Genomic DNA, 461,373 nt, shown 5'->3' on the forward strand with positions numbered 1-461,373 from the left:
ATTGCTGACCATTTGCAGGACATTTTCAATTGGATTGTAGTAATAAAGTCCCGCTTTCATGTTTTCTACACGATGATCTTTGATATAGACATACAGATCAATTGGATAAAGGCCGCCAGCCGTTGCATAGTTGTAGCGGATTTCGTCCTCGCGTCGATATTGTTTAAATACCGAAATCAGACTGGAAAAGACATCGAATGGAACCTTCTTCTTTTCTTCAAATTGACGCCAGGTTCTACGAGCTGTAATGACCTCGGGAAACTCACTCTCTGCCAAGGGGACGTTCGTTTGGGTTGTTTGCGGTAAAGATCGGGACAATTTTTCCTGCCTAAATGCCTCGTATTGAGCCGGATCAAGAAATGTTTCTGACGAGTACGAATGAGAGATAAGATGTTCTTGGGGGAAATAGATCTCTTGAGGGGTTAGAAGTGTATGAACCAGAATGCGATTTGCAATCAGGTCGCGGACAAAATCTGCGACTTGATCAGGATTTGCCTGTGGAAAACGAGAGATGAGATCGGGAATCTTGATTCCTTTTTGTGTCAAATAATAAAACGTTGGAAACAATCCCGATACAGTACCTGAATAAGATAGCAATTCAATGCGAATTTCATCATCCTGCTGTTCCCACCTGACTGAAGGCGACCAAAAGTATTCACAATCTTCGTGGAAGGGTTTCATCATTTTTTTGGTTACTTGCGGTTGCATGACCTTTATCCCCTTTTCTTTCATAATCTATTTATCTTCACATAAGGCCCGCCGCTACAGGGGTAGGCTCTTCGCTTTCTCTTGAAACAGAAGGCTCGTTGTACCGTACTACTTCACCAGGTATGCCTACTACTGTGCAGTTAGGAGGAACTTCCTTCAGGATGACCGCTCCAGCTCCAATTTTGGAGTTATCTCCCACCCTAATCGGTCCCAATACTTTTGCGCCTGCACTGATGATGACGTTGTTGCCTATCGTGGGATGCCGTTTTCCTGTATCCTTGCCAGTTCCCCCAAGGGTGACACATTGATATAGAGTCACATGATTGCCGATCTCTGTCGTTTCCCCAATAACAATGCCCATACCATGATCAATAAAGACGGCCTCTCCGATCTTGGCTCGCGGATGAATGTCAACTCCGGTTAGAAATCGGTTAACTACAGAAATCATACGCCCTGCCAGGAAAAACCCTTTTTTGTAAATGCCATGAGCAATACGGTGAAGCAAAAGGGCGTGGAAGCCGGGGTAACAAAGAATAATCTCCAAGGTGTTTCTAGCTGCAGGGTCCTTAGCTTTGATAAAATCAATGTCCTTCCTCAACTTATGAAACATGGGATCTCTCCTCTTGTTCATAGCGTTACCCATATTGTTAAAACATCTCTATTTCTGTTGCAAATTTTGCTCCTCGGCGATCCCCCTTTCCTTTCCTTTCAATCGTTTTGTTCATTCTATACTTCAGAATTCAAATTTTAATATAAAACCACGAATACTAAACGTATAGTATTGAACACAAAGATTATTCTACTACGCAATTATTCGCATGTAAATATTTTACAGTAAAAAAATTACATATAATCCTCTATTTTCTACCTAGAGTTATGATCTTTACATACCGTAATGGAAAATGTTAGAATTCAATTAATAACGATACTAAACATTGAATATTAAATGTTTAGGAAGATGGTGAGGTGCAAACATGACGAGAGCTATGGTGCTAGGACTTTTGTTAAAATCTGGACCGATGTCCGGCTATGAAATACAGCAGAAAATGATATCGGCCAAAACAGACAAGTGGGCTTATGTCCAGCCTGCTTCGATTTACCATGCATTAAAGAAGCTGGATCAAGAAGGATTTGTAGCTTTGGAAACGCTGGAGCAGACCGGGAATCGTTCCAAGGCAATCTATTCGATTACAGCAGAAGGCAAGCAAGAGTTAAAACGGTTGCTGGTCAACGCCTTTCAAAACTCATCTGTTTTGTTTCCCACCGATTTATACACGGCGTTAACTTTTATGGATGAAGCTGAGCTAGATGACATTATCCTCGCTTTGGAAAAGCAGCAGGTGGCCATCCAGAAAGTCTATGAGGATTTGAAAGCAGATCAGGAAGAAAAGGCAAAATTTATGGAAATGCCACAAAATGTCCTGTACATTTTCCAAAATATCTATGATCAATGTGAGCTTCAGTTGAGCTTTATCAGTAAATTAAAGGAAGACTTTCTGGCCCAAAGACAGAATGCTTCCCCTATAAATTCGGTCTGAAATTGCCAAGTAAGGAGTTAAGATGGAGCTGGCTCTCCTAGTAAAAAGTAATCTGCCTGCTTGGCTTTGGTGAAACAAGCTCCCTAACGCAGAAGCTTGTTTCTTTCACTATAATTGAAAATGGCATAGCAAAAAGCAGTATTTGTTGTACATACTGCTTTTTGCTTTTACTTAACATTTTCTGTCCTCTCGCTCCCGGTTGTTAACAATGAAAAACCACTTGTATAATTGTACCTTCACCGAGCTTACTTTCTATTCTCATTTCAGCGTCATGAATGCTAGCAATCTCCTTACATAATGATAGTCCGAGCCCGAGGCCTCCTCCATTCGCTCTCGATCTCGATTTGTCGGACATAAAGAAGGGCTCAAAGACTTTTGTTATGTCTTCATCAGGAATACCGATCCCTGTATCTTTCACTTCAAGAATAATTTTTGACTCCGTATTTCTGTATGAACGTAGAAGTATTTTATCGTTGTTCTTCGATGCTTTAATTGCATTGTCTATCAGGTTTGCAAGTAAAATTTTCATCAAATCCTTATCCATTAAAACACTAAGATGCTCTGTCGATATTTCCAGATCCATATTCTTTATGTTCAGCTTTGGAATAAAGGAATGTTTGATTTCTACAAAAAGTTCGTCAAGTTCTCCCTTTTTTAACTCAAAATCCTCTTTTCGCAAAACAATGAGCTCCATAAGCTTAAATGTCAGTTTCTCTAGCCGCTTTCCTTCTTCATAGATAAAGCTTAATGAGTTGATATAAGTCTCTTCATCATATTTATTCGTTCGTAAATAATCCGCATAGCCTATGATCGAAGTTAAAGGAGTCCGAAGTTCATGTACCAGGTTATCGATAAACCTTTGCTTGTCTTCTGAAGATCTTTTAAGCTGGTTTACTTTATCTTCTACATCAACGGCCATCAAATTGAAATTTTCCGCTAACAACCCGATTTCATCATTCGATTTTACCTTTACTCTTTCGCTGAAATTCCCGGCTGCAATTATTCTTGTTGACTGGATCAGTTTATTAATCGGTTTTACGATAAACATGCTCATGATGATGGTAACGATAACCAAAATTGCTGAAACAAGAGCATTTAACTTGATTAAAAGGCTTAATAAGTCTTTTCTATTTTCATAAACACTCGAAATATCTTTCACGTAAGAAAGCTTATAGTGATTATTTTCCAGATAAATATTCTTAGCGATAAATAAGTACGTCTTTTCCCCTAGATCCCGTATGATGTAATTTACTTTATCTGACGGTATGTTTAATTCTTCTCGCTGAGTAAGAACTATCTTGTTGTTTTTAAAATGACTGAAAATAACCTTATTGTTTTCATCTATTACATCTAGATACACCTCCTGTTCCCCGAGGTTATCCAAGTATGTACGAATCATGGAATCTATGTTTGGTTTGCCAACTCCTTCAGCATCCGGGGTTGAAGATTTTTGAACTTTAAGCAGATATAGATTTGATTCTAAAGAGTTAGCAAATCGATCCTGTTCACTTATCCCGGAACGGACCTCCATATTGAGATTGAGTTCAAAGCTGCTATTAATAAGGTAAATGGATGCTGGTACAAAAAAGATTTCAAAGATGATTAATGTACATAAAAATATCCTCTGCCAAAATTTCATTTATTCCTCCAGCCTATATCCCAACTTAAATACTGTTTTAATTTCATCTTTCCATCCCAGCTTTTTTCTTAGCTTTTGGATATGGTTGTCGATCGTCCGAGTCTCGCCAACGTAGTCATATCCCCAAATTTTTTCTATGATTTTTTCTCTCGTTAATACGATGTTTTTATTTTGTACGAGAAACACCAATAATTCGAACTCTTTCAAGGTAAGCTCAATTATTTCACCGTTCTTTTTCACCTTCATTTCTTGCAAGTATACTTCTGTGTCTTTAAAATTTATGATGTTGCTTTTTTTATTGTAATGCCTTAATACATTTTCAATCCTGGCCAGCAATTCAATTCCTTCAAAGGGTTTCGTCATATAGTCATCTACTCCCGCTTTTAATCCATACACCTTATCTGTGACAGAACTTTTCGCAGTTAAAAAAATGACAGGTATCCCTAAGGGTTTAATTTTTTCGAATAAAGTAAATCCATCAACTTTTGGAAGCATGACATCCAGTAGTATCAGATCAAAACGATCTTTTTCAATTACATTTAGGGCTTCCTCTCCGTTAAAAACGATTGAACTCTCATAATTTGCCGTATTTAAATTCAATTTAATTAAATTTGCTACTGCGATATCATCTTCAACAACTAAAATTTTTATCATTCTGTTTTTACCTCATTCCTTTTGTAACGGTTTGATGGAGTAAGTAGCATTTCCGGCACTTACTCCATCTAATCGGTCCTACAATTTTTAATTTACTTTCAGTTCTCTAAAATTCTCACGGTAGTCTTTTTCTACGGAAGGTAGAGTGATTAGTCTGTCATAATTAATCTCATAGCTAGATACTGAATAATTTTTCAGACTAATTGTCATATCTACATCCCTTCCATCCTCCAGTTCGCAAAGAACACGTATGGTTCCGGAACTAGCACTCTTACTAACTTTCATCGTATTTTCCTTAACATTTTTCTGTTGTTTATCAAAAAAGTTGATAACCGCAGATTTAACTTTCGCATCATCGATTGTTGTCTCTGAGCTTCGACCTTCATTCGTAAAAGCAGTTAAAGAAACAATTTCACCTGTTTTTTCATTTATGACAATGCGATTAGAAGCGGGCATTGGCTGGTTTAAGTCTTCAGCACGAACAAACTGTACAACGATAACATTTGCCGTATCTTTTTTGGCGTTTTCTTTTAGTACTGCTGCATCTTCTTTTGAATATAAATCCATAAAGAACTTAAAGTCTTCTTGCGCGTTTGTTCGATTAACTCGCGCCTCACCAAAAGATTTCGCATCAAGCCCCATATAGTCTTTTAGAGCTTTGGTTGCCATTTTTACCGCTTCTTCATCACTAATCTTTCCATTTGCTACTTTGACTACATGGTTTGTAGTGGTTTGATTTGTGCCATTTCCTACTTTGCTTGCCACTGTTACGACCTTGTTTTTAGTAGAATGAACCGCGTTTTCGCTTGCAAATACAGCTGCTGTAGCACCGCCTACAATTGTTAGTGCCATTGAAAAAACGAGAATATTTTTTTTGTTCATAGTAATGCCTCCTGGAATTTTTTGTTTTTGGTTTGTGCACGAAACCCTTGTTACAGGTATAGAATATAGCGGTAATATGTAAAAAGTATCTTTCAGTTGTCTCCAAGTTGTAAATTCTATAAAACCATTTCTTTTGTTGTTATAGAGAAGATTGAAAACCACCTGGAGGCTTGCTTCAGGTGGTTTTTCAAAAGCGGGTTTTGCATTCCTACCACTGAATGAGATGGGAACATCGTAACCCATTCAATTACTAATATTACTATAGAAAAGAAAAGCAAAGAACAGTATCCAACAACAAATACTGTTCTTTGCTTTATATTTCCAAATTATGCTTCTTTAAGATCAAAACGATCGGCATTCATTACCTTCACCCATGCAGCAATGAAGTCACGCACAAACTTTTCTTTGTTATCGTCTTGGGCATAAACTTCTGCAATGGCACGCAAAACAGAGTTTGAACCGAACACGAGGTCAACAGCAGTTGCTGTACGCAACACTTCACCTGTTTTGCGATCACGTCCTTCAAATACGCCGCCGTCTACAGGCTTCCACTGTACGCCCATGTCTAGCAAGTTAACAAAGAAGTCGTTCGTGAGTATGCCTACACGATCCGTGAATACGCCGTGTTGTGTGCCGCCGTGGTTTGTACCGATAACACGCATCCCGCCAACGAGTGCAGTCATTTCTGGAGCAGTAAGGTTTAATAGCTGTGCCTTGTCTATCAGGAGCTCTGCAGGACTTACACGATACTGCTTCTTCTGATAGTTCCGGAAACCATCTGCGATTGGCTCGAGCACGTCAAAGCTTTCTGCGTCGGTTTGCTCTTGTGTTGCATCCCCACGTCCAGGAGCAAATGGAACCGATACATCAAAGCCAGCGTCTTGTGCAGCTTTTTCTACTGCGGCACTACCGCCGAGTACAATCAAATCGGCCATGCTGACTTTTTTACCAAAGTCCTCTTGAATGACTCCCAGGATCGTAAGTACTTTCTCAAGTTTTTTGGGCTCATTTACTTCCCACTCTTTTTGTGGAGCTAGTCGGATGCGAGCACCATTGGCGCCACCACGCATATCCGAACCACGGAAGGTACAAGCGGAAGCCCAAGCCGTTGTTACCAGCTCACTGACGGTAAGACCTGAGTCTAAGATTCGTGTTTTCAGTTCTGCTACATCGGCATCTGTTAGTTCATAATCAGCAGCGGGTATAGGATCTTGCCAAATAAAATCTTCTGCTGGAACTTCTGGACCTAAATATCTTGAGCGAGGCCCCATGTCGCGGTGTGTGAGTTTGAACCATGCAGTTGCAAATGCATCTGCAAACTCCTCTGGATTCTCATAGTAACGACGAGATATCTTTTCGTATGCTGGATCCATACGCAAGGCCATATCCGCAGTGGTCATCATCGTTGGAACACGCACGGATGCATCTTCTGCATCTGGTGCAAGATGCTCATCAGCAGGATTAACAGCAACCCATTGGTGTGCACCTGCAGGACTCTTGGTCAGCTCCCATTCATATCCGAACAGTAGTTCAAAGAAACCATTATCCCATTGTGTCGGGTTCGCGGTCCAGGCACCTTCAATACCGCTGGTGATGGCGTCGCGGCCTATACCGGAACCGTGTGTGCTCTGCCATCCTAAGCCCATTGCTTCCAAAGGTGCAGCTTCCGGCTCTGGGCCTACAAGAGCAGCATCTCCTGCGCCGTGAGCCTTTCCAAATGTATGACCACCTGCCACGAGTGCAACGGTTTCTTCATCGTTCATTCCCATGCGTTTGAAGGTTTCGCGGATGTCGCGGGCACTTGCAAGCGGATCTGGATTCCCGTTCGGCCCTTCTGGGTTCACATAAATCAGACCCATTTGAACAGCAGCAAGCGGATTCTCGAGCTCACGATCGCCGGTGTAACGCTTATCGCCTAGCCATTCTTTTTCAGCACCCCAGTAAATATCTTCTTCTGGATGCCAAACGTCCGCCCGTCCGCCTCCAAAACCGATTGTCTTCCCGCCCATGGATTCAATAGCAGCATTACCTGCTAGGATGTACAAGTCCGCCCAAGAGATCTTGTTGCCATATTTTTGCTTGATCGGCCATAGCAGTCGACGAGCTTTATCAAGGTTGGCATTGTCTGGCCAACTGTTAAGTGGCGCAAAACGCTGAGTGCCGGTTCCAGCACCGCCACGTCCGTCTCCTGTACGATATGTACCAGCGGAATGCCAAGCCATACGGATAAATAACGGCCCGTAATGTCCGTAGTCGGCAGGCCACCAATCTTGGCTGTTTGTCATTAGATCATAAAGATCCTGTTTGAGAGCCTGGTAGTCCAACTTTTTGAACTCTTCTGCATAATTGAAGTCCTCGCCCATAGGGTTAGATTTCCTGTCATGCTGATGCAGGATGTTCAAGTTCAACTGGTTTGGCCACCAATGTTTATTCGATGTAGCACTAGGGTTGTGATTCGTAGTGCTACCGTGCGAAAACGGGCACTTTCCAGTGTTAGCAGTTGCCATAGAGTCCATTTGTCCCTCTCCCGTCATTTAAATTAAGTATTAGATAATAATACTTCTAATTAATTTATATAGCAGTTAACAATAGAAATCAACATCTTTTTGCTCTTTTCATCGTAAGGATTTATGGAAAGTTACGATTGGCATCGTATTGCGAAGCAGTCAAAATAACGAGGGAATCGTAAGAAGAGCGATAAAATATATGAACTCTTTCATTTCCGAATGGCTGATTCTAACGTATGCATGGACCCTGTAGATTATGATCTTGTCACCATTCGGAACATCGATCCATCACAAAAAGCCCACTATCTCCCCGTAACGGAATATGTGGGCTTTTTGTGCGTAACTGGCTTACTTGATTGAATGATTCAATCAATATGAGACACACCGCGGGACTCTCATTCCATGCAGTCGGGAGAAATCACTTCCCATTTTCCAAACAGTGTGAATCCTGCTGCTTTCGCCAAGGCTGTAGATGTATGGTTATCGAGTTGGCATCGGTACTGCGGTTCGTATCCCTGACCATAGGCATATTGGGAGATGGAACGCACTACTTTGCGGGCGTGGCCTTTTCCTCTAAAGGACGTCAGCGTCAGTACGCCAAGATCCGCAATATACGCATCCTTCCATGGATACATACTGGCAGCGCTAACCAGGCGATTTTGCTCAAAAGAGCCGAACACTGCCCAATGATCCAATTCCACATAAGCGTCATCCAAGTCTTGTTCCGATGCGGAGGAAGCAAACGCGGAGAAAACCGACTCATCTTGCACGGTTAACCGGCGCAAGTCACCTTCGAGGTTTTCTTGCAGCAATACGTTCTTCTCGGCTTTTGAAAAATAAAAAAGATAGTCTGCGCCATGCAGCGTGACGCCCGCTTCATTCAATTTCTGGCGAAAGATCGACTCAGACAAGGATTGTTGTGGAGAGAGGCCTACCTTATCGGCCAGCGCAGGTGTCAAGACAGCCATCACGCGTCCGTCGGAGGTTTCCAGCACCATAACCCGGCTATCCTCGTCAAGTGCAGGGTTTATGGCAACAGTAAAAGATTCATCGCTATAGAGGACCTCACCGTTTAAAAATTGCTCCCTCCAAAAGTCAGGGATCGTTTGTGAAAATACAGGCGTACTTCTTACTGGATTTGTCATTATGTTCACTTCCCTTGTAGACTCGTCGAACAGTTCTTCTGCCATTATGTATGCTTCGGAAGTTTCTTTAGAAATTGCTCGATTGCATCCATATAACCTGGTATCGTAATTTGTCGCGGAGCGAAAAGACTGATGATTATTGCCTGCATATTTGAATTTGCCGTTTGCTTGCTTAACATAGAGTGATCAGCGTCAGGAAAGACCGCTACGGTCAGCAGCTCAGGTTTTACGATGTCACGATATACCCTCTCCGTTTCCTTCACATCGACATGTATATCTTCTTCCCCCAGTATCAGAAGCACAGGCGAATTGAAATTCGGAAGGTCATTAGTGGCATCTGACAAGAAATTTTTGCTCACAAATGTCCATCTGTCTTTTGCCATCAAATTATTTTCGCGAGCAATTTTCACATACTCCTCATAGGAAGCTTGTTTTTCCAATAACGTGAGTACTTGCTGGTCATACGCCTCTTTGTCTTGAATTTCCGCTTCTGAATACCCGTCTATCACCATTTTTTTGCGTGTATGATATTGCCCTTGACTTACCCAATTAATGGCGGGCGATAGAAGTAGACTGAATGCGAGCGGTTCCTTCTTGGCGAGCTTTGGAATGACCCATCCTGCCTGGCTTGCTCCCCAAACCCCAATCTGTTTCTCGTCAATCATCGGCTGCTCTTTTGCCCAAGCAATAGCCTGACGCGCTTCTTCCACGCGGTCATCTATACTCTGGTGTAACCAATTGCCCTCGGAACCGTTCATTCCTCTCTTATTAAGGGACAAGGAGGCGTAACCAAGTGAGGCTAACCGCTCCCATAGCGGCTTATAGCCATCATCATGCGTGGCATCAATAGGTCCATCACCATGTATAAACAAGACTAAGCCCAATTTGTTCGTGTAGTTTTTAGGCAGTACGAACGTACCGGTCAATTTGCCTTCCGATGTCTGGATTTCAACAGCTTCCTCAACCATATTAAAGCTGTTTTGCTCCAATATGTATAGTCCTGCACCGCCAAATAGCAGGACGATGATCATCATGGAAATCATTATTTTCTTTTTCATCTATCCTTCTCCTCTTGAAAAGATTGCAAAGTGAATATCTCCAACCATACACCTTAGGTCAGACCTAAGATCAAGTAATGAAATGGTAAAGGCAGATCGTGTAAATAGATGGTACCTTGAATGGACTTTCAAGAGAGTTTATTCTAGGTATATCAACTCTTTAAAGGGGGTGATAATTTATCTTTGCTGTCGCCTGAATGGTCAAACTATCATCGCGAAAGTTATGAGGGCATCCAACTCTGGAAATGAGGCTGGCAAAACCTTTGCCGTAGAGCAAAACGGAGAACACGCTACTCTCGGTATCAAAAAAAGGAGTCTCTTCTTCGCGGATTACAGGTTTCACATGAATACTAAGGAATTTATTCTTAAGGATAACCCTATCAACAGCCTTCTTTATTTTTGTGTGGACGGTACGGTACTTGGTAAGAAGATACGGATCGAAGAAAATTGGGATAAAGAAATTGAAGTGAAACTGGATCGACGAAAGGTTGCGCTGATTAAACCGAATACTCTTTCTCTTGAGGCAACGATTTTTATGGAAGAAGAGGCTTCCCGCCATTTTCTGTTGTTTTCGTTAACATGCTTGATGTATGTCATGTTTATCATTTATAAGGATGAATCGAAGATAATAGAAAGATTAATGGATGAATTATTGGATGAAGGTGAGGAATAAACGTACATTTTTCACTTCAGCAGAGGCAGTACGGACGAGAAAATAAAGTCCTGAACTGCCTCTGATTGTGAAGGCTGTCAATTGGGGCAGATACCCATCATTTTCTTACGACAAGTTGAATGACATGGGCTAGTCCGGTGTGCGCCTTTCCTGCCACACGCTCTTGTTCGCCATAGAAGAAATGGATCACTTCTTGGCCTTTGCACCAAGCAAGAATTTCTTTTGGATCATAAAGCATGTCAAGTTCCTGGGGGCCGCCTGTACCATACGTTAATTGTTCCTCCGAGAATACCTCAAGCATGAGAATTCCTTTGGGCTTTATTGCCTTTTTCATTTTATTCAGAACCATCGTCTGAGCATTTTTATGAAAATGTCCATATACCATAATCGCGGCATCATATTCTTCGCTTGGCACATCCTCTTCCAAAAGGTCAATTTTTTGGGTTTGTACGTCAACGGAATGCTTCCGAGCCAGTTTTTTCGTTTTTTGCAAGCCACTCTCCGCATAGTCAATGGCTGTCACTTCAAGATTTCTTTTTGCTAAAAAGACTGCATTCCGGCCTTCACCCTCTGCAAACGCGATCACTTTTTGACCTTGTTCGAACCGAAAAGCCTGTTGTTGAATAAAAACGTTAGGTTCTTCCCCATAATAATATTCTTCCGAATGAAAGCGCTCATTCCAAATATTCCCCATATTCTCCATCCTCCTGTCATTTAAAACCATTGTAGATTTATTATATCTACAATATCTCCAAAGACAATGATATGTCAATATCGCATGGTATCGAGAGCATCTACATAAGAGCCTTTCTTTGGACGTACCTCTTGACCTTAGGTCTGACCTAAGGTGTATGGTTATGATATTCTACCTCATCCCAAGGGAGTAACGTTTATGAAGAGTGAAATCACCATTAGCGAATTAGCTACGCTTATGAATGTGTCTGTTCATCAGATTCGTTATTTTGAAGAGAAAGGGGTTCTTCTACCTGCTTACTTAGATAACAATCAGTATCGAATGTATAGCATGGATCAAGTTTACCAGCTAGCCCATATTCTGTTGCTTCGCAAATTGGGAGTGCCAGTCCAGTCAATTAAAGAATGCATGACTTCCTATTCTGCTGATCAATACGGGCAGCTACTCAATCGTTCTTTGAGAGGAATACATGCAGAGATACTTCGCCTTCAAGAGCTTCAGCAATTCATAACAAAGGTTTTGCATGAACAAAAGAATTTTCAATCTCACACGAATCCCTACCAAATAAAGTGGCGCGAAACCACTTATTTGGCCCGGTGGATAGAAATGAGCTCCCAAATGACGCTAAACGCCAAACTGTTGGCTGAACAGGCCAAGTCTGTCCCAAACTTGTTCGAATCGGACATTCATTTTATCGAGGATGGTTCCAGTACCCTTACGTTATACACGGAAACAGAAGCGCCTGGCGATTTTTCAATACCCAGCGGCAACTATCTTTCTACCCAAAGGCTGGTCCATGAAGAGGATGAGCTTGAACAAGTGATTGAACAGTTTTACGCCTATGCCGCAGCCCAGTCTCATGTTATACAGGGACCCTTGATCCTCATTGAAAGATCCTACTTATCCCTATTTAGTCAAAACCAACTGCATTATGAACTACAAGCTTTGATCGAACTGACTACCCATTCCGAAAGAGGAGACCGATCATGACTGTACCACCAATTACGATAGAACCTATGCATTCTATGTATAATCAACAGATTGGTCAACTTCTTGTTCACGGGTTTCGTGGGAAATTCCAAACCCTTACGAAGCTCAATGATGGCGATCTCGCCCTCTTTTTCGAAAAGTTATTTGATCATGTCCCTTCAGATCCAGCGAGTCAACGAATGGTCGCGCTACAAGAGGGAGAAGTCGTCGGAACGATATCCATCAAGTGGAAGACCTTATCTACTAGCATGCCAACATTTCCTGCATGGAAGAACTTCTATCGTTTTGGAAAATGGAATCTCCTGAAAATGTTCATCGGATTATCTTTCTTAGACCATAAACCAGAGGCTGGAGAATGTTATATTACAGACGTTGTTGTCCATCCGGATCATCAAGGCAAAGGAATTGGAAACCTGCTATTGCAGTGGGCGCAGAATTTCGCACAAACACAGCCAAGCCTAGACAAGTTAAGCTTGTACGTCGCAGACAAAAACCCCCGGGCAGAGCAGCTTTATCAGAGATTATCGTTCCATACGCAATTGCGAGAAAGCAGCTTCCTCTCACATTTTTTATTCAAGGAGAAAAAATGGAGTTACATGGTGAAGAGATTGAAATAACTCATGACAAAGGGCGAATCGTCTCTACTCGACATCCGCCCTTTGATAGTAAACCAAGTTTTAATAAGGATACCCCGTCATCTGGATCTTTGCTCATACAACTTAACGATTTCGATGATGGTGTTCACAGCGTGCAGCATGTTGTCAACGGAGACATACTCGAACCGCCCGTGGTAGTTTTCCCCGCCTGTGAAAATATTCGGTGTTGGCAACCCCATGTATGATAGCTGTGAGCCATCCGTGCCACCACGAATCGGTTGAATCATCGGTACGATTCCGAGGTTTTCTAGTGCTTGTGTAGCGATGTCCACTACTTCCATTACAGGCTCAATTTTTTCCCGCATGTTGAAGTATTCGTCTTTGATTTCGAGTTCAATTCGCTGTTCTCCGTATTTTTTCTGTAATTCTTCTACGATAAGAGCCAATTCTGACTTTCTCGCCTGAAACCGATTGCGATCGTGATCCCGGATCAAATAACGAAGCTGCGTTTGCTCGACATCTCCATGAATGGAAGACAGATGATAAAAGCCTTCGTAGCCTTCTGTCTCCTCAGGAGTTTCATTAACCGGCAGCCTTCCATGCAGCTCCATGGCAATTTTTGAAGCGTTGACCATTTTACCTTTGGCCGAGCCAGGGTGAACGTTCTTCCCTCTGCAAGTAATGATAGCTGATGCAGCATTAAAGCTCTCGTACTCGATCCCGCCAAGAGGCCCGCCATCCATCGTATAGGCATATACTGCATCGAAGGCGGAGACATCAAATTTATCAGGGCCTCTGCCGATTTCTTCATCCGGGGTGAAGGCTACTCTTACTTTCCCGTGCTTCAGTTCTGGATGGCGAATCAGATAATCCATGGCAGTCATGATCTCGGCAATACCGGCTTTATCATCAGCGCCAAGTAATGTGGTACCGTCTGTCGTGATTAAGGTGTGGCCTTTATAGCCAGCCAACTCTGGAAACTCGCGCGGTGAAAGGACAATATTCAGCGCTTCATTCAAGACAATGTCTTGTCCGTTATAATTTTCAATGACTTGCGGCTTCACGCCAGCGCCGGTAAAATCGGTGGCCGTATCCATATGAGCAAGAAAACCGATTGTTGGAATTTCTTTGTCTGTATTGGACGGTAAGGTTGCCATGACATAACCGTTTGCATCCATTGTAACTTCCTGCATACCTATCGCTTTCAGCTCGTCTATGAGCATTTGGGCAAGCACGAGCTGCCCTGGTGTTGAAGGGCAAGTTTCGCTGTTCTCATCGGATTGTGTATCAACTTGCGCGTAAGAGATGAATCTATTCATGATTTCCTTTTTCATGTTCTTATCTCAGCTCCAGTACAATTAGTCAAACTTATTTTAGAAAGACATGATCTCGTGACAAATTCTACCACGGTTCCCACTGATTCTTCAATTAATGAGCCTGATGCTTTCACATGCCGTTCCACTACATTTTTAGTCAGTTATCTGAATGCTCCCAGCCTCATAAAAATTGGTTTTGGACTGACTCTGAAAAATCAAACAGCGGCGACCCAAGATCAGAAAATACAATCTTAGACTCACCGCTGTTTTTAATGGAAGGCTCTATTCCGTATATGATTTGCCATTCAAATGATAAATGAGTTGCACAACGCCAGAGGAGAACGTTCTTGTATTCACCAATGTTACATTCAACCTCTGTTTTATATCCATAAACAACGGTTTTCCTTCTCCCAAAATAACAGGGTGAACAGATAAGCGAAATTCATCTACCAGCTCTAAATTGATAAAAGTCGTAATAAGACTTGCTCCACCATATAGCCAGATGTCTTTACCAGGCTTATTCTTTAGTAGATTGACTTCTTCAAGAATATGATCGTTGATGAATGTTGCTTTATTGTCAGTCCCTTTTTTCGTCTTGGAAAACACATATTTTTCTTTACTATGGACCAATCCCCAAATCTCTTTTTCCGAATCAGAATGTTCAATTTCCGGCGTATATTGCCCCCATAAGTCATAACTTTTTCTTCCATAAAGTATCGTGTCGATTTGATGTAAGAATGGAACAAACCCCATTTCAGCGTCCATTACGCACCAATCAACTTCTCCATTTTTCCCTTCAATAAACCCATCTAACGTAACAGCTAAATCTAATATGATTCTTCGTGTCATGAGTGGTTACTCCTTTCGTTGATTTACCACTATTCTAGACCTTTAAATATGTCAACTTGTGTCTTATTCGTAATCCATGCATCGGGCAACAAATGTCCTTCTGCTACCAGCTTTGAGTTGCCTTCCAAGTAAACGGATTCGGCAGCATCGTCTGTGAGATGGTAAGAAATTTTAAGTGGTCCCCCTCGAGTAAGCAGGTTTACAGAGGTGTCTACATGTCCTAAAACACCTGCAATGATTGCTGCAGCAGTCGATCCGGAACCGCACGCGTAGGTCTCTGCCTCTACTCCGCGCTCATAGGTTCTGATGCGAAGCGTTTGCCTATCAATCAGTTCCACAAAATTTACATTCGTACCATTGGGAAACTGCTGCTGATCATTTCTGACCATTCGTCCCCATTCTCTAAGCTGGTCGTCCGCTATTGCGAAAACATTTTTGACAAACCAGACCGTGTGGGGAACTCCGACAACACCGTAGTGGTAGAGGTCGCTCGGTCCGTCCCACTCATATGGTTGATTCAGCTTCAGCGCTTGCAATTGAACGTCGGGGAACTTGACTTTCACGCCGTTCTGATTGAGCTCTGCCTGATAGATGCCGGCCATCGTTTCGAAACTCATCTTCGTCTTGGCTGCTCCGATGTGGTAAGCAAAGCGCGACATGCACCTTGCACCGTTTCCGCACATTTCTCCTTCACTGCCATCTGCGTTAAAATACCTCATCTTAAAATCGGCGATGTTGGAGTTCTCCAGCAGCATGAACCCATCCGCACCGATTGAAGTGCCTCGCCTGCATACATTTTGGACAAAGGCTGAAAGCGCAACCTCGTTCAACAGGCCATCGCGATTGTCTACTACAATAAAGTCGTTGCCACAGCCATTCATTTTTGTAAACGGAACCCCACGATCAAACATTTCGCTCCCCCTTTTTATCCGATGTACCGTGCAAAACAAGCGACTGCTCCACAGGATGGACTGGGGAGCAGTCACTATGCGTTAAGAAGGATCAATTGCGGGAAATGATTGATAGAGATGACAAGCGACCGATTGCCCTTCTATTTCACGGAGCTTTGGCACCTCGACTTTGCATATTTCCATGCTGGTATGGCAGCGCGGATGGAATTTACATCCTTTCGGCGGATTAGACGCAGACGGGAGATCTCCTGACAATACCATTTTCTCTCGCGTATCATCAGGATCGGTAATGGGCTTGGCTGAAAGCAACGCTTGTGTATAGGGATGCAGCGGTCGTCCAAACAGCTTCTCTTTCTCAGCATACTCGATGATTTCACCTAAATACATGACCGCCACTTTATCGGCAATGTGCTCAACTACGCTCAAATCATGCGAAATGAAGACATAGGTCAAGGAAAATTGTTCTTGCAAATCCTGCAGCAAATTAAGGATTTGCGATTGAATCGACACATCCAGTGCGGAGACAGGCTCATCTGCGATAATCAGCTTTGGCCGAAGAATCAGGGCGCGGGCGATGCCAATTCGTTGTCTTTGCCCTCCGGAAAATTCGTGAGGATAGCGAGATAGATGCTGCTTGCTCATGCCGACAATGTCAATCGTTTCTTCCAGTAGCGCTTGTCGCTGCTCTCTGGGAATACCGTGCGAAATTAGCGGCTCCGTCAAGATGTGCCCGATCGTTAGTTTCGGGTTCAATGTTTCAAATGGATTTTGAAAAACCATTTGCATATTTCGCCTTACTGCACGCATTTCTTTTTTGTTCATTTTTCCTATTTCGTTACCTTGGAAACGAATTTCGCCTTGGACCGGTTCCAACAAACGCAGAATACATTTTCCCAATGTAGACTTTCCACAGCCTGACTCCCCGACAATCCCCAGCGTTTCACCTTCATAGACGTTCACATCAATCCCGTTTAGAGCATGAACATCATGCGGTTGTTGAAGCCACCCTTTTTTCATGCGAAACAGCTTGCGCAGCCCTTTCACTTCCAGGATTGGAGTCGTCATCCACCTACCACCGAGCCTTCCTGTTCATGATCCTTGTCTTGCGTAAATAACCAGCATCGACAAGAAGAATACTGATCCACTGGACGGAGCACAGGATTCCGCTCCCAACATATCGCCATCACTCTATCGCATCGCGGAGCAAACCGGCACCCTTTGGGTTTGTTTTCCGGTGTCGGCACACTGCCTTTTATGCTGTGAAGCCTTTTTGCGCGTTGCCTTGGTGTCGATTGGAGCAAACCTACCGTGTACGGGTGCTTCGGATTGCGCAGCAACGACCTTACGTCCGCTGTCTCAATCGCTTGTCCCGCATACATCACCATGACGCGGTCGCACACTTCAGCGATCACCCCTAAATCATGCGTAATCATGATCACTGACATGCCGATATCCCTTCTGATTTTTTTGATCAGATTCAAGATTTGCGCTTGAATGGTCACATCCAATGCGGTCGTCGGTTCATCAGCGATCAGTAATGACGGATTGCATGCGATCGCCATGGCAATCATCACACGCTGCCGCATTCCTCCTGACAAACGGTGCGGGTAATCCCTGTAAATCTCTTCCGCCCGGGAGATGCCCACCACGGTAAGCAAATCCAGTACCCGTTGCTTTACCGCCGCTTTGCTTTTACCCTCATGCTCGTGCAGTACCTCACTGATTTGTCGGCCGATTGTCAACACCGGATTTAATGAATGCATCGGTTCCTGAAAAATCATTGCCATTTCCTTGCCTCTGAGACTGCGTATCTCGGCTTCACTCAGCGCAAGGACTTCTTTCCCGTTGAACCGAATGCTTCCAGTCAAAGTGGCATTATTGTCCAACAGTCGCATGAGCGAGAGCGAAGTGACGCTCTTGCCGCACCCCGACTCTCCGACAATTCCCAGTGTCTCCCCTTTTTTCACATGTAAATCAAGCTGATCAACAACCGTAATCGTACCCGACTCTTTCGAGAACCGGGTTGTCAGCCCCGTCACTTCCAATACATTCTCCATAAATGGAAGTCTCCTCTCCATCCTCTTATTGCCCATTTACTTTTGCGTACGAGGATCAAAAATATCACGCAAAGCATCTCCCAGCCGGTTTACTGCTAACACGACAATGGTGATGGCCAATCCCGGGTATGTCGCAAGCCACCAGGCATCGGACAAATAATCTTTTCCTTCATTCAGCATGGTCCCCCATTCGGGAGTCGGCGGCTGCGCGCCCAAGCCAATAAAGCCCAATGCAGCCGTATCGAGAATCGCTCCCCCGACGAACAATGTCATGTAAACGAACAATACATTCGTAATATTGGGGAGAACCTGGAAGAGAATGATCCACCAGCTCGGCGTCCCGATCGATCTGCTGGCTTCCACATATCCAGACGACATGATGACGAGCGTAGCTGCCCTGATCAGACGCGCAAAGCTGGGAATCGAAGAAATGCCGATTGCGATCATCGCATTGGTTTGACTCGGTCCAAGCGCCGCGACAATGGCCAAGGCCAAAATGATCCCCGGCAAGGCAAGCAAAATATCCATCATCCGCATGAGCAGGTGATCAATGAATCCTCCCACATACGCACTGATAACACCAATCACCGTTCCTGCCGCTACTGTGATCCCGACCGCCATGACAGCAACCACAAGCGTAACGCGTGTTCCGTATAAAATACGGGAAAACAAATCGCGTCCGATCGCGTCCGTTCCGAGAACATGCTTGGCAGACGGGCCTTGCAAAAAGGCTTCGTAGTTACTTTCAGTAGGGTCATACGGAGCGATCCAAGGCCCGACGATTCCGATCACAGAAATGAGTAAAAGCACCATCAAGCTTAGTTTTGCTGCTCGCTGTTTCTTGATTTTTCCCCAAAAGGCAAGCTTGGGAAAAATCGGGAATTTGGCATACATCGCCCCATCTGCTACGGTTTTGCTCCCCTCATTCAAGTTACCGCCCCTCCTTTTCCGTAATGAGGTCGACACGCGGATCAATCAAACCATAGAGGAGGTCGACCATCATATTTACCACGACATAGACGAAGCCCATAAGCAGCACAATGCCCTGAATCATTGGAAAATCACGGGATGAAATCGCACGGATAGCCAATGTACCGATCCCAGGCCAGTTGAAGACTTGTTCGATGATCACCGCCCCGCCCAGCAGAGTCGCGATTTGCAAGCCTACCACCGTAACAACAGGAATCATGACATTGCTCAAGGCGTGTCGGAATAGGATGATCGACTCCCTCAATCCCTTGGCCCGTGCCGTTCGAATGTAATCATGGGAAAGCACTTCGACCATACCTGAACGCGTCAGTCGGCTGATCATCGCGGAAGACAAAACGCCCAAGGTACAAGCAGGCAAAACAAGATCCTTCCATCCTGTACCACCCGCGATTGGAAACCAGCCTAATTGAACGGAAAATAACATGATGACGATTAACCCCAACCAGAAGCTCGGCAGCGATAATCCGATCGAGGCTGCCGCCATCAGCATAAAGTCCAAGAGGGTATTTTTGTATCTCGCAGCGATTATTCCCATCGTTAAACCAATCACGACCGCGATGCCAATCCCAGCAAAGGCTAGCTTGGCCGTTGCCGGAAATCGTTCCATGATTTCCACGATGACAGGTCTCTCTGTTTGTAAGGAAGTCCCAAAATCCCCTTGGATGACTTTTTCCATGTAGGTCAGGTACTGATGAGGAAGGGGCTGATTTAGCCCCATTTGTTCACGTAACTGTTCCACTTGTGCTCTTGTAGCCTTTTCCCCTAACATGATCCGTACCGGATCTCCAGGAATAAAATGAACAAGCGCAAACGAAAAGATGGAAATCCCGAGGAGGACAATCACTCCTGATAGCATCCGATTCAACAAATACTGTTTCATGATTCGCTCCCTCCTCTCTCCCAGAATGCGTTTTCATTGCTTACGGCTAAACTCGCTTGGGAATTTGGCGATAGGAGCCCATCATGCGAATTACCGTTTGACTTCCGTCTCGTATAAAACGTACGGTTTGATCCGACCCTTCAATGTTTGCAAGAAAAACGTCTTCTTCGATCGCTTTTAAAGAGAATGAGTCCGAATGATCGACCGTTACGATCAGCGTGCCAGCATCCACGCTTACCTGAAGATGAATCCCTTCCAAAGAGCCGTACTCGCCCGCATATTCAAGCAGACGATCTGTCGGGAGGTCATATTCCTTATACGTGACATGCGTTGATTTCACAGGACGATTCTCGATACAGTGAAACGTGCCATGTGCCAATGCGGCAGCCGGCGAGCCGCTGAGATTGGTGAGTGCCACAGTAGCCAATCCGTTCTCGGGAATGATGCTCATGTAGGCTTGAATCCCTTTCTCTCTGCCGCTATGGCCCAGCATCACAGCACCGTAGAAATTGGGTGTAATCGCTATACCATACCCGTAATATTGGTTATGTTCGCATCGGAAATAAGGGGTGGTCATCTGCTGCACACTTTCCGTGCGAAGAATTCGTTCCTTGCCAATCAAACCTTTTGTTCGAAACAGCTCGGTGTATCTCATCATGTCGGTGAGCGTTGATTTTAATCCGCCGGATGATTGAAACGGCGGTGTCTCAAATAGAGGTGTTCTATCCTCGTACCCGTGCAACTCCACCAAAGAAAAGCAACTATGCTGCATTCCCGCTGGTTGGAGAATATGCTCCTTCACATACGTCGAATATGGCTTTCCGCTTGCTCGCTCAACGATTGCTCCCAGTAGCGTATAGCAATCATTGGAATAACTGAACTCCGTACCTGGTGCGCCCAATAAAGTAAATTCCAGTTGTGCCATATCGGTCATCAATTCCTCATAGGTGTTTATCCCACGCTTGAGTGCATCATCGACGCAAGATAATGGCGGCAAACCGGAGGAATGGGTTAGAAAGTTGTGAATGGTGATTGCTTGCGTTCCATTTCCCGTTTTTACATGAAACTCTGGCAAAAAGCGGGAAACAGGATCGGCAACCGTCAGTTTTCCCGCTTCCTGTAGCTGCATGATCGCAATAGCGGTGAACGATTTCGTAATCGAAGCGATTCCGAACAAAGTATCAACTGTCACTACCTGACCTTGCTCGGCATCACGATAGCCGAAGCCTTTGGCATAAACGAGCTGTCCGTCTTTGGCCACTCCAATTGCAGCTCCAGGCACCTTGCTTCCCATCATTGTTTCGCGGACAAACTCCTCATAACTCACAATCCATTCCTGATTGTTCATGACCTGTTCTCCTTGTTTTTTGTTTCCACGCTTACTTAACCCACACGTCCTGATACAATTTCAGTCCGGATGGATCAAGCATCAGCCCCTGAACACGGTTGTTTACCACGACAAACCGTTTTTCCGTGTAAATAGGAATCCAAAACGCCTCTTCCACAGCACGCTTCTGAAGATCTTCATAGATTTTTGCTCTATCATCGCTATTCATCGTCACCTGTCCCTTTTCCAGCAAGGAATCGATCGTTTTGTCGTGGATGGCTGAACGATTCATCCCACCGATCTGAGTGGAATGCATGAACGGAAACAAAATATCAGGGTCATCAGCGACGTATCCATCCAGCGCCAAGTCAAATGTGCCAGCAGCAGTTAATTCGTCGACTGCGCTACCTTCCAACGTAATAATTTTCACGTCTACCCCAATCGCTTTGAACATTCCTTGCATCAACTGGGCAGGTTGAGACCATACTTCCATACTCAACAATTCGAGATGAAGCGGTTTTCCTGCTTTCTCCCTTATCCCTTGTGCATTTAGTTTCCATCCGGCTTCTTCCAGGAGCTTCACCGCTTCGTCGGGGTTGTATTTGTATGCATATTGGGCGATGGATTGATCGTATCCGAACAAATTTGCTGGTAACGGACCATCTGCAACAATTCCTTCGCCTTGCAGATGCGATTGCACGATAGCCTCTTTCTTTATGGCCATTTGCAACGCTTTGCGCACGTTTTTATCTTGTAAAATCTCGTTTTTCAAGTTCAGCTCGACAAACAGCCCCAAGCCGCGCTTTGTCTGCTCAAGTACCGTAAAACGATTGTTGTTCTTGAATTTCTTCGCGTCTTTCGCAGGCAGATCAGCGATGTCGATGGTTCCGCTTTCCAAAGCAGCGACAGCCGTTTGCGGATTTCGAATCAATTTCAGAACTAATTTGTCCGGCCTCGGTGGTCCTTGATTTTTAAAGAAGGGCGTAGCCCAGCGATACGCATCATTTTGAATCAGCGTGATAGAGTCTCCTGATCTCCAGCTCTCCATCTTCCATGGACCGACACCGACCGGATTCCTTCCGTATTGATCCCCAAACTTTTGCACCGCGTCCACCGAGAGCGGCTGCATCCAGCTCGCGGAAGTGAAATAGGTGAGGAGCGTGGCAGACGGTTCATTCAATTCCAAAATAAGGGTGTGATCATCTGGTGTTTTGATCGATTTGATGATGCCAAGAACCATCCCTACGCCTTTCGGAGCGATTTCCGGAGACATGGCTCGCTCAAACGTTTGCTTGTACGCCTGTGCAGTAAGCGGAGTCCCATCATGAAAGGTAACGCCTTGGCGAATACGAAATGTCCAGGTCTTCCCATCTTCCGAAAGGGAGTACGATTCGGCCAGATGGGGCTTGACCTCATTTGTTTGGGGATCTCTGTAAAGGAGAGACCCCCCTAAATTGAGTGCGACCCCCTCCGTGCTTAACGCTGTCGATTTGTGGACATCCAGTGTATCTGGCTCACTGCCGATCGCAACAGTGATCGTTCCGCCCTTTTTCTCAGATAGATTGGCATCTTTTTTTCCGTCATCAGTATCTGGTTTCGTGGCATGCGTCCCGCAGCCGACCACGCTTGCCAAAAGTACGAAACAAAAAAGGACAATGCTCACAAACGTGGCGGGTTCCCGCTTTCTTATCCCCATGAATGGCACCACTCTCCCTTGTATGGGATATTTCCTTACCACCTACGATCTGAGCCAATCAACCGTTTTTTGATCCAGCTTTTTGACGAGAGCCTTCAGCAATTTCACCGTATTTTCCACATCATCATGATGGAGAATCGAAGCGTGACTGTGAATGTAACGCGCAGGGATTGCAATGACGATGGATGGAGCCCCTTTGCCAACCATATGAGCAGCTCCGGCGTCCGTACCCGCACCTGCAATAGCAGCATATTGATACGGGATGCCTTCCTCTTCAGCCGTATCAAATAACAGATTCCGCAATTTCCGATTGGGCACGAGCGAGCCGTCGAATAGACCAATCGTAGGCCCGCCACCGCACTTGATATCAGGCAAATTAGGAGCGTCGGCGCTTCCCGGCGTATCAAACGTTATCCCCGTCTCCAATGCAATGAATAGATCTGGCTGCACCATATACGTGCTCGTGAATGCGCCGCGGCATCCCACTTCTTCCTGTGCAGTAGCGCCGCTGAATACGATGTTGGGGTGATCCGTTTCTTGCAACTGTTTCATTACTTCAATGGCTGTCAGGCAACCGCCGCGATTATCGAGCGCTTTAGCCATATACATCTTGTCATTCGCCATCACCGTGAAAGGGCAGATCGGCACAATCGGATCACCTGGGCGAATCCCCAGCTCCTTTGCCTGTTCTGCACTGGATGCTCCGATATCGATGTACATCTGTTCGATCTCAACCACTTTCTTTCGTTCTTCCGAAGATAACAGATGTGGCGGTTTTGACCCGATTACGCCGACAATGTCCCCTTTGCCTGTTTTAATGTTCACACGCTGTGCCAACATCACCTGCGACCACCAGCCACCAAGCGGCTGGAAGGCGATGAATCCATCCTTCATAACACGCGTTACCATGAACCCCACTTCATCCATATGGCCCATCATCATGATTTTGGGTCCATTGGCCAGGCCTGTTTTCCGCCCGATTATGCTTCCCAGATTATCTGTGAACACTTCGTCTGTAAGCGGTTCCAAGTACGTGTGCATTAATTCGCGCACTTCCTGTTCTTGTCCGGGAACTCCGGAAGCCTCTGTCAGTTCTTTCAGTACTTTTACCCAACTATTCATCCATATCTTCCTCTCCATTTGCATGTTATCTCCATCTATCATCAATGCGATCATAGGAACCGATGCGAAGATCTGCTTTTTCGTTCGCCAGTACATGCTTGGCTATACGCTCAGATGGGGTACGAGGCAATTCACTGCGGTATTCCCAATATCGTGGAACCTTGTAGTAAGCAAGGCGCTCGGTGCAATAAGTGATCAACTCATGAGGAGGCACCACTTGGCCCGCTTTCACCACCACGTATGCCTTGATTTCTTCCCCGCGTATTTCGTCTTTCACCGGAAGGCAGGCAGCATATTGCACGGCCGGATGCATTTTCATGACTTCCTCAACCTCAGTAGCCGAAATATTTTCCCCGCTCCGGCGAATCATCTCTTTTTTTCTGCCGACATAATAGATGTATCCGTCTTCGTCCATTCGCACCAAATCTCCGGTGTGGAACCAGCCGCCCTGAAAGGCAGCGCAAGTCGCATCAGGATCTTTATAGTAGCCATCCATCATCCCCAAGCCCCGCAGGAGGAGCTCGCCAACCTCCCCCCTCGAAACGGGACGGTTGTGAATATCAACAATGCGGACAGTCCGGTCTTTATCCGGTTTTCCGATGCAGCCTGTTCCGAGCAATCGGTCATGATCGTGTGGTTTTACCGAAATATCTCCACCTGTCTCTGTCATGCCAAAAACCTCATACCATGGCGCTCCCCATCTCTCTTCCAATTCGCGGTGTAGATGCGGGGGAATGGCCGAGCAAAGGATGGTGCGAACGTTATTTTCCCTGTCTAATGGCGAGCGTGGTGCTTTGACCATTAGCGTGGGCATGATCCCCAGGCAGTAGAAAAAGGTAACGCCATATTGCCGTACTTTCTGCCAAAATGTAGAGGGATGAAATCGATCGAGAACCACAAGCTTTGCCCCCACAGCAATCGCACCCAGCAAATTCCATTGGGGGTCCATATAGTAAAAGGGCTGCGCGGTTAACAGTACATCGGAATTGGTCAAATGGGGATGCTGCTCGACCATCTTTTTGGCTATGGTGAGCCAATATTCATGGGAAAGCATACACCCCTTGGGTAAGCCTGTCGTGCCGGATGTATATTGGATGTTGACTAAAGTTTCAGGAAAAACGGTAAGCGCTGTTGGAGTCGTGGGCGCTGTTTCACACATCGTTCTGAAATCGACAATGTTGGGATCGTCTGATTTGTCTACTGAGAGGATGGTTTTGAGGGTTTGTAAGGAAGGTCTGATCTTCTGTAGCAGGGATATAAACTCCTGTGAAGTTACGATAACGATTGCTTCGGAGTGGTGGAGGATATACTGTGCATCGTACTCTTTGTAATTTACATTTATCGGCACGATACTCGCGCCCAGTTTTGCCAACGCCAGCCAGGTAAGCGGGAATTCCGGCTGGTTCCTCAGCATGACGGCTACCCGATCCCCATAGCCTACGCCCAGCACTTGGAGCATGTTGGCAATCTGGTTGGAACGGTCTTCTATCTCCTGAAATGACAGTTGTTCATTCCATTCATCAAAGACAAGCCCGATTTTTTCTCCCCATCGTTTGGCCGCCCGTGCCGTCAAAGACTTGATTTCTTGCATGTCCAAAAGGTTTCAGCCCTCCTTCTCTATACCGATCCTTTTTTTCGGAACTCTTCAGCCGCCTGCTTGGATTCGATCGTTTGCACGGTTGCCAGCGCATGCTCGATCTCCAATTCAAAAGCTGCCTCCAGATCGCATTGTGCCCCGCGATTTAGCGCAAATTTGGCTTTTGCCAGCGCTACTTGCGGGAGCTCAGCTAACCGCTTCGCCCACTTCTCAGCTTCTTCAGCTAACACTTTATGATCCACTACCTTGTTGATGAGTCCTAGATGCAGTGCTTGCGATGCACCGAACCTTTCGCCCGAAAACAGCAATTCTTTCGCCCTGACCAGTCCGATCGCGATGGGAAGGATATGCGAGATTCCTCCGGTAACACTAAGTCCCACACTCACTTCCGGAAAGCCGAATTCGGCATCTTGAGCGGCGATGATCAAATCGCATCCGAGCGCAAACTCACACCCTGCCCCTAGTGCATAGCCATGGACCGCAGCGATCACCGGAAAAGGAACACGCTGGATCTTTCGTGTTATATCCTGAATTTTCTGTATATTAAGACGGAGCTCAGCCTCATTTGCAGGCTTTTCTTCATGACGCAAATCATGTCCTGCACAAAAAGCATTCCCGCGGCCAGCCAGTATTGCTGCCCTTACTCCTTCCCGTTCCAACTTATCGAGCGATCCATACAGCTCCTCTACCAATTGTGGAATCACTGCATTTAACCGCTCGGGGCGATTCAGATGAATCCAGCCTATCTCTTGATGGATCTCACACTCTACCACCGCCTTACGTGTTGTCATTCTTTTTTACCTCCGCCTTTATTTTGGAAAACAATGCTTTTGCATTCGAACCGAGCACCTTCTCTAGCACCTCGGGCTTTATGCTTAATTCCTTCCATTCTGCAATCGCGCGTTTCAGAGGAAATACAGGCCAGTCTGTTGCAAAGAGGATTTGATCTTGCAAGAGGTTGTTTGCTAACCTGTACATCATCTCCCACCCTGCTCCTTGCACCCCCAAATACCTTGGAGAAAGCCCTCCCAAATCCATCAGAACATTAGGGTGCTTGCGCAATACGGCAACCATTTCAGGCACCCAGGGCCACCCCCCATGACACGCGATCAAGGTTAATTCTGGGAAATCACAGGCGACTTGATCCAGCAACAGTGGGTGTTCATTTCGGATGGGATGAATCACCGAATAATTAATTCCCGTATGAATGGCAACTGCCAAGCCTAACTCGGCAGCCTTTGCGTATACGGGATATAATTTGCGATCATCAATCGGCATCTCAAAAAATGCAGGCTGGATGTTTACTCCCAGAAAGCCAAGCTCTCTGATGCGGCTCACTTGTTGGACAGCGCGCATCGGTCTGAAATGCTCCATTGAAATCGTACCGAATCCTGAGAAGAGCTCAGGGTGAGCGGATATGACTTTTGCCAATGCTTCATTCAGCGCATCCCCATCCTCGCCGAATTCGTATTCTGCATGCATAATGGCGTGGTCTACTCCTGATTCTTTCATTTCTTGAATCAAATCGTCGAGCGTTTTCGCGATAGTCGATCTTACTTGTAATACCGCATCATATTGAGCGACGTACTCATCTCGCATTTCACCTATGCGTGCCTCACGGAACTGCTGTGGCAAGCGGACACGGGCATCAAGAATGTTCATGCGCAGCAGCCCCCAGCCATGGTTTCATAAAAAAACGAGCGGGTTCAGGCAGATCCAAATCGGAGACGGTCAGTTGCTGACCGTTTCGCTTGGCCTGAACGAGTGCAAGCGCCATATCGGAAAAATTTAAGCTGATTTCTTCCAAAGAATTTGGGCCATCGGGCGAGTACCAATGGGCGACACCCGTGCACATTTGAAGCAAAGCCAGGACGGCAAGCTTGGTATTTTCTATCGTAAATACTCCCCCCTCTAATCCGCCCGATAAAATACGTTGCAAGAGCAACTCATATTCACTGCGCAACCTGGCAATTTCTACGCGCGTATTTCCTGTCAGCGCACGGAACTCGGTATCTACTACTAGCGCTGTTAGCTTGTCAATGGCATGGCTGGTAACATGAAGCTGTACAAACGCTGCCAATTGTTGTTCGGGCGCTTCAAGCTCAGCGAGTACTTCCTTTGCATTTCCAAGAAGGGTCTGTAACCCTTCTTGCATGATGGCAACGAGCAGATCCTCTTTGGTTTTCATGTAATGATAGAGGGTGGAGGAGGTTACCTCTGCTTCTAGAGCGATATCACGTATGCTGGTTGCTTCAAAACCTTTTCTTGCGAATAGTCGTAATGCTGCTTGAAATATTTTTTCTTTCGTCAAAAAAGCGCGCTCCTTTCTACTGATGATTGCAGGAAACGAGAGTCTCTCATGTCCAGTTACTTGTGGCGGTTACATCATCTGCTTTTTGGATTTTGTCGATCGATCGATCGATAGGTTGCTTGTAATCACCACTTTACTAATCACCTGTTTTAATGTCAAGATTATTTTTTATTTTCTGACACTTATTTGGACATAACAAAAATCTCCTCCGGTTTCCCATGAGGAGATCTGAATACGTTATGTTGCCTTACTTCAAGTATCTTCCCGTGATCGACTGTTCCGCACGGATGATCTGCGAAGGAGTGCCCTCGAAGACCACCTGACCGCCGTTGCTGCCTCCGTCCGGTCCCATATCGATAATCCAATCCGCTTGGCTGATCACATCGAGGTTGTGCTCGATGACAATTACTGTATTACCTGCATCCACGAGTCGGTTCATGATCTCCAGAAGGTGACCGATATCTGACATATGGAGACCAGTCGTCGGCTCGTCCATCACGTAGATGCTCCCTTTCTTGTGCAGCTCGCTTGCCAGCTTGATGCGTTGGCATTCCCCGCCCGAGAGCGTGCTGAGCGGTTGGCCGAGTGTAATATAGTTCAGACCCACATCACTCATCGCCTGGAGCTTGCGCACAACCTCTTTTAGCTCAAAAAATTCTAATGCGTGCTCCACAGTCATCTCCAGCACTTCTGCAATTGATTTGCCGTTTAGTTTGTACGCGAGCACCTCTTCCTTGAACCGTCTACCTCCACAAACTTCGCACGGCAGCTTTACGCTTTCGAGGAATGCAAGGTCTGTATACACAACACCTAGACCTTGGCAGTTCTCGCAAGCCCCCTTGGAGTTGAAGCTGAACAAGCCTTGGTTGACCTTGTTCGCCGAAGCAAACGCCTTGCGCACATCATCCATGATCCCTGTGTAGGTCGCGGGATTCGAGCGTGTTGACACTCCTACCGCTGACTGGTCGATGACAATCGCATCCGGATGTTTGCTGAGGAATACTTCGTTAATCAGCGTACTCTTGCCTGAGCCTGCGACACCCGTAACGACGGTCAGGACTCCTGTTGGAATATCAACACTCACGTTCCGCAGGTTGTGGAGTGTGGCATTCTCAATGGACAGCTTGCCGGACGGCTTCCTGGAATCTTGCTTCAGTTGGACCGGTCGCTTCATGTGGGTGCCTGTCAGTGTCCCTGACTCCAGCAGACCTTCAAAGCTGCCTTCATACACGATGGTACCGCCGTGGCTGCCGGCGTGAGGTCCGACGTCGACGATATGATCTGCCACCTTGATCACATCGGGATCATGCTCAACGACAATGACGGTATTCCCCTTGTCGCGCAGCTTCTGTAGCAATTCATTTAGTCTATGTACATCACGGGGGTGCAAGCCAACGCTGGGCTCATCGAAAATGTAAGTGACATCCACCAGACTGCCGCTCAGGTGCTTCACCATCTTGACGCGCTGCGACTCGCCTCCGGACAATGTATCCGTCTCACGGTCCAGCGTCAAATAGTCTAGCCCGATATCCACCAGATGTTGCAACCGCTCCGTAAGTGACTTGATCATCGGAGCGGCGACCGAATCGTCAATCTCCCGAATAACTCGGATAAGCTGACCGACCTCCATGGAGGACATCTCCGCAATGTTGAGTCCATTGATCTTGCAGTTGAGTGCGGCTTGACTGAGTCTTGCCCCATGGCAACTGGAGCAGGTACCCTCGGAGATGAACGGCGCTACAGCTTTTTGTGTACGTTCAGACTTCGTCTTTACATCCTGCTTGATGTATTTGTTAGTGAACTTCTCAATGACGCCTTCCACTGTAATATTCGTTGCCTTCCCTGCAAAATCCATCTTCACTTTCTTCGCCTTGCCATAGAGCAACTGCTCCAGTTCCTCTTCCGAATAATCGTTCAGCTTCTTGTCTGGATCGAAGGAACCCGACTGCACGATGATCGTCCAGTCCCAGCTGTCCACCTTATAGTCCGGCAGCATGATTGCCCCTTCATTCAACGACTTTGACATGTCAACAGCCTTGCTGATGTCGACGCCTAATTTGCGACCGAGCCCGTTGCATTCGGGACACATGCCTTGTGGATCGTTAAATGAGAACATATGCGCTTGTCCAACATAGGGCTGACCCACTCGAGAGAAGAGAAGACGGAGTATGGGAGAGATATCAGTAATCGTGCCCATCGTGGAATGGGAACCACCGCCCAGCCGCTTCTGGTCCACGATAACCGCCATGCTCAGGTTCTCGATCGCGTCCGTATCCGGCTGCGGATAGCGTGGCAGGAAATTGCGCACGAACATGCTGAAGTTCTCATTCAGCAATCGCGTGGATTCTGCTGCGATCGTATCGAAGACGATCGATGACTTGCCCGATCCGGATACACCGGTGAAGATCGTAATCTTCCGCTTGGGAATGCGCAAAGATACGTTCTTGAGATTGTTTTCCCTCGCACCGGAGATTACGATATACTCCTGATTTGATTCGATCATGCCCATCATCCTTCCGATAGCATTCAGTTTTACTTATATTTACATTGTACCATGAAAAAGCTGTTAGGGAACATCAGTTCCTCCAACAGCCCTTCAGGGTCAATCATCCCATGCTTTTTTTCTTGCTTATAGAAGAGGCAAAATTGCGTTTGCGTACGCTTGGGCTCCTTTTTGATTAGGATGACCGATGGAGGCACGCTTGCAAATCTCGAAATCCAAGCCCGTGCACCCAGCTTCTGTGCAGGAGACGAGTCGTTCGGCTGCGATCAGGTCTTGGGGAGTCAGGTCTAAATTGATGCCGAATACATAGGGGTCATCCGTAAGGGCCGCATGCTCCGGACCAAAATTCGGATCGGCGAAAAAGATACGCTGTTGACCGAGCTCCGCATTTCTCTCATCGATGGCTTTTCGCAGGTATAGCTTTGACTCTGCTTCTAGCTGGGCACAGCGCTTGTATACCTTTTCCAACTCAGCAAGCCCGAGAATTCCTCCGGCTGCACCGCCGCCGACTCCTCCGACAATGGCCCCTACGCCGATCAACAGTGCTTCTACCGCAGTCATATCGCTCTTTTCAGACACTGGGGGATAATAACCGGTAACGATGACTTTCGCTTGTGTAAATTTATTCGTTACATCGACCAGCAATTGCTTCATACTCACATAAAAATAGTCGTAATGTAATTTCCCCAAGTCGGCTGGATGGAATGGATTCAGAACTGTCCGAACATCGACATCGTTCATGCCTCCATCTAATAGAATCAGATCCACCAGTTCAGCCTCACCTTTGAAGAACGCACATTGCTGCAGGATCGTTGGGAATGATTTAGGTACCTCGCCGTCTACGGGGGCCACTATGTCATGCTTACCCTCACCAATGATGGCGCCGGAATGAGCGAGTACTTGTGTATATTGCTTGATATTTCCTTCTCTGGCCTGAACGGCAGCACCCACGATGGAGTAAAACTTTTCATGCTCTTGCAAGCCTTGCCCCCAGCTCACGGAATCACCCATTACGAGCATATGGAAGGTTTCTAGGGTCAGTGGAATTTCATTCGAAGGTGTGCCATCGGAAAGCCGTACTTTCAGGGTCACCTGCTCACCCGCTGGATTGCTCTCCACCTCGGCTGGTCGAATTAAGGTAAATTCTAATTGCGTCGAGCTTACCATCCGAACCTCGGGCATTTCTTGGTTGTTTACCAAGACGAGAGTCCCTTCAGAAAAGCCGCTTCCGTTCACGATCACTTTTTGTCCGGGTCTCACCCGTGTTTTCACTTGATTTTCCTGTTGGGCAGAAATGACTCGTGGATTCACGAAGACGGATGCCTTGCTCGAAAGAGTCATATCTGATTGCCGTACTTGGAGCGTATGGGAGCCTCCTGTCACGAAAGGCAAGACAAAATGAAGCATGGTATCACTTACTACCTGGGTTTTCGTTTCCGTGCCATCGATCAGTACAACATCGGTTTTGGTATAACGACTTCCTTCCAGCGTCACTGTATCACCAGCGAATGCATAAAGCGGAGAGACATGGCTGATCGACGGCTCCAAGAGCTTGCGTCTGAATTCATCTGCGTCAATGGCTCGAAAGCTGACAGGATCAGACAATCTGCCCCCTGCATATCCGACACGCCCCGCATCGGCGAATGAACCCTGTGCTCCCGGTTGACCTGCCGTTCTCGGACCGGGACCGCATGCCGTACCGAATTTTGCATTCTTGCTGTCACCCACAGCTCCACCTGGTCCGCCCGCTCCAGGATTGCCAGGGATTCCTCCTGCACCTGGGCTGCCCCCCTCAATCGTGATCGCAAAACCTTTTGAATAATTTTCGATGATGGTTTGTGGCGCGTACAAGGCCAACCGCCCACCAGCACCCCCATTGCCTCCCGGGCCGCCGTAGCCTGCTGCACCGCCACGTCCACCGTTTCCACCTGCTCCTGCTCCGGCTTTGCAGAAACCTGCCCAATCCAATTCGGCTGGTTTGCCTTTTCCTCCCCGGCCACCATCTCCTCCGTCTTGCCCAGGTCCGCCTTGTGTGCCATCTTGCCCTTTCAAGTCAAAATGAGGACGTCCCACCATATCGAGAACCCATAATTCGAGTTCAGGAGCAGCAGCGCCGTCGAATCCACGGTCTCCGGGCAATCCTGATGTTCCAGGTGTCCCCGGAATACCTGAGAGGGTCGAAGACATTGGTGCATCTGGCGGTGTTATTGGTTTTTGTCGTTTGGCTGGAACATAGCGGTAAGGACGCTCCCACGTAAACGTAACATTCTGTCCGACCGTCAACTTTTCGGCGATGATGATCAAGTAACGCTGCGGGTATTTCAAAATGACATTGGTTCCATCCTCGATATAAATTTCCGATGCGGCCCAGTAGGCAGTGTCTACCGAAATATTCAAGGCCGAAGCAGGAGACGGTACTGCTAATGTAGCCGTCATTTTTTTAGGAAACGGGATTGCTTGCAACAGTTCCGCTTTTCCGCTTAACATTTGCAAGGTTGGTGTTGGTTTGGCTGAGTCGATTTGATACGCAGACTGAATCATGGTATTCCCACTGAAGAGCGTGGGGCTTGGTTTCGTCAGCCCCGACTGAGGTACTACTGTCCCACGGATCTTGAGCGACCCCAGACTGGTCAGGGAAGTAATCCCGAATGATTCCAGCACCGCTTTGTGATACGTCATTCGATCCTGAACCACTTGGGGTGCTGCTTGGAAGGAAGCCGGATTCACAGCCATTGTCGTAATTCCGAGCGTATTTCCCCCTGCATTGAACGTGTTTGTAGAAGTTGACATTCTTTTTTCCTCTCCTTAATGAAATAGTTTGCGCGAGTCAGTCTTCATTGCAAGGACGATCATTCTTGACTGACGCCGAATTTCTCTAACTCCCGAAAGCTGATTTTTCTCCTGTGTGGAGGGAGTGTCTCCCCTCCATGCGCCCATGTGATCTCCACATGATTGCCTTCCGGATCCAGAAAAGAAAAACGTGCATATTCGCTCTCCACATACGGACCATGTGCCAAAACACCGTGATCCGTCAGCCTCCTCCACACTTCCTTGAAGTGATCCAACGTATCCACCCAAAATGCCAGATGCACATGATGCGGATTGTTCAGGATGAGCAAATCGTGCCGGCCCGATTGCGGATCAATCGCCAAGCATGCCGTTTCGTCGCTATGGTTCACCACTGCCAGTTCAAGTGCGGTTTCATAAAAAGAGGCCAATCTGCGAACATCATGCGCATATAAGGAAATGTGACCCAAGCGGCTTAGCTTTGCCATGTTCCCTCCATCCTTTCGTATTGACTCGCCTGTTTCATCCTAACACCGAGAATACGGGTCTCGATATTACTCGAAAGGATGCATCCAAAAGGATACCCGTGCGATAAATTGGAGTACCCAGTATAAAAGAAGCGTAGTAAAATCGTAGGAAGAAAAAGGTAAAACCTTGTGATGGAGCAGGTGATGCTATGAATTATCAGGATAGCCTTGAAGAGCTGGAAAGTCGTCTGTTGGTGGGACGAACCGAGGAAGTCCTTCATTTTTTGAAGTTGCTTGCGGATGAGCGGCGCTCCAAAAAAATCATGAATCTCTTCGGGACCGCAGGCGTAGGAAAAAGCTATTTGCTCGACGAGCTTAAGCGGCAAGCTCATCTGCGTCAAGCAGCTACGCTCTCTTTGGACAGCGAGCAATTTTGGCACACTCCTTCTGATTTTTGCCTGCATATTTTGCAGACATTGCACGTTTATCACAAGGGAGAAGAGTACCATCCGTCCCAATTATTAGAGGAATGTGTTTCGAAGCTGAATGAAAAAGCGGCTGATCAGAGACTCGTCCTCTTTCTCGACATTTACGAGAACTTGGACGGCTTGGACCATTGGCTGCGCGAATATTTTTTCAAGCGATTAAGCGCGAATATCCTGATCGTGATCGCAGGGCGGCATCCGCTGTCTGAAGCTTGGCTTCTATCTCCAGGTTGGCGGCACTTCATCAGTAGGGTCCCTTTGTCCCATCTTCCTTACGATGCTGTCGAGCGGTATGCGCATTACTGTCACATTTTTGAACCGCCTATCATCCAAGAAATGTGGCGGCGCTCCAAAGGGCATCCCCTTACCCTTTCATTGCTGTCCTTTACCTTGCAACCGAAAGATCAAGAAGGAAACGGTGCTTTTCATGAGGAAATGGATACGCTGCCATTTGTCGTAAGCCAATGGCTGCGCGAAGTTCCCGGCGACCATTTGCGTCCGCTCGTGGAAGCTGCTGCCGTATTGCGTCACTTCAATCAGGATAATCTGTCTTTTTTATTGAAAAGGGAAATCACGGCGTCCGAGTTTTTCCAACTGATTCGATTTTCGTTTGTACGGAAAGTGGACAGCGGCTGGACGATTCATTCCTTGATGAGAGAATCCATTGCCCAGGATATGCGGGGACGGACACCGCTTCATTTTGCAGATTTGCAGAAGCGGGCCGTTCACTACTATTATGAGAAGTTTACCAAGTCAGCGCATTCAGTCCGCACACCAGAGGCATTGGAGCTTACTTTCTTTTTAGGTGACGCACTTATTCGCGCCTTTTTAAATTGGTTCGATCCATTACCTAAACCATTCGAATCGATCCACACTGGTCATCGGGAAGAACTGCTGGAGTATATCCGCAATCAGCGGCACTGTCCCTCCCCTAAAACGATCAAGCTGTTTGATCCGCATACAAACCGCCATTTTGATTTTCACCTGACAGCAGAGCAAACCTTGTACCCATTGAATTGGCTTGATCATGACCGTCTATTCTCGCTGGGATACGACGTGCTACGCGTTCTGCGCAAGGAAAACGGAGCGATCTCGGCACTTGCCGCAGTTGTTCCTATCAACGAAAAAACCCTTCCTTACCTGATGGAGCATTCCGGCTCTCGTTCCTTTTTCACCGCTCTATCCAAACAAGAGCTAGAACGGTTTAACGTGCCGGAACACACACGGGCTGGCTGGTTCATTCACACCATTCATCAAGACGATTACGAGGATGTTACCCAACATACAGCCATTGGCCATATGCTGCACGGCTTGATGTTCACCGGAGAATTTTTGTTGTGTTCACCTGCACCATTTCCTTTTTTCAAGGCTGCCCATGAAAGTTTGGGATTTGATATTGCCGAATTTGCCACCCACACCAACTACGACGGAGTAACACCCACGCTCGTATTTTTTCGTGATACGCAAGGCAAACATTTACCCGCTTACTTGCAAAAGCTACTCAAACGATCCGGATTGGATGCGGATTTACGACTGGAAGAAGAAGCGGTTCCAACTGCTGCTCTACCAGCTTCACAGGGCACGGTTACCTCGCTGGACATGAGCATGCTGACTGCACGAGAACGAGAAGTAGCCGCTCTTGTTCTGGAGGGATTGACGAACGCGGAAATCGCTGCCCGCTTGTATTTGAGCGAAGTCACGGTAAAAAAGCATTTGAAATCGATTTTTGAAAAAATGGATGTCAGCAACCGGACACAGTTGGTGAAAAAAATGCTTGTGTAGGACGAAAAAGAGGAACCGTCAATGGCGGCTCCTCTTTTTATATGGCTACGGCATGACATACGGCTGTTCGAATAAAATATTCTCGACTGCCTCTACTACTTTTTCCGTCCACTCACGTTCCTGATCCACGTTTGTGAGATAAATAATCGTTTTATCGGTATGAATGTATCGTCTTATCCAGCTTCGATACCCCGGCCAGCTACCCCCGTGATGTACGACTTTTCCTGTCACCTGATCTTCACGCAGCCGCCAGCCATATCCATAATCAGATAGACTGTTGTCAGTAAGCTGCACTGGGGAAAACGCTCTCTCTAGTGTCTCTTTTTTGACCAGCTTTTCTGTGTAAAGAGCTCTGTCCCACATACGCAAGTCATCCAGTGTTGAACTGACCGCGCCGTCTCCCTGAATGCCATCCAGATAAATGACAAAATCATGCTCACTTGATTCATCCGGTAACACGAATGCTTCAGATTGAGGAGAATACACGTATCCATAGGCGTAATGCTGAGTCAACTCAGGAGAATATCTTCGGTTGTACACCTTCGTGTGCTGCATACCTAGTGGTTGAAAAATGTGTTGCTGCAAGAAATCAGCAAATGGTGTATCAGCTACGTGTTCTACGATAGAAGCCAATAAAGCGTAGCCGGTATTACTGTACTCATACTTTTCATTGGGTTGAAACAACACGTCGGGTCGATGCTTGATTAGCTGTTCGAGCATGTCTTGATTCGTAGCAATTTGTTTTTTGTCCCAAGATTGCGAAAACAATTCCATGTAATCTGGCAAACCGGATGTGTGCACAAGTAGATTTTCTACAGTAATATCGGCATAAGGGAAATCTGGAAAGAACTTGTCAATCTTATCTGTATAGTCGAGCTTGCCTTGCTCTTGCAAGATCATGATGCCCATTGCTGTAAACGCCTTGGAAACCGATGCGAGTTCAAATACCGAATGCGGTGACAATCTCTCAGCCGTCTCCAGATTGGCTATTCCTATGGAATTTTGATAAAAAGGTTTTCCATCTTCCAAAATCAAGATGTTGCCGCTCCAATTGTTTTGTTCGGCAATCGTAGAAAAAAGCTCATCAAGCTGGCGGCATCTCGCATCACTTACCTTGGCTCGCTGGGTCATTTTTCGTTTCCCCCACTCGTTTTTTTATCTTGAATAGTAAATTGTCTTCCAGCAAAAGCCATTCGAACAATTTCATTATTTCCCAATCTGATAAACCGTGCGGAGAAATCTGTTCCAAAAGCCCGGACTACAAAGAGATCTTCAGCAAATGGTCTCATTACGTAGTTTTCTCCCAAAAAAGAGAGCACCAGTTGACCATTTTCCAATCGGATCGGCAATGTCCCAAACTCGCTCGATTGATAATCCCCCACGAATGGTTTCATAGCTTCCTCTGCTAGGAAGTCAATCTTGCTAACCAGATGAGAGGATTTTGGAGGGCGGTTTTCCAGACTATTTAACGCACCCAACATAACAGCCAAAACCGGTGACATTTCTAGATTGGACAGTGCCACTCCGGCCAATCCTGTTTCGGGAAAGAAGCACATTTGAGCCGTTACCCCTTTAATACCACCACTATGTTCCACCAACTTTTTTCCAAAGTAGTCAGAAGTGATTACCAATCCGTACCCGTAAAATTGACCAGGTACCATGTCAGTCGGAAAGTAAGGGGTTATCATTTGTTGTACACTTTCCGGTGTCAGGATTCGATTTCCCCCTGCTGTAAGGCCACCTTTGCAGAACATGTCCGTATATCGCAACATATCCCGCACCGTTGATTTTATAAATCCTGCCGCACGAGAAGCGGGAGTATCCCACCAATTCGGAGATGAGACCACTTCCTTGTGATCGCCTCTGTCTCGCATGATATACAGCTTTGTAATATTCTCATAGCCATTCAGCTCTTCCAGAAAAAAGCTCGTGTGCTCCATCCCGATTGGGTCTATGATATGCTCCTTGACATAAGCCTCATACGACTTCCCGCTGACGCGTTCAATGATCGCTCCCAGCAAGGCAAAACAATCATTAGAATAACTGAACTCTGTACCTGGTGGCCCTAAAAGCTCTACATCTAATGAAGCGATAACACGCATCAGATCTTCGTACGTATCGATTGGCACCGTATCATCTGTCTGGTTTTGCAGTAATGGATGGTCTTCTGCCTCATTTTCTTCCAAACTTCGCATCACACTCGCAAAAAACGTTGGCAAGGGAGGAATTCCACTCGTATTCGTCATAAAATGATGAATCGTGATTTGCCCCACATCAAGATTTTTCAGACGAAATTCCGGCAAATATTTGACAACAGGGTCATGCACGGATAACTTACCCGCTTCTTGTAATTGCATGACCGCCACACAGGTAAAGGATTTTGTTATGGAGCCAATTCCAAATACCGTATCGATTGTAACTCCTAACTGCCGTTCCACATCACGGAAGCCAAATCCGTTACTATAGAAGATTTGACCATCTTTTGCTAAACCCATACAAACACCAGGAACTTGACCCTCTGTTATCATGTTTTGAGCATATTGTTCAAAAGAATCAATCCACCCGTTATTTTGCATGCGTTTCTCTCCTTTGTTGACATGTAGTTAGTTCTCGATCCAGCTGTCATTATACGTCGGCATGACAGATGTCCACTTTACTCCTTTTACTCGAGAATTTAAGACAGTAAACGCCTTTTCATAATAGAGAGGGACAACATACGCTTGCTCAATCAGTTGCTTTTGTACATCCATATACACTTGCTTTCTGGCATTAGTCTGTATGGTTGTACGCCCTTTCAAAAGGAGGGCGTCCAGCTTGTCATCTTTTACACCAGACAGGTTGTAGGCACCGCTGGAATGAAAATAAAAATATAAAATATCAGGGTCATCATAGGCGCCCGATATCAACGTTACATCAAAATTACCTTTGACGACTTCCTGCATGTACCCTGCTATTTCTAGATTCTGTATCATTATGTTGATACCAGCCTCTCCCAGCATGGCTTGGAGCAATTGGGCTTCTTTGTCAAAATCTGCGGTACTGAGTAAGTTCAGACTCAGTGTTTTTCCGTCCTTTTCTCTCACACCACTTCCATTTACTTTCCAACCAGCATCGTCCAACAATTTCTTGGCTTCGTTCACATTATACGCGTACCCGTACTTTTCTAAGGATTTGTCATACCCTAGCGTCGATGGAGATAATGGCGTATGGGCTACTTCGCCTTCTCCCTTCGTAACAGCCTGGACAATGGCTTCTTTATTGACAAGCATATGAAATGCTTTACGCACCTGAATATCTTGAAACGGTGATCTCTTCAAATTCATCTCCATCAATAAGCCCAATCCAGGACGTAAGCGTTCTATCACTTGATATTTCGAATTATTCCGATAATATATCGCGTCTTTCACAGGTATTTCCGTTGCTACATCGATAGCACCACTCTCTAGCGCTGACAATCTGAGTTGGCTGTCAGCAATCGCTTTTATGACAAGCTTGTCAGCTCTTGGAGGACCTTGATTTTCATAATATGGTTCTCCCCACTGAAAAGCTTCATTTCTAACATACGTGACACCTTCGCCCGTATCCCAGCTCTCGAACTTCCACGGCCCTACTCCTACAGGACTCCTGCCGTAATCCTCCCCAGCCTTTTCAATTGTTTTCAATGATAACGGCTGTGTTACATAATTCGCTAGCGAATCGAGGAAGGCAGTATTAGGTTCGTGTAGTTCCAGAACGAGGGTCTGATCGTCTGGCGCTTTCACACTTTTTATTGGAGCCATTACTTCAGCGGCTGTTTTTGCTTTTGTCTGCGGATTAAGAGCACGATCGAAGGTTTCCTTAAAACTTTTGGCAGTCAGCGGTGTTCCATCGTGAAAGGTAATCCCGGAACGAATGGTGAAGGTCCACGTTTTGCCATCCTCAGAAATTTTATAGTCACTTGCTAGAGAGGGCTTGTATTCGTTTGAGGCAGGATCCTTATATAGCAGTGATCCACCGAGCAACCAGGTATAGACCCCAGCAGATCCAGCAGACATGTGAGCATCTAACGTATCCGGTTCATAAGGGTACGCTACTGTTATGGTTCCGCCCGTTTTGGGTTCAGCACTCTCCTGTTGCTCGGCTGGCACAGTTGTTTGCGTGCTGCAACCAACGACCAAGAACATACATAGAGTGACGAATCCCCCCCAAAAGACACTGTACGTTTTTCGCTTGTTTTTCTTCATGTGTCAGCATGCCACCTCCTACCCTTTTCTTTTTGAAAGAGCTTCCGATGATGACAGATGATTTCACCTCCTTCGCAAGCAGTAACAAAGAGTACATTACTCTTCATCCAGTTGTTGGAGCTTCCACTGTAATCCTTGGTAGAATAATTCATTTGTTTTCATATACGGTTGCAGACTAGGATACAGGATTGAGCAAATTCTTCTGAAACGTTCGAGATTTTCTGATTGGTTTGAAAGCAACCTTTCAGCAAATCGACGGAAAAATGACTGCGGGACAGGGAGTTCATCAACATCCGCAAACAGTAAGACATACTCTTGAATATTCGCCTGTACGACAGGACTGTCTGGAGTTGCATGTTGCTCCGCAGCTTTCAACAACTGTTGATGGTTTTTAAGCAATCTGGCGCTCCACATCTCCACACTGATCTTAGGCAGGTGAACTACTTCCAGGAAGGTCATAACATCCTGCTTCATCTCGCGGACAATCTGTGGATCATTAAACATTTCCTCAAACTCATCTAATGCAGCCGTTTGCGCTGCCGAAAGCTTGCCTTCCAGCAAGGAAGATACGTTAACCCCTAGTAAAAATATCTCTCGCCATTCAACCGGAAATTGTTCAGGAAAAACGGACGAAAACATTTTTTCTAAAATAAACTTTTCTCGTTCCAATGCATCTGCGGAAATGGATTCAATTAGCTCGTGCATATAGCTCAGGGAGTCATTGCCATCCTTACTCTGCTTTGTTTGTTCCAAAATAGACTTCATACTGGCAAGCGTACGCATTTGGATGTCCAAAGCTTCGATTTGCCATTCTATCGCCACATCAACAGGGGTATCTCCAGCTAACATTCTCTTAATCTCATCAATCCCAAAGTTTAAATAGCGAAGGGTTAGGATCAGTTTTAACCGCCATATTTCCTCTGCCGTATACATACGATGGCCTCCAGGAGTTATCTCAGAAGGTGAAAGCAGGCCAATTTCGTCATAATAACGAACAGTGGGTACAGAAGATCCTGTTATTTTCGCCACTTGTCCTATGGAGAACTTTTGTGTGGTGTCTAAACTGTTACTCGCCTTTCCGTACACGTTACAACACCTCCTAATCAATTATAAAACCTCAAGTAACTTGAGATTCAAGGGGCATTATGAATAAAGGGGTTACATGGGGATCTCTTTGGTCAACGTCATAAAAAATGAAGTGTCATTTGACCATGAAAAAGCCAGGTGGTTGTTGACACCTGACTTCATAAACTCATAACGCTTACATAATCGGACAGTTTGCAGTTATTCATAGAGATCAGTACTGAGATATTTAAGTCCTGAATCATTAATCGTTAACACAATATTTGCCCCTTTTTCTTTCCCTTTCAAAAGCTGTAAGGCAGCCGCAACATTTGCTCCTGAAGAAAATCCTGCGAATATTCCTTCTTTTCTTGCTAGTTCTCTAGCAACTTGTGTCGCTTCTTCATCTGTAACATGGATGTAGTCTGTAACGAAGCTCTTATCCAAAAGAGGTAAATCCATGGAATATCCCCCACCTTGGATTTTGTGATTGAGGTTAGTAGCCGCTTTACCAGAGTAGAACGGTGCGGTGTAAGGTTCAACTAAATAACACCGAATGTTGGGATTATACTTTTTTAACGTTTTCGCACAACCTGTAAAAGTGCCACCAGAACCGGCAAAATCAAGGAAAACGTCTACTTTTCCATTCGTTTGTTTCCAAATTTCTTCCCCCGTGTGAAATTCATGAGCATGAATATTGCCAATGTGATGAAATTGGTCTGCACGGAACGCATTTCTTTCTTTTGTGATTTGCTGCGCAACTTCTTCCACTTTCACAAGGTCTTCACCAGATACTTGCCCGATAGGAGAACCAGGCGCTTGGTCTACTAAAACAACTTCTGCTCCGAGAGCTTTCATCATCCTCGCTCTTTCCATTGAATTTCCTTTTGACATGACAGCAACGAATTGATACCCTTTGACTCCGCAAACAATCGCAAGCCCTGTCCCTGTATTGCCACTCGTTAACTCCACCACAGTATCATTTGGTTTTAGTATTCCAGCCTTCTCAGCCTCTTCAATGATCTGCAAGGCGATTCTATCCTTTTTGCTAAAGCCGGGATTTACATATTCCAGTTTGGCAAAAATATTTCCATCGAGATTTTCTGTTAGCCTAGAAAGACGAACCATAGGAGTGTTACCAATCGCTTGATGAACGCCTGATAAAATCGTGTTCTCCATAGACATAGCGCCTCTTTTCGTATATTTTGGACTATATAGTGTCTGCTTCAAACTATATATAGCTCGATTGTAATGTATAACGTACAGACGTACAAGATAACGCACGAACTCTATGGAGGGCATTTTATGGAAGAATTTCACACAAATATTGGAGAGAACATAAAACGTATTCGGAAAGAAAGAAACTTGAGCTTGGATAAAACTTCTGAAATAACAGGAGTTAGCAAAACAATGTTAGGACAAATCGAAAGAGGCAAGTCGGCTCCAACTATCACAACCCTTTGGAAAATAGCGAGCGGGTTGCGTTTATCCTTTTCCTCACTCGTTAGTCAGTACAAGCCGAATGTTACGATCGTAAAAAAGAAGGAAGTAAATCCGATTATTGAAAATAACGGACAGTATCGAGTATATCCACTGGTTCCCTATAATCCAGAACAACAGTTTGAGATCTTCTTGGTAACCCTTGAACCAGGATGCGAGCATATCGCAGAACCGCATTCAACAGGGGTTGAGGAATTCATTCTCGTAAATGAAGGCACGCTAGAGGTTGTTGTCAATGAACAAGTTTATATCGTTGAACCTGAGGATACTCTTATTTTTAAAGCAGACAGGCCTCACATTTATCGAAACAACGGAGACAGTATTGTAAAATGTTCCGTCGTCATTCACTACTCGAGTCAATGAAAACAAAGAGAAACCCCACTACATGTAGGGTTTCTCTTCCGTTAGATCACTAGCATATTTACCCCCATTCCTGTTTTCGCTCATGGAGCGAGCTCGCAATAATACGGTCCAGCAGTTGTGTAAAGGTCATACCTGCTGCAGCTGCACTCTTTGGAAACAGGCTGTTGGCGGTCATCCCCGGTAAGGTGTTCACTTCTAGTACGTAAGGTATATCCTGACACAAAATCATATCGACCCTTGCATAGACCTTGCACTGTAGCAGTTGGTAGCTGGCGAGCGCCGCCTCGCGCACACGCTGCCGGATAACCGGTGGAAGCTCGATCACATTCTCCTCCGCGCCGCCGTCTTCATATTTTGCTCGGTAGTCGAACCACTCTGAATGCGCCGAGCGAATGCCGATAATCGGTAGTACTTCGCCATCCAGAATCGCGCAGGTTAGCTCCGTCCCTTTCAAATAGGGCTCAATCAAGATCCCCTGATCCAAATGGCTTGCTTCCTGAACAGCCGTCAGCAGCTCTTTCTCATTTTGCACGAGCTGGACACCGATGCTGGATCCCCCCAAATTTGGCTTCACGATCACCGGGTAACCCAATTGCTCTACCGCTTGAGGATCATAAACGTCCTTCCAGTACAGACCTGCAGGCATTTGAATGCCCGCCGTCTTCAGCAGCATCTTAGACAATTGCTTATTCATGCATAGGCTGCTTGCCAGGACACCGCTTCCTGTATAGGGAATACCAAGTGTCTCCAGCGCTCCCTGCACTGTGCCATCCTCACCATATTGGCCATGCAGCGCCAACAGCGCGAAGTCAATGTCTGCCTGCTGAACCTGTGTGATTAAATCCGCTCGCTGCGTAACGACAATGGGAACTGCCTCATAGCGACTGCGATCCAAATGATTGATCATCTCTTGACCAGTCTTCAGAGAAACCTCACGCTCTGAAGAAATTCCACCCATAATGACGCCTATCTTCATGATGACACCTCATTTTTTCAAATGGTTGTGCAGTTTGGAATCGTTATGTCTCAAGAAAGCGACGTGCCTGTTTGCCGATGATCTGAATACCCCGCTCGATATTTTCATCCGTTACTCGTGAAAAACCAAGTCGCAAGGTATTCGTCCCCATTCCTTCTTGAATAAAAAATCTGTCCCCCGGTGTAAAAATGACTCCGTGTTCTGTGCAAGCTTCTAGTAGCTGGCGTGTATTTACGTCTGACGGAAAGGTAAGAAACAAATGCAAGCCCCCGTCGCCAGTTAGCTGCACCTCGGGGAGATGTGCTTCACAGCAAGCCTTCGTCAGTTCATATTTGCGCTTATATTCCATGCGGGCCTTTTTTACATATTTATCAAAATTTCCATTCAGCAAATATTGATAGAGTATCGATTGATCGATGGTAGATGTATGGATGGTTCGTGCACGCTTAATGCTTTCCAGATTGTCGATCAGGGCTTTGTCTCCAAGTACCCAGCCCACTCGCAATCCAGGAAAGAGTACCTTGGAGAAGCTACCAATATAGATGACTCCGTTACCTTGCCCTACTGTCGCGATTAATGGCGCAACATGCGCCCCCGAGTAGCGTAGCTCCTCATTGAATCCATCCTCGATCACTGGAATCTGATAGCGCATCAGTAAATTCAGAACGGCACTGCGCTTTGCTGGCGACATGACAATGCCTGTCGGATTGTGATAGGAAGGAGTCAAATAAGCCAGATCGAAGCTGGTTGTCTGCTTCTGCAATACCGCCTCTAGCTGCTCCACATCAATACCATCACTCTCCATCGGAATACCGGTTATCTCAAATCCTTGCAGCTTCAAATTCTTAATCGCTGTATGATGGGTCGGATTTTCACAAATGGCTGCCCCACGGCGAGCAGAAGGGCGCAGCGCCGACAGTACTATGTCAAAACCTTCCGTAAACCCGCTTGTAATCAGCATATCCTTGCCGCTTAAATCGACGCCCTTATTCTCCATATAACGCTTCAAGTAATCAATTAGTGGCTTGTAGCCTTTGGCATAACCGTAGTTGAGCAGTACCTGTCCTTCGATTGCCATCCGATCCATAAAGGCTCGCCTTACATCCCCCAGATCAAACAACTGCTCATCCGGCGCAATGCTTGTGAACGAAATAGCTCCTTTTTTGGTGCGAATGCCCTGCTTCATTATATCCAGCTCTGCAGCGGATACAGCATATTCGTTCATTCGTGCCTTCCAGTCGATCTGCCAGGAATCGGAGCCGTCAGCTCCTCCTTTATTCGCATCCAAATGGCCCACCATAGCGGTAACATAGCTGCCTTTGCCGGGAATCGCATACGCAAATCCGTCATCCTCCAGGCCTTCATAGGCTGCAATCACCGAATTGCGACTCACCTTTAGCAGACTGCTCATTTCTCGTGTGGAGGGCAGCTTTTGATCCACCTGAAGAGCGCCTTTGATTATTAAACGTTTGATGTATTCTTTCACTTGTATCGCGACTGGCCGGTCACTAACAAGCTTGAAATCCTGGAACATCCTTCATCGCCCCCGTCTATAATGATGGCATGAGAAACGAGAGAAAAAAAGAACCACCACACTGGATTTTTCATCCTTCTGTGGTTCCTCTGCAGGAATCAGCATCCACCCAGCGGTAAAAATGAAAGTAAAAAAGAACCCATTTTCCTAAGGGTTCCTCTTTTGTAGTCATTTTTAGTAGGCAGATAGTGAATCCTTTACCAGATGCTATCCGCTTTATGGTTGTTTTGCGCCATCACAATATATTTGTCCAATTGCTGGCTTACCCCCAAAACTACGTCACTTGTCAGACCGTGTTTACCTGCCAATTCAATCATTTGTTGTCGGAGTTGTTCGATGCTTGTTTCTAGATCCAAGTGGTGGCGACTTGCTTCTATTCCCGTGCCCCAGATCGTGCACTTGCTTTTCGGGGCACCTTCTAATTCTTTTTTCGGGGATGTTCCTAGGTGCACAGGGACATCCCTTTCTAATGAACTGGCGAGAGCTTTTATGTTAAGCACCTCCTGACATTTACAAATTATGACATTAATAAAACTATAAATGAATATGCAAGAATTTACCAACTAAGAAAAAATGGAATAGAAAAAAACATCCTATCGAAAGGATGTTTTTTTGGGGTGTCTTATCAACTATTCCTAAAAATCTGCACCATGTTGATAATTAATTACGTGTGATGTGTCAGACTTTTGGGGTTCGTAAACGATGCCACTGCTAAACCCAAACGTTAGAAGAAGTGCTAGGAGAACATATTTCATTCTTTTTCATCCTCTCTACTTATCATCTTTTTAGTGAGTGTTGATACATTGTCATACAACTAGTTTATAAATGTAGCTTCAGCCTTCTTCTCTCCAATTACAATGGCTTGATATTGGAGGATTTGTGATGGCGAGGCAAGATGGCGATATTTTTCAAACAACTGTACACATTGCAGAGCATCATAATGTCGATTCATTAAATCCGATAGAACGAAACAGTGCAGGGTTTCATTGAGTCCACTTTCAATGCGTCCCTTTGTAAAATCATATTTTGCTTTCTGATAACGATATTGGAGATGCTGAACCATATTAACCAACAATGTTCGTTCATGGAATCTAGCAATATCTTCAGAGAGGCGTAATAAAACCTCATCCACGCAAAAGTGATATTTATTAGCAGCTTCCATAATCGTAACAAGACCCGGAAGGATTTCAACAGGCTGCTCCGCTAGATAGTCGGTATATTCCTTAATGATTTCTTCATTCCCCATTAATACTTCCAGTGTGTAAAAATTCGCCTTCGCAAAGACTGCAAACCGCTCAACGATTCTTATCCCGTCTTCGTCAAGAAGTTCAAACCAATGTAAATCGGCGTATGCTTGTACATATTCTTTGGATTGGGAATAAGCGCCTTGCATCTGTAGGACTAGTCCTTTATATAAATAACCCATTCCGTAGTAGTAGACGAGCGGACGTTCTGTTTTTATCAACTCTGCCGCTCGATTTTTTCTGCGTTTTTGCAGCTTATCTTGGTAGATAATTTTGGAAAGCTCTCGTAGCTCATCTGCGTAGGTTTCTGCTTCACTCCATTTTTGCAAAGTGAAACAAACCTTCGCCAAATTTAATAAAGCGTCTAATTGATCCGTTTCTGGTAATCGCTTTCGATATGGAGAAAAGCGAATAACAGCCTTCTCATTCTCATCAGCATTTGTCCCGAGAATGGCCTGAAATAATCGGTAGTGACTCATCACAAACTGGGTAGAGTAGCTATCTTTCTCGTTCTCAATTACGTACTCATAGAATGGCACCGCCTTTCCCAGTTTCCCATCCTCATATAATTGCTCAGCTACAGTAAACAGGATGGAGATATTTTTGGGATTCTCCAACAATTGGGAGGCAACAGCTTCAATGCAATCCTTTCGTCCATTCTCAGCGCTTCGAATCAAGTAAGGTATCAATCGGGGGCGCGAAATTTTCCCTTCATATAAACATTCATCGGGATATAATTCATACATCCAACCAGGCTCGTAGCCAAACACCACAGCGAGCGCGTCTAATTGACTTATGGTGATAGCCCGAGGTGGATTCCCATTTAGAATCTCGCTCAGTGTCCCCGGATTAATACCGGTTAAATCCCCTAGTTTGCTCAATGTATAACCGCGCGCTCGCCGATGTTGTTCGATTTCTGACCGCAGCGACTGTTGCAATGTCCCTAGCAGTCCCCCCATAATGGATCACCCTTTTATTTTTCCTTTATTTTACAATCAAATGGGTTATTATGGAAGGTGCACGAAATATTTCTTTTTCATTTTAATGGTAAGATAATAAAGCTTTAGACTGACCCTCTCAATCAAAACAGCGGTAGCCATGGACCAGAAAATAAAGTCCTAGACTCCCGCTGTTTTATTGAATGAACGAACCCGTTACTTAATAAGACAAAAAATTAGGTCTATTCTTGACAAACCCCTTCGTATTCTGATATATTATTTTGCTCGCTAGACGAAGTGCAGAATTAATAATCATTACGTTAAAAATCGGGGAGGTAAGAGAAACAGTAAAAACTTTTAAAGCGAAAGAGAATCCTACTAAATATAAACCTCAAATTACCTTAGCTAAAAGGCGGATAGAAGCATTCGAAATTTCAGTGTCTCTTATTGAAAGAGAAATAAATGACCTTGATAAAAAAAGGTAATTATCAGCTTTTTCTTTGGCTCAAACTATGGTTATTTTAGAATTAAGTTTTACACCAGCCCCTAACCTCTTTCAAAGCTACTAAATCAAAATAGATGAATTCGAAAGGAGTCCATTTGGACTTCTTTAAATATTGTATAGCCATATGTAACTAAACTGGTCCATTAGTTTAATAGAGCTTATGTATCTTTATCAACTCCAGAGCGGCATACAGAATGGCTTGGCGTTAGCTAGGCTATGCTCGTCCCTTCAATCAGAAACTCCAAAATGTAAATTCAAAGAACCAATTATCGCAAGTTTTCTCTAAGTTTGCTTTCCAATCGTCAAGTGGTATCAATCGTACTTCACCTAAGTTTTTATCACCCTCCAGATTAAAGTTAAATTGGAAAGCAGTAAAAATATCCTCATGATACTCCAGTTCATTCCATTCATAATGTATACCATAGTTTTCCAACACATATTTACCTCTTGTAATAGCTTGAGCGCGCAATTCCTGCCATTTGCATAGAAGTTGAACGCTACGGTTAGCCAGATATATAAAATGTATCTGTCCTTTTCTGTTCCAGCTATGACCCGGCTATTTTTTCTCCCCTTGGTTGTCTGCTGTTGGCGTCCGGTTCGACAGTGATGCCGATTTGATCAAAAGTCTGCCCTTCGGCGAGCTGGTAGGTCAGTATTCCAGATCCGTTTTCGTCGGGCTTGAATATGCCGCCATTTTCCCTCGTGCTGTTTTTCAGCAGCCAAACCTGGTAAACCTGTGAACCTTCGACGCCGGGCAATTCGTGAACCTGCACCACCAAATTTTTCTCTGATCCCTGCTGGACAATATAGGCCATGCCGTTTGTTCCCGGGTGGCTTTGCTTGGCTGCTTTTAAGGGAATCGCCGTTAAAATTTCAATGGGAATATTTTCTGCATGGCGATTTTTTACCTGTACATTCGCGATTCCAAGGCCAATAAACGCGAGCAACAATCCGCACATGATACCGGTTGAAACTGGAGTGAACTGGCTTTTGAGCGTCATAGAGAGCTTCCTCATCTTAGTCATGAATGTTTCGGTACCGCTTTTCCTTTTTTGCTCAAAAACAAACCCCAGCACCTCGCCTTTTAGCGATTCAGGCACCTCGATTTCGGTATAATCGAACGGCAAAGCCTGCCAGGCCTGGGATAATTCCTGATATTCTTTCTTACACTCCGTACAATTCTTTAAATGTTCAGCAAAGGCCATGTGTTCGCTCTCCTTGAGCTCATTTGCTATATATGGAATTAAATGATCACAAACCCTTCTCATTTTAAATCCTCCAGTTCCAAATGCTTCCTCAATCCTTTAAGAGCCTGGTGAAGCCTGCTTTTAATCGTGCCGAGCGGCTCTTGTTCCAGCTTGGCGATCTCTGAAAGAGAATACCCTTTCCAATAAAGCAAATCGATTAATTTTCTTTGCGCCGTCGGCAATTTGTTTTTCGCCATTGCAATATCATTCGTATTTACTCGTTGCTCGACTGTATTAGCAGGGTCGGCGATCTCTTCAAGTTCCTCTTGATGGTGTTGCGTATGCCTCTTCTCTTTGCGGAGGTAGTCAATACAAATATTGCGGGTAATCGTGAGGAGCCAATTTACAAAGCTGCCTTGAGCAGGATCGTAATAGCTGTTTGTTGTCCATAGCCTCAAAAAGACCAACTGAATAATCTCTTTCGTCTTATCCTCATTCCCATTGCAAAACTTCATAACAAAGCTGTAAACAAGCTTTATATATCGATCATAGAGTTCCTCTAATGCGTGACCATTTTTTTCGTTTACCAATCGCATTAATTCCGCATCATAATTTTCTTTCATGTGGCACTCCCTGCTCTTGGATAAAAATATATTGCCATAACACTATTTTAAAAGTAAAGATGAGAACGACCGCGATTGATCGTTCCCTGGGCAGGCTTATTCAAATGCTGTTTCGCTGTTTATGACAAACCATACATCTTTTACTCCTTGTCCGTTTACATCCCCTTTTTGCAGGTCTTTTGCAAAATAATAGAGAGGAAATCCTTTGTACGTAACCTGCTTCTTCCCGTTGTCTTCTCTTATGATCGTATTGAAATCCTTTTTGTCAAAACCTTCCGGGACAGCGAAATCCTCCTGGGTAAATGCCGGCCAGTTTGCCAGGCAGTCTCCGCTGCAATTGCTTTTTCCTGCTTCGTCCTTTTTAAAGTAATACAAGGCCCTTCCCTGTGGATCCGCCAGGTACCCTCCAGCTTTCTCATTCTGCAAAAGCTGGAGGCTGACAACCGAGGCTTGTTCGGGTTGAACCGTCTCTGTTTTTACCTCCGTGCTTTTTCCGCAGGCAGCCAAAGCAAAAATAATCGAAAGTATCGCAAGGGTAAAAACTGCTTTTTTCATGTATGTTCCTCCCCGTTTTTTAGATTAAGACTCGTCCTTACTTCCAGCCCCATTTTTGAAAGATTTGGTGAGATTTTTCCGTTTTTAAATAATCAATAAATTGCTGTGCCTCTTTTTTCTGATCAGTGATTTTCGTCAAGACGATCGGCGTTCCTCGATAGAGCTTTTCTTCTTCGGGCAGTTCGACCAGGTCAGTCACATCCTGGAGCCGGTAATGCCACGATTCATAGGTAATCCAGGCGTCCAGGCTGGAATTCGATTTCCATCGTTCAATGGCTTCGGCACTCGACTTTACAGAAAGGTTAATATTTTGAGAAATGCCTTCGATCAGCCCTTTTCTGCCTGCCATGTCTTCCCACAGGCCAAGCTGGCCAGCTCCATTCACATCGATTATTTTGACTCCCTTTTTCGTTAAATCCTCCAGGCTTTCAATCTTCTTAGGATTTCCTTTCCTCACCAATATTCCTGCAGCACGCGGGTAAAGCGCCGTACGTGATTTCGTGTCGATCATTTCGGGGTGGTTAAAGATGAAGTCCTGTAGCATATACTCGGAGCCACCGAAAATAATATCTGCATCTTGCTTTGCTTGGCCGATCCAATTGCCCTCTGGTCCGGCTGTTACTTCCACCTTCATTCCTGTTTCAGCTGAAAATTGTTCAGCAGCTTCCTTGATCGGTCCAAGTGGTCCACCTGGTCCGTATACCCGGATGACTTGATCACTTTGGCTGGCATTTAATGTCGCCTGGGACGCCGACTTACCGTCCATTTGTGCATAGGCTGACATTCCGGCAGACGTAAAGACAAAGAGCAATAGAGCTGCTAGGAACACGATCTTCTTCATCATTCTTCCTCCATTTCACACATGTTTTTTCACGGTACTATCAAAGGAAACGAAGGGAGGCTGGAAACGGTTTGCTTGTAATCGCAAAATGGTAAGAAAGTTTCATAAATCTATGGAAAACTAGTCTGTGAATAAAAAAAGATCTCCGCACAACCTACGCCAACTTGGCCTGGTGTGTGGCGATCTTTTTCATGTTCTGACACGAAGCGAATTCTTGGTCTCTCGCATCTGTTTTATATACGTGAGTTTGGCATAGCAAGCTGAAAAGTTGTGCAGCTTCCTTACTCACTGGCATTTTTCATTTAATCATGCGATCGTTTACGAGGTGCGCAATGAGCGACGCAAGATTTTCCCCGTACTGTTTTTAGGAAGCTCAGCTACGAATTCGACCTGACGGGGAACTTTGTATTTCGCCAGCTTGTCACGACAAAATGCCATGATATCCTCTTGGGAAACCGCAATTTCCTTCAATGCCACAAATGCCTTGACTGCTTCGCCATGTACCTCGTCAGGAATTCCAATCACAGCGGCCTCGATAATCGCTGGGTGCTGGTAAAGCACTTCTTCTACTTCACGCGGGTACACGTTATAACCATCAACGAGAATCATGTCTTTTTTCCGATCAACGATGTACACATATCCTTCTTCATCCATACGAGCCATGTCTCCCGTATACAGCCAACCATCTCGAAGCGCCGCAGCCGTATCATCTGGCAACCCGAGGTACCCTATCATAACGTTTGGCCCATGTACAACCAGCTCGCCCACTTCTCCACGTGCGACTTCGTTTCCTTCGGGATCGACGACCTTGTTTTTCACGAGCGGGATATCGACTCCAACCGATCCTGGCTTTCTGGTCCCGTGCAATGGGTTAAACGTTGTAGCTGGAGCCGCCTCTGACAAACCGTAGCCCTCCAGTACCTTGGCATCGTATTTCGCTTCGAATTTGTGCAGGAGCTCGACGGGCATGGATGCACCTCCCGAGCAGTATATCCGGATGGAGGAGAAATCTTCTTTTGTCGCAGTCGGCAACTGTAGCAGATAGTTGTACATGGTCGGAACACCTGCAAAACATGTGGCCTTTTGCTCCTGAATCGTTTGGAGGACGTCTGCCGGATGAAATTTCGGCACAATAATAATGGCCGCTCCCGTGCGAATCGGGCCATTCATGCACACCGTCATGCAGAAGACATGAAACATCGGAAGTACCGCGACCATGCGATCTTCTGGCACCAGCTCGAACAATATCCCCATCGCTTCCGCATTCGAAGCCATATTGCGGTGGGAGAGCATCGCTCCTTTTGGCTGGCCCGTCGTACCTGATGTGTACAGGATTACAGCGAGGTCATCTTCGTTTCGTTCCGGCTCCGCGTACCCTGTCTCTGACCCTTGCCCTTCCTGTACAAGCTGATCGATCGTTATTTCATTTTCAATGGATTCCGTGTAGATGAGAAGCTGTAAATCTTCTATTTGGTCCTTCATCGGGGTTAGTACCGGCTGTAACGCGGATAAGGCAATGGCTGCCTTTGCTTTACTGTTGGTTAGAATGAAGCTAATTTCGCGCGCTGTATAGATGGGGTTCATGGGAACAACGACTGCTCCTACGCGGAGTATCGCATAGTAAGCGCTAACAAAATGGGGCCGATTATCCATGAGCAGGGCGACAGCATCCCCTTTTCCAATCCCGTGCCTGGCAAGTCCTGCCGCGAGATGTTCGACCTGCTGATTGAATTGTGCATACGTAGTCGTTTCTCCCATAAAGATGAAGGCTGGGCGATCCGAAAACTGTTTCGCGCTCTGCATGAGGCTTTCATTCAAATGATACATCACACATCTACCCCCTTTTCAGAAAATTTTAACATCTATAACCAAGCCTATAAAGTATTACTTTTAGGAAACATGGGTGATTGGCGGTGCTGATTGAATGACTTGTTCATTGCGCTTCACAAAGAGCAGGAAAAGCACGCCGCAAATGATAAAGAGCAATCCGTTGACGATCATGGCGTTGCCAAAACCAGTGCCGATATCTCCGGCTGATTGAACGATAGAGCCCGTTACCAGCGGCGAGATGATCCCTGCCAAAGTAACTAAGCTGGACAACACGCCTACCAAAAGTCCCGTGCGTTCCGGCAACAAGCTACTGACAATGACAGAGGCGGCTGTTCCTACAGAAAAAGCAAATCCTTTTCCGAGGCACAGGAGGATCAAGACAAGTGCCGTAGATTGAACAAGGGTAACACCGTAAAAGCACAGTCCCCCTAAAATAATCGAAACACCGCCAACCAGAACATATGATTTACGATAGCTGCGATGCTTTTTAAAGAAACGATCACCAATCGAAGATATCAGAATGGTCATCAGTCCAGCCAAAAGTCCCGTGCCAGCAATCGCATAGGCCATTTCCTGATTCGTAAACTGGAAAACCTTGACGAGATAGACAGGCTCCCATACGGAGGCAAACGTCGTCCCCCAAATTTGTGCAAAATAGATTAAAAAACAGAATAGAAACGTGGATGAGAGCAAGACACCGGATATATCTGACCATTTCGCTTTTGGCAAGGTGGGAGCTTCGACTTTTGCAGGAGCGACGCTGACAAGTGGTTTTTCTTTTCCAATCCATAGCCAGACCAAGAGCCATATCAGACTGAGTGCGCCCATAAACGCCCAGGAAAATCGCCATCCATAGCTATCAATTAGCGCGACAATCATCGGTGCGGAAGCAACCGCACCGACGAAAGCACCGAAGTTCACCGTTGAATAAACCAGTCCACGCTTTTCTTCAGGGAACCATTTGTTCAAATGGCTGACAACCGTTGCCCAAAATGGCCCTTCCCCTATTCCAAGCAATACCCGCGCAACGACAAGCATCGGCAAACCCGCGATCGCATAAGCGCCAAATTGGATGACTGTCCAGGACAGCGCCATGATCGCTAGCATTTTTTTCGTCCCGATGCGGTCCGATAATGCGGCGCCTACAATCCCGGCGATGGAAAAAAGCCAGAAAAAGCTGCTTCCGACAAGTCCCCATTCCTTCTCGTTCAATGAAAATTCGGTCATAATCGGCACGGCAGAATATCCCGCAATCGTTTTATCCGCATAATTGATCATGTATAGCACAAATAACATAACCATTGTGATTCTGGCCATCATGTGAATCACTCCATTTGTGTAGGAAATAGACTGCCATTGTTCCCCGCTATTTTGAAAGCCTCACGCGCCCAATTCCATCCATGATCTCAATCACTGTGCCATATGGTTCACTTAAAGTCTTGAGCCCTTCCAATATCGAGGTATCCCCGCTTAATTTCGGCCACCCCATACGATGTACAGGCAGATCAAAGCCTAATTCAATCGGATACAGCTCCAGTTCGAGCAGCTCACCATCTTGCATTTTCCACAAGGGAATAACCGACTCCCACACCTCTTTGTGCACACAGAGTCCGCGTGTGTAATTGGCACTCATCGCTTCCAGCGCATCTGCCACATTATGAGTGTGGTCGAGGCCGTAGTGCTCGTAGAAATCAGCAGGTTGACTCGTAACAGCCTCTGTCTGAAAAACAAAATCTCCCAAGCTGTAAAAGATCGGCCGATTGTTGTAGATTTCAATGCCTCGCAATAAATGTGGGCCATGTCCCACCACTGCATGTGCGCCCGCATCGATGCAAGCTTTTGCAAAAACAGGCAAAAAATCAGCCGCAACCTCTTTCGCTTCCCCCTTCATCTCATGAGCGTGAATACTCACGATAACGTAATCAGCCCTCCTGTTTGCCTCCTCAATCGTTTTGACGATTCTGTTCAGATCGCGTGGATGCGGCTGAGTAGTCGTCCCTTCTTGGTTGCTTACCATGAAACGTGCATTTCCGAAAAGAAAGACCTCCTTACCCGGATCGTTCATGAAGCCTTCCTCGATTAGAAGCTTGTTGAAGGCGTTAATGTCCGTCGCCTCCGCAATGGCTTGCAAATCAGCGAGCTTTTCTTCCGTAATGTGGTGCGTCATGACATAGCGCATCGGATTGATCCCTGGTCTGCCAATACTGTCTGAACGCTGATCTCCGGCCGCCCACCATGGATGAAAAGTCGACGTCGCAGCGATCAAGGCTACCCTGGCCCCTTCGCATTCGAGATAACGCGGCGCTCCCGCTTCAGCGAGATTTTTGCCTGCGCCAGCATGGACGAAGCCATACTCATTGAGATATCTCTCGGTTGCTTCCAGTCCCCCGTACAAATAATCGAGCGTATGGTTATTTGCCCAGCCAATCATGTTAAAGCCGTAATCTTTCATGACTTGCAAAACGGAAGGTGGAGACATCGCCCACGTGCCTCCGCTCTGCGCGCTAGGATAGCCCTCATGATCGTGTACGGTCGTCTCCAGATTCGCAATGCGTACGTCCGCACGGTGCAGCAAGCTGGATAACTCTTGAAAAGCTTGGTCCCTGTATGGCAGATTGCGTGTAATGAAGCTGTCGCCAGTCGCTGTGAACCAAATCGGCTTGGTCATTGGTAGGATTCCCCTTTCCCTTTTCTCATTTTTTCTGCTTTCAAAAGATCGAGAAGTCTTCCTCATCCTCTCCGACAAACGAGTATAGCCTCGAGCTGATTTCATCATAGTGCTGCAATCGTTTCCGGACATTTTCCGCGTCGTGGAGCATGACGCCTTTAATCAAGACATTTAGCATGGAGAATAATGTGGGCATACCGCTAGTGGCAACAGGTTGGGGTGTGGTGATTTTCAGTAGATGATCTGCGACTTGGCTGATGGGGGAGAACTCGCCTTCCGTAATCGCCAAAATTTTCGCTCCCAGCTCTTTTGCTGAATGAACCATTGCAACCGTTTCGCTGGGATGACGAGGAAATGAAATCGCAATAACCAGCCATTCTTGATCTCGTTCGGTGAGAAAATAATCGGCGTTATCAACTGCTCCCGTATACAGATGTGTGTTTCCTTTGATGGCATTCAACGCTGAGAACAGCCATTTTGCAGGAATATGGCACCAACGAAACCCTACCACTACGATTCGGTTTGCCTGCACGATGCTTTTTACCACCTCTTGAAGCAACGTGTAGTCCATTTGCTGCAAGCCTTGTTGAAGATACGCAATATCGCTTTCCATCACTTGATGCGCGTAATTGCTCAGATCGAGCGTAACCTCGGTGTCTCGATATTTCTGGATCGGCCCCTTCCTTTGGTCTCCTATTAAAAGAGACTTTTTGATTTCTTCCTGAAGCTCTGTGTATCCGGAGTAACCCAACGCATAACAAAAGCGAATGACAGTCGCTTCACTGGTATTCGTAAATTCCGCAATTTTTTTGGCGGTATGGATCGCAAGTAAGCTTGGCTTTTCTATCGCGATCTTACAGATGATTTTTTGGCTTGCTGTCAGCTTTCCATACTGCTTCCGAATCCGTTCTTTTACGAGTTGTGCCATGCCTGAAGCTCCTTTATCATTCTGATTTGTTTTAATTTTGAGAATAGTATATCCTTTGCAATAAATCACTTCAATACCTCTTAGAAAATGTAGTTCATGCTTCATTTTGCTGGATAAAGAAAAGGGACCTCCACAGTTGGAAGGCCCCTTCTCTCGTCTTTATCGTTCCGTGCTGAGACATTCATTTGATATCCAGCCGCATTCCCCTGTGCTCTCTAATTCGCACCAGCTCCATCCATTCAATAGCTTAGTTTTCATTTTAAACCAATAACTGCGTTTACTAATTCAAAGTTATAGCCCTAGTTTCTTTTAAACCAATCATAGGTTTGTTGTCTAATGCACTAAGTATTTGCTTTTCAAAATCTCTGTTCGGCCTTTTACACCATATGTTTTCAAATGAATATCTACCATCGGTAATTAAGTATCCACTCGCCTGCCCCCGTTCGGGACTTCCATCCTTGAGACGACGCCCATGCTAGGCGCACCAAAAACAGCCGATATTGCTGCAAGAGCAAATCGGCTGTCGTCATTTATTGGCGAGACACCTTGACAGCTCCCCTGTCGAAGCATCGATAAAGCTATAGCCATTCTTCCATTTGCGCTGATAGACTAATTGCGGTTCGGGAGCTCTCCTTGTCTACCCCCACCATATAAGACTCGTCAGATACTTCGATCCCGTTGCGTTTTCCGAGGAAAGTGAATGAATACGATTTATCCTCTTCCTTATCCAGCTTGTTCTTGTCTACCCACTCCGGAATATCTGCTTCAGGAGTCTCTACGATAAGCGATAGCTCCGTTAACGCCGGGTCAAGATAAGGTGCGAGTGCTGCGATCGCTTTTTTCTTCGCTTCCTCTACACTGATTTTCTGCTCTGTTTTTCGTATGGCAATGGCCTGAAGCAGTATTGCTGCTTCCATTTATGCCTTTCGAGAATGATCATCCCATATTTTGAAGAACGTGTACATGGTGAAAGTATTACGACATTGTCATATGAAATGAATGGCATTCTTTGGGCATTGAAGACTGATATTTCACGAAGGTCAGATCATTCACTACTGTTGAGAGCTACATTCCAATCAACTTGACGCATGGGACTGTACCTAGAGGCGAGCAGCTTGGTGTAGAAACCTCGATTTTCTTTAGCAGTTTGGAAAGACGTATCCTGAATTAAAAAATCAATTCCTGCCACAAAACCGGCAATATATTCACTCCATCCGGAATACGCTTGTTGTGCCAGTCTTGCAGCACTCAACATATATTCGATTGCCTGATCCTTTTGCAAGTAACCCAGTTTCAAACCAGCTCTGGATAAAAGGATACACCAAGCATAGTCATGAGCAGCAATCCCCTCTGAAGGTAGACATCTCGAATAGTAATCGACAAGAATCAACTGAGATTTCGATTGATGGTCCTCGGGTAACGCTTGAATGTATGCCGTTCGTTCTGATTCGGAAAAAGTAAATAAGAAATGACGGAGACGATTGAATTCTTCCCTCTTCCCTTCCGATATGAGCCATTTTATTGTATCAATAAGTGCGGTCTTATCTGTAATCTGTTTTTCCTTAAGAAGAAATAGGCACGTTCGTCTACTTAAATTTTCATGATATAACGCATAATAGTAGGCTCCACTTTTGCTAAAGCAAACAGACGAAAGAGCTCGCAGAAATAATCTGTGACCCTTCTGATTATATGTAAGAACGGTGGGTGCCATCGGTTCCTCCTTATTAGAATCGGACCGTTTTGTAGGTTCTGACAAACAGTCGAAGCAAAAATGCATAGAGAACTAGTAACAATACGGAATAAATCAATGCTTTAACGGGAACTTCATTAGTGACATTATGTACAACAATTAGTTTATCGACAACAAATTTGGAATCTTTGTATTTGGATCCAAAGTCTGTAATCTGTAAAACTTCCCATACATAATCAGGTAACTCTTGCGGCATTTTCACGATTGTTCCTGGCGAATCAATGAAATTACTTTTTTGTATCTGCACTGCTTGATTGGCATCTGAGACCAATAAAACGATTGATGAGTTATCAATCTTAGCAACATAAAACCATCCTGTGGGGAGAATGCTCCGAGCCCAATTACGTTGCTTACTGTAGGAAGAATTATATCGAGTACTGATAGCACCGGTTTGGGCTTTTGCTTGATACTCTGTTATTCCTAGAAAATGAACACTGGGAAGCTTTATTTGGGCGATATCAGAATAATCCAGTTGATTCAGCACCTCAGTGGAAGATAGTTCTACAGGATGAATCCTATTTTTTAGATAGGCAATAGGTGTTAATCCGGTATCATTGATGAAAGAATTAGAGAACAAAACATGTAGAAAAAGAATGAAGGATAGAGTGAATACGACACCTACTTTGGGCAACTGCATCCAAAACAGTTTCACACTGCCAAAAAAATTGGGCTTCCCAAGCTTTTTATACAATCTCTTTATGACTGATCTTCTGGTGAAAAAGGGCCTCCGCTTGGCCCGCTCCACCATCTCAGAACGGATATGTGCAAGGCTGGTTATGGCATCGATATCATTCGGAAAACTCTCCAATATCTTCAAGTAGTTCTCCTCTGCCTTCTCTAACTCACCAAGTTGAATGAGGCATTTCCCCAACAGACGCAGGGTACCCATATTGGCAGGCATACGTGAGAGGATGTACAGACATTCGTCTTTTGCTTCTACGAATTGATGGGTTTCATACCATATCCGAGATCGAATCAGATACCAATCGATGTCATCTGGATAAATACGGATTCCGTGTTCCATTGCAGCAAGAGCAGACTCCATTTCACCCATTCGAAGGAAGTATTCACCCTGTAGCCGAAGCAAGTCAGGATCATCTGAATACATCGCATATGCTTCATCAAGCGATTGACCTGCCAGTTCCAGATTGTTTTCCTTAAGTGCCTGATATGCCGTCTCCCGCTTGTTCAGAAACACATCGTAGTCTAAATCGTCTGCATGCTGTATAAAGGTATAACGAAGAGCAGGTTCATCCAATTGTCTACAATAAAAATGGTAAAACTCTTCGGTGAAATGCTCCATTCGATCATCCGGATCTTCTGTTGCTAGTTCACGCCAACGAAAACAGTATTCGATGAATTCCCAAACTCTTTTAGGGAGAAACCGATGTTCATGCAAGAAATCCAATAATGTTACTTCTACTATTTCTTTGAGCCTTACATTCCAGACAATATCGTTATTTAAAAGCTTTGACCATTGTTCATGCCTGATACGGGAAGAGAAATCAGAATACACCTCTTCAACTTGTTCCATGAATTCATCTACTGGGTCAATCTCTTCTAGTCGGTCTATAGTTTCAACTGTTAGCTCGACGGTGTTGGGAGGATTGGGCCAGATATGGATGTTGTTTTCATCGCTGAACGACGGGCCAGTTTCTTTGATTTCTCCCTTTTTCGCAGCCTTCACTGCATGGTCATATGCTTCTCTTAGCCTTTGATAGCCTTCCGGATCATCCTCTGGGTGGTGAACCTTCAGTTTTTTGGAGTAGGCTTTTTTAATCGATTGAATATCTTTTGTGGGTTCAATCCCCAGTACTTCCCACACACCCATTAGTAGTCGAACCACCCTTCTAAATGATCCAGTTGTTTTTTAAACGCTAAAGTTGCCTTTTTTATCAGTTGCTGATCTTGTGTGGCTAACACAGCTTCGAACTTTTCCAGTAAATATGCAATTTCTGTGCGCTTGTCCCCAAGGGATTCTTCATACATCCGTTCACCCCGAGCAAGCAACAATCTATTTTCGGCCCTGTCACACGGATGGATTTTGATATCTCTCAATTCGTTAAGGCCACTTGACTCGGATTGGCAAGGTGTCGCAGTTTGGCGATCATGATAAGATTTTCCCGCGCCGTTCGCCCCGATCAGCGTGACGACTTCGCCTTGACTAACTTCCAGCGAGATGCCCTTGAGCGCGTGAACATTTGTGAGAGACGGGAATCTTCAGGAGAGTGGCATGTCATCCCTGGGAAGGCGAATGAAACCGGCTTCCTTATTGGAAGATTGATCATGGAGACGGTTATACCATATTTAGGGATAAGGCGTAAATGTTTTTTTTAGTGGATGGTGGAAAGGGAGGAAAACGTTAAAGTGGTAAGATAATAACGATTAATTATGCGAACATTTTATTTAACATAAAAAAAAGTACAAAAAGTTACACTCTGTACCCTTTCAAATCCCATACAGGAAAACAACATTTCCTACAGGGGGTTTTGAGCTCTCAACATGGGTATATTTCAATCGCAGTCATATTATGCGTACATGAAGGCATATATAAAAAAGCCGCTTAACTAAACAAGCGGCTTTATGTGGCTATCTACTTCGGTCTTCTCAAATACTATCAGTTCTTACGTTGTTGTCGATGCTCATTTAGAGCATCCATCCAAATCGTAACGAGCTCCGCAAAATACTTCGTTTCAATGAACGACTCCAATTCCTCGCCAGAGTCTATACCCGCTTCTAGCTGTCCCTCAACTTATTAGTTATAAATTCGAGTATAATCCCTCCGTATTTCGGAACTGTATAAATTTCCTGTCCCTTCGGATATTTCTGTTTCCCCGGAAACAACTCGTTGTATCCTATCTAAGATTAAGTTTTTTGAAAGTTCCGATCTAACCTGGCCTGCCAAATACTCTTCCCCGTCTATGTAGAGCGGAACGAGTTGATCCACAACGATCTCAAATTCGTTTTTCTCATATCCTTTTGACAATTTGACAAATGTATACGGGCCTACCAGAACAGGCTTTCCGATGATGCCAAACTTTTCTTTGGCCTCCAAATATGCCAAGAGAGGCTTGTTCTCGGTTATGGCTGGTTGTCGTTCACCGAACTCCGGGACGATATAATGGTAGTTCGTGTTAAACCATTTCGTCATTTCGCTGGCCACAGCATCCTTCGAACCGCGAGCCATGGCGAAGTATGGGGCTAATGAAACCGGGCCTCCCTCGTATTCATAACGCTTGGGGACCATTCCAAACATCACAGCCATATCCAGCATGTGATCGTAGTACGTAAAGTCACCCACAGGGATCAGCTCGACCCCTTTTTCCACTCGCGGTTCTTCCCGATCCGTGGATATCCCAAATTGCTGCTTTTCATGACTTGAACCCGCCCAATAAAAAAGGCATCTCCAACGATCAAAAAGAACGTTAGAAATGCCAAATAAGCACTGAGATCACAGCATCCTAACACCTCCCTATCTCCCGTAGGTTAAGCAGTGTCGTCGAAACAGGCAGGTCTCCTGACTTTGGGATCATCATCTGCACATGCCTTCCCAATCCATTTGGATCAGTGGCTGATAAATGTGCCGACTCCCCTCATACAGTGGCGGGACCGTGTCGGATTCTCACCGACTTCCCTTTTCATCCTTGGTCGATCTTGCTAACCAAAGAACCTGTTCCCACTCCTATGAAATTGTCATGGTTCTGTGAAGTGCCCCCCAGTAAACGAGCAGGGCAGCATACTGTTCATAAAGTAACACAGAATCCATTTTTTGTCATACTAAAATGTAAAATCAGCATCAGTCAACGGCTCTACGTTTAGCGTGCGGACATAACCATTTCCTTTTTTCGAGAAGAAGTCATGCTGCTTCGTCTGCGTGCGAATGCCGTTCAGCACGATCGGGTTCACTTCTTCCTCCGGGAATAGCGGGTCCAGCCCCAGGTTCATCAATGCTTTGTTCGCGTTGTAGCGCACATAAGCATGAACCTCGTCAGCCAATCCGATTTCCGTATACAACGACGTCGTATAAGCCTCTTCATTTTCTTGCAGCTCATGCAAAAGGGCATACAGCTCCTCTTTTGCTGCGGTCTGCTCGACCACACTCAGACCTTGATAGACTTCTTGCGCGAGAACGCCGACATAGAGTCCGTGGATGCTCTCGTCGCGAACAATCAGGTCGATAATTTCCCCGCTGCTTGTCATCTTTCCTTGCCCCGCCAAATAGAGCGGATAGAAGAAGCCGCTGTAAAACAGATAGCTTTCCAGGAAGACGGACGCTACCATCGCCATGTACAAGTCTTTTGGATTCTCAATTTCTTGATAGCGTTTCGAGATGAGGGTGGCTTTCTTTTGCAAATGTGGGTTGTTTTCTACCCACGAAAAAATACCGTCGATCTCTTCTGTCGATGCCAGCGTTGTAAAAATACTGCTGTACGATTTGGCATGGATTTGCTCCATCATGCCCATGAAGGCGAGAACCGCTTTTCTTTGCAGTCCATCGACATGCTCCATGATCTTCGGCATCCCTACTCCACCCTGAACTGTATCCAGCAAGGTGAGACCGCCCAATACTTTTTTATACGTGTCCCGTTCAGTCGCACTGAGCTCCATCCATGACATTTTGTCATCTGACAGCGGAATCTCATCATCCGTCCAGAACTGCATGATGTTTTGATTCCAAAACGTCATCGTAAAATCGTCGTCCGGCCTGTTCCAATTGACTGCTTTCATATGGCGTTCCTCTTCTCTTTGTGCTTGATGCTTATCCATTTATAAATCGAGTTCACTAAACAGCGCAGCTAATGCACTCTTCTACAGTCAAATGCTTCGTACGTGTATAGTAGAGTGACTTCAGACCTTTTTTCGCTGCGTAAATGTAATAGCGAGCCAGTTCTCTGGTTGAAATATTGCTGTTCACGTGCAGCACAGTCGATATTCCTTGGTCGATGTGCTCTTGAATTTCGGCAATCAAATCAATTACTTTGAATTGATCGATCACATACGCCGATTTGTAGTAAAAATAGTTTTCCTGCGACAAGTACGGCATCGGGTAATACGTCGTCGAGTTGGCATACGTTCTCGTTTCGATATGCTCGACGATTGGCATCACGCTAGAAGTCGCATTCTGAATGTAGGAAATGCTCTGTGTCGGTGCAATCGCCAAACGGTACGCATGGTAAACGCCATGCTTTTGCACCTTTTGCTGTAGGTCAGCCCAATCCTCTGGTGTCGGAATGTGCATTCCTTCGAAGAGAAGCTTTGCTTTTTCCGTCCGCGGACTGTAATCGTTCGTTACGTACTTGTTAAAATAAGTACCTTTTGCATATTCCGATTGTTCAAAGCCCAAGAAGGTCTTACCTGTTTCCTTGGCAATTTCCATGCTTTTTTCCAAGGAGTAGAAGTTCATCATCATGAAAAACGTACGAGCGAAATCCTTCGCTTCTTCACTCTCGTAAGCGATTTTGTTCTTTGCCAGATAACCGTTCAGGTTCATCGCACCAAGCCCTACGGAGTGCAGCTCGCGGTTTGCCTTTTGAACGCCTGGAGCGTTTTCTACACGCGTCATGTCACTGACGGCAGTAATGGCTTCGATTCCTTCGTGGACGGATTCACGGATCATTTTGCGTTCCATCACGTTGACGATATTGAGCGATGCCAGATTGCAGCTAATATCGCGACGGATGATATCCATCTCGCCGTAATTGGTGATCGTCGAAGTCTCTTGTAGCTGGAAGATTTCCGTGCACAGGTTGGACATTTTCACCGAACCAAGATCTTTCAGCGCATGGTTGTTGTTCGCATTCGTCTTGTTCATGATGTACGGATAGCCTGATTCCATTTGGATCATCGCGATTTTGGTCAACATCTCGCGTGCGCTCATCACAGTCTTTTTCTTGATGCGATCGTTTGCCAAGAGCTCCTCGTACATATCATCGAGGTCCATATCATCCAGATGCACGCCGTATTCTTTGTACACGGAGAACGGAGCAAACACAGTCAATGGCTTGTTTTCCTCAGCCAGCTTGTAGAACACATTTGGTACGATCAGGCCGATGGACAACGTTTTGATGCGTGCTTTTTCATCTGCATTGATCTTTTTGCAATCAAGAAACTCGTTGATATCCCAGCCGAAGATGTTATAGTACGCTGCTCCTGAGCCTTTGCGTTGCCCCATTTGATCCGCGTAGGAAAACGCATCCTCCAACAGCTTGAGAACGGGCATGACACCTTTTGCTGCGCCCTCGACGCCTTTGATCGGCTCTCCCCGTCCGCGAAGCTTGGACAGGTTCACGGCTACACCGCCGCCAATTTTGGATAGCTGCATACAAGTTCCCAAAATAAAGTTGATGGAGTTCAGTGAATCATCCATTTCGAGCAAGAAGCAGGAGACCATTTCTCCACGGCGGCTTTTGCCTGCGTTCAGGAAGGTTGGTGTCGCTGGCTGCAAGCGTTGATCCATCATGGATACTGTTAAACGCTTGGCGAGCTCAAAGTCACCTTGTCCAAGGGACAGTGCCACAACGGCCACCCGGTCTGGATACTGCTCCAAGTACATCGATTTATCGTTCGTTTTCAAGGAGTAATCTTTATAAAATTTGGAGATAGCCATGTACGAAGCAAATTGAAAATCAGCATCATAAGCCAAACGGAAAACTTCATCGACCTGCTCAACAGTGTATGTTTCATAGACGTTTTCATAGAAGTCATTCTCGATCAAATAGTCCATGCGTTCTTTGACACTGCCAAAAGTCATCGTGTTGGACTGCACTTCTTCCATGAAGACCGCAACCGCTTCCCGATCCTTTTCCAGTTGATAAAATCCGTCATTGCCACGCTGCATCAGTTCGTTGTTCAATTCAATATGCCGCAATTGCTGCCACCCCACTCGTAAATTGTTCCACGTCACGGCCGGTACCGGACAGTTCAAATTTAGAAATCACCGGAACGCCGTATTGGCTCGCGATCGTATCCGCGCTTTTGGCAAAGCTGGTTCCCCAGTTGCGGTTGCCGCTGGCAGATACTCCGCGCAGATGGACATGATTTCGCTTCAGGAACGTCGCCACCTTCTCCGGCACTTGTCCGAATCCCGTCGTGTATGTGATCAAAATGAATGGCTCGTCCAGCACCATATCTTGATCAATTTCCACATGTGGCAAATTAATTTTGTTGACGAATCTTCGGACGTTTCCTGTTTTTGAATCATAAGCGATTAGCATGTCCCTCATCCTATCCTGCATTTTTTACTCTGTATGTATGTTATTTAGCCAAAGTAAAAGCGCATCCGACGTTTACATGCCGAATGCGCGTGATGACTTCCATCTAGCAATTCGCCAATGCGAATTGAGCGCTCGAACACTTCCCTATCTCCCGTAGGTTAAACAGTGCAAGCGGTTAGGCAGGTCTCCTGGCTTTTGGATCATCGCTCCATTCTCACCTTCCCGATCGTTCATGATCAGTGGCATTCTTTCGCAAATGGAACTCTCTCATTACAGTGGCGGGACCGCGTCGGATTCTCACCGACTTCCCTATTAAGTCTACCAAATCTGGCTGGCAAACACCTTACCGCATCAATATGTAGTTGGTAAAACTTACTTTACCTCAATATATCGTAGGAGTCAAGCTCAGTATGCGCTCTTTTCGAAAACTAACTATTCTCCTTTTTCGGCTATTGCTAATCTCTGGTTCTCGTTCATATAATAGATTTTGTGCGTGTTGGTTAGCCATGGAAAGATTGGAGAGTAGCCCTCATGAAAAGCACCGACTATCAACCTGTCGTCATTCCTCGTTCTTACAGTAAAAGCATGACTTATCAAGAGCGGGACTATCATATTTTCGTAAGTGTTCCTGCCGCCCCCCCTCCGGAATCAGGCTTTCCCGTCATATATTTGCTAGATGGCAACTCTGTTTTTGCCACCATGACCGAAGCGATACGGATACAATCACGTGGCCCTGAACGAACTGGCGTGTATCCTGCTATCGTCGTCGGGATTGGGTATCCAACGGACGATCCGTACCATCCTGCCCGTTTCTTTGATTACACCTATGAAGTTCCCGCCTCAGAGCTTCCTGGCAACCCAAAAGGAGCCGCCTGGCCTCAGATGGGGGGAGCAGAGCAGTTCCTCACCTTTTTGGAGGAGCAGCTCAAGCCTAGCATCGAAAACGACTTCCCCATCGATCGGACGCAGCAAGCGATTTTTGGACATTCGCTAGGGGGCTTGTTTGTCTTGCATGTACTTTTATCGAGACCACACGCTTTTCAGCGGTATATCGCTGGCAGTCCCTCGATCCACTGGAATGAGAGTGTCCTGCTTACGAAGGAGAGCCAATTGCCGAGCCTGCTGACAGATGACCTCGACGTCCATGCGCTCCTCACCATTGGAGAGCTGGAAAACGATGGCCGGTTCTTGGTCAAAGAAAAATCCCTGGCGATGGTCGAACGATTAGCCTCCATGGGCAAAGGTCAAATCAAAGCTTCCTTCCAAGAATTTGTTGCCGAAAATCATTCGTCCGTTTTGCCAGTCTTGGTTAGCCAAGGACTCAAATTCGCTACGAAAAAAACTGCCCGCTAAAAAAACGGGCAGTTTTTGTTTATCATGATTCGCTTACTGTAGAGATAACACTTTGGTGATTTGGGGCAGCTCTTCGATGGCAGCTACAATCGTCGGTGTAATCTCTTCGTCGGTCACAGAGATAAGCAGGGCATTCTTCCCTTTTTGCTCGCGCGATACATTCAACTTGGAAACATTGATTTGATATTCAGCCAGTTTTCGTGAGACGTCATAAATCACGCCTGGATAATCGATATGGTGAACCAACAACCCATGGGCCCCTGGAGGTATGCGACACGCGCAGTAATTGATTTCACTGATGTACACTTCTCTCCAATCTTGCGCGAAGGTGTACTTGTTCGCCCCTACCCGCAAAACCGCCAAATGATTCGCATATTCGCCGGAGCTATGTTGGACAGGTACCTTCGTACCGAGTCCTTCCACTAACAGCGTTGCGATTTCCTCTTTATTTTCATGAGCAAGAATACTTAATTGTGCACTCGCTAACTCTGGCTCGAGTCTTCGAATCAGTTCAGCCAGCTCACGCAGTCCAGCATGTTGGGTCATGTGATGCCTTCACTCTCCCAGTCAGGTTTATCCTTGTTTTCACGGCAGAATCCATGCTTCCGGCTCTTTCTTGATGGAGGATTCATTATCAGCACGATACCAAGCCGTCAACGTTTGCCCATCTTTCGTATAATAGATGCGGTAGATGGTATTGCCTTTTCCGCTGTTAGTAAAAGGACTTTCTTCCAGCGGAACCGCTGTCACTCCACCCGAGGTAACAACCCCGCCGTTCTCCTTGATGACGTTTTGGATCGTCGCCATATGCTCTTTCCCCAAGGAGGCCATCCCGAAATAAGAGATGATCGCCAAGAGAACCGCTCCCGCCAAAAACGAAACGATAATCACTTTTGATTTTTTCGCAGCATCCACCGAGTGCTTCCCCCGTCTTATCTTAGTTCTCTTTATCGACTAAGCGTACCTTGTCAATCGTACCGCCACCCAAGCATACTTCCCCATCGTAGAAGACGACAGCTTGACCAGGTGTCACCGCTTTTTGCGGCTGATCAAATACAACTTCTACGGTACCATCCTCCAGTGGGTGAACGGTTACTCCCTGATCCGGCTGGCGATAACGGAATTTCGCTGTACAAGTAAACGTTTCGGAAGGCTTCTTGTCACTCACCCAGCTCACGTTGGTCGCCAAGAGACTCTTCGAGTACAGACGGATATGATCAGAGCCTTCACCGACGATCAGGACATTCCGCTCCAGATCTTTGTCTACAACAAACCAAGGCTGTCCGCTCGTGCCATGACCTCCGCCAATACCCAAGCCTTGTCGTTGACCCAGTGTATAGTACATCAGTCCGTCGTGCGTACCGATGACTGCTCCATCTACGGTCTCGATATTTCCTTGTTTGGCAGGCAAATAGTTTTGCAAAAACTCGCGGAAGTTGCGCTCACCAATAAAGCAGATCCCTGTACTATCTTTCTTTTTCGCTGTATAGAGTCCTGCTTTCTCTGCGATCTCCCTTACTTGCGGTTTCGGGAGATGACCAATCGGGAACATCGTTTTGGATAGCTGTTCTTGGCCCAATACATTCAAGAAGTAAGTCTGGTCCTTGTTGTTGTCAGCACCACGAATCAGCTTGTACTCACCATCGATGTACTTGACCTGCGCGTAATGGCCGGTAGCAATATAATCTGCCCCAAGATCCATGACCTTGGCGAGAAGCTCACCGAACTTGATTTCACGGTTGCACATGACATCCGGATTCGGTGTACGTCCCCGTTTATATTCATCCAAAAAATACTGGAATACCTTGTCCATGTATTCTTTTTCAAAGTTTACCGTGTAATATGGAATGCCGATCTGTTCACAGACGCGCCGGACATCCTGGAAGTCTTCTTCCGCCGTGCAGTGGCCGAATTCATCGGTATCATCCCAGTTTTTCATGAAGATGCCGATGACGTCATATCCCTGTTGCTTAAGCAGGTAAGCCGTCACGGAGGAGTCGACTCCGCCGGACATGCCGACAACGACGCGTGTATCTTCTGGTCGCTTCATAAGTCTTTCTCCTCTTTTTCAATTTGTACCATTACAGATTACCATGTTTCACAAAACAAATCATGTTTTGTTGCACTTTTGCCCGATAGAATGAAAAAACGTCTGACGCGTAGTTGGCGCCAGACGTTCGGTAACAAGCTTAAGCCTGCGAAGATTCATCCTTGATTTCCGCACGATATCCCTCGATGCTTTCTTCACGACGCTGATTTTTCGCTTCGAGGGTTGCTTTTTCCTCAGCAGAAATCTCTCCAGCATGAGCCGACAGATAATCTTCGGACTCACGAATGTTCTCTTCCGTATTGGAAATCATTTGTTGAAGTTTTTCTGCGTTGTCAGAACGGTCATCCGGCTTCGCCATAATCGATACGCCTCCTACAAAGGGTTATATTCAACACCTTTACCATTGTGCGCCAATCATGGTTTCTTTATGTACCCGTGTTATAATAGAAGAAACGGATTAAACGAAAAAGAGGGTTTCACCTATGGCTTCCTTAGATTTGTTGGAAAGAAAGCTGCTTCGGATCATCTCTGATACCGATCCTGTACGACTGAAACGACAATGGGTGAAGGGGCAAAAGGTACCTGAATCCGAAGCGGAACAGCGCATGCGAATCGATCTTCTCTTGCGCAGACTCGACAAGCTACCTGAGGCCAAGCGCCAAGAAGTAATGGCGCTACTCAAATGGTTTAGCTGGTAGAAGATTAACGGATGGACGTTCCCAGACGCCACTGACCGTCTATCCGATTCATTTGCTTCCTATCTACAATCGCCTCTTGATTTAGCGGTCCGTAGATGTGCGGATAAAGCAACCCATCCTTCGCTGCCTCGTATTTGACTTCCGAAGTCGTTTTTGTTTCATCCACAACGAGTACATACAACTCCTCGTCAAACTGTGCATAGACACGGTTTGCTACCTTTTCAAGCAGCTCGTCCCCTTTTGTCGCGTGAATAAAGCCTTCCTGGTCGTAATCGCGCGGTAAGTAATGATCCTTGTCCTTCCACTTTTCCCAGTATGCTTTTGGTACCATGCAGTAAATAATAGAGTCTTGCATGTTTCTCCTCCGAATTCGATTATTTTTTTGGCATTGCTTTGTTCAGGTGACGCATAGCTTTATCATAGAACATCTGGTCCATTCGCCCCTGATCATATCGCCATTGAATGAAGTTACGCAGAGAGTGCAAATCCACCCAGGCATCCTTCGCTTGCGGATTGCGGTCAGGTACCTCTCCCGTTACTTCACCTTCGTAGACAAGCTTCGCCATCTCAGTTGGGTGCATACCGATCTGATAAGCGATTTGGTGTAAAGCTATTTTCATGGAACCTCCCCTTGCTCTTCATGGGATACATCTTATCTTCCGTCTATTGTGCCAGTCTTTTCGAATGATGCCAAGCCCCAAGCACTACTCCCAAAGGATGTACCTTCCTCCCTTGCGTTTTGCTACAATGAACAGAGTATTTGAAGGAAGGGGCGGTATCCCATCATGTCAAAACAACAAGATCAACCACGAAAGAAATGGTTCCAGCGAAAACGCATCTGGCTTCCCCTTCTTTTCGTCGCTTTCCTGTTTCTGGGTAACAGCTCTTATCTTGCAAAAGAGCCAGAAGGCGAGCCTTTTTTACTTGCTCATCGCGGGATGGCACAAACCTTTCATATGGAGAACATCACCAATGAAACGTGTACGGCGGAACGGATTTATCCACCGGAGCATCCGTACCTGGAAAATACGATTCCGTCCATGCAGGCGGCTTTTGATGCGGGCGCGGACGTTGTCGAGCTCGATGTACAATGGACGAAAGACAATCGATTCGCGGTGTTTCATGACTGGAGGCTCGACTGTCGGACAAACGGTACCGGTGTCACGAGAGATTATACCTTGGCCGAATTACAACAGCTTGACATTGGCTACCATTATACAGCGGATGAAGGGAGAACCTTCCCCTTCCGTGGAAAAGGGATTGGCATGATGCCCTCTCTCGATGATGTGCTACAAACATTCCCTGATCGCTCGCTACTTATCCATATTAAAAGCAATGACCCACTCGAGGGGAAGGCGTTAGCGGATGCTTTGGCAAAATTGCCTGCTGAACGACTGGCACAGCTCTCTGTTTATGGCGGTGACAAGCCAATCGAGACATTGAAACAACAACTGCCCCAGCTGCGTGTGATGTCTATGGCGACTATGAAAAGCTGCCTGATCCCGTACATCGCAACCGGTTGGTCCGGATATGTACCAGAAGCCTGTGCACAAACCCAATTGCATATTCCTGATCAGATTGCCCCATGGCTCTGGGGTTGGCCAAATCGTTTCATGGCAAGAATGGAGGCAAAAGATACCCGCGTGATCCTAGTCGCAGGGAGTGGAGATGTGTCGCAAGGCTTTGATGTTCCGACTGATTTAAAACGAGTTCCAGAAAGCTTTACTGGGGGAATATGGACGAACCGGATTGATCTAATTGGTCCAGCCTTTCACGAAAACGTAGAAAAATAATGAAACGATTCCCCAACATATTCGTATATACTTATACGGAATAGACTTCCAACCTAACTAGGAGTGATTGATATGCTTAAGAAGCTTTTGAAAAATTTACTCGGTAATCACTCATCTTCGCACAAGTACCGGAAATACAGTAGCAGCGATTACAAGCATCGCAGAAAATACAGCTCTAGCAATCGGTACGGACGTTCCCATTACGGCAGCTCTCATTATAAAAGAAAGCACTCCAGCCGTAGCTTCTTCAGCAGTTAAACAACTGTTTAACAAGTGATCAGACAACAAAACTCCGCTAACGCTAGCGGAGTCTTTTCATTTAACGAGACATGATTTCTACGAAACGATCCAGTGGCAATGCATGTACGGTTCTGTTTTTCTGGCCTTGTATCGTTTCCGCCATCAACATGGAGTTCAAAATCGCTTCCTTGACTGCTTCGATTGCTGCTTCAAACAGTGCATCCAGTTGTTCGGACGGAAACATTTTCACTGTGCTCATTTGCTCATCGCCATATGAATAGCAATTTCCTGTGGAGAAGGTCAGAAAGAAATCACCGCTGCCCTCCTCGCCAATTGCGCCGAGCTGTGCCATTGCGAGTGACGCTCGCTTGGAAATGCGCTTGCATTGTGTCGGCAAGAGAGGCGCGTCTGTCGCAATCGTCACTAAGAAAGAACCATCATTTTCAGGTGTTACCCACGGCAATGGAACTTCATTTTCGGAGATCATCTGGCCCACAGGAATACCATTCACTTTTAAATCCTGTCTTCTGCCAAAATTCGTCTGCACCAATGTCCCGACAGTAAACGTGCCACATTCAGTCTCAACGATGCGTGAAGAGGTTCCGATTCCGCCCTTGAATTCGAAGCAGATCATTCCGGTACCCCCACCCACATTGCCTTCCTCGACATTTCCTGTTTGCGCCTCCACAATCGCTTCTTCCAAATCCTCGTACTGAATCTGCGTCTTTTCGAGATCACTCAACCAACCATCCCAAGTCTCCGCGACGATTCCATTAGAAAACGGTTCAAGCCCCTCGATTTTTCTCGTCGCACGAGCAAGATGATGATGTGCCAGCCCTAGCAGATGGCTTCCCGTAAATACAATCGGTGTCACAAGCGTACCGGTCTCTTCTATCCAGTGACTTCCCGTAAACTCCCCCGTACCGTTAAAGGAGAAAAAACCAGCAGGGAAATGCTGCCCCTCCAATTGTCCTTCGTTGGGAATTATCACCGTAACACCCGAACAAACGTCTTCCTTGAGAATCGTTTTGTGGCCGACCCGCACTCCTTTTACATCCGTAATTGCATTATACGCACCTGGGGTACCCGTCCCAATCAATACGCCACATTCTCTCGCTCGTTTTCTCGTCATGTTACTCTCCTGTCATTTTTGAATCTCCCCATAATAATGGCGTTGTAATAATTGCCATCGGAAAGAACTTTGTCGTTTTTGAGTACTCCTTCGATTTCAAAACCAAACCGTTTGTACAGCTCAATTGCCTTTTCATTCGTTTCCATTACATTCAACGTCATTTTGGTAATGTGGTTGGCGTCTGCCCAGGCAATCGATTCCTGCAAGAGATTTTTCCCCATACCGTAACCCCAGAACTCTTGCAAAACGCATACACCAAACTCTACTTTGTGCGCAAATCTGTTTAAGTAAACACCTGCACATCTGGAGAACCCGACAATCCGATCCTGTACAACCGCCACTAAAAACAAATTTCTAGCACTTTCCGCATCCGTTTTGATGATGTGTTCGAATCCTTGCCCATCGATGAAAGCCTCTCCTCTTTCTCTGTCCAAATTTTCAGTCTCCCCATCGATTTGCAGGCGCAGTTCCGACAATTGTTGTGCATCTGTTTCCATTGCAGAGCGAATCGCGTAAGATAACCCGTTCACAGAAAGTAGTCGTTGGCTGATTACCATCCTTTTTCTCCTATTGGTAAAATTTTGGTCTTTTATTCTATCATAGGTAGAAGTTTTTGTGAATCTTTCCTCTTCATAAGGAGAGAGAGAATGACGATGTTTACATAATATTTATTATGTTCATTTATACGACAAACTATGGATATGCTACAATATGGGAAAGGAGCGTGCTCGCATGAATTTTTCCAAATCATTTTATTATACGGTCGACCATTCCAAGGTAGAGGAATATAAGAAGATGCTCGATCTAATGAAAATCCCCTACATCGTGGAAGCACCGATCGTCTTGTTGAATCAAGGAGCGAATGAATACTCCTTCATTTTTCCTAACATGTCAGGTCGTCTTTATGAAATGGTGAGCAAGTTATTTCAAGCGGATGGGAAGCCATATCCGAACAATAGAACGTAGGCAAAAAAAAAGGACCCAATGATTGGGTCAAAATAGGAAGTGGAGAGAATGCATGCTATGTAATATATTCTAACACAATAAATTCAAACGTCAATCAAACTTTCGAATTTTCTGTGTTTTTGTGTTAGGTTTTATGACATGCACACTTCCTTCTTTGTGCAAAGAAGAAAGAAGCCTTACGACGGTCGACTTTCACGTAAGGTTTCTATACACACCTATGCATGTACATTGATAATTTTCTCCATCTCGATCCATTGACTACCCGTTTGGTTTGCTAATTGAACACGTCTCGCCTTCGGGTCAACCCATTTGACGACTCCCCACATGCTACTCGTATTCCCCCGCTCCCCCTCAAAGGACACACACCAGCTCACATTCAAGGGATAATTCTCTCTTGCCGAATCTCGCAGCATGTACATAAATGCCTCTCTTTCTTCGCTCGTTACTTCAAGACTGCTGTTCGCCACGCTTTTCACCCGCCTACTTACGAACATTTGATAGCCATATCCTCAACCTGTGCAGGAATTCGTACTTACATTATAGTAATTACGAACATAAGTTCGCAACTCTTTTTTCAATTTTTTCATTTGAACCTCTAAAAGTCTCCCCATTTGTTCTGCCAAGTCGCGCTAATTGCTTTCTTAGGTAATAATTTGTAAGAAAAAAGCCGTTTTCCCATTAGTTTTGGAAAACGGCTCTTGCTTTTAGCTTGATAATTCCTGTGGTTGATGCTGCGGTCTTTTCTCGACCAGCTCCAAAAACTTCCCGAAGGTAGAAGCGAGTATTTGTTGAAAAAGCATACCGAGAACAACAGGAAGTGCAACAGGCGCAGGAAAGTACGTGATCGCCATAACTGCCCCTGCACTAATGTTTCGCATCCCACTGTTGAAGGTTAACGTGACGATTACATCACGCTCCCATCCGAACAACCTTGCGATCCCCCACCCCATCAAATAACCCAAAATGGCTACTACCAGTACGAGCACCGCCATTCCCACCAATTTAGCGTCTATCATATGAAAGTAAGACGAGACCATCGAGCTGTTGATTGCTACGACAACACCCATTCCCATCTTAGAAAATGGCGCTAATTTTGGGGCCAGCGTTTTTTTGACGTTCCCTTTTGATAAATGATTGAGCAGCATACCGACAAGAGATGGCAACACAATCATATAAAACAAACCCTTCATCAGTTCAGCCAAATCCATCTCGACTGTTGCCCCTAAAAATAAGGACATCCCCAACGGAACTATCAATGGGGAGAGCATCGTATCCAACAAAATAATGGATAGCGTGAGTGCGATGTTTCCGAAATAAATCGACGACCATAAGAAGCTCGTGATCCCTGTGGGAATTAAGGCCGCCAACAAAAAGCCCGTAATGACGTGAATATCGTCTGGATAAAACAACCGTGCCATTGACCAAGCAACAAGCGGCATAAGTGCATGAAGAATCAACAAGTTGACGATTAAAGGGAGCGGCCTGGTCAGTACCTTTGCAAATTCTTTAAATCCCGAACCCAGACTTCCGGTAAATGTCATGAAAGCAAACACCCAAGGAGACAAAAAAGCAAACGGTTGCAAATGTGTCCCCGCTATTACGCCAATGGCAACACTACTCGGCGTTAGTATGGGCATGATTTTCTCAAGCGATCGATTCAGTTTGGCTAACCCGTTCATTTGATACACCTCAAGTCTCGTCCTTTGATGCTATTGATGTGAGGTATGTTATCATGAACAGATTATTGTTACAAGACCAAAGTTCATTATTAGATTGCATACACGTCATTTATTTGCAATTTCACTTTGCATACTTTCGCGTATGGGAGTAAAGCCTATGACGGAAAGGAGGTATTTTATGAACGGAATGGATTGGGTAGAATTTATCCGAAAAACCGAAGATAAGATGTATCACCTCCATCGAGCGATAGATGGAATCTGTAATGATCCCGACTATAAGGAATCGGTTACGACCTTGACGGAAGTGGTAAGAGATTATCAAGTCCTTGTGGAAAAAGCCAAGGGTGAATTACGCGGCATCGACCTTCATCGAGATCGAGAGCGCGCGCATCATTACGATCATGATCTTCACTAGCCTATATAGACTCCCGGTTAGGGAGTTCTTCTTCATCAGGAAATCACAGAATATTCATTCCACCTTGATCATTCTGTCAAAATAGACAGCAAAAACCTCACCCTACCCATGTAGTGTGTGAGGTTTGGAAAATCCGCTAGCCCTTCATTTTCTTTTCAATTGCCTTTAGAGATTTCTTCTTCTGGCATGCCTCTTTTACATCGGTTGGCCACCGTTCTTCACTCAGCTTTTGCAAATCTTTTATCAATCGCTTGTCAGCTGTCACATGAATATTGGCATCTGGGAAGGCCTCTTTTAATTTCTTTCCGACTTCTTTTTGAATCGATTCCAGCTTGAACCGATTAAAATTCGTCACTTGAATAGCCACATCAAGCTCTTTATCGATTTGCATAACCACTATTTTGTCTATGCCCTTCACGCTCGCTGTAATCGATCTCGCTCGCTCTTCCCACTGATAATGTCTGACGGGAACAGGCATGCATAACGGTTCCGGTTCCGCTTTTTGCTTCGTTTCTGTACCAGATTGCTTCGAACACCCTGTTACGGTCAAAGCAAAAGCTAGTGTCAGCACCACGAAAGTTGCGCGCACACAAAACACCTCCTGACCAAAATCACCTGTTACTAGCTTGACCTTGAACGGAGGAAGTATGTAAAGAAAAAAAGCGGTGACTCCTCTGCATAATTTGAGTCACCGCGGACCCCAAGAACGTTTCGAGTCCTAAGTACAAGGATATAAAAAACCGCATCGAAACGCGATAGGAGATGACTGGATATAAAATGGAACAAAAAAAAATCCCAACCAGCAAAAAGTGGTTGGGGCGTACGGGGTAGTACGCATATGTCATACGTGAATGATACAATCATATAGGACTTGTTTTCTGTTGACAACGATCAATAATAGGTACATTTACCTATAGATGGAATAAAAAAATGGCGCCGACTTTGACTGCATCATTTAGTCGAACGCGTGGAATAGAATCCCCAAGATTGGATTATACTAGCTAGCTTGGATTACTTTTCTATTATCATGAAAACTCATCGTTTACGCTATGCGAAAATAATGGTAACAGGTGAAAATATTACCTATAAAGCTTGATCGACCATTGAAATCTTCTGTTGAAATGTGTTACATGCTACAAAAAAGCCAGCCAGAAGTTTCTAATCGTGTTATGATATCCCTGTAAAATCTTGAGGAGTTGAGTACATGAATAGAGAGCAATGGACAGCGGTCGATCACTATTTTACGGATAAATTACTGGAAGCCGATTCCGTTTTAGACACAGTTCTTCAAGAGAACGCAGCTGCAGGTCTTCCAGCTATTGATGTAGCACCCAATCAAGGTAAATTTCTTCATCTGTTAGCACGGATCCAAGGCGCTCGTTCGATTTTGGAAATTGGCACTCTGGGTGGATACAGTACCATCTGGCTAGCCCGCGCACTCCCTGCTGACGGTCGTCTCATTACTCTCGAATATGATCCAAAGCATGCGGAAGTTGCACAATCGAACATTGCCCGCGCAGGACTGGATCAGATCGTGGAAGTGAAGGTTGGACTTGCCCTTGATTCTCTCATCCAACTTCACAAAGAAAATCAGGGTCCTTTTGATTTTATTTTTATCGATGCAGATAAAAAAGGAAACCCCGACTATTTCCAATGGGCATTGAAGCTCTCTCGCAAAGGTACTGTGATTATCACGGATAATGTTGTACGAAGTGGTCAAGTCGTGGACGAAACAAGCACGGATCCCAATATTGTCGGTGTACGTCAATTCACCGATTTAGTAGCTGAAGAGCAACGTGTCAGTGGAACCGTTGTACAGACAGTTGGCAGCAAGGGCTATGATGGCTTTGCGATCATGCTAGTCACCGGGGAGAACTAGTCTTTTTCACTTTCAAAGGTTGTAACGAGTAGGAGTGTGTACATCTTGTTTAGGCTCGGTTTACCTAGCTTTATGCTCATCGCTAATGTCATTTTGGTTCTCGCGGTACTATCGCTGATTATCAAAGTGTTGGTGAAGAGAGAATAGCCTGTATTTTTTGGAGGTGCTTTTCCGTGGAGCCATTGCGTTATCGGACCCTCGATTTACGAGAAGTAACTGAGGCAGATCTCCCTATATTTTTCAACCAGCAATTGGACAAATCTGCTCATAAGATGGCAGCCTTTACTGTCAAGGACCCTGAAGATAGAGACGGATTCACCGCTCATTGGACAAGAATTTTGAACAATGAATCGATTGTGAAAAGAGCCATTGTCATGAATGGGCAGGTTGTCGGTAATGTTTCGTGCTTTGAGCTGTTAGGCTTGCCTACGATTGGATACTGGATTGACAAAAGCTTTTGGGGTAAAGGAATCGCGACAAATGCACTTACTCTCTTTTTAGAGGAACTCCGAACACGTCCTGTATATGCGCGTGTCGCCCATGACAACCTCGCATCCATTCGTGTGCTAGAAAAAAACGGTTTTCAGCCTTTCGGTGTCGATCGAGCATTTTCGGAAGCACGAGGCGAAGAAGTGGAAGAACTCATTCTGATCAAACACACATGAGGTCAGAAGCGCTTACCGTGAGCGCTTCTCTTCTTTCTTATGCAGAAGAAATCATTTTTTAAATGGAAAGGACAACCTGCATGCAAACAACGATATCTACCTTGCACTTAGAAACCGAACGCCTTATCATTCGTCCCTACTCAGAGGATGATTTAATGGAATCTTTTGAACTCATGCAAAACCCAGAGTTATTTACCTACCTGCCTATGGACGTTATGCCTCTGGAAAACTACAAACGCTTATTTCACTGGCTACGAAGCAGTTATGACACCCCTTTTGACCAGCCTTTTAAATATTCAGTGGCCATACGCGAAAAGGCTACTGGCAGGTTCATTGGCTGGTGTGGTGTGGGTGTTCTCGATTTTCTGGCTCCGGAAAAAGAGCTCTATTATTTAATCGGACGGGATTATTGGGGGAACGGCTACGCTTTTGAAGCTGCCTCCGCTCTTACTTCGTACGCATTTGATGTAATCGGATTGGATCGCTTGTACGCAAAAGCACACCCAGACAATAAAGCATCGCTGCGCATCATTGAGAAGCTCGGCTTCTCGTTTGAACGTGTCTTAGACGGCCTGACTGGGGACGACGAGGACTGCAACGGCGAGTGGTTGTATGTTTTGACGAAATAAACAAGCCATTCTTTTCAAAAGCATTCGTCAAAATCTTCCTACATGTGCTATAATAAAAGTGCAGTACAATTAAACGCGGTAGTTCTTAAGATGATCTCCTTTATCAGCGAGGATCATCTTTTTTGTTCTTTCCAGCAAAGATTACATGACGAAAGGTTGTAGATGATATGAATACATTGCCTTGCCAAGGCTGTAAAGGATTGTGCTGTGGTCCTGTACCTATAACAGAGAAGGAATATAAAATGATACACAAGAAAATGAAAGCGCTTCCGAATAAACTCCGTGACGATCTGAAAAATCAACCGAGATTGTTTGGGACTTGTATCTTCTACGACATGCAAAAAGATCAGTGTGGTATTCATAGCGTTCGACCGGAAGTGTGTCGCGCTTTTGGGTATCACAAGGACCTTGTCTGTTTTCGCAAACCGGAATTGGCGAAGAAGGAAACGCTGACCTTCAAGGAGACGCATATTGGGTATTTGAGTATTGATTTTACATGGAAGCATTTTTAAAGAAAGGAGCTGAGGGATATGCGGTTTTGTTTTCTTTTTACGCTCACGTACCTCATGATCAGTTTGCCTGACTTTTAATTTGGGGTATGGTTGGAGTTCGCTTTATGCTTCGTGCGTATTTTCCGAAAAGTCCATCGAAAAAGTCTTACAATATGATGATAAGCAATAAAATAAAACTGGGGGGTGAAATTTTCCACGGCCGGATTGATCGTTAAAGAGGAAATGTCATCATCGCTCCTTCTTTGACCTCTTCATTTGCACGTCCCACATACATCCGCAAAGGGATGGTATTATAAGGAGGCTATTTTATGCTGAGGAAGAGTACAAATGCAGGGAGAAGGTCAGCTGTAATAACTGGGGTGTTGCTAATAGCCGGTTTGGTTTCAGGTATATTAAGTGTTGTTCCTGTTATAGATGGAGCCGAATACCTTGTCAAGGCTTCTATAAATGAAAACCAGGTACTACGAGGAGCATTTTTCCAGTTGTTCATGATTGTTTCCTATGTAGGTATTCCTATTTTGTTGTATCCCATTCTAAGTATGCATAACAAAGGTTTAGCCCTTGGATCTGTTGCTTTTGGCATCATTGCGGGTGTGTTCATTATTCTTGGTGTCATCACTCTTCTCTTGCTATTAACCGTAAGTCATGAATTTGCAAAAGTTGGAGATTTGCATGTATCGTATTTTCAGACCCTGGGTGGATTGTTACGAGAAGGACGTGATCTGGTCAACCATGTGGCAACGACTCTGGCATTTGTTTTGGCTCTGTTCTTGTTTACCTACCTATTTTACCAAACAAAGCTAGTTCCACGATGCTTGTCAGTCTGGGGTCTTATTGGGTCTACATTGTCTATATTGGCGAGCTTGTTATTTATGATTCGCTTCATCGGTCTGGATACAGTCTACATGATGTTGAACATTCCAATAGCCTTTCAACAATTGGTTTTGGCTATATGGCTAATCATGAAAGGATTCAACCCAACGAAACAGGATTGAGAAAGGGATGTCTCCTGACTTTTCACTGGAGACATCCCTTTTCTTTTACACGCATTCACGCATCCCTTTACTCCACACTTACCAAAACGCGCTCCAACGCATCCAACGCCTGTTCCGCGTCCGCACCATCCGCAGTCAAGACAACCGATTGTCCTTTTGAAACAGCGAGGGACATGACGCCGATAATACTCTTGGCATTTACCTTCTTCTCATCCTTGTTCAATCCGATTTCACTGGAAAAGGAAGCTGCCACTTTCACAAACAAAGTAGCCGGACGCGCATGTAATCCCTGTGTTAACTGGACGATGACCTGTCTCTCTCTCATTTGATTCACCTCCTGTCCCTTTCACGTAAAATAACTACAGGCCTTCTATAGCAGTCAGCAGTTCCTCTACTTGATCCAAACGAGTCAATCCCGTTTCCTTGTCGACGATCGATGTATAAATGTGCGGAATGACCTGCTTTGCACCTGCGGCGAGGCATACCTCCACAATCGGGCGAATCGAAGCTGCATCGATCCCGCCAGTCGGCTCAAAAACAGGAATTCCGTAACGTACGGCTGCTTCTGCCATCGCCTTGATTTCATTCAGCCTTTCCAGCCCATCTACCGGATAAAATTTGACGGAGTGTACGCCAATCTCCGCCAGCATCGCGGCGGCTGCATCGCAAGAGAGCCATTCAGACACTTTGTTGCTCATTGGTCCCGTAGTGATTTGAACCTTTCCTGATTGTCCACCGGGGGCAATCAATGCATTCACGATGGTATGTGTGTTGCCGACTGCCTGTAGCCCCCCGAGCGTATAACCTGCTGCCGGAAATACCTGATTGACGTGATCCGGTTGGGTCTGCACCGCGACTTCTGCGACCTTTTTCCATTGAGTAGGATCACCTGCGCCCAGCCCTACGGACACTGGAACACCTGCTTGCTGATATTGTTCAACAGCGCTTATTGCTGCTTCTACGGACGCAAATCCTTTGACCAAGATCCCGATCAGAGCGCGGCCATCAGCCACGGAACATATTTGTTTTGCGTTTTCTACATCCCTTGCCAAAACGTTTAAACGAATTTTTGGTGTGCCCACGTTTGTTATTCTCCTTCACCCTGTTTTTGCAGCAGTTCCTTCATTCGCGCTGCGATGATGTGCTCTTGTCCCTCGTGAAACGGTCGTGGATCAAAGGCAATCACTCCCGTATTCACATAATGGTTGCGGGTAAAAATAGCTGGATTTCCTTGCTCCAGTTGGCGTGTAAGCTCCCGAGCCGTCATTCCCGTCACTCGTTCGTCAAGCTGAATTTGCACACGATAAATCGCCCGGCCTGCCTCATCCTGTACGATCACTGCTTTCACACCGGACAAGCAGTTCAGTTCCCCTGCCAGCCACTCCACTCGTCTGCGCTGCTCGAGAACATTTTGTTTTTCAGGGTCGTACTGTCCAAGTGCTGCAAGTAAACCCGCAATCGCTTCCTTTCCTACCTTCATGGCACGACCGACACCTTTATATTGCGCGCGACATGCGGCAACCAGATCGGCACGACCTGTGATAAACCCAGACGTTGGTCCACCGATTGCTTTTCCGCCACTGTAGATGACCAGATCGGCACCCATCGCTATATAGCGCCGAAGATCTTCTTCCGCCGCTGCATCGACTATTACCGGAATTCCAAACTCCCTACCAAGTTGAAGCATTGCGTCTAACGACTGCATCCCTTTTTGAATCGCGTGGTGAGATTTGACAAAAAGCAGTGCTGCTGTCTGATCATCAATGGCTTCTCGCAAATGGTCTGCTTCTACGTGATTGGCATGCCCGACCTCTACGACTTTCCCACCGCCCAGTGCAATCATCTGTTGTACGGAAGCGCCGAAGTGAACCGCGTGTCCTTTTTGGATGATGATCTTGTTATTCAACCCTTCGGAAAAAGGAAGCCGCTCGATCAAACCCAACTGGCAACCAGCTATGACTGCCGCTACACTAATGGCAATGCCTGCAGCTGCTCCCGAGGTAGGACAACCGTCTTCTGCTCCGGTCGCCTCTGCGATATGACGACCTGCCACAATCATCAGCTCGCTGATTTCTACATAATCCATGGCGGCTTCTCCCATGGCCTGTGCAATAGAAGGATGGACGGCACTTGCACCCAGTGCCGTCATCTTACCGCTTGCATTAATGATTTGCTTCAACCCTAGCTGCTGATAGATTCCCATGGTTTGCCCGCCCTTCCTGTGAAAACTTTTCTCTCTATCCTCATTGTGTCGGGATCGGGAAAATGGCGCCGAGGATCATGGCTCCGATAATCGCACCACCCGCAATCGGTTTGTTGTAATAGTAGAAAATCGCTGCTCCTGCTGTTGCGCCGAGTCCGACTGGAATTGAAGCCATAATCGCAGAAATAACAATCAATGGACCTAAGTAACGACCTGCTGCGTTTCCAGCCCCCATCATGACATCCGCTCCAAAGGTGGAGTTCGATGCGTTGATCGTGTACTTCCGAATCATAATAATCACGGTACCAATGATCAAACCCAAGAGTGCACCTGTCGCCAGCGCCAAAGGGAAGGAAGTCAACGGAGCTGTAAAGCCTGCTCCCAACATCAACGCTGGAACGCCAATCCCGATACCCGTTTGCAACGAGCCGCCAATATCGAGAATCCCAACAAGCGGTCCCTCCAGAATGCGGGCGAACAAAAAGCTCGCACCAAACGCGGCAGCCGCACCGTATCCACCCCCTTTGATCCCAGCCTCCAGCATCGCAACGATGGCAATATCGTTAAAAGCACCGACATGATACACATAGTAAAGATGAGTACCCGCAAAGATTCCTGAAGACAAGCACGCAACAAAGAGGGGAAATGCCCATTCTGAATACCAAAATCCTTTTGCCTGCAATTCACCCATTACTTTTTCACCACCGATCCGAATGTTTCGTGAAGCTCAATCAGCCACTGTGGAATTTCAACATACATACTTTTCAAGAGCGCGACATCAAAACCACGGAAGAAGCCGCTGAATACAAACAAGAGAATGACTGCAATAAACATGGATTTCGTAATTTTGTTCCATCCACTATCCTCTAAGCCTTTACCGATCAAAATACCCAAGACGATTCCAGGTACCGCATTCCCCATGACCAAGTGCGACAAACCGCCCAAAACCGTTCCCCAAATCCCTGTCCGTTTGCCTGCATCCATCGCCGCCATCCAGAACACAATCGGCATGATCGGGTTGATCAACCAGTTCGCAGCCGGAACCAGTACCTTCGTTGCGACGAGCTGCATCGATTCGGGAATCGCCGTTGCTGTGGAATTCAACAAGGTGACCACAACGACACCGACTGCTGCTCCGGCAATCGCCATTTGCTTTGGATTGTGCAACGTCTCTGCGACATTCTTGTTGCGCCAGAGCAACACGGCCGCTGCCCAGTTCGGAATGACGCGATGATCCACATCTTGCGTCAACGCACCGGCACCGACAACAGACGCCCATGAGTTAAACAAAAAGCCAAGCCCAAATGAAAAGTGGGAAATGGGATCGCCCGCACATGCGTTCAGCTCTCCAAAAGTCCGGAATGCTCCCATCCCTTGGACATTGGGTGCATGAAACATCCTCGCCGCCCCTGCACCAACACCGAAGCCGACCAATGCCCCGATGACGATCGACTTCAATACAATCATCAACGTAACCATGAACCTACCCCCTGTCTGCTTCTATCGCTGACGAGCCAACTGCCCTATACCCGCAGTCTGCTCGGTCTGCTGCTGAAATGTTATGTTTTCTACCTGGACCAGCCCCAACCTCACTTGAATATCTACGGTAATGTCATACCGCGTCCGTTTGCGTGGGAAGAACAATCCAAAAAATCGCTCATGCTTCACTGTCTCTGTCGCAGATACAATGGAAACGCCTACAGGTTCGATTCGCACGACCAAATCACTCGTCTGTCTCGCCACTACATGCTTGATTTGGGAGAAAATCTTGTTGAAGGCTCCCTCCTTCGTATCGCCACTGCCGGATAATCGCAAGGTTTGCGTCGTCTCCGTGTACATGGATTACTTCCCTCCCAGCTTAATGTATTCTTCCACCATGCGTCTGCCCAGCTCTTCTGTATCCATGAAGCCAAAGCCGATCACTTTTTTGCCGCTACGCAAGGCAGTAATACCAGCATCTACGGAGCGCAAGCCGTACTCGACCGGAAAACCATACTTGGTCTTGGCAGTCAGTGCCCCAGCCCCACCACTTCCGCAAAAGGACAGCCCGAGGTCTGCACTTTCACTGACCATGACATCTCCTACCTTCATATCAGCGCCAACACCTGGAATGACGATCGCGGTCCCGCCAGCAGCTTCGATTCCTTTTGCGATGTTCTGTCCTTTTCCAAGACGATCACCAATCACGATTTTTACCTTAGACATAGACATGCCCTCCTTTTTTTCATAGCAATGTTTTACAATGGCCCCATCTGCATGGCACGGATGGCTTCAAAATGAACCGCTAACAGAAACGCTTCTGTATCATCTGCCTGCCACGCACTCTTCTCTTCCGAAAGAACTTTGTGCGAGAGCGTAACCATATCGGGATGAATTTCGGCGAATAACTCCGCTTCAATCACGGGCAGCCTTTCACCGTTTGTCATCCGTCGTACAAATGCCAGTACATGAGCTCCGATGGCTAGCCAGCGATCTCGCGGTATATGAATCTCCATGAGGCGGAACTCCTCCTCAATTTTTTGGAGAATTTGCTTTGTTTCAGAAATTTCAGATAAATAATCTGATTTTGTCTCAGTCAGTTCCTTGAGGATGTCATCAATCATTTGCATGTCAGTACCTTTCCCGAAGTAATCGCTTGATAAGCCACTACTCTTTCCTTTGTCTCCACCGTTTCTTGTTCACTGTCGGTCAAAATTGTCGGCTCTTTTTTTATCTGCAATATGGATACGTCCGCGCATGCTCCTACTTTCAACGTCCCGATCTCGTTTTCTAGCCCAAGAATTCGTGCGGGCGCAAGCGTACTCGCCGCAATCACATCGTCGAGCGAGTAGCCCATGGCGAGAAACTTCGTAAGTGTGTGCGTCAAGCTGTGCACTGGACCATCAACGTTGCGCTGGTGAACATCTGTGCTAATGACATGTGGCATAATACCTTGGGCCTGCGCATGACGCAGTGTTTGAAAACTAAAGCTCGCTTCGCCGTGCCCGATATCGAGTAAAACTCCCCTCTCCAATGCGTCTTGCGCCTCTGGAATCAACTCGCCTCGTTCGTCGAACATTCCTCCTTTTTTCCCGTGAAACGCATGTGTCACCACGTCTCCTCGGTCTAGTAGAGGCAATATTTCCGTGAGTTTTGGCGGAGCGTTTCCAATGTGCACCATCATCGGTACACCCGCTTCTCTCGCCGCTTCCTTGGCTATGAGTAAAGGTTGTATCCCGTTTTTCTTGACGACAGAACCGCTCATGCGGGCTTTTATCCCTCGTAATAGCGGTTGTTTTCTTATGAGGGCTGCGGCTTCTCTCGGGGTTAACCGCGACATGTCTGCGAGCTCCCCGCCGCCTGTGCACAAGCCATCCCCTGAAATGTTCAGAAATGCCAGAACACGAGTAACAGAAGGATCCACGGCTTCTTCAAGAAAAGCATCAAATGACCAGAGCCCGACACTGCCAGCATCTACTACAGTTGTCACTCCTTGCTCGACCCCGACCCGATCCGCGGCTACGCCCAAGCTCGTCTTTGTCGGAAAAACGTGAGCGTGCAGATCGATCAGACCAGGTGTCACCACATATCCTTCTGCATCGATCGTCTCCTTGCCCTCCAGATTCATCCCTTGATCATCGGTTGTCTTCCCTTTCTCATACAACCCAACGATCCGCCCTTCCCGAATGGCAAGATCATAGTGCCCGTTCAGGTTCTGGGAAGGATCAATGACCCGTCCGTTGTGTATGAGTAGATCCACTTTCACTCTCTACCGTCCCCTTTCCTGAAAAATAGCGCATAATAGCCGTCACTTCACTAGGCGGAACCTGGAGGTTGGCCTCAGCCATCAATTGATTCAGCTTTTCACGCCATGCCTTCCATTCTTTCGATTCTGCCTCAGCCGACGATTCCCACTCCTCCTGATAGGGTGATCCAAAAGCCAGTCGATTCACCATCAGCAGCAGGTGCAGCGAAAGTCCGCTCGCCGTTTGTTCCGTTACGTACTCCCGAAAGGCAGTCACGATTTTTTGACTGATCTCATACCCTTTGCAGATAACATCCTGGGACAGCCTCTCCACCACGGGTAAATCTGATGGATTGAGATCAGCAGTCAGCGTGGGAAACCAAGCTTCCTTGCGAGAATTCACAGCCTGCTGTCGATTTCCATCCTCCACTTGCAACGCTTCCAGACAGTTCTGAATCTGGTTGATATCTTGGCGTGTTGGAAGAGGACTGACAATCACAACTGGCACCTCGGCTTTAATCGGCAAGACACTGATAATGACATCTACGCGACGACTCGCCAAATACTTCTCTACCTCTGTGCTGGAACACAGACCTACGACCCGAAGTGAACGCAATTCGCTTTCCAGGTACGTTTTCAAAAACCGTGAAGTCCCTCTGCCTGTTCCGCAAACGACGAGCGCATCTGCCTTTTTCTGCTCCAGCCATCGATCATAACCTGCTTGGAAATGCAGGACAAAGTAAGCAATGTCTGCATCAAGCCAGTAGACCCCGCGATGCCAAAACACTTCTTCGCAAGAGCGTTTAACAGCATCAAACATGCGTGCGTATGAACGGCGAATCTCCTCCGTCAGTGGATTCGCAAAAAGGACGCCCTGACGATAACGGTTCAAACTGTCATCCAGATGAGCAAATAGCAGTCTGACCAGCTCCTGATCCTCGTACAACGGTGCCAGCATGCGGCTGCTAACCGCTTCCGTCAGCTCCTTGGTTGCCTGGAAAACATCCAAGACAATCCTCCCTGCACGTGCCTCTCTTGGCACCTGTTCAGTCCCTAGCAGCGGAAGGCACGCATACGCAATCTCGTGTTCGGGAATATCGACGTTCAATCGCTGACATAATGCTCGAACCTCGTGTGAAAACAGCTCGTATCCACTCCAATGCCTCGCTTCTCCCATCTCGGCATCATCCGCAGTGACCAATTGGCCCCGTTGTACACGATGGACGACAATGCATAGGCGAATCAATAAACTAATCAGGGCTCGGTCTGCCAGCGTCTCGGCAGCAGCATTCATCCATGCTTTGATGCTGTAAATGATCTCTCCTAACTCTGTCCGGCTGATCAGCCATTTCTCCAATAACGGACCTGTTCTCGCTTCTTGTCCATTTTCTAAAAACATCCCTTGTACCATCCGATACATGTCGATTCCATCCAACAGATCGTGAATCAAGTTTTCGAGAGCATAACGCTTGTGCCGCTCACTCCCGTCCACGCGTACACCGTACCTTTGCTTCGTGACGAGCTCGAGACGCCAGCCGTCGAGCAGCTTTTCCGCGTCCTTAACATCTGCCACGACGGTATTGCGACTGACTCCCATGTGATCAGCCAAATCGTTCATCCGCTGATACCCTTCTGACAGCAGAAGAATGAACAAAAAATGCTTGACCCGATCCTTTTGCGGCAGAATGAGTGTCTTGCTGTCATTACTTTGCAAATTTTCCTTCAAAGCATTTCGATGCTCTTGTTCTTCCGTGATCCACAGCCCTTTATTCGGTTGAGAATGGAGGATGACATTTCGTTCCTTTAGCCATTGCCTGACGTTATCCAGATCGTACTTCACGGTACGTTCGCTTACCTGAAAATCGCGCGCGACATCCTTGATTTTCAGCGGATAGTAGCTGTCGAGTATCACCTTCAGTAATGCATGGGAACGTGTGGTTAAAAAGACCATTCCTTTCTCCTTTCCATAAAAAGCTGTGTCCTTGCTTGAGATTCATTATAGAAAACGCTTTCTCGGTGGTAAAGAACGATTCCTTTCCCCATCAATCGTGCAATTTTTGCAATTATCAGTTCAATTCGACAACAATGAAAAAGATGACCCCGGATTAAAACAAGGAGCCATCTCTTTTTCATCACTTACTTGACATCATTACAAAAAAAGGTCCGCAACGAAAGGTTACGGACCTCTTCTAGTAGGAGGTGCTTACAGGATTCCTCCCAGGCTCGCCCCTTTGACAAATAGTCGCTCGATATTTTTCTCAACAGTTGGGTCTGGTACCAATGGTGGTGCTTGATGGGGCTTGGTACGCGCATCAATGATCAAATTATCGCACCCCCAATGCTTGTTCTCATAGTAGCTGTTCACACCGTAAATGTCGTGGGATGGATTGCTTCGGGTGAAGGTTGCCCACAGGAAGTTTTGTAGCGACGCGCTCATGAAGGTACTATCATCGCAAAGGATGATCATCGGGCAAGACGGGAGCGGCCCTCTCGCTTGAATCGCGTCACACAGATTCTGTAATTGCTGCTGGGCGCTCGCGTAATCGATAAAAGCAGGACCTTGGATCGACACCACACCTGGCATAATCAAGCGGGCGTTCTCAAACTCTCGCAAATCCTTCAGCTCATCCGGCACCTCTTTGCACAGCTCGCGTTCCTGATCGCCGTAAGCAGCGAGGACAACCTTACTGCCGCTGTTTAAGCCCGTTCCCGAATAATCCAGCGTATCAATAGTCGTGTTCGTATAAAAATGAACATCGCGATGCAAATCGATTCTCTCCAAAATATAGGTCAAAAAATCAACTTCATCATGCGTCGTCAATGGTCGATTTTCTTCAGCGGTAATGAATAAATACTTGGCCAAGCTCAATTGGCCCGTCCCTAAAATGCGGTTGGCAATGGTGAGCATCTCCGTCGGCTGTTTAACTTGCTGATAAGGCGTATATCGCTCGCTTCCGATGGCAAACAGCAACGGATGTACGCCAGCAGCATCTACTGCGTGGACTTCTTTTACACCCGGGATTTCTTGCTTGATCGCATCGCCCGTTAACTCGTGAATCAGTTGACCGAACGACGTATCTTCTTGTGGCGGACGGCCCACAACCGTGAATGGCCAGATGGCATTCGGCTTGGCATACACTTTCTTTACCTTCATCACAGGGAATGGATGAATCAGACTGTAATAGCCCAGATGGTCGCCGAATGGTCCTTCTGGCTTCGTATCTTCAGGATAAATATCTCCTGTGATCACAAAATCCGCATCATTGCTTACGCAGTAGCCATCGATATAGCTGTAGTGAAAACGACGCCCAGATAGCAAGCCAGCAAAAGTAATTTCGCTCAAACCTTCTGGCAATGGCATTACCGCCGATAAGGTATGTGCTGGTGGCCCGCCAACGAAACAGCTTACTTTTAGCGGCATCCCCATTTTCGTCGCTTTGGCTTGGTGGACACCGATTCCGCGATGGATTTGATAGTGCAAGCCAATTTCTTTGTTTACTTCATACTCATTACCAGTCAACTGCACTCGGTACATACCCAAATTGGAATTCATGATTCCAGGCTTGTCCGGATCTTCTGAATAGATTTGGGGCAGCGTAACAAAAGCTCCGCCATCCATTGGCCAGCTTTGGATGAGTGGTAAGTCAGTTATGCTAATTTCCTGTGCAGTTACGGGCATGCTAGTCGATTTTTTTGCAGGCAAAGCCTTCAGTGCAGCAAAGCCGTTCCCGATATTTTTAAATGGCTGCTTTAGCGCTTTCATCGGATCATTACGCATGGCGATGATATTTTCAGCGGCTTGCCAGGTGCTTCTAAAAATAAATTTGCTGCGCTCGATTGTGCCAAAAAGATTGGATACCGCACGAAATTTTGAGCCTTTTACATTTTCAAACAGCAAGGCTGGTCCCCCAGCTTCGTACACCTTCAAATGAATCGCGGCCATTTCCAGATAGGGATCTACTTCTTCGCGAATACGGACCAAATGTCCGTGCCTTTCCAAGTCAAGGATGCACTCTTCTAAATTCTGATACATATCTATAGGGCTCCAATCACTAGATTATAGATTTATCTGTAGATCAATACCCTCTAATCATACAGGAAAGATCCTACAAATTCACGTTACCCTTCCGCACAATTTCTTGAAGCTCGCTCAGTTCTCTGATTTCGTACGTTGGATGAATGCTCGTCTGATTTTCCTTGCCAAATGGATTGAACCAGCACGTATCGATCCCGTATTGGACTCCCCCTTGTATATCAGAAGTCAACGAATCTCCCACCATCAGTACGTTCGCCTTCTCCGTCCATTGCAGTTTGGAAAACGCGTATTCAAAAATTTCCCGATCCGGCTTCTTATAGCCGACCTCTTCGGAAATAATCAGGTGTTCAAACGTGTTACAAAGCGGTGAAGCGGCAATTCTTGCCGTTTGAACAGAGGCGAACCCATTCGTAATGATCACCAAGCGGCAATCCTGCAAACTGTTGCACAATTCAACCGCTCCCGGTACCAAATGCACTTCTTTGCCCAAGGATTCGAGATAGGCGCTGCCGAAAGCCTCTGCATCGACGTCTAGCTGAACAGCTTTGAAAAGTCTTCGAAATCTCTCTACGCCCAGCTCTGCTAGAGTGATCCGCCCCTTTTCTAAATCCTCCCACAATCCTTTACTGATCTCTTTGTAAACCGCTCCATAATCAGACGATCCCGTAGCGAGTCCAAATTGGGAAAACGTCTTTTGCAGTGCATTTTCTTCTGTCTTTTTGAAGTCGAGAAGTGTATCATCTACATCGAATAATATGACTTGATAGCGCATGGCAACCTCCAGAAATCTTTACTGATCAAGTATTCGTACAAACTAACACCTTTCTATCATATCAAAAACAGAAGACCAACCTGCATACAAAAAGCCTCGAACTGTATCATTCGAGGCCGTGAAAGATTTTTTAGAGGAGTGGCTTCTGGATCAACGTCGCGAATTTGAACCGGTGGACGTGACCATCGTTAAACGTGGTAGTTCCTCTCACAAAATGAACATGCTTTCCATTTCCAACCGGAATTGCGGGTCCAGTTACAATTCGCACGCGATGGAGATGATTGAAGAAGTCTGTATTTGACCGAATGACATGAACGTGGCTTTTTCCTCTTGGGATTGCTTGACCAGTGACGCCAGCAAAACGGTGATTGTGTCGATCTGCTCCTTCTTCTGCAAGCTGCGTGCTACCTAAAAATTCATGAACATGTCTCTGAATTCGTGCTGTACTTTTACTTTTTAACTTCCATTTTAATCTTTTTTTCTTAGCCATTGTAATCACCCTTCCATCCCTGGCTTGCTATCACTGTATTCAGTGTGACAAGGATGCGGACTGGTCAACAGCTTTTTTTCTACGAAAATCCATACTACCCTAGCTTAATGCTCGCTTTTTTCCTACATAGCTCCCTGCAATGATGATCGAATTCGTATATCCGCCACTTACATTATCGAAACCTGAAAGTAAGGTTGGAACCCCCACAAATTCAACCGTATCATCTCCATAGATATCTAAAGCACCTAGGTAAACAATTTGGTAGCTATCCTCCTCGTCATTGACGACATGCAAGACGGAAACTGTTCCCATTTCCGGTATTTCTTCCTCTTCGATGCTCATCACCGTTCCTTTATCTTGAATCATCGAAGCATGATACTTGGAAATATTTTTATTCATATGTTTCGGTTGCACATTTTGATCGACAAATTGCTGGGCTTCCTTCACTTTCTCTCCAGTTGCGGGGAACAGATGGGCATGCTTTGCCAAAAACGCTTTGGATTCCGGCGGAAATTCTGCTCCCGCTTCAAAGCCATTCACTTTATGTAAGGCGAGTACAGCCATCGAAAGATATGTAGCGACATTATTTACTTGGCAGGAAGTACACGCTTACCTACCGAATGATCTATCCACATGATAAAAGGAAGGTGAGGCAATGAACGCACTCTTAGTCATTGATGTGCAAAGCGGAATTGTGAGCTGTGGGGATTACAAAGAGGAACTTATTTTGATGGAACAGGTAATCAAGGATTTTAAAGAGAGCAAACGTCCTGTCATTTTTATCAGACATATCGATGCTGCAGAAGAAAGTCCACTGAATAGAAGCTCTATCGGTTCTGAAATACACCCTCCATTAAAAGACTATTCCGACTACTTGATTGAGAAGCAAACCCCTAGTTCCTTCTTCCAAACGGAGCTCACACAAACTTTAGAAAAGTTAGGGGTCGATCATCTTTTTATCATTGGTTTTGAGACGGAATTTTGTTGTATGTTTACAGCGATCGCTGCCTATGACCGTGGATATAAAGTGACTTTCATTAAGGACGCGACTGGTACAACCAATACCGCTGAATCATACGGCATGCAAGGATTAGACATTCATCAGTTTGTAGGAACCGTTCTCCGTTGGTCGAGTGTCATTGAAGTAGTAAACTACGCCGAGTACGCTGAAAAATACAAATGATGTGAATATGTCGTACCTGTTATCCGAGGACTCGCCATCGATTTCCCATTATGGATTGGATGGCGAGTATTTCAATGCCTTTGTTTATCTAGACCGTTCCAAAAAATTACCCTCTACATTAGATATTTTCGTTCTTCAGCGATTCAACGATATTCTGTTCTTTATGTTTTCTAGTCGCATAGAGGATTGATGTACCCACAATAAAAAACACACCTATCCCTGCAATGAAAAGATTCGCCCAAGGCAACGTAAAAGCAAATTCAAAATTCCGGCTAAGGCTCATGTAGATGAAAAACATCACGCATAAACTAATCGGTAAACCGTAAATAAGCGACTTCATTCCATAAAAGAATCCTTCGAAACGTAGCATTTTCTTCATACCCTTTGGCGTCATGCCAATGGAGGCCAACATCGCAAACTCACGTTTTCTCAAGGCCATCCCTGTCGAAATCGTGTTGATAATATTTGCCATACAAATGAGTCCGATGAGAACCACAAACCCATATAGGAATACGGATGTGACTGTGGCGCGATTCATTGCATCCTGACGCTCCTCAATCAGATTAGTCGTATAGACATGTACATCTGGATATTCGTCAATAATCGGGTTCAATTCATTTTCCAATGCCACAGACTGCTCTGTTGTAAATTGAATCTCGCTGGTAACTTGTTGAGACAGCATATCGTTACCTAATTCTCGTAGCTTGTCAAAACTTCGTTCAGAAACAACAAATGTCACCGTAAAAGCATCTTCCTGGTAGTGTAGCATAAAAGGTGGACGTTTATCCGTGATAGAAGCAATTCGGATTTTAGCTCCTTCAACCTTCGTGAATGGTATTTCTGATCCCTCTTGGACTGCTAGTTGAGAGATATCTGTAAAATTATGTTGTTCTTTCAAGGTGAACCGATTGACAAGTATTGCAGAAATCTCGTCTCCTTCCAATTTCTTCGCATCAATCCCTGCGGTTTGCAGATACGCTGCAAAAGAGGCCTCATCAAGAGAAACAATGTTTGAAGACATGTAGTATTTCCCATCTGGATTAAGAGTAAGGCGACTGGATATGTCTGTGGTAACCTCGTTTTCGTTGAGGATTAGATCATCAAAAAGAAGTTGGGTCTTCACTTTCGTTGTTGCGTTTTGGACAGACATCAATTCATTTGTTAATGACCTTACCCTTTCCAGATCGGCTCCTCTTGCGTATACTGACAAATCATAGGGTAGCGGTGCTTGCGCCATATTATAGGACTTATCCATATACAACGAAAAGGAAGAAGCTGCTAGGTACAAGATTACGCTGATCGCAAGAGAAAAGACAGTTGAGCGATAGTGGTGTTTATTCCTTTTCAGATTTTTTAATCCTAGTTCCGCTTCAAATCCAAACAACTTACGAGTCATTTTGGATGTTCGAACATCTTTTCCTTTTATTTCGATATCCTTTGTCTGGCGGATCGCAGTTATCGGTGTAATTCCCGATGCCCTCACTGCTGGAAACCATGCAGAAATGAACAGTGTCAAAATGGAAAACAAAATGACAGCAACCATACTAAACGGCTCTATCACCAATCGCATCGGTTCGCTAACGACAAATATTTTTTGAATGAATGGGCTGAGCAAATGGAGAGTAACCCCAATGCCAATGGACCCAAAAAACAACCCGGCCGGAATAGCTATGACCCCGATCACAGCGGCTTCAAAAAATACAGAAGCCCTTTTTTGCTGTTTGGTTGCCCCTATGCTAGATAACATCCCTAATGTGCGGCTACGCTCTGAAAGCGAGATCGCAAACGCGTTGTAGATTAGTGAGACAGATCCAATCAGAATGATACTTCCAACGGTTAAGACTGCCAGATACATGGTGGTAAGAAAGTGGGAATCATTCGAAATCCCGGAATAAAGCAAAAGATCCCGGTTGTACTTGACTTTTACTCCATTCGATTTAACTTGATCCTTTACTCCGTTCACCTTACTTGCAATCATGTTACTCGTTTCATAAATATCATTCCCTAAACCTTTAAAATCCTTATATTCAACACTTACCGTGTAGGGAGAACCCGCCTCTAAATCATTCTCGGAAAGACCACTAAATGCACGGTATGCAGCCATTGCTTCGTGCTCTTTATCTGGTGCTTCAACAATCCCTGTAATGGTGTATGTTTTCGTTATTGTAGGAGTAAAGACTTCCTTTGATTGATAGGCATCATTGTTGCCCAACGCCTCGCTCTGCCCATCTATATTCAAGCTACGGTTACCAAAATCTAATGTGACTACATCTCCAACCTTCAAGCTTACCCCGACGGTTCGAAGATACTGCGATGAAAGTGCCAGTTCATTTTCATTCCGAGGCAATCGCCCATCAATTAGGCTCACCCCTATTACATCATGATTATTGTGCCCAGTAATATACAAATAAGGCTTCACGCGGTTTGCAGAGTTGGAAAGACGTGCAAATCCAAGTTTCTGGTCAATGTCGTATCTCTCTACTGCATCTGCATTTGTAATAACCGCAACATCTTCTCCTGCAACATTGAGAAAAGCTGCCTGCCATTTGCCAGAGTAGGCAATCGCGTTTCGCTGCATCATATCCATGAAAGAACTACTTATCGAAAATACTGCTGTAAGCATTGCGACAGAAATGACAACCCCAATGATTGTAACAAGGGTACGGCTCTTATTCTGCTTCATATAACGTAAGGTGAGCTGATTTACGATATTCATCGCCGGATCACCTCATCTCTAGAAATCCTGCCATCCGAAATACCAATAATACGGTCCGCTTGCAAGGCAATATTTTCATCATGTGTAATAACAATCAGGGTTTGATGCCGTTCTTTGTGTAATTTTTTCAAGAGCTTCACAATCTCAGCACTGTTTTTACTGTCCAGATTCCCCGTAGGCTCGTCAGCCAATACAATGGCGGGACTGCTAATCAAGGCACGGCCAATGGACGCACGTTGCTGCTGTCCTCCAGAAAGCTGGTTTGGCAGATGCTTTAATCGCTGTTGAAGACCTAGAGTCTCTACGATACCGGAAAAGATATCTTGATTTACTTCTCTACCGTCCAATAGCAACGGCAAGGTAATATTTTCCTCTACAGTAAGGACAGGGATCAGATTGTAGAATTGATAGATAAGTCCAATCTGTCTACGTCTGAAGATGGCCAGTGCCGTTTCATCCATCGCGTACATATCCGTCTGGTCAACAATCACCTTACCGGATGTGGGCGTATCAACGCCCCCTAGAATATGCAAAAGCGTAGACTTACCTGAACCAGATGGTCCAATGATCGCCACAAACTCCCCTTTTTGTACGGAAAATGAGATATCGTTCAATGCAGTAACAGCTGTTTCGCCATCACCGTACGTCTTTGACAGGTTCTCTACTCGCAAAATCTCCATCATGATCCTCCCAGATAAGTGATTACGTCTAGAATAGCTGCCAAACATGTCTCGTCGGTGACATTCATTCTTACAATTTTGTCATCTACATCATTTGCTTGTAAAATTTGATTTTGAATGTTGTGCCTACACCAGTCTGGCTTTCCATAAACACATCGGCGTTTTGACTTTGCAAGATTGTTTTAGACATGGCTAGCCCTATTCCAATACTATCCACTCCTGCATTCTTCCCTTTATAAAATCGTTCAAAAATGTGTGGAGCATCTTCTGGGCTAATCCCTTCGCCACTGTCGGTAATAACAATTTGTGTATACAAGGGTGTTTCCTCACACGAAATGGCAATACGTCCCCCAACGGGCGTATGCTCAATCCCGTTTTTCATTATGTTCAAAATGGCTTCTACCGTCCAGTTTTCATCTCCATACACGAAAAGGTCTTCTTTACAGGAAAAAGAAAGCTCCTGATTTTTTAATTCCATGGGGACGAGGAGCGGTTCTAATGCCTTGTTTATCATTTTTTTGACAGATACGAGTTCCTTCTTGAAAATAACGCTCTGCACATCGATTTTGGACAGCTTGAGCAATGAAGTCACGAGCCATTCAATACGCTTCAACTGATTGATAATCTTGCCCAAGAACTCCTCCCTCTTTTCTTTTGGCAGACTAGGGTTGTTTAACAAATCAGCCATGACAAACATAGAGGCAAGTGGCGTTTTTAGTTGATGGGAGATGTTCGAAAGAGTATCTGCCAAGTATTGTTTGTCCTTTTTCAGAAGAGTAGACTGCTCGGATAACGTTAATGTCACTTTATAAATATCATTTTTCAGAATACTCAATTCACCCTCAACGTTATCCCTAATATCCATCGTGGGTTGGCCAGAATATACAGAAGCCAAATAATAAGCGAGCTTACTGATGTCCTGATAACGTTTGCGGGTAAACATGAAAAAACATGATAGGAGCAGAAATACCATGGCAATCGCCACAATCCCCGCTTTCCAATCGATTATCCAAAGAATCGTGATCCCAATGATGGAAATCACTACGCTATACATACATAACTTGCGGATTTCCTTGTTTTTAAGCATGACTTCCACTCATTCGATAGCCAAGTCCGCGTACGGTTTCTATCACTTTGGGATTCTGGCTATCATCCTCCAACTTTTCTCGTAGCCGCTTAATGTAGACCGAAAGAGTATTGTCATTGATAAAGTTTCCATCTAGATCCCAAATGCCCTCTAACAACTGATTTCTGGACAGAACTTGCCCTCTACTATTTATGAATGCCAACAGCAAGCGGTATTCTAAAGCAGTCAGCATCACTTCCTCGGTTCCTTTGTACACTTTAGCCAGTTTTGTATTCACGACAACATGTCCAATCTTCACTTTGTCAGTCGGGGTGGGTTCTTTTTGGTAGTGCCTAAGGGATGACTTCATTCGGCTAATCAGCTCCCGGATACGAAACGGCTTTGTGATATAGTCGTCTGCTCCCATATCTAACCCTCGAACCACATTGATTTCATCATCACACGCCGTCAAGAAGATGACAGGTGCATCCTGATTTTCTTTTACATATTCGCAAATTTCATAGCCATTACCATCTGGCAAAGTTAGATCCAGTAAATAAATATCAAAACGTTGTTGCTTGATTGTTTCAATGGCAGTTTGCTTCCCTTCACAAAGAACTACTTCATAACCCTCACTGGAAAGCGAATAGTGCAAACCATCTGCAATGGTCTTGTCATCTTCTACTACTAAAACCTTCAATGTTCATCCTCCCCACTGTCATTCATTGTTTTCTCCATCTATATACGATTGATCTACGAAACACAAACGATAAGCATATCCGATTGTAAATATATGAATCGTATATCGTTCATTCATTGTTATATGACAAAAGATGTCATAATGGGCGATTTATACTGAATCCATCAACGAAACGATTGGAGGATTTCGGTATGATAGGTCTGCGTATTTTCGCAAAATGGGTATTGATCGTAGGGTTGTGCTTGATGTTTCTTTCATCTGGTATTTATAAGCTGATTGGACATCCAGAGTCAACACTCGCTTTTCAAGCATTCGGGTTTCCCCATTGGTTCCAAGTTGTAATCGGTTTAGGCGAGGTGCTTGGCGGACTGGGCCTACTGATGAAAAAGTATACACGTTACGCCGCCTATGCGCTCGCTGTGATTATGCTTGGTGCTACAATCACTCTTCTTTTACACGGTGACACGACTACTGTAGCGATTCCGTTTGTCTTGCTCCTCGTTTTCTTGCTGATCGGTCGCCAGAGTGGTAGCAAAAAACAGCCGAATCATGCTACGTCGGTTTAGAGTCTTATGGCTCGCTAAAAAGGCCGCCAGTTCCCACCCGTAACCAGGTGAGGATTTGACGGCCTCCCGCTTTTTCTTCAAGCTCGTTCGTTTACAAGTGCTTTTTTATAAAGTGTAGGAGGGTCTGACCTTGTGCGGTAAGAATGGCTCCCTTACCCTGGCATTTGGGGCATGATTCCTCTTGCTTGTTTTCATTCAAAAGAATCCCCTTGCCTTCGCATTCCCAGCAGGATTGCTCTAAGTCATCCATCGAAATCGTCATGAGACAAAACCCTCTCCCCGCTAAAAATAACCGTACCTTGTCCTGATTTTAACACGAATTCGTCATGGGCTGCCAGCAAGTTCACGATCGCTGCGGCAGGCTCTTCCCATGTAGAGCAGCAATTATTTACTACATACCCTTCTGATTAAAAGCATAGTAGGTAAAGATAGTAAAAAAGGAGGGATGACATGTGGATCAAGAAAAAGTAACCATCAAGATTAACGACAATGGCTCCATTCGTGTTACGGGTGAAGTTGAATTGCTGGATGGAGCAGGTGACAAGTATGAAGTCGGTTCACCTTTTTCACTCTGTCGATGCGGTCAATCCGAGAAGAAACCGTTCTGTGATGGCACGCATAAAAAAATCGGCTTTGAAAGTGCACCACGGGCAAAAGCATGATTCGAAAGAGCGCAGATGCGCTCTTTTTTCACTTTCACCGCTTTTTATGTCAAATTATTTCCTCTTTAAAGCGAAAGTTGATTGACGGCGTTTATTTTTTATACCTAAAATAATGACATTCCGATCCCGTACGCAAGACAACGTTAGGAGTACACAACCATGTATGCACAAACCGTACGTTACAATCAATTTGGTGAACCTCATGAAGTATTGAAGATTGAACAGCGGCTGATTGAACCGCTGAAGCAAGATGAAATTTTGGTGAAAATGAGCGCACGTCCTATAAATCCTTCTGACGTCATCCCGATTCGAGGTGCCTACAAGCATCGTATCAACCTTCCCGCCATACCTGGGTATGAGGGGGTTGGTACCGTTATTGATACGGGTCCTTTTGCTCCCCGCTCTCTTATCGGGAAACGTGTTATGCCTTTGCGCGGTGAGGGTACGTGGCAAGAATACGTAAAAACGACAGCTGAGTTAGCCATTGTGGTTCCCGATTCGATCCAGGATGATATGGCATGTCAGTTGTACATCAACCCTATCACTGCGTGGGTCATCTGCAATGAGACCCTTCAACTATCTTCTCAACAGGTTTTGCTCGTCAATGCAGCCAACTCAGCCATTGGCCGCTTGTTTATTCAGCTATCCGCTCTTTTCGGTTTTCGGGTGATCGCCATCGTCCGAAACGCAAGATATACCGAGGAGTTGATGCAACTCGGGGCGTGGCATGTCATCGACAGTTCATGTGTGTCTATCTATGATGCCATCAAGAGTGTAACGAACGGACAAGGTGCTCATGCATCTATTGATTCCATTGGCGGCCCAGATGGTTTAGAGCTGGCGAAGTCTACACGTGCCGGTGGAATTTTCTTGTCGTTAGGCCTATTATCGGGAGTTCAAGTGGATTGGTCCATGATCTCGAAAGAGCTTGGCGTTCTCCCTCAACTGTTTTTATTGCGCCACTGGAATCAACGAGTTTCCGTGTCTACCTGGCACGAAACGTTTGAGAAAGTCATCGAGCTCGTTCAGAATGGGAAGCTCTTTTTAACAGAGCCAGGAGCGAAATTTGCCTTGCATGATGTAAGAGAGGCGGTGCAATTTGCGGAGAGCCCTCATCGTAAGGGGAAAATCATCTTGGTATAATCGCTTGGAAGCACTCGTACATCCGAAACGCTACTTTTCTACGGGCAAAATAAATGATAAGCTCTCGCTGTAATGAAAATGCAGATGTAAATTGCCTATACGCTACCTCGTTCTTTGGGGATGTACAAGTGGGTTTCAATAACAACGAAGCCAATAATGAGCGTTTCCTCACCCTTTTTGGCTTCGACGAAACATAGGAGGTCCTATGGCTAAACATGAAAAGAGGTTTCTTAAAAATTATGAATCAAAAGCCTCTGAATATCTGAACGATAAAGAAAAAGCATCTAATCTCCTAAAAAAAGCAATGAAAAAAGCAGATAAAAAAGCAATCGGAGATGTGTGGGAGAATTTACAGCTACTCTTTCAAATTTTCGGTGATTGGACGAGTGGTAAATATCGAACAATCCCTGTTAAATCCATCTTGATGATTATTGCCGGGATTTTGTACTTTGTTTCACCCATAGACGCCATCACAGATTTTATTCCTGTTGCTGGTTTACTAGATGATGCGACAATCATTGGATTGGTGTTTCGACAAGTAAGCAGCGACCTTACTCAATACAAAGAGTGGAAACAAAAAGAATTTTTACAAGAATAGGTAAAATCTATTCGAGTAGAGCGAGGTGCTTTGGTGACGTTACACGAGTATTTACACCATACATTTCCAGCGTTAATGCTTAGACCACCTTTGTTCTTATGTTTTTCCAGAAGACGATGAGAATGAAGCCTATCGAACGCATCGATTCGCCGTGAAGTGTAAGACATCGGACTTTGCTTATGTTCCAATGGTAAAAGCAATCTGCCGTCAGGATATGGGATTACAGCCACGTATTTTTCATCGGGTCTACTTTATCAATACGAGCAAACAAACCATCTTTCCCATCTATGACGATCGAGGCTGTGATTTACTAGCCACTTCTCCTGACACAATCAGAGGGATTTATGAAAGCTATTCGCGTTGGAGCTATGGCAACACATTTCCGGCAGATCGATAGATGTCATACCACTCTTCTCGCGTCAAACGAATAGGTGCTGCTTTCACGCAATCTTTCATTCGGTCGATATTCGTCGTGCCAATAACAGGTTGCATGTTCGCCGGGTGTCGTAGTAGCCAAGCGATGGCGATTGTCGTGTTGGATACTTCATATTTAGCTGCCATTTCATCGATTTTTTTGTTCAACTCAGGAAATTTCTCGTTCCCAAGGAAAGATCCTTCGAAAAATCCATACTGGAACGGCGACCAGGGCTGAATCGTAATATCATGCAGCCTACAGAAGTCGAGTACACTGCCATCGCGGTTCACAGCCGAATTGTTCGCCATATTGACGTTGAAGCCTTGGGAAATCATCGTCGCGTTCATAATGCTGAGCTGCAACTGGTTGGCGACGATTGGTTGCTTCACATATTTGTCTAATAGCCGGATCTGCATCGGATTTTGATTGGAGACGCCAAAGTGGCGCACTTTACCCGTGCTTTCCAGAAGATCAAACGCTTCCGCTACTTCTTCTGGCTCGACAAGCGTGTCTGGGCGATGCAGTAGCAATACATCCAAATATTCCGTTTTTAGGCGTTTTAGAATGCCATCCACTGCGTTCAAAATATGCTCCTTGGAAAAGTCGAACATGCCGGGGCGGATGCCACATTTCGATTGCAAAAGGATACGCTCGCGAACGCTAGGGCTCATCTGAATCGCTTCCGCAAATACTTCCTCACATCTGCCTTTTCCATAAATATCTGCATGGTCGAAGAAGTTCGCCCCTTCTTCAAGTGCTGTTTGTACAAAGCGCTCCGCTTGCAGCTTGTCTAATGACCCAATCCTCATGCATCCAATTGCGATGACTGGTACTTCTAACTTGCTCGTGCCGAGTGGTATGGTTCTCATGTCAATCCTCCGATTCTATTTTTTTCATTGTGTCATTTCGAAACAATCGTTTCAACGCACCTCACACTGGTACCATAAAGTAGAGGACGGCGATCCATGTTGAAATGGAGGTACAGGCAAAGAAAGCCGGGCTTGTTAAAACGGATTATCATGAGAGCTCATTGGTTTATTCAACTCACAAGACTGAGAATCCTGCGGCAATGGAACTCGGGATGGATAAGAAATCCCAAAAAGTATGTGACCAAAAAATTAAATGATAAGATTAGAAAAATGTACAAATAAAGAGTCCTTCCCCAATTACCACGGAAGGACTCTTTGTTTGGTGTAACTTCCCTATACACCATTGATTCTTCTATTTTCGGTAGTAGTATTTCTCCCATTCGTTGATGATTTGTTTTTTCGTCTTCGCCTTCACCGCAGGGACATCACTTGTCTCCCAATCTCGAATGGCCTCTCGAAATGACTTGTAAAACCAGAAATCATTAATAATCCATGAGCAAAAAATTTTCCGATACATGCGTCCCGCATGAATGCCAGAACTGTATCTTCTTACAGCCTTACTGGATAACCGTTTTGCGAACTTTTTGCTTGGCCCGCTCTTATCCTTTACAACCGGGAACTTCTTATGACTTCTACTCATCACTAACCTCCTTTTTGGGAAGCTAATGACCGTAATTCATCTCCTTCATCGCACACCCTCCTTCGAGTTTATCTACATGAAAATACTCACGAACCATTAAAAAGTTTCGCTTCCAATCATGCTTTTCTGCAATCATTGCTGAACAAACAAGAAAAGACCGCCGGGCACCATCCCCATTCGGTCTTCTCTGCTTGCTTTTCCATCAGGCATGCGCAAGTGTTTGCTGCGAAATAATTCGCCCACTTTCCATTTTCACTACCTGATCAGCAAGATGGAAGTAGCGATCGTCGTGTGTGATTGCGATGACACATTTGCCCTGTCTTTTCATTTCTGGCAGCAAAGATTCGTAAAAGAATTGACGATACTCTGGATCTTGGTCCGCTGCCCACTCGTCAAAGAGGAAAATGGGCCGGTTTCTTACCAGACTGAGCATTAAGGCAAGACGCTTACGCTGACCCGTAGACAGCTTCGTCGTGCTAAACGTTCCCGTTTCATCCACTTCTACTTTGTCTGCGATGCGAAGCACCTCTAAATATTTGCTCACTTCCTCTTGCTTCGCTTGGTAATCGATTCCGTACATCTTCTCAAACAGATAAAAATCACTGAAGATCGCAGAAAAGAATTCGCAGCGTTGATCAGCACTCACTGTTTGGCCGTTCATGAAAAACTCGCCTTCATCCTGCTCGTACAATCCGGTAATCAGCTTGGCAAACGTCGACTTCCCGCTACCGTTGCCACCAACAATGAAGACGATCTCCCCTTTTTGGCAGGAGAAGTCCAGCGGCCCTACGGAAAACTCTTCGCCCTCCTTGTTTTTGTATCGGAAACGTACCTGTTCCGTTGAAAACGACTCAAAGTCTTGCGCGTTCTGCACAGCCAAGCTCTCTTCTTCTCTTCTCGTTTCCACTGATAACGAATCAAGCAACGCATTCAGTCGCTGCCAGCTGATCTTGATCCGAATCAGCTCCGGTACTGCATTCAAAATACCGTGAACGGGTCCTGTCATATACAGAAAGACAAACACATAACTAATCAGCATCTCTTTTTGAAGCGAAGGGAAAAGAACCGGGAATAAAAAGGCAACCGTGCCGATTACCACTACGAATAGCAATTCCCCAATCAAATACACGTTCACAAATTTAAATTGGCCCGCTGATTTTTTATGTCGATAGTCAGAGCAGCTTCTTTCCATGTCTTCTTCGAATTCTTTTCGTTGTGCCTGCGTCAGATACAGCTCCTTAAAGCCTCCGATCATATCGGTAATATAGGAGAAAAACACATTTTGGATGTCTCTGGTTTCCTCCCATACTTTGTTTGCAAAGCGACCTGCCAGCGTATACAAGCCTACTGCCACAAAAATGACAGCCAGACAAAACAAAAATCCGTATAGATCCAGCGAGCCCAGATAAATGAAGCAAAATACGAGTGTAACCGCACTCGTCAGTGCCACAACGACACTATTGGCAAACGTACTAATCGTTTCCGTATCGTTATTTAACCCCGCATATATTTCACCGTTATCAAGTGTCTCGTACTTTTGATAAGGGGTCCGAAAGATTTTGCGGATCAGTTCCATTCTTTTTTCGTAGACGATTTCATTTGTGATCACAATCAGTCGGCTACGCATCATTTTCTCCCCGACGATATACAACAAGATACCCAGGAGAAAATACAGGAAAATGGATGCATGAAATTTGTTCGTAGAAGTGAGCGCCAGATTGATCATAAAAATAATCAACGCATTCCCAAATCCGCTGATAAGCCCCTGTATGACAATAGACGTCATGGATGTTTCTTGCGATTTCGGGAACAAACGGATGAGTGTGATGTACACATTAAATAAAGCAAGTCCAGCTACTAATGCGTACATGGCGTAAAAAATGGTGATTGGAAGCCAGACCTCGATAAACGGCCATGGTAAGCCCATAAAAAAAACATCTGGCAAATAGTATAAGGCGGCGGTTAAAACACTGCCCATGACAACGAATGCAACGAAGGATGCAAAACAAATTCGCCCCGCATTCGCGACGAGTTTTCGTTCGCCTCGATAGACTTGCACGAAAATCTGCACGATCCCCCCACTCAGTACCAACAAAAGGATACCAAGGATCACGAGAGAAATACTTGCCATACGATCCGCTTGAAGATTGGTGTCAGACACGACTACTGGCACTTCTTTGCCTAGTACGAGATTGACGGCCCCTTCCGCGATAACAAATGCGTTCAAGGTGTTTGTATTGGTCAAAACCACTGCTCCCAGCTTTTCCTCTGGGCGAAACACCATGTACGACGAGAATCCAGGGTTGTTGCCGCCGTGCGAAATTTGCCCCCCACCATCCTGATAAATCATCCAGCCTGACGCATACGAGGAACCGTCCGCCGCTGGAGGTACCGATCGGTCAGGCAGATGTGAGGCACGCACCAACTCCGTACGAAACGCAGAGGACTCCACCCCTAGCTGAATCTTCAGCCATCGTTCCATGTCGTTCAGGTTGGATACGACATAACCAGCTGGCGTGTTTCCACGATAATCAGGCGCATTATACACTTTTGGAGAAAAGAAGCTGATTTTGTGCCCTTTTGCCATATCCCACTCGGGTGCCTGTGCCTTCATATAGGTATGGGTTAGTCCCAATTTGGCAATGACTTGTTGCTGCACATACTGCTCAAATGATACTCCGGTCACTTTTTCTACAATATAGCCAAGTACATCATAGTTAAATGTGGAGTATTCATACGCTGTCCCTGGCTTACGTGCCAGCTCTGTATGATTGAGCGCTCGAATTGTTTCTTCAATTGCATTCTCGCTAGATGAGACAGGTATGGAGCCAATGCTTTCAAACGGAATCCCACTGGTATGGTACAGCAAATCCTTGATCAGGATCGTTTCCGGTTGTCCTTTATATGTAACGGTAAACCACGGTATAAAGCTCTGAACAGGATCATCCAGCGAAAGACGTTTTTGCTCAACCAGCTGGTGCATGGCTAGCGCCGTAAAGGCTTTGGAGTTCGATCCGATTTCAAACAATGTGTCAGCAGTTATCCGTTCCTGCTTTTGGACATCGGAATATCCAAACGATTGCTTGTAAATCGTTTTCCCCTCTTTGACGACCACAACGGCAGCACCCGGGATTTTTTCCGACTCCATGGTTTTATTGACTAGCTGTTCGATTGCTGTTGCGATTTCCGCATCCTGTCGAACGTTCGTTTCGGCGTACACAGGCATACTGCCGGAAAATACGAGAACCAGACACATCAGCAAGAATGCTAGTTTCCTTCTCGACCCATCTTTGATCTTTTGCAGAATGATCCACTCCTTTTTAGGCACTGCGTCTGTGGGAAAGACCGCACCCGCAAGTAAACGAGTACGTGTGTAATTGGGATTGGATAGAAACCGTGGCGAATCACACTCGCCACGGTTTCTTATTACGCATCGCACATATACACGGGTTTCGAGTAGAGGCGCAAGGTTTCCCTCCATTTTTTAACTAATCGCTCCCACTGTTCTCGCTCGATTTGCTCCTGTTTCAATAGGCTAATCGGAATACACAAGTTTAATAGACGCCCGTCTATTTCAAAACGAGTAACACCCGCAGGCAAAACATGCCCTTCCGATACGATACGCTCCAATTCCGCTAGACTGATTGGCGGGAACCGTATCAAGGCGGCTCCTGTTTCTGGCCATTCGAGCATCCCTGTGGGCAGACGATGCACCGGGTGGCTATAGTTGTAACTGTCCACTAATTGACGCCATAGCGTCATTCGCCACTCATCATCCTGCCGATTCTCCTTTGGATACAGGTAGAAGCGTTCTTTGTTCCCTATCTTCATTTCTGCCACAGGCGTTTCACCTAAACGCTCGGTTTCCCACCGAAACACAGAATCCTGCTCCACTGATTGCAACCATGCAGCAACTGGCACAATATGATCCCACATATCCAAGTGAAAATCCTCATGCTCCACTACCTGTACGGGGATATGTTTGCACCCAAGCGCTTGAAGAGCAAAGGTCCGATGTGCACCATCAATGATCAAATACTGACCGTTTTGCATGAGAATCGCCAGCGGAGGATGGCGCAAAATCCCTTCCTCCTCAATGATCTGTCTGGTCTTGTGTAGTCGCTTGTTTTCATGTGACTCGTGCAAACAAATACGAGATGACTCTACCAGTTTTAGATTTGCCAGCACATCGTACAAAATGGTAACCTCCAGTTAGTCTTGCAAGTGAGTTCCGATCCCCTGCGAGAGTGCTTGTTTATAATAGTAGGCAGCAATGGCGATATCAAAAATCGCCATCCCCATCGGATTAAACATGATGGGCTCATCATGTGGAAACTCTTTCATCTGGTCAAGGCAGACGATATCTGTGATAGATTTGGTATCTTCTTTTTGCAAGCCTCTCTCCAGATGCATGATCTCGATGTCCGTATTCTCCCGGCAAACTTCAGTCCAGTCGTCTACGATAATGGAGCGGGTATAGTCGAGAATTTTTGGTGTGAAATCGCGTAACGATACATTTAACAACAAGGACTGTCTTTTTGGTTGCTTGTCAATAAAACCATGCGGTGACACCGTGCAAGTAATGAACACATCTGCCTCGCAGTATGCTTCTTCCCACGTTTGCGCGATAACCGTTTTCTCTTTTATCTCGGCCGGAATATGCTCCTGTTGGATACCCGCAATGTCAAAGAGAACCACCTTGGTGATCTTCTCTCCTAACATGGCTGTTACCATTTGCAGATGAAGTCTGCCAATCGGGCCAAATCCGATAATTCCGACCGTTACATTTTGCAGGGGACGTACTTGTTCGTAATGCTTGAGGAGAAGACCGGAAACGGAAGCAGTTCGGATGCCGCTGACCAGGGCCGTATTAATTGTTGCCACAGGCTTACCCGTTCTAGCTTCGTTCAGGATGGTAATCGAATGCGCGCGTTGGATACCCTCTTGGAGGTTTTTCGGGAAACTGGCAATCCACTTGATTCCCGCCATGTAGGTATCTCCGCCTACAAATGCTGGCATGGCAATAATGCGATTTGACATGTCATGGTATCGCAAATATGGTTTAATTGGCTGTGCATAATCTTCCTTTTGTAAGGAATGTACAGCATGTTCAATGACATCAATGGTTTCCTTCCAATTCTTGCCGACCTTTTCAATATCACTCGTGTTTAGATATAACATCGTACATCCCACCCTGCTTATCGTAGTAGATTTATTGGACACTGCTTAATTGCCAACGAAAGAATGCTTTTGCTGATGCAACCACTGTACCCATTCCTGGTTGTATACAGTATTGACATAGGGCATACCACCGTCTGGGCATAAAAAGACGACATTTGGCTTAACGACGAGCTGTTGATCTTTGAAGTAGTTTTCAATTGCCCAATAGGAAGTTCCAGAAGATCCTCCAGCAAAAATGCCATGCTCAGCGTATAGCTGATAGCAAGCCTTGACTGTGTCCTCCTCCGAAACATGAACGACCTCATCAATAATCGCGCCCTTGAGTATGTCAGGCCGCATGCTCGATCCAATTCCCGGGATGTAACGTTTTTGTGGTTCTTGTCCGAAAATTACCGATCCTACCGTATCGACAGCAATGATTTTTATGTCCGGAAAACGTTCCTTCAATCGCTGTGAGATTCCAGTAATCGTGCCGCCAGAGCTAACGCCGATAAAAGCGTAGTCCAATGTCTCAAAGCTGTCTGCAATCTCGGCTCCCAGTCCGAAGTAATGGGCTCTAGCGCTATCCGGATTTCCGTATTGATTGGTCCAAAACGAGTTATTCGTCTCATTCAGCAGGCGATTGACCGTTTGGATGCGCGTTAGGAGAAATCCTCCTGTCTCGTCACGATCCGTTACTTTTACGACCTCATGGGAAATTACCCTGAGCAAGTTCTCATAGACGGGATTGATATTTGGATCAATGACGGGAATAAATTTAATTCCCAGTCGCTTGCACAATGTCGCCAAAGCGATAGCAAAATTTCCCGAAGAAGACTCGATTACGGTCGTTTCCTGCGTGATCTCTCCTCTTTTGATCGCCTCCTGTAATATGTAAAAGGCCGGCCTCACTTTTACACTCCCCATGAGGTTGTTGTATTCCAGTTTGCAAAACAGATTGATGTGCTCATGCTCAAGTTTGTTTAAAGGCGTATTGCCAATCATGTGACTTATGGCCATCATTTTTGTTAGCATGTTGAGCCCTCACTCCCGATTTTTCCGGTCTTCATTCGATCGACCGTATACATCTTGCCCCTTCGATCAGGCAGATTTTGTATCCATTTTTTGCTGGATGTAACCTGCCAACGTTTTCATATCTTGAAAGTTTTCCAAATGGAGCATGTCATCATCGAATTCAATGCCAAACTCTTTTTCCACCTTTACGACCGACTTGATAAAGGTCAATGAATCAATGTACTCCGTAAGTTCTCCGCTTTCGTTCACATATTCAGAAAACAACCGGAGGAGTGTCTCGTATACTTCGTTTTCCCTTTCCATAGGAGTCCCTCCAAGTAGTAGATGCTTACACAACAACGCCAACCCGTTCCAGTACTTCTCTTGTTTTTGTGACCGCCTCAAATTCCTGCGTTTTAATGATGCTGATTTTTTGCAGAACGCGATGAACCATGTCACTGCGATTACTGTCAAAAGCCTTCAAAATCATATTGGTCGTAATTTTCCATTGATGTCCGATACTGCGATACTGCTCGGCAAGTTCACCAAAGTTTTCATACTTTTCACTGATCGCCTGCAAGACATTGGCATACATCGCTCTTGTTTGTGCCATGCTGATCAAGCTGTGGTTAAGGATATCGAGATGATCATCTGTGATCTCTACTCCGCTAGCGAGAAAAGCCTCTACGTCTTTGAGAAAAGGATCAAGGGATTTTAGCCCAACCTCGACGTTGACATCGTCGGGTAGATCCAACTCCCGCTTGATTTGACTTGTGTCGCAACGCCCCTCTAGTACGCTGAGATTGCTCGTGACGGCTTCAAGCAACTGATCTGGCGTCGGATGCAGGGAATCCGAGAGTACCAATTCAAATGATCGATTGTGGAGTGGATACCATTCGCCTGTGCCCGCATCCCGATAGGAAGAGTTGCTAGCCTGTAAAAATTGCTCGATGGGCAACAGACCTTTGTACCGGTAGTAATCATCGACGATCAGAAGCTGGTTATCTTCTCTACCTGTGACAATGATGCTATGCATTTCAGGCAGGTCCTGATAATAAGGGTTGTACGGGAGTTCTGCCATATTGCAGAGGACGATTATTGGTATCTCCCGTTCCAAACGTTCTTGTATATTTGCCAAAAACAGGTCATCTTGCGGTTCAGCCCCTCCTTCTACGCGGATATTGTGAATCCACCTGAGCTCAGCGACTGTTCTCATGTATTGACCGTTTATATCTCCATAAGGAGAATCTTGCGTTTTCAGATAGATGGCACCGCACTGCTTCCAAGCTGTTTCTAAGGCGGAAAAGTTCCGGTATTTCAGAACCGTGTAGATAGAAGCGCCGATGCAATCCAGGTTCGGATGCTTGCTCGGTTGAATCTCGGTGAGTGACATGAGCACTCTCCTTCCTGTCTATCGTAATGGTAATCACATGCGACTATCGGATATCCGAGTCACATTCTCGCAAGGCGAATACTTGTTGTAGAAATTGACGAGTGAGGGACCTCAACTTATCGACAGCAGCTTCCATGTCAGATCGCTTCAACATTTTTTCTTTATATAAGCTAAGGGCATAGCGATTCACCACGTGATTGGATATCTGCAAAATCTCCTCCGCCAGTTCGCGTACAGACTGATCCCCCTGTGGAATATACCAGTCCAATAATGTTTCCACCCACAGTTCTTTCCCGCCTAATTGAACGTAAAGCTCATTTAAATTGGCTTCTTGAAAATAGATGTCTGGCTGCTCCGTAAGTGACAGCAACAGTGTAAGCTCACGGCCAACTTGCTGTTTACTCTCGACCGCTTTTAGTAATCGCAGCAACTCCTGCTCCGCGCTCTCACGCAAACTTGCTTCGTCATCTGTAACGCGATCGAGCACCATGATCAGCCTGGAATTCGGCTCTAGATTTGCATAAATCTCCTCAAGCGTTTGGTACGTTGTGGAAAATTTATCGTACTGGATTCGCTGCGCTTGCCCGCGAGTCAAATGATTGTGATTGATGATCGTATAAACCTGCTTGTCATGGTCATAACCAGTGATGACGGTGAGATGATCGGTATGTTCCTTCTGGTATTGCGGCGTATAAAAGGTGTAGTACTCGTCAAACGCAACCATTACGGGCTTGCCTTGATCCAATTGGAGAATGATCGACTCATGCAATTCATCCAGACGAGCGACAGGCACGAGTTTGACCCGATAGCCAAATTTGTAAAGCATCTCCTCATCCGACAAATAACCCATAACCTCAGCATGTTCCCGATACGAATAGGGGTACCCCTCAGCATCAAGCTGATAGCTGCGTTTCAACCCGAGAAAAAGCTTAAAATACGGAATCAGATGGGCATCCTGCTCCTCCATTAATAAAGCGAGGCCGCGATCATAACAATTCCATTGACGCCAGGATAAATGACTGACATCGGCATACGAGCTGCGTTTGATTTGCGCGCCGCCATGCCATGATTTTGCGTTTCGTTGTTGAACCGTTTGGACTGTAGTAGCAGCTGCCTCTGCTTTCGCAACCTGCTCAACTTCATACCCAGCCGCATCAAGATAGGCAGCAAAATCGGAAATCGTCAAATAGGTAAGCAGGTCTTCTACCTCTACTTCTCGGTTCATCCGCTTGGAGATTTCGCTGATCATGCGAATCGCGATGATTGAGTCCCCACCCAGCTCGTAAAAATTGTCATGGACACCTACTTCTTCAAGCCCCAGAACATATCCCCAAATGTGAGCCAGCTCTTGCTCCAAAACGGTGTACGTATCATGTTTTCTCCCACGTACCACCACGTTTGGCAGCTTCGCTTCTCCAGATTTTTGCGGTGCAACATGGTCTTTTTCTCTCCCGGCATCCTTGTCAAGAGAATGAAGAGAAGAGATGTCCAGCCAACAACGCTTCCGCTCAAACGGATAGACAGGAAGGTGCACGCGGCGCGGCTTTTTGAACGTGTACATGACACTCCAGCGTACATCTGCTCCACTCACATACAATTCGCCGAGCTCTTTTAGATCAGATAACTCGTTGCTTTGAGCCAATAAAAGCTTTTGCAAAAGTTCATTGGCCGCCTTATTCAATGCTTGTTGTTCTGCCTCAGTCACGATCCCAGGCTCTCTGTCTGCTTTTTCCTGCGAGATAACCTTGTGCCAGCCAAAGAAAATATCTGGTTCAGAAAGTGTTGTCCAGTCGCTCACGCACAACCTGGAGATTTTTGCGGCAAAATCGTCCATGTCCCTGCAAATAAGCAGCAAGCGGTAGCCATAGTGACTACGACCCGTATTTGCCGTAAAACTGAGACTTTCCAATGTCGGCAGTTCCTCCACAGGCTTGCTGGTCCACTTCTGAAAACGGAGCAACAGGTTGAGCAAGCTCGCCTCGCTTTTAGCGGATAAAGCGATAGCCTGAACACCTTCGTCTTGCTTGGGAGACTGTATGAATGGCGCTTCCTCTACTACGAGGTGCACATTGGTTCCACTCATCCCAAACGAACTGACACCAGCCCGTCGCACGCTTTGCTCTGGTTCCCACTCGGTCAATGTGTCGTGGATGTAAATGGGAGATTGTTCAAAAGGAATCATCCGATTCGCCCGCTGAAAGTGTAAATGCGGAGGGATCTGCTTTTGTTTCAGAGACAGAATCACCTTGAAAAGACCAGCCATCCCCGCTACGTGGTCGGTGTGACCGATGTTCGTTTTTACGGAGCCGATCCCGCAAAATTGGCGGCGGTTTGTGTATCGGCGAAACGCTCTCTCCAGTCCGTCCATCTCCATCGGATCGCCCAGCTTGGTGCCTATGCTGTGCACCTCGATATAGGAAAGGGTCTCGGGGTCAATTTGCGCGTCTTTCCATGCCTGCTGAATCACCTCGGCTTGTGCCAATGAATTAGGTGCGGTAAGCCCGAAAGAATGTCCGTCTTGATTGGCGGCACTTCCCTTGATCACGGCATAAATCGAATCCCCATCCGCCAGTGCCTTTGTCAACGGCTTCAGGAAAACGGCGCCAACGCCTTCACCAACACCCGTACCGTCTGAATCATTGTCAAAAGGTCTGGTACGACCAGATTGCGATAAAATTCCCAAATCATTGCTCCCATCTTGTAAAGACAGCAAGATGAGCTTGACACCCCCGGCCAGCGCCATCTCACATTCTCCTCGACGAATCGCTTGGCATGCCAGATGAACAGCCATCAGCGACGAGGAGCAGGAAGTATCCACAAGCATGCTCGGACCTTTGAGATCCAACAGGTAGGAGACACGAGAAGCGATCACCGATTTCATATTGCCAATGATCGAGGTTGACATTGCCTCTGGTTCCAGCTCTCGAATCATTCGTCTATACTCTTCACCAAAATCACTGCTAAACCCCAGATATACACCTGTACGGCTGCCCACGAGCATTGTTCCACCATATCCGGCGTCCTCAATCGCCTCCCAGCATGTCAGCAAAAATAAGCGCTGGTTTGGGTCCATTTGGCTGGCTTCCTTAGGAGAAAGACCGAAGAGCTGCGGATCGAATTTATCAATTTCATTCAGGTAGGCAGCTTCTCGAAATTGAATTTGCTCCATCGTCAACCCTTTGGCGAGTAACAATGGAATCAAATCGTTCTGGCGCTCTTTAGGTAGCTCTCTCACACAATCTTGACCAGCTTGCAACAGACGCCAAAAGTCTGCCGGGTTTTCTGCGCTTCCGAATCGGCAAGCAGCACCAATCACTGCAATATCGTGGTGATTGGGTTTGCTGCCTGTTGAATGAGCATCCGTCTGCTGTTTATTCAGTTTGACTCGGTTCAGTCCTAATGGCTTGCTCACTGCATTCTTCCTCCTTGAGTCCTCTGCTCACCTGGTTCGGCTTAACTTGCTTGCCATTCCTTGCCGATCTCAGGGAATCGCTGTTGCAAGTCTGGTTTGCTAGTCAGCTGTTCAAAGCGCATGACTTGTTCCGTGTCAGGAGCTTTTTTTGTTTGCAAGATCAAACGAAGCAGAGAAACAGCTTCGCGTATATCCCCATAGCCCCCCTCTTTTTCTCCTTGTTCCAGCTGTTGCCTTAGTTGTTGAAGAGCTTGATAAGGAGCGATCACCCCTTGCTGGTACGCCTCTTCATCGAGACCGCGGTTTTTCGTGCAAACAGCAATCGTCATGCAAGAATCGACGAATTGGGCAATTGTTGCTTGATTACGCGCTTTGGCATCCTGAAGCTCTTGCTGATAACGATTGATCTCCCCCTGCTTGTCAAAGGCATAGGCGCGAAGGGGATATCTTTTGGCCAAATTTGTCAGCACATTTTTGGGACCAACCTCAATTACGGTATTCGCTCCCTGTTTTACCAAGTAATCCATCGTGGATTGCCAGCGAACAGGGCTTGTTGTCTGGGCTGTGAGCAAATCGACAAGTTGATCAGCATGGACATATGGTTGTGCTGTCACATTGGAAATCACAGGCCATTTGGGATCGCAATACGTGTATCGCTTCAATTCCTCATTTAATTGTTCCGCGGCTTGCACCATGAGAGGCGAATGGAAAGGCGCACTCACCTTGAGGCTGACAACGGAAGTCGAGCCATGCTGCTTGCACGCTTCTTCTGCTAGCCGCACCGCATGTGCATGTCCGGAAATGACAATCTGATCAGCGGAATTATGGTTGGCGACCACGACGATCGCATCGTCACGAGAATGTTCCCGACAAATCTCCTCGACAAGTTGAGCATTCAACCCGAAGATTGCTGACATGGCACCGACACCCTGCGGCGTGGCCGCCTGCATGAACTGACCTCGCCGATAGACAAGGCGGACAGCATCTGCAAACTGGATAGCACCGGCGCAAGTCAGGGCCGTAAACTCACCCAGACTGTGACCCGCCACCCACTTCGGTTCGATGTTCATTTCCTGTGAATAAACGCGGAAGGCTGCGACACTTGCCGTCAGGATTGCAGGCTGTGCGTGCTCTGTTTTGGTCAATTCTTGTACATCCCCTGCAAAACAAAGTGTTTGCAGGTTAAATCCAAGCGCATCACTTGCTTCTTCAAAGGTGCGAGCGGCAATGGGATGGGCCTCACATAATGCTTGGCCCATTCCAACATATTGCGAACCTTGTCCCGGGAATAAGAGTGCGATTTTGTCCATTTTTGATCACCCTTCTCTACGTCATGTATTCATTCACTAGCATCCTGAGCAATTGCTGGTAATCCAGCGTCATCTCCGTGACTTTTTCTGCCCGGAGGCAATCAGGGTCAAATGCACACACGATATCAATCACGTCTTTTCCTTCCTTGATCCAGAAGGTAAGCTCATGTTCATGGTATATGAACGATACATCTGTAAACTCATTGACACTGCCGAAGAATGGAATAATCGTTCCGCCGTTGCGATCCGTCCGTAATTTTTTTAGCCACAATGTGGCCTCTCCCGTCATGTTTTCGATGAACTGTCGTTTCTGCTGCACCTGCTTGAATAGGTCGAAGAAGGTGTTGACCTCTGACATGTTCACCCGGAATGGATAGGCCTTCGTCTGCAGCTCCTTGTCGACAGCCACTTCCATATAAAGATCCTGCTGTCCTGTCAATTCCGACATGAGGTACAGGTACATCGAAAGCAGAACGTCTCTAACCGCCACAGCCTCCATTTGACTGACCTGCTGCACATTTTCAAACAGATCATCAGTAAGTGAGAATTGGACCCAGTTTGCGTCCGCATTCCCTTCTCCACTAGCCCCATACTGAGGCGGCAACTCGATCAGCGAGACACGATCCAGCTCCTTCAACCAATAAGCGGTCGTATCGATTTCCTCTTGTTCATCTGTTACATCTAAAGCGGTGTTCTTCAAAAAGTTGGTTAGACCAGACAGCGTAGGATGGGCGAACAAATCGGCAATACGAACCCGTCCAGGGTAAAGCTGTTCAAGCTTGGCATGAACTTGCACCAGTAAAAGCGAATTACCGCCTATGTGGAAGAAGTTATCCTGCATACCGACCGTTTCACGTTTAAGCATTTCCCGCCAAATGCCCGCCACCTGTTCTTCCAGTCTGGTAGCCGGGGCTTGATATTCAGTGTGCTTGTCTTGGAGAGCATCAGGCTCTGGCAATGATTTGCGATCCAGTTTTCCATTTGGTGTCAGGGGCCACATACTCATATGCGTATAAAAATTCGGAATCATGTAATCAGGTAAACTTTTGCTCAGCATGGCTCGTAATTCATCACTGTCCAACGCTTGCTTTGCCATATAATACGCAGACAGGTAAGGATTACTGGCGGTATCTCGCACACTGACCACCGCTTCCGTAATATCCGGATGCTGAGAAAGGGCACTTTCAATCTCACCCAATTCGATTCGATAACCGCGTACTTTGCACTGAAAATCGGATCGTCCCACATATTCAATCCGCCCATCCGGCAGCCATCTCGCGAGATCACCTGTTTTGTACATACGTTGACCAGGTTTAAACGGATTAGGGATATAGCGCTCAGCCGTCAGTGTTGGCTGACCGAAGTAGCCTCTCGTTACCGCATCCCCTGCAATGTAAAGATCGCCAGTGATCTTCATCGGCTGCACTTGTAGATGCTCATCGAGGATATAGACTTGTGTGTTGGGCAACGGCGCGCCAATCGTTACTTCCTCCGCGTCGGTCAAGTCCTGCACCGTAGACCAGATCGTTGTTTCAGTCGGTCCGTACAGATTGTAAAGTCTCGCCTTGGTCTGTGTGCGAATCCGTTGGAACAAAGACGATGAAAGGGCTTCTCCTCCAAGCAGGATCGCTTTCAGGCAGTCAAGGGCGTGCAAGTTGCTCTTCTCTTCCAGCATGAGCTGTAGACGGGATGGAGTCAGTTGAAGGAACGTGATTTCTTCCTGCAAAATCAACTCCTTGAGCACCTGCGGGTCTGCTTGCTGCTGTTCGGTTGCAATGACCACGGTCATCCCTTTCGTCAGCGGTACAATCGTTTCAAGCAGAAAAATATCAAACGAAATCGTCGTCACAGCCAGCATTTTATCTGCGCTGGCAAAATCGATGTGTTCCCCGATCCCTGAGCAGAAGCTCATCAAATTGCCGTGCTCAACCATAACGCCTTTAGGCTTGCCTGTAGAACCCGATGTGTAAATAACATAGGCGAGATCGCCAGGTGCAGCCTGTGGCGGAAGATTGGAGTCGTCTTCCATCTCCATCCGGGGATCGTTTACGTCTACTCGGACAACACTTCCCCACTGCTTTTCTGCCAGAGAATCGTGGGTTAAGACGAGGCGAGTCATGCTGTTTTCCAAAACGTAAGAGATACGTTCTTCTGGATAGTGCGGATCAATCGGGACAAACGCAGCTCCAGCTTTCAAGATCGCCAAGAGTCCAACCATCATTTCCACAGAGCGATTCGTCAAAAGGCCAACGCATGTATCCGCAGTGACGCCGTGTTGCTTGATCAAACGGGCTACTTGGTTTGCTCGCTGATTTAATTCCGCATAAGTAACTTTCTCATCTCCGCATGATACAGCTAACGCGTTCGGTTGAGTTTCCGCTACTTCTTCAAAGAGCTGGACGACTGTTTTTTCACGAGAGTATTCCAAACTCGTGTCATTCCATTGCTCCATCAGCAGCAAGCGTTCTTGTGCTGCCAGCATGGACATTTTGCCGATTAACTGTTGCGGATCTTCCACCATCTCCTCCAGAATCTTCTGGAAGTGTGTGGACATCGACGCGATCGTTTCTTTGCTGAACAGCTTGTTGCTGTATTCGATATCGACAATCAGGCGCTGTTCTCGCTCAATGATGTCAAAGGTCAGATCAAACTGGGCAGAGCGCTGTTCAAATGGATATGGAGAGAGCGTTAGCCCATTCGCACTCATGCTTCCCTTCGCGTCACCGGTATTTTGCAAAATGAACATCACATCAAACAGTGGGTTACGCGCCGTATCTTTTGGCAGCGTCAGGCGATCCACCAGCATTTCGAATGGATAATCGGCATGAGAGAGCGCCGCCAGTGCCCGTTCCTTTACTTCCTGAAGGAAATCGGCCACGGTTCGATCGCTTCGCGGGAAGTTTCTCATCGCCAATGTGTTCAGAAAGACACCCACGATGTTTTCCAGGTCTGCATGATGACGGCCAGCCACTGGCGATCCAATGATAATGTCTTCTTCGCCAGCGTATTTCGACAGCAGAATGGTGAGCGCTCCCAGTAGCGTCATGTACAAGGTTGAACCATTGTTTTTTGCCAGTGTCAGTATCTTCTCTGTCATCTCTTGAGGAATCTCAAAGGTCAGGACTTCTCCCTCGAAGCTCTGAACGGACGGTCGAGGATGATCCGTAGGCAGATTAAGCACAGGAAGTTCTCCATCCAGCTCTTTTAGCCAGAATTTCTCCTGAGCGGCCAATACCCCATTGCCTAGCTGCTCTGTTTGCCACACGCTGTAGTCTTTATATTGAATCCGCAGCTTGGGTAACTCGAGTCCCTGATACAATTGGAAGAACTCACGGATCAAAATATTGATGGACACACCATCGGAAACAATGTGATGCATGTCGAACAGCAACAAATGTTTGGTAACATCGATGCGAATGAGCATACCGCGAACAAGCGGCGCTTTTGACAAGTCGAATGGTTGAATAAATTGTTCGACCGTTCTTTTGGCCTCGTTCTCGTCGACTTCACTATACGCCAACGTAAAATCTACGCTCGGGTGAACGGTTTGCATCAAAACTCCATCCACGATGGAAAATGAGGTACGCAACGACTCATGACGCTGCACCAGCGAGACAAATGCACGTTCGAAAGCCTCTCTGTCCAACTCTCCTTCAAGCATCATGATTGTAGGGATGTTGTAGGCAACTGCCCCCTCCTGCATTTGTTCCAGCACATAAATTCTTTGCTGAGATGAGGTGGCGGGGTAAGCTTCCCGATGCTCTGCTACAGGGATCGCTGACACAGCTGTTTCTTCATTCGGAGCCATCAATATAGCCAATTGACGGATCGTCGGTGTTTGAAACAGGTCGGTGATCGTCATCTCTTTTTGCATTTGCTTGGAGACACGGGAAACGATACCGATTGCCAAAAGAGAATCGCCACCCAGCCTGAAAAAGTCGTCGTCGATGCTTAATTCGGTGTAGCCCAACACATCGGACCAAATCTGGCCTAAAGCTTGCTCCAACAAAGTGTAGCGATCGCCTTCCTCCCTGCCAGACAAAACAACTCGGTTTTGCATGGTCACTGAGGATGGTGTTTCGCGTTCTTTATGAGACTTTCCGCTTGCAAAGATCGTATCTCCGAGCTTTACTTTCAGAGACGGTGCCCATTCCTTCAGTACTTGCAAATCAAATTGTCCAATGATCAGGTGTTCAGTTTGGCAAGACAGCGATGCATCAAAAGCTTGTATTGCTCCATCCATCGGCATGTAACCGATAAAACCAGGACCTGTTATGCCTTCAAACGCATACCAGTTCAACGCTATCGTTGGTTTTCCCGATCGACTGCGGGCTGCACTATAGGCATCCAGGAAGCAGTTGGAGGAGACATAGTCACTTCCAGTCGCTCCACCCCAAATCGAAGCAAGTGATGAAAAGATCACAAAGAAATCCAAATGCTCCGGTTCAGCTATCTGATCGAGTATGACTGTGCCCGCCATCTTCGCTTTCAAGCCATTTTGAAAATCGGAAAACTTCTTCGTCTGAATCGTCTCGAAGGTGATATGCGCCGCGGATTGAATAATGCCGTTGATTGGTCCGTAACGGGCACGGACTTGTTCGGAAATATCCTCCATCTGCTGACGGTTGGACACGTCAGCTGCGTAGCAGACTACCTGCGCTCCCATTTCCTCTAGCTCAAGCAGATTTCTCAGCTTTCGTGCCTCAGTAGCACTGCAGTCTGGATGCTGTAAACGCTCTTGCCACTCGTGGTTTGGTGGAAGTGGAGAACGATTAATCAGCACGAGCGTCACATTTTTTTGAGCGGCCAGATGCTTACTAAATGCCAGTCCCAGTTTGCCTGTCCCTCCGGCGATCAAGTAAACGCCATTTTCGCGTATCTCTACAGGCCGTTTCGGAATTTTATCGATATCGCAGCGATTCATTTCTGGTACGAAGCGATTTCCTCTATAGGCAACCAATGTGTCATCCCGATTGCAGCGAATTTCCGCTAGAAGCTGACCAGCCAACTGCGATGCTGAAAGCCCCTCTGTTGCGAGATCCAGGCTAAAGCACTGCATTTTTGGATTTTCCTGCGGAATAACCTTAGCAAGACCGAATAAGGGAGCTTTTTCTGGAAATACAGGTCCGTTCTCATCTACTGCTTGTGCGTAGTTCGAAACGATTCGTAAATCAAGCACCTGCTTCAGATCCAGCTCAAGCAACGTTTGTGTCAAATGAAACAGGCTATAAACTCCCAGATGTTGCGCTGATTCAAGGGCTTCTAGCTGTCCGAGATCACTCCGCTTTTGGGAGCCCGAGGTCAAGCTCCATAAGTGAATAATCCCAGTCAGCTTTTCCTTTTTGTCCCCGAGTCTCTCGAACACACGCCGCAGATCTGCCGGCTGGCTGGGATCTAGGATGAACTCGTGGGAAGAGACGGTGGCAAAAGCCTCACCGCTGCGAAGTCTGATCACTTCATGTCCGTCCGATGACATCGCGTCAGCCAGTGCTTCTCCTACACCACCTTCATCTTGAAACACCAGCCAGATTCCTGGACGCTGGGTCGGATGATTCGTTGTCAGCTCTTTTGTTTGCCAATGGATCTGGTAGGTCCACTCCCGATACTCTTGTGGCGTATACGCTGAATGTCCGATCAATAACGCTGAATCAGACAGATCACCCAGCGCTGTTGGCGACGGATAAATGGCAACCGATTGATAGTTCGTATCTCGAAGCGCCTTTTCCCAACGTAAAGCATCCATCAGCCTATTTTGCGGTCGCAGATCGGTGTCTTCGTGCTGCCACCAGTCTGCGGCAAGCCCCCCGATCACATTTGCCGTTGAACGATTTTTCACGAGCTCGATCGCAAACAGCACGCCTTGCTCTGCAAGCAACTGATGTAAAATCGATAAGGATGCCCGAACATCCTTCGTCCTGTGTATAGCGTTATTAGCAATGATCACATCGTATGCGTGTAGATCGAAGCCTTGTTCGCCTGGTGCCAGCTCCATGTTGAACGGACGGAACTGCACAAACGGGTACACTTCTTGGAACTCTTTTTCTGCCTCTGCCAGAGACGATTGCGCACCATCCGTAAACAGATAGGTGACATCCTGTTTCTCAATCTTCGGCAGCAATAAGCGAGTAAGTTTGCTGGAACCGCCTCCGAGCTCCAAAATGCGAACGGGACGTCTAAACGAATGGATATATTGGGCAATTGTTTCCACTACCATAAGTCCAGCAGGGTTTCTTAGAGTAATGCGATCCGCATACGACTTATACAGGTCGGAAGTACCCTCGTTCGTCACGAGTACGTCCTGCCCCGTCATGCTCGTTGAGTAGTGGGCAAAACACTCTTTCAATTGAGAGAACGTATCATGCTCATTCGGATAGCGATCCAGACAATCCTGATAAAACGCTTCCGCTTCAAGACCCTCTGCATGTGCAGATAGACGGTATGTTCCTTCAACGTGTTCAACCAAAGAGGCCTTAACGACAAGCTCAAGAATCAATTGGAATATATGTTCATTTTTTCCATCAACCCTTACAGCTTCACGCAATTCTTCCAGCGTATACAGTTGTTCCTGCTTGTGGAACACACCTAGTTGCTTGAAGCATTCAAGCAATGACAGGCCGGAATAAAAAGTCTCATCCTCTTCCAAACCAGCTTGCTTTTGGACATTCACCTGATTCAGTAACATTTCCCCAAAGGTAAAGAAGGTGGAAGCAATTTTATGAACATCAACTGTTTCGTCCTCATGAGCCGCCTCAGATGCTACAGTAGCGGACCGCTCAACCATGTCCTGTACGGGTTGATCCGATTGCACCCAGTGACGGTTTTTGGCAAAGGAATAGGTTGGCAAGGGTACCTTTTTCCATTTGACTGGACGATAGTATTCTAGCCAATTGATAGGTACCCCTCGCACGTACTGTTTTGCCATTTCTACAGGGTCAGAGCTGTCTATTTGCATACTGATCGGCAATGCACTTTCCCCACGGGAATTCAGTACCCCGTAGAATACCTGGTTTCCATCAACAAGCGGAGCACCGTCCTCCATCCGTTCTCCCGTGCACAGGCGATGGACCTTCTGAAAAAAGTCCTCTTTGCTATTGATAATGAAGGCAAGGCGATATCGATAGTGTCCGCGCCCCATATTGGCAGTAGCGCACATATCCAAAAGGGAATGCTCCGAAGGCCCTGATAAAAATGCATGGTATTTCTCAAGTAAATCCCATAGTGACTCATTTGTTTTGGCAGATAACGTAATGAGGTAATCGCCGGATTCTGAAACGGCTGTCGCCTCGCGCCCAGGAGGCTCTTCCAATATGACGTGGGCGTTTGTCCCGCTCAGGCCGAATGCACTTACCCCGGCTCTCCTCACAGGTTGGTCCGCCTCTACATCCCAAGCCTTTAGTACATCATTTATATAAACAGGTGAATCGATAAAAGGAATTAAGGTATTCGGCCGCTTCACATGCAGCGTCGGCGGAATCTGGCGATGCTTCATCATCAGAGCCGTCTTGATGATTCCAGCCACACCTGATGCTGCTATCGTGTGCCCAATGTTACTTTTTACCGAGCCTATTGCGCAAAACTGCTTACGTTTTGAAACTTTCTGAAAGGCATGCATGATCCCCTCAATCTCAACAGGGTCGCCCAGTCTTGTCCCTGTTCCATGTGCCTCGATATAGGAGATGCTCTCTGGATTGATACGCGCGCGCTCCCATGTTGTTCGCAACAAAGCAGACTGGGAAATCGCATTGGGCGCTGTAATACTGGTAGAGCGGCCATCACAATTGACCGCAGTGCTTTTGATCACGGCATGGATATAGTCGTTATCCTTGACTGCTTGATCGTATGACTTCAAAAGAACAGCGCCAAGACCTTCTCCCCATGCTGTTCCATCCGCAAAGTCATCAAAAGCTTTGGTTTTGCGATCGACAGAAACGATGCCAAAGTCCGTATCTTGTTGAATCGGAAACAGGGAAAGATTAACTCCACCTACGAGAGCCATTCGACAATCGTTGTTTCCAATGGCCTGACATGCTTGGTGCAGAGCGACCAAGGAGGAAGAGCAAGATGTATTAATCAGTTGGCTCGGACCTGACAGATTCAGCAAATAAGAAATTCGTGAAGCGATAATTGCTGCAACGTTGCCAGCCAGCGAAGACGAATCAACGTTTTTCAACACACGCTGGTACTGTGATTCATTGTCACAATACCCCAGAAATACGCCGGTAGGAGAACCGCTGATCATCTTCTCGCTATACCCGGCATGTTCAAATGTTTCCCATGCCAACTCGAGAAACATCCGCTGATAAGGGTCCATGGTTCGAGCCTCTGCAGGTGATATCTCGAAAAACGCATGATCAAATAAATCCACATGATCGAGATACCCCATCCGCTCATACTTGAAATCAGTGTCGTTAAAAAATTCTCTCGCTACCCTCTCGACATCTGGACGCCTTGTAGCAGGGATATCACTGATTGAATCGTGCCCCTGTTTCAAATTATTCCAGTATTCTTCGAGGCTGCTGGCTCCGGGAAAACGACAAGCCATACCGATGATCGCGAAATCTTGGCGTGTATTTACGTTGGCAGAGGACAGTTCCTTCAGCAAAGGGAGTGCTTCCTTCTCTTGCAGACGATGAGCAGCCACTTGCTCCAAGATGTATTTTTTTAGCAAACTCATCCTAATTCCCCTTCCTTTTGTCGATCAGCTCGGCACCCTTGTCTACGGAGAGAACTCCCTCCTTGACCTCCCTCAGCAATTCCAGAAGGGATTCATCATCATCGCTTTGATCTTCCATAGATGCAAACTGATCCTGTTTTCTTTGTTCGAGAAAATCCACAAACATGGCAATCGTATAGTATGAAAACAAATGCGCGACGCTAATCTCGCTATCCACTTGTTTTACGATTTGCGCATGCATTTTAAGCAACAGCAGGGAATTCCCTCCCAGTTGGAAAAAGCTGTCGTGTACCCCCACTTTTTCGATCCCCAGGATTTCTTTCCAGATGGTAACCAGCTGTTCTTCCTTCTCGTTTCGTGGGGCTACATACTCTGCGTCGGACGCCTGTTGCTCATCCACTTCAGGCAATAGCTTGCGATTGATCTTGCCCCCTGCTGTCAACGGCATTTTTTCAATGCTGACAAAAAAGGAAGGGATCATGTGATCGGGAAGCCGTTCGCTGAGATAACCACGCAAGTCACTTGCGGTCAATTCCTGAGCATTCGATACGTAGTACGCGCACAATCGAGCCTTCTCTTCTTGAAATACAACGGCACACTCTTTTACTAGCGGGTGGGACAAGAGCACCTCATCAATCTCCCCCAGCTCAATTCGGTGCCCACGTACTTTTACTTGATGGTCGATGCGACCGCAGAACTTGATATTGCCATTCGGCAGATAACGTCCAAGGTCGCCTGTCTTGTAAAGCTTTTGATAACCAATTTCCGGATATGGGTTGTCAACAAAGCTGGCTGCTGTTTTCTCAGGATCGTGCAAGTAACCATGCCCCAAGCACAAGCCTGTGATATAGATCTCTCCTTGATGTCCAGCCGGAACAAGTTTGCGATTTGAATCCAGCAGCAAAATTTTCGTATTGGCTATCGGCTTTCCGATCGGTATCGGTCCCTGATGGGTATGGTCGATCTCAAAGTAGATAACACCAATAGACGTCTCCGTCGGACCATACAGATTCGTGATACGAACGTGGGGAAACCTCTGAAGAAACAGTTGCACGGTGTGAGCCGTAATTTCCTCTCCCCCCAAGATCAGGTGGCGAATCGAAGAAAGTGAATCGTGTATGTCCATCCGTGTTTCCATTTGATCCACCAACAGGTTGAAGACCGACGGCACAAAGTCCGTAATCGTAATCTGATAGGTTGAAATGGCGTGCAATACTTGATCGAGCGTCATCTCGAATTCAGGAATCGGCAAGACGGTACGGCCACCATGCAAGAGCGGCCAGAATAGTTGCCAGACCGAGCTGTCGTAGTGATGGGGAGTCGTCTGGAAAATGGCATCCTGTTCCGTACAACCATAATGTTCATCCATCCAGCGAAACCGGTTGAAAATACCGATATGAGGGACGACAGCTCCTTTTGGTTTGCCAGTGGAACCAGATGTATAGATCACATAGATCGGATCGTTCACATCTACCTGAACCGTCAAGTCCTCTTCTTCCTGGATATCATCCGCATCGACGATTACAGCACGTGTCATTTGCACAAATGACGGTTCCTGATGTATTTCTGGCCCGATCAGGGTCACCGGACAATCCAATTCATCCAGTAGCTGCTTTTTCCGTTCGTTCGGACTTTGCACGTCTAATGGCACAAAGGCCGCACCAGTTTTCATCACAGCTAGCAGAGAAATGACCAAATTCAAGCTACGATTCATCAAGACAGGAACATAGCTTCCTCTTCCAATGCCGCGGTCTTTCAACATACGCGCAAGGAAATTGGCTTTGCCATTCAATTGAGCGTAAGTAAGGGTTTTGTGGCCAAACACAGCTGCTGTTAGATGAGGAGTACGCGCTGCCTGTTCCTCGATCAGTTGATGGATCGGCTTGGGAGCAGAATGAGGGACATCTGTTTGATTTCGGGTATACAACAGATCTGTCCGCTCCGCCTCGGTCAACATATCGATTGTGTGAACCAACCGTTTAGGATCGACGACGACTTCACGAAGAATTTGCAGATAATGGCTGATCATCCGTTCGATTACAGCCTCTTGGAACTGCTCGCCCGCATACCGTACACGGCCTGTAATTCCATCCTCTGTTTGCTTGCATGCAAATACCACTTGCAGGGACAAGCCTTCTAAAGCAGCAATATCTTGCATGTTTTCTAGTACGAAGGCTGTATCCAGCAGTGTCTTCAGATCCGTGTCGGATAGATCAAGCCATTGCATCATTTGCGAAAACGGATAGTTCTGATGCTCCATTGCCTCTTTGACCAGCTGCTTACCCTCTTTCGCCACTTCTGCAAAAGTAGCTTCTGGATGCATCCGTACACGCAGCGGCAGCACCCGATTCCAAGCATTAGGGGGAAGCGGATTCTGAAAGACGGGCGTGAGAATGATCATGTCGTCTGTCTGCTTATACCGATTCAGCATGATTTGAAACGTCGACAGAAGGAACAGGTAGAGCTTCATCGGATGATGATCACAATGGGCCGCAACGGCAGCATTCAAATCATCTGGAAAGACAAAAGATATTTCGTTAGTCTCCTCCTCCCCATCGCCTTCCTTTTCCGTCCCTTCGGTTGGAAGGAGGGAGAGCGTCCACTCCCCCTGTAATTTCTCATGCCAGTACTGCTCCTCCCGGCTAAATTTCCGACTGGTTAGCAGAATGTTTTGCGAAATAGTAGTCTCCATATGCCCTCCCCCTCTTACTCACCGCTTGCTCTAAAATTCAAAATCCCAATCGACGCCCTGTGCTTGAATAAGGGCTACCTCACGGGTCAATTCAAAGTCTTGCAGGAGGCGCTCGGGATCTTCCATCACCTGCTGCAACAAGCTTTTGAAGTCACTCACAAACTGCTCCATCGTCTCTCTCCGGAACAGGTCACTGCGGTAATCCAGCTTACATGTAAGTCTGTCGAAAACCGGATAAGCCGACAGATGAAGGTCAAGTTTAGCCGTGTTGTTTTGCAGGGGATAGTTTTTGACGATCATTCCCTCAAGCTCCAGTTCCCCTTCCGGATTGTCCATGTTTTGCAGGACGAAGATCGTATCAAAAAGGGGCTGACGACCTGTATTTGGCTCAAGACCAAGAGTCTGGACAAACAGATCAATCGGGTAATCCGCTTGTTCAAAAGAGGCTAGCGTATGCTCGCGGACCTCCGCAAGAAACTCGCGATAGGTTTTCTCGCCTTTTGGATAATTGCGCAAAGGAATGGTGTTGATAAACATCCCAATTACGTCATCAAACTCTGCAAATTTACGCCCAGCTACTGGAGTTCCGACAACGACATCCTCTTGGCCGCTGTACTTTGCAAGCAGCATGTTGTAAACCGATAACAGCACGATGTAAAGTGTCGCATGTTCTTCCGCTGCCAGATCCTGCAACCGCTGCCTCTCCTCTGCCGATATCTCGAACTCAATCGTTGCACCAGGAAACGTAAGAGATTCTGGCCTTTCGTAATCAGTCGGAATCGCTAGAAGTGGAGCCGGGCTTGTAAACATGTCTGTCCAATAGTCAGCTTGAAGCTCCCCTGACTCAAGTGCAGATTCCTGCCAAACAGCAAACTCTTTTTGCTGAACTTCCAATGCAGGAAGTAGCACACCTGCATAGAGACGAACAAAGTCCTCTACGAGAATATCCATGGATACACCGTCTGAAACGATATGGTGCATGTCGAACAACAAGAGATGCTTTTCCGGTTCAACCCTGATTAGCCCTGCACGCAGCAATGGCGCTTGACGCAAGTCGAATGGCCGTACAAACGTTGCCAGGCTGGCCTCCAACTGCTCTGCACTTGCTTCGCTCACTTCCAAACGGAAGACTAGCGAATCATGTACAATTTGAACCACTTGCCCATCTAGATAATCAAACGAGGTACGAAGAGATTCATGGCGGTCAACCAGTCCTTGAAAAGCATGTTCTACCTTCTCACGGTTCAAAGCTCCTTCGATGAAACGAGCAGCCGTAATGTGAAGACTTGTGTCAGCCGGATTCAACTGCTGAAGAATAAAGAATTTGCGCTGAGCAGCCGTAACAGGATAGTACGATCTGGCTTCGACTGGGAATCGTCTTTTCAAAATCGTCTTGTCTGCGCCATCAATCACTTTGCCAAGTTCCTGAATCGTTGGGTGATTAAACATGGTTCGCAGTGGAAGCTGTACGCCAAACTGCTGTACAACCTGCCCAGCTACCGCGTTGATTTTTAACGAGTGCCCCCCTAGAGCGAAGAAATTGTCCCGAGCGCTGATTGTGTTTGGATCAAGCTGTAACACATGCGCCCAAATGTGGGTAAGAGTTTTTTCCGTCTCGGTTGTCGCTGACACAAAAATAGATGTGTCGACCCGATCCTGTATGCCAGGCTTCGGTAAAGCCCCTCTATCCACTTTTCCGTTAGGGGTAAGTGGCAATACGTTTTGCTTTACATAGTGCATCGGCACCATGTATTCCGGAAGCACAGTAAACAGATAATCACGCACATCTCGGGCGGAAAATTCCTCCATGGGAACGATATAGGCACATAAGTACTTTGCACCCGTTTCCTCTGAAAGCGCCAAGACCACTGCATCCTTGACCGCAGGATGTCTGCGCATAACCTGTTCAATCTCACTCAATTCGATTCGGTAACCCCGAATCTTGACTTGATTGTCCATTCTCCCGAAGTACTCAATATAGCCGTCCTCCGTGATCCGGCCTACATCACCCGTTCGGTAGAGGACTTGGTAGTCAGGGTCTTCTACCCAGCTAGCATACGGATTTGCTACGAAAACTTTTTGCGTCCGTTCCTCATCTTTGTAGTAGCCGTATCCAACCCCCGGCCCGGCCACACCTATTTCTCCTTTTACGCCTCGCGGGCAGATACACTGATTTTGATCGAGTATGTAAATATGAGTGTTCTGGATCGGTATGCCGATGGGAACCACAATCTGCTGATCGCTGGGCATTTCCCGGATAATGTGGTGGGTAATATCATCGGATGCTTCCGTTGGCCCGTACATATTCACCAATGGAATGTCCGAATAGCAGGCAAACCAACGCCGTACCAGAGGGGCAGGTAACTCCTCTCCTGTCACTGCCATCCACCGCAGATCAGGGAAGCCGCGTTCTGAGTCGGACCATTCTTGAACGAGATCAAGTAGCACGGAGAGCAGAGATGGTACCACTTCTGCTACGGTGACGCGGTTGGAACGCAGTACGTCATGAAGGGCCTGCGTATCCATAACCGTCTCTGTATCGACCACTTGCACAGAGCCACCCACCAACAAAACAGCCAGATATTGCCATACAGAAATGTCGAAGCAAAGAGAAGCCGTTTGTGCGACAAGATCATCCTCGCAGAGGGATAGGTCGTTGATTTTAGCAAAAATGTGGTTAATCATTCCACGATGGTGCACCATTACGCCTTTTGGTTGTCCAGTCGTGCCCGATGTGAAGATGATATATGCCAAGTCTGTTCCCGCACTCTCCCGACCGATGTCCTCTCCCGAAAGTGACTCTACGGATTGATCGGATGGACCAAAGACATAGAGATACTTCAGCTCAGGCGAGGATGCTTGAATCGACTCCAATCCATTTAGCAAGTCAGGCTGAGTGATCAACCCTGTAATCTCGCTCTTCTGCACGATGTACAAGATCCGATGCTGCGGATAGTCTGGATCAATCGGTACGTAGGCTCCCCCCGCCTTGAACACCGCGAGTATCGCTACAAGCGTATCTACATTACGCTTCATATAAATACCGATTTTTGTGCCAGGTCGTAATCCTTGCTGGATAAAATGGCGCGCGAGTCGATTAGATCGCTCGTTTAATTCCTGATAGGTGAAAGTTGTTTTTCCGTCTGTCACCGCTTTGCGATGAGGCGTCTTTTTTACCTGCTCCTCAAAGAGGTGATCAAAGCTCTGATCGCGCGGAAAATCAATCCGATTGTCGTTGAATGAAAGAACTAACTCCCGTACCTCTGCCTCAGATAAGCACGCTATCTCGGCGATTTTTTGATCCGGGTGGGTTACGATAACCTGATAAATACGGACCAAGTGCTCCATCATCCGTTCCATCATGGGGAGTTGGTATCTTTGCCCCACGTAACGCACGAGTAATTCGAGCGAGTTCCCCTTTTTAGAAAAGAGGAGCTGCAACTCGCTCGATACCTGTTCCAGACTGTCCTGATCATGAAGAACGTCCAACAAGCAAGTCGCCTCAAAAAAAGGTGTGCTATTCCCCTGCTGAGGTACTTGCAGTTCCTCGATCAACCGCAAGATTGGGTAGTTCTGATGTTCCACAGCGGCCTTTAAGGTCTGCCGAATTTCTTGCAGCAGCTCCTTGATACTCCATTCCGGAAGTACCTGATGACGCAAGGGCAGTACTTTGTTCAAAAACTCACCCGGCTCAGTTTGACGAAAGATAGCCGTTCCAACGCATATGTCCTGATGTCCCGTGTATTTGGACAACAAGATGCCAAATCCACTCAGCAAAGCCATGAACAAACGTTGATCCGAGCCATTGCTTAAATGAATCAACGCCCTGCTCAGTTCGTCCGGAAACACGATGGTCAGCTCACGAAGCTCAGACTGACGCTGAAACGAGGCCCGAGAGTCTGTTGGAAGGTCAAGTGAATGAAACTCTTGAGAGAGGTTCTCCATCCAATAGTCTTTTTCTCGATCAAAATGCCCACTGGCCAGCAAGATGTTTTGTGCCGTTATCGTTGTCAAGCCAATCCCTCTTTTCTGTCCGTCATGTATTTCTTAAAAAGCAAAGTCATCGTCATCCACTTGTCCCTGTGCTACCTGTACTACTCCATGACCGATCTGAAGTTGTCCGATGGTTCGGTTCGGGTGGGCTACCATTTGCTCCAGAAGATTGACAAAATCTTGAGCCATCTTCTCGATTGTTCTTCTGTGATACAAGTTCGTGTTATATTGCCAGTGCATGCATATGTGATCCTCAGCCTTCACCACTTCCAAAGCCAGATCGAGCATGGCAGCTTTGCGTCTGAACTCGTACGGAGCAAACTCGATTTGATCGAGACGGACCTTTTGCTGCTCCGCTGCATGGTGCAGGGTCAGCATGGCGTCAAACAACGGGTTCCTTGCTGGATCACGGGGGAATTGAATCTGGCTTACCAGTTGATCGAATGGATAGTCTCCATGCTCAAAACCGCTTAGCACGTTTTGGCGTACCTGCCCGATATACTCTCGGACAGTCAATTCCTTCTTCGGCCAGTTTCGCAGGGCCAAGGTGTTAACAAACATTCCCACAACAGGAGCAAACTCCGCACGTTGTCTACCATCCATGTCGCAACCGATGACGATGTCTTCCTGATTGCTGTATTTGGATAACAAAACAGAATAGACAGCCAACAGAAGCATGTACAGCGTCGAAGAACTCTGACGGGTAAATGAGTCGAGTTTTTCTAGCCATTCTCCAGACAGCTCAGTCAGCAATTCATCTCCATCAAATGTCATGGTTTGTGTGCGAGGATAATCGGTCGGGATTGCCAACGGCTGCGGCTGCTGAGAAAATGCATCCAACCAGTAGGCTTCATGCTCGGCCCAGCCGATCTCGGCAGCTTGTTCTCTTTGCCACCAAGCGAATTCCTTGGCCTGTACCGACAATTCCGGCAATACCTGTCCTTGGTAAAGGTTACAAAACTCCTCAAGCAAGATGGACTTGGATATGCCATCCGAAATGATATGGTGCATATCAAAAATCAGCAGATGCTCCTCTGATGAGAGCGCAATTAGGCCTATGCGAAGCAAAGGAGCTTGCTTTAAATCGAATGGCCGGAAAAAGCGTTCGATTTCCTTTTCTACCGTTTCCTCGTCTGCTTTCCATGTCTCGATCTGTACAGACAGGTCACCGTGTACTTTTTGCTTCACCTGACCTTCCATCAAATGAAACGAGGTGCGTAGCGCCTCATGTCGTGCGACGAGTTGATCTGCAATGTCTTGAAGACGCCCTGAATCAAGGGAACCGATGATCCGCATCACTCCCGGTGTATGATAGCTGGTAGCATCTTCTTCCAACTGCCACAACAGGTAAAGTCGCTCTTGTGCACCTGTGACAGGGTAATATTCCTGATCAGAGAGCAAGGCGATCGGTTTTTGCTCCGTCTCCTTGAGATGGCCTGTAAGCCTTGTCGCCAAACCACGAATCGTCGGGGCATCAAACAGGTCACGCATAGAAAGCTTCACTTGAAAGTCACTTTCAATCCTGGATAAAAGCTGAATGGCCTTCAGCGAATGCCCTCCCTGTCCGACAAAATGATCAAGTACACCAGGGGATGAAATCTGTAAGACATCCGCCCACAACTCAGCCAGCTTTTGTTCGATCGGATTTACCGGGGCCACGTAATCACTACTGACGCCGGGCTTTACAGCAGGCAAAGCTTTGCGATCGATCTTTCCATGCGGGGTAAGCGGCATCTCGGACAGCTCCATAAAGTAACTCGGGATCATATATCCGGGGAGCCACTCCAGCAGGTGCGCACGAAGCCCATCTGGCTGAATGCCGTCCTTTTGCACGACATAGTAGCAAGCCAGTTCGGTCAAACCCATTTGATCAGTTATAGCCAAAACAGCTACCTGATTCACAGCAGAATGCTGAAGCACGGCGCGTTCCACTTCTTTCAGTTCCACACGATAGCCGCGCACTTGAACCTGGTCGTCCATCCGCCCTAGATATTCAAATACTCCTGTTTCGCTGAGCAATCCTACATCTCCCGTACGGTAAAGGCGCTCGCCGGTATTGGGATGATACGTAAAAGCTTTTTCGGTCAACTCAGGCTTGCCCAAATATCCGTCGGTGATACCAATTCCTCCGATGCAAATCTCCCCCTTGACTTCTGGAGGACAAATTTCCCCCGTCTGTCCAAGGATGAACATATGCGTATTGGCAATGGGAACACCAACAGGGATTCTGAGTGATTCTTCAGCTGGCTGTTCTGTGCAAAGATAGACGGAAGCGTAAATCGCTGATTCTGTCATCCCGTAAATATTGGCGATTCGCGCAATACGGAACAATCGATTCCATTCGCGAACCAGATTAGCAGTCAGCGCTTCTCCTCCATTAAATACCCACTTCAAATTGGGTAACGGGTCTGGTTCATTACGTGAATGCACATGAGCCAGAAACACATTCATCATCGCTGGAACGAATTGGGTGACGGTAATACGTTGCTCTCGCAGCCAGTCATACAATGCTCCTGGATCTTTCCCGTCTTCCTCTTTCAAAATAGACAGCTTTGATCCAACCATCAGGGGCCAAAACAATTCCCACACCGAGTCCGTAAAAGAAATCGAGGTTTTTTGGGCAACCACGTCTGTCTCGCTTAGCGGAAAAGTCTCCTCCAGCCAAAACAACGTATTCAATACCTGTTTGTGCGAAATCATGACGCCTTTTGGTGCACCAGTCGAACCAGATGTGTAGATGACATACGCTACATCATCCTCTGAACCCGCCGGAGCTATCGCCTCATCCTTTTGACCGCGAATGTCGGACGCTGTATAGACTTTGTATCCTTCGTGATGGAAGGAAGTCTCGTCCAAACAAATGATCGTTTCGATGCTGTCAGGTAGATCCGGTATGATCTCGTCCAGATACATGGATTCTGTTACAAGCACCTTGCAGCGACTGTCCTGCAAAAGATAGCGTATTCTAGCTCGAGGATAATGCGGATCAACCGGGACGTATCCCCCACCCGCTTGGAGGATTGCAAGAACTGCCGACACCATACGGGAGCTCCTGTCTGCGAGAATTCCTACGAGTTGCGATGGAACTACACCCGCATCTTTTAAGATACGGGCTAGCTGGTTTGCTTCCGCGTGTAGTTCTGCGTATGTTCTTTCTCGATCCGCCTCTACCACTGCGACTCTATCAGGCGTTTTTTCCGCTTGCTCTACGAACAGTTCAGCGATTGTTACATTGCTGCGATACGGTTTGTCTGTCTGATTGACTCGGGTTAACAAGTTCGCTTCATCATCAGAGAGCAGGTTAAACTCGTTCAGATCCAGATCGAGCTGCATACGTCCATTCATTGCGACTCTTCCCCTTTTTAGGTGGTGGTGAAAAATTCCCGTAAACGGTTAATTCCCTCGTTATACTTGGCGGCAGAGTATGAGAGGCGCAGTGTGTTCGGGATGCCAAAGTCTGAACCCGGTACCGTCGCCACATGTGTAGCCTCGAAAATTTGCGTAGCCAACTCAAGCGAGGTGCTGATGCCTTTTCTCTTCATAAATGCTTCGCAGTCAATCGTAAAGTAGAAGCTGCCTCTCGCTGGCAGAGCACGAACATCCGGTACATTTTGGAAAGCGTCAATCGTGTAGTCCCGACGACCTTTGTACAGTTGGACCAAATGATCAACCTCATGCTGGTAATCAAGCGCAGCCATTGCTCCGAACTGTACGACTGGGTCAGCAGTGAGCAGTGTGTGGTGCTGAATGACCGTCAGTGGCTGTACCAGCTCATCCGGTACGATCGCATATCCGACACGTCTGCTATACATCCGATACGCTTTGGAAAACGCATCCGTTGTGATGAAAGTAGACTTGGTATTTTGCAGTTGCATCACAGATTCGCACTCGTCATCGAAGTAGGTATTCGCATAAATCTCGTCATTGATAATAGCCGCACGGCCGTCTACAATGCTGTCGATCGTATACAATTCCTCTTTTGTAAGAATATTTCCCAACGGGTTGCCTGGCGTGTTGATCACGACCACTTTCGTCTTGTCTGTAAAGTTCTCTTTAAACGAATCCACATCAAGTCTCAACGTATCCAGATCAATTTTGTAGTAACGAACTTTCGCACCGACTAGCAGCGCGCAGAAATGGTAGAGCGAGTAGTACGGAAGTGGTAGCAACACTTCATCGCCCTCTTTAAGCAGGAGGTAGAACAGGTTACGGAAGAGTGTGCTGGTACCGACGCTGATCACGAAATTCTCAGGTTTGATTGACACATCGTATTTTGTTTTATAGTGGGTCGCGAGCTTATCTTTCAGCTCTGGCAGACCACCTGGATATACGAGCGAATATTTTTCAAAGCTGTTCAATGCCTGTTGCATGGAATTGATAATTTCGGGATGCAGCGGCATTTCTGACTTCCCAAGAGTCATGCGGATCGCTTCTCCACCGTTTCTCTCAAGCTCATTTGCCATCTGGTCCAGTACAAACATCAAAAAGCGCTCGTCGTGAAAATTAATTGAGGATCTGATTTCCATATTCTCCTACCCCTTTATTTTCGATTTTTCTGCTAACATTTTTAGGATTTTCACATAGCGATCCGAAAGCGATTCAACATACGCCGTCTGAAGCATAGCTGGATCATAGGTAAAAACGACATGGATACCTTCCGAAGTTTCTGCTACCTGAAGAACTAGCGGACTTCCTGCCATTTCTGGCTCAACCGACCGTTTGACTTCACGTTTCCAAACAGCTGACTGAGCTTTGAATGGTATCGTCTGGTTGACAAAAAGTGTCGGCCATTCCATATTTGTCGTCGCCTGCCAGTGCTCTGACGGATACAACGCGAGTGCTTGCATACGGGCACGTACTTGCTTTGTTTGATCCAATAATTGTGAAAACGAACTGATCGTCTGCATATCGATGGTGAGCGGTACGATGTTGTCAAAGTTGCCTAGCGTTTGTTCCAGCACACCTTGCGTCCGATTCGTCGTCACTACTCCAAGCATCAAACTAGGCAATTGGGTGACCTGTCGAAGCAACAGCAGGTAAGAGGCAAGCAAGATGTCTCCCAGCTCCTGATTGGAATAAGCAGCTACATGTAGCAAGTCGGCGTGACCTGAAGGGTCGATATACTGCTCGACTTGTTGCTTCGCTACCCCTCCCGTACCAAATGGTTGAGCAGAATGTGGATTAGCTGTTGTCAACCACTCGTGACGCTGGGACTCGAGATGTCCGTAATCAAGCATTTTTTTCTGCCAAACAGCGAATGCTTCGTAGCGAGGCTGTTCTTCCGTCGCTGGTTCATGCCCTTCTGCAATCGCCTGATACAGAGCCTCCCATTCCTCCAGGAGAAGTCCGAGACCTCGCCAATCACTTAAGGAGCTATGTAGACTTCCAATCAGCCGATAGCGGTCAGCAGCCATCTTTATCAGTTCAAAATGAGCCAAACATCCTGATTTGACCTTAAACGGCCTCTTCTGTATGGCAGTCAATCGTTCTCGCAACCATACCGTTGCCTCTGCCTCACTTTTCTCTTGTAAATCACAGAGCGCAATCGGAATCGGTTCGGATAAGCCTTGGGGCGACAGCGGAGGAAAACGTCGCACGAGAGCTTGCCATGCTTGCTGCATATACGACAGTTCGATCCTGCTCCGAAGCTCGATGTCAAAACATCTGACAGCCACAATGCCATCTTCTTGTTCCTGCTTCAGCAAGCGTTCCTGAACGAAGGAATAGATGGGCGTTCTTTCCGAATGAAACTCGCCTAGAATCGGCTTAGGTCTTTCGGCGGCTGATTTTCCGTCAGTCAAAAGTAGGTAGGGGGCATCTGTCAGTTGCAGATTGCGTCCTGCCTGGTCTGCAAAAGAAACGGGTATGCCGCACGCTAACAAGGTGTCGATCCGTTCGGTCAAGTTCGCTACCAGATCCTCGATTTGGTAAACACCACAACCACTTTTCATGAGCTCCCGGTGTTCTTGCGAATGCTCCTTTCGAGGCTCGACTAACTGGATGCTGCTCTCTTCCGCTTTACCTAGTGTGATGATACTGGCTTGCGATTGTCGATCCAGATATTTCTCGTGAACACGGTAGCCCAGGAACGTAAAGAACGCCAATGCCTTATCAGCATCTGGTGTAAGCAAACGGACAGCAGACTGCTGATCGGTGCTTTGCCATTCGTCTTGCTTCATGCCCTCGCTCTCTACAAGTTCAATCAAGCCTACCGATTCCAGAAAGAGAAAGGCAACGAGTCTATGATTGAAAAGTACCGCTGGCTTAGGAGCGCTGACCAAATCGTATTGGAAGCCCGAATCAACTAACATTTTCAAAAAATGAGTAATATTGGAAATGGAATAACATAGATGGTACGGACCCGTCCCCTTCTCTTCCAACAAACGAACGCAAGGTGACGTTTCATCGACAGGCGCGATTAGCTCGATTGGTACACATCCCGGTTTCATGCACATGGAGAGGTACACGTTTTGTTCTGGATCATGCAAAGAATCGCTCGCATCAAATCCGAGAGTGCCATACATGATTTGAGCCGGACCCAGTTCAGGAACGGCAACTCCGACATGATGAAGGCGGTTCATCACGCCCTCTTTTTCTGTTTGGTGATGTACGATGTCGACATCATCCAATCGCTGTTTCGGATGCTTCAGAAGCGCTGCGAGTACACGCAAATAGTTGTCAGCAAAGCCTTCCATTGTCTCCGCTTTAAACAACTGGGTATCGTATTCAAGCACGCACCTGTATTGATCAGCGAGTGGTGTAATATCCAGCTTAAAGTCAAGCTTCGACGTCTTCGATTCATGCGGAACCTCTTCAAATTGCACGTCGCCCACTGTAAACCTGACTTCTTGCTCCCGCTGGTTATGGAAGATCAGCATCGTATCAAACAATGGATTTTGCATTTGTTGGATGCCTGCGGCGCTACGAGCAACGATTTCTTCAAACGGATACTCCTGATGTTCGTAGGCCAGTAACAGACTGCGCTGAACCTCTTGTACAAAATCGGTAAACGCAAGATCGGCACGAGGACGATTGCGAATCGGAAGGAAGTTGATAAAGACGCCGACAATTCGCTCCAAATCGGGATGATTTCGTCCAGCTACCAGTGAACCGACAACGAAATCTTCCTGAGACGTGTATTTCATCAACAACACGTAATAAGCCGACATCAAAACAGCATGGACAGTCACTTCGTTCTGCTTGGCAAATGTATGCAAATCACCGTACGTAGAATCAGTAAGGAAAAACGTATGGTGGTCCCCCTGGAATGTCTTAACAGAAGGACGTGGATAATCCAGCGGAAAAGACATGAGCGGGACTCGGTCGCTGAAGGTATCCACCCAGTATTTTTCCTGCTGATTCCACTGCTCGCTCCCTCGCTTCTGCCACTGCCAGTCCGCGTAGTCCTTGTATTGAATAGGGAGTGCTGGCAGCTCTTCACCCACATACAATCTAGCGAAGTCTTCCATTAACACATTCAGTGAAATGCCATCCAAAATAATATGATGAGAATTGAACAGCAGATAATGCTGAGTGGCTGTGACCTCGACTAGGCATACCTGAAGGAGAGGTGCTTTCGTCAAATCAAAAGATTGCCGGAAGTCTTCCATCAGTTCGTCCAATGTCCTGCCGTCGCTATGCATGTTTTTGATCTCAAATGGCACATGGTCGCTGATGTATTGATATACTTCTCCATCTTGTACCGCAAACGAAGTACGGAAAGCTTCATGCCTTTGGATGATTTCCTTAAACACACTGCTCACTCGACTTACATCCAGATGACCGTTCACCGCAATTACACCCGACATGTTGTAGCTGGTGCTTTCTCCTTCTATTCCATGCATGACGAAAATTCGTTTCTGTGAAGACGAAGCTCTGTATTTCTCGGCATGACTGACCCAATCAATTGGCGCATAAGATATCGGCTGTCTATCCCTGATGCGATCTGCCAATTGTCGAATGGTGGGGGTCTGGAATACATCCTTGATCGTGATGTCTGTTTTTCTCTCTTTTTGCAATCTGGTCACGAGTTGAGCGGCCTTTAGCGAGTGGCCTCCTAGCGAGAAAAAATGATCGTGCACGCTTATTTTTTCGACTGCCAAAAGCTCTTGCCATATTTGGGCCAATTGCTGCTCAAGTTCATCTGCCGGGGCCTCTTCCTTTCCCGTGCGATACTGCGTGTAATCCAGACGTTGCAAGGCAGTCTTGTCTACTTTTCCACTCTGCGTCCGAGGCAAGGCATCAAGCTGGACAAAAAAGGCAGGTAGCATATAGTCAGGCAAATAAGTCAGCACTGCTTCTCGCAAAACGTGTTCCTCAATCGGATGCATCGATACCAAACATGCCACCAGATAAGGGTCGCGCTTTGACTCCTGAATGGCCACAACCCCTGCTTCCCGAACACCAGGCTGACGACGCAGGACAGCTTCAATTTCCTCCAATTCAACGCGGTTGCCGCGAATCTTGATCTGAAAATCCTTGCGACCAAAATATTGCAGATGTCCTTCATCTGTCCAGCAAGCCAAATCGCCTGTACGATAAAGCCTTCCATACGGGGTCAGTATATAGGACGCTCTGGTTTTTTCCTCGTCGGCAATGTATCCTTCCGTTACCCCCATCCCGCCTACGTACATTTCCCCTATTACTCCTTTGGGCAATAGATGAAAATCTTGGTCCAGAAGAAAGATACGAACGTTGTAACTCGGATGTCCAATGGGAAGCGGGGTTTCAAAAGGCCCTTGTCGCGGTACACAATACCCAGATGCCGAGATACTATTTTCCGTTGGGCCATACAAGTTGTACATCTGTGCTTGAGGCAGCAGGGCTGCATGTCGTTCCACTAACGAAGAAGACAGCATCTCCCCTGTACATAACACTTTTTGTATCGAATCCATCGAGCCATCAGCCACGTGGTCAAGCAAAGCGTGATACATCGTAGGGACGACGAGTATCACGTTTGCCTGCTGGCTCTCGATGGCAGCTGCGAGCTTTTGCGGGGACTTGTTTTCATGTCGCTGCAACAAGCAAAGGGTACCGCCGCTGATCAGTGTGCAGAAAATCTCGACAACCGATGCGTCAAAAGTTAGTGTAGCGATCTGCAACGTTCTCGTCCGCTCACCGAACCCGACAAATTCAATGTGCCACCAAAGAGCGTTGATTAATTGATCATGCTTTACACGCACACCTTTTGGCGTACCTGTCGAACCAGAAGTAAAGATGGCATACGCCGTACTCGAAGGTGTCGCTAATCGCTGTGGTGTTTGGGTTAACTCCTGTGCCCAGCATGCTGGTTCATCCAGACGAAACACCTTTGTTTGCAAATCAGCGACGAGTTCCAGATAACTGCCCTCTGTCACAATCAGAATAGGCTGAATCTGGCTTACGATCTGTTCAATTCGCGCTTTCGGCAAGTCTGGATCGAGTGGGACATAGTAACACCCAGCTTTGAAGATAGCTAGCAGTGCAGTAATCATCTCAGGGGAACGATCACACATGATAACTATCGGTCGGCCTGCATCTGTCACCTCCTTTTGCAGAGCCCAAGACAAGCGATTCGCTTGCTCTTGTAACTCCTTGTAGGTCACAGTCTGCTTTCCTTGTACAAGCGCAACTGCATCCGGTGTTTTTTCTGCCGCTTGATCAATCAACTCGTGCACGCAGTAGTTACTCGGAACTGGCACGACTTTCATCTGTTCCTCGATCATCTCGTGCCGCTCATGATCACTGAGCAGGGTAAGGTCACGAATCTCTTGCTCCGGATCAGCCGCAATCTGCTCGAGAAGGCTCAGATAGTGCAGCGCCAGGCGTTCCATTTCCTTCGCTTGAAACTTCCATGCCTGGTAGTTGACGTGGACTGTCCATTCATCACCTGGTGTTACTTCCAGCACCAATGGATAATCGGTTGTTTCATGTGAAGTGATATTCTCCAACTCGAAGTCAAGTTCCAATCCGGCCAGCGTCTTGTCGATGGGATAGTTTTGGAAAACGAACAGACTGTGCGCCAAAGGGGTTTGTGCGTCCATCTCCGAGCAGTTTTTCAACTCAACCGATGGCACGTACAAATGAGGGGCCATCTGGTGCTGTTCTTCCATCATGACACCCAGCAGCTCTTTGACTGTTGTCGTTTCTGTCCGTTTGACCCGGAGCGGATACGTCTTGATGAAGAGGCCGACGATTTCCTCTACTCCAGTGAGATGGGCAGGACGACCAGCGTACGCCACTTCAAAAAGAGCATCACGCGTATCGCTGTATTTTTGCAGCAAAATACCCCATGCGGCTTGCAGCACTGTGCTGATTGTCACGCGGTATCGCTTGGATGCTTCCTCCAATGTCTCCGTCAGCGTTCGACTGAGCCGAAGATGATAAGAAGAATACTGCCGCTCTTCGTTACGATCCCGCATATAGGGAAGCGGTGTAGGCGAGCTAATTCCTTGTAAGGAATCTTTCCAATACGATAGCGATTCTTCTTTCGATGCTTCTTTGAGAAAACGCAGATACTCCTTGTACTTCGCCTTCTTTTTGATCGTAGGAGACAGCCCCGAGCATAATTGTCCATACGCTGTAAATATCTCTCTTAGGAGAATGCCGGAACTCCATCCGTCCATGAGAATGTGATGAAATGACCATATGACTTCATAACGATACAACTCCATCCGCACTACTTGAATGCGAATGGTATTGCCCAACTCAAGCGTGAAGGGTGTTTGTTTGTCCTGTGCCAACAAGACAGACAGCTTTCTTTCCCGCGCTGCAGATGGTAACTCGGTCCAATCGAAATAAGGAATCTCCAATGTCTTTTGCTTAAGAATGAGCTGGACAGGAGCTTGAAGCCCCTCCCAGCGAAAAACCGTACGAAGCATTTCATTGGCCTCAAACGCCATCGTAACAGCCTGTGTAAACAACTCCAGCTGAAACTTGCCACGAAGGGTTAGCCGATGCTGTTCGAAATACAAATTGGAATCCTTTTGGAGTCGGTAGTAAAACAGCATGCCCTCCTGCGTTGGACTTAACGGCAAAATGTCAGCTATATTGTTTTTGTCGATCTTGTTCATCACAATTTTCTCTCCTGACTCCCTTACCGAACAGCTTCACTCGGCAGGTTCTCCACGATCTCCCCATCTGCATCCACGTACGGCAATCCATTGTGTTTGAACACATGGTCGAGACAATACATCTCTCCCTGCTTGTAGTCCAAAATCATCAGGTCCTCTGAACGGGTCGGGATTAATTCCTTCAACCGCTCTGGAAGATAGTCTGGTCCAACCGCTTGATGCCATTTCAAAACAATTTTTTCAGGGCGCTCAGCTGTCGGATAAAAACCACAAATCTCTAATTTTCCAAAGTCGTGTGAGGTAAGAAGTACCCCTTTTTTCTCCAAGCCACCCAGATTACGTTTGGACTCGGCCACATTCCGGAACGCCTCGTCCAGTGGAATGGCATACTGCTCGACTCCTCTAACTGGCATAAACACTGTCAAATAATACGAAATGATTCGATTATCGAGAAACTTGCGCTGCAAGTCGATCAAGGTCTCGACAGAATCGTTCACTCCACGAATGATGGCAGGCTGACCGCGAATCTGTACACCGACGGACAGCAGCGCTTGCGTTGCTTGGATCGAAACGTCGCTAATTTCCCCAGGATGGTTGAACTGGGAAATCACACTTACCTGCTTGCCTGGCGTCTGTCTTACTTGGTCAAAGAACGCTAGCAGCTCTCCGTCGAGAAAACGAGCGGGATCATAGGCCAGAGCCTTGGTGGCAAAGCGAACGAGTCGAATACTCTTCACACTCAATAGAGAGCTAATCAGCTTGATTAGATCAGAGCTTTTACGGAAGGAAGCAGGATCTCCACCGGTAAAGAGGACATTATCGATGTACGGATGAGCTTCCAAATACTGCACGGCCCTTTCTGCTTTTTCCATAATATTGGTGTACCCAATATCCTCGTGGCGGATTTCGTTCACTTTATAGCAGAACTGGCAGTTGGCAATACAAAAGTCGTCGATGTGAAGCAACAATGTCTTCTTGTACTTGTGTTGCAGGAAAGCTGTTTCATCCTGACGGTACGACTTGTTACCATACGGATCAAAGCGGCCTTTATAAGGTTTCTCTCCCGGTGGCGGAAGCACGATATTGATCATCTGAGTACGATAAGGCTCTGATTGACTCGCAATCAACTCGGCATAATAACGAGTCACCTTAAATGGCATATAAGACTGCTCCAGTAATGCACTGCGTTCTTCCTTCTCTGCTTCTGTAAAGCCGACAATTGTTGCGAACTCCTCAAATCCTTTTTTCCCCATTAACACCTTAACACTCAATGTAATCCCTCCCGTCATTCATAAACACTCGTCATCTTTGCTTTCTTGGCACACTCGGTCAAACACATGATTCGTTTGTTAACCAAACAGCAAGTCCAATTCTTTTTGTGTCAACTCCACATCTTCAAAATCCGATGGAGTAAATTCAGGGACCTCCTGGCGGCAGCAATGATCAATGAGCTGCTCCAATTCATGGAAAAACAACGTAAGGATTTTCTCCACGGTCTCCTCACGATACTTTCGTAAGCTGTACGTAACAGAAACCTGAAGTTCTCCTTGACGAACGAGAGCAGCCACGTCAAGCAGTGCTGTCAAATGATTACCCACTCCGGCATCAACCGCCAAGTTTCCTCCCATGAGTACCAGATCATCACTCAGTTGATGATCAACGGTTCCCAGATAATTGAAACGAACGTGAGACTTTTCCTCTGCCGCGAGCAGATGAGGCTTAAACCAGCCAAATCCAAGGCCGCCCATCGGAATCTGACGTAACTTCTCCTTTACTGCTTTTAGGTGATCAGTCCGATTGGATGGATTCGTTTCGAACAGAACAGGATACATGCTGGTAAACCATCCTACTGTTCTGGTTACGTTCATCGCATGAATGGAAGACTCACGCCCGTGCGACTCCATTACCAGCAAGAGGCGCTCCCTTTCAAACACATCACACAATGTCCGTGTAAGTGCTGCAACCAATAGGTCTTGTGGACCCGTGTTGAACATTCGGTTGGCCGTTGTCAACAGTCGCAACGTTATCTCGGCTGGAAGCGTGCGTGTAGATGTAGCGCTGTATTCTACCAAGTCTTCGCCAAAATCGTAATCCGTGGGAAGTTTGTCTTCCGGGATAGAAAACGTGTCCCAATAGGCTCTTTCTTTGATCGCCTGATCCGACTGGTAAAAAGCGGAGACTTCCTTGACCCACGCTTGCATCGAATGTGTTTTATCCGGCAAGATAATTGGCTCATTACGTTTCAGACTGGCCAAGGCGCTCATCAAATCTTCCAGGAGAATCCTCCAGGAAACACCGTCCACAACAAGATGATGGGCAGTCAGAAACAATCGCTGAGGTCGATCGGGACCTAATTCAAAGAGACAACCGGTAAACAGCAATGATTCTTCCAGCTTGAAGCTAACAGCGCAAGCTCTCATCGCCTCAAGCATTCTACTCTCCTGTTCTTCTTGCGGTAAGGAAGAAAGGTCGATGCAAGACACGGACACTCGGTTGGCAAGGTGACGCTCATTGTAAAAGAGCTTCCCGTCTTTTGCAGAGTAATTGAGTCGCAGACAATCGTGATGGTTAACCAGTGCAGACAGACTCGCTTCAAACTCCTCCAGCGTTACTTTTTCCCTGCTTTCCAGGAGCAAGGACTGGTTCCAATGATCAGCATTGCGGAACTGTTGTGACAGAAACCAAGAAACGATGGGAGATAACGGCAACTCGCCAGTACACGGCTCTTGTGAGATCTGTTCCGCTCCCCAGCTCCAGTCACTGCCCGCTTTTAGTTCGGCAATCGTGTCATAAATCAAGATGTCTCTTACCGGAATCTTGATTCCCCGCTGATGCAATCGATAGGAAACCTGAATCGCCTTGATCGAATCCCCCCCTAGTTGGGAAAACGGGTCATGTAGACCAAATGGTGAACGACCAAGCACGTCCTCATACACTTCAACCAAAAGCTTGTCAAACTCGTCACGAGGACCGGTTTCATCCTCCGCACCTTTTCGCTCCATGACAGGTTCGGGAAGCTGTTTTCGATCTACCTTGCCATTTGAGGTCAACGGAAACTGCTCAAGCTGCACGATTTGCGAAGGGATCATGTATGCGGGCAATCGACTTGCCAGTTCTTCGCGGAGCTCTTTTTCCCGGAAAAATGTTTCCGTGATCAAGTAAGCACAAAGATACTTTCGCCCCCACGTATCCATGCGATCAATCACCACTGCCTCACGCACAGAAGAATGACCAAGTAGCTGCTGTTCAATTTCCCCCAATTCAATGCGGTAACCATGAATCTTCACCTGATAGTCAGCCCGTCCCAGATACTCCATGACTCCATTTGGCCGATACCGAACCAGATCGCCCGTCTTGTACATCACTTTACCTGGCTGAAACGGATCGGGTAGGAAACGCTCTTGCGTCAATTCCTCGCGGTTAAGATACCCCCGTGCCACACTATCTCCCGAGATGAATAGCTCTCCTGTCGATCCGATCGGGATTGGTTTCCCATATGAATCCAAAATGTAGAGCTGCACGTTACTGATCGGATGTCCTATCGGCACAGAACCCTCGACATCGGTCTTCGGATCGAATTGATAGATCATGCAACCGACTACTGTCTCGGTAGGACCATACTCATTGAGAATTTCGACTTGTCCGTTCCATTTCGCATGAATCGCCTCAGCCAGACTCACCTTCAAGTCCTCGCCGCCCACAATCACTCGCTTTACTGTAGTAGAAGGCAAAGCGATTTCTTGCAGCAAAAACAGATGGGCAGGTGTCAGCTTTACAACATGGGAGCGTCCGTCACTAAAGATGCGAGATAACACAAACTCTGAATCGGAGTGTGGATAGATAACCATCCGATTTCCCTTTACCAACGGGCAAAAAATGGATGTAACCGTCAAATCAAATGCCAGTGAGGAATAAAAAGCAAACGCTTCTTCAGGACAGGAGAGATAGCGGTCTTTCGCCCACCAAATATAGTTGACTAACCCTTGATGAGTAACCATGACCCCCTTCGGATTTCCGGTAGAGCCTGATGTATAAATGACATAGGCCAAATCCTCTGGCTGATTAACCGTTTCCAGGCTTGCCCCATCATTTAGATACAGGGACGAATCGCCAAGCTCCAGGATTTCCTTGGACCACGAAATAACCTCTAGTCGGGAGGTGTGACGAAGCAACAGGTCCGCTCCAGAATCAGACAGCAGGTATTCGATGCGCTGAGTTGGGAGTTGAGGGTCAATCGGAAGGTAAGCCCCGCCTGCTTTTAGCACGGCCAACAGCCCGATGATCATCTCTGGCGAATGATCTGCCAGCAGCGCAACAATTACGCCAGGGCCAACTCCACGGTTTCGCAACGACTGAGCGAGTCGATTCACTTGATCATGCAGTTCCTGGAATGTCAGTATGCGCCCCTCTGACTCCAACGCAACCCCCTCTGGCGAGCGCATTACTTGCTCTTCAAACAATTGGACAACCGTCTTCTCGCTGGGATAGGAAGCCAATGTATCGTTCCACGTTTTGAGTTGTAGTGCCAGCTCTTCGTCAGCAAGGAAGTTCAGATTGGACAGCGGGACTTCTGGATTCGAGATCATCTGATTGAGCAGCCTTATGAGATGATCCACAATTCGATCAACATCATTTTCCGTGTACTCGGCGATCTTGTAATCCAATTCCAGCGTCAATCGTTCATCTGTAGCCCATTCCCTAATAATCACTTGGAGCGAATACAACTGGTGACCGTTGTAAAACTCCTCATTCGTCACGGGGTGCCCGCCAAGGGTGAAGGGCAACTGCGTGCTGTAATAATTGACACAAATCTGAAACAAGCTGTCATAGCCATGTTTCTTCAATTCCAACTCTTGAGCCAGCAAATCGTACGGATATTTCTGATGAAAAAAACAGGAAGTGAGTTCCCTGTTGACATATTTGACATAATCGATACCATCCATTTCCATCGGAACTGCCAGACGAAATGGCATGGTGCTTGTGAACATCCCGAAAATTTTGCGCTCCACTTTGCCTGAACGATTTAACAGCGGCGTACCGATCACGATTTCTTCTTGCCTTGTGCAGCGCTGAAGGTACAGACTGACGAGAGCTACAAACAAGGAATTTAGCGAGCATTTCATCTGGTCTGCAAACTGGCGTATTCTTGTCGAATCTTCTCGGTTGAATGCATAGACTTTGCGCTTGCCTTCGGTCGTATCTGTTGCCTTTTGTAATGTCGTGATCACAGGCAAGCTCTGAAACTTGTCCCGCCAGTATCGCTTGTCCTTTTCAAATCTCTCAGACTGAGAATAGGTATGCTCCCTGTCGACAAAAGCTTGATAAGCGTGTTCATCTCCTAGATGAACGGTACCGCCTGCCAACAACGTGTCATAATAGTGAGCAATTTGTTCTGTCATAATGGAGATAGACCAACCATCAGCAATCAAATGGTGAAACTTTACAAAATATCCCGCTTCTTCGTCACTCAGTTGAATCAGACAAAAGTAGAACAGAGGCTCTTGTCCGATCGAAAACGGCTTTGCAAACAAAGCTTGCAGGAATTGTCTGCACCGATCAGGGGCGTTCGGTTCCTGTCTGAAATCAAACACCTGCAAGGGCTCCGGTTCGTACTCTCCAACAAACTGAAGGACTGTTTCTTTCTCCTGATAGTTGAGTCGCAAAGCATCGTTCTTTTGAATGAACAGGTGAATGGCCGCTTCCAGTACATCCAATTTGACCTTACCTTGAACCCGAACCATCCCCCCTAACGTATGGATAGGAAGCTGTGGATGTAATTTTTCCGTATACCAGATACGCTTTTGTGGATGACTTAAAGGATATCCCACCTTCAATTGCTTCTTATCCTGGCGCAATGCATATCCCCCCTTTCGGAATTGCGAAGATGTCATCACAATTCATAAATGGTAAAAAGTCTATTTGATTACAAATACTTCCAGTTCCAACTATATAGATGAATCTTCTGTAGTGTCAAATAAATTTTCCATAAAATGTAATTTCTGAAAATTGGATGAATTCCATCTCTTCCTTCCCTTTTTAGCGCTGCATAGAATGGAAAAAAGTTTGTACACACTATTGATTTTGGCTGTCTTTTCACGTAGGATAAAATGTAATATATTGGCAAAAATCCCTTGGAAGGATGAATGTGATTAGATGTCTGTGACACTTCGTGAAGTAACCCTGGAAAACTGGGAAGAGTGTATTGAACTGGAACCTACGCCTGAACAGAGTGAATTTGTTGCCCCGAACCTCTACTCCATCGCCGAAGCAAAGTTTCAAACTACATTTGTCCCTTTGGCCATCTACCACGATGACACGATGGTTGGCTTTGTCATGTACGGGCTAGACCCCGACGATGGAAACTACTGGATTTACAGACTCTTAATTGATGCAAAGTATCAACGGCAAGGCTACGGACGTGCTGCGATCTCGCAAGTCATTGATATCCTGAAAGCAAAAGAAGATTGTCAAAAAATTGTCATTGGTTATGCCCCAGCCAATGTCGCAGCCGAGAACCTTTACGCTTCACTCGGATTTCAAAAAAATGGCATGGTTCTGTTTGGAGAGACGATTGCCGAATTGAACTTTTAAACAAGCTATTTTCGTTCCCCAAAAATGAAACAGCGGCGACCTAAGACCTGAAAATCAAGTCTTAGAATCGCCGCTATTTGAATTGTTTTTTGTTTTTCCGTAAATGAAAAAGCACACCTTCCATGCGTCTGTAAACATCATGGTTAGTGTGCATTCGTTTTTAATATGGTGCCGGTGAAGGGACTTGAACCCCCACGGTTTCCCTCACGATTTTGAGTCGCGCGCGTCTGCCATTCCGCCACACCGGCATGTGAAACTATGAATAAAATAGCACATCATCGATAGAAAATCAATGGTGGGGAGAGACGGATTCGAACCGCCGAACCCGGAGGGAGCAGATTTACAGTCTGCCGTGTTTAGCCACTTCACTATCTCCCCACAATATGTGCTGTCTATCTTCTGCGTCTACTCTCTTCAACCAGAAGCGACATTTATTAATCTACCATGAACTTTGTTTGACGTCAATATATTTATTTAGATTGACTCTCTTTTTTCTCCAAGATCTCCTGTGCCCACTCGTGAAAGACGCGTAGTGCTTCGTCCACTTCTTGAAATGTTTCTTCTCCCTCACAGGAGTACTCCGGGAAGTCTAGTATGCGGTTTTTGCGAATCTTCACTTGGTCTTCTTCGCATTTTATCTCCAAGAAGTAGGGAACGACTTCATCGATCCCATAACTATTTTCTAAAAACTCGTAGGTACGTACCCACTCCAGAATTCGAACTTCCGATGCTTTTAAGCGAAGCACCTGCTCCAAGGACATAATGGTTTCATTCCCGTAGTAATACATGTTATTCAGCCCTTCTGCATGAAAATGGACGGAGCCGTGACTCCGCCCTGTAATTGATGGATAGATTAGATCGAGGAAAGCATCTCTCTCAGTTCTTTGACAATCACTTGCTGGTAGCCAGTACCTTCTCCATACTGTTCGAGCATTTCGGCACGTACCACTTTGATCTTTTCTTCATAATCTGGTGCGTTTCGGTCCAGGTTTTGCTGTTTAAACGCCGTCATAACAGCTTGGACATGCTTCGGTCGTGGTCCCCATTTTGCCAGAACATGTCCACCCGTGTCCGCGAAAATAACAATTGGGATCGCCCGACCGCCCATTGTGAGAAACTCATCCATGAGATCGAGGTGTTCTTCCATTACCATAATTTCCACTGGCATGTCTGTTTCTTTCAAGGCATGCAAGATGACTGGCAAGTTGCGAACGACATCGCCACACCATTCCGCAGCCAAAATCAAGCATCTGAGGTCATCACGATGCTGGAGAGAGGCAAAAAACGCACGGTCTTGTTCATCCTCCCATGAAAATGCATCCGACCAGTTTTGGTATGTATCCTGATTTTTTATCATGCTTTCCACGAACGCTTGTGGCTTGAGCCCCGTACGGAATTTATGTGCTACGTTTGCCCCCATCTTTTTCTCCTCCTCGTGTGTAATGTATCTAGTCTTGCTTTTCAGACTCTCGCTCACTTTCTTCTTTCTCTTGCTTTGCCAACTCCATCATTTTTTGTAACAAAATATGCTGCGGCATGTGCATGAGGCGCTCTAAAGGTACTTGAAGAGCTTCGGCCAGCTTGACAGCCGTATCAGGTGATATCTGTAACGGACGCATGTATTTCCACTCCTTCCGTTTGCTTTCATCAGTCCCTCCAGTATAATACACGACTCTTAAACCTGCCAGCTTGGTATCTCGAGGCTCATTCGTTATCCCTGCCAACCACAACGGTGGCCTGCTGATAATCCGGGAAAAGCATATCCAATAGACCTTGTTCTAGCTTGTGCCAAAGGCGGAATCGCTCTGGAACGAGCCTGGTCCAAGTCATCGCAATCTGTTCCCAATGGTCCATACGACGGTTGTGCTTGACGAGCCAACTATCTAAAAAATTCGTTGACGCCAAATGTCCGTAGCAGAGCTTCGCCAGCACCGCTTGCCATTCTGATTTTGGTAGTGGATGATGAGCCTGATACCCTTCACAGAACGCAAGAATCCCTTCGTACTGAAGTGCTGACAAGTGAAGTCCTGAAACCAGATCTTTTGCCCAATACCCTTCCCTTCCGGCACCATCTGTCCAGTCTACGAGTGCAGCCACCTCGCCATTTGGATGAAAAATGAGCTGTTCGACCCAATACGAATGAAAGCATCTACCTCGGAGCGAGGGTACTGGCAAACGGGATACGTATTCATGGCTCACCGTCTCCAACAAGGAAATTTGCTGCTCAAGTATTTCACGTACGTATCCTGGAAATGCTCCCTGCTCTTTCTGATAGTGATTCCATAGCTCTCGGCAATCTGCAATCGCTTTGGAAGGCGAAAGCATGGGAACGTCCTCAAAGGGGGGAAGAGGATCAAATTGGCGATGAAAATGGGCTAACAGCTCCCCCATCGCCTTTGCTTCACGAAGTGGCAATTCTCCTGGATGATAGCTACGCCCGTCGATCCATTCATTTACTTGGTACGTCTCTCCCTGATCGTGGGCAAGCCATTCCTGATGATGAGGGAGAAGCAAACGCGGTGCAGGAAAACCTTTCTCTCGTAGTTCTTGGCTGAGTGCTAGACCAATAAGCATCTCCTCATAGCGAGTTTGCAAGCGCCATTTGGCATAAAACCGTTTTACATAATATCGTTGACTGCTTGTCCAAACGGAAAAGCTTTCTTCCCACAAGCCATATGCAATGCGCTCGATACGCTTAACATCTAATTGATAATGTTTTTTTAAAGCTACTCTCACCTGATCCGTAGACGATTCCCCCTCCGCTTTCTTCTGTACAGGTCTCACTTCTACATGTAACTCCGCTTTTCCTCGCTTTTCACGCCAAAAAAGATAGTCCCTCTTGAATGAAAGTAAAGGGACTATCTCCTGTGAACGGGACACTTGCACTGGAAAAGGAGAAACTATGGCTTTTGCTTTGTGAGGATGCATGGTACACCAAAGCCGATCGCGCCGGGCTGGGACATCTGTTCTAGATATGCCAACCCTCGTGCACATTGCTGCTTGCATACTTGACATGTATGAGACGTTACGATTTTCAGCTGTACTTGATTGGGGTGCTGTCGCGTGTTCTTTTTCTTTATCTTTTTGCCTTTGGCCATCCGTTCTCCTCCCTTTGCCCTGGATCACTCCAGTCTATGAAGAAGAACACCCCCGCTCTTTAGGCAAGCATACAAAATCAAGATATCCACCTGTAAAATGGGCCTTGTCAAACGTGTCAACAAATAGAAAAAGCCGCCGGAGATTTCTCTCCAAGCGACGATAAGCCTTCCCTATGGATTTGGACTTAACAACTGGCGCAGTTCCAGCTCCAGTGTAGGGGCATCCACCATGCCGATTATCTTCTTTCGTACGATCCCATTTGCGTCAATCAAGTAAGTAGTTGGGAATGCCATCACCTTGTAACGGTTTGACACGGTTCCAGCTACGTCCATCGGTATTGGAAATGTCAGCTTGTAGTTGGTGACGAAGGCCATAGCTGCTTCCGGGCTATCATTGCTCGTGACGTTCACGCCATACAAATCAACCTGTCCGCCGTATTTTTCGTAGACTTTCTGTAAATCAGGCGCCTCCAGCTTGCATGGTCCACACCAGGAAGCCCAAAAGTTCAAGACCAATGGTTTCGTCCTTTTTCCTTCTACCTTGTACGTCTGCTGGTCCAATCCTGTTAGTGTAAAATGAGGAGCTGCAAAGCCAACTTCCGGTTTTTGAACCTCTGCTACGATTGCGGCCGTTTCTTGAGGCTTTTCCCAAACAGCAAGTCCGACCCCCACTAATACGAGTACCGCGAGCAACAGCTTTTTCATTTTGTCACCTCTGCCCTACTGAGTTAGAATCCCGTAAAGCCTCCGTACATTTGAATGAGAACACGTGTAATATCCGTCAGTTTATCTGTATACAGAAGGATACCGAACAAGATCATAATGGCTCCTCCGATTTTCATAAACAGGTCGGAATACTTCACAATCGCGTTCACTTTACTGATGAAGAACGTCATGACAAAAAATGGAATGGCGAAACCAAGTGTATACGCCAATGTGTAAGCCAAGGCGCTTGATGGATTGGAAACGCCCATGACGATAATGCCAGAAAGAATCGGTCCCACACAAGGTGTCCATCCAGCTGCATACGTCATTCCCACCAGTATGGACCCAGTATACCCCAATGGTCTCGATTTTAAATCGATTTTAAAAGAGCGCATCATCCAATCCATTTTAAACACACCAAGCATAACCAAACCAATAACAGCAAGCAAAATACCGCCCAGTTGACGAATTAAGTCCTGTTGGTCGGTGAACAAGCTTCCGATCCAAGATGTAGACAGCCCGAGCGCAATGAAAATGATCGAAAACCCGACAATGAAGAAAAAGGTATGCAAGAACGCTTGCTTGCGAAAAACCGCTCTCCCTTTCTTCACTTCATCTACGGTAACCCCAGTTATGTAAGACAAAAAGGACGGGTAAAGCGGCAGGCAGCAAGGGGAAATAAACGAGAGAAAACCTGCTGCAAAAGCCAAAAACACAGTAATATCGCCAGTCATATGTACCTCCGGTGGGTATTTTATCCACTATCTTCTCATTGTATCGAATCTTTTCCCCCTTCAAAAGTAGCAATGACACTTTGTCTTAAATCCGTGACAATTTACTTTACATAATATTTATTATGTCTTAAAACTCGCCCTAAAATATTACAATTGGATGAATAAATCTGGTCCACGTTAGAAAATAAATCAGATTTGTGACAAATGTGATTACCTTCAGGTGTGATTTTGCTATAGGTTTCAAACTGCACAGGATAACGAATACTTCCATTGTACACAAAAAAGAGGCGGATGCACTCCGCCCCTTCTTCGATACTCTTTTTTACTGAATCGTGACTTTACCGCCATCTTGAAGCAGTGTTTGCCCTTTTACCACGATCTTATCGCCGGCAGACAAGCCTGTCAAAATTTCGATCTGATCACTGGAGGATTTGCCTGTAGTGACCTCGACTTGTTTTGCAATGTCACCTTCCAGCTTGAATACATACTGCTTACCATCGCGATCAAAGACCGCACCGCGCGTTACAACGATCGATTTTGCTCCACTTTCCCCAACCGATGGGAAGGTTACATTTACAACCATGTCGGACTTCAGCTCGTTGGATGGGTTTGGAATCGTAATCTCTACTGGATATGCCTTGAGTTGGGTATCCATTACTGGACTCATCGCCGTTACTTTGGCATCAATCGTTTTTCCTGTCGATTGTACGTTTACTTTTACGGTAGTTCCTACTTTTATTTTTGTGATATCTGCTTCTGACAGATTCGCTTTTACCAGAAGTGGGTTCGTGTTCACAACAACCACAACCGGCTGCTGACCTGCCATTTGACCAACTGCGCCGTTTACGCTGGAAATATATCCGTTGATCGGAGACGTCACAGTCGCATTCGCTAATTGCTCACGTGCGTTCTGCAAGCTTACTTGCGCTTGCTGTACAGAAGCTTCGGAAACTTGCACACTCGTTTTTTGCCCAGCAGATTGCAATGCCTGCTGCGCGTTATCGTAAGAGGTCTGTGCCGTTGTCAGTTGGGAGTTTGCCTGTTCCATCTGCTGAGCGGAAATTGCTCCTTGTGAAAAGAGCTGTTGCATCCGCTGCTGGTTTACTTTTGCATCCTGGAGCGCGGTTTCTGCCTGCTTCAGGCTATTTTTCGCTTGAACCAAGCCTTGATCAGAGCTGCTGCCCGCTTGGTTTAAGCTCGCTTTTGATACGTTGTAGGCTGCTTCTGCTTGTTTAACACCGTTCACCAGATCTTTTTCATCGAGCTTGAACAAGACTTGACCTTTTGTTACGTATTGGCCCAGTTTCACTGGCAGGGAAGAAATTTTCCCACCCACTTTCGGGGAGACTTGCACTTCCTCACTCGGCGCCAGCTTTGCCGTGAGACCAGAATCTGATACCACTGTGCCCGTTGCAACAGTTTCCACCTGTACAGGGGTTGCCGCTTCCACCGTTTCCGTAGGCGGTGTTTCCGCTTGCGGGCTGGAGCACCCTGCCACTAGCGAGATGGCTAGCAATGCCAAAATGACGGGTTTTTTACTTAGTTTCATGTATGTCCCTCCTCTTCCCACAAACGTCTTACGATTCCAAAGCGGGATTAATTTTCTTTTGTTTCTTTGCTAATTTCTTTTCGAGTTTCAACTGGCGCTTCAAGCGTCTCTTTTTCCCTAGATCATCAAACCAGGAAGCAACGACAGGAACCAGAACCAGGGTAATCAGTGTAGAGAAACCGAGACCGAAAATAACCGTTACGGCCATTGGTGCATTCGTCTCAGAGCCGGCGCCGCCAGAGAATGCGAGCGGTCCAATCGCCAGAATGGTGGTAAGTGTCGTCATCAAAATCGGACGAAGACGAATCGGGCCAGCATGCAGGATCGCATCATACAGCTCCATACCTTTTGCGCGCAATTGGTTCACATAGTCGATCAATACAATCGCGTTGTTCACGACCAGACCGATCAACAAAATGTACCCGATCAAAACCCCAACGCTGATTGTTGTGCCTGTCGCCAATAGTCCAAGCAGAACGCCTGTAACGGTCGGTGGCACGGAGAACATGATGATAAATGGAGTGTATAACGATTCAAACTGCGCTGCCATTACCATATAAAGCAACACGACTGATAGAACAATCGCTAGAGCAAGGCTACTGAATGATTCCATCATTTCTTCACTTTGCCCGCCAAAATCTACTTTGTAGCCATCCGGGAGATTCAGCTTCGAGATTTTCTCTTGCACTTCCCTTGTTACAGAGCTCAGGTCACGCCCTGCCAAATCACTCGTTACTTGAACTTCACGGCTTGAGTTGGCACGGTTAATCGATACAGGCACATCTACCTTATTGATAGTCGCAACCGAGGTCAATGCGATCTGTGCCCCACCTGGAGCGGAAATTCGCATATTGTTCAAGAAGTTGATATCTTCCTGAAACTCTTTCGGCAGCTTGAGGTTGACGTCAATCTCATCATCACCCGTGCGATAGTACGTTACCGTTTGACCTTGGAAGGAGGTGCGAACACTAGAGAGAATTTGTCCGGTCGTCAATCCGTACAAGCTCGCTTTCTCCGCATCGATCTTCACTTCCAGCTCTTGTCTTGATTCTTCCAAGCTGGTCGTTACGTTACTCGTACCAGGTACCTTCTCAATTTCACCTTTAATAATACCACTAATGTCTTTCAATACGTCCAGATCATCCCCGCTAACTTTCAATTGAATTGGGGAACCTGTAGACATACCGGATGGTGCGCTTACCTTAATTTCAGGTCCAGCAATATGCTTCAGCTTTTCCTGGAGATCCATCACAACTTCATTGGAGGAACGTGTGCGCTGATCGAGATCTACCAGCATCAGGCTGATCGTCCCCTGATTGGATGACAATGTGCTCGCTATCGGTGATGCATTGCTACCAACCGAAGTCGCTACAATTTTCTTCTCTGGAACCGTGTTGACAATTTCTTCAACTTGTCTGGTTACTTTTTCTGTTTCAGCCAGAACGGTACCATTTGGCATTTTGATAGAGATGTTTACTTGACCTTGGTCCATGGCCGGGATAAACTCTGCCCCGATCAATGGAGTCAATGCAAGAGAGCCTACCATCATGACAACCGAAGATATCATGACTGTTTTACGATGGCCCAATGACCATTTTAACAATCTTTGGTAGCCTTTTTCTACTTTACTAAATCCAATGTTGAACCAAGTAACCGGATTGATTCCACGATAGTTCTCATGATGCGTATGCGACGGAATTTTGTTCAAAATTCTCGAACTCAGCATCGGCACGAGCAAAATCGAGAATACAAGTGCCGCAATATGTGAGTAAACAACCGTCAATGCAAGAGGTCCAAACAACTCAGAAGCAATACCTTCTGTGAGGGCAATCGGCAAGAATACGCAAATTTGCGCCAAAGCCGAAGCCATAACTGCCGTACCTACTTCCTTGGAACCATCCAAGGCTGCTTCCATCATGCCTTTTCCCTGTTCTCGATGACGGAAAACATTCTCGAGCATAACAACCGCAAAGTCAATCAACGATCCCAATCCCAGTGTCAAACCGGAGAGGGAAATCAGGTTGATCGTCTGTCCAGTCATGTACATCAGCAAGAACGTAGCAACGATGGATACGGGAAGAACGATGACCGCAATTACCATGGATCGCAAGCTGCCCAGGAAGAAGAACAGCAAGATCATACCGATACCGCCACCCAACAGGGCATGTTCAGCGGTGGTGTAAACGGAATCCTTAATGTAGACGGATGTATCCAGAGTCGTAATGATTTCTACGCCTTCTGGCAGCTCGCTTTTGATTTTCTCCAGCTCAGCTTTTACATCATCTGCTACCTCAATGGTGTTTCCGCCAGAAGCTTTTGTCACTTTAATACCCAAGCTAGGTGTTCCATTTACGTAACTCATTTGCGTTATATCTTGATGCGTGTCTTTTACTTCGGCAATATCACTGAGCCTGATGGAGTTTCCTCCGACAGAGATTGGTGTCAGCGCGATTTGTTCGATATCGGCAAACTCACCTTGTACACGGATGTTGAGCTTGGCGTCACCCTCGCGTACCGCTCCACCGGAACCTGACAAGTTGCTGCTCTGTAGAGCTTGCTGAACTTGATCAAGTGACAGTCCATACGCCGCTAGTTTTGCTGGGTCAACTGTTACATCGATGATACGGCTTTGTCCGCCGCTGATGGAAGCAGATGCGACCCCATCAATACGCTCCAGGCGTGACTGGATCATATTCTCTGCCATCTTTTTCAATTTGTTGATATCTTGCTCACCCGTCACCGCAAATTCAATGATCGGTGTACTGTTCGGGTCAATGCGCAGTACGCGGGGCGCTCTGGCTGAGTCAGGCAAAGAGCCACGAACCTGATCTACCTTCTCCCGCATGTCGAGAGTCGCCTGATCAAGGTCTGTCCCCCAGTTAAACATGAGGATAACCTGTGAAGCTCCTTCCATCGATACCGATTGTATACTATCTAAATCGGATACCGTTGCAAGTGCGTCCTCAATCGGTTTCGTTACTAGTTTTTCTACCTCACTCGGAGATCCGCCGTCAACGGATGTAACCACGACAGCAACCGGGAAGTTAAGATCCGGCATGAGATCAATCGACAAGCGAGGCAGTGAAACGAAACCAAAAATCATCATGGCCAGAGTCAACATAATCATGGTGACCGGGCGTTTAATCGATAGTTCAGAAAGATTCAATCCACTCACCTCTTCTTTATATATCTGCTAATTTTTTGTGAGTAATAGTTCGTATAACGAAATGAATAAGGTGAACCTCGAGTCAACATTTCGTTCAACGAAATATCAAGGGATGAAACCATTTTTAGACGGTTTGTGAATTTCCCCATTTCACATCTCGCTGTTGGTATACACGCTCTGTCAGTGACACCCACACAACTCGTCGATCTGATTGGTCTCGGAACCTGCGTACCAGGTTTTCCTGCTCCAACCGGTTAATGAGACCGGAAGTTGTGCTGTATGAAAGACCGACAGTCTTACTTATGTCCCCCATTGTTTTTGGCCCGTTTCCAAGCTGCTCCAGAATCAAGACCTGTTGCCATGTTACATCGCTTGTATCCAGCTCTTGCTCAGAAATCGTGGTAAACAAAACACTGGCTTCTTGCAGGAGTTTTGCCAACTGAATCAGTTCTTTCATGAGAACCTCCCTTGCCATCCTTACTTAACCACTTCAACCCATAACTAAACGTTTATTTCCCAAAAATAATTCTACTGAAATGTATATGTAGTGAAGTCTACCCAGGGGTAGATTTCTGACAGGGATTTATCTATCTGGAGATAGACGACAACGCATGCTAGAATGAAGTTAAGTGATTATCCGGCAGAGAAAGAAGGACTTCTCATTGTTGAAGATAATGATGAAAGCCATACAAAAACGATTATTAATCATGTGGTTTTCCATCTTAATTGTATTAGCTTTGCTTCCTGATTCCTTTAAAAGGGAAACTCCGTTGCAATTTTCCCTTACCATTGTACTATTTATTTGTTACCTTGTGGTATTTTGGACTTCCAAGAAAAAATGGAAGCCTTTCCAATTCGAATTCGTGACAGTCGTGCTCGGAATTGTCTCGTTACTAAAGTCCCTCATCTTGGGTGGAGAGGGCTTCGGGTTGATGCTCCCACTCGCTGTTTTTATCGGTTTTCACATTCATGGACGCCGTGCGTTGGCTTATGCTACTTTTTTTGGTACGTGCAGTACGCTTTTTTTATATTTTGAAGAAAACCTGAAATTCACGCACATCATCTCTTATATCCTTACGTATGTGGGTTGCTATATCGGCGCACGTGGCTATCGGATTCAGACAGAAGCATACGAAACCAACCAACAGCACCTAGAGCAGCTACAAAAAGCACATTCAGAGTTACAAGAGGCGCACTTACAACTTCAAGAAGCAGCACTTCATTCCCTTCAAGTAGCCGTTCTGGAGGAACGAACGAGAATTGCCCGTGATATTCACGATGCATTGGGCCATAGTTTGACTTCACTCATTGTCCAGCTACATGCCTTGAAATATATGTTGCAGGATGGACCTGACAACGCACAAGAAGCCGTCCGCAACATGCTCGGAGTTGCCAAGCAAAGTCTGGAGGATATTCGCACGTCTGTCCATACATTGGCCCTGGATAAAACCTCCTTGGGACTTACGCCTCTGCGGGCTCTCTTGTCGCAGGCTCAAAAGCATACGGGAATTAAAATGGAGCTCATATGCTCCGATCTGGACATTCCGCTCTCTCAAGAAATGACGATAACGTTTTATCGAATTTTGCAAGAAGCGATCACCAATTCCCTACGTCATTCTGACGCGAAAGAAATCCTCGTCATCATTGAACAAAAGAAGGACATCCTGTTGTTGTCCATTCGAGACGATGGAAGCATCACGAGCGACCAAAAAATCAAACCCGGCTTTGGCCTAACTGGCATATCTGAACGAATTCAATTATTGAACGGAACTCTCGCCTATCGCATTCGAGAGCCTCACGGATTCCAACTCGATTTCAGCTTTCCGATTCGCCAGTCTGAACCAGAAAGGAGCATGCGAACATGACCGGTAAACAAAAAGAAGGAGCCATTCGCGTGGTCCTAGTAGATGACCAAACGATGATTCGCCAAGGTTTGGGTTATGTCATTCAAATGCAAGCTGATATGGAAGTAATCGGGGAAGCCTCCGATGGTGTCGAAGCTGTTGAACTGATTGGCACCCTTGCACCTGATGTCGTTTTGATGGATGTTCAGATGCCCAACAAGTCTGGCATTGAGGCCACGCGAGAAATTATGCAACAGCACCCCCGTACGAAGGTCTTGATTCTTACAACCTTTGACAATCACAATTATGTGGTGGACGGGATTCGTGCTGGAGCCGTCGGCTATATGCTAAAGGATGCCGACTCTCAGGAAATGCTTGATCTAATTCGCAGAGCCCACCAGGGTGAAGCCCTCTTCCACACCGTGACCGCTGCAAAAGCGCTTGCCGAAGCACTGCAAGGTCAAAGTGAGACACCTGATTCGACTACCTCCGCTCAATCAGTCTTGCTAGATGAACTGACGGATCGAGAATTGGATGTGCTTCAACAGATCGCAGATGGCTATCGAAATGATCAGATTGCGCAAAACTTATTTATATCAGAAGGCACTGTAAAAACACATGTGCATCGGATTCTGCAAAAAATGGGTGTCGAGGATCGTACCCAGGCAGTGGCAAAAGCTCTACGACACAAAATCGTGAAATAAATCAGACTGTTTTAGGCAGGAGGATTAAGCGGAATCAAGTTTCCGTCCTCCTGCTTTATGCTGATGGAAAACCCTTGTACCAGCTGTGCGCTGGACATCGCTTCAAATACAGCAGCAGCAGCCTTCTTCGTATCGATTACGCGGCAAATCACCGCTAACGTCCTCTCGCTGTCTTCCCCGCCGTCGCTATGGCCATTCCCTGTCTTTCCCAAGCATTCGTCCAACAGCTGTTCGATCAAATAGCGCATCTCAATCTCTGACTCACACAATTGAGGAAAGTGAACGATCATCGGATGGAAATCGTTCGTTTTCATGACCTGGTATCCTTGTTCTTTCATCTCTTCTGTCCAGCTCTGTAAAACTTCGTCTGGCCTTCCCTCGATCTGCTCCGCTACAACAGCAAAATGCTCGCCAACTTCCCCTACATTTCCGTAATGAATAGTATAAAGGTGCTCCGTTTCCTCATACCAAACCTCCCAGTAGCTCCACCTCGTTTCGTTTTTTTTCAGCATCCGAATCACCGTTGTTCAACTCCGTTCAAATTGTAACCGTTTTGTAAATTATTCCACTGATCGACAGGTCTTGACAACAACTTGCAAAAAGATTGATTCGAAAGACTTGCAACTTTTTCACAAATAGGACTATTCGCTTATTCAAACGTAAAAAAAGACGGATATTGATCCGCCTACAGTCACAATCCTTTTTTGTTTTTTAGGAAATGGAAAGAGGTAAACGAATCTCAAAACGGGCTCCTTTCAGTTTCAGAGAGTTTTCCGCATAGAGTTCGCCGCCGTGGTCCGCGATGATGCGTTGTGTCGTAGACAAACCTAATCCCGTTCCCTCTTGTTTGGTCGTATAAAAAGGAACGAATAAATTTTGCAGGCAAGAATCTGATAGACCAGGTCCGTTGTCTTCCACAACAATGATTACTTGATTGAGAGATGAATACACTTTCACTTGAACGAGGTTGCCTTGGGTCAACAATGCTTCAAGCGCATTTTTCAAGATGTTCAAAATGGCTTGCTTGATTCGTGAACGATGACCAAACACATGCCACTCGCCTTGTGCAATGTCCATCTCTAGCTTGATTCCTCTTCGATTCGCTTCTGGCTCCAGTAAACGAATGACTCCATGTAACTCGTCCATCACTAAGAAACGTTCCGATACGATTTTATCATCCCTGTACCGGGCCAAAACAAGGACATCGTTCAATAGCCCATCAATGCGTTCAATTTCCGTTAAGATGACAGAAAAATAAGATTCACTACGATTTGCTTCCCCTTGCTCTCGCAACAACTGAATGAAGCCCTTGATGGCTGTTAGTGGATTCCGAATCTCATGCGCCATCCCAGCAGCCAGTTGCCCAACTGCTGCCAGCGCTTCACGCTTGTTTAATTCTTCTTCGTACTTTTTGCTTTCCGTAACATTCCGAAGAACGGCGATCGCTCCCCACATCTCTCCACCGTAATAAATGGGACTCGTACTCACTGTCGTCCATTTGCCTCTGTATTCCGCAACATAATGGCCGGACTGCCCGCGTTCAATTACCCACTGGACAAAACGCTCGCTTATATGCGGCCGAAGCGCATGATCAATGTTTTGACCAATGAGTTGATTCCGATCTACGCCATATAAGTGACAGACAGCGTAATTCGCTTCAATGACTCTTAACTGGCGGTCGATCATCAAGACGGCAATATCACTGGATTGCAAGACCAATTGAACAAGCTCCTGTTCAGCGAGCATTGAAACATCTTCTCCCTTGGCCGAACTTGTAGGAGAAGTTGGAGTTTTCTCAACCGGAAATTGATGCGAATTTTTGTTGAAGACATCGTCCATTTGATGCAAAATATAGTCCATCGATTGATAGAGACGAATCTGTCCTTGCAAAAGCTCTACTCGGTCTATTTCCGTCGTGGCAAGAGAATTTGCATTGTTATTCATTTCTTCAATAATAACGTCTCGACACTTACGCAAAAATTGCTGTAAAAACGTCAGATTCATTCCGACTAACGAAAATCTATACGCAATTTCGCTCAATTCTCGCTCGAATGTATACGTGTCGATTACTTTTACTACTTCAATCCATTTCGTGATTTGCTGAACAAACAAAGCCTCTGTATTTTCGCGGTCTTCTAGAAGCAAAGCAGAGTAATGATGATCTGAAAGAAAGGAAAACGTCTTGGCCACCGCCGCAGGGACCAAATGAGTAAGATACTTACTTATTCGATTTTTCAAAACACTCTGGCTCCTTTTCTCCGTGCTTCATTGAGGCTATTTTTCCAAGTATGTATAGGCTCTATTATGGACGTAAATGAGACAAGATGTAAAGCGGCATGATGGATATCCTGGTGCAGAGAATGACACCATCCAATCAGGTTCTCTACTTATCCTTACAGACAAACAATCTCGGCTAGCATCCTATTATCGCGCGTTATCTATTGACTTTTTCGGACATCTTCACCCCCTCGATCATGTTTGACTGAAAACGCTTACCCAACATTTTCTATCATATCACGATCGAGCATAAAAAGGAAAAGTATGTTTATTATTCAATCATCCAAAAAGCATTTGCCCCCCTAGAGACAAATGCTTTCGCTTTATGAATGGGATTTGACAGCGTAATTGCGCAAATCCGATTTTACCGGGCTATTTGGGTTGGTTCCTGTATGCGCGCGCTTGAATGCTTCACTTTCGGTCCAATTTTTAAATGATTCCTCATCTGTCCATTTCGTAAAAACGATGTATTCGTCACCTTCCGTTGGTGCCAGGAAAAGGAACTCCAAAAAACCCGGAACCTCCTTCATCCGTTCTCCCCCATTACCAAATGCGCGTTCCAAATGGGATTGGTAGTCTGCTGGTACAGTCAGTCTGTTCATGGAAACATACATGATGGTCACACATCCTTTTCATTGGGTTCATCTACCAACTCCCATTATACTACTACTTTGGTGAAAAACCTAAAAACCGCAAACGCTATTCGCGCCTGCGGTTAATTTGTTGCTCGAGCATGATATCCATCAAGAGTGTATCCTGCAACGGATCTTTCGGGTCTACCGTCAACAGGGCAGCAACAGCGGCCATCGCACATCGAACGGATTGGTAGGAATAAAAGGCATCCCGCTCCGATTCGCTGAACAAAGATATATCCGATCGCTCTTGGGTCGGGTATGGGAAATCAGTCTCGACACCAGCACGATCCAGTACAATGAGTGCCTGTTTAATCGCAATCAATGCGGCGCTGACACTAATGCCGTATTCTTGGCGTAAATCCTCCCATACCTGAAAAGCTGATTTTTCTACTCTTTCCTGATTGGGGCGCGTAATAATTCCTGTTTTACGTCCTTCTTTCAATAACCAATCCACAAAAATATCATTGCGTGGCGGAAAAGCGTATACTTGCAGCCTCATTTCCAATTCTGTCGGGTGATCCTTGGCAAAACGCGCGTGAGCCAACGACATTTCGTAACGCCTGGACGGATGCCCAGGAACTGTGACAAATACTGTATCTTGTCGAACAGCTGCAATTTGCAGCTTGGTTCGTGCGGGTATCCTGCCTTGAGGTGCCTTTTCCCTGCGAATATTCCCAGGAATCAATTCTACTCCGAATTGATGGTACTCCAGTGGTGAATCTATCCAAGGGATGGGCTCTCTCGACTGTATTTCGTATAGCCCGTTAAACGTCACCCATTCGCCCGGGCGGCGCTGGCTGCGAACCAAAACAGCATGAACTTCCTTTTCTGGTGGCAATTCCGTATCTTGATCCACCGGTGTGGGATGCATTCGCTTGTGTTCGATAAGAATGCAGTCGGTCATGAACAATCTCTCGAGTAATTCCCGTTTGCTCACCCATTCATATCCGATACGGTAAATCCGATTTTTCATCGGCTTCACCTCCTTTTGATCGCCAAAATTGCATCATCCTGGTTTGTTTCTATTACCCTACCATATGTAATCGCCGCTTTGTCCGTGCTAACGAGATCGTACAATCCGCTGTAGTGCTTGGGCTGCTTCTTCCGGTGATTCAGCATGGCTGATCGCACTGATAATCGCGACTCCATCGGCCCCGGCAGCAAGCACTTCAGAAGCATTTTCCAGTGTAATGCCACCAATTCCGACGATAGGCAAGTCATTACCGACTGCCTGACGGATCTCCTCTAGCCCGACTGGTCCGATAGGCTCGCCAGCATCTGCCTTAGAACGGGTAGCGAACATCGCTCCTACGCCAATACAATCAACGCCGCCGCTTTGGGCAGCGAGTGCCTCTTCGACCGTACCAGCCGAAACACCGATGTACATCTCGGAGCCAACTTTGGTTCGTACTTCCGACAACGCCATGTCATCTTGCCCGACATGGACGCCGTCTGCCTGCAAGCGAATCGCCAGATCCACATCATCATTCACAAAAAATAATGTATCATGTTCACGACATAGCTGTTGCAGCTGTCTGCCCAACTCATATTGTTCCCGAGCAGTCAGCTTGCTTCCTTTATCACGTAGCTGAAGCGTGCCCACTCCTCCACGCAATGCTGCTTCCACGATTTGCACGGTCTTTTCACTGGAATAGCCGCAATCCTGCGTACCAATGACAAAGTATACACTCATCTTTTCCCGAAGTCTTTGTATATCTCGCATGCTTTATTTCCCCTCCCAACGATCCAATGCCTCTCGATAAGCGCTGGCTGCTGACTTGGCATCAATTGCATCGGTGATCCCCGATAAGACAGCGATGCCCGCACACCCTGCTTCCAAAACTTGCGCTGTCCGATCCGGTGTGACTCCGCCGAGTCCGATGATCGGCACATGCCATTTTGCCGTCATTTGCGCGAGTTCGACTGTTCCTCTTGGCGCAAGACCTGGCTTCGAACCACTCGCAAAAATATGCCCGTAGAGCAAATAATCGACTTTTGCCGCAATAGCTTGCTGTGCTTCAACCACGGAATGGACGGAACGCCCTATTTTTTGACCAGTCTTCAGCACCATTCTCGCTTCTGAAGGAGACAGACTATGGTATGCCAGATGAGCACCGGCACACCCCGACGCAGCAGCCACGTCCACCCGATCATTCACGATCAAGGACGAAAGGGGGATGACATTCGCCAATGCCTTTACCCAATCCATGCATTCCTTTGCAGTACGCTGTTTTTCCCGAATATGTAAAAAGTTCATACCACCTGCATAAGCAGCTTCTGCCATTCGCAATACCTCATTAAGCGAATGCCGACCGCTCGTAATCACATGCAGCTCACGAATGCTTGACATCAGGTTGGACACCGCCTCCAGCGAGTGCTGTCACACATTCCTGCAGCCATTGGGTCGTTCGGTCTTCTTTGTCAGTCGGCGACTGAGCCAACAGCTCAATCACGAGCCGACGCAAGAAAAATGCTTGTTGCACGGTAAGTGGAAAGGTAATATTTTTCGGCTTCGTTTCCTGTTTCTCCAACGTTTCCACACCCGCCAACAAAATATCACCGATGGACTCCACAAGTTCGTGAACCTGTTCATTTTGCTTCAATTCGTCATAGCAGCCATCATATAGTCTGCACAAAAGTAAAAACGCCTGTGACGACAAGGTCACCGGCTGTACATTCTGCATCGGTTCCGTCATACGTTTCCCTCCACTCACTAGAAAAAAACAAAATCTATTATATCACATAATAACCTGTATCCATGTAGAAAACCGCTGATTGCTCAGCGGTCTTTTGCAGTTCCTTCATTTCGATCATTATGGTTCGATTGTCGCAAATTTGTGTTGCGATCATTTTCATCCAGCGTTTTGCCACGGTTTTTTCCGAGGTCTTTGCTGTTGTTGTTCTTTCCCAATTGCTTCACCTCCTACGTCGTTCATAGGATAGCGTAACCAATTCGGGACACTTTATTAGCTGGTTGCAAGTAGTCTATTGCGTTTGTAGATCGCATAACCGATGGCGAACGGTACACGCCACCCGAGCAAAAACGCCAACGTAATGAAGTAAGTCACACCTGCAAAAATAAGCGTAATCGGTACACCTGTCCACCAGGAGCGGATCAGTAAGCCAATGGGTGCAGCTACTGTCCAAGTAATCAGTGCCGATAATAATTGTCGGCCCGCAGATTCATACGTTCGCTGTCCATAGCTCTTGAATAGCAGAATCGCGATGATCCATCCTACCAGGAATGGGGCTAATGTTTCGATCATTCCCATGACCGTGACAGGGTAGTTATGAATGATTTTTCCGTAATAAACAAAAAGCACAAAGGCGATCAGATCCCCGAGCAGCAATAGATAGCCCGGTGTCGACAAACGCAGTCTCATGTATACCCTCTTTTCCGGGTCTTGTCAGAGTAAACCCTCTTGGTTCACCCCTATTGTACACATGCTCTGAACGCCCTTCAATCAATCCAGGCCTTTATTCACCAAACAGCAACAATTGCAGCTTTTGCTTGGCTTCTGGCCATTCACGGTCGAGTATGCTGAAGTATACCGAGTCGCGAATGTATCCATCTGGCATCACCATGTGATTGCGCAGGACACCTTCTCGGATGCCGCCGATTCGGGCAATGGCACGTTGCGAATTCACATTGCGCGAATCTGTCTTGAGCTGTACGCGAATACAACCTAATTGTTCGAAGCAGTGGCGCAAGAGAAGCCATTTACACTCTGTATTGACGCCCGTTTTCCAGACGGATGGTGTCAGCCATGTAAACCCGATTTCCAATCCGCGATCCTTTTTCGCGATCCCTAAAAATCTCGTGCTCCCGATAATCTGCTCATCTGCTCGGCGAATGATGACGAATGGCAATTCTGTTTGGGCTTGTTCATTTTTCAAAGCCTGCAAGATAAAAGCCTGAGCATCTTCTCTTGTTCGAATGGTAACGGACATATGCGGCCAAATCTCTTCGTATGCGCCCGCTTCCCAGATTCCATCCACATGGGTCATTGTGAGCGGCTCCAACCGGACCAGCTTGCCTTCCAAGATAACAGGTTGAATGTTTAACATGTCTGTCTCTCCTCTACTGTTCTGCCTTATCTATCAGGCAGAACAGCTCCCCGAAATTTTTCCAATGATACGGGCTCGCGAGGACACTGTCAAGACAAATCATCGGGTGTTACGCTTCTTCACTGATTATGACTTGCTTCCCTCTGCGCTTTAAGAAGATAGGGATTAGCAACCAGAGAAGCGCACAAACCAGAAAAGCAGCGGAAAGAGGCTTTGTAAAGAAAATCGAGAAGTCGCCATTCGAGGTCGTCAACGCCCTTCTCATGTTATTTTCAATCATTGGTCCCAACACAAGGCCGAGGACGAGCGGTGCCAGCGGAAAATCGTTTTTCGTCAGGTAATAGCCAGCTACGCCACAAATCACGAGCAAAATCAAGTCAAACGTACTGATTTGCACAGCGTACACACCGAAAACGGAAATCGCGATAATGAGGGGAATCAGGAAATGGGACGGTGTTTCAATTATTTTTGCAAACACTTTCACTAAGGGCATATTCAAAACCAGCAGCATCACATTCCCGATAAACATACTCGCAATTAAACCCCAAGCAATTTGCGGATGATCAGCGAATAAGAGTGGTCCCGGTTGTACGTTATACATCAACAATGCACCCATTAAAATCGCAGTCGTACCAGACCCCGGAATCCCCAACGTCAACAGTGGAATCATCGCACCGCCAGAAGCAGCATTGTTTGCAGACTCCGGCGCTGCTACACCTGCGATCGCTCCTTTTCCAAAGCGACTAGGATCTTTGCTCAGCTTTTTCTCAAAAATATACGAGAAGAAGGATGCGAGAGTAGCGCCAGCACCAGGCAAAACACCAATGAAAAACCCGAGCAACGAACCGCGTGTAATCGGTCCGGCACTTTCTTTCAAGTCTTGCTTGGTAGGGAGTACTCGCCCCACTTTAATAATTTCTTTGGTCGATTGGTCGTCTTCCAGGATTGTCTTGAATACTTCTCCAAGGGCAAACAAACCAACTGCTATCGTGAGGAACTCCAAGCCTTGATACAAATCGGGAATATCGTAGGTAAACCGCGCCACACCCGAAACGGTATCCATCCCAATTGTCGCAAGCAAGAGTCCCATGACTGTCATAATGAGGGCTTTGGTCATCGACTTCCCCCCCAGTCCACTGACCGCACACAAACCGAGAAGCATGAGGGAGAAATATTCAGCAGGGCCGAATTTCAAAGCGAGATCGGATAATGGATCAGCCAAAAACACAAGAGCAATCAACGCCACGAGCCCCGCGACAAAAGAACCTATCGCTGCAATCGACAACGCTGCGCCAGCACGTCCCTGTTTGGCCATCTGATAGCCGTCCAATGTGGTAACGACAGAAGAGGATTCACCCGGCGTATTTAACAAAATGGATGTTGTGGAACCACCGTACATTGCGCCATAGTAAACGCCAGCCAGCAAAATCAGTGCGCTAGCCGCCGCACTTTCAGGAGGTAAGCCAGAAGTCAAGGAAGCCGTAACGGGCATCAATAAAGCGACTCCGCTCATTGGACCGATGCCGGGAAGGACCCCTACCGCAGTACCGATCAGAACGCCAATAAAGGCAAAGACAAGATTATGCCACTGTAAGGCAACGAGAAACCCATCCGCCAAAAATTGCAATGCACTCATGCTAACCTATCCCCTCCCTAGACGCCTAGCCAGGCAGGTAGTCCTGGAAGCGTACCTTTTAGCAAATGCACATAGATGACATACACGCCTACTGAAAACAGTAAGGAAACGATTCCCGATTTAAGAACGCTTTTACTTCCCATCATGGTGAAGGCGTACAAAAGGAAAGCGAAGCTCGCGATGACATAACCGAGTTTCTCCAGTAACAATACATACAAGACTGTCGCTGCCAAAATGAATAAAAATCGCTTGTATCGCAATGGAGTCTGTGACTCGGATGAGGACGTAGCCACGCCTTTCTTGTAGGTCTCCCACAACAGTCGCAAGCTCAACAAGATCAGGATGACGCCAAGTCCAAATGGAAACATATTCGGTCCGACCTGACTTCCATATGCACTAGACGAAATATTTTGACTTTCAGCGATAAAGAGTGCACCTACTAGCGCAAAAAACAGGCTGCCGATACGATCAAACATCAGGTTCATGTATACCTCCTAAGGTGTGGAAAAAGGAGGGGATGCCCCTCCTCTCCCTACTTCGACATACCAAGTGATGTCAACAGTTCTTTGACCTGCTTATCTTGTTCTTCCAGGAATGCGGAGAAAGCAGCAGCGTCCTTGTACTCGCTTTCCCAACCGTTTGCTGCCAATTCTTTTGTCCATGTCTCATGCGTAGAAAGTTCTTTCAGCTTTGCATCCCAGTAAGCTTTTGCGTCTGCTGGCATATCAGCTGGACCGAAGACACCGCGCCAAATGGTGAACGTCGCGTCAACGCCTTGTTCTTTTAACGTCGGAATATCTTTCAAATCGCCGCCGAGACGTTCATCAGAGGTTACGCCCAGTACGCGAATTTTACCTGCTTTCAGATATTCACCCACGCTGGAAGCATCCGTTGCGATGATATCTGCATTACCACCCAACAACGCTGCCATTGCTTCTCCGCCACCATCATAAGAAACGTATTTTACGTTTTTCGGATCAATTCCGTATTTAGCTGCTGGCATTACGCCGATCAGATGGTCCATTGATCCGGGAGCAGAACCTCCTGCCAGTGTAATTTTGCTTGGATCAGCCTTGATTGCGTCCAGCACGCTCTTGATGTCCTTGTGAGGTGAATCCGCTTTCACAACGAGGGTGCCGAAATCTTTCGTCATCTGCGCCAATGGTGTGACATCTTTGTAGCCAAATGGGCTGTTCCCCTCTTTTTTGTTATTGTTAATCAAGATAGGAGGAGAGCTCACGAATAATTTATAAGGATTGCCTTTGTCTTTGCTTACATACTCTGCCAAGAACACGGTTCCCCCACCACCCGGCTTGTTTTCGACCGTGATGGTTTCTGTCACCAGCTTGCTTTCCGCCAGCACCTTTGCTACCGAGCGGGCTGTCTTATCCCAGCCTCCACCTGCACCGGATGGAGCTACATACACGATCGGCTTTTCTGGGTATTTGGATGCCTCTGCTGCAGGCTGTGGCGCTTGCGCTGGTTGCGTTCCTGGACTTGCTGTTCCTGTATTTCCAGTACCTCCACCACAAGCAGCCAATGCTAGTGTAAGAAAAGTGGACACTGTGATTAGCACTTTTTTTCTTTTCATCAAACAAATAACCCCCTTAACCCGCTTTTTTGTAAGCGCTATCACGCTTGAACATAATGTACCACCGCAGAAGCTGGGGGAATAGTTTTCGTGCATAAGGTCTATTTTGAAAATTAATCACTTTTTGTTCATATTGTTCATGGAACATTATGGGAGATAGCGGTATTTTCTTTCCGGTCTGCCCACTGTTCCATAAATCAAGTCAGCACGCGCCTTTTTTTCCAGGACCAAGTATTCTAAATAGCGTCGCGCCGTTGTTCGACTAGTTCCAATCTCGCGGCCAATTTCCTCTGCCGAGACCCCCTTGTCTCCCGTCTGTCTGATCGCCTCGATCACTTTTTCCAAAGTTAAAAGATCAATTCCTTTTGGTGCAAGTACATCTCGATTTTTGGGGGCGACCAGCCTTCTGGTCAGCATTTGGTCAATCACTTCCTGGTCCACCTCAACGGCTTCCCTCGTTCGAATGACATGCTTGCGATAGCTTTCCAACCGTTCACGAAAACGCTCGAAAACCAGCGGCTTGACGATGTAATCAAATACCCCGCCGCGTAGCGCTTCCTGTACCATTTCCATTTCCTTGGCTGCGGTGATCATGATCACGTCTACTTCGCGGTAATGTTGCCGAATAAACCAGACCAGCTCTGTTCCCAGCATGTCTGGCAAGTACACGTCCAACAAAACGAGCTGAGGGCGCGTATAAGACAGCAATTCTTTGGCATCCGTTCCATTCGTTGCTGTAGCAATTACTTCAAAGCCTTCAATCTTGCTGACAAATCGCTTGTTAATATCGATGATCCGCATATCGTCCTCTACGATGAGAACCTCCAGCTTTCTCAAGACGCCACCTCCATTCTTTTGCGTAGGGATACTGTGAAAAGCGCACCTCCTAGCTCGCTTTTCCCAACGAGAATATAGCCGTCCAATTCGTTAATAATTCCATGAGCCTTAGCCAGACCAATTCCACGATCTTCACCTTTTTTCGTTGAAAAGCCGTGCTCGAATATTTTTTCTCGCAGCTCTTCCACAACTCCCGGTCCCGAGTCCTCGATTTCGAACATAATCTCATCGCCTGTGTCAGACAAATAACACTCCACTCGCTTGTGCTCGACGCTTGGTTCATTGACAGCTTCGAACGCATTTTGGATCAATGTCCCTAATAAAACCACGATCTGCTGTCGGTTGATCGTTGGTGGGAGCTCTTTCAAGTGACTGTCGTGATGGATGACGAACTGAATTTTCAGCTCCTTGGCTCGATTGTGCATGCCTAACAGCAAAGCCCCTATTAACGGATCGGGAATTTGCTTCGCCAAAAACAAAATCATCTCTTGCTGTGCGGACGTTTCACTCGTAATCAGCTCAACCGCTTCCTGAATCGAGCCAAGCTGTAACAAACCAGAAATGGTATACAACAAATTGTGAAATTCATGTGTTTGGGCGCGTAGTACATCCGCATAACGCCTCGCTTGGGACAATTCCGAAGCGAGCTGGTCAATTTCCGATTTGGGACGAAAGCTGCTGACTACGCCTACGACCTTCCCTCCGAACTTGATCGGAAGTCGGTTCACAATAATTTCTTTTCCGCTCATGATCGACTCGCGATCTAATTGATGCTCGCCTGATTCCAGAACTTCTGGCATACGACTGTCTGGTAGCACTTCCACTATTTCTTTGCGATGAAACTCTTCTTCTGGTAAGTTCAGAATACGAATGGCTGCCTTGTTCATCATCGTGATACGATTATTGCGGTCAATCGCCACGATTCCCTCACGGACTGACTCCAGTACAGCATTTCTTTCTACGTATAAGGATGCGATCTCCTCCGGCTCCAATCCCAAAATTAAGCGCTTTAAATAGCGACTGAGTGCAATGGCACCAGCAACACCACACAACAAGGCGAGAAGAGTCAGGATCAGTATGCGGTCTTGATAGAGGTCAATGGCCTCCTCGATATCTTCCACCAGGAATCCAACGGATACGATTCCCATGATGTCCCCTTTTTCATTTTTGATCGGCACCTTTCCACGCAAGGATGGTCCCATACTGCCGACCGCCTTCGATATGTAAGATTGACCATGCGCGAGTCCTGGCTCGTTATCTCCTCCCACCATTTCCTTTCCAATCCGATCCGGAATCGGATGCGCATACCGAATTCCCTCATGGTTTCCCACAACCACAAACTCTGCTCCGGTTTGAACACGGACGTTTTCGGCGATGGGTTGAATGAGCGCAGGAGGGTAATCGCTTGAAAAAGCGCTACGCAGCTCAGGATCGCTGGCAACAATCTTCGCCACACTCAATGCTTTTTTGCCCACTTGCTCTTCGATCGAAGACGCAACAATGGAAGAAAACACGGCTCCAACTGACGAAACAATCAGAATAATAATAATAGTAATCAATAAGATCATTCTGGTTTGCAAAGATAATCGGATTTTTCTTGTCGTCACAGCTCGCTCACCCCTTGCTTCATCTTACCATCCCAATTAGGTAAAAAGGTAGAATCATTCCCATTGTCAATGGCGAAGCTTGTCGTTTCAGGTTGTCTTTTTGCGACGAAAAATCAGGTATTAGGCCTTCTTTCCCCCAATATAATGTTACAACTTGTATTCAAGACAAACTGGGGCGCTTGTCCGAATACGAGACATCTTGAAAAGCAAAGGAGGGAAAGTAGTGAAGACACAAACGGTATCAAATGGAATTGTTACCCTGACGAAGGAAGGCGAAGAGGCAATCAAGAACAGTCCGCTTTATAACGAAGGTCTTCGGCCGACGCGAACAGCAGAACACACCTGGACTTCCTACAACTTCGCCAGCTTGTGGATCGGTATGTCGATCTGTTTGCCGACGTATGCTATGGCGGCAGGGTTAATTTCCTTGGGTATGAACTGGTGGCAGGCCATTTTGACGATCATTCTCGGTAATTGTATTGTCCTTATTCCCATTCTTCTCAACTCTCATGCCGGGACGAAATTTGGCATTCCGTATCCAGTTTTTGCGCGCCTCTGGTTCGGCTCCAAAGGAGCGCACATCCCCGCTGTCGCACGCGGTTTGATTGGTGCGGGCTGGTTTGGCATCAACTGTTGGTTCGGAGGTGCTGCCATTGATACACTCCTCATGTCGATGACAGGCTGGGCGAATGTTCCTGGACATCTCTGGATATCCTTCTTTGGCTTTTGGCTGTTAAACGTATGGGTCGCTTATCGCGGTCCCGAAGCCATCAAAAAAATGGAGGCTTGGGCTGCTCCCGTCCTGATCATCATGAGTTTGGCGCTCCTCGTCTGGGCGCTTACCAAAGCAGGCGGATGGGGACCGATGCTCTCGGCACCTTCGAAATTCACGTCCACTGCCGATTTCCTGAAGGTTTTCTTCCCCGCATTGACGGGAGCCATTGCTTTTTGGGCCACAATGGCTCTCAACATTCCGGATTTCTGTCGGTATGCCAAAAGTCAAAAAGCCCAAGTCATTGGACAATCCTCTTCGCTACCGACCACGATGGGTTTCTTCTCGTTCATCGGGGTAGCTGTCGCTTCTGCTACCGTCGTCATTTACGGAGAAGCGTTGTGGGACCCTGCTGCCGTGTTGGCTAAATTTTCGCCTTTCGCCATTTTCCTCGGAACAATTGGAATTATTCTTGCCACATTGACAACCAACGTAGCGGCCAATATCGTTGCCCCGGCCCGGGCAGTGGAGAATCTGGCCCCTCGCCGTCTCTCGTATGAAACAGGCGCCATCATCGCCGGAGTCGTGTCGCTCTTGATGCAGCCTTGGTACATTTTGGAGAACTTCGGCAACTACATCTTTTTATGGCTCGGAACGTACGGAGCCTTATTAGGCCCGATCGACGGAATAGCCATTGCCGACTATTGGCTCGTGCGCAAACGGCGCATCCATTTAACCGAGTTGTACAAAACAAACGGGATCTACAACTACAAAACGGGCTTTAATGGCAGAGCCATTTGGGCGATGCTAATCGGGATTGCGATTCCTTTTATAAGTAAATACATTCCGGGCTTAACCATTATTTGGGACAATGCTTGGACTGTCGGACTACTAATTTCACTCGTGCTTTACACGTGGATGATGAAAAGCGATGCTTCGATCTTGAGTGCCAACGATTACGAAAAGATCACAGCAAACAACAAACAAACGATTGCTTCCTGATAGCAAGCTACCAAAAAAGACTGGCTGCCCGATTGGGTTTGCCAGTCTTTCTTTTCCTCACTTACGCTACCATTTGAATTGACTGATGGACTTCTGCAACTCTTGCGAAAGCTCATTCAGATTCGCGCTGGAACGGGCGATTTCTTGCATGCTGGCAAGCTGTTCTCCTGCCCCTGCCGATACGCCTTGGGTATGTACGGCTGCTTCCTGTGCAAGGCGATTCATTTCATCCATAGCAGATACGACTTGCTGTATGCTTGCCGACATTTGCTCGGTAGCTGCGGATACGTCCTGAATTTGACCCGCTACCTCCTGAGAAGACGCTACGATACGTTGGAAGGTGACACCTGCTTCTTGAACGACTTTTGCACCTTTTTTAGCCTCTTGGGTTCCATTCATCATGACATGCACGACCTGCGTGGTTTCTTGCTGGATTTCCCCAATCAGTCTCGCAATCTCGCGCGCAGATTCCTCTGACTGTTCTGCGAGTTTACGAACCTCATCGGCTACGACAGCAAATCCCCTGCCGTGTTCTCCTGCACGCGCCGCTTCAATTGCCGCGTTGAGCGCCAGTAGATTCGTTTGGGAAGCAATCCCAGTAATCACGTCAACAATTTGGCCAATGGCTTCTGACCGTACGCCGAGCAGTTGCACGAGATCCGCTGCGTGATTCACCGAGTTGGAGATCGTATTCATCTGATCAACGGCTTGCTGAATATGAATATTTCCTTGCTCCGCATCCTCTGCTGCCTGTGCCGATGATTCAGAAACGGAACCAGATGTATCGGCAATCCGCTGAATGGCAATCGACATTTCTTCCATGACACGAACACTGTCTTGCGTACGGTGCGTTTGTACTTCGGAGGCAGAGGCGATTTGCTGCACACTACTGATCGATTGTTCTGTTGCATAGGCGGACTGCTCCGCGCTCGCCGACAATTCCTCTGAGGAAGCAGCGACTTGCTCACCCGCTACTTTTACTTGTTCAATCAATGAACGAAAATTCGTTACCAATTCATTGAAAGCAGTACCAAGTGTACCTACCTCATCACGAGTCACGTAGGTAACAGGGGTAACTGCCATGTTTCCGTTCGCTAATTGCTGCATACGGCTCGAAACGATGCGCAGTGGGTCCGCGATCATCCGGGAGATAATGAACCCCAGTACACTACCTAATACAATCGACAGTATGCCAACCACAATCAGGAATGTAATTGCTTCCTGTGTTTCGGCTTGGTTTTCCTTCTGCATGGCGACTGCCTGCTCTGATTTGTAATTCGCCCATTCGAGCTGTTCCTGATTAATCCAATTCAGCGTCTTATCCGTGGCACGATAAAACGAATAGGCTTGATCTGCTTTCCCTTCGTGGATCATTTTAATGACCTCGCCCTGGTCTTTGCGATACTGCTCGATGAGCTCCTTTAGCATCGTCACTCTTTCTTGTTCTTGTGCATCCAACTTAGCGTTCTGGAGATATTGGAACGTTTGATTTGCTGTTTCCATTCGCAAGTCAAGCTCCGTTTTATATTCGGCAAAGACCGCAGGAGATGGATCGAGAATCATTTTATAGACTAATCCATCAATCGCGCGGATTTCTTGTCTCCAGTCGTTAATCCACTTAACGGGAAGAAGCTGCTCTTCGTACATGGCCTGAATGCGTTCACCTTGGACTTGCACATGATAATATCCGGTGAATCCGACAGCACACAAAAAGACGGCCATCATCACAATCAAGCTAAACAGTTTGGCTCGGGTGCTGAGGTTACGTAATAGACTCATCGTTGCGGCAATCCTTCCTGTGTCAAATAGGTAAGCTAGAAAAAGCGCGAATATTGTCTAATCTTACCAAAGTTTGTCGAATAAGTCGATAGTCGTAGTCACTTTCTCACACATCGAGCACAGATAGAATCGTAATCTCTTCAATTTGAACGTCAGGCTCATAGCAAATATAATACGTTAGTTCCGGGCTGATCCGATACCGAATCCCCCGGTATCCACAGGCAATCAAATACGCACGCACCTTATCGCCTGTCCATTCCAGCCACTCTTCATAGCCCATTTTGTTCTGTCTCTGTTCGAGTTCCTCTTCTGAATAAGCAGTGCGCAATGCATCCATGCGCAGTTCATTTTCCCCATAGCGCTCGTCCAAACAAACGAGACCCTGCAAATGAAGCTGCTGACTCAACACAACCGCCTTCTCCCCATTGGTCTCTGCATGACAAATCGCATACTGTGCGGCAATTTCCGGATTGCTCACTAAGTAAACACCAGCGCCAAACACTGCCTTTGCACTAGCACCGTTTGTAAAATGACGCCGTTCTGCTCTCTCATACTTTTGCGCTTTCACGACGCGAAGACCCTCGCCGTATTCGACCCCTCGATATACAATCTGCCTCATCCCTGAACGCCCCTTTTGACTCTGATGGAATCCTTCCAATGATGTGAAAAGGAGGAAGGCGCGTATCCGGCACCTCCCTCACTCTTATATTAAGGCAATAGCTTTACCATATCTTCGTAGGTTTCCGGTCGGCGATCCCGGTAAAATTGCCACGTATCCCGCACCTCATGAATTTTGTTACGGTCCATTTCAGCGAGAACGACCTCGTCTTGATCACGACTCCCGATGGCAACAAACTGCCCCCGTGGATCGACCAAGTACGATTGTCCGTAAAACTCCCCCATGTTCCACGGTGCTTCTGTCCCTACCCGATTAATCGCTGCCACATAATAACCGTTGGCTACGGCATGAGCTGGCTGCTCGAGCTTCCACAAGTATTCAGATAAGCCAGCGACAGTCGCAGACGGATTGAATACGATCTCCGCCCCATTCAAGCCCAGCAGTCGTGCGCCTTCCGGAAAATGGCGGTCATAGCATATATAGACCCCGACCTTGGCAAAAGCGGTTTCAAAAACGGGATACCCGAGATTGCCAGGCTTAAAGTAATATTTCTCCCAGAATCCGCACCCGCTGCTGCCCACTCCAACATGCGGAATATGCTGCTTGCGATATTTGCCCAAATACGTGCCATCCGCATCAATCACAGCGGCAGTGTTGTAGTAGGTACCGATCCCCACGCGCTCGTACACAGGTAAAATGAGTACGGTTCCTAACTCGCGGGCAAGGGAAGAGAAAAGCTGCACGGTTGGTCCATTTGGAACTTCTTCCGCTGATTCATACCATTTCGTTTGCTGTTCGGCACAAAAATACGGGCCATAGAAGATTTCTTGCAGACAGATGATTTGTGCCCCTTTGGCTGCCGCCTCCCGCACCATCCTCTCATGCTTCTCAATGGCTTTTTCTTTGTGCAAATGGACCGGTTCGTCTCCGTGGACATCGTTTTTCGCCTGAATCAAGCCGACGCGAATGATATCTGCCATAATCGCCCTCCTCACCTTTTTACGCTGTCATTTATTACGGTCTTGCAAAGGTCGATCGTTTTACAAAGCGTCCAGCCCCGGCTTGACCGACGAATTGCTGATCGCGAATGACAAATGAGCCGCGCGACAGCACCGAGATGATATCGCCGGTCACCTCCATTCCTTCAAATGGATTGTAGTCTACATTCATATGGTGAGTTTCAACGGAGATCGTGCGCTTCACCGTTGGATCAAACAACACGATATCCGCGTCCGAGCCTACCGCAATCGTTCCTTTTTGCGGGAACATCCCGAACAATTTGGCTACTTTTGTAGAGGTCATATCGACGAACTGAGTGAGGCTAATCTTGTCCTTTGCTACCCCTTCCGAGAAGAGGAGACGCATCCGGTCCTCAATGATTGGTCCACCATTCGGGATTTTCGTGAAATCGCCTAGCCCCAGCTCTTTTTGACCGGAGAAATTAAAAGAACAATGATCAGAGCCAACCGTTTGCAAAATGCCATTTTTCAACGCGCTCCACAAGACGTCCTGATTCCATTTTTCCCGGAGTGGCGGCGACCAGACGTACTTCGCTCCTTCAAAGCCCGGCTTCTGTAGATCCGTAATATCGAGTACCAAATATTGCGGGCATGTCTCCCCGTACACATTCCATCCTTTTTCGCGAGCCTCTGCGATCCGACGCACTGCCTCAGCACACGATACATGCACGACATACAGTTGGGCATCTGCCAGTGCAGTCAGTGCAATCGCACGTCCCGTCGCTTCTCCTTCTGCTTCAGGTGGGCGGGTGTAAGCGTGGTACACGGGGTCTGTCTGCCCGTTTGCAATCGCCTGCTTGATCAAATAATCCAGAACGTCTCCATTCTCTGCATGGACCTGTACAAGGGCACCTAGTTCTTTAGCCCGAACCAACGTTTTAAATAGTGTCTCATCATCGGCCATCAGCACATTTTTGTAGGCCATAAATACTTTGAGCGAAGTAATTCCTTCATTTCGCACGACTGCTCCTAATTCCTCAAGAACTTGATCATTTGCATCTGAAACCATCAGGTGGAAGCCGTAGTCGATGACTGCTTTGCCCCTTGCTTTTTCGTGCCAGGTCGAAATGGATGAATGCAATGGCTCCCCTTTATTCGTCAGGCAAAAATCGATGATGCTCGTCGTCCCGCCAAATGCTGCTGCCTTCGTGCCTGTATAAAAGTTATCGGAAGTAACCGTTCCGCCAAAAGGCATATCGAGATGGGTATGTGGATCGATTCCTCCTGGAAAAACATAGTATCCGGTAGCATCGATGTCTTCGGCATCTTTCCCATCCAGATTGGAGCCGATTGCGACTACCTTTTCCCCTTCGATCAGGATGTCCGCCTGATACGTGTCTGACGCTGTCACGACTGTGCCATTTCGAATGCACTTTTTCATTCGATGATCATCTCCCCTTCAACCCGTCACTGAGTAGACATGCCTTCCCTTGTACACGCTATGCACCACACGACGAAAACATGACGCTTTACAGCTCGCAGTTGCCACCCGTAGCCAAAGCAGCCTGCCGCTGATTCCAACTGAGAGGGGCTTTGTCGCTCGGGATCTCGACCATTTCGATCGTTCCTTCCACTGGACAAACGATGGAGCACAAATTACACCCTACACAATCTTCTTCTCGTACGACTAAGCGCTCTTTGCCCGTAGCTGCGTCAGGAACAATGTCAATGCATTGATGCGAGGTGTCCTCACAAGCGATATGACACTTGTTGCAATTGATACAGGTCTCTTCATGGATGCGCGCCACGACCTTGTAATTCAGATTCAGATGGCCCCAATCCGAGTACGTATGCACGGCTTTTCCGACAATATCCATTACGGACGCAATTCCACGCTGATCCAGGTAATTGTTTAGCCCATCAATCATGTCTTCCACGATCCGGAAGCCATGATGCATAGCGGCTGTACATACTTGAACACCCGTTGCTCCCATCAGCAAAAATTCAACAGTGTCACGCCAATCAGAGATTCCTCCAATACCAGAGATCGGGATACCAACCTTGGGATCACGTGCACATTCTGCGACCATATTCAGGGCGATTGGTTTGACTGCTGGTCCACAATAGCCGCCGTGCGCCCCTTTTCCATCTACATGTGGGATCGGCAGCCATTTGTCGAGATCAACCCCCATCAAGCTGTTAATCGTGTTGATCATGCTGATGGCATCGGCTCCCCCCTGGCTCGCAGCCCGTGCTGTAAAGCGAATGTCCGTAATGTTTGGAGTGAGCTTGACGATGACAGGGGTTTGGGCGACTTCTTTTACCCATTCGACCTGTTGCCGGATTAAATCTGGATGCTGACCGACCGCAGAGCCCATCCCGCGTTCTGCCATGCCGTGCGGACAGCCAAAATTCAGTTCCAGTCCGTCAACACCGATTGCCTCTACCTTTTTGACAATCTCGTGCCATGCTTCCTGTTTATGTTCAACCATAAGCGACGCAATCAACGTGTGCTTCGGAAAACGGCGCTTCGTTTCATTCATTTCCTTCAAATTGACCTCAAGTGGTTTGTCCGTAATCAGTTCAATGTTGTTGAAACCGAAAACTCGCTGTCCCCCGAAGTTCAGTCCTGCAAAACGGGAGGTGACGTTGATGATTGGCTCTCCGAGTGTCTTCCAGACCGCTCCACCCCAGCCTGCTTCAAAGGCACGCTGTACTTGGTAGCCTGAATTGGTCGGCGGCGCAGAGGCCAACCAGAATGGATTCGGGGATTGGATTCCCGCCAGATTAATGCTGAGATCCGCCATGATAGGTCTCCTCCTTTATACTGGTTGTTTTTGATCACGGAGCGATTGGTGGATAGCATGAGCCGCTCGTTTCCCATGATTGGCTGCATCGACTACCATCGCATCTGTCTTGCCCCCACCAAAAATGACATCGCCCGCCGCATAAACTTTGCCATGGGAGGTTCGATAGGTGCCTTCCTCGACCTCAACAATCCCATTGCGATGATGAAGTCCAAATGATTCAATCAAAGACAGATGTCTGTTTTGTCCGATCGCTTTGACAACATAATCTACTTCGATGACAAAATGACTGCCGGGAATCTCTACTGGCCTCTTTCTTCCTTTCTCATCCGGCTCACCTAGCTCCATTCGCACCAGTTCCAATCCCTTCACTCGGCCGTTTTCCTCGAGTACACGCGTTGGGGCAACGAGCCAGCGGAATTCTACGCCATCCTGCTTGGCGAATTCGTACTCAAACTGATAACAGGACATCTCTTGAACTGTCCGCCTGTATAGAATCTGAACATTGTCTGCACCCAGCCGTTTCGAACAGGTGGCAGCGTCAATCGCCGTATTCCCCGCACCGATGATCACGACTTTTTTGCCGAACATCTCGTTGGATAGTGGCTTGGTCTTGGTCTCCTCCACGAGTGCAATGGCATCGAGGACACCTTCCAGTTCTTCTCCCGGGATATGCAGCTGAGGGACATTACCCATACCCGCTGCCAACAGGATAGAATCATACTGGTCCAATAACTCTTCTGGCGCTACATCCACGCCGATTCGCGTATTGGTACGTATCTCTACCCCTAATGCCTCTACTTGCTCGACTTCCCATAGCGAAATTTCCTGTGGCAGACGGAACGACACGATGCCGTACGTGTTCAATCCTCCTGCCTTTTCTTTGGCTTCAAAAACCGTAACTGCGTAGCCGAGACGAGCAAGCTCACGCGCTGCTGATAACCCCGCCGGGCCTGCTCCGACGATCGCTACCCGTTTTCCATTTGCTTCGCCTTTTGTAAAAAGCGTAGCTTGATTTTGGATTGCCCAGTCTGTCGCGTGACGCTGGAGAAGGCCGATCATGATGGGCTTGGAGGCTGAATTTAGTACACAGGCACCCTCACACAGCTCTTCGGTTGGACATACGCGCGCACAGCTCGCCCCGACGGGATTCGACTCCATGATCGTCCGGGCTGATCCGAACAAATTCCCGGTTGCAATTTTTTTGATGAAGGAAGGGATATCAATCGACGTGGGACAAGCCTTAATACAGGGTGCGTCGTAGCAATACAAGCAGCGATTCGCCTCATCGATGGCTTCCATCGGTTTTAGGGCAGGCACGACTTCCGCGAAATTTTTCGCGAGCTCATTGGGAATGCTCATCTGTCCACAACCTCCTCACCAGATCTAAACATGCTTGCTATTAATCAATGTGCGAAATCGCTTTTTTATGATTGTTACATTTCCTATTTGGCTAGTGAGGTCACGAAATCAATCTGCTTGGATTGACATGAATGATTTCATGTTCGAATACGATAAAAACAAACAAGGAAGAAAGGGCCGTCCTGTATGAAGGATTACGACCTGGAAATCAAGGTAGTGAAACAAAAAATCGCAGATGCACACGCGCTTCTTGGCCAGTTGGAAACCGAGCGCAAAAACTACCTGGCGCAACTCGAAAGACGCAAAGCGTTTCTCTCTTCGCGCGAAATTCTAGACATCCTGGAGACAAAAGCTGGCCGTGTCGGCAGTATGGCTACCGTCAAACGCTGGGCAGATCAAGGCTACTTAGGGGAGTGTATAGACGAACGGGAGACCTTCCCCCTTTTAGCCAGTAAACAAGGAAACAAACGATTTCTTTTTCCTCGAGAATCCGTGCTCACTTATCTATATAAAAAAGGGTATCTTCGCCCGAGCTACGAGGTTTTGGATCGTGTCCAGCTCACAAGGGATAGTACCTGCTGCTGGGGAATCATCACCTCCGTCGAGCGAAGCGATCAGCACTTCACCTACCAAGTACAATTGGAAAAAACGGGAGAAGTATTGTTGGCTGTACCAGAAGAAGAACTGCTCATCCCGTAAGGAGGCACTATGGAACTGGCCATAATCACGCTGGAAAATACAGTTGCCAATCAAGAGCGATCACGACAAATTCGCGATTTGCATAAAAAAAAGGGCCAGCCCCTCGCTATTCGATTTAGCGAAGAACTGACCCATATTATTTTAGAAGCACCATGCTTGTATATCCCCGACCAGGAATGGTTGGACAAAGCTGTAGTCATCGAAGGAATCGTAAAAAAATCAGCGGAGTACTACGAGCTACACCCCCGAAGCAAAGGGAAGACAGTCAACCTTCACCTTGATTCAGAATTGGTAGCTGAGCTGGAGCTCATTCGCTCTCTCGTCAGCAGCAAAACGCAGCAGGAAGTCCTTCGTGAGTTGTTCATTCGAGGCATGCGCTCGTACTTGGCTGAGAAAGAAGCAGCCAACTCGCCTATCAGCGCCAAAAAAGAAGGATAATCCCTGCTCTCTACCAGGTAAACGTAATTTTGTCGCCCGTGATTTGATAGCTTACCGTGTAAGTCTGATTCTTCTCTTTCATGCCGACTTCAAATACAATGGCTTTTTTCGTCAGATCAGGCTTGACTGTATCGACATCCAGCATATCAAACGGCTCGTTTGCCTTTTTCTCCGTCCCTACAATTTCTATCTTTTCATGGGTAGTAACATGATAAACTCCTACACCCATCATAGTCTGATACAAGATCCAGTTGTTGTCCAGCCACGTTACTTCATCAATAAAATAACCTGGAAACAGTTGAGCTTGTGGTGTGTAGTCTGGCTGATAGAAGCGAATATTCGCGGTATTGTACAAATTGTCTGAATCAATCACCGCGATTTTTTTCTTGTCTGGTGATAGGATTCCAGCTTTTTTCGCCAATTCGATTTTTTCTTTTTCGGTTTCGATCCTCATTTTCTCGATCAGGAACAGCGCATCTTCTTTGGAAAAGACAATGTTTTTTACGTTTTTCAAATCAGCGAGCTTGTCTTTGCTTGCAAAATTACTGTAGATGGTTAGTGTTGCATCATCTGGCATACCATCGTAGGCGATGCCTCTGGATGGATATTCCCACGCATATGTTCCGATTCCTCTAAGGTGGTACGAAAAATCCGGCTTCCCCCATGCACCAAAGATAGAAAAATCAGCATATTCAGCGGGTGCCCCTAATTTTTCACCGTACTCTTGCAAATTTTTAGCCATATCAACAAGTGCTTTTGTATCGGCGATTTGATCACGACGATAGATAGAAATGGCTTTTACTTTATCCTGAGCAAACGTGAAAAACAAGTGGTAGCCCTGTTCCGCATAGCCAATCAACTCAAGCTTTTCATCCGTAAAATGTGGTTTACCCAAGACTCGCACGATCTCGTCTTTTCTTTGGGAGGTCGTAATACCCTTTACCACTTCACCTTTATAGGAAGGTTCAACGAGAACGGCAAACGCTTGCTTGTTTTCGTCCCACTTTATGCTGATTCCTTGTGGGTAATACACATAATCATCAAATTCTTTCACGGATTTCCCCAGTAGCTTCGTAAGCGAATCTTGTTTCCACTGATGGGAAGTGAAGGTATTCACGAGCAGCCCTTTTGACAAATCTGCTGGTGCCTGTACGGATGTTCCAGTACCGCTTTGCGGCGTGATTGGCATTGTCGTTGATGCGCTTGCTCCGAATGCTGTCGAAGCGAACAAACAGCAGGACAACAGTAGCATTATCGCTTTCTTTTCCACTTCATTCCCTCCCAAACTATCAGCCTGACTATACAACCATCGCCATAAAACAACGGTTATCCCTAAATTATACCAGAAATAGACAAAATCCGCTAAACGGATTTTTTCATCCATAATCCATGTAACAGAATAAAGCGTCCTTTCCCCAATGTTGTGAAGGGAAGGACGCTTTTCGATGCACGCTATTTACTTCGATTCGCCGTTGAGATAATTGAAGAACGGTTGATCCACCCAAAATTTGTACGTCTCTACCTTTACTTTGTCATTCAGCTTTTGGAAGCCTTCCACGACTTTTGGTGATTCTCCATTCAGAGAGAAAGACTGCACGACATAACGGCCATCTTTTAGCACGTTGTTCGTAATGACAGCATAATCTGCCAGCTCCGTGCGGGAATGATACAGCGGCTGCCACCAAGAAGCCTTGAGCAATCCGGTCATGTCCTCTTGATCCCGTTTGGCATATTTCAAAACGATCGGCTGGAACTTCTCTTTCTCTTCCACACTGTCGAATTCCAGGCTGAGATCGTACTCCTTGGCATACGCAATGTAGTTGCCGTTTTCAATCTGAACCACCTGATAATCGGCTGTTTGAACAGGCTCTCCCCATTCCTTCAAGTAAATGAAGGCAGATGTTTTCGGTTCAAATTGAACCTTGGCATGGACGCCTTCACTTTTTAACAGGCCGATTAATTGAATGGCGTGGGCGATATCACTATGCCCATACGTAATCGTGCGCTGTGGATCAAAATGAGGATCGAATGCGGCATCCTTCAGATTGTAGCCAGTAATCAGGTTTTGCTTCAAGCCTTTGTCTACGAGCTCTTGCAATTCACCGGCTTTAATGATTTGCGATTCGTTCCACGCCTGTGCAAGCTTGCCAAAAATCTCTTCATCGGCGATTGTGCCCAGATAGTTTTTGGCAGAGCCATGGAACTCTGCTACTTTGGCTAGCAATTGACTCGCAAGCTCTGCGGATACTGCTCCTTCTACAGAAGCTGACTTCAAGGCGTTGGCGGACACAAGCCCCGTGTCAATAGCCACAGCCAGCTCTTGTGCAGCCTGCAAGGTAAGCGCCCCGCCTTTTTTGTACGAAATCCCTGCTTTTTTCAAGGCAGCCGCTACTTTTTCCTCGCTATATGTATATCCGAGCTCTTTTAACTCAGCAGCTTTTGCGGCAGCGCTAACCGCTTCCCATACAACCAGCTTGGAGGCATCTTTGGATGCAGGCAAGAATGTTTTGGCTGACAAGTCTTTTTCCGATATACTTGTGGTAGTAGATACAATCTTGATCAATGCTTTCTCAAATTGCTCGCGAGTTACCGTCTTGTCAAATTTCACACCGTATTGCTGCTGCAAAAAGCTGCTCCACTCTGTGTGTGCTTCTACCGTGGTTTTCGTTGTTGCACCTACAGCAGTTGGAAAAACGAGTGCCGCTGAGAGTACGGCAGCCGAAGCGGAGAGTTGTAGCCATTTCGCTGATCTGTTCATGAAGAATCCTCCTGACGTATGAAGACGAATCATATTAATATTATTCCTATATGTTTACTAGGTATATAATCAACTACATTAGCACTCCTGCACTCATCCTGTCAATAACTAGAATAACCCGAATTCCTCGCACAAATGGAGGCTTCGGGTTATTTTTTCACTCGTTCTTATTTATCCAGCTCTGACCATTTGTTAACTTTCACCGGTGGTGTGTAATCGCGCATCCGATCTAGCAAAATAGCGGGATCACTCTCGCACAGAATCAATTCGCCCTGCATAGCGGGAATAAATCCAGCTTCAGTCGCATGCGCCACCATTTGCATCAACGGCGTATAGTAGCCGTCCACGTTCAACAGTCCGATTGGCTTTTGGTGAATGCCAATTTGACCCCAGCTCACCACTTCAAAAATTTCTTCAAAGGTACCCAATCCTCCTGGCAAAGCAATGAAGCCATCAGACAGATCGATCATTTTCGCTTTGCGCTCGTGCATCGTCAGGACCTCATGCAATTCTGTCAGCCCTTTATGTACGATTTCTCCGCGGAACAGTCCCGTAGGCATGACGCCGATCGCTTTTCCATCGCCTTCCAGTACTGCATTTGCAACACGTCCCATCAGTCCCATGCTAGAACCACCATAGACTAATTCAAGACCACGAGCGACCAATTCTTTTCCCAACTCCTGTGCGTACCGCTCAAAAAGTGGATTGACACCCGGATTGGAACCTGCATAAACACAAATACGTTTCATGTCATCCTCCCAAAACTTGTTGAAGTAGAATGTTTCCCTGAATTTCTTTGCGTGTAATATAATTATACTAAAATCAGGAAGGGACAGATATATGTGAATATAACTGAGTTTCAAAAATGGGTTGGAGATTTTTATCAAGAGCGTGGATGGAGTGGGTATGGTCCATTTATTCGTGTAGGATTTCTGATGGAAGAAGCTGGCGAACTGGCAAGAGCTGTACGCGCCATTGAAATTGGTCGAGATCGTCCTGATGAAGGGGAAAAGCCTGCAGAGGAAGCTCGGCAGGAGCTGGTGGAAGAGCTGGGCGATGTACTCGGGAATTTAATCTTACTGGCAAACCAATACGAGGTTCCTTTTGAGGAGATATTGGAAGCACATCGAGCAAAGCTGCAAAAGCGCTATCAGCTCGATCGTTGAATACATACAGCGGCATTCTAGGTTTTTCGCATCTCCTAGTCTGCCGCTGCTTTCATCTATTCGTCTTTTCGTCCAAGCTACCCCTACTCCAACGTATCAAAGGCTTCCCTCATTACCTGCGCAATAAAATCGATATCATCGCTCGTCGTGGTAAACGGTGGCGACAGTGTCAGCACATTATTGAAGCTTGGAATGGTGTCGCCATTGCGTCCGATGATTAGCCCACGCTTCTTGCACTCAGCAATCACCTGTGTTAATTTCGCTGGCGCCGCAGGTTCCTTTGTTTTGCGATCCTCAACCATCTCGATCCCCATCAGGAAGCCGAAGCTGCGAATGTCTCCAACGTAAGGATGATCTGCGAGAAACGCCAGCTTGGCACGCAATTCTGCACCGAGTTCCTCCGCTCTCTCCACCAGTTTTTCCTCTTCTAAAATTTCGAGATTTTTCAGGGCAAGCGCGCATGCCGCCGGATTGCCGCCGAACGTATTGACATGACGGAAATGCAGATTATTCCCCTGCTCATTAAATTTGTCTGCAATTTCTGCCCGCACAGCCGTTGCAGAAAGTGGCAGGTAGGCGCTTGTAATCCCTTTGGCCATAGTCACGATGTCTGGCTTGATTCCGAAGTTTTGGTGGCCGAACTTTTGACCGGAGCGACCGAATCCGCAGATGACCTCGTCTACGATCATCAACACACCGTACTTATCGCAGATTTCCCGCACTTTTGGCATGTATTCCGGCGAAGGAACAAGAACGCCTCCCCCTGTAATGGTCGGCTCCATGATGACCGCTGCTACTGTCTTTTCACCTTCCCAATTGATCACTTGATCGTAATATTGGGCGCACTCCAGATTACATTTGCCGTATGTTTTTCCAGCCGGACAGCGATAACAGTAAGGCGGCGGTACATGAAGGAAGCCAGGCGCTAATGGCTCGTATTTTTCCTTGCGTATGGATTGACCAGTTGCAGCGAGAGCCCCCATCGTATTTCCGTGGTAAGCCCGATGTCGCGAAATGAATTTGTAACGGCCCGACTCCCCGTTCTGGTGATGATATTGACGGGCAATCTTGAATGCGACCTCGTTCGCTTCCGAGCCACTGTTAGAAAAGAAAACGCGATACTCCTCCCCAAGCCATTCGCTAATCTTCTCGGATAGACGAATAGCGGGTACATGGCTTTGTGTGAGTGGAAAATAAGCCAATTGCTTCAACTGCTCATAAGCGGCGTCTGCTAGCTCCTGTCGACCATAGCCAACGTTGACGCACCACAAGCCAGACATCCCATCCAGATATCGGTTCCCGTCGATATCGGTGATCCACGATCCGCTCGCTTCCGTTACGATCATCGGATTGGGGTTGTAGGGGGACATATGGTGCCACATATGCGAACGGTCGGCATCCAGCAAGCGCTCTTTATCAAAATCTTTCGTTACTTGTCCTTGCTCCATCGCGCAATCCTCCTTATTTTTTCGTTAGAGGTTACTTAACAAAAACTTTTTGCGAGCCAATGCTGGTATCGCCATCTTCGAACCATCTGGATGTGACCGTTTTTTTCTTCGTGAAAAAGAGAACGCCATCTTTTCCATTTGCATGCAAATCACCGTAAAAGGACTGCTTCCAGCCTGAGAATGCAAAGAAGCCCATCGGAGCAGGCACCCCTACATTGACACCGACCATTCCCGCTTCCACCTGCTGAACGAATTCTCTTCCCCATTTTCCGTTGTTCGTATAGATGGTCGCCCCATTGCCAAAACGCGAGCGGCTGATCGTCTCCAAGCCCTCTTCAAAGTCTTTTACACGCATGACACTCAGAACAGGCGCAAAAATCTCGTCGCGAACAATGACCATCTCGGCATCTGCCTTGTCAAAAATCGTAGGCCCGAGGAAGTATCCATCCGGCAGCTTTTTCGCGTCCTCGCGACCATCGCGAACCAACGCGGCACCAGACGCGACACCTTTTTCGATATAGTCATGGACTTTGGACAAGTGAGAATCACGGATGACTGGCCCGAGATCGATGCCCTCCTCCAAACCATTCCCCATTGCAAGAGCACTGGCTTCCTCGATCAGATGCGCGATCAGCTCATCGGCAATCTCTTCAACAGCTACGACAGCGCTGGCTGCCATACACCGCTCTCCTGCACAGCCGAATGCCGAGCTCGTGATTGTTTTTGCCGCGCGCTTCAAATCCGTATCAGGCATGACCAAATGGTGATTTTTCGCGCCAGCCAGTGCTTGCACACGCTTTCCGTTCGCCGCCGCTGTCTTGTACACATATTCCGCAACTGGCTGCGAGCCGACGAATGATATCGCTTTTACATCCGGATGCTCCAACAGACCATTGACGACATCATGCGCTCCGTTTACGACGTTAAATACACCGTCTGGCAGCCCTGCTTCCTTGAGTAGTTCAGCAATCCGAATTGAAGACAGCGGCGTACGCTCCGAGGGCTTCAGGACAAACGTATTTCCTGCGGTAATCGCAATCGGGTACATCCACATCGGAACCATCACCGGGAAGTTAAAGGGAGTAATCCCGCCCACTACCCCCAGCGGAAAACGGATCACCTGACTGTCGATGCTGTTTGCGATATTGGGCAATGTTTCTCCCATCATTAGTGTTGGCATCCCACAAGCGAACTCTACCATTTCCAGCCCACGCAATAGCTCAGCCTGTGCCTCAGGCAGATTTTTGCCGTTCTCCATGGTGATCATCCGGGCAAGTTCGTCCTCGTGCTTGAGGAGAAGACTATGAAAACGAAACATAATGCGCGCACGATCCCCGACAGGGGTAGCACTCCAGCTCACATACGCTTCCTTCGCGGCAGCAACAGCCTTGTCCACATCTTCTTTCGTTGACAGTGGCACACGCGATAACAATTCTCCTGTTGCCGGATTGGGTACATCCTCAAAACGTGTTGTCAGTGAATCTACCCACTGCCCCCCGATGTAGTTTTTCAACGGATTTCCAACGATAGCTGTGTTCATCCCTTCAACTCCTCACGTTCAATTGATTGACAATTCCATTTTATCCAAAAATAATACCTGTCAGCACTAGACAAAGCGTAACGCATTACGTAGGGTTAATCATACAGAGTGTAAACGGAAGAGGTGAACCTAATGAGTAACGATTTGCGTCTGACCCTTACAGAAATCATCAAGCGACCATTGTTTCAACATGCCCAAGTGGTGGCGGGTCATCGCGGGCTGTCCCTTCCTGTTCGCTGGGTTCACGTCTTGGAGACTGCCGATACGGGACAGTTTTTAAATGGCGGCGAGCTGATCCTATCAACCGGGCTAGGATTTGGAGAAGAAAAGGAAAAGCGACTTGCATATTTATCAGAGCTCATTCGGCGAAAAGCAGTTGGACTGTGCATCGAGCTGGGACGTTACATCCCCTCCATCCCTGAGGATATGCTTGAGTTGGCGAACCACCACCAGTTTCCGTTGCTCGTCTTTCATCAGCCTGTGCGCTTTGTGGACATCACGCAAGATTTGCACGAGCATTTGATCCATGCGCAGATGCAAGCGCTTCGCAATCTCGAAGCATACTCTCGCAGTTTGCAACAGCTCAGCCTGCAGGCAGCTGGCGTCCCCAAGCTATTACAGCATTTTCAGGTGGCGGTTCAGATGCAGGTCTTCTATTACGCACCAGATGGCTCCACACAATTTGCCCCGGTGGTACCGCATGATGTTGCAGTGGAGATGAGCGATTTGATGCGGTCTCATTTTTCCGAATTGGATAGTAGTGAAGCTGGCGTCCGCTTCCTTTCTCTCTCTGCGACCAGGCAGCTTGCTTATCAACCAGTGATGGCGATGGGTCACGTGCTCGCTTATGTCGGTATTGTCTTGTATGAACGAAGTCCGGATGAGTATTTGCTCCTAACCTTAGACAATACAGTCAGCGCGATGGCTCAAATTTTAATGCGAAAAATGTTTGTGGAGGAACAGGCACTTGCTACCGAAAACCGGCTGTTTGATGATTTGATTGCCAACCGCACCATACCGGAGGAACAAATGCGTTCCTTGCTCGGTATCACGGGCAGCAGTAAAGCCTCGGCCTATCACATGATTATTTTATCGTTTGAGAAGCCGAAGAACTTGGCCGAGGATTCCCTTCCGCCGCACGATCTGACGGCTATCTTCCGTTCCCTATTGACTCGTCATCACTTTCGTCCTTTCATACGTTGCAAGGGCCATCGCTTTTACTTTTTACTGATCGAGCAGCGTCCGCTTTCAGATTCCCGTCGTACCCTGGAAAAAGCCTTTCGTGATGTCAAAAGAATCATGACACAAATGCTAGGGGCGGATGTTCAACTCTGGATGGGCATCAGTCGAGCCGGGAAACGGTTGTCTGACGCTGGACGACACCTCGCAGAGGCGGAACAGGCCCTGGCTTTTTATCAGGAATCATCCAGTCCGTTTTTCGCTGATCTCGGATTATTCCGACTCCTGTTCCACGTACCTAGTGAGCCAGTGCTAAAGACCTTTATAAGCGATTACCTCGGCCCACTGTTAGCCCATGACCAAGCACACGGCTCCTCGCTCGTACACACGCTGCGTGTCTATTTTGATGTTAGCCTGTCTAAGCAGGAGGCTGCGGAAAAACTGTTCATTCATCGTCAAACGCTCTATCATCGCTTGGAAAAAATCGAAGAAATTCTCGGTGAGGATTACACGGCAACGCAAAACAGGATTTGTCTGGAAATCGCCCTGCGAGCGCGGGACTGGTTAAGCAAAGAAGAGCAGCATCAGTAAAAAAAGACACAACCTTTCATCCGATCAAAAGATGAAGGTTGTGTCTGTTATTTATTTTCCTGGCTTTTTCATATATAGGCGATACTTCGCTTCTTTTCCATCCGTCAACACAACGCGAATATTGTACAGACCGGATTTTTCAAGATTCACCGTTAGTTGTTCCGGATTGTCGGTGCTTGTTGCAGCAGCAAGCTCTTGTGAACGACTGTTATACACGTACAAATCAATATTGGCATCCTCTTCCCACTCTACGGACAATTCCAAATCACCAGGTTCATTAACACGGATCAAATACTCCATGCTTTTCTGCTTTTTCGTCAGTTTCCCTGTTCGCGCAGGTTCTTTGTCTACAACTGGCGGCTTTTCCTCTTCCTCGTCATCGGCCTTTTGCCATTTTCCCGTTGTCGCTAGCGCATACGGCTGAGGTCCTTTCGGGATGTTATAGCCTTCGACCGTCACGGTATAGGTTCCCTCTTCCGGCTCGGTAATCCATACCTGCTCGACGTTGTTAAGGTTGTCCACTTCGTCGTTGTACGGGGCCTCAAAAAAGTCGTTGCCGTTCAGCTTTTCTCCACTTGGTGTCGTCACCTTCAGATTCAAGTCGTTGACGAGCGCACGCTTTGCGACAATGGCAGCGGGATAATCTGTCCACGCAAGCGTAATTGCCAAAGGCTTGGAATCATCCGAGACCTTGACCTTATACGTGACTTTTTCACGCGTGCGAATGCCATCCTTCTCGTCCTTGTAGTCCGTCTCAATCGCATGCTCCAGATTGGCTCGTCCGAAGCCTTGCTCTCGCATGTCTTCATCCAAGTTGTCTGCACTCGTCAACAGCATGGCTTTTACTAATGCACCACTCGGATTTTTTTCCCCTTCTTCCTGCAAAAATTCCCGGATTTGTGCCACACCGCCCGCTAAAATCGGCGTAGCCATGCTCGTCCCGTTCATATATGCGTAATGCTCATTGAAACGCTTATAGAAATTTTTGCTCGGTGCCAGTGAAGAGCGCGTAGACAAGATCGCTGTACCAGGCGCGACAATATCAGGCTTCAAACGTCCGTCGTCCGTTAAGCCGCGACTGCTCGATACCCACACATCGTCCGCTTTATCAGAGCTCTTCCCCAAGTTGGGTCGAACATTTTCCGTAGCGCCAACGGCGATAACGTTTTTAGCAGTGGCTGGGCTCCCAACCGTTTTATAGCCTTTCTCGCCATCGTTTCCAGCCGCAATCAGCACCGTCATATCTGGATGCTCCCATAAAAAGCGATCAAACAGAAGTGATGATAGGCTGTACGCTCCCTTATCATTCGTCCCCCATGAATTGGAGTGAATGCGGGCTCCCTCTTCGTATGCTTCCTGCAAAATAGTCTCGACATCCGTGTTGAGCTTCCCTTTTGCGGTCTCGATGGAATGAAAAACGAGCTTCGCTCCCGGTGCTGTTCCTTTATACTGTCCATCTGATGCTTCTCCTGTGCCCACAATGGAACCGGCTACATGTGTACCATGACCGTGAACATCACTTGCATCATTCGGTCGCCCAAGAGAAATGAGCTTCTCAATCTGGCCTTTAAAATCTGGATGCATCGCTTGAAGCTTCCCTGTATCAAGTCCGGTATCGGCTACGCCAACAATTTGTCCCTTGCCTGTGTACCCTGTCGAGGCCAGCTTGTCCGAATGAATGATGGTAGCTGCCACATCATTGCGCAGCTTGTTTTCTGGCACGGGGACAACTGCAATGACATCATCTGATTCGATCACTTGTTCAATCGTTTCCTGATCCATCTTCGCGATTGATATATGCGGAGCATCCTCTGGCGATTGAATGTCTCGTATATCTTGATCCTCCGTCATTTCCGTCATCGCTCGATACATATCCACCCGTTGGTTGAAACCGATGACGGCAACCTCGACCCGCTCTCTGTTTCCTCCTTCAAAGCGAAGCTCGGACGATACCTTGGACTTCGGAGTAAAGGCCATAACATCTTCGACAAAGGAAAGCTCCTCGACTTCCCTTCTTAGCTGTTCATCTTCGACTTTCGCGATGAATGCATAATCTGGTATGTAATCACCAAGCGTGACGCCGATATCTTCCAGTTCTTCTTTCCACTCCTCACGAACAGGACCGGTTAACTGAATAACGACGAGCTCAGACTCTCTCTTTTTCGACGTAAGCTTGTCCAGTGCAAGACCTTTATCCGCTTCGATCTGGATATTGCCCCGACGCTCTCCCTCTTGCTTGGCATCCGCCGGAATGCCCTCCAGTGAAAGCGTCAGAACAAGTGTCGTGCATAAAGCTGCCTGCCATTTTTTTCGCAAAGCAAACACCCTTCCCCCATGGCATTATGAATCCATTTCTATCCATTATAAGAGAAAGGGTGAATTCTCAAAAGAGTAAGAAGGCATAGACACGGGACAAAAACTAATTTTTTGTCCCATCCTCTTCTACCGTCCACTGTAATAGGGGTTGAAAATCGGCCCATGCCAACTGCATCAGCATTTCCTGATTCCATTCCTGCTTCGGAATATCCATCAGTCGCACGGCCTGGTTTTGGATCGCCTCTTGCAATAGGTTATGGCTAAAACGGCCATTGCCATTCAATCGATGATCACTGACTGCTTTATCCAAAGACTGTGAGATCATTTCCAGCACGTTCTTCTCAATAGCATACCCTACGTCACATGCAGCCTGTTCAAGAATGTGCACGAGTTCCTTCACGGTGTAGTCGGGGAACGCAATATATTTTTTAAACCGCGATAAAAGGCCAGGGTTGCTCATCAATAATGAATTCATTTCGAGTGGGTAGCCTGCGAGGACCACGACCAGATTCTCTTCGTGTTTGGTCATCTCTTCTACGAGCGTGTCAACGGCTTCCTGCCCAAAATCCCGCTCTCCCCCGCCGAGCAGCGAATACGCCTCATCGATAAACAAGACGCCGCCCAATGCTTCTCGAACTTTTCTGCGTGTAAGCGCTGCGGTCTGACCGACATACCCCGCTACCAAATCGGCTCTACTCGCCGTAACAAGATGACCGCGTTTCAAATAGCCGATTTCTTGCAAAATCTGTGCATACAACTGGGCAACCGTCGTCTTCCCTGTGCCTGGATTTCCAGTAAAGACGGCATGCAGCTCAATCGGACTTTTCGGCAGACCTCTTGCTGCGCGTTCTTGCTGGACGGACACATACGCCGCGATTTTTTTCAGCTCCGTTTTCACTTGAGCAAGACCAATCAAGGCTTGCAGTCGCGCTTCTGCATTGCTTTCTTTTTGCGGTGGATCAAAGACACGGACATCCTCTGGTTTCAGTATCGTAAAGTCATCCCATTTCAGTTCCTTACCGTCTGTCTGGCGTCCTTTGGCAAAGATCGCATCGAGCACGATATTTGTAACTGCCCGTGCATTACCAAACGTCTCGTCTACTTGCGCTTTTTCAATGCGCTGACGCAGCGTAACTTTTGCCGCCTCTGTCAGCGTAAAATCGTTCCGTACGGCTACTTCTTCTGCGATATGCACCAGTTCGTCCGCTTGATAGTCCGGCAGTAAAAAGTGGCCCGTCTCTGGAAAACGGCTATTCAGCCCAGGGTTGGCGTACAAAAAATGACGCATTTCTTCCGGATAGCCCGCAAGCATCACAACAAAGCGTCCTGCAAACTCGCCACTCGTCATAGCGGATACAAGCGTGTCAATCGCCACTTGTCCGTAATCACTACCGGAGCTATCTGGGCGCTTCAAGCTGTATGCTTCATCGATAAACAGAACTCCACCGTCTGCCTGCTTGATCGCTTCCATGACGCGCTGCTCTGTCTGTCCCACGTAAGCGCCGACCAATTGCGAACGATCCACCTCGATGAGCTGTCCTTTTGCCAACAACCCGAGCTCCTGATACAGCTTGGCGATTAAGCGAGCCAAAGTCGTCTTCCCTGTGCCTGGGTTCCCCATCAGCACGAGATGAAGGGGGAGCTGGTCTTTCATATGCCAGCCCTTTTCTTCGCGAAGCTGGCGATACTTCAGAAATTGGGCCAACTGCCGAACCCGATGTTTGATCTCGTCCAGGCCGATCAACCGCTCCAATTGCTCTAAAGCACTCAAATCTTGCTGAGGCGCTTTTTCGCGATCTTCTACCCTTTCGTTCCTTTGCGGCAGGAGCTTTTCCTTCTGTTCTTGCTGGTTCGTTAAAGCGCGAATCGTCTCTTGCAATTGGACGAGCATTTCACTGGAGTAAAAGACCCCGGATAAAGACGCTCCATATGCTTGAACACGTTCTTGCAATTGTACTAATAAATTTTGTCGTTCCGTGTATAACAGCACGAGGGCAGCAGCCGTAGCTTCCGCCTCCGAATCGTTCCACTTTTGCGCTGCCTGTAGTGTCTCTTCAGCGAGAGAGCGCCCCTTCGTGATTTCAGCCAACTCATTGGTTGCCTGCTCTTCCAGCACCTCAACTGTTCTCCTGCGCATGACGACGTTATCCGTTTCACGCACGGACTTGAATCCAGTGAGAAAGGCATGGGATCGCAACTGTGAAAAGTACAGCTCGAGCTTAATCTCTCCAGCATAGCGATAATCAGGGGCTAGTTGAAGCGCACGATCTACCCATTCAGCTGCAAGCGTATGGCCTCCTGTTTTGTGCATCCGCAAAGCAGACATCCGCGTCAACACCATCGCTTCCATCAAATCAAGCTCTTCGCCTGGATGTTCTTGGCGATACTGTTCGAGCATTTGCAGGAATGTCAGGCATTCGCCTTCGGATAGTGACTGGATACTGGACGGATTTTCACTAAAACCTGCAATCAGTACCCTCGGGTCCCGTTCTTCTTGATGCTGCATCTTTTGATTGCTCCTCCCGCTCCATTGTTTCATCCCTGTTGTAGCATATTTAGCCGAACATGAAAAGTCTGTCCGAAGATTAGAACTCCCCTTGGATGTTCGCTGCGGTTCTTTTCACCATTTGACGTGTGAACAAGGTCGCCAAAGCAATGAGGATACCAGCCATACCAAATTCAAGCCAGACCCCTCCCCATTCTAACAGCATCGCGCCTACAACCGGACCTGCAGCCATCCCCGTATAGCGGATGAAATTGTACACACCAATGGACGTTGCACGCTCCGCTTCAAATACTTCGGATAGCAAAATCGTATGTGCAGGCATACCTACACCCAAGGTTAAGGCAAACAGCGTACTTGATACCACAAGCAGGAGAAAAGAAACATCAGCCGCAGTCATAAAAAGAAGCATCGCCAAAGCATTTGAACCGGTCGTCACCAGTAATGTTTTACGTGCTCCCCATCGATTCTGCAATACAGCAGACAGCTTGCTACTGATAATAAAAACGACTGACACGAGCAAGAAAACCAATCCGATTATTTCAACGGAGACTGCGTATTGGTTCGTCAATTGGACAGGAAGAAACAGCAGGAAGCAATAATAGGCGTACATTTGACTAAAACCGATTAAAATGACAGACGCACCGACTGGGTGGAGCAAAATATAACGGAAAGACCCTAGTGTAAAACCGCCTGATGATGTAGCTTGATTCCTTTTCGTTTCGGGTAACAGTGCAGCATTGATGCCGACGAGAAAGACTGCGCAGATCGCCAAAAACAAAAAGACCGCAGAATGTCCGCCGATGCCGCCAATCCAGCCACCTAACAGTGGACCAAGTGCAGGACTGAGCGCAAGCAGCATCTGATAAGTCCCCATCGCAGATGCACGTTGGATTCCTGTAAATAAGTCTCCAATGATCGTCGCGGCTACGATCGGAATGGCAGCAAACCCTGCCCCTTGTAAAGCCCGGAAAAATAATAGCCCATAAATAGAATCGACCAGATAACATCCAATTGACGCGATCGTATATAGAATCAGGGCAGGTACCATGACACGCTTTCGGCCGAACCGATCGATAAATGGTCCGTAGATGATTTGCATAATCGCCAGCATGACGGTAAAGATTGAAACGGTCCAGTTGATCATGGTTACACTCGTCTGAAACTCTTTTTGCATGGCTGGTAAAATAGGCATGAACAAATTTTGCGCGAACATACCCAGCATAAGCGTTATCCCAAGTAGGTACAGTACTTTTCTTGGATTCATGGTTGCTCTCCTCTTATCTCGTTAATATTGTGTCCTTGGAAACAATTTTCGCAAAAAAAATAATGAACACCAATTGTATGTTTCCCCTAATCTTCTGTTGCTTCTCTTATGACCTCTTCCAAAAATGCCAATTCAGCGGGGGTATATCTATCCAAGAATCGGTATACGTCATTCTCCAGGCGTTGATGGTAGTGTTCGTGAATCTCGTTTACCATTTCTCCTACTGATGTCAGCCTGAAAAAAACTTCCTTCTGATTGTCTTCGAGCTGATAGCGCTCGAGTAATCCTTTCTTCAAAAGTTTGACTGTTATTTTGGATATCGCACTCTTTGTTACCCCAATATGCTGAGCAATTGTCGTAACATTGACTCGATCCTTCCTCCCTACCTCTTGAAGGACGTGGAGCTCTGTTACGGATAACCTTCCAACTTTATCGTAATCAGGTACGCTGATTCTGATCTGGCGCAATAGCATTTCTTCACGTAGTTTGCTGCGCTCCTCCTGTTTATGTAGAAAGGTGATCCATCGATTCCAAAGCTTCTTCTTAGCGTCCAATGCAGCATCAGCTCCTCATCTATTTCGATATTTGTTTCCATGGAAACAAAATAACCTTACCATGGGATTTCCTTTTGCACAAGAAAAAACCGCAGCCCTGCATTCGCAAGCTGCGTTCCGAGCCCAGTCTCTATCCATTTAGATTGCCCAATTCCTTGTCCGCACTGAAATGAGCACGAGCAGCCTCAAACACTTCACTTTCCGATCCAGCCGAGATTTTGAAACTCGATACCACTTTCTTGCCGCATCGTACTTGTACGTTATACTGTGAATCCCCATCATACGTTGACTCGAAATGATAATCCTCACCATTGACCTGAATGGTTCGTTCCATGGTTACACCTCCTACCTTAGTGTGACCAAGCAACATGGCAATCATCCAATATTTTGTTGCAAAGAAATCGTTTTTCCCGTTGCAGCTGACTCCATGGCAGCTTCGATAATCAAAAGAGCGATAAGCCCATCTTTTCCTGTGACGATTGGCGTTGTTTGATTTTGGATCGCGTCTACAAAGGCATCGATTACCCCACTATTTGTCTGATGATCGTTTGTCTGTATCGCTCCTGTTCGCTCTACTCTTCTTTCCCCCGTAGCTGTTATTACCTCAATATCCTTTTCTGGATCAGCAAAAATCTTCATGACTCCACGCTCGCCGTACAGAATCGTACTGTTGTCCTCCTCACCGTAGTAGCTCCAACTAAAGGAAGCCGTACCCACCGCACCCGATTTTGTTCGTAAAAGGCAAACCATATGATCGCATACTTCGATTGGTAGGCCTTCCTCGTCTTTTTTGTCCAAAACAGCTGTTAAGGCACTGACCTGCACGATTTCATCCTGAAGCAAATAACGTAGCAGATCTACTTTATGGATGCCCAAGTCTCCGGCAACACCGAGTGCAGAACGATTCTTTTTAAAAAACCATGTGGCGTTTGTTTTGTTAATACTCCAATGCTCAGGCCCTTTATGTCCGAAGCTTGTTTTAAAGGATAAGGTGCGCCCCAGCTCACCTGAATCAATGATCTGACGCGCTTTTTGATGGGCGATAACCAGCCGCTGATTGTGATCGATCATAAGAATCGCACCCGTAGCCTCGGCAGCCGCAAGCATAACCTCTGCACCTTCGCTCGTCGTCGCGATTGGCTTTTCACACAAGACATGTTTGCCAGCCAATAGTGCCTCAGTCGTGATGATATGGTGCATTTCGTTCGTCGAGCAGTCGCTGATTGCTTGAATCTCAGGATGATGAACAACCTCTCGCCAGCTAGCCGCTACCGTGCCCCCATACTTTGCAACCAGCTTCTGCGCACGATCTGGATTCGGGTCAAACACAAGGAAAAGCTCGACATTTGGATGATGGTGATACTCTGGCGCATGCCGTTCGTTTGCAATGGACCCGCAGCCAATAATGCCTACTTTTATGCTCATGATTGCTCCTCCTTTGTGTTGAACACTCTACAGACTCACCTGTCGTAATGTCATTCACTCTATGAAGTTGTTAGAGGGCACAACGCTGGTTGAAGCGCTGTGCCCTGTTTCCCTTTTTACAAATCCGCAATGTGATGCGCTTTTTTTCGTGCTAATCGCTTTTCACGAATCCCCTCAAAGATCGAATAAAGAACGGGAACCAATACAAGCGTTACGAGCGTGTGAAAAATCAACCCCGCAATTACCCCGGTAGCAAGCGGCGCCTCTAGTTCCGCTCCTTCCGCAACAGCGAGTCCCATCGGCAGCATACCGAGTATCGCTGTCAGCTTGGTCATAATCACCGGACGAACACGATCTCTCGTGCCCTGTACAATCGCTTCTTCCAATTCCATCCCCCGTGAACGGAGCAGATTGATTCTGTCAATTAACAGAATCGCATTGGAAACAACAATTCCTACCAGCATGATGAGCCCAATCATCGCCATCTCACCAAAGGTTCGCTGCGTGACCACGAATCCGAGAATGACTCCCACCAAGGCCATTGGCAATGACAGCATGATAATAAACGGCTGAGATAACCTCCCGAACTGCGCCACCATAATCACATAGATAAGGGAGATTACCGCTACCAGGACGATGATTCCCTGCGTAAGAGTGTTATTCTGTTCCTTCAAATCGCCAGCGATCTCGATCTTGTAACCAGCAGGCAATTCCACTGTCCCCAGCTTGTCATTGATTTGTCTGCCCGCCGTACCAATATCCGTACCCAACAGTTCTGCTGATACCGTAATGATTTGTTCTCCTTTTTCATGTTTGATCGTAATCGGAGATTTGCTGAAATGGAAATCAACCAGTTCGTGTAACGGCACCTGTGAGCCTGTTCCGGTTCGGATCATAATCTGCTGGAGTTGGTCAGGATGTGTCACCCAAGTCTCTGGAAATCTGGCAACAATCGAGGTTTCGATCCCATTTTGACTGAGTGTGGATAGGGGCTGCTCCCCAAGCAACATGCTGATTTGGCTGTCCAATGAATCTGAGTCAACCTGTAATTGAGACATTGCCTCCTGATTCGGTGTCAGCGTTACTTTTTCCTTCCCTCTTTCAAAGTCATTCCGAATATTGACTACACCAGGGATGCTCGCCAGCATTTCTTCTACCTTTGTGGAAATCGTCCGGGAAACCTCCAAATCCTCGCCCGCGACCTGCAACTCAATAGGTGCCGATTTACCTGAGAATCCAAATGTCATGCTCGTTTGTTCCACACCGTCAATCGCATTCAAGCGTCCGTTTACTTCTTGCATAAACTCTTCTTTTTCTTGCGTTCGTTGCGATTTGGTCACTAATGTAATATTTAGCTCGACTGTCTCTTTCTTTGCCGTAAAAAAGACTTGATTCACGTCGGACAACTCTCTCAACGCTTTTTCCGCTTCAACTGCAGCTGTTCGCGCCTGTTCCAAACTAGTGCCATCGGGCATCGTTAGTGTGGCAAAAATTTGATTCTCATTGGCATTCAAGCCATTTCCTATTTTAATCAATGGGAAGAGACTCAAGGCCCCTACAAACACCGCAAAAGCCACCAGCAATGTGAGAACGCGATGACGAAGGGTTAACAGCAGTAAGCGCTGAAAGAGAGAAACAGCCCCATTTTTGCCTTTTTCGCTAGAGGACTGCAATTGTTTATCATGTTGAAGAAAACGCTCGGAAAAAATCGGAACAAACAGAAAAGCTGCAATCGTTGACGCAAGAATCGTAGAGGTAACGGTAAACGCAATGGTATGAAGAATAGGCTTCAGCCACTGTTCAAAATCCGCGACCACAAGCGGTAAAAACACGATAATCAAAGTTAATTGGGATGCAAAAACAGGTGCAATGACTTCTTTTGAGCCCTGAACGATGGCCTGTTTCAACTGCATTCCCTTTTCTCTCAAATGATAAATACTCTCCAGAACAACGATCGCGGCGTCAACAATCAATCCGATTGACAAGCTCAGTGATATCAATACCACCATGTCAATGTTGTATCCGGCAGCTTTTAAAGCGATGAAAGTCATCAGAATGGAGAGTGGCAGCGTCGTTGCAATGACCATCGTCACACGCCAATTTCGCAGGAATACCCAGAGTACGAGGATTGCCAATATTCCCCCGATGACAACATCTCGACTCAAATTGGTAATCGCTTTTTTAATAAAGGAGACGGATTCAAACATGACTCTCAGCTCATAGTTTCCGCCCGCCTCATCATTAATCTGCCTCACAACTTCCTCGACTTTTTTCTGTGTAGTGATCAGGTCACTCCCCGCAGCGCGCTTGACACTGATTTGCACAAAGAGGTTTCCTTCAGTCATGGAAATAGCGTCCTTCACGCTTCCGCGCAAGTCACTCACCGTTGCCAATTGTTCAAGTGCAACCTTGCCCTTGGGTGTCTTGATCAAAATAGCTTTGAATTCTTCTATATTTTTTAAGCTGTTGTCAATCATCACAACGGTGTCGAAACCGGGATTCTCCAACATCCCCACGGCTTTTTTCCAATTGGCACCCTGTAGCTGACCAACAACATCCGCTGCTGTCGTTCGATAGGCAGTAAGCCGTTCAGGACGAAATGTTATCGCAACCTTATTTTCAAAACCGTCCTCGGATACGACCACTTCCTTCACACCCGGGACGGATTCTATTCGATCCTTAATGGTCGTCTTCAGCAAGGTGAGCATGGTCTGTGTATCGGCACCCACCATTGCGTAGTCGATTAAGTCCTCATCACCTAAATTCGTTTGAGTGACGGTTACGGTATCTACTACTTTGGGAAACTCGTTGCGGAGCCGATTCACAATATTTTGTGTCTCTTGCTTGACCTTTTCACCTTCTCCATCCTCTGCAAGGATCGAGATGCCAGAAAACCCCGTCCCTGTTTTCGATGAGAAGTTTTTAATCCCAGCCAAAGATTTCAATTCCTGCTCTATTTTTTTCGTGACCTTTTCCACCATCTCTTCAGGCGGCAGTGCTCCTCCTGAAATATTCACTTCAATCCAAGGCAAATTCGTTTTCGGTACAAGCTCCACGTGGAAAGAAAAGAGAGCACCGATTCCGGTAAGCACGATGAGGAATGTGCACAAATAGAGGATCACTTTTCGTTTCAGCAAAAAGAGAATGACCTTGTCCATCGGTTACTCCCCTTTCACCGTAACGACTTCACCTTCGGCGTAGTACGTTATGCCGGAGATCAGAATTTGATTGCCTGACTGTAGGCCCGATAAAATCTCGACGTTATTTCCAAAAATTTGTCCCACTTCCACGTCGCGTCTCTTGATCACACCATTCTCGACAACCATGACGAAGCGCTTTGTTTCTTTAATGCCCACGCTTTGGACGGGTACGAGCATTCCGTTCACTTTGCGTGACATCTCTACAGTCGCGACCATGCCCTCAATCAACTTGTTGTCTTTATTGGAAACAGCTAACTCTACAAGATACTTTCCCGTTTCCTGGTTAAGTACAGGCGAGATAAATGTAATGGTCCCTGTACTTTTGCCCTTTCCCTCTACTGCCACAGGCACCGTGTCCCCTTGTTTGTAGTTTTCCATCACATCCAATGGGACATCGACCTTCAGCTTCACTTCCGAGCTATCAACCAGGTGAATGATACTTTCACCTGGTTGGGCAAGACTGCCTGCCTTTTGGGTAACATCGATGACCGTACCGCTAAATGGCGCGACGAGTTGCGTTTCTTGAAGGGTTTTCTTTGCGAGCTCTACTTCACTGGCCGCTTGTTTCAAATCGGCATCGGCACTGGCAATCTCGTTGACTTCCGCACCCTTTAGCAGCTTATCCAACGTAATTCGCGCCTCTTGTAGCGAAATCTCGATTTGCTCTTTTTCCGACTGCGCACTATCCAGCTCACTCTGCGAAATAGCGCCGCCCTTAAACAGCTCCTGGGCAGTCTCCCATTTCCGTTGCGCATCCTTCATGCGCTTTTCCTGGCTATCCACTGCCAAGCGCTGCTTGCTGATGAGATCGGCGCTTGCTCCTTGCAACGTTTTTGAACGCAACGCAGATGCACTTTGAACCTGGCTTTGTGCCGCTTCCAGCCCTTTTTGATAATAGTTCGTATTTAATGAACTTAATACCTGGCCCTGTGTCACCTTTGCCCCTTTTGTTACGTTCATTCGTTCAATCGTACCAGAAGCTCCAAAGGCTAGATGGCTCTCCTGTTTGTATTCAACGAAAGCAATAAGTGGTATCGGCAAGGAATCCGTCTGTTTTACGGTGTGCACCTGCACGATCTTTTGTTTGGTTTGCTCCGTTTCCTGTTTCGTTTCCACTCCACATCCCGTGATGAACATCAGTACAACGGTCAAAACGACATAGCGCATACTCTTCACGTAGAGTCCTCCAGTAGTTTTGTCATTGTCTTTTTGAATGAAGCTGACATCATATTCTCTCTCTATCTTGACCTTGCTCAAGCAGACTTGTCTGTTGCTACCACCTGCTCTTCTTTTTTCTTAAAGTATTGACTCACTTGCTTGTTCAGATGAGCGATCAAGGCGATCACAAAAATGATGGCACCCGACGCCAACACAAGATACGTCCAATCCACGGCCTCCAGTAAAATACCGTACAACCAGATCCCAAACGGTACGGCCACACCGGTAAAAGTGCCGACCACTCCAAACATGCTGGCACGCAAATGCTCAGGCGTGTTCAATTGAACAAAGGTAAAGATCGGAATGTTCCCCATGGAGTTGAAGATCGCGGAGACCAATAAAATCCCGACAAACACGCCCGTAATGATCCAAGAGGCATTACTCGTTTCCGGAACAAAAATCGGGAATACCCACGTCAGCAAGAGAAGCCCTTGCAGTTGAATCAAAAGGAAGATTTTATTCTCAACGTATTTGCTCACCTTTTTCATAGAGACAACAGCCGCTCCGATAATGATCCCGATAAACCAGGAGGACTGAATAAAGGAGAATTGCTCCATCGATACTTTTTCAACTCGGTAGGCAATATGCAGCAGCCCCACATACATGAGCGGAGGGAAAATAAAGTTGAGCACAAGGAAAATCAGGAACAAGTACTTGATGACAACCTGTTCTCGGATATATTGGAAAACTTCCTTGATTGTGTCTGTATAGCTTTGCGTTGTCTCCTGTACTGCCTCGGTCTTGCGGAAACGGAGGAACATCTGCAAGATCCCTGCTCCGATAAAAGAAAGACCATCGATCAGCAAAATCATTTTCATCCCCAGCAAGCCGTAGGCCACCGCCCCTACCAAAGGACCCGCTACATTGAGAATGGCGCTGATCGCTTGGTAAATTGAGTTCATACTACCTACTCTTTCCTCGTTTACCAGCTCAGGAATCGATGCTTGTAAAGCGAGATACGTAAAAGCCTGAATGGTACTGATCACGAAGGCGTATCCGACAAACAGCCATAGATTTGTAGGAAACTGAAGGAAAAACAGTAAAAACAGGAGAACTAGCGCACCGCTTAGCAGCTCGGTGACAACCATGATTGTTTTCTTGTTGTGTCTATCAATATAGGCGCCTGCAAAAATATTAATCAGCACCCCTGGCAAGTACGAAAAGCCCAAAACAGTTGCAAATGCAGCGGAAGAACCCGTCACATCCGCAATGTACAGGGCAAGAGCAAATTTGTAGACACCACTACCTAATTCCGTAATGAAACGAGTAAAAGTAAAGAGAAAAATATTTAATCCATATGATTGTTTGCCCATCTTAACCTCCTTGAATAGTAATCCCTCTAGCTGACGCACTATTTCGGCAAGATGATCCCGCTACACCCCACGGGCAATAAACCCGGAATAGAGCGGAATCCATCTGCCGATTTCCGATACGATGCCTAGGCCTCTCTTAGCGTATGACTAGAGGCATTCCTATCAATTTTTTCGCTTCCTCTTCCAAGATCACTCGTAGCTTCCTTTCATCCTCGCGATATGGCAGCGCCATAAAAATAGTCATTTTGCCCATGGATGTATAGGAAGCCTCAAAGAGAATACGTTTCTTTCCTTTTATAAACAGGTAATCGTACTCACTTGGTTGATGACTCTTGTTCTGCTCACCCAGAAAGTTGCAAATAATAGGTGTCATCTGCATGGATCGGATGAGTGAGTGATGGGAAAGAGGATAGTTTTGTGTTACGTCAGGATTTTGCACGAGATTGGCGAAATGGATGTTCCTATCCTTTGCGAGATCCAACCGAACCTTCACATACGCTTCCAACTCATTCAGACTCCATGCCGGATCAATATGAAGCGGAATATGATCGATACACTCGCCAAGCACATCGAAGAAATGGTTCCCCATAAAGGATCTGCCAAAGTTCATGAGGAAGACGGGTGCCTTGTGGACTCCATAACTTCTTTCACAAAATCTGGCTAAAAGAGCAATCGGAATCCGCGCATTTTCTGTCTCCTGCGGGTTGTCCATATCTAGTTCGCAGGTAACAATCGTGTAGCCGTCCAAAGTGGATGAAGATGCGAGCTGTCTTTCGATGGACAAAAGACTATTCTCAAATGCGTGAAGGTCAAATTCCTCCGTAATCTGCTGATCTTCGATTCCGACTGGACCCTTCGTAATTTGCCGGACAAAGTCCCAATACGTATTCCGATCATTTTCCGAGAGGTCTGAGTCATTCTCCAAAGCTTCGTAATACAGGTTCATGTCGTTTTGCAGGACCTCGCTGCTAATTAAATCAAAAATGAGATGCGACGCCGGGAATATGAACGAATACTCTTTCTCGCTCTCTTTCAGCAAGATCACTTTGTATGACAAAGAGCTGGTCGAATCATGCTGCTTGTAAAAATATTCGCTCTGTAAAAGATGGCGCACCGCTTCTTTTCTTTCTTCCGAATCGCCCGATACATCAACAACAGGGAGCTGAATTTCACTAGGGCAAGGATATTCTTTCCAATATGGCTCTTCTTCCTCAAAAGCCAACGTGCAACGCAGTAAATGATGCCGCTCTAAGATGGTAAGAAAGGCTTTTTCCAGCGTCTTAGGATCGATCATCCGCTCAAAGTGAATTACCGTTCCAGAAATGTCCTTTTCCTGTACATGATAGCGCTGTGAAGGTGACAGCGGCCGTCTGATAAAGGTCTGCTGATTGACGATTGCCTCCGAATAACGAAGGAGCTTCTGATCGAGGTCGTTGACGAGGCACTCCTGCCATGACAGGGTTTCTTTCTCATCAAGCGTAGCCTTTTGGAAATGATTCTTCTCTTTTTCCCATACTTGTTGGGAGATATTCAGATATTGAATAGCGTGGGGCTGAATCGCAGGATCACAAGACCTACGCAATAAAGACAGGATTTCTTGGTGTTTGCCCTGCGCATTTTCCTCCACGTACAGAACAGCTCGGTGCTTGCTGCCGAACGGTACCTCTACATAGTTGCTTCGTACTTGAAAATGGGCGTAGATCAAGGCTTCCAGCTCTTTTTTATCTTGCGCTTTTGTGGTGCGAATCCGGTTTACTGTATCTACATATCCTGCTAGCGCTCTGACTGTATCGTATTGGAAGATCGTTTGAATCTTCACTTCAATGCCTTCCTTATGCAGACGCGCTACCAGTTGGATCGCTTTGAGAGAATGCCCGCCCAGATCATAAAAATGGTCATCCACACTGATTTCCTGTAGGTCGAGCACTTCTTTCCAGATTTCCGCCAGCTTCATCTCCTGCTCTGTAACAGGGGGATTCAGTTGCTTACTCGCCTCCCGGATCATGACAGGCTCAGGTAATGCCCTCCGATCTATTTTTCCATTCGGTGTTACAGGCATTCTCTCAAGGACATGGATATACGTTGGTACCATATAGGCTGGAAGGGTAGCCAAAAGCTCCTGACGCAAATCTCTGTTCCACTCAGGCTGCTCCCAGACCAGGTAAGCGATCAGGCAGGCATCTCCTCCCTGCTCTTTTTTGGCCAGCACGACCGCTTCCTTCACTCCTGCCTGGGATTGGATCACGTTTTCAACCTCATCAAGCTCGATACGGAAACCGCGTATCTTGACCTGATTGTCCATTCGCCCCAAATATTCCAGACTTCCATCCGCAAGCCATTTCACCATATCTCCCGTCTTGTAGAGCCTGGAACCAGAATGAAACGGATCTGCCACAAATTTCTCGTTCGTCAATTCCTCACGGTTGATGTAGCCATCAGCGACGCTAATGCCCGCGATAGCTAGCTCACCAGGAATTCCCTGGGGCTGCAAATGACCATGCGGATCGAGCACGTATACTTTTGTGTTGGCAATGGGCTTTCCGATCGGCACTTGCTGCGGCAGCTCCTCTTGCCCTTCATACGTCCAAGTCGTCGCACAAATGGTTGTTTCGGTTGGACCGTATGCGTTGATGTATCGGCAATGCGCGCTCCATTTATGGACGAGCTCCCAGTTTGTTGCGGAACCTGCGGTGATTAATGTTTGCAGTTTCGGGAAATTTTCCGGCTCCAAATACGTCACAAAAGTAGGCGGGAGCGTCGCGACTGTTACTTCATGCCGCAGCAGATAGTCACTGAAAGCCTGCGAATCGAGTACGACATCCTTTGAAACTACGACCAGTCTCGCCCCCGTCAATACCCCCATCGTAAACTCCCAGACAGAGGCATCAAAGGAGATACTGGCAAACTGCAACACCTTGTCATTTTTGGTGATACCGAGATCGTTGATGAAAAACTGCTGAAGATTGGCGATTCCGACGTGGTGCAGTCTTACCCCCTTTGGCTTCCCCGTTGATCCGGATGTATAAATGACGTAGGCCAGATCACTGGAACGATGAAGGGTCTGTACATCAGATGTAACGCCGTTGTATACGCTCCTATCATCAAGATTGATCAACATTGCTGCTGGGAGAATACGCTCTGCATACGCTACAGTCGGATCATGGATCAAAACAATGCTGGCCCCGCTATCTTCGATCATATAGCTGATCCGTTCGCTCGGATGGTCGGTGCTAATTGGGAGAAAGGCACCGCCCGCTTTCAAAACCGCCAAGATGGCGAGGCTGTAAGCGGTAGAGCGCTCCACCATCACACCAACAATACTGCCTGGTTTTACCCCTTTCTCACGCAGCACATGGGCCAGCGCATCGGATTTGTCATCTAATTCCTGATAGGTGTAGGTGCCTTCCTGATCGACCACGGCAATGTGATGCGGTGCCTTTTTGACCTGTTCCTTAAATAGCTGGTCAATGGTTTGCCTTTGATCAACCAGCATCTCCGTGTCATTCCATTGTTGCAGAATGAGGGCCTGCTCCTCGTCCGTGACCATTTGCATGTTTGCAAGCGGCTGGTCGGGATTGCGGACGACACTTTGAATCAACTGATTCAAATGCGCTCGGACTTTTTGCAGATAAGCATCGCTGTAGGCAAGCGCATTATAGATAAAGTGAATTTCCAATTCCTTTCCGGGAATAATGCACAAGTTGAAGTCGTAGCTGGTTTGCTCATATCCTTGGACATCCGTAATTCCGAATAAACCGCCTTTTCCATCTTCGTCGAATGCCTCCTCCGTCAATGGATAGTTTTCAAAGACCATGAGATGCTGAATCAGGTTTTGTTTTAATGCGGTTTCGGACTGAATATCCGCCAGAGACAAGTATTGGTGGCTGCTTGTGGCTGTGAAGAATTGTTGCACCTGCCCGAGCAACTCCGAAAACGTCTGTTTGCCTTCAGTGCGAATTCGCATTGGGATCGTATTGACAAATAATCCAACCATTTCTTCTACGCCAATGAGCTCGGAGGGACGTCCCGAAACGACGGAGCCGAAGACAACGTCTTTGGCATAATTGTATCGTTGCAGCAACAATCCCCAGAGGGAATGAAAGACGATGCTCAGTGTCACATCATTTGATCTCGCTATCTGCTCCAGACGGGCAGTCGTTTCCCGATCAATGCGAAACACGATCGATTCTCGTTGGTACCCCTTACCGGTTGAAAGATATTCAACCGGTAAAGGAGATTGCTGATCAAATCCATCCAAGCTATCTCGCCAAAACGAGAGTCCCTCTTGTTTGTTTTGCTTGCCAAGCCAGGTGACATAGCTACTGAACGAATACGGTGGAGCAAGCTCGGCCTTCTTATTTTGAAGATAAGAGCGATAGATATGGAAAAAGTCTTTTGCGACAATCCCCAAGCACCAGCCATCCATAATAATATGGTGGAAGCTCCACACCATCTTGAATTTTGATTCACTCAATTTCATAACGGTAATCCGAAACAACAGATCTTTTTCCAGATCAAATCTATTGCTCCGATCCCTTACAAGAAATTGCTCTACAAATGCTTCTTGTTCATCCTGAGTCAGGTCAGAGATGTCCTCAATCTGAATAGCTGCCTCTCTTTGCTTCAACACGATTTGCAGAGGCTTTTTACTTTCTTTATAGTGAAAGACTGTTCGCAGGATATCGAATCTTTCGACGAGGTCGCGAAAGCTCTGATCAAGGAGATCAAGCCGCAACGACTCCTCCATCGTAATCACCGTTTGTTCGAAGTGAACCTCTGATTCAGGATGAAGGATAAAGTGATACAGCATGCCTTCTTGCATAGGTGTCAAGCGGTATATATTTTTAATCTGAACACCATTCAAACCTCATCACCATCTATCATTGAATTTTTTCACCCAGCAGTTGGGAAAGATGATCTAATTCCTCAATGGACAGCTCATCGTATGTGAAATCTGTTGGGCTTTGCTCGACTGACTCTTTCGATAAGCAGTGCGTAATGATTTCTACGATCTTATCTCGGTAGGCATCCACGAGGCGCTGAATGGTTCCTTCTTCAAACTCTTCACGATGATACGTAAAAGTAAGTGTCAGCTTGCGATTCACGACCATTCCATTCACATCAAGCGCAAAGGATCGAATGGCGGTCGGACTGATTTCTCGGCCCGGAGAAAGGGAGGAAGTCGTCATGCTTCCTGACTCCAAGTCTGTATCGAACTGGCCCAAGTAGTTAAAACTGATCTCGGGCTTTACCTGGAACGTTAACGGAACATCGGTTTGTTTCGCAGACAGGTACTGTAAAATGCTGTACCCAATGCCTTTGTTCGGCACACGTCGCAGGCTGTCTTTCACCATTTTGATTTGGTAGCCTAGGGATTCCGATCGGCTCATATCCAGTACGAATGGATACTGGGCTGTAAACCATCCGACAGTGCGTGAAATATCGATGCCCTTCACGATCTCTTCTCTGCCATGTCCCTCCAGATTCACGAGCACATGATCTATCCCCGCCCACTCTTTTACCGTCAAGCCCAACGCCGTAAGCAACAAATCATTCACTTCCGTGTTATACGCCTGATGGCTCTGCTTCAGCAGCTTTTCTGTGTAGGCTTCATCAAGCTCGAGGGTGACATCTGTTGTATCTTGCATAAGCGGTGCCCCAATCGTTTCTGCCTTTGCCAGAGGAGAGAATGGCATTTCCTCGACCTGTTTCCAATATCCGATTTCCTGCTGAATCTCGCTTCCCTGCGCATATTTTTGCAATTCTTCTGACCAAGTTTGATAGGAATCGGTTTTCATAGGCAAAGCAGGCTCTTCTTTCTTCAGTAAGGAGTCATACAGCGTATGGAAATCTTCCAGAAGAATCCGCCATGAGACACCATCGACAACGAGATGATGAATCACGATTAACAAGTGATCTCCTGCATCTGTTCGGAAAAGGCCGAGATTTACCAACGCAGTATCCGTCAAATCGATCCCTTCGTGTATGAGCTGCGCCGCTTGCTCCATCTCCGCTACGCTTTGAGCCGGGAACTCCCTGATCGTAATGGGAACCATGCACTCGTCCAGTTCCCGATGTTCCTGAACAATGCCTGACTCATTCATTTGGAATTTCATTCGCAAAGCATCATGATGCTCAATCAGCTTCATAAATGCTTGTTGAACCAGCTCTGGATCAAAGCCAGCTTCGCTGAATAACATGACAGATTGATTGTAATGATGCGGGTTCTGATGGTTTTGTTCAAAGAAGTTCATCTGGATCGGTGTCAACGCTACTGCCCCTATTACAGGTCCTTGCTCAATCTGTCTGGTCAGCGTCTGGAGATATTTTGCTGCACTGCGAATACGCGGGTTTTGGAACAAGTCTTTCAATCGGAGCTCATACCCATGACTCCTCAATCTCGCTATCATCTGAAGAGCTTTAATGGAGTCTCCCCCAAGCTCAAAGAAGTTGTGGGTCACACTTACTTGCGCAAGCCCCAGTACATCCTTCCAGATGGTGACCATGATTTGTTCCTGTTCATCGGACGGCTCGACGACGTGTTCCTCCACCAAGAGAGAGCGATCAGGAAGGGGGAGTTTTTTCCGATCCACTTTTCCAACAGCAGTAATCGGCATAGCGTCTAGTCGAACGAAGAAAGACGGGATCATGTAATCGGGCAAATCTTTAGCGAGCAAGTCTCTCCAATCGTCAGCGGCAAGCTCATGCTCTGTCACAATATACGCGCATAAGTACTTGCTTCCATTTTCTTCTTCTCTGGCGATAACGATTGCTTCTTTTACCTGTTCCAGCGAAAGCAGCTTGCTTTCGATTTCCCCTGGCTCGATTCGATATCCCCTGATTTTGATCTGGAAATCCCTTCTGCCCAGAAAATGGATGTTTCCATCAGGTAAATAGACAGCCAAATCCCCTGTCTTATACATTTTCTCATAGCCCGGTTCCGCGTATGGATTATCAACAAAGCTCTGTCTCGTTAGCTCCTCGTTATGCAAGTAACCTAGTCCAAGCGGCATGCCTGAGATGTAGATTTCTCCAGGGACACCTATCGGCACGCGCTTTCCATACGCATCGAGCAGAAGGATTTTCGTGTTGAATATCGGTTTTCCAATCGGGATGCGATCTTCTTCTCCCGTAATTTGATAGGCAATGCATCCGATACTTGCTTCTGTCGGGCCATACAAATTCGTTGGTGATACATACTGGAATATTTTCAGGAATTTGGAAACCGCAGACGGAACGATTTCCTCGCCGCCGATAATGATCTTCTTGAGCGATTGTAATTTGCCCTGTAGTTCGAGATTTTCTGCTAACTGATTTACGATCACATTAAAGACGGATGGGACGAAATCCGTTAAGGTAATTTGTTCGTCTTCTATGATTCCAGCCATGTAATCAGCCGAGACAGTCATCCCCGTAGTAGGCAAGACCGTTTTTCCGCCATTGGTCAGTGGCCAGAAGAATTGCCAAATGGCACTGTCATAGACGTGGTTGGTGGTTTGAAGGACAGATTGGGCTGCATCTTGGCCAAAATAATCATCCATCCAGTTAAAGCGGTTGACGATCCCTCTATGCGGTACAACGACTCCTTTTGGTTTGCCTGTTGAGCCAGAAGTAAAAATGACGTAGATGGGGTCTTCCGGCGATACGGACAAATTAGGATTTTCCGCTTCCGTTGTCAGGTGCCCCAGATCAATCGCAACCAATTTCGCTCCCAAATCCGTTTCCGTAAAGGAATGATCAGATTCTACGAATACGAACTCGCTACCCAGCTCGGCAATAACAGACTGGAGTCTATCGACAGGCCACTGAATGTCCAGTGGTGAGAACGCAGCTCCTGTCTTCATTACACCCAATAACGATATGACCAATTCCAGACTTCTTTCCATAAGTACAGGTACATACTTGCCTTTTCCTATACCGCGTTTCAGCAGATCAGAAGCAACTGCATTGGCTTTCTCGTTTAATTGTTGGTACGTGATTGTCGAGCCTTGATAGGAAACGGCAATTCGATTTGGATAAAGTCTGGCTGATTCCTCGATGGCAACATGGATCGGTTGTACTACAGAATACTCTCGCTTGGTATCATTACTGAGCTTCTCCAAAAACTGCACTTCTTCTGGAGACATGAGGTCAATCTCACCCACAAGAATATCCATGTTCGCCGCTACCTGCCGCAGTACGTTGGTAAAATGGTTGATAAAACGCTCCATCGTTTCAGACTTAAATAGACTGGTGCTATATTCGCACTCCACAAAAAAGCTGTCATTTCTCGTCTCGACATTCATGACGATGTCTAACTTGGATATTTTCGTTTGGAATGGATAAAGCCTGACCTCTACCTTGTTCCAGTCAAATGCCGTATCTTCCACATTGTCATAGGAGAACATGGTGTCAAACAACGGATTCCTGCTTGGGTCGCGTCGAACCTGAAGCTTTTCTACCAAGTCTTCCAATGGATAATCCTGATGTTCAAACGCCAGTAGTGACTTCTCACTTAGCTCTTGGACAAACTCGCGGAACGTTTTGGTGCCTGCTGGATAATTTCGCAGGGCAAGCGTATTTACGAACATCCCCACTACATTTTGAACATCGGTGTGGTTACGTCCTGCCACTGGAGTCCCTACGACAATGTCTTCTTGCCCTGTATATTTGGACAGTAACACGTTGTACGCCGCCAAGAGAATGGAAAAGACCGTTACGTTTGCTTCCTTCGCCAAGTCGTGCAATCTGCGGGAAACAACCGCCTCAATCTTGCTTTCGACCGTACCCCCTTCAAAACTTTGAAACTGCGGACGCTGATAGTCCGTAGGCAGATTCATAACAGGTAGTTCCCCGCTGAATTCATCTATCCAGAACTTCTCCTGCCTATGCGACTGACCCGTCGTCTTGATCTGTTTCAACCAAGCGGAATAATCCTTGTACTGTACGGTGAGTGGTTCTGGATTCCGCCCGTTATACAGATGATTCAACTCATCAATTACAATGCTCACCGATGTTCCATCTGCTATGATGTGATGCATGTCAATCAGGAGCAAGTGCTTGTCATCGACCAGTTTGACCAGCTTTACGCGCAATAATGGAGCCAGACTCAGTTCGAATGGTTGAATGAACGCCCGTATGAGATTTTCTATACTCTCAGGGCTGTCCTCTGTGTGAGCCTGATCGATGGCAAAGCGGACAGAGTCATGGACAAATTGTTTAGGCTCACCATTTACGTAGTCGAAGGACGTACGGAACGCCTCATGCCTTTGGATGAGAGACTGGAATGCGTTTTCCAATGCCGCAACATCCAGCTTCCCGGAAAGAATCAGAGCGCCTGCCATGTTATAGGCCACACTTGTTTCATCGAGTGATTGAACGGTAAAAATCCTTTTTTGCGAAGGAGAGAGCTCATAATGCTCTTGTTTTCCAACCACCTGAATCAAAGGCTTTTCGGCCTGTGTCGATTCAGAAATGACGTGGGCAAAACTTCTGACGGTAGGATTTTGGAAAACGGCTCGCAGCGGAATTTCTACCTGCCACTCCTTATTCACTTTGGCAAGCAGAATGGCGGCATGCAGCGAATGCCCACCGATTTCAAAGAACCGATCCAGAGCGCCGACTCGCTCGATACCCAAGACCTCTTGCCATATTCCTGCAAGTTTTCTTTCATTTTCAGTCGCAGGCTCTACGTATTCCTCAGATATCAGCTTAGAAAGGTCGGGGGTTGGCAAAGCATTACGATCGATTTTGCCGTTTGGTGTCACAGGCAACTCTGCCAATTGGATGATAAAGGTTGGCACCATAAATTCAGGCAGGGAATCGGCTAAAAATGCTTTGATTTCAGACGTACTTACTCCCTCATCCGTCGTGTAATACGCGCACAATACAACAGATTCATCTCCCTTTGTCTTCGGAAGCACAATGGCATTGCGTACTTTTTCATGCCGTAACAGCTGATTTTCGACTTCGCCCAGCTCCACACGGTATCCACGAATCTTCAATTGATAGTCCGAGCGACCAACAAACTCCATATTTCCATCTGCCATCCAGCGCACAATATCGCCGGTCTTATACATGGTCTCACCAGGACGGAAAGGATTTTGAATGAAGCGCTCACGGGTTAATTCCTCACGGTTCAGATAACCCGGTGCAACACCCGCTCCCCCGATATATAGTTCTCCGTACACTCCCACCGGCTGTGGCCTCAATTGAGAATCCAACACATAAAATTCTGTGTTTTGCAGCGGTTTTCCGATCGGAACGTTTCCGGTTGTCATTTCGGTATCGCCAGCCATTTCGAAGTAGCTGGAATCAATAGCCGCTTCCGTGACTCCATAGCTATTGATGATTTTGATCTGCCCGAAACGCTCGACCAACCGGACAAACGCTTCACTTTGGCATGTATCCGAACCAAGAATCAGCAGTTTCAGATGAGTGAGCGGCAATCCATTTTGATAAATGTACTCCATAAAAGGAAGAACAAGGGCAGGTGTCGATTCAAACAAGGAAATTTCATACCGGGTCAACCACTGGTAAAGAGCTGGAAGATCAATCCTTACATCACTAGGACAAATCACCAAATGTCCACCATGCAGCAAGGCCCTGCACAAATCCCCTGCAAACACGTCAAAAGAGAAACTCGCCATCTGCAAAAGATTCACATTCATCTGTTCAAGTTCGTACTCATAGCGCCATGTATTGGCTACGCTCACCAGATTGCGATGCTCGATCATGACCCCTTTGGGTTTACCTGTCGTGCCGGATGTATAGATGATATAAGCGAGATCGCTCGGTCCGGAGATGCCTTCGAGATTGGACGAATCCTCCCTGTAACTGGCCTCTGCGTCCAGATCGATGATGGCGCCGCTGAAGTCTATTCCGCTCTGTCCATTTTGATTGACCAGCATGACCTTTGCCTGACTGTCTTCCAGCATGAACGAAATGCGGTCCTTTGGATACTGAGGATCAATCGGAACATAGGCTCCACCCGCCTTCATGACAGCCAGAACAGCGATGACCATGTTAATCGAGCGTTCTGCCAAAATCGCAACGGAGCTGTTTGGTTTTACACCCTGATCACGCAGCGTTCGGGCCAAGCGGTTTGCTTTCGCATTCAGTTCCTGATAGCTGATCTGCTCTTCCCCGTAAGAAACAGCGACTTGCTCTGCATGGCGTATTGCTTCTGCCTCAAACCATTCATAGAACGTCGGATAGAGAGGTGCGGGTATTTGCTTTCTCGCTTGATTAAAGTCGGAAACAACCTGCTTGACTTCCTCGCTGGACAAGTACTCCAAATCAGCTAGGCAACTCTCATTAGACTGCACAATGGAGTGAAGGATCTTGGCAAAATGATTGGCCATTCGCTCAACTGTATCGCGTTTAAACAGATGAGTGCTGTAATCAAATTGGCAAGTGAGCGTTGTTCCATCGTCATGGACATCAAGACTGAGATCAAAGAGGGACACGCCTTTTGGATATTCATACATCGTGACTTTGAAATCATCTGAGGTCACGTCGTCAAAGGATTCATAATGGTAATCAAACATGGTATCAAAGAGAGGATTGCGGCTCAAATCTTTGTTTAGTTGCAGAGCATCAACCAGTTTTTCAAACGGATACTCCTGGTTTTCAAAGGCATGTAATGCTTGATATTTCACTTCTTTCAGGAAATCCGTAAAGGTCTTGCTTCCAGTCGGATAGTTTCGGATGGCCAATGTATTTACAAACATGCCCATCATTCGTTCTAAATCAGGATGTTGTCTTCCCGCCACAGCAGAACCGACAATCAGCTCCTCCTGCCCGGTGTATCGGTAAAGCATGACATTGTAAGCAGCAAGCAATACCATATACAAGGTCGTGTCAGTTTCCCTAGCCAATTGGAGCAACCGCTTCCTGACTTCCTCACCGATCCCCATCGTCAAGCGGTCACCTTCAAAGGATTGAACCGGCGGTCTTTGGTAATCGACGGGAAGCTTCAATACCGGAAGTTCTCCTTGGCTAAATTGCTCAAGCCAGTACTCCTTTTGAGCCAAGAGCTGTTCTGACTGCTCCCTCTCTTGCTCCCATGCCACGAAATCTTTATACGTCACGCCGAGCTCAGGCAGTGATTCTCCTCTATACGTATGGAGCAGCTCACGGATAAACAGGGATACCGAATAGCCGTCCGAAATAATGTGATGCATGTCCACAGCTACAATGAAGCGTTTGGCTGACACTTGGAAGATTTTCGCCCGAACAAGCGGTGCTTTGCTGAGATCAAATGGCTGGATAAACGTGCGAATCGCCTCATTTACATCCTCTTCAGCCAATTGTTCGACCTCTATATCCAATGGCAGATCGTCATGTAAAACTTGCACGACTTCATTATCTCTGATCACAAAGTTGGTTCGGAAAGACTCGTGCCTTTGTACAACCTGTTGCAAAGAGTGAATCAGACGATCAAGTTCCAGTTCCCCATCCAATTGTAAGTAGCCGGACAGGTTATAGGCGGTTCCTCCATCCAGACCTTGGAGGATGTACATTCTTTTCTGCGCCGAAGAAGATTTATAGTATGGCTGCAATTCGCATGAGCGAATGGGTGTAAAAGCTTGATGCTTGGAAGAGTCTACATATTTGGCTAATTCACGTATCGTCTGCGATTGAAAAATTTGATGCAAAGGAATTTGCACGTGGCATTCCTTGTAGATTCTGCTGAGCATGACAGTTGCTTGTAAGGAGTTCCCGCCTTGTTCAAAAAAATTATCATCCAGATACATTGGGGAGCTTCCCAAGATTTCCTGCCAAATGACTCTGATGGTCTCTTCGGTTGCCGTTCCAGCCGACTCTACTTCTCTGCCGATCATGCTTTGTTTCCCTGCAAGCCGATCGAATGAATGGATAATGTGGATTTCTCCATTTCCTAGCGAAACAGCAGATTTCGTAGTTCGCTGCCACTGAGACGGGTCTGCATGCGCGAATCCCCCATCTGCCAGATACACCTGTCCGACTGCACCCATAGGAGCCAATTGCTGATACTGATCCAGGACATAAAGAGAAGCTCGTCCTACTCGATCATCTGGCATATCCTGCAAAAGTTCTGTCCAATCCGCTGCATATTTGCCCAGGTTGCCACTGGATTCACGTATCATTCTTTCCATCTCGTCGGGCTGTAAAAGCGATAGTGCACGAATTTTTTCCTGATCGTCTTCAGCAATACGATGCAAAAGATTGGCAAAGTAGACGCCCCACTGGCGAAGAATCTCCGTGGTTACTACCCCGCTTCGTGCATCCACATCCACCACAAGCTCTCCGCCCACTTCTGTCACGTTTACAAAAAGATCGTACTTGCTGTAAATGATCCGATTGGGCAACAGCGTAGCCTTCATTTGAGCGAAAGTCAGGTTGTGAAGCGGTCGATCCATATTGAACAACACCGAAAGCTCCGGCAAGTTCTGATGCGGCAAATTCTCAGCTAATGCTGCAAAGGAGTAGGCTTGATGCTTTTCCATCTCCGCCACCGCCTGTTTCACTCGGGACAAATACTCCGCAGCCGTATCATTGCCGTCAATCTCCGTGCAAACCGGCAACAGATTGACGCAGTTTCCGATCAAGGATATTTTGCCGATATGAGATTGACCCGCAGTAGGAATCGCAACCACCATTTTTCTATTTCCAAGAATACGATGAAGGAAGAGGTTAAAAGAAGCGAGCAAGGTAATAAACAGACTGTTCTTGTTTTGAATGCTTCTTTTTCTTGCCTTCCTTGTGATGTTACTGTCGATCTTGAAGGTAATACGCTCGCCTGTAAAAGATGGTTTTCCCGTTTCTCGTTGCGCTAAAGGAAAAACGAGCTTGGGGATTGGATCTGCGAATTTTTCGTTCCAGTACGTGAGCGCGTCCTGAAATGCTGGATTTTGCATCTGATCTTCTTGCCAGTTTCGGTAATCAGAAAACGGTGTAGAAGGCTCGAGCAATATTGGTCGTTTCTGTATAAGGGCCGAGTAGATATCATCCAGCTCTTTGATAAAAACAGCCATGGACCACCCATCCGCAATCATGTGATGGAAGGTGTAGGACGTCAGGAATTTGTCGGAAGCCAGCTTGATGACACTTACCCGATACAGGGGGTCCTCAGAAGACAGTTCAAATGGTGTGCCTGTTTGTTCATTCAATAGCTGATTCTTTTTTTCTTCCTGTTCCTGGGATGAAAGGTGGCTCAAATCCACGAATCGAACACGTATGTCCCTCTTGGGTAGTACCACCTGATACTCTCCGTTGGAATCAATGATGGTTCGCAATGCTTCATGGCGATCCACCATGGTTTGGACAGCCTGCTCAAACACAGGGATATCAAGCTCACCCTCGACCTGAAGGGAGGCGGTCTCGTTAAAAGCGGCTGATGCTTCCACGCGATATTTGGCTGCAAACCACATTTGCTTCTGTTCAGGGCTAAGGGGGAGCTTCAGTTGTTCCCCCACCCTTTCCACAAGCGTTGCCTCTGGCTTTAGCCCATCCCGTCTCGTAAAGTTTGTCATTTCGACGACTTGATTTTGTTTCCGGCCTCCATTTGGAGAAGTTGGGGGTGGCTCCGGCAAAAAGCCTCCTCGACGCAGATCATCAATACTTTCCTTCACCGCTTGGATCAGTTTCTCGATATCCTCATCGGAATGAGCAGTGGAAAGGAAGCAATTTCTGCCCTCCCATATATAAATGCCCTTGCTGATTAGATGATAGAAGAACAATTCTATATCGGTAAACGATACGAAGCGGAACAAGGAACCGCAATTGATCATCTGGATTGGAATTTGCTCGTTCTTAAAATACGCGTTAAGCGTATCTACCAAGTAGAGGGTCTTTTGAGTCAACGCTTCCTGAAGCTTCGGACCCTGTTCTTTCAAATATTCCAGCGTAGCGATCGCGGCATGCATCGTCAGTGGATGCGTGCAAAACGTTCCGCCCACAAATGTCTTTTTCTCCGCATTTACCGGGTAAGAATGATCTCCAAAATTCCAGGTCCCCCCGTCTACTGCATCCATGAACGCAGCTTTCCCGGCTACAACACCGATCGGCATGCCACCACCCGGAACTTTTCCATACGTAACGAGGTCTGCTTCTATTCCATACCACGCCTGTGCGCCACCAAGATGTATGCGGAATCCCGTAATGATCTCGTCAAAAATAAGGGCAGTGCCTGACTGGCTTGTAATCTCTCTGACTTCCTTCAAGAATTCCACTGGCTGCAGATCTGGACGGCGGCTTTGAACGGGCTCGACTAATACTGCGGCCAGTTCATGTGCATGTTTTTTGATCAGCTCAATTGATTTTGGATGGTTGTAGTTTAAGACCAGCACGTCATCCACCGTATGCTGGGTAATACCTGGTGCCATCGGTATGGCCTTCCCGTCCTGGGACTCAGGATCAGCAACAGTCAGAATGCCGTCAAATGTACCGTGATAGGAGCCGGAAAATAATGCGATTTTCGAACGGCCTGTAACAGCTCTGGCCAAGCGCAGTGCCACCATTACTGCCTCTGTCCCCGAATTGTAAAAGGCGACACGCTCTACTCCGGTTAGCTCACTGATTAATTCCGCTACTCTTCCAGCTACATCCGACATAGGACCCAGCGGAGGCAGATCAGATTGAATCTTCTCCTCCAGCTTTTTCATAATAAATGCGGGATTATGACCGAGCAGGTTTACCCCGAAACCCATCGTCAGATCTACATATTCATTCCCATCCAGATCCCACATTTTTGAACCAACTGATGCTTGCGTTATGATCGGATAGACCATTTCCTTCCAGTACGAACGGAATCCAGACACATTGCGATTGTTGGCATGAACAAATCGGTGCTCTTGCGTATACTTCTTGGAGTGCTTTGTCTTTTCCGTATAGCGTTGAATGAATGCGTTCAGATACTCTCTTTGCTGCGGTGTAAAATTGCCTCGTTCACCGATCATCAGTGGCTGATACGGTATAAATGGCTTCTGGCGTTCCTCTTCATTCCCCTTCACCTTGACCGGTGGTTTTGTCTCAGGTTTCTTGCTCTCGGGAGCAACAGGAGCAGATTCAGCGATTTGTTTTGGTACATAGCTTTGTTCCTGATTCAACAGATCCAATTGCTTTTGTAACAACGTTGCCATTTGGTTTTGGTGTTCAGACAAGAGCGAAATCTGCTTTTCAATGATCGTTTCAACCGCCCCAGTGCTTCTTGAGACTGGCATCTTCGTGGTTTGTTCGCTCGGCTCTGATTGTTGAACACTCTGAACTTCATTCGGTTCCGACACTACGTTTGCTTTCGGTTGCTCGATTGCCATCCATTCCATTTGTTTGGCAGAAGCGACAGCCGGGCTACTGGATAGCTCCAGAGCAATGTGCGCTGCTAGCTTATCCACGCTGGTAATGGTTTCGAACAACTCTTGAGCCGGAATGACCACTCCAAACTTTTCCTGAATTTCTCGATTGATTTGTACGAGCATAATAGAATCCAAGCCTAGCTCCAGAAAATGAAGGGATGGATCAATTTCTTCTACAGCAAAACCTGAAGCATGATGAACCAACTCTTTCAGAACTTTTACGATTGGCGCAGTTCCTATCTCTGACACAGTAGCACCTCTATTTCCGCTCATAGTATTCGTCTGTTCTGGAATGATACTGATCACATCATCTGTAATCCAAGAGCGATGCTGGTCGAAAGGATAGACTGGCAGTGGCATTTTTTTTCTCTTTTTGCCATCGCTGTAGAACGCTTCCCAGTCAACTGTAGCTCCCTGTACATACAAGTCGCATAATGTCGTTGCATACGAATACTTCATCTCTGTACTCGCCGTGTGGTACTTTTCCTGCACATCCCGAGCGGATTGACTCAACAGATGAACGGTTTCTTCTGGAACGCGCTTTTTACCAGGTGCGTAGACAAAAACATCTCGATCATTTTCAAGCCGGACCGCCAATCGGTCGAGCTTTTGTTCGAAATCACTGCGACTATGCAAAATGAGCGCAATGCGATAGGGAAACGTTTCTCTACCGGTATTTGCTGTATAGCACAAATCAGACAGAGAAAGCGGTCCGCTGGAAGAAAGAAACTCGCGGTATTTTTGAATCAGACGTTGAAGGGCTGACTCTGATTTGGTAGACAAGGTAAATACTTGCACCTCGTCTGAGACTGTCATCTCCGTTTCATTAACGGGCACATACTCTTCCAAGATAACGTGGCTATTGGTCCCGCTAAACCCAAACGAGCTAACCCCGCATCGCCGCGGATGTCCATCTGTTTCCCATTTTTCCAGTCTGTTTTGCGCATAAACTGGTGACTTTTCAAATGCAAAATTCCGATTCGGTTTCTGGAAGTGGACGAGGGCCGGTAGCTCTTTGTGCTTTAACTGCAAAGCAGCCTTAATCAAGCCAGCAATTCCCGCTGCTTCATATAAATGTCCAATATTCGCTTTGACAGTGCCGATTCCACAAAACTGTTTCTTCTGTGTATATTGTCGGAATGCTCTTTGAATTCCATCCAGCTCAACAGGGTCCCCCAGCTTTGTACCCGTTCCATGTGCCTCTATATAGCTAATCGTTTCAGGGTCGACTTGCGCATCCTCCCAAGCGTCTACGATCAATTCTGCCTGGGCCTGTGAGTTCGGTGCGGTAATCCCGACTGTAATGCCGTCTTGATTAACAGCGCTTCCCTTAATCACAGCATAGATGTGATCCCCGTCCTCGATGGCTTTGCCCAAAGGTTTTAACAGAACACTAGCTACGCCTTCTCCCCAACCTGTTCCATCAGATTGATCGTCAAACGCCCTTGAACGGTTGTCAGAGGATTCCATTCCAATTCCAGCCTTCAACGCCAGCAGGATGGTTTTGACTCCACCTGCCAATGCCATCTCACAATCACCATTTTGGATAGCCTTGCACGCCATATGAACCGCAACCAAGGAAGAAGAGCAGGCTGTATCTACGGTAACAGCAGGGCCGCGCAAATCAAGCAAGTGTGAAATGCGGCTTGCAATAATGGAAGGAAGGTTGCCTACTGCATAAGAGGGCAAATCCTTGGGACTTACCACTGACAAAAGGCGTTCGTAATCGTATCCTAACTTGGAGAAGCCGACATACACCCCTACTTTTTCCCCTGAAAGCTTGTGCCCGCCATAACCAGCATCCTCTAGCGTATTCCAGGCGTTTTCAAGGAACAGCCTTTGGTTGGGGTCCATTAGCTTCGCTTCTTTCGGGGTGATCGAAAAGAAAGAATAGTCAAACTTATCAATCTCGTCTAAATAACCACCCTCCACAAGGTCAGAATTGCCCTGCTCGCCTCTTACCAGCGATACATATTGTTCGGCGTCTTTTCGTCTCTGACCATGAAGCTCGTGAATGCAATCCTTTCCTCCCCGGATGTTTTGCCAAAATTGATCCAGATCCTGAGCCTGCGGAAACTTACAAGAAATCCCGATAATCGCGATATCCTTTTGCTTCTGTTGGCCCGTATCTGTCTCTTTTAGGCGATCAGTCGATTGATCGTCGTGGAAGAGACTCCGAGAAAGCTTGGAGATCGTTGGATAGGCAAACAAATCTGTTACGGCCAACGTAATCCCCATCTCTTCTTCTATACGCCCTGCTAACTGGGTCAACTGCATAGAGGACACGCCTACGTCAAAATAACTGTCGTTTGGTCCCAATCTGTCTGATTGAAGCACCTCGCGGCAAATGGCAAGCAGTTGTTTTTCTACTTCTTCACGTAACTGAGGTGATTGATCGGTTCCCACCTCTTCTACCTGTTCGGTGATTCGGCGTTGCATTTCCTCGGAAACCTCGCGAAATGCTCCCGACTGATACTCCCTAGCCACTCTATATCGTTCGACTTTTCCACTCGTTGTTTTGGGGATGCGCTGAATCGGCAAGACCTCGCTTATTCTCCATCCGGTTCGCTCGTTCAAATGCGTTTTCACTTTCTTAGAAAGCGCAATGAACTCGTCTACACTTTTTCGGTGAAGGATAAACACTAGAATGTCTTCTTCTTTGCTTTTCTCGTTGAATACCCCGCAAGCAACGACCTTCCCAAGCTCGACTCCTTCGACTTCTTCAGCAATCCGCTCAATATCATGCGGATAAACGTTTTGACCATTCACGAAGATGATGTCTTTTTCACGCCCCGTAATGACAAGACGTTCGTTTCGCATAAAACCCAGATCCCCTGTTCTGAGCCATCCATCAGCCGTCATTACATTTGCGGTGGCAACAGGGTTGTTGTAGTATCCAGCGGTTACATTCTTCCCTCTAATCTGGATATGGCCAACCGTATCGCTTGGCAGCTCGTGATCCTCGTCATCACATATTCTTACCTCGCAAAAATCAATGGGGTAACCGACTTCTACTAGGGTAAGCGCTTCTGGATTTGTTTGATCCGTCATCTTGATTGGCTTTCCTATCTGGATAAACCTTCGATCCAGAGAAAGCGTAGTAAAATGCAAGTTTTGATCAGGTATCGATACTCCCACAGAGGCTTCGGCCAATCCATAGCACGGGAGCATGCTCGTTCTCTTCAATCCATAAGGGCTCATCTGATCCAAAAAGTGATGGATCAACTCTGAAGCAATGGGTTCTGCACCATTTAGAATCGCGCGAAGCGTAGACAAATCCCACTCTTCTGCCACTTCTGGTTTGAACCTAGACAACACATATTTATACCCAAAGTTCGGAGAAGAAGTAATTGTCGCCTTGTGCTCGCTTGCTTTCTTCAGCCATAGCGTAGGTCGCCTGATAAACAGTGAGGTATGAATAAAATAATGCTGAACTCCTGCGTACAACGGGGATAAATGGAACGCGATCATCCCCATGTCATGAGTTAAGGGCATCCAGCTTAGAAAAGAGTCAGACTCAGTCGTTTCAAGTCTGTTATTAATCGCAAGCACATTATGGACAAGGTTTTCATGCGTCAGGGTAACCCCTTTTGGATCCCCCGTAGACCCAGATGAAAATTGAATAAAGGCCACATGATCAGCAGTAGGATAATAGATTGTGCCCTTCTCTTCTGTTTTCACGGTCTCATCAAGCAGGAAGGACTTCGACTTCAAAGATTCCATTTCCGTCAGGTAGTTGTGTTTCCTAAAGAAATCCTCCAGTCGTTTCCAGACACCATCCGTTGTAATGAGATACGGATTGATTAATGTCCGCCAAACCTTTAACAGCTTAAGACGATGCTCTTCGTTATCCCCTACAGAGATAGGAACAGCAATCATTCCACCGAGTAAGCATCCCCAAAAAAGGCAGACAAAAGTTCGAAGATTACTATCTTCAATTTGAAAAACGACCTCATCACCAGGCTTGATTCCACTTTTTTGTAGGATAAATAAATAGCCAAGAGCTTCTTCATACAATTCTTTATAGGAAACAAACACCTCATTCTGGTCTCCCAAAATGAAGGTAACGCCTTTTTGGTCCTCGTTCTTCCACAATTCCAGCGCTTCTACTAATGTCTGAACAAAATGCAAAGCGTTGTTCCTCCCTTGTCCCGTGTTTGATAGTTTCTAGCCTTGTCTGGTGAGCATAACCACTCCAAATGCTCCCTCTTGCTCCCCACGTGTATACAAGAGAAGTGAATTTCCCCAAGCCGTCACTCACTGGTATCCGATATAAGCAAACAATTATTTCATTCAGAATATTAGGAACTTTTACCCGGAAACCTTATCCACTCACCCGGAAGACAAAGCTCAGCCCATTCTTTTTTCTTTCCGCACTTTGGAATGCAGCGACCAGATTCATGAATTACTTTTATTCCCTTTTATTGATTTTTTTTGAAGTGCGAAACAGTAAGAAACCATCGCCAGAATGAGATGGGTGATTCTTACCTTTTGCCAGGAATGAATGTATCGATTAATTGATTTTTTAAAATGGCTGGTTCTTTTGTCTTCTCTAGCAGTGGAATAAGGGCGACGATTAGAGTAACAGTCACATTACAGCGACTATGGCAGGGGAAATTGGTCATTGATTTGCAAATATTCACGTGGGCTAATATGATGGTAAACAATAAGAATATGAGTGAGTTGGGAATATTTTACTATCCCAAATATTAGAAGACAAGCCTTAAATTATTAATTTTTGCAATTTATTTAAATAAAAATTCATTACAATATTACTCTGAACTTATCTTGACGCCTATCAAAAAGGCTTTCAGCCGCTCTTTGCAAAGAGAGGTGAAAGCCTTTCGTTCTTGTCTATTACTCTACCGAATAAACCTTTCGGCTGGGCAGCTCCAAGCAATGTAGACGGCCACCGTATACGGCACCTCCGTCAATGCCGATGATTTTATTTTCGCCGTAAAATACATCAGGTTTACCGTGCAAATAACTGGTCGGTGTATGACCAAAAACAACAGTTTTCTCACCCTGGTAGCCTTTATGGAACTCATCACGTATCCACATCAGCAGGTACGGGTCGGTCTCTGCAACCGGAGTCTCGGGATGTACACCCCCGTGAACAAAAATATACTCATCGGTTTCATAATAGCAGTCCAAGCCAGCCAAAAATTCCAGATGCTCTTTGACTGAAGAGGTGATTTCCAAGGCCTCCGGTGCGCCAGACTCCGTATCTGCTGCGGCATGACCATAGCTCGCCAACGTCTTTTGTGCGCCGTTTCGGAACCATCGTTCGATAAAGACAGGGTCTTGCTCGAATGATTTAACCATCATATGATCATGGTTGCCCATCAACACGATTGCCCCTTCTGCTTGGAGCTGTTTCACCTTGTCGACGACCCCCTTCGACTCTGGTCCACGGTCTACATAATCACCTAGCAGGATCAATTGATCGTTTTGTGGATCGTACTGAACTTGCTCCATCAACGATTCCAGTTTCTCCAATTCCCCATGAATATCGCTGATTGCCAACAATCTTTTCATCCTACACCCTTCTTTCGCTCGTCTGCGGCTTCTCTTTCGTTACTGTCATGTCTCCCTATTGTACGCCCCCTTTCTCCTGATTGCCAGCATGTCTGTTCCTCGAAAGCTTGCAAACGCGAAAAAAGCCCAGACCCAAAATCCTATCAGGTCAAGGCTATTCCATTTCTCCATGCTTATTTACTTGGCATCTCATTCCAGAACGTAATCTCTTCTACATCCAGGCGAGTAGTCGGATGACCAGGCTCTGCCGCTTTGCCGACTGCAATCAACATGACCGTTTCATATTGATCCGGGATTTGGAAAGCTTCCTTGAATTTCTCGCTGTTATAGCCTCCCATTGGCACCGTGTCATACCCTCTTGCCTTGGCTACGAGCATCAATTGCATCGAGACGAGACCTCCGTCTACCAAAGCAATTTCCTTGATGATTGCTCGATCCCGATTCTCATAGCGCTTGTTGATGTTGTCGATGAGTGTAGCTTTTACTTCCTCTGTCATGTAGCCTGCTTCTACCGCTTTTTTGTAAATGCTCCCAGCTTGTTTGTAGCCCTCATAATCAGCAAGGACTGCAATGATCGCCGCAGCTTCTACCACCTGCTTTTGGTTAAATGCGATGGGGAGTAGCTTCTCTTTCAATGGCTGTTCATCGATAATCAAAAACCGCCATGGCTGGAGGTTAGAGCTGGAAGGTGCCCAGGTTGCTTCTTTCAGCATTTCCTTGAGTTCATCCCGCGAGATTTTTGCTGTTGGATCGTAATGACGTACGGAACGACGCTCTCGAATGACGTCCATAAAAGCCTTTTGATCGATGACTTTTTCCATGATTCCATCCTCCAGTTGTAAGGTTGCCAATTCAGTAAGTAACTAACTTTATTACACAACAACTCGTGTTCAAACTTTATCACATATTCCAATTTGCTGGCAATCTTTTTGTATGCAAAAAAACGCTTTGGCTAAACCGCTCGCATCCTGTCATGAATGCAAGCGCGTCACCAAAGCGTTTATTTGTTAAACCGGAGAAAAAGCGGATAGAACCGCTGGTTGTCTCACGGTGTCTCCATTCGGGAGCTCGACAACAAGATAGCCACTTCCTTCGTCCGCAGCTACTTCCCATCTCAATGAAAAAGCTTTGCGGCTAAATGCTTCCTCTTCGTCCAAACAACCGAGCATGGTCTTTAATGTGTCTGACGTAATCGGCACAGGCACACTTGCTCCTTGCTCTTGTGGAAGAGAGAGCAGTTTCGGCGCGTCTTCGAAATATTGCACAGTGTCGAGGAGCAGAGAAACCTGCTGCCAGCTCAGCGGTGAAACAAAGGCTTCAAACGCCATCTATTCATCATTCCTTTTATTCACGATGATTTCCATCGAACAGGCTAGCCTGGACATTAGGCGTTTACTGTTGTCCTGCTGTGCCAGCTCCGTCTCCTGAGCCCTTTGCAGTCGCTTCGTCCTTCGGTTCATCTGTCGGCAAAACGGTTTCAAAAGCAACTGCTTTTACCCCACCCTCCACCAGATGTCGGCCGATGCCACCTTGCTCGTTGACGATCACTTGCTCTGTCTCAACAAGGGTCCATTCGTTCTGCGACGTCCAGGCATAAACGGTTTCCTCGATGAACATCGCAACAAGCTCATGCGGATTATTTTTTCGTTTACGAATTAACTGTACGCCTTTGCCTGCGCGAGCCTGGAGGGGGATCGCAGCAATGGCTGTGCGTTTTACAACCCCTTCAGCCGTCAACAAGCTAAAGGCACGAGAATCGACTTCCTCAATCGGAAGCATCGTGATGACATCGTCGCCAGGAGCAAGTGCGATTGCTTTTACCCCGCTCGACGCTCTACCCGTTGCGCTGACTTCACTGCGCTGGAATCGAATGCCCATTCCATCCTTCGTAGCACCGAGTATCGCCCCGGCTTCGTCCGCCACAAATACATTCACAAACTCGTCATCGTCGGCTTTCAGCTTCGCAGCTACCAACGCACTGGAACGATTCGTTTCGTATTCGGACAACGCCGTCTTTTTCATCAAACCATTTTTACTCACATGGTATACATACAGCGGTTGTTTGAAGTTTTCTACGATCGTAAAACCAACGATCCGCTGATTCTTCTCCAACGGAATGATGTTGACGAGGGCGGAACCGATATCCTTCCATTTATCGTCCGGGAAGGCGTTGACCAGTGTGGCGAAGTATTTACCATCCTGAGTAAAGAAGAGAGCTGTGTGGGACGTATTCGTCTCCATGAAATAACGGACACGGTCCCCTTCTTTTACCCCACATGTCTCCAACGTTCCCCCCACTGATTTGAAGGAGCGCGGGCTCGTCCGCTTGATATATCCTTCGTTTGTGAGGGTTACGATGCAATCCTCTGCATTGATTTGCATCGCGATATCGATTTTGATTTCCTCGATTTCGCCCTGGATTTCTGTCAGGCGCTCTTCGGCGTATTTTTTCTTGATCTCGTTCAGCTCGCCTGTAATGACTTGAATCAGCTTTTTCTCGCTTGCCAAAATCGATTTCAATTCCTCGATTTCCTTTGCCAGCGTAGCCAATTCTTTTTCCAGCTTAACGATATCCAAACGTGTCAAAGAAGCGAGCTGAATGCTCAAGATCGCATCTGCTTGGTTTTCCGTGAAGCCGTATTTCTCCATGATGTTTTTCTTGGCATCTGCACGGTCTTCCGAATCCATAATCGTATCAACGATTTGACGCAAAATGGACTTGGCGCGAATCAAGCCTTCCACGATATGCTCGCGGTTTTGTTTTCGATTCAGATCAAATTGGCAGCGATTCGTGACGACTTCTTTTTGGTGGTCGATGTAAGCTCCCAGCAAAGCCTTGAGTCCCATCTGACGGATGGTTCCCTCATGAATCACGTTCATGTTGTAATTGTAATAGATTTGCAGATCCGTATTTTTGTACAGGTAGTTGAGAATCGCCTGCTCATCCGCTTCCTTGCGGATATCCACGACGATACGGACTTTTTTCTGCTCGGCCTCTTTCCGACCGGTTTCATCGCGAACCGCCAGTGCCCCCTCGATTTTGCGCTCCATTACGAGCTCATCGATTTGGCCGACGAGCTTCGACTTGACCACTTCGTATGGGATTTCGGAAATGACGATTTTTTTGATCTTGCCGCCTTTTGGCTCCTCTACATGGGTCTTCCCGCGAATGATGAATTGGCCACGGCCTGTCTCAAACGCCTTGCGAATTCCAGACAGCCCTTGAACAATACCGCCTGTCGGAAAATCTGGACCTTTGACGTGCTGCATCAGCTCATCCAGCGAGATATTCGGGTTCTTCATTTGTGCAACAGCCGCATCAATGACTTCGCCCAAATTGTGAGTAGGGATGTCCGTTGCAAAACCAACCGCGATCCCAGCAGCACCATTCACGAGAAGATTAGGAAATCGTGAAGGCAATACTGCCGGTTGTTGAGCCGAGTTGTCGTAGTTCGGGATAAAAGTAACCGTATCCTTTTCAATATCGCGCAAAAGCTCATTGGCCAATGCCGACAATCTGGATTCGGTATAACGCATAGCGGCTGGTGGGTCTGCGTCCAAGCTACCAAAGTTTCCGTGTCCTTGGATGAGCACCTGCCGCATTTTCCACCATTGCGCCATCCGTACCATCGTTTCGTAAATCGCCGAGTCACCGTGCGGGTGAAAGGTACCCATCACGTACCCGACCGTTTTCGCTGATTTCCGGTATGGTTTATCGTTCGTGTTGCCTTCTTGGTACATGGCATACAAAATACGGCGCTGTACCGGCTTTAGTCCATCACGAGCATCTGGGATCGCGCGTGAGAGAATAACCAGATTGGCATAGTCCCCGAAGCGCTTTCCCATAATCTCCGCGAAGCTCTGATTAATAATTTGATTGGACAACATGCTTATTCATCCTCCCCCACTTCAAAGGTGACGTGGTTCTCGATCCACTCACGCCGTGGTGGGACTTTGTCACCCATCAAAACGGTTACCAGCTTCTCACAGTGAGCGAGGTCTTCCAGTTCAACCTTAATGAGCTTGCGCGTCTCAGGGTCCATGGTTGTTTCCCAGAGCTGATCGGCGTTCATCTCACCCAAACCTTTGTAGCGCTGCACTTCAGCACCGCGTCCAGCCTTTTTCAACGCCTGTTCCAGCTCGTAATCGCTCCAACAGTAGATCGCCTCAGTCTGCTTGCCCTTGCTCTGCCTTTTCACCTGATACAATGGCGGTTGAGCAATATACAAGTGACCAGCTGCAATCATCGGGCGCATGTAGCGGAAGAAGAAGGTCAGCAGCAGCGTTTGAATATGCGAGCCGTCAACGTCCGCGTCAGACATGATGATCACTTTGTCAAATGCACAGTTTTCGATGGAAAACTCTTCACCAATATCGGTTTCAAGCACCTCTAGGATCGTGCGGAACTCTTCATTCGCCAATACCTCGGAAAGCTTTGCTTTTTCCGTGTTCAACGGCTTCCCGCGCAGACTAAACAAAGCTTGGAACTCTGAATTACGCGCCTGTTTTGCAGAGCCACCTGCGGAATCCCCCTCGACGAGGAAAAGCTCATTGCGCTTGGAGTCTCTGTATTGCGGCGGAGTAAACTTTTCCGAAATCGATTTGCGCTTTTTCGTGGTTTTGCCTTTCTTGTCGCCGCGCAGGGCTTCGCGTTGTTTGCGCAGCTCTTCGCGAATCTCAGCAGAACGCAACGCCTTGTCAATCAGCAGCTTGCCTATTTCCGGATTTTCCTCGAGGAAGAAGCCTAGCTTTTCGGAAACAATCTGTTCTACGATTGCCCGTGCTTCTTCGTTCCCCAGCTTGTCTTTTGTTTGGGACTCAAACTGGACGTCAGCCATTTGCAATGACAATACACCGAGGAAACCTTCCCGCAAATCGTTTCCAGTCAAGTTCGGGTCCTTTTCTTTCAAGTACCCTTTTTTCCGGGCAAATTCGTTAAAAATCCGGGTCGTACCGTTACGGAAGCCTGTGACATGAGTTCCGCCGTCCGTTGTTACAATCGAGTTGACATAGGACACCAGTGTCTCTGCATAGCCGTCATTGTACTGAAAAGCCAGCTCGACGTAGATATTGTCCTTTTCCCCTTCAAAGTAAACGATCGGATGAAGCGTATTTTTCCCCTCGTTCAAGTAAGATACGTATGATTTCAAGCCATCTTCGAAGTAAAACTCTTCCCGTTTCTTTTCAGGTCCACGCTCGTCTATTAAAACCATGCGCAGCTTTTTCAGAAGGAATGCCGTCTCACGAAAACGATCACGAATCGTCTCATAGTCAAAGCGAGCATTGCCAAACACCGCGTCATCCGGCAGAAAACGTACCGTTGTTCCTGTACGTTTGGTGGTCCCTGTGATTTCAAGACCAGTAACCGGTTTACCGACATGCTCAGTTCCATTTGCATCCACAACATATTCAAAGCGCTGCTTATGAATTTTGCCTTCCCGGTGGATTTCGACCTCAAGCCATTGGGACAAGGCCACAACGACACTGGAGCCTACCCCGTGCAAGCCACCACTTTTTTTATAACCGCCACCGCCAAATTTACCACCGGCGTGGAGCGTCGTAAAAATAACTTCTGGTACAGGTCGGCCAGTCTTGTGCATACCCGTTGGAATTCCGCGTCCATGGTCTTCCACACTGACACTGCCATCCTTGTACAAAGTGACGATGATGCTATCGTTAACGCCGGCAAGCGCCTCGTCTTTGGCGTTATCTACAATTTCCCACAGCAGATGATGCAAGCCACGCGAGCCCGTGGAGCCTATGTACATTCCAGGCCGCTTTCGAACGGCAATCAAGCCTTCTAAGACCTGAATATCTTCTTCCGTATACGTTAGTGTTTGCTGTGTTTCTGTTTCCTTCAATCGCGCTCTCCCCTCTACTCTTCGGACACGTAGAAAAACGATCATGCCTTTTTTACTGATGGCTAGGGTCGTATTCACCTTTTTTGAAAAACGCCGAGATGATTCAATCCCCATGAGAGGAACGTTTTCCTAATAAAAGCGAACACTTAATCGCTATTGTACCGTATGGTTCCCATAGTATTCAACGCCAGTAGCAAAATGGGGCAAAAAAGCCACCTCGCCCCTAGCGAGATGGCCGATTCTTCTCAGTATTCCTCGTTTCTCATTTCGTTCTGTACATGACATGCATATTCCATCAATTAGTGTAGCACTAATGGTGAAGATTGGTCAAAACGAAAAACCAAAACATCTGTTTCCCTTTCTCTATTTCTTCCCCCATCATCGTAAATCCTGCTACGATCATGGAAAATATGTCAATTGTTCTTACGTAGCGTTATCAGTTTGCCTCAGGTATTTCCATTCATCCGCACTTTGGCTATGGGCATCCTAGTAAGGCATCGATTCCTGAGGCCAAAAAGGGGGGAATACTTTTGATCAGTGCTACCAAGCCGTTTGTCAAATTCCATAAGTATGATGCTGAGCTAGCTTCTGATGTTCATGCGTTAAATGCTGCCGGATACAACAGTGATGACATCTGGGTTTTGAAATGGAATCCTGATAAAAATCACTCGAATCAACGAAACAATTTTTATAAATACAGTACCCACTTTGAAAGTGCCGTCGGTCACATTGACAGCATGGCGCATTTCTTTGACAATGGCGGTAAAGAACTCCGTACCCGTCTCGAAAAGCTTGGTCTTACCAAAGACGAGTGCTCGGCATTGGTTCGGGAACTGCAAGACACGGACTATACATGCCTTCTCGTTGTACGAGACCTTAAGGATAACATTATTAAAATGAATGACTGATCGACCGCATGAAAAAGCCACTGCTTGGGTTCTAACGCCAGCAGTGGCTTGTTTCCTTTATAGCGGGATTACTTGTCTTCTTTAATGAGTTCGATGCCTTCCAGCACTTCGTTCAGCTTCGCGTAAACAGTGCTCTCCTCGTCCTCTTCCAATGGTACCATTTCGCCGCCGTCCACTTGGAAAACGAAGATATCCACTTCTTCATCTTCTTCGCTTTCTTCATCTTCCACAGCTTCAGCCAAGGCAATATATTCTTTACCGTTCAGGTCGAACATAGCCAATACTTCGAAATCCCCCAACGGTTCACCGTTTTCATCGTCCAATGTAATGATATCGCCCAATTCGAGGTCTTTGTTCTCTTCTGTCAATGTGTTCACGTCCTTATGCTGATATTCGTACTCTGTTCCATCATACCGTTTTTTTCCGGGAGAAGCAAACAGGCGAATAACTCCGTGCTTTCCCTGTCCATGAAAAACAACCTACCACGTTAGGCAGGTTGTTAGCTGATTACTCACTATACTCTTGAAGAACACCTTTTTCAAGCAAAAATGCTTCTTCTGCCTGAAGAATAGTCACGATCGCTTCGCGTTTGACATACATTCCAGCAGATGCCAGACGGCTCTCAATCGCACGAAGCAGTTCTTCAAAATCAATGATCTGCACATCTTGATCGCTCACAAAAAAACCTCCCTTTTCCCATGCACCTTTCTCATTGTACACGAACAGGTCGTTTCTTCCAACTCCACCATTTTCGGCGGATTGGTTTTAACAAATAAGCGCTCCAGATGACGAGTACAAAGGAAAGAACCACGTACACACATGAGAAAAACAACCACGGTGCAAATCTAATGTCATTGGATTGATCGAAGGACTCGCCTAAAATGTCGAACAACACGATAATAGGGTTCGTCCCAGCCAGCATCTGCAACTCATACATGTTCCAAACATTCGAATTGATGTATCGTTCTGGATATGTCTGTTGCAAGGACTCACCGATAAAAAAGAACAGCAAGCCAGTACCTACCACAAAAAAGAAGGCAATGCCGTATGTGGTAACCGTCGAGATCGACGTTCGTTTAATCCATGTGGAGCAGAACAACCCCAACGACCCGAGAAAAAACATGTTCACCGCGAGAAATAGGACGAGCTGGGCCATTTGTTCCGGGGAGACACTTCCGTACAGCATCACGATACTGTACAAAGGCATCGAGGCAACCAAGAGCAGTGTGGAGAACGCCAAAGACGTAATGAGCTTGCTCAAAATAATCGTGCGCGTCGACAACTGGGTCGTCAGCAAAATAGGCAAGGTCTGGCGTTCTCTCTCTCCACTGATCGCTCCAGCAGTCAAAGCAGGTGCAACAAAGCAAACCATCGCGTAGTGTATCCCCGCGGAAATCAGAAACAGATCCCGGTTATCCCCTAACGATTCGGCCTTTAAGGGGTCCATGAGCAAAAAGCCCATCGGTATCCCCCCCATGACAACCAAGTAAACCACTAAAATTAGCATGGTCTTTCTTGAGCGGAATCTGTCCCGCATTTCTTTTACCAAAAGAGGATTGAACAAGAAGTCGCTCACTCCATACCGACTCCTTCCGTTATCGCTAAGAAGACGTCTTCTAAATCTTTCTTGGAATCGCCATAGTAGACGACTGCGACCTGCTCATCCAGCAGTTCTTGAAGCAATTCAGCTTTTTGTTGCTCCGTCCCTTGAAAGTAGAAGCGAAAGCCTCCCATATAGTCTGTCAATTGATGGACATACGGAGAGCTCGCTAATAGAAGTCCGGCTTTGTCCAAATTCCGCAGCGCTCTCAGTTGCATCCGGCTTTGTCCTGTGTCCCGGTTACTTACCTCATGCACAGAACCATACGCAATTAATCTTCCTTTTTCAATGACACCAATATCATCACACAGCTCAGCTAGCTCCGGCAAAACATGGGAGCTGATAATAATTGTCTTGCCCATTTCGCGCAGTTGCTTCATAATCTCGCGCAATTCGATACGAGCTCGCGGGTCCAGTCCTGACGCGGGTTCATCCAAAATCAGCACAGCCGGATCATGTACGAGACAACGCGCTAATCCCAGACGCTGTTGCATACCTCGAGACAAAGAATCGACAAAAGCGTCTGCTTTGTGAGATAAATTCACCAACTCCAAAAGGTCACCGACGAGTGCCCGTCTTTTGGAGGCAGGAATTTTGTACGCTCCGGCATAAAACTCCAAATACTCCACCGCTGTCAAATTGTCATATACGCCGAAAAAATCGGGCATGTAGCCAACAGACTGACGTACACTCGCAGGATCTTTTCGTACATTGTAGCCACAGACAAAGGCTTCCCCTTCACTCTGTTCCAGAAGGGTAGACAAGATGAGCATCGTAGTAGATTTTCCGGCCCCATTTGGACCAATGAAACCGAACACCTTTCCTCGCTCGATGGAAAGGTTCAAATCCGTCAATGCTTGCAAATTGCCGTATCTTTTTCCTAAATGAACGGTTTCGATTACCATTTCCGTACCCCCTCTACCTGGAAAATTGGCTCTGGTAGAGCTAATCGCGACGTTCCATTATGGGAAAAACGAAGCAATACTGTTTGATTTGGCGTCAAAACTTGCTGGAGTTCATTATCGAGGACAAGTCTCGTCCCGCGCTCAACAGGTATCCATCTACCGCTCTTTTGGTGGAAGTATTCGATCCGGAAAGGCTTGAATGAGCTGTGATTCAGCGGAACCGTTATTCGCTTCATATTGATCGCCGCTTTATCGGTACGCAATTCAAACGTAATACTGCCCTTCCCAAGCTGCCAAATGTACCCGGTGCTGTCGAAGTCTCCTGTCATTTCATACATATCGGCATCAAGCAGGCCATAAGGACAAGTCACTAGACCTTGTTCATTCGGCTGGAATTGAATAGGCTGCTGAATGACATTCCAGTAATGCGATTGGTGAGGCACTTGCATTGTCATCAGAGGAAGAGGCTCTGTTGTTGTGCCGATGATACTTACCTGATTCCCCTCTTCATAATCAACGACTCTTTCCTGCATTTCTTTGATTCGTTCTTCCAACGTCTGCAATTCGTTTGTTGTTTGTTGTTTTCTTGGCATAAACAAAGGTTCAAGCACACTGTCAATCTGCTTTTCCTCGCCCTTTTTCAATGGCCCAAGCGAAATTCGCTGATAACCTATTTCAATATAAGTCTGATCATAGGCAAACTCCGTATTGTTTTTCACGTGCCCTTGCAGACGATTCTCATTGATTCGCAAGGAAGTTTCAAAAGCACCCATATCATGCTTTACCCCGATACCAATCGCCTGTTTCGGTGTCAAATAGGGAAGATTGCGGAAAGAGAGAACCTCATCGCCAACCATTAATCCCTCTGGTCGATAATCATTTCTCCCCAATGTTAAGGGTAGTGCAACAATCGAAGGTTCAAGCTGAACATCGTATTCGTTTTGATCCACCCCCAAAAACGTTGCGGCTGAGCGAACATGCGCCAGAGACTCATCTAATATGTCGATCTTGGTTACGGCGTAGCTGGTACTCGTTTTCACGACAGCAGGCTTTCCAACCGCGAATATAGCGACGGTCAAGAAAATTCCTCCAACCGGGATGACTCCCCACGCCCATTCAGGTTTTCTGATTCTTTTCAGAACGAAGTATGTCACTGGTGCGAGTACAATTGCATAGCCGCCCCATAACGCCACCATCCAGATCGGTGGAGGAGTCTGTACTTCAGGAATCTTCTTGCTCAAGTCAAGAAAAGGCCGGGTCATTTGATCCATATAAAGCTTTTCTTCAAAAATCTTCTTGGCACCATGCTGGATCATTGCATTTTGCCACAGCTGTGGATTGAATTGCCACGATGCCAACGGCTCTGCTGTCACATCATAGTTCACAAATAGCAGCAATCCTCTGCCGTACGATTTTGACACAAATAAGGGAAAGTCACGGTTGTATACACCGATTCTGCCATTTGGCGCGACTTTCGCAATGTCATACTCACTTAATGCTTCCTGTAGCTCTATATTACCAGCTTTTCCGGCTTCCACAGGGAGGATATCAGCAAACCGCTGGATCATCCCATCTTGATTGGGACCTGCGGAAACAACCACGATCCCTCCTAGCTGAATCCACTCCTTGATTGCTGCCATCTGTTGATCATTAATCGTGGAACCACTATTACCAGCCAGTGCTAACATGTCTATGTTTTCGTAAATCCACGATTGGTCAGGTAACATTTGTTCCGTGAGATTTTGAACGGACAAGGGGCGATTCATTTTGGATTGTGATTGATTGACGGCTAGGAAATGAAACGCATTGCCCTCTTCGCTGATTACCCCAATGGTGCGCCCGTCTGTTGGATAAGGGATACGCAGCTTTTCGCTTTTGATAACTTGACCGTTTTGCGTTACCTGGACGTACCAATCATCGAGCACGATTTGGGAAGGCATATCAAAGTACACGGTTGTACTCTTTCCTTGCTCGAGCTTTATTGGACGCCGAAGCGTTAATTCATTATTTTTTTTGACTTGTCGCTGCGATAACTCTACAGCCCCAGTGAAATCCTGTTCTTGGCTGGTTACCTTTACGTTTAATCTCATCCATGATTCATATTTGACAATACCACTTAAAGGTATCTCGAATTGTATGTCTACGTTGCTCTCTGCCATAGCTGGGCGTATCGAAAAGCTAAGCCATGTGATGACAAAGATTAACACCCATTTCCATCTCATGCTTGTTCCTCCGCTCATTTTCGTGACGCCAAAGAGATATCCAGTTGTTGCAACTGATCATGACGTGAGATAAGCAATAAGTGCTTACCTTTGTTTGCCCAGTTGCCTTTGATCAGCTCTTCAGATGACTGGTTTCGCAATGGTAGCTCGCGTGTCACAAAAGGCTCTTCACTCACGTTTACTTCCATCAGCGTTCCATTTGGGTGTGTATAGGTCAATCGCGTATCGGAGCTCCACGATGCCCACTGTCCCACTGCAAGTGAGGTAACTTTCCCCGTCCGCATTTCCATCAGCTGTACTTCACCGGCTTTATTGAAGGCAAGCAAGCTTCCATCTGGTGACCATTCAGGCTGGGAGCCTTCTACAAGCTTCCATTCCTGGAACGATACTGTGCTGCTCACCCAAATTTCTTCGACGCCATTTTTAGAGCGGGTAAAGGCAAGCGAATCATCATGTTCAGACCAGCTTGGTGAAGAGTATAATACCCCTTCTTCTTCCTTCAGCAATCGGCTGCTTCCCATGCTGTAAGTCGTTGGCATCTCCACAATCCATATCCGCGATAATTTTTTATCCTGCTCGACGACAGCGATTTGCTTCCCAGAATGAGACCATGCTACCCCCGTATATTTTCCTTCGGTTGGCGGCAACTTGATCGTGATTGGCTTTAATTCCTCATCGATCGGAATGGTTTTCAGCTCTGCATTGTTATGGATATAAGCTAGCTGAGTGGCTTTCTGGTCAATATCAACAAGCTCCACGGTTGCTTGTGCTGGCAGCTTAAGTACTTCATGCTCTCGAACGGCAAGAGAGGTATTGTTCCACCACACAAATCCGCCTATGGCAAGGATTAGAGCAGCAGCAGCGATTCCGCTCCATACCAACCTCCCCCATTTTTTGGGTGCGGCACTTGGAGCTTTTGCCTGCTTGGCTTCAAGATCTCTCATTTTCTGGAGCAATTGTTTTTTGAGGTCTGATTTTAACTGATAGTTGACAGGAACCGATCCGCGCATCTGCTTCAAATGGGCTAAGAGCTGGGTTACAGTCTGATCATCCGATTGATGATCCTGGGGGTGCTTCTCCTCTTCTCTCATTCGGAGTCCCCCCTCTCATACATCTTCTGAAGTTTTTGTAATCCGCGATATGAAATCATTTTGATACTCGATTCTGTTTTGCCAAGCACCTCAGCTACCTGACTGATTTTGAGGTCAGCAAAATAGCGGAGCATCAACACGTCTCGTTGATCCTGAGATAACAAGTCCAGTCGATCACGAAGCTGACGAATCTCTTCATTCGTCAGCGCCTGCCGTTCTGGCTGCCATGTGTCGTCCGGTTCTGCTCCTAGAAAATCTTCCTGGTCGACCGGTAACTCCCTGTTTTTCCGCATAAAATCCACATATGTATTGTGAGCAATACGAAAAATCCATGATGCGAAAGGACTCGTTCTGCTATATTGCTCGAATTTTTCTAGCGCTTTTAAAAAGACCACGGTGGTCAAATCATCGGCATCCCACGTACTCTGAACCCGGCATCGTAAATACCGGTTGACGCGATCAAAATATTCGTCATACAGTTCCGTAAATGGACGAGATTCATAATAATCTCCGGATGATGGCCCCGACGGTTGCTTCATAGCCATTCCCATTTGCGTTTTCCTCGGTTTCTTCCAGACTGAAGCATGTTCTCAGAATGGGCTTTCCCCACTGCATCCTGAGACTACTCTAACTAAGTATTACGTATTTCTTAGGTAGAAAGTTTCATGATGTGGCAAAGTTTTTTGAATTATTTACCTAATGCAGCATCTAATGCTAACTGAATGTCGGAAACAGCCTCGATTCCGACCGATAACCGTACCAGGCCCATCGTAATTCCCGTTTCCTTGCGCTGCTCTTCAGAAAAAGCACGGTGGGACGTCGTAACAGGATGAGAAACACTCGTCTCCACACCAGCAAGAGACGGAGCCAGCTTGATCCAGTCAAGTGCCCGGTAAAAGTCGTAGATCTTCGTCTCGTCTGTGAGAACAAAGGATACCATTGCTCCCTGCTTTTGCCGTGAAAAAAAGAAAGTATCCGTAGGACTTGGGTAATACACTTGCCCAACTGCTGGATGCTCACGAAGAAACGCAGCAATCTGGCTAGCATTATCGCATTGACGCTCCATTCTCACTGCCAATGTTTTCAAACCACGCGATGTCAACCAGGCCTCAAAGGGACTGAGCGATGCACCGTAGTTGGCTACGATCTCTGTGGCACGCTTGATTGTCGCCTGTGCTCCAACCAGAGCACCTGACGTCACATCGCTATGTCCACCTATGTATTTCGTTCCACTATGTACCACGAGATCTGCTCCGAATGAAATGGGTTGTACCAAATACGGGGTCGCAAACGTATTATCCACCATGACGGTTAAGCCAAGACTTTTTGCTTCCTTGATCCAGTAAGGCAGATCGACAACAGTCAATAGCGGATTGGTGATAGTCTCCAAGAAAAACAGCCGCGTAGTTGGGCGAACATGATCAGCAAGCTTTGTCTTTTGGCCAAGCTGGATGCATGTAAGCTCGATTCCAAATCGCGACAGCTCCTTGTGCAGTAGAGCGTAGGTACCGCCATAAATTTCATGGGAAGCCAGCACGTGATCTCCAGGAGAAAGAACGGCAAGTAAACCCGCCATGATCGCTCCCATACCGGAGGCAGCACTGACACCTGCTTCTGCACCTTCTAAAGCAGCGATTGCACGAGCCAACTCCGCTTGGTTGGGATTGCCATTTCGGGTGTACAAGTAGTCTCCTTCGCCGACGTAGTACTGTTCTACTTCTTCCAAGCCTTCGAAGGCAAAAACAGAGGTTTGATAAATCGGTGTAGTTTTGCTTTTTACTCCCCGCAAAGGGTCATGTCCGATATGTACCGTTTTGGTCTCAAATCGCTCTGCCACATTGATCACCCTTTTCTCCCAATCATACCATGCGAGATTGGAAAGGAAACTAGCGGATTGGCAAAAGCTCGACTATTTGTGTTATAATTCGAAACCGAACCACCCAACAGTATGAAACAAAGGAAGGTGCATAAGATGAGAAAGATGATGACAACTCTGTTCACATGTCTGACGGCAATCGCCTTGGTTACGGGTTGTTCCACAGGAAGCAATGAAGCCGCTCCTAATCAGCCGACTACGCCAGCAGAGAAACCAGCATCCAAGGAGCCAGCTAACCCACCGGGCCCAACCGGAGAGAAGAAATACGAGAAGGCTCCGGCAATGCAGATTGACAAAGCAAAGGACTATCAAGCAAAAATCACTACTTCCATGGGTGACATTACGATCGATCTGTTCGAAAAGGATGCGCCAATTGCTGTCAATAACTTTGTTTTCCTCGCAAAGGACAAGTTCTATGACGGCATCACGTTCCACCGCGTCATCAAAGATTTCATGATTCAAACAGGCGATCCATTGGGTAGTGGCATGGGTGGCCCTGGTTACACGTTTGAAGACGAATTGAAAACTGGTCATAAATACGAAGCAGGCGTGGTTGCCATGGCGAATTCCGGTAAAAACACAAATGGTAGCCAATTCTTCATTGGTTCCGGACCTGACGTGACAGGATTGGACAACTCTCCGAATTACACGATTTTCGGAAAAGTTACGGGTGGCATGGATGTCGTTCAAAAAATTGCCGGAACAAAAGTAAAGAAAAACCCACAAACGGGTGAACCAAGTGTTCCTGAGCAAACGATTACCATTAAATCCATTACGATTACAGAAAAATAAGAGCAGCCTCAAACTGCACACGAAAGCCACTTTCTCAACGGGAAAGTGGTTTTTTTATAGAAGGAGTATCCGTTCATGAAAACACTTTCATAAATTTCTCGATTTTGTAAATAGTTCTATGGAACCAATTCCCTCTTGAACCATCCCCATAAGATCGCTAGACTTGCAAAAGACCTGATTCGCTTCCGCAATCAAAACGCAAAAAGCGAAAAGGAGTGGTTCACACCATGTTGACACGAGAAGCGCCAACGCGCTTTTTCTTCTTTTTGAACAGTATTGGCTTGATGCTGTTATGTTTATTTGTCACACCGACAAGTGCAATGGCACCACAGCCAGTACAAATCCTACCTGTTCTCGGTAGTGCACAGGCGCCATCGGAACAAGTTTCGAAGAAGGAAAAGAAAACAACCACATCTGCTACAGCAACAAAACGCGAGTCTGTGCAGGTTAGTCGTGATAGTCGCCCAAAAGTGGTTCGCAATGGAAAAGTGAAGGTTTCGGAAAGGGATATGGAACTGCTCGCCCGGTTAGTGTATGCGGAAGGCCGGGGAGAACCGTATGAAGGACAGGTAGCGATTGCTGCCGTTGTATTGAATCGGGTTGCTTCAGATGAATTTCCAAATACGGTACGGGAGGTTATTTATGCTCCCAATGCGTTTTCGCCTGTCCATGACGGCAATTTGACACATAAATCAAATGAAAGCACGAGAAAAGCGGTCCAGGACGCGCTGAACGGGAAGGATCCGAGCAATGGTTCCTTGTACTTCTTCAATCCGGATACGGCTACATCGAAATGGATTTGGTCACGCCCTGTAACGGTAGAAATCGGTAACCATCGTTTTGCTCGTTAACAAGTTACTTACAGATAAAAGATTTAATAATGCTTTATTTTTATTTAATTGATACTTTACTTTTACTTGCTATGTTGTAGGTGTAAGCACTTTTTCAACGCATTGAGAAAAAGTTCGATTATCTTCTTTGGATGACTTTTTAACGTAAGCATGTTTAGATCGATCATTCAATCTGAGTATGCCTACGCTAATAGCTTTGATTGATTGACTGTTTTGGGTGAGAGCAAACCAGTCATAGAACAATCAGTCGTTCTTTTTCTCAATCGCCCCCAATAATTAGGCATTCCCAACTGGGAATGCCCCTTTTTTTATCAAACCCGTATATAGACATGCCGCCATCAACCGAAATGGTTTGGCCCGATATGTATGAAGCTGCATCAGAGGACAAGAAAATCGCTGGTCCTACCAAGTCCTCGACATCCCCGATTCGGCCACTCGGGGTTCGCTGCAACACCTCTTGGACGAACGCTTCGTCGCTAAGCAAGCTCTCTGTCAGTGGCGTACGAAAATACCACGGTGCGATCGCATTTACGTTGACGCCAAACTTGCTCCATTCTAATGCCAGCACCCTTGTCATCTGGATGAGCCCCGCTTTGCTGGCACCATACGCGACACCCGTACGAAGCGCTACTACACCCGCGACCGAAGCGATATTGACGATTCTGCCATAGCGCTGCTCGCACATGTATTTGCCAGCAGCTTGACTCATGAAAAATGCTGCTTTCAAATTCAAATCCACTACTCTGTCCCACTCTTCTTCCGTTACCTCATGAGCTTTTTTGCGGATATTCATACCTGCATTGTTGATCAGGATATGAACACCCCCTAATCCTTCGACAGCTTGCTTCACAATACGTTCCGCTGCATCAGACACAGTCAAGTCAGCCTCGACGGGGAAAGCCACTCCGCCTTTTGCTTCAATCTCCGATACCACTTCTTGCAAATCAGAAGCTGTTCGCGAGACTACCGCAACCTTGGCACCCGCTTCTGCGATTCCCAACGCCAGTGCCTTCCCAATCCCTCTTCCAGCACCTGTTATAATTGCTTTCTTTCCATGCAAATCAAAACGTGTCATTTTCGAAACGACTCCCCTTTCGTTCCCTTAGGGATTCTGCATCCATCGCCTTTTCCCTTGTCTTTTGCTACAATATACCTGTATGGAAAGGGGGCAGTCCGTTGCGTTTGTACAGTCAAATGACACTCGCCGAGCTGCAGGAGGAAATGGAGCGCCTGCACGTCGAAGCGAAAGAAAAAAAGAAGCTTGGTGATCACTCACAGCTTGCGATCATTACACAAAAGTACTTCATGGCGAAATCGTACTATTTAGGAACGGGTGAGTTCCGAATCGGCAGCAAATACAGCGTGCCAGACTACGATCAGCCGTTTACAATTGATTATTTCAACGGCGTCTTTGCTTGGGGACGTTTCCCTGATTCGGACGAACAAACAGGTTTTCCAGTAGGAATGCTGGAACTGTGGTTTGATTAATGTAAGGAGCTTGTTAGACCTCAATTCAATGAGGTCTATTTTTTTATTACTCTAACCAAATCTTTGGCTTCTCGCCGAGCTTCCAGAACCAAATGCGCCCATCCTCGGTTTTCGCTATCGTTACGTCTGTTCCTGCTGCAATTGCAACGACTCGTTCCATCACTTGGACAGGGGTCGTACCTACCGTTTTCCCCCATAGCCACAACGTATTATCGTTCCGGATTGCCGCCGAATGCGATGCGCCAGTAGCAACCATCTTGGCATCGTGGAAAATTGTCCCCCAAGTTGTCGCTTTGTCACCGAGTCCGTGCGTGCTGAGCGGTCCGAAAATATTGCCCCCCGTACCTTGCACGTCTCCATTCTTTTTCAAGAGGATCGCATGACCGGTGTGCCCTTTGACCTGGACGGCATCCTCAGCGACCTTCATATAATCTGGCGTACTCTCCAGACGGCCATCTCCGTACTGACCTCTGTGGGCAAGACCTTTCACGAATACGTGTCCTTGCTCCGTTATGTAATAGTCTGCTCCGTCCCCAATGCTCGCGTACGCAATGCCTCCAGAAGCAATTTGAACCCCCTCTTGATCCGGGGCTGCATATCTCCACAGGCTTCCGTCTTTTCTAATCACGAACAATCCGGTTTTTCCAGCGGAGAAGAAGGAAACATCGCGCGTAACCTCCTTGGCATCTCGTACTTCATCCGTCCACGAAACTAGCGTACCGGAAGACAATAAGGCGTAGCTCACTTGATCACTTACGCCTACTTGTATGGCGTTGTCAAGCATAAGCTTCGGCTTTTCATTGCCAGTCCAGCCATATACTTTCCCATCCTTCATGGCGAGATGCCGATCGTAATAGGAGGCAAGCTCAGTTGAGCGGTCAGGCTTATGAAAGCGTGAAAATTCCGCCTTATTCGAACGCTCACCTTTTGTTGTTGTGTTGTTTAGCGGCGTAAGGGATTGTCCTGACTCAGGTGCAGACGAGGCTTTTTGGAGAAAAGGCATGAAGTCCTGAACCGTTCCGAATCCGATTAGGACAAAGATCAGAATGAGTCCGGTTATTATGGCTGGCAATCGACTCTTCATGAATCTCCCCCTCCATTTCAGTTAGAATTTTATCCGTCCGGCACAAGCTGCTTTCACATGGATATACTAACAAAAACGAAAGGGAGCGACCAATACTTATGGACTGGATTAGTATCATTCTCTTAATCCTTTTAGCACTTGGTGTCATTGGAAACAACGCAACTGTGTCCATTGCTGTCGCTCTCCTTCTTCTTATGAGACTCCTGTCGTTGGACCGATATTTTCCACTGCTCGAGCAGCATGGACTACAGCTCGGGATCATTATACTGACGGTTGGCATCATGACTCCGCTTGCAAGCGGCAAAATCAATCCTTCCTCCATCTTGGAGATTTTCACGAATTGGCATTCGTTACTGGCCGTCGCCGTCGGTATGTTTGTGGCTTACCTGGCGGGAAAGGGAACGGTCTTGATGACCCAAAATCCATTGATCGTTACTGGCTTGCTGCTAGGTACAATCGCGGGTGTCACTTTTTTCCGTGGAGTTGCGGTCGGCCCTTTAATTGCAGCAGGTATTCTCGCCTTTATTTTGCAATTTTTCCCGAAGTGATTAGCTCCAGCGCTCTTTCAACTGAAGACCATAGGCCAAAATTTGCTGTGGCGTAACCATGCGAAAGCCTTGTTGCGCACGATAATCAATCGTCAGCAGATCAGACCCGATATAGGCAATGGTTTCGCGATCTATCAGAAACGTCAAAGAATCGACCTGGTAGACTTCATCTTCTGGACCTTGAGTATCCCACCACAACGCATACTCTACATTCATCCCGCAGCCTCCGACTAGCTCACCGTTAATCCGAACGGGCTTGTCTGTACTAGCTATGCGTTCTACTGCCTCTTTTGTCACTTTTACTATCATGTTTGGTGCCACCCTTCTCATGATTTTCCAGCATGCTGGATGCATCATCTCTTACATGATAGCATACAATGCTTGAAAGGCATCAGAAAGGACGATCATCTATGAACATCTACGAACAAAATGGGATTTTTGTCGCTGAAACGGAGTTCCAATCGGAGCACGTTGTCATTTTTGCGAATACGTGGGAGGAAGCCAAGGAAAAACTACTGGTTCGGCTTCTCGTACTAGAAATGATTGGTTGAGTAAAAAGCGGGTCGCCCAATGGACCTGCTTTTTTCAATGTAAAAATAACAAGGAGCTACCCATAACCATGACAGATTCGACAGTAACGAAAATTGCCGCGCAGAACCTGGTTGCTCAAATCAGACAAGCAACAGCCAAAGCCAATCGCAACAATGTCACCCGTACACAAGCATACCTCGCCTTTTATCTCGAGCACCAAGAGGTTCACTGGGCGTTATTGGCCCATTTGGTCTCACGAAATGGCGGGTGGAACATGACCGATTTAAAAGGAGAATGGCTACCGCTTATCATGGATGCACAAGCGATCGAGCCCTTTTTTTGGTTCTTGGAAAGATGTAACTGGCTGATTTTTCACGATGCCTATCCACAATTACTATTGTATGCGGAGATGAAACGAACGGGGACAGATTTAACAAAGCTTTTGGCGCCACTTGGTGTTTCCGTCTTTATGCAATCGTATTGGCAAGAGTTCCTCGCATCCAGAGACAGTGCGCGCCTTACCCATGCACTCATCGTTAATGAACAGCAATATATCGAACAACGAGTCGTACAGAAGCCGTTTACACTGAATCGTATTTTCGCTTCGTTTGCTTTCGTAGCTCAATCTGCTCTCTCGATGAATCAAGTGCTCATTCCCTATAAAGCACATCCTACTGACCGCCGACTTAGCTTGATCGGGTTGAATGTTCATCATTTTCCCGACGTCAGAAACCGCATTCAGGTCGGAAAGTCGTTGTATCAGCAATTGTTTGGGGAGCCTTTTCGCTTCGAAAAAATGGTCTCCTATTGCTCTCGTATTCCTCATACGGGCTCGCGAGCGGATTATTGGCCGCATTTGTTCACACCTCATCCTATTCCTTCCACCACAAAAGATGAGTACCAACTACGCTTGGATGGACATGATTTGCTGGAAGGAAGTCCCAAGCTATACAGCCCACGTCTTCAAGATGCATGGGCTGATTATGGACACGATCCCGCAGATGGGGTAGATTGGTTTCGAGATGATAAATGGCATGAGGTCGTGAAAGAACCTGCTTCACTGTCTTCCATTGACAGTGATTCTTATGTGCGTTCCCTGCAATGGATCGAATATGGAGTCAAACTCGTCACAGCAATCACGTAGGTTGGAGAGGAGGTCAGCCTTATGGAAAAATGGATGCAAGAAATGGCGTTGAATCAAACAAGTTTTTTGTTATCCTGCCAATTACCGAGCGGCACTTTTCGCCTTGGCCCTAATCGTGATCAGATCAATCCGTACTTCACCAACCTCGGAATTGTTTCCCTCATCCGCATGAAGGAGGCAGAGGCTGTTTGCGGTCATCTCGATTGGTATTTGCGGAACTTGAATGCGGACGGTTATATCAATGATTTTCGTCTTGAACAAGGAAGAGAAATCGATACCGGTACAAATGACAGCGAAGATAGCTACCACACCACTTATTTCAGCCTGCTTGCGGAATGGATACGAGCAACGGGGCGTATGGACTGGCTGCATGCCAACCACACTACACTCTTGTCCCTTCTCCAAGCAGTTGCCCGCCTCCAACAGAAGGACGGTCTGACCTGGGCGAAGCATTCGTATCGGGTCAAATATTTGATGGACAATTGCGAGGTGGCCAAGGGACTGGCAGATGCTTCGTATTTATTTTCGTTGATTGGGGATGTGGAGGCTGCCGAGGAAGCGGCTTCTCGCGCCAAAGCCTGCGAGCTAGGCATCAGAGGAATGTACAGTCGGATGCGCAAGTCGTATGCGATGTATGATCGTACGTATCCCGGCTGGCGAAAATGGTACCCGGACGTCACTTCCCAAGCGTTTCCCATTGTCTACAGTATGACAGATGCCAACACCGCCTCACTGCTCTACCAAAGGATCACGGACGCGTTCCCGCATTTTGATACGTTTCAGACTGGTGATTTATATCCGTGGATGACGATGGGGGTATGTGCGCAGTTGATGGGTGATAAAACACGGGTGAAGACGATGCTCGTGACCGCCACAGACTTGTACATACACGGCCCCAGGTACCCATACTGGCTGATTCAAGATGCCGGACGCTATATTGAGTTATTACTGGACGTGGATTCTTGAGGCTCAGTCAGGAGTTGCTTCACCCAACGATAGCAACGCTCGAGCTGTTCGTCTGTTACCTGGTCGGAACGATGCTCGAACATGATCTTTACGTTCGGGTTTTCCTTCCGGATGATTGTCAGGTAGTCCTCAATCGGAGCCCATCCTTCTTCCGGTTTACATTCAGGAAGAACGGGACAGTGAACGAATTCAACCCCGCCGGCGGTCACCTTCATACTCTTCAAATGAATGCTCCAGGCATATTTTGCATACGTTTGGATGACGTGGCGGGCATCGAAAAACGGGTCGATTTTTTCTTGAAGGAATAAGCGACCGGTATCGAGACAGAGCTTTATCGTTGAATATTTTTGTAGCAAGTACTCTAAAAATTCTGTCTCATACACATAACGGTTGAGTGCATCGAATTCAAGGACTGGCGTGAAGCGAAACTCCTTGCCTTTCTCAGCCATCCACGCAAACAACTGCTCGCTACGATACTGAAACTCTGCTTCCGTGTAGGTATGCTCCCAGACATAGTCTCGCGAATCATAAAATCGCCATACACGCCAGTCGACGCGATCATCCAAAATGACAGGCTTCGGATAATGGAATAAGACATAGGTCGGCCGAATGAATGCCATAAATGCCAATTCCTTCTCTATCCTTTCAAATGCCTCGGCTCTCGTCTGATCATTGGCATCCATGAATAGAGCATCCCGCAGCTCAGATTGACCTGCACGCAGCGGAAAATGAACACCGGTCGCAAACCCTTTAGCTTGAGATTCACGCTGTAGGTTTTGGATATCCTCCTCCGAATCAAACAAGCATGCCTCTATTCCGTAAAAGCCCTCCTTAAAATCTCGTGCGTATTTTGCCTGATCAAAACCTCCATATTGACCAATCATGAAATTTTTCATACGAGGGTTTCCTCCCATTTTCCGGCGGTATAGAAAACGCGGGAAAATGCCTCCCGCGCTTGCTCTACTTTCTTTCAATTTTCGTACCCGAGTCGTGCGTCACCACGAGAAATGGAGTCAATTCCCCTTCCTCCCAGTAAAAAGGCAAGACAGAAATCGGCACTTGCCCTTTCGATGCAAAATCATAGGTGAGACGCGCTAACAGGTGAGCCCCAGCTTCTCCTGTCATATCCGCCACGATCAGCACATCCTGATGTGGAATCGCGACACCAAGTGAGTCTCCTTGCTTCTTCTGATCCATATCCGCCAGAAATGAATCAAGCAAAATTCGGCTTGCCGCGTATCCATCTGTCGGACTAATAAAGTGGATGCGCTGACCTCCTACCTCTTGTGACTTTACTGAAAAGGGGAGCTTTCGCAAGTTTTCCATCGCGTATGAATGAAGCTGCTCGCTCGTCCAGCCTGCTTCCTGCAACATCCGCTTCTCAATCAATGCGTAACCTTCGCCTTGATCTAAGGCGTACAGTACGTACGTATCAGCTGTATGCTCCTTCATCACCCACCGCTCCGGGTACTTGTTGATCATAGAGGCATGGCGCAAAACCGGATAAATGTTATGCTCCTGGTCGCTTACTCGTAGTTGTCGATCCAAACTCCATCACTCCCTTCCCTTCGTTTATTACCAAGGCGGATTATCATCATCCTCCGTTGGCGTGCTTACTGGGTTATATGCAACGTTCCGGCTTCTCTCTTCGATTTCTTTCACGATATCCGTCAATGCCTTTGGCTTTAAAAACTCCACAGGGGACATACCACGCTCGAACTGTAGCTGCTCGCCCTCTAGTAGCACCAAATAACGCCCGTTCACTTTCGCGATATGCAGGCTGGTTCCGTAATCGGCCAATAATGTGCGGATCTGCATATGATCCAGCTTGAACTTCAGCTCGACCTCTGGTTGGCGATCTGTAATGATTTGCATCGCTTCCATCACGGTCTCATGCTCCCATTTTTCTGCGAGCTCCCGCTTAGGACTTGCAGCAATGAGTTCGATTGCTTCCTCTTCCCGTACCCGCTCTTCGGACTCTTCGGGATACGTATATTCGATGTGCTGTCTCGCCAATGAAATAACTTCCTCGGAGACGATCTGGGTCATCGTTTGCGGATACTCGATAAAACGCAGAAATTCCTCGAAATACCGCGCATGAGAAAACTGATGAATTTTCACGTGATACGGGTCATTCATCCCCGATTCGATCATATACGGATACATTAGCGATTTCATGTTTTTGGCATTGATCGCCATGCGTACATTCGATATGAGGCTCTTCTCATCTGTAATGACCGCTGTTTTTTGTTCGAAATCGCATTTTAAAATAAAGACATAGCGCTCGTCAATCAGCTCTAGCCTCGTCCGGACCACAATCATGACTCCGCCTCTCACCTGAGAGGTTCGCAAATACGACTGAATCAGCTCCTGACAGGGCTCCTTGCTCTCCCCTGACGTTTCCGCTGCCAGCAATCGATTCAAGAGAGCATAGTTGGGGTTCGAGTCCAATGGATGTCCAGGCTCCAGCACAAATTGACCCAGTTTTGTCGGCGTGCCTTCTGTCTTCGGATTCATCTCGACTTTTCTTTTCGCAATCCGAGCGAATTCCCCATCGAGAAAATCTTTCAGTTCGCTTTTCTGATATTCATCATGGCTCAAATAGCGCGTCATCCGCACTTGTTTAATGCCATCCTCTTCTTCAGGCTGTTCCATTAGATAAAAGGATAACCAGTCAATTGTAAAATTCATACCCTTCGCTCCTGTCTGCATGTAACGAACTGATTATAGCAAACCTATTGAAAAAAAGGTCAGCTTTTTCAAATCATGATAAGATGAAGGGAGGAGGGGAAAATCACACAATGTGGACTCGTATGAAGTCATGGTGGAACGAAACGGTACGCGATAAACCGTATCAGCCCGGCCACCTAACAGGTCAGTATGAAATAACAAAAGTATTAGGGATGGGAAGCTACGGGATCGCTTATCTCGCCACGCACACCCCTACAGGTAATCAGGTCGTGCTGAAACAAGTCAAACCAAGCCTTCGTCATACGCCAAAAGGAGAAGCCATGCAAGCGTATGAAAAAAAGGTGCTGATGTCCCTCTCGCATCCGCAAATCCCTCGCTGTCTGGATTCCTTCACTTATCGGCAAGACTCGTTTATGGTCATGACTTATATAGCAGGCCCGACACTCGAAGACATGCTGTTCGATCAAAACATCGTGGCTGATGAGCAAAAATGCGCCGAATGGATTCGCCAAATCGGGGAACTCGTAGCTTACCTCCATGAGCAAAATGTGATTCACCGCGACGTACGCATCCCCAACGTCATCTGGAAAGAGGACAAGCCCTATCTGATTGATTTTGGCCTCGCTCGGTTCGTTGGTGATCGCCCGACCTACATAGCTGATACTCTTTCTGCCTACCCGTCTGAAAAACAATTGAAACGAGAAGTTGCTCCTTCCAGTGATTTGTATGCATTGGGGCATTTCTTTTTATTCTTGCTCTATTCCGGGTACGAAGAAGAACCGGACGCCCCCGAAAAAAGCTGGGAAGAGGAGCTATCTTTATCTCCTTCCATTCACAGGATGATAAGGCGCTTGTTACAAATGGACGCCCCTTATGAAAGCGTACATGATTGGCTCAGAGAGCTGGACCGCTATTTGATCCACTACCAAGAAAAAAGAGCAGGGCATCCGTAGACTTCACGGATTCTCCCTGCTCTTCTTCGTCATTCATTCTGCAATCGGCTCTTGTTTCGCCTCTTCTATCTTTTTCTTCAGTTCCCCTGCTTCCTGGCGCAGCACTTGTCGTTCGTGTTTCGTCAGAACTTCTCCACCAACTGTGCCGTTTACCAGCAAATCCTCTTCATATAACCGATCTTTGCGCATGGAAACCTCCTGCAGACAAGTTGTGTACTTCTTGTCCTACTTTGTTCCAAAGCTGCCCTTCTTATGTGCACGATTTTGATTCCGTTTTGCAGGGCTCGCATTTTTGGAAGGAGCTCCTGACTTTTGTGCTGGCGCGGGATTTCGTACAGGACGCGGATCTTCCAGTGCTCCGTGCGTCATGAATTTTTCAGCAATAGGCAAGCCTGTTTGCTTGGAAAATTTTTGGATGATAAAACGTTCCTGTGTCGTAATGATCGAAAATACCAGTCCGGCACGCCCCATGCGCCCAGTTCGGCCACTGCGATGAATGTACGTGTCAGCATCCGATGCAGGATCGTAATGAACAATGCATTCCACACCTGGAATATCAATGCCACGCGCCGATACATCTGTCGTAATCAACACGGGGAATGCTCCATCCCGGAATTGTTGCAGGGTGCGGGCACGATCTTCTTTTGTAGCATCACGGTGCAGGAGTCTGCACGGCAAATGATGGTAGTTCAGCTTCGAGACAATCTCGTCCACTTTTTCGATTTGATTGACAAAAACAATCGAGGAGCGAACATTGACGAGGCGCAACAAACGACGGAGCGTATCCACCTTTTTACGAGGGTCGGTGACCAGGTACATGTGTGCTACTCCTGCGGCGCCTTCTGGTGCTGCTGCGCGAATAACAGCAGCATCTTTTGTAAAAATTTCAGCCGTATGTACGACTTCCTCTGCGATTGTCGCGGAGAATAACAGGCGTTGTGTATCACGCAGTGTCTTTTTCATGACCTCTTGAACTGGCTTGCCAAAGCCCGCATCCAGCATCCGGTCTGCTTCGTCGACAACAACTGTCTTCACTTCATGGACCTTTAGTTTGCGCTGCTCAATCAACTCCAGCAGTCTTCCTGGTGTTGCTACGATCAATATGGGCTTCTTTTTCAGTCTCTCGATTTGGCGTTTCACATCGACTCCACCAATAATGGACATCACGGCCGTGTCCTTGCCCGGCAGAAGGCTTTCTGCTTCCCGCGCAATCTGAACAACGAGCTCATGCGTCGGTGCAAGTACTATGGCCTGTACATCTTTTTGCTCCATATTGATTTTCGATAAAATCGGCAATAGATAAGCAAACGTCTTGCCTGTCCCTGTCGGCGATTCAATCAAAGCGTCTCGACCAGCCATAATCAACGGGATGGCTTCACTCTGTACAGGTGTCGGTGTTTCCATTTTTCGCTCTCGCAATATAGTCAACAGCGGTGCGCTAATTTGTAAATCTGCAAACGTGGTGCTCACAAAAACCCTCCTGGCATAAATTCGTGCATTGGGTAAGCTTACCACACTTTGCAGGTAGAAAACAGAGGTAAGCCAGTCCTCGTGAGGTAAGGTCCATCGGAGATAGATAAAAACAGGCGAAATCCGCAATGGACTTCGCCTGACCTTCCTTCTTACCCGTTATTGGAATCGAAACGGGTTTCCTGCTTCTCACCCTGGTCTTGACGGTCCCGGCTGGTGGTTTGGTTACGTGTCCCTTTTGGACTTTCCATGTACTCCTCTACTTCCTTTTGAAACGCCTCATCATAGTCACGCACACCTATCACCTCCTGACCTTATTTTGACCAGGGTGATCACATATTATTTTCCTGAAACCTTTTGCCCGGTCATGCGTCTTCTCATATAGGAATGATAACCCTCGTATAAATTGTCAAATGGATGTGAATATGGAATGGAAACGTTATCGCGCATTCGCACACGAAAGCGAGCCAAGCGCAAAAGACCATGGCGTTGGGTTAAAAAATGGTTGCTCGGCACTGCCTTAACCTGCACAACCTTAGCACTACTGGGAATTATTTTTTTATTTGGAACGAAAAACGGGGTAGAATTACGTGAGTGGGCGGCAGGCACTTTGTTGACAACACAGCATGATTACTGGGCCCCCTATACGTTTTTACCCGATGAAAAACTGAAAGAACTAAGGCAGCAAATTACACATCCGACCGTGATCAATTCCGAAGGCATAGGCACGGCAGGACCTCCTGTTCCGCCAAAATCGAATCTGGTAACCGTTACACTCCCTGAGAAACCAAAGGAGCTAATCGAGATTGAGGAAATTGACATCTCGAAAGGCAGTTATTACTTTAAAGGAAAAATCATGTACATTAGCGACCCGAGCAGAGTACGACTCGTCGTCACGAATCGCAAGGACCGTGGAGATTTGCTAGATGAGTTTGTGAAGAAAACAGGAGCCATCGGGATTGTCAATGCGAGTGGATTCGCCGACCCAGACGGCTACGGCAAAGGAGCGCGAGCCTACGGCGTCGTCATCCACGACGGAAAGATTTTGCAAGGCTACAACCCGAGAAGCGGAGAAACCGCATTAGGGCTTACCTATGACGGTAAACTGATTACAGGTAGCTACTCGGCTGAACAACTCGTAAAGATGGGCGTACGAGACGCTGTGAGCTTCCGGCCGCAGTTGATTGTAAACGGGAAAAATATGTTTGAAGGTAAGCCTGCCAAAAGCTGGGGTATTCAACCTCGTACCGCAATTGGACAAAAAGAGGACGGGACGATCGTATTTGCTGTCATTGACGGTCGCCAACCCGGGCATTCTATCGGGGCAAGCATGAACGACATGGCGGAAGTATTGGCTGAGCGCGGTGTGGTTACAGCAATGGCCATGGACGGTGGTTCCAGCTCCATGATGCTGCACAATGGTGAGGCCATCACAAAAACATCTTCTCCCTATCATCGAGGCCGCTATTTGCCAAATGCGTGGGCTGTTTTTTAAAGAAGGGCTGAGATGATTGCGAGGAGGTTTAAGATTGTTGGACAAGTTGTTTCATTACAGTGAAGACCCCACCATTACGACTTTTCAGCCGCGCGCACATCCCTCCCATCCCACACTTGCTCCGGCTGTTTGGGCGATTGATGAAGCACGAGCACCGATGTATTATTTACCGCGAGATTGCCCGAGGATTTGCTTTTACAAAAAATCGGATTCCGATTTAGCTGACGTCGAGCGCTTTCTTGGCTTGACGAGCGCCAAAATGGTTATGGCTATCGAAAGCAAATGGTATCCGGTACTTACACAAACAAAACTATATGAATATACCTTCTCTCCAGAATCTTTTTATTGCTGGGACGAAGACGCGGGCTACTATTTGTCAAAGGAAACCGTTACACCACTAGACATAAGGCCATTAGGTGACCTCGTGCACTGCCTTAGCCAAGCGGATATTGAATTGAGAATCACTCCTTCACTGTCCCCGCTTCGAGATTCACTGTTACAAAGCAGTCTGCACTATTCCATGATCCGTATGCGAAATGCGTCGCTCACATAAAAAACAGGCAGTCTCACCTAATGGTGGCTGCCTGTTTTTGCTTTTACAATTTAATCGGTGTTTTTGCCTGCTCCAAGCTCCATTTTTCAACATCCCACGTCTGTGTAACCCAATCCTCATAAAATTCAGGTTCGTGGCATACGAGAAGGACGGTCCCTTTGAACTCCTTCAAGGAGCGTTTGAGTTCTTCCTTGGCGACGACATCCAAGTGGTTCGTCGGCTCGTCAAATACCAGCCAGTTGCTTTCGCGTTGCAGTAATTTACAGAGACGAACTTTTGCTTGCTCGCCCCCGGACAAAGCGTTTAAGTTACGATTGATATGCTCATTTTTCAAACCACAACGTGCCAGCGCTCCGCGAACCTCATGGTTATTCATGGAAGGGAATTCATTCCATACATCATCGAGTGCAGTAATTGGCTTCGCTTTTACTTCTTGCTCGAAGTAAGCAGGATGGAGGAAATCGCCTTTTTCCAGCTTTCCACCCAGCGGAGGAATCACACCCAGCAACGTTTTCAACAAAGTAGACTTACCGACACCGTTCATGCCGACAATCGCAACTTTTTCACCGCGCTCCAGCTTCACGCTAAGCTTCGGCAGCAATGCATGAGAATATCCGATCTCCAGGTTTTCAGCCTCGATGACAAAACGGCTACTTGCTCGTGATTCTTTGAAGATAAACGAAGGTTTCGCAGCCGTTTCCGGCTTGTCGATGCGATCCATTTTATCGAGCTGCTTTTGACGGCTCTTCGCGCGACCAGTAGTAGACGCACGTGCTTTATTGCGCGCAATAAAGTCTTCCATTTTTGCGATTTCTTCCTGCTGCTTCTCAAATGCGTCAAAGTGCTGACTGCGTTTCATCTCAGACTGTGCCAGGAAGGATTCGTAGTTCCCTGTGTAACGATTCAGCTTGGTAAATTCCAAATGATAAATCACATTCACGACTTCGTTCATGAAGGTCGTGTCATGGGAAATCAGCATGAAGGCATATGGATATTCCTTCAAGTAGTTTTTCAGCCACACGATATGCTCTTCATCCAAGTAGTTCGTCGGCTCATCCAGCAAAAGAACAGTAGGTTTTTCCAGCAGCAATTTTGCCAAAAGAACCTTGGTACGCTGACCACCAGAGAGGGATGCAACGTCACGTTCCAAACCGATTGCACTCAAACCCAGAGCGTTAGCGATTTCATCTACTTTTGCATCGATCAAATAAAAGCCGCTTGTTTCCAGCTTGTCTTGAATTTCGCCCATGCGCTCCAGCAATTCTTCCAGTTCCTCTGGCGTTGCCTCGGCCATCTTTTCACCAATCGTCATCAGTTCAGCCTCTTGCTCCAACAGCGGCAGGAAGGCGTCCTTGAGTACGTCGCGAATCGTTTTGCCAGCTTGCAGCTTGGTATGCTGATCCAAATATCCGTATTCGATTTTGGGCATCCATTCAATCCGCCCGTTATCAGGCAAGTTTTGGCCTGTCAAAATCCCCATCATCGTAGATTTTCCGGTACCATTTGCGCCTACGAGTCCTACACGGTCATTCGGTTGCAAACGGAAAGACACATCGCGAAACAAAACACGATCCCCAAAACCATGGGACAAATTCTCTACAATCAAAACACTCATGCTCTATTCTTCCTCCTGATCTGTTTCCTCTATGAGGCTTACAACAAAATTCTTTCAAAAAAAGTAGGCGCGTACCTTGCCACATAAGATTCGCCCGTAAATACCAATTCGTCTAGCCGGACACGCATATCCTGAAGGTTGATACTTTCCCCGGCGATGTTCAAGATCGCGGCTCGTGTCATCGCCCTCAGAATAGTGACTTCAGTAGCCAGCTTGTCACCGAACAACTTGCCGCTATGCACAATCTCTGAGCGATGATTGTACGATTTTTTTACAAACTGTGCAATCCGTTCACGCTGCAAGGCGGTATCTCCAAAATAGTACGCCATTCGTACACGCAATTTATAGGTAATTTCGCCTTTTTTGCCGTCGGGAACGAACAACGATTCCAATGCTATCCACAGATCCAACAACTGATCCTCGTAGTTTTTCTTCTCCAGCGAAAGCGCATAGCGACGAAAAGCAAGGGATGGCAGCTTCTGTTCGACTAATGAAGTAAAAATGCCCGCCGCTTCATCATCAAATGTGTACTTGTCCCCATCAAGCGATCGCTTCAAATACGTAATACCATACATATTGCCATTGACGGTGATGATGTAAGGAATCGAACAAGTCCCCGTTGTGGAAGCTAGATTCAACTTACTTTCGATTTCTTCAATCCACACCCGATCATCCGTTACTTTCATCTCTTCGTGATCCGCGACTAAAAATAAACTGTTGGGATCTACACGCAAATCAAAGGTTCGCTTGTTCTCGTCCATCTCATTACGTAAGAAACGAGATGCGATCTCATATGGTCTCTTTGCGCCTGATATGAGCGTGTACGAATTAGGCAAATCGATCCGAACGGGCTGAGCTGTTGTTGAATTGAATACGGGGGCGATTAAGACCGGCATAGTTCTCGCTCCTTCCAGACCAGCAGAGCTCGTTTATTATTTACATAATAAATATTATGTTCTATAAACAGTATCGTGCCATTCTGTCATTTTGACAACATATCAATTCCTTCTAATATGTGGACATGCTTCCTCACCATACGTGTTTGGAACAACCTCACTATAGAATACCAGCATTTCCTATGATTCGTCATCATGTGTTTACGCCAAACTAGGTAAAGAAGGAGTTGATTTTATGGAAAAGGACCATATTCTTGATGAAAATCCGCATCAAACTTACAATAATGTAGCTCGACCTCTGGAACAGACTGGCGAACCCCAGCCCGGCTCTAAAAAAGTGAAGCAGCAAAATCATTCGCGCTCCATTCAAACACGCGAAGGATAATGTATGGCACCCGGCTCCATTGCAGTCGGGTGCCACTGCCTTTTCCTTTTTTTTACATCGAAAAAGATTGAATTGTCCTACAAGGATGCACTATGATAAATTTAGTATCCTTGATGGAGGTTAAGTGAAGATGATCACCATTCCACTTCCGGGCAATCAAAGCCCTCTTTCCAATTTGATCAGCTATAGTGTTTCTCCGCTGTACGAGATGGCTGCTAGTCTGTACACACTTGCCCAAGAGACACCTCCCGAGCGATTTGCGTATTGGACCGAAGAAAAGGTAGAGCAGTTTGAGTCAGCCCGTCTTTTAAAAGAATGGGGTTATTTTGTTCCCCTCTTTCGATATGGGATCCCAGACTCATTTGACCCCCTACATACAAAAGGTGTGATGGCTGTCGATGATCAATATGAGTACTTCGTAACACTTCCCACCGATCATTTTGTGCGTAGCATGAAACCGATCCTGGAGGAGTGGATATCCCATCACGATGCTCCTGTGGTTGCCTTCGATTTAGAAGAGGATGCCGATTATGTGAAAGGCCGTTTCAGCCTGTTCGTTTCATCTTATTGGCAGTTATTTTTTGAGGCGAATTGGGAGGCGATTGCTCCAAAATTCGTACGTGAAGCAGAACGGATTTATTACTCTTTACAAGGAATCGAATCCCTTACTACCTATCTTCAAACCATTTCTCCCGCAATTACCTATGACACAGAAACTCATCAGCTCACCTGTCCGAGTAATGGTCCAAGCTACGATGCACAGCATCTCATTCTTTATCCTAGCTATTATTATGCCCAAGAACCCACGCTTACGAAAAAGGGTTGGAATGCCCATTTGCTGTATTCCATCTCGGAAGTTCCCCCTCAACGAAAAACGCCCTCATGAAGGGCGTTTTTCATGTTGCATATGTGCGACAATCAATTTATCTAATTGTTGACTGATTCTCACGATTTCAGGGTCAAGAAAATTGTAACCTGCATCTTTTGCTGCGCGCTCTAGCTTTAGTCGCAAGTCATCAATCATCTTACTCATTGTTTCCATGCTGTAGACCCCCACCTAACGTTGTCTCCCACTATTTTACATTATTTCAGAACAGGTGGAAAGGGTAAGATGTCGAAGAAAAAGCCTTGTACCCATTTTCCGGCACAAGGCTTTTTCCACTTCTTATTTCATAACGTGGATCGGACGACCCAGAGCCAATTCAGCAGCTTCCATTGTTACTTCACCCAGTGTTGGATGTGCGTGGATGGTCAGCTCGATATCTTCGAGTGTTGCGCCCATTTCGATCGCCAAACCGATCTCTGCGATGATGTTGGATGCTTCTGGACCAACGATTTGCGCACCCAATACGAGATTCGTTTCTTTTTCTGCAATCAGCTTCACGTAGCCTTCGCCTGCATTTACAGACAGAGCGCGACCGTTTGCTGCGAATGGGAAACGACCTACAATGTAATCGATGCCTTTTTCTTTTGCTTCTTTCTCATTGATTCCTACGCTTGCGATTTCTGGATCGCAGAATACAACCGCTGGAATTGCCTTGTAGTCTACTTCTGCCGAATGGCCAGCAATCGCCTCAGCAGCAACCTTACCTTCGTAGGAAGCTTTGTGAGCCAATGCAGGACCTGCTACGATATCCCCAATCGCGTACACGTTAGGAATGCTCGTGCGGCCTTGCTTATCAACAACGATCAACCCACGGTCAGTCACGTTCATGCCGATGTCGCGAATACCGAGTTCATCTGTATTCGGACGGCGTCCAACAGTTACGAGCACGTATTCCGCCTCGATTTTTTGTTGCTCGCCTTTTACTTCTGCAGTCACGATCACGCCGTTTTCTGTCTCTTCCATTCCTTGTGCCAATGCTTTTGTATGGATGGTAACGTCGAGCTTTTTCAGCTTGCGTTCCACCAAACGCGGCATGTCTGGCTCAAATCCTGGCAAGATTTGATCGGAACCTTCCAAAATCGTAACTTTTGTACCAAACTTCGCGAATACTGTACCAAGCTCGATACCGATGTATCCGCCACCGATTACCACGAGGCTCTTCGGCAGTTCAGTCAAGGACAGCGCTTCTGTAGAAGACATTACGCGTTTGCCAAACGGGAATGCAGGCAACTCGATTGGACGCGAACCAGTTGCAATGATGCAATGCTGGAAGCGATAACGGTTGACATCATAACCGTGGAATACACGTACTTCATTTTCACTTACGAACAGCGCTTCACCAGGGATTACCTGGATTTTGTTGCCTTTGAAGAGGGAGCCTACACCACCAGTCAGTTGCTTCACGATGCCGCTTTTCCACTCTTGTACTTTGGCAAAATCCACTTTTACATTTTCCATGGTGATACCCATGGATTCTGTATGCTGTGTGTGCTCATATGTGTGTGCAGCGTGGATCATTGCTTTGGAAGGGATGCAACCTACGTTCAGGCAAACACCGCCCAGCTCAGCTTTTTCCACGACTGCTACTGTTTTACCAAGTTGAGCTGCACGAATCGCTGCAACATATCCACCTGGACCGGCACCGATTACGAGTACATCAACCTCTGTAGTAAATTCACCTACTACCATTGTCTCTTATCCCTCCATGACGAGCAGCGTTGGGTTTTCGAGGAGCTGCTTCACGTAGTTGACGAAACGCTGTGCAGGTTCGCCATCAACCAAGCGGTGGTCAAAGCTCAAGGACAGGTGCAACATTTGACCTACCGCGATTTCTCCATTTTTCACAATCGGCTTTTCGCTAATGCGGCCAACACCCAGAATAGCTACTTCTGGATAGTTAATGATAGGCGTGAAGAACATACCGCCCGCAGAACCGATGTTTGTGATGCTGAAAGTAGAACCTTTCAACTCGTCAGCAGTCGCTTTGCGGTCACGTGCTTTCTTCGCCAGCTCGCCGATTTCACCTGCGATTTGGAAGATGGATTTGCTGTCAGCGGATTTCACAACTGGAACAAGCAAACCGTCTTCTGTCGAGGTAGCGATACCGATGTTGTAGTACTTTTTGAAGATGATTTCTTGTTTTTCATCGTCGATAGAAGCGTTGAGTTCTGGGAATTTCTTCAGACCAGCTACAACTGCTTTCACGATCATAGGCAGGTAAGTCAGCTTCACACCACGCTCTTCAGCAAGTGGCTTCGCATCTTTACGCATCGCAACAAGTGCTGTAACATCCACTTCGTCGAAGATTGTTACGTGTGGTGCTGTGTATGCAGATTTCACCATTGCTTTCGCGATTGCTTTACGCATACCTTTCAGCGGAACGCGCTCTTCCAGCTCGCCTGCTGTAGGTGCGTGGTGAACAGTTGGAGCCGCTGCTGCTTGTGCTACACCTGTAGCTGCTGCTGCAGGAGCCTCAGTTGCTACTGGAGCTGCCACTGCGGTTGGTGCTGCTGCTCCGCCAGATACGAAGCGATCTACGTCTTCGCGTGTAATGCGACCCAATTTGCCTGTACCAGGTACATTAGCCAATTGAACGCCTTTTTCGCGAGCGTATTTACGAACCGAAGGGGTAGCCAACACATGCTTACGGTCAATTGGTGCCGCTACTGCTGTTGCCGTTGCTTGTGCCATTGGCGTTTCCAAAGTTTGGTTCGCATTTGCACTCACTTGGGAACCAATGTCGCAGCCTGGCTCCATTTTGTCTGCAGCTTGAGGCGCTGGTGCCGCTTCAGCAGCGTGGGAATCGCCATGACCATGGTCTGGCAGGTTCGGAATTTCGCCTTCTACGTCAAACTCGATCAGTGGATCGCCGACTACAGAAACCGTACCCTCCGTTACTTTCAGATCGATAACTTTCCCTTTAACAGGCGATGGTACTTCTACAACCGCCTTGTCATTTTGTACTTCCATGATGACTTGGTCTTCTTCTACGGAATCTCCGGGCTGTACGTGCCATTTGACGATTTCGCCTTCATGGATACCCTCGCCGAGCTCCGGGAGTCTGAATGTAAAACGACTCACAGTATCTCCTCCTTATAACACTTCGCCATAGTAGTAAGCCTATATTTCCCAAAAGAAGGCGGAAAGCTTTCAACTTTTCCGCCATTATGTCCGTTTCTCAATTAAAAATCGAGGACTTGAGTCAGACCATCCACTACGCGTTTTACGTCAGGCAGCCATACATCTTCTGCTTGTGCAAACGGGTAAACGGTATCTGGTGCTGTAATACGCAGCACTGGTGCTTCGAGGTGCAGGATCGCACGCTCGTTGATTTGCGTGATGATTTCTGCCGCAACACCAGACGTTTTTTGTGCTTCTTGAACCACAATCGCACGATTTGTTTTCTTCACAGAATCCACGATGGTATCGATATCGAGTGGGCTGATGGTGCGCAGGTCGATTACTTCTACTTTTGCTCCACGCGCTTTCTCGATTTCTTCTGCTGCTTTCAAGCTGGTATGCACCATCGCACCATAGGTGATGATGGTAACATCGCTACCTTCTTTTACTACGTTTGCTTTACCGAGTGGAATTGTGTACTCGCCTTCTGGAACTTCTTGACGGAAGGAACGGTACAGCTTCATGTGCTCGAGGAATACAACTGGATCGTTGTCGCGAATCGCGGAGATCAACAATCCTTTTGCATCATACGGGTTGGAAGGGATAACCACTTTCAGACCCGGAGTTTGCATCATCAAGCCTTCCAAAGAGTCAGCATGCAGCTCAGGCGTTTTCACACCGCCACCAAATGGGGAGCGGAATGTAACTGGGCTCGTGAAGCGACCGCCGGAACGGTAACGCATACGAGTAGCTTGAGATGCAATTGCATCGAACGTTTCAAATACGAAACCAAAGAACTGAATTTCTGCTACTGGACGGAAGCCGTTTACGGAAAGACCAACAGCCAAACCGCCGATTCCGGACTCAGCGAGCGGTGTATCGAAAACGCGTTGCTCGCCGAACTCAGCTTGCAGACCTTCTGTTGCACGGAACACCCCGCCGTTGTTACCTACGTCTTCACCGAAGACAAGAACGGTTTCATCGCGCTTCAACTCTACGCGCATTGCATCCGTAATGGCTTGAACCATTGTCATTTGTGCCATGGCTTATTTCGACTCCTTCGCCAGGAATTCTGCCTTTTGCTCTTCGAGTGCAGGCGGCAGTGTCTCAAACATTACATCGATCAGTTCGCTAACTTTCATCTTAGGTGTTTCGTCCGCTTTTTTGATTGCGTCCGCAACTGCTGCTTTCGCTTCTTCGATGACAGCTTCTTCGTCTTTTTCGCTCCAGAGACCTTTTGCTTCGAGGAACTTGCGGAAGCGGATCAATGGATCGCGCAGCTCCCACTCGCTTTGCTCTTCACCTGTACGGTAACGAGTTGGGTCATCACCAGCCATGGTATGAGGACCATAACGGTACGTCATTGCTTCGATCAGAGTCGCACCTTCGCCATTCACGCCGCGCTCTTTTGCTTGTTGAACCGCATAGTAAACGGCGAGAATATCCATACCGTCCACGCGCTCGCTAGCAATACCAGCCGCAACTGCTTTGACTGCGATATTTTCAGAAGCCGTTTGCTTTTCGAACGGCAGGGAGATCGCATAACCGTTGTTTTGAGAGAAGAAGATAACAGGCAGCTTGTATACCCCTGCAAAGTTCATACCCTCGTAGAAGTCACCTTGGGAGGTCGCACCGTCACCAAAGTAGTTGATCGCCACTTTCTTTTCACCGCGCAGCTTGTAACCCATTGCAACACCTGTTGCTTGTGTACATTGAGCTGCGATGATGATTTGTGGCATCAATACGTTTACACCTTCAGGAATCTTGCCACCCTCGATGTGTCCGCGGGAGTACAGGAATGCTTTGTGCATAGGGTATCCATGCCATACCATTTGTGGAATATCACGGTAGCTAGGCAGGACAAAGTCCTCTTTGGAAAGTGCAGCCTCGGAACCGATCATGCTTGCTTCTTGACCAGCTACTGGTGCATAGAAACCAAGACGACCTTGGCGGTTCAAGCTGATTGCGCGTTGGTCCCATACACGGGTAAATACCATTTTACGCATCAGTTCACGCAATTCATCATCGGAGAGCTTAGGCATCAAGTCAGGACGAACAACCGTACCATCCGGGGCAAGAATTTGCAGCGGGGCGTTGTTCTCTGTTTGTTCAACAGCAGTGGATACGCTCATCACATTCACCTCGTCACTAGAATAAGGGGCTTCCTTTTCCCGCGTTGCCCTTTGTCGCCTCAATCTGAGCATCTGCTCGATGAGCGACGATTGCCATACGTGGCGGAAGTGACCCTGATAAAAACCAGAAGAAAGTTGCATGGTGCAAGAAAGGGCTTACAGCGCCGTTTGCAACACCCTGTTATATTGCAGTCAAAATACCTGTTTAATGTGTTACAGTATTGATATTACAGGGTTTATTTCCTCTCTGTTATCATTTACTATATAAGCTGTATCAGTTTTTTTCAAGGCTTAGTTTTTCATTTGAGCAAACAGGGAGTGTGAATCGATGTCTGACTATGTAAAGCGAACCATAATAAAAGAAGAAGTGCCCAGCATCCACGTGGACACTCCCCGCTCGGTCAAAGTATACCTACCGCCGGGGTACAATGAGCTTCTTTCTTACCCTGTTGTGTATTGCCAGGATGGGAACGACTTCTTTACGATGGGGCGAATCGCGACCATCTCCAATCAATTGATTCTGGAAGAAGGTATCGAACCCTACATCGTCGTCGGTGTCTCAGTCGATCGCAACAAACGCACGAGCGAGTATTCTCCAGCGGGGTCGAGAAATGCAGCCTATCAGCGTTTTTTCACCGAAGAGCTGATTCCTTACATAGAGGAGCGTTATCCTGTGCGCCGTGATCCTGCTTCACGAATACTGGCAGGAGATTCTTTGGGCGGAACCGTTTCTTTGCATCTCGCATTGGAACACCCCGACCTCTTTCCACAAGTACTCGCGCTGTCAGGGGCGTTTTTCCAAACGACACTCGATCCGCTTTTGAAGCAGTCCAGCCTATCCTGGCTGCGAATCTGGATGGTCGTTGGCCTCGATGAGACTGCAGTGGAAACAAGTGCGGGCACCTTCGATTTCGTGCAATGGAATCGCGAGGCAAAACAGATTCTTGAGGACAAACAAGCAACCTTGTCGTATCGAGAAAAACCAGGGAATCACGTCTGGGGTTTGTGGCAAAAAGAGCTTCCTGACGCCTTGCGCTACTTCTTCCCACCTCCCCGTCTGTAACCATTACGAGCCATTGATTTCTTTGATGTCCTCGTACCCGTAATACCGGCCATCCACCAGGAAAATGCCTTGGTGGTTGGCTTTTTCAATTTCACCCGCAACCTGATTGGCGTCGTTTAGGACGATGTTGACAATCTTACTCTCATCCCGTTTCATTTGATTGAGAATGCGTTCTCGCTCTTTGGCCGAGATCATATATCCATCCCTCTTTTCCCCTGTGTTGGATAGCTATAGTATTTCATTGGCGGGTCTGAATTACACGCAAGTTAGTCAACCGAAGGGAACCAAAAAAAGCCTTGCCGCTCTCCCATTTTCCGGTCACGGCAAGACTTTTATACGACTTTACTTATTGTTCGATGGTTGTATATTTAAAATCTCTACCACCAAACGGGTTGATCAAAAATCCTTTGACTTTGTCATTTTTTATATAAGGTCTAGCGCCATAGTACACAGGAGCAATCGGCATTTCCTCCATTAAAATGGTCTCTGCCTCACGCATGATCGCATTACGCTTTGTCAGGTCTTTTTCCAAGTAACTCTGAACGATTAGCTCTCGGTACCTGTCGTTTTCCCAAGCAGCGTCGTTCGTCCCCACTGTTTTGTCCTTGAAAATTTCCAGGAAATTGATGGGGTCGTTAAAATCAGCACCCCAATTGCGGTAGGCAAACTGATAGTTTTTGGCGCGCTTGTTTTGTAAAAAAACTTTTTCCTCCAAGCCACTGATTTTTACATCTACACCCAGACTTCTTTTCCATTGATCCTGAAGAGCTTCAGCCAGCTTTTTCTGACGATCGTCACCTGAACCATACGTGTATGTCACTTCCGGCATCGTTGAAAGCCCCAGTTCCTTCAACCCTTCAGCCAATAACTGTTTGGCCTTGTCTACATCCTCTTGAAAATAGTCATTTCCGCTGAGTTGCATAGAGGGCGGAACCCATGCAAACGCCGCAGGTACCCCTGTCTGTACGATTCCGTCTACGAGAGGCTGCCGTTGAATCGAATACGAGAAGGCTTGCCGAATCTTTTTATTCGTAAAGGGGGGCATGGTTGTATTAAAGGTGACGGCAACTGTATTCGGATACGGCGCCATTACGATTTTTCCTTCATCCTGCAATGCTGGGATCACATCGACGGGCAACACGTAGCTTGGATGCCCTCCCCAATCCAAATCACCAGAATCAAACAACGCTTGAGCGGTGTTGGTATCGGTAATCATGCTCCAAACGATTTTGTTGAGCTTCACAGCATCTTTGTCATGATACTTCTCGTTTTTCACAAGAACTATTTTGTTTTTATGCTCCCATAGCTCCATTTTGAATGGGCCGTTGCCCACGTAGTTGTCTGGAGACGCTGCCCAGTCCGGATGTGCCTCCAGGGTCTTTTTATGTAAAGGAAACAATGTCGGAAAAGCCGTTAGCTCGTAAAAAAACGGTGCTGGTGAATTGAGCTTGACCTCCAATGTAAAATCGTCAAGCGCTTTGACCCCTACACCTTCCTGCGAACCTTTCCCTGTGTTGAATTCCTCAGCGCCTTTAATGAAATAAAGCATGTAGGCATATTCGGATGCTGTCTTTGGATCGAGATTTCGTTTCCAGGCGAACTCAAAATCATGGGCGGTTACCGAATCTCCGTTACTCCATAGCGCATTCGTTTTCAATTTGAACGTGTACGTCGTCAAATCCTCGGATACTGTATAACTGTCGGCAATGGCGTTGGCAATTTTCCCATCCGGTCCATAGCGAGTCAACCCTTCAAAACAGGCAGTAATGACATCAAAGGAAGTGCCATCGGAAGCAAGTCCGGGATCTGCTGTCGGAGGCTCTCCACCGTCTGCGTTCCAATTCAACACCATCTCTTTTCCCGTTGGCTGCGTTGGTTGAGATGCCTGATCATTCGGTTTGTTCGTTACCGCCGTTTCACTTGAACTACATCCCGCTAAAACTTGAAGCAGCAAGAAGCAGCCCAAAATCAAGCTCATCCTCTTTCTCATCGAGACCATCCCCCTTGATTCCATTCGATTCCACACACCAGTAAACGCTAGTGCTTTATCACACTACCATGATAACGCAAGTGCGGACGAAACAAATCAGACGGTATGGCGAAAAACAGATCGCGTATAGACTCTTATTTTGTACAAATTGTCTAATTATTTTGAATTCGTTATTGAAACAAAGAAAAAAGCCAGTCTCCCCTTCGACTGGCTACAATCGGTTGAAACGATTACACTGTTTCCAATAATGCCTCTACTGCTGCAACAACGGTCTCGATCTGTTGCTCGCTAATGTGTCGATGCGTCGTAAAGCGAACGACATCCTCGTCAAAATCAACAGCGAGCACTCCTTTTTCCTCCAAACGTTCCAAGAAGGCGACAGCTGTTTGTCCAATCGAGTCTGTATTCACTAGCACGATATTCGTCTCGACTTGCTCGACCTGAAGCGATAGCTGGCGCAAGCCTTTTGCCAATTGCTGTGCCCGTTCATGGTCTTCTGCCAATCGTTCGGTCATCTGCGTCAGAGCGATGATGCCTGGTGCTGCCAAATATCCTGCTTGACGCAGCCCGCCTCCTAATTTTTTTCTCCACCATCTCGCTTCTTCGATAAATGCACGATCTCCAGCCAAAATGGAACCAACTGGAGCACTCAGCCCTTTGGACATGCAAATCTGAACGGTATCGGCAAAAGCGCTTAGCTCACTGACTGCAACCCCTTGGGCCACAGCCGCATTGAAGAGACGAGCACCGTCCAAATGAACGGGAATACCGTGTTTTTTGGCGATTTCATAGACACTCTTCATTTGCGCGACAGAGATTACCGCCCCGCCAGCGCGATTATGTGTATTTTCAAGACAGATCAATTTTGTGCGAGGAAAATGGATATTATTGCCCCGAATCGCCCTCTCCACTTCTTCTGCACGCAAAGCACCACGTTCTCCAACCAGCGTCCGTGTTTGCACACCAGCCAATGCCGACATAGCACCGCCTTCATAGTAAAAAATGTGCGAATCCGCTTCAGCAATGACCTCATCTCCGTTGACACAATGCGTCAAAACAGCGACCTGATTGCCTTGCGTACCACTTGTTACGAACAGGGCAGCTTCCTTTCCGAGTATTTCAGCCGCGATCGCTTCCAAACGATTGACAGTTGGGTCCTCTCTATAAACATCATCACCAACCTCCGCTTCTGCCATTGCTCGAAGCATCTCCTCGGTTGGTTTCGTAACGGTATCACTGCGCAAATCGATTTTCATAGATGACTCTCCTTCCACCCTGTTGTCATTCTCTAGACATATCGTAACACTTTCAACATTGCATCCTGATTTCCCTCTTGCTAAGATGGAGGGGTAACTTACATACAGTTAGGGGATTTGACCTGTGAAACTAAAAATCACTCGTAACGCTGCCAAGCAATTGACTCCAATCATCGAGGCAGAAGAAGACAAAGAGTTGAAACTGCGCCTTTATATTACTCACGCTCACGGTGATCATGCACACTACGGACTCGCTCTGGACAAGCCAACAGAAGAAGATGTTGTGATCTCGACAGATAAAGAGATCGATGTGATCGTGAAAAAGGATGAGCCATTGCTCGATGGCGTCATCATTGATTACCTCTTCTTGCCACAAGAAGGTTTTGTTATTACCAACCCTTCCAAAGGTAACACAGGTGACCACTAAGCATGATACAGATAAACCCTCTGCTTTTTTACAGGCAGAGGGTTTTCTTTGATACCTGGTTTCTTATTCGTCAGTAGCCATGGTGTACAGCTCTGTCGATAAATCTTTCAGCAACGGCGAAGAAACGTTATCCACCTGCGTCATAACAAGGCGATGGACCGGACGTGTCATTGCGACATACAACAGTTTTGCGTCCCATTCGTTACTTTGATAGGCGTCCACATCCAGTAAAATGACCACATCGAACTGCAAGCCTTTCGTTAGAAAAGCAGGCATGACGGTTACGCCACCCGGAAATTGGTTATCTTTGCTACCCAACAGGGTCAGATCAGCTATCTTGTCTTGCAGTCCTTTATGTGCTTTTTTACTCGCTTGAATGGTTTTCGCTACGATCGCTATCGTTTTGAAGCCTTCCGACTGGTAGGCAGCCACACGCGAAGAGATGTCCTCCCACAGTTGCGCTCGTGAACGAGCCTTGACCATGATTGGTTTTTCGCCATGTCGCAAAACCGGTTTTGCCAATACCGTCTCGGGCAATTCAATCTGCCGCAATATATCATTGGCACAACGCATGATCTCAATTGTCGAACGATAGCTTTGCGACAACGTGTAATAGGAAGGAAACAACTGTGCAAAAATGCCCTTCGTCAACTCTTCCCAGGCATGAATCCCCCGGTAGCTATGAATACCTTGCGCAATATCTCCCACGATCGTTAACGAGTTTCGCTTGGTTGCCAATGCAATGACGGCTATTTCCAGCGCACTCAAGTCTTGTGCCTCATCCACAACCGTATGATCAAAATGCTCTGCCTTATTCATTCCTTCAACAATATGCTGCAAGTATAGCAATGGCGCGATATCTTCCGGCTCCAATCTCTCCTCTGCAAACAGCGCAGCACTTGACTGCGTCACATCACGCACAACTTCGTCTGAAATGTCAGCAGGTACGAGCTTGCGCAGCAATTCCTCGTCAGCAATCAACTCGCGATAAGCCGCAAAGATTTCCAGTCTTGGAAACGAAGTCAGGTACGTATCCAGTATTTGCTCCAGCATTTTCTCGAATTTGTACAAGCCTTCTTTGTCCAAATCGACTTTTCGCTCTCGCAAATGAGCAAACAATTGCTTGTTCATTTCTTGTTTCAAATGCTTGCGAAGCGCTTCTACCCGGCGATGATACGGCATATTCGCGAATAACTCCAAGAAGCATTGACGAATAAAATCACCCGGAATGGAAAAGACTTGCTTCGTCTTGTTGTATAAAAAGCTGAGCTTCTTAAAAGGAATTCTTGTGTCGACGATATGACGAATGTATTGCTCAAGCGCCTCCCGACAAGCGAGTGATCCTTTGAAGCGAAGTCTGTTTCGCGTCATTTCTTGCTGGCGCTCATCCTGCCCCTCTTCGAAGAACAATTGAAGGGGCTTATCAGGACTCACGATTTTCCATCCTTTTGGCAGCAGAGGCTTCACAAGACGCGCTGCCCAATCTACAAAGGTAGACTGTTGAACGTCATCGACCCCCAACTCAGGCAAAACCTCGGATATATAGGTAAGAAACATCCGGTTAGGTGCAAACACCATGAACTTTTTGGACATCATGGAATCCTGGTAGTTATAAATCAAATAGGAGAGTCGGTGCAGCGCGATGGTCGTTTTTCCGCTCCCTGCTACTCCTTGCACAACAATGGGCCGTTCTTTTTCCGCCCTGATAATATCATTTTGCTCAGATTGAATCGTTGCGACGATGTCTTTTAGTCTGCTATCGTTCGCCTGATTCAGATTGGCTGCCAAAAATTCATCGATGAAGCCCTCTTGCAAAAACTCGTCGGGATGCCCCATCTCACGGTTAATCGTTTCTTTTACTGCTCCATCATAGATGCCGACGATCTTTCCGTCTTCGATCGCAAAATTACGCTTTAATCGAACTTCACCACGTACGATCTCGCGTCCCATCCGGTAAAACGCGTCTTTGCTCTCACCAGAATAATAGAGACTGGCGATAGGCGCACGCCAATCCACGACGACAGAATCAAACGTATCACTGCGTACAATTCCCCGTTTTCCTATGTAGACCTGATCCAACTCGTAGATTTCATCCTTCAAGAAATCCACTCTGCCGAAATAAGGCTTCTCTCGCCCCTGATCTTCTAGGTAACGCAAATCCTTTGCCTTATTATAGTTAACGACCTGTTTCACATAGTCATCTGTTGCCTCGCGAATATCATTACGAAGCTGCTCCATTTCTTCGTCGATCGCTGAAATGGTATCATCCAGCTTTTTTTGTTCCAATTCATAATCACGATGCTGTGTACTCACAATCATTCCCCCTCACATGTATCGTGTCATTGAACGTATTAGGACCATTGCTTAGCCAACCATATTCCAACCGCACAAGAAAGTAGTCCGACTCCCAAACTGAGAAGAGCGTACAAAGTGCCACGCAACAAGTGGCCTTCTCCCCAAAAAGAGACCACTTCCAAGGAGAAGCTAGAGAACGTCGTAAATCCTCCCATGACCCCCGTTGCAAATAAAAGATAGAGTGTCGGAGATAAAATGCCACGTTCTTTCCCTAGCACGAACAAGATGCCGATGATCAAAGATCCACAAACATTGGCGATCCAGGTTCCCCACGGCCATCCCGGTTGGTTTGCGAGTAAAGACAATAGGTAGCGCAAAAGAGAGCCAACTGCTCCTCCAACCGCCACAGCTATCCAGGCCATCGCTTTCCCTCCTTGGCTATCAAAGCTGTTATGTATGTCACAGAAAAAGACACCCTAGCGTCAAGCGAGGATGTCTGTCGTATCAGTAATTGTTATCTTACTGTTTTGGCTTATTTTCTTCAAGGTCTTCCACATAACGGATGGAATCCAAATTTGCTCTCAATGAAAGCTTAACGGCGTCAATGTACTTTTGGCGCAATGCTTTTTGTTCGAGCTTTTCCTCTTCGGTCAAACCTTCTTCGCGAGATTTTTTGACCAATTCGTTAATGCGTTTAATTTCTGCGTCAGATACCACTGCTGGTTCCTCCCACTCTGTAGTAGTGCCGCTTCATTATACCACATTCGAATGATCCCGCAAGACAGCCGAACACTTACGGAGTTTCAGGAAGGATGAGAGTCTGACCTGGATAAATCCTGTTGCTCTCTAAACCGTTCGCATCTTTAATCTCTATTATATAGTCGCGAACATCCATATGCGGATCTGGATTGTATTGAACAGCTAATGACCATAGGCTATCTCCAGATTGTACGGTTACTTCTATACCTTGTGGCTCCTCTATTGGCGAAGAAGCAAACACTAGTTCGGTCAACAAATAAAAAAAGAGAGTAAATGTAATAAGAAACAAGAGAGCTTGTCCTCTCGTGATACCAAAACGAACACGGCGTTCTTCTTTTTTCTCGAAACGATTACGAACAGTCGATGAATTCATAATAATGGCCTCCTCACAAACATACGTTCTGATCACTTGTAACCTCATAATAAATGAGAACATATGTTCATGTCAACAAAGAATCGAACTTATGTTTGTCGAACGCAAGCTCCCATGGTATAATATAGGAAAATATGTTCGAGAAATCAGGGGTGTCTTTCTATGTCAAAATTATCGAGTAGACAACAAGCCATCATCGAGTTCATACGAAAGGAAGTTCGTGATAAAGGATATCCGCCATCTGTACGTGAAATCGGAGAGGCTGTTGGACTAGCTTCCAGCTCAACGGTACATGGGCATTTGGCACGCTTAGAGAAAAAAGGCCTCATTCGTCGAGATCCTACCAAACCTCGCGCCATCGAATTGCTATCCGATGAAGATCGTTTTCAAGACAATTTCGAAGACTCTGTCGTCCGTGTGCCAGTAATCGGAAAAGTAACCGCTGGACAACCGATTACTGCCATTGAGGATGTGGAAGAATACTTCCCTCTTCCAGACAATATCGTGACTTCTGACAAGGTTTATATGCTGCGCGTCTCCGGGAACAGTATGATTGATGCCGGAATTCTCGACGGAGATTACGTAATCGTTCGCCAACAGCACGTAGCAAACAATGGTGACATTGTCGTAGCGATGACAGAAGAAGACGAAGCGACCGTCAAAAGATTTTTCAAAGAGAAGAACCACTTCCGTCTCCAACCTGAAAATGCCACGATGGAACCGATCATTCTGGAGCATGTCACCATTCTCGGTAAAGTCATCGGTGTTTATCGACTCATTCACTAGTTTCCACGTAAAAAAGGACAGCCTCGGCTGTCCTTTTCGTTTTCTATATGTTATCTGGCGACAAAAAACCAGATGATCATCGTAACTTGCAAGATGACTTTTACGACTGCACTGCCCAAAAATCCGATCAATGAACCTACGCCCGCTTTCACTGCTCGCTCCATCGATTGCTTCTGCACCATTAACTCTACAAGAACGACGAATACGAACGGCAAAATCAGCATACCAAACGGTGGGAAAACGAAAATCCCAAGAATAATTCCGACCGCCGCAGCAATGGACGACCATTTGGACCCTCCGTACCTTTTCACGAAGTACATGTTCGTCAGTAAGTCAGCACCGTAAAGCAGAATACTTAGAACGACCATTCCCCACCAAAAGGAGGCCGGCAATCCCGCTCCCGGATCTGCAATGAAAAAGTGATAGAGCAAGAAGCCCGCCCACAGTAATATCGTATCAGGTAAAACGGGTAAAAAAATTCCTGCGATGCTTAGCAAGAACAATAACACAACCACTACCCACAAAAATATTTCCATCTACTACACTCCCTTCATCTAGGTATACGAGTGATGACCAATTTCGTTGCGTACTTATTCACTTTTGTCTAAACTATTTTAAAAGAAAGTAGGAGGTAGTCTCATGAGAAATTGGCATGATCTTTCTTACTTGGGTAGAGGGACGATGCGCCAAAAAGCGGCGTGGGACGCGATACAACAGACCCACATCATGGAGGTACTATCCGAATTCCGTCCTGTGCTTGCCGGAACCATCCCATTAGATATTGACGTTGTGCAAAGCGATTTGGATATTATTTGCGAGAGTCACGATCTGGAACAGTTTGAGCAAGCTGTTCGTACAGCGTTTGGATGCTTTCCCGGATTTGAAGTGACACACCTAGATGTAAAAACTACTCCTACGTGCGTAATCTCGTTTTTCACAGCTGACTTTTGGTTTGAATTGTTTGCTCAACCGGTAGCTGTCGAAAAGCAAAATGCCTATCGTCATATGGACATCGAAGCACGATTGCTAGACATAGGAGGCGTGCATGCGTACCAACATATCAGAGCTCTGAAGCAAAACGGCATCAAAACAGAGCCTGCATTTGCTCGATACTTTCATATTCCGGGTGATGATCCATACGAGGCTTTGTTGCAATTAGAGTCGTTAACCGAACAGGAATTACGACAAAGAGTTCAGGTCCTACGAAAGGATTCATCTTCAAACAATGAGTCGATCTCTACTTCTTGAATGCAGGAAGGATCATCATTTTTCGGGCTGCCCACTTTGGTGGATACCGGATACACCATCATCTCGCTGGAATCATAGGGGGTAAACAGCGACTGGAGCTGCAACCGATCATACTTCTCTCGATCAAGCCATAAGTCCTCGTCCTCTTTTTTTAAGATGACAGGCATCCGCTCATGTATATTCTCGATGAGCTCATTTGCCTTTGTTGTAACGATCGTGCAGGTATGTACTTTTTCTCCCTCTTGATTCATCCACGTATCATACAGGCCAGCAAAAGCAAATGGTTCCCCGGTTTTCATCATGATCCGCATCGGTTGCTTCCCTGTGATGGCGTTCATCCACTCATAAAAGCTGTCAGCAGGAAGGATGCATCGTTTTCGGGCAAAAAGCTGTTTGAATGCGGGCTTTTCATTTAATGTCTCGCAACGCGCATTGATCATTTTGTAGCTGCTCTTCTCATCGGCAGCCCAGGACGGCACTAACCCCCATCTCAACTGACCCATACGTCGTTCGCCACGATCAGCAATAATCGCTGGAATGAACTGACCTGGTGCAATATTGTACCGTGGCTTTGCATCAAATGGAATGACTTCGATTTGGAATCGTTCCTTCCATTTCTCCAAGTTCGTTACGAGAGTAAAACGGCCGCACATGCTTTTCCCCTCACATCCTTCCATACTGGACGTCTGCTCATCCCTTCTATTTTACTGTTTCACCTGATGTGTCATTTCAAACCTTTTATGCGTGTGAAGTAAGTGGAAAACGAAAATGTTCTGTCTCCATTTTTAACGAGGGACGAACAAATAAGACATCATCCGTCGTTGTCATTAAAGCAGATTGGATTTTCTCATTCTCACTATCCGGCATAAAGTGAAAATGAATGATCGTTGTCTCAGCCGTTACCAAATGGGAAATGACCGCTTCTAAATCAACTGGCTTTTTACTTACAAGATCAAATACATGCAGTTGGTCGTCTTTTCGTTCCAATAAGACAATCACATCCTCCTCCTCGACGTAATAGATCGCATCCCGAAAAACAAGAAGAAAGTAAAACATCAACAGATGCTCGCTATCCTTGACGGCCAGTCTCGATGAAACGGGGATACGTTTAGCAGCAAACTCCTTCATGACGATAAAATCAGCCTCGTTATCAACATCTAGCTTGCGCAAGACTGATTTTTGTCCTACTTTCTCTTTTAAATCAGATGCCATTAAGCGAAAACTACTTTCCTGTACTCTCTCAAATCCGAACTTCGGATAAAAATCGAGTACGGTATCATTGGCATACAAATAAATAAAATCGTATTCCTGCTCACATGTTTCAAGAATATGGTTCATCAATTTCGCTGCCAACCCTTGGTTGCGGTAAGCTGGATGCGTCATGACCGTTCCGATCTGAAGTGCCTGATAGTCCTTCCCATTGGATGTCACGATCATCTTACTGGCAGAAGCGTTAGCAATAACCTGATCCCCATCCAAATAGGAATAGCAGACATAGCTGTCATTCCAGAAGCCCTTGTTATCCCATTCTCTAAAATCGAGCTGAAAGATCTGTTTGGCGAGGTCATGAAAGCTTTCCTTATATGTTTTGATATGCTTGTAGTCGCTAATCAATCGATATTCACTCATGTAAAAACCTCCCATTCTGTTGTTTGTGCTGTCTGTTATCATTCATTTCTTTTCAGCAATCCCTTCTTTCCAATAAAAAAGACCACAAGAAGAATTCTCTTCTCATGGTCAAATTTATCGTTGTAATGAAGATACCTATCCCAAACAGAATAGATATCATGCACAAACGTGAAATTTGTTTTGATGAGATATAATGCCTTCTAATCGCTCTTGAAAAAAGGTATAAAAAATAAACCAAGGGCACGCCCTTCATGTAACCTTTTCCCATATAAAATTCATTCGAATTTTACTTAGCGATTATCAGTTTCATCATATACAATCAAAACCTCTTTTCACATTAGATACCTTTACTATATTGGACTTTCAAAAGGTTGTAAATGAGCATTCCATATCCGCTTACATTTTTGTAAGTATCGTTATACAAAAACGTCATTTTCTTATATAATTACAAATACTCCCTTTCCGAAAAGGGAAAAGGGACACCGTTTTTTAAATGGACCTCGAGGGGGGTGTACCAATGGCGAATGCTCTCAATTTGCCACATACCGCAGCGGCTCATGCAAAGCCTAGAAATAGTGAGGCGATACTTTGCATGAGGTGGTCTTACGTTTAATCGAATCATCGCCTTCATTTGCGTATCTCATTTCCTATTTCTTGGCTTTGCCCCTTATTTGCCTATCTATAAATAAGGAGCGAGCAGAAATGAAATGTGTGAAAGCAAATTTAATCCTTCCTGAATCGTTACTTGCAGAAATTCAAAAGTACGTGCAAGGAGAAACCATTTATATTCCAAAGACAAAAGTAACCCATCAAAAATGGGGGACGCGCACAGGCGGGAGAAAACTCCTGGATGAGCGGAATACGGCTATTAAAAGCAGTTTTCGGGCTGGGACGGCTATTTCTCAGTTAGCGGAGGAATACTTTTTGTCTACAGAGACGATTAAAAAAATCGTGTATACCAAATAGACGTTTATTAAGCACTGACGACCTTTCCATTCAGGTTGTCAGTGCTTTTTTATGGCGAGTTTTTTTGGGAAATGTCCTTTCCCTTTCTCCTTTCTTGCAAACACACTAAAGTAAAGAGGAACCCACCTTACAAGACAGAAACAGGAGGAACCGCAACATGGAACCTTTTATCCATACGCATCAGTATCACTTCATTAAATCGCGTGTTCAAGCAATCATGAACGCCTATGCGACCAGTACAGATGTCAACGTGATTCGGGCTCGCAAAGAAATTGCCCATGAAGAAATCTTTCAGTTGTTCCCGAACATGACAGAAGAACAAAAAGAAATTTTGCATCCGATTGATTCGATTAAAGAAAAGGCAGAAGGAAAGCAGTTTTTGCAGCAGCTTTCACCGTTTGTGATTCCATTCCCTGCTCTCACAGAGACTTCCATTAAGAAGCTCTTTCCTAAAGTAAAGAAGCTTAAAGTCTCGAATTTAGCTGAGATCGATTTTTCAGAAATCTCTTATGTGAGCTGGCTAGACACTGCGACGGAAAAGAAGTATATTGTCGCTTACCACGAAGGAAAACTGATCGGCATTCACGGACAGTTTACAAACGTAAATAAAAAAGGCGTTTGTGCGCTCTGTAATCGCTTTGAGGAACTCGGCATGTTCGTCCTCGAAGCCAAAGGTTCTGGAGATGGAACGTATTTGAAAAAAGGAAACTACATTTGCCAAGACAGTGTGACATGCAATCAAAATATGATTTCGCTGGATAAGTTAAATGATTTTATCTCGCTGATGGTGAAGTAAATCTGCAACGAAAATGAAAAAGCCGCCGGGTCTCCATCCCAGGCGGCCTTTTCGATATGTCCCTCACTTGATCTCGTACAGACTCTCTTCCAAACGATCCCACGTTTGGGTGATGCCCTCTAGCATGCCCATGTCCATGACAGTTTTGAGGGCTTCCGCAGATACATATTCAGAACGGCTGACCAGCTTCGTCTTGCCACCTAGATCGATGAACTCCATCATAACCTCTGTCGAAGGCATAGTATCATTGGTGTTGCCTTCTGCATCTGAAAAGTAATCGGTATAAATGATTTTCTCTGGCTCAACCATTTCCTTATAAACGCCTTTGCCCCAAGATTCCATGCCGTAAAAATCACCTTGATTCTTATCTACACATTTCATGCAGTAGTGCCAAACACCGCCTGGACGGAAATCGACATTACAAACCGGGAGTTCCCAGCCTTTCGGTCCCCACCAACGCTTGAGATGCTCAGGCTCTTTAAACATCTTGAACACGAGCTCTCTGGGCGCGTCAAATACACGCTCCAGTACCAACACCCGCTCGTTCTCTACCCTTGAAACCATTGTGTTTCTTGACATAGTAATTCCTCCTCATTCATTTGAATGGCTCTCAAGTATTTTCCTTATTCTGCAATTCCCGCAAATAGTCTTCCAGATTATCGAATCTTTCTTCCATGACACGCTGGAATGACTTCACCCAAGAATCCAGCGCTCGGAAGGGCTCGGGCCTGAGTTTGTAAATTCGGCGATTGGCCTCGGCCTTCACATCCACGATCCCGTTATCACTAAGCACCTTCAAATGCTTCGAGGCTTGGGGCTGGCGAAGCCCCAGTTGGTCTGCGATTTCCCCCACAGTTAGAGGACCGTCGCGCAAAAGTTCGACGATTTTAATACGATTCGGTTCAGCCAAAGCACTCAGCGTCGCCATGTCCATGCCCGGATTCATCCCTGACATGTCACTCACCTCGTTACATAATGGATTCTACGTTCCTCTCATCCCCTTCAGCGTTATTGTGATCATCTTGTTAGGTAAAATATACACCGAAGAGAATATTCCTGTAAAGGAATATTTAAAGATTTTTTCAGATCATTTGTTAGTGATTAATCAATAACTACCAGCTATCATTTATTTCATGGAAGTACGATTCTGTAAATCTTTGATCGTTGCCGTAATACCCTCCTCGAAATTGGTTACTGGGATCGGTCCAATAAGCCGTTCATATTTTTCTCCGCTAAGGATCAATGGTTTTTCGGTTAAGTATAGCATCTCGACAACCTCCTTCATCACCGGGACGAACATCCCCAGCAAAGACAAACCAATTTTCCCAAGAGGAATGACAGGTTTCACGGTGCCACTTGCTTTTTGGGCGATTCGGACGATGTCTCGACCGGAAATGATGCCTCCACCTGGAATGTGCCAGTTTTGTCCATAGGCAAACTCTCGACTGGCCAACTCTACAATCATCTTCGCCGCATCCGGCAAGTAAACAAACTCGCGAGGAACATGCATATTCCCAATGAAAAGCCCCGGTTTTCCAACCGCAATTGCCTCGAGTGTGGAACCCAAATACGATGCCTGATTAGCAGTAGGTCCGTAATAATCCGGTAATCTGACAATCATCGTTCGTGCATGATCCCAGCGACTGCTAAACAGCATCTGTTCAAATGCCAGCCTGATTTTTCCTTTCTTCGTATGCGGTTGCTTTGGATGCTCCTCCGTCACTGGTTCCATCTGCTTTCTCCCGTATGGATAAATGCCGTCTACCGCAACAACCTTCAAACCTCTCTTATTGGCGGCTTCCATGATCGCTTCGCCAAGTGGGATCAGCTTATTTACCATCTCGTGATAAGGGACGTTTGCACAATGGAATAGTACATCCGCTCCCTCCGATGCTACTACGATGTCTTGAGACCGGAATGCATCCCCGACGGCCAGTGACAAATGTTCTGGATTCCCCAGCTCTGACGCCATTTGCTCTAGCTTTTGTAGAGAACGCCCAAAAGCAATCGTTTCAACCCCTCGATTGATAAGCTCCGCCAAAATTGCCGCTCCCGTTCCGCCTGTCGCCCCGACTACAATCGCTTTTTTCATTGGGATCATCTCCACTCGTTTTATTTGTGATTGATCAATCACTAACTAATTTGAACTATAACTCGTTAGTTAGTGATTAGTCAATAACTAATTGTCGAAACTTTTTCTCCGCTACACCTCCATCAATTCCGGCATGCCTAAAGCTGCTGAAATATTACACAGCATTCCTCTTGCCAGGAAAATAAGCGTTCTCTCTTCTGGGCTCGCGATGCCCGCTTCACGAAAAGCTGTTAGGACGATCTGACGAGCCTCCCGAAACCCTTCGCGCATTGCCTCTCGAATCGAAGGCTCTTGAATCGTCTGGGACTGCATTTGAAGAAGTATCTCATTTTGATGGGAAGCCAAAATCTTTTCATATGCCTTGATTAAATCTGTTTCCAATTGCTCTTTAGATGCGGACTCCACAACGAGACGGAAAGAGTCTATGATCCGCTCCCACGACGCCTCCAAGGCTGCCTGTAACAAAGCTTCCTTCGAAGCAAAAAACTTGAAAATATACGGCTGAGAAATCTTTGCACGCTCTGCCACTTGCGCTGTTGTTGCCCGGAAATATCCGATTTCAGCAAAGACTTCAATGGCAGCAGAAATGATTTCCGTTTTTCGATTGACTGACGTCATTGCAAGATCGCCTCCCTTTTAGTGATTAATCAATAATACCGATTATACGTCAGTTTGTGATGAGTTTCAAATACCCTATATCACTCTTCTTAAACGCTCGGTCATGATTAGCTGCTGATTCAAGTTAGCGATCATCGAACGATAATTTTTACATTGTCGCAGATATCAGTCAGCATGCAACAATTTCCCCTCTCTGTTATCACAATTCGTAGTTTAATAACTACGACATCGACGTATTTTCTGAATTTTTGGTATTTTGTATGTTAATTAGAGCGCGCGTGTGTTACTATTAAAGCGAAAGTTTTATTTTTCCATTTCAGGAGGTGAATAACAATGTTAAAGAAATTACTTCAAAAAATTGGTGCTAACTCAATCCGCCCATGCCCACGGGAGTGTATACCAGCAGGAAAACATTGCATGTGTCCCGCGTAATATTAGATAGTACTTAAAAAGACCGTCCCAACAGCTATGTGCGCCGCAGAGGGATGGTCTTTTTCCGTCTACCTATCATCCTAATTTCGTTCGTTTTTTATACCGGAACACTGTACACAATGGTTGGATACGTTCCGCTACATGAGCAGCTCACCGCGGTAAACTTTTTTGGGAAGTCAAACTTACTAGGGGGAAGATTTATGAAAAAATTTGCTCTGTTTGGTATTGCTACTGCATTATTTCTATCGCTTTCATTACCTGGTGTTAGCAGCGCAAAAGAACAACGTGTACCATGTGAAGCTGACGGGTATTGCGGATGGCCGATTTATAGCGTTTAATCCCAATCATTTTTAAAGACTGAGATGAACTTGTAAATTTGCAGCGTTATTTAATTCAAACATCATGCACCGACTGTAACTATCGGTATGATGTTTTTCTTTTTTTCATTTGTTAAATCACGAGCAACTAATTTGTGACAAAACCATATATGGATTGAAGAGTTCAATTGCCATTTGTAAAAGAACTAGTTTCATTTTCATTCTCTATGGAATCGTTTTGTCTGTGTTCTTCGTCTCAATAAACAAACGTTTTTTGCAGGGAGAAGAAAGTATGAAAAGTCTTTTGAAAATGTTGATTGGTTTCGCCTTTGCTTTTTGGTTCTTTATTCATTGGGCCTGTAAATCGCTTCTTTCAAGTGATATTCCAGTAACCATTTCGACCTGGGACACGATCCTTTTCTCTTTCAGTTATCTCGTCTCTACGGTAGTAGCTCTTATCTATGTCAGGCTCACGCATCATGGAAAAATACATATGGAGCGATCATGTTCTTTTCGATTTTGATGCAGCGTAAATCTCCGAATACCAGCTTGAAACTATGACACCGGACACAATATATGAAATAAAATTCATGTTCTTATAATCACTTACTCACGATAAGATGGTGATACATGGAAATGTCTATCAGGGAGGTGAATGATCATGCTGAAGAAGCTCATGAAAATGTTAGGTTCAAATTATTCAGTTGAGCCTTGCGGAGACTCATGCATTATTTATCATGGCAGATGCTTATGCCCTTGGTAGAGGCAGCTACGCTTCAAAAAGGCAATCCTAAATGCCATGACCTGAATGAGGCTAAGGCATAGCTTTTTTCGTCGTGTATCCCCCTGCTGAAATAACATTCTTGAACTGTTGGACATGACAAGTGACAGTTTGTTGCATGCCCAAATTTTCCACTTACTGTGATATCGCCCTTACATAGCTCCTCAGTTTGCATAGCTTGAGTTTGAGGTTATTCCTCATACACTTGAAGGGGTGATATCGATGGGATTCTTTGACGACAATTTTGCTTTAGTTTTAGTTCTTTTCGTTTTATTAACAATTGTTGCTTGCAGTTGTGATGAGTGCTAATTTCTGTCCAATGTTATGGGCGGCTAAGCTGCCCTCTTTCTCCCTCTTTGACATCAGTAAGCTTTGAGCCCATCTTTTTGTCCACTCCTCCCGCGTTACCCTTTAGTAGAAGGAGTGCAGTATGGTGGAGAGGTTGGATTTGGACACTCTGTCCTACGACGATTTCAACAAAAGAGCCGCCCGGTTCTTTCCCCGAGCGGCTTAACGCCTTTCACGTCTTCATGTAAGGAACCTACCAACTCGTACTCATGTAAGCGTGTTCAGATACGCCTCTATCCCTTGCAATACTGTTCATAATATTCCTACCAGCTTGCATTCTAGGTCTATCCTATGCTTGCTATCCTCCAGACTGATAGCGAAATCATTGAAATGCCGCACCTTGTTTTCAAGGCTTTTCATACCGTTCTTCCAGCGTAGTCAATGTGGAGGGACGCAACCCTTTCCCGATCAGCTAGCCTGCTGGATCGCTTTATTTGTTTTGTTTAAACTACATACTTTCAGAATATTATTTAATCTTCACATATTAGCGAAACTAATTATGAGGTGTTTATTATGAAAAAGTTCGTTGCTGTTGTTTTTGCTATTGTAATGGTTAGAATCTTTCGTGCCCCTTGCTAGGGGCATTTTTTGTACAACCATGTACTCTGCCTATCCAAGATTCTCCATTTCCATCGTCATCACGATAAAGGGAGTCCCATTGTTTACGAATGAGGCCGTTTCTTTACATCTCGCTCTTGAATATACTTTGATTGCTCTACGATTAAAGCTAGCAACAGCCCGATATCCAACACATTTTCGGCCTTGTAAAGATTTTGCTTGCGACCTTCTGGGACTTGTGCATCAAGCCCGAAACAGAAGAAGCCCGTAAGCTGACCATGATTATCTCGAACTGCATAATAGGTCCGTCTAATAGTTCTTGAAGTGCTTCTGGACTATGATCAATATCATAAAAGGAATATTCCTGCGGATATTTCCAAGTTGTAACTTGCTTTGCATCTGGAATTGTCATCAACTGAAAATTCATTTATTCCCCCCCCCATAAAACCTTTACATTCCGTTCGTTTTTCATAGAGCTAGCCCTGCTTCTTACCAGTATGTTTGGTATCGTTATCTTTTTCACTTGTACATGCACCCTTTTTTACCTCTGTCCAGAACTTCTTATTCTCTTCTACATAAAATGCATGAAAACAAGAAAAGGAGGATCACACTTGAAGATACCGAAAAGTTTATGCGATCGTATAGCCAAAATTCTGGGTGGGACAGGCATGTCAAATGATACTTGTTCTATCACGATTAAGCGTAATCTCCATGCAACAATCTTGGGCAAGCCATATGAAACTGAGCACGAAATTACCATTGAATCCCTCGATAAAGAAGGAAATACCTTGAATACGGGTGAATTTACACTCCTTCAATCCGAAGTCCAAGAGTTTATTGACGCTGTTCGTAAACAAGGGTTTATCGTTACTGCCCTGCACAATCACTGGCTCTTCGACAAGCCACGTCTCATGTATTTGCATCTTGAATCTGTTGAGCCACCCTTAGAGTTTGCAAAGAAACTACGTCGTGCTTTGAATGTACTGAAATAACCGCTCCTCGTGGCGCTAAGCGTATTGAAGCTTAGCGCCTCTTTCATTGCCTGCCACTATCGTATTCTCATAGGCATGAATTCCAATGGTTGATAGATCAATATTTTACAAATTGTAGAAAGTTCCCTCGGTTGTTGAGAAACCCTGAGAACCAGACATCGTTTTCACTTCGATCGAAGACTACGTTCATAACGAGAAGCAAATGTGTAATCATACCTGAGACAAAGCACATTCTATTGTTTGGTCACTATATGGAGGTAAGTCGAGAAAATTGCCAGTTCGCTTGCTAATTAGCTTTAATAAGTATGCATTCGAGATGCATTCCTTTTGCCGAAGAGAAATGCTGCATAGGCGAGCAATCATCTTTTTATGTAATTATTTACCATTTCATTCAATTTGAGTATAATTACCTTTAGTTCCTGCATTTAGAATTTGATCACAATTGATACAAAGGAGTGTACTAGGATGAAAAAACAGCTTCTCTCTATTTCGATGCTTGCTTTACTCCTCTCTGGCGCACCTGTATATGCTTCCGCTTCTCCCAATGCTCAAGTACAAGGTGAAGCAGACACAGTAACCTTGGAGCAGCAAAAACAAGAACAACAATTCACCAAATATTACTCCCTTACTCCTGGGCAGTTAAGTCCAAAAGAAGCGATTTATCTAAAGAAAGGGCAGGAGCTCCGTATCAGTGCAAAAGGTAGCTTTGCGAATTACACAGTCTATAATGCTCAAAATAAACAGATTTGGAGCGGTACGACAGGTATCATTATTAAAGCTGATGCGGACGGGTATCGCTACGTACAATTTCAAGCCCCCTATTCCTATGAGGATCAAAATGTTATCGTAGCTACTTTTACGATTCAATAAAACATGAATAGCTTTTAGCCCGTCTTGATTGTGAAGACGGGCTTTATACATATTTGCATCGCTCTTTCTTCGTCAACCTCTTCGCCTAGTCCATTCTCATTCATCCTGTGAAAAGTCGAATGGCCACTTTTTCCTTTTCCTCAAGAGTGAGGCAGAACGAAGCTTGCATCTTACCTTAATGACGTTCATGAATACACGTGATGTCTCCTGTATCTAGACTTAAGCGATTGGATGAAGAGTGTTACGATCGTTGCCGTCGCTGAAGATCTCGCGGGATTTTTTCCCCTCGCACCAACAGGCACAAGGGGTTTCGCTTATAAGGGAAACACCTTTCGAATAGTCCCTATCGTTTGTGTCAATCGCATGGTTATTGTTTTTTCAGCAACATGCTACCAATCTCTTCTAAGAGGATTTCCTTTCCAATTGGGCCAAAGGCTTTGATGTTGAATGTTTCATTGGTTACTTCGTAGAGATGGCCTTGTTGAACTGCCTTGTTGCTTTTCCATACTGGGCTCTTTTTCAGTTCTGCGTAAACATCATCTGCTTTTCCGCCGAAATTGACGAGGAACATATGATCTGGCTGAAAATTCGTAAGTCCTTCCAGCTCGATCATTTCCATTGTTTTATTCGTAGGTGTTCCTTCTGCCGGCTTCAGGCCGAGATCAGTGAACAAGATATCTGCATACCCATAGTTTCCGTAGACGCGGAACAATTTTGGCGTTACAGCCAGGAACATAAAGGTCTGGTCGCCGTACGCTTGCTTGAGTTGCTCGCGCATCCCTTTCGTCTTCTCGTCATAGCCAGCCAGCCACTTGTTCACGTCCTCTTCTTGTCCAAGCAAGCGGCCGATTTCCTTAAACTTATCACGCCATTTGTCCATGTCTGTCTCCAGAACGACTGTCGGCGCAATTTTGGATAGTTGCTCGTACATCTTTTGCTGGCGGTTATTCATAATAATCAGGTCTGGCTTTGTTTCTACCACCGCTTCCAGATTGATAGAGTCATCCCACATCCAGCCAACCGTTTTTACATCTGTCAGCTTATCCGCTACGTGGGACATGATTTTTGTCTTGTATGTATTGGCCGTAGCAACCGGCTTGTGTCCCAAAATTAATAGTTCCTCCGCTGCCCCCGATACGTCTGCAATCCGCTTTGGTTCCGCCGGGATTGTCACTTCCCCCATCAAGTGCTTGACTACGCGTGTCTCAGACTTCTTGGGTTCTTCCGAAGCCATTTGGCTGCTTCCGCAACCCGCTGATACGACAGTGACTACTGCAACCAAGCAGGCCAGTACGATTCGTGTTCCTTTTTTCATCCGTTCATTTCTCCTTGTCACGTGATGTTTGGTGTGAAGTATTATTTGATAATGATTATCATTATAAGTGACAGAGAAGATAATCACATATTCTAGCGTATATGTCAATGTTTTTATATTTTTTATGTTTATAACGAAACGAGGTTGTCCCATGTTGCAGATTGGGGAATGTTCTGGATCACGCAAGCCATTGATTACTCCCTTTCAATTGAAATGAAACAGCAAAATAACGAAAAGAATAGTCATTATAATTTGAACTAGGTCTCTTATTTGAGACGATGGAAAACATTTCTTTTCATAGTGGAGGGAGCACGATTATGCACAAGGTAGTTGAACCAAAAATTCTATACTTTGGGACGCCAGTTGTACTCATCAGTACATTAAATGAGGACAATTCTGTCAACCTTGCCCCTATGTCTTCTGCATGGTGGCTTAACCAATCTTGCATGCTTGGAATGAGTAGCTCATCTCAAACCGTTACCAATTTGTTGCGCGAACGCGAATGTGTTTTGAATCTTCCTTCGCCTGATCTTGCTCATGCGGTGGATCGTCTCGCTTTACTAACTGGACGAAATCCTATCCCTGAGCGCAAGGCTAATGTGGGATATCGATTTGAACCGGATAAATTCGGAACGGCTAGGCTCACCCCTCAAGATTCGGACCTGATTCGGCCTCCACGCGTTGCTGAATGCCCAGTGCAATTAGAGGCAGTGGTAGAACAAGTCCATAATTTTGAACTGCCCAGCTCTTTAAAAGCTATTGAAGTAAAGATAATACGCGTTCATGTTGATGAACAAATCCTAATGACTGGCGAGAAGAACTACATCGATCCCGAGAAGTGGAGCCCACTGATTATGAACTTCTGTGAATTTTTTGGCCTTAGCCACAAGCTGCACCCGTCAAGATTAGCCCCAGTTTTTGGTCCTTCTTCAGGTTTCGTTAGCAAATCAAATTAATATCATTGGAGTGCTATTGAGCGCCTATCTTTTCGATGATTAATACAAGAAGAACAGCATTCAAATAGCAAGAATCACCTTCTTCCCTATTTTCAAAGCATCAATTGATATGCATGTTGAAAAACGAACATTCTCTCTATTTATACTAAGAATGGTCCAAAGATAAGGACTTTAACATGGGGCTATTTACTTCTAGAAAAGATAATGTAGCATTCAATAAGATCCAATCCTTTGAAGGGATGGAATTGACCAAATAACACGGCGAGGCACCTCCTATCTAAAAGGAAGGTGCCTCAAGTTTTTGAAGACTCTGACTAAGTTAAAAAGGTAAAGTCGCCAAATATCGGCAAGATCAAGCTCGCCTAGTTCCGCTTCAGGAACGGCCTCCATTGCGACTTTGGCTTTGTCCTGCGAACGGGCCGGTACGACCACTTGGGCGCCTGCCTTCGCAAATACCCTCGATACCTCCAAGCCAATACCAGAATATCCGCCAGTCACAATCGCAACCTTACCGGCTAAATCTACTCCTTGCATGATTTCTTCGGCGAAGCAAGCAATCCTATTTTCTCGTAATATCGAAGAGTATCCGTAGAAAGTCCCGTCCGCTCTGCAACTTCGATAAATCGAATACGTCCGTTCTTCGTTCATGAATGCCTAGCTCCTCACTCAGGCTATTTTTGTACAGCATGATATTTATGTAAAATGTAACGGCTGTCGAATAACGACTTATCTACCTGTTCGAGCCGCATCGGAGAAATGAAATAAACCTGTAGTCACCTCGATACAAAAAAGTCCCCAATTGCTTTAAGCAAATTGGGGTTCACAAGAAGTAATACGTGAATAAAAAAGTAGTCATGTATATAGTAGGTTATCAGATCAATATTTACTACAAGTATATATAGGTATGCAAACCTTCTCTTGCCAAAAAAATAGCGCAGACTCATCTGCACAGATTAAGTCGTACGCCTTATCCCCAAGAGAATCTACACTAGATTTCATATTACCTTACTTTTATCGGTTTGATTGTGCGGCTAGTTCATGCATAAATATTGGTAAATAGTTTGTATTTTCCGTTTGGTGGGAAAATGTTGTACTTTTCAAGTATCTTAGACTTGTGCAATGGGAAGATTGCAGCTTCCTCAATTTGTATGCAAACGAAACTGAATAACCAGTCTCTGGTTGAATTCCGACCACTGTCTGCTACTCATTCAAAATGTACTCAGCCAACACACTCTGTATGTGATAAATATTCAAATTTTTGTTAAATTGTTTTTGGATCGGTACTGCACTTCCAGAAACCCAAATTTTCAATTCCGCATCCAAGTCAAAATTTCCGGCTGTTTCAATGCTAAAATGGTTAATACTTTTATAAGGTATGGAGTGGTATTCTATTTTTCTACCAGTAATGCCTTGCTTGTCAACCAGTATTAACCGCTTGTTGGTGAAGATAAACATATCACGAATTAATTTGTACGCCTTTTCTATGTTCTCATTTTTCGCTAAGATTTGAGCATACTCTCTTTGAACATCTGCAATGTTAACTTCCGAAGCGTTACCCATTAGACCGTCTAATAAGCCCATATGAACGTCCCCCTATTCCAATGATTGATACATCGTATTCTCCAAACAGTTCAAAATTCCTACTGAAGTGGTTACTATTGCCTCAAGGTAGCAGTGATTACCTTGAAATTCAGGATGCAGAAATGATCTCACCCACACAAACTCTCCTATTTTTCAAATCATGTGTTGTGTTGGCTCCTTAGATAAAATAAAATCTAATACATAAAATGACATCAATTCTGAAGTGAGGGAATTTATTCTTTGAATGATTATGGGGATCATGACGATCAATTTTTTTCTATTATCGTCACTAAACTTCAGGAAGCTGGGTGTGTTTTCGCTGAAGATGAGGCCAGGTTACTCATCGCTTCGGCAGGGACAACAACTGAACTTTCGGACATGGTAGAACTGCGAACAACTGGCATGCCTCTCGAACACATTATCGGATGGGCTGAGTTCTGTGGACTGCGGATTATTGTGGATAAGGGAGTTTTCGTTCCCAGACAACGTACAGCCTTTCTCGCTAGACAGGCTGCCGCCCTCATCCGTCCAAAGTCGGTAGTGCTTGACCTATGTTGCGGTTCAGGGGCGGTGGGTGCGGTTCTTGCTTACTTGGAACATATCGAATTGTATGCTACTGACATTGATCCAGCCTCGGTGCAATGCACTCGCCGGAATATTACTACCGCAGGGGGGCGCGTATACGAAGGAGATTTATTTGAGCCTCTTCCTATCATACTGAGGGGGCGCGTTAACGTCATCGTTGCGAATGCTCCCTACGTTCCCACCAAAGCCATCGAATTTCTTCCACCTGAAGCTCGCATACATGAGGCGAAAATAGCACTCGACGGGGGAACAGATGGGCTTGACGTCCAGAGACGAATAGTGGCTACAGCTCCACTCTGGCTGGCGCCTGGTGGACACTTACTAATAGAGACAAGCGAGCGTCAGACACCTCAGACAGTCGATATCTTCACTCGTTGCGGGCTGATTACACGGGTGACAAGGTCTGACGAGTTCGATGCTACTGTCGTAATCGGAACCAAGCCATCGACAGCATCGTTTGTATTCGGACCATGATTTCCGTTCATGTACCGCTACCTGTTCTGGTACTGCTTGTTAAAATAAATAGTGGTTTGGTACAGAATCATAAAATCAACTAACCTATTATGGAGATGATTCTACGTAAGGCCAACGACAATACCCACAGTAGCGGTAACTGTTCAGATTCCGGTCATTGGCGCAACCCAAACACTACTAACAGCTTCTAACCAACATTATTATCCTCCATTACCGCTATTTCTTCTCCTTCTGAATACGGCACCGCTTTTCGCCTCGCATCACTCCCACACCGGTTCAGCTATACAAAACGCAAGTAATCATGCAACCCATTTGCGAATAATTAGCGAAAATACCGATCCAACGTCAGGCAACTTCCTTTGACCACTTCTTATGTTATTGCAGGAGGTGGTCAAAGTGGCTGTCAGATGTCTTTGTCGAGGTAGTAGCATGATCATCAAGTATATCTGGTGAGTGATTTACTACTTGCGACGATCATTGCTGTCACAATTGGCATGGCGGTTGGGTTTATCACGGGAAATGTATACCCCCTTTGCAACCATGGCCGGATACGTTTTTTTACGGTTTCGCTCCTTGAGTAGCTTTACTTAATTTCTCTTTTGTTATGATGCGGCCCCTTGGGTTTTATAGAATGGAATAAAATTATTGTACTTGCTGACTCTCTAAAGAATGTATTTCCCGACGGTTCCCTACTCGACAAAGAAATTTACATTTTAACAAAGTTTGATAATAGACACACCTCTTACGTTGGTTAAGAGGTGTGTTGACGTTTCTTACGTCTTTCCACTTCTCGTAGGTACTGTTAAGTTAAATCGCTCTTTTTCAGGCACGCTTGCATGTGATCCTGATATGCTCCGGCAGAACATTCGGAGAAGAGAACCCGAGCTCCATACGGATCAGTATCACTACATGTGAGTGACTTTCGACGACAATTTTCTAACGCAACCAGTTCCCATTCTTCTCTGGCTTCCTCCACCGTCAGTAGGCCTTCGCTACATCTCCGAATTGGTTCTGATTTTATTTTTTGGATAGTCTCGTCACCTTGATATACCACGCCTTTACTCGGTGCCAATTTGCTTCACATGTAACCTTGGCTTAATCCTGCATCAGCTATAAATTTTGGCAAGCCACACTCCCCAAGGTACCCCCAACGAAATGCATCGTTGCCGTAATCATGAAACTCCCCCACCCCTGTCCTTTAATCGATGGCAGCTCATACCGCCGACCCGTTACCTCAACTCGAGCCATGAGCTTTCCTCCCTACACAGACTGTTAAAATGTGAATGCATTCATTTGCCGCTTTCGTCGGATTTCGTCACGGCTATCACAGTGCTCCTGGTTTTCTGCTAGCTCCATCTGTTCCGGTCTCCCCTCAAAGAAACGTATGTATTCCGTTAGTAGCATCGAAGTCGGAACAAGCTGCCATTGTTGTAGGTCAACAATTCCGACGAGTCAAAGTGAGGAGAATTTCAGACAAACATCCATTTCTCAGGATTTCCATATCTGTCATATTCACCTTAAGGAAGAAAATCATATTCTATCTGGAAAGTCGGACACTCTGGCTAACCTGTTCAGACACATATGCTTAAAGCTGCTAAGCGAAAAGGAGTTGAGAAGTTGACACGTTCAGCGAAAAGCACTTTCAACAGCTCTATTAAAATTGATGTCCTGATCCCAGCTATTGAGAAAGACCTTGGCACTCTTCCCTATGTCATTGACAGTATACGGAAGCAAGTGAAGCATCCGGTCGGTAAGATCATGGTTGTATCGCCACCAAGCAAACGAATCCAAGCCCTTTGCCGGCGTAAAAACTGCACCTTCATCAATGAAAGACGCGTCCTCCCCATTACAAAAAAAAACATTCACTACCAAACCAAACGTACCAATCGCTCGGGCTGGCTACTCCAACAATTGTTAAAATTGGCGGGAGGAAACTTGACCAAGCAAAGGTATTATCTTGTGATTGACGCCGACACCATTCTCATCCGCCCTCATGTTTTTCTCGTCAACGGGAAAACCGTTTTTTACTGCCGTAACTGGAGTCGTCCCGAGTATTTTCGCACCTATAAGAAATTAATGGGAACCAGGGCAACCGCTTCGCGCTCTTTCGTTGCCCACTATATGCTGTTCGACAAATCGAAGCTCTCCCGGCTGAAGTCTAAAATTGAGGCCAGGCATAAAACTAGGTGGTACTGGGCGATTATTAAGAAAACCAACAAGCAGAGTTATGCCGGCTTCTCCGAGTTCGAAACTTACGGTAACTTCGTGAAAGCTCACTACCCCGGTCATCTGGTTGTAAGAAGTTCCCTTAACAAAAGCTTATCTTCAAAACCGGCATCACTTACTCGTAAACGAATCATCAGACTGGCCCAGAATTACAGGTCCATCTCCTTTCATAAACGCGGCTGGTATATCCGGAAGAAGAACGTGAGAAAATGAAGAGCTGTCGAGTCCAACTGCTTGTAATGTAAGAGATAGTCTCCAGACCTTGGTTGAATGTGATGTGTGCGGAGAGAGATGGGGCTCCTTGCTAATTTCCGGCGTAATAGCGCAAGCGTTACAGGTCTTTAACTACTGTCTCAAATTTGACGTGTACATGCCCCTCAAATTCGAGGGGTCCACCTATTCTCTAATTCTCTTTTGTTAAGACCCTACACATATCCGTTCAATCTCTTCAATGCTCTTTCCAAGTAGCTTGAAATGACGACACATTGCGGTCATATTTAATGAGAACCTTGATCAAGGAGATATTTAACTATCGATACATGATGGTGAACTTGGAGACCGCGAGGAGTATCCCACCGGAGGCGTGTTTCTCGACGTCGTACCTTTCGAACAGCTCGTCAACGATCCCAACTCCCCTGTCGTGACCCTAACCCTCATCGCACAGGGCGACCGCACCGAGATGATCTTCCACCTACACGGAGTCGCCGATCACCCCGGAGATAAGTACATGTACGACCTCTGGTCAGATGCGCTCGACACTCTGATGACGCACCTGCACGACCAGAAGCAGTAAAGGTAAGCACGAACTATTTTGGACAGAGTTTCAAGTTGCACCTCTATTGCACAACACGAACAGTAAATCCGTTGAAGAGGAAGCAATCGCAAGTTGCCACGATAGTTTATCAACTGGCAGCAGTCTAGACGGCCCTCATCTTGATAAAGGTGGGGGCTATTTGACGCATTCGCCGAAATCGCATCACAACTGCCATAGCTGTCGCAATTGATTTGGCTCAAAAAGATCTTATCCAGTAATACCGTTGCACATGTAACAAATCGTGTGTTTTGTTAATCACGTTCACGTATATTTCATATAAAATAATCAATAGATTATCAAAAACTCCAATAATTCGGGAGGGTACGAAATGAAGGTCAAACGAATCGTCGCCAATATAGAGAGTCAGGATATCGCAGCAGCTAAATGCTTTTATCAGGACGTGCTCGGCCTAAATTTATTGATGGATCATGGTTGGATCGCAACTTACGGGACTGCCGAAGAAATGAGCGTTCAAATTAGTTTTGCTTCACAGGGAGGTTCCCACACTCTTACTCCCGATCTATCAATTGAAGTTGATGACGTCGATACAGCGCTCGAACGGATGAAGAAAGCAGGGTTTCCAATTGAATATGGGCCAGCAGATGAGCCATGGGGTGTTCGGCGTTTCTACGTCCGCGACCCATTTGGCAAGCTCATCAACATTCTTGGTCATCTAAAGTACAATTGAAGCCTACTCATACAATTACGGTTTTGTTAACTTCAATTGTTGTAAAATCGTAGTTATCATTTGTTGCTATAACGACTGATTAGCACTCGGTCATGATTGGAAAGAAACACAGACTGCATGAATTGAAGAGTATGTTCGCTATTGCGTAAAAGCAGAGTGAACAAAAAATCTGGCATTCAGATTGATGTTGTTTTCGACACAGATACTTATCGTAATTACTGGCCCTTTTATTAAAGGGCTTTTTTCCATAACTATTGCGGGAAATGAAAGGTAAACGACCAAAGTGAAGATACCGCGGAGAGATTTTTGATGATTTCTTCGTCATTGACTAAGTACACTTTGCGTTAATCACCATAAAAATTACATTTCTTACACCCATTTTATTTTTCTTGTACAAACGCCCATACATAGTTCGTTATATGACATACCTTAATTTTAGGGTTATCCTTAATTACAATTAAGGGGTGACATTAATGAGCGCTGGCTTTTTTGATGACTTTTCTTTAATTTTGGTTCTCTTCGTCCTTTTAGTAATTGTTGCTTGCAGTAGCGAGTAATTTTCAATGTTTATGGGCGGCTGTATAAGCTGCCCTTTTTACATAATCGCCCTTTAAACTTTGTCTTTAATTTGGATAAGCCTTTCTAAAATGAATTTGCGCATCAATTCGCACATTTGCGTTTACCGTAGGCTTGTATCAGTTGCCAAGCTTCCCCCATTTGCATTCTCTATACCATATAGTATTAAAGATTGTTTAAAAGGAGGTGTCAGAATTGGCGGCACAAAAAGGTGTTACAACTTCATCGAGAAAAGTGTCCTTGGACATACAAAGAAAGAATCGTAGAAAAGCAGTCCGATTAATCAACAGAATTGTTGTAGTAAAAACAATATTTGATACATTTACCGGCTGTCTTCTCAGTGTCGGACCAAATGGTTTTCGCGTTCGGGTCTACACTGGTAGCAATGAAACGTTCACCATCATCACCATTCCATTAAATTTCGTAATAAACCTCTTTCCTTTCCCTTGCAATTGCTAGGTTCAAGGCCCCAAACCAACGGGGCTTATACATATTCCCTTTCTTTTTCAATCCTTTCTTACCTCGTTTCCCTCAATAACTTTCGTGTTAAATTGGTTATAACCAGCATTCCTCAAAGCTAATTACACGGTATAATTAACCATAAATTGGAGGTGATTTACATTGTTGCTACTATCTAAAGTTTTATTAGCTTTGCTCCTTTTCTTGTGGGTTGGTGCGGAAATTATCTTTTCTCCCAGTCCCAAAAAGGTTAGAGCTAGAATAATGTTTTTCATCGCATTAGTCGTTATCAGCGGAGCAATTTACTGGATAGGGTATTGGTTATAAGGTCCATCTTTCTTCCCTACACATTTTGATAAATCAGCTTTCTTTTATGGAAGTACACGAGCTTTGATCCCTCGAAGTGCTCGCGTATAATGAATGAAATAAAAAATAGTAAAGAAAGGAGCATAGAAATTTGACAACGAGTTCAAAAGACACATTCTTACGTAGCATACATTTGGAAAGAGAAAATGTTCCCTCTTTTTTGTCCTACCCATTTAATCTTCCCTTTCTTACTGATTTTGAAAGTCTAGATATCCATCCTCAAGTGACGTATATCATCGGTGAAAATGGCATGGGTAAGTCTACCTTCCTTGAAGCAATTGCCGTTGCTTTAGGATTTAATCCAGAAGGTGGAACTATTAATTTTTCTTTTTCTACTCAAGATACTCATTCTGAGCTACACCAATTTATACGGCTCATTCGAGGTTTTAGAAAACCAAAAGATGGATTCTTTTTCAGAGCCGAAACCTATTACAATCTGGCTACAAATATCGACGAGATGGATCGAGCTCCTTCCTATAGTAGACCGATTATTGACTCATATGGCGGCAAGTCTCTGCACCGTCTCTCTCATGGAGAAGCTTTCTTTGCCACATTTCTTCATCGATTTAGTGGCAATGGACTGTATATATTGGACGAACCAGAAGCTGCATTATCACCTTTCCGTCAAATGGCTATGCTCTCTAGAATCCACTCTCTAATCAAAACAAACTCCCAATTTGTTATATCAACTCACTCTCCCATTCTCATGGCCTATCCGGATAGTGTGATATACGAGTTAACTGCTAGTGGTATTCAGATGAAATCACTAGAAGAAACTGATCATTATTTTTACTATAAAGAGTTTCTAAATAACAAGGAACGGATGCTCCAGGAATTACTGGCAGATGACGAGACTTAATTACAAGATGAGTATTATGTTTTGTAGCATAAGACAACATTATTGATGAAAGCGCGTCAAACTAATAACAACTTTTTTGAGGTGAATACCTTTGTGGATGAAGTTATCTGCTGTCGCCTTGAACATCCTCCTTGGGATCGCAGGAGTCTATGTTCTCATATTTGTCATAATGACTGGTGGTGCACTTGATGGTAGCCGGTCTCCAAGTACTAGTCCCTTAGGGTATTTGATTATCCTGATTTACTTATTAATTTGTTTGGGAACCAATTTTCTTTTTGCCCGAAAGTCCTCAAGTATCTGGAGGTATTGCCTAACAAGTGTTTCAGTATGGCTCGGTTCATTTTTCATTACCATTCTTTTATAGGTTCTGCTTTTTTACGTTCCTAGAAAAAGGAGTGTTGTAGTCGTATGGAGAGGTCGTTTTCTTATGTCGTTACTTGGAGTCGAAAACAGCTAATAATTCCGCCGAACCACATCACTATCGTTTTCAGTTTCTGTCTGTGATCTTGGCTTTTGCTGTATTAGCCATCAGTGCCCCTTCCGCTTTTGCTCAACAAGAAAATACATTTAACAAGCAAGTTTCTCCTCAACCTGCTTCAACACATATTTTCCATTTACCAATGTGCTGACTACCGAAGAGTAACCACTTTGATGCAAGTAATTCAGGTAGATTCACGTTATATGTTACTCAATCCAGGCTGGGAATACTGAAGTAACTTACAGTCTGTGGCATCCTCCATCCAACCAATCATGAAGTAGTTCACGAGGTTACAAGGACGGGAAATAGGAATTCTATGGTTCATACCTTCAGAATCCCTAAAGCAGGCAAATACTATTTTGAAATCAAAAATCGCAGTAAAGATAATAACAATCAATATATACCTGTTTCTGGAGAAATAAGATTTACAAACCCGTAATGTGTAACAAGATTGTCGTAACGGCTACAGACTCATTAGAAGCAACGACCGTCCGCACGTTCTCCTTAACCCGCTCCGTGACGAAAACTCGTCTCAAGACATGGACAAGCTTGATAACTACATGGAAAGTGTGTACTCAGAAAAAATAGTGGGCAAACCGTGGGCAAAAATGTTAAACCTCTTAAAAAATGAAATTTGCACACAAATTGAAAAAACCCCTCGCACCTACAGGCACAAGGGGTTTCGCTTATTAGTAAGCAGTCATGTATTGCTCGCGCTCCCAATCGTGAACGCGTGTGCGGAACATAATCTTGGCTTTCAATCGGTTTTAATACCTCCTAGAAATCGCATAAAATCAACCGTTTCACCTATTGTTGTTTCAAATGACATCAAATCTTTTCATCATTTTGTGGGTGATTTGTGGGTGGGCTATACATGTAGAAAAGCCCGATATAATGCTGCTTAGAGCCCTTCAACATTGGAGGGCTCTTGTCTTCATTTAGTATTTGTTTTTTCTATTATGCTTGTTTGTTAATAGGATCACGAACCCCTCCCGCTTTTATCCAAGCAGTTAATCTACTGAGTTGAAAGGAACCACGCTCGCTGCTTCCTAATTGTCATTGTCGGCTCAAGCTCTCCAAGCACAAAACAATCCAGTTATATACATTAATTGGAAATATATGTTATGATGATTCCGGTATTGAAAATTGCGTTAAATATACTGGGGGGAAGAGAATGAATATTAAGAAGTTTTCTATCGCAACTGTCTTACTTAGCAGTTTAGTAGTATCTGGGGCTGGTTCTGCCTTCGCAGTATCTCAAGGTGAGCCTATTAAAATAGGTAAACTAAAAATTGTTGAACATGTATATGAGAACCCAGTAGAGTATGATTTTACAAATGCCCTTACAAAGAGTGATTCATCTAAGATTGGTCCCTTAGGCAATGATATGACTGGCAAAGTGTATGAACAGTCTAAGAAGGACCTATACAAATCAAAATCTTATGAAGCTGATATTGAGAACGATAGTAACGAGAACGATACCTTTTCAAGGAAGGTTACAAGAAAAACATTTCTGACCGGAAAAATAGGTCTGGAAGCCGAGTCGAAAGTCAACTGGAGGTTAATAGAGGGAAAAGTGGGGATTAATGCAGAAGTTTCATTTGGAAAAGAGGACACTATAGAAACAACCCACAGTTGGGTCATACCAAAGCGTACGATTACAACTGTTGAATACGGATCAAAAGCCGTAAAAACAACTGGAAACATAGTCGAATATTTTCAAGGCAGAGTAGTAGATTCTAACTACGTTAACGTCAAATACTCGTACAAAGAGTATTCTAGTAAAAAATCAAAAGATCTATGATCCGATCTCTCCATATCCTTCTCCTTCTGTTCATCGTTCTTCTTAGTGGCTGTAGCGAGGGTAGTTCATCAGTAACAGTCCCTAAAGAGAAGTCATATGTAAGCGTCTACGATTATTTCGAAGAAATTACTGGTGAGAATTTGAAAACATCCGTGCTTCAAATAACAAAAAACGGTAATTCAGCAGAACTTACATTACGAATCTTAATTTCGGACGAATTGAGAGAAAAAATGATGCATACAGAAAAACCCATTTACTTTACGTTTGCAGATATGCCGGGTAACGAGACCATTAAAAGTTTGCTTGCTGAGACTCCTTCACACGTTCAAATTGAGTTAAACAGTAAAGAGAATCGGTATACGATTTCGCAACAGCTAAAGCTAAAAGAAAATTTGACAGAAGCTGATAACCAGGCGCTATTGTCTCCTGCTAATTACCGATTTCAAGTCATAAACGAAGAAGAGCTCTCTGTAGCTAGTTTTATGGGTTTAGAATATTCGCTACTTCCTGAAGATAATCAGAAGTAGCAAATCGCTGGCTACGAATTGTACCTCGTGGTCAAATAAAGTATTTGTTTCGTGTACCCGCAAATTCCGTAAACAAAAGTTAAAAACCGTCTCCTTAAATCAAGTGCACCCCTTAAAGTAGACATTGGAAAAACCCCTACGGTTTACCGATGAAAACTTTAGGGGGTGTATTTTTATGCCAGCAAAGAATGGGCAGAAGTTTAAGCATTATAGTGAATAACTTAAGTTGCACGCAATTCAGATGAGATTAAAGAGTGTTTCCAAACGGGTGATCATGCAAGAATTGAAAATTCATGATGAGGACCGACTAAAGGTCTCGATGCGGAAGTATAGGAAACTCGGAGAGGACAATCAATTGGTCCTACAGACCTTTGAGAAAGCTTTTGAAAAGACGAAAGACGTGACTGGACTGATCGTTCACAGCGATCAAGGATTCCAATACACGTCCTACACTTACCACGACATGCTGCCAAAGGTTGGCGCCCAAATCAGCATGTCTAGAAGAGGCAACTGTTATGACAATGCCTCGATGGATGGAGAGCTTCCGCCCGCAGAGAAAATTAAAAAAGCTGACGCCTGTTGAATTCAGACGCCAGCTAGTGGCCTAACGGCCCGGTTTTTTCTTACTGTCCACTAAACGGGGCCTTGACCATACAGGCACAAGGGGTCTCGCTTATTAATAAGCAGTCATGTATTGCTCGCGCTCCCAATCGTGAACGCGTGTGCGGAACATATCCCACTCAATTTCTTTCGCTTCAATAAAGTGCACCAATGCGTGCTCGCCCAATGCTTCGCAAATCACCGGATCTGCTTTCAGGCACTCGATTGCTTCCTTCAAAGTAGCAGGCAAGTTCTCGATTCCGTTGGCTTCGCGGTCTTGCTCGGTCATCACGTAGATGTTGCGATCAATAGCAGCAGGTGGCGTAAGCTTGTTTTTGATTCCGTCCAAACCAGCTTTCAGCATAACTGCCAACGCCAAGTATGGGTTCGTTGCTGGGTCTGGGCTACGTACTTCAATACGCGTGCTCAAGCCTCTGGAAGCAGGGATACGGATCAATGGAGAACGGTTTTTCGCAGACCAAGCTACGTAGCAAGGAGCCTCGTAACCAGGAACCAAACGCTTGTAAGAGTTTACGAGCGGGTTCGTGATCGCTGTAAAGCTGCGAGCATGCTGCAAAATACCTGCCAGATAATGCTTCGCTGTTTGGCTCAGTCCCATTACATCAGACTCGTCATAGAAAGCATTTTCTTTACCACGGAACAGCGATTGGTTCGCGTGCATACCGGAACCAGCTACACCATACAGCGGTTTTGGCATGAACGTGGCATGCAGACCGTGTTTTTGCGCGATCGTTTTAACAACCAGTTTGAACGTCAAGATTTGGTCAGCTGCTTGGAGTGCATTTGCATACTTGAAGTCGATTTCGTGTTGACCTGGAGCTACCTCGTGGTGAGATGCTTCCACTTCAAAGCCCATTTTCTCCAACGTCAATACGATATCACGACGGCAGTTTTCACCGGAGTCGAGTGGAGCAAAGTCGAAGTATCCGCCTTGGTCGTTCAGATCCAGCGTTGGCTCACCTTTTGCATCCAGCTTGAATAGGAAAAACTCAGGCTCTGGACCTACGTTGAAAGCTGTGAAGCCCATTTCTTCCGCTTCTTTCAAGGCACGCTTTAGGATGTAGCGCGGATCTCCTTCGAATGGAGAGCCATCTGGCATGTGGATATCACAGATCAGACGTGCAATTTTACCAAACTCATTGCCCCACGGGAATACAACCCATGTATCCAGATCAGGTACCAGGTACATGTCGGATTCCTCGATGCGAACGAAGCCCTCGATGGAAGAACCATCAAACATCATTTTGCCATCGAGTGCTTTTGGCAATTGGGACAGCGGGATTTCTACGTTTTTAATGATCCCCATCAGGTCGGTAAACTGCAGTCGGATATACCTTACGTCCTCTTCTTGGGCCATGCGCATGATGTCTTCTCTTGTAAACTTGCTCACATTTCTCTCCTCCTGTCTCTATATCAGCTTTCTATCTAGTGGAAGAAGCGGGAAAGCTCTCCACGTATCAATGCACCCTCGCCATGGCGAGTGGCATCGCGATACATAATCTGTTGCCTTAGGAGCTGATGCAGCTCTTTGTCGGACATGTCCTTGCGTTTCTCTTCGGACGTCGTCGTAATCTCTGTTTGTTCCAAAGCAGGCTCTTGCATTTGCAGGACTTGCTTGATCCCAGCAATATTCAGTCCTTTTTCAATCAGAGCCTTAATCTCCAACAAGCGATCTACGTCGTTGAAAGAAAAGAGCCTCTGCTTCCCTTCTGTGCGGGCGGGCTGAATCAGGTCGTTTTGTTCGTAATAACGGATTTGCCTCGCAGTGAGATCCGTCAGCTTCATGACGATCCCAATGGGAAAGAGGGCCATATTCCGGCGAAGGTCATCACTCATGACTTGTCCCTCCTGTTTCGTATTTCTTAGTCTTATTCTATTTTATAACAAAATCCCTGTCAATAGATGTTAGATAATATTACACAGAAAGTTATGTACGTTTTTTTACATGAAATAACGGCATCCTCCTTCATCCAGAGAATGCCGTTCAATCCTTGCGATTTTATCCTATTCACCCGGTATTTCGAGTAAGCCTTTTTCCAGCATCCCGTTCAACGCCGTCAAAATCCCCACTTTTACGTGCGAGTACGTCAACCCGCCTTGAACGAAGCCCAAGTACGGTGGACGAATCGGGCCATCTGCTGAGAATTCAATGCTCGCCCCTTGAATAAACGTACCTGCTGCCATAATCACAGGATCAGCATATCCAGGCATTTCGCTTGGATACGGAGTGACGTGTGAATCAACTGGTGCTGCTTTTTGTATCCCTTGGCAAAACGTAATCAGTCGTTCCGCACTGCCGAATTCCACGGATTGAATCAGGTCAGTCCGCGGCTCATGCCACAGTGGATTTGTTTTGAAGCCCAGACGTTCCAGCATTGCCGAAGAGAATACCGCTCCCTTTAAAGCTTCTCCCACTACGTGTGGAGCCAAGAAAAAGCCTTGGTACATCTCCAGTAGCGAATAGAGCGATGCACCACCCTCTGCGCCAATTCCCGGTGCTGCCATCCGATACGAAGCAAGCTGAACCAAATCCTCGCGTCCTACTATATAACCACCTGTTTTGACTAGGCCGCCACCCGGGTTTTTGATGAGAGAGCCTGCCATGATGTCTGCACCTACGTGCAATGGCTCTTGCTCCTCCGTGAACTCTCCGTAGCAGTTATCTACAAATACGATCAGATCAGGCTTGATTTCTTTTACAACCCGAATCATTTCTTGGATTTTCGCAATGGTGAAAGAAGGTCGATCTGCATAGCCTCGCGAACGTTGAATCCCAATGACCTTCGTCTTTGGTGTAATCGCTTGTGCGACTGCGACAAAATCAATTTCACCTTCTGGCGTCAAAGGCACATAGCTGTAGCCGATGCCGTAATCCTTGAGTGAGCCTTGCCCTTCTCCGCGCACACCTACTACTTCTTCAAGCGTATCGTACGGTTTGCCCGTAATATAGAGAAGATCGTCGCCTGGACGAAGAATGCCAAACAAAGAAATTGCGATCGCATGCGTCCCCGAGATTATATGGTTACGCACCAATGCCGCTTCTCCACCAAACACCTCGGCGTAAATCGATTCTAACGTTGCACGTCCGGAATCATCATAGCCATAGCCAGTGGATGTTGAAAAATGAAATTCATTGACTTCATGCTTTTGGAAGGAACGCAATACTTTCAGTTGATTCGTATCCACCAAAGCAGAAATTTGACGATGTCTCTCTGAGATCGTCGCTTCTACCTCCATTACGAGGGGGCGAAGCTTTTCTCCATGGGAAAAATATGAAAACATCTGTTACTTACCAACTCTCTTCAACAGTCTCTGGTTTATCCAGGAGGAAAGGAGCAATCTTGCCGTATATCGGATTATCCTTGTTCACACGGACGGTGATCAAGTAGGCCGCTTCCTCTTCATTAAATTCTTGTTCCATCTCTACCCCATCCCGATGCAGAAGGGAGAGAATGTCTCCACGCTCAACAGGAACGCGCAGCTTCATCTCATTGAAAGATTGCAGAGCAAATGACTCAATCCGGCTGAGCAATTGCTTCAGGTCATCTTCCCGCATGGCAGAAATCAGAATCGATTCGTCTGCACGCGGCAAGTAAGAACCCTCTGCAAGCATATCTGCCTTGTTGAAAACGACTAGCTGCGGTATTTCTTCTGCTTTTAGCTCGCGCAAAATCTTGTCTACAACTTCCATGTGTACTTGAAAATCAGGGTGATGACTATCCACCACATGCAGGATGAGGTCCGCTTCCTTTACACCTTCCAGTGTCGAACGGAATGCAGCGACCAGACTCGTTGGCAAGTCCTGAATAAAACCAACCGTATCTGTTAAAAGCACATCGAGTCCGCTCGGCAACTCCAATTGCCTAGTCGTCGGGTCTAAAGTGGCAAACAGTTTGTCTTCCTGCAACGTGTTTGCATTCGTAAGCTTGTTGAGGATCGTCGACTTCCCAGCATTCGTATAACCGACCAACGCAATCTGGAACACATTGTTTTTCTTCCGACGCTCCCGATGCAATTGTCTCGTCCGAACGGTATCCTCTAATTGTTGCTTGAGTTCACTGATCCGCTTGCGAATATGACGACGGTCACTTTCCAGCTTGGTTTCACCCGGACCACGCGTACCGATACCACCTCCGAGACGGGAAAGCTGTTTCCCTTGCCCGGCAAGCCGCGGCAGCAAGTAGTTGTACTGCGCCAGCTCTACCTGGATTTTCCCTTCGCGCGACTGTGCACGTCCTGCGAAAATATCCAAAATGAGCTGCGTGCGATCAATCACTTTGCAATCAAAAACTTTATCCAAATTACGAGTCTGACTCGGAGACAACTCATCGTTGAAAATGATGACGTCCACATCCAGCTCTTCGGCTCTCTGCGCGATTTCATCAATTTTTCCTGTCCCCAAATACCAGGCAGAATCAACCCGGTCCCGATTTTGCGTGATGACGTCCAATACTTCTACACCAGCAGTATCGGCCAGCTCATGCAATTCTTCCATGGAAAGACGGGTTCTTTCTTCATCCCGGTTATCTAAATAGCAACCAACCAGTATGGCTGTTTCTTGCGTTTTGATCAGATCGTTCACCGATTCACGCCCCTTCATGCACTATCATACCACATTTTGCCCAAAACGTTACGACAGCGGGGCACGTCAACTGAAATCAACTTTTAGTCATGGGTTACCTGCCGCTTTCTCCGAGAAAATCTCCTTCACAAAAAGCGGAATCACTTTGCTAATCACTTTGCGGAGCTCCTTCTCATCATATCCATCAGGCAGGGCATCCGCCTCTTCCTTGATGAGATCTTCATAAATGCGGAGATTCAGATTTTTCAGGATAACCCCCATGTGTTTTACGTCAAATGTCTCTTCCAGTACACCTTCATCAATCAATTTGTAGAGAAACTTCTCCACACGTGCGAGCGTCACATACTGCTCTACAAACAACACTTCTTCCGATTTCGGTTGATTCGGGTCTTTCGGTGGCTTTTGACGTTTGACTTCACTAAATACATCCGTGACGATTTTGACAAATAGCTGCCGGCCAAAACGATCCCGGTAATCGGCATTTTTCACGACAATGCCCTCACCGATTTCTTCATCTCGAAGCTTGCCACCTAGCGCTGTTTTGCCGACAAACGATTTGAGATGCTCTTCCCCTTGGTATTCCCCCCGATAAAAGACCGGCACGAGATGCAAGCCAAGCCGCTGCGCTTCCCTTTCCACGATAGGGAAATCCACATATTCGCAGGCAGCGGTATCGTACATATCAAATATAATGAACTGCTTTTCATACTGAGGATATTTGATTTTATGCGGATTCAACCACTCTCCGAAGTAAACCATGCCCGCCACGATTTCCTCTTTCGGGAGCTGTTGTGTCCATTGGAAAAAGCCGTGCAGATTCTCTTCCTCATGCAATTCCATATTTCGAGAGAATGCCCGGATGCAGTTTGTTTCTTCATCGTATCGAAAGCTTGCATTCGCTCCGTCAAGCTTTTCTTGAATGATAATGGAATCGCCTTCCTTGAATACACCTTCTGTCGTTTGATGGCCGAGACGTATGATGTCCGTATATTTCTTTTGCTCCATATTGTTCCTCCGCATTTTGCTAAAGTCCTTTATTTTGGAAGATTATATCATATTGTGGAATTCCCAACAGGAATCGTTGAAGATATCAAAACGACCATCACTCTTTGTTTACGGAGTAATGGTCGTTTTATCTGACTTGCTATCATTCTTTTGGGAAGTGCCACTCTGCTTCGTAGTTTGTACTGTCATTCGACTTCGTTTCATCATTTTCTATGACTAACAGACTTTTTTTATCTGTATCTTTTTCAATGACGTATCCTACATAGCTAAAAGCAGTCAATCGAGATTACCAAGTATAATTACTGAGTCCAGCACTTGCATTTTGGTCTTGAGAGACATTTAGCTCGATGTAATAGAGCGTACCCGACTCTAACCAAACATCTTTTGTTGCGCTTCTAATACCATTATAGGAATCCTCGTAATTAATACTAACCGAAGCGACTTCTTGATCAAATCCCCAGCTAACCACTTTCATGACACGAGCGGTAGCGGAAGTTACATTGTTTTCTATAGTAAGATTGATACGCCCATATTGCCCAGCACCGTTAATATTACTACTTTTGGCTGACTGCCCTTTTTTCGCATCGGCATAAGTTTGTTGAGGAGTGATACTAGCAACCTCTGCTTGAGAATCAGCAACATTTGCCTTGGAAATATTAACCGGGAACAGTCCAACAATTCCAGTGAGTGCTAGAGTACTTGCTAATACAACCTTGCTGATTTTTGACATAATTACACCTCATTTCGAATTTTAAGGATATTACTTAAGCTAGTTTATGTTATTACCTTTTAATTGTCAAAATATGTATACATTTCCATTTCAACACAATTACATCAATTAATGTATAATATTAACATTCCTGTTATATTTCCAAAAATTTCAATTATGAAAGGAATTTCATTTATGAACAAATTGTTTAACAAAGGTTCAATTTTCACGCTTATGCTCATGTTTGTTCTGGTAATAGCACCAGTAGCATCAGCAGCAGAGAAAACAGTGAATTGGAATTTCTACTTCTTTGGCTCAAACCTTACCTCGACTGAACAAATTTATCTGGACACCGATCGATCTGTTGAATACGGATGGTCTAACAAAGAAGGAGGCGACGTTAGAGTTGCTATTATAACTGTAGGCGATGGCAAAGAAGTAGCGTATATGACCGCCACTGCTTATGGTGGAGGTACAATTGTTGATTTGCCTAAAGGTCATTATCTTTTACAAGTAAGTGGAAGTGCTTGGACTACATCCACTGGTACTGCCTATATTAAATACTGATATTACTCTTGGGAAATAGAACAGGATAGCCGCTCAAAAAGAGCGGCTTTTTCGTTTCTTGGAGGGACATCTTTGTAGTAATTGCCGCACCAATAACTGTTGGCCCAAATTCGTTACCCATAAATGACTTGTCCAATTCAATCTCTTGCGTAAAAATTGGCAGGTTTTCCGATGTTCCTGAGTATACTTTCTGTATGATGGTCAAGGCAGGTGAAACATGTGAAGCAAGCAGGAGCCATTCCTCAAACGGAGGTGCTCGAATCTTCAAGTAGTAATAATCGAATTCAAGTTGTATTTAATCGACCAGTAAGTGTTAAGCAGCTAAATACTTTACCTGAAATAGTTCGTACGACGTCGAGTTCCAATTTAACAACTGTTTTTGAAGAATTAGAAAGCCTGATTGGTTTACATGAAGCCAAGAAAACGATCTATGAAATTTATGCGCTCATCAAAATGAATAAAGCAAGGGAACGACACGGGCTTAAAATTGAGAAGCAAGTTTTCCATATGGTTTTTAAAGGAAATCCCGGTACCGGGAAAACAACAATTGCACGCCTTTTCGGAAAGATCTTTAAGGAAATGGGTGTTTTAACGAAGGGCCATCTAACTGAAGTTGAACGTGCAGATCTCGTTGGTGAATTTATTGGGCACACGGCACAAAAGACCCGTGATCTTGTTAAGAAAGCCATGGGCGGAATACTGTTTATCGATGAGGCCTACTCATTAGCTCGTGGCGGTGAAAAAGATTTTGGAAAAGAGGCTGTAGACTGTCTTACAAAATGCCTGGAGGACTTTGGCAATGATTTCGTCTGTATAATTGCAGGTTACAATGATGAAATGGATACATTCCTTGAGTTAAATCCGGGACTGCCCTCACGCTTTCCCGTCCACATCAACTTTGCTGATTATGAGGTTGATGAGTTGATGGATATTGCACATCTAATGGCAAAGAACAAGGAGTATCGAATCTCTGCTGAAGCAAGTGAAAAACTGAGAAGAAGACTGCTAACAGTAACGAGTGATCCATTTCATGTAAATTTCAGCAATGCGAGATATGTACGAAATAATATTGAAAAGGCGATACGTGTGCAAGCTGTTAGATTGCTCAAAATTCCTGACCCAACCCGTGATGATTTAATGAATTTGAAGTCTGAGGATTTTTCCATTTAGAAACAATAAAATCCCTCATATTGAGGGATTCTACTTTTTTAATCTGAGCCTGTCCAAAGTGAAGCAGAGCACCACGATTCCGAGCAGTGATCCCGAGAGAAACGGAACCACTTGCTGCAAAGGATGGACGAAGGGTGAAATTCCTTTTACTAGGAATGCGTGTAAAAAGACCGTCACGATACCAAACAACCCCACTCCGAACCAGAACAACCATTTTTCCAAGGCAGGTACTTGTTTCATAGTGATCTGTCTGTTTTTCCTCGAACTTCGCGCAATGACATACAAAATGGCCAAGCCGCCGAAAAGGGTACTACCGTGTTGCAGCAGCTTGTAAACCGGCACTTGATAATGAGCGAACGAGATGGATTGTTGCAAGAACAAGAAGTGGTCAACCATACGACCACCGTCATGAGTGAAGGCGTCCCATGCGATATGACTTAAACTTCCGAGTAACGCGGAGTACATAAATACACTTGCCGTTCGCCACGCTGGCAATCTGCTTCGATTGTTTGTATAGTCCAGCCCTCGTCCAATCCACTCTGGCAAACGCGCAAGCATCGGTTTCTTGACCACGTACTGGTACAAAAAAGCTAATAGGATCGCGATAGGCAAATCAACCAGCCATAATCCGAGCATAGTGTGGCTGTACACGCTAAATGGCTGCATCCGGAAGAAATACTCAAAATCCGGTGCCATACTGCCAAAAACGAGGGCAGAGAACGAAAACCACTTGCATTTGCGTAACGGCAGTACAATAGCCGGATGAGCAAAAGTAAAAGGCATACACTTACTCCCTTTTCGTCATTAGAGTGGCAATAGATTGGCAACTACCTGCTTGCCGCTTACTTGAATCCCTTTATCCTGTTTTCCGCAATGAGCCAGATCTTTGATGAGCTGCTCAATTAATCGCTTGGCTTCCTGACTTTCCTTTTTCTCTAGTTTGACAGTCAACTGCACGGCATCTCCGGATGAAAGAATTCGCTCTGCCTGTCTCTTTTTCGTATCGTAATCATGGTCTTCGATGTAGGCACTTAAACGAATTTCTTTTACGTTAACTCCTTTTTCTGCTTTTCGGTTTTTGGCGTTTTCCTTGATAACCTGCTCCTTATAATTCGTTCGATTCACTAACTGACAAGGCGGCGGACTCGAAGCCAAAGAAAGACATACTAGGTCCACTCCCTGTTCTTTTGCCATTTGAAGCGCTTCTTTTGTGGAGATGATTCCGAGATCTTCCCCGTTTACGCCTGTTAATTGTACGGCTGCCGCTTTTATTTTTTCATTCAGGATCATCTTGATCTCACCTAACCTGTTCATTCGATTTTCAAGGACATAATTACTTCTCCAAAGAATACAGCGTATCCTTCCCAAGCAGGTAAATGCAAATCATTTTCATGACGAAGTCCAATCGTTTTTGTATAATAGGACAAGGCATAAACTTACGGACGTCTATAACAAAATATTCATTAGCAAACTAATTAATTGGGGGTACTTTGGTGGAGTTTAGTTATGCAACCGCATTAACCCATTCTGCATCGCATGTAATGAAAATGCATCGGCAAAATGTAGAGTTTCTGATTCAAAAATACGACGTCTATCCCGGTCAGCCCATTCTCTTGATGCGCTTGACTGAAAAAGATGGAATGATTCAAAGAGAATTGGCCCGAAAAATCGGGGTAAAGCCCGCTACGCTTACGGTCATGATTAATCGGATGGCCAAATCGGGACTAGTCGAGCGCAGAGCAGATGAACGGGACCAACGTATCTCCCGCGTTTATCTTACCGACAAAGGTCGGATGGCTACCAAGCATGTCAAAGAAGTATTACGCGTCATTGAAGAAAATTGCTTCATCGGATTCTCAGAGGAAGAAAAAGATGTGTTGCGGGGCTTGCTCGATCGGATGCACAGCAACCTCCAAGCTTTTTACTTGCAAAATACGCAACCCTCTTCTCAGTTGTAAAAAGCTTCTTTCCTGGAATAATAATGAGAAAGGTTTGACAACTTGCCGTGAATAATCTAGCAAAAGAACTTGATTCCACGTCCCTAACCGGCAACAAATCACGCCGGTTGTGGATGGCTGCGATTCTAGGGTCCCTTTCTGCTTTTGGTCCACTGTCCCTAGATATGTATTTACCTGCGCTTCCTATGCTTGCCGATGATTTGCAGACGAGCACCTCCATGACTCAACTCAGTTTGACAGCATGCATGCTCGGCCTGTCCATTGGTCAATTGTTCGCGGGGCCGATCAGCGACGTACGCGGTCGAAGAATCCCTTTAATTATCGGGCTCATTTTGTATGCGGTCTCTTCCTTTTTGTGTGCGGTAGCTCCCTCTATTTATACGTTCGTCTTGCTTCGCTTCGTACAAGGTCTTGCTGGTTCTGCGGGAATTGTTATCGCCCGCGCTACGGTTCGCGATTTGTACTCAGGGACAGAGCTGACAAAGTTTTTCGCCCTCTTGATGCTTATTAACGGAATCGCCCCGATCGCGGCACCTATTGTAGGGGGACAAATCTTGCAATTTACTACCTGGCACGGCGTGTTTGTCGTACTGGGGCTGATTGGCGCTATCATGTTCCTCATCGTGCTGCTTGCTCTTCCAGAAACATTGCCACAAGAGCGCCGCTCCAAGGGAGGAATCGGCAATACACTGACAACCTTTGGTACCCTGCTAAAAGATCGCGTTTTTATGGGGTACGCCATCGCGCAAGGACTGGTGACTGCTGCCATGTTTGCGTACATCGCCGGTTCGCCCTTTGTGTTTCAAAAAATATTTGAAGTGTCTCCACAAACGTTTAGTCTCATTTTCGCGATTAATGGTGTAGGCATTATTATTGCGAGTCAAATCACAGGAAAGCTTGCAGGGAAAGTGAAAGAAACTTCCTTGTTCATAGCTGGGATTACCATTGCGGGAGTCGGCGGAATTCTCCTTCTGGCGATGATTCTCCTACAAGCTGGTCTTATTGCTGTGCTCGTTCCCCTTTTCTTTGTCGTATCGAGTGTAGGGATTGTGGGCGCGACAGGATTTTCCCTTGCCATGCAAAATCAAAGCAAGGCGGCAGGAAGTGCATCGGCTCTCCAGGGGCTACTCTCCTTCATTAGCGGCGGAATTGTCGCTCCACTTGTGGGAATCAGCGGCGAACATACCGCAGTACCAATGGGAATCATCATCGCTCTTTCTACGATTGGCGCCATTATCTGCTACATAGTCATGGTTCGTCGGAGTTCATCAGCAGCCTGATCAATTCTTTTGTTGCAAACGTATGTTCTGTGTATTACAATCACATTATGGGCCATAATAGTAAGTGGGTTTGACAAGTTGGTCATATGAAAACCAAGGGAGATGTTGACACATGGCATTGCGTTTGATTCCTTACATCGTTCTGAATGGTACTGCAAGTGAAGCGATTAGCTTTTACGAGAGTGCGCTAGGTGCTGAAGTGCTGTTCAAGCAAACCTTCGGTGAAATGCCAGAAAATCCGGAGTTCCCATTACCTGCAGAAGCCAAGAATCGTATCGGGCATGCTACTATTCGTGTCGGTGAAACGGAAATGATGTTTTCCGATACCTTTCCAGGACAACCGCATCAACTTGGTGATCAAGTGACCATTTGCATCTCGACCGATGATAAAGAACAATCTCATAAGATTTTTGATGCCCTGCAAGAAGGCGGTCAAGTGCTTATGCCTCTGCAAGAAACGTTCTTCAGCCCAGCTTACGGCAACGTGAAGGACAAGTTCGGCATTACCTTCCAAATTTACACGAATAATCATTGCATGGAGTAATGTGAAAGCCCTGTTCGCTTCAACGGCGACAGGGCTTTTTTATTGAAAAAAGATGCGTCAGATCATAAAAAAAGAGCCAGGATCACATGTATCCTGGCTGTTGGTATTGCTTCGCTTACTGTTGGTTGTTCTCCTGAGACATGAGCGATACTGGGCGTTGCGGAGTGAAAGTGGAGATCGCATGCTTGTATACTAATTGTTGCTTGCCTTCGCTATCAATCACAATCGTGAAATTATCGAATGCTTTAATATACCCGCGCAATTGAAATCCGTTCACAAGGTAAATGGTAACCGCGATGTTTTCTTTCCGCAAATGATTCAAGAACGTATCTTGAATGTTGATCGTCTGTTTCATGTACACTACCCCCTAAAAGGACTTGTATGTTATATATTCGGCAATTGTTGAAACTTTCCTGCCAATATTCGCTTGATAGTTTCCACGTTATTCCTCTGCTCGGCCGGATCAGTCATGTCAAACCATTGAATTTCTGCCATGCGACGGAACCAAGAAAGCTGGCGTTTAGCAAAATGGCGCGTTCGCTGCTGTATGTCGTTCACTGCTTTTTCTAGCGTGATTTCTCCATACAGATACGGAATCAACTCCTTGTACCCCAAGCCTTGCATGGAGACCAACGACGCGTCGTAGCCAGAATCCAGGAGCCCCCTCACTTCCTCAACCAATCCCGCTTCGATCATCAGTTCGACCCGGTGGTTGATTCGTTCGTACAGCTTTGCACGATCCATCGTAAGACCGATCATCACCAAATCATAAGGGGAATGCTGTGCCCGCAGTTGAAAGTCGGACATTTTGTACCCGCTGCTCTCATAAATCTCCAATGCACGAATCACCCGCTTTACATCATTAGGATGCAAGCGTTCGGCTGTAATCGGATCGACATCGGCCAGTCTGGCGTGCAGTGCTTCCACGCCTTCGCTGTCAGCCAATCTTTGCAGACGATCACGGAGCTCCGGGTCTTGAGAAGTGGTGGAAAACTGAAATCGATGGGTAACCGATTCTATGTACAGACCTGTCCCGCCGACGATAAACGGAAGTTTGCCACGTTGGTTGATGTCTGTAATCAATTCTGCGGCACTTTCCTGAAACATCGCGACAGAGTATTCTTCGTCTGGATTTTTAATATCAATGAGGTGATGCGGTATTTTCGCAAGCTCCTCAGGTTCTGCTTTTGCGGTGCCAATATCCATTCCCCGGTATACTTGCATGGAATCTCCGGAAATGATCTCACCGTCGAACTGTTCGGCCAGCTCCAAACTAAGCTGGGTTTTGCCGACCGCTGTTGGGCCAATAATCACGACTAGCCTTTCTCTCTGTTGCAAGGTCACTCCCCTCCACCTATCTCTTTGTAGCTGTACACGACCTGCTGGCCGCGGGAGCGAAACGGTGTAAAACCAAAGCGCTCGTACATCCTACCTTCTTTTCCTTCTTTCATTACCACACGTTTTCTCGCAACTCGTTGCGCTTCCAAAACAGCCTCTTCAGAAAGAGCATCTGGATTGGCGAGCTCCCGGACTCCGGCGATCCCCGACGAGCTTTGTACAGTGACTTCGAACATGGGATCGAAATAAACGACGTCGAAGGAACGGGCAGGCAGTCCTCTCAGCACTTCTAGATGGTTGCCACATCGCACCTCAATACGACGCATGGCTTGCTCCAATTCTTCCGCATCGGATGACCAGTGCCGCAGTCCATCTTCTACCAAGATGGCTAGCAATCGCTCAGATTCGATGCCAACAACTTTTCCATTTGCACCTGTCGCATGAGAAAATACAATAGCGTCAGCACCCAAACCCAAGGTTGCGTCCAGTACTTCATCCCCTGGTTGAATTTGGCAAGCAACAAGCATAGTATCAGTATCGCCGCGCATGAGCCGCTTTATACGAAAAGCAGATGTATTCGGATGAAAAAAGAATGGTTTTTTCCCCGGCACTTCCAAACGTGCTCCAAGAGCGGAAACCACCAATACTTCTTCTACCCCATATCGCTTGCGCATTTGACCCAATGAAAAATCGCGTCGATTCACAACCTGTAGCCCCAATGTACTAGCCAATTCAGCTGCGTGACGCAAGGTTTCTTCACCAGGCTCAAGTCCTGTCGTAACAATCACGCCTTTGTTCCCTTCCTTACGTCTTCGCCCTTTTTGACAAGAACTGCTGTTCTAGAAAAACGACTCGACGGTTTTTACATAAACGGTAACGATCATATTATTGTAAGCAGGATTAATTTGCCGGTCAAATAGAATCTGAACCAAACTGTTTTCCTATTCGCTATGACAATCATACCATTTTTTATGAAAGCGCGTCGGACTGTAGTATGATTTTCCAGTCCATCCGTTTCCCCGATGTAAAAAAGACCCGCAAAGTACCGTGGGTCTTCCTACAAATGGGCATAGCTATGCGTATGAAAAAAGCTATCTCCACTCCTCGACTGCAAGGTTCGCCTGTTTGATCTTGTCCAGCCTGCGGTTATTTAACAGACCGAGATTGTAATAAATAATCGATTGCGCACCTGCATCCACCGCAATTTTCACCCTCGCTGCCAAATCAACTGCTGACTGGATTTGGGTATGATGCAGGGAAAAAGCCGCCCCCAACTTAGCTTCTGGGGCTACAAGCTTGATCGCATGAAACGTATACGCCACCTCATTGACACTGTCTCCATAGGCGAGAGGGACGATACGATCGAGAGTAGCCGCAGCTTTTCGCAACGAAACCCCTTCCCAATAGGACTGATTCACGTAAAACGGTGTCGAGGACGGAAAGCCATCCAACGCTGTCCCCTTACTCTGCGCGATTTCCTTCAGGCTCCTCCATAGCTCATCTACCACTTCCAGACGGGCTTGCTGATAATGATATAATTCCGGGTATTCCAGCAGCAAAAAGGCAACTTCTCTCACTTCAGCGGTTACTTGCGAGATGGAATCGGCTTCCACCATTTGACTGACTAGCCTTGATACAAGTTGTCTGACTGCTTCGACATCGATTCGCTTCGATTCGGCGCGCTCTGCACAAGCTCCGCAAAAACAGAGCGAGAGTAACCATTGTAGAGATTCTCCTAACGGCAGGAGGCATACTTCATGATGTTCGCCATGCTTCATCGGCAAAAAGGCGGTCGCTTCGATCAGTATCCGTTCTGGCTTGAGGTGCTCTAGCGTATCTGTAAAAAGCGCCTTGGCGTAATGCTGAACCTCAGGCTGCGAAGGACATAATGCGTATGTGTATGTATCGCCCCAAATGTTTTGCACGCAAAGATCTGGGTGAGCCAAACCAAGCGTAGAATTGTGAAGGCCAACCCACCATGTATGAAACCCCATCCCTGCCTGCTCACAAGCTTCTTTCATTTTGGCAAGAATGCCTGCTTGCGCGATTTGTTCGTGTACAGTCGGGCGCAAACGGTTGTACTTCGACCATTCAGGCGTAAACGATACTCCTGAAAACGGCAGCCTGCGAAACGTTTTGCTTCGTGGGTGAAAAAATCTCCCCTGATGGTAGCTGCTATTGACCACCGCTGTATTGCATCTGGCTTGTTGCAATGTTTGCATCACCGCTTCGATACCACTCTCGGCTATATCCCACGGATAAATAAACATCCCGGTTTGTCGTGATGAACTCATTTCGATTCACCTCGTTTTTGCAAGTAATCATAAGTCAGTGTTTGTCTAAAATCAATCCTAATTTTTAAATTTTCTGAATAGATCACCCAAAGAAACACCCCCCAAGGAGTTGTCCCAGGGGGTGTCTGTTACATCACACGCTTAAACATTTTTTCTAAGTCATAACCAGTAAAATGAATCACAATCGGCCTGCCGTGAGGGCACGTATACGGACTGCTCGTCTTGCGCAACTGGTTCAGCAAGCTTTCCATTTCTGCATGTGTCAGGAAGCGATTCGCTTTAATCGATGCTTTACAAGACATCATGATGGCAGCTTTTTCGCGCATCAGCACGACATTGGCTTGGGCGTTTTCACCCGTTTCCAGTACAAACTGAATGAGCTCCTCAATGACCTCCAGCTCCGCCCCTTCTGGGAACCAATGTGGATGAGCGCGAACGATAAAGGTCCGTCCACCGAACGCCTCGATCTCCAAACCAAACGATTGCAAAAGCGACAGTCGCTTTTCCAGTTTGCTTGCCTCTGCAGCCGTATACTCCACCGTATGTGGAAACAACATGATCTGGCTGGAGATGTCCTCTTCTGCAAGCTTGCCCATAAAATACTCGTAAAATATCCGCTCCTGCGCGGCATGTTGATCGATTAAATACATGCCCTCGTCATTTTGCGCGACGATGTAGGTGCCATGTACTTGACCAACTGGGTACATAACGGGAACAGGCGAATCCGTCTCATTTTCATTGGTTGCTTCCGGGAGTGGCGGTGATTGATCAGTACCTGCTGCGGCCGAATTGTCCTCGCTACTGATTTCATTGATTAGATGCACTGAAGATGGTGTCTGGACAATGTCCAATTGTGACGGAAGCTTAGTCTCGTAAGGTTGGAAAGCTTCCTTCGTGGGCATTTGATCCAGCAGAGTCGCCTGCACGATTTCATGCGGGATAGCCTCTACTTTTGCGGACTCCAGCTTTTCATAGTTGGCTGTAGTCTCCTTCACCGTGCCATTCTCAATGGATGGTGCGATATGCGGCACTATTTCCACTTGCTTACTTGTCGTTTCCTGCTTGGCCATCCATTCCTGCAGTCGGGGACTCGCTGCGAGTAATGACGATTGCGGTGTTTCAGGCTTGCTGATTTGCAGGTCAAACTGCGGTTGAACGACCTGGGTGACGACCTTAGCTTTTGGTTGCGTAGCCATGGGTCTGACAATTCCTAAGCCTTGTCGCAATGTCTCTTTTACCGATTGTTCTATTGCGCTGCACAATTCATCTTCTTTACTGAATCTCGCCTCTAGTTTGGCAGGATGTACGTTCACATCGACCAGTGACGGATCCATCACGATCTGCAAAGCCACAATCGGATAACGGCCGATGGGCAACAAGGTATGATAACCGCGCATAATCGCATTGTTGATTGAATAGCTGCGCACATACCGACCGTTTACCAGCGTCGAAAGGTAAGAGCGATTCGCCCTCGTTACTTCCGTCTTCGAAAGAAAACCAGACCACTTATAATCGAGGGTCTCCCCTGCAATGGGTAGCAACAGCTTCGCTACTTGCACGCCGTAGATAGCCGCCATGACGTGCAGCAGCTTTCCGTCGCCAGACGTTTGCAAAAGTGTCTTGCCGTTATGAGTCAGCAGGAAGGAGATCGACGGATGCGTGAGTGCAAGCCGATTCACATAATCGGAAATGTGTCCGACTTCCGTAGCGATCGACTTCATGTATTTCAAGCGAGCAGGTGTGTTGAAAAACAAGCTGCGTACACATACTTCCGTCCCTTTTACAGCGGCTTTATCGGATATCGTTCCGAGTTGCCCACCTTCAATCAAGAGATGAGTACCTACCTCGCTACTGGATGTACTGCTCGTAAGCTCCATGCGCGAGACTGCCGCAATACTCGGCAGAGCCTCGCCACGAAAGCCCAGTGTACGAATGCGGAACAAATCACGAGCGTTGCTGATTTTACTGGTGGCATGGCGCTCAAAAGCCAATTGACAATCTTCCCGATCCATCCCTCTCCCATTGTCAACGATCCGAATCATCTCCAGACCGCCTTCCTCTACATGGATCTCGATTGTCGTTGCACTAGCATCAATTGCATTTTCGACCAGCTCTTTGACAACCGAAGCCGGTCTTTCCACTACTTCCCCTGCAGCAATCATATTAGCGAGATGCTCATCTAAAACTTGAATGGTTCCCATGAGTGCCTCCCCTCCGGACGAACCTTATCGCTTTTTCAATTGCTGTTTCCATGCATATAGCTTCATCATGGCGTCCATTGGCGTCGTTGAATTCAAATCCAGCTCGCGCAGTTCATCCATAATTGCTTCTTCCTCGGCCGAATGGAACTGCATCGGTTCTTCACGCACCGCAGCAACTGGTGCCGTCCATAGCGATTCGAGCGACATTTGCACGTCACTCGCTGCATTTCCATTCCCTGCACTCCCATTCGCTTCAAGTCCGGTTAAGATACTGCGCGCCCGCTCAATGACCCAAGTCGGCATTTCAGCCAGCTCTGCCACATGGATTCCATAACTTTTATCTGCTCGTCCTTCTTCAATTTTGTGAAGGAACAAGAGCTTTCCTTCCCGTTCTTCGCATCGAGCATTGACATTCACGACACCACTCAACGTCTCTGCTAACCCGGTCAACTCGTGGTAATGTGTGGAGAAGAGCGTTTTGGCACCGATTTTTTGGCAAATGTACTCAATCACTGCTTGTGCAAGCGCCATTCCATCGTACGTTGAAGTCCCGCGGCCAATTTCATCGAGCAGGATCAAGCTCTTCGCTGTCGCTTTTTGCAGGGCGTGTCTGGTCTCCAGCATTTCCACCATAAACGTACTGTGCCCGCCAACCAAATCGTCGGCTGCCCCAATCCGAGTAAAAATCTGATCGACTATCGCCAGCTTGGCCTGTTTAGCCGGAACGAAGCAACCGATCTGTGCCATCACCGTGATCAAGGCGATCTGTCTCATGTACGTACTTTTACCCGCCATATTTGGACCCGTAATGAGCAAAACTTGACGATTCGTCTGATCCATCTCCACGTCATTTGCCACGTATTTTTCGCGCTCCAGAACGGCTTCTACTACTGGATGACGCCCTTCTGTAATGACGTATTCACCGTTTTCCACAAGCTCTGGGCGTATAAAACCGCGCTCGTCACTCACCGTAGCAAATGCCTGGAGAACGTCCACAGATGCAATGCGCTCAGCGAGATTCTGCAGTCTTGGTATATGCTTCGCGACCTCGCTTCTTACCGCCACGAACAGTTGGTATTCCAACTCAATCATCTTTTCTTCCGCTTCAAGAATGAGCGCTTCGCGTTCCTTCAACTCTGGTGTAATGTACCGCTCTGCATTCGCCAAAGTCTGCTTGCGCTCATACCGTCCCGCCGGAACGTTGGCGATATTGGACTTCGATATTTCGATGTAGTAGCCAAACACCTTATTGAAGCCTACTTTGAGTGAACGAATCCCTGTCGCTTCCCGTTCTCCCTGCTCCAGTTGGGCAATCCACGTCTTCCCTTCACGACTTGCCGTATGGAGCTTGTCCAAGTACTCATCGTATCCCGTACGAAGCATACCGCCTTCACGAACCGATATCGGCGGATCATCTACGAGTGCATGAGCCAAATAGTTGACGATGTCTGTACACTCATCCATCCCTTGCGCCAGTTCCATCAATACCGGCGTATTCGTTTGGATCATATACTGCTTCAGCTCTGGAACAGCTTCCAAAGACATGCGCAGTTGAATGAGATCTCGTGCGTTCGCATTCCCATAGGAAATACGGCCCGCCAGACGCTCCAAATCATAGACACGATCCAAGCAAGTCCGCAAATCGGAGCGAAGCAGCATGTCACCCTTCAAGGCTTCCACAGCGCTCAGACGTGCCTCCAACTGATCGCGACTGAGCAACGGACGCTCAATCCATCTGCGTAAGAGACGACCACCCATTGCCGTTTGAGTCCGATCCAACAGCCACAACAGAGAGCCCTTTTTCGTCTTATCGCGAATGGTCTCTGTCAATTCCAAATTGCGTCTGGAAAAGCCGTCCATTTGCAGATACTGCTTTGCATCGTACTGCTTTAACAGGCGCATATGGGCAAGACTGCGTTTTTGCGTCGTCCCTATGTAGAACAAGAGAGCATTGACCGCCGCTCGCATGGACATATCCAGCCCTTTTGCCTGCTCCGCATATTGACTATCCACTGCCAATGCGTCCAGTTGGTGTGCATCCACGACAGTAGATGGCAGTGCTGTCTTCGGCAAAACAGCGAGGCCAAAAAAGACGAGCTCCTTGGGGCGATATTGCAAGGCTTCATCCAGAACAGCCTCTGCTTGTCCCACCAAAGAGGTAACGTACATCTCACCTGTACTCATATCACACGCAGCAACACCCGTCCGCCCTTCTACTTGGGCTAACGCTGCCATGTAATTGTTTTCCTTATCCGTCAGCCATTTGCCTTCCATCATCGTTCCCGGAGTAATGACGCGTGTAACTTCCCGGCGAACGACCCCTTTGGCTTCTTTTGGATCTTCGACTTGCTCGCAAACAGCTACTTTATGGCCTTTTTTCAGTAGCTCTGCAATATAGCCATCTGCCGCATGATGTGGAACACCACACATTGGTATGCGCTCAGAACCACCACCATCACGTCCCGTCAGTGTAATTTCCAGCTCACGGGACGCAAGAATGGCGTCATCAAAAAACAGTTCATAAAAATCGCCTAAGCGAAAAAATAAGAAAGTATCCGGATAATCTTTTTTGATAGCCAGATACTGTTGAATCATCGGGGTATATTGAGCCATGATTTTCTTCTCCTAGCCTACTAATTCTCGTCGCTATTATATCATGATTGTACGGTAATGTTGACCCTTCATCCGATGGTAGATCTGTTTATGGTAGCTTCCATGTCTTGCGAAGGTCTTCATCCGTTCTCCACGATTGGCTTTCGATTAAAAAAGAAAAGTATCGATCCAAATGAATTCGTGACAGCGTATAGCCTGGTAGCTCCTTTAATTCTTGCCAGACTTGGGTAACGTACGGCAGGAGCTTTTCTTTTTCGCCCTGGTAGTAGGCTTTGATGAGCGGGAGCTTTAAATGAGGCATCGCTTGTAGCTTGTCGTGATTGGTTGCTACCAAATGGGCCAAATGAAGAATACCTCGAGTGACAAGGGGATCAACGAGCCAACTGGGGAGTGTACGATACTCGAAACCATATTCCTTCTCCCTTACATCCCCCAAAAATCCATATCGCTCTCTGCGGCTCATACAGCCTGCATCCTCAATCAGAACAAGGGGAAGAGCCAAGTACGCATCCAACTTTCGCCGAAGAGAAAAAGTAGCGGTAAGCCCGCCAAAATGAATATGCCCGCCGATTGGATAACCTTGAAACGGCATTCCGCCAGCGAGCCATTCGATAGACGTGTTTCCTATTTTTTTGGATGCGAGTTCCAGATTATCGTAGATATGCATAAATAATTGATCAGGGTCCTCCGATGGCGCAGGTCTCAACTCTGCAACCGGGTGCTGATGGAGACCTAATTCTTCTCGATAACGTGTCGTATCACACCCAACCGTGCCAGTAATACTCAGGAAGTCAGAAGCAAGTGCCATCTCTCCTGTGGGCTTGCGTAAAGCAAACTCAGGATCAGCCCCCATGCTTTGCAGCTTTTGCGGCTGTTTGCGCATCCGGCCTTCCCACCAATCTCGAGCCCGCTGCATATATTCGTCAGCATGCTTGGCTGGCCAATTTGGTTCCACCTCGACGACCTTAAGTCGATGGGGAGAAGCCGCCATAATCGTCACTTGACCCGCATCGGCTCCAGCGGCATACAAACTGCGAGCAGCCAGCCCTTGTACCACCTGAACCTCTGTTTCGGTGGAAGGCAAGGAGACGGAATGCCATTCGGGTTCCTCCATCCGGTGCAGCAACCACTGTGATTGCTCTTCGCTCCTGGCGATATCCAGTACATAGTCTTGGTAAAGGCAGATCCTATATGTCCGCCAGCCCGGTCGCGCTGCTTTTCCTGTCGTTACAGGTATTCTCCCCTGCCGGAGCAACCAGCGCCCGATTTCTGGACGATGCAAATAAGCAACGACTTCTTTCGCGTTGGCCGTCATTGGTTGTGTTACTGGCATTTCCTGCTTGTTAGCTCGCTGACTCGCCTTCGTGCGTAGAATCATGCCTTCCACACTCCCCCGCTATTCTCTCGTTATCTTATGACTGCGCCTAGAAAAAGTGTGAATGGTGAGCACCCGAAAAAAAGAAAAAAGAGGAGATAATTTCTCCTCTTTAGTCGAGCTCGTCGAGTAGCGTAGCGGAATCAAAGTCTTCAAACTCGTCACTGTTATCTTCAAAGTCGTCAACCAGATGAAACTCTTTTTCATCACAACTATTGCAGACAACAACGCACACCTTTGTTTCCCCAATGACCTCTACTGCATATTCGCTTTCAACTCTGACTGTGATTGTGCCACCACCACTTAACTCCGCTTTTATGCACTTCGGTTGCTCCACGGCGCGTGCTACGATTTCCAGATCGCCTCTGCAGTTCTTGTCGAAGAACGTAAGCGGTACGAGTACGGAGAACTGAACAGTTTCCCGCTTGACTTCGGTTTGCGTGTTATTAGCAAACGAAAACCACAGGTTGACGTCATACGTACCAGATACTTCAACGGCATCTCCGACTTTCTCTGCTTGGAAGTTCGTGTTTATAATCCAGCATCCGAGGATCGTCGAAGGAGTTTGCGACGGTATGATGGTGTGGGTGGTAATAGAAAATTTATGGCCTTTGCCGCAGACTGCTTTCGCGATAAGTTCCCGGCACTGTAGATCTTTGTCTATACCCGACATTTCGTTACCTCCTCCATACAACGTTTCTGTACATTTGTATGCAGGGCATTCGACTAGCGTGCAAACAACCACCTTATATTTGGGAAAGTTGTTGGGTATTCATCAAAACAGCGCCGGGAAGGCTTTTTATCGAGAATTAGGAGCAGCAACCGCCGGATTTTTTCTTTTCAGGCCCGCCACCCGTCTCTCCTGTCAATGGGTTTCCGCCTGTATCCAAAATAATACGCTCCGAAACGGTGTTCGTGATCACGTTCGTGACCATTTGCAAAAGATCGTTCACATCGACCTGCGATTGCTTGAATTCCGTAACAATTGGAATGGAATCCAGCTCCTCATGCAATTGGTTGTACTCGTCTTCCACTTTTTTCACCAGTTCCGGCTTGTTGATGGATTCAAACATCACCATTTGCTTTTGCTTCTGTTTTAATGTATCAATTAAATCTTGCACACGTTCATTGTGCTTGATTTGCAGTTCGGCACGTTTGAAGAAATCAACTTCATTTGTACGCGCGATCATAGCTGCGAGTTCGCGAGCTTTCTCAAGAATGTCTTTCTGGGTATACACGTTTGTTTGTTCCATAATGACCTACACCTCAACTTTGGATACGAGTTCTCCGTGGAGTGTCCACGTTTTCGCATCTGTAATTTTTATATGCACATACTGTCCGATCAAAGATTTGTCGCCGGTGAAATGGACCAGCTTGTTCGTACGCGTACGTCCCGCGAGCACTTCCGCGTTTGTCCTCGATTCGCCTTCCACAAGTACCTCGACAACCTGATCCTGCAGTTTTTTATTTTGTTCCAGTCCGATGCGAGCCAACACTTCATTGAGTCGATACAAGCGCGCTTTTTTCACTTCCATCGGAACGTTGTCTTCCATGACAGCAGCCGGTGTACCTTCACGTGGGGAGTAAATGAAGGTGTACGCAAAATCGTACTTAACCTCTTCCACCATCGAAATGGTATCTTCGAACTGCTCGTCAGTTTCGCCTGGGAAGCCAACAATAATATCGGTAGAAAGCGAGACATTCGGGATCGCGTCCTTGATTTTGCGAACCAGCTCCAGATAATGCTCACGCGAATATTTGCGTGCCATCCGCTTGAGTACTTCTGTCGAACCGGATTGGACAGGCAAATGGATTTGCTCCACCAGGTTGCCTCCCTTTGCCAGCACCTCGATCAAGTGGTCGTCAAAATCTCTCGGATGACTTGTCGTGAAGCGCACACGCGGGATATCAATCTTGCGAATCTCGTCCATTAGATCTCCAAAACCATACTCGATATCCTCAAAATCTTTCCCATACGCATTGACGTTTTGTCCAAGAAGCATGATTTCCTTAAAGCCTTGGCGGGCAAGATCACGCACTTCCGCGATAACATCTTCCGGGCGTCGACTGCGCTCTTTCCCGCGGGTATACGGCACGATACAGTACGTACAGAACTTGTCACAGCCGTACATAATGTTAACCCAGCCCTTGGTGTTTCCTTCGCGGAGCTTCGGCATATTTTCGACGATATCGCCTTCCTTGGACCAAACCTCAATCACCATTTCTTTGCTGAACATCGCATCGCGCAACAGTTCTGGCAGACGGTGAATATTGTGCGTTCCAAAAATCAAGTCAACCTGCTGGTAGCTTTTCAGGATTTTCTTGACGACTTTCTCTTCTTGGGACATACAGCCGCAAACCCCAAGGATCAGATTCGGATTGTTATTCTTGAGCCGCTTCATGTGGCCGAGCTCTCCAAATACTTTATCCTCTGCATTTTCGCGGATCGCACAGGTGTTAAATAGGATGACATCCGCATCTTCGACAGAGTCAGAGGAGGTATAGCCCATGGCCTGCAAAATACCAGAAATCGTCTCCGAATCATGCTCGTTCATTTGGCAGCCATACGTACGAACGTGATAACGCTTTCCTTTTCCGATGTTCTGCATGTCTTCCGGGATATTAAAATCGTAATGGACTAAAATCTCTTCCTTACCGCGCTTTTTCGCATCTTTCAGAGAGGGGGCCTGGAAGTATTTCGCATAGTCTTCCGTTTTCTTTGGAGACTTAACGGATTTTAAGTCCACAGTCGCCTCTTTCGTTTCCTTCATCATTTATCACCTCAGCTAAAATCATCTACATAAGTAACCAATAAAGAATTATATCATTTTGGGTGATATAAAAGCTAATGCATAATAACCATTATGAGGCAAAATATGTACGAAACGGCGGAGAGGCCGTTCCGATCATCTGTGGGTTTCCCGGTAAGGAGATGTGGCCTCTATTTTTCTCTCCACTCTCCTAGAATGGTAATCAATTCGGGGATTTCATCGATGATAGCGTCTGCCTCCACGTTATCCCCCCAAAACATGTCCCTCTTCCAAACTGCCTTCATCCCTGCCGCACGCGCCCCTTGTACATCGTTAACCGGGTGATCCCCCACATATACCGCTTCACTCGCTTTCACTCCAAGTCGGTCCAACGCTCTTTCAAATATGATTGACTCTGGCTTGGACACCCCTTCCCGCTCCGAAATCAAAATAGCATGAAAAAATGGTTCAATTCCAATCGCATTCAAGTTTTTCATTTGAAACTCACTTCGTCCATTCGTAATGATCCCTAGCTTCATTCCCAATTGATGTAAGATCTGAAGTGTTTCAACCACACCTCTAAAAGACAGACAGTCCTGCCAAAATAGATGTACGTATTCTTCTAATAAAAATAAAGAAGTAACCTCTTCAATCTTTGACTCTTCCAAGATGGTCTGATAGACAACATCTTTCCACACATACCCACGCTGGTCCAGCTCATGAAAACGGGACGTAAACGCTTCCAGAGACATTTTTTTCTGGAGCGGCCGTGTACGTTCGTACTGTCGTGCCAAAAATGTATCCAACGACCGTTCCCGATCCAAAAGCGTTCCATCCAAATCAAACAAGCATGCCGTTACCATTGGTATATGCTCCTCCTTACCTGCCAATTTTTTCGGAACTACGTCTTTTTTCCTATTTTCACCATAATATTTTTTTCTCCTGCAACAATACAAGCCCACTCGCCGTCTGAATAGCAGTCAACAAAAACTAAATTGCCATTTTGAGGAGGTTAACATGAAAAGAGCACTAGCCGTATTTTTGTCGGTGTTGATGTTCTTAACGGTTATCCCGGTCGTCGGTGCCGCTTCCACTCCTTCGTTCTCAGACGTTCCACGTAGCCATTGGGCATACAAGGAAATTACGGAGATGGCGGCCAAAGGGATTATCAAAGGGTACGACAATGGGACGTTTCGACCGAACAATGAAGTGACCCGCGCCGAATTTGCCAAAATTATGATCGCAGCAGCAGATGTAGATATAAACAAACGCTACGTCGACCAAACCTTTAAGGATGTACCGCGTCATCACTGGGCATTTCTGTATGTGGAATACGCCAAGCCTTACTTGACAGGTTACAAATCCGGCTCCACCTACACGTATAAACCAGATCGAGCAGCAGTACGTGAAGACATTGCTGTCGCATTGGTACGCCTGTTGGGCTACGATCAAAAGTACAAAGCCGACTTGAATCAATTGAAAAAGTTCCGTGATTACGATGATATTTCGTCAGCTCTGCGTCCGTATATTGCAATTGCGATTCAAACGGATCTGATGAAAGGATACAATGGCAATTTCCGTCCACAAGATCCGATCACTCGTGCGGAAGCTGCTTCTCTGCTCTATCGTGCTATTTTGGATCGTGACGATGATGAGAGCAAAATTGTATTCCCTAACCCTGGTCAACCGCAGCCTCAGCCAGAACCAGAGCGAATCAGTATCAGCGATTCCTTCTCTGATTCCAAATTGAAAAACTGGGACACAGACAAAGCGACAGGAAACTGGGAGGTCACTAGTAAACAAGTGACAGCCGAATCCGATGATGATGATTTGGATCACTACTTCCTGCCACTGAACTGGAATGAGTCTGACAAAGTTAAAAAATACGAATTGAGTGTCGATGTCAATGTCGTAGGCAGTGAAGGTTTAGGAGGTCTTTACTTCAACGGTAAAGACGGAAAAGCCAATGTTGTATTCGTCCAAAAAGATCGCGTTGTTTTAGGCAAAGTGAATGATGTCGAAGAAGACGATATTGACATCATTACTTCTAGCTCCTACAAGCTGAAATCAAGCAACCGCTTAAAAGTGACCGTTAACGAGAACACTGTTTCCATTTACTTGAACGATCAATACTTGTTCGGTCAACAGTATGTGAAACAAGAAGGCACAAAGCTCGGTCTGTACTTGCAAGAAGAGGCAACTGAAAACGCGCCTCGCAAAACGACCTATCTGGACAATTTCTCCTTTAAGGAAACCAAATAAGGACCATATTTTGACCCGACAAGCTATTTTGGCCTGTCGGGTATTTTTTTCACTCATCTTGACATGCATGTTCTACCAAATGGAAAAAAGATAGCGAAATCGTAGAAATAAACGCATTTCAGATGTATAATGGTAGCTATTCTTGTCCTGTGAAGGAGCCTTCCTATGTCATTTTCTGTAAATCAACCGTTTCGCTGGATGGACTCCGGTACCTACCAGGATAGTCCACTTGAGCCTTTAATCCGTGATGAAGCGTTGGCAGCCAGTATGCAATCTGAATCTGCAACCCCTGTGATTCATCTCTGGGTGTACGATCAGGCGCTCTATCTCGGCCGCAGAGACGCCAAGCTTCCTCATCTCCAGCAAGCCTTGCGTGAATTCGGTCAAGATGGCTTTGGTTGTGTTCTTCGCTCGTCTGGTGGCGCCTGTGTTCCGCTTGATGCTGGCGTACTTAATATGGCTTGTTTATTGCCTGACACTTCGATCTCCATTGACTCCTTCTTCTCGTTTGTAGCGCAGCTTCTTGATGTGGGCCTGCGTGATTACGGGAAGCTGGAATTTGGAGAAGTGACGGGTTCCTACTGTGCAGGGGAATACGATTTTTCCATTCACGGTAAAAAAATTGGAGGTATGGCACAAAGACGCACGCGACACGGCTCTATTTTGCAGTTATGCATTAACGTAGATGATCGGCCACGTGGGGAATGGATGGAACGCTTTTACCGTCTTGCAGGCTTGGATGAAATGCAAAGTCATAAGCCAATTCCTTCCATCGATGCTTCTACCGTTGGCAGCATTGCGAGTTTGACTGGAAAATTGGCCACTATAGATGATGTAAAAGCACGTCTATTAGAGACAATACGTTCTGAGTGGGCTGTATCACCTACCCCCTTTTATGTGCAAAATGAGTTAGTGACAGAGTCGAGACATCATTTGTCGCAACGATTACACTTATTTTCTTATACAGCAAAAGAACTGGCCGCACCTGACTGGCACTTACCCGAATAACGGGCATGATATTTGCATTTGATTCTCCAGGTGCTGCCGGAAAAATTCTGGAGGAATTATGAATAGCAATCGAAAGGGGACGTTTCAGGATCTGAATGCCCTTTTTGTTTTTGGGGCTCTTACTGTCTTGATGATTCACATCCTCAGTTTTTTTCTCTCAAATGAGAAGACGTATCCGTGGAATAGTGATTTACAAGCCGTTCTAATCATCTTGTTAAAATTCGGTCGCTCATTGTTTATCTTTGCAACTGGAATGCTGCTGTTTTACTGGTATCAGAACCGACAAGTGGATTGGCGGGCTTTTTGGAAAAAACGCTGGCGCGCGGTTATTTTTCCTTACGTAATTTGGACAGCCATCTTCACCTATTTTAAACACCAAACTTTTGACCCGGTCGTACTGGTAGGACCATTTTTTGATAGTCTGTTTACGGGTAGCTCATTCTACCACCTGTATTACATTCCGCTTTACTTGCAACTGTGCTTGCTGTTTTGCCTGATAAAACCGTGGATGGAACGGTACCTGAACTTCCGCTGGATCATCGCCCTCTTTATTGGACAAGCAGGTCTGTACGTTCTCTACCACTATTTGTTTATCAAGCCTTTATGGGCCATTGATTGGGCTGCAAACCCATTCTTGTCCCTCATCAACCACAGTTATGTTTACGGACAGCATTATGTTTTCATGTACGTATTTACGTTTGCACTCGGCGCTTATGCCGGGATGAATGTGGATAAATGGCGGACGTGGGTGAGACGCCTTCAGATACCTTCTATCGTTGTGATGGCAAGTGCAGCCGTGTGGATGGCGTACAGCTATCTTTCCGGATCAAAAAGCTACTACGAGAGCATGAATATTTTCGAACCGCTTTACTTGGTGTACACACTCTGTGTCATCATCAGCTTTTACCCTGCATCCAGTTATCTCGGCAAACGGCCTAATCTCGGTCCTTGGTTTGCCCGGTTGGCCAAACAAAATATGGCTATCTATTTGGTTCATCCATTGATCTTGTTCTTACTACAGAGCTACGTCATTCATCGTCTAGGATGGTCGACGCCGTCATTGGTTCTCGGCATGTTCGTGATTACACCGCCACTGTGCATTTTCCTTTACGAGTTGACGACGATGTCCTTTTGGTTCAATCGGAAAAAACGTGTGGAAGCAAAACCGATTCTCAAAAATCAAACGTATAAAGCGTAGCGGTGAAACTGGTTTCCTCTAAACTCCTAATGTAAAAAACAACATGATCTCCCATACTAGAACTAGGGACGATTGTTCCACACCTCGATTACTTGCCTGGCGTAACTGCCAGGCTTTTTTTCGTCTAATGCCCCTACCGTTTGTACCTCGCATACGGTATCATAGAAGAGGACCACGAGCAGTGCTTACTGCTATAGACGACAGAAAGAAAAGGTGGTGGATCTGGATGAATCAAGAGATCCCTTTGTTACATATTCCGATCAAAGATCTCATAATCGCGTCCACAAAGGTCGCACATGTGCAGTTAGGTAATTCGCTTGAGCACGCCCTGCTAGTCCTAATCAAGTCTGGCTATTCAGCCGTTCCTGTACTGGATCATCAGTATCGTTTGCATGGGTTAATCAGCACGAATATGATCATGAATAAGACGCTAGGTCTGGAACGCTTCGAGACCGAACATATGTCCGAACATATTGTAGATGATGTGATGGATACGAAAGTCCCTCGATTGCGTGACACCGATGAATTTTTGAAAGCATTGGAAGTGTCCATTAATCACCCTTTCGTCTGCATTGAAGACGACGAGCACTATTTCCAAGGAATCTTGACTCGAAAATCGATATTGGCTTTGGTATATCGTCACTTTCGCAATCTGCCCTTTCCATTGGCTGACCAACAACAGCCGGCAGAATCATAGGTCACCGCATACGAAAAGACGGGGCAATAATTGCCACCGTCTTTTTCACATTCTTCTGCGTTTCTACTTTAGAGCATATAGCTTGGCGACAGAAGCTGATGCTTCCGTTTCTTTTTTTCCGCGAGTAATGTCTGCGCATATTCCAGTGGATGACGGTATGTTTGTTTAAACATCGCCTGCTCTCCAGCCTTGAAAAATGAATAGCGCTGATCACGCACATTGACTTCAATTAAATACGGATTGCCTCGCTCGTCAATTCCCATATCCATGCCTAGATCTGCTAATGATGAAAAATGCCGACCGTACTGCTTCGCAATTTCCACCGCCGCTATCCCAACTCTTTCGATGACCGCTTGTTGTTGTTTCACCTCAGGAAAGATGGGTTCCAAAGCTTCCGAAAACGGTACTGCTGTCCCTCCTCGTGAGAGATTGCTCAGCTTGTTTTTCTTATTAGCGACCTTGGCAACCATCCCGCTCACGGTCCACTGTTTCTCTTTGTTTTTCTGCACGGAAACACGAATATCAAACGTTTTGCCTCCATAGCGCGCCAAAGGAATTCCTCGCTGGATCAGAAATCTTTTGTTACCAACCCAACGTCGCACCGTGGAGAGTATCTGCGAATGAGATAAAATCTGCCGTTTTTTCGATGCAATGAAGTGATAATTGGCTCCGTGCCGTTCAATACGTGCTACCCCAATTCCGACTGATCCAATCGAAGGCTTGACGTACACCACCTGATACTTATCCAAGAACTGACGCAACTGCTCCATGGAATAAGGGACTGTATGCGGCAGATAGCTGCGGATTTGTTCGTTTTTCCAGAGCATCTGGTGTACTTTTCTCTTATCCCGCACAACCAAGCCATTGAATACCGTCTTCTTTTGGCTCAATCTTCGAATCACATTCCGCGCTTTTGCATCCCCTGTCAAAACACGATTGTGGATGACGCGCGGGACTGAAACCAGTTGGGAGACGAGTCGGTTTCCGTTCCAAAAATATCCCTTGACCCTTTCATCTCCTGGCTTCACATGCCGCGGATGGAAAAAAACAGGCTCCAATCCAAGCTCTTTCCCGATTTCGACATAATAAGGCAGACGCTCATATGACTTGATTCCATGAATTCCTTTCTCCATAAGGGCCCAATCCAACATTATCCCGATTCTGTCCACGTAGATCCCCCTTGCCACATTGCTCTACATAGGGTATGTGCCAGAAAGGGCAAGAGCGTGCCTATTTTTGTACACCTTTTTCGCAATCTGACAAAATAATTGCTTTCCCATAGGAATGATGTCGGATGCTGCGCTTGCCCGGGAAAGGATCGCGTTTCGTTCTTTTTATTGTCCCCTGCGTTCGATGGCCAGTAAAAACGGAGCTTGGTTTTGCTGATTGATATATTGGTATTTTAAAACCAAATAATCTAATTGACTCAGTCCGTGGCAAAACGCTTCCACTGCCTCTTTTTCCGCCTCACCCGCCGGATGCCCCCAGTAAATCATGACCGTCATGATTCCGCCCGGTCTGAGTACCCTCAACCCTGATTGAATCGCCTGAATGGTGCTGCTCGCTTGTGTTGTGATTTCTTTGTCTCCACCCGGCAAGTAGCCCAAATTAAACATAATCGCCGCGGCGCTAATCTCCAGCCTGTCAATTTCCTCATGGCTGGCGAGCTTCATTTCTACCCTGTTCGCCAGACCCTCTCTCTCGAGTCTCTCTCGCGTTTTCTCGATCGCCTGCGGCTGGATATCGAAGGCGATTACTTTCCCTTCTTCTTGCACCAATTGCGCAAGAAATAAGGTGTCATTTCCATTCCCCATAGTGGCGTCTACAACAGTTTCTCCTACTTGTACCCGTTCACGGATTAATTTGCGTGCAACTTCTAATACATTTGGAAACAAAGTCAACTCTCCTCCCTCTATATACAAACAACGTTATAAATCGATTTGCAGACCGATGCGCGCCGCATAAACTGGGCCTGCGACAAAGGCATTGGCCTCCGCGATTACTTGAGACTCCTCATAGCCGTAAAACAAATGCGTAACTAATAAAGAACGGCAGGATAGGGATTGTGCCAATTCCGCCGCTTGACGAACAGACAAGTGCCCATTTGGCTTCGCTGGTAAATTGTAATCCAGATAGGTCCCCTCGCAAATAAACAAATCCGCCTGACTGGCAAATCTCTCCCAGGCTGTACCTGGTCCACTGTCAGCCCCGTATACGAGGACACGTCCGTTTGCTTCCAAACGCATGGCGTAGCATGGATCTCCATCACCATGGTCCGTCCGTAAAAAAGTGATCGAGACCTCCCCAATGGTAACAGACGTTTCTTCGGTGATTGGGGTAAATGTGGTCGCATCTCGATACACCAATGTCTGAGCATTGGCCACTGGCAGCGCTGGTGCGAAGATCGGAAGTGGTTTGTCAGCAGGTCTTTGGCCAAATAGCTGATGAACCATCAAGCCGTACTGCATCACTCCTACATCTGCAACATGATCATGATGATAGTGAGATAAGAGCATGGCATCCAGCTCATAAATGGGCAAATGCTTACCTAACTGTGCAAGTACACCGCTGCCGCAGTCGAGTAGAATTTTGACACGGTCTGTCTCAATCAGGTAACCCGGAGTAGCACCCCCTGGGCCAGGATAAGGAGATTGATAGCCTAACACGGTAACGCGCATATTCGGTTCACTCCCTCTCATAGGATGGAATAAGGTGGGACAGGAGGTCTGAGATGCAAGGAACATGGAGAGCCGCATGGCAGATCGCTTTTACGTATATTGGGACAGTCGTAGGAGCTGGTTTTGCCTCTGGCAAAGAAATTGTAGAGTTCTTTGTTCAATATGGAACACAAGGCTTAGTAGGCATCATGCTGGCGACGATGCTGTTTATTTGGGCAGGCATCCGCGTCATGCTGATTGCCTATCGGATTCAGGCCGATTCCTATCAAGAAGTCAGCACCTATTTATTTGGGCATCCGTTTGGCACTGTATTTAATACCTTGCTTTTAACCGTATTGCTAGGTACTACCTCCGTCATGCTCGCTGCTACTGGCGCGATTTTTTGGGAGTCTTTTCGATTATCTCCTCAAATCGGCATTTGGTTTAGCATGATTTTGATTTTTTTCGTGACGAAAAAAGGGCTGTTTGCCATCCATCACGTAAACAGCATATTTGTTCCGATGCTCATTGGCTTTACGGTGCTCGTCTTTCTTTATACGAAGCCATGGTTAGATACGAATGTCGTCGTTGAATCGTTACGTCCTTGGGCATGGCTTAGTTCTCCCTTTTATTATGTTGCCTTAAATGTCACACTTACACAAGCGGTTTTGATTCCGATGGGAAGACAGAGTACGAGCGAGAAGCCTCTCATCCTGGGGGGAATCATAGGAGGGTTGGGAATAGGCCTTCTTCTCTTGCTCGCCTATGCTTCTCTGTCTGTAAAAATGCCGGGTATCCATCACGCGGAAATGCCCATGATTGCTGTGCTGCAAGGCTTGGGACCGACTATTCCCTTTTTGTTCTCCCTATTGGTGTATGCGGAAATTTTCTCGACTCTTGTGGCAAACGTATTTGGCCTAGCCCAACAGATTAGACAAGTTACTCCACTTCGAGGTCCGACTATTTTACTAGGGATTTTGTTGATTTGTTATTTGATCAGTTTTATCGGGTTTAGCTCGCTTCTCCGCTTCCTGTATCCACTCTTTGGTCAACTGGTCGTCTTTTTCCTTGTCATGCTAGTGTACAGGCAGTGGCGCGATCGTATGTAATAAAAAAACCTCTCCCGTTAAGGAGAGGTTTTTCACTCTATCAAACTTAAGCAAATTCTTTAACCAATTTTTCGAAGTCTTCTTCAGACAAGCGAATGTCTTGGTTCACCAAACCTTGTTCTTTGAAGCCATTTACGAGAGCTTCGTAAGGTTTTTGCTCAGTGTTTTGGTAAATCAGACCTGTAATCAGACCTTTGTGCTGCATAGAGGTAGACATTGCTTTGATACGGTCATGTGGATCGTATCCTTCGATCGTGTCTACTGGTACGATGTTCTCTTTGAACCAGTCGTACGTATTTACCTTGTTGTAGGTTACACAAGGGCTGAATACGTTGATCAAGGAGAAGCCTTCGTGTTGGATACCTTTTTCAATCAGTTCAGTCAAGCCCTTCAGATCGCTAGAGAAGGATTGAGCAACGAAAGTCGCACCTACAGACAGCGCCAGTTCAACTGGAGAAATGGAGGACTCGATGGAACCTGCCGGTGTAGACTTGGTCACGAAACCAGTCGCGGAACGCGGGGAGGTTTGACCTTTTGTCAGACCGTAGATTTGGTTATCCATTACGATGTACGTAACGTTCATATTACGACGGATAGCGTGTACAGTATGGCCCATACCGATCGCGAAACCATCCCCATCACCACCAGCTGCAATAACTGTCAGCTCGCGGTTCGCCATTTTCACACCTTGTGCGATTGGCAGGGAACGTCCGTGAATACCGTGGAAACCATAGCAGTTGATGTAGCCGGAAATACGACCAGAGCAACCGATACCGGAAACAACCGCCAGATTTTCAGGTTCCAGACCTACGTTCGCTGCAGCGCGTTGAATAGCCGCTTGGATGGAGAAGTCTCCACAGCCTGGGCACCAGTTTGGCTTAACGTTATTTCGAAACTCTTTCATAGTCGCCATGTTTTACCAGCTCCTTCACTTCAGCATAGATTTCCTTCGGCAGGAATGGGTTACCGTCATATTTAAGCACGGATTCGATTTTTTCAGCGTTTCCAACGTGTTGTTTGAGCAAGCTTGTTACTTGCGCTTGAGCGTTGTGCTCAACAACAACAACTTTCTTCGCTTTGTCTACGAGTGCTTTGATTTCTTCAGTTGGGAACGGATGCAGCAAACGGATTTGTGCATGGTTTACTTTCATTCCCTCTTGTTCCAGACGGCCTTTTGCTTCTTGAATCGTACCAATTGTGGAGTTGATACCCACAACCAGAACATCCGCGTCAGCGTGAGGAGCATCTGCTGTTACAGCGCCTTTGAAGTTTTTCAGGACGCCTTCCATTTTGCGCATACGTTTATCCATTTGTTGAATACGGTTTGCAGCATTCTCAGATGGACGACCAGTTTGATCATGCTCAACACCAGTTACGTGGTGCAGACCGTATTTTTGACCTGGAATCACACGAGGAGAAACGCCGTCTTCTGTTACTTCATAACGTTTGAACAGGTCGTTTTGCTCTTTTTCTGGCAATTCTTGTCCAGCAAGCAGTTTTCCGCGACGGATTTCTACTTTGCTGTAGTCAAATGGAACAACGGTTTGTTTACCCAAGGACAGCGTCAAGTCTGTCATCAGGATAACTGGCAGTTGGTATTCTTCCGCAATGTTAAACGCTTCAACTGCATCGTAGAAGCACTCTTCTACTGTGCTTGGCGCGATAACTACTTTTGGAATATCACCATGCGTACCATAGATCATAGCATTCACATCGGATTGCTCGATTTTGGTAGGCATACCGGTAGATGGGCCACCACGCTGTGTGTTCACGATTACAACTGGTTGTTCTGTGATACCAGCCAGACCAATTGCTTCCATCATCAGGGACAGACCAGGACCTGCAGAAGCAGTCAAGGAACGAGCACCCGCGAAGTTAGCACCGATTGCCATCGTTACAGCAGCAATCTCGTCTTCTGTTTGGATAACAGTACCGCCCAATTTAGGCAGCTTTTTAATCAAGTATTCCATTACCTCGGAAGCAGGTGTGATCGGGTAAGCTGGCATGAAACGGCAGCCTGCTGCTACAGCACCCAGAGCGATCGCATCGTTACCGATGAGGAACAGTTGTTTTTGTGGATCAGCCTTTTCCATTTGGAACTCAGGGAGTTGACCACCAGTCAATTCATTTACGAAATCAAAACCGCGGCGAATGGCATCCATGTTCTTTTCAACCACTTTTTCGCCCTTGCGGAGGAACATATCTTCAACGATGGGACGGAAGCTTTCCACTGAAATGCCGAGGATGGCACTGGACGCACCAATCGACACCATGTTTTTCATCAGGGAAGTTCCCAGCTCATCAGCGATTTCAGTCAGTGGTACAGTGAAGAAGCGAACTGGCTTCAAGCCGTCCGGCAATTTTGGATTAAATTTCGCATCCGCGATAATGATACCGCCTTCACGCAACTCATGCGCATTGAAATCGATCGTCTCTTGGTCAAACGCTACGAGAATGTCCAGATCGTCAGAGATCGCACGCATTGGCGTTGTGCTCACGCGAATTTTATTGTTCGTGTGTCCACCCTTAATACGGGAAGAGAAGTGACGGTAGCTATACAGATGGTATCCCATCCGGTTCATCGCCATCGAGAAAATCTCACCAGTACTCTCGATGCCCTCCCCTTGCTGTCCTCCAACTTTCCAGGAAAGTTGACTAATCATTCAGATTCCACCCTTTCAGTGACTGTGAGAAAAGCTGCCTATCACACCTTGAAAAGACTGATAAGATGTGACATTTCTGTGCATAGACAGTAACAATTGTAGTCCTGTCCATGTCAAATTGCAAGTGCTTTTACTCAACTTACTTTTGACCTGAATTTTAATGTTGAACTTGGTACATTAATATCCTCATGCTTTATTGTAGCACGTTTCCGAAAACACGCAACCAATTTCCTTGCACAAATTTCAATACTTCCGCCTCTTTATAACGTTTTAACAAAGCTTCTAGTAACTGGGAGTAATCTGCCGCAGATGCCATGTCTCCAAACGTCTCGGTAATCCCATCGAAATCCGAGCCAAAACCTACGTGGTCTACGCCACCCAACGCGCAGATGTGATCCAAATGGCGCAACAAGTCATCGATCCAAACCGTGCGCTTCTCCGATACGGTAAAGAAGTCTACAAACGTCAAGCCGATCGCGCCATCTTTGGCGATTAACGCTCGTATTTGCTCGTCCGTCAAATTGCGAGAGTGATCGCATAGGCTTCTCGCATTCGAGTGTGAAGCGATCACTGGTGCTTTCGAGCATTCTAGTACATCCCAGAATCCTGGATCGGCCAAATGCGAAACATCAATAATCATTCCCAGCCGATTCATTTCATCAATGACTTTTCGTCCAAATGAAGTCAGTCCACCTGGATTCGGCTCTCCATTTCCACTCGCTAGAGCGTTGCCATGATTCCAGGTCAGCGTCATTCCCCGTACTCCAAGCCGGAACCACGTACGTAGCTGAACCAAACTCTCTTCTAATGCATGCGCGCCTTCTACAAACAGAATAGCCCCTTTCTGTCCCTTTAATACGCATTCAGCCAAATCTGCCTTTGTAAAAATGGGTCGTAATTTTCCACTCACCTCTTGATAAAAAATATCGATCATTTCTAGTACAGTATGAAAACGTCGTCCAAACGGCACATGAGAAGGAACAAAACAGGCAAGGACTTGTATGTCTACATTCCCTTTTTCAAGAGCGGTAAAACCTGCTTGCAAGAGCTTGTCTTCTTTATAGAAGTCCAAATCGGGGTTCTGCCATAGCTTGCATAATACATCGCTATGCGCATCAAAGATTTTCATATGGAAACGCTCCTTCTCTTCGATCACTTCGGAATTCATACTTCTGGACAAACGAAAAAACCTGTTCATTCTTCGAACAAACAGGCAGGTGAAGCATTTGCAGTTGTATCATCTGGGTTCTACGATTAATTTGATTGCAGTTCGTTCTTCTCCATCAATCACGATGTCGGTAAAGGCTGGAATACAAATGAGGTCAACTCCACTCGGCGCTACGAACCCTCGTGCGATTGCTACTGCCTTCACAGCTTGATTAAGCGCCCCAGCGCCAATGGCTTGGATCTCAGCCGCTCCTCGTTCGCGAAGAACTCCGGCAAGGGCACCAGCAACGGAATTGGGGTTAGACTTTGCTGAAACTTTTAATACTTCCATCCTTTTTGAACCTCCCGTCTGATAGGAATCCTGTCATCATTAGAATGATATTCGCATAACCCCTAAAAATTCCTGCTAACTCGCTTGAAAGATTCAAAAAATTCTAATCTTATTCCCATTATTCCATAAACGGATGGTCAGAGTCAATTCTGATTCGTTCCATTTTTTTCGCATGCCCAGTCGTTTTATCTAGCGTAATCAACACCGCATTCAACTGCGCAGGGTCTGGCGCTACCTCAAAGCGAACAGGGAGCTGCGTCAAAAACTTCTTAATAACAGCTTCGCGTTCCATCCCCAAAATACCATTACTTGGGCCACACATTCCCACATCACACAAAAATCCGGTTCCTTGAGGCAAAATACGTTCATCAGCAGTTTGCACATGGGTATGTGTCCCCACGACCGCTGTTACCTTCCCATCGAGATACCATGACATTGCTTGCTTTTCTGATGTGGCTTCTGCATGAAAGTCTACAAAAATGAGCTTCGTACGCTTCCGAGCTTGCTCTACTAGCTTGTCAGCCATTTGGAACGGACAGTCGAGTGGTGGCAAGAACGTTCGCCCCATCAAGTTAATAACGGCTAGTTCCCCTTCAGGTTGCTTGATATATGTAATCCCTTTTCCAGGAGCCCCTTCCGGGAAGTTCGCAGGTCTGATCATCCGCGGCTCATCATCAATAAAATCGAAAATTTCTCTTTGATCCCACGTATGATTCCCGAGCGTAATCGCGTGAACACCCCACTCGAAAAGCTCCTTGGTAATTTTCTCTGTGATCCCGCGACCATGCGCAGCGTTCTCTCCATTCGCTACGATAAAGGTAGGGCTGTATTTTCGTTTCAATAATGGCAAATATGTTTTCACGATCTCTCTGCCAGGCGAGCCCATAATATCTCCAATGAATAACAACTTCATTACCCAATCACCTCATTGCTAGTATACACAATTCCTCTGCTCAGTAGAAAACTTGACTTCGTCGAGCATTTGGTGTGCTACAAAAAAAGTAAAGTGGCACGCAGCCACTTTACTTTGCATACTCAACTGCCCGTGTTTCACGGATAACCGTTACTTTAATATGACCTGGGTAGTCAAGTTCATTTTCAATTCGTTTCGTGATATCCCGTGCCAGACGGGTAGCTTCCGCATCGTCAATCTTATCAGGTTGAACCATCACGCGAATTTCGCGTCCTGCTTGAATCGCATAAGACTTTTCTACGCCATCGAACGACTCAGAGATTTCTTCCAGTTTCTCCAAACGTCTGATATATGTTTCCAATGTCTCACGGCGTGCACCTGGGCGTGCGGCAGACAGAGCGTCGGCAGCTCCCACGAGCATAGCAATGACGGAAGTTGGTTCGGTATCACCGTGATGAGACGCAATACTGTTCACTACAACGTGATGCTCATTGTACTTCTTAGCCAGTTCTACACCGATTTCAACGTGTGAACCTTCTACTTCATGGTCAATCGCTTTTCCGATATCATGCAGCAAACCTGCACGTTTGGCCAGCTTCACATCTTCTTTCAGTTCTGCTGCCATCAAACCGGCGAGATGTGCCACTTCCATAGAGTGCTTCAGTACGTTTTGACCGTAGCTTGTACGATAACGCAAGCGTCCAAGAATCTTGATCAGGTCTGGATGCAAGCCGTGAACGCCTGTTTCGAACGTTGCTTGCTCACCGTACTCACGGATTCGCTCGTCTACTTCGCGACGCGCTTTTTCCACCATTTCCTCGATGCGAGCTGGGTGAATGCGACCGTCTGCGACCAGTTTATCCAACGCAGTCTTGGCGATTTCCCGACGAATCGGGTCGAAGCCAGACAGGATGACTGCTTCTGGAGTATCGTCAATAATCAGATCGATACCAGTCAACGTCTCCAGGGCACGAATGTTACGTCCTTCGCGTCCGATAATACGTCCCTTCATCTCATCATTTGGCAGCGTAACCACAGAAACGGTTGTTTCTGCTACGTGGTCTGCTGCACAACGTTGAATGGAGGTCGTAATGATCTCACGAGCACGCTTGTCCGCTTCTTCCTTGGCCTGAGTCTCAATCTCCTTGATCATCACAGCCATTTCGTGACGGACGGTATTCTCCACATCAGTGAGAATGATCGTCTTCGCCTCATCCTGCGTCAAGCCGGAGATTCGTTCTAGCTCTGATACTTGCTCTTTATATAAGTGCTCTACCTTGCTTTGCAGTTCTGCGATGGCACGGTCACGCTCAGACAACTCTTCTTCTTTGCGCTCCAACTGTTCCATCTTGCGGTCCAACGATTCTTCTTTTTGTAGAATTCGTCGTTCCTGACGCTGGATCTCATTGCGTCGCTCACGCAATTCGGTTTCCGCTTCGGATCGAAGTTTGAACACTTCATCCTTTGCCTCCAGCACCTTCTCCTTCTTAACGGCCTCGGCGTCCCGTTTGGCTTCCTCCACGATCTGTCGTGCAGCTTCTTCTGCACTGGAGATCTTCGCTTCCGCAATCGATTTACGAGTGAAGTAGCCAGCACCCAAGCCGATCAGCAGGGCAACGAGCACAATGACAACAGTAATTATAGGATCCATAGGCTTTTTCGTTTCACCTCCTTATTGTAAGACATCTCCCCGCTTTCCAAGCATTTGTTTTTCATGGAGTGCTCTCACATTTGAACATTCGGCTAAAAAACAAGACCGATTTTACTCGGTCCGCTGAATCCGTACTGCTTTCGCACGGTTTTTCAGTTGTTTCATAGGCAACGAGTGAGCAAATCACAAAAAGTTATGATACACCAAGTAAATACAAACCTATTTTATTATTTGTGAACAAGAATTGTCAAGATCATGCAAATAGAGTTGGCGCTAACTATCGCTTCTATGACGCAATTCTTCACGCATTTGTTGAATGATCGCATGGGAGAATCCCTTGCGCATCAGCATGGACAGCAGCTTGCGTTCTTCATCGGGGTTCGGTACACCCTCTATGCGTCGCACCTTCTTCTCTATCAATGCGCGAGCAGCATCTAGTTCAGCCTGCCTAGACACGCCACGTACTGCGTCCTCTACAATCGCTCTGTCCACTCCACGCTGGGTAAGCTCCATACGCAGCATATACGGGCTCCTCGGCTTCAAACGCAATCGCTCGTCTACCCATTGCTTCGCAAATGCTTCATCATCGATGTAACCGTGATCCTTGCAGCGCTGGCATATCTCTTCGGCAATCTGCGTAGAAAACCCCTTCTCTACCAAATAAGAATGCAGCTGACTGCTTGTCCGTGGACGTATGCCGAGGTATCGCAAAGCACCTAAATACGCTTTATGCTTTTCTTCTGCTATCAAGACTTCTCGGCAAAAAGCTTCATCTAATTCTGTTCCCTTAAATAGGTTGTACTTTACCAGTATGTCTTCGTGTACGGTAATGGCATACTCGCCTTCTACATCGATATGGTAGCGTTGCTTTTGTTTGATATCTCGATGAACGGCAGTGATCAGGCCGCTCTTCATGATGATTCACTCCTTCGCAAAGCTAAAATAACAGCCTGTCTCATCGACAGGCTGCTGTTTTACTTTCTTACTCCAGATCAAATGTAGGCTCTTCATCTTGCTCTGGGTCATGCTCTGCCTCTACTTCTGGAACAGAGCCAGGGTTCAGGCTGAAGTATTCACGCACTTTCGTTTCAATCTGTGATGCAATGTGCGGATTTTCCTTCAGGAAGACCTTCGAATTTTCTCTACCTTGGCCGAGACGCTCTTCGTTGAAGGAATACCAAGCACCACTCTTTTGCACGACGTCAATCTCAGAACCGATGTCGAGAATGCTACCTTCTCTGGAAATACCTTCACCGTACATGATGTCCACTTCTGCAACCTTAAATGGTGGAGCCACTTTATTTTTGACAACTTTTATCTTCGTTTTGCTACCCAAAATGTCGTTACCGACTTTGATAGATTCCGCTTTACGAACATCCAAACGAACACTCGCGTAGAACTTCAAAGCGCGTCCACCTGGAGTTGTTTCCGGGTTACCGAACATAACTCCCACTTTTTCACGAAGCTGGTTGATGAAGATTGCAATCGTTTTGGACTTGTTGATGGCACCAGACAACTTGCGGAGTGCTTGGGACATCAATCGTGCTTGCAAACCTACGTGGGAATCTCCCATCTCGCCCTCGATCTCTGCTTTTGGCACGAGTGCCGCAACGGAGTCGACTACAATAATGTCTACCGCACCAGAGCGCACCAGCGCTTCCGCGATCTCCAAAGCTTGCTCACCAGTATCTGGTTGGGACAACAGCAATTCGTCGATGTTCACACCCAGCTTCGCAGCGTAAACCGGATCCAAGGCATGCTCAGCATCGATAAACGCAGCCTGTCCACCTTGTCTTTGCACTTCTGCAATCGCATGAAGTGCTACTGTTGTTTTACCAGAAGACTCAGGTCCGTAAATCTCAATAATCCGTCCACGTGGGAATCCGCCCACACCCAGTGCGATATCAAGAGCAAGCGCTCCGCTCGATACAGTAGAAATCTGAACGTTGGAAACTTCCCCCAACTTCATAATGGAACCTTTACCGAATTGCTTTTCTATTTGACGCAATGCACTCTCCAAAGCTGCGCGACGATCTGACAAATGGTACACACCCTTTCAATTTTTCGCTTCTGTTTTGCTTGTCTTCATCATACCTCGAGACAGAAGTGTTTGCCAAGTATTTTTTGCGAACAAATATTCGCATCGTAAAAAAGCAGCCATTTCCTGGTTGATCCCAGTGAAATGACTGCTTTGTGTAATGCTTTCTAATTAGGAACGCTTCGCTCCGCGAGGCTTTGCAGGCTCCAGATTGATTCGTTTACCGTTGATACGTGTTTGACGCAGTGACTCATATACGAATGCCGCTACCTCTTCTGGAACCTCAACAAATGTGAAGTTCTCGAAAATGTCGATGCGACCTACTGATTTTCCTGGGATACCCACAGATTCAGAGATCTCTCTTACCAGATCCTGTGGCTTCATGTTCGCATTTCGACCTACGTTCAGGAAGAAGCGAACCATGCCTTTTGCTGCACCCGTCTCACCAAAGTTGTATGCTTCTACTTCCTGCCCTTGTCCCGCTTCGGTATGGAATGCCAGGTGCAATGCAGCAGCAGCTACTTTTTCAGCCGGGTATTGACCTACGAGAGCATCCGCTACTTTTTGATACATATCCGCGATTGCATCGCTTTCCAAAAGGCTAGTCAACTGTTCACGCAATTGTTCTTGTTTACGCTCAGCCACTTCCTCCAGGGAAGGAACATTGCGAGAGAGAACTTGTGCTTTTGTCTGCTTTTGGATAAACATCATTTGTCTTACTTCACGAGGCGTAACCAGCGTCATCGCAATTCCTTTGCGACCTGCGCGACCAGTACGGCCGATACGGTGTACGTAGCTCTCAGAGTCTTGTGGAATATCGTAGTTGATTACGTGAGAAACGTTTCCTACGTCGATACCGCGTGCTGCTACATCTGTCGCGATCAGGAATTCAATCGAGCCCTCACGGAACGCATTCATGACCTTGTCACGTTGTGCCTGTGACAAGTCGCCATGCAAGCCGTCAGCAAGGTATCCACGGGATTGCAGCACTTCGGACAACTCATCTACTCCGCGCTTAGTACGGCAGAAAATGATACCCAGCTCAACATCCTCACTGTCCAAGATACGGCAGAGGCTCTCTACTTTGTTACGGTCAAACACTTTGTAGTATACCTGTTCGATCAATGGTGCCGTTACTTCTTCACGGCTCACCGCGATTGTTTGCGGCTGTTTCATGTAACGGGTAGCCAAACGCTTGATTTCTGGTGGCATCGTCGCAGAGAACAGCAAGGTTTGACGCTCTTCTGGCATATGATTGATGATCGTCTCGATATCTTCGATGAAGCCCATGTCCAGCATTTCATCCGCTTCATCCAAAACGAGGGTATGTACGTGATCCAGCTTCAATGTTTTGCGACGCAAGTGGTCCATGACACGGCCAGGAGTACCTACAACGATTTGTACACCTTGACGCAGTGCACGAATTTGATGTCCGATCGATTGTCCGCCATAGATTGGCAGCGTACGAACTTTGTTGTATTTCGAGATACGCAAGAGCTCTCCCGCAACCTGGATAGCCAGCTCACGAGTCGGGGTCAGCACGATCGCTTGTACACGATTGGCAGGCGTAATCTTTTCTACAAGTGGAATCCCGAATGCAGCAGTCTTACCAGTACCTGTCTGTGCTTGACCAATCAGGTCACCGCCATCCAGAACTTTTGGAATGCAAGCTGCCTGAATCGGTGATGGCTCCTCGAAGCCCATATCGTGAATTGCTTGCAGAATAGATTTATGTAAAGGAAAATCGGAAAAAATCGTCATGAAAAAAATCACCTTTCTTTTTGCATTTGCAGCGCATAAAACAACGCGTATTTAGCAGCACGCCCAACGATTGCATGCCTTCTTCCGGCAAGGCGCAGCTCTTTTACAACTGTGGGTATTCCTTCAGCCGCGATCCCTACGTAAACAAGGCCAACAGGCTTGCCCTCGGAAGGATCGGGTCCAGCCACTCCCGTAACAGAAATCCCGTAAGTAGCTCCCAGCTTTTCTCGTACATGTTCAGCCAGCAATTGAGCTGTTTTCTCACTGACTGCCCCATCTGTTTGCAAAATGGAATCAGGTACTTCGAGCAGTTGATTCTTCACTTCATTAGTGTAGCAGACTACCCCTCCACGAAACACTTGCGAGCTTCCTGGCACAGAGGTAATCAACGAGGCAATCGCTCCTCCTGTGCAGCTTTCTGCACAAGCAATCGTCTCATTTCTCTTTTTCAGCTCAGAAACCAGCACGTCATGCAGCGACGAGCTCTCGCCCATCCCGTACATATACTGGCCAACACGGCTGAGAATTTCTTTTTCTACAGGCAAGATTAGGGATTCTCCTTCTTCGACTGTAGCAGCTCTTGCCGTAATGCGCAGCGTTACCTCGAATTCTTTGGCGTATGGCGCGATCGTTGGATTGTCCTGCTTTTCGATCAGATCGAGCAGTTTTTCCTCCAAAGCGGATTCGCCTATTCCGTAGAACCGGAGTACATGAGAATGAAACACTTGTTTTTCGGGGAGCAAATCGGTTAAGTAAGGCATCACGTAATTCTCCACCATTGGATACAGCTCGCTTGGTGGTCCAGGCAACAGCACGAACGTACTACTGTCATGACGGATCGCCATCCCCGGCGCCATCCCGAAATCGTTGGAGAATACATGGCTGCTAGAAAGCACCAGTGCCTGCTTACGATTGTTCTCCGTCATGACAATCCCACGTTGCGAAAAGAATTTTTCGATTCTCTCCATGGCCTCTGAATTCGTTTCCAATCCAATGCCTACATGCCCCGCCAAGGTTTCTTTCGTCAAATCATCTTGAGTCGGCCCTAGCCCACCCGTGAAAATGACGAGATCAGATCGTCCTGATGCCAATCGAATCACTTGTAGCAATCGCTCCGTGTTGTCTCCCACAACCGTATGAAAGTATACTCCCACGCCAATTTCCGCCAGCTTCCGAGAAAGAAACTGTGCGTTGGTGTTAGCGATCTGGCCTAACAAAAGTTCGGTACCTACCGCGATAATCTCCGCTCTCATCTTCCTCATCCCATTCTCTTTGAGAGTAGAAAAGCCTCTAAACTAATAGTTTATCACTTGCAAACGCTCAAGAGAAGAGTCTTGTGAAAAAAGAGACCAATACCCGCATTACGAGTATTGGATCACGTTACGATTTTTCGCAAAGTAGTCGTACCCGGAGTAAATCGTGATGATCACCATCGCCCAAGTAGCTACTTCGTCGAACGGAATGCCGAAGAACTCAAATGGGAAGTTGCGAATCATGACAGCCGTAATTGCTACGATCTGCACCCATGTTTTCAGTTTACCCAATGCACTCGCCGCAATTACCTGTCCTTCTGCCGCAGCAACTAGCCGTAGACCAGTTACCGCAAACTCCCGGCTGATAATGACAATCGCAATCCACGCTTCCAAACGTTGCATCTCTACGAGCGAAATGAGTGCTGCAGAAATCAACAGCTTATCAGCAAGCGGGTCCAGAAACTTCCCCAAGTTCGTCACGATTTTTTTCTTCCTTGCAATATAACCGTCGAGTCCGTCCGTACTGGCTGCTAGGATAAACACCAAAGCCGCAATCAGCTCGTTATACGTCATCGTCAGGCTGCCAATCGAAAATGTCCCGATGTTGTAACGCACCAGCAGAAAAAACATAACTACCGGCACCAGAAAAATCCTGGCGAGGGTGATGCGGTTGGCGAGATTCACCTAGACTACCTCCCCGGCTAAATCGTATTCATAGGAGTGTGTAATTTTTACTTTTACGATGGTGCCCAGATCGCCTTTAAATCCAGTGACGAATACTTCACCATCGATTTCCGGAGCGTCATACTGTGTTCTACCTACATAAATATCGTTACGTCCTTCGTAACGTTCAATCAAAACTTCCAGGACTTGACCAACAAAGCGTCCATTGCGATCTCCGGCTACTTCACGCTGAATCTCCATCAGCATGTTCGCACGTTTTTCCTTAACCTCTTCGTCTACGTGGTCAGGCAGACGGGAAGCTGGAGTGTCATCCTCGTTGGAGTAAGTAAACACACCCAGTCGATCAAAGCGGATATCCTTCACAAACTCGCTCAGGCGCTCAAAGTCTTCGTCAGTTTCCCCCGGGAACCCTACGATCAAAGAGGTACGCAGTGCCACATCTGGAACCTGCGCGCGAATTTTTTCTACCAGCGCACGAATGTCCGTCTGTCTTCCAGGGCGACGCATTCTTTTCAAAATATGGTCTTCGGAGTGCTGCAAAGGCATATCTACGTATTTGCACACTTTTGGATTGGTAGCAAAGGTATGGATCAATTCATCCGTGAAAAATCCAGGGTATGCATAGTGAAGACGAATCCACTCGATGCCCTCGACTTCTGCCAGACGGTTTAAAAGCTCAGGAAGCATCAGCTTTCCATCGTAAATATCCGTTCCGTAGTTCGTAGAATCTTGTGCGATCAGACTTACTTCTACGATACCTTGTGCAGCCAGATGACGCGCTTCTTCTACGATCGACTCAATGGTACGACTGCGGAATCCCCCACGCATCAAAGGAATCGAGCAGAACGTACAGGCGTTGTCGCAACCCTCGGCAATTTTAATATATGCGGAGTATGTGCCTTGTTTTACTTTCCGCTTCACTACATCTTCGTACGTAAAAATGGGATTTCCTACAAAAATCGGACGCTTGCCCTCAAGAGATTCTTCGATAATACCTGTAATCGACATAAAATCGCCTGTTCCGACAATGCCGTCCACCTCAGGAATCTCATTCAAGATATCCTCTTTGTAACGTTGTGTGAGACAGCCTGCCACCACAAGCGATTTCAGTTTGCCGGATTCCTTCAATTCACCCATTTCCAGAATCTTGTTTACGGATTCTTCCTTGGCTGCATCGATGAAACCGCAGGTATTGACGATAACCACAGTTGCTTCTTCCGGGTTATCAACCAGTTCATAACCTTTTTCATCTATCAGATGGGCCATCATGTCCGAATCAACGAGATTCTTTTCACAGCCCAGCGTTACAATCGCTACTTTTTCACGCGTGCCTACCTTCTCTGTCATCTTTTTTCCTCCAATTGGTCACACCAACCCATATTACACCTATCCAGTATAATATAAGCCTCAAGGAAGTGTCAAAACAGAGAAAAGTACAAAAGGCAAGCATATGCTTGCCTACTGGGTGACCGCCTCTTTTACTTTCATCGTAATATTGGACGGCATTGACTTCATTTTAGACGTGTCTACCAAGACTCCGTTAACCTTCAATTCCACTACAGTCGGTTTGCCCAAACGAATATAAGCGGATTTCCCCAGCTCAATCGTTTTTTCCTGATCCTTCTTGAGCGTGCCCTGCTCAACATACGTTTTGCCTTTTCCTTCCGAAATACCAAACCAGCTTGTTTCTTCTTTCACCTTCAGATAAACCGTGATTTTTTCTCCACCTTGCAAGGAATAGTTATACATCGATCCTTGCTGTGATTCGAATGTGATCGTTGCCTGAGGAGTATCCGTAACGGACTCAGGTGGGTTTGTTCCTGTTTCGGGAGTCGGTGTGGTAATAGCAGGAGGCTTCGGTTGTTGAGCAATCGGGGATGTTGACGCTCCACCACCATTGCCAGGCGTGACAATTTCAGCTCCAGGGTTAACTGCTCCACCCGGCATTGGCTGAGTCATCTGACCTCCGTTGTTGTTGACAACAGCGAAATAAATAACCCCGAAAATCAAGGCAATAAACAATACGAGCAAGGTTTTGGTAACCCATCGCCCCGCTTGTAATGGATTGTTCGCTGAAGCAACTCGTCTGCGACGCAGTCGTTCTACTTGCTCTGTAGGTGGCTGGGCCGGCAAATCGGACTGAAAGTGAGTCAGGATGTGGTTCGGGTCTAGACCGACAGCTTCCGCATAACTCTTTATAAATGCACGCGCGTAAAAGTGGCCAGGAAGTACGTGAAAATGACCCCTTTCAATGGCTTCCAAATATCGCCGCTGTATCTTGGTGATACGTTGGATGTCGTCGAGCGTGATTCCTTTTTCTTCGCGGGCCCTTTGTAGGACTTGACCTAGCTCAGACACAGCTGCCCCTCCTTAATTCATTTCGAAATTATCAAAGCCGCGATTGTTGATAAGCTCATATGTAATCTCTTCATCCGGATGATGACGCAGCTCAATAATGTAATGGAAATCATCAAGTTGGTACTCTGATTCCCTTACGAATATATCCGGATGCTCAATGATCTTTGCGGCAGGAAAGTTCATAATCTCCCGTAGCAAGGTAAAGTGCTTTTCTGTCGATCGCAGCGTTGAGACAATTCCATCTATCAAATATACATGATCAGTAGACATTTCATCAATGGCTAAGGAGCTACGCACCGTCTGGCGCAACAAAGTAGAGGAAATGAATGTCCAACGTTTATTGGCGGATACGCTGGCTGCAATCATGGATTCTGTCTTCCCTACGCGAGGCATGCCACGAATCCCGATGAGCTGGTGACCTTCCCTCTTCAGGATTTCTGCCATGAAATCGACCAGCAAGCCCAGCTCCTCACGAACAAAGCGAAATGTTTTTTTGTCCTCGCTATCCCGTTCAATATAGCGACCGTGGCGTACAGCCAATCGATCCAGCATGGTCGGGGGACGTAACCTCGTTATGGTTATGTTGTCCATTTTTTGCACAACGTTGCGCAAAACCTCCATTTTTTCATCATCATCGGTCAAGAGAAGCATACCTCGACGCATGGTATCCACACCATTGATCGTCACGATATTGATGTTCAACATCCCCAGAATAGAAGATACGTCCCCTAAGAGACCGGGACGGTTACGGGCAATCTCATACTCCATGTACCATTCTTTCTTCGCTTCCATATGCAATCCTCTCCGCCAACCAGAATTCTCTTCTTATGTAGTATATCACGTTCGTTTCATTCGACAATCGCGAAAAGAAAAATCCCCAAAAGTAGGGGATTTAAATGGCTAGCTGCCAGCGTTCGCGTCATTGCGATTCTGAACAAGCTTCACCATGAGTGATGCCAAAGCTTGTTGCTGCTGTTGATCACCTGCGTCCCACAGCTGTTTCAACAGACGCTCCTGATCGTTTTTCGGGTCTACTTGCTCAGACAGATAGCTACCGATTTGATAAGCTACATTTTGAAGCGTATCGCTTTCCATCCCGGCTTGTTTCGCTTGTTCTACCCGATCTCCGAGAAACGCTTTCCAGTCGCTGAAATTGTCAAGAATCGACATAGGGAAATTCCCTCCTTTTGTACGTTGCGAACAGATTTGCTGCCCACACAAAAGGTAGAATTCCATCATTTCTCGTATTTTATTCATGCATACTGCTCTTCTACGTGTACCATCCACCGTTTGGACTAATCACTTGACCCGTCACATAACTGGAATCCGCCGAAAGCAAAAAGCGCACGACTGCGGCTACTTCATATGGTTGTCCGAGACGGTTGGCAGGTATTTCTTCCGCGATCATTTCCATTTCATCTGGTGCAAAACGCTCCAGCATGCCACCAGCAATTGCTCCAGGAGCGACTGCATTTACCGTGATTCCGTTTGGGGCCATTTCCTTTGCCAGGGCTTTGGTGAACGTATTGATTGCTCCTTTGGTCATGGAATACAGCACCTCACATGAACCGCCTGTCAGCCCCCAAATGGAAGAAATGTTGACGATGCGCCCATACCTTGCACGCAGCATGGCTGGAGCAGCAGCTTGGCAGACCAAAAAAGCAGATCGAACATTGAGTGCGATGAGCTCATCGAATTTCTCGACAGTCACATCCGTAAATAAGCCGACATCATCCACTGAGGCGTTGTTTACGATCAACAAAGGTGCAACCTGTATCTGTGCAAACATAGCCGCAATTTGCTGTGGATCCCGTAGATCAGCTTGGAGGATGCCGTACGGAACGCCCCTCTCCTGGCATTTTTGCACCAACGGCTCCAATTTTTCTATATTTCGATTGTAATGCAGATAAAGGGGAACCCCCGCATCAATCAGGTAGGTAGCGATCGCCTGCCCGATCTCTCCGGACGCTCCCGTAATTAACGCCCATGGCGTCTCTTGCTTGAACATGAATACATTACTCCTGTGGCGAAGCGGAACGAACGATGGAAACAGCCATCTGCTCGATTAAAAAATGCTCCTTCAAACGTTTTTCCACATCTTCGCGTGTGATCGACTCCAACGTCGGCACAACGGAAAACAAATCATTTCCGTTAAATTTGAAGCTGGTAAACTGGTTAGCGATAAACTCTACGGAGTTTAGAGAACGCAGGAAGTTTCCGATTTTTTTACGCTTTGCACGCTCAAAATCATCCTGGGCTATACCGTTTTGCTTCAACTGTTCGATTTCTGCTTTGATCGTTTCCACTAAACGCTCTGGATCAGGTGTATCTCCACCAATGATCGTATACGCATAATCCTGCTCACTACTGTAGTCAAAATCAAAGCTTTCCGTGATCAGCTCGCTGTCATACAAACGCTCATAGACAGCGGAGCTTGTGCCGAACGCGATGTCCAATACCAGTTTAGTAGTCAACTCGCGTTTTAACAAGGCTTCCTTGGTTAGACCGTTTTCCTTTTCCTTGATTCCAATCATGCATTTGGGCAAGCCAACTGTTAGAAACGCTTCTACTTTTGCTTCCGCTGGAGCTGATGGCTCTTCAGGAAAAACGCGTGTGATTTGTGGCGCAGGAGGAAACTCCTTTGCTCCCTGATTTTCTCGAATGAGCTTCATGATCGCTTCTGGCTCGAAGGAGCCCACCACCAATAGGAGCATATTGGCTGGATGATAAAACGTTTCATAGCACTGATACAAATATTCTTTTGTAATATGAGAAATCGTCTCGATCGTACCCGCAATCTCAATGTTAATCGGATACTTTTGGTACATGGCCTTTAAGAGGTTCATGTACACCTTCCAGTCAGGATTGTCATCGTACATGGTAATTTCCTGGCCGATGATTCCTTTTTCCTTTTCTACACTGGCATCTGTAAAATACGGGTCCTGTACATAGTCGAGCAGCAGATTCAGATTATCATCTAGCTTATCTGTGCACGAGAACAAATAAGCCGTACGATTGAAGCTCGTGAACGCATTGCAGCTCGCCCCATTTTTACTGAATTCGTGCATGACATCGCGATCTTTTTTCTCAAACATTTTGTGCTCAAGAAAATGCGCAATGCCGTCAGGAACATTGATTTCTTCCCCGCTTCGGGTGCGGAAATGGCTATCAATGGAGCCATAGCGCGTAGTGAACACAGCGTATGTTTTGCTGAAGCCTTGTTTGGGAACCAAATAGACTTGCAATCCATTTTGGAGAGCTTCATGATATACCGTTTCATTTACTTGTTCAAAGACAGTGGTCTGCATCTTATGCCTCTCCCTTCTTGTCCCGTAGCAGATAAATCGTGTCGATCGTCACCTTGCTCGCTACTTTCTTGATATCCTCAATGGTCGCTTGGTTGATCCCCGCCAAAAGCTCTTCAATTTTCCGAGGACGTCCGCTAATTACACCGTTGTACGTAAAATCAATCATGCCGCGAGCACTGTCCAGCAGCTCACGGAACTGGTTAGACAAAGTCGCCCGCGTCTGACTCATCTCCTCTTCCGTGATGGTTCCTTGTTGCATCAGTTCAAGCTGCTGCTTAATAATCTCAACCGCACGCTGATATTTGCTAACATCAATCCCAGACATAATCATGAGAATCCCTTTGTGACTCTCTAGCCTGGAAACGGCATAGTAAGCGAGACTCTCTTTTTCACGGACGTTGACAAACAGCTTGGAGTGAGGAAAACCGCCTAATATCCCGTTGAACAAGAGCAGCGTCGGGTAATCGTCATCCTTATAAGTGATCTGCGTGCGGCAGCCGATATTGAGCTTTGCTTGGTTGACATCCAGTCGATCGATCACTTCGCGTTCAGCTGATACATCCTTCGCCGTCGATGCGATCTGTAGTTCACCTACTTGGGAGCGCTCCAATGGGATATGCTTGCGAATAGCCTCGCTCACTTCCTGCTGATCAACATCGCCCACCACGAACATATTGATCGGATTCGTCGTCGTTACTTCTTTAAAATATTGATACAACTCCTGACCGGAGATCTTCGGCAAATCCGTCACGCGCCCTTGGACGAGAAGAGCGAATGGTTCGCCTTTACACATTTCTTCTGTCACACGTTGGTTCGCATACTTCATTTTGTCGTCGATCAAACTCTCCATCCGTTTACGTAGCGTCTCTTTTTCCTGTGCCAAGTACTTTTCGGAAAAAGCGTTGTTTTGTACATACGGTCTAACGAGCATATCTCCTACGAATTCGATGGCCTGCTCCAAAAGAGAGGCTTCATTGGACAAATATTTTTCATTCGGGACTTCCATGTAAATTTGCAGGATTTGTCGCTCGCCTTTTTTGGTGACATCTACATCAAAAATAGCACCATACAGGAAATCCAAATGTGCTCGCAATAGCTTCGTTTCTGGAAAACGAGCGCTGGCACGTTTCATGACCATCGCAAGCAATGCTGTTTTCGTTACGTGCTCCTCCGATAGCGCCTGTTCAATCATCGTCACGATCGTCGTTGTCTTGAACTTTTCGGTTGGAAGGATATGTACGTTCATCCCATTGATTTGGGAGCTTTGAAATGCAATTTCGGTTGTAGAAGCAGTCATAGTCCAATCTCCCTTCTCCATCAGCTTACTCATACTCTTCTCTATTGTAACCAATTGTCAGGGCATCAAGCATCAGAATCTTCCATTATATATCCCAGTCCTTCATCCTATGCGCTCACGCAAGTCCCGTAATACGCAAATCACAGCGCTTCCATATGTACAAAAAAAGAGCGAACGACACCTTTTTACGAAGGGCGTTCACTCTTTTCCTTACATATCCATTGCATCCCACTCTCGAGGATCATCCGATGTGCTATGCTCTTCAACAAATCGACCACAATCAGACGAGAGACAGAGCATGCCATCCAACTGCTCATCGTGAAAGGGCAAGCCGTGGCTTCCCCCACAGTACGGACAAGTCCACATACGAAGGGCCTCCTTTTATTCGTGAAGGTACTCCGTAGTAGTTTGTCCCAATATTAGAGGGGACTCTCCACTTTATTTTGCTCCCAAATCCGCAAGTAATCATACGGATCCATCGCTTTCCCCGTGCTGTTACGATAGAGGCCAAAATGCAGGTGAGGTTCAAACATTCCCACTGTACCAGTTCCACCGTAGCCTGTATCTCCAACAAAACCGATCAGTTGTCCAGCTTTTATCGTTTTCCCTGCATACAATCCTGGTGCATACGCCTGCAAATGAGCGTAATACATCCGATATTGACCGTTCTCATCCGTAATGTTTACTCTCCAACCACCATACGTATTCCAGCCCACTTTGTTGATCGTCCCATCGGATACCGAGTAAATCGGCGTTCCTTTCGGTGCCATAATGTCGATGCCTTCGTGACTACGGACACTGCCGCTATTCGACTCCGTCCACTCTCGATCAGACCCGAAGCTATCCCCATACGGCTCATACCAGCTATTATCGTGGAAAGGAAACCGATATTGGTTTCCAATCAATTGATCATCCGCAACTTTTGTGGCAAATGGATGCTCAGCTCGTTGTGCACCTTCTGGCAAAAATAAAATTTGACCTACCAGTAGCTCATCAGAAGAGAGAGGATTATTTTTCTGAATAGCACTCATGCTCGTGTCATGGCTAGCTGCAATTTTTGATAAGGTATCACCCTGTTGAACGACATACGGATTCAAAGAGTATTTCACACTTGCAGCCTTGTCTTCTACAGGTTTGGATTGTATGTATGCAACGGCCGACATCTCATCCCATTGAACTTGATAGCCAAAAGCCTCTGAGATAAACCGGATCGGAACAAGCGTCCGCTTATCCACAATGATGGGAGAGACATCCATCTTCAAGCGTTTTCCATCAACATACGCAGTCTGGCTTCCAATTGTTAGGGTGATATGCTTGCCTTTTTTGTTGAGCAATACTTTTTGTGTTTTGGCTTCGTAGCTTACTTCTGATCCTGTTGCCTCCGCTACTATCCGGATCGGAACGAGCATGCGTCCATTTTGATGGATGGGCGATACATCTGATTGGACTCCCCTTCCATCGACAACGACAGAAATGACCGGTCCTGGTTCTTTTGCTGAAACCATTCCAGCGGATACTGCTATCATCAGGCAAAAGACAAAAGCGCCTAGAATCCTGTTCCATCGATAACTGCTGTACGTATGTAGACAGCGGTTCATCTTTTTCCCTCCCCACAGATAATTTGCAAAAACGGATAGGACCGTTTTTTTTTGCGGACCGCAAGCAGTCACAAAAATTATCGCACAGAGGAAGTGACAGGTTCTAGACGCTAAATTTTGTCAACGAATGATTAACGTGATCCCGTATCGTAAGGTTTGCCGAGGGCCGCTGGAGCACTGGATCGCCCTACCAGACCAGCCATCACGAGAATCGTCAGTACGTATGGAAGCATGAAGATAAATTCAGTAGGAATGTAATTGGTCAATCCAAAGATTTGCACCAAAGACTTGATCGCTTGAGCGACACCAAAGAACAAAGCTGCTCCCATCGCACCCATTGGATGCCATTTACCAAAGATCAAGGCCGCAATCGCGATAAACCCTTGTCCGGAAACCGTATTATGGGAAAAGTTACTGGTTGTCGTCAAAGAAATGGTAGCTCCACCCAATGCAGCCAGCATACCACTGATCATAACAGCCGTGTATCGCATTCTCTTTACATTGATCCCTACTGTATCAGCAGCACGCGGATGCTCACCAACTGAACGCAAGCGCAATCCGAATGGTGTCTTAAATACAATATACCAAGTAAGGAAAACGGCAATGAAAGCTAGATAGCTAGTAGGATACGCCTCAAAAATGGCATGTCCGATGTACGGAATTTCACTCAATCCAGGAATACTGAATTTGTTAAACACAGTGTTCAACGTTGTTGTCTGACCTGCTCCGTCGAAAATAATTTTGGTCAGGTAGATGGAAAGCCCAGCTGCCAGGAAGTTCAGGGCCACACCACTGACAGTCTGGTCCGCTTTAAATGTAACAGAAGCAACGGCATGCGGGAGTGCAAAAATAGAACCGGCAATCCCTGCCGCAATAAATCCGACCCACGGTGCCCAAGCACCCAGTGAATCTTGGAAAGCATAGGTCATTACGGCACCAGTAAAAGCACCGATAATCATCATACCTTCTAGCGCAATGTTCACGACACCAGAACGCTCGGAGTACAGTCCACCCAATGCGGCAAAAATCAAGGCAGTGGAAAACACGATGGTATCATGAACGAGGTTGCTGAGAATTAATCCCCAATCCATCAGTGTCCACCTTCCTTTTTCTTCATCAAGATCGGCTTAACGAAAATTTTCACGATGCCATGTGCAGCAACGAAGAAAATAACAGAAGCAATCACGACACGAATCAACTCAAACGGTACACCCGCACTAAACTGCATGCCGCTCGCACCAAATGTGAGAACCCCAAACAATATAGCAGCAAGGATAACCCCGAATGGTGTATTTCCGCCAATCAATGCTACCGCGATTCCATCAAAGCCATAGCCCGTATGCTGCGTCATGATCGCTTGATAGTGGAATACGCCCAAAATCTCAGTAGCTCCACCAATTCCTGCAAACATACCACCAATGAACATGGCCTTTACAACATTACGATTCACGTTCATACCTGCATACTCAGAAGCATGCGGGTTCAAACCAACGGAACGCAATTCAAAACCAGATTTTGTTTTCCAAAGAATGATATAGAAGAAAATAGCTGCGAGTACGGCAATCAGTGTACCCCAGTGTAAACGAGCATTGTCAAACATTTCGGCCAGCCATCCAATGGTAATGATCGCAGAATCCTTTACTTCTTCGGATGTTTGTTTGCCTGCTGGAATAAAGAAAGCATTCATGACCCAGTTTGCAAAGTAAAGAGCTACCCAGTTCAACATGATGCTGGTAATAACCTCATTGACACCACGAGCTGCTTTCAAATAACCGGCAATGGCACCCCACAAGCCACCTGCTACAGCACCTGCAAGGATAGCAAGTGGAGCATGAATGATAGCTGGAAGGTCAAACGAAACACCTACGACAGTTGAAGCAATCATCCCTACGATAAATTGACCTTCTGCCCCAATGTTAAAGAGACCTGTACGGAATGCAAACGCCACAGCCAAACCTGTAAAGATCAAAGGCGTAATTTGGCGAATTGTTTCACCAAAGTTATACGCGCTTCCAAATACTTTTTTAATCAAAGCCGTATAGGCATCGATTGGGTTAAATCCACCTGCCAGCATTGCGATTGCTCCAGTCAAAAGACCAAGAAGGATCGCAACGGCAGGAACGAGAAACGATTCTTTCGTGAAGACCGCAATAACTTTATTCATCGTTTCCCCCTCCTTGCATTACTTTTCCGCCGGACATCATCAAGCCGAGCTCTTGCTCCGTTGTCGATTTTGCATCGACAATCCCCACAATGGCTCCCTCATAAATAACCGCAATCCGGTCGGACACATTGATAACCTCATCCAGCTCCAAGGAAAGCAAGAGAACCGCTTTTCCCTGATCGCGTTGATCAATTAGTCTGCGATGAATGAATTCGATAGCCCCTACATCCAAGCCGCGAGTAGGTTGTGCCGCAATCAGCAAATCCGGGTTCTTGTCCACTTCGCGGGCAATAATTGCCTTTTGTTGGTTTCCTCCCGACAGTGCTCGTGCTGGTGTGTAAATACTCGGAGTCCGAACGTCGAATTCTTCGATAAGCTTGGCCGCATGCTTGTCAATGGCGCCATAATCAAGAAAACCGCCTTTGCAAAACGTTGGATGGAAGTACGTTTCCAATACCATATTTTCACTCATGGTGAAATCAAGAACCAATCCTCGTTTATGTCGGTCTTCAGGAATATGAGACAATCCTGATTCCGAGATGTTTCGCGGATTTTGATTCGTAATTTCTTTGCCATTAAGAAGGACACGCCCACTTGTTGCTTTACGCAAGCCAGTTAATACTTCAATCAGTTCACTTTGGCCGTTTCCGTCGACTCCAGCAATTCCGAGAATTTCACCAGCGCGAACCTCTAAGCTGAGATTGTTCAGTGCATTCACACCTCGGTTACCCATCGCAGTCAAGTTCTCTACAGCCAAGATTGTTTCTTTTGGTTTTGCTTCCGTTTTATCCACGCGGAAGTTTACTTCACGACCAACCATTTTTGCAGCCAAGTCGTCTGGATTCGTATCTTTTACCAATACGGAGTCAATGACTTTTCCTCGACGAATGATCGTAACCGCGTCACATACAGCCATAATTTCTTTTAGCTTGTGTGTGATCAGGATAATCGTCTTACCTTCTTTTACCAAGTTATGCATGATCTCGATAAGTTCATGGATTTCCTGCGGCGTCAATACAGCCGTAGGCTCATCAAAAATCAAGATGTCCGCGCCGCGATAAAGCGTTTTCAAAATCTCTACGCGCTGCTGCATCCCTACGGAGATATCCTGGATTTTTGCTCTCGGATCAACTTTGAGCCCGTATTGATTCGACAGTTTTTCTACCGCTTTCTCAGCGCTTTGAATATCTATCTTCAACCCGTTTTTCGGTTCATTTCCTAGCACAATGTTTTCAGTGACTGTAAATGTTTCTACGAGCATAAAATGTTGGTGAACCATTCCGATACCAAGTTCGTTTGCAACCCTTGGACTGGTGATCTGTACAACTTTCTCGTTAATCAGAATTTCGCCTTCATCCGGCTGATATAGACCGAACAAGATATTCATGAGTGTGGACTTACCTGCGCCATTCTCTCCAAGCAGCGCATGAATTTCACCTTTACCTACAGACAGTGTAATACTGTCATTCGCAACAATGCCTGGGAACCGTTTTGTGATCCCTCTCATTTCAACCACTTTTTTTACCGAGTTCATGCATGCTCACCCCATTTTTCGGGTCTATTGTGAAGGTAAAGGACAAGGCCAGTAGCTCGAACCAGCCTTGTCCATTTGCAGCTTCCTTAGTTTTTACTTGTCAGGAACTGTGATTTCGCCTTTAACGATTTTTTGCTTGTATTCTTCAACCAGCTTCAGTACGTCTTCAGGAACGTTCTTCGTGGAAGTGTCAGCCAGACCTACACCGTTTTCAGCCAGTCCGAGCCATTGTACTCCGCCTTTGAATTTACCCTCAGACAGGTCTTTCGCTACACGAATAACTGCTTCGTCAACACGTTTTACCATGGAAGTCAAAGTGATTTCGTCGCCGAAAGTCAGGGATTGGTCTTTGTCAACACCGATTACCCATACGTTCTCGCCTTTAGCTTTACGGTCTTTTGCTTCGTTGAACACACCGTCGCCTGTACCGCCGGAAGCGTGGAAGATGATGTCCACACCTTGACCGTACATGGAGGAAGCCGTGGATTTACCCATGTCTGGTTTATCAAAAGCACCCGTGTAAACTTTAACTACTTGAATGCTTGGATCAACAGCTTTTACACCCGCTTCGAAACCAAGATCAAAACGTTTGATTACTGGGATGTCAACGCCACCCACGAATCCAACCTTTTTCGTTTTGGTCATTTTCGCTGCAACTACCCCAGCGAGGAAGGAGCCTTCATGCTCTTTAAAGAGTACAGATGCAACGTTAGGAGCATCAACTTCAGCGTCGATGATCGCCAATTTTGCGTCTTTGTTTTCATCTGCTACTTTTTTCAGGTGGTCACCCATCAGGAAGCCGATACCCCAAGTCAGATCCCAACCGTCTTTTACGAATTGAGTCAGGTTTGGTACATAGTCAGCATCTGATTTTGATTGCAGATAGTTTACATTTTCTTTCGGGAGATTCAAATCGGTTTGGAGTTTTTGCAGCCCTTCCCAAGCACTCTGGTTAAAGGAGTTGTCGTTTACACCGCCAACGTCTGTAACCATACCTACTTTGATAGCTTTAGCGGCTGGAGCGCCTCCATTGCTACCAGTTTGGCCTTGAGGCTGTGCTTCTGGTTTGCTTCCGCAGCCAGCGAGAACGAGCGACAGGCTGAGTGTTGCCACAGAAAGCACGGATAGAACTTTCTTCATCTGAGATTACCCCCTGTTTTTAGTTGATGAAATTGTTGAGTGAGGTCGCCCCCACAGTTACAACCGTCTCCGTACGACATGAAAGTGAATTTTGTCAGCCCTGAAGTAATTATGGGAGTATAGCACTGGCTTTTCACTTTCGTCGTAATGAATCTGTTTGAGCAAGAGCATGGGAGCAGATTTATCGCAATGCAGCAGGTTGGAAACCTTTTCATTGTAGCCCACAGGTTCAATATCGGCTACTGCGTATGCGATCCTTACCCCTGTTACGCTCTCTAGCCATTTGAAGATAGACTCTCCACTTGCCGCATAGCCCTCGGGCACCAGATGTGCAGGAATGCGGTCCACACAATAAACCACAGGCTCACCGTCAGCCGTTCGAATTCGCTCTACTATGAGAACGCCTTCACCCGGATTTAAGGCTAGCCGCTTCCTCTCTTCTTCAGCAGATTCGCCAAAGGATGTTTTCAGGATCAAGGTTCCTGCCGTATATCCTTGACGCTCGATTGCATCCGTCACACTAAAGAGTTCCCCAATCCCACCTGAAAAAACAGGCTTTGAATTAATAAAGGTACCTACACCGTGTCTACGAATGACAATCTTCTCTTCCTCAAGAAGTCGGAGTGCCTCGCGAAGCGTCGCCCTGCTTACACCAAGCTGTTTGGATAGTTCGGCTTCAGAAGGGAGGCGTTCACCAGGACGAAGAAGTCCGGTTTCGATATCACTCTTGATCTTGTCCATTACCAAGAGAAACAGTGATCGAACATTCCCTTTGATGCTCATCATCATTCACTCCTGCTGTCCTTCAGCCATCCCAACAGGTAGGACGTCAGACCTCTGATTCGTATGAGACTTAATAACAACAATTTCCGTCAATCTCTTAGAAATTTTACATGAGGGGCGAGTATCATGCAAGCCAAATATTTATGAATAATAATGCAAAATGATTAATTTCGACAGGGATTTTTCTCCTAAAACAGGAAAAAAGACCCTACCAGTACAAATACTGGCAAGGTCTCACTTTATGAAATATTACTTTCTATGGACGGGCGTGGAAGACGAACCTCACGAGGCTTGCTTCCCTCATATGGACCGACTACTCCTTGAGCTTCCATCATATCAATCAAACGTGCGGCTCGCGTATAACCGACACGGAGTCGACGCTGCAACAAGGATGCCGATGCCGTTTGAGCTTCTGAAACGATTTGGACAGCTTGATCGTACAGTTCATCATCCACGACTGGCTGCTGTTCCTCCTGCACATCACCGGGGATCATTTCTTCATTGTAGCGAACCTCTTGCTGTTCTTTCACAAAACGAACGACCTCTTCTACTTCCTTGTCGGATACAAAGGCCCCTTGAACACGAGTCGGCTTGGATGCTCCCATCGGCAGCGAAAGCATGTCCCCTCTTCCGAGAAGCTTTTCTGCTCCCCCCATATCCAGAATCGTTCTGGAGTCAGCCATCGAAGATACCCCAAAAGCAATACGGGACGGGATATTTGCCTTGATTACACCCGTAATGACATCTACGGAAGGACGTTGTGTCGCGATGATGAGATGAATTCCGGAAGCACGAGCCATTTGCGCGAGTCGACAAATCGCATCCTCTACTTCTCCCGGAGCTACCATCATCAAGTCAGCAAGCTCATCGACGATGACGACAATATAGGGTAGTGGCGTCCCTACCACTTGGGCATTGTACATTTCAATATTGCGGCTCCCTGTTTTGGCAAACAAATTATAACGCCGCTCCATCTCGGCCACGACCTTTTTCAATGCAACAGAAGCCCTTCTCGGGTCAGTAACAACAGGAGCCAACAAATGTGGAATTCCGTTGTACACATTCAGTTCCACCATTTTCGGGTCAACCATCATCAGCTTGACTTCTTCTGGTTTGGCCTTGAACAAAATACTCATGATCAATCCATTAATGCATACTGATTTTCCGCTTCCGGTCGCACCGGCTACAAGCAAATGGGGCATTTTGGTCAAATCTGCTACGATCGGCTCTCCGGAAATATCCCGGCCAAGAGCAACGGTGAGCTTCCCTGGCGCATCTTGATACTCGGGAGCTTCCAATACTTCTCGTAGGGATACAACTGCTACCTCCGAGTTCGGAACCTCGATGCCGATGGCTGATTTTCCTGGGATTGGTGCCTCAATCCGGATATCTTTTGCCGCCAATGCCAAAGCAAGGTCATCCGTCAAGCTGACAATCCTGCTTACTTTTACTCCTGTAGCAGGCTGAACTTCATATCGTGTAACAGCTGGTCCGCGATGTACTTCGGAAACCGTTGCATTGACCCCAAAGCTCTTCAGTGTCTGCACTAATTTCGCCGCATTTGAGGTATGATCGACGTCTTTTCCTGTAGAACTCGCCTTGGGTCTTGCGAGCATTTGTAGACTTGGCAGCTCATACGGTATGGTGTTCTGTTCTTCTCCAGTATCTATTGTACCGAAGATTTCTTCTTCTCCTTCGAGCGCAAACGTAATTTCCTGGTTCGTTTTCGGTTGTGTAGCTCTCGCTTGATGACTAGGATCAACCGGTTCCTCATCATCATCCAACGCAATGCGATCTGTAAAATCACGAATTAACGGGGCGTTCGGTTGCTGGACTTCTTCCACCTGAATAGCAGGCTGTGGATGAGATTTTTGCTCTTTTAACGCCGTAACTGCGATGACCTCGTTCTCTTCCTCCGATTGCTTATGCTTGCGAGCTTCTTCGGCTTCCTTTGCTTCCTTCTTTCGCTTCTCGCTCTCTTCCTGCAAAAGCTGTACAGAGTCCTTCACTGTATCCTTGGCCTTTCCGTAAAACAAAGCGAGCTTGTCCTTGGCAAACATCAAAATGTTTACATAAGAAAGATTGAACAGAAACATCAGTCCCACAAGGAAAAGGAAAACAATCACGAGACCAGTACCAATTGTTCCAACAAGACCATTTGTCACCGCAAAAAACAGGGCACCGACCATTCCTCCGCCTACCCCGGTGGTGGACACTTTCTGACCATGATCGAGCCAAATTCTGTCCCACGTAACCTTAATGATGCTTTGCTCTGCAAATTTTCCATCTGCGGTAATTTGTTTGTACAGAATCATGTGATCCCAGGTCAAAATCGCCACACCAATGAGAGCTATCCCTAAGACGCGGTAAGTAAGCTTCGGTGACTTTCTTGTAAACATCATATGTATGGCCATACCGATTAGCAGAACAGGAATGATGAAATCCCATGAGCCCGCAATAAACCGAAATAGAAGTGCCAGTACATTTTTGCCTAGCCATCCACTCTCCAAAAGCCCGATCAAGGACAGCACGATGATGAGAAGTCCCAGCAGCTCTATTTTGACAACTGAGGCCAATGCCGCTTGTGAACGCTCTTTTTTTCTCCTACTCAATGGCACGCCTCCTCCTCGTCATTACACTCGTTATGTACCGAATGGTAAGAAACCCTCTATCAAGGCCTTTTCAACGTGGAGCGACCGCGTTTTAGCGGAAAGTTTCCATGCGCTCCGGAATTTAATTTATAAATTCCTATTCGTTAAAAAAGGCAGCCGTCGCGTGTTCGGCTGCTGTTCGTACATTACTAGTATAACACAGGAAATTCATAGAAATACAGGACTTCTTAGGCGAGCCATTCAGGTTGAAACTGGATTTTTTGTCCCGGTGCGTACTGCTCCTTTAAGTAGTCTTGCGGATCTGGACTAATGAGCCTGACGATTTTTCCTTCAAACGGTCCGGTTTGCTCAATGAGCATCGTGGCGTGACCCACTGCGATCTCTTTCAGCTCTTGTTTTTCCACTTGCTCCATGTTCTCAAAAACCGTTTCCATCGGAATGATGGAGTATAAGATCATTGGAGTACACTCTCCTCACCTTTTTGCGCTTTGATCAGTTCATTCAGCTTTTTCAGCGCACTTCCAAGGCCACCGACTTCATCAATCAAACCATATTTCACCGCATCTACGCCAATCACATTGGTTCCGATGTCTCGTGTCAATTCACCGGTTCGGGTCATAAGCTCACGGAACTTATCTTCCGAGACATTGGAGTGACGGGAAATGAAGCTAACGACACGATCTTGCATTTTGTCCAAGTACTCAAACGTTTGGGGCACACCAATTACAAGACCCGTCAAGCGGATCGGGTGGATTGTCATTGTAGCCGTTTCTGCAATAAACGAGTACGAACCAGCTACAGCGATTGGCACACCAATACTATGACCACCGCCGAGTACGAGTGTGACTACCGGTTTGGATAAGGAAGAAACCATTTCCGCAATCGCCAAGCCCGCTTCCACATCCCCACCAACCGTATTCAAAATAACAAGCACGCCCTCTATTTTGCTGTTTTGTTCTGCCGCAACCAATTGAGGGATGAGGTGCTCGTATTTGGTCGTCTTATTTTGAGGAGGGAGCTGAATATGCCCTTCTACTTGTCCGATGATAGTCATACAATAAATATTGCTTTCGAGCTGCGGGACGTTTGTCTGACCCAGTTGCGTAATGGAATCGAGCAGTTTTTTCTTCGGATCTTCTTGTGCAGGTGCTTCTGACGGCGGCGAAGCTGCAGGCTCCTGATCATCAGTTGGTGATTGTGGCCGAGATTCCTTACTATTTACCGTTGTGTTTCCAAACGGTGGCCTATTTAGAAAATCGTTAAATTGTTGATTCGGCATGGATGATCCTCCCTCACTTTCCTCTGTAGTATGGATAAGGGGAGGAAAAATCATGCGCCCACAAAGCCAAAAAAAGCCAGAAACCCTTCTTCAAAAGGGTTTCTAGCTCTTTATCAAGTGATCCTACACTTCCATGATAATCGGCAAGATCATCGGACGTCTGCGCGTTTGCTCGTACAGATAGCGGCCTAACGACTCTTTTACGTTATTTTTCAGTGAAGACCATTCATTCACATTTTCTTCCATGCATTTGACAAGTGTTTGGGTCACTATGCGATTTGCCTCATCCAGCAACTCTTCGGATTCACGCACGTAGACGAAACCGCGAGAAATGATGTCTGGACCAGACAAAATCGTGCCATTTTGTTTGCTGAGTGTAACGACAACTACCAGTATGCCATCTTGTGACAGTAATTTGCGATCTCTAAGTACGATGTTTCCTACATCACCAACGCCCAAGCCGTCAATCAAAACATTGCCAGCATGGACTTTTCCACCGTAACGGGCCTTGCCCCCTAAGAATTCAACTGTATCGCCGTTATCCAGCAAGAACATGTTTTCTTCAGGAATGCCAACCTGTTCAGCAAGTAAGGCATGCGTTTTCAACATGCGATATTCACCGTGAACAGGAATAAAATACTTAGGCTTCATTAGGTTAAGCATCAGGCGCAATTCTTCTTGGCTACCATGACCGGAGACGTGGACGGTTCCGTTAGGTCCATGGCCACCATAAATGACATCTGCACCAATGCGCGATAATTGATCGATCGTACGCGCCACATATTTTTCATTCCCTGGAATGGGAGTGGCTGCAATAATAACAGTATCGCCTGGAAGGATGTCAATTTTCCGATGGGCGGATCGGGCCATCCGAGTGAGCGCGGACATAGGCTCTCCTTGGCTTCCAGTTGATAAAATAACGACTTGTTCAGCAGGCAATTTGTTGATTTCATCGATCTCAACAATCAATCCCTCAGGGACCAGCAAGTACCCTAAGTCTCTGCTGATAGTAATGACATTTTGCATGCTCCGGCCAACAACCGTCAATTTACGGTTGAACTGTGCTGCAGCGTCCACCACTTGTTGAATGCGGTGAACATTTGATGCAAACGTAGAAACAACAATACGTCCAGATGCTTTGCTGAACACATCCATGAGTGCTTTGCCCACTGAGCGTTCCGATCCGGTAAATCCAGGCCGTTCTGCATTCGTACTGTCAGAGAGCAAGCACAAAACGCCTCTGTCACCGATCATCGCCATTTTTGCCAGATCAGCCACCTGATTGTTAACAGGTGTTTGATCGAACTTGAAGTCTCCTGTATGAACGATGTAACCTTCTGGCGTATCCAGGCATACCCCTACACAATCCGGGATGCTGTGGTTTACGCGGAAAAAGGTCGCCTTCATCTTTCCGAGAACGACTTCCGAGTCGCTGTTGATCAATACGCGTTTTGTTTCGTTTAGGATGCCCGCTTCTTTTAACTTTGCATCAATTAAACCAAGGGTAAGTTTTGTCGCATAAACCGGGACTTTCAAATGCTTCAGCACGTAGCTGAGGCCGCCGATGTGGTCTTCGTGTCCATGCGTAATAATAATACCCCGAACCTTGTCGCGATGTTCCTCCAAGTAGGTGATATCCGGAATAACCATATCAATCCCCAGCATTTCCTCTTCTGGGAACTTCAATCCGGCATCAATCACTACGATGTCGTCACCGCTTTGTACCACGTACATATTCTTCCCAATTTCGCCGACTCCGCCCAGGGCGAAAACGAGAACAGAGTGATTCGACTTTGCCAAAACGTGTAACCTCCTATATTTAGTTGTCATGTCCACTCAAAAAAACCGCCCCAAATCACTTGTTCTTATTATACCCGAAGTGAAATCATGAACACAAGGAAAAAGAGCCATCCCGGGCAGGAATGGCTCTTGATCTTCTATGGAGTTAAACAAGCAGGGAATGCACGTATGCTTTTTCTTGTTCGTTCAGCTCGACTAAAGGCAGTCGAACTCCCCCAACTTGAACGCCGAGCTTTTCTAAAGCGACCTTGGTCGGTCCTGGGCTCGGATAGGCAAACAGGCCTTCAAAAATCGGCAACAGCTTGCGATGGAGTCTTGCTGCCTCCGTAAAGTTACCGGCAAAAAAGGCGTCCATCATGTCTGTCATTGGACGGCCAACTACGTGACTCGCCACACTGACAATGCCCACTCCCCCGATAGACAGGATCGGCAAGGTTAAACCATCGTCACCACTGTACAGCTCAAAACCTTCCGGAGCATGTTCAATGATTTGCGACATCTGCGACAAATTGCCGGAGGCTTCCTTAATGCATACTACATTAGGCAGTTCCGCCAAACGAAGTGTCGTTTCGGCAGTCATATTAACGACGGATCTTCCTGGCACATTATACAGCATCACCGGCAGCTCGGTTGCTTCCGATAATGCCTTGAAGTGTGCGTAAAGCCCTTCCTGCGATGGCTTGCTGTAATAAGGTGCAACCACCATGATAGCGTCTACGCCAATGGATTGTACAGCTTGGGTGAACTCAATGCTTGATGCTGTATCATTGCTGCCTGTTCCTGCAATGATGTGGCATCTTCCTTTTGCGTAGGAAACCACATGACGGAAAAGATCGAGTTTCTCCGTACGGGATAAGGTCGGTGATTCACCCGTGGTACCACTTAGTACGATTCCAGTTGTACCATTTGCAATCAAATAGTCAATCAGTCGCTCTGTTTTATCGTAATCGACCTGTAGCTGCTCATTAAAAGGTGTTACCATAGCGGTAACCAGTCGGCCAAAACGTGCCACTACCTCTCCAACTCCTCTTATTGTGATCAGTAGGTATTTTAGTCAGGATATGCTCTTACATATGTTGAACATGCAGGTTGAACTGCTGATGAAGCGCACGAACAGCCCTCACCATATCCATTTCATGCACGAGTACCCAGATGGTTGTATGGGAGTCTGCCGATTGAAGAATTTGAATGTCTTCTTGCGTAAGTGCCTCCACGATTCGCGCCATCACGCCCGGCACGCCCGTCATACCTGCACCAATAACGGACACTTTTGCACAATGCGGCAAAAGCTGCGGCTCGTAACCCATTTCCGTTAACAGACGAGCAGCTTTTTCTCCCATTTCATCATGGACCGTGTAAGCAACACCCATTGGGTTCACATTGATGAAATCTACACTGATGTTATTGGTTGCCATCGTTTTGAAGACTTGTAGCTGTGTATCGTAAGACCCTTCTTTGTTCGCGACCTTGATCTGCGTAATGTTCGGTACATGAGCAATTCCCATGACGACTCTGTCGTGTACAGTGTAGCCCAATTTCCCGATCTCCAGCATAGTCGTAACGAGTGTACCGGGGTCGTCCGAAAACGTAGAGCGAACACGAATCGGTACGTTTGCGTGCATCGCGATCTCCACCGCTCTAGGATGAATAACTTTTGCACCGAGGTGAGCCATGTTGCAAATCTCCGTGTAGGTCACCATACCGAGCCGCTGCGCTTCTTCGACGATACGCGGGTCCGCCGTCATGATGCCTTCCACGTCGGTGAAAATATCCACCGTTTCAGCCTTCAAGGCGACACCGAGAGCGGTTGCAGTCGTATCGCTTCCGCCCCGCCCCAGTGTCGTAATTTCCCAATCGGCTGTACGTCCCTGAAACCCTGGAACGATCACAACCTGACTTTCCTGCAAGTCCTGCAAAATACGGCTTGGATCGATCGACATAATTTGTGCATTCGTAAAGTCGTCGCTCGTCACAATATTTGCCTGACCGCCTGTCAAAATCGTTGCTTTAATTCCTCGTGCATTCAGCATGCTGCACATGACTGTAGCAGAGATGATTTCTCCGGTATGCATCAGCATATCCGTTTCTCGACTTGGCAGTTGGTTCCCATTCGCACGAACCAACTGCAAGAGTGTATCGGTTGCGTATGGATCACCTTTGCGACCCATTGCCGATACGACAACGACGAGGGCATAGCCCTCATCAATTGCTTTTTCCATATGGTAGATTGCCCGCATCCGGCAATCCTCCGTCGTCAAGGAAGAACCACCGAACTTCTGGACGAGAATCTTCACTAACCTCTCCCCTATACTCTTGCTTTTATGAGTTCTTCAGCGATTTGTACTGTATTCCATGCTGCACCCTTGAGAAGATTGTCAGAAACGATCCACATATGCAGTCCACGAGGATGATGGAGATCACGACGCACCCGGCCCACGAATACTTCCAGTTTGCCTGTTGCATCAGTAGCGAGTGGATACTGCTGTTCCTCCGGCACATCTACTAACACGACACCGGGAGCGTTTTTCAGCAGGGCCTTTACTTCTGCCAGATCGTAATCCTGTTTCAGCTCTACATATACCGACTCGCTATGGCCATAGACCACTGGAATACGTACGCAAGTAGCTGAAACAAGTACAGTGTCATCACCGAAGATTTTTTTGGTCTCATTGATCATTTTCATTTCTTCATAAGTAAAACCATTGTCGGTGAACACATCAATCTGCGGAATCGCGTTGTACGCAATCTGATGATGTACAGGCAATTTGCCTACGGGAAGTACGTTACACTGCGGTTCTTTACCATCCAAAATATCTCGACTTTGGTCGAGTAATTCATTGATCGCAGATTGACCTGCACCAGATACTGCCTGGTAAGTAGAAACGATAATTCGGTCTATACCAAAACGATCATAAAGGGGTTTTAGAGCGGCAACCATCTGAATCGTAGAGCAATTCGGATTCGCAATGATTCCATTATGAGCGAGCGCAGCATCCATGTTTACTTCTGGCACAACGAGAGGAACATCTGGATCCATCCGGAATGCGCTGGTATTGTCAATGACAACTGCACCATGACGCACTGCATGATGAGCCAGTTCCTTGCTGACCGATCCGCCAGCACTAAACAAGGCAAAATCAACCCCTGCAAAACTGTCTGGAGTTGCCTCTTCCAGTACAATTTCTTGCCCCTTGAAGGTGACTGTTTTTCCTGCAGAACGTCCAGAAGCAAGCAGCTTAAGCTGTTTGATTGGGAAGTTGCGCTTTTCTAATAGTTGAATCATCTGCTGTCCGACTGCACCAGTCGCACCGACTACAGCAACATTGAAAGTCAGTTGGTTTGCCATCTCTTACTCTCCTCCTAATCGCGAAAAAGCAGGTTAATTGTTTTTTCTGTAGTCTTATTAGTAGTTAAATCTTTCGATGAGCAAGGGTTGCAATTGTCGACCTTCCAAAGCTGCTTCGCATGTTTCCAATAAGAGATCCATACGAGCTACAAGCGAGTTCGGTTTTTTATCCGGGGCATCCTGCCCGAACGGTACGAAATACATATTTTTCGCGGCCAACAGCTTGGCAATATTGGCTGCATTTAATCCCAGACCATCATTGGTAGAAATGGCAATCACTATAGGTCGCAGATTACGCATCGTCGCTTTAGCTGCCATCAGTACGGCACTATCCGTAATGGCATTCGCCAGTCGACTCGTCGTACTGCCTGTGCAAGGCGCAATCAGCATGACATCCAACAACTTGGAAGGTCCCAACGGCTCAGCCTGAGGAATCGTCGAAATAAGCTCTTCCCCCGTCAGTTCCTTGATTTGTTGCTGCCAGCTTTGGGAAGTACCGAAGCGTGTATCCGTGGTCATAATCGTATTCGATACGATTGGTACCACCCGTGCTCCAGCATCCACAAATCGCTTAATTTGCGGCATGGTTTCCTCAAAGGTGCAATGCGATCCAGACAAACCAAATCCAATGGTCTTTCCCTGAAGCTTACTCATGTTGCATCCCCTCCTGGCGCTTTCCTTTGACCCGCAATAAGACGAGACAATGTTTGGGCTAAAATTTGTCCAGCGGTTTTCGGTGCAACGATTCCAGGTAATCCGGGAGCAAGAAGAGCTTTGATACCTCGTCTTTCAGCGTATCGAAAATCCGTTCCCCCTGGCTTGGAGGCAAGATCAAGAATAAACGCCGACTGAGGCATTTGAGCAATCACTTCTGCCGTGAGTAATAATTGCGGGATGGTATTAAAAATGAAATCAGCATTCGTAACCTGTTGCCTTACTTCGCTTATATGGAAGGGAGTCAATCCCATCTCATAAATGCGTGCCAAGTGTTCTTGACGTCTGGCCCCAACTCTTACGCGGGCCCCTAACGCATGCAATGCTCGAGCCATGGACAAACCTGTTCGGCCCAACCCCAAAACAATGGACTGAGATCCATGAATCGTAATATCCGTATGTTGAATCGCCATCATTAACGCTCCCTCTACAGTAGGGATAGAGTTATAGATAGCTACGTCATCACGATCCAAGAGCTCCACCAGAGGAAGCTGTGTGGAAGCCAACAGCTTTTTCAGATAAGGCTTCGCCATTCCCGTGTAAACCACGCAATGACTCGGCAGACTCGCCACATGTTCGTCTAGCAACTGCATTTGTTTGGAGCAGAAAATACTTTCCACGTATCCTTGGTCATCGGTCCCTACGATGGGTAGGATGAGGGCGTCCACGTCTTTCAACACATCGCATGTTAATGGTTTCTTCGTTGCCCCTGTAAAATTACTTTCCAGGTTGTCGAAGCCAACTAACGTGACGCTAGCATCCAGTTGTATGCATCGCTTAATGACTTCCAACTGGCGAGCGTCTCCGCCGATGAAGGCAACATGTATGCCCGTTAGCATGCTGCGTTCCCCTTTCCACACATTTTACTGCATTAAATGATCGGAACGCAAAGGTTTTCCATTTGGAAAAGTTGACGGAAATCCATGCGGTCTACCCCCATCCTATTCCGCTCCTGCTACTTCGGTGACAGAAGCGCCTACTTTTGCGAAGCTTGTGCCTCAGGCGCTTGAAGCTGGATGATAACCATATGTGGCCCAATTTTTACGATGGAGCTCCATGGGATCACGAGGTCCTCTCGCTTCTTGCCGAAACCAAAGAAACTGCCTCCTGGCAAGATGATGGATTGAATCGTACCGTTTTCAGGATGGATGATTAAATCGGAATCACTGATGACCCCCATTTTCTCCCCGTTGTCCAGTCCGATAATCTCCTTCCCACCCAACTCGCTTAAGCGCATGGAGAAGCCCCCTTTGTCCTTTCATTTACTGTTGATATACGCAAAAAAATCCGGGCTATGCCGGATTTTTGCTTACAACAAAATATCGTTCTTCACGTTTTCAGGGAAGCCGTCGAGTGGGCTCACCATCGCCATAGCCATCTTGGAACGGAACAGCTGCTGCGCCACAGCCAAGACAGATTCATGGGAAACTCGGTCAATTTTGGCGATGATCTCGTCTAGACTAAGGTGACGGCCCAGCAGGAGTTCATTCTTGCCAAGTCGACTCATACGGCTGTTCGTGCTTTCCAAGCTGAGCATCAGGCTGCCTTTCAACTGCTCTTTTCCTTTGTTCAGCTCTTTGTCTGTAATTCCATGATCAGCGACATCGCGCAGGACGCGCGAGACGATATCAAATACCTGTCCGACTTGCTCTGGTGCCGTTCCTGTATATACGTGGAACGTACCCGCTTCTTTATAGGACGAATGATAGGAATAAACAGAGTATGCCAAGCCGCGCTCTTCGCGAATTTCTTGGAAAAGACGCGAGCTCATGCTGCCTCCCAGCACGTTGTTCAGCAAAATCAAGGAGTATACTTCAGGATGCCCCACCTTAAAGCCAGGTAGTGACAGGCACAAATGCGCTTGCTCTGTCGCCTTATGATGAGCGATCACATTTCCAGCAAAGTCAGGTGTGGACAAGGTCGGCATACTGCCTGGACGCGAGAAAGTCTGAAAGCGCTTTTGAATGTCTTCAATCAAACTGTCTTCAAAGTTTCCTGCTACTGTAATCACCGTATTCGTTGGCAGGTAATGCTGATCAATATAAGCGAGCAAATCGTCACGTTTCAAGCTGCGCAGGACATCTTCCGTCCCCAAAATCGAATACCCCAGTGGGTGTGTGCTGTACGAAGCACGTGCAATCAAATCATGCACCAAATCATCTGGCGCGTCTTCATACATGCTAATCTCTTCAATGACGACGTTCTTTTCCTTTTCCAACTCATCGGCATCAAACACCGAGTTGAAATACATATCAGAAAGAACATCGAGGGCGATTGGAGCGTGTTGGTCGAGCACTCTTGCGTAATAGCAAGTATACTCCTTCGAGGTAAAGGCGTTCACGTTCCCACCAATCTCATCAAAGGTTTCCGCAATTTCCTTTGCAGAACGAGTTGTCGTCCCTTTAAAAAACATATGCTCGAGAAAATGGGAAATCCCGTTGTTTTTCTCGTTTTCATATTTCGAACCAGTCCCTACCCAGATGCCTAAGGCAACGGAGCGAACGGACGGAATCCGTTCCGTCACGATTCGGAGACCGTTATCACACGTATGATGTTGTATCACGTAAATCCTCCTCGGTTGTTCATCTGTCTCTACCCGAAACCTCGGGGAATTTCTTGTAAACACGTCTAACTATAGCAAACTTCCTTTGTCTCCACAATAAATGAACATGTATTTACGGTGACGGGAGTCTACGGCTCGAAATAACCTCCGAAACAGTCGTTGGCTGTAGCCCCTTCTTTTTAGCGATTGTCAGGAGTTGATCTAAACTGGCCTCGGAGGTAGATGTAGGATGCATGAGCACAAGGACACCATTGCCCATTTTCCGGCTTATTTTATTGATCACATAAGCAGGCGAAGGTTTCTGCCAGTCAATCGTATCTGCCGTCCATAGAATCGTATTCATTTGATAAGAAGAATGCGCGATCTGTACAACGCGCTGGTTAAAAGCACCAGATGGGGGGGCAAACAGGGAAGGCTTCACTTCCAGCGTTTTATAAATAACATCTTGCGTACGACTTATCTCTTGATGAATTCTCTGTGTTCCCAGTGTGTTCATATCGGGATGGGAATACGCGTGATTACCAATCTCATGGCCACGTGCCAAGATCTTTTTTGCTTCTTCTGGGTAACGTTTTACCCAAGAGCCATCCAGAAAGAAGGTTGTCTTTACCTTATGTTTATCGAGTGTATTGAGCATCGAATCGAGATACTCATTTCCCCAAGCCACGTTAATCATGAAAGAAATCGCTGGTTTATTCGGATTTCCTCGATAGATGGGCTGTGCTCCTAATTGCTCAAGCGAAACCGCTGGAGGTACTTCCTTGTATACCAGCAAATCTGGACTAGAAACACCAGTAGCCAGCATTTTATTAATTGATTCTTCTACATCCACTACACGGCCATTATAGCCCGGAATTGCCTTCCACGTCTGATCGACGACGGCATCTATCGGCTGTTCCTCTCTGCCCTCTTTCCACTTTTCAATCTGCGCCCGTAAACGCGCTTTTTCGTTTTCGTTACGATCTCCATTCACTACTTGGACATTTTTGATCGTGCTAATGTAATGATGAATAGGCTGATAATTCAAGAGAACGATCAGCGCTGCTCCATATATAACGATGAACAAAAGTCTCCTGGTCCTATTCGTCATTAGGGCGTCGCCCTCCTCTATCGATCGTACGAGTCTCTCTTGTCCAATGTATGAGAGGAAGGAACGACTTAGACATACGAAACGGGAGCATCCCGCATATAAAAGAAAAAAGCTTCCGTACACGAATTTCTTCGAGTGACGAAGCCTTTTGTTTTTCTTTATTCTGCTTGTGTTGGTGTTTCTGCAGCTTGTGCCGCAGCAGCTTGCTCTTTCAAAACTGCTTTGCGAGAGAGATTCACACGACCTTGGTCGTCGATCTCGGTCACTTTCACTTCTACTTTATCACCAACTGCGACAACATCTTCTGTTTTGGCTACACGCTCTTCAGCCAGTTGAGAGATGTGGCACAAGCCCTCTTTACCTGCGAACAACTCGATGAACGCACCGTACTTCTCTACGCGTTTTACTGTTCCCAGGTACACCTGACCAACAGCTACCTCACGAACCAGATCTTCAATGATTTGTTTCGCGCGCAGATTCGCCTCGTGGTTGATGGATGCGATGAAGACTCGTCCATCTTGTTCGATGTCGATTTTTACGCCGGTTTCTTCGATAATCTTATTGATGACACGACCTTGTGGACCGATTACATCGCGAATTTTCTCCGGATTGATCGTCATGGTCATGATTTTTGGTGCATAAGGGGACAGTTCTTTACGCGGTTCGGAAATCGTGCTCATCATATGGTTCAGGATGTGCAAACGGCCTACACGCGCTTGCTCCAAGGCCAGCTCTAAAATCTCACGGTTAATACCGGAAATTTTGATGTCCATTTGGATAGCTGTTACACCAGCCTCTGTACCCGCTACTTTGAAATCCATGTCTCCCAAATGATCTTCCATACCTTGAATATCAGTCAGGATCGAGAAAGATTTCTCATCTTTGCTCATGATCAAGCCCATCGCAATACCTGCTACCGGTGCTTTGATTGGTACACCTGCATCCATCAAGGCAAGTACGCTCGCGCAAATCGACGCTTGCGATGTGGAACCGTTGGATTCAATTACTTCGGATACGAGACGAATCGTGTAAGGGAACTCTGTCTCAGATGGAATGATCGGTTCGATTGCACGCTCACCCAACGCACCGTGTCCGATTTCACGACGCCCTGGAGGACGCAACGGACGTGCTTCACCCACGCTATACGGCGGGAAGTTGTAATGGTGCATGAAACGCTTCGATTCTTCCAGACCGAGTCCATCGAGAATTTGAACATCTCCTAGTGCGCCCAATGTGCAAACGCTCAGCGCTTGCGTCTGACCGCGGGTAAACATAGCAGAGCCATGTGTACGGGAAAGAATGGTTGTCTCACTGGACAGCGGACGGATTTCGTTCAGAGCTCGTCCATCAGGGCGAACTTTCTCGTCAGTAATCAGACGGCGAACCTCGTCCTTGACAATATTGCCAAGCACTTCGCTAATCATTTTTTCCTGCCCTGGATATGCCTCAGGGTCCTTGGCTGCAAAATGCTCTTTGGTTTCAGCCTTGATATCGTCAATAGCATCGTAGCGTGCTTGTTTTTCTTCGATGCGAACAGCTTCTTTCAGGCGAGCTTCCGCATATTCACGTACAGCTTGATCGATTTCAGGATCTACCTCATGCAAGATGACTTCCATCTTTTGCTTGCCAATTTCGGACACGATCATATTCTGGAATTCTACGAGTTGCTTAATTACGTCATGACCAGCCATGATCGCTTCGAGCATTACTGCTTCTGGTACTTGGTTCGCAGCTGCTTCCACCATGTTAATCGCTTTGTGCGTACCTGCGACAGTCAGGTGAATATCGCTTTTCTCCGCTTGAGCTACAGTAGGGTTAATGACGAACTCCCCGTCAATTCTTCCTACGATCACTCCTGCAATCGGACCTTCAAAAGGAATTTCCGAAACGGACAGCGCTGCGGAAGTACCGATCATCGCAGCGATTTCAGGTGAGCAGTCTTGATCCACAGACAGAACAGTATTTACGATTTGTACATCGTTACGGAATCCTTCTGCAAAAAGAGGGCGGACAGGGCGGTCAATCAAGCGGCTAGCCAAAATTGCCTTTTCACTTGGACGTCCTTCTCTTTTAATAAAGCCGCCAGGAATTTTCCCAACCGCGTAGAGACGCTCCTCATAGTTGACAGTCAATGGAAAGAAATCAAGTGGTTTTGGTTCCTTCGAGACTGTAACTGCGGACAGGATTGCTGTATCGCCGTAACGAACCAAGACCGAACCATGCGCCTGTTTAGCCATTTTGCCAAATTCCAGGGTCAGTTTTCGGCCTGCCAGTTCGAAGTCATATGTACGGTATTGTTGCTCCATGATGCTAGCAGTCCTCCTTCACAACAATGTGCATTTCACACTTTGTTTTCTACCTATATGTATTATTTCCTGCCATGATAAAAATTAAATGGCTACCTTTGGCAGTCGTTCTAGATAATAAAAAAAGCTTCTTTTGAAGCTAATGAAAACTACCAGATAGGACACAAGCCTTTTTACTCGTTTCGGATGGGCTTAGCGCATTTCTACGCTAAACCCTCCTACACGATAGAAAAAGCGGGTAGAACCCGCTTTTTACAAGACGCTGATTAGCGGCGCAGACCCAGGCGGTCTACAACCGAACGATAGCGTTGAACATCTGCTTCACGCAGGTATGTCAACAGGTTACGACGTTGACCAACCATTTTCAAGAGACCACGACGGCTGTGGTGATCTTTCTTGTGCGTACGCAAGTGTCCGTTCAGATTGTTAATGTTTTCGGTCAAGATAGCGATTTGCACTTCCGGTGAACCGGTGTCGTTCTCATGAGTACGGAACTCTTGAATCAGTTGAGTTTTACGTTCTTGAGTCAATGCCATCATGACTCACCTCCTCATTTTTTATACCGTTCGCCGAGTCTGCCGTCGGTGAGAATCGGACAGCCAAGCTACGGTTATCTGTACAACGTTTTGAATTATAGCATACCATTTTGCGAAAAGCAAAGAGAATCCTTTACGAGATTCCCTCTGCGAATTTTTGCTTCGCTGTTTGTACATCTCGTCCAATTTGCGCGATGAGTGCATCGACTCCAGCAAATTTCTGTTCTTCCCGTATGTAGAACAGGAACTCTACTTCTACTTCTTTGTCATAGATTTCACCAGAGAACTCAAAAATGTGCACTTCTAGTGACTTTTCTTTTTTCTCCAGTTCAAATGTAGGCTTGATCCCTACGTTCATGACGCCATAGTAGCTTTGTTCATCCACAGTAAAGCGAACACCGTAGACCCCATTCTTTCCGATCAAATACGGCTGATTCACTTGGACGTTCGCTGTAGGAAAGCCAATGGTTCGACCGCGTTTGTCACCATGCACGACTGTCCCGCGCACTTTGTAGGGGCGGCCTAGCAAATGGCGAACCTGCTCGACATCCCCATGATGAAGATATTCACGGATGATTGTACTGCTCACTTTTTCACCCAAGCGATTTACCGGACCCACAATGTCGAGCCCATAGCGACCTTTGCTCATTTCTTGCAAGGTATGGGCAGTTCCCATCCCGCGATAACCAAAGGTGTAGTCGAAGCCAACGACAATATGGCGGCATTCCAATGGGAGAAGGCACTCGGCGATGAAATCCTCTGGATAAATAGCCGCAAAGCTAATATCGAACTTCATCACATACGTAGTGTCTACGCCCATCTTTTCGAATTGCTCGAGCTTGTCTGTAAGTGGTGTCAAATAGCGGGTATAACCGCTTTGCCCCAATACTTCTCGAGGATGCGGATCAAAGGTCACTACCGTACTTTGCCATCCGTTTGCTTTCGCTGTATCAATCGCCTTTTGAATGACTCGGCGATGCCCAATATGTACACCATCAAAGTACCCCAGTGCAATCGCACAAGGATTCGCTTGCAGGTCAGACGGAAACGGGTATGTCAGGTAGATCGTTTTCACGGATTACACCTCGGCTGGAAAGACTTTTTCTGGTTTGGCGAAAAGTCCTTTGTCTCCACGGCATACGCGATGGATGCCGAGTAATTCTTCCCCCGCAAACAAGCAAATCAAACTTCCTTCCTCCGCAGTGACGCCCGGAAGTGCAGTCGCAAGTCCATTACGTACTGCTTTGATCCGTTCAGGCTTGACCTGAAACGATGGTAAGAACGAGATTGCCTGAGGGATGGAGACCAAGTAGCGGGAAATGTCTTCCCCGTTTGCTGCCTGTTCCTCAATTTGCTGGAGGGGGATTGCCTCTTGCTCCTGGAACGGGCCGCTTTTTATTCGCCGCAACAGCTTCATATGGGCAGGATAACCCAGAGCGCGTCCGAGGTCAACACATAAGGTGCGCATGTATGTGCCTTTCGAGCACGTGCACGTGAATGCAACATCGACAGTGTCCCCATCCACGCTAATCTTATGAAGTGTCAGCTCATACAGCGTCACTTTCCGTGCCTGCCGCTCGATCACCGTGCCTTCACGTGCGAGGTCATACAGCCGCTTGCCGTTTACCTTTACCGCAGAGAACATCGGAGGTACCTGCTCCATTTCACCCAAAAAGGATTCGAACAGCGCTTGAATACGCTCCGTCGTAATCGATGCTGCATCTACTCCAGCTTGCTCCACCACTTCTCCAGAAGCGTCTTCCGTCGTGGTAGTAGAGCCGAGGCGCATGACTACATCATAGCGCTTAGGCAGCTCTTGCAAATATTCGACTAGCCTCGTTGCGTGTCCCACACAAATGGGGAGTACTCCCGTCACATCTGGATCGAGTGTACCCGTATGCCCCACTTTTTTCGTTCCATACAATCGACGAATACGTGCTACACAATCATGAGAAGTCATACCAGCTGGCTTGTCGATAACCAGCACGCCGTTCACGTTACTCATCGAATTTCACTCCTACTGCATCGTCCAGCACAGTCCATACTTTTTGCTGTACTTCTGAAAGTGATCCTTTAATCGTGCATCCTGCTGCTTTTGCGTGTCCACCGCCACCGAGCTGCTTCGCAATGACAGCTACGTCAACCCGATCACGAGCACGCATGCTCACCTTGACCACTCCTGGTTCCGCTTCCACAAAAGAAACGCCGACCTCGACTCCCTCAATGTTGCGGCAGTAATTCACCAATCCACCAGCATCTTCCCGCTCGGCACCCACTTCTGCAAAATCTGCGGCTGAAACAGTGATGGAAGCAACCGAATTTTGATGGGACAGTTGCAGGGTTTGGAGCGCACGTCGCAAAACTTTCACATGGGCAAAAGTAATTTCCTCCAGGCAGCGTTCTGCTACGTCTCCTGGCTTCACACCGTATCCGAGCAATCGAGCAGCGATTTCCATGACGCGCGGTGATGTGTTGGAATAGCGGAAACCACCTGTATCCGTCAGAAGACCAGTATAGATGCACAGCGCAAGCTCTTCATTGAAAGAAACCCCAACAGCTTCAGCAACATCAAACAAAATCTCTGCTGTTGCGGCTGCATCCGGACAAACCAGATTTACCGTTCCAAAATGATCGTTGGTCGGATGGTGATCGATATTCAGCAAAGCAGCGCCAGACGCAAATAAAGACCGTACATCGCCCATCCGCGACTCATCCGCGCAGTCTACAGCGATTACGGCCCCGAACGTCTCGTTCAGTGGTTGTTTGCGCAGGTTATAAAGACGGTCAAACCGCGGCAAGAAGTTAAACTTGATCGGTGTTTCCCCTTCGTTTACAACCACATACTCTTTTCCCAATTGCTCTAGCATGAGCACGACTCCCAAAGCAGATCCTGTAGCATCTCCGTCAGGACTTACATGAGAGAGAACCAGGAAGCGGTCGTGCTCCTGCATAAACCGCGCCGCTTCCTGTACTGCCATTTGATTAGGATTCATCCTGTTTCTCTCCCTCTGTGGAGATTTCCCGCAGGATTGATTCAATTTTGCTGCCGTAGTCAATGGACTCGTCCAGCTTGAATACAAAATCAGGAATGTGACGCAGCTTTACGCGTTTCCCGATCTCCGTACGCAAATAACCTTTTGCTTTTGTCAAACCAGCAAGAGAAGCTTTACGTTCTTCCTCACTGCCAAAAATGCTGACAAAAACCTTCGCCAATTGCAGGTCACTACTTACCTCTACATCCGTTACTGTTACAAAACCGACACGAGGATCTTTGAGTCCACGCTGCAATACGAGGCTCAGCTCTTTTTTGATTTCTTCGCCTACGCGGCTAATCCGTGTTTTATTCATCGATTTTTCACCTCCGCTGACTGTTCATTAATCGTAGTATTCCGTATCCACACGAATCAACTCTACATCTGGATGGTTCTCTACAAATCGAACGACAGTCTGCATTTCTTGTTGTAAAAAAGATATCTCATTAGCAACGGCAGCGATACCCAACACGGTACGCTGCCATTGCTCGAGATAAGCCACCTCTGCCGCGGAGACGTTAAATCGGCTCCGCAGCTTGCCGATCAGACTTTTGACGATGGCTCGTTTTTCTTTCAGGTTTTGGCTAGCGGGCAGAAACAGTTCAATCTGCACACCGGCTATCATTATTGTTTCACTTCAACCATGACGAATGCTTCGATTACGTCGCCGATTTTGAGGTCATTGAAGCGTTCCAAAGTCAGACCACACTCATAGCCTGCTGCAACGTCTTTCGCATCATCTTTGAAGCGCTTGAGGGTATCGAGCTTACCTTCATAAATCACAATGCCTTCACGGATCAAACGCGCACCAGCATCGCGGCTCAATTTACCTTCAGTCACATAGCAACCTGCAATGTTTCCGACTTTGGATACTTTGAACACTTCACGAATCTCAGCCTGGCCGATAATATTTTCTTTGAAGACTGGATCAAGCATCCCTTTGAGAGCAGACTCGATCTCTTCGATTACAGTGTAGATGACACGGTGCAGGCGAATGTCGATCTTCTCTTGTTCAGCCATGCTGCGTGCATTCGGTTCAGGACGCACGTTGAAGCCAATGATAATCGCATTCGATGCATTTGCCAACGTAACATCGGACTCCGTAATTGCCCCAGCACCTGTATGAATGATTTTGACACGTGTACCATTGACATCAATTTTCTCCAAAGCACCACGCAGAGCTTCTACAGAACCTTGTACGTCACCTTTTACGATCAGGTTCAGCTCTTTGATGTCGCCTTCTTGGATGTGCTGGAACAAGTCATCCAAAGAAACGCGGGAGCTCTCACGACGCTCGGATTCACGCTGCTTGGATGCACGTGCTTCCCCGATTGCGCGCGCCTTTTTCTCGTCTTCAAAGACACGGAACTGGTCACCTGCTTGTGGTACATCATTCAGACCAGTGATTTCAACTGGCGTAGATGGACCAGCTTCCTTCAGACGGCGTCCTTTGTCGTTCACCATTGCACGTACACGTCCGAAAGCGGAACCAACTACAATTGGGTCACCAACGCGTAGGGTACCTTGTTGAACCAGAATGGTTGCAACTGGACCGCGTCCCTTGTCAAGCTCAGCTTCTACAACGGTACCGCGAGCGCGCTTGTCTGGGTTTGCTTTCAGTTCTTGTACTTCGGATACGAGCAAGATGTACTCAAGCAGTTCTTCGATACCTGTACGCTGTTTCGCGGACAATGGGGAGAAGATCGTATCGCCGCCCCACTCTTCGGCAACCAGTTCATACTCGGTCAGCTCTTGCTTGATACGGTCAATATTTGCTTCTGGTTTGTCAACCTTGTTAACAGCTACGATGATTGGAACGTTTGCCGCTTTTGCATGGCTGATCGCCTCAATCGTTTGCGGCATGACACCGTCATCTGCTGCAACAACCAGAATGGTAATATCCGTAATTTGCGCACCACGTGCACGCATGGTTGTGAACGCCGCGTGACCAGGTGTATCGAGGAATGTAATTTTCTTTCCTTTGATCTCAACTTGGTACGCACCGATATGCTGTGTAATTCCGCCTGCTTCTCCCGCTACTACGTTTGTAGAGCGAATCGCATCCAACAAAGTTGTTTTCCCGTGGTCAACGTGACCCATGATGGTAACAACTGGCGGGCGCTCCAACAGGCTTTCTGGTGCATCTACTTCTTCCAGTGTTTCGAAGTTCGTTTCATCGATGATGATTTTTTCTTCGACTTCTACGTTGTAGTCCGCGCAAATGAGTTCGATAGCTTCACGGTCGAGGTACTGGTTGATCGTCGCCATGATGCCCAAACCGAACAGCTTTTTGATGACTTCAGCCGGTTCCTTGCGCAGTTTCACTGCCAGCTCATTTACAGTCAAAGACTCTGTAAACGTAATCTTTGTAGGTGGTTCAAGAACAGGGCGTTGCGGCTTTTGTCCTCCACCACGATGGTTGTTTCCTCCACGGCGGTTGTTTTGGTTGTTACGGTTGTTCCCACCGCGGAATGGTTGACTCTTCTTGTTATCTTCGAAAGTCTTTTGGGTTTGAGGGGCCTTTTTGATTTTCTCACGCTTTTCCATACCAACGTTGGATGGAAGGTTCACTTTATCTTCAAAATCTTCCCCTGTACGACCTTCCGTTTGGTTCTGCTGTGCAGGACGCTGCTGGTTTTGTGGTCGTTGCTGATTTTGAGGACGCTGTTGGTTTTGTGGTCGTTGTTGGTTTTGTGGTCGTTGTTGATTCTGCGGCTTACGGTCAGACGGCTTTGCAGGTTGACTTCTCATATTGTTTGGTTTTCTCTCCTGATTCTTCCCCTGATTTTTTCCATGCTGAGGACTATGCTGATCGGGATTGCCACTAGCACTGCTATTTCCTGGACGATTTGTGCTTGTGTTCTCTGGTCCGCGATCGCTGTTTGGTCTTTCATTTCTAACCGGTTGAACTTGCCCCGCTTGCTGCTGGGGTTTGATCTGTTGTCCTCTGGAGTCGTTGGGGCGTCGTTGATCGTCCGTTTGTTTGGGTCTTGCATCACTAGGTGTACTGCGCGTTTCTGGTTTGGCACCAGAACGTAATTTGGCCATGTGATCCTCGATCCTTTTGATCGTCCCTTCTTCCATGATACTCATATGATTTGCTACTTCTATATTCAATCGTTTTAGCAAATTGAGGATTTCCTTACTGCTCATGTTGTGCTGTTTGGCATACTCATACACACGTGTCTTCAAATATACTTCACCCTTTCTAAGTTAGGTGAGCAGACGCTGAATGCTTTCGGCCAATTTCCCATCGGTTACCGCCACGGTAACGCGCCCATCTTTTCCGATTGCGTGTCCCAATGAATGTCGGTCGCCAGTGGTTACACACGAGACACCGTAATAGGAACATTTATCCTTTACTTTCTTGGCGGTATTGTCTGATGCATCTGATGCGAGTAATACCAGGCGGGCCTGCCCATTACGAATAGCGGTAATGACCAGTTCCTCCCCGGTAACGATCTTTCTCGCTCGCATCGCCAATCCGAGTAGTTGTGCTGCTTTTGGGATCATTTTCCCATCATCTCCAACCATTTCTCACGGAAAGCATCATACTTTTCTTGGGAGATGGACATATTGAGGGCACGTTCCAGCACTTTTTTCCATTTTCCCGATGCGAACGCATCCGGCTTCAGACAGCTTTCCTGCCGACACACATAGGTACCGCGTCCCGCCGCCCTTCCAGTAAGATCAATGACGATCTCTTCTTCTGGCGTCCGGACAACGCGGATTAATTCCTTTTTCGGAAACATTCCTTGGCAAACAATGCACTTACGCAACGGGATCTTTTTTTGCTTCATGATTATTCGTTGTCCGTCCCTTCATCGCTCTCTACTTCTTTTGGATAAGCGATGCCTTCTTGGTCGGCTTGGGACTCGCTCTTGATATCGATCTTCCAGCCAGTCAGCTTGGCTGCCAGGCGTGCGTTTTGACCGCGCTTACCAATCGCCAGAGACAATTGATAATCAGGAACGATCACACGTGTAACCTTCTCCGCTACGTTAACCTCAACATGCAGCACTTTTGCAGGGCTGAGTGCATTGGCTACATACTCGGCAGGATCTTCAGACCAACGAACAATGTCGATCTTTTCGCCTTTCAGCTCTGTAACGATCGTTTGGACGCGCATGCCCTTAGGACCGACACAAGCCCCTACTGGATCAACATCTGCGTTGATGGAATGCACAGCGATCTTCGAGCGATCACCCGCTTCACGCGCAACAGATTTGATTTCAACCACACCGTCATATATTTCTGGCACTTCTAATTCGAAGAGGCGCTTCAAAAGCCCCGGGTGAGTACGGGAAACGACGATTTGCGGTCCTTTAGTGGTTTTCTCTACTTTGATGATGTATGCCTTCACACGATCTTGTGATTTAAAATCTTCGGATGGCATTTTTTCGGTGATCGGCATAACGGCTTCCGCCTTACCCAGATCAATGTAATAATTGCGAGCGTCCATACGCTGAACGACGCCAGTTACGATATCGTCTTCACGCTCAATAAACTCGCTGTAGATCAAACCGCGCTCCGCTTCGCGAATGCGCTGCGTAACCACTTGCTTCGCTGTCTGAGCAGCAATACGACCGAAATCACGAGGCGTTACCTCGATTTCGACGATGTCCTCCAGACGGAAGTTAGGATCGATTTCTTGTGCTGCTTCTTGAGAGATCTCTAGGCGCGGATCCAATACCTCTTCCACTACGTTCTTCCGCGCAAACACACGCACCATACCTGAATGACGATTTACATCCACCCGCACATTTTGGGCCGAGTTGAAGTTACGTTTGTATCCAGAGATAAGAGCCGCTTCGATGGCCTCAATCAGTACGTCTTTGGTGATGCCTTTCTCTCTCTCAATGGCTTCTAAAGCCTCGATAAAATCGCCGTTCATGACTTTCGTTGCCTCCTCCTTTACTTACCACGGGCTACACAGGCCGCGACAACTAAAAAATAATTGCCATTCTAGCCGTGTCAATTTGCTCTTGGGAAATTACATACGTTTTCTTTGCTTCTTTAACTGTCAGCTTGCCATCCTCATAGGATACCAGTTCGCCTTCGAACGTGGTTGCACCTTCTATTGGCTCTTTTGTTGTGATATGCACATTTCTGCCGACAGCTTTCGTGTAATCCTTATCCTTGCGTAATGGGCGCTCAGCACCCGGCGAAGATACTTCTAAAAAGTATGCCGTAGGGATGGGATCTACTTCGTCTAGTTTTTCGCTCAGCTTCTCGCTGACAAGGCGGCAGTCATCGATGTCGATGTTGCCAGTTTCATTGTCGATAAACACGCGCAGAAACCAGTTGCTGCCTTCCTTTTTGTACTCGATGTCAACTAGCTCCAGGCCCAATCCTTCCACAATGGGCGTGACGAGTTCAGTGACGATGCCTGTTACCTTGCTCAAGCAAGTACCTCCTTCTCATTTGAACCATGAGGTGTAGCCAGAAAGAAAGAGTGGGTTTCCCCACTCTCGATCAGCCATGCGTATAAAACCAGTATTTCCAAAAAAATTATAGCATAACAGCCCTCTGCTGACAACCTTTGGATGATTGTGAGCCTTGTCTGGACGCCTTAGAACAAGGATAGCTGGTTGGATTCTGGCAATCCTTTCAAAGCACCTTGCTCGTCCAAGAACTCCAAAATGGTCTTGGAGATGCGGGATCGGGATAGGAGGTCCTCCTTGGACAAAAACTCCCCTTGCTCTCTCGCTTGCACGATACTGATCGCTGCGTTCGTCCCTAAACCAGGCAGGGCGTTGAACGGAGCGATGAGGGAATCTCCTTCGATCAAGAAGCGGGTAGCGTCCGACTTGTACAAATCAACGTTGACAAAACGGAAGCCACGTTCTACCATCTCGAGCGCCATCTCCAAAACAGTCAGTAATGCCTTTTCTTTAGGCTGTGCATCGTGTCCCTTGCCTTCGATTTCTTCAATCTTTTGCTTAATCGCCGCTGAGCCTTTAACCATCAGCGGAATGTCAAAGTCATCTGCGCGAACAGTGAAATACGTTGCGTAAAACTCCAATGGGCGATGAACCTTGAAGTAGGCAATCCGGACGGCCATCATGACGTAAGCAGTCGCGTGCGCCTTCGGGAACATGTACTTGATCCGCTGGCACGACTGAATATACCATTCTGGCACATTGTTATTGCGCATTTCTTCCTGATCGTCCTCAGGAACGCCTTTACCCTTACGCACGGACTCCATGATCTTAAAGGCGCGTGAAGGCTCTAGCCCTTTATAGATCAAATACACCATAATATCGTCACGACAACCAATTACGTCTGGCAACTTGCAGGTACCGTTTCTGATCAAGTCTTGTGCGTTGTTCAACCAAACGTCCGTACCATGAGAGAGTCCAGAAATCTGAACAAGCTCGGCAAACGTAGTCGGTTTCGTGTCTTCTAGCATCTGACGTACGAATTTGGTTCCGAACTCAGGAATGCCAAGTGTCCCCATATTCGTACCGATTTGCTCCGGTGTAACCCCCAAGGCTTCCGTTGTACTGAAGATGGACATCGTCTTTTTATCATCCAGTGGAATCGTCTTCGGGTCCATTCCCGTCAAGTCTTGCAGCATGCGAATGACAGTCGGATCATCGTGTCCAAGAATATCGAGTTTTAGCAAGTTGTCATGAATGGAGTGGAAGTCGAAATGAGTTGTGCGCCATTCTGACTCATTATCATCAGCCGGGAACTGAATCGGACAAAAATCTTCAATTTCCATGTAGTCAGGAACTACGATAATACCGCCCGGATGCTGTCCTGTCGTCCTTTTTACACCTGTACAGCCGTTGACGATCCTGGATATCTCTGCATTGCGCAACGTCATGCCACGCTCATCGGCATACTTTCGCACGTAGCCATACGCTGTTTTTTCCGCAACGGTACCAATCGTTCCTGCACGATATACGTAATCCGCTCCGAAAAGCTCTTGTGTGTACTTGTGTGCACGGGGCTGATAATCACCGGAGAAGTTCAAGTCAATATCCGGTACTTTATCTCCTTTAAAGCCGAGGAACGTCTCGAACGGGATATCCTGGCCGTCCTTGGCATACATGGTCCCACATTCTGTACATGCTTTATCCTCCAAGTCAAACCCAGAGGCTATTGAACCATCTGTAATAAACTCGCTGTGCTTGCAATTTGGGCAACGATAGTGAGGGGGCAATGGGTTTACCTCTGTAATCTCAGACATCGTTGCAACAAAAGACGAGCCTACAGACCCACGTGAACCTACCAGGTAACCATCATTCAACGATTTCGTTACCAAACGCTGCGAAATCAAATAAATCACACCGAAGCCGTGCTTGATGATACTGGTCAATTCTTTTTCCAAGCGATGCTCGACCAGTTCGGGCAATGGGTCACCATATAACGACCTTGCTTTGTCGTAGCACATTTGACGAAGCTCATCGTCTGCCCCTTCAATGATCGGCGTGTACAGCTTGTCTGGAATCGGACTAATATCCTCAATCATATCCGCAATGGCATTCGTATTTGTTACGACAATTTCTTTTGCGGTCTCTTCTCCCAAAAAGGAAAACGCCTCTAGCATCTCTTCCGTTGTATGCAAGTAAAGCGGCGGTTGGTTGCCTGCGGTTGGATCTCCTTTTGACAATAAGAAAACATCGCGGAAGATTTCATCCTGGGGATTCAGAAAATGCACATCCCCAGTGGCAACGACCAGCTTGCCGAGCTCTTTTCCCATTTCGACAATCTTTTCATGATAGCCTTTCATCGTCTCCAGCGAAGGAATTTCTTCATTACGCAACAGTGGTGAGTAATGAGCGATCGGCTGTAATTCCAAAAAGTCGTAAAAAGCAGCAACTTCCTTCAACTCTTCCGGTGACTTACCACGGAGAATCGATTGCATGAGTTCTCCGTCTTTGCACGCCGTACCAATTAGCAAGCCTTCGCGGTATTTGGTCAGTTGGCTTCGCTGAATTCGGGGCCAACGGAAGAAAGTTTCCACATGGGAACGACTCACGAGCTTGTACAGGTTTTTAAGGCCTTCTTTATTTTGCACGAGAATCGTCGCATGGAATGGACGTCCACTCTTGTAATCCGCCTCTTCGTTGCTTTTTTCATTCAGTTCAGCAAGCGATTTGATTTCCGCTTCTTTTATGTCCTTCAACATTTGCTGGAACACGTGAGCCAAGGCAACAGTATCGTCCAACGCACGGTGAGCATTGATGAGCTCGACGTTGAACTTTTTCGCTAATGATCCCAAACGATAATTGCGCATTCCTTTGTACATCAAACGAGCCAAAGGCAGCGTATCTAAAAATGGATTGCTCCATGGCTCCATGCCAATCCGTTTGGCGCAGGCGTTAATAAACGCTTTGTCAAACTCAGCATTATGCGCAACCAGGATGGCGTCACCAGTAAAATCTTTGAATTTGCGGAGCACCACATCGAGTGTCTCTTGCCCACGGAGCATTTCGTTGGTAATCCCCGTAATCTCGGTTGTCTTTGGCCCAATTTCCAATTGAGGGTCAATCAGCTCCGTCCATTGGTCGACAATTTCTGAGCCTTTCATTTTGACAGCAGCGATCTCGATGATGGTATGTTCTGAGGCGTTTAACCCCGTCGTCTCCGTATCAAATACGACGTATTCGGTGTTTTCATCAATAGCAAGATTATTGTCTGCTTGCAGGTTGTAAACGATATCGATACCATCCTCGACTACGTATGCTTCCATACCGAGAATGCATTTGATGTTGTTCTTTTTGGCGATGGAATACGCCTCTGGGAAAGCCTGCACGACACCATGGTCAGTGACAGCAATTGCTTTATGACCCCACTTTGCTGCTGTCGATACCAGTGATTTTACGGATGCAACGGCATCCAGCGCACTCATCGGCGTATGGCAGTGGAGCTCAACACGTTTCTCTTCCGCATGATCCTTGCGAATGACCTGCTCAATCTGGTTTAAATCATTGGCATTCATCACAAGATCGCGTACAAACGTGTCATGCTGTACACTTCCCCGTACTTTCACCCACATGCCGTCTTTTAGCAATTCAAGCATTTTCACGTCTTCTTTATCGCGGGAGAACATCTTCACCGTGAGAGAATCCGTATAGTCTGAAACGTTAAAAGTGAGCAAATGGCGTCCACTGCGAAGCTCTTTTACTTCTACGTTAAATACGGTTCCTTGAATGACGATACGGCGTTCCTCATCTTGAATCTCGCAAATCGGGATCGGCGCATCTTTGATTTCATAGCCCATCATGAGCGTAGTGACAGCCTCAGTTTTATCAGACGATTTGCTATCTTGCGCAACAGCCGTCATCACAACTTCTACGAGAGCACGCTCTTCCTCTTTACGTTGCTCCTCAAAGGCCTTATAGGCGTCATCGCTTTCTTCCCCATGGAAAGTAAAGCGCATCGAGCAATCGGTAGCCTTCTGGAAAGCAGCCAAAAGCTCATTATCCGCTCGCTTACGCTTGGCAACCTCAACGGACATCTCCGTTGGCAGGTACACCTTGACCTCCTGTTGGTCAACTTGCTTACGCGCTTGACGCATCGTAACGGCCAAGGAGTTCAGAGTTGGCTCTAGCCCCGCCAGTAATACATCCCAATACTCTTCGACTACGTGATCGAGTGACGGCTTTTGTAGATAGCGAAATCGGGTATCTACTTTGGCTAGATGTGAAAATGTATGCGTCAATCGCTTGGTAAAAGCTGCATAAACATCCGCAGGTATCATTCTCGGGAGGGCAAAGTGAAAAACCCATTCTTTGTTTTGTTTATACAGCTCTAGCTTTTCAATCTGAGCATCAAGAAAAAATCGCTCCAACCATTCGTCAGGAACTTCCATTTGCTTGACCAATAGGGAGAAGCGATGTTTTTGCTCTTGTAAACGGTCCACGGTTTTCCCACCTTCCCTATAAGTGAGCGTTCAAACAAGAAAAAGAGGCACTCCCCATTAATCTAGGGGAGTACCCCGTAAAAATTCGACAAAATCCTTCTTATTCCTGCATGCAACTAGTTACCGAACAAGGCAGCTCCAGTTTGGTCAACACAAGATAAGAAGCCTTTTACTTCATCGACCAATTGATCCAGCTTCACATCATGTGCTTCACCGTTTTTGCGGATACGCACTTCCACGGTTCCTTCTTGTGCCGCTTTATCAGAAACCGTAATACGCAGAGGCAATCCAATCAAATCCGCGTCTTTAAACTTCACACCAGCACGCTCAGGACGATCGTCAAACAAAACTTCTACGCCAGCCTTGCGCAATGCTTCTGTAATTTGTTCACTAGCTTGACGTTGCTCTTCTACTTTAACATTGACCGGAATCACATGCACATGGAAAGGGGCAACAGATACTGGCCAAATGATACCATTTTCATCATTGTTCTGCTCAATCACTGCCGCAATCGTACGAGATACACCGATTCCGTAGCAACCCATGATCATTGGTTGACTACGACCGTTCTCATCAAGATACGTAGCACCCATCGCTGTGGAGTATTTCGTACCCAGCTTGAATACGTGACCGACTTCTACACCACGTGCAAACTTGATAACACCACCTGTACGAGGGCACTCGTCACCTTCTGTAATGTTACGCAAGTCAGCGTACTTGGAAACGGTGAAATCACGACCAGCAACTACGTGAGTCAGATGATAATCCGTTTCATTGGCACCGACGACACCATCATAAACATCTTGAACAAAATTGTCCGCGATGATTTCCACTTTTTCAGGATCAATCCCAACTGGGCCAACAAATCCTACAGGCGCTCCTGTTACCGAAACGATATCTGCTTCAGAAGCCAGTCCTACGATCGTCGCATCGTACAAGTTCTTCAGCTTCACTTCATTGATCTCATGATCACCGCGTACCAGCACCATAACCAGCTTGTCGTCTACGCGATAAATGAGGCTCTTGATGATTTGCTTTGCTTCGATTTGCAGTGCTTGTACCAATTGGTCAATCGTTTTGGTGCCAGGCGTGTGCAATTTTTCGCGAGCTGGCGCTTCTGTTGCTGGCTTCGCCGATGGCTTGTACACGACTTCTGCCTTTTCCAAGTTGGCCGCATAATCGCCTTCTTCAGAATAAGCAATCGTGTCTTCCCCAATGTCGCACAACGCCATGAATTCGTAAGTGCCTTTTCCGCCGATTGCACCTGCATCCGCTTCTACTGCACGGAAGTTCAAGCCTACACGGGTAAAGATGTTCGTGTACGCATCATACATAGCCTGGAAGTTGCGATCCAGACCTTCCTGTGACGTGTCGAAAGAGTAAGCATCCTTCATAATAAACTCGCGGCAACGAATCAAACCGAAGCGGGGACGCACTTCATCACGGAACTTGGTTTGAATTTGATAAAGGTTGATCGGGAGTTTTTTGTAAGAGTTAATCTCATCACGCACGAGACTCGTAATGACTTCTTCGTGGGTTGGACCCAAGGCAAAAGGACGATCATGACGATCACGCAGGCGAACGAGCTCGGGACCGTACACATCCCAGCGGCCCGTTTGATGCCACAGCTCAGCTGGTTGCATCGCTGGCATCAACAGCTCTTGTCCCCCAGCATTGTTCATTTCTTCACGCACAATCGCTTGGATTTTGTGCAGGGAACGGAGCGCCAGGGGCAGGTACGTATAAATACCGGAAGCCAGTTGGCGGGCCATACCTGCGCGGAGCAGCAGCTTGTGGCTGGCAATCTCCGCGTCGGATGGCACTTCCCGCAGGGTAGGGATCAACATTTGACTTTGCTTCAACACGTGCGTGTCCTCCTTATGCCTTATCAGCAATCAACGTGCATTATCCTACAGTAGTAGGTTTTTGCTCGTTTACCATTTCGTTAATTTCTTTCATCAGCTCTTCAAACAACTCGGTTTCTTTTACTTTCCGAACAATTTCACCATTACGGAAAATCAAGCCCTCGCCATTTCCGCCGGCAACGCCTACATCTGCTTCACGAGCTTCACCTGGGCCATTTACCGCGCATCCCATTACCGCTACTTTTAACGGTACTTTCAGCGTGGAAATAGCATCCTCGACTTTTGTTGCCAAGCCGATCAGGTCAATTGCGCATCGACCGCAAGATGGGCATGCAATGACCACTGGATCGTTGTTCACGATATCCAAGCTGCGAAGGATTTGTTTTGCTACTTTAATTTCTTCAACTGGATCAGCCGTCAGGGATACACGGATGGTGTCACCGATTCCCATCGACAATACCGTTCCGATTCCAACGGAAGACTTAATGCTGCCAGAGAACTGTGTACCTGCTTCTGTTACACCGACGTGCAGCGGATAGTTACGTTTCTGTGCCATCAACGAATAGGTTTGGATCATCGTTGGAACATCGGAAGACTTCAAGGAAATGACGATGTTGTCGTAATTCAAGTCTTCCAGAATTTGCACGTGGTCGATTGCACTTTCTACGATCGCTTCCGGAGATGGGTACCCGTATTTTTCCAAAAGCCTTCTCTCTACTGAACCGGAGTTGACTCCGATACGGATCGGAACATTGCGCTCACGGCACGCTTCCACTACGCGTTGCGTTTTTTCTTTTGAACCGATGTTTCCTGGGTTAATCCGAATTTTATCAATTCCGCTCTCCAGCGCAATCAATGCCAGCTTGTGGTCGAAATGAATGTCGGCAACGAGTGGCAATGGGGAGCGTTCTTTAATTTTTTTGATGGCACGGGCTGCATCCTCATTGATGACGGCCAAGCGAACAATTTGGCAACCGACATCGTGCAGTCTCTGAATCTCGGCCAGAGTTTTTTCTACATCACGCGTGTCTGCTGTCGTCATCGATTGGATGACTACGCTTTTTTGGCCCCCGATTTGCACTCCACCTACAAAAACCGGTTTCGTCTCCTCGCGCTTGAACATTTTGCACCATCCTTTTAGGTATGTCTGTTTTTCTTTCTATCGTGTTAGTACGTGATTAGGAGAACAATCGTTGCAGATCATTCCACGTCACTACCAAAATCAGCAACATCAAAAAGGCAAAGCCCAAGAAATGAACCATTCCTTCTTTATGCGGGTCAACAGGTCGACCACGCAGCGCCTCTACTCCCAAGAATGCGAGACGTCCGCCGTCCAAAGCTGGCAACGGCAACAGATTGAACAATCCAAGGTTAATGCTCAATACAGCAGCCCATTTCAACAGAATCGCCATGCCTTGTTGCGCAACCTCTCCAGTCATCTTGAAAATACCGACTGGACCACTCAAGTCCTTCAATCCGTATTCCCCAGTTACGAGCATTCCCAAGCTTTTCAGGATCATCACCGTAAAATCGTAAGTGTTGGTAGCACCGGATTTCAGAACTTCCCCTGGGGCAAACGTGGTTGCATTGGTTACCATAATTTTGCCCACGTTGTTTTCGTCTTTTCCTACTTTAACTGGCACAGTCATACGCTGTCCATTGCGCTCGTACTCAAAGGTTAACTGTTGGTCCGGCGCTTTGCTAATCTTCTCGACAACGTCTTTCCACGAGGATACAGGCTGACCCTGAATCGCGATCACCTTATCACCTGGCAATAATCCGGCTTGAGCAGCAGGTCCTCCCGGGATCACATTTCCCAGATAGCTACCATTCGGTACGCCGTACAAGAAGCCGATCACGATAAACAAAACAAACGCCAGCAAAAAGTTGGCTGCAGGTCCTGCAAAAATCGCCCAAAAACGTTGTGAAACTGTCTTGCCTTTGAACTGTCTGTTCAGAGGGGCAATCTGTACTTCTTCTCCATCCTTGACCAGCTGAGCCTGTGGATGTACAGCAAATGTCTTCTGCTCTCCATCCACTTCAAGCACGATATTTAAATTTTGCTCCAGATCAAATTGTACGACTGTACCGGTGATCGCACGAGCGGAACCAGAACTTGGCCCATCGAGCAAAATATGTGTGACCTTTCCTAACGCATCCCGCTCCACGCTTACTTCCATGTGCGGTTTCAACATATCCATCTCCGGGTCTTCCCCCGCCATGCGAACGAGACCGCCGATGGGTAACAGGCGTAAGGTGTATTCCGTTTCTCCCCGCTTCACGCGAAAAATTTTTGGCCCCATTCCCAGTGCAAATTCACGACATAAGATCCCTGCCTTCTTGGCCAGAAGGAAGTGTCCTAGTTCGTGCACAAAGACAAGTACCCCAAATACAACTACAATCGCGAGAATTGATTCAACGGAATCCAGGTTGGGCAAAGGCAAGTGAACAGCCACCTTTCTGTCAAGTATCTAACACTCATATTCCTTAGTTGGAGACGAGCGCATAAGAGCGTGCCCACTCATCAGCTGCAAAAATATCTGCAAGCTCTGGACTCGCTACACCGGGGTGAGCTTCGCATGTTTTTCGGACGATCTTTTCAATGTCCAAAAAACGGATCGCTCCCTTCAAGAACCTATCAACTGCAACTTCATTGGCTGCATTCAGTACCGCAGTATGCGTACCTCCTGCCATGCCGCACTCATACGCTAATTTTAACAGTGGATAACGCTCATAATCCATGGCTGCAAAATGAAGCGTGGCGATCTTGACCAAATCGAGTGGTTCGGTAGGCAGTTCTTTTCTGATAGGATAGCTCATGGCGTACTGAATCGGAACCTTCATATCCGGCGTACCGAGTTGGGCCATAACCGCTCTGTCTTTGTATTCTACCATAGAGTGTATGATACTTTCATAATGCAATACGCATTCGATTTGCTTATAAGGTAAATCGAACAGCCAATGAGCCTCGATCACTTCAAAACCTTTGTTCATCATTGTAGCAGAATCGATCGTAATCTTTGCACCCATGCTCCAATTCGGATGAGCCAATGCCTGCTCTACTGTCACTTGCTGTAAATCCTCACGAGAGAGGTGACGGAAGGAACCGCCTGAAGCGGTCAAAATGACCCGCGCCACATCTTCCTTGCGCTCACCTTGCAGACATTGGTAGACAGCTGAATGCTCGCTGTCTACCGGAATAATCGATACGCCTTTTTCTTTCGCTCGTTTCATAACAACAGGGCCAGCGCTCACCAGTGTCTCTTTGTTGGCCAGTCCAATTGTTTTTCCCGCCTCAATCGCAGCGAGTGTAGGTGCGACCCCTACACTGCCGACAACAGCGGTCATAACGAAATTGGCAGCTTCATGACGGGCAACCAGTTCCAATCCTTCTGCCCCGTAAACGATTTCTGGTTGCGACTTACCCGCCAATCTATCTCGCAGTTCAACGGCAGCCTTCTCATTTCCCACAGAAACGAGCTCGGGCTTGAATTTTTCCACCTGGCGTGTCAATAGATCGACGTTTGTTCCAGCAGCCATAGCCACCACCGAAAAATCCTCAGGATGCTGATCTACGACTTCAAGCGTGCTCGTTCCAACTGACCCCGTTGAACCTAAGAGCGCTATTTTTTTCACGGATTTCACCCTCTATATCTCTTTCTATATGCAAAAGGTTTTAGACAATACCTAATAGATGTAGAACCGGAAAGACGAGCAAAAAACTATCAAAGCGATCCAAAACGCCTCCGTGACCCGGAATGAGCTGTCCTGAATCTTTTACATGGAAATGTCTCTTGAATGCCGACTCAACCAAATCACCCAATTGCCCGACGATCCCCACAACAAGTGCGATGGTCAATGCCTGATCAATCGCAAAATGTCCAAAGCTTGCATTGATGGAAAGAACAATCAAAACAGAAGCGACGAGACCTCCTAAGGCCCCTTCCACCGTCTTGTTTGGACTTATTTCCGGCCACAGCTTACGCTTACCTATTGCTTTTCCGACAAAATAGGCGCCCGAATCTGTCGACCAGATTCCCATAATGACCATGACCGTCAGCATGAATCCTTCAGGTAGGTTTCGGGTAGCGGCCATATAAGTAAAACCGTAGCCTATGTATAACGCCCCCACCAACGTAAGGGCGACGTGTTCAATGTGAAACTGATTTTTCCGCAAAACGGAGTAAATCAACAAGAGCAGGATGACGGGCAGCATCAGATCCGGCATGCTGATACTGAGCCAATCCGAAAATAATAGAGACGGCCACAAAATGCTTAACATCAATACATATCCGAGCAATCCTGCCAAATAAAATGACTGAATGCCAGCCATTCTCATAAATTCATAATAGCCAATGACAGCCAGTAAAAACACCAATAGTGAGTACCAAACTCCACCAGCATACATCAATAATAGAAAAGCAGCCCCACCTATCAGGCCTGTTATTATACGTTGCTTCAACTGATTCCACCTCTCGGCTATACCGCCCCGTAGCGACGAGCTCGGCCTTGGTATTCCACGATTGCCTGATAAAAATGTTCACGGGTAAAATCAGGCCATAGCACGTCCGTAAACCATAATTCTGTATATGCTAATTGCCATAGCATAAAGTTACTCAAGCGAATCTCTCCACTTGTGCGAATCAAGAGGTCTGGATCGGGAATTTCGCTTGTATACAGGTAGCTCGATATCAATTCTTCAGTCAGTTGTTCTGGTTGAAGCTCACCTGCTTTTACTTGTGCTGCCATTACTGAAAATGCTTTCGCAAGCTCATCTCGCCCGCCGTAATTCAGGGCAAAATTCAATTGAAGACCGCTATTGTCCTTCGTTTTCTCTTCTGCTTCCAGCAGTGCTTTCAGCGTATGAGAAGGCAGCTCGTTTTTACTGCCCAGCATGCGTATGCGGACACCACGTTCTATTAATTCATCCAATTCTGTCGACAAAAATTCCTGCGGAAGTTTCATGAGAAAATCCACTTCATCGCGTGGTCGCTTCCAGTTTTCGGTAGAGAACGCGTACATCGTCATATAGCGCACGCCGATCTCGTCTGCAGCCTTGACGACTTCTTTTACTGCTTTCATTCCTGCACGGTGCCCGGCAACCCGGGGTAAACTGCGCTTATTGGCCCAACGACCGTTACCATCCATAATAATCGCCACATGCTCCGGAATCTTACCGGAACGATCCAACTCGGCTGGCTCCGATTGCTTTTCTTTGCGGCCCCATTTGCGCGCCAGATGTTCTAACATAAAGTGTTCCCCCGTAATGAGAGATATAGACGTACATCCCCCTCAAACGAGGGGGATTACCATTACCTATACTTCCAAAATGTCTTTCTCTTTGTCCTTAACGATCTTATCAACTTCGGCGATGAATTTATCCGTCGTTTTTTGTATAGTTTCTTGATGACGACGGGAATCGTCCTCAGAAATGGTAGCAGCTTTTTCAAGCTTTTTGATTTCATCGTTTGCATCACGACGGATGTTACGGATCGCTACCTTTGCTTCTTCTCCACCTTTTCCTGCCAGCTTCACGAGGTCTTTACGACGCTCTTCTGTGAGTGGAGGTATGATCAGGCGGATAATCACGCCATCGTTGGATGGAGAAATGCCCAAATCCGATTGTTGCAGCGCACGGTCAATTTCTTTAAGCGCTGTTTTATCCCAAGGCTGGATAGTCAGCATACGCGGCTCTGGTACGCTGATGTTTGCCAATTGGCTAATCGGCGTTGGAGTGCCGTAGTAGTCTACTGTAACACGATCCAGCATCGCTGGGTTCGCACGACCTGCACGCAGGCTGGACAGATCTCTTTTCAAAGCATTGATCGCTTTATTCATGCGATCTTCCATGTCTTTTAGCACAGTTTGAGGCATAATTATTCCCCTTTCACTAGAGTACCGATTTTGTCGCCCATTACTGCCCGACGAATATTGCCTTCTTCAGAAATGTTAAAGACGATCAACGGAATACTGTTATCCATGCACAAGCTGGACGCTGTTGAATCCATGACACCTAAACCTTTATTCAGTACTTCCAGGAATGTCAACTGGTCGTACTTCTTGGCGTTCGGATCAAGGCTTGGGTCTGCAGAGTACACACCGTCTACCTTGTTTTTCGCCATCAGGATTACTTCAGCTTCAATCTCCGCTGCACGCAGAGCAGCAGTCGTATCCGTTGAAAAGTATGGGTTACCAGTACCGGCAGCGAAGATAACCACGCGCATTTTTTCCAAATGACGAATGGCACGACGGCGTATGTATGGTTCTGCTACCTGTCTCATCTCAATCGAGGTTTGAACACGAGTCGGGACGTTCACTTTTTCTAACCCATCCTGCAAGGCGAGTGAGTTCATAATTGTGGCCAGCATCCCCATGTAATCGGCTGTTGCCCGATCCATTCCTTTAGAGCTGCCGGAAAGTCCGCGCCAGATGTTACCTCCTCCGACGACTACCGCGACTTGTACACCCAATTCTACGATTTCCTTGATCTGGTTAGCGACGGAGAAAATAACCTTTGGGTCAATACCATACCCTAAGTCCCCCGCCAAAGCTTCCCCACTCAACTTTAACACAACCCGTTTATAGGCAGGAAGTGGCATGTGAAACGGCCTCCATTCATGAATCATTCTCTGTGCCCAGTCTTCATTCCTTCTAATTGGGAACAGGTACACATTGCTCTTTACATGCAGAGAGTTTCACACAAAGTGAAACTCTCGCTTTGAAAATAGGGAACACGAAGGTGTTCCCTATAACCTTTATTATTGCTTATTAACTTGAGCCATTACTTCAGCTGCGAAGTCTTCTTGTTTTTTCTCGATACCTTCGCCTACTTGGAAGCGAGCGAATTCTTTCAAGGTAGCGCCTGCTTCTTTCAACAGAACAGCTACTTTCTTGTCAGTATCTTTTACGAATGGTTGCTCAACCAGTACGTATTCTTCGAAGAATTTGGAGAGGCGGCCTTCTACCATTTTCTCAACGATGTTAGCAGGTTTGCCTTCAGCCAGCGCTTGGTTTTTCAGAACTTCACGCTCGCGCTCGATCTCATCAGCGGAAACTTCATCACGGTTAGCAAAACGAGGGTTAGACGCTGCTGCGTGCATGCCCAGGTCGCGAGCCAGTGTTTCGTCTTGTGTACCTTCCAAAGTAACCAGAACGCCGATGCGGCCACCCATGTGCAGGTAAGCACCGAAAACGCCGTTGTCTGTTTTCTCGGAGAGTGCAAAACGACGGAAGGAGATGTTTTCTCCGATAGTCGCGATTTTCTCGTTGATTACATGAGCCAAAGTCTCGCCAGCACCTTTGAAAGGTTGCTCCAGAGCTTCTTCAACAGATGCAGGACGTTGGGATACAACGTGCTCAGCGATGTCTTTCACAAGTGTTTGGAACTCAGGGTTTTTACCAACGAAGTCAGTTTCGCAGTTTACTTCTACAACTGCTGCTACGTTTCCAGCAACCGCTGTCGCAGTCAAACCTTCAGCTGCAATACGTCCGGATTTTTTCGCCGCTTTCGCTACACCGCGCTCACGGAGCAAGTCAATTGCTTTTTCCATGTCGCCTGCTGTTTCTTCCAGCGCGCGTTTGCAATCCATCATACCTGCGCCTGTACGCTCGCGCAGTTCTTTAACCGCTTGTGCACTAATTGCCATTGAGTGAAACCTCCTCGAAAAGTTACGATCCTATTATAATCGAAAAGCAAGTCGCCTGTTAACCTCGGCGACGCTATTCAGCAAAAAAGGATGGACGGGGGTTCTGACACCCTCAGTCCACCCTTTAACACACATGCTTACGCAGTTGTTGTTGCTTGTTGCTCTGTACCTTGATTTCCTTCCAGGAGAGCGTCTGCCATTTTAGCAGTGAGCAATTTCACAGCGCGAATTGCGTCATCGTTACCTGGGATCACATAATCGATTTCATCTGGATCGCAGTTAGTATCTACGATCGCTACGATTGGGATACCCAATTTACGAGCTTCTGCTACAGCGATGCGCTCTTTACGAGGATCGATGACAAACAGAGCGTCAGGCAGTTTATCCATGTGAGCGATACCGCCCAAGAATTTTTCCAGACGATCCATTTCTTTGCGCAGAACGATAACTTCTTTCTTAGGCAATACTGCGAAAGTACCATCGTTTTCCATACGTTTCAGCTCAGCCAAGCGAGCAGTACGTTTTTTGATGGTTGTGAAGTTTGTCAGAGTACCACCCAACCAACGTTGGTTGATGAAGTAGTGACCTGTGCGTTCTGCTTCTTCTTTAACGGATTCTTGTGCCTGCTTCTTCGTACCAACGAAGAGGATTTTTCCGCCATCTTGAGCGAGTTCACGCACGAAGTTGTACGCTTCCTCTACTTTTTTAACGGTTTTTTGCAGGTCGATAATGTAGATTCCGTTACGTTCGGTGAAGATATAGCGAGCCATTTTCGGGTTCCAACGACGAGTTTGGTGACCGAAGTGTACACCAGCCTCGAGCAATTGTTTCATCGAAATTACTGCCATATTTCACACCTCCTTCAAAAATGGTTTTTGTGATGCCTACCTCCGCCTCACCGCATGTTCCAAGCAATTCTGCCATTGGCAGCACCGTTGCTGGAATTGGTGGACGTGCGATTTCAACACCGTAAATGAATATATCATATGGGAGTTTCAATTGCAACAAACGAATTCCATTTATTTCGTAAAAAAAAGTTTTGACCCTTCTTGCCTGACGACAAATGGACACATTTGGTTACATTGAAAAAACCGCCTATTTTTTAGGCGGAGTTGTTATCAACTTGACGATATCTGCTTCCTTAGCGGCGGTCGACACTTCATAGGTACCGACACGAATACGATTTAGCTTGTCGCTCGCACGTAGCTGTGCCACAAATTGATTGTCGGCAGGAAGGATTCCTTCCTTAACTAGAATCTGCGCTACATCCTCTGCAGTTGCTTTGTAAGGAACGGTGAAAGATACCTTCTTTTCTGCTACTGGTGCTTCCACTGTCGGAGCTGTAGGTGGCAGCGCATTGGGTGACGTTGGTGTCTGCGTATTCGGTGCGGTTGGAGTAGGGTGACCGTCCTTACTCGGATTGGTTGGCGGAATCGCCTTTTGCTCTGATGAAGCTGCAGGCGTCGTAGGCTGTACAGTTGGCGTCTGCGGTTGCTTTGTCACAGGCGCCACTGTTTGACCTACCTTTGGCGTAACTGGCGCCTTAGGCACTCCAGGAGCTGGCTGTACCTTCACTTTTTTTTCTTCCTGCCACTGTTTGTATTCTTCTGCTGTAAGCACGACCATTTCCAGCTCTTGTGCAGCTACTTTCATTTGATCGACAGTCATGGCTGGGGCTTGCGTAGCCTGCTTAGGCGCTAACATTCCGATTATGGAGGTAGCCACAATCAGTCCTGCTCCAAATCCAAATAAGAGCTCTTGTTTACGCATCGGCAAGACCTCGCTCATGCCTGTCAGCCAAGGAAAAGATCAAATCGATTTCTCCTCTGCCGGCACCGAGTCGTTTTGCAATCTCATCCCGAGACAACCCTTCTTTACTCAGCTCAAAGGCACGGCGATAACGTTCTCGTAGTGCCAGCATATCCACCTCTTGATCTTGAGGTGCTGGTTCTATCCGATTCGTTTCCTTTGGAGCTTCCTGCTTATGAGTTTCACTCTTTTGCCATTGTTCTTCCATATTGTCTAATCGCTTACGCAAACTAGCGATATCCTCGAGAAGATCCGCTCTCATTTCCTGCCATTCTGCAGCAAGAAGATTGGTTTCTTGCTTTACCTGTTTTTGAAGACGCTGCACGCTTTTTTCGAGCTCGTCCTTGTCCGTCGTGCGTTGTGTCGGTATTGAGGAAAAGGAGTCAACAGGCTGCTTCTTTTTAATGACAAAAGCAAGAAGCATGCTGATCATTCCTGCTCCAATCAGGATGGGATACACTACGTCCATGTTGTCCACCTTTATTTCTGGCTTGATCTTCGTTTATAAAGAAATATCTATAATACGCCCACGCAATGGATCTCTCATGAGATCAGCATTCGTAGATACACCTTCGCTCGATTCGGACATTTGACTTCCAGCGGATTCTTTTTTGTCCTGATGTTCTTGCTGTCCTTGCTTTTTTTCTCGTTCGCGTATCTGGTTCTTTTGTGACTGCTCAAGATCGCTCGGGCGCTGGCGCATATGTTCATCCAGGTCTCTTCGCTGATCAATCATTGATTGTTGTTCATGCATGGTTCGTTGTTGCTGATGCTCCTGAATTCGGCTGACTTCTAGCGTTCGTGGTATTGCCACCTGCAATTCAACCGCTTTCAAACTCATATGGCCCCAACTCCCTTTATCACACTAAGTATGTTAGCATCCTGGATTAGATAAGAGTTGCTGTGCTAATTTCACCGTCCAGCACAATAAATCGCGTTCTTGCATACTCGTGCTTGATAAAGTGCACCAGCTTTCCAAACGTCATTTTGATTCCTGGATACATCACATGATATGCCTCAATAGCTGCTGGTCCTTCCCCTTTCAGCTCGAGTTCAATATCATTTCTGCGTGCTTCCAATTCCTTGCTTTCTTTTTCCAGAACCAAACGAGTATTGGTTAGCTTGATTTGCATGAGACGTTTGTCTGCTGGAAGTTCTTTGCTGACTTGAAGAATCTGATTCATAACGCCTAGGCCTTGATCTGTTTTGCGTAAATTTTCATACACATTTTGTAGTTCTTTTTGAATGTTCGCTAGTTCTTGTCTTAATTCCGGTTTTACTCCTACTTCGAGTATCGTAGGAGTGGCGCTGCTGTTCCCAAATACTCGAGCCGCAATCTTTTCCCCAGCTTGCAGCACACCGCCAATGATGAAGCCTTTTGCCCCTTTGCAAATGATTTGCTTTCCAGCTCGTACGGTTGAGAACATGATGCTTTGTGAAACAATCACTTGATTGCCAGCCGTTACATTGGCGTTTTGGATAAAGGATGTCCGGACATCTTTCCCCGCAACAATGCAGCCTTTGTCCTGGGCAACTATTCCGCTTTTGATTTCAATGGAGCCTTCCGCGTACAACTCGGCCCCTTCTACACTGCCAAGTACGCGTATATCTCCTGATGACTTTACGCGAAAGCCATTCAATACGTTCCCGCGAATGACCACCGTTCCCACAAAATCAATATTGCCAACACCAAAATCAACATCCCCGTTTACTTCAAATACGGGAAACACGTTCATTTTTGCCTGTTCCGTAAAGGAGACTTGCCCGTCAATAGCGGCGTATAGCATCGTCCGCTCTTGATTGAGCACAACATTTTTCCCAGGCTTTATGTTTATTTCCTTGCCGGCTTTGGGAGCGATGGGCTCTCCGGTAACTGCTGTGCCTGGTTGTCCCTGGCTTGCTGATATTTTACGTGCCAAGAGTTGCCCTTTTGCCACATTAGGGATTGTCGTCACATTATAAAAATCAACTCGACCATCCTCTAGCTCTTTTGGACCTTCCCCTTCATTAATAGATGCCAAATAAGGGTACTCGATAGTCGCATCGGTTCCAGCCACAGGTGCAATCCCCTGAGCAACCTTTACTCTCGCATTTGCATACTTCGCAGGTAAGGTACACAAGTTTTGTACTACATCATCGAGAATTCCATACTTCACATTGCTTGCTTGTAATGCTTTGTATACATCTGTTTCCAAGACGACAATTTCTTCGATATCTTGTTCGTCCATTCGGAGGAGTACTTCGGCCTCCAATTTATCGGCTGAAATTTTTACTTCTATTTTATATTTCCCGATCCCTTCCATCATTCTACCCCTCTCAAGCTTGGGTAATGTCCCCTTACATCAATTGCGATTTCCATCTGGACAACGCAGAACGAAGTCGGAAAAGAGCTTTGGAGTGCAACTGGGATATTCTTGAAGGTGACAAGCTCATGATTTCCGCAATTTCTGATAAGGTCATTTCTTCAAAATAAAACAAGGAGACAACCAATCGTTCCTTTTCAGGCAATTTGTCGATGACCGTTACAAGAACCTCTTTTAAGCTGGATACTTCCGCCACATTATCAGGGCGAGGTGTGAGCTCGTCGATGATATACGAATGTCTTGCTGTTTTTTGTTCGTCTTCATCCCCTACTGCCTCATCGATAGAAACCATGCTGGCAAGTGAGGTTTCCAAGAAAACCTGTTGAAGCTCCTTTTTGCTTATTCCCAGATAATCAGACACTTCTTGATCGGTTGGCATTCGCAGCATTTGCTGTTCCAAGGTGGTGTATGCTTCTTCGATTTTTTTGGCCTTGTCTCGAACAGTACGAGGGATCCAGTCGTTCTCACGTAGTCCATCGATCATCGCACCACGAATCCGCCACATGGCGTACGTCTCAAATTGGAGACCCCGGGTATGATCGAATTTAGCCAAAGCGTCCAATAGCCCAAAGCGCCCATAACTAATCAAGTCATCCTTGTCCACATTTGCTGGCAGATTAATCGCCAACCGATTTGCCACCTTATCGACCAGTGGCAAAAACCGCGTGACCAAGTCAACCTCCGCCTCGCGACTTCCCTCTTGCTTCCACATGACCCATTTATCGAACTCTTTTGCTTTTTCTTGACTGGTTAGCCGTGCCACGAATAGTCACCAACCTTTACTCATCTGATAAGCGCCTAACGACCTCTGCAACGGTGGCTGGATCCTCAGTAGGATGAATCCTTTCCATCTTGTTGATTGAGAGTGGTGCAAATGTTTGATCTTCCTGTTCCAATTGTTGTCCAATTTCCAGAACGACTCCACCTTCTGCTAGAGGAGAGCTTGTCCCCTCTAGCGTGTCCGTAACCATTGGTGGAGTAGATGACTGAATGAACGTTGCGAGCAGCCAACGAATTGGAAAAGCTGCGAGGAAGAATAGGACAAATGCGATACCTGCTCTCTCCAGTGATACGAGCCAGACATTACTCGCCACAGCCGTACCCAGCGTCACAAGAAATGCGAGCATTCCTAATCCAAAATTAATCCAAATGGTTCCTAACATTTGTTATACTTCCTTCACACCTTGATTTACGGTCCTGATTTGAAGAATGCCGTTTGTGGCATCTAACTCGATTGTCCGACCGCAGTTTCCCCCTGTATCTTCTGCCACGATCTTTATATGAGCATCCTTCAATGCAAGTTTGCACGCCTCTACGTTCCGAGGCCCAATCCGCATGGTGTCATTATTCCCTAAAAACGCGAACATTTGTGCGCCACCAGCCAATTTCGCAACTGTGTGTCTGGTCTCCGCGCCAGCCTTCACCATCAACTGAATCAGATGAGGGATTGCTGTATCCGCATACTTGCCTATCGTTAGCTCCCCGCTTTTAGCCAAAGACGATTCTGGAAGCATAACATGTGCCATACCTGCAATTTTATGGATATGATCGTAGAGCACTACCCCTACGCAAGAACCTAAACCGGTAGTACGCAGCTTACTCGGCGGCTTTGCCACACCAAGATCAGCCATCCCTATCTTAATAATCTCCATCGAACGGAACCCCTAATGAACGAAATAGTATTGGGAGCGATTCAGGATCAGGAATTAAGAAAAAGTTCCCTTTTACTTGATCATTGCCTTCGAAAAAAGCGGTGTCAATCGTGAGGGCAAAGTCACCCGCTTGACCCAACGCTATTAATCCATAACTTAGAATAGCTCCAGCCATATCCACAGCGAGTGCAGGTACGGACGGCTGTAAATTTAATTGTGTAAAATCAGCTAACGATGATAGATAAGAACCTGTTAAGATGTTGCCAATCTCGTGCAGCGCTGAGATCTCCAGCTCTTCCCACTCGTACACATCTTTATTAATTCCCGTAATTTGTTCGAGCAGGTGCTTGGCAGAATCCAAATCAAGGATGAAAAACATGTTCCCTGGACAATCGCCTTCAACCCGGAGGAAGACGGTCACTACTACAGTTTCCGCTCCTCCTACACAATCTGCAACTTCGTCGAAGGGGATAATCTTTACTTGTGGAACTTTCATATCGATTTCTTTTTGTATGAGCTTGGAGAGAGCCGTGGCAGCGTGACCAGCACCGATATTCCCGATTTCCCGTAAAACGTCAAATTGGAAATCCCCAAACTTCGTAAAATCGCCCATTTTACTTACCCCTCAATTGCGTCCAACTGCTTGATTTCCTCATTGCTCAATACTTTATCGAGGTTTAAGAGGATTAACAGTCGTTTATCCAGCTTAGCGACGCCTCGCAAATAAGCAGCTTCCACTCCTCCAACAACCTCTGGAGGCGGTTCAATCGCATCAACTGGTATATCAATTACATCGTTAGCAGCATCTACAATGAGACCCACTTCCAACTCACCTACGGCCACGATAATGATTCGAGTCGCTTCGGAATAGACGCTTTCTTCAAGACTAAAGCGATTGCGCAGGTCAATAATCGGTGTCACAACGCCACGCAGATTAATAACCCCTTTGACGAAACTAGGCGTTCGAGGAACTCTTGTGATGTGCTCCAGCTTTTCAATGGATTTGACCTGATGAACCTCTACGCCATACTCTTCGTCCTTCAATCGAAAGACAATCACTTTGACTTCGCTAATGACTTCTTTTTGATCGAGCATGTGGCTGCCCCTCCTTCTACTTAATCAGTGAGTTACAATCTATGATGAGCGCGACCTGACCGTCTCCCAGGATCGTTGCACCTGAAATGGCAAATACATTAACCAGATATTTGCCCAGAGATTTTAGAACAATCTCTTGTTGACCGATGAACGAATCGACGACAAGGCCTGCCATTTTCTCACCTTTACGTACGATGACGACTGCCACTTCATCTTCCATTGTTTCCCCATTATCAGGCACTTGGAAAATGTCCTGTAGCGAAACGAGCGGAACTACACGTCCCCGGAAGTCGATCACTTTCTGGCGGTGAGCCATCATGATTTGATCTTTTTTAAATACAGCCGTCTCAATAATGGAGCTGAGTGGGACAGCGTACTTCTCATCTTTCACTTGTACCAGCATCGCGGAAATGATAGAGAGCGTAAGTGGCAATTGAATGAGGAAAGTCGTGCCTTGGCCGCGCACAGAATCTACGCTGACACTTCCACCCAACGACTCAATTTTGGACTTAACGACATCCAGTCCAACACCCCGACCCGAAATATCAGAAACAACTTCCGCTGTACTAAAGCCTGCTGCAAATAGCAACTCGTGGATTTGCTTGTCGCTCATGCTGTCTGCATTCGCAGGATTGACAATGCCTCTCTCAAGCGCTTTTTTGAGAACTTTATCCTTATTGATTCCAGCACCGTCATCTTTTACTTCAATAAATACATGGTTCCCACTGTGGAAAGCGCGGAGCTCGATTTTTCCTTCCTCTGGCTTACCCGCCTTTTTCCGATCTGCTGGAGACTCAATTCCGTGGTCAAGCGAGTTACGCAACAAGTGATTTAGTGGGTCCCCGATTTCGTCAATGACAGTACGGTCCAATTCTGTCTCCGCACCGATAATCTCCAGATTTACTTTTTTATTCAGATCTTTTTGCAGGTCGCGAATCATACGTGGGAAACGATTGAATACTTGCTCCACCGGAACCATGCGCATGGTCAGAATGATGTTTTGCAAATCGCCACTAATCCGGCTCATGTGCTCTACGGTTTCTTGCAGTTCATTCTTTCCGATCTCGCGTGCCAACTGCTCCAAACGACCACGGTCAATGACTAATTCGCTAAACAGATTCATCAGGATATCCAAGCGTTCGATATCCACACGAATTGTTTTTCCACCAGCCGTCGCCTTCTTCACAGGTGCTTGAGGAGCTTCTGCTGCTCCTTTTTCAGCTGGTGCTGGCGTCTGTTGCACTACGGGAGCAGGTGGAGCTTCACTCTTCAATTGAATCGTTTCGATTGTCACATCTTGGATTTCCGAAATGTTAAGAATCGTAGTACGTACTTTTTCAATTGATTGCTCCGTCACATAGGCGATTTCAAACGATTGTTCAAATCGCTCATTCTCGATATCTTCAACAGCCGGCTTCGTCTTGATCACTTCACCCATGGATTCCAATTGATCAAAAACCATGTAAGAGCGAGCAGCCTTGAGCAAGCAGTTTTCATTCAATGTCACTTTGATCCACAAAACGTTGTTTCCGAGTTCCTGCGATTGCTTCAGGACCATCATTGCATAATCATCCAGCTCATGATCTTCAGCAGGCGTGCTTTCCTCTTGCGGTGCTTCCACTTCCATCGTAGCTGCTGCTACTTCCTGCTCGGCTGAAAAGTCTCCAGCTACAATCGCCCGCAGCTTCTTAACAATAGTGGAAACATCTGCTGAACCGTCTCCACCTTCCGTGATATCGATGACCATGCCTTCAATCAAATCTACGCTCTGAAAAATAGCGTCCATAATATCACTGGTAATCGTTAACTTTTGATTGCGAATTAGGTCAAGTACATTTTCCGCTTCGTGAGTCAAACTCGCCATGTCTTCAAAGCCCATGGTCGCCGACATCCCCTTCAATGTATGAGCGGAACGAAAAATCTCTTTGACGTGGCCAATATTACCCGGATCACTTTCCAAGAGTAACAAGTTGGCGTTAATTGCCTGTAGGTGTTCCTTTGACTCCTCAATAAACATGTCCAAATACTGATTCATATCCATCGGTGATCCACCTCCCAAAAATCAGTGCAAGAGCTTGCACAACAGCTCCGGAATCTTTTCTAATGGGGCCACGTTGTCTGCCAAGCCTGCTTGAATCGCTGCTCGTGGCATTCCGTATACGACACAACTCGACTCATCTTCGATAATACTTGTGACAACGCCAAGCTCCTTCATGCGTTTTAGCCCTTTAGTCCCATCATTTCCCATGCCTGTCATGATGATTGCCCATTTGTCTACATTTGTCAATTGACTGACTGATTCAAACAGGATATCGACAGACGGTCTGTGACCGCCTCGTGGCTCCTCTTGGTGTAAATAGGCCTGTAGTCTCCCATTTACTTGACGAACTTCGAAATGGAAGCCTCCTGGAGCGATGTACGCTGTACCATTTTCCAGGTACTCGCCATCGACAACCTCGGTTACTCGAATTTGACATAGCGAGTCTAGCCGATTTGCTAACGATTTTGTGAAACCTGCTGGCATATGCTGAACGATGGCAATTGGTGCCGGAAAGTTCGCCGGAATTGCAGTCAGTACACTCTGCAATGCTTTAGGACCACCCGTGGAAGTACCTAAAACCACCAGTCTTGCCTTTCCGCCCACTTGTGACCGCATCACAGCAGGCGGGCTCGGTATTTTCGTACGTATTACTGGAGCTGCCGGTGCAACAGGTGTAGCTTTTGATTCGGAAGATACCGGTTTGACTACGCGAGGCATCTGCTTTCTCAAACGTACTTTCGATGCTGCCGCAGCCTTCACACGCTCGATAAGACGATCGCCCACTTTGTGGATGTCGAGAGAAATTGGACCAGAAGGCTTCGTTACAAAGTCAAACGCACCTAGCTCCAACGCATGAATCGTAGCTTCGGCCCCTTCTTTTGTCAGACTGCTCAACATGACGATCGGAACCGGGTACTCATTCATCAGCTTTTCAAGCGCGTCCAAACCGTTCATAACCGGCATTTCAATGTCGAGTGTGAGGACATCCGGAGCCAGTTCTTTACATTTTTCAATACATTCGAGACCATTCTTGGCTCGATCAATCACTTCAATCTCAGGATCAGTAGATAAAATGTCCGAAATCACTTTACGCATGAATGCAGAATCGTCTGTGACGAGGACGCGGATTTTACTCATTCGAATGTCGCTCCCTTCCTACTTTTATGTCTCATCGTATGAAGTGCCTCAACTTCGCAAGAAAACCTTTGAGACCACTGACAGAAGCATCTGAAGTATCCGGACGATCCAAATACCGCTCTACCAGATTTCGTATGCTTCTCGCGGCTTGCGATTGTGGATATGTAAGTAGAAAAGGACGCTGCAGTTTAACAGCTTTTGAAACATAAGGATCATCCGAAACATATCCAAGTGACTGAATATCCATATTCAGAAAGCGTTTGGAAACCATCGCAAGCTTGTCCGCCGTCATTTTTCCTTCTTTCTCCGATGACGCTCTGTTTATCACCAAGCGAATGGAGACAGCGGGATTACGTGCGTGTAGCATCTTGATGACTGCATATGCATCCGTTATCGCTGGTGGTTCGGGAGTGGTAACGAGGATGACCTCGTCTGAGGAGAGCATGAATCGCATGGATTCCTTTGAAAAACCTGCTCCCGTATCAAAAATGATTGTGTCGGCATAGCCTTGCAGCGGGTCCAGATGGGAGAATAAGCGATCTAGCTTCTCATCATCTAACTGCATGATCTGCGTAAATCCAGAACCACCCGCGATGAATTCCAAGCCTCCTGGCCCGTGCTCGATAATGTCCCAAACAGTCGTATCTGGCTCTAACAAATGAAACAGATGCTTTTTTGGAGTAATTCCCATTAATACATCCAGATTTGCCAGACCCAGATCCAAGTCAAACAAAACCGCCCTATGACCCTTCTCACTCAAACCAAGTCCAAAATTCAAGCTAAAATTGGACTTGCCGACACCACCTTTTCCACTCGTCACTGTCACCAGTCTAGTTGGTCGTGTCTTCTTGTTTTGTAGCATCCGCTCACGGAGTTGCTCTGCTTGGTCACGCATCTGTTTACTCTCCCATAATCATCGTTGAAACCAGCTCGGGTGTAGCTACAACGATATCATCTGGTACATTTTGACCTGTCGTTACATAGGAGAGCTGTAGATTCATCTCCTGACAAACATTCAACATCGTGCCAAAGCTGTTCGTTTCATCCGCTTTTGTAAAAATGACTTGCTTCACTTGAACTTCCGCAAAGTTTTGGACGATCGCTTTCATATCGTTGAATTTGGAGCTCAAGCTAAGTACTAGGTAGTTTACGCTGTCTTTTCCATGCTCCAGCAATTCACGAATGCCTTCCACATACTCATCGTTGCGAAAATTTCGTCCAGCCGTATCTACAAAAATGAGGTCACAATCACTTAAGCGTTCCATCGCAGCCGCCATTTCTTTCGGAGAAAAGACAACCTCCAGCGGGACATTTAAAATGTTTGCGTACGTCTTCAATTGTTCTACTGCTGCCATTCGATACGTATCAGCCGTGATAAAGCCGATTTTTCGCTTTTCCTTCAACATGCTGTTCGCTGCAAGCTTCGCAATGGTCGTTGTTTTTCCAACCCCTGTCGGACCGAAAAAGAAAGCATACCGCACATTCTTACCCAGCTTTGGCGAAGAGGCTGTATATGGTTCGATCATGGAAGTGATAATCGTTCGGCATACCGCAAACGCTTCTTCCTCCGTCCACTTTTCACCCGGTTGCGACATTTCCATTACTTTTCGAATGATTTCCGCAGTTAGCTCTTCAGTCACTTCTTGCTTCATTAACTTTGCACGAATAGACTGTATCGCCGGAGGAAGTTGTTCACTTAAGTCATGCACCAACAGCTTTTGAAACATTTGACGCATATCTCGCATTTCAGTGGCAATCGCGTCATGATTGCTTGTGGGTAAAGCTCTTTCTTGGGATGTCATGCCAGGAGCTTGCTGCTCAGTTCGCTCTCCTTGCTTCTGTACAGCTCTCGTATCTGGGATCTCTTCTTTTGGAGGCGTCGCAACCGCGGTTTGTGTCATCGCGGCTACGACCTCCTCCCTACCTGTTGATTCAACTTGTTGATTCTCCGTTGTTTTTGTCACAGTCGGTTTTCGATACGCTTGAGCAGCCGTGTACGTACCTGTCTGCGATTTGGGCAAAACGTTGTTGGTTCGATGTTCAGCTGCTACTGTGGGATTTTCTCGCTCGGATGCCTTTTCATCGACAGCAGCGATTACTTCGATTCGTTGTTTGCCAAACATCCCGAACAATCCACCTGATTTGATCGGCTTGGAATTAAGAAGCACTGCATCCATTCCTAAGTCCGTCCTGATTTTTTCCATTGCTTCTGGCATCGAATCGACAATGTAACGTTTTACCCTCACGAAATGTTCACCATCCCTACGCTTTGCACTTCAACATGTGGTTCGAGCTCGCTGTACGACAAAACGGGAACGTCTGGCATCATGCGATCTACTAATTGACGCAAGTACATTCGAACCGCTGGTGATGAAAGAATGATCGGCTGTTGACCCGAGTTGATCATTTTGCTCACTTCAGTCGACATGTTTTGGAAAATTCGCTGAGACGTTTCCGGATCCATCGCCAGATAGCTTCCTTGCTCAGACTGTTCCACACGTTCAGAGATTGCTTTTTCCAATCCTGCTCCAGCTGTAAGCACGCGAAGTGGTTGTCCTGGCTCCGTAAATTGGAGTGTGATCTGTCTCGCCATCGCCTGTCTTACATATTCTGTCAGCACATCTGGATCTTTTGTATACAAGGCATGATCCGCAAGTGCTTCAAGGATAACGTGAAGATTTCGAACAGACACTTTTTCACGCAACAGCTTTTGCAATACTTTTTGTACGTCCCCAATGGCGAGCAGACTTGGAATCAGCTCGTCTACGAGAACTGGTGCTGTCTCCCGTACATTGTCGATCAGGGCCCTTGTTTCCTGGCGACCTAACAATTCGTGGGCATGTCGCTTGATGACCTCTGTCAGATGTGTAGCCACAACAGATGGTGGATCGACAACTGTATAGCCAGACAGCTCAGCAATCTCCTTATTCTCTTCTGTTACCCATAATGCGGGCAATCCAAACGCAGGTTCTACGGTTTCTATCCCAACAATGGAATCATCTTCGATCCCCGGGCTCATCGCCAGATAGTGATCTAGCATGATTTCCCCTTTAGCGACCTGGTTGCCTTTTATTTTGATCATATATTCATTCGGTCGAAGCTGGATGTTGTCACGTATACGAATGACCGGAACAACGATCCCCATCTCGAGTGCGATTTGTCTTCGAATCATGATGACTCGATCTAACAGATCCCCTCCCTGCTTCACATCGGCAAGCGGGATTAAGCCATAACCGAACTCGAATTCGATGGGATCGACCTGTAACAGGTTCACGACGCTTTCTGGACTGCGTACTTCTTCCATCTGCTGCTCTTCCACCTTGTCGGCGGATTCTTGTATTTGCATCTTTTGATTCTTCTCCATTTTCCAAGCAGCAAATGCCATTATCCCGCATACCGGAAGTACAGGCAGAATTCCAATCGGTGTAAAGAGCCCCAGCAATAACATGCATCCGGCTACGATATAGAGAAGACGTGGAAAGCTGAACATCTGCTTGACGATGTCTTCACCCAGACCTTCACCAGAAGTGGAACGCGTTACAATAATACCTGCTGCGGTCGAAATTAAGAGCGCTGGAATCTGGCTCACAAGTGCGTCACCGACAGACATGGTAGTGAATCGAGAGGCAGACTCGGCAAAGCTCATATCGTGAATGAGCATCCCGATGATAAAACCACCGATAATATTTACGATAAAAATGATAATACCCGCGATGGCGTCCCCTTTTACGAATTTGCTGGCACCATCCATTGCTCCATAAAAATCAGCTTCGTTCTCAATCTTTTTTCTTCGGACACGTGCTTCTGCTTCTGTGATCATTCCTGCATTCAGATCCGCGTCGATACTCATCTGTTTACCAGGCATCGCGTCGAGCGTAAAACGTGCTGCTACCTCAGCTACACGCTCAGAACCTTTGGTGATTACGATAAACTGAATGATGATCAAGATGAGGAACACGACGAAACCGACGACTTGATTACCACCGACTACAAAGCTACCGAACGTTTCAATAACTTTACCGCCTTCACCGTGCGATAAAATATTTCTCGTTGTCGACACGTTCAGAGCTAGTCGAAAAAGTGTTGTAATAAGCAAAACCGTCGGAAAGATCGAGAATTCCAAAGTTTCTTTTGTATACATCGACACAAGCAAGATGGTCAATGCAAGGGAGATATTCAAAATCAACAGCAAATCAAGTAGCGCTGAAGGAAGTGGGATTACCATCATGACAACAATGCTTATGACAAAAAGGATCGTACCAACTTCTTTAAATTTGAATCCCACTGGTTATCCTCCTTCCATTTATTTCACTTTCCCTTGCAGCTTGTAGACGTACGCGAGAACTTCCGCGACCGCTTTAAACATCTCTTCGGGAATTTGTTGCCCAACTTCAACTTGACTATAGAGAGCCCGGGCCAAGGGCTTGTTTTCCATGGTAACGATACGATGCTTTTTCGCTACTTCCCTTATTTTTAATGCTAGATAGTCTTGCCCTTTGGCGATTACCGTCGGTGCACTCATCGCACTTGCGTCATAGCGAACGGCAACAGCAAAGTGAGTCGGGTTCGTAATAATGACATCCGCTTTGGGAAGCTCCTGCATCATACGGCGAATGGCCATACTTCTTTGCCGTTCACGAATCTTCCCTTTAATGAGCGGATCACCTTCCGCTTGCTTATGCTCGTCCTTGAGATCCTGCTTGGACATTCGCAGATTCTTTTCATGCTCATAACGCTGATAGGCATAGTCCAGAATCGCGAGAATGAAAAGCAATAACCCGAGATAGATTCCCAGCTTTGTCACCTCTTCGGCAGTAAACGCTAGGACTGCTCCGACAGACAATAAGGAAAGCTGTACAACTTGTTCCTTTGCATTCCACAAAATGACGTACGCGACATATATGCCTGCGCTTATTTTTAATAAAGATTTTAGTAGCTCTACGAGCGAGCGTAAGGAAAAAATTCGTTTTGCCCCTTTAATCGGATCGATCTTTTCCAGTTTCAGTTGAAGGGGTTCTGTACTAATTAGCCAGCCTACCTGCATGTAATTCACTGCAAATGCGACAAGAAAACTCAAGCCTAGGATAGGTCCAACAATTTTGATCGCTTCAAATACGAGCTGCATCACGATGACTTTTAAATTTTCTTCATTTACTTGCCACGTGGTATATGTAATCAATGACTCCCGCATCAAATCTTGAAATGTGCCTAGCATGGTAGAACCAAGCATCATTAACAGAAAGAAAAATGCTGTCAAAGATAGGGCGGGGGAAAGATCCTGACTTTTCGCGACTTGCCCTTTTTTTCGTGCGTCTTGCTTTTTCTTGGGCGTAGCTTTTTCTGTCTTTTCCCCATTAAAAAATTGAAGATCTACTTGATAAGAAAGCCTCAATTGATTCATGGTGCTCCTCCGAGCGATTTCATCATTTCTGCAAGTGCCCGGAACATGTTCCCAAACAATCCGTTCAGGGTCAGCAAGAACGCAGGCATCACCACGATAAGCAGTAAAAAGCCGGCAAGCAGTTTAATGGGCAAACCCACCACAAAGATATTAAACTGCGGGACAGATTTGGCGATAATACCAAGAGAGAGATCAACCAGAAACAATGCAACGACGATCGGTGCCGCAATCATAAACGCACTCGTAAACATCGTTTGAAATGTTTTTACTGCTGTCATCATGACGTTTTCGCTTCCGAAAGCCGCCCACATGATGTCCACCGGTATAACCTGGTAACTGCTCATCACACCTCGTATCAGCATGTGATGTCCGTCAATACTGAAAAAGTACAGGACAGCGAGAATGTTTTTGAAGTTACCTGTCACCGGGATATATGCACCCGTTTTGGGGTCAATCACGTTTGCCATTGCGAGACCCATCTGCATGTCCATCAGTCCACCAGCAACCTGAATGGCGATAAACATCATTTCACATATGTAACCAAGAATGACACCAACAAGGGCTTCCTTCATGACATACAAAATAAATGTCAAATCCATCGGAATCTCGCCTTGTACCGGCAAGGATTGAAAACTGATGACGGCAATGATAAACGCGAGACCGATTTTAAACTGATTCGGTACACCGCGAATGGAAAAGAACGGAGCCGTTACAAAAAAGGCACTCATTCGGACAAAAACAAGCAAGAATACGGGCAGATACATCAGAAAAAGATTCATATGCTACCCAACAAAACGATGAAGGTTACCGAAGATCCCCATCGTGAAATCAAGCATTACCCGAAGCATCCATGGACCAACAGCCAAGATCACGACAAATACGGCCACGATCTTTGGAATAAAAGCGAGTGTCTGCTCCTGAATTTGTGTCGTTGCCTGAAAGACACTGACCATCAAACCGACCAGTAAGGCGACCCCAAGTGCGGGTGCCGAAATCAGCAGGATGGTATAAACAGAGCTTTGGGCAATCTGCATAAGTAATTCTTGTGTCATGCTCTACCTCCTGAGGCATTCGGAATGTCGCTAAAAACTGGTCAAAAGTGATCTCACAATGAGATACCAGCCGTCCACCATGATGAACAGTAAAATCTTAAACGGCAATGAAATCATAACCGGCGGTAACATCATCATCCCCATCCCCATCAAAATACTGGAGACGATCATATCAATTACGAGAAATGGAATGAATATCATAAAGCCGATTTGAAAAGCCGTCTTCAATTCACTAATGGCAAAAGCAGGTACCAGCGCATTCAACGGAATATCTTGGATTGATTTTGGTCGTTCGGCTTTTGTGTATTCCAGAAAGAGTGCTAAATCTTTTTCACGCGTCTGCTTTGCCATAAATTCCTTAAAGGGTATGACCGCTGCGTCCAATGCCTGCTGTTGCGTTAGCTTTCCTTGCATAAATGGCTGCACGGCTGTTTCGTTTACTTGTCCGAGTGTCGGAGCCATAATGAAGAAAGTCATAAACAATGCAAGGGCAATCAATACCTGGTTCGGTGGCATTTGTTGAGTTGCCAACGCATTTCGAACAAAAGACAACACTATAACAATTCGCGCAAAACTGGTCATTAAAAGCAAAATCGCTGGAGCTACAGATAATACTGTCAAAATCAGTAACAGCTGAATGGCCGTCGATGTCTCCTGCGGTGTTCCTGTTCCGCCGCCTATCTTCAAATCAATACTCGGAACAAGCGGTGTACCCGCTGGCGCCGCCATGACCATATCAGGTACGGATAGCAACACTGCGACAAGCATCAGCACCTGCAAAAAATATTTCATTTTTGGTCCCCTCTGTCCTGAGCTTGCTCTTTCTTCCAATGTTCTGTTTGGTCTGGACGATTTCTCAAGTCGTTCCATTGACCCTGCAACAGATCTTGAAAGCTTTTGCCGTCCATATCAGAAGAAAACAAGATTTCTTCTTCAGCCTGCTTTTTCTTACCGAACGGGAGCCATTCTAATGAGAATGGGCTTTTCATTGGTTTGATCTCTGCGTCTGCCAAGATCAAATCTACCTCTTCACCCGGTTCAATCCTACGAAGCAATTGAACGTTTTCTCCCACTCCCACGATGTACAATGACTCGCCGATCATAACCACCTGAAGTGTTTTGCCATTGCCTAGCGCAGTAGCACTAATCACTTTAATTGGTCCATGACTTTGAGCTCCTTGACGTCGACCAAGAAAACGGAGCAATAAAAAGATCAATACTGCAATAAAGCCAAGCGAAAAGATGACTTGAACTAGATACCCGATCATACTTCCTGTTCCGCTGCCCGGAATGGCCGCCGGCTGTTCACTGCCGGCGGGCGCATTGCTAGTTGGCACTTTTCCCTGGTTGTACGCATCCGCTACTGAACCTTCTGCAAAAACGGTACTCGGCAGGGAGGAGACGAAAAGCAACAGGATCAGACTGAAGGCTAAAATGAGTCTTGCCCCTGCATTCCGGATCATCATCATTAGCTCATTGTCTTTTTGATCGCTTCAAGAACGCGATCCGCCTGGAATGGTTTTACGATGAAGTCTTTTGCGCCCGCCTGGATCGCATCGATTACCATCGCTTGTTGTCCCATCGCGGAGCACATGATCACACGCGCGTTAGGATCTAATTTTTTAATTTCTTTCAATGCAGAAATTCCATCCATCTCTGGCATGGTAATATCCATGGTTACGAGATCAGGTCCCAATTCTTTATACTTTTCAACTGCTTGTGCACCGTCACTTGCTTCCCCTACGACACTGTACCCGTTTTTAGAAAGAATTTCCTTGATCATCATACGCATGAATGCTGCATCGTCTACGATTAAAACTTTGTTAGACATGAATAGCTCCTCCCTAATGCTTCCCTCTTGATTGGATTATTGTAATTTTTGAACACGATCGATCTGACTGATGATGTCTGTAACACGAACCCCAAAGTTCTCATCAATGACGACAACCTCGCCCTTGGCGATTAATTTGTTGTTCACCAAAATGTCTACATGCTCACCTGCCAGCTTGTCCAACTGTATAATCGATCCAGCGGACAAGTCAAGGATTTCTCTAATCAGCTTTTTCGTACGACCTAACTCAACTGTTACTTGCAATGGAATATCGTGAAGCAAGTTTAAGTTCTGTATGTCTCCTGTATACATAGGAGCACCTCCAAGTGGAGCAAATTGTGCTGGTACTACATTCGCCTGACTAGCTGCTGGACCTCCGAAATGCTGTGGAGCTGGCGGAGCCATTGGAGGCTGCTGATACATTCCTGGGTACGGAGCATAGCCAGGTGGCATCATTTGTTGTCCATACGCGTCAGGATACATCGGCGGCTGTCCTGGGTAGCCCATTGGCTGTGCGTAACCCGGCGGTTGCTGATACATCGGCTGTTGCTGTGGTGGCGGCGCTACAGGCGGTACGTGGCTCTGTGGTTGCTCTTGCGCACTTGGTTGGATAGAAGGAGCCGACAAACTCATAGCAGGCAGAGAAGGCATCTCTATCTCATCTATGAGGGCCGCTGCTGCTTCTTCATCCCCTGCACCTCCAACCAGTCTATCAATCATCTTTTTCGCAAAGGAAAGCGGGAGAAGCTGCATAATATTGGAATCGATAAGTTCGCCTTGCTCTCCTACCTTTAAGCGGAAAGATACTTTCACCAGAGGACTGTCATCATCAGAGAAGCTGTCTCCACCCTTGCCTTGCGCCAGATCCATTACATCAATGCCTGGTGGCGTAATATTAATGAACTGGTTGAAAATCGTTGACATGGACGTAGCGGCGGAACCCATCATCTGATTCATTGCTTCCTGTACCGCACTGATATGAAGCTCAGACATTTCCGTGTTCGCTGGTCTGCCGTCTCCGCCCATCATCAGATCCGCGATAACTGCTGCGTCTTCCATGCGAATGACTAGCAGGTTAATTCCTTTGAAACCATCTGTATATTCCACGTGGACAGCCACGTGAGGAATCGGAAATTCACTTTCCAATTCATCCACATTAACTACGGAAACAGTAGGGGTTGTAATATCTACTTTTTGACTTAACAAAGTAGATAACGCAGTAGCTGCGCTCCCAAAGGAGATATTACCAATTTCTCCGAGTGCATCCTGTTCAAACGGGGACAGAAAATCGGCAACATCCTGGGTCACTGCCGACACAGCTTCCTCTTCGTCCTCAACCAAGTTGTTCGCACGTAACAGCGCGTCAATCTCGTCTTGAGAAAGCATATCTCTACTCATTTTGTTCCTCCCCCTCCTCTATGACTTCATCAATCTGTACGGCGACTCTTCCTTTATGTGTTCCTGGCTGACCCAAGAACTTTAAGTGGTCGCCCACTTTAATCTTCAACTTGTTGTCGATCGATTGGTCCAATTGAATGACATCACCTTTTTGTAGCTGCAGGAAATCTCCTACTGTAATCGTAGCTGTTCCCATTTCAGCAACAATCGGCAATTTTGCAACTTTTACTCGCTCTTCTACACGCAGGCGCTCTTCTTCATCCCGCGTTTTCTTTTGTTTGGAGAACCAGTATTGTCCAGACAGCTTTGTCATGATTGGCTCCAGTACCACGTGAGGCAAACAGAGATTGATCATTCCTGTTGTATCGCCGATTTTGGTACTAAAGGAGATTACCACGACAATCTCGTTAGGTGAGACGATCTGCATGAACTGTGGATTCATCTCCAAACCTTCTTGATACGGATCTAGTTCAATGATTTGCTTCCATGCCTCGTGGAAAGTATCCAGCGCTTTGCCGAATACACGTTCCATCACCGTTGTTTCAATTTCCGTAAGGGCGCCCATCTTTTCCGGAATCGCCCCCTGTCCTCCCAGAAGTCGATCCAGCATGGTATAGGCGATGTTTGGATTTACTTCCAAAACCATTCGTCCTTCCAGCGGAGGAGCTTCAAAGATGTTCAAGATGGTCATCTTGGGAATAGAACGTATAAATTCGTCATACGGCAATTGATCGACGGAGGCAACCGTAATTTGCACGAAGGTACGGAGCTGAGCTGAAAAATAAGTTGTCAACAGCCTCGCGTAGTTTTCATGGATTCGCGTTAAACCACGGATCTGATCTTTTGAGAACCGCAGGGCGCGTTTGAAATCATATACTTTGACTTTACGCTCAGTTTCTTCCTTTTTCAGCTCGTTGGCATCCATTTCGCCCGAAGATAGGGCGGCCAACAGCGCATCAATCTCACTCTGTGAGAGAACCTCGGCCATATGTCGTCACCTCCTTGCTATGTATACCATAATCGCTTCCTATGACAAGACGCGTTTGGTTGTCACTACTTGAACAATCTTACCCTCTTGCATCAGGGAGCTGATTTCATTCATGATTTTTGCTTCCAGCTTGTTCACACCTTCAGTTCCTTTTATGTCTTCTGGTGTCAACCCCGCCAATGTTTTAATAATCACCTGATTGACTTGCGGCAAACGCTGCTCCAATTCTGTTTTGGCATCAGCACTGTCCGCCGTAATGCTAAAGCGTACAATCATGTAATTATTCGTTAGCAAGTTCGTAGTAATTTCGCCAGTGTCAACGGAGAACTCTTTCATTTCCTCTGCCGTGAGCGGCTTCACTTCTTGCTCTTCCGTCGAAGATGTTTGCGCAGCCGGAGAGAGATACGTTTGCCAGAGAACAAACGAGATCACTCCCAGTAGCGATATCGCGATGATAATGATTAGAGCCATGTTAAACAATCGATTTTGAAACATCGCTAATGCCTCCCGCTATTCATTTGAATCACCCGGCATTTTCGGTACAGATGTTGCCGGAGGAACATTATGATAAAAAGCCTGAACACGTTCAGCGATGGATTCCACCGAATCCTTCACGATGTACTTTCTGTCGTTGAACAGCGTGATCACGCTATCCGGAGTTGCTTCAACAGTTTCAATGTGAGTGATGTTCAGATAAAAAGTAGAGCCGTTAAACCGAGTTAACTTAATCATTGGCTGCTCCTTTCCGGATCAAGCTGGGGAAGTCTTAGAACACTTCCCCGGCTTTTCCGTTAAACGAAATTATCGTTTCAGGTTCACCAGTTCTTCTAATACTGTGTCAGATGTCGTGATGATCCTAGAGTTTGCTTGGAAACCGCGTTGTGCCACGATCATTTCTGTAAATTCTTCAGAAAGGTCAACGTTTGACATTTCCAGTTGTCCTGCGATGATGCTGATTCGTGCATCTGCTGGAGTAGCTGGAGTCATTGGATCATCATCACGTGCACCGGCGTTCACTGTGTTTTCGTAGAGATTGTTACCGATCTTCTTCAAACCACTTGGGTTGTTGAAGGTCATTACGCCAATGGTATTGTCCGAAGCAAGTGCTCCAGTATCATCCACAGTCGTAATTACGCCATCTTTGCCAATGGAGTAAGAAACAATTCCATCTGCTTGGTTGATTTGAATTGGAGCCGGGTCAGTGTTCATCAACTTCATCCCTTGGGAGTTCACCAAGAAACCTTGGGCATCACGAGTGAAGTTCCCTGCACGCGTGTAATAAATGGTTGCCCCTTCATCAGGACTGACCATGAAAAACGCGTCTCCTTCGATAGAAAGGTCTGTCGGCAGGTTCGTTGTCATTGGGCTACCAGCAGAGAAAACCGTATCAATCGAAGCAATGGAAGCACCCAGACCGATTTGCGTCGGGTTTGTACCGCCTTTACCACCATCTGTAGGAGCACCAGCTCCTTGAACGTTTTGGCTCAAAATATCTTGAAACATCACACGACCCTTTTTAAAGCCAACTGTGTTTACGTTCGCGATATTGTTACCAATAACGTCCAGTTTTGTTTGAAAACCACGCATGCCTGAAATACCTGAGTACATTGAGCGAAGCATAGTTATTTCCTCCTTAACCTTCTCATTTAGAGCGGCTACCTCTGTCAGTCGGTAACCGAATGGGCTTCCTCAAAAGGAGGTCCAGCCCAGTGAACAGCCACCTACACGAAAATGGCACTATCAATGTTAGTAAATACGTTGTCCTTCATGCTACCATCGTCTACGGCGGTAATAATTTTCCGATTTACGATGCTCACGACGTAGGCCACATTGTCCATCATAACGAGAGACTCTCTGGCGCCTTTGGCGGCTGCTTTTTGCACAGCGGATTCCAAACGCTCCATCTGCTGTCTTTCTAGCGTAATGCCCCGCTCCTGCAAGCGATTGACGGCATGCTGGCTAAAGCTAAGTGGCTCCGATTTGGTTGCAGCGCCAATCGATTCCGTCAAATACTGCTGAAATAACGTGTTGTTTCCCGGAGCAGTTTGGGTTGTAGCTTTTGCGACGTGATTCGTTTTCGGAGGAAAATAGGGTTGCCCCACACGAAAATGGTTCATGGCGCTTCCTCCTTCTATCCAATCCTAGACGATGTCGTCAATGCCGCGAGCCGTGTCCCGCAATCGATTCCATAGCACTTCTGTTGATTCATTGCTGTCAACCAGGGCATCGAGAGCAAATTCTTGCTCGTCTTTCTCTTGCTGTTGTCGATTCTCTTGCTGTTGTCGTGCTTGTTCACGCTGCTGTTGGAAGTTAAAAGCTGTATCCTGCTGCTGGTTTACCTCCAAGCGATCAACCTGCAAGCCTTGTTGGGTCAAAGCAGCTCGAAGCTGCGGAAGCTGATTGTCCAGCATTTCCTTTCCAGCCTGTGTTTCAGCATGGAACTGTGCTGTAATCACACCATTTTGGGAAGTAATCGTGACATCTACTTGGCCCAAAGATTGTGGATTCAGAATCAGCCTTGCCTCATGTACGCCATTATTTTGCGTCAAGTGCATCTTGGACACGAAAAGCTGAGTGACTTGCTGTGTCAGTTGATTGGCGTTCACATGATGTGTCGGAACCGACTGTTGCTGAAAGGTCTGTACAGATTGTGTCTGCGTATTAGATGAAGCAATAATCGGTGTCTGACCATTTCCGTTCAACATGCCCTCTTGTGCATCACCCTCTTGATTCAAAAGGCCGCTTTGAAGGGTAGACTGTACTGTCTGAGACTGAATCCCAGCTTCTATCTTGTAAGCCGAGAGACCTTGATTCAACCGCAGTGGAGAAATCGTCTTAAGCGTGTCCTGTTGGGTTGTGTTCATGTTTGCCATCACATCGGATCGCAAGTTCAGTCCACTTCGTTTTGACTCCTCAGCATTTCCTTTTTGATTCTTCAGGGATTCGAGAAGAGCTGCCAGTTTGTCCAGGTCGTTCGGAGTTGCTTCCCCTTTTTTCAGGTTAGCTAGAATCTGCTTCAAGTCCTCACTCACTTGCCCAGCATTTCCTTGCGCTTTACCCAAAAGTTGTTCAATTGCAGTTGCAAATTTTTCTTGGGCGTCAGGCGGTAATTCGTCTTGCGTAGTTTGGCCAGAGCCAAGCAATTGAGCAAATAATGCCATGAGCTCAGCTAATGCTAGCATCTCCTCTTCACTCAAACCCTCTGGCGCAACCATTGTGTCTTCTGCGTTCCCCACCTGATCCAACACCTGCATCAATTGCATGGAAAACATTTGACCTAAACCAGTTCCTCCCGTATTTGCTACAGGTGTAGCTGTAACAGATCCTGCTGATCCTACGGCAGGAGTCAAATTGGCTACATTCATCTCGTTCACCTCCTCTTTTTGATTTGTTGCTTATAGAAACGAAAACAGATGATTGCTCAATCTATTTTCGAAGCAACTCTGTCGTGATGCGAGCCGCCAGATTGTCTTTTTCTTTCTTGTCGTCATTGGCGATCGCTGAGAGAGTTTGTGCCCGTTTATCCGCAGGCAAATCTTTCATTAAAGCAATGGCTTGAGCCTTGTTAGTACTCATGAGTGAACGAATAATGGCGGCAGCATCCGCTGGAGGCAACTGAGTAAATGTGTTCTTTAGATCCTCATTCGATTCAGACCCATCACGCGTATTGCTGAGCGCCTTTGTAAGAACATCTACACGTTGTTGTAGAGCAGCAATGTCATCATCTTTGTTCACTACTGAATCTTTTAACAAGATCGAAATATCGGCAGCTTTCTTCGGTTCCATCTTTGCCAAAATGTCAGCTTGCTGGGCAGGTTTCATTTTGGTCATAACCGTCACTGACTCTTCCAGCTTGAGATTTTCAATAATGGCCGCCGCATTTTTGGGTGACATGGTTGTATACACTTTCGCCAAATCTGCAAACTGCTTCTGACGTTCTTCCTCAGTAGCACGTTTATCTTCCATTGCCTTGTTTAAATCATCGATCTGTTTTTCAAGCGCCACAATGGTGGCGTCTTTCTTTGCAGACTCTTCTTGTAAAGCGCTTATCTGCTGCTGGTTTTTTGCATGATCTTGCTGTAGGGTTGCCACTTGTTTGTCCATGTCAGGTTGTTCTTCTGAGTCGGGAGTTGCCGCATATTCGTCCGGGACTAATTTTTCCACGTACGGTATGGAGTTAGCCCAGTGGAGAACATTCCCTAACACATTTACTCCGAGCAAGCTCAGGAGCACACCGCCAAGGAGGCTGGCAAACAGTGCAGGAATGACAATCATATAAAAGAACCATTCCCACCTGCCGTATTCCCGTTCTTCTTGGATTTCTTCCATTTGGAACCTCCCTCAGTAACTTCGGCGAAGATAGAGCTGCGTACCGATCTCATCCAATTCTTTTTGCTCTCTTTGCTTCTGGTCGTCCAGAAATTGGTGGAGCGACTTTTCCCGAAGGCGTTGCCATAGTTGGGACTCTTTCATACGTTCCGTCAATCGTGACTGACAGCGTTCCACATCCTGTTCACAACCATGCAAGGTACGTTGCTGATTCTGAATGGATCTCGCAACAGATTGCTGATATTGCGTAATGGAAATGAGCTGTGCAGCACTGCATGTCTGCATCTGTACTTCCTGGAGCTTCATCGTCATCTCGTCATGATGATCAGTTAGTTGAGAAAGCTTCCACTCTTCTTCGTTTTTACGCTGGATCGACTTTCCGAAAGCCCACTCTGCTTGTTCTTTTTCTTTTTCCTTTAAATCAAGAACCTTTTGGAGATGAAACTGGAACACTCGCACGTTAGTTCACTCCTCCGAAATGAGCTGTCAACGCTTGGATAGCGCCCTGCAAAGTAGATGGCTCATGCGTTCCTTGTGCCGTAAAACCAGAAATGATATCTCGATAGCGAATGGCTGCATCGATTTCCCGGTTGCTTCCTGGCTTGTACGCCCCAATATTGATGAGGTCCTCTGCTTCACGAAACGTAGCCAAATGCTTTTTCAGCTGACGAGCAGCATCCAAATGGTTACTATCGACGATTTCATTCATGACACGACTTACACTCGCCATCACATCAATGGCAGGAAAGTGACCTTTGTGAGCGATTTTTCGGTCAAGAACGATGTGACCGTCCAAAATCCCCCGCGCCGCATCCGCAATCGGATCGTTCATGTCGTCAGAATCAACCAGTACGGTATAAAAGGCTGTAATACTCCCCTTATCCGCTGTTCCTGCGCGCTCCATCAGCTTTGGCAGCATCGCAAACACTGATGGCGTATAACCACGTGTAGCCGGCGGTTCTCCGATTGCCAAGCCCACCTCACGTTGTGCCATGGCAAATCGGGTGACGGAGTCCATCATGAGCATGACATTCATTCCACGATCGCGGAAATATTCCGCGATGGATGTCGCAATCATTGCTCCCTTGATTCGAATCATGGCAGGTTGATCGGAAGTAGCTACGACAACAACAGAGCGCTTTAGTCCTTCTTCCCCAAGATCGCGCTCGATAAACTCCATGACTTCACGACCACGTTCCCCAATAAGACCAATGACATTGATATCTGCCGTAGTATTTCGGGCGATCATTCCCATCAATGTACTTTTTCCAACCCCTGATCCAGCGAAGATGCCGACCCGCTGACCTTTCCCAATGGTAAGGAGACCATCTATCGCTCTCACACCTACACTCAATGGTTCTTGAATGCGCGGGCGAAGGATCGGATTTGGCGGCATATTGTTCGTAGGATAAGACGTCAGACCAAATGGCAGTGAACCTTGATAGGGTCGGCCCAGTCCATCGAGGATCGAACCCAATATTTCAGGTCCAACTTTTACATCTAGCGAACGTCCTGTCGCGACCACATCACAACCTGGACCAATTTCGGTCAATTCGCCTAAAGGCATTAACAGCACTTTGTTTTCGCGAAAGCCAACGACTTCTGCGATGATCGGTTCCTTTGTGTTAGCCGGATATAGATGGCATATCTCGCCTAATTTCACTTCTGGCCCTTGCGACTCAATAGTGAGTCCAACAACCTGTGTCACTTTGCCATTCACGCGCATCGGATCTAAGCTATGCAGCATGTGCTTGTACTTCGAGAGATCTAGGATGCTCATGGAGCCTCACTTCCTCTGGCAATCGTAAGCAGTGCCTGCTTAATCTCCTCCATTTGTGTATCAATGCGGGCATCGACACTTCCCAAAGCAGTACGGATGACACATCCATCATCTTGTACCGTATAGTCAGGATAAATGGAGAGCTCTGCTTGTCCATCTAACAATTCCAGAAAACCAGCACGATGTTCGAGCACATATTCGAAGTTCTTATGGTTGACGCACACCGTAATCTCGCCATGAACACGGGAGCGGCGGAGTGCTTTTTTGGTCATCTCCAGGACCTGCTCGGGATGCTGTTGCAATTCCTGTCCAATGATTTTTTTTGCGATTTCCATGCTGAGTTCCACTAGGAAAGGCTCCGCTTCAGCTATAATCTGTTTTTTCTCGGCAAACGCCTGTTCCAGAATGGTTTTCGCTTGGCTGAGTGTAGCTGTTTGCTCCTCGTACGCCTCACGTTTACCCGCTTCAAATCCTGCCTCTTGCCCTTCCGTCAATGCTTGCTCTTGTACTTGTTGGAACAGTTGCGCAGCTTCCTGACGCTTTTGTTCCCACCATTCGTCCATCTGAGCAAGCGTCTCTTGTCTTAGTTGCTCTGCTTGCTCGGCAGTTTGCTGCAAGATGTTTTGCGCGGTCTCTTCTGCATCTGAGATGATCGTTTTCGCTTCGATCTCAGCTTGATTTAAAATTTCTTGATTTTCTTGCAACCTTTCGGCAACTTCTTCCGTCTTAAGTGGTACAGGCGTTACCGAGAGGAGAAAAGATTCCTCAGAAGGCCGATAATTGGCGCTTTTGATGATCCTAGACAATGATATCATCTCCTCCACCGCGGGCGATGATGATCTCACCAGCCTCCTCTAAGCGACGGATAATTGCAACGATACGAGATTGTGCCTCTTCGACGTCGCGAAGGCGAACTGGGCCCATAAACTCCATTTCTTCTTTGAAGGTATCCGCCATCCGTTTGGACATGTTCCGGAAAATAACTTCCCGAACTTCTTCGCTGGATACTTTGAGAGAAAGTTGCAGATCGGCATTTTCCACATCGCGGATAACGCGCTGAATCGAACGGTTGTCGAGTGTTGCAATATCTTCGAAGACGAACATACGCTTCTTGATTTCTTCTGCCAGCTCTGGATCTTGAATTTCGAGGGAATCCAGAATCGTGCGTTCGGTTCCACGATCGACACCGTTGAGTACAGCCACGATCGCTTCGATCCCGCCTGCCTGGGTGTAATCTTGGGTAACAGTGGCAGAGAGCTTTTGCTCCAATACCTGTTCAACTTGAGCAATTACTTCCGGTGAAGTACTGTCCATAGTCGCAATACGTTTCGCAACCTCTGCTTGACGTTCTTGCGGAAGAGCGGACAAAATCATGGCTGCTTGTTGAGCTTCCAAATAAGAAAGCACCAAAGCTATCGTCTGCGGATGCTCATTTTGGATAAAGTTAAGGATTTGACCTGGGTCGGCCTTCCTAGCAAAGTCAAACGGTCGAACTTGAAGGTTTGCCGTCAAGCGATTGATAATATCCATCGCTTTGGTCTCACCCAAAGCTTTTTGCAAAATTTCTTTGGCGTATGTAATCCCGCCCTGTGCAATTACCTCCTTGGCAACTGCTATCTGGTGAAATTCAGATAAAATTTTATCTTTTTCATCCGTATCCACTTTTCGCACATTGGCGATTTCTAATGTCAGTTGCTCGATCTCATCCTCACGCAAATGCTTGAACACCTGGGCAGAAACTTCCGGCCCGAGTGAGATGAGGAGGATAGCTGCTTTTTGTCGTCCTGACAACTCTTTAGCGCCGCGAGCCATACCATTCACTCCTTAATCTTCTGCTAACCAAGTACGAAGCAGAACAACAAACTCATCTGGTTTGCTTCGCGCCAATTTTTCAAGTTGCTTTCTGACCACTACCTGGTCTCCATCTTCTTGGTAAATCAAGTCTGGTATTTCGGCCGCGTTTAACGGTGTCAGCAAGTCTGGCAATTCCTCTTCTTCTTGTTGTTGCTTCGCTTGACTGCGTCTGCGATAAACGAGGAAGGCAACAGCAGCAAGTGCCAGGACTGCAATACCACCAACTGTCCAAAGAACAGCAGGACTTAGTGCACTGGAATCCTCAATCTCAGCTTTTCCTGAGAACTGACGAGGGAGTACAGAGATATGCTTGTCCAACTCAGCATCCGTTAAATCAGAAGCCTGATCACTTAAAGTGACACGAACAACATTGCGCAACACTTGTTTGATGCTCTCAAGCGTAGCCGCATCCAACGTTCCACCATCCGGCGGTTCTACACCCACGTTGATTGTGATGTCTTCGATCTTGTACGGGCTTGATGTAACATTTCGTGTGATGCGATTTACTTCACGGTTAATCGTATCATTCAACTCTTCGTATTGACTGTTACTTCCTTGCGGGGTAGCTCCCGGGTAGTTCGTAACTGCATTGTTATTGGTTCCTGCAATCCCCCCTGGAGGTTGACCTTGTCCAGAGAAGGCTTTTGATAATTTTTGAGAAGAAATGATAAGTCCTTCGTTATTCTCTTTGTCAGGTGCCTCGACTATGTTCTCTACGCGATTTTCTTTGTCAAAGTTCATTTTGATGAACGTATGGACGATGACTTTATCGCGTCCCATGATCGTACCCAACAAGTTGTACAGGTTTTGTTGAATTTTCTTTTCAACATCTGCTTTGATTGTTTCCTGTTGCTTAAAGCTACTCAATGTGCCTTCGTTTTCATTGCCTTCGGAACGTTCAAGCGGATTGGAATACTGGTCTGTAATCGCAATCGCTTCCATTGGCAATTTCGGAACGCTTCGGGAAACAAGCAGATAAAGCGAGTTAATTTGCTTTTGATCAAGCGTTGTTCCAGGTTCAACATCGACGATAACGGAAGCCGTCGCTGTATCCGGAGTCTCCGTCACCCAAACGCTTTCCTGCGGCAATGTAATCATTACTTGTGCGGAGCGTACGCCTTTTACACGTTCCAGCATCTTCCGCAGCTCTTGTTGTAAAGCCTCTTTCTTCATGACATCAAATTGACGATCTGTAACTCCGAGGGTACTGGAGAAAATTTCCGCATTAATTCCTGCTTGACTCGGAATACCTTGTGCAGCCAAATCGACAATGACATCTTGTGCCATTTTTTCTGGAACCTCGATACTTGTACCATTCCCCGTGATACGATATGGGATTTGTGAAGCTTCCAACTCTTGCTTGATAGTCCCGATTTCTTGTTCACTCAATTTTTGGTTGTAGAGTGGTTTGTACACCGGCTGAGAAGCGATGTATATGTATAGACCAAGAGAAATCAAGAGGAAGAGCGAAATACCGAGAATCATCCATTTTTGTTTCTTGGAAAATTGGTTCCATTTTGACGTAATCTGGTCTTTGTATACTGCTAAACGTTCGTTCATGTTTCACCTCTCAAAGGATACCAACAACGATCAAATCGACATGCGCATGATTTCTTGATAAGACTCAATCATCTTGTTCCTGACCTGCATAGTCATCTGTAGCATCACGGTAGCTTTTTGACCTGCAACAGTCAATTGGTGCAAGTCGGTGATTTCTCCCGCTGCAAACCTGTCGGCAAGATTCGACGATTCTACTTGCGCCTGATTCACTTTATTCATGGCATCCGATAGAAACGATGAGAATTCTTGGGAAACTTCAGCTGGGGTTGGCTTGTTCACACTCGGTGTACGAATTGGCGTTAGTTGGGAGATTGCACTCATTTCCATTCCTTACTGTCACCCGCTTTACTTGATTTCCAATGCTTTTAGCATCATCGATTTGGAAGCGTTCAATGCTGTCACGTTGGCTTCGTATGATCTTGATGCAGAGATCATGTCCACCATCTCTTTCATCGGGTCGACATTCGGCATCAAGAGATATCCGTCTTGGTCTGCATCTGGATGAGATGGATCAAATACTCGTTTAAACGGTGTATTGTCTTCTTGAATCGCTGTGACCTTCACACCTTGTCCACCTCGACTTCCTGTGACCGTCCCCACGGCTGCTTGCAGGAAGTTATCAAATGTTCCATTTGTTTGAGGTGACAACTCCACCATTTTCCTCCGATATGGCTGCCAGGCGCCATCTACGAAGCTTGCTCGAGTGGTTTCCGCATTTGCAATGTTGGAAGCAATCGTATCCAATCGCAAGCGGTTAGCTGTTAAGGCAGAAGCACTTGTGTTAATTCCCTGAAACAAGCTCATCTTTATTTACCTCCACCCTCAATTACACTTCGTAGTTTTTGAAAATGTCCTGCTGTCAATTGTGTTAATCCGCTGTACCAAATTTGGTTTTTGGCCAATTCTGTTGTTTCTGTTTCCAAGTCAACATCATTGCCACTGTTCTGAATGAAGTTATTCGGATTGGACACAACCTGTGGTACTGCAACGCCCCCTACATTTCCAAACGGGAGGTGTCGTTGATTGGTCCGATACGCTTCTAACTTGCCATTTCCCGCTCTTGCGTTCAACTCATCTTGCAAAAAACTCTCAAAGATGACTTGTTGACTTTTGAATTGAGGGGTGTCTATGTTGGCAAGGTTGTTTGCGATCGTTCTATGTCGCAATGTTGCAGCGTCGAGTGATCTCTCCAGGACCTGCAGATGATAACTATCCAGCATTTTTCCTTCTCCCCCAATATGAGTCAATTCTTTTCCCTAAAACCACCTATATTTCCTGTATTTTCGACACCCTAATACGATTCAATCATAGCAAAATCAATTTGGACAAAAAAGCCCCTTTTCATGACGTTTTTCAAAATGATTCAATGGGACTAAATCCCTTATCTTTCCTGTTTTTTTACTGCATTTTACAAGGAAACCATATTCAAACCATCGCAGAAGTCGAGGCATGCATAAAAAATCAATATATAATTTATGGTAATAATGTGTCGTTTTTTGAAAAAACTAGGACTAAAGTCCCATGAAGAAAGGTGCAGCAACATGAGTTGCTACACCTTTTGTTTACTTTCGTGTAACTTTTAACAAGGTACATTACGAGGTTTTGAGCTTCTCCAGTTCAGGCAACAGCTTTTCATTCAGCACTTTAATGAAGGTACCTTTCATTCCCAAAGAACGGGATTCGATAACACCCGCACTCTCCAGCTTACGCAGTGCGTTTACAATTACAGAGCGAGTAATTCCTACGCGATCGGCGATTTTGGAGGCTACGAGCAAGCCTTCTTTTCCTTCGAGTTCTTCAAAGATATGTTCAACTGCTTCCAACTCACTATAAGAGAGGGAACCAATCGCCATTTGCACAACCGCTTTGCTGCGCGCTTCTTCTTCAATTGCTTCAGAACGCTCGCGCAAGATTTCCATACCTACTACAGTTGCCCCTACTTCTGCGAGGATCAGGTCGTCATCGACAAATTGATCGTTAATGCGACCCAAAATCAGCGTACCGAGACGATCTCCTCCACCCATAATTGGAACAAGCGTCGTCCAACCTGTGCGGAATACTTCTTTCATTTCTACTGGGAAAATGGTGTATGGGCTATCTACATCCAGGTTCGCAGATGTTTCATCTACTTTCAGTAACCCCATGCTGTACTCTTCTGGAAAACGGCGCTCTTCCAGCATTTTGCGCATACGGCTGTTATCCATCTCTTGATGAATCGCATAGCCGAGAAGTTTTCCTTTACGGCTTACAACATAAGTGTTTGCTTCAATAACGTCACTCAAAACTTGGGACATTTCATTGAAGTTCACGGCATGACCCGCGGATTTTTGCAACATGCGATTAATTCTTCTTGTTTTTGACAGTAGATCCATCTGTATTTCCTCCTAATTATATGTGCTGCCTATCCAATGTTTATAAAATATATTGACTCAAGTCTTTGTTCCCCGCGATTGTACCTAATTTCTGTTGGACATAATCGGGGGTAATCTGTACAACTTCTAGGTGGATTTCTGGGGCTTCAAAAGAGAGATCCTCCAGTAGCTTCTCCAATATGGTGTGCAATCGTCTAGCACCAATGTTATCTGTGCTCTGATTGACCTCAGCAGCGAGACGAGCGAGTTCCTGAATGGCTTCTGGTGTAAATTCAACACGCACACCTTCTGTTTCCAAGAGGGCCACGTACTGCTTAAGCAACGCGTTTTTAGGCTCAGTCAAAATCCGGACAAAATCTTCAACGCGCAAGCTAGTCAGCTCCACCCGAATCGGAAAACGGCCTTGTAATTCAGGAATTAAATCTGATGGCTTAGCCATGTGAAAAGCACCAGCTGCGATAAACAGAACATAATCTGTTTTGACAGGACCATACTTGGTCATGACAGTTGAGCCTTCCACAATCGGTAAAATATCACGCTGGACCCCTTCACGGGATACATCCGGGCCACGCCCATCCTTACCCGCAATCTTGTCAATTTCGTCAATGAAGATAATACCGTGTTGTTCAGCTCGACGAATAGACTCCTGCGTAACTTCGTCCATATCCACCAGTTTTTGCGCTTCCTGCTGAATTAATACCTTTCGCGCATCTTTTATTCGCAATTTTCGTTTCTTCATCCGCTTAGGCATCAGGCTACCGAGCATATCCTGCATTTGCATCCCCATTTGTTCTGTACCCGGAACCTGGAACATGTCAAACATCGAAGGTGATTGATCTTCGACTTCAATCTCAATCATTTGCTCTTCTAACTGGCCATTCGTCAATTGCCACATGATTTGTCTACGTTGCTGCTGGATCGACACTTCTTCTTGATCAGAGGTATCCTGCTGCTGTTGCTGCTGTCCACCGAAGAACATCTCCAACGGATTTTTGAACGAGTTCGACTGCTTGCGGGATGGAACGAGTACGTTCACAATCGCTTCATTCGCAAGCTTCTCGGCTTTCTCTTTCACCGACTCTACTTTTTCCTGTTTGACCGTACGGATAGAAGCTTCCACCAGATCACGGACCATCGATTCCACATCTCGTCCTACATAACCGACTTCCGTAAACTTCGTTGCTTCTACTTTAATAAAAGGAGCACCTGTCAGTTTGGCAATCCGACGTGCAATTTCCGTTTTTCCAACACCAGTAGGTCCGATCATCAAGATGTTTTTTGGAACAACCTCTTCAATCATTTGCTCTGGCAAACGACTGCGACGATAGCGGTTGCGAAGCGCTACAGCAATGGCTTTCTTGGCTTGTGCCTGCCCGACAATGTATTTATCCAAATGCTCTACGATCTTACGCGGGGTTAATTGCTCAAGATTCAGCACAGTAGGTTCCTCCCTTTCGCTCAATTCAACTCATCCACAACAAGATTGTTGTTTGTGAACACGCAAATTTCAGCAGCGGTACGAAGCGATGCTTCCGCAATTTCACGTGCGCCGAGATGAGGCGCATATGTCTTCAATGCACGACCTGCTGCAAGGGCAAAGCTACCGCCAGAACCAATTGCAAGAATCCCATCATCAGGCTCAATGATTTCGCCATTTCCGGAGATAAGCAACAAATGCTCCTTATTGGCAACAATCATCATTGCTTCCAAACGACGCAAAATTTTATCCATGCGCCACTCTTTCGCCAGCTCTACAGCAGCACGCTGCAGATTGCCGTGATACTCCTCCAGCTTTCCTTCAAACTTCTCAAAAAGCGTAATAGCATCAGCAACAGAGCCAGCGAATCCTGCTAAAACTTCGCCGCGATATAGACGTCTTACTTTTTTGGCACCGTGCTTCATTACCATGCTGTTGCCAAAAGTAACCTGACCATCTCCGGCCATCGCTACAGACCCATTGTGCTGTACAGCAAATATGGTTGTTGCGTGAAACTGTTCCATCACTGATTCCTCCCGTTATGTCCGATTGGCGGAACCTGTATTGCCCGGGTTTGCTCGTGGGTGAGCGGTGTCATATACATGCCGAAGTCGCTCTTTGGTCACATGGGTGTACACCTGTGTCGTCGAAACATTGACGTGTCCCAGTAATTCTTGCACGGTACGCAGATCAGCTCCGCCGTTCAACATATGGGTCGCAAACGTATGACGAAAGGTATGTGGTGAAACCCGCAATTGAAGAGCGTACGTATCTACGTATTTGTCTACAATCCGACGAACACTGCGGTCGGATAACGGTTCTCCCCGATAGTTAACCAGCAAATTGCCGTGTTCTACTTTTCCAGCCAACAGTTTTTCTCTTCCATATTCTAGGTATTGCCGAAGAACGTCGCAGGCATAACTACCAACCGGCACATACCGTTCTTTCGCTCCTTTTCCATAAACCAAGGCGACTCCCATGCTCGGATTCACATCATTCACAGATAAAGTGGTAAGCTCCGTAACACGCATGCCGCTTGCATACAACAGTTCAAAAATCAGCCGATCACGAATTCCCAATGGAGTGGTGGTATCAGGCAGATCGAAAAAAGCTTGAACTTCTTGCGGATATAAAAAGGAAGGAAGTTTCTTCTCCATTTTGGGAGTGGAGACTAATTGAAATGGATTCTGTTCCAGTTGACCTTCACGCAACAGAAATCGGTACAAGCTACGCAAACTGGATAGCTTGCGGGCAATACTTCGCCGGGAAAGCCCCCTGCCAGCCAATTGCGCGAGAAAGGAGCGACCATGCAAATAAGAAACAGCAGCAAATACGGTGATTTGGTGCTGTTCCATAAAGGAGACAAATTCGCTGATATCTGCCACATACTGCTTCACCGTATGAGGAGAGGCGTTTTTTTCAACTCGCAAATAGCGGGTAAACATCTCAATATCCGCAGAATTTTGTTGCGAAATGTCCATACGGGATGCACCCTCCTCGAAGCACCTATATAGTAACACAGACGAAAATCGGATATCAATGTTAATTGTGTCGTTCTTGTGTAAAATTCTGAATTGTATCTAGCGCCCGCTCAGCGAGCTTTTCATTTTTCAAACGCTTGTCTCGGATTCTTTCTGGCCATTCCGGTACCAACCCGAAATTTGCGTTCATTGGTTGGAAATGCTTTGGATCTGCCGTTGTAATATAACGAGCCATACTGCCCATAATTGTTTCTGGCGGAAGCTCGATCAATTCTTCCCCTTTTGCGAGTCGGGCTGCATTTATCCCTGCAAGCAAGCCAGATGCCGCTGACTCTACATATCCTTCTACTCCAGTCATTTGACCAGCAAAGAAAAGAGTTTCCCGATCTTTATACTGGTACGTAGGCTTCAGCAGTTTTGGCGAATTGATAAAGGTGTTGCGGTGCATCACACCATAACGGACGATTTCGCAGTTTTCCAACCCAGGAATAAGTGAAAAGACTCTTTTTTGATCCGGCCATTTCAAATGAGTCTGGAAACCTACGATGTTATACAACGTCGCAGCACTATTGTCCTGACGAAGCTGTACAACCGCGTAAGACTTTTTACCTGTCCGCGGATCAACTAGGCCTACTGGCTTCATGGGACCAAATGTCATGGTTTTGTGACCACGCTTTGCCAATACTTCAATCGGCATGCAGCCTTCGAAGAAGATTTCCTTTTCAAATTCCTTCAATGGAACTGTTTCCGCAGAGATCAGCGCATCATAGAAGCGATTGAACTCCTCTTCTGTCATCGGGCAGTTCAGGTAGGCTGCTTCACCTTTATCATATCTGGAAGCAACGAATACCTTGTTCATATCAATCGAGTCTTTCTCGATAATGGGCGCGGCTGCATCATAGAAGTATAGATATTCTTCACCCGTCAGCTCTTTTAACTTGGTAGACAAAGCGGGAGAAGTAAGTGGACCCGTCGCAATTACGACAATCCCATCAGGAATTTGGGTAATCTCATCCGAAATAACCTCCACCAATGGATGATTACGAACTGCATCCGTAACATGAGCCGCGAACTCGTGTCTGTCTACGGCAAGCGCGCCTCCAGCCGGAACCGCGCAACGATCTGCCGCATCGATGATGACAGAGTTCAGTCGACGCATTTCTTCTTTTAATACACCCACTGCATTTGTCAACGTGTTAGCACGCAATGAATTACTGCATACCAACTCTGCAAATTTATCGGTATGGTGTGCAGGCGTTTGTGTCTTCGGTCTCATTTCATACAGCTTTACTTTTACACCCGCCTGCGCGATTTGCCATGCTGCCTCACTACCAGCGAGACCAGCGCCCACTACTGTAATTGTTGGTTGTGACATGCTGTTAATCCTCCAAACTACAAAATCGAATCAAGCTGCTTAGGAGTCTGCTTCTTCTTGATAATCACACTTGGTGCAAACAATGCTAACTCCTTGCTTCTTGCGCTTTTTCTCTACGAGCATGCTGGAGCATTTGGGACAAGGTCTGGCAATCGGTTTGTCCCACGATACAAAATCGCACTCCGGATATTGATTGCATCCGTAAAAAATACGACTCTTCTTAGATTTACGTTCGATAATCTCTCCGGTTTCACACTGCGGACACTTTACGCCGATTTCTTTTACAATCGGCTTCGTATTACGGCAATCTGGGAATCCGGAACAGGCTAAAAACTTGCCGAATCGACCAAGCTTATATACCATCACACGGCCGCAAAGCTCGCATGATTCATCTGATTCTTCGACTTTCAGCTCTACTTCTTTCATTTCTTCTTCTGCAACAACAACACGCTTTGCAAAGTCTTGATAAAAATCGTCCAGCACCTGCACCCAATTGGTGGTTCCTGCTTCGACGTTATCCAAGCCCGATTCCATATGCGCTGTGAATTCTACGTTGAGGATCTCCGGGAAAAACTCCTCGACAAGCGTGATCACAATCTCGCCCAACTCAGTCGGGACAAATCGCTTCTCCTCTAACGCCACATAGCCCCGTTTTTGAATGGTTTCTAATGTAGGCGCATAGGTAGACGGACGTCCAATTCCCATCTCTTCCATCGTTTTAAGCATGCGGGCTTCGGAGAATCGAGGCGGTGGCTGTGTAAAGTGCTGACTCGGCTCGATTTCTTTTTGTTCAAGGATTTGGCCTTCTTCAATAGGTGGAAGGAAGCTTTCTTCTTCTGTGCCATCATCGTTTCCTTCAATATATACCTTCATAAATCCAGGGAACTTCACTTTTGATCCTGTTGCTCTGAAGGTAACTCCACCTGCGTCAATATCTACGCTCATCGTATCAAGAACAGCAGATGACATTTGACTGGCAAGGAAACGCTCCCAGATTAATCGATACAAGCGCAACTGATCTCTCGACAAGTATTCCTTGATTTCTTCTGGTGTACGCATCACACCTGTTGGACGAATCGCTTCGTGAGCATCTTGAGCATTTTCGTTTTTCGCCTGATTGCGTGGCTCAGATAACACATAGTCTGGACCATATTTCTCAAGTATGTATTCTTTTGCTTCATTCTGTGCAGTTACAGATAGGCGAGTAGAGTCTGTACGCATATAGGTAATCAAACCAACTGCGCCTTCTTTATTGCCAACGTCGATCCCCTCATAGAGCTCTTGAGCAATTCGCATGGTCTTAGAAGTGCGGAAATTCAGCTTACGCGCTGCCTCTTGTTGTAAAGAACTCGTTATAAAAGGAGGTGCAGGATTGCGCTTGCGCTCACGCTTGGTTACCTTTTGTACCACATATGGCTTGTTCTTCATTCGTTTTAATACCGCTGCTACATCATCTTCCGAATGGAGCTCCACCTTTTCATCGCCATAACCATAGAACTTCGCGTTAATTTCTTTACCGTCGCTGATCAATGTGCTCGCAATTGTCCAATACTCTTCCGGGATAAATTCCTGGATCTCCCGCTCGCGATCCATGATAAGCTTTACCGCAACCGATTGAACACGTCCAGCACTCAAGCCTTTCCGAACCTTTTTCCATAGAATTGGACTAATATTGTAGCCAACGAGCCTGTCGAGAATACGACGTGCCTGCTGAGCATTTACCAAGTCCATGTTTATGTGTCGTGGATGCTTGAACGCTTCTTTGATCGCATCTTTGGTAATCTCATTAAATACCACACGAAGCGGCTGATTCAAATCGAGCCCCAAGTATTGTGCCAAATGCCAAGCAATTGCCTCCCCTTCGCGATCCGGGTCGGCTGCGAGATATACTTTTTTTACTTTTTTAGCGGCATCTTTTAAGCCCTTCAATACATCGCCTTTGCCGCGAATGGTTATGTATTTGGGTTCAAAATTACGCGTGACGTCTACACCCATTTGGCTTTTCGGCAAATCGCGTACATGCCCAATAGACGCTTTCACGATATATTTACTACCCAGGTATTTTCCAATGGTTTTGGCCTTCGTAGGGGATTCTACGATTACTAGCGTATCAGCCATTTTTTTCCTCCCCTTTTAGTAAGGAATCTTCCCTATTATTAAATACCCTCATCCCGTTTGTCAAACACTTGTACGTCTAGACTTTGCCAAATATCTGGAAAAAATGCTAGCGACGAGCAAAATAACCTCCCGGAAGTGCTACGATGGCCCCTTTTGCTTCCAAACGAATGACCAGCTGATGTAGCATCCTGCGTTGGTCTTTTTCTAAGCTACTCATTAACTCATCCAGATGAATCCCGTCATATGTTACGGCTTCCACAATCGCTTTTTCTTCATTAGATAAGGGCATTACATCGTTTGCATTACTTTTTTCGAACTGCTGCTTCTGCTCAGCTTCTGGAAGATGATGTTTGATTTCCTCCCATATATCGCTACTGCACGTTACTAACTTTGCACCTTGTTTGATCAAGTTATGCGGTCCCGCACTCATCAATGAAAAAATCGGACCAGGAATCGCAAAAACTTCCTTGCCCTGCTCAAGTGCACAGTCTGCCGTTATCAAAGATCCGCTTTTTTCTGCTGCTTCCACCACTAATACACCGCTAGAAAGTCCACTTATGATACGATTTCGCTCTGGAAATAATCCAGAAACAGGTGGAATATGAGGAGGATATTCGCTGAGAAGTAGGCCAAAAGATTCAATTTCACGATAAAGTTCTCGATGCCGAGTAGGATAAACGTGATTCATTCCGCAACCGAGCACACCAATGGTCTTACCGCCTGCTTTCAAGGTAGCTTGGTGAGCTTCCGCATCAATTCCATACGCTACCCCCGAGACGATGACAAGACCTGCTTGCACCAGCTCTCGGACAAAAAAGCTACAGCTCGCTCTTCCATATGGTGTCGGTTTGCGCGAACCAACGACGCCAATGGACAACTTTTCTAATAATGTGTGATCGCCACGATAAAACAACGTCCATGGAGAATCGGGGATATTGCGGAGTGATACAGGATAAGCATCGTCAAAAGGACATAAGAAGCGCGTTCCCTCTTCTTCACGCTTTTCCAATAGTGCCATAGCCGTAGCTTCATTGCTTTGCTTGTCAACCTGACCAGTTATCAAGGAAGTCAATCTGAGCCCATGTGCCAGTTCATGCCAATTTTCAATGGCAACCTGAAAAGAACCTGTGATTTCAAAAATTTCACGGATTTTCTTTCTTCCCAAACCCGATATCATCGTTAACACATACAGCCAGTCTCTCTCGTCGAGCTTCGCCTTTCCCATTCCGAAATCCTCCTTCATCCCGATCAGACTTGTCATAACGGACGGCTTTGAAAGCTATTCTATCGAAAGAAAGAGGCTGGTTCAAAAATAAAAAAGTGGACAAGCCTGAGCCTGCCCACTTCTGTCTTATTTGCTTACTTGCCCATTACTTTCTCGAGCATACCGCGCTCTTTCAGCAATTCAACAAGTGTTTCACCGATGACTGCAGGTGTTTTCGCTACGCGAATACCGCATTCTTCGAGCTTTGCGATTTTCTCAGCTGCTGTACCTTTACCGCCAGAGATGATCGCACCAGCGTGGCCCATACGTTTTCCTTCAGGAGCAGTTTGTCCCCCGATGAAACCTACAACTGGTTTTTTCATGTTAGCAGCGATCCACTCTGCTGCTTCTTCTTCCGCAGTACCACCGATTTCACCCAGCATGATAACTGCTTCTGTGTCTGGATCTTCGTTGAACATTTTCAGTACATCGATGAACTCCATACCTTTTACTGGGTCTCCACCGATACCTACAGCCGTGGATTGACCCAGGCCGCGAGTAGAAGTTTGGTGAACTGCTTCATAAGTCAAGGTACCGGAGCGGGATACGATACCCACTTTACCTGGAACGTGGATGTAACCAGGCATGATACCGATTTTGCACTCACCTGGAGTAATTACGCCAGGGCAGTTAGGACCTACCAGAAGGGTTTTCTTGCCTTCCATGTAGCGCTTAACTTTTACCATGTCCAGAACTGGGATACCTTCTGTGATGCAGATTACCAGATCCAGTTCAGCGTCAACTGCTTCCATGATGGCATCAGCAGCGAAAGGAGGAGCAACGTAGATAACGGATGCTGTTGCACCAGTTGCTTCAACCGCTTCTTTTACTGTGTTGAAAATTGGAATACCGTCAACTTCGGTTCCACCTTTACCAGGTGTTACACCGCCCACCATTTGTGTACCGTATTCAACGGCTCCGCGAGTGTGGAACAGACCAGTTGCACCCGTAATCCCTTGCGTAATTACTTTTGTATTTTTATTAACGAGAATACTCATCGCGTAATTTTCCCACCTTTTTTAACGTGTAGGAATTTATAAGCTAGTGCTTATAAATTTCCGGAGCGCATGAAAACTTTCCGAAGAGTCGCGGTCGCTCAAACTTGAGTTCGCCTCGATAGATGTTTTCTTAACGTATCTACTCGAAATATCTTACTTCACCAAGGATACGATTTTCTCAGCGCCATCCGCCATAGATTCTGCAGCTACGATGTTCAAACCGGACTCATTGAGGATTTTCTTACCCAAATCTACGTTTGTACCTTCGAGACGTACAACGAGAGGTTTGTCCAATTTGATTTGTTTTGCTGCATTCACTACGCCGTTTGCGATAACGTCGCATTTCATGATGCCGCCGAAGATGTTAACGAAAATACCTTTTACTTTTTCGTCACGGAGAATAATCTTAAACGCTTCCGTTACTTTCTCTTCAGTAGCTCCGCCACCAACGTCAAGGAAGTTAGCTGGGTCTCCACCGTAGAATTTCACGATGTCCATTGTTGCCATCGCCAGACCTGCACCGTTTACCATGCAACCGATGTTACCATCAAGTGCGATGTAGGACAGATCGAACTTGGAAGCTTCGATTTCTTTCTCATCTTCTTCATCCAGATCGCGCAGAGCTACGATGTCAGGGTGACGATAGAGAGCGTTACTGTCGAAGTTCAGTTTCGCATCCAGTGCCATTACTTCACCGTCGCCAGTTACAACCAGTGGGTTGATCTCAGCGATAGAAGCATCTTTATCAACAAAAGCTTGGTACAAGCTCATCATGAACTTGGCAGCCTTGTTAATCAATTCTTTTGGAATGTTGATTGCGTAAGCCAGGCGACGAGCTTGGAAGCCATTCAGACCTGTTACTGGATCAACTACTTCTTTGAAGATTTTTTCTGGAGTGTTTGCTGCTACTTCCTCGATGTCCATACCGCCCTCTTCGGAAGCCATCATTACAACGCTTCCAGTAGCACGGTCAACTACTACACCAACGTAGTATTCTTTCTTGATGTCGCAGCCTTGCTCGATCAGAAGGCGCTTAACTTCTTTACCTTCTGGTCCTGTTTGATGAGTAACGAGTACTTTGCCAAGAATTTCGCTGGCATATGTACGAACTTCATCAAGATTTTTTGCAACCTTTACACCGCCAGCCTTACCACGGCCACCAGCGTGAATTTGCGCTTTTACTACGTTTACTTGGGTGCCCAGTTCTTTCGCTGCTTCAACAGCTTCTTCCACTGTGAAAGCTACGCGTCCTTCAGGAACTTTTACACCGTACTGCTTAAGTATCTCTTTACCTTGATACTCATGAATGTTCATTCTCCATCCTCCTATGGCAGATAAAGATCGGCAGGCTTTTAGACCGGTTCAAAGACGTCTGTCTTTTTCCGGTCATAGCCTCCACTATCAGTGCAACGTAACTATTCTACGACAAAAACTGCAAAAGTGGTAGTAATATGTTCTTTTTATCGTGACCAGAAATGCGAAACTTCATGAGGAAATTCCTCATTTTCTTAGAGATTGAAACAATTTCCACTCATTTTCCGCGAGTTCATCGTGAATATACCAAGTTTGATCATACTTAAAGTAACGTTGATATAGTTCAATTCTCTGTTCTGTATCATTCACCAAAAAATGTAGTTCGTATTGTTTTGACCCCGGATCTTTCGGTGGAACATTTAAAGGATCTCCATTTTTTAGCAATCGGACGGATTGATGGGCAATTCCTTGCTCGATCGTCGTTTGGGTGACATCCAACTCTGAGTCTTGGATGTTCATTTCGCCATTTGCTATGATGCGAATCCGTGTAGATTTAAATAACTGGTCGATCCTGTCTTCCTTACGATTGCTTGGCGGCATCCATTCTGTTAAGCGCGAAAAGAGGCTACCCTCTACGTGAAAGAAAAACGTTTCTCTTCCAAAGGGAACAGCAATCAGTGTCGGTGTCAAAATGGCCACTTCGACCGGTTTGTCAGCAGAATTTATTCTCATCCGATAGTTTGGGTAGAGTGGATACTGCTTGCTGCGACTGTCCACCTCTGGTATTGCCGATCCCATTACTTTCCTGATGTATTCTGCTTCTGCTTCGTTCAATACGCGCGCCTGACCAAGGTCCTCTGCCGCTAAACGCACGCTCTGAATTTTTTGTGAGAGCACGCCTTTGCCAGTTAACTTGTTTATCCACTGATAAAAATAGCTGGCACCCGCTCCACGATACGTATGTCCTCCAAACTCACTTGCCGACTCCCCCACTGTTACGACAAGTGGGGCCTGCTGTGTTCGGTAGAGGACAAGTGTAAAGCGTACATCTTCTTGCTTTAAAGGCTCGGATGATATTTGTAAATCTTGTCCCTGACCGGACAGTTCTTGCAAAAACGAGCGCAACTCCAATAATACTTCCTGTCCATCCGTTGACATCACCGTTACTTTTTCAACCGCACCAAGCTCTGTCTCTATATGATCTTTCATGTCATCAGAAACCTTGCCTGACTGTGCACAGCCAGTGACGAACAAACTACTCACCATCATAACCAGTAGACACGTACGTAAAGACGATATCACGCAGTAACCCTCCTCGTGTATTCCTGTAAGATAACGCTACAGAAGTCCCAATCGACGGCTGATCTCACTGCCAAGCTTTCGTTTCACGTAAATTTCACCAATTTGGTGAGGATCTTTCACTACAACGGAGCGATTGTTCGTACGAATCACCACATACTTTTCACTATTTTTGTCCAAACCACAAATCAAATCAGATGAGGCTTCTACAAAGATAGATACCACTGTTTTCCCATCTATTTTTTTCAACGAAATTTTTGGGAATGGGGTCACAAACGGTGTCGTCTTATCTTGGATATATTGCGTAATAGCAAGAATGTATTTGTCCGGGTCTCCGTACTGTTCGATCTCATGGTCAATCCCGCACACTGTCCCCTCATCTGTAATACCTAAAAATAAATTCCCGTTGTTTGAATTCGCAAACGCCACAATAGACTTAATAATTCCCGTCTTCGAATACAGAAAGTCGCGTTTGAATTCAATCATGTCGTTCTCACCAAGTTTTGTTGCTGTTACGGGATCATCGATTCGGCCTAAATAGCGAAAGCGACTGATGGCTCCTAAGCGATAGACGTATTCTTCAAATATATCAGCAGGCAGGGAAAGGTCTTCTATGCTTGCATCTGTGTTTTGCCACAATTTATATGTTTGAGGAGCAAAGCACATGTCAAACAATACATTTCCACCGAGCGAGCGTATGTTCATACCGATGGAAGCAGGCATGATCTTCCCCGGCTGATAAGGGGCATCTGTTTCCACTTCCAATACTCCTGAATGAATTAAATAATCGAAATAATGACGCGGTAATTGTGCATGATGCTTTAATAACTGACGTTCTGGCTTGGGTCGTCTGATTTCTTGATAAAAATCAAAACGCACAGATTGTTCTTCCAGTTGGCTTACCATCGCAATCAATGAACAAATATGGCGCATGTTTCCCCTCGTTTTATGTTAGAGTAGGTGTCATTGTTTGGTCATATTTTAACGCAACCTTTTAAGAATTGACTAGTTTTTTCGTTATTTTTGTGATTGATAGTGATGTAAGATTGTTTGCAATTTAAACGAAAGTCCCATTTCTCCGCTAATTTTCAGCTTCCCCGTTACAAAAGCAACGGTGGGATTCAAGCGTCCCTCTACGAGCTTAATAAAATCTTTGTCAGACAACTCCAGCTTGCAGCCTGCTTCCCTTGTCACACCCAGCTTGTAGTCCGCTTGATTATCGGCAAAAACAATCTCGTAGGTGCCCCCTTCTTCTCCACTTAGGACAAAATGATAAACCGCATGTAATCCAGCGATCCCTTGTGGTTGGGCGTTTATTCTATCTGATAAATCCTGAAGGGTTTTTTGTACTTGCATGCTCACTTCTCCTTGCATTCTATGTATCAGAACCGCTTTCGGTAAAAAAAGAAAGCCGGGTGTTTACCGGCTTACTTCACACGGACAGCTGTGCCTGTGGCAATAACCATCATCATACCTTCTCGCAATGTTTCGAAGTCGAGATCAACCCCAATTACTGCATTTGCACCTAATACCCGTGCTTTTTCTTTCATTTCACGCAAGGCCAGTTCACGACCTTCTGAGAGCTTGCTCTCATACGAGCCACTTCTGCCTCCGATGATGTCTGTAATCCCTGCAAGAAAGTCACGGACTACGTTTGCACCCATGATTACCTCTCCACTGACGATATCCAGATACTCCTCCACTTCTTTTCCTTGGATCATGCTGGTAGTAGTTACAATCATGTCATTGCCTCCCATATTGATCTATTCACAATATGTATTACGTACCATAAAATAATCGGTTGCAAAGAAAGATCTGAGCCTGTCCAAAAGTGTATGCGCATTGCTGGCAAACTATACTTTTCCTATCCCACCGTGGAAGTAAGGTTTTTGGATAATTTGGCAGCAGAGGAGCCTAAACTTGCTTCAGCGATTAATTCCCGCCAAGATCTGGCGAAGAAGTCTGGTGTTTGGTACCCGTTCACATGACCAACAGCTGCAGATACGAAGATATCCAGAACGTTTGTTGGACGTGTAATGAGCGCAATGTATTCCTGAATCTGTTCATCGGAAATCGTAGAGATCAAAACAAACTCGTCCCCTGCATAACGACATAAATAATCCCCCTGTTCTTCAGCCAAAGAAGAGAGAACCGAAGAATAGGTGCGAATGACATCATCCCCGAATGGATGTCCATGCAGCTTATTAATTCGGCCAAAGTCGTTCAAATCGATAAAAAGCAAATGGAAAGGTTTTCGCTCCTTTAAAAAGTTTTCCCCAATAAATTGGATGTATGGAGCGCGATACAAACCCGATAATGGGTCTCGATATTCTGCTATTTTCATCTCTACGATTTCTTTTGTGATGAATCCGATCAGTTGATCCTCTTGTTTGACCAAAGCAAGCCCATTTTGTTCTTGATGAAGCGCGTGATAGGCCTCCCAAACATTGTGATTGGCTGACAGATAGAACGGCTGACTACTCATGGCGTCGGCAACGATTCGGTTTGGATGAGCTGACAAAACATCTCTCGTCGTTACCATTCCCAGTACCTCTCCGTGATCCATGACAACTAACGAATCAACTTGAGATTCGTTCATTCGCTCCGCCGCATAAGAGACACTTTTGTCAGAGGTGATGGTACAAATCGTCGTCGTCATGATGTCGGAGATGTTCATAAGAGATCCACCTCTCGTTGAACAGACAATGCTATTTTCAACTCAGATCGCAGAACCATGGAGTCGCTAATCATACGCTCTGCCTCTTCCAGAATGATTTTCATCAACAATTTTTCATCAATCATTTGCAAAAGGGTATTTCTTAACAAAACCGCCTCAATCTTCGGATGATCCATTTTCAGCAAAGTAAACTGTTCTGGTGAAAGAGCATCCGCCATTCTCCTTACAGCCTCAGGACCAATTGGTGCTTTCCGTCCGATGATCAACAGATCCTGCATCGGAGGGACTTCAAACTCGGATATTTTTAAGGAAAGCGTTGCCTTCCGTGAATATACGTTGTTATCACTAGCCATAAAAATTCCTCCAATTCTGCATTGCCCTCTTATTCGTCCGGCAAACTGCCTGGTTTACCAAACAAGTATCCCTGGCCGATTGCAACGCCCAATAAAGAAGCACAAGCAAAATCCTCTTCTTCTTCAACTCCTTCGAGAATGAGTTGAGGTGCATCTTTGCAAAAATCAACAAACAGCTTTATAGTCTTTTGCTTTTCTAATGAACTCGAGAGCTCTTGCGAAAAAAAGCGATCAATCTTGATGTAATCAGGCGAAATATCTTCAATTTTACTGAATATGTTTGCGCCATCTCCGACATCATCCAACGCAATTAGGAACCCCAACTTTTTCAATTCAGCTATGCGCCGTGTAAAAATGGGTTCGCTCCAGCATTCTCCTTCCATAATCGATTCGTTGATCTCCAATACGATTTGGTTTAAAAAGGGACGGAAGGAACGAGCGATCTTTTGAATGAAGCCAGGGAATGTGTCTTCTATTATGGTAGAAGGAAAAATATTCACAAATATAAGCTCGTTTTTGTGTTCAATCGACGAATGAAAAAAAGTCAAGAGCGCATAATGCAGGGAATGGGTGTCAAGCTCTGGCAGCATTTTGTTTTCCTTCGCCAAAGAAAACAAAGTCTCTGGATGGATCCCCGCTTTACTGCGAAGTAATACCTCATACCCTATCCTACTTTTCTCAGGAAGTTGACATATTGGCTGAAATGCGTGGTAGTACTCTTTTTTCTTAAATAATTCTGCAATGCTCTCCATCAATTTTCCTTTCCCTTTCCTAGCAAGTATGAACACAAAGAAAAAGCTTCTTCTATGCGCGAGATATTCTGCGCCATGGAAGTGCTGGGAAATGTACCTACATGCACGAGCAAAAGAAATTTACTCTCTCTGGATATTTCTAGCCTTAACTCCAACTAGGTAATAAAGATTACAAATATCCGCAGACATTTCGACAATATATGTCTTTGTCCCTACTTATTCGCCAACATCTTGCATATTCCTTTCCAGATCATACTAATTGTTTCAAATTAATTAGGAACATTGTACGTATAATGGCTATTTTCTATCGTTATATTTTCGCTAAATGATAGATGTATCAAGTAATTCCACAACTTGTAAACGAACTGAATCACATGAAATAAATGATAATAAATTTTTTACTGCCTGTTTCGTCGTTAGCAGCTATCAAGCTTTTTTCATATGGTATGGAAAATCGGTATCGACTTCATCCAAAGAGAGGAAGGATGGCCGTGGTCAAGACCTCAACGTATACACTACATGTGCAGGAAGGCCACTTGTTCACGATTACGCTAGCGGCAAATCCCTCTACTGGCTATCAGTGGGACTTGTCTAATCCTGTGGATGCTCGCTTTTTAGCGTTGCATGCGAATCATTTTGTTCCACCACCATCGCCAGATCGCATTGGGCAAGAGGGGCATCAGGTGATGTCCTTTCAGGCTTTGCGGCGAGGAATGACGTCGATTTCTGTGAAGTATTGTCGGCCTTGGGATAGTGGGGATTGCGGAGAGTTTGTGTTTTATGTTGTTGCGATTGTATAGGGTTCTTAGTTAAAAAGTACCTACTGTTACTTACTCGGTCGTGAAGCGCTTAGTCTGCATGATCTGCATACTGATTCAAACTGCAACATATTGATATCCATCCAGTTGTATATGGTATAATTTGGATGAGGTGAGAAATATGGGTATCATAATTTTTACTGCGTTATACCTTAACCCGATTCTGGCTATTTTGTTCTTTGTTAACTTTACATTTATTATGAAGAAAATTGTCAACAATAAGGATTATAGGCGGAATGCTGTCTTTGGATCATTCTTGATCGTATGGATCTTTTTTTCTTATGGATTGCTCATTATGGCAAGATAGATTTTTTACTGTTGGGAGAATTCGATATCTGTTCCATTTGCTTCTGGGAGGATGGTTCCTTTCCATTTATGGACCCAGATTCAGATGGAGGCGCAAACAACTTATTACTGCAAGAGGCCCAAAGAAACTTTATTCGTTTGGGAGCCTGCGGATCTTGGTAAACCTTTTGTTAGAAAGCCTACATACGATGACGGAAAAGATAAAAAGTGGATGCCACTGACTTGAGATTAATGTAATGGTGAGAGTGATAATTACTGCACTACTCTGTTTTCTTAACCAATTGTTGAGGATTTCTCCTTTCCACAAATTCGGACACTTTGGAGCTGAAAATATTGTTCAAACGCTATACAAATAAATACGCTCGATGGATTCGGATTCTGTCACTTGTTATTACTATAGTTGGTTTTATCGTCGGGTTATATATTTGGTTCGACGATCTTAATGATAATTTTCTTCATTTTCTAACAAGTGTGTTTTACTCTATCATTCCTTCTATATTCTTGCTTGGATTTGCTGAAGTAATTGAAATCTTGTACCGTATTCATTTACGATTAGAATTCACTGCTGAGGATACGAGTTTGTTTGATGAAACTAATGAGTCTGAATGAGGTTAACATTCACATCTATTGCGCATAAAAAATGAAAATAATCGTTTCTTCCTCATGGTATCTATGTTCTGTCTTTCCACACTAGCAAGGATGTTAAATGTTCATATCTTTGAAGTAGTGGCACTGAGACGTTTACATTTATCTGTTTTTGGTATATCTAGCACAGTTTAAAAAAGTAGCCCTCGATCCAAGGCTCTGTAGCGAATCGCTTCTGCTACATGTGCAGCATCTACTCGGGAAGCGCCATCTAAATCTGCAATCGTTCTCGCCACTTTCACAATTCTATCGTAGGCTCTTGCACTCAAACCTAATGTCTCGAAGGCAAGCTGTAGCATCTCTTGTCCTTCCTTATCCAGCTGAGCAAAATGTCGCAGTTCTTCGCCATTCATCACACTGTTAAAAGGACATCCGGGACGGTAGTGGTATCTTTCGCATTGAACAGCCCTCGCTTGTTCTACTCGTTGTTGAATGTCTTTTGAGGACTCCTCTGCTTTTCTGTTATGAAGAAGTTGAACTGGCACTCTCGGCACCTCGATGTGCAGATCGATGCGGTCTAGCAGGGGACCTGAGAGCTTTGAGCGGTATTTGTAGATTTGTTGGGGAGAGCATGAGCAGGTTTGCTTCTCTCGAGTACCGAAGAATCCGCAAGGACAAGGTTGAAGATAATACCCTTGGAATATCATTTAAAAAGGAAACACCGTACTCCCCTTTTATGGACATCGAAGATGATAGTCCTGGTGGCCGTCTTAGAGCAGCACGTACAGCAAAGCAGATGTACTTGATCGATCTTGCCGCTGCAACAGGTTTGTGTACAAGAACAATTGGATTAGCAGAAGCTAATAAATTGAAAGTTTCCCCTCCTAGCTTAAGACGACTTTCCAATGTACTTGGCGTCTCAGTTGCTTTTCTTGGTTGTTTTGAGAAACTGCCAGAATCAACTTTAGGGGAGCGTATTATTAAAGCGCGATTGTACTTTGGGTACACAAAGAGAGAATTTGCTGCGCTTTTAGGAATAAGTGAACGTACTCTATACGAATGGGAACATGATCGCAAGATTCCACCCCCGACGCCCTTAAATGACCTATCGAAGTATTTGGATATATTAATGAAGGAATAGAATAAAGCGGCCCTTCTGAAAATTAAAGGGCCGCTTTATTTTTGTAAATAAATTTTTTAACCTATCTGAACTAGATAGGTACTAAACGAAGAACCGACTTAGTAAAATTGACTCCTCACGGAACAAAAGTTGAAATCGTAGTCAAATAAAGAATTTGTATCGTGTACCCGCAGATTCCTGATACGAATCACAGTAAAAAACCCGTCTCCTCAAAACATGTACGGGTTAGCTATTTCTTGAATGCATTCTGGCATGTCTTTTTTTGGACTTCCAACCATTGTTGATACGGGGTGTACTCTAAATGAATAAATCATGCAGGACGATAGTCTCTACTGCCAATTATTTACATATAGGTGTTTTTTCTGTAAAATATAGGAAGATTGATGTTTCTTTTGTTATTGTTAAGGAGGAGTAGGTTTAATATGGGGCAAGGCAAGACAGTTCAACGATCGTTACGTTCAGAAGTTGAGCATCACCTAAAAGAGCGTGGTTACACACTGACTAAACTTGGCGAGATAACAGGTATTAATCAGGGAGTACTGAGCGATATTTTTAATCGAACTCCTTCTCGGGCTATGACGATTGGTCATCTGGATGCACTTGCTATAGCTTTTAATCAAGCCCCTGGATGGCTGTATGAGCTGTATGTAACGGAATGTATCGTCGAGGGAAGAGTGTCTCGTTCACGAGTTGTTCCCTATCTGGTTCGATGTGCAGAAATAGGCAGGCAGGATTGTATCCAGTTAATTGTCCCTATACTTTTGGATAATCAGAAAAACTTGTCCATTCTGTTTTCCGTGGCTGAGAAGCTTTTTACAAATGGGAAACGACAGGAGTCAATCCCGTTTTATCAACTTGTTATTGAATCGGAAAAAGACAGCCATGGTGATCGTTTTGTAATGTCTCAGTATAGGCTTTTCCGTGCAGTGCAAGGGGGAGCTGATTCGGAGAAAAAGTGGAAGGCTGTCGTCCGTTTTCACCCTTATCGAAAAAGGTTGCCTGAAAATTATCAATTAGATGCGTTACTACAGCTAGCAAATGTGTGCTTTACGCTCCATAACTGGAAGGAGGTAGAGCGATATGCAGATGAACTCAGAGAGTTAGCAACCGTAATCTATAATGAAGAAGTACAAAGATGGGAAATTGATGGAGTGAAGGGAATACTTGAAACAGAGCGCCATCTTGTCGTGTATTATGGACAGGGCTTCTTACTAAAGGGACTCTCATTACAATTACAAGAGAAGTATGAAGAAGCCATTTCTTATGTACAAGCGTATGCTGAGCTGGGCTGGTTTGAATTCCGTGATGATCTGGCTGAAATGGAAATTGAAAAGTTTCGTGGATGGGCGAAAGCGAATAATTACACGCTGAATTTATTAATGGGGCGTACAGAGTTACTTTCTGAGTATGTTAATCATCTTGCTAATAACCCACCTGAAATTTTAGCGGGTATGTTTACCATTATGGAGACAGCCAATCGATTCGGACTATCTGTAGATGACATTGTGGAGCGTTTTTCTAAGGAAATTGCTTGCTTTCAAGATTATAAAGACCCTTTTAGTCTTACCCGTCATCTTCATTTTCGGTATCATTTGGCGATATATCAGCTCGATAAGGGGCGAGTTGCAGAAGGTATTACAGAAACACTACGCTGCCTTGCGTTAGCGAGTAGGATGATGGAGCAAGAAAAGTTCCAATGCTGTGTCGCTATGTTCTGGAAATATAGACATAGTGCTTCTGACCAGCAGATAGATGAATTCCAAAACATTTTGGAAGGGAGAATTAAGTAATGCGGAGTATGATACTTTTACTTACTGTTTTGTTCGGACTTTCTCACGGAATAGTTGTACCAGAACATCAGGAGGTGCTTAGGAGTCATCACGTTATAACTACGTATACCCACGGTGCAGGAGGTTAAGTAGTAGTAAAACACCCTTTCGGGTGTTTTTTTTTATCATTCAAAATTTTTCAGAGGTCGCTTTGCTGAATGTTGGTTTATAGTAATAAATGTACATAAATTAATGTACAAAAATGTAAAAAAAGGAGGTGAATCCCATAGGAGCTATTGCATATGAAAAGGGCGTTCCTTCCCATTACCAGGTTAAAGGAACGCCCGCAGGAGGAGCAGTTAAAGCTCCTATAAGTAAATGTACCACGCTACTCTTAGATCGGGAAGGAGGAACTTATCAGGAAATAGATCATTTAAAGAACATTGTGGAACAATTGCGGGAACAACTTGTGCAATTGTTTTTAGAAAAGAATGATTTGTTGGATGATGAAGTCGTGGAATTAAGTCAGCAATTGGATCAATACATTCTAGCAATTCAATCAAAAATGATGCTAAAAAAAACAAAATGTTAATTTTTTGTTAACTGTTTGGGTTACGTATTTATAAATGGATAAATATGGTATATATTCAATTTAAAGTAAAATTCCTGAATTGAGGTGCATTTTATGAAAAAGGTATTAGCTATAGCCACAGTTTTGTCTCTATTAACTGTCAACCCTACCTTTGCTTTTGACAAACAAAACACCACAGAAGAAACGCAAGAAGAAAATTTCACTTCATTATCAACTGTAGAACGTGTTTCAGCTCTGGAGAAATTGGATTTTGCTGAACATATAACTCAAGATCAAATTGATAGTTTATCAGATGCTGCTATCTATGAATTAAGTAAAGAAGAGGGCGAGATTGTTAGTATTCAGGAGGTTTATAGAAACCTTGATGAAGAGGATACTGGCGAATTTAGTCTACGAACATTAGACAAAGACGATTTTAAAATGAGTGTTGTTGCTAAAAGAATTAATGAAAAGCGTGGCAAGGATAATTTTAAGTTTGTAGCCACTGGTGAATGGCTGACTGACCCTTTTTATGAATTTACTGATGCAATTGCACTTGCTTGGTCAGATGATTTCACGTTATACGAAGATGACTGCTATATCATGAGAACATATGGACTTGATCGTGATGACGTTGCATTAAACGATGTTGACCCAGAAAAGGGAATTGCCTATGATGTAGATATTGACTCAATGAAAAACGACTACGAAATTGTACTGACCGCAAAAGTTTATAAAAATGATGATGATGGCTCAGCAAATGTTGTTGGAGAATATGGACATGTTCAAATTCATGCGAGTGGTATTGAAATTGGCTTCTCTGGAAGTTCAAATCCTTCAGTTAACATGAACGTATCTTATGCTGCTGATATTGAAATGGCTTCTCCAGATTACGACAGCTTTGACTACTAAAATTAGGATGATCTTCTATGCTTAAAAAAATTCTGTACGGTATTCTTGTCTACGTCATTGGTCACATTGTGGTAGTTGCTTCTGTTTCAATTTATAACAATGACACGGATCAGGACTCCTTTTTAAGAGCTATAGTTGCATCAATTCTTTACTTAGCAGCAATAATTTGTGTTACGAGCAATCGTAATACATAAACAAAGCCCTCCCCGGAATATTGGTCTTACCCCTGTCAAGTAGACATTTTGAAACAAGCCCTCGTTTATGTGTTCATTGAAAATTAAGTTTTAGACAAAGCCTAATACATGAAACAGCGGCGACTTAAGACCTGATAATATAGTCTTAAGCTCACCGCTGTTTTTATTGAACTATCGAACCCGTTAGCGGAACAAAAAAGGTTTGAGTCTCTTTGTCCGGCTGCTTTCGACCAGCTGTCCCGATGGTCGGATTCACATCGGCAAGTTACTAATCTCCGTACGTCAGCACACACAGCCCCCCTCCCGATGCTGCCATCAGCGGACGCAAGCTGCCATCTCCCAGCAAATTTTCGGCTTCCGGTAGCGGTGCATGTCCGTTTCCGTCAACACGTTGATCGTCCATCCGTCAAACAACCGACGCATATCTGCTTCGTCAAAAAAACGTTTCCGCCGCCCCTCATGCTCGTAATAACGGGGTTCCAATTCGATGCCCTGGCCGGCACCGTAATGAACATCGCGCGTGGAATTCAAGCGGGCTAGCAGCAATCCGCCAGTGCCGACAACTCGCGCGATTTCGCTAACGATAGAAATAGTATCGTCCCAGTGAAAATAATGCAGGGACAAATCCGCGACAACCGCCCTCGCACTACCATCCGGAAACGGCAATCCTCCTGTCATATCGAATAGGTTTGTTTCAGCGCCTGGCACATATTTGCGTATAATCGCCAACGACTCAGAGGAGAAGTCGCAGGCGATGACTCGATAACCTCGTTCCGTTAAAAACAAAGAGTCGCTGCCATATCCGCAGCCAAGATCAATGACCGGTCCATCTTGGGCCGATGCTAGCATCGGCTCGTATTTTTCCAGCCAAAAATCCACTTGCGGCTTGCCGAGATTCACATCGGCAAACACCTCGTTCCAATGTTCAGCTTCTGAACGTTTCGTCATGGTTAGAACCTCACTTTCTGTGGAGAAGAGCGTAATAATTAGATGCTTGCTATCATTTTGACAAAAGGAACTCTTCTTTCTTTCTTTCTTGATCGCACATACCTGCCTCGTTAGCGTAATGGCTCAAGTTAGTCTAAAGCATTATTTTCTTAATCTACAATTACATTTTCAAAGTCTATTACATTATTTTCAGTGAATACTAGGCAATTTGAGCTCGGTAAAGAACCGGGCTCAAATTGTTTAGCCGGACTTGAATACGCTCGTAATTATAGAAGTGTATGTATCGTTGTATTGCCTTCTTCACCTCGTCTTCCTTAGTAAAAACATTTAAATACAAACATTCTGTTTTGAGGTGGCTGAAAAAGCTTTCGATACAAGCATTATCCAGGCAATTTCCTTTTCTCGACATACTAACAGTAATGTTAGATGCTTTTAGGAATTCGTTATATTTCCTAGATGTGTATTGGTACCCTTGATCACTGTGTAAAATGACGCCATTCGCCTCTTTTATTTTTAGAGCTGCCTTTACGGTATCCATAACGAGCGTAAGGTCGTTCCGTTTGCTGATCTTATAGGCGATGACCTCGTTGTTGAAGAGATCGTAAATAACCGACAGATACAGGCGTCGTCCGTTAAAAATCACGAATGTAATATCTGTAGCCCATTTCTCCCGAGGATGTGAAGCTGTAAAATCGCGGTTTAATTTGTTGTCGGAAACGACCACCTGCTCTCTACGGCCAAAAAACTTCCGTTTCCTGCGAATACGCGATTGAATCCCCATCTCCTTCATCAGTCGATACACTCGCTTGTGATTGATTTGGATGCCATGTGATTGTCGGAGCCAAGCTTTTATTCGTGGATATCCATAGATACCCTTGGATTTTTGGTAGCCATCCATAATCAACGACTTTATCTGCTGTTCTTCCTTTTGTTTAGGTGTAAGATGTTCTTGGCATCGTAGCCACTTGTAATAACCACTTTTCGAAACATGAGCGATCTTGCAAAGGAGAGAAACAGGATACCGTTTTGCCATCTCTGCAATGATCTGAAATTCTACCGTTTTCTCCTTTGGCTTCTTTCCCCCTTTCTGGCTTCTAAGAGCTTTTTTAGAAATTCTATTTCTGCCTCAAGTCGTTGTATTTTTTCTCCTGGGGGTAGCAGCTTTTCAAAAGTATCATCTGTTTTTCGCGGCCTTCCCCTTCTATCTTCAAGTCCTTTTAACCCATTGTCCCGGTATTTCCTGACCCATCTTCGGAACATCCTCAAATCAAGCCCATGTGCTTCTTTAATCTCGTTATATGTAGCCCCTTGTTCAAATTTTTCTACTACATGGTGTTTGAATTCAAGGGAGTAGCTCTTTTTTATTTGGCCCATAAAAATTCCCCTCCAAGTTAAACAGTAAAGGGCTTTCTAATTACTGTCTACTTAAAGGGGATAATATCATATTCCGAAGGAGGGCTTTGCCTTTTAGAATGCAGCTAGAAGTATCTCAAAGGCCTGATGGAGCGCCTTGGCTTGCTCATCTGTAAGTAACCCGTACCCTGCTCCTACAATTGCAAGAGCTCCCCCTACTATCATCAAAACTCCTTGTTTCTTTTTGTTTGTTTTATCCACGAAACTCATCCTCTCAGTATTACTGTATTTGTGCTGCCATCCCACTCAACCTGTAGACAAAGTGCAGCAGCCAACTCACGAGCTGGAGCATATGCCGATCCCGCGATGATCTTCTCGTTAAAGTCTTTGCCGTTAACACGAACATCTTTCGTCTGTTCAATCCACTCCACTTTTCCACCGGCAGCATTGGCAACTGCACGGACTGGCAGCATAGAAACGCCTTCCTGCAAAAAGCCCGTTACCGCAAGCAGTTGCCTGTTCAGCTTAATTGCAACCGGGACTTGCTTTGGCTTATCCACTTTACCCACAGCTTTTTGCAAGAATTGTGAGTAATTTGTTCGGAATGTGCCCATCGGGAATGCAGGACAGTTTTTCCACGTGTAGCCGGGGTACTCCTGGTGTCCCAGTACCTGTTTTATGGATGGAATTTGTTCCTGTAAGTGCCTGATAAGTCGGTTTGCAGCGTCTAGCTGCGCAGGTGTCGGTTTCTGTGTTCGGAAATCCCCCACAAGGCAAATGCCTAGCGCATGACGGTTGCTGTTGCCTACGTGGTAGGAAATTGCCTCTGGATCGTTGCACCAGTAAATTGTGCCGTCTTTCTGTACAACGAAATGATAGGCAATGCCCGGCCATCCGTTAGTGCCTACATGATATCTCGCAAATGCTTCCGGTGACCCGCTTTTTGTAGCTGAATGATGCATGGCTGCCGAACGGATGTCAGTCAGCTTACGCCGTCTATACTTTAGTGTTTTGTGGCGTGGTAAAGAGGCGCGAACGTCAACGACGCGCGCGCCTTTAATAGTCATATTCATTTTTATTTCTGCTCCTTTCTTGCAGCTCGCTCTGCTTTCGCTTTGATTTCCGATCCTACCAATTTTTCAACCGACCTTGGCATTGGCCAGCCAGCTCGATGTGCATTGGCTGTCAGGCTTGTCCACGTGTGGTAAATGAGACCGAACGTTACTCCATAAAACAAAAAACCTGGCGTGCCCATGACGCGATCTAAGAGATTGGCTAAGGCTGGTAGAGCAAAGAGGAACATTGTGCGTGGGATTCTAGACAACCCATAATCAGATGAGTAGGATTGATCTTTTTTGGCTGCGGAAATGCCTGTGATCCAATCCAAGACAATCATGAAAAAGAGCACAATCAGGATGTCTTGGCGGTTCGTTCCATATAGATAATGAAAAACGGGAGACACGATTGCACCCGCTGTTGTCGCCAAAGCGTTTGCTGGGGTTGCTACGTTTTCTAGGCTTTGAAGAAATTTCATCAGCTCATCTTCTCCTCACCCCCACGGGGCAAAAATTAAAGGAGCCGCGCTAGCAGCTCCCCTATGAAATCCTTATTTTGTTGAACCTTCTTGTTCAAGTTTCTCGATTCGTTTCTCTAGTTCGCTCATTTTTTTCTTGAACCATGTTCGTATGAGAAGATAAGTGACTACACTCACTGGCAGCCATACGAAAATGATTAACCAAAGAAAACTTCCCCAGTCCCATGTGAATCCAATATCACCATTCATGTAATGTCCTCCCCTGATTCATTCTTAAAAGATAAGACGCTCTGGGTTCCGGGAAAGTCTCAAAGGAGAAGGAGCAGCTCCCCATAAAAAAACACCTTCGCTCTTTTGAGAGAAGGCGTTAAGTTGTTTGTACTGTAGCTAAGTGTTCAGCAACAGGTAAGCGGTAGGGTTCCGGAATTACTTTTTCTGCTTCCATCCCAGTCGGTTCTAGTGACCAGCCGCATTTTACTAAGTAGGCATAAACCGGAATCATATATTTTACCACCATCATTTTTCACCCCCTTTTAATGTTTGAACTTCTTTTTGTAATACCTCAACAGTCTCATGTAATGCAGCTATCGCTTCATAAGCTGATTGGAGCTCTGTATTTACCTTTGCTTGCTCACTTGCACGCAGTTGAGCCAAATCGGTTTGTTTTAAGTGTCTGCCCATGGCTTCGCACCTTCCTATTCGTAACTGATCCCGAAACCGTCAATTTCTATCGGACCTAGCCGCTCTTTTGCGTCTACCGTAATCTTTAGCGCCAAGCCCCAGTCAGGTGCGGTTTTAATCTTGTTTGTAAAAAAATATGGCTCACCAGAAATGAAAGCTGCTGTTACATCTTCCCAAGTCGGGGTAACATCATTCGCATTATTTGAGGCTTGGACAGTTAAGACAGCAGGAGCCCTCGTATCCAAGATTTCGAAGAAGTCCAGGGCGCAACTCATCCCTAGTGCTGCGGGGTCTGCTTTTTCATTTCGATTGACGATCTTAATTTTGTGCGGCCCATAGGGTAATTTCGTGTTTTCATAAACGATTTGCTGCTTGGTATCGCCTACGTACCCCGCAGGTACATACTGACTTACGGTTTTAACCAGTACATCGTCTATATAAACATCTACCAGCCCATACCAATGGCTTAACCAACTGCCAAAGCGAATGCCTGTACCGATAAAAGACAACTCGGCCCAGGCTCCGGTTACCCCTGCTACATATGCAGTTGTTCCCTGGCTGCTTCCAGCGTCTACATAGTTAATGTTGTTCCAGGCAAGCCCGCCGCTGCTGTACGTAATTCTTGAATCAGTGTTTTCTATCCGTTTTACTGCTGGTACGTGAATAGGTAGCGTCGCAAATTTTGATAATACGCTTCGATCTACAGGGGCCGTCGTTTTGATTGGCTTTGTTTGTAGTGCCAGTGTTGTTCCGCAGCGTATCCGTGTTTTACGTTGGATGGTCTGGGTATTATCGACATACGGGTACATGACCGCCAGCATATCCCCGCTATAACGGGGGTCTGTGCCTGCCTGTATTACGTTCTGTTCGGCCAGAGTTATTTCGTACAGGCGTACCTGATCAAGCCATACCGTACCTGCAGCCATCAACCAGAAATACAGGTTTTTGCTTTGCCCTGGGTACGACGATTTCAGCGATACGGCGTACGTTTTAAATTCGGTTGTAAGGCTGAAATCGCCCTGCGCGTAGCCGCCCCATAATTCCGCATGTAGCCTTGTACCAGCGGTGGCTGCTTTCGCACTGAAAATGAGTAAGTACTTGGCATCATCTTTCAAGCCAACGTTATCTAAGGCTATCAGGGCGGGGTTAGCTAACGGAGTACCCGCACCTGTGGCGACGATTTTTACCGACGCGATGCCGCTTGCTTTTGTTGTGTTGTCAATGCTGATGGAATGGTTTCCCACTGCCGTCCATCCCGTAATACTTTCGCAACTACCCTTTGTACCCAACTCGTTTACTAGCGTCTGTTGGTCCGTCCATTCAGAGTACGCACCCGTAGTACCGTCAATGGCTGCCATACGCCAGTAGTACGTCTTCCCTTCTTCCAGGTCAACTTGTGGCGTGTAGCGTACCTTCGTATATTCTTTCAAGCCTTGTATTTTTACTGATATGTCGTCTATATACCCCGTAAGGTCTGCCGTTTCGTCAGTAAACGCACGAATTTGTACGAGAGTAGTATTAGCTGGAATTGTTATGGTTTCAGTAAACTTTAGCCAACCACTTATTGTAGCGTCGTACCACATAGAGCTCGTATCTAATCCCGTATCGGTAATAAGATCTATCTGCAATTTTCCCTTGTTGTGTTGCGTTATTTTCATATAGCCTTCTACAACAATTACATCACCGGGTTTCCAACCCTTCAGGTCTTGGTAAAAACCTATTGCTTTGGACGTTTTGCTTACCAATTTTAGAGCGCTGTTCCCTTTGCGTTTTACCTCTGTGTCTGTTCCCGCGAACTCCCCATCAACAAGATTGCTGTGCATTGGCTTCCAATAGGTACCCGCAGGGCTTTCAAATCCCCCATCTTTCACCAATTGTGCAGGCCGTACCTTGCCTGTCGTAATACCTTGCCACTCCCAAGCTGTACCGTCGAATACCTCCCAGCCTGTAGCGTCTACGTTGCTGGTGAATGTATAAATTTCGGCTTCGGACGACAACTGCAACACGAACGCCTGGGCGTTGTTTTCTACGTCGTCATTTATTGTTGCTTCGAAAACGGGCCGCTTCCCTACCCGCAGCATATCTGGAATATGATCGGGTATCGGCTTACCTGGAGGTACGTTGATAACGAAATACTGCCCTTTCGAAAATCCACTAACCATGCCAGTCGAATCGCTTACTTGTACCTCCCAGTAGTATGCTACTCCTGCTGCAAGTACACCATCTGGTACGTCGTAATACACATTCGTAGAAACGATAGGTCCGCTGTCGTGAACAATACCGTTATCAGACGCTCTTTTTATCCTTACCTGAAAGGCGTTTTGCACATGATTTTCAGTGTCTGCATATGTCCATTGTACGCGTGGCGTTTGGCTTATCATTAAAGGTAAGGCACTTGTCCCTAACGGGCTCTTAGGCGTTACCGTTGGTGCTTTTGTTGTTTTAAAGTATTGACGAGTAGCATAAGGGCTTGCGGCGTCGTGGTTGTCCCATACGATGACTTCCCAACCGTATACTTTGTCAGGCTGCAAAGCTGTTACCCCGCTAGATGGATACGTAAAGGTCGTGCTGCCTGTGGTTACTTTACCACTGTCATAAATAAGTGTTGCCCCGTCGTATATTTTCAGTTGTCGCGCCTTCTGGCTGTTCCCAACGTCTGGGTCAGAAAATGACCAGTTCAGTGTAGGAGTCAACGTCGCTAGTACTGCTGGAGCAGCAAGAGTCCCTGTGGGGTTCATTGAAGGCACGTGTGGGGCTACATTTACTGGTGCAAGCATAAGGGCCATAATCGCAGAATAGCCCCCCCCGCCATGTGATAACGCTGGAGGCTGAGCCAACTGAGTAGAAATATTGTCCAAGTAACCAACAGAAGCTGACCCATTCGTCAGCCACGTATAATTGGGCGGATTTGAAGGTGAAGTATAGCGGTTTACCAGCAGAACGCCCATACCAGGTGTAGAATACCCTGTTGGAATAGACTGGATGGGTGAACCAGACGCATAGCCTGTACTATCCCAGTCCACAATTTGGGCATTCCTGAATACTACTGTAACTTGCGACTGGCTGTTTCCGCTCACCGTAATGTTGGCTGTTACGTCATTATCTACGGTATATACTCTGGCACAAACCGAATCGGGTGAAGCCCCAGCGGTGTTGTACGCGTGGGTATACTTCTGGGTCATACTTCCTGCACTTAGTGTAGCGGTTGCGTCC

419 protein-coding genes, 2 tRNA genes, 5 pseudogenes and 2 riboswitches (2 of these 428 only partly in view) are annotated in these 461,373 nt (G+C 46.4%); of the genes and pseudogenes, 82 read left to right on the forward strand and 344 right to left on the reverse strand.

Going from position 1 to position 461,373, the window contains the following annotated elements:
• Positions 1-708 carry the 5' portion of a SagB/ThcOx family dehydrogenase gene (locus AB432_RS16140; protein WP_053079593.1) on the reverse strand. 306 nt of this gene lie to the left of the window's left edge, so 708 of the gene's 1,014 nt are visible here — the first part of the coding sequence; the start codon lies at positions 706-708; its stop codon lies beyond the left edge, outside the window.
• Between the two features lie 37 nt (positions 709-745).
• Positions 746-1,339 (reverse strand): serine O-acetyltransferase EpsC, encoded by a 594-nt coding sequence (gene epsC, locus AB432_RS16145; protein ID WP_268811837.1) that lies wholly within the window; start codon positions 1,337-1,339, stop codon positions 746-748.
• 343 nt (positions 1,340-1,682) lie between these two features.
• On the opposite strand from epsC, the gene AB432_RS16150 reads away from it, so the two are divergent.
• Entirely contained in the window at positions 1,683-2,246 is a 564-nt protein-coding gene (locus AB432_RS16150) for a PadR family transcriptional regulator (protein WP_048033146.1), read from the forward strand.
• 202 nt (positions 2,247-2,448) lie between these two features.
• Here AB432_RS16150 and AB432_RS16155 read toward each other — a convergent pair whose 3' ends face one another.
• The 4 genes from AB432_RS16155 to katG all read right to left on the reverse strand — a co-directional run bounded on the left by AB432_RS16155 (position 2,449) and on the right by katG (position 7,937).
• Complete coding sequence (locus AB432_RS16155; RefSeq protein WP_048033147.1) at positions 2,449-3,885, reverse strand: sensor histidine kinase; 1,437 nt, start codon at positions 3,883-3,885, stop codon at positions 2,449-2,451.
• On the reverse strand, positions 3,886-4,539 hold the full coding sequence (locus tag AB432_RS16160) for a response regulator transcription factor (RefSeq protein ID WP_048033148.1): 654 nt from the start codon (positions 4,537-4,539) through the stop codon (positions 3,886-3,888). It lies immediately after the preceding gene.
• An 87-nt stretch (positions 4,540-4,626) separates the two neighbouring features.
• The gene (locus AB432_RS16165; protein WP_048033149.1) at positions 4,627-5,421 is read right to left on the reverse strand and encodes a hypothetical protein; all 795 of its coding nucleotides are present in this window, start codon (positions 5,419-5,421) and stop codon (positions 4,627-4,629) included.
• Positions 5,422-5,747: 326 nt separating this feature from the next.
• Positions 5,748-7,937, reverse strand: a complete 2,190-nt coding sequence (gene katG, locus AB432_RS16170; RefSeq protein ID WP_048033150.1) for a catalase/peroxidase HPI — start codon at positions 7,935-7,937, stop codon at positions 5,748-5,750.
• A 210-nt stretch (positions 7,938-8,147) separates the two neighbouring features.
• Between katG and AB432_RS30520 the strand changes: the two genes are divergently transcribed.
• Positions 8,148-8,288, forward strand: coding sequence for a hypothetical protein (locus AB432_RS30520; RefSeq protein ID WP_162630248.1), 141 nt, complete (start codon positions 8,148-8,150; stop codon positions 8,286-8,288).
• A gap of 35 nt (positions 8,289-8,323) precedes the next feature.
• On the opposite strand, the gene AB432_RS16175 is transcribed toward AB432_RS30520, so the two are convergent.
• Together AB432_RS16175 and AB432_RS16180 are read right to left on the reverse strand one after the other, a co-directional pair.
• The gene (locus AB432_RS16175; protein ID WP_048033151.1) at positions 8,324-9,073 is read right to left on the reverse strand and encodes a GNAT family N-acetyltransferase; all 750 of its coding nucleotides are present in this window, start codon (positions 9,071-9,073) and stop codon (positions 8,324-8,326) included.
• 44 nt (positions 9,074-9,117) lie between these two features.
• Entirely contained in the window at positions 9,118-10,131 is a 1,014-nt protein-coding gene (locus AB432_RS16180; RefSeq protein ID WP_048033152.1) for an alpha/beta hydrolase family protein, read from the reverse strand.
• Between the two features lie 169 nt (positions 10,132-10,300).
• Here AB432_RS16180 and AB432_RS16185 point away from each other — a divergent pair, with 169 nt between their 5' ends.
• Positions 10,301-10,804: a hypothetical protein gene (locus AB432_RS16185; RefSeq protein WP_162630249.1), complete on the forward strand. Its 504-nt coding sequence runs from the start codon at positions 10,301-10,303 to the stop codon at positions 10,802-10,804.
• Between the two features lie 97 nt (positions 10,805-10,901).
• Here the strand turns inward: AB432_RS16185 and AB432_RS16190 are convergent, their stop codons facing one another.
• Complete coding sequence (locus tag AB432_RS16190) at positions 10,902-11,498, reverse strand: class I SAM-dependent methyltransferase (protein ID WP_048033153.1); 597 nt, start codon at positions 11,496-11,498, stop codon at positions 10,902-10,904.
• A 198-nt stretch (positions 11,499-11,696) separates the two neighbouring features.
• Here AB432_RS16190 and AB432_RS16195 point away from each other — a divergent pair, with 198 nt between their 5' ends.
• Both AB432_RS16195 and AB432_RS16200 read left to right on the forward strand, forming a co-directional pair.
• Positions 11,697-12,488 (forward strand): MerR family transcriptional regulator, encoded by a 792-nt coding sequence (locus AB432_RS16195; RefSeq protein WP_048033154.1) that lies wholly within the window; start codon positions 11,697-11,699, stop codon positions 12,486-12,488.
• Entirely contained in the window at positions 12,485-13,105 is a 621-nt protein-coding gene (locus AB432_RS16200) for a GNAT family N-acetyltransferase (RefSeq protein ID WP_048033155.1), read from the forward strand. Before AB432_RS16195 ends, AB432_RS16200 begins: the two co-directional genes overlap by 4 nt.
• A 77-nt stretch (positions 13,106-13,182) precedes the next feature.
• Here AB432_RS16200 and pepT read toward each other — a convergent pair whose 3' ends face one another.
• The 17 genes from pepT to AB432_RS16285 all read right to left on the reverse strand — a co-directional run bounded on the left by pepT (position 13,183) and on the right by AB432_RS16285 (position 33,918).
• On the reverse strand, positions 13,183-14,418 hold the full coding sequence (gene pepT, locus AB432_RS16205; protein ID WP_048033156.1) for a peptidase T: 1,236 nt from the start codon (positions 14,416-14,418) through the stop codon (positions 13,183-13,185).
• Between the two features lie 264 nt (positions 14,419-14,682).
• The gene (locus AB432_RS16210; RefSeq protein WP_048033157.1) at positions 14,683-15,249 is read right to left on the reverse strand and encodes a dihydrofolate reductase family protein; all 567 of its coding nucleotides are present in this window, start codon (positions 15,247-15,249) and stop codon (positions 14,683-14,685) included.
• Positions 15,250-15,278: 29 nt separating this feature from the next.
• Entirely contained in the window at positions 15,279-16,160 is an 882-nt protein-coding gene (gene dapF, locus AB432_RS16215; protein ID WP_048033158.1) for a diaminopimelate epimerase, read from the reverse strand.
• 81 nt (positions 16,161-16,241) lie between these two features.
• Entirely contained in the window at positions 16,242-17,225 is a 984-nt protein-coding gene (locus tag AB432_RS16220; RefSeq protein WP_048033159.1) for an ABC transporter ATP-binding protein, read from the reverse strand.
• The gene (locus AB432_RS16225) at positions 17,222-18,217 is read right to left on the reverse strand and encodes an ABC transporter ATP-binding protein (RefSeq protein ID WP_048033160.1); all 996 of its coding nucleotides are present in this window, start codon (positions 18,215-18,217) and stop codon (positions 17,222-17,224) included. The genes AB432_RS16220 and AB432_RS16225 overlap by 4 nt, the downstream gene beginning before the upstream one ends.
• A 36-nt stretch (positions 18,218-18,253) precedes the next feature.
• A complete protein-coding gene (locus tag AB432_RS16230; protein WP_048033161.1) occupies positions 18,254-19,147 on the reverse strand; it encodes an ABC transporter permease in 894 nt (297 codons plus the stop codon).
• 1 nt (position 19,148) lies between these two features.
• Positions 19,149-20,087 (reverse strand): nickel ABC transporter permease, encoded by a 939-nt coding sequence (nikB, locus tag AB432_RS16235; protein ID WP_048033162.1) that lies wholly within the window; start codon positions 20,085-20,087, stop codon positions 19,149-19,151.
• A 46-nt stretch (positions 20,088-20,133) separates the two neighbouring features.
• Entirely contained in the window at positions 20,134-21,435 is a 1,302-nt protein-coding gene (locus tag AB432_RS16240; protein ID WP_048033163.1) for a serine hydrolase domain-containing protein, read from the reverse strand.
• 31 nt (positions 21,436-21,466) lie between these two features.
• Positions 21,467-23,038 (reverse strand): ABC transporter substrate-binding protein, encoded by a 1,572-nt coding sequence (locus tag AB432_RS16245; protein ID WP_235617742.1) that lies wholly within the window; start codon positions 23,036-23,038, stop codon positions 21,467-21,469.
• 114 nt (positions 23,039-23,152) lie between these two features.
• Positions 23,153-24,232, reverse strand: a complete 1,080-nt coding sequence (locus tag AB432_RS16250; protein ID WP_048033165.1) for a M42 family metallopeptidase — start codon at positions 24,230-24,232, stop codon at positions 23,153-23,155.
• Positions 24,233-24,257: 25 nt separating this feature from the next.
• Positions 24,258-25,823: an AMP-binding protein gene (locus AB432_RS16255; protein ID WP_048035855.1), complete on the reverse strand. Its 1,566-nt coding sequence runs from the start codon at positions 25,821-25,823 to the stop codon at positions 24,258-24,260.
• A gap of 26 nt (positions 25,824-25,849) precedes the next feature.
• Positions 25,850-26,620 (reverse strand): enoyl-CoA hydratase/isomerase family protein, encoded by a 771-nt coding sequence (locus tag AB432_RS16260; protein WP_048033166.1) that lies wholly within the window; start codon positions 26,618-26,620, stop codon positions 25,850-25,852.
• Positions 26,607-27,491: an amidohydrolase family protein gene (locus tag AB432_RS16265; protein ID WP_048033167.1), complete on the reverse strand. Its 885-nt coding sequence runs from the start codon at positions 27,489-27,491 to the stop codon at positions 26,607-26,609. Before AB432_RS16265 ends, AB432_RS16260 begins: the two co-directional genes overlap by 14 nt.
• The gene (locus AB432_RS16270) at positions 27,478-28,140 is read right to left on the reverse strand and encodes a TetR/AcrR family transcriptional regulator (RefSeq protein WP_048033168.1); all 663 of its coding nucleotides are present in this window, start codon (positions 28,138-28,140) and stop codon (positions 27,478-27,480) included. Before AB432_RS16270 ends, AB432_RS16265 begins: the two co-directional genes overlap by 14 nt.
• Positions 28,141-28,387: 247 nt before the next feature.
• Complete coding sequence (locus tag AB432_RS16275) at positions 28,388-30,643, reverse strand: ATP-binding cassette domain-containing protein (RefSeq protein ID WP_048033169.1); 2,256 nt, start codon at positions 30,641-30,643, stop codon at positions 28,388-28,390.
• Between the two features lie 126 nt (positions 30,644-30,769).
• Entirely contained in the window at positions 30,770-33,433 is a 2,664-nt protein-coding gene (locus AB432_RS30525; RefSeq protein ID WP_048033170.1) for an IPT/TIG domain-containing protein, read from the reverse strand.
• Positions 33,434-33,492: 59 nt separating this feature from the next.
• A complete protein-coding gene (locus tag AB432_RS16285; protein WP_048033171.1) occupies positions 33,493-33,918 on the reverse strand; it encodes a VOC family protein in 426 nt (141 codons plus the stop codon).
• A gap of 188 nt (positions 33,919-34,106) precedes the next feature.
• On the opposite strand from AB432_RS16285, the gene AB432_RS16290 reads away from it, so the two are divergent.
• Complete coding sequence (locus AB432_RS16290; RefSeq protein ID WP_048033172.1) at positions 34,107-36,164, forward strand: LuxR C-terminal-related transcriptional regulator; 2,058 nt, start codon at positions 34,107-34,109, stop codon at positions 36,162-36,164.
• A 45-nt stretch (positions 36,165-36,209) separates the two neighbouring features.
• On the opposite strand, the gene AB432_RS16295 is transcribed toward AB432_RS16290, so the two are convergent.
• The 5 genes from AB432_RS16295 to AB432_RS16315 form a co-directional block, all read right to left on the reverse strand.
• Positions 36,210-37,295 carry a serine hydrolase domain-containing protein gene (locus AB432_RS16295; protein ID WP_048033173.1) on the reverse strand — a complete coding sequence of 362 codons (1,086 nt, stop codon included), beginning with the start codon at positions 37,293-37,295 and terminating at the stop codon, positions 36,210-36,212.
• Positions 37,292-38,740 carry a serine hydrolase domain-containing protein gene (locus tag AB432_RS16300; RefSeq protein WP_048033174.1) on the reverse strand — a complete coding sequence of 483 codons (1,449 nt, stop codon included), beginning with the start codon at positions 38,738-38,740 and terminating at the stop codon, positions 37,292-37,294. Before AB432_RS16300 ends, AB432_RS16295 begins: the two co-directional genes overlap by 4 nt.
• Positions 38,741-38,767: 27 nt before the next feature.
• Positions 38,768-40,387, reverse strand: a complete 1,620-nt coding sequence (locus tag AB432_RS16305; protein WP_048033175.1) for an ABC transporter substrate-binding protein — start codon at positions 40,385-40,387, stop codon at positions 38,768-38,770.
• Positions 40,388-40,483: 96 nt separating this feature from the next.
• A complete protein-coding gene (locus AB432_RS16310) occupies positions 40,484-41,473 on the reverse strand; it encodes a MerR family transcriptional regulator (protein WP_048033176.1) in 990 nt (329 codons plus the stop codon).
• Positions 41,474-41,671: 198 nt separating this feature from the next.
• Positions 41,672-42,628: a PLP-dependent cysteine synthase family protein gene (locus AB432_RS16315; protein ID WP_048033177.1), complete on the reverse strand. Its 957-nt coding sequence runs from the start codon at positions 42,626-42,628 to the stop codon at positions 41,672-41,674.
• A 126-nt stretch (positions 42,629-42,754) separates the two neighbouring features.
• Between AB432_RS16315 and AB432_RS16320 the strand changes: the two genes are divergently transcribed.
• Positions 42,755-43,312, forward strand: a complete 558-nt coding sequence (locus tag AB432_RS16320) for a helix-turn-helix domain-containing protein (protein WP_048033178.1) — start codon at positions 42,755-42,757, stop codon at positions 43,310-43,312.
• A 58-nt stretch (positions 43,313-43,370) separates the two neighbouring features.
• On the opposite strand, the gene AB432_RS16325 is transcribed toward AB432_RS16320, so the two are convergent.
• From AB432_RS16325 to nrdI, 21 genes and pseudogenes are all read right to left on the reverse strand, one after another.
• Positions 43,371-44,288, reverse strand: coding sequence for a D-alanine--D-alanine ligase (locus AB432_RS16325; RefSeq protein ID WP_048033179.1), 918 nt, complete (start codon positions 44,286-44,288; stop codon positions 43,371-43,373).
• Positions 44,289-44,331: 43 nt separating this feature from the next.
• The gene (locus AB432_RS16330) at positions 44,332-45,822 is read right to left on the reverse strand and encodes an aminotransferase-like domain-containing protein (RefSeq protein ID WP_048033180.1); all 1,491 of its coding nucleotides are present in this window, start codon (positions 45,820-45,822) and stop codon (positions 44,332-44,334) included.
• A gap of 197 nt (positions 45,823-46,019) precedes the next feature.
• A complete protein-coding gene (locus AB432_RS16335; RefSeq protein WP_082195945.1) occupies positions 46,020-46,274 on the reverse strand; it encodes an aspartyl-phosphate phosphatase Spo0E family protein in 255 nt (84 codons plus the stop codon).
• 362 nt (positions 46,275-46,636) lie between these two features.
• Positions 46,637-48,025 carry a helix-turn-helix domain-containing protein gene (locus tag AB432_RS16340; protein WP_048033181.1) on the reverse strand — a complete coding sequence of 463 codons (1,389 nt, stop codon included), beginning with the start codon at positions 48,023-48,025 and terminating at the stop codon, positions 46,637-46,639.
• 1,029 nt (positions 48,026-49,054) lie between these two features.
• Positions 49,055-49,777, reverse strand: coding sequence for an anti-sigma factor (locus AB432_RS16355; RefSeq protein WP_048033183.1), 723 nt, complete (start codon positions 49,775-49,777; stop codon positions 49,055-49,057).
• Positions 49,774-50,319 (reverse strand): RNA polymerase sigma factor, encoded by a 546-nt coding sequence (locus tag AB432_RS16360; protein WP_048033184.1) that lies wholly within the window; start codon positions 50,317-50,319, stop codon positions 49,774-49,776. The genes AB432_RS16355 and AB432_RS16360 overlap by 4 nt, the downstream gene beginning before the upstream one ends.
• Before the next feature lie 96 nt (positions 50,320-50,415).
• On the reverse strand, positions 50,416-50,874 hold the full coding sequence (locus tag AB432_RS16365; RefSeq protein ID WP_048033185.1) for a hypothetical protein: 459 nt from the start codon (positions 50,872-50,874) through the stop codon (positions 50,416-50,418).
• 37 nt (positions 50,875-50,911) lie between these two features.
• On the reverse strand, positions 50,912-51,715 hold the full coding sequence (locus tag AB432_RS16370; RefSeq protein ID WP_048033186.1) for an extracellular solute-binding protein: 804 nt from the start codon (positions 51,713-51,715) through the stop codon (positions 50,912-50,914).
• 318 nt (positions 51,716-52,033) lie between these two features.
• Positions 52,034-53,542, reverse strand: coding sequence for a fatty acid--CoA ligase family protein (locus AB432_RS16375; RefSeq protein ID WP_048033187.1), 1,509 nt, complete (start codon positions 53,540-53,542; stop codon positions 52,034-52,036).
• Positions 53,543-53,605: 63 nt separating this feature from the next.
• On the reverse strand, positions 53,606-54,865 hold the full coding sequence (locus tag AB432_RS16380; RefSeq protein WP_048033188.1) for an MFS transporter: 1,260 nt from the start codon (positions 54,863-54,865) through the stop codon (positions 53,606-53,608).
• 46 nt (positions 54,866-54,911) lie between these two features.
• Positions 54,912-56,213, reverse strand: coding sequence for a CapA family protein (locus tag AB432_RS16385; protein ID WP_048033189.1), 1,302 nt, complete (start codon positions 56,211-56,213; stop codon positions 54,912-54,914).
• A 40-nt stretch (positions 56,214-56,253) separates the two neighbouring features.
• Positions 56,254-57,141, reverse strand: coding sequence for a MurR/RpiR family transcriptional regulator (locus AB432_RS16390; RefSeq protein ID WP_048035857.1), 888 nt, complete (start codon positions 57,139-57,141; stop codon positions 56,254-56,256).
• Between the two features lie 578 nt (positions 57,142-57,719).
• Positions 57,720-58,058, reverse strand: coding sequence for a hypothetical protein (locus AB432_RS16395; protein WP_048033190.1), 339 nt, complete (start codon positions 58,056-58,058; stop codon positions 57,720-57,722).
• A 128-nt stretch (positions 58,059-58,186) separates the two neighbouring features.
• Entirely contained in the window at positions 58,187-58,852 is a 666-nt protein-coding gene (locus AB432_RS16400) for a DUF1266 domain-containing protein (protein WP_053079596.1), read from the reverse strand.
• Between the two features lie 13 nt (positions 58,853-58,865).
• Positions 58,866-60,722 carry a J domain-containing protein gene (locus AB432_RS16405; RefSeq protein ID WP_053079597.1) on the reverse strand — a complete coding sequence of 619 codons (1,857 nt, stop codon included), beginning with the start codon at positions 60,720-60,722 and terminating at the stop codon, positions 58,866-58,868.
• Entirely contained in the window at positions 60,722-60,949 is a 228-nt protein-coding gene (locus AB432_RS16410; protein ID WP_048033191.1) for a hypothetical protein, read from the reverse strand. Before AB432_RS16410 ends, AB432_RS16405 begins: the two co-directional genes overlap by 1 nt.
• A gap of 66 nt (positions 60,950-61,015) precedes the next feature.
• Positions 61,016-61,072: pseudogene (locus AB432_RS31530) on the reverse strand (hypothetical protein); the annotation flags it as partial.
• A gap of 736 nt (positions 61,073-61,808) precedes the next feature.
• Positions 61,809-62,266 (reverse strand): annotated as a pseudogene (locus AB432_RS16425) (5-methyltetrahydropteroyltriglutamate--homocysteine S-methyltransferase); the annotation flags it as partial.
• Positions 62,267-62,380: 114 nt separating this feature from the next.
• A riboswitch (cobalamin riboswitch) is annotated at positions 62,381-62,580 on the reverse strand.
• An 88-nt stretch (positions 62,581-62,668) separates the two neighbouring features.
• Positions 62,669-63,619 carry a class 1b ribonucleoside-diphosphate reductase subunit beta gene (nrdF, locus tag AB432_RS16430; protein ID WP_048033193.1) on the reverse strand — a complete coding sequence of 317 codons (951 nt, stop codon included), beginning with the start codon at positions 63,617-63,619 and terminating at the stop codon, positions 62,669-62,671.
• 55 nt (positions 63,620-63,674) lie between these two features.
• On the reverse strand, positions 63,675-65,759 hold the full coding sequence (gene nrdE, locus AB432_RS16435) for a class 1b ribonucleoside-diphosphate reductase subunit alpha (RefSeq protein WP_048033194.1): 2,085 nt from the start codon (positions 65,757-65,759) through the stop codon (positions 63,675-63,677).
• Positions 65,746-66,105: a class Ib ribonucleoside-diphosphate reductase assembly flavoprotein NrdI gene (gene nrdI / locus AB432_RS16440; protein WP_015891428.1), complete on the reverse strand. Its 360-nt coding sequence runs from the start codon at positions 66,103-66,105 to the stop codon at positions 65,746-65,748. The genes nrdE and nrdI overlap by 14 nt, the downstream gene beginning before the upstream one ends.
• Positions 66,106-66,265: 160 nt before the next feature.
• Positions 66,266-66,466, reverse strand: a riboswitch (cobalamin riboswitch).
• 170 nt (positions 66,467-66,636) lie between these two features.
• Here nrdI and AB432_RS16445 point away from each other — a divergent pair.
• Positions 66,637-67,458 carry an alpha/beta hydrolase gene (locus tag AB432_RS16445; protein ID WP_048033195.1) on the forward strand — a complete coding sequence of 274 codons (822 nt, stop codon included), beginning with the start codon at positions 66,637-66,639 and terminating at the stop codon, positions 67,456-67,458.
• 33 nt (positions 67,459-67,491) lie between these two features.
• Here AB432_RS16445 and AB432_RS16450 read toward each other — a convergent pair whose 3' ends face one another.
• The 4 genes from AB432_RS16450 to tlp form a co-directional block, all read right to left on the reverse strand.
• A complete protein-coding gene (locus tag AB432_RS16450; protein ID WP_048033196.1) occupies positions 67,492-68,004 on the reverse strand; it encodes an ACT domain-containing protein in 513 nt (170 codons plus the stop codon).
• 39 nt (positions 68,005-68,043) lie between these two features.
• A complete protein-coding gene (locus AB432_RS16455; protein WP_048033197.1) occupies positions 68,044-68,373 on the reverse strand; it encodes a hypothetical protein in 330 nt (109 codons plus the stop codon).
• 22 nt (positions 68,374-68,395) lie between these two features.
• Entirely contained in the window at positions 68,396-69,508 is a 1,113-nt protein-coding gene (gene mnmA / locus AB432_RS16460; protein WP_048033198.1) for a tRNA 2-thiouridine(34) synthase MnmA, read from the reverse strand.
• 139 nt (positions 69,509-69,647) lie between these two features.
• Complete coding sequence (tlp, locus tag AB432_RS16465) at positions 69,648-69,866, reverse strand: small acid-soluble spore protein Tlp (RefSeq protein WP_048033199.1); 219 nt, start codon at positions 69,864-69,866, stop codon at positions 69,648-69,650.
• Positions 69,867-69,990: 124 nt separating this feature from the next.
• Here tlp and AB432_RS16470 point away from each other — a divergent pair, with 124 nt between their 5' ends.
• Positions 69,991-70,206 (forward strand): hypothetical protein, encoded by a 216-nt coding sequence (locus AB432_RS16470; RefSeq protein WP_048033200.1) that lies wholly within the window; start codon positions 69,991-69,993, stop codon positions 70,204-70,206.
• Between the two features lie 4 nt (positions 70,207-70,210).
• Here the strand turns inward: AB432_RS16470 and AB432_RS16475 are convergent, their stop codons facing one another.
• The gene (locus AB432_RS16475) at positions 70,211-70,561 is read right to left on the reverse strand and encodes a DUF952 domain-containing protein (RefSeq protein WP_048033201.1); all 351 of its coding nucleotides are present in this window, start codon (positions 70,559-70,561) and stop codon (positions 70,211-70,213) included.
• A 19-nt stretch (positions 70,562-70,580) separates the two neighbouring features.
• A complete protein-coding gene (locus tag AB432_RS16480) occupies positions 70,581-70,826 on the reverse strand; it encodes a hypothetical protein (RefSeq protein WP_048033202.1) in 246 nt (81 codons plus the stop codon).
• A 165-nt stretch (positions 70,827-70,991) separates the two neighbouring features.
• Here AB432_RS16480 and AB432_RS16485 point away from each other — a divergent pair, with 165 nt between their 5' ends.
• Together AB432_RS16485 and AB432_RS16490 are read left to right on the forward strand one after the other, a co-directional pair.
• Entirely contained in the window at positions 70,992-71,999 is a 1,008-nt protein-coding gene (locus AB432_RS16485) for a glycerophosphodiester phosphodiesterase family protein (RefSeq protein WP_048033203.1), read from the forward strand.
• A gap of 72 nt (positions 72,000-72,071) precedes the next feature.
• On the forward strand, positions 72,072-72,257 hold the full coding sequence (locus AB432_RS16490) for a hypothetical protein (protein ID WP_082195948.1): 186 nt from the start codon (positions 72,072-72,074) through the stop codon (positions 72,255-72,257).
• A 61-nt stretch (positions 72,258-72,318) separates the two neighbouring features.
• Here AB432_RS16490 and AB432_RS16495 read toward each other — a convergent pair whose 3' ends face one another.
• Both AB432_RS16495 and AB432_RS16500 read right to left on the reverse strand, forming a co-directional pair.
• A complete protein-coding gene (locus tag AB432_RS16495) occupies positions 72,319-73,371 on the reverse strand; it encodes a P1 family peptidase (protein WP_048033204.1) in 1,053 nt (350 codons plus the stop codon).
• Complete coding sequence (locus AB432_RS16500) at positions 73,368-73,928, reverse strand: GNAT family N-acetyltransferase (protein WP_048033205.1); 561 nt, start codon at positions 73,926-73,928, stop codon at positions 73,368-73,370. Before AB432_RS16500 ends, AB432_RS16495 begins: the two co-directional genes overlap by 4 nt.
• A gap of 175 nt (positions 73,929-74,103) precedes the next feature.
• On the opposite strand from AB432_RS16500, the gene AB432_RS16505 reads away from it, so the two are divergent.
• A complete protein-coding gene (locus tag AB432_RS16505) occupies positions 74,104-74,337 on the forward strand; it encodes a hypothetical protein (protein ID WP_048033206.1) in 234 nt (77 codons plus the stop codon).
• Between the two features lie 215 nt (positions 74,338-74,552).
• On the opposite strand, the gene AB432_RS16510 is transcribed toward AB432_RS16505, so the two are convergent.
• Both AB432_RS16510 and AB432_RS16515 read right to left on the reverse strand, forming a co-directional pair.
• Positions 74,553-74,804: a YolD-like family protein gene (locus AB432_RS16510; RefSeq protein WP_048035860.1), complete on the reverse strand. Its 252-nt coding sequence runs from the start codon at positions 74,802-74,804 to the stop codon at positions 74,553-74,555.
• Between the two features lie 237 nt (positions 74,805-75,041).
• Entirely contained in the window at positions 75,042-76,016 is a 975-nt protein-coding gene (locus tag AB432_RS16515; RefSeq protein ID WP_048033207.1) for a bile acid:sodium symporter family protein, read from the reverse strand.
• Positions 76,017-76,194: 178 nt separating this feature from the next.
• Between AB432_RS16515 and AB432_RS16520 the strand changes: the two genes are divergently transcribed.
• Entirely contained in the window at positions 76,195-76,431 is a 237-nt protein-coding gene (locus tag AB432_RS16520) for a hypothetical protein (RefSeq protein ID WP_048033208.1), read from the forward strand.
• Positions 76,432-76,567: 136 nt separating this feature from the next.
• Here the strand turns inward: AB432_RS16520 and AB432_RS16525 are convergent, their stop codons facing one another.
• A complete protein-coding gene (locus AB432_RS16525) occupies positions 76,568-77,020 on the reverse strand; it encodes a YhcN/YlaJ family sporulation lipoprotein (RefSeq protein ID WP_048033209.1) in 453 nt (150 codons plus the stop codon).
• 615 nt (positions 77,021-77,635) lie between these two features.
• Here AB432_RS16525 and AB432_RS16530 point away from each other — a divergent pair.
• From AB432_RS16530 to AB432_RS16550, 5 genes are all read left to right on the forward strand, one after another.
• Entirely contained in the window at positions 77,636-78,310 is a 675-nt protein-coding gene (locus tag AB432_RS16530; protein WP_048033210.1) for an O-methyltransferase, read from the forward strand.
• 173 nt (positions 78,311-78,483) lie between these two features.
• Positions 78,484-78,975 (forward strand): GNAT family N-acetyltransferase, encoded by a 492-nt coding sequence (locus AB432_RS16535; protein WP_048033211.1) that lies wholly within the window; start codon positions 78,484-78,486, stop codon positions 78,973-78,975.
• 80 nt (positions 78,976-79,055) lie between these two features.
• Positions 79,056-79,604, forward strand: coding sequence for a GNAT family N-acetyltransferase (locus tag AB432_RS16540; RefSeq protein ID WP_048033212.1), 549 nt, complete (start codon positions 79,056-79,058; stop codon positions 79,602-79,604).
• 167 nt (positions 79,605-79,771) lie between these two features.
• Positions 79,772-80,116 (forward strand): YkgJ family cysteine cluster protein, encoded by a 345-nt coding sequence (locus tag AB432_RS16545; protein WP_048033213.1) that lies wholly within the window; start codon positions 79,772-79,774, stop codon positions 80,114-80,116.
• Positions 80,117-80,424: 308 nt separating this feature from the next.
• Positions 80,425-81,111, forward strand: coding sequence for a DUF4386 domain-containing protein (locus tag AB432_RS16550; RefSeq protein WP_048033214.1), 687 nt, complete (start codon positions 80,425-80,427; stop codon positions 81,109-81,111).
• Between the two features lie 67 nt (positions 81,112-81,178).
• Here the strand turns inward: AB432_RS16550 and AB432_RS16555 are convergent, their stop codons facing one another.
• The 14 genes from AB432_RS16555 to AB432_RS16620 all read right to left on the reverse strand — a co-directional run bounded on the left by AB432_RS16555 (position 81,179) and on the right by AB432_RS16620 (position 92,900).
• Positions 81,179-81,436: an HPr family phosphocarrier protein gene (locus AB432_RS16555; protein ID WP_048033215.1), complete on the reverse strand. Its 258-nt coding sequence runs from the start codon at positions 81,434-81,436 to the stop codon at positions 81,179-81,181.
• 34 nt (positions 81,437-81,470) lie between these two features.
• Complete coding sequence (locus tag AB432_RS16560) at positions 81,471-82,193, reverse strand: KDGP aldolase (protein ID WP_048033216.1); 723 nt, start codon at positions 82,191-82,193, stop codon at positions 81,471-81,473.
• Positions 82,194-82,198: 5 nt separating this feature from the next.
• Complete coding sequence (locus AB432_RS16565; protein WP_048033217.1) at positions 82,199-83,314, reverse strand: DgaE family pyridoxal phosphate-dependent ammonia lyase; 1,116 nt, start codon at positions 83,312-83,314, stop codon at positions 82,199-82,201.
• A gap of 40 nt (positions 83,315-83,354) precedes the next feature.
• On the reverse strand, positions 83,355-84,005 hold the full coding sequence (locus AB432_RS16570) for a DUF4310 family protein (protein ID WP_048033218.1): 651 nt from the start codon (positions 84,003-84,005) through the stop codon (positions 83,355-83,357).
• Complete coding sequence (locus AB432_RS16575) at positions 84,005-84,793, reverse strand: DUF4311 domain-containing protein (RefSeq protein ID WP_048033219.1); 789 nt, start codon at positions 84,791-84,793, stop codon at positions 84,005-84,007. The genes AB432_RS16570 and AB432_RS16575 overlap by 1 nt, the downstream gene beginning before the upstream one ends.
• 21 nt (positions 84,794-84,814) lie before the next feature.
• The gene (locus tag AB432_RS16580; protein WP_048033220.1) at positions 84,815-85,153 is read right to left on the reverse strand and encodes a DUF4312 family protein; all 339 of its coding nucleotides are present in this window, start codon (positions 85,151-85,153) and stop codon (positions 84,815-84,817) included.
• Positions 85,154-85,156: 3 nt separating this feature from the next.
• Entirely contained in the window at positions 85,157-85,519 is a 363-nt protein-coding gene (locus tag AB432_RS16585) for a glycine-rich SFCGS family protein (protein WP_007727312.1), read from the reverse strand.
• A 32-nt stretch (positions 85,520-85,551) separates the two neighbouring features.
• Entirely contained in the window at positions 85,552-85,923 is a 372-nt protein-coding gene (locus AB432_RS16590) for a hypothetical protein (RefSeq protein WP_048033221.1), read from the reverse strand.
• Complete coding sequence (locus tag AB432_RS16595) at positions 85,914-87,059, reverse strand: amidohydrolase/deacetylase family metallohydrolase (protein WP_048033222.1); 1,146 nt, start codon at positions 87,057-87,059, stop codon at positions 85,914-85,916. The genes AB432_RS16590 and AB432_RS16595 overlap by 10 nt, the downstream gene beginning before the upstream one ends.
• Positions 87,019-88,989, reverse strand: coding sequence for a BglG family transcription antiterminator (locus tag AB432_RS16600; RefSeq protein WP_048033223.1), 1,971 nt, complete (start codon positions 88,987-88,989; stop codon positions 87,019-87,021). The genes AB432_RS16595 and AB432_RS16600 overlap by 41 nt, the downstream gene beginning before the upstream one ends.
• A gap of 252 nt (positions 88,990-89,241) precedes the next feature.
• Positions 89,242-91,071 carry a UbiD family decarboxylase gene (locus tag AB432_RS16605; protein ID WP_048033224.1) on the reverse strand — a complete coding sequence of 610 codons (1,830 nt, stop codon included), beginning with the start codon at positions 91,069-91,071 and terminating at the stop codon, positions 89,242-89,244.
• Positions 91,072-91,144: 73 nt separating this feature from the next.
• Complete coding sequence (locus AB432_RS16610) at positions 91,145-91,846, reverse strand: YjjG family noncanonical pyrimidine nucleotidase (protein WP_048033225.1); 702 nt, start codon at positions 91,844-91,846, stop codon at positions 91,145-91,147.
• A gap of 130 nt (positions 91,847-91,976) precedes the next feature.
• Entirely contained in the window at positions 91,977-92,336 is a 360-nt protein-coding gene (locus AB432_RS16615) for a YmaF family protein (RefSeq protein ID WP_048033226.1), read from the reverse strand.
• Positions 92,337-92,435: 99 nt separating this feature from the next.
• On the reverse strand, positions 92,436-92,900 hold the full coding sequence (locus AB432_RS16620; RefSeq protein WP_235617486.1) for a hypothetical protein: 465 nt from the start codon (positions 92,898-92,900) through the stop codon (positions 92,436-92,438).
• 91 nt (positions 92,901-92,991) lie between these two features.
• Between AB432_RS16620 and AB432_RS16625 the strand changes: the two genes are divergently transcribed.
• Positions 92,992-93,519, forward strand: coding sequence for an isochorismatase family protein (locus tag AB432_RS16625; RefSeq protein WP_048033227.1), 528 nt, complete (start codon positions 92,992-92,994; stop codon positions 93,517-93,519).
• A gap of 118 nt (positions 93,520-93,637) precedes the next feature.
• Here the strand turns inward: AB432_RS16625 and AB432_RS16630 are convergent, their stop codons facing one another.
• From AB432_RS16630 to AB432_RS16645, 4 genes are all read right to left on the reverse strand, one after another.
• Positions 93,638-96,235 carry an ABC transporter permease gene (locus AB432_RS16630; RefSeq protein ID WP_048033228.1) on the reverse strand — a complete coding sequence of 866 codons (2,598 nt, stop codon included), beginning with the start codon at positions 96,233-96,235 and terminating at the stop codon, positions 93,638-93,640.
• Positions 96,232-96,915, reverse strand: a complete 684-nt coding sequence (locus AB432_RS16635; RefSeq protein ID WP_016739677.1) for an ABC transporter ATP-binding protein — start codon at positions 96,913-96,915, stop codon at positions 96,232-96,234. Before AB432_RS16635 ends, AB432_RS16630 begins: the two co-directional genes overlap by 4 nt.
• Before the next feature lie 85 nt (positions 96,916-97,000).
• The gene (locus AB432_RS16640) at positions 97,001-98,002 is read right to left on the reverse strand and encodes a sensor histidine kinase (protein ID WP_048033229.1); all 1,002 of its coding nucleotides are present in this window, start codon (positions 98,000-98,002) and stop codon (positions 97,001-97,003) included.
• The gene (locus AB432_RS16645; RefSeq protein ID WP_048033230.1) at positions 97,995-98,681 is read right to left on the reverse strand and encodes a response regulator transcription factor; all 687 of its coding nucleotides are present in this window, start codon (positions 98,679-98,681) and stop codon (positions 97,995-97,997) included. Before AB432_RS16645 ends, AB432_RS16640 begins: the two co-directional genes overlap by 8 nt.
• Positions 98,682-98,872: 191 nt before the next feature.
• Here AB432_RS16645 and AB432_RS16650 point away from each other — a divergent pair, with 191 nt between their 5' ends.
• Entirely contained in the window at positions 98,873-99,247 is a 375-nt protein-coding gene (locus tag AB432_RS16650; RefSeq protein WP_048033231.1) for a DoxX family protein, read from the forward strand.
• A 91-nt stretch (positions 99,248-99,338) separates the two neighbouring features.
• On the opposite strand, the gene AB432_RS16655 is transcribed toward AB432_RS16650, so the two are convergent.
• Complete coding sequence (locus AB432_RS16655) at positions 99,339-99,509, reverse strand: tryptophan RNA-binding attenuator protein inhibitory protein (RefSeq protein ID WP_048033232.1); 171 nt, start codon at positions 99,507-99,509, stop codon at positions 99,339-99,341.
• 190 nt (positions 99,510-99,699) lie between these two features.
• Here AB432_RS16655 and AB432_RS16660 point away from each other — a divergent pair, with 190 nt between their 5' ends.
• The 4 genes and pseudogenes from AB432_RS16660 to AB432_RS16675 all read left to right on the forward strand — a co-directional run.
• Positions 99,700-99,909 carry a CDGSH iron-sulfur domain-containing protein gene (locus AB432_RS16660; RefSeq protein ID WP_048033233.1) on the forward strand — a complete coding sequence of 70 codons (210 nt, stop codon included), beginning with the start codon at positions 99,700-99,702 and terminating at the stop codon, positions 99,907-99,909.
• A gap of 159 nt (positions 99,910-100,068) precedes the next feature.
• Entirely contained in the window at positions 100,069-101,052 is a 984-nt protein-coding gene (locus AB432_RS16665; protein ID WP_048033234.1) for a zinc-dependent alcohol dehydrogenase family protein, read from the forward strand.
• Between the two features lie 205 nt (positions 101,053-101,257).
• Positions 101,258-101,650, forward strand: a complete 393-nt coding sequence (locus AB432_RS16670; RefSeq protein ID WP_048033235.1) for a YkvA family protein — start codon at positions 101,258-101,260, stop codon at positions 101,648-101,650.
• Between the two features lie 97 nt (positions 101,651-101,747).
• Positions 101,748-102,047: pseudogene (locus tag AB432_RS16675) on the forward strand (DUF3885 domain-containing protein); the annotation flags it as partial.
• Here AB432_RS16675 and AB432_RS16680 read toward each other — a convergent pair.
• The 18 genes from AB432_RS16680 to edeP all read right to left on the reverse strand — a co-directional run bounded on the left by AB432_RS16680 (position 102,017) and on the right by edeP (position 148,128).
• Complete coding sequence (locus tag AB432_RS16680) at positions 102,017-102,934, reverse strand: aldo/keto reductase (protein WP_048033236.1); 918 nt, start codon at positions 102,932-102,934, stop codon at positions 102,017-102,019. The pseudogene AB432_RS16675 and the gene AB432_RS16680 overlap by 31 nt on opposite strands.
• Positions 102,935-103,286: 352 nt before the next feature.
• Complete coding sequence (locus tag AB432_RS16685) at positions 103,287-103,574, reverse strand: hypothetical protein (protein WP_048033237.1); 288 nt, start codon at positions 103,572-103,574, stop codon at positions 103,287-103,289.
• Positions 103,575-103,776: 202 nt separating this feature from the next.
• The gene (edeA, locus tag AB432_RS16690; protein ID WP_201265940.1) at positions 103,777-106,836 is read right to left on the reverse strand and encodes a cyclic peptide edeine export ABC transporter EdeA; all 3,060 of its coding nucleotides are present in this window, start codon (positions 106,834-106,836) and stop codon (positions 103,777-103,779) included.
• Between the two features lie 164 nt (positions 106,837-107,000).
• Positions 107,001-107,762: a ParB N-terminal domain-containing protein gene (locus AB432_RS16695; protein ID WP_235617743.1), complete on the reverse strand. Its 762-nt coding sequence runs from the start codon at positions 107,760-107,762 to the stop codon at positions 107,001-107,003.
• A gap of 24 nt (positions 107,763-107,786) precedes the next feature.
• Positions 107,787-108,755, reverse strand: a complete 969-nt coding sequence (sbnB, locus tag AB432_RS16700; RefSeq protein WP_048033239.1) for a 2,3-diaminopropionate biosynthesis protein SbnB — start codon at positions 108,753-108,755, stop codon at positions 107,787-107,789.
• 45 nt (positions 108,756-108,800) lie between these two features.
• The gene (sbnA, locus tag AB432_RS16705) at positions 108,801-109,769 is read right to left on the reverse strand and encodes a 2,3-diaminopropionate biosynthesis protein SbnA (protein ID WP_048033240.1); all 969 of its coding nucleotides are present in this window, start codon (positions 109,767-109,769) and stop codon (positions 108,801-108,803) included.
• Positions 109,770-109,835: 66 nt separating this feature from the next.
• Positions 109,836-110,072, reverse strand: coding sequence for a phosphopantetheine-binding protein (locus AB432_RS16710; RefSeq protein ID WP_048033241.1), 237 nt, complete (start codon positions 110,070-110,072; stop codon positions 109,836-109,838).
• A gap of 25 nt (positions 110,073-110,097) precedes the next feature.
• The gene (locus AB432_RS16715) at positions 110,098-111,141 is read right to left on the reverse strand and encodes a BtrH N-terminal domain-containing protein (protein ID WP_048033242.1); all 1,044 of its coding nucleotides are present in this window, start codon (positions 111,139-111,141) and stop codon (positions 110,098-110,100) included.
• A 43-nt stretch (positions 111,142-111,184) separates the two neighbouring features.
• The gene (locus tag AB432_RS16720; RefSeq protein WP_048033243.1) at positions 111,185-114,553 is read right to left on the reverse strand and encodes a beta-ketoacyl synthase N-terminal-like domain-containing protein; all 3,369 of its coding nucleotides are present in this window, start codon (positions 114,551-114,553) and stop codon (positions 111,185-111,187) included.
• Positions 114,554-114,594: 41 nt separating this feature from the next.
• On the reverse strand, positions 114,595-115,863 hold the full coding sequence (fabD, locus tag AB432_RS16725) for an ACP S-malonyltransferase (RefSeq protein ID WP_048033244.1): 1,269 nt from the start codon (positions 115,861-115,863) through the stop codon (positions 114,595-114,597).
• 16 nt (positions 115,864-115,879) lie between these two features.
• Positions 115,880-124,537 (reverse strand): edeine biosynthesis hybrid PKS-NRPS EdeI, encoded by an 8,658-nt coding sequence (gene edeI, locus AB432_RS16730; protein ID WP_048033245.1) that lies wholly within the window; start codon positions 124,535-124,537, stop codon positions 115,880-115,882.
• A gap of 1 nt (position 124,538) precedes the next feature.
• A complete protein-coding gene (gene edeJ, locus AB432_RS16735) occupies positions 124,539-127,229 on the reverse strand; it encodes an edeine non-ribosomal peptide synthetase EdeJ (RefSeq protein WP_048033246.1) in 2,691 nt (896 codons plus the stop codon).
• A 30-nt stretch (positions 127,230-127,259) separates the two neighbouring features.
• Positions 127,260-131,243 carry an edeine non-ribosomal peptide synthetase EdeK gene (gene edeK / locus AB432_RS16740; RefSeq protein WP_048033247.1) on the reverse strand — a complete coding sequence of 1,328 codons (3,984 nt, stop codon included), beginning with the start codon at positions 131,241-131,243 and terminating at the stop codon, positions 127,260-127,262.
• Between the two features lie 33 nt (positions 131,244-131,276).
• Entirely contained in the window at positions 131,277-134,567 is a 3,291-nt protein-coding gene (edeL, locus tag AB432_RS16745) for an edeine non-ribosomal peptide synthetase EdeL (RefSeq protein WP_048033248.1), read from the reverse strand.
• 17 nt (positions 134,568-134,584) lie between these two features.
• Positions 134,585-135,748, reverse strand: a complete 1,164-nt coding sequence (locus AB432_RS16750; protein ID WP_048033249.1) for a pyridoxal phosphate-dependent aminotransferase — start codon at positions 135,746-135,748, stop codon at positions 134,585-134,587.
• 6 nt (positions 135,749-135,754) lie between these two features.
• Positions 135,755-142,273 (reverse strand): edeine non-ribosomal peptide synthetase EdeN, encoded by a 6,519-nt coding sequence (edeN, locus tag AB432_RS16755; RefSeq protein ID WP_048033250.1) that lies wholly within the window; start codon positions 142,271-142,273, stop codon positions 135,755-135,757.
• Between the two features lie 23 nt (positions 142,274-142,296).
• Entirely contained in the window at positions 142,297-143,544 is a 1,248-nt protein-coding gene (locus tag AB432_RS16760; RefSeq protein WP_048033251.1) for a lysine 2,3-aminomutase, read from the reverse strand.
• A gap of 78 nt (positions 143,545-143,622) precedes the next feature.
• Entirely contained in the window at positions 143,623-148,128 is a 4,506-nt protein-coding gene (gene edeP / locus AB432_RS16765; RefSeq protein WP_048033252.1) for an edeine non-ribosomal peptide synthetase EdeP, read from the reverse strand.
• Positions 148,129-148,426: 298 nt separating this feature from the next.
• Here edeP and edeQ point away from each other — a divergent pair, with 298 nt between their 5' ends.
• The gene (gene edeQ, locus AB432_RS16770; RefSeq protein WP_048033253.1) at positions 148,427-148,864 is read left to right on the forward strand and encodes an edeine self-resistance N-acetyltransferase EdeQ; all 438 of its coding nucleotides are present in this window, start codon (positions 148,427-148,429) and stop codon (positions 148,862-148,864) included.
• A 166-nt stretch (positions 148,865-149,030) separates the two neighbouring features.
• On the opposite strand, the gene AB432_RS16775 is transcribed toward edeQ, so the two are convergent.
• The 12 genes from AB432_RS16775 to AB432_RS16830 all read right to left on the reverse strand — a co-directional run bounded on the left by AB432_RS16775 (position 149,031) and on the right by AB432_RS16830 (position 158,573).
• Positions 149,031-149,112 (reverse strand) — tRNA-Leu (locus tag AB432_RS16775).
• A 45-nt stretch (positions 149,113-149,157) separates the two neighbouring features.
• Positions 149,158-149,242 (reverse strand) — tRNA-Tyr (locus tag AB432_RS16780).
• A 92-nt stretch (positions 149,243-149,334) separates the two neighbouring features.
• Positions 149,335-149,652 (reverse strand): hypothetical protein, encoded by a 318-nt coding sequence (locus tag AB432_RS16785; protein ID WP_048033254.1) that lies wholly within the window; start codon positions 149,650-149,652, stop codon positions 149,335-149,337.
• Positions 149,653-149,717: 65 nt separating this feature from the next.
• Complete coding sequence (locus AB432_RS16790) at positions 149,718-150,284, reverse strand: thioredoxin family protein (protein ID WP_048033255.1); 567 nt, start codon at positions 150,282-150,284, stop codon at positions 149,718-149,720.
• Positions 150,285-150,312: 28 nt separating this feature from the next.
• Complete coding sequence (locus AB432_RS16795; protein WP_082195949.1) at positions 150,313-150,483, reverse strand: YycC family protein; 171 nt, start codon at positions 150,481-150,483, stop codon at positions 150,313-150,315.
• Between the two features lie 85 nt (positions 150,484-150,568).
• A complete protein-coding gene (locus AB432_RS16800; RefSeq protein ID WP_048033256.1) occupies positions 150,569-151,648 on the reverse strand; it encodes a phosphotransferase enzyme family protein in 1,080 nt (359 codons plus the stop codon).
• A gap of 116 nt (positions 151,649-151,764) precedes the next feature.
• Positions 151,765-151,962 carry a hypothetical protein gene (locus AB432_RS31095; RefSeq protein ID WP_048033257.1) on the reverse strand — a complete coding sequence of 66 codons (198 nt, stop codon included), beginning with the start codon at positions 151,960-151,962 and terminating at the stop codon, positions 151,765-151,767.
• A 171-nt stretch (positions 151,963-152,133) separates the two neighbouring features.
• Positions 152,134-152,667 (reverse strand): TlpA family protein disulfide reductase, encoded by a 534-nt coding sequence (locus AB432_RS16810; protein ID WP_048033258.1) that lies wholly within the window; start codon positions 152,665-152,667, stop codon positions 152,134-152,136.
• A 23-nt stretch (positions 152,668-152,690) separates the two neighbouring features.
• On the reverse strand, positions 152,691-153,401 hold the full coding sequence (locus tag AB432_RS16815) for a cytochrome c biogenesis CcdA family protein (protein WP_048033259.1): 711 nt from the start codon (positions 153,399-153,401) through the stop codon (positions 152,691-152,693).
• Positions 153,402-153,723: 322 nt separating this feature from the next.
• Positions 153,724-154,950: an efflux RND transporter periplasmic adaptor subunit gene (locus AB432_RS16820; RefSeq protein ID WP_048033260.1), complete on the reverse strand. Its 1,227-nt coding sequence runs from the start codon at positions 154,948-154,950 to the stop codon at positions 153,724-153,726.
• Positions 154,951-154,978: 28 nt separating this feature from the next.
• Complete coding sequence (locus AB432_RS16825) at positions 154,979-158,116, reverse strand: efflux RND transporter permease subunit (RefSeq protein WP_048033261.1); 3,138 nt, start codon at positions 158,114-158,116, stop codon at positions 154,979-154,981.
• A 124-nt stretch (positions 158,117-158,240) separates the two neighbouring features.
• Positions 158,241-158,573, reverse strand: coding sequence for a MarR family winged helix-turn-helix transcriptional regulator (locus AB432_RS16830; RefSeq protein WP_007727206.1), 333 nt, complete (start codon positions 158,571-158,573; stop codon positions 158,241-158,243).
• 217 nt (positions 158,574-158,790) lie between these two features.
• On the opposite strand from AB432_RS16830, the gene AB432_RS16835 reads away from it, so the two are divergent.
• Both AB432_RS16835 and AB432_RS16840 read left to right on the forward strand, forming a co-directional pair.
• The gene (locus tag AB432_RS16835) at positions 158,791-159,981 is read left to right on the forward strand and encodes a sensor histidine kinase (protein ID WP_217366381.1); all 1,191 of its coding nucleotides are present in this window, start codon (positions 158,791-158,793) and stop codon (positions 159,979-159,981) included.
• Positions 159,978-160,664 (forward strand): response regulator, encoded by a 687-nt coding sequence (locus tag AB432_RS16840; RefSeq protein ID WP_048033263.1) that lies wholly within the window; start codon positions 159,978-159,980, stop codon positions 160,662-160,664. The genes AB432_RS16835 and AB432_RS16840 overlap by 4 nt, the downstream gene beginning before the upstream one ends.
• A gap of 11 nt (positions 160,665-160,675) precedes the next feature.
• Here the strand turns inward: AB432_RS16840 and AB432_RS16845 are convergent, their stop codons facing one another.
• The 15 genes from AB432_RS16845 to AB432_RS16910 all read right to left on the reverse strand — a co-directional run bounded on the left by AB432_RS16845 (position 160,676) and on the right by AB432_RS16910 (position 173,315).
• On the reverse strand, positions 160,676-161,185 hold the full coding sequence (locus AB432_RS16845) for a hypothetical protein (protein WP_048033264.1): 510 nt from the start codon (positions 161,183-161,185) through the stop codon (positions 160,676-160,678).
• A 190-nt stretch (positions 161,186-161,375) separates the two neighbouring features.
• A complete protein-coding gene (locus AB432_RS16850) occupies positions 161,376-162,902 on the reverse strand; it encodes a two-component system sensor histidine kinase NtrB (protein ID WP_048033265.1) in 1,527 nt (508 codons plus the stop codon).
• A 362-nt stretch (positions 162,903-163,264) separates the two neighbouring features.
• Positions 163,265-163,543: an antibiotic biosynthesis monooxygenase family protein gene (locus AB432_RS16855; protein WP_235617487.1), complete on the reverse strand. Its 279-nt coding sequence runs from the start codon at positions 163,541-163,543 to the stop codon at positions 163,265-163,267.
• 97 nt (positions 163,544-163,640) lie between these two features.
• On the reverse strand, positions 163,641-164,549 hold the full coding sequence (locus tag AB432_RS16860) for a hypothetical protein (protein WP_048033266.1): 909 nt from the start codon (positions 164,547-164,549) through the stop codon (positions 163,641-163,643).
• An 87-nt stretch (positions 164,550-164,636) separates the two neighbouring features.
• Complete coding sequence (gene thiE / locus AB432_RS16865; RefSeq protein WP_048033267.1) at positions 164,637-165,299, reverse strand: thiamine phosphate synthase; 663 nt, start codon at positions 165,297-165,299, stop codon at positions 164,637-164,639.
• Between the two features lie 3 nt (positions 165,300-165,302).
• Positions 165,303-165,926 (reverse strand): thiamine phosphate synthase, encoded by a 624-nt coding sequence (locus tag AB432_RS16870; protein ID WP_048033268.1) that lies wholly within the window; start codon positions 165,924-165,926, stop codon positions 165,303-165,305.
• A complete protein-coding gene (locus AB432_RS16875; RefSeq protein WP_048033269.1) occupies positions 165,910-166,272 on the reverse strand; it encodes a hypothetical protein in 363 nt (120 codons plus the stop codon). The genes AB432_RS16870 and AB432_RS16875 overlap by 17 nt, the downstream gene beginning before the upstream one ends.
• A gap of 83 nt (positions 166,273-166,355) precedes the next feature.
• Positions 166,356-166,487 carry a hypothetical protein gene (locus tag AB432_RS31315; RefSeq protein WP_255413062.1) on the reverse strand — a complete coding sequence of 44 codons (132 nt, stop codon included), beginning with the start codon at positions 166,485-166,487 and terminating at the stop codon, positions 166,356-166,358.
• A gap of 55 nt (positions 166,488-166,542) precedes the next feature.
• On the reverse strand, positions 166,543-166,959 hold the full coding sequence (locus AB432_RS16880; protein WP_048033270.1) for a DUF3054 domain-containing protein: 417 nt from the start codon (positions 166,957-166,959) through the stop codon (positions 166,543-166,545).
• Between the two features lie 94 nt (positions 166,960-167,053).
• On the reverse strand, positions 167,054-167,644 hold the full coding sequence (locus tag AB432_RS16885; protein ID WP_048033271.1) for a GNAT family N-acetyltransferase: 591 nt from the start codon (positions 167,642-167,644) through the stop codon (positions 167,054-167,056).
• A gap of 109 nt (positions 167,645-167,753) precedes the next feature.
• Positions 167,754-169,280 (reverse strand): tripartite tricarboxylate transporter permease, encoded by a 1,527-nt coding sequence (locus AB432_RS16890; protein WP_048033272.1) that lies wholly within the window; start codon positions 169,278-169,280, stop codon positions 167,754-167,756.
• A 17-nt stretch (positions 169,281-169,297) separates the two neighbouring features.
• Positions 169,298-169,765 carry a tripartite tricarboxylate transporter TctB family protein gene (locus AB432_RS16895; protein WP_048033273.1) on the reverse strand — a complete coding sequence of 156 codons (468 nt, stop codon included), beginning with the start codon at positions 169,763-169,765 and terminating at the stop codon, positions 169,298-169,300.
• A gap of 47 nt (positions 169,766-169,812) precedes the next feature.
• Entirely contained in the window at positions 169,813-170,871 is a 1,059-nt protein-coding gene (locus AB432_RS16900; RefSeq protein WP_048033274.1) for a tripartite tricarboxylate transporter substrate binding protein, read from the reverse strand.
• Positions 170,872-171,018: 147 nt separating this feature from the next.
• Positions 171,019-171,672, reverse strand: a complete 654-nt coding sequence (locus AB432_RS16905; protein ID WP_235617745.1) for a response regulator — start codon at positions 171,670-171,672, stop codon at positions 171,019-171,021.
• A gap of 32 nt (positions 171,673-171,704) precedes the next feature.
• Positions 171,705-173,315, reverse strand: coding sequence for an ATP-binding protein (locus AB432_RS16910; RefSeq protein ID WP_048033276.1), 1,611 nt, complete (start codon positions 173,313-173,315; stop codon positions 171,705-171,707).
• Positions 173,316-173,538: 223 nt separating this feature from the next.
• Between AB432_RS16910 and AB432_RS16915 the strand changes: the two genes are divergently transcribed.
• On the forward strand, positions 173,539-175,029 hold the full coding sequence (locus tag AB432_RS16915; RefSeq protein WP_048033277.1) for an NCS1 family nucleobase:cation symporter-1: 1,491 nt from the start codon (positions 173,539-173,541) through the stop codon (positions 175,027-175,029).
• A 66-nt stretch (positions 175,030-175,095) separates the two neighbouring features.
• Here the strand turns inward: AB432_RS16915 and AB432_RS16920 are convergent, their stop codons facing one another.
• The 6 genes from AB432_RS16920 to AB432_RS16945 all read right to left on the reverse strand — a co-directional run bounded on the left by AB432_RS16920 (position 175,096) and on the right by AB432_RS16945 (position 182,555).
• Complete coding sequence (locus AB432_RS16920; protein WP_048033278.1) at positions 175,096-176,808, reverse strand: methyl-accepting chemotaxis protein; 1,713 nt, start codon at positions 176,806-176,808, stop codon at positions 175,096-175,098.
• Positions 176,809-176,914: 106 nt separating this feature from the next.
• Positions 176,915-177,427 (reverse strand): hypothetical protein, encoded by a 513-nt coding sequence (locus AB432_RS16925; protein WP_048033279.1) that lies wholly within the window; start codon positions 177,425-177,427, stop codon positions 176,915-176,917.
• An 89-nt stretch (positions 177,428-177,516) separates the two neighbouring features.
• A complete protein-coding gene (locus AB432_RS16930; RefSeq protein WP_048033280.1) occupies positions 177,517-178,407 on the reverse strand; it encodes a nitrilase-related carbon-nitrogen hydrolase in 891 nt (296 codons plus the stop codon).
• Positions 178,408-178,441: 34 nt separating this feature from the next.
• Positions 178,442-179,827 (reverse strand): dihydropyrimidinase, encoded by a 1,386-nt coding sequence (hydA, locus tag AB432_RS16935; protein ID WP_048033281.1) that lies wholly within the window; start codon positions 179,825-179,827, stop codon positions 178,442-178,444.
• A gap of 88 nt (positions 179,828-179,915) precedes the next feature.
• Positions 179,916-181,193 (reverse strand): NAD-dependent dihydropyrimidine dehydrogenase subunit PreA, encoded by a 1,278-nt coding sequence (preA, locus tag AB432_RS16940; protein ID WP_048033282.1) that lies wholly within the window; start codon positions 181,191-181,193, stop codon positions 179,916-179,918.
• A 15-nt stretch (positions 181,194-181,208) separates the two neighbouring features.
• Positions 181,209-182,555: an NAD(P)-dependent oxidoreductase gene (locus AB432_RS16945; protein WP_048033283.1), complete on the reverse strand. Its 1,347-nt coding sequence runs from the start codon at positions 182,553-182,555 to the stop codon at positions 181,209-181,211.
• A 186-nt stretch (positions 182,556-182,741) separates the two neighbouring features.
• On the opposite strand from AB432_RS16945, the gene AB432_RS16950 reads away from it, so the two are divergent.
• On the forward strand, positions 182,742-183,254 hold the full coding sequence (locus tag AB432_RS16950) for a hypothetical protein (RefSeq protein WP_048033284.1): 513 nt from the start codon (positions 182,742-182,744) through the stop codon (positions 183,252-183,254).
• Positions 183,255-183,263: 9 nt separating this feature from the next.
• On the forward strand, positions 183,264-183,692 hold the full coding sequence (locus tag AB432_RS16955) for a hypothetical protein (protein ID WP_048033285.1): 429 nt from the start codon (positions 183,264-183,266) through the stop codon (positions 183,690-183,692).
• 10 nt (positions 183,693-183,702) lie between these two features.
• On the opposite strand, the gene AB432_RS16960 is transcribed toward AB432_RS16955, so the two are convergent.
• The 3 genes from AB432_RS16960 to AB432_RS16970 all read right to left on the reverse strand — a co-directional run bounded on the left by AB432_RS16960 (position 183,703) and on the right by AB432_RS16970 (position 187,199).
• Positions 183,703-184,962, reverse strand: a complete 1,260-nt coding sequence (locus tag AB432_RS16960; protein ID WP_082195951.1) for a hypothetical protein — start codon at positions 184,960-184,962, stop codon at positions 183,703-183,705.
• A 186-nt stretch (positions 184,963-185,148) separates the two neighbouring features.
• A complete protein-coding gene (locus AB432_RS16965; protein WP_048033286.1) occupies positions 185,149-186,450 on the reverse strand; it encodes a hypothetical protein in 1,302 nt (433 codons plus the stop codon).
• A 167-nt stretch (positions 186,451-186,617) separates the two neighbouring features.
• Positions 186,618-187,199 carry an LOG family protein gene (locus AB432_RS16970; RefSeq protein WP_048033287.1) on the reverse strand — a complete coding sequence of 194 codons (582 nt, stop codon included), beginning with the start codon at positions 187,197-187,199 and terminating at the stop codon, positions 186,618-186,620.
• Between the two features lie 93 nt (positions 187,200-187,292).
• Between AB432_RS16970 and AB432_RS16975 the strand changes: the two genes are divergently transcribed.
• Entirely contained in the window at positions 187,293-187,616 is a 324-nt protein-coding gene (locus AB432_RS16975) for a MazG nucleotide pyrophosphohydrolase domain-containing protein (RefSeq protein ID WP_048033288.1), read from the forward strand.
• An 83-nt stretch (positions 187,617-187,699) separates the two neighbouring features.
• Here the strand turns inward: AB432_RS16975 and AB432_RS16980 are convergent, their stop codons facing one another.
• Both AB432_RS16980 and AB432_RS16985 read right to left on the reverse strand, forming a co-directional pair.
• Complete coding sequence (locus AB432_RS16980; protein WP_048033289.1) at positions 187,700-189,064, reverse strand: aspartate aminotransferase family protein; 1,365 nt, start codon at positions 189,062-189,064, stop codon at positions 187,700-187,702.
• A gap of 31 nt (positions 189,065-189,095) precedes the next feature.
• Positions 189,096-190,604, reverse strand: coding sequence for a CoA-acylating methylmalonate-semialdehyde dehydrogenase (locus AB432_RS16985; RefSeq protein WP_048033290.1), 1,509 nt, complete (start codon positions 190,602-190,604; stop codon positions 189,096-189,098).
• Between the two features lie 132 nt (positions 190,605-190,736).
• Between AB432_RS16985 and AB432_RS16990 the strand changes: the two genes are divergently transcribed.
• On the forward strand, positions 190,737-192,374 hold the full coding sequence (locus AB432_RS16990) for a PucR family transcriptional regulator (protein WP_048033291.1): 1,638 nt from the start codon (positions 190,737-190,739) through the stop codon (positions 192,372-192,374).
• 51 nt (positions 192,375-192,425) lie between these two features.
• Here AB432_RS16990 and AB432_RS16995 read toward each other — a convergent pair whose 3' ends face one another.
• The 16 genes from AB432_RS16995 to AB432_RS17070 form a co-directional block, all read right to left on the reverse strand.
• Entirely contained in the window at positions 192,426-194,699 is a 2,274-nt protein-coding gene (locus AB432_RS16995) for a S8 family serine peptidase (RefSeq protein WP_048033292.1), read from the reverse strand.
• A gap of 94 nt (positions 194,700-194,793) precedes the next feature.
• Positions 194,794-197,196: an AAA family ATPase gene (locus tag AB432_RS17000; RefSeq protein ID WP_048033293.1), complete on the reverse strand. Its 2,403-nt coding sequence runs from the start codon at positions 197,194-197,196 to the stop codon at positions 194,794-194,796.
• A gap of 79 nt (positions 197,197-197,275) precedes the next feature.
• Positions 197,276-198,460, reverse strand: a complete 1,185-nt coding sequence (locus AB432_RS17005; RefSeq protein WP_048033294.1) for an MFS transporter — start codon at positions 198,458-198,460, stop codon at positions 197,276-197,278.
• 86 nt (positions 198,461-198,546) lie between these two features.
• On the reverse strand, positions 198,547-199,014 hold the full coding sequence (locus tag AB432_RS17010; RefSeq protein ID WP_048033295.1) for a MarR family transcriptional regulator: 468 nt from the start codon (positions 199,012-199,014) through the stop codon (positions 198,547-198,549).
• Between the two features lie 130 nt (positions 199,015-199,144).
• Positions 199,145-199,348 carry a hypothetical protein gene (locus tag AB432_RS17015; protein ID WP_026043127.1) on the reverse strand — a complete coding sequence of 68 codons (204 nt, stop codon included), beginning with the start codon at positions 199,346-199,348 and terminating at the stop codon, positions 199,145-199,147.
• A gap of 41 nt (positions 199,349-199,389) precedes the next feature.
• A complete protein-coding gene (locus AB432_RS17020) occupies positions 199,390-200,439 on the reverse strand; it encodes a Gfo/Idh/MocA family protein (protein ID WP_048033296.1) in 1,050 nt (349 codons plus the stop codon).
• A gap of 116 nt (positions 200,440-200,555) precedes the next feature.
• Complete coding sequence (locus tag AB432_RS17025; protein ID WP_048033297.1) at positions 200,556-203,597, reverse strand: efflux RND transporter permease subunit; 3,042 nt, start codon at positions 203,595-203,597, stop codon at positions 200,556-200,558.
• A 3-nt stretch (positions 203,598-203,600) separates the two neighbouring features.
• Positions 203,601-204,806, reverse strand: a complete 1,206-nt coding sequence (locus tag AB432_RS17030) for an efflux RND transporter periplasmic adaptor subunit (protein WP_235617746.1) — start codon at positions 204,804-204,806, stop codon at positions 203,601-203,603.
• 86 nt (positions 204,807-204,892) lie between these two features.
• Entirely contained in the window at positions 204,893-206,170 is a 1,278-nt protein-coding gene (locus AB432_RS17035) for an MFS transporter (RefSeq protein ID WP_048033298.1), read from the reverse strand.
• Positions 206,171-206,306: 136 nt separating this feature from the next.
• Positions 206,307-211,034 carry a non-ribosomal peptide synthetase gene (locus AB432_RS17040; protein ID WP_048033299.1) on the reverse strand — a complete coding sequence of 1,576 codons (4,728 nt, stop codon included), beginning with the start codon at positions 211,032-211,034 and terminating at the stop codon, positions 206,307-206,309.
• A 16-nt stretch (positions 211,035-211,050) separates the two neighbouring features.
• Complete coding sequence (locus AB432_RS17045) at positions 211,051-226,617, reverse strand: hybrid non-ribosomal peptide synthetase/type I polyketide synthase (RefSeq protein ID WP_048033300.1); 15,567 nt, start codon at positions 226,615-226,617, stop codon at positions 211,051-211,053.
• Between the two features lie 726 nt (positions 226,618-227,343).
• Positions 227,344-228,024, reverse strand: coding sequence for a metallophosphoesterase family protein (locus tag AB432_RS17050; protein WP_048033301.1), 681 nt, complete (start codon positions 228,022-228,024; stop codon positions 227,344-227,346).
• A gap of 173 nt (positions 228,025-228,197) precedes the next feature.
• Positions 228,198-228,845, reverse strand: a complete 648-nt coding sequence (locus AB432_RS17055) for a nitroreductase family protein (RefSeq protein WP_048033302.1) — start codon at positions 228,843-228,845, stop codon at positions 228,198-228,200.
• A 186-nt stretch (positions 228,846-229,031) separates the two neighbouring features.
• Positions 229,032-229,352, reverse strand: coding sequence for a hypothetical protein (locus AB432_RS17060; RefSeq protein WP_048033303.1), 321 nt, complete (start codon positions 229,350-229,352; stop codon positions 229,032-229,034).
• 64 nt (positions 229,353-229,416) lie between these two features.
• Positions 229,417-231,912, reverse strand: coding sequence for a DNA topoisomerase IV subunit A (gene parC / locus AB432_RS17065; RefSeq protein ID WP_048033304.1), 2,496 nt, complete (start codon positions 231,910-231,912; stop codon positions 229,417-229,419).
• A 2-nt stretch (positions 231,913-231,914) separates the two neighbouring features.
• Complete coding sequence (locus tag AB432_RS17070) at positions 231,915-233,930, reverse strand: DNA gyrase/topoisomerase IV subunit B (protein WP_375154942.1); 2,016 nt, start codon at positions 233,928-233,930, stop codon at positions 231,915-231,917.
• 485 nt (positions 233,931-234,415) lie between these two features.
• Here AB432_RS17070 and AB432_RS17075 point away from each other — a divergent pair, with 485 nt between their 5' ends.
• Positions 234,416-234,793: a YflT domain-containing protein gene (locus AB432_RS17075; protein WP_048033305.1), complete on the forward strand. Its 378-nt coding sequence runs from the start codon at positions 234,416-234,418 to the stop codon at positions 234,791-234,793.
• Between the two features lie 68 nt (positions 234,794-234,861).
• On the opposite strand, the gene AB432_RS17080 is transcribed toward AB432_RS17075, so the two are convergent.
• The 8 genes from AB432_RS17080 to AB432_RS17115 all read right to left on the reverse strand — a co-directional run bounded on the left by AB432_RS17080 (position 234,862) and on the right by AB432_RS17115 (position 242,457).
• Positions 234,862-235,161, reverse strand: a complete 300-nt coding sequence (locus AB432_RS17080) for a DUF1292 domain-containing protein (RefSeq protein ID WP_007718819.1) — start codon at positions 235,159-235,161, stop codon at positions 234,862-234,864.
• Between the two features lie 139 nt (positions 235,162-235,300).
• Positions 235,301-235,513: a hypothetical protein gene (locus tag AB432_RS17085; RefSeq protein WP_017249136.1), complete on the reverse strand. Its 213-nt coding sequence runs from the start codon at positions 235,511-235,513 to the stop codon at positions 235,301-235,303.
• Entirely contained in the window at positions 235,503-236,369 is an 867-nt protein-coding gene (locus AB432_RS17090; protein ID WP_048033306.1) for an ABC transporter permease, read from the reverse strand. Before AB432_RS17090 ends, AB432_RS17085 begins: the two co-directional genes overlap by 11 nt.
• The gene (locus AB432_RS17095) at positions 236,366-237,298 is read right to left on the reverse strand and encodes an ABC transporter ATP-binding protein (protein WP_048033307.1); all 933 of its coding nucleotides are present in this window, start codon (positions 237,296-237,298) and stop codon (positions 236,366-236,368) included. The genes AB432_RS17090 and AB432_RS17095 overlap by 4 nt, the downstream gene beginning before the upstream one ends.
• Complete coding sequence (locus tag AB432_RS17100) at positions 237,292-239,520, reverse strand: hypothetical protein (RefSeq protein ID WP_048033308.1); 2,229 nt, start codon at positions 239,518-239,520, stop codon at positions 237,292-237,294. The genes AB432_RS17095 and AB432_RS17100 overlap by 7 nt, the downstream gene beginning before the upstream one ends.
• Before the next feature lie 14 nt (positions 239,521-239,534).
• Positions 239,535-240,611, reverse strand: coding sequence for a TolB family protein (locus AB432_RS17105; protein WP_048033309.1), 1,077 nt, complete (start codon positions 240,609-240,611; stop codon positions 239,535-239,537).
• Positions 240,608-241,162, reverse strand: coding sequence for an RNA polymerase sigma factor (locus tag AB432_RS17110; protein ID WP_007718835.1), 555 nt, complete (start codon positions 241,160-241,162; stop codon positions 240,608-240,610). The genes AB432_RS17105 and AB432_RS17110 overlap by 4 nt, the downstream gene beginning before the upstream one ends.
• Before the next feature lie 137 nt (positions 241,163-241,299).
• On the reverse strand, positions 241,300-242,457 hold the full coding sequence (locus tag AB432_RS17115; protein ID WP_048033310.1) for a trans-sulfuration enzyme family protein: 1,158 nt from the start codon (positions 242,455-242,457) through the stop codon (positions 241,300-241,302).
• Between the two features lie 126 nt (positions 242,458-242,583).
• Between AB432_RS17115 and AB432_RS17120 the strand changes: the two genes are divergently transcribed.
• The gene (locus AB432_RS17120; protein WP_048033311.1) at positions 242,584-243,279 is read left to right on the forward strand and encodes a peptidylprolyl isomerase; all 696 of its coding nucleotides are present in this window, start codon (positions 242,584-242,586) and stop codon (positions 243,277-243,279) included.
• A 227-nt stretch (positions 243,280-243,506) separates the two neighbouring features.
• On the forward strand, positions 243,507-244,130 hold the full coding sequence (locus AB432_RS17125; protein ID WP_048033312.1) for a cell wall hydrolase: 624 nt from the start codon (positions 243,507-243,509) through the stop codon (positions 244,128-244,130).
• 259 nt (positions 244,131-244,389) lie between these two features.
• Here the strand turns inward: AB432_RS17125 and AB432_RS17130 are convergent, their stop codons facing one another.
• Entirely contained in the window at positions 244,390-245,205 is an 816-nt protein-coding gene (locus tag AB432_RS17130; protein ID WP_048033313.1) for an SDR family NAD(P)-dependent oxidoreductase, read from the reverse strand.
• Between the two features lie 101 nt (positions 245,206-245,306).
• Here AB432_RS17130 and AB432_RS17135 point away from each other — a divergent pair, with 101 nt between their 5' ends.
• Positions 245,307-245,618: a YfhH family protein gene (locus tag AB432_RS17135; RefSeq protein ID WP_048033314.1), complete on the forward strand. Its 312-nt coding sequence runs from the start codon at positions 245,307-245,309 to the stop codon at positions 245,616-245,618.
• 46 nt (positions 245,619-245,664) lie between these two features.
• Here the strand turns inward: AB432_RS17135 and AB432_RS17140 are convergent, their stop codons facing one another.
• A complete protein-coding gene (locus tag AB432_RS17140; protein ID WP_048033315.1) occupies positions 245,665-246,702 on the reverse strand; it encodes an RCC1 domain-containing protein in 1,038 nt (345 codons plus the stop codon).
• 98 nt (positions 246,703-246,800) lie between these two features.
• Between AB432_RS17140 and AB432_RS17145 the strand changes: the two genes are divergently transcribed.
• Positions 246,801-247,250 carry a DUF441 domain-containing protein gene (locus AB432_RS17145; RefSeq protein ID WP_048033316.1) on the forward strand — a complete coding sequence of 150 codons (450 nt, stop codon included), beginning with the start codon at positions 246,801-246,803 and terminating at the stop codon, positions 247,248-247,250.
• Here AB432_RS17145 and AB432_RS17150 read toward each other — a convergent pair whose 3' ends face one another.
• Positions 247,251-247,559, reverse strand: a complete 309-nt coding sequence (locus AB432_RS17150; protein WP_048033317.1) for an iron-sulfur cluster biosynthesis family protein — start codon at positions 247,557-247,559, stop codon at positions 247,251-247,253.
• A 101-nt stretch (positions 247,560-247,660) separates the two neighbouring features.
• Between AB432_RS17150 and AB432_RS30770 the strand changes: the two genes are divergently transcribed.
• The 3 genes from AB432_RS30770 to AB432_RS17160 all read left to right on the forward strand — a co-directional run bounded on the left by AB432_RS30770 (position 247,661) and on the right by AB432_RS17160 (position 249,891).
• Positions 247,661-247,801 carry a hypothetical protein gene (locus AB432_RS30770; protein ID WP_173629840.1) on the forward strand — a complete coding sequence of 47 codons (141 nt, stop codon included), beginning with the start codon at positions 247,661-247,663 and terminating at the stop codon, positions 247,799-247,801.
• Between the two features lie 68 nt (positions 247,802-247,869).
• Positions 247,870-248,925: a DUF2515 family protein gene (locus AB432_RS17155; protein ID WP_048033318.1), complete on the forward strand. Its 1,056-nt coding sequence runs from the start codon at positions 247,870-247,872 to the stop codon at positions 248,923-248,925.
• A 21-nt stretch (positions 248,926-248,946) separates the two neighbouring features.
• Positions 248,947-249,891 (forward strand): prenyltransferase/squalene oxidase repeat-containing protein, encoded by a 945-nt coding sequence (locus AB432_RS17160; RefSeq protein ID WP_048033319.1) that lies wholly within the window; start codon positions 248,947-248,949, stop codon positions 249,889-249,891.
• Here the strand turns inward: AB432_RS17160 and AB432_RS17165 are convergent.
• From AB432_RS17165 to AB432_RS17175, 3 genes are all read right to left on the reverse strand, one after another.
• Positions 249,858-250,787 (reverse strand): TIM barrel protein, encoded by a 930-nt coding sequence (locus tag AB432_RS17165; protein ID WP_048033320.1) that lies wholly within the window; start codon positions 250,785-250,787, stop codon positions 249,858-249,860. The two genes, AB432_RS17160 and AB432_RS17165, sit on opposite strands and share 34 nt — an antisense overlap.
• 64 nt (positions 250,788-250,851) lie before the next feature.
• Complete coding sequence (locus AB432_RS17170) at positions 250,852-251,439, reverse strand: DUF1444 family protein (protein ID WP_048033321.1); 588 nt, start codon at positions 251,437-251,439, stop codon at positions 250,852-250,854.
• 27 nt (positions 251,440-251,466) lie between these two features.
• Positions 251,467-252,582 (reverse strand): DUF3900 domain-containing protein, encoded by a 1,116-nt coding sequence (locus tag AB432_RS17175; protein WP_048033322.1) that lies wholly within the window; start codon positions 252,580-252,582, stop codon positions 251,467-251,469.
• A 122-nt stretch (positions 252,583-252,704) separates the two neighbouring features.
• Between AB432_RS17175 and AB432_RS17180 the strand changes: the two genes are divergently transcribed.
• Complete coding sequence (locus AB432_RS17180) at positions 252,705-253,535, forward strand: serine/threonine protein kinase (protein ID WP_235617489.1); 831 nt, start codon at positions 252,705-252,707, stop codon at positions 253,533-253,535.
• Positions 253,536-253,568: 33 nt separating this feature from the next.
• On the opposite strand, the gene AB432_RS30775 is transcribed toward AB432_RS17180, so the two are convergent.
• The 3 genes from AB432_RS30775 to AB432_RS30780 all read right to left on the reverse strand — a co-directional run bounded on the left by AB432_RS30775 (position 253,569) and on the right by AB432_RS30780 (position 255,301).
• Positions 253,569-253,724 carry a hypothetical protein gene (locus AB432_RS30775; protein ID WP_173629847.1) on the reverse strand — a complete coding sequence of 52 codons (156 nt, stop codon included), beginning with the start codon at positions 253,722-253,724 and terminating at the stop codon, positions 253,569-253,571.
• A gap of 36 nt (positions 253,725-253,760) precedes the next feature.
• Positions 253,761-255,005, reverse strand: a complete 1,245-nt coding sequence (locus tag AB432_RS17185; protein WP_048033324.1) for a DEAD/DEAH box helicase — start codon at positions 255,003-255,005, stop codon at positions 253,761-253,763.
• Positions 255,006-255,157: 152 nt separating this feature from the next.
• On the reverse strand, positions 255,158-255,301 hold the full coding sequence (locus tag AB432_RS30780) for a hypothetical protein (RefSeq protein WP_162837736.1): 144 nt from the start codon (positions 255,299-255,301) through the stop codon (positions 255,158-255,160).
• A gap of 134 nt (positions 255,302-255,435) precedes the next feature.
• On the opposite strand from AB432_RS30780, the gene AB432_RS17190 reads away from it, so the two are divergent.
• Both AB432_RS17190 and AB432_RS17195 read left to right on the forward strand, forming a co-directional pair.
• On the forward strand, positions 255,436-256,500 hold the full coding sequence (locus AB432_RS17190) for a phosphodiester glycosidase family protein (protein WP_048033325.1): 1,065 nt from the start codon (positions 255,436-255,438) through the stop codon (positions 256,498-256,500).
• A 37-nt stretch (positions 256,501-256,537) separates the two neighbouring features.
• Positions 256,538-257,053, forward strand: a complete 516-nt coding sequence (locus AB432_RS17195; RefSeq protein WP_048035866.1) for a DUF6886 family protein — start codon at positions 256,538-256,540, stop codon at positions 257,051-257,053.
• Positions 257,054-257,096: 43 nt separating this feature from the next.
• On the opposite strand, the gene AB432_RS17200 is transcribed toward AB432_RS17195, so the two are convergent.
• Positions 257,097-258,668, reverse strand: coding sequence for an ABC-F family ATP-binding cassette domain-containing protein (locus AB432_RS17200; RefSeq protein WP_048033326.1), 1,572 nt, complete (start codon positions 258,666-258,668; stop codon positions 257,097-257,099).
• A 38-nt stretch (positions 258,669-258,706) separates the two neighbouring features.
• Positions 258,707-259,564 (reverse strand): HEPN domain-containing protein, encoded by an 858-nt coding sequence (locus AB432_RS17205; RefSeq protein WP_048033327.1) that lies wholly within the window; start codon positions 259,562-259,564, stop codon positions 258,707-258,709.
• Between the two features lie 235 nt (positions 259,565-259,799).
• Here AB432_RS17205 and AB432_RS17210 point away from each other — a divergent pair, with 235 nt between their 5' ends.
• Both AB432_RS17210 and AB432_RS17215 read left to right on the forward strand, forming a co-directional pair.
• Entirely contained in the window at positions 259,800-259,949 is a 150-nt protein-coding gene (locus AB432_RS17210) for a hypothetical protein (RefSeq protein ID WP_015891582.1), read from the forward strand.
• 130 nt (positions 259,950-260,079) lie between these two features.
• Positions 260,080-260,835 (forward strand): hypothetical protein, encoded by a 756-nt coding sequence (locus AB432_RS17215; protein ID WP_048033328.1) that lies wholly within the window; start codon positions 260,080-260,082, stop codon positions 260,833-260,835.
• Here the strand turns inward: AB432_RS17215 and AB432_RS17220 are convergent.
• The 5 genes from AB432_RS17220 to pdhA form a co-directional block, all read right to left on the reverse strand.
• Positions 260,830-260,991 (reverse strand): aspartyl-phosphate phosphatase Spo0E family protein, encoded by a 162-nt coding sequence (locus tag AB432_RS17220; RefSeq protein ID WP_048033329.1) that lies wholly within the window; start codon positions 260,989-260,991, stop codon positions 260,830-260,832. The two genes, AB432_RS17215 and AB432_RS17220, sit on opposite strands and share 6 nt — an antisense overlap.
• Before the next feature lie 123 nt (positions 260,992-261,114).
• Complete coding sequence (gene lpdA, locus AB432_RS17225) at positions 261,115-262,524, reverse strand: dihydrolipoyl dehydrogenase (protein ID WP_048033330.1); 1,410 nt, start codon at positions 262,522-262,524, stop codon at positions 261,115-261,117.
• Positions 262,525-262,530: 6 nt separating this feature from the next.
• Entirely contained in the window at positions 262,531-263,916 is a 1,386-nt protein-coding gene (locus AB432_RS17230) for a dihydrolipoamide acetyltransferase family protein (protein ID WP_048033331.1), read from the reverse strand.
• Between the two features lie 101 nt (positions 263,917-264,017).
• A complete protein-coding gene (locus AB432_RS17235) occupies positions 264,018-264,998 on the reverse strand; it encodes an alpha-ketoacid dehydrogenase subunit beta (protein ID WP_047067643.1) in 981 nt (326 codons plus the stop codon).
• Positions 264,999-265,001: 3 nt separating this feature from the next.
• Positions 265,002-266,087 (reverse strand): pyruvate dehydrogenase (acetyl-transferring) E1 component subunit alpha, encoded by a 1,086-nt coding sequence (pdhA, locus tag AB432_RS17240; RefSeq protein ID WP_015891588.1) that lies wholly within the window; start codon positions 266,085-266,087, stop codon positions 265,002-265,004.
• 328 nt (positions 266,088-266,415) lie between these two features.
• On the opposite strand from pdhA, the gene AB432_RS17245 reads away from it, so the two are divergent.
• On the forward strand, positions 266,416-267,150 hold the full coding sequence (locus tag AB432_RS17245; protein ID WP_048033332.1) for an alpha/beta hydrolase: 735 nt from the start codon (positions 266,416-266,418) through the stop codon (positions 267,148-267,150).
• Positions 267,151-267,153: 3 nt separating this feature from the next.
• On the opposite strand, the gene AB432_RS17250 is transcribed toward AB432_RS17245, so the two are convergent.
• The 3 genes from AB432_RS17250 to ltaE form a co-directional block, all read right to left on the reverse strand.
• Positions 267,154-267,345 (reverse strand): hypothetical protein, encoded by a 192-nt coding sequence (locus AB432_RS17250; RefSeq protein ID WP_007718905.1) that lies wholly within the window; start codon positions 267,343-267,345, stop codon positions 267,154-267,156.
• A gap of 151 nt (positions 267,346-267,496) precedes the next feature.
• Positions 267,497-269,140 (reverse strand): peptide ABC transporter substrate-binding protein, encoded by a 1,644-nt coding sequence (locus AB432_RS17255; RefSeq protein WP_048033333.1) that lies wholly within the window; start codon positions 269,138-269,140, stop codon positions 267,497-267,499.
• A gap of 230 nt (positions 269,141-269,370) precedes the next feature.
• Positions 269,371-270,396 (reverse strand): low-specificity L-threonine aldolase, encoded by a 1,026-nt coding sequence (gene ltaE / locus AB432_RS17260; protein ID WP_048033334.1) that lies wholly within the window; start codon positions 270,394-270,396, stop codon positions 269,371-269,373.
• A 124-nt stretch (positions 270,397-270,520) separates the two neighbouring features.
• Between ltaE and AB432_RS17265 the strand changes: the two genes are divergently transcribed.
• On the forward strand, positions 270,521-270,823 hold the full coding sequence (locus tag AB432_RS17265; RefSeq protein ID WP_048033335.1) for a HesB/IscA family protein: 303 nt from the start codon (positions 270,521-270,523) through the stop codon (positions 270,821-270,823).
• A 63-nt stretch (positions 270,824-270,886) separates the two neighbouring features.
• Here the strand turns inward: AB432_RS17265 and AB432_RS17270 are convergent, their stop codons facing one another.
• The 4 genes from AB432_RS17270 to yneA all read right to left on the reverse strand — a co-directional run bounded on the left by AB432_RS17270 (position 270,887) and on the right by yneA (position 274,250).
• Positions 270,887-273,136, reverse strand: coding sequence for a HelD family protein (locus AB432_RS17270; protein WP_048033336.1), 2,250 nt, complete (start codon positions 273,134-273,136; stop codon positions 270,887-270,889).
• Positions 273,137-273,174: 38 nt separating this feature from the next.
• Entirely contained in the window at positions 273,175-273,540 is a 366-nt protein-coding gene (crcB, locus tag AB432_RS17275) for a fluoride efflux transporter CrcB (protein ID WP_048033337.1), read from the reverse strand.
• Positions 273,541-273,637: 97 nt separating this feature from the next.
• Positions 273,638-273,835 (reverse strand): DUF896 domain-containing protein, encoded by a 198-nt coding sequence (locus AB432_RS17280; protein ID WP_007718933.1) that lies wholly within the window; start codon positions 273,833-273,835, stop codon positions 273,638-273,640.
• A 76-nt stretch (positions 273,836-273,911) separates the two neighbouring features.
• A complete protein-coding gene (yneA, locus tag AB432_RS17285) occupies positions 273,912-274,250 on the reverse strand; it encodes a cell division suppressor protein YneA (protein WP_048033338.1) in 339 nt (112 codons plus the stop codon).
• A gap of 162 nt (positions 274,251-274,412) precedes the next feature.
• On the opposite strand from yneA, the gene lexA reads away from it, so the two are divergent.
• A complete protein-coding gene (gene lexA, locus AB432_RS17290; protein ID WP_007718939.1) occupies positions 274,413-275,036 on the forward strand; it encodes a transcriptional repressor LexA in 624 nt (207 codons plus the stop codon).
• Positions 275,037-275,086: 50 nt separating this feature from the next.
• On the opposite strand, the gene AB432_RS17295 is transcribed toward lexA, so the two are convergent.
• Positions 275,087-275,572: a DUF456 domain-containing protein gene (locus AB432_RS17295; protein WP_007718943.1), complete on the reverse strand. Its 486-nt coding sequence runs from the start codon at positions 275,570-275,572 to the stop codon at positions 275,087-275,089.
• Between the two features lie 103 nt (positions 275,573-275,675).
• Between AB432_RS17295 and AB432_RS17300 the strand changes: the two genes are divergently transcribed.
• Entirely contained in the window at positions 275,676-276,284 is a 609-nt protein-coding gene (locus tag AB432_RS17300) for a DUF4269 domain-containing protein (protein WP_048033339.1), read from the forward strand.
• On the opposite strand, the gene AB432_RS17305 is transcribed toward AB432_RS17300, so the two are convergent.
• Both AB432_RS17305 and AB432_RS17310 read right to left on the reverse strand, forming a co-directional pair.
• Positions 276,230-276,937: an SOS response-associated peptidase gene (locus AB432_RS17305; protein ID WP_048033340.1), complete on the reverse strand. Its 708-nt coding sequence runs from the start codon at positions 276,935-276,937 to the stop codon at positions 276,230-276,232. The two genes, AB432_RS17300 and AB432_RS17305, sit on opposite strands and share 55 nt — an antisense overlap.
• Before the next feature lie 85 nt (positions 276,938-277,022).
• Positions 277,023-277,913, reverse strand: a complete 891-nt coding sequence (locus AB432_RS17310; protein ID WP_048033341.1) for a GNAT family N-acetyltransferase — start codon at positions 277,911-277,913, stop codon at positions 277,023-277,025.
• 702 nt (positions 277,914-278,615) lie between these two features.
• Between AB432_RS17310 and AB432_RS17315 the strand changes: the two genes are divergently transcribed.
• A complete protein-coding gene (locus AB432_RS17315; protein ID WP_007718970.1) occupies positions 278,616-278,879 on the forward strand; it encodes a CD3324 family protein in 264 nt (87 codons plus the stop codon).
• A 157-nt stretch (positions 278,880-279,036) separates the two neighbouring features.
• Positions 279,037-279,675 carry a FusB/FusC family EF-G-binding protein gene (locus tag AB432_RS17320; protein WP_048033342.1) on the forward strand — a complete coding sequence of 213 codons (639 nt, stop codon included), beginning with the start codon at positions 279,037-279,039 and terminating at the stop codon, positions 279,673-279,675.
• Between the two features lie 63 nt (positions 279,676-279,738).
• Here the strand turns inward: AB432_RS17320 and AB432_RS17325 are convergent, their stop codons facing one another.
• The 4 genes from AB432_RS17325 to AB432_RS17340 form a co-directional block, all read right to left on the reverse strand.
• Positions 279,739-280,254, reverse strand: coding sequence for an SRPBCC domain-containing protein (locus tag AB432_RS17325; protein WP_048033343.1), 516 nt, complete (start codon positions 280,252-280,254; stop codon positions 279,739-279,741).
• A gap of 31 nt (positions 280,255-280,285) precedes the next feature.
• Positions 280,286-280,630: an ArsR/SmtB family transcription factor gene (locus tag AB432_RS17330; protein WP_048033344.1), complete on the reverse strand. Its 345-nt coding sequence runs from the start codon at positions 280,628-280,630 to the stop codon at positions 280,286-280,288.
• A gap of 171 nt (positions 280,631-280,801) precedes the next feature.
• The gene (locus tag AB432_RS17335) at positions 280,802-281,767 is read right to left on the reverse strand and encodes an SDR family NAD(P)-dependent oxidoreductase (RefSeq protein ID WP_201265889.1); all 966 of its coding nucleotides are present in this window, start codon (positions 281,765-281,767) and stop codon (positions 280,802-280,804) included.
• Between the two features lie 111 nt (positions 281,768-281,878).
• Positions 281,879-282,385: a TetR/AcrR family transcriptional regulator gene (locus AB432_RS17340; protein WP_048033345.1), complete on the reverse strand. Its 507-nt coding sequence runs from the start codon at positions 282,383-282,385 to the stop codon at positions 281,879-281,881.
• A gap of 632 nt (positions 282,386-283,017) precedes the next feature.
• Here AB432_RS17340 and AB432_RS30530 point away from each other — a divergent pair.
• Positions 283,018-283,155, forward strand: coding sequence for a hypothetical protein (locus AB432_RS30530; protein ID WP_157966789.1), 138 nt, complete (start codon positions 283,018-283,020; stop codon positions 283,153-283,155).
• A gap of 982 nt (positions 283,156-284,137) precedes the next feature.
• Positions 284,138-284,224 (forward strand): YjcZ family sporulation protein, encoded by an 87-nt coding sequence (locus AB432_RS17350; RefSeq protein WP_016743434.1) that lies wholly within the window; start codon positions 284,138-284,140, stop codon positions 284,222-284,224.
• A gap of 766 nt (positions 284,225-284,990) precedes the next feature.
• Here AB432_RS17350 and AB432_RS17355 read toward each other — a convergent pair.
• Positions 284,991-285,248 (reverse strand): hypothetical protein, encoded by a 258-nt coding sequence (locus tag AB432_RS17355; protein ID WP_048033346.1) that lies wholly within the window; start codon positions 285,246-285,248, stop codon positions 284,991-284,993.
• 184 nt (positions 285,249-285,432) lie between these two features.
• Here AB432_RS17355 and AB432_RS17360 point away from each other — a divergent pair, with 184 nt between their 5' ends.
• Entirely contained in the window at positions 285,433-285,813 is a 381-nt protein-coding gene (locus AB432_RS17360; protein WP_053079598.1) for a DUF1259 domain-containing protein, read from the forward strand.
• A 465-nt stretch (positions 285,814-286,278) separates the two neighbouring features.
• On the forward strand, positions 286,279-286,683 hold the full coding sequence (locus AB432_RS17365) for a hypothetical protein (protein WP_048033348.1): 405 nt from the start codon (positions 286,279-286,281) through the stop codon (positions 286,681-286,683).
• 367 nt (positions 286,684-287,050) lie between these two features.
• Here the strand turns inward: AB432_RS17365 and AB432_RS17370 are convergent, their stop codons facing one another.
• On the reverse strand, positions 287,051-287,998 hold the full coding sequence (locus AB432_RS17370; RefSeq protein WP_048033349.1) for an ABC transporter substrate-binding protein: 948 nt from the start codon (positions 287,996-287,998) through the stop codon (positions 287,051-287,053).
• A 317-nt stretch (positions 287,999-288,315) separates the two neighbouring features.
• On the opposite strand from AB432_RS17370, the gene AB432_RS17375 reads away from it, so the two are divergent.
• The gene (locus tag AB432_RS17375) at positions 288,316-288,954 is read left to right on the forward strand and encodes a flavin reductase family protein (RefSeq protein ID WP_048033350.1); all 639 of its coding nucleotides are present in this window, start codon (positions 288,316-288,318) and stop codon (positions 288,952-288,954) included.
• A 273-nt stretch (positions 288,955-289,227) separates the two neighbouring features.
• Here the strand turns inward: AB432_RS17375 and AB432_RS17380 are convergent, their stop codons facing one another.
• The 3 genes from AB432_RS17380 to AB432_RS17390 form a co-directional block, all read right to left on the reverse strand.
• Positions 289,228-289,488, reverse strand: coding sequence for an SDR family NAD(P)-dependent oxidoreductase (locus AB432_RS17380; RefSeq protein ID WP_235617747.1), 261 nt, complete (start codon positions 289,486-289,488; stop codon positions 289,228-289,230).
• Positions 289,476-289,583 (reverse strand): MerR family DNA-binding transcriptional regulator, encoded by a 108-nt coding sequence (locus AB432_RS31535; RefSeq protein WP_419178487.1) that lies wholly within the window; start codon positions 289,581-289,583, stop codon positions 289,476-289,478. Before AB432_RS31535 ends, AB432_RS17380 begins: the two co-directional genes overlap by 13 nt.
• A gap of 571 nt (positions 289,584-290,154) precedes the next feature.
• On the reverse strand, positions 290,155-290,535 hold the full coding sequence (locus AB432_RS17390; RefSeq protein WP_048033352.1) for a PH domain-containing protein: 381 nt from the start codon (positions 290,533-290,535) through the stop codon (positions 290,155-290,157).
• Between the two features lie 240 nt (positions 290,536-290,775).
• Here AB432_RS17390 and AB432_RS17395 point away from each other — a divergent pair, with 240 nt between their 5' ends.
• On the forward strand, positions 290,776-291,594 hold the full coding sequence (locus AB432_RS17395; protein WP_048033353.1) for a putative protein N(5)-glutamine methyltransferase: 819 nt from the start codon (positions 290,776-290,778) through the stop codon (positions 291,592-291,594).
• 1,110 nt (positions 291,595-292,704) lie between these two features.
• Here the strand turns inward: AB432_RS17395 and AB432_RS30535 are convergent.
• Positions 292,705-292,842, reverse strand: a complete 138-nt coding sequence (locus AB432_RS30535; protein ID WP_162630250.1) for a hypothetical protein — start codon at positions 292,840-292,842, stop codon at positions 292,705-292,707.
• A gap of 369 nt (positions 292,843-293,211) precedes the next feature.
• Here AB432_RS30535 and AB432_RS17400 point away from each other — a divergent pair, with 369 nt between their 5' ends.
• From AB432_RS17400 to AB432_RS31105, 9 genes and pseudogenes are all read left to right on the forward strand, one after another.
• A complete protein-coding gene (locus AB432_RS17400; RefSeq protein ID WP_048033354.1) occupies positions 293,212-294,033 on the forward strand; it encodes a DUF6492 family protein in 822 nt (273 codons plus the stop codon).
• 370 nt (positions 294,034-294,403) lie between these two features.
• On the forward strand, positions 294,404-294,613 hold the full coding sequence (locus tag AB432_RS17405) for an SRPBCC family protein (RefSeq protein WP_053079599.1): 210 nt from the start codon (positions 294,404-294,406) through the stop codon (positions 294,611-294,613).
• Positions 294,614-294,962: 349 nt separating this feature from the next.
• Positions 294,963-295,322, forward strand: a complete 360-nt coding sequence (locus tag AB432_RS17410) for a VOC family protein (RefSeq protein WP_048033355.1) — start codon at positions 294,963-294,965, stop codon at positions 295,320-295,322.
• A gap of 473 nt (positions 295,323-295,795) precedes the next feature.
• Positions 295,796-295,879: a YjcZ family sporulation protein gene (locus AB432_RS17415; RefSeq protein WP_082195952.1), complete on the forward strand. Its 84-nt coding sequence runs from the start codon at positions 295,796-295,798 to the stop codon at positions 295,877-295,879.
• Between the two features lie 935 nt (positions 295,880-296,814).
• Positions 296,815-297,582 carry an AAA family ATPase gene (locus AB432_RS17420; protein WP_048033356.1) on the forward strand — a complete coding sequence of 256 codons (768 nt, stop codon included), beginning with the start codon at positions 296,815-296,817 and terminating at the stop codon, positions 297,580-297,582.
• 1,017 nt (positions 297,583-298,599) lie between these two features.
• Complete coding sequence (locus AB432_RS30540; RefSeq protein WP_162630251.1) at positions 298,600-298,965, forward strand: hypothetical protein; 366 nt, start codon at positions 298,600-298,602, stop codon at positions 298,963-298,965.
• Between the two features lie 269 nt (positions 298,966-299,234).
• Positions 299,235-299,864 carry a hypothetical protein gene (locus tag AB432_RS17425; RefSeq protein WP_048033357.1) on the forward strand — a complete coding sequence of 210 codons (630 nt, stop codon included), beginning with the start codon at positions 299,235-299,237 and terminating at the stop codon, positions 299,862-299,864.
• A 152-nt stretch (positions 299,865-300,016) separates the two neighbouring features.
• Positions 300,017-300,391 carry a hypothetical protein gene (locus tag AB432_RS17430; protein ID WP_235617491.1) on the forward strand — a complete coding sequence of 125 codons (375 nt, stop codon included), beginning with the start codon at positions 300,017-300,019 and terminating at the stop codon, positions 300,389-300,391.
• A gap of 346 nt (positions 300,392-300,737) precedes the next feature.
• Positions 300,738-300,926, forward strand: a pseudogene (locus tag AB432_RS31105) (DDE-type integrase/transposase/recombinase); the annotation flags it as partial.
• Between the two features lie 141 nt (positions 300,927-301,067).
• On the opposite strand, the gene glnA reads toward AB432_RS31105, so the two are convergent.
• The 6 genes from glnA to AB432_RS17470 form a co-directional block, all read right to left on the reverse strand.
• Positions 301,068-302,402 (reverse strand): type I glutamate--ammonia ligase, encoded by a 1,335-nt coding sequence (glnA, locus tag AB432_RS17440; RefSeq protein WP_048033359.1) that lies wholly within the window; start codon positions 302,400-302,402, stop codon positions 301,068-301,070.
• A 35-nt stretch (positions 302,403-302,437) separates the two neighbouring features.
• Positions 302,438-302,848, reverse strand: coding sequence for a MerR family transcriptional regulator (locus AB432_RS17445; RefSeq protein WP_007719086.1), 411 nt, complete (start codon positions 302,846-302,848; stop codon positions 302,438-302,440).
• Positions 302,849-303,016: 168 nt separating this feature from the next.
• Positions 303,017-304,294 carry a methionine gamma-lyase family protein gene (locus AB432_RS17450; RefSeq protein WP_048033360.1) on the reverse strand — a complete coding sequence of 426 codons (1,278 nt, stop codon included), beginning with the start codon at positions 304,292-304,294 and terminating at the stop codon, positions 303,017-303,019.
• Positions 304,295-304,301: 7 nt separating this feature from the next.
• Entirely contained in the window at positions 304,302-305,594 is a 1,293-nt protein-coding gene (hflX, locus tag AB432_RS17455) for a GTPase HflX (RefSeq protein WP_048033361.1), read from the reverse strand.
• An 87-nt stretch (positions 305,595-305,681) separates the two neighbouring features.
• The gene (locus tag AB432_RS17460; RefSeq protein WP_048033362.1) at positions 305,682-306,599 is read right to left on the reverse strand and encodes an RNA ligase family protein; all 918 of its coding nucleotides are present in this window, start codon (positions 306,597-306,599) and stop codon (positions 305,682-305,684) included.
• 286 nt (positions 306,600-306,885) lie between these two features.
• Entirely contained in the window at positions 306,886-307,329 is a 444-nt protein-coding gene (locus AB432_RS17470; protein ID WP_048033363.1) for a hypothetical protein, read from the reverse strand.
• Positions 307,330-307,392: 63 nt separating this feature from the next.
• Here AB432_RS17470 and AB432_RS17475 point away from each other — a divergent pair, with 63 nt between their 5' ends.
• Both AB432_RS17475 and AB432_RS17485 read left to right on the forward strand, forming a co-directional pair.
• Entirely contained in the window at positions 307,393-307,875 is a 483-nt protein-coding gene (locus tag AB432_RS17475; protein ID WP_162630253.1) for a hypothetical protein, read from the forward strand.
• 219 nt (positions 307,876-308,094) lie between these two features.
• A complete protein-coding gene (locus AB432_RS17485) occupies positions 308,095-309,045 on the forward strand; it encodes an AAA family ATPase (RefSeq protein WP_048033366.1) in 951 nt (316 codons plus the stop codon).
• A gap of 30 nt (positions 309,046-309,075) precedes the next feature.
• Here AB432_RS17485 and AB432_RS17490 read toward each other — a convergent pair whose 3' ends face one another.
• Together AB432_RS17490 and infC are read right to left on the reverse strand one after the other, a co-directional pair.
• Positions 309,076-309,828: a DUF4184 family protein gene (locus tag AB432_RS17490; protein ID WP_048033367.1), complete on the reverse strand. Its 753-nt coding sequence runs from the start codon at positions 309,826-309,828 to the stop codon at positions 309,076-309,078.
• 21 nt (positions 309,829-309,849) lie between these two features.
• Entirely contained in the window at positions 309,850-310,335 is a 486-nt protein-coding gene (infC, locus tag AB432_RS17495; protein ID WP_048033368.1) for a translation initiation factor IF-3, read from the reverse strand.
• A 200-nt stretch (positions 310,336-310,535) separates the two neighbouring features.
• On the opposite strand from infC, the gene AB432_RS17500 reads away from it, so the two are divergent.
• The 3 genes from AB432_RS17500 to AB432_RS17510 all read left to right on the forward strand — a co-directional run bounded on the left by AB432_RS17500 (position 310,536) and on the right by AB432_RS17510 (position 312,827).
• Positions 310,536-311,003, forward strand: coding sequence for a MarR family winged helix-turn-helix transcriptional regulator (locus AB432_RS17500; RefSeq protein WP_201265890.1), 468 nt, complete (start codon positions 310,536-310,538; stop codon positions 311,001-311,003).
• A 47-nt stretch (positions 311,004-311,050) separates the two neighbouring features.
• Positions 311,051-312,283 (forward strand): multidrug effflux MFS transporter, encoded by a 1,233-nt coding sequence (locus AB432_RS17505; protein ID WP_048033369.1) that lies wholly within the window; start codon positions 311,051-311,053, stop codon positions 312,281-312,283.
• 112 nt (positions 312,284-312,395) lie between these two features.
• Positions 312,396-312,827: a VOC family protein gene (locus tag AB432_RS17510; RefSeq protein WP_048033370.1), complete on the forward strand. Its 432-nt coding sequence runs from the start codon at positions 312,396-312,398 to the stop codon at positions 312,825-312,827.
• A 115-nt stretch (positions 312,828-312,942) separates the two neighbouring features.
• Here the strand turns inward: AB432_RS17510 and hfq are convergent, their stop codons facing one another.
• From hfq to AB432_RS17565, 11 genes are all read right to left on the reverse strand, one after another.
• Positions 312,943-313,182 (reverse strand): RNA chaperone Hfq, encoded by a 240-nt coding sequence (gene hfq / locus AB432_RS17515; RefSeq protein ID WP_007719110.1) that lies wholly within the window; start codon positions 313,180-313,182, stop codon positions 312,943-312,945.
• Positions 313,183-313,211: 29 nt separating this feature from the next.
• Complete coding sequence (gene miaA / locus AB432_RS17520) at positions 313,212-314,171, reverse strand: tRNA (adenosine(37)-N6)-dimethylallyltransferase MiaA (protein WP_048033371.1); 960 nt, start codon at positions 314,169-314,171, stop codon at positions 313,212-313,214.
• Positions 314,168-314,953, reverse strand: coding sequence for a class I SAM-dependent methyltransferase (locus tag AB432_RS17525; RefSeq protein ID WP_048033372.1), 786 nt, complete (start codon positions 314,951-314,953; stop codon positions 314,168-314,170). Before AB432_RS17525 ends, miaA begins: the two co-directional genes overlap by 4 nt.
• A gap of 303 nt (positions 314,954-315,256) precedes the next feature.
• Positions 315,257-316,459: an alpha-amylase family protein gene (locus tag AB432_RS17530; protein ID WP_053079601.1), complete on the reverse strand. Its 1,203-nt coding sequence runs from the start codon at positions 316,457-316,459 to the stop codon at positions 315,257-315,259.
• A gap of 128 nt (positions 316,460-316,587) precedes the next feature.
• Positions 316,588-318,660, reverse strand: a complete 2,073-nt coding sequence (gene mutL / locus AB432_RS17535) for a DNA mismatch repair endonuclease MutL (RefSeq protein WP_048033373.1) — start codon at positions 318,658-318,660, stop codon at positions 316,588-316,590.
• Positions 318,661-318,684: 24 nt separating this feature from the next.
• A complete protein-coding gene (gene mutS / locus AB432_RS17540) occupies positions 318,685-321,273 on the reverse strand; it encodes a DNA mismatch repair protein MutS (RefSeq protein WP_048033374.1) in 2,589 nt (862 codons plus the stop codon).
• 88 nt (positions 321,274-321,361) lie between these two features.
• Positions 321,362-322,651, reverse strand: a complete 1,290-nt coding sequence (locus AB432_RS17545) for a putative amidoligase domain-containing protein (protein WP_048033375.1) — start codon at positions 322,649-322,651, stop codon at positions 321,362-321,364.
• 109 nt (positions 322,652-322,760) lie between these two features.
• Complete coding sequence (gene cotE / locus AB432_RS17550; RefSeq protein WP_048033376.1) at positions 322,761-323,321, reverse strand: outer spore coat protein CotE; 561 nt, start codon at positions 323,319-323,321, stop codon at positions 322,761-322,763.
• A gap of 136 nt (positions 323,322-323,457) precedes the next feature.
• Complete coding sequence (locus AB432_RS17555) at positions 323,458-323,901, reverse strand: YlbF/YmcA family competence regulator (protein WP_048033377.1); 444 nt, start codon at positions 323,899-323,901, stop codon at positions 323,458-323,460.
• 6 nt (positions 323,902-323,907) lie between these two features.
• Positions 323,908-325,419, reverse strand: a complete 1,512-nt coding sequence (gene miaB / locus AB432_RS17560; RefSeq protein ID WP_048033378.1) for a tRNA (N6-isopentenyl adenosine(37)-C2)-methylthiotransferase MiaB — start codon at positions 325,417-325,419, stop codon at positions 323,908-323,910.
• A 170-nt stretch (positions 325,420-325,589) separates the two neighbouring features.
• Positions 325,590-326,261: an HAD family hydrolase gene (locus tag AB432_RS17565; RefSeq protein WP_048033379.1), complete on the reverse strand. Its 672-nt coding sequence runs from the start codon at positions 326,259-326,261 to the stop codon at positions 325,590-325,592.
• Positions 326,262-326,415: 154 nt separating this feature from the next.
• On the opposite strand from AB432_RS17565, the gene AB432_RS17570 reads away from it, so the two are divergent.
• The 4 genes from AB432_RS17570 to cbpB all read left to right on the forward strand — a co-directional run bounded on the left by AB432_RS17570 (position 326,416) and on the right by cbpB (position 330,563).
• A complete protein-coding gene (locus AB432_RS17570) occupies positions 326,416-327,660 on the forward strand; it encodes an S-layer homology domain-containing protein (protein WP_048033380.1) in 1,245 nt (414 codons plus the stop codon).
• 165 nt (positions 327,661-327,825) lie between these two features.
• Entirely contained in the window at positions 327,826-328,668 is an 843-nt protein-coding gene (locus AB432_RS17575) for a lipoate--protein ligase family protein (RefSeq protein WP_048033381.1), read from the forward strand.
• A gap of 58 nt (positions 328,669-328,726) precedes the next feature.
• Complete coding sequence (locus AB432_RS17580) at positions 328,727-329,866, forward strand: acyltransferase (RefSeq protein ID WP_048033382.1); 1,140 nt, start codon at positions 328,727-328,729, stop codon at positions 329,864-329,866.
• Between the two features lie 226 nt (positions 329,867-330,092).
• Positions 330,093-330,563 carry a cyclic-di-AMP-binding protein CbpB gene (cbpB, locus tag AB432_RS17585; RefSeq protein WP_048033383.1) on the forward strand — a complete coding sequence of 157 codons (471 nt, stop codon included), beginning with the start codon at positions 330,093-330,095 and terminating at the stop codon, positions 330,561-330,563.
• 68 nt (positions 330,564-330,631) lie between these two features.
• Here cbpB and AB432_RS17590 read toward each other — a convergent pair whose 3' ends face one another.
• From AB432_RS17590 to AB432_RS17600, 3 genes are all read right to left on the reverse strand, one after another.
• Entirely contained in the window at positions 330,632-331,732 is a 1,101-nt protein-coding gene (locus AB432_RS17590; RefSeq protein WP_048033384.1) for a YheC/YheD family endospore coat-associated protein, read from the reverse strand.
• A 165-nt stretch (positions 331,733-331,897) separates the two neighbouring features.
• Positions 331,898-332,458, reverse strand: a complete 561-nt coding sequence (locus AB432_RS17595) for a tRNA 5-(aminomethyl)-2-thiouridylate-methyltransferase MnmM (RefSeq protein ID WP_048033385.1) — start codon at positions 332,456-332,458, stop codon at positions 331,898-331,900.
• Between the two features lie 33 nt (positions 332,459-332,491).
• Complete coding sequence (locus tag AB432_RS17600) at positions 332,492-333,241, reverse strand: MBL fold metallo-hydrolase (RefSeq protein WP_048033386.1); 750 nt, start codon at positions 333,239-333,241, stop codon at positions 332,492-332,494.
• 53 nt (positions 333,242-333,294) lie between these two features.
• On the opposite strand from AB432_RS17600, the gene AB432_RS17605 reads away from it, so the two are divergent.
• Positions 333,295-334,329: a YkvI family membrane protein gene (locus AB432_RS17605; protein WP_048033387.1), complete on the forward strand. Its 1,035-nt coding sequence runs from the start codon at positions 333,295-333,297 to the stop codon at positions 334,327-334,329.
• A 46-nt stretch (positions 334,330-334,375) separates the two neighbouring features.
• Here the strand turns inward: AB432_RS17605 and AB432_RS17610 are convergent, their stop codons facing one another.
• The 112 genes from AB432_RS17610 to AB432_RS18160 all read right to left on the reverse strand — a co-directional run bounded on the left by AB432_RS17610 (position 334,376) and on the right by AB432_RS18160 (position 447,348).
• The gene (locus AB432_RS17610) at positions 334,376-335,242 is read right to left on the reverse strand and encodes a 2-oxoacid:ferredoxin oxidoreductase subunit beta (RefSeq protein ID WP_048033388.1); all 867 of its coding nucleotides are present in this window, start codon (positions 335,240-335,242) and stop codon (positions 334,376-334,378) included.
• A complete protein-coding gene (locus AB432_RS17615) occupies positions 335,214-336,992 on the reverse strand; it encodes a 2-oxoacid:acceptor oxidoreductase subunit alpha (protein ID WP_048033389.1) in 1,779 nt (592 codons plus the stop codon). Before AB432_RS17615 ends, AB432_RS17610 begins: the two co-directional genes overlap by 29 nt.
• A 193-nt stretch (positions 336,993-337,185) precedes the next feature.
• Positions 337,186-338,121 carry a dipeptidase gene (locus AB432_RS17620; RefSeq protein WP_048033390.1) on the reverse strand — a complete coding sequence of 312 codons (936 nt, stop codon included), beginning with the start codon at positions 338,119-338,121 and terminating at the stop codon, positions 337,186-337,188.
• A gap of 108 nt (positions 338,122-338,229) precedes the next feature.
• The gene (spoVS, locus tag AB432_RS17625; protein ID WP_003385776.1) at positions 338,230-338,490 is read right to left on the reverse strand and encodes a stage V sporulation protein SpoVS; all 261 of its coding nucleotides are present in this window, start codon (positions 338,488-338,490) and stop codon (positions 338,230-338,232) included.
• Between the two features lie 118 nt (positions 338,491-338,608).
• Positions 338,609-339,403, reverse strand: a complete 795-nt coding sequence (locus tag AB432_RS17630) for a TIGR00282 family metallophosphoesterase (protein WP_048033391.1) — start codon at positions 339,401-339,403, stop codon at positions 338,609-338,611.
• Positions 339,404-339,512: 109 nt separating this feature from the next.
• The gene (gene rny / locus AB432_RS17635) at positions 339,513-341,054 is read right to left on the reverse strand and encodes a ribonuclease Y (protein WP_007719154.1); all 1,542 of its coding nucleotides are present in this window, start codon (positions 341,052-341,054) and stop codon (positions 339,513-339,515) included.
• Between the two features lie 273 nt (positions 341,055-341,327).
• Complete coding sequence (locus AB432_RS17640; RefSeq protein WP_048033392.1) at positions 341,328-341,969, reverse strand: RecX family transcriptional regulator; 642 nt, start codon at positions 341,967-341,969, stop codon at positions 341,328-341,330.
• Between the two features lie 67 nt (positions 341,970-342,036).
• Entirely contained in the window at positions 342,037-343,095 is a 1,059-nt protein-coding gene (gene recA / locus AB432_RS17645) for a recombinase RecA (protein WP_048033393.1), read from the reverse strand.
• Between the two features lie 168 nt (positions 343,096-343,263).
• On the reverse strand, positions 343,264-344,853 hold the full coding sequence (locus AB432_RS17650; RefSeq protein ID WP_048033394.1) for a DEAD/DEAH box helicase: 1,590 nt from the start codon (positions 344,851-344,853) through the stop codon (positions 343,264-343,266).
• Between the two features lie 8 nt (positions 344,854-344,861).
• Complete coding sequence (locus AB432_RS17655) at positions 344,862-346,106, reverse strand: competence/damage-inducible protein A (protein WP_048033395.1); 1,245 nt, start codon at positions 346,104-346,106, stop codon at positions 344,862-344,864.
• 108 nt (positions 346,107-346,214) lie between these two features.
• The gene (gene pgsA, locus AB432_RS17660) at positions 346,215-346,790 is read right to left on the reverse strand and encodes a CDP-diacylglycerol--glycerol-3-phosphate 3-phosphatidyltransferase (RefSeq protein WP_048033396.1); all 576 of its coding nucleotides are present in this window, start codon (positions 346,788-346,790) and stop codon (positions 346,215-346,217) included.
• A complete protein-coding gene (rimO, locus tag AB432_RS17665) occupies positions 346,791-348,137 on the reverse strand; it encodes a 30S ribosomal protein S12 methylthiotransferase RimO (RefSeq protein ID WP_048033397.1) in 1,347 nt (448 codons plus the stop codon). It abuts the gene before it with no gap.
• Between the two features lie 111 nt (positions 348,138-348,248).
• Positions 348,249-349,148, reverse strand: coding sequence for a helix-turn-helix domain-containing protein (locus tag AB432_RS17670; protein WP_048033398.1), 900 nt, complete (start codon positions 349,146-349,148; stop codon positions 348,249-348,251).
• A 12-nt stretch (positions 349,149-349,160) separates the two neighbouring features.
• Positions 349,161-349,940 carry a YmfK family protein gene (locus AB432_RS17675; protein WP_015891684.1) on the reverse strand — a complete coding sequence of 260 codons (780 nt, stop codon included), beginning with the start codon at positions 349,938-349,940 and terminating at the stop codon, positions 349,161-349,163.
• Between the two features lie 108 nt (positions 349,941-350,048).
• Positions 350,049-350,318, reverse strand: coding sequence for a DUF3243 domain-containing protein (locus tag AB432_RS17680; protein WP_048033399.1), 270 nt, complete (start codon positions 350,316-350,318; stop codon positions 350,049-350,051).
• 100 nt (positions 350,319-350,418) lie between these two features.
• The gene (gene ymfI / locus AB432_RS17685; protein ID WP_048033400.1) at positions 350,419-351,156 is read right to left on the reverse strand and encodes an elongation factor P 5-aminopentanone reductase; all 738 of its coding nucleotides are present in this window, start codon (positions 351,154-351,156) and stop codon (positions 350,419-350,421) included.
• 7 nt (positions 351,157-351,163) lie between these two features.
• A complete protein-coding gene (yfmH, locus tag AB432_RS17690; RefSeq protein WP_048033401.1) occupies positions 351,164-352,456 on the reverse strand; it encodes an EF-P 5-aminopentanol modification-associated protein YfmH in 1,293 nt (430 codons plus the stop codon).
• Position 352,457: 1 nt separating this feature from the next.
• The gene (gene yfmF, locus AB432_RS17695) at positions 352,458-353,753 is read right to left on the reverse strand and encodes an EF-P 5-aminopentanol modification-associated protein YfmF (protein ID WP_048033402.1); all 1,296 of its coding nucleotides are present in this window, start codon (positions 353,751-353,753) and stop codon (positions 352,458-352,460) included.
• A 210-nt stretch (positions 353,754-353,963) separates the two neighbouring features.
• Positions 353,964-354,119: a hypothetical protein gene (locus AB432_RS30785; protein WP_164724468.1), complete on the reverse strand. Its 156-nt coding sequence runs from the start codon at positions 354,117-354,119 to the stop codon at positions 353,964-353,966.
• Positions 354,120-354,172: 53 nt separating this feature from the next.
• A complete protein-coding gene (locus AB432_RS17700) occupies positions 354,173-355,351 on the reverse strand; it encodes a stalk domain-containing protein (protein ID WP_048033403.1) in 1,179 nt (392 codons plus the stop codon).
• A 131-nt stretch (positions 355,352-355,482) separates the two neighbouring features.
• Positions 355,483-356,442, reverse strand: a complete 960-nt coding sequence (locus AB432_RS17705; RefSeq protein WP_048033404.1) for an ABC transporter permease — start codon at positions 356,440-356,442, stop codon at positions 355,483-355,485.
• Positions 356,442-357,515, reverse strand: a complete 1,074-nt coding sequence (locus tag AB432_RS17710; protein ID WP_048033405.1) for an ABC transporter permease — start codon at positions 357,513-357,515, stop codon at positions 356,442-356,444. The genes AB432_RS17705 and AB432_RS17710 overlap by 1 nt, the downstream gene beginning before the upstream one ends.
• The gene (locus tag AB432_RS17715; protein WP_048033406.1) at positions 357,508-359,049 is read right to left on the reverse strand and encodes an ABC transporter ATP-binding protein; all 1,542 of its coding nucleotides are present in this window, start codon (positions 359,047-359,049) and stop codon (positions 357,508-357,510) included. The genes AB432_RS17710 and AB432_RS17715 overlap by 8 nt, the downstream gene beginning before the upstream one ends.
• 93 nt (positions 359,050-359,142) lie before the next feature.
• Positions 359,143-360,189 carry a BMP family lipoprotein gene (locus AB432_RS17720; RefSeq protein ID WP_048033407.1) on the reverse strand — a complete coding sequence of 349 codons (1,047 nt, stop codon included), beginning with the start codon at positions 360,187-360,189 and terminating at the stop codon, positions 359,143-359,145.
• A gap of 57 nt (positions 360,190-360,246) precedes the next feature.
• Positions 360,247-360,972 (reverse strand): GntR family transcriptional regulator, encoded by a 726-nt coding sequence (locus AB432_RS17725; RefSeq protein WP_015891694.1) that lies wholly within the window; start codon positions 360,970-360,972, stop codon positions 360,247-360,249.
• Positions 360,973-361,211: 239 nt separating this feature from the next.
• On the reverse strand, positions 361,212-363,590 hold the full coding sequence (locus AB432_RS17730) for an FtsK/SpoIIIE family DNA translocase (RefSeq protein ID WP_048033408.1): 2,379 nt from the start codon (positions 363,588-363,590) through the stop codon (positions 361,212-361,214).
• Between the two features lie 221 nt (positions 363,591-363,811).
• On the reverse strand, positions 363,812-364,042 hold the full coding sequence (locus tag AB432_RS17735) for a YlzJ-like family protein (protein WP_047067802.1): 231 nt from the start codon (positions 364,040-364,042) through the stop codon (positions 363,812-363,814).
• Positions 364,039-364,863, reverse strand: a complete 825-nt coding sequence (locus AB432_RS17740; protein WP_048033409.1) for a ClpP family protease — start codon at positions 364,861-364,863, stop codon at positions 364,039-364,041. Before AB432_RS17740 ends, AB432_RS17735 begins: the two co-directional genes overlap by 4 nt.
• A gap of 123 nt (positions 364,864-364,986) precedes the next feature.
• Entirely contained in the window at positions 364,987-366,663 is a 1,677-nt protein-coding gene (locus tag AB432_RS17745; RefSeq protein ID WP_048033410.1) for a ribonuclease J, read from the reverse strand.
• A gap of 145 nt (positions 366,664-366,808) precedes the next feature.
• Positions 366,809-367,675, reverse strand: coding sequence for a 4-hydroxy-tetrahydrodipicolinate synthase (dapA, locus tag AB432_RS17750; RefSeq protein ID WP_048033411.1), 867 nt, complete (start codon positions 367,673-367,675; stop codon positions 366,809-366,811).
• 55 nt (positions 367,676-367,730) lie between these two features.
• Positions 367,731-368,957 (reverse strand): aspartate kinase, encoded by a 1,227-nt coding sequence (gene dapG, locus AB432_RS17755; RefSeq protein WP_048033412.1) that lies wholly within the window; start codon positions 368,955-368,957, stop codon positions 367,731-367,733.
• An 11-nt stretch (positions 368,958-368,968) separates the two neighbouring features.
• Positions 368,969-370,009, reverse strand: coding sequence for an aspartate-semialdehyde dehydrogenase (locus tag AB432_RS17760; RefSeq protein WP_048033413.1), 1,041 nt, complete (start codon positions 370,007-370,009; stop codon positions 368,969-368,971).
• A gap of 57 nt (positions 370,010-370,066) precedes the next feature.
• The gene (locus AB432_RS17765) at positions 370,067-370,663 is read right to left on the reverse strand and encodes a dipicolinate synthase subunit B (RefSeq protein WP_007719213.1); all 597 of its coding nucleotides are present in this window, start codon (positions 370,661-370,663) and stop codon (positions 370,067-370,069) included.
• Positions 370,660-371,562: a dipicolinate synthase subunit DpsA gene (gene dpsA / locus AB432_RS17770; RefSeq protein ID WP_017249282.1), complete on the reverse strand. Its 903-nt coding sequence runs from the start codon at positions 371,560-371,562 to the stop codon at positions 370,660-370,662. The genes AB432_RS17765 and dpsA overlap by 4 nt, the downstream gene beginning before the upstream one ends.
• A 137-nt stretch (positions 371,563-371,699) precedes the next feature.
• The gene (locus tag AB432_RS17775) at positions 371,700-371,960 is read right to left on the reverse strand and encodes a YlmC/YmxH family sporulation protein (protein ID WP_048033414.1); all 261 of its coding nucleotides are present in this window, start codon (positions 371,958-371,960) and stop codon (positions 371,700-371,702) included.
• Between the two features lie 72 nt (positions 371,961-372,032).
• Complete coding sequence (locus tag AB432_RS17780) at positions 372,033-373,286, reverse strand: M16 family metallopeptidase (RefSeq protein WP_048033415.1); 1,254 nt, start codon at positions 373,284-373,286, stop codon at positions 372,033-372,035.
• Between the two features lie 112 nt (positions 373,287-373,398).
• The gene (locus AB432_RS17785; protein WP_048033416.1) at positions 373,399-374,376 is read right to left on the reverse strand and encodes a polysaccharide deacetylase family protein; all 978 of its coding nucleotides are present in this window, start codon (positions 374,374-374,376) and stop codon (positions 373,399-373,401) included.
• Positions 374,377-374,534: 158 nt separating this feature from the next.
• Positions 374,535-376,682, reverse strand: coding sequence for a polyribonucleotide nucleotidyltransferase (gene pnp / locus AB432_RS17790; protein WP_048033417.1), 2,148 nt, complete (start codon positions 376,680-376,682; stop codon positions 374,535-374,537).
• A 266-nt stretch (positions 376,683-376,948) separates the two neighbouring features.
• Positions 376,949-377,218, reverse strand: a complete 270-nt coding sequence (rpsO, locus tag AB432_RS17795; protein WP_015891708.1) for a 30S ribosomal protein S15 — start codon at positions 377,216-377,218, stop codon at positions 376,949-376,951.
• Positions 377,219-377,351: 133 nt separating this feature from the next.
• Positions 377,352-378,293: a bifunctional riboflavin kinase/FAD synthetase gene (locus AB432_RS17800; protein WP_048033418.1), complete on the reverse strand. Its 942-nt coding sequence runs from the start codon at positions 378,291-378,293 to the stop codon at positions 377,352-377,354.
• Between the two features lie 3 nt (positions 378,294-378,296).
• Positions 378,297-379,223 (reverse strand): tRNA pseudouridine(55) synthase TruB, encoded by a 927-nt coding sequence (truB, locus tag AB432_RS17805; protein ID WP_048033419.1) that lies wholly within the window; start codon positions 379,221-379,223, stop codon positions 378,297-378,299.
• Positions 379,216-380,211 carry a DHH family phosphoesterase gene (locus tag AB432_RS17810; protein ID WP_048033420.1) on the reverse strand — a complete coding sequence of 332 codons (996 nt, stop codon included), beginning with the start codon at positions 380,209-380,211 and terminating at the stop codon, positions 379,216-379,218. Before AB432_RS17810 ends, truB begins: the two co-directional genes overlap by 8 nt.
• The gene (gene rbfA / locus AB432_RS17815; protein WP_007719226.1) at positions 380,201-380,566 is read right to left on the reverse strand and encodes a 30S ribosome-binding factor RbfA; all 366 of its coding nucleotides are present in this window, start codon (positions 380,564-380,566) and stop codon (positions 380,201-380,203) included. The genes AB432_RS17810 and rbfA overlap by 11 nt, the downstream gene beginning before the upstream one ends.
• Before the next feature lie 27 nt (positions 380,567-380,593).
• Positions 380,594-380,875 (reverse strand): DUF503 domain-containing protein, encoded by a 282-nt coding sequence (locus AB432_RS17820; RefSeq protein ID WP_007719228.1) that lies wholly within the window; start codon positions 380,873-380,875, stop codon positions 380,594-380,596.
• On the reverse strand, positions 380,875-383,442 hold the full coding sequence (gene infB, locus AB432_RS17825; RefSeq protein WP_048033421.1) for a translation initiation factor IF-2: 2,568 nt from the start codon (positions 383,440-383,442) through the stop codon (positions 380,875-380,877). The genes AB432_RS17820 and infB overlap by 1 nt, the downstream gene beginning before the upstream one ends.
• A gap of 21 nt (positions 383,443-383,463) precedes the next feature.
• Complete coding sequence (locus AB432_RS17830; protein WP_007719232.1) at positions 383,464-383,763, reverse strand: YlxQ family RNA-binding protein; 300 nt, start codon at positions 383,761-383,763, stop codon at positions 383,464-383,466.
• A complete protein-coding gene (gene rnpM / locus AB432_RS17835) occupies positions 383,760-384,050 on the reverse strand; it encodes an RNase P modulator RnpM (RefSeq protein ID WP_048033422.1) in 291 nt (96 codons plus the stop codon). The genes AB432_RS17830 and rnpM overlap by 4 nt, the downstream gene beginning before the upstream one ends.
• A gap of 2 nt (positions 384,051-384,052) precedes the next feature.
• Entirely contained in the window at positions 384,053-385,144 is a 1,092-nt protein-coding gene (gene nusA, locus AB432_RS17840; protein ID WP_048033423.1) for a transcription termination factor NusA, read from the reverse strand.
• 52 nt (positions 385,145-385,196) lie between these two features.
• On the reverse strand, positions 385,197-385,655 hold the full coding sequence (gene rimP / locus AB432_RS17845) for a ribosome maturation factor RimP (protein WP_048033424.1): 459 nt from the start codon (positions 385,653-385,655) through the stop codon (positions 385,197-385,199).
• Between the two features lie 167 nt (positions 385,656-385,822).
• Entirely contained in the window at positions 385,823-390,127 is a 4,305-nt protein-coding gene (locus tag AB432_RS17850) for a PolC-type DNA polymerase III (RefSeq protein WP_048033425.1), read from the reverse strand.
• A gap of 116 nt (positions 390,128-390,243) precedes the next feature.
• Positions 390,244-391,989 carry a proline--tRNA ligase gene (locus AB432_RS17855; protein ID WP_162630281.1) on the reverse strand — a complete coding sequence of 582 codons (1,746 nt, stop codon included), beginning with the start codon at positions 391,987-391,989 and terminating at the stop codon, positions 390,244-390,246.
• A gap of 43 nt (positions 391,990-392,032) precedes the next feature.
• On the reverse strand, positions 392,033-393,115 hold the full coding sequence (gene ispG, locus AB432_RS17860; RefSeq protein ID WP_048033427.1) for a flavodoxin-dependent (E)-4-hydroxy-3-methylbut-2-enyl-diphosphate synthase: 1,083 nt from the start codon (positions 393,113-393,115) through the stop codon (positions 392,033-392,035).
• 55 nt (positions 393,116-393,170) lie between these two features.
• Positions 393,171-394,436, reverse strand: coding sequence for an RIP metalloprotease RseP (gene rseP / locus AB432_RS17865; protein ID WP_048033428.1), 1,266 nt, complete (start codon positions 394,434-394,436; stop codon positions 393,171-393,173).
• A 43-nt stretch (positions 394,437-394,479) separates the two neighbouring features.
• On the reverse strand, positions 394,480-395,628 hold the full coding sequence (locus tag AB432_RS17870; protein ID WP_048035871.1) for a 1-deoxy-D-xylulose-5-phosphate reductoisomerase: 1,149 nt from the start codon (positions 395,626-395,628) through the stop codon (positions 394,480-394,482).
• A 40-nt stretch (positions 395,629-395,668) separates the two neighbouring features.
• Positions 395,669-396,454 carry a phosphatidate cytidylyltransferase gene (locus tag AB432_RS17875; protein WP_048033429.1) on the reverse strand — a complete coding sequence of 262 codons (786 nt, stop codon included), beginning with the start codon at positions 396,452-396,454 and terminating at the stop codon, positions 395,669-395,671.
• Positions 396,455-396,471: 17 nt separating this feature from the next.
• Positions 396,472-397,242 carry an undecaprenyl pyrophosphate synthase gene (locus AB432_RS17880; RefSeq protein ID WP_048033430.1) on the reverse strand — a complete coding sequence of 257 codons (771 nt, stop codon included), beginning with the start codon at positions 397,240-397,242 and terminating at the stop codon, positions 396,472-396,474.
• Between the two features lie 66 nt (positions 397,243-397,308).
• A complete protein-coding gene (frr, locus tag AB432_RS17885) occupies positions 397,309-397,866 on the reverse strand; it encodes a ribosome recycling factor (protein ID WP_048033431.1) in 558 nt (185 codons plus the stop codon).
• 2 nt (positions 397,867-397,868) lie between these two features.
• On the reverse strand, positions 397,869-398,591 hold the full coding sequence (gene pyrH / locus AB432_RS17890; RefSeq protein ID WP_007719254.1) for a UMP kinase: 723 nt from the start codon (positions 398,589-398,591) through the stop codon (positions 397,869-397,871).
• Between the two features lie 159 nt (positions 398,592-398,750).
• A complete protein-coding gene (tsf, locus tag AB432_RS17895) occupies positions 398,751-399,638 on the reverse strand; it encodes a translation elongation factor Ts (RefSeq protein ID WP_048033432.1) in 888 nt (295 codons plus the stop codon).
• A 137-nt stretch (positions 399,639-399,775) separates the two neighbouring features.
• Complete coding sequence (rpsB, locus tag AB432_RS17900; protein WP_015891726.1) at positions 399,776-400,486, reverse strand: 30S ribosomal protein S2; 711 nt, start codon at positions 400,484-400,486, stop codon at positions 399,776-399,778.
• Positions 400,487-400,733: 247 nt separating this feature from the next.
• The gene (locus tag AB432_RS17905) at positions 400,734-401,426 is read right to left on the reverse strand and encodes a DNA polymerase III subunit gamma/tau (RefSeq protein ID WP_048033433.1); all 693 of its coding nucleotides are present in this window, start codon (positions 401,424-401,426) and stop codon (positions 400,734-400,736) included.
• Positions 401,401-401,916: a DUF6115 domain-containing protein gene (locus AB432_RS17910; RefSeq protein WP_048033434.1), complete on the reverse strand. Its 516-nt coding sequence runs from the start codon at positions 401,914-401,916 to the stop codon at positions 401,401-401,403. The genes AB432_RS17905 and AB432_RS17910 overlap by 26 nt, the downstream gene beginning before the upstream one ends.
• 33 nt (positions 401,917-401,949) lie before the next feature.
• Positions 401,950-402,288: a hypothetical protein gene (locus AB432_RS17915; RefSeq protein WP_048033435.1), complete on the reverse strand. Its 339-nt coding sequence runs from the start codon at positions 402,286-402,288 to the stop codon at positions 401,950-401,952.
• 46 nt (positions 402,289-402,334) lie between these two features.
• Complete coding sequence (locus AB432_RS17920; protein WP_082195956.1) at positions 402,335-403,753, reverse strand: flagellar assembly protein A; 1,419 nt, start codon at positions 403,751-403,753, stop codon at positions 402,335-402,337.
• 31 nt (positions 403,754-403,784) lie between these two features.
• The gene (locus AB432_RS17925; protein ID WP_047067879.1) at positions 403,785-404,573 is read right to left on the reverse strand and encodes a FliA/WhiG family RNA polymerase sigma factor; all 789 of its coding nucleotides are present in this window, start codon (positions 404,571-404,573) and stop codon (positions 403,785-403,787) included.
• Between the two features lie 16 nt (positions 404,574-404,589).
• Complete coding sequence (locus AB432_RS17930) at positions 404,590-404,973, reverse strand: hypothetical protein (protein ID WP_048033436.1); 384 nt, start codon at positions 404,971-404,973, stop codon at positions 404,590-404,592.
• Positions 404,974-404,976: 3 nt separating this feature from the next.
• On the reverse strand, positions 404,977-405,462 hold the full coding sequence (locus AB432_RS17935; RefSeq protein WP_007719270.1) for a chemotaxis protein CheD: 486 nt from the start codon (positions 405,460-405,462) through the stop codon (positions 404,977-404,979).
• Complete coding sequence (locus tag AB432_RS17940; RefSeq protein WP_048033437.1) at positions 405,449-406,075, reverse strand: chemotaxis protein CheC; 627 nt, start codon at positions 406,073-406,075, stop codon at positions 405,449-405,451. Before AB432_RS17940 ends, AB432_RS17935 begins: the two co-directional genes overlap by 14 nt.
• A gap of 5 nt (positions 406,076-406,080) precedes the next feature.
• Positions 406,081-406,557, reverse strand: a complete 477-nt coding sequence (locus AB432_RS17945; RefSeq protein ID WP_048033438.1) for a chemotaxis protein CheW — start codon at positions 406,555-406,557, stop codon at positions 406,081-406,083.
• A gap of 16 nt (positions 406,558-406,573) precedes the next feature.
• Positions 406,574-408,598 (reverse strand): chemotaxis protein CheA, encoded by a 2,025-nt coding sequence (locus AB432_RS17950; protein WP_048033439.1) that lies wholly within the window; start codon positions 408,596-408,598, stop codon positions 406,574-406,576.
• A gap of 21 nt (positions 408,599-408,619) precedes the next feature.
• The gene (locus AB432_RS17955; protein ID WP_048033440.1) at positions 408,620-409,735 is read right to left on the reverse strand and encodes a protein-glutamate methylesterase/protein-glutamine glutaminase; all 1,116 of its coding nucleotides are present in this window, start codon (positions 409,733-409,735) and stop codon (positions 408,620-408,622) included.
• Between the two features lie 31 nt (positions 409,736-409,766).
• Positions 409,767-410,630, reverse strand: a complete 864-nt coding sequence (locus tag AB432_RS17960) for a MinD/ParA family protein (RefSeq protein WP_048033441.1) — start codon at positions 410,628-410,630, stop codon at positions 409,767-409,769.
• 4 nt (positions 410,631-410,634) lie between these two features.
• Positions 410,635-411,981, reverse strand: a complete 1,347-nt coding sequence (flhF, locus tag AB432_RS17965) for a flagellar biosynthesis GTPase FlhF (protein ID WP_048033442.1) — start codon at positions 411,979-411,981, stop codon at positions 410,635-410,637.
• Positions 411,978-414,020 carry a flagellar biosynthesis protein FlhA gene (flhA, locus tag AB432_RS17970; RefSeq protein WP_048033443.1) on the reverse strand — a complete coding sequence of 681 codons (2,043 nt, stop codon included), beginning with the start codon at positions 414,018-414,020 and terminating at the stop codon, positions 411,978-411,980. The genes flhF and flhA overlap by 4 nt, the downstream gene beginning before the upstream one ends.
• 18 nt (positions 414,021-414,038) lie before the next feature.
• A complete protein-coding gene (flhB, locus tag AB432_RS17975) occupies positions 414,039-415,136 on the reverse strand; it encodes a flagellar biosynthesis protein FlhB (protein WP_048033444.1) in 1,098 nt (365 codons plus the stop codon).
• The gene (fliR, locus tag AB432_RS17980) at positions 415,133-415,915 is read right to left on the reverse strand and encodes a flagellar biosynthetic protein FliR (RefSeq protein WP_048033445.1); all 783 of its coding nucleotides are present in this window, start codon (positions 415,913-415,915) and stop codon (positions 415,133-415,135) included. The genes flhB and fliR overlap by 4 nt, the downstream gene beginning before the upstream one ends.
• A 3-nt stretch (positions 415,916-415,918) precedes the next feature.
• On the reverse strand, positions 415,919-416,188 hold the full coding sequence (fliQ, locus tag AB432_RS17985) for a flagellar biosynthesis protein FliQ (RefSeq protein WP_048033446.1): 270 nt from the start codon (positions 416,186-416,188) through the stop codon (positions 415,919-415,921).
• Between the two features lie 30 nt (positions 416,189-416,218).
• Positions 416,219-416,980, reverse strand: coding sequence for a flagellar type III secretion system pore protein FliP (gene fliP, locus AB432_RS17990; protein WP_048033447.1), 762 nt, complete (start codon positions 416,978-416,980; stop codon positions 416,219-416,221).
• Complete coding sequence (locus tag AB432_RS17995) at positions 416,977-417,657, reverse strand: flagellar biosynthetic protein FliO (RefSeq protein WP_048033448.1); 681 nt, start codon at positions 417,655-417,657, stop codon at positions 416,977-416,979. The genes fliP and AB432_RS17995 overlap by 4 nt, the downstream gene beginning before the upstream one ends.
• Positions 417,657-418,019, reverse strand: a complete 363-nt coding sequence (locus AB432_RS18000; RefSeq protein ID WP_007719294.1) for a response regulator — start codon at positions 418,017-418,019, stop codon at positions 417,657-417,659. Before AB432_RS18000 ends, AB432_RS17995 begins: the two co-directional genes overlap by 1 nt.
• 36 nt (positions 418,020-418,055) lie before the next feature.
• Entirely contained in the window at positions 418,056-419,417 is a 1,362-nt protein-coding gene (gene fliY, locus AB432_RS18005; protein ID WP_048033449.1) for a flagellar motor switch phosphatase FliY, read from the reverse strand.
• Entirely contained in the window at positions 419,410-420,405 is a 996-nt protein-coding gene (fliM, locus tag AB432_RS18010; RefSeq protein ID WP_016743325.1) for a flagellar motor switch protein FliM, read from the reverse strand. The genes fliY and fliM overlap by 8 nt, the downstream gene beginning before the upstream one ends.
• Before the next feature lie 39 nt (positions 420,406-420,444).
• Positions 420,445-420,900 (reverse strand): flagellar basal body-associated FliL family protein, encoded by a 456-nt coding sequence (locus AB432_RS18015; RefSeq protein ID WP_048033450.1) that lies wholly within the window; start codon positions 420,898-420,900, stop codon positions 420,445-420,447.
• A 15-nt stretch (positions 420,901-420,915) separates the two neighbouring features.
• Entirely contained in the window at positions 420,916-421,137 is a 222-nt protein-coding gene (locus AB432_RS18020; protein ID WP_017249323.1) for a flagellar FlbD family protein, read from the reverse strand.
• Positions 421,138-421,206: 69 nt separating this feature from the next.
• Positions 421,207-422,025, reverse strand: coding sequence for a flagellar basal body rod protein FlgG (flgG, locus tag AB432_RS18025; RefSeq protein ID WP_048033451.1), 819 nt, complete (start codon positions 422,023-422,025; stop codon positions 421,207-421,209).
• A 101-nt stretch (positions 422,026-422,126) separates the two neighbouring features.
• Complete coding sequence (locus tag AB432_RS18030) at positions 422,127-422,522, reverse strand: TIGR02530 family flagellar biosynthesis protein (protein ID WP_048033452.1); 396 nt, start codon at positions 422,520-422,522, stop codon at positions 422,127-422,129.
• Between the two features lie 24 nt (positions 422,523-422,546).
• Entirely contained in the window at positions 422,547-423,770 is a 1,224-nt protein-coding gene (locus AB432_RS18035; RefSeq protein ID WP_048033453.1) for a flagellar hook-length control protein FliK, read from the reverse strand.
• Positions 423,771-423,831: 61 nt separating this feature from the next.
• A complete protein-coding gene (locus tag AB432_RS18040; RefSeq protein ID WP_048033454.1) occupies positions 423,832-424,734 on the reverse strand; it encodes a MotE family protein in 903 nt (300 codons plus the stop codon).
• 12 nt (positions 424,735-424,746) lie between these two features.
• The gene (gene fliJ, locus AB432_RS18045; RefSeq protein ID WP_048033455.1) at positions 424,747-425,193 is read right to left on the reverse strand and encodes a flagellar export protein FliJ; all 447 of its coding nucleotides are present in this window, start codon (positions 425,191-425,193) and stop codon (positions 424,747-424,749) included.
• A gap of 1 nt (position 425,194) precedes the next feature.
• Positions 425,195-426,514 carry a flagellar protein export ATPase FliI gene (gene fliI / locus AB432_RS18050; RefSeq protein WP_048033456.1) on the reverse strand — a complete coding sequence of 440 codons (1,320 nt, stop codon included), beginning with the start codon at positions 426,512-426,514 and terminating at the stop codon, positions 425,195-425,197.
• The gene (locus tag AB432_RS18055) at positions 426,511-427,329 is read right to left on the reverse strand and encodes a FliH/SctL family protein (RefSeq protein ID WP_048033457.1); all 819 of its coding nucleotides are present in this window, start codon (positions 427,327-427,329) and stop codon (positions 426,511-426,513) included. Before AB432_RS18055 ends, fliI begins: the two co-directional genes overlap by 4 nt.
• On the reverse strand, positions 427,313-428,326 hold the full coding sequence (fliG, locus tag AB432_RS18060; protein ID WP_007719331.1) for a flagellar motor switch protein FliG: 1,014 nt from the start codon (positions 428,324-428,326) through the stop codon (positions 427,313-427,315). Before fliG ends, AB432_RS18055 begins: the two co-directional genes overlap by 17 nt.
• 12 nt (positions 428,327-428,338) lie before the next feature.
• Positions 428,339-429,928 carry a flagellar basal-body MS-ring/collar protein FliF gene (gene fliF / locus AB432_RS18065; protein ID WP_048033458.1) on the reverse strand — a complete coding sequence of 530 codons (1,590 nt, stop codon included), beginning with the start codon at positions 429,926-429,928 and terminating at the stop codon, positions 428,339-428,341.
• 30 nt (positions 429,929-429,958) lie between these two features.
• Positions 429,959-430,255 carry a flagellar hook-basal body complex protein FliE gene (gene fliE, locus AB432_RS18070; RefSeq protein WP_048033459.1) on the reverse strand — a complete coding sequence of 99 codons (297 nt, stop codon included), beginning with the start codon at positions 430,253-430,255 and terminating at the stop codon, positions 429,959-429,961.
• Between the two features lie 18 nt (positions 430,256-430,273).
• Positions 430,274-430,732 (reverse strand): flagellar basal body rod protein FlgC, encoded by a 459-nt coding sequence (gene flgC / locus AB432_RS18075; protein ID WP_048033460.1) that lies wholly within the window; start codon positions 430,730-430,732, stop codon positions 430,274-430,276.
• A 2-nt stretch (positions 430,733-430,734) separates the two neighbouring features.
• Positions 430,735-431,148 carry a flagellar basal body rod protein FlgB gene (gene flgB, locus AB432_RS18080; protein WP_017249334.1) on the reverse strand — a complete coding sequence of 138 codons (414 nt, stop codon included), beginning with the start codon at positions 431,146-431,148 and terminating at the stop codon, positions 430,735-430,737.
• Positions 431,149-431,520: 372 nt separating this feature from the next.
• A complete protein-coding gene (codY, locus tag AB432_RS18085; RefSeq protein ID WP_048033461.1) occupies positions 431,521-432,300 on the reverse strand; it encodes a GTP-sensing pleiotropic transcriptional regulator CodY in 780 nt (259 codons plus the stop codon).
• Positions 432,301-432,340: 40 nt separating this feature from the next.
• Complete coding sequence (gene hslU, locus AB432_RS18090; protein ID WP_304650854.1) at positions 432,341-433,738, reverse strand: ATP-dependent protease ATPase subunit HslU; 1,398 nt, start codon at positions 433,736-433,738, stop codon at positions 432,341-432,343.
• 20 nt (positions 433,739-433,758) lie between these two features.
• A complete protein-coding gene (hslV, locus tag AB432_RS18095) occupies positions 433,759-434,301 on the reverse strand; it encodes an ATP-dependent protease subunit HslV (RefSeq protein WP_015891764.1) in 543 nt (180 codons plus the stop codon).
• Between the two features lie 15 nt (positions 434,302-434,316).
• Positions 434,317-435,258 (reverse strand): tyrosine recombinase XerC, encoded by a 942-nt coding sequence (gene xerC / locus AB432_RS18100; RefSeq protein WP_047067930.1) that lies wholly within the window; start codon positions 435,256-435,258, stop codon positions 434,317-434,319.
• Between the two features lie 61 nt (positions 435,259-435,319).
• A complete protein-coding gene (gene trmFO, locus AB432_RS18105) occupies positions 435,320-436,633 on the reverse strand; it encodes an FADH(2)-oxidizing methylenetetrahydrofolate--tRNA-(uracil(54)-C(5))-methyltransferase TrmFO (protein WP_048033463.1) in 1,314 nt (437 codons plus the stop codon).
• A gap of 39 nt (positions 436,634-436,672) precedes the next feature.
• Positions 436,673-438,751: a type I DNA topoisomerase gene (topA, locus tag AB432_RS18110; RefSeq protein ID WP_048033464.1), complete on the reverse strand. Its 2,079-nt coding sequence runs from the start codon at positions 438,749-438,751 to the stop codon at positions 436,673-436,675.
• A 106-nt stretch (positions 438,752-438,857) separates the two neighbouring features.
• Positions 438,858-439,976 (reverse strand): DNA-processing protein DprA, encoded by a 1,119-nt coding sequence (gene dprA, locus AB432_RS18115; RefSeq protein ID WP_048033465.1) that lies wholly within the window; start codon positions 439,974-439,976, stop codon positions 438,858-438,860.
• Positions 439,977-440,110: 134 nt separating this feature from the next.
• Positions 440,111-441,013 (reverse strand): succinate--CoA ligase subunit alpha, encoded by a 903-nt coding sequence (sucD, locus tag AB432_RS18120; protein WP_015891769.1) that lies wholly within the window; start codon positions 441,011-441,013, stop codon positions 440,111-440,113.
• Between the two features lie 153 nt (positions 441,014-441,166).
• Positions 441,167-442,327 (reverse strand): ADP-forming succinate--CoA ligase subunit beta, encoded by a 1,161-nt coding sequence (gene sucC / locus AB432_RS18125; protein ID WP_016743310.1) that lies wholly within the window; start codon positions 442,325-442,327, stop codon positions 441,167-441,169.
• Positions 442,328-442,513: 186 nt separating this feature from the next.
• Positions 442,514-443,569, reverse strand: a complete 1,056-nt coding sequence (locus AB432_RS18130) for a hypothetical protein (protein ID WP_048033466.1) — start codon at positions 443,567-443,569, stop codon at positions 442,514-442,516.
• A 36-nt stretch (positions 443,570-443,605) separates the two neighbouring features.
• Positions 443,606-444,499, reverse strand: coding sequence for an AlbA family DNA-binding domain-containing protein (locus tag AB432_RS18135; RefSeq protein WP_048033467.1), 894 nt, complete (start codon positions 444,497-444,499; stop codon positions 443,606-443,608).
• Between the two features lie 84 nt (positions 444,500-444,583).
• Positions 444,584-444,922 (reverse strand): SCP2 sterol-binding domain-containing protein, encoded by a 339-nt coding sequence (locus AB432_RS18140; RefSeq protein ID WP_048033468.1) that lies wholly within the window; start codon positions 444,920-444,922, stop codon positions 444,584-444,586.
• A 71-nt stretch (positions 444,923-444,993) separates the two neighbouring features.
• Positions 444,994-445,308 (reverse strand): YbjQ family protein, encoded by a 315-nt coding sequence (locus tag AB432_RS18145; protein WP_048033469.1) that lies wholly within the window; start codon positions 445,306-445,308, stop codon positions 444,994-444,996.
• A gap of 122 nt (positions 445,309-445,430) precedes the next feature.
• Positions 445,431-446,243, reverse strand: coding sequence for a CBS domain-containing protein (locus AB432_RS18150; protein WP_048033470.1), 813 nt, complete (start codon positions 446,241-446,243; stop codon positions 445,431-445,433).
• The gene (locus AB432_RS18155; RefSeq protein WP_048033471.1) at positions 446,240-446,596 is read right to left on the reverse strand and encodes a hypothetical protein; all 357 of its coding nucleotides are present in this window, start codon (positions 446,594-446,596) and stop codon (positions 446,240-446,242) included. The genes AB432_RS18150 and AB432_RS18155 overlap by 4 nt, the downstream gene beginning before the upstream one ends.
• A gap of 29 nt (positions 446,597-446,625) precedes the next feature.
• Entirely contained in the window at positions 446,626-447,348 is a 723-nt protein-coding gene (locus tag AB432_RS18160; RefSeq protein WP_048033472.1) for an EAL domain-containing protein, read from the reverse strand.
• A gap of 485 nt (positions 447,349-447,833) precedes the next feature.
• Here AB432_RS18160 and AB432_RS18165 point away from each other — a divergent pair, with 485 nt between their 5' ends.
• A complete protein-coding gene (locus tag AB432_RS18165; RefSeq protein WP_235617493.1) occupies positions 447,834-448,148 on the forward strand; it encodes a protease inhibitor I42 family protein in 315 nt (104 codons plus the stop codon).
• Between the two features lie 393 nt (positions 448,149-448,541).
• Positions 448,542-448,634 carry a CPCC family cysteine-rich protein gene (locus AB432_RS31540; protein WP_419178488.1) on the forward strand — a complete coding sequence of 31 codons (93 nt, stop codon included), beginning with the start codon at positions 448,542-448,544 and terminating at the stop codon, positions 448,632-448,634.
• 614 nt (positions 448,635-449,248) lie between these two features.
• Here AB432_RS31540 and AB432_RS18185 read toward each other — a convergent pair.
• Both AB432_RS18185 and AB432_RS31110 read right to left on the reverse strand, forming a co-directional pair.
• A complete protein-coding gene (locus AB432_RS18185; RefSeq protein WP_048033475.1) occupies positions 449,249-449,602 on the reverse strand; it encodes a magnesium chelatase subunit ChlI family protein in 354 nt (117 codons plus the stop codon).
• Positions 449,603-449,605: 3 nt separating this feature from the next.
• Positions 449,606-449,764, reverse strand: a pseudogene (locus AB432_RS31110) (ATP-binding protein); the annotation flags it as partial.
• 29 nt (positions 449,765-449,793) lie between these two features.
• Between AB432_RS31110 and AB432_RS18190 the strand changes: the two are divergent.
• The 4 genes from AB432_RS18190 (at position 449,794) to AB432_RS18205 (ending at position 453,450) form a co-directional block, all read left to right on the forward strand.
• Positions 449,794-450,198: a helix-turn-helix transcriptional regulator gene (locus AB432_RS18190; protein WP_235617494.1), complete on the forward strand. Its 405-nt coding sequence runs from the start codon at positions 449,794-449,796 to the stop codon at positions 450,196-450,198.
• 422 nt (positions 450,199-450,620) lie between these two features.
• A complete protein-coding gene (locus tag AB432_RS18195; protein ID WP_048033476.1) occupies positions 450,621-451,988 on the forward strand; it encodes a helix-turn-helix domain-containing protein in 1,368 nt (455 codons plus the stop codon).
• Positions 451,989-452,244: 256 nt separating this feature from the next.
• Positions 452,245-452,559 carry an aspartyl-phosphate phosphatase Spo0E family protein gene (locus AB432_RS18200; RefSeq protein ID WP_048033477.1) on the forward strand — a complete coding sequence of 105 codons (315 nt, stop codon included), beginning with the start codon at positions 452,245-452,247 and terminating at the stop codon, positions 452,557-452,559.
• 93 nt (positions 452,560-452,652) lie between these two features.
• Positions 452,653-453,450, forward strand: a complete 798-nt coding sequence (locus tag AB432_RS18205) for a hypothetical protein (protein WP_048033478.1) — start codon at positions 452,653-452,655, stop codon at positions 453,448-453,450.
• A gap of 509 nt (positions 453,451-453,959) precedes the next feature.
• Here AB432_RS18205 and AB432_RS18210 read toward each other — a convergent pair.
• The 10 genes from AB432_RS18210 to AB432_RS18235 all read right to left on the reverse strand — a co-directional run.
• On the reverse strand, positions 453,960-454,592 hold the full coding sequence (locus tag AB432_RS18210; protein ID WP_048033479.1) for a class I SAM-dependent methyltransferase: 633 nt from the start codon (positions 454,590-454,592) through the stop codon (positions 453,960-453,962).
• A 199-nt stretch (positions 454,593-454,791) separates the two neighbouring features.
• On the reverse strand, positions 454,792-455,706 hold the full coding sequence (locus AB432_RS18215) for an IS3 family transposase (protein WP_113732279.1): 915 nt from the start codon (positions 455,704-455,706) through the stop codon (positions 454,792-454,794).
• A complete protein-coding gene (locus AB432_RS18220; protein ID WP_048033481.1) occupies positions 455,646-455,966 on the reverse strand; it encodes a helix-turn-helix domain-containing protein in 321 nt (106 codons plus the stop codon). The genes AB432_RS18215 and AB432_RS18220 overlap by 61 nt, the downstream gene beginning before the upstream one ends.
• A gap of 93 nt (positions 455,967-456,059) precedes the next feature.
• Entirely contained in the window at positions 456,060-456,206 is a 147-nt protein-coding gene (locus AB432_RS30545; RefSeq protein WP_162630254.1) for a hypothetical protein, read from the reverse strand.
• Between the two features lie 5 nt (positions 456,207-456,211).
• Positions 456,212-457,018 (reverse strand): N-acetylmuramoyl-L-alanine amidase, encoded by an 807-nt coding sequence (locus tag AB432_RS18225; RefSeq protein ID WP_048033482.1) that lies wholly within the window; start codon positions 457,016-457,018, stop codon positions 456,212-456,214.
• Between the two features lie 2 nt (positions 457,019-457,020).
• Positions 457,021-457,479, reverse strand: coding sequence for a phage holin family protein (locus AB432_RS18230; RefSeq protein ID WP_048033483.1), 459 nt, complete (start codon positions 457,477-457,479; stop codon positions 457,021-457,023).
• A 72-nt stretch (positions 457,480-457,551) separates the two neighbouring features.
• Positions 457,552-457,728, reverse strand: a complete 177-nt coding sequence (locus tag AB432_RS30790; protein WP_164724554.1) for a hypothetical protein — start codon at positions 457,726-457,728, stop codon at positions 457,552-457,554.
• A gap of 118 nt (positions 457,729-457,846) precedes the next feature.
• Positions 457,847-457,999, reverse strand: a complete 153-nt coding sequence (locus tag AB432_RS30795) for a CD1375 family protein (protein WP_167403236.1) — start codon at positions 457,997-457,999, stop codon at positions 457,847-457,849.
• Entirely contained in the window at positions 457,996-458,160 is a 165-nt protein-coding gene (locus AB432_RS30550; protein ID WP_162630255.1) for a hypothetical protein, read from the reverse strand. Before AB432_RS30550 ends, AB432_RS30795 begins: the two co-directional genes overlap by 4 nt.
• A gap of 14 nt (positions 458,161-458,174) precedes the next feature.
• Positions 458,175-461,373, reverse strand: partial view of a glycoside hydrolase family 78 protein gene (locus tag AB432_RS18235; protein WP_048033484.1) — the 3' portion only. The gene runs 116 nt beyond the window's last position; the window shows 3,199 of its 3,315 coding nt (coding positions 117-3,315); its start codon lies off the right edge, out of view — the gene reads right to left on this strand; it ends in the stop codon at positions 458,175-458,177.

Source organism: Brevibacillus brevis (assembly GCF_001039275.2).
GTDB classification, from domain to species: Bacteria; Bacillota; Bacilli; order Brevibacillales; family Brevibacillaceae; genus Brevibacillus; species Brevibacillus brevis_C.

Excerpts from the sequence above, each read along its gene's own strand:
- AB432_RS16380 (WP_048033188.1), bottom strand. The coding sequence starts at position 54,865 with ATGATGGCCAGAATCACAATGGTTATGTTATTTGTGCTATACATGATC.
- AB432_RS16355 (WP_048033183.1), bottom strand. The coding sequence starts at position 49,777 with ATGAGAAGGGTTTGTGATCATTTAATTCCATATATAGCAAATGAGCTC.
- AB432_RS16300 (WP_048033174.1), bottom strand. The coding sequence starts at position 38,740 with ATGCAAAATAACGGGTGGATTGATTCTTTTGAACAATATGCTCAAAAC.
- AB432_RS17785 (WP_048033416.1), bottom strand. The coding sequence starts at position 374,376 with ATGACGAATAGGACCAGGAGACTTTTGTTCATCGTTATATATGGAGCA.
- AB432_RS17710 (WP_048033405.1), bottom strand. The coding sequence starts at position 357,515 with ATGAATAAAGTTATTGCGGTCTTCACGAAAGAATCGTTTCTCGTTCCT.
- AB432_RS17300 (WP_048033339.1), top strand. The coding sequence starts at position 275,676 with ATGAGAAATTGGCATGATCTTTCTTACTTGGGTAGAGGGACGATGCGC.
- AB432_RS17615 (WP_048033389.1), bottom strand. The coding sequence starts at position 336,992 with ATGATTAGTCAACTTTCCTGGAAAGTTGGAGGACAGCAAGGGGAGGGC.
- AB432_RS16965 (WP_048033286.1), bottom strand. The coding sequence starts at position 186,450 with ATGAACAGATCAGCGAAATGGCTACAACTCTCCGCTTCGGCTGCCGTA.
- AB432_RS18210 (WP_048033479.1), bottom strand. The coding sequence starts at position 454,592 with ATGACGAAACGTTCAGAAGCTGAACATTGGAACGAGGTGTTTGCCGAT.
- AB432_RS16305 (WP_048033175.1), bottom strand. The coding sequence starts at position 40,387 with ATGAAGAAAAACAAGCGAAAAACGTACAGTGTCTTTTGGGGGGGATTC.
- AB432_RS16815 (WP_048033259.1), bottom strand. The coding sequence starts at position 153,401 with ATGACTGGCGATATTACTGTGTTTTTGGCTTTTGCAGCAGGTTTTCTC.
- AB432_RS16500 (WP_048033205.1), bottom strand. The coding sequence starts at position 73,928 with ATGGTAATCAGCCAACGACTACTTTCTGTGAACGGGTTATCTTACGCG.
- AB432_RS17715 (WP_048033406.1), bottom strand. The coding sequence starts at position 359,049 with ATGAACTCGGTAAAAAAAGTGGTTGAAATGAGAGGGATCACAAAACGG.
- AB432_RS17365 (WP_048033348.1), top strand. The coding sequence starts at position 286,279 with ATGAAAAAACAGCTTCTCTCTATTTCGATGCTTGCTTTACTCCTCTCT.
- AB432_RS17180 (WP_235617489.1), top strand. The coding sequence starts at position 252,705 with ATGAAGTCATGGTGGAACGAAACGGTACGCGATAAACCGTATCAGCCC.
- AB432_RS30525 (WP_048033170.1), bottom strand. The coding sequence starts at position 33,433 with ATGTCAACTTCTACAAACACGTTCAATGCAGGGGGAAATACGCTCGGA.
- AB432_RS17425 (WP_048033357.1), top strand. The coding sequence starts at position 299,235 with ATGAATATTAAGAAGTTTTCTATCGCAACTGTCTTACTTAGCAGTTTA.
- AB432_RS17630 (WP_048033391.1), bottom strand. The coding sequence starts at position 339,403 with ATGAAGTTGTTATTCATTGGAGATATTATGGGCTCGCCTGGCAGAGAG.
- AB432_RS16220 (WP_048033159.1), bottom strand. The coding sequence starts at position 17,225 with ATGACGACTCCAATCCTGGAAGTGAAAGGGCTGCGCAAGCTGTTTCGC.
- sucD (WP_015891769.1), bottom strand. The coding sequence starts at position 441,013 with ATGAGTATTCTCGTTAATAAAAATACAAAAGTAATTACGCAAGGGATT.
- edeJ (WP_048033246.1), bottom strand. The coding sequence starts at position 127,229 with ATGGAGACTACTATTTCGCAAAACATTCTGCTAACCAGTCGGAAATTT.
- AB432_RS16860 (WP_048033266.1), bottom strand. The coding sequence starts at position 164,549 with ATGAAAAATCGGATTTACCGTATCGGATATGAATGGGTGAGCAAACGG.
- AB432_RS16260 (WP_048033166.1), bottom strand. The coding sequence starts at position 26,620 with ATGACAACACGTAAGGCGGTGGTAGAGTGTGAGATCCATCAAGAGATA.
- AB432_RS17655 (WP_048033395.1), bottom strand. The coding sequence starts at position 346,106 with ATGAGAGCGGAGATTATCGCGGTAGGTACCGAACTTTTGTTAGGCCAG.
- lpdA (WP_048033330.1), bottom strand. The coding sequence starts at position 262,524 with ATGGTAGTAGGTGAATTTACTACAGAGGTTGATGTACTCGTAATCGGT.
- AB432_RS17940 (WP_048033437.1), bottom strand. The coding sequence starts at position 406,075 with ATGGGCGATTTTACGAAGTTTGGGGATTTCCAATTTGACGTTTTACGG.
- preA (WP_048033282.1), bottom strand. The coding sequence starts at position 181,193 with ATGGCGGATCTCAGCATTAATCTGGCGGGAATCCAATCCCCGAATCCA.
- sucC (WP_016743310.1), bottom strand. The coding sequence starts at position 442,327 with ATGAACATTCATGAGTATCAAGGTAAAGAGATACTTAAGCAGTACGGT.
- hydA (WP_048033281.1), bottom strand. The coding sequence starts at position 179,827 with ATGAAAAAGTGCATTCGAAATGGCACAGTCGTGACAGCGTCAGACACG.
- AB432_RS17315 (WP_007718970.1), top strand. The coding sequence starts at position 278,616 with ATGAAATGTGTGAAAGCAAATTTAATCCTTCCTGAATCGTTACTTGCA.
- AB432_RS16880 (WP_048033270.1), bottom strand. The coding sequence starts at position 166,959 with ATGAGACTGCGTTTGTCGACACCGGGCTATCTATTGCTGCTCGGGGAT.
- AB432_RS17250 (WP_007718905.1), bottom strand. The coding sequence starts at position 267,345 with ATGATCTCGGCCAAAGAGCGAGAACGCATTCTCAATCAAATGAAACGG.
- cotE (WP_048033376.1), bottom strand. The coding sequence starts at position 323,321 with ATGTCGGGTATAGACAAAGATCTACAGTGCCGGGAACTTATCGCGAAA.
- AB432_RS17740 (WP_048033409.1), bottom strand. The coding sequence starts at position 364,863 with ATGCCGAATCAACAATTTAACGATTTTCTAAATAGGCCACCGTTTGGA.
- AB432_RS16210 (WP_048033157.1), bottom strand. The coding sequence starts at position 15,249 with ATGACACGAAGAATCATATTAGATTTAGCTGTTACGTTAGATGGGTTT.
- AB432_RS17095 (WP_048033307.1), bottom strand. The coding sequence starts at position 237,298 with ATGGTAATCGAAACCGTTCATTTAGGAAAAAGATACGGCAATTTGCAA.
- AB432_RS17215 (WP_048033328.1), top strand. The coding sequence starts at position 260,080 with ATGATCACCATTCCACTTCCGGGCAATCAAAGCCCTCTTTCCAATTTG.
- AB432_RS18135 (WP_048033467.1), bottom strand. The coding sequence starts at position 444,499 with ATGCGCCATATTTGTTCATTGATTGCGATGGTAAGCCAACTGGAAGAA.
- AB432_RS17955 (WP_048033440.1), bottom strand. The coding sequence starts at position 409,735 with ATGAGTAAAATCCGCGTCCTCGTCACAGACGATTCTGCATTCATGCGT.
- AB432_RS16275 (WP_048033169.1), bottom strand. The coding sequence starts at position 30,643 with ATGATCGAATCAAATCAGGAGTATATCGTAATCTCCGGTGCGAGGGAA.
- AB432_RS16315 (WP_048033177.1), bottom strand. The coding sequence starts at position 42,628 with ATGGAGAACACGATTTTATCAGGCGTTCATCAAGCGATTGGTAACACT.
- AB432_RS16870 (WP_048033268.1), bottom strand. The coding sequence starts at position 165,926 with ATGTCAAGCATTCGTGAGCTGCATGTGATTACGAGCGGTCGGCATTCG.
- AB432_RS30530 (WP_157966789.1), top strand. The coding sequence starts at position 283,018 with ATGAAAAAATTTGCTCTGTTTGGTATTGCTACTGCATTATTTCTATCG.
- AB432_RS17555 (WP_048033377.1), bottom strand. The coding sequence starts at position 323,901 with ATGGAACAAACAAACGTGTATACCCAGAAAGACATTCTTGAGAAAGCT.
- AB432_RS16685 (WP_048033237.1), bottom strand. The coding sequence starts at position 103,574 with ATGAGTAGAAGTCATAAGAAGTTCCCGGTTGTAAAGGATAAGAGCGGG.
- AB432_RS16390 (WP_048035857.1), bottom strand. The coding sequence starts at position 57,141 with ATGGCACAACTCGTAAAAGAACGGATTCGGAAGCAGTATGGAAAGCTG.
- AB432_RS17725 (WP_015891694.1), bottom strand. The coding sequence starts at position 360,972 with ATGAGCATCAAAGGGAATGTTCGATCACTGTTTCTCTTGGTAATGGAC.
- AB432_RS17705 (WP_048033404.1), bottom strand. The coding sequence starts at position 356,442 with ATGGATTGGGGATTAATTCTCAGCAACCTCGTTCATGATACCATCGTG.
- AB432_RS17610 (WP_048033388.1), bottom strand. The coding sequence starts at position 335,242 with ATGGCGACTATGAAAGAGTTTCGAAATAACGTTAAGCCAAACTGGTGC.
- AB432_RS16635 (WP_016739677.1), bottom strand. The coding sequence starts at position 96,915 with ATGGAGATTTTGCGAGTAGAGAACCTGTCAAAGACGTACGGTGATGGC.
- AB432_RS16710 (WP_048033241.1), bottom strand. The coding sequence starts at position 110,072 with ATGGAAAGGGAAAACGAAGTATACGAGACACTCCTCCGGTTGTTTTCT.
- AB432_RS17110 (WP_007718835.1), bottom strand. The coding sequence starts at position 241,162 with ATGGGAATGGCTATGAAGCAACCGTCGGGGCCATCATCCGGAGATTAT.
- fabD (WP_048033244.1), bottom strand. The coding sequence starts at position 115,863 with ATGGACAAAATCGCACTCTTATTCCCGGGACAAGGTTCGCAATATGTT.
- AB432_RS17305 (WP_048033340.1), bottom strand. The coding sequence starts at position 276,937 with ATGTGCGGCCGTTTTACTCTCGTAACGAACTTGGAGAAATGGAAGGAA.
- AB432_RS16950 (WP_048033284.1), top strand. The coding sequence starts at position 182,742 with ATGAAGGATTACGACCTGGAAATCAAGGTAGTGAAACAAAAAATCGCA.
- AB432_RS17995 (WP_048033448.1), bottom strand. The coding sequence starts at position 417,657 with ATGATGATGATCCGGAATGCAGGGGCAAGACTCATTTTAGCCTTCAGT.
- mutL (WP_048033373.1), bottom strand. The coding sequence starts at position 318,660 with ATGGGAACCATTCAAGTTTTAGATGAGCATCTCGCTAATATGATTGCT.
- AB432_RS16480 (WP_048033202.1), bottom strand. The coding sequence starts at position 70,826 with ATGAAAATAGCTTTACACCAAATCGCTTATCAGATCGGTATGCACCCA.
- AB432_RS17650 (WP_048033394.1), bottom strand. The coding sequence starts at position 344,853 with ATGACGATTTTTTCCGATTTTCCTTTACATAAATCTATTCTGCAAGCA.
- AB432_RS16600 (WP_048033223.1), bottom strand. The coding sequence starts at position 88,989 with ATGGTCTTTTTAACCACACGTTCCCATGCATTACTGAAGGTGATACTC.
- AB432_RS16605 (WP_048033224.1), bottom strand. The coding sequence starts at position 91,071 with ATGTATCAGAATTTAGAAGAGTGCATCCTTGACTTGGAAAGGCACGGA.
- yfmH (WP_048033401.1), bottom strand. The coding sequence starts at position 352,456 with ATGCAGACCACTGTCTTTGAACAAGTAAATGAAACGGTATATCATGAA.
- AB432_RS17035 (WP_048033298.1), bottom strand. The coding sequence starts at position 206,170 with ATGGGCAAACAATCATATGGATTAAATATTTTTCTCTTTACTTTTACT.
- crcB (WP_048033337.1), bottom strand. The coding sequence starts at position 273,540 with ATGGCCTGGATAGCTGTGGCGGTTGGAGGAGCAGTTGGCTCTCTTTTG.
- AB432_RS16530 (WP_048033210.1), top strand. The coding sequence starts at position 77,636 with ATGAATAGAGAGCAATGGACAGCGGTCGATCACTATTTTACGGATAAA.
- rpsO (WP_015891708.1), bottom strand. The coding sequence starts at position 377,218 with ATGGCATTGACTCAAGAACGTAAAACTCAACTGATTCAAGAGTTCCGT.
- AB432_RS16650 (WP_048033231.1), top strand. The coding sequence starts at position 98,873 with ATGATAGGTCTGCGTATTTTCGCAAAATGGGTATTGATCGTAGGGTTG.
- frr (WP_048033431.1), bottom strand. The coding sequence starts at position 397,866 with ATGCCTCAAACTGTGCTAAAAGACATGGAAGATCGCATGAATAAAGCG.
- pepT (WP_048033156.1), bottom strand. The coding sequence starts at position 14,418 with ATGAAAAAGGAAATCATGAATAGATTCATCTCTTACGCGCAAGTTGAT.
- AB432_RS16150 (WP_048033146.1), top strand. The coding sequence starts at position 1,683 with ATGACGAGAGCTATGGTGCTAGGACTTTTGTTAAAATCTGGACCGATG.
- edeL (WP_048033248.1), bottom strand. The coding sequence starts at position 134,567 with ATGAATGGACGTATGCAGCTCGATCTGGATCTGAACGAGTTTAACCTG.
- AB432_RS18015 (WP_048033450.1), bottom strand. The coding sequence starts at position 420,900 with ATGTTTCAAAATCGATTGTTTAACATGGCTCTAATCATTATCATCGCG.
- pyrH (WP_007719254.1), bottom strand. The coding sequence starts at position 398,591 with ATGCCACTTCCTGCCTATAAACGGGTTGTGTTAAAGTTGAGTGGGGAA.
- nusA (WP_048033423.1), bottom strand. The coding sequence starts at position 385,144 with ATGAACGGCGATTTTATCGAGGCTTTAGAAGCCATTGAGAGAGAGAAA.
- sbnA (WP_048033240.1), bottom strand. The coding sequence starts at position 109,769 with ATGCTAACAAAAATGATGGCCATAAGTCACATGATTGGCAATACGCCT.
- dprA (WP_048033465.1), bottom strand. The coding sequence starts at position 439,976 with ATGGGAAAGGCGAAGCTCGACGAGAGAGACTGGCTGTATGTGTTAACG.
- AB432_RS16840 (WP_048033263.1), top strand. The coding sequence starts at position 159,978 with ATGACCGGTAAACAAAAAGAAGGAGCCATTCGCGTGGTCCTAGTAGAT.
- AB432_RS30795 (WP_167403236.1), bottom strand. The coding sequence starts at position 457,999 with ATGATGGTGGTAAAATATATGATTCCGGTTTATGCCTACTTAGTAAAA.
- flgG (WP_048033451.1), bottom strand. The coding sequence starts at position 422,025 with ATGCTTCGCTCAATGTACTCAGGTATTTCAGGCATGCGTGGTTTTCAA.
- AB432_RS16405 (WP_053079597.1), bottom strand. The coding sequence starts at position 60,722 with ATGGGTGTGTGGGAAGTACTGGGGATTGAACCCACAAAAGATATTCAA.
- hslV (WP_015891764.1), bottom strand. The coding sequence starts at position 434,301 with ATGGAACAGTTTCACGCAACAACCATATTTGCTGTACAGCACAATGGG.
- AB432_RS17015 (WP_026043127.1), bottom strand. The coding sequence starts at position 199,348 with ATGGAACGAACCATTCAGGTCAATGGTGAGGATTATCATTTCGAGTCA.
- AB432_RS17350 (WP_016743434.1), top strand. The coding sequence starts at position 284,138 with ATGGGATTCTTTGACGACAATTTTGCTTTAGTTTTAGTTCTTTTCGTT.
- AB432_RS17620 (WP_048033390.1), bottom strand. The coding sequence starts at position 338,121 with ATGAAAATCTTTGATGCGCATAGCGATGTATTATGCAAGCTATGGCAG.
- AB432_RS17920 (WP_082195956.1), bottom strand. The coding sequence starts at position 403,753 with ATGATGGAAGGGATCGGGAAATATAAAATAGAAGTAAAAATTTCAGCC.
- AB432_RS18150 (WP_048033470.1), bottom strand. The coding sequence starts at position 446,243 with ATGAACATCTCCGACATCATGACGACGACGATTTGTACCATCACCTCT.
- AB432_RS17245 (WP_048033332.1), top strand. The coding sequence starts at position 266,416 with ATGTCTGACTATGTAAAGCGAACCATAATAAAAGAAGAAGTGCCCAGC.
- AB432_RS17680 (WP_048033399.1), bottom strand. The coding sequence starts at position 350,318 with ATGTCGATTCTTGACAATTTCAGCGACTGGAAAGCGTTTCTCGGAGAT.
- rny (WP_007719154.1), bottom strand. The coding sequence starts at position 341,054 with ATGGATCCTATAATTACTGTTGTCATTGTGCTCGTTGCCCTGCTGATC.
- AB432_RS17575 (WP_048033381.1), top strand. The coding sequence starts at position 327,826 with ATGTCATTTTCTGTAAATCAACCGTTTCGCTGGATGGACTCCGGTACC.
- AB432_RS17600 (WP_048033386.1), bottom strand. The coding sequence starts at position 333,241 with ATGCGCGTTACCGTGTTAGGCTATCAATCTCCTTATCCTGGCCCAGGG.
- AB432_RS16320 (WP_048033178.1), top strand. The coding sequence starts at position 42,755 with ATGGAAGAATTTCACACAAATATTGGAGAGAACATAAAACGTATTCGG.
- AB432_RS17530 (WP_053079601.1), bottom strand. The coding sequence starts at position 316,459 with ATGAGTTCATCACGACAAACCGGGATGTTTATTTATCCGTGGGATATA.
- AB432_RS16395 (WP_048033190.1), bottom strand. The coding sequence starts at position 58,058 with ATGGAAGCAGCAATACTGCTTCAGGCCATTGCCATACGAAAAACAGAG.
- AB432_RS18040 (WP_048033454.1), bottom strand. The coding sequence starts at position 424,734 with ATGGAAGAAATCCAAGAAGAACGGGAATACGGCAGGTGGGAATGGTTC.
- AB432_RS17370 (WP_048033349.1), bottom strand. The coding sequence starts at position 287,998 with ATGAAAAAAGGAACACGAATCGTACTGGCCTGCTTGGTTGCAGTAGTC.
- AB432_RS17100 (WP_048033308.1), bottom strand. The coding sequence starts at position 239,520 with ATGAGATGGAAATGGGTGTTAATCTTTGTCATCACATGGCTTAGCTTT.
- AB432_RS16930 (WP_048033280.1), bottom strand. The coding sequence starts at position 178,407 with ATGGCAGATATCATTCGCGTCGGCTTGATTCAGGCGAAAAACGATGTC.
- thiE (WP_048033267.1), bottom strand. The coding sequence starts at position 165,299 with ATGCGAGATATACAAAGACTTCGGGAAAAGATGAGTGTATACTTTGTC.
- AB432_RS17700 (WP_048033403.1), bottom strand. The coding sequence starts at position 355,351 with ATGAACCGCTGTCTACATACGTACAGCAGTTATCGATGGAACAGGATT.
- nikB (WP_048033162.1), bottom strand. The coding sequence starts at position 20,087 with ATGAAACAGTATTTGTTGAATCGGATGCTATCAGGAGTGATTGTCCTC.
- AB432_RS16505 (WP_048033206.1), top strand. The coding sequence starts at position 74,104 with ATGAATTTTTCCAAATCATTTTATTATACGGTCGACCATTCCAAGGTA.
- truB (WP_048033419.1), bottom strand. The coding sequence starts at position 379,223 with ATGAGTAACGTGAACGGCGTGCTGGTTATCGACAAGCCAGCTGGTATG.
- fliE (WP_048033459.1), bottom strand. The coding sequence starts at position 430,255 with ATGGAAATGAGTGCAATCTCCCAACTAACGCCAATTCGTACACCGAGT.
- fliM (WP_016743325.1), bottom strand. The coding sequence starts at position 420,405 with ATGGCCGAGGTTCTCTCACAGAGTGAGATTGATGCGCTGTTGGCCGCC.
- AB432_RS16165 (WP_048033149.1), bottom strand. The coding sequence starts at position 5,421 with ATGAACAAAAAAAATATTCTCGTTTTTTCAATGGCACTAACAATTGTA.
- parC (WP_048033304.1), bottom strand. The coding sequence starts at position 231,912 with ATGTTGTCCAATCAAATTATTAATCAGAGCTTCGCGGAGATTATGGGA.
- AB432_RS16615 (WP_048033226.1), bottom strand. The coding sequence starts at position 92,336 with ATGGCTAAGAAAAAAAGATTAAAATGGAAGTTAAAAAGTAAAAGTACA.
- AB432_RS17160 (WP_048033319.1), top strand. The coding sequence starts at position 248,947 with ATGGAAAAATGGATGCAAGAAATGGCGTTGAATCAAACAAGTTTTTTG.
- AB432_RS17905 (WP_048033433.1), bottom strand. The coding sequence starts at position 401,426 with ATGAGCGAGGTCTTGCCGATGCGTAAACAAGAGCTCTTATTTGGATTT.
- AB432_RS16630 (WP_048033228.1), bottom strand. The coding sequence starts at position 96,235 with ATGAATATCGTAAATCAGCTCACCTTACGTTATATGAAGCAGAATAAG.
- AB432_RS30520 (WP_162630248.1), top strand. The coding sequence starts at position 8,148 with ATGGCTGATTCTAACGTATGCATGGACCCTGTAGATTATGATCTTGTC.
- AB432_RS17060 (WP_048033303.1), bottom strand. The coding sequence starts at position 229,352 with ATGGCGTTTGAAGCCTTTGTTTCACCGCTGAGCTGGCAGCAGGTTTCT.
- AB432_RS16820 (WP_048033260.1), bottom strand. The coding sequence starts at position 154,950 with ATGAAACTAAGTAAAAAACCCGTCATTTTGGCATTGCTAGCCATCTCG.
- yneA (WP_048033338.1), bottom strand. The coding sequence starts at position 274,250 with ATGAATTCATCGACTGTTCGTAATCGTTTCGAGAAAAAAGAAGAACGC.
- AB432_RS17760 (WP_048033413.1), bottom strand. The coding sequence starts at position 370,009 with ATGGCAAACCAACTGACTTTCAATGTTGCTGTAGTCGGTGCGACTGGT.
- AB432_RS17140 (WP_048033315.1), bottom strand. The coding sequence starts at position 246,702 with ATGAAGAGTCGATTGCCAGCCATAATAACCGGACTCATTCTGATCTTT.
- AB432_RS18055 (WP_048033457.1), bottom strand. The coding sequence starts at position 427,329 with ATGATATCATTGTCTAGGATCATCAAAAGCGCCAATTATCGGCCTTCT.
- AB432_RS17820 (WP_007719228.1), bottom strand. The coding sequence starts at position 380,875 with ATGATAGCCGGTGTGCAGATTGAACTGTTTCTGCCCGCTAGCCAAAAC.
- AB432_RS17450 (WP_048033360.1), bottom strand. The coding sequence starts at position 304,294 with ATGTTTTCATATTTTTCCCATGGAGAAAAGCTTCGCCCCCTCGTAATG.
- AB432_RS17295 (WP_007718943.1), bottom strand. The coding sequence starts at position 275,572 with ATGGAAATATTTTTGTGGGTAGTGGTTGTGTTATTGTTCTTGCTAAGC.
- AB432_RS17125 (WP_048033312.1), top strand. The coding sequence starts at position 243,507 with ATGTTGACACGAGAAGCGCCAACGCGCTTTTTCTTCTTTTTGAACAGT.
- AB432_RS16890 (WP_048033272.1), bottom strand. The coding sequence starts at position 169,280 with ATGAGTGCATTGCAATTTTTGGCGGATGGGTTTCTCGTTGCCTTACAG.
- AB432_RS16925 (WP_048033279.1), bottom strand. The coding sequence starts at position 177,427 with ATGAGGCAGATTGTATATCGAGGGGTCGAATACGGCGAGGGTCTTCGC.
- AB432_RS17605 (WP_048033387.1), top strand. The coding sequence starts at position 333,295 with ATGCAAGGAACATGGAGAGCCGCATGGCAGATCGCTTTTACGTATATT.
- AB432_RS17960 (WP_048033441.1), bottom strand. The coding sequence starts at position 410,630 with ATGCGTGACCAAGCAGAGCAACTCCGTGAGCGGATGCTACAAAACAAG.
- AB432_RS16550 (WP_048033214.1), top strand. The coding sequence starts at position 80,425 with ATGCTGAGGAAGAGTACAAATGCAGGGAGAAGGTCAGCTGTAATAACT.
- AB432_RS16790 (WP_048033255.1), bottom strand. The coding sequence starts at position 150,284 with ATGGGGGCAAACGTAGCACATAAATTCCGTACGGGGCTCAAGCCACAA.
- AB432_RS16570 (WP_048033218.1), bottom strand. The coding sequence starts at position 84,005 with ATGGGTGAATTGCAGGCAAAAGGATTTTGGTATTCAGAATGGGCATTT.
- AB432_RS16265 (WP_048033167.1), bottom strand. The coding sequence starts at position 27,491 with ATGAACATTCTTGATGCCCGTGTCCGCTTGCCACAGCAGTTCCGTGAG.
- lexA (WP_007718939.1), top strand. The coding sequence starts at position 274,413 with ATGTCAAAATTATCGAGTAGACAACAAGCCATCATCGAGTTCATACGA.
- AB432_RS16665 (WP_048033234.1), top strand. The coding sequence starts at position 100,069 with ATGTATGCACAAACCGTACGTTACAATCAATTTGGTGAACCTCATGAA.
- AB432_RS16625 (WP_048033227.1), top strand. The coding sequence starts at position 92,992 with ATGAACGCACTCTTAGTCATTGATGTGCAAAGCGGAATTGTGAGCTGT.
- AB432_RS17310 (WP_048033341.1), bottom strand. The coding sequence starts at position 277,913 with ATGAGTGAATATCGATTGATTAGCGACTACAAGCATATCAAAACATAT.
- AB432_RS17390 (WP_048033352.1), bottom strand. The coding sequence starts at position 290,535 with ATGGGCTTATTAGACGGTCTAATGGGTAACGCTTCGGAAGTTAACATT.
- AB432_RS16180 (WP_048033152.1), bottom strand. The coding sequence starts at position 10,131 with ATGAAAAAGAAAATAATGATTTCCATGATGATCATCGTCCTGCTATTT.
- topA (WP_048033464.1), bottom strand. The coding sequence starts at position 438,751 with ATGGCTGATACGCTAGTAATCGTAGAATCCCCTACGAAGGCCAAAACC.
- ltaE (WP_048033334.1), bottom strand. The coding sequence starts at position 270,396 with ATGAAAATCGATTTGCGCAGTGATACCGTTACGAAACCAACCGAGGAG.
- AB432_RS16385 (WP_048033189.1), bottom strand. The coding sequence starts at position 56,213 with ATGACCAAGCCGATTTGGTTCACAGCGACTGGCGACAGCTTCATTACA.
- AB432_RS16290 (WP_048033172.1), top strand. The coding sequence starts at position 34,107 with ATGAATTATCAGGATAGCCTTGAAGAGCTGGAAAGTCGTCTGTTGGTG.
- AB432_RS17020 (WP_048033296.1), bottom strand. The coding sequence starts at position 200,439 with ATGAGCATAAAAGTAGGCATTATTGGCTGCGGGTCCATTGCAAACGAA.
- AB432_RS16255 (WP_048035855.1), bottom strand. The coding sequence starts at position 25,823 with ATGCAAGAAATCAAGTCTTTGACGGCACGGGCGGCCAAACGATGGGGA.
- AB432_RS16640 (WP_048033229.1), bottom strand. The coding sequence starts at position 98,002 with ATGCTTAAAAACAAGGAAATCCGCAAGTTATGTATGTATAGCGTAGTG.
- AB432_RS16875 (WP_048033269.1), bottom strand. The coding sequence starts at position 166,272 with ATGACGGAACCGATGCAGAATGTACAGCCGGTGACCTTGTCGTCACAG.
- AB432_RS17200 (WP_048033326.1), bottom strand. The coding sequence starts at position 258,668 with ATGAGTGTTTTGATTGTAGAGAATTTGTCCCATGGTTTTGGGGATCGT.
- ispG (WP_048033427.1), bottom strand. The coding sequence starts at position 393,115 with ATGTTCAAGCGCGAGGAGACGAAACCGGTTTTTGTAGGTGGAGTGCAA.
- fliP (WP_048033447.1), bottom strand. The coding sequence starts at position 416,980 with ATGAAATATTTTTTGCAGGTGCTGATGCTTGTCGCAGTGTTGCTATCC.
- AB432_RS17415 (WP_082195952.1), top strand. The coding sequence starts at position 295,796 with ATGAGCGCTGGCTTTTTTGATGACTTTTCTTTAATTTTGGTTCTCTTC.
- infC (WP_048033368.1), bottom strand. The coding sequence starts at position 310,335 with ATGATCCTGAATGAAAAAATAAAAGCGGCAGCCGTACAATTAACAGGC.
- AB432_RS16450 (WP_048033196.1), bottom strand. The coding sequence starts at position 68,004 with ATGACCCAACATGCTGGACTGCGTGAGCTGGCTGAACTGATTCGAAGA.
- AB432_RS16715 (WP_048033242.1), bottom strand. The coding sequence starts at position 111,141 with ATGTCACTCACCGAGATTCAACCGAGCAAGCATCCGAACCTGGATTGC.
- AB432_RS17565 (WP_048033379.1), bottom strand. The coding sequence starts at position 326,261 with ATGGTAACGGCATGCTTGTTTGATTTGGATGGAACGCTTTTGGATCGG.
- tlp (WP_048033199.1), bottom strand. The coding sequence starts at position 69,866 with ATGGCGAAGCCGGATGACCGTTCTGACAACGCAGAAAAACTTCAACAA.
- fliG (WP_007719331.1), bottom strand. The coding sequence starts at position 428,326 with ATGGCTCGCGGCGCTAAAGAGTTGTCAGGACGACAAAAAGCAGCTATC.
- dpsA (WP_017249282.1), bottom strand. The coding sequence starts at position 371,562 with ATGCTAACGGGCATACATGTTGCCTTCATCGGCGGAGACGCTCGCCAG.
- AB432_RS16750 (WP_048033249.1), bottom strand. The coding sequence starts at position 135,748 with ATGGAAATCAGATCCTCAATTAATTTTCACGACGAGCGCTTTTTGATG.
- mnmA (WP_048033198.1), bottom strand. The coding sequence starts at position 69,508 with ATGAAGCGACCAGAAGATACACGCGTCGTTGTCGGCATGTCCGGCGGA.
- AB432_RS16655 (WP_048033232.1), bottom strand. The coding sequence starts at position 99,509 with ATGACGATTTCGATGGATGACTTAGAGCAATCCTGCTGGGAATGCGAA.
- AB432_RS16830 (WP_007727206.1), bottom strand. The coding sequence starts at position 158,573 with ATGAAAGAACTGATTCAGTTGGCAAAACTCCTGCAAGAAGCCAGTGTT.
- AB432_RS17000 (WP_048033293.1), bottom strand. The coding sequence starts at position 197,196 with ATGCAGCATCAAGAAGAACGGGACCCGAGGGTACTGATTGCAGGTTTT.
- AB432_RS17050 (WP_048033301.1), bottom strand. The coding sequence starts at position 228,024 with ATGAAAAGATTGTTGGCAATCAGCGATATTCATGGGGAATTGGAGAAA.
- AB432_RS18225 (WP_048033482.1), bottom strand. The coding sequence starts at position 457,018 with ATGAATATGACTATTAAAGGCGCGCGCGTCGTTGACGTTCGCGCCTCT.
- AB432_RS16520 (WP_048033208.1), top strand. The coding sequence starts at position 76,195 with ATGAACGGAATGGATTGGGTAGAATTTATCCGAAAAACCGAAGATAAG.
- AB432_RS16905 (WP_235617745.1), bottom strand. The coding sequence starts at position 171,672 with ATGCGGATCATCGATATTAACAAGCGATTTGTCAGCAAGATTGAAGGC.
- fliQ (WP_048033446.1), bottom strand. The coding sequence starts at position 416,188 with ATGACACAAGAATTACTTATGCAGATTGCCCAAAGCTCTGTTTATACC.
- AB432_RS17445 (WP_007719086.1), bottom strand. The coding sequence starts at position 302,848 with ATGAGTGATGACCTTCGCCGGAATATGGCCCTCTTTCCCATTGGGATC.
- AB432_RS16955 (WP_048033285.1), top strand. The coding sequence starts at position 183,264 with ATGGAACTGGCCATAATCACGCTGGAAAATACAGTTGCCAATCAAGAG.
- AB432_RS16225 (WP_048033160.1), bottom strand. The coding sequence starts at position 18,217 with ATGGAGAATGTATTGGAAGTGACGGGGCTGACAACCCGGTTCTCGAAA.
- AB432_RS16485 (WP_048033203.1), top strand. The coding sequence starts at position 70,992 with ATGTCAAAACAACAAGATCAACCACGAAAGAAATGGTTCCAGCGAAAA.
- AB432_RS16980 (WP_048033289.1), bottom strand. The coding sequence starts at position 189,064 with ATGGAGCAAGGACAAGTAACGAAAGATTTTGATAAAGAGCGCTTGCTG.
- AB432_RS16160 (WP_048033148.1), bottom strand. The coding sequence starts at position 4,539 with ATGATAAAAATTTTAGTTGTTGAAGATGATATCGCAGTAGCAAATTTA.
- AB432_RS16200 (WP_048033155.1), top strand. The coding sequence starts at position 12,485 with ATGACTGTACCACCAATTACGATAGAACCTATGCATTCTATGTATAAT.
- AB432_RS16945 (WP_048033283.1), bottom strand. The coding sequence starts at position 182,555 with ATGAGCATTCCCAATGAGCTCGCGAAAAATTTCGCGGAAGTCGTGCCT.
- mutS (WP_048033374.1), bottom strand. The coding sequence starts at position 321,273 with ATGGCTCAATATACCCCGATGATTCAACAGTATCTGGCTATCAAAAAA.
- AB432_RS17720 (WP_048033407.1), bottom strand. The coding sequence starts at position 360,189 with ATGAAGAAAGTTCTATCCGTGCTTTCTGTGGCAACACTCAGCCTGTCG.
- AB432_RS16785 (WP_048033254.1), bottom strand. The coding sequence starts at position 149,652 with ATGTATTACTACGGGAATGAAACCATTATGTCCTTGGAGCAGGTGCTT.
- AB432_RS16835 (WP_217366381.1), top strand. The coding sequence starts at position 158,791 with ATGATGAAAGCCATACAAAAACGATTATTAATCATGTGGTTTTCCATC.
- AB432_RS31540 (WP_419178488.1), top strand. The coding sequence starts at position 448,542 with ATGGACCCAGATTCAGATGGAGGCGCAAACAACTTATTACTGCAAGAG.
- AB432_RS30785 (WP_164724468.1), bottom strand. The coding sequence starts at position 354,119 with ATGTGGACTTGTCCGTACTGTGGGGGAAGCCACGGCTTGCCCTTTCAC.
- trmFO (WP_048033463.1), bottom strand. The coding sequence starts at position 436,633 with ATGTCACAACCAACAATTACAGTAGTGGGCGCTGGTCTCGCTGGTAGT.
- AB432_RS30535 (WP_162630250.1), bottom strand. The coding sequence starts at position 292,842 with ATGGCTCGAGTTGAGGTAACGGGTCGGCGGTATGAGCTGCCATCGATT.
- AB432_RS16545 (WP_048033213.1), top strand. The coding sequence starts at position 79,772 with ATGAATACATTGCCTTGCCAAGGCTGTAAAGGATTGTGCTGTGGTCCT.
- AB432_RS17070 (WP_375154942.1), bottom strand. The coding sequence starts at position 233,930 with ATGATCGTTTTTCTACGTGTCCGAAGAGTAGAGGGGAGAGCGCGATTG.
- AB432_RS17165 (WP_048033320.1), bottom strand. The coding sequence starts at position 250,787 with ATGAAAAATTTCATGATTGGTCAATATGGAGGTTTTGATCAGGCAAAA.
- pdhA (WP_015891588.1), bottom strand. The coding sequence starts at position 266,087 with ATGAGCGTATCCACTGCTGTTGAACAAACAGAGAACAACGCCCCGCTG.
- AB432_RS17930 (WP_048033436.1), bottom strand. The coding sequence starts at position 404,973 with ATGTTAGGAACCATTTGGATTAATTTTGGATTAGGAATGCTCGCATTT.
- AB432_RS16190 (WP_048033153.1), bottom strand. The coding sequence starts at position 11,498 with ATGGGGAATATTTGGAATGAGCGCTTTCATTCGGAAGAATATTATTAT.
- AB432_RS17915 (WP_048033435.1), bottom strand. The coding sequence starts at position 402,288 with ATGAGTTTGAAAGCGGTTGAATTGCAGGTGGCAATACCACGAACGCTA.
- AB432_RS17410 (WP_048033355.1), top strand. The coding sequence starts at position 294,963 with ATGAAGGTCAAACGAATCGTCGCCAATATAGAGAGTCAGGATATCGCA.
- fliI (WP_048033456.1), bottom strand. The coding sequence starts at position 426,514 with ATGAGCATCCTAGATCTCTCGAAGTACAAGCACATGCTGCATAGCTTA.
- AB432_RS17580 (WP_048033382.1), top strand. The coding sequence starts at position 328,727 with ATGAATAGCAATCGAAAGGGGACGTTTCAGGATCTGAATGCCCTTTTT.
- AB432_RS17460 (WP_048033362.1), bottom strand. The coding sequence starts at position 306,599 with ATGGAGCAAAAGAAATATACGGACATCATACGTCTCGGCCATCAAACG.
- AB432_RS18030 (WP_048033452.1), bottom strand. The coding sequence starts at position 422,522 with ATGAACCATTTTCGTGTGGGGCAACCCTATTTTCCTCCGAAAACGAAT.
- AB432_RS18165 (WP_235617493.1), top strand. The coding sequence starts at position 447,834 with ATGGCCGTGGTCAAGACCTCAACGTATACACTACATGTGCAGGAAGGC.
- AB432_RS16340 (WP_048033181.1), bottom strand. The coding sequence starts at position 48,025 with ATGGGGGGACTGCTAGGGACATTGCAACAGTCGCTGCGGTCAGAAATC.
- AB432_RS16490 (WP_082195948.1), top strand. The coding sequence starts at position 72,072 with ATGCTTAAGAAGCTTTTGAAAAATTTACTCGGTAATCACTCATCTTCG.
- xerC (WP_047067930.1), bottom strand. The coding sequence starts at position 435,258 with ATGGACATTTCGCAACAAAATTCTGCGGATATTGAGATGTTTACCCGC.
- AB432_RS16445 (WP_048033195.1), top strand. The coding sequence starts at position 66,637 with ATGAAAAGCACCGACTATCAACCTGTCGTCATTCCTCGTTCTTACAGT.
- AB432_RS16900 (WP_048033274.1), bottom strand. The coding sequence starts at position 170,871 with ATGAAAAGAAAAAAAGTGCTAATCACAGTGTCCACTTTTCTTACACTA.
- AB432_RS17880 (WP_048033430.1), bottom strand. The coding sequence starts at position 397,242 with ATGTTAGAACATCTGGCGCGCAAATGGGGCCGCAAAGAAAAGCAATCG.
- AB432_RS18195 (WP_048033476.1), top strand. The coding sequence starts at position 450,621 with ATGGGGCAAGGCAAGACAGTTCAACGATCGTTACGTTCAGAAGTTGAG.
- AB432_RS16375 (WP_048033187.1), bottom strand. The coding sequence starts at position 53,542 with ATGTATCATTTGAATGAAAGCCTCATGCAGAGCGCGAAACAGTTTTCG.
- AB432_RS16610 (WP_048033225.1), bottom strand. The coding sequence starts at position 91,846 with ATGCGCTATCAAGTCATATTATTCGATGTAGATGATACACTTCTCGAC.
- nrdI (WP_015891428.1), bottom strand. The coding sequence starts at position 66,105 with ATGCTAATCGCTTATGATTCAAAAACAGGAAACGTCCGAAGATTCGTC.
- AB432_RS30550 (WP_162630255.1), bottom strand. The coding sequence starts at position 458,160 with ATGGGCAGACACTTAAAACAAACCGATTTGGCTCAACTGCGTGCAAGT.
- rbfA (WP_007719226.1), bottom strand. The coding sequence starts at position 380,566 with ATGAATAAAACACGGATTAGCCGCGTAGGCGAAGAAATCAAAAAAGAG.
- AB432_RS17355 (WP_048033346.1), bottom strand. The coding sequence starts at position 285,248 with ATGAATTTTCAGTTGATGACAATTCCAGATGCAAAGCAAGTTACAACT.
- AB432_RS17380 (WP_235617747.1), bottom strand. The coding sequence starts at position 289,488 with ATGCAAGGAGTAGATTTAGCCGGTAAGGTTGCGATTGTGACTGGCGGA.
- rnpM (WP_048033422.1), bottom strand. The coding sequence starts at position 384,050 with ATGAAGCAAAAAAAGATCCCGTTGCGTAAGTGCATTGTTTGCCAAGGA.
- AB432_RS31095 (WP_048033257.1), bottom strand. The coding sequence starts at position 151,962 with ATGGCCAAAGGCAAAAAGATAAAGAAAAAGAACACGCGACAGCACCCC.
- AB432_RS16495 (WP_048033204.1), bottom strand. The coding sequence starts at position 73,371 with ATGACGAGAAAACGAGCGAGAGAATGTGGCGTATTGATTGGGACGGGT.
- AB432_RS18220 (WP_048033481.1), bottom strand. The coding sequence starts at position 455,966 with ATGGGCCAAATAAAAAAGAGCTACTCCCTTGAATTCAAACACCATGTA.
- AB432_RS17120 (WP_048033311.1), top strand. The coding sequence starts at position 242,584 with ATGAGAAAGATGATGACAACTCTGTTCACATGTCTGACGGCAATCGCC.
- AB432_RS18020 (WP_017249323.1), bottom strand. The coding sequence starts at position 421,137 with ATGATTAAGTTAACTCGGTTTAACGGCTCTACTTTTTATCTGAACATC.
- AB432_RS18205 (WP_048033478.1), top strand. The coding sequence starts at position 452,653 with ATGAAAAAGGTATTAGCTATAGCCACAGTTTTGTCTCTATTAACTGTC.
- AB432_RS17570 (WP_048033380.1), top strand. The coding sequence starts at position 326,416 with ATGAAAAGAGCACTAGCCGTATTTTTGTCGGTGTTGATGTTCTTAACG.
- rpsB (WP_015891726.1), bottom strand. The coding sequence starts at position 400,486 with ATGGCAGTAATTTCGATGAAACAATTGCTCGAGGCTGGTGTACACTTC.
- AB432_RS17330 (WP_048033344.1), bottom strand. The coding sequence starts at position 280,630 with ATGTCAGGGATGAATCCGGGCATGGACATGGCGACGCTGAGTGCTTTG.
- AB432_RS17910 (WP_048033434.1), bottom strand. The coding sequence starts at position 401,916 with ATGGACGTAGTGTATCCCATCCTGATTGGAGCAGGAATGATCAGCATG.
- AB432_RS16325 (WP_048033179.1), bottom strand. The coding sequence starts at position 44,288 with ATGAAGATAGGCGTCATTATGGGTGGAATTTCTTCAGAGCGTGAGGTT.
- AB432_RS16590 (WP_048033221.1), bottom strand. The coding sequence starts at position 85,923 with ATGCAAATGATTGATGACATCCTCAAGGAACTGACTGAGACAAAATCA.
- AB432_RS16470 (WP_048033200.1), top strand. The coding sequence starts at position 69,991 with ATGGCTTCCTTAGATTTGTTGGAAAGAAAGCTGCTTCGGATCATCTCT.
- rimO (WP_048033397.1), bottom strand. The coding sequence starts at position 348,137 with ATGACAGAGAAGGTAGGCACGCGTGAAAAAGTAGCGATTGTAACGCTG.
- AB432_RS16250 (WP_048033165.1), bottom strand. The coding sequence starts at position 24,232 with ATGAATAGTTGGGTAAAAGTACTGAAAGAACTGACAGAGGCTTCCGGA.
- pnp (WP_048033417.1), bottom strand. The coding sequence starts at position 376,682 with ATGGAGCAACAATACCGTACATATGACTTCGAACTGGCAGGCCGAAAA.
- AB432_RS17490 (WP_048033367.1), bottom strand. The coding sequence starts at position 309,828 with ATGCCTTTTACTTTTGCTCATCCGGCTATTGTACTGCCGTTACGCAAA.
- flgC (WP_048033460.1), bottom strand. The coding sequence starts at position 430,732 with ATGAGCTTGTTTCAGGGAATTAACACAAGTGCTTCTGCCTTAACAGCT.
- AB432_RS16365 (WP_048033185.1), bottom strand. The coding sequence starts at position 50,874 with ATGAAAAAAGCAGTTTTTACCCTTGCGATACTTTCGATTATTTTTGCT.
- AB432_RS17055 (WP_048033302.1), bottom strand. The coding sequence starts at position 228,845 with ATGGAAAAAGTCATCGATCAAAAGGCTTTTATGGACGTCATTCGAGAG.
- AB432_RS17335 (WP_201265889.1), bottom strand. The coding sequence starts at position 281,767 with ATGAAAAAAGCGATTGTAGTCGGGGCGACAGGCGGAACGGGAGCGGCA.
- katG (WP_048033150.1), bottom strand. The coding sequence starts at position 7,937 with ATGGACTCTATGGCAACTGCTAACACTGGAAAGTGCCCGTTTTCGCAC.
- AB432_RS18160 (WP_048033472.1), bottom strand. The coding sequence starts at position 447,348 with ATGGAGAGCATTGCAGAATTATTTAAGAAAAAAGAGTACTACCACGCA.
- AB432_RS17640 (WP_048033392.1), bottom strand. The coding sequence starts at position 341,969 with ATGAAGAGCGGCCTGATCACTGCCGTTCATCGAGATATCAAACAAAAG.
- AB432_RS17175 (WP_048033322.1), bottom strand. The coding sequence starts at position 252,582 with ATGAATTTTACAATTGACTGGTTATCCTTTTATCTAATGGAACAGCCT.
- ymfI (WP_048033400.1), bottom strand. The coding sequence starts at position 351,156 with ATGTTCAAGCAAGAGACGCCATGGGCGTTAATTACGGGAGCGTCCGGA.
- flgB (WP_017249334.1), bottom strand. The coding sequence starts at position 431,148 with ATGCTGGATAGTTATCATCTGCAGGTCCTGGAGAGATCACTCGACGCT.
- AB432_RS16990 (WP_048033291.1), top strand. The coding sequence starts at position 190,737 with ATGAGTAACGATTTGCGTCTGACCCTTACAGAAATCATCAAGCGACCA.
- AB432_RS16575 (WP_048033219.1), bottom strand. The coding sequence starts at position 84,793 with ATGGTTACGTTGATGATTGTATTGAAGTCGATCGTCATCGGGGCATTG.
- AB432_RS30775 (WP_173629847.1), bottom strand. The coding sequence starts at position 253,724 with ATGCGCAAAGATCGGTTATATGAAGAGGATTTGCTGGTAAACGGCACA.
- fliY (WP_048033449.1), bottom strand. The coding sequence starts at position 419,417 with ATGAGTAGAGATATGCTTTCTCAAGACGAGATTGACGCGCTGTTACGT.
- AB432_RS16360 (WP_048033184.1), bottom strand. The coding sequence starts at position 50,319 with ATGAAAGAAAATTATGATGCGGAATTAATGCGATTGGTAAACGAAAAA.
- fliF (WP_048033458.1), bottom strand. The coding sequence starts at position 429,928 with ATGAACGAACGTTTAGCAGTATACAAAGACCAGATTACGTCAAAATGG.
- AB432_RS17155 (WP_048033318.1), top strand. The coding sequence starts at position 247,870 with ATGACAGATTCGACAGTAACGAAAATTGCCGCGCAGAACCTGGTTGCT.
- spoVS (WP_003385776.1), bottom strand. The coding sequence starts at position 338,490 with ATGGAAGTATTAAAAGTTTCAGCAAAGTCTAACCCCAATTCCGTTGCT.
- AB432_RS16400 (WP_053079596.1), bottom strand. The coding sequence starts at position 58,852 with ATGGCACCCACCGTTCTTACATATAATCAGAAGGGTCACAGATTATTT.
- AB432_RS17145 (WP_048033316.1), top strand. The coding sequence starts at position 246,801 with ATGGACTGGATTAGTATCATTCTCTTAATCCTTTTAGCACTTGGTGTC.
- AB432_RS17320 (WP_048033342.1), top strand. The coding sequence starts at position 279,037 with ATGGAACCTTTTATCCATACGCATCAGTATCACTTCATTAAATCGCGT.
- hfq (WP_007719110.1), bottom strand. The coding sequence starts at position 313,182 with ATGAAACAGACGATCAACATTCAAGATACGTTCTTGAATCATTTGCGG.
- AB432_RS16985 (WP_048033290.1), bottom strand. The coding sequence starts at position 190,604 with ATGAACACAGCTATCGTTGGAAATCCGTTGAAAAACTACATCGGGGGG.
- AB432_RS17130 (WP_048033313.1), bottom strand. The coding sequence starts at position 245,205 with ATGACACGTTTTGATTTGCATGGAAAGAAAGCAATTATAACAGGTGCT.
- AB432_RS18230 (WP_048033483.1), bottom strand. The coding sequence starts at position 457,479 with ATGAAATTTCTTCAAAGCCTAGAAAACGTAGCAACCCCAGCAAACGCT.
- dapF (WP_048033158.1), bottom strand. The coding sequence starts at position 16,160 with ATGTTTGATCGTGGGGTTCCGTTTACAAAAATGAATGGCTGTGGCAAC.
- AB432_RS16475 (WP_048033201.1), bottom strand. The coding sequence starts at position 70,561 with ATGCAAGACTCTATTATTTACTGCATGGTACCAAAAGCATACTGGGAA.
- AB432_RS16585 (WP_007727312.1), bottom strand. The coding sequence starts at position 85,519 with ATGTCTAAGGTAAAAATCGTGATTGGTGATCGTCTTGGAAAAGGACAG.
- AB432_RS30770 (WP_173629840.1), top strand. The coding sequence starts at position 247,661 with ATGAACATCTACGAACAAAATGGGATTTTTGTCGCTGAAACGGAGTTC.
- AB432_RS17735 (WP_047067802.1), bottom strand. The coding sequence starts at position 364,042 with ATGATCTTATACTCCATCATTCCGATGGAAACGGTTTTTGAGAACATG.
- nrdF (WP_048033193.1), bottom strand. The coding sequence starts at position 63,619 with ATGAAAGCAGTCAATTGGAACAGGCCGGACGACGATTTTACGATGACG.
- AB432_RS18140 (WP_048033468.1), bottom strand. The coding sequence starts at position 444,922 with ATGCAAGTACAAAAAACCCTTCAGGATTTATCAGATAGAATAAACGCC.
- tsf (WP_048033432.1), bottom strand. The coding sequence starts at position 399,638 with ATGGCAATTAGTGCACAAGCGGTTAAAGAACTGCGCGAGCGTACAGGC.
- AB432_RS16885 (WP_048033271.1), bottom strand. The coding sequence starts at position 167,644 with ATGTTAAACATTCAACCTGTTATCTTGGAAGGCAAGCTGGTCCGGTTG.
- flhB (WP_048033444.1), bottom strand. The coding sequence starts at position 415,136 with ATGAATCAATTGAGGCTTTCTTATCAAGTAGATCTTCAATTTTTTAAT.
- AB432_RS30540 (WP_162630251.1), top strand. The coding sequence starts at position 298,600 with ATGGACAAGCTTGATAACTACATGGAAAGTGTGTACTCAGAAAAAATA.
- AB432_RS17030 (WP_235617746.1), bottom strand. The coding sequence starts at position 204,806 with ATGCGCTATGTCGTTTTGACCGTTGTACTGATGTTCATCACGGGATGT.
- AB432_RS18155 (WP_048033471.1), bottom strand. The coding sequence starts at position 446,596 with ATGGCTAGTGATAACAACGTATATTCACGGAAGGCAACGCTTTCCTTA.
- AB432_RS17810 (WP_048033420.1), bottom strand. The coding sequence starts at position 380,211 with ATGAATCCTAATCAAATGGCAGTACAGGAAGCGGCGCGGTTTATGCAG.
- AB432_RS17470 (WP_048033363.1), bottom strand. The coding sequence starts at position 307,329 with ATGTCAAAAATCAGCAAGGTTGTATTAGCAAGTACTCTAGCACTCACT.
- AB432_RS16895 (WP_048033273.1), bottom strand. The coding sequence starts at position 169,765 with ATGAACCTGATGTTTGATCGTATCGGCAGCCTGTTTTTTGCGCTAGTA.
- AB432_RS16285 (WP_048033171.1), bottom strand. The coding sequence starts at position 33,918 with ATGGCAAAGCTAAGCCGCTTGGGTCACATTTCCTTATATGCGCATGAT.
- AB432_RS16155 (WP_048033147.1), bottom strand. The coding sequence starts at position 3,885 with ATGAAATTTTGGCAGAGGATATTTTTATGTACATTAATCATCTTTGAA.
- AB432_RS17950 (WP_048033439.1), bottom strand. The coding sequence starts at position 408,598 with ATGGATATGAATCAGTATTTGGACATGTTTATTGAGGAGTCAAAGGAA.
- AB432_RS18035 (WP_048033453.1), bottom strand. The coding sequence starts at position 423,770 with ATGAATGTAGCCAATTTGACTCCTGCCGTAGGATCAGCAGGATCTGTT.
- AB432_RS18000 (WP_007719294.1), bottom strand. The coding sequence starts at position 418,019 with ATGTCTAACAAAGTTTTAATCGTAGACGATGCAGCATTCATGCGTATG.
- AB432_RS17830 (WP_007719232.1), bottom strand. The coding sequence starts at position 383,763 with ATGATCCCAAAAGCAGCACAACTACTCGGATTGGCGATGCGAGCGAGA.
- edeN (WP_048033250.1), bottom strand. The coding sequence starts at position 142,273 with ATGAACAAGATCGACAAAAACAATATAGCTGACATTTTGCCGTTAAGT.
- AB432_RS17510 (WP_048033370.1), top strand. The coding sequence starts at position 312,396 with ATGGCATTGCGTTTGATTCCTTACATCGTTCTGAATGGTACTGCAAGT.
- AB432_RS17765 (WP_007719213.1), bottom strand. The coding sequence starts at position 370,663 with ATGAGTAAGCTTCAGGGAAAGACCATTGGATTTGGTTTGTCTGGATCG.
- AB432_RS30790 (WP_164724554.1), bottom strand. The coding sequence starts at position 457,728 with ATGAATGGTGATATTGGATTCACATGGGACTGGGGAAGTTTTCTTTGG.
- AB432_RS17190 (WP_048033325.1), top strand. The coding sequence starts at position 255,436 with ATGGAAACGTTATCGCGCATTCGCACACGAAAGCGAGCCAAGCGCAAA.
- AB432_RS17675 (WP_015891684.1), bottom strand. The coding sequence starts at position 349,940 with ATGGAAGCGAAGAAAGAATGGTACATGGAGTATGAGATTGCCCGTAAC.
- AB432_RS16175 (WP_048033151.1), bottom strand. The coding sequence starts at position 9,073 with ATGACAAATCCAGTAAGAAGTACGCCTGTATTTTCACAAACGATCCCT.
- codY (WP_048033461.1), bottom strand. The coding sequence starts at position 432,300 with ATGGATCTACTGTCAAAAACAAGAAGAATTAATCGCATGTTGCAAAAA.
- AB432_RS17375 (WP_048033350.1), top strand. The coding sequence starts at position 288,316 with ATGCACAAGGTAGTTGAACCAAAAATTCTATACTTTGGGACGCCAGTT.
- AB432_RS16515 (WP_048033207.1), bottom strand. The coding sequence starts at position 76,016 with ATGAACGGGTTAGCCAAACTGAATCGATCGCTTGAGAAAATCATGCCC.
- AB432_RS17210 (WP_015891582.1), top strand. The coding sequence starts at position 259,800 with ATGGAAAAGGACCATATTCTTGATGAAAATCCGCATCAAACTTACAAT.
- AB432_RS17325 (WP_048033343.1), bottom strand. The coding sequence starts at position 280,254 with ATGTCAAGAAACACAATGGTTTCAAGGGTAGAGAACGAGCGGGTGTTG.
- AB432_RS16195 (WP_048033154.1), top strand. The coding sequence starts at position 11,697 with ATGAAGAGTGAAATCACCATTAGCGAATTAGCTACGCTTATGAATGTG.
- AB432_RS16680 (WP_048033236.1), bottom strand. The coding sequence starts at position 102,934 with ATGAGAACCATACCACTCGGCACGAGCAAGTTAGAAGTACCAGTCATC.
- AB432_RS17005 (WP_048033294.1), bottom strand. The coding sequence starts at position 198,460 with ATGAATCCAAGAAAAGTACTGTACCTACTTGGGATAACGCTTATGCTG.
- AB432_RS17545 (WP_048033375.1), bottom strand. The coding sequence starts at position 322,651 with ATGATTCTACGCACGAAGGCGAGTCAGCGAGCTAACAAGCAGGAAATG.
- AB432_RS17945 (WP_048033438.1), bottom strand. The coding sequence starts at position 406,557 with ATGCTCGATCAAAAAGAAGTCATTAGCGAAGTCAAAGTGATTGTCTTT.
- AB432_RS16330 (WP_048033180.1), bottom strand. The coding sequence starts at position 45,822 with ATGTTCCAGGATTTCAAGCTTGTTAGTGACCGGCCAGTCGCGATACAA.
- AB432_RS17935 (WP_007719270.1), bottom strand. The coding sequence starts at position 405,462 with ATGGAGATTATTAAGATAGGGATGGCTGATCTTGGTGTGGCAAAGCCG.
- AB432_RS16295 (WP_048033173.1), bottom strand. The coding sequence starts at position 37,295 with ATGACCCAGCGAGCCAAGGTAAGTGATGCGAGATGCCGCCAGCTTGAT.
- AB432_RS16240 (WP_048033163.1), bottom strand. The coding sequence starts at position 21,435 with ATGAACAATCAGGAATGGATTGTGAGTTATGAGGAGTTTGTCCGCGAA.
- epsC (WP_268811837.1), bottom strand. The coding sequence starts at position 1,339 with ATGAACAAGAGGAGAGATCCCATGTTTCATAAGTTGAGGAAGGACATT.
- AB432_RS18190 (WP_235617494.1), top strand. The coding sequence starts at position 449,794 with ATGGACATCGAAGATGATAGTCCTGGTGGCCGTCTTAGAGCAGCACGT.
- AB432_RS17105 (WP_048033309.1), bottom strand. The coding sequence starts at position 240,611 with ATGAGAGAAGAGGAGAAGCACCCCCAGGATCATCAATCGGATGATCAG.
- AB432_RS16855 (WP_235617487.1), bottom strand. The coding sequence starts at position 163,543 with ATGAACAGACTGACTGTACCAGCAGACTACCAATCCCATTTGGAACGC.
- AB432_RS17255 (WP_048033333.1), bottom strand. The coding sequence starts at position 269,140 with ATGAGAAAGAGGATGAGCTTGATTTTGGGCTGCTTCTTGCTGCTTCAA.
- AB432_RS16540 (WP_048033212.1), top strand. The coding sequence starts at position 79,056 with ATGCAAACAACGATATCTACCTTGCACTTAGAAACCGAACGCCTTATC.
- AB432_RS16810 (WP_048033258.1), bottom strand. The coding sequence starts at position 152,667 with ATGAAAAAGCTGTTGCTCGCGGTACTCGTATTAGTGGGGGTCGGACTT.
- edeQ (WP_048033253.1), top strand. The coding sequence starts at position 148,427 with ATGTCTGTGACACTTCGTGAAGTAACCCTGGAAAACTGGGAAGAGTGT.
- AB432_RS16620 (WP_235617486.1), bottom strand. The coding sequence starts at position 92,900 with ATGGCTGTACTCGCCTTACATAAAGTGAATGGCTTTGAAGCGGGAGCA.
- AB432_RS17025 (WP_048033297.1), bottom strand. The coding sequence starts at position 203,597 with ATGGACAAGGTCATTCTCTTTTTGCTGAAACGAAAAGTGATCCTCTAT.
- AB432_RS16795 (WP_082195949.1), bottom strand. The coding sequence starts at position 150,483 with ATGCGTCCGTTACAGATATCACCTGATACGGCTGTCAAGCTGGCCGAA.
- AB432_RS17150 (WP_048033317.1), bottom strand. The coding sequence starts at position 247,559 with ATGATAGTAAAAGTGACAAAAGAGGCAGTAGAACGCATAGCTAGTACA.
- AB432_RS17340 (WP_048033345.1), bottom strand. The coding sequence starts at position 282,385 with ATGACGTCAGTCAATCGAAAAACGGAAATCATTTCTGCTGCCATTGAA.
- AB432_RS17220 (WP_048033329.1), bottom strand. The coding sequence starts at position 260,991 with ATGGAAACAATGAGTAAGATGATTGATGACTTGCGACTAAAGCTAGAG.
- AB432_RS16970 (WP_048033287.1), bottom strand. The coding sequence starts at position 187,199 with ATGAAACGTATTTGTGTTTATGCAGGTTCCAATCCGGGTGTCAATCCA.
- AB432_RS16670 (WP_048033235.1), top strand. The coding sequence starts at position 101,258 with ATGGCTAAACATGAAAAGAGGTTTCTTAAAAATTATGAATCAAAAGCC.
- cbpB (WP_048033383.1), top strand. The coding sequence starts at position 330,093 with ATGAATCAAGAGATCCCTTTGTTACATATTCCGATCAAAGATCTCATA.
- miaB (WP_048033378.1), bottom strand. The coding sequence starts at position 325,419 with ATGAAGGAAACGAAAGAGGCGACTGTGGACTTAAAATCCGTTAAGTCT.
- AB432_RS18145 (WP_048033469.1), bottom strand. The coding sequence starts at position 445,308 with ATGATTGTAACTACTACCAGCATGATCCAAGGAAAAGAAGTGGAGGAG.
- AB432_RS17205 (WP_048033327.1), bottom strand. The coding sequence starts at position 259,564 with ATGCCGGTCTTAATCGCCCCCGTATTCAATTCAACAACAGCTCAGCCC.
- AB432_RS16580 (WP_048033220.1), bottom strand. The coding sequence starts at position 85,153 with ATGTACACGGAGACGACGCAAACCTTGCGATTATCCGGCAGTGGCGAT.
- AB432_RS17775 (WP_048033414.1), bottom strand. The coding sequence starts at position 371,960 with ATGCGCTTAAGCGAGTTGGGTGGGAAGGAGATTATCGGACTGGACAAC.
- AB432_RS17235 (WP_047067643.1), bottom strand. The coding sequence starts at position 264,998 with ATGGCACAAATGACAATGGTTCAAGCCATTACGGATGCAATGCGCGTA.
- edeI (WP_048033245.1), bottom strand. The coding sequence starts at position 124,537 with ATGAGTTTGCTAAAAAAATACATCTTGGAGCAAGTGGCTGCTCATCGT.
- AB432_RS16555 (WP_048033215.1), bottom strand. The coding sequence starts at position 81,436 with ATGAGAGAGAGACAGGTCATCGTCCAGTTAACACAGGGATTACATGCG.
- fliR (WP_048033445.1), bottom strand. The coding sequence starts at position 415,915 with ATGAATCTTTTTCTGATGTATCTGCCCGTATTCTTGCTTGTTTTTGTC.
- yfmF (WP_048033402.1), bottom strand. The coding sequence starts at position 353,753 with ATGACTGCTTCTACAACCGAAATTGCATTTCAAAGCTCCCAAATCAAT.
- AB432_RS16565 (WP_048033217.1), bottom strand. The coding sequence starts at position 83,314 with ATGGGAATCTATCAGCAGCTAGGGTTGAAGCAAATCATTAATGCAAGC.
- AB432_RS16920 (WP_048033278.1), bottom strand. The coding sequence starts at position 176,808 with ATGAGTCTATTACGTAACCTCAGCACCCGAGCCAAACTGTTTAGCTTG.
- sbnB (WP_048033239.1), bottom strand. The coding sequence starts at position 108,755 with ATGTTATATCTAAACACGAGTGATATTGAAAAGGTCGGCAAGAATTGG.
- AB432_RS16370 (WP_048033186.1), bottom strand. The coding sequence starts at position 51,715 with ATGAAGAAGATCGTGTTCCTAGCAGCTCTATTGCTCTTTGTCTTTACG.